Source organism: Pseudomonas chlororaphis, from assembly GCF_001921865.1.
Lineage (GTDB): Bacteria > Pseudomonadota > Gammaproteobacteria > Pseudomonadales > Pseudomonadaceae > Aquipseudomonas > Aquipseudomonas chlororaphis_D.
This window is the reverse complement of record NZ_MSCT01000008.1, coordinates 1-458,831: the sequence shown is the minus strand read 5'-3', so window position 1 is coordinate 458,831 and position 458,831 is coordinate 1. Positions and strand designations below refer to the sequence as shown.

404 protein-coding genes, 5 tRNA genes, 1 other RNA gene and 4 pseudogenes (1 of these 414 running past the window's edge) are annotated in these 458,831 nt (G+C 63.2%); 135 read left to right on the top strand and 279 right to left on the bottom strand.

From position 1 onward, the window contains the following. Window positions 1-360 carry the 3' portion of an SOS-induced cell division inhibitor SulA gene (gene sulA / locus BTN82_RS09315; protein WP_007921302.1) on the top strand. Its footprint begins 114 nt before the window's first position, so 360 of the gene's 474 nt are visible here — the last part of the coding sequence; the start codon falls outside the window, past its left edge; it ends in the stop codon at window positions 358-360. Between the two features lie 105 nt (window positions 361-465). Here the strand turns inward: sulA and BTN82_RS09310 are convergent, their stop codons facing one another. From BTN82_RS09310 to BTN82_RS09265, 9 genes are all read right to left on the bottom strand, one after another. Beyond that, window positions 466-699: a hypothetical protein gene (locus BTN82_RS09310; protein ID WP_044465990.1), complete on the bottom strand. Its 234-nt coding sequence runs from the start codon at window positions 697-699 to the stop codon at window positions 466-468. Window positions 700-809: 110 nt separating this feature from the next. Then, window positions 810-1,364 (bottom strand): LemA family protein, encoded by a 555-nt coding sequence (locus BTN82_RS09305; protein WP_075118840.1) that lies wholly within the window; start codon window positions 1,362-1,364, stop codon window positions 810-812. Further along, window positions 1,365-2,393 carry a hypothetical protein gene (locus BTN82_RS09300; protein ID WP_075118839.1) on the bottom strand — a complete coding sequence of 343 codons (1,029 nt, stop codon included), beginning with the start codon at window positions 2,391-2,393 and terminating at the stop codon, window positions 1,365-1,367. It lies immediately after the preceding gene. 47 nt (window positions 2,394-2,440) lie between these two features. Then, entirely contained in the window at window positions 2,441-2,965 is a 525-nt protein-coding gene (locus BTN82_RS09295; RefSeq protein ID WP_075118838.1) for a DUF6586 family protein, read from the bottom strand. 153 nt (window positions 2,966-3,118) lie between these two features. Further along, complete coding sequence (topA, locus tag BTN82_RS09290) at window positions 3,119-5,731, bottom strand: type I DNA topoisomerase (RefSeq protein ID WP_075118837.1); 2,613 nt, start codon at window positions 5,729-5,731, stop codon at window positions 3,119-3,121. A gap of 114 nt (window positions 5,732-5,845) precedes the next feature. After that, window positions 5,846-6,082 carry a DUF1653 domain-containing protein gene (locus tag BTN82_RS09285; RefSeq protein WP_075118836.1) on the bottom strand — a complete coding sequence of 79 codons (237 nt, stop codon included), beginning with the start codon at window positions 6,080-6,082 and terminating at the stop codon, window positions 5,846-5,848. 99 nt (window positions 6,083-6,181) lie between these two features. After that, window positions 6,182-7,357, bottom strand: a complete 1,176-nt coding sequence (gene fadA / locus BTN82_RS09280) for an acetyl-CoA C-acyltransferase FadA (protein ID WP_007921313.1) — start codon at window positions 7,355-7,357, stop codon at window positions 6,182-6,184. 29 nt (window positions 7,358-7,386) lie between these two features. After that, window positions 7,387-9,534: a fatty acid oxidation complex subunit alpha FadB gene (gene fadB / locus BTN82_RS09275; RefSeq protein WP_075118835.1), complete on the bottom strand. Its 2,148-nt coding sequence runs from the start codon at window positions 9,532-9,534 to the stop codon at window positions 7,387-7,389. Window positions 9,535-10,114: 580 nt separating this feature from the next. Then, entirely contained in the window at window positions 10,115-10,552 is a 438-nt protein-coding gene (locus BTN82_RS09265; RefSeq protein ID WP_075118834.1) for a hypothetical protein, read from the bottom strand. A 104-nt stretch (window positions 10,553-10,656) separates the two neighbouring features. Between BTN82_RS09265 and BTN82_RS09260 the strand changes: the two genes are divergently transcribed. Beyond that, window positions 10,657-11,094 (top strand): universal stress protein, encoded by a 438-nt coding sequence (locus BTN82_RS09260; protein WP_007921319.1) that lies wholly within the window; start codon window positions 10,657-10,659, stop codon window positions 11,092-11,094. Window positions 11,095-11,183: 89 nt separating this feature from the next. On the opposite strand, the gene BTN82_RS09255 is transcribed toward BTN82_RS09260, so the two are convergent. Continuing rightward, on the bottom strand, window positions 11,184-13,103 hold the full coding sequence (locus tag BTN82_RS09255; protein ID WP_075118833.1) for an ATP-binding cassette domain-containing protein: 1,920 nt from the start codon (window positions 13,101-13,103) through the stop codon (window positions 11,184-11,186). Window positions 13,104-13,316: 213 nt separating this feature from the next. On the opposite strand from BTN82_RS09255, the gene BTN82_RS09250 reads away from it, so the two are divergent. Beyond that, window positions 13,317-15,245 carry a transglycosylase SLT domain-containing protein gene (locus BTN82_RS09250; RefSeq protein WP_075118832.1) on the top strand — a complete coding sequence of 643 codons (1,929 nt, stop codon included), beginning with the start codon at window positions 13,317-13,319 and terminating at the stop codon, window positions 15,243-15,245. A gap of 64 nt (window positions 15,246-15,309) precedes the next feature. On the opposite strand, the gene BTN82_RS09245 is transcribed toward BTN82_RS09250, so the two are convergent. Continuing rightward, window positions 15,310-17,073, bottom strand: coding sequence for an ABC transporter transmembrane domain-containing protein (locus tag BTN82_RS09245; RefSeq protein WP_186828371.1), 1,764 nt, complete (start codon window positions 17,071-17,073; stop codon window positions 15,310-15,312). Between the two features lie 326 nt (window positions 17,074-17,399). Between BTN82_RS09245 and BTN82_RS09240 the strand changes: the two genes are divergently transcribed. Beyond that, entirely contained in the window at window positions 17,400-17,579 is a 180-nt protein-coding gene (locus tag BTN82_RS09240; RefSeq protein ID WP_075118831.1) for a PA1571 family protein, read from the top strand. 84 nt (window positions 17,580-17,663) lie between these two features. Here BTN82_RS09240 and pdxB read toward each other — a convergent pair whose 3' ends face one another. After that, entirely contained in the window at window positions 17,664-18,809 is a 1,146-nt protein-coding gene (gene pdxB / locus BTN82_RS09235) for a 4-phosphoerythronate dehydrogenase PdxB (RefSeq protein ID WP_075118830.1), read from the bottom strand. A gap of 179 nt (window positions 18,810-18,988) precedes the next feature. Between pdxB and BTN82_RS09230 the strand changes: the two genes are divergently transcribed. After that, the gene (locus tag BTN82_RS09230; RefSeq protein WP_075118829.1) at window positions 18,989-20,392 is read left to right on the top strand and encodes an MATE family efflux transporter; all 1,404 of its coding nucleotides are present in this window, start codon (window positions 18,989-18,991) and stop codon (window positions 20,390-20,392) included. Here BTN82_RS09230 and tusA read toward each other — a convergent pair. Together tusA and rlmM are read right to left on the bottom strand one after the other, a co-directional pair. Continuing rightward, entirely contained in the window at window positions 20,389-20,640 is a 252-nt protein-coding gene (gene tusA, locus BTN82_RS09225; RefSeq protein ID WP_075118828.1) for a sulfurtransferase TusA, read from the bottom strand. The genes BTN82_RS09230 and tusA overlap by 4 nt on opposite strands. 176 nt (window positions 20,641-20,816) lie before the next feature. Next, a complete protein-coding gene (rlmM, locus tag BTN82_RS09220; RefSeq protein ID WP_075118827.1) occupies window positions 20,817-21,887 on the bottom strand; it encodes a 23S rRNA (cytidine(2498)-2'-O)-methyltransferase RlmM in 1,071 nt (356 codons plus the stop codon). Window positions 21,888-22,102: 215 nt separating this feature from the next. On the opposite strand from rlmM, the gene acnA reads away from it, so the two are divergent. The 3 genes from acnA to BTN82_RS09205 all read left to right on the top strand — a co-directional run bounded on the left by acnA (window position 22,103) and on the right by BTN82_RS09205 (window position 27,543). Then, entirely contained in the window at window positions 22,103-24,844 is a 2,742-nt protein-coding gene (gene acnA, locus BTN82_RS09215) for an aconitate hydratase AcnA (protein WP_075118826.1), read from the top strand. A 160-nt stretch (window positions 24,845-25,004) separates the two neighbouring features. Further along, window positions 25,005-25,796 (top strand): CPBP family intramembrane glutamic endopeptidase, encoded by a 792-nt coding sequence (locus BTN82_RS09210; protein ID WP_075118825.1) that lies wholly within the window; start codon window positions 25,005-25,007, stop codon window positions 25,794-25,796. 181 nt (window positions 25,797-25,977) lie between these two features. Then, window positions 25,978-27,543 (top strand): methyl-accepting chemotaxis protein, encoded by a 1,566-nt coding sequence (locus tag BTN82_RS09205; protein ID WP_075118824.1) that lies wholly within the window; start codon window positions 25,978-25,980, stop codon window positions 27,541-27,543. Between the two features lie 197 nt (window positions 27,544-27,740). On the opposite strand, the gene BTN82_RS09200 is transcribed toward BTN82_RS09205, so the two are convergent. Further along, entirely contained in the window at window positions 27,741-28,439 is a 699-nt protein-coding gene (locus tag BTN82_RS09200; RefSeq protein WP_075118823.1) for an alpha/beta family hydrolase, read from the bottom strand. Between the two features lie 99 nt (window positions 28,440-28,538). Between BTN82_RS09200 and ccoN (BTN82_RS09195) the strand changes: the two genes are divergently transcribed. The 16 genes from ccoN (BTN82_RS09195) to BTN82_RS09120 all read left to right on the top strand — a co-directional run bounded on the left by ccoN (BTN82_RS09195) (window position 28,539) and on the right by BTN82_RS09120 (window position 44,329). Further along, window positions 28,539-29,963: a cytochrome-c oxidase, cbb3-type subunit I gene (gene ccoN, locus BTN82_RS09195; protein ID WP_075118822.1), complete on the top strand. Its 1,425-nt coding sequence runs from the start codon at window positions 28,539-28,541 to the stop codon at window positions 29,961-29,963. Between the two features lie 10 nt (window positions 29,964-29,973). After that, window positions 29,974-30,582, top strand: a complete 609-nt coding sequence (gene ccoO, locus BTN82_RS09190; protein ID WP_062823107.1) for a cytochrome-c oxidase, cbb3-type subunit II — start codon at window positions 29,974-29,976, stop codon at window positions 30,580-30,582. 3 nt (window positions 30,583-30,585) lie between these two features. Then, a complete protein-coding gene (locus BTN82_RS09185) occupies window positions 30,586-30,807 on the top strand; it encodes a cbb3-type cytochrome oxidase subunit 3 (RefSeq protein ID WP_075118821.1) in 222 nt (73 codons plus the stop codon). Next, window positions 30,804-31,754: a cytochrome-c oxidase, cbb3-type subunit III gene (ccoP, locus tag BTN82_RS09180; RefSeq protein WP_075118820.1), complete on the top strand. Its 951-nt coding sequence runs from the start codon at window positions 30,804-30,806 to the stop codon at window positions 31,752-31,754. Before BTN82_RS09185 ends, ccoP (BTN82_RS09180) begins: the two co-directional genes overlap by 4 nt. 481 nt (window positions 31,755-32,235) lie before the next feature. After that, a complete protein-coding gene (ccoN, locus tag BTN82_RS09175; RefSeq protein WP_075118819.1) occupies window positions 32,236-33,678 on the top strand; it encodes a cytochrome-c oxidase, cbb3-type subunit I in 1,443 nt (480 codons plus the stop codon). Next, complete coding sequence (ccoO, locus tag BTN82_RS09170; RefSeq protein ID WP_011060240.1) at window positions 33,678-34,286, top strand: cytochrome-c oxidase, cbb3-type subunit II; 609 nt, start codon at window positions 33,678-33,680, stop codon at window positions 34,284-34,286. The genes ccoN (BTN82_RS09175) and ccoO (BTN82_RS09170) overlap by 1 nt, the downstream gene beginning before the upstream one ends. 5 nt (window positions 34,287-34,291) lie before the next feature. Beyond that, entirely contained in the window at window positions 34,292-34,477 is a 186-nt protein-coding gene (locus BTN82_RS09165; protein WP_003175465.1) for a CcoQ/FixQ family Cbb3-type cytochrome c oxidase assembly chaperone, read from the top strand. Continuing rightward, window positions 34,474-35,451, top strand: coding sequence for a cytochrome-c oxidase, cbb3-type subunit III (gene ccoP / locus BTN82_RS09160; protein WP_075118818.1), 978 nt, complete (start codon window positions 34,474-34,476; stop codon window positions 35,449-35,451). Before BTN82_RS09165 ends, ccoP (BTN82_RS09160) begins: the two co-directional genes overlap by 4 nt. A gap of 299 nt (window positions 35,452-35,750) precedes the next feature. After that, on the top strand, window positions 35,751-37,166 hold the full coding sequence (gene ccoG, locus BTN82_RS09155; RefSeq protein WP_075118817.1) for a cytochrome c oxidase accessory protein CcoG: 1,416 nt from the start codon (window positions 35,751-35,753) through the stop codon (window positions 37,164-37,166). An 11-nt stretch (window positions 37,167-37,177) separates the two neighbouring features. Next, entirely contained in the window at window positions 37,178-37,717 is a 540-nt protein-coding gene (locus BTN82_RS09150; RefSeq protein WP_075118816.1) for a FixH family protein, read from the top strand. A 65-nt stretch (window positions 37,718-37,782) separates the two neighbouring features. Beyond that, window positions 37,783-40,233: a heavy metal translocating P-type ATPase gene (locus BTN82_RS09145; protein ID WP_075118815.1), complete on the top strand. Its 2,451-nt coding sequence runs from the start codon at window positions 37,783-37,785 to the stop codon at window positions 40,231-40,233. Between the two features lie 24 nt (window positions 40,234-40,257). Next, the gene (gene ccoS, locus BTN82_RS09140) at window positions 40,258-40,488 is read left to right on the top strand and encodes a cbb3-type cytochrome oxidase assembly protein CcoS (RefSeq protein WP_075118814.1); all 231 of its coding nucleotides are present in this window, start codon (window positions 40,258-40,260) and stop codon (window positions 40,486-40,488) included. Then, complete coding sequence (locus BTN82_RS09135; protein WP_075118813.1) at window positions 40,481-41,164, top strand: sulfite exporter TauE/SafE family protein; 684 nt, start codon at window positions 40,481-40,483, stop codon at window positions 41,162-41,164. The genes ccoS and BTN82_RS09135 overlap by 8 nt, the downstream gene beginning before the upstream one ends. Before the next feature lie 114 nt (window positions 41,165-41,278). Then, window positions 41,279-42,661 carry an oxygen-independent coproporphyrinogen III oxidase gene (hemN, locus tag BTN82_RS09130; RefSeq protein WP_075118812.1) on the top strand — a complete coding sequence of 461 codons (1,383 nt, stop codon included), beginning with the start codon at window positions 41,279-41,281 and terminating at the stop codon, window positions 42,659-42,661. A 300-nt stretch (window positions 42,662-42,961) separates the two neighbouring features. Further along, entirely contained in the window at window positions 42,962-43,696 is a 735-nt protein-coding gene (gene fnrA, locus BTN82_RS09125; RefSeq protein WP_009047936.1) for a Crp/Fnr family transcriptional regulator FnrA, read from the top strand. A gap of 84 nt (window positions 43,697-43,780) precedes the next feature. Further along, a complete protein-coding gene (locus tag BTN82_RS09120) occupies window positions 43,781-44,329 on the top strand; it encodes an adenine phosphoribosyltransferase (protein ID WP_075118811.1) in 549 nt (182 codons plus the stop codon). A 96-nt stretch (window positions 44,330-44,425) separates the two neighbouring features. Here the strand turns inward: BTN82_RS09120 and BTN82_RS09115 are convergent, their stop codons facing one another. From BTN82_RS09115 to dnaX, 5 genes are all read right to left on the bottom strand, one after another. After that, complete coding sequence (locus BTN82_RS09115; RefSeq protein ID WP_075118810.1) at window positions 44,426-45,574, bottom strand: acyl-CoA dehydrogenase family protein; 1,149 nt, start codon at window positions 45,572-45,574, stop codon at window positions 44,426-44,428. 161 nt (window positions 45,575-45,735) lie between these two features. Beyond that, on the bottom strand, window positions 45,736-46,338 hold the full coding sequence (recR, locus tag BTN82_RS09110; protein WP_075118809.1) for a recombination mediator RecR: 603 nt from the start codon (window positions 46,336-46,338) through the stop codon (window positions 45,736-45,738). A gap of 65 nt (window positions 46,339-46,403) precedes the next feature. Then, window positions 46,404-47,438 (bottom strand): NADP-dependent oxidoreductase, encoded by a 1,035-nt coding sequence (locus BTN82_RS09105; RefSeq protein WP_075118808.1) that lies wholly within the window; start codon window positions 47,436-47,438, stop codon window positions 46,404-46,406. 179 nt (window positions 47,439-47,617) lie between these two features. After that, the gene (locus BTN82_RS09100; protein ID WP_009047931.1) at window positions 47,618-47,956 is read right to left on the bottom strand and encodes a YbaB/EbfC family nucleoid-associated protein; all 339 of its coding nucleotides are present in this window, start codon (window positions 47,954-47,956) and stop codon (window positions 47,618-47,620) included. Between the two features lie 66 nt (window positions 47,957-48,022). Further along, window positions 48,023-50,128: a DNA polymerase III subunit gamma/tau gene (dnaX, locus tag BTN82_RS09095; RefSeq protein ID WP_075118807.1), complete on the bottom strand. Its 2,106-nt coding sequence runs from the start codon at window positions 50,126-50,128 to the stop codon at window positions 48,023-48,025. Between the two features lie 139 nt (window positions 50,129-50,267). On the opposite strand from dnaX, the gene BTN82_RS09090 reads away from it, so the two are divergent. After that, the gene (locus BTN82_RS09090; protein WP_075118806.1) at window positions 50,268-51,041 is read left to right on the top strand and encodes a substrate-binding periplasmic protein; all 774 of its coding nucleotides are present in this window, start codon (window positions 50,268-50,270) and stop codon (window positions 51,039-51,041) included. 2 nt (window positions 51,042-51,043) lie between these two features. Here the strand turns inward: BTN82_RS09090 and BTN82_RS09085 are convergent, their stop codons facing one another. After that, a complete protein-coding gene (locus BTN82_RS09085) occupies window positions 51,044-52,744 on the bottom strand; it encodes a putative bifunctional diguanylate cyclase/phosphodiesterase (RefSeq protein ID WP_075118805.1) in 1,701 nt (566 codons plus the stop codon). Between the two features lie 602 nt (window positions 52,745-53,346). Here BTN82_RS09085 and BTN82_RS09080 point away from each other — a divergent pair. Together BTN82_RS09080 and BTN82_RS09075 are read left to right on the top strand one after the other, a co-directional pair. Continuing rightward, the gene (locus BTN82_RS09080) at window positions 53,347-53,661 is read left to right on the top strand and encodes a helix-turn-helix domain-containing protein (RefSeq protein ID WP_044462142.1); all 315 of its coding nucleotides are present in this window, start codon (window positions 53,347-53,349) and stop codon (window positions 53,659-53,661) included. A gap of 142 nt (window positions 53,662-53,803) precedes the next feature. Next, the gene (locus BTN82_RS09075; protein WP_075118804.1) at window positions 53,804-54,178 is read left to right on the top strand and encodes a VOC family protein; all 375 of its coding nucleotides are present in this window, start codon (window positions 53,804-53,806) and stop codon (window positions 54,176-54,178) included. Here BTN82_RS09075 and BTN82_RS09070 read toward each other — a convergent pair. Further along, entirely contained in the window at window positions 54,112-55,095 is a 984-nt protein-coding gene (locus tag BTN82_RS09070; RefSeq protein ID WP_075118803.1) for a DMT family transporter, read from the bottom strand. The two genes, BTN82_RS09075 and BTN82_RS09070, sit on opposite strands and share 67 nt — an antisense overlap. Before the next feature lie 101 nt (window positions 55,096-55,196). On the opposite strand from BTN82_RS09070, the gene BTN82_RS09065 reads away from it, so the two are divergent. Beyond that, window positions 55,197-56,063, top strand: coding sequence for a LysR family transcriptional regulator (locus tag BTN82_RS09065; RefSeq protein WP_075118802.1), 867 nt, complete (start codon window positions 55,197-55,199; stop codon window positions 56,061-56,063). Between the two features lie 93 nt (window positions 56,064-56,156). Here BTN82_RS09065 and ffs read toward each other — a convergent pair. From ffs to BTN82_RS09035, 6 genes are all read right to left on the bottom strand, one after another. Then, window positions 56,157-56,253, bottom strand: an RNA gene (ffs, locus tag BTN82_RS09060) — signal recognition particle sRNA small type. A gap of 266 nt (window positions 56,254-56,519) precedes the next feature. Continuing rightward, window positions 56,520-57,686, bottom strand: a complete 1,167-nt coding sequence (locus BTN82_RS09055; protein WP_075118801.1) for a putative zinc-binding metallopeptidase — start codon at window positions 57,684-57,686, stop codon at window positions 56,520-56,522. Between the two features lie 209 nt (window positions 57,687-57,895). Further along, window positions 57,896-60,262 carry an NAD-dependent DNA ligase LigA gene (ligA, locus tag BTN82_RS09050; RefSeq protein ID WP_075118800.1) on the bottom strand — a complete coding sequence of 789 codons (2,367 nt, stop codon included), beginning with the start codon at window positions 60,260-60,262 and terminating at the stop codon, window positions 57,896-57,898. 127 nt (window positions 60,263-60,389) lie between these two features. Beyond that, entirely contained in the window at window positions 60,390-61,238 is an 849-nt protein-coding gene (zipA, locus tag BTN82_RS09045; protein ID WP_075118799.1) for a cell division protein ZipA, read from the bottom strand. Between the two features lie 260 nt (window positions 61,239-61,498). Next, window positions 61,499-64,987, bottom strand: coding sequence for a chromosome segregation protein SMC (gene smc, locus BTN82_RS09040; RefSeq protein WP_075118798.1), 3,489 nt, complete (start codon window positions 64,985-64,987; stop codon window positions 61,499-61,501). Between the two features lie 2 nt (window positions 64,988-64,989). Further along, window positions 64,990-65,649, bottom strand: coding sequence for a GntR family transcriptional regulator (locus BTN82_RS09035; protein ID WP_075118797.1), 660 nt, complete (start codon window positions 65,647-65,649; stop codon window positions 64,990-64,992). Between the two features lie 269 nt (window positions 65,650-65,918). On the opposite strand from BTN82_RS09035, the gene xdhA reads away from it, so the two are divergent. The 4 genes from xdhA to guaD all read left to right on the top strand — a co-directional run bounded on the left by xdhA (window position 65,919) and on the right by guaD (window position 72,052). Further along, on the top strand, window positions 65,919-67,373 hold the full coding sequence (gene xdhA / locus BTN82_RS09030) for a xanthine dehydrogenase small subunit (protein WP_075118796.1): 1,455 nt from the start codon (window positions 65,919-65,921) through the stop codon (window positions 67,371-67,373). Then, window positions 67,366-69,765 (top strand): xanthine dehydrogenase molybdopterin binding subunit, encoded by a 2,400-nt coding sequence (xdhB, locus tag BTN82_RS09025; protein ID WP_075118795.1) that lies wholly within the window; start codon window positions 67,366-67,368, stop codon window positions 69,763-69,765. The genes xdhA and xdhB overlap by 8 nt, the downstream gene beginning before the upstream one ends. Window positions 69,766-69,881: 116 nt before the next feature. Next, window positions 69,882-70,724 carry a xanthine dehydrogenase accessory protein XdhC gene (gene xdhC, locus BTN82_RS09020; RefSeq protein WP_075118794.1) on the top strand — a complete coding sequence of 281 codons (843 nt, stop codon included), beginning with the start codon at window positions 69,882-69,884 and terminating at the stop codon, window positions 70,722-70,724. A 23-nt stretch (window positions 70,725-70,747) separates the two neighbouring features. Continuing rightward, window positions 70,748-72,052 (top strand): guanine deaminase, encoded by a 1,305-nt coding sequence (gene guaD, locus BTN82_RS09015; protein ID WP_075118793.1) that lies wholly within the window; start codon window positions 70,748-70,750, stop codon window positions 72,050-72,052. A gap of 193 nt (window positions 72,053-72,245) precedes the next feature. Here the strand turns inward: guaD and BTN82_RS09010 are convergent, their stop codons facing one another. Next, entirely contained in the window at window positions 72,246-73,010 is a 765-nt protein-coding gene (locus tag BTN82_RS09010; RefSeq protein WP_075118792.1) for a GntR family transcriptional regulator, read from the bottom strand. 300 nt (window positions 73,011-73,310) lie between these two features. Between BTN82_RS09010 and BTN82_RS09005 the strand changes: the two genes are divergently transcribed. Beyond that, a complete protein-coding gene (locus BTN82_RS09005) occupies window positions 73,311-74,501 on the top strand; it encodes a benzoate/H(+) symporter BenE family transporter (protein ID WP_075118791.1) in 1,191 nt (396 codons plus the stop codon). A gap of 254 nt (window positions 74,502-74,755) precedes the next feature. Here the strand turns inward: BTN82_RS09005 and BTN82_RS09000 are convergent, their stop codons facing one another. Then, complete coding sequence (locus BTN82_RS09000; RefSeq protein WP_007932191.1) at window positions 74,756-75,100, bottom strand: YggL family protein; 345 nt, start codon at window positions 75,098-75,100, stop codon at window positions 74,756-74,758. Between the two features lie 234 nt (window positions 75,101-75,334). On the opposite strand from BTN82_RS09000, the gene dacB reads away from it, so the two are divergent. Next, window positions 75,335-76,795, top strand: coding sequence for a D-alanyl-D-alanine carboxypeptidase/D-alanyl-D-alanine-endopeptidase (gene dacB, locus BTN82_RS08995; protein WP_075118790.1), 1,461 nt, complete (start codon window positions 75,335-75,337; stop codon window positions 76,793-76,795). Window positions 76,796-76,859: 64 nt separating this feature from the next. Here dacB and BTN82_RS08990 read toward each other — a convergent pair whose 3' ends face one another. Together BTN82_RS08990 and rlmKL are read right to left on the bottom strand one after the other, a co-directional pair. Beyond that, window positions 76,860-79,259, bottom strand: a complete 2,400-nt coding sequence (locus BTN82_RS08990; RefSeq protein ID WP_075118789.1) for a diguanylate cyclase — start codon at window positions 79,257-79,259, stop codon at window positions 76,860-76,862. A 126-nt stretch (window positions 79,260-79,385) separates the two neighbouring features. Then, window positions 79,386-81,656 carry a bifunctional 23S rRNA (guanine(2069)-N(7))-methyltransferase RlmK/23S rRNA (guanine(2445)-N(2))-methyltransferase RlmL gene (gene rlmKL / locus BTN82_RS08985; protein WP_075118788.1) on the bottom strand — a complete coding sequence of 757 codons (2,271 nt, stop codon included), beginning with the start codon at window positions 81,654-81,656 and terminating at the stop codon, window positions 79,386-79,388. 557 nt (window positions 81,657-82,213) lie between these two features. On the opposite strand from rlmKL, the gene rmf reads away from it, so the two are divergent. Beyond that, window positions 82,214-82,429: a ribosome modulation factor gene (gene rmf, locus BTN82_RS08975; RefSeq protein WP_002553055.1), complete on the top strand. Its 216-nt coding sequence runs from the start codon at window positions 82,214-82,216 to the stop codon at window positions 82,427-82,429. 135 nt (window positions 82,430-82,564) lie between these two features. Here the strand turns inward: rmf and BTN82_RS08970 are convergent, their stop codons facing one another. Next, window positions 82,565-83,584, bottom strand: a complete 1,020-nt coding sequence (locus BTN82_RS08970) for a quinone-dependent dihydroorotate dehydrogenase (RefSeq protein ID WP_075118787.1) — start codon at window positions 83,582-83,584, stop codon at window positions 82,565-82,567. Window positions 83,585-83,838: 254 nt separating this feature from the next. On the opposite strand from BTN82_RS08970, the gene BTN82_RS08965 reads away from it, so the two are divergent. The 8 genes from BTN82_RS08965 to cobA all read left to right on the top strand — a co-directional run bounded on the left by BTN82_RS08965 (window position 83,839) and on the right by cobA (window position 95,566). After that, window positions 83,839-85,050, top strand: coding sequence for a CmpA/NrtA family ABC transporter substrate-binding protein (locus tag BTN82_RS08965; RefSeq protein ID WP_075118786.1), 1,212 nt, complete (start codon window positions 83,839-83,841; stop codon window positions 85,048-85,050). A gap of 15 nt (window positions 85,051-85,065) precedes the next feature. Continuing rightward, window positions 85,066-85,641 carry an ANTAR domain-containing response regulator gene (locus BTN82_RS08960; protein WP_075118785.1) on the top strand — a complete coding sequence of 192 codons (576 nt, stop codon included), beginning with the start codon at window positions 85,066-85,068 and terminating at the stop codon, window positions 85,639-85,641. A 333-nt stretch (window positions 85,642-85,974) separates the two neighbouring features. Continuing rightward, a complete protein-coding gene (locus BTN82_RS08950; RefSeq protein WP_075118783.1) occupies window positions 85,975-87,186 on the top strand; it encodes a nitrate/nitrite transporter in 1,212 nt (403 codons plus the stop codon). Window positions 87,187-87,193: 7 nt separating this feature from the next. Next, window positions 87,194-88,864: a bifunctional protein-serine/threonine kinase/phosphatase gene (locus BTN82_RS08945; RefSeq protein ID WP_075118782.1), complete on the top strand. Its 1,671-nt coding sequence runs from the start codon at window positions 87,194-87,196 to the stop codon at window positions 88,862-88,864. 457 nt (window positions 88,865-89,321) lie between these two features. Further along, complete coding sequence (gene nirB / locus BTN82_RS08940; protein WP_075118781.1) at window positions 89,322-91,775, top strand: nitrite reductase large subunit NirB; 2,454 nt, start codon at window positions 89,322-89,324, stop codon at window positions 91,773-91,775. After that, window positions 91,772-92,089: a nitrite reductase small subunit NirD gene (gene nirD, locus BTN82_RS08935; protein WP_075118780.1), complete on the top strand. Its 318-nt coding sequence runs from the start codon at window positions 91,772-91,774 to the stop codon at window positions 92,087-92,089. The genes nirB and nirD overlap by 4 nt, the downstream gene beginning before the upstream one ends. Then, window positions 92,089-94,806, top strand: a complete 2,718-nt coding sequence (locus BTN82_RS08930; RefSeq protein WP_075118779.1) for a nitrate reductase — start codon at window positions 92,089-92,091, stop codon at window positions 94,804-94,806. The genes nirD and BTN82_RS08930 overlap by 1 nt, the downstream gene beginning before the upstream one ends. 10 nt (window positions 94,807-94,816) lie before the next feature. After that, window positions 94,817-95,566, top strand: a complete 750-nt coding sequence (cobA, locus tag BTN82_RS08925; RefSeq protein WP_075118778.1) for a uroporphyrinogen-III C-methyltransferase — start codon at window positions 94,817-94,819, stop codon at window positions 95,564-95,566. A gap of 77 nt (window positions 95,567-95,643) precedes the next feature. On the opposite strand, the gene BTN82_RS08920 is transcribed toward cobA, so the two are convergent. From BTN82_RS08920 to ppsA, 8 genes are all read right to left on the bottom strand, one after another. Further along, window positions 95,644-96,630, bottom strand: coding sequence for an OmpA family protein (locus tag BTN82_RS08920; protein ID WP_075118777.1), 987 nt, complete (start codon window positions 96,628-96,630; stop codon window positions 95,644-95,646). 107 nt (window positions 96,631-96,737) lie between these two features. Then, window positions 96,738-97,328: an RNA polymerase sigma factor SigX gene (gene sigX, locus BTN82_RS08915; protein WP_044462116.1), complete on the bottom strand. Its 591-nt coding sequence runs from the start codon at window positions 97,326-97,328 to the stop codon at window positions 96,738-96,740. 89 nt (window positions 97,329-97,417) lie between these two features. Beyond that, window positions 97,418-98,242, bottom strand: a complete 825-nt coding sequence (locus BTN82_RS08910) for a mechanosensitive ion channel family protein (protein WP_053260260.1) — start codon at window positions 98,240-98,242, stop codon at window positions 97,418-97,420. A gap of 2 nt (window positions 98,243-98,244) precedes the next feature. After that, on the bottom strand, window positions 98,245-98,490 hold the full coding sequence (locus tag BTN82_RS08905) for a CrfX protein (protein WP_075118776.1): 246 nt from the start codon (window positions 98,488-98,490) through the stop codon (window positions 98,245-98,247). A 63-nt stretch (window positions 98,491-98,553) separates the two neighbouring features. Further along, window positions 98,554-99,549 carry a zinc transporter ZntB gene (locus BTN82_RS08900; protein WP_075118775.1) on the bottom strand — a complete coding sequence of 332 codons (996 nt, stop codon included), beginning with the start codon at window positions 99,547-99,549 and terminating at the stop codon, window positions 98,554-98,556. A 25-nt stretch (window positions 99,550-99,574) separates the two neighbouring features. Further along, a complete protein-coding gene (rraA, locus tag BTN82_RS08895) occupies window positions 99,575-100,066 on the bottom strand; it encodes a ribonuclease E activity regulator RraA (protein WP_075118774.1) in 492 nt (163 codons plus the stop codon). Between the two features lie 267 nt (window positions 100,067-100,333). After that, the gene (locus BTN82_RS08890) at window positions 100,334-101,323 is read right to left on the bottom strand and encodes an alpha/beta fold hydrolase (protein WP_075118773.1); all 990 of its coding nucleotides are present in this window, start codon (window positions 101,321-101,323) and stop codon (window positions 100,334-100,336) included. 102 nt (window positions 101,324-101,425) lie between these two features. After that, window positions 101,426-103,801, bottom strand: a complete 2,376-nt coding sequence (gene ppsA / locus BTN82_RS08885; protein ID WP_075118772.1) for a phosphoenolpyruvate synthase — start codon at window positions 103,799-103,801, stop codon at window positions 101,426-101,428. Window positions 103,802-103,975: 174 nt separating this feature from the next. Here ppsA and BTN82_RS08880 point away from each other — a divergent pair, with 174 nt between their 5' ends. Further along, window positions 103,976-104,794 (top strand): pyruvate, water dikinase regulatory protein, encoded by an 819-nt coding sequence (locus tag BTN82_RS08880; protein ID WP_075118771.1) that lies wholly within the window; start codon window positions 103,976-103,978, stop codon window positions 104,792-104,794. 92 nt (window positions 104,795-104,886) lie between these two features. Here the strand turns inward: BTN82_RS08880 and prpD are convergent, their stop codons facing one another. The 6 genes from prpD to BTN82_RS08850 form a co-directional block, all read right to left on the bottom strand. Beyond that, complete coding sequence (gene prpD, locus BTN82_RS08875) at window positions 104,887-106,371, bottom strand: 2-methylcitrate dehydratase (protein ID WP_075118770.1); 1,485 nt, start codon at window positions 106,369-106,371, stop codon at window positions 104,887-104,889. 186 nt (window positions 106,372-106,557) lie between these two features. Then, entirely contained in the window at window positions 106,558-107,748 is a 1,191-nt protein-coding gene (gene prpF, locus BTN82_RS08870) for a 2-methylaconitate cis-trans isomerase PrpF (RefSeq protein ID WP_075118769.1), read from the bottom strand. Window positions 107,749-107,809: 61 nt separating this feature from the next. Then, window positions 107,810-110,416: a Fe/S-dependent 2-methylisocitrate dehydratase AcnD gene (gene acnD / locus BTN82_RS08865; protein WP_075118768.1), complete on the bottom strand. Its 2,607-nt coding sequence runs from the start codon at window positions 110,414-110,416 to the stop codon at window positions 107,810-107,812. Between the two features lie 171 nt (window positions 110,417-110,587). Further along, complete coding sequence (gene prpC / locus BTN82_RS08860; RefSeq protein WP_075118767.1) at window positions 110,588-111,715, bottom strand: 2-methylcitrate synthase; 1,128 nt, start codon at window positions 111,713-111,715, stop codon at window positions 110,588-110,590. A gap of 170 nt (window positions 111,716-111,885) precedes the next feature. Continuing rightward, complete coding sequence (gene prpB / locus BTN82_RS08855; RefSeq protein WP_075118766.1) at window positions 111,886-112,782, bottom strand: methylisocitrate lyase; 897 nt, start codon at window positions 112,780-112,782, stop codon at window positions 111,886-111,888. Continuing rightward, window positions 112,779-113,501, bottom strand: a complete 723-nt coding sequence (locus BTN82_RS08850; protein ID WP_075118765.1) for a GntR family transcriptional regulator — start codon at window positions 113,499-113,501, stop codon at window positions 112,779-112,781. The genes prpB and BTN82_RS08850 overlap by 4 nt, the downstream gene beginning before the upstream one ends. A 269-nt stretch (window positions 113,502-113,770) precedes the next feature. Here BTN82_RS08850 and BTN82_RS08845 point away from each other — a divergent pair, with 269 nt between their 5' ends. The 4 genes from BTN82_RS08845 to pabB all read left to right on the top strand — a co-directional run bounded on the left by BTN82_RS08845 (window position 113,771) and on the right by pabB (window position 118,404). Further along, a complete protein-coding gene (locus BTN82_RS08845) occupies window positions 113,771-114,313 on the top strand; it encodes an ATP-dependent zinc protease (protein WP_075118764.1) in 543 nt (180 codons plus the stop codon). Between the two features lie 5 nt (window positions 114,314-114,318). Then, window positions 114,319-115,851: an inactive transglutaminase family protein gene (locus BTN82_RS08840; RefSeq protein WP_075118763.1), complete on the top strand. Its 1,533-nt coding sequence runs from the start codon at window positions 114,319-114,321 to the stop codon at window positions 115,849-115,851. Continuing rightward, window positions 115,851-116,837 carry an alpha-L-glutamate ligase-like protein gene (locus tag BTN82_RS08835; RefSeq protein WP_075118762.1) on the top strand — a complete coding sequence of 329 codons (987 nt, stop codon included), beginning with the start codon at window positions 115,851-115,853 and terminating at the stop codon, window positions 116,835-116,837. The genes BTN82_RS08840 and BTN82_RS08835 overlap by 1 nt, the downstream gene beginning before the upstream one ends. A gap of 223 nt (window positions 116,838-117,060) precedes the next feature. Continuing rightward, a complete protein-coding gene (gene pabB, locus BTN82_RS08830; protein WP_075118761.1) occupies window positions 117,061-118,404 on the top strand; it encodes an aminodeoxychorismate synthase component I in 1,344 nt (447 codons plus the stop codon). Between the two features lie 118 nt (window positions 118,405-118,522). Here pabB and thrH read toward each other — a convergent pair whose 3' ends face one another. Beyond that, the gene (thrH, locus tag BTN82_RS08825) at window positions 118,523-119,140 is read right to left on the bottom strand and encodes a bifunctional phosphoserine phosphatase/homoserine phosphotransferase ThrH (RefSeq protein ID WP_075118760.1); all 618 of its coding nucleotides are present in this window, start codon (window positions 119,138-119,140) and stop codon (window positions 118,523-118,525) included. Window positions 119,141-119,310: 170 nt separating this feature from the next. On the opposite strand from thrH, the gene BTN82_RS08820 reads away from it, so the two are divergent. The 3 genes from BTN82_RS08820 (at window position 119,311) to BTN82_RS08810 (ending at window position 122,840) form a co-directional block, all read left to right on the top strand. Further along, entirely contained in the window at window positions 119,311-120,045 is a 735-nt protein-coding gene (locus BTN82_RS08820; RefSeq protein ID WP_075118759.1) for a phosphoadenylyl-sulfate reductase, read from the top strand. A gap of 465 nt (window positions 120,046-120,510) precedes the next feature. Beyond that, window positions 120,511-122,058: an NCS1 family nucleobase:cation symporter-1 gene (locus BTN82_RS08815; protein WP_075118758.1), complete on the top strand. Its 1,548-nt coding sequence runs from the start codon at window positions 120,511-120,513 to the stop codon at window positions 122,056-122,058. A gap of 53 nt (window positions 122,059-122,111) precedes the next feature. Next, window positions 122,112-122,840, top strand: coding sequence for an aspartate/glutamate racemase family protein (locus BTN82_RS08810; RefSeq protein ID WP_075118757.1), 729 nt, complete (start codon window positions 122,112-122,114; stop codon window positions 122,838-122,840). 63 nt (window positions 122,841-122,903) lie between these two features. Here BTN82_RS08810 and BTN82_RS08805 read toward each other — a convergent pair whose 3' ends face one another. Next, the gene (locus BTN82_RS08805; RefSeq protein WP_075118756.1) at window positions 122,904-123,827 is read right to left on the bottom strand and encodes a LysR family transcriptional regulator; all 924 of its coding nucleotides are present in this window, start codon (window positions 123,825-123,827) and stop codon (window positions 122,904-122,906) included. Window positions 123,828-123,954: 127 nt separating this feature from the next. On the opposite strand from BTN82_RS08805, the gene BTN82_RS08800 reads away from it, so the two are divergent. Beyond that, on the top strand, window positions 123,955-124,701 hold the full coding sequence (locus BTN82_RS08800) for a 3-oxoacyl-ACP reductase family protein (protein WP_075118755.1): 747 nt from the start codon (window positions 123,955-123,957) through the stop codon (window positions 124,699-124,701). 86 nt (window positions 124,702-124,787) lie between these two features. On the opposite strand, the gene BTN82_RS08795 is transcribed toward BTN82_RS08800, so the two are convergent. From BTN82_RS08795 to BTN82_RS08770, 7 genes are all read right to left on the bottom strand, one after another. Continuing rightward, window positions 124,788-125,483: an HAD-IA family hydrolase gene (locus BTN82_RS08795; RefSeq protein WP_075118754.1), complete on the bottom strand. Its 696-nt coding sequence runs from the start codon at window positions 125,481-125,483 to the stop codon at window positions 124,788-124,790. Between the two features lie 188 nt (window positions 125,484-125,671). Then, on the bottom strand, window positions 125,672-126,163 hold the full coding sequence (locus BTN82_RS08790) for a hypothetical protein (RefSeq protein ID WP_261792944.1): 492 nt from the start codon (window positions 126,161-126,163) through the stop codon (window positions 125,672-125,674). A 42-nt stretch (window positions 126,164-126,205) separates the two neighbouring features. Beyond that, window positions 126,206-126,364, bottom strand: a complete 159-nt coding sequence (locus BTN82_RS31300; RefSeq protein ID WP_186828369.1) for a hypothetical protein — start codon at window positions 126,362-126,364, stop codon at window positions 126,206-126,208. Window positions 126,365-126,477: 113 nt separating this feature from the next. Continuing rightward, window positions 126,478-126,894, bottom strand: a complete 417-nt coding sequence (locus BTN82_RS08785) for a hypothetical protein (RefSeq protein WP_075118753.1) — start codon at window positions 126,892-126,894, stop codon at window positions 126,478-126,480. A 343-nt stretch (window positions 126,895-127,237) separates the two neighbouring features. Beyond that, on the bottom strand, window positions 127,238-127,426 hold the full coding sequence (locus BTN82_RS08780; RefSeq protein ID WP_075118752.1) for a hypothetical protein: 189 nt from the start codon (window positions 127,424-127,426) through the stop codon (window positions 127,238-127,240). A gap of 189 nt (window positions 127,427-127,615) precedes the next feature. After that, entirely contained in the window at window positions 127,616-127,987 is a 372-nt protein-coding gene (locus BTN82_RS08775; protein WP_075118751.1) for a cupin domain-containing protein, read from the bottom strand. Window positions 127,988-128,263: 276 nt separating this feature from the next. After that, window positions 128,264-128,353 (bottom strand) — tRNA-Ser (locus BTN82_RS08770). 319 nt (window positions 128,354-128,672) lie between these two features. On the opposite strand from BTN82_RS08770, the gene BTN82_RS08765 reads away from it, so the two are divergent. The 3 genes from BTN82_RS08765 to BTN82_RS08755 all read left to right on the top strand — a co-directional run bounded on the left by BTN82_RS08765 (window position 128,673) and on the right by BTN82_RS08755 (window position 131,403). Further along, window positions 128,673-129,362, top strand: coding sequence for a crotonase/enoyl-CoA hydratase family protein (locus BTN82_RS08765; RefSeq protein WP_075118750.1), 690 nt, complete (start codon window positions 128,673-128,675; stop codon window positions 129,360-129,362). A gap of 214 nt (window positions 129,363-129,576) precedes the next feature. Then, window positions 129,577-130,299 carry a 1-acylglycerol-3-phosphate O-acyltransferase gene (locus tag BTN82_RS08760; RefSeq protein WP_075118749.1) on the top strand — a complete coding sequence of 241 codons (723 nt, stop codon included), beginning with the start codon at window positions 129,577-129,579 and terminating at the stop codon, window positions 130,297-130,299. A gap of 132 nt (window positions 130,300-130,431) precedes the next feature. Continuing rightward, a complete protein-coding gene (locus BTN82_RS08755; RefSeq protein WP_075118748.1) occupies window positions 130,432-131,403 on the top strand; it encodes a magnesium and cobalt transport protein CorA in 972 nt (323 codons plus the stop codon). 59 nt (window positions 131,404-131,462) lie between these two features. Here the strand turns inward: BTN82_RS08755 and BTN82_RS08750 are convergent, their stop codons facing one another. From BTN82_RS08750 to BTN82_RS08740, 3 genes are all read right to left on the bottom strand, one after another. Beyond that, window positions 131,463-132,179 carry an amidotransferase gene (locus BTN82_RS08750; RefSeq protein WP_075118747.1) on the bottom strand — a complete coding sequence of 239 codons (717 nt, stop codon included), beginning with the start codon at window positions 132,177-132,179 and terminating at the stop codon, window positions 131,463-131,465. Window positions 132,180-132,284: 105 nt separating this feature from the next. Beyond that, on the bottom strand, window positions 132,285-134,429 hold the full coding sequence (locus tag BTN82_RS08745; RefSeq protein ID WP_075118746.1) for a 3-hydroxyacyl-CoA dehydrogenase NAD-binding domain-containing protein: 2,145 nt from the start codon (window positions 134,427-134,429) through the stop codon (window positions 132,285-132,287). Between the two features lie 25 nt (window positions 134,430-134,454). Then, window positions 134,455-135,660 (bottom strand): acetyl-CoA C-acetyltransferase, encoded by a 1,206-nt coding sequence (locus BTN82_RS08740; protein WP_075118745.1) that lies wholly within the window; start codon window positions 135,658-135,660, stop codon window positions 134,455-134,457. 699 nt (window positions 135,661-136,359) lie between these two features. On the opposite strand from BTN82_RS08740, the gene BTN82_RS08730 reads away from it, so the two are divergent. Further along, window positions 136,360-137,172 carry a c-type cytochrome gene (locus BTN82_RS08730; RefSeq protein WP_075118743.1) on the top strand — a complete coding sequence of 271 codons (813 nt, stop codon included), beginning with the start codon at window positions 136,360-136,362 and terminating at the stop codon, window positions 137,170-137,172. A 348-nt stretch (window positions 137,173-137,520) separates the two neighbouring features. Here BTN82_RS08730 and BTN82_RS08725 read toward each other — a convergent pair whose 3' ends face one another. From BTN82_RS08725 to BTN82_RS08675, 11 genes are all read right to left on the bottom strand, one after another. Next, a complete protein-coding gene (locus tag BTN82_RS08725) occupies window positions 137,521-137,862 on the bottom strand; it encodes a ribonuclease E inhibitor RraB (RefSeq protein WP_075118742.1) in 342 nt (113 codons plus the stop codon). Window positions 137,863-138,082: 220 nt separating this feature from the next. Continuing rightward, on the bottom strand, window positions 138,083-138,316 hold the full coding sequence (locus BTN82_RS08720) for a hypothetical protein (RefSeq protein ID WP_075118741.1): 234 nt from the start codon (window positions 138,314-138,316) through the stop codon (window positions 138,083-138,085). A 124-nt stretch (window positions 138,317-138,440) separates the two neighbouring features. Next, window positions 138,441-139,046, bottom strand: a complete 606-nt coding sequence (locus BTN82_RS08715) for an START domain-containing protein (protein ID WP_075118740.1) — start codon at window positions 139,044-139,046, stop codon at window positions 138,441-138,443. Window positions 139,047-139,088: 42 nt separating this feature from the next. Further along, the gene (locus BTN82_RS08710; RefSeq protein ID WP_075118739.1) at window positions 139,089-139,343 is read right to left on the bottom strand and encodes a YkgJ family cysteine cluster protein; all 255 of its coding nucleotides are present in this window, start codon (window positions 139,341-139,343) and stop codon (window positions 139,089-139,091) included. A 167-nt stretch (window positions 139,344-139,510) separates the two neighbouring features. Then, on the bottom strand, window positions 139,511-140,008 hold the full coding sequence (locus tag BTN82_RS08705; RefSeq protein WP_075118969.1) for a translation initiation factor 2: 498 nt from the start codon (window positions 140,006-140,008) through the stop codon (window positions 139,511-139,513). A 78-nt stretch (window positions 140,009-140,086) separates the two neighbouring features. Further along, the gene (locus BTN82_RS08700) at window positions 140,087-141,526 is read right to left on the bottom strand and encodes a PLP-dependent aminotransferase family protein (protein ID WP_075118738.1); all 1,440 of its coding nucleotides are present in this window, start codon (window positions 141,524-141,526) and stop codon (window positions 140,087-140,089) included. A gap of 202 nt (window positions 141,527-141,728) precedes the next feature. Further along, on the bottom strand, window positions 141,729-142,541 hold the full coding sequence (locus BTN82_RS08695; RefSeq protein ID WP_075118737.1) for an OmpA family protein: 813 nt from the start codon (window positions 142,539-142,541) through the stop codon (window positions 141,729-141,731). After that, window positions 142,538-142,894 carry a DUF4398 domain-containing protein gene (locus tag BTN82_RS08690; RefSeq protein ID WP_075118736.1) on the bottom strand — a complete coding sequence of 119 codons (357 nt, stop codon included), beginning with the start codon at window positions 142,892-142,894 and terminating at the stop codon, window positions 142,538-142,540. Before BTN82_RS08690 ends, BTN82_RS08695 begins: the two co-directional genes overlap by 4 nt. Before the next feature lie 9 nt (window positions 142,895-142,903). Beyond that, a complete protein-coding gene (locus BTN82_RS08685; protein ID WP_075118735.1) occupies window positions 142,904-143,728 on the bottom strand; it encodes a substrate-binding periplasmic protein in 825 nt (274 codons plus the stop codon). 81 nt (window positions 143,729-143,809) lie between these two features. Beyond that, window positions 143,810-144,739 (bottom strand): electron transfer flavoprotein subunit alpha/FixB family protein, encoded by a 930-nt coding sequence (locus tag BTN82_RS08680; protein ID WP_075118734.1) that lies wholly within the window; start codon window positions 144,737-144,739, stop codon window positions 143,810-143,812. Window positions 144,740-144,741: 2 nt separating this feature from the next. After that, window positions 144,742-145,491: an electron transfer flavoprotein subunit beta/FixA family protein gene (locus BTN82_RS08675; RefSeq protein ID WP_007950859.1), complete on the bottom strand. Its 750-nt coding sequence runs from the start codon at window positions 145,489-145,491 to the stop codon at window positions 144,742-144,744. Between the two features lie 557 nt (window positions 145,492-146,048). Between BTN82_RS08675 and BTN82_RS08670 the strand changes: the two genes are divergently transcribed. Continuing rightward, window positions 146,049-147,713, top strand: a complete 1,665-nt coding sequence (locus BTN82_RS08670) for an electron transfer flavoprotein-ubiquinone oxidoreductase (protein ID WP_075118733.1) — start codon at window positions 146,049-146,051, stop codon at window positions 147,711-147,713. Window positions 147,714-147,812: 99 nt separating this feature from the next. Here the strand turns inward: BTN82_RS08670 and BTN82_RS08665 are convergent, their stop codons facing one another. Then, complete coding sequence (locus tag BTN82_RS08665; RefSeq protein ID WP_075118732.1) at window positions 147,813-148,703, bottom strand: AraC family transcriptional regulator; 891 nt, start codon at window positions 148,701-148,703, stop codon at window positions 147,813-147,815. A 180-nt stretch (window positions 148,704-148,883) separates the two neighbouring features. Here BTN82_RS08665 and BTN82_RS08660 point away from each other — a divergent pair, with 180 nt between their 5' ends. After that, on the top strand, window positions 148,884-149,936 hold the full coding sequence (locus BTN82_RS08660; RefSeq protein WP_075118731.1) for an NAD(P)-dependent alcohol dehydrogenase: 1,053 nt from the start codon (window positions 148,884-148,886) through the stop codon (window positions 149,934-149,936). Between the two features lie 116 nt (window positions 149,937-150,052). Here BTN82_RS08660 and BTN82_RS08655 read toward each other — a convergent pair whose 3' ends face one another. From BTN82_RS08655 to BTN82_RS08605, 11 genes are all read right to left on the bottom strand, one after another. Next, entirely contained in the window at window positions 150,053-150,850 is a 798-nt protein-coding gene (locus BTN82_RS08655; RefSeq protein WP_075118730.1) for an IclR family transcriptional regulator, read from the bottom strand. A gap of 84 nt (window positions 150,851-150,934) precedes the next feature. After that, complete coding sequence (locus tag BTN82_RS08650) at window positions 150,935-152,014, bottom strand: aldose epimerase family protein (protein WP_075118729.1); 1,080 nt, start codon at window positions 152,012-152,014, stop codon at window positions 150,935-150,937. 10 nt (window positions 152,015-152,024) lie between these two features. Continuing rightward, complete coding sequence (gene araH / locus BTN82_RS08645) at window positions 152,025-152,990, bottom strand: L-arabinose ABC transporter permease AraH (RefSeq protein WP_075118728.1); 966 nt, start codon at window positions 152,988-152,990, stop codon at window positions 152,025-152,027. A gap of 14 nt (window positions 152,991-153,004) precedes the next feature. Beyond that, window positions 153,005-154,519 (bottom strand): L-arabinose ABC transporter ATP-binding protein AraG, encoded by a 1,515-nt coding sequence (gene araG, locus BTN82_RS08640; RefSeq protein WP_148169481.1) that lies wholly within the window; start codon window positions 154,517-154,519, stop codon window positions 153,005-153,007. A 70-nt stretch (window positions 154,520-154,589) separates the two neighbouring features. Continuing rightward, entirely contained in the window at window positions 154,590-155,606 is a 1,017-nt protein-coding gene (locus tag BTN82_RS08635) for a substrate-binding domain-containing protein (protein WP_075118727.1), read from the bottom strand. Window positions 155,607-155,667: 61 nt separating this feature from the next. After that, window positions 155,668-156,486, bottom strand: a complete 819-nt coding sequence (locus BTN82_RS08630) for an SDR family oxidoreductase (protein ID WP_075118726.1) — start codon at window positions 156,484-156,486, stop codon at window positions 155,668-155,670. Window positions 156,487-156,514: 28 nt separating this feature from the next. Continuing rightward, on the bottom strand, window positions 156,515-157,393 hold the full coding sequence (locus BTN82_RS08625; protein WP_075118725.1) for an SMP-30/gluconolactonase/LRE family protein: 879 nt from the start codon (window positions 157,391-157,393) through the stop codon (window positions 156,515-156,517). Further along, entirely contained in the window at window positions 157,375-158,721 is a 1,347-nt protein-coding gene (locus BTN82_RS08620) for an MFS transporter (protein WP_075118724.1), read from the bottom strand. The genes BTN82_RS08625 and BTN82_RS08620 overlap by 19 nt, the downstream gene beginning before the upstream one ends. 152 nt (window positions 158,722-158,873) lie before the next feature. Then, entirely contained in the window at window positions 158,874-160,022 is a 1,149-nt protein-coding gene (gene dgoD / locus BTN82_RS08615; RefSeq protein ID WP_075118723.1) for a galactonate dehydratase, read from the bottom strand. Between the two features lie 45 nt (window positions 160,023-160,067). Further along, window positions 160,068-160,688 (bottom strand): 2-dehydro-3-deoxy-6-phosphogalactonate aldolase, encoded by a 621-nt coding sequence (locus BTN82_RS08610; RefSeq protein WP_075118722.1) that lies wholly within the window; start codon window positions 160,686-160,688, stop codon window positions 160,068-160,070. A 13-nt stretch (window positions 160,689-160,701) separates the two neighbouring features. Continuing rightward, window positions 160,702-161,700: a 2-dehydro-3-deoxygalactonokinase gene (locus BTN82_RS08605; RefSeq protein ID WP_075118721.1), complete on the bottom strand. Its 999-nt coding sequence runs from the start codon at window positions 161,698-161,700 to the stop codon at window positions 160,702-160,704. A gap of 747 nt (window positions 161,701-162,447) precedes the next feature. On the opposite strand from BTN82_RS08605, the gene BTN82_RS08600 reads away from it, so the two are divergent. Continuing rightward, window positions 162,448-162,711: a short-chain dehydrogenase gene (locus BTN82_RS08600; RefSeq protein ID WP_075118720.1), complete on the top strand. Its 264-nt coding sequence runs from the start codon at window positions 162,448-162,450 to the stop codon at window positions 162,709-162,711. 114 nt (window positions 162,712-162,825) lie between these two features. Here the strand turns inward: BTN82_RS08600 and BTN82_RS08595 are convergent, their stop codons facing one another. Then, entirely contained in the window at window positions 162,826-163,305 is a 480-nt protein-coding gene (locus tag BTN82_RS08595) for a GNAT family N-acetyltransferase (RefSeq protein ID WP_075118719.1), read from the bottom strand. A 264-nt stretch (window positions 163,306-163,569) separates the two neighbouring features. Between BTN82_RS08595 and BTN82_RS08590 the strand changes: the two genes are divergently transcribed. Together BTN82_RS08590 and BTN82_RS08585 are read left to right on the top strand one after the other, a co-directional pair. After that, complete coding sequence (locus BTN82_RS08590) at window positions 163,570-164,220, top strand: HD domain-containing protein (protein WP_075118718.1); 651 nt, start codon at window positions 163,570-163,572, stop codon at window positions 164,218-164,220. A gap of 117 nt (window positions 164,221-164,337) precedes the next feature. Further along, window positions 164,338-165,552, top strand: a complete 1,215-nt coding sequence (locus BTN82_RS08585; RefSeq protein ID WP_075118717.1) for an MFS transporter — start codon at window positions 164,338-164,340, stop codon at window positions 165,550-165,552. An 87-nt stretch (window positions 165,553-165,639) separates the two neighbouring features. Here the strand turns inward: BTN82_RS08585 and BTN82_RS08580 are convergent, their stop codons facing one another. The 8 genes from BTN82_RS08580 to BTN82_RS08545 form a co-directional block, all read right to left on the bottom strand. Continuing rightward, window positions 165,640-166,566, bottom strand: a complete 927-nt coding sequence (locus tag BTN82_RS08580; RefSeq protein WP_075118716.1) for a PfkB family carbohydrate kinase — start codon at window positions 166,564-166,566, stop codon at window positions 165,640-165,642. Beyond that, entirely contained in the window at window positions 166,559-168,025 is a 1,467-nt protein-coding gene (locus BTN82_RS08575) for a purine-cytosine permease family protein (RefSeq protein WP_075118715.1), read from the bottom strand. Before BTN82_RS08575 ends, BTN82_RS08580 begins: the two co-directional genes overlap by 8 nt. A gap of 154 nt (window positions 168,026-168,179) precedes the next feature. Beyond that, entirely contained in the window at window positions 168,180-169,178 is a 999-nt protein-coding gene (locus BTN82_RS08570; protein ID WP_075118714.1) for an ADP-ribosylglycohydrolase family protein, read from the bottom strand. After that, window positions 169,175-169,888 carry a GntR family transcriptional regulator gene (locus BTN82_RS08565; protein WP_075118713.1) on the bottom strand — a complete coding sequence of 238 codons (714 nt, stop codon included), beginning with the start codon at window positions 169,886-169,888 and terminating at the stop codon, window positions 169,175-169,177. Before BTN82_RS08565 ends, BTN82_RS08570 begins: the two co-directional genes overlap by 4 nt. Window positions 169,889-169,958: 70 nt before the next feature. Then, window positions 169,959-170,522: a DUF1285 domain-containing protein gene (locus tag BTN82_RS08560; RefSeq protein ID WP_075118712.1), complete on the bottom strand. Its 564-nt coding sequence runs from the start codon at window positions 170,520-170,522 to the stop codon at window positions 169,959-169,961. A 21-nt stretch (window positions 170,523-170,543) separates the two neighbouring features. Beyond that, window positions 170,544-171,146 carry a DUF4823 domain-containing protein gene (locus BTN82_RS08555; RefSeq protein WP_075118711.1) on the bottom strand — a complete coding sequence of 201 codons (603 nt, stop codon included), beginning with the start codon at window positions 171,144-171,146 and terminating at the stop codon, window positions 170,544-170,546. A 143-nt stretch (window positions 171,147-171,289) separates the two neighbouring features. After that, on the bottom strand, window positions 171,290-172,258 hold the full coding sequence (locus BTN82_RS08550; RefSeq protein ID WP_075118710.1) for a GTP 3',8-cyclase MoaA: 969 nt from the start codon (window positions 172,256-172,258) through the stop codon (window positions 171,290-171,292). 140 nt (window positions 172,259-172,398) lie between these two features. Next, window positions 172,399-173,037, bottom strand: a complete 639-nt coding sequence (locus tag BTN82_RS08545; RefSeq protein WP_075118709.1) for a TetR/AcrR family transcriptional regulator — start codon at window positions 173,035-173,037, stop codon at window positions 172,399-172,401. 78 nt (window positions 173,038-173,115) lie between these two features. Between BTN82_RS08545 and BTN82_RS08540 the strand changes: the two genes are divergently transcribed. Beyond that, a complete protein-coding gene (locus tag BTN82_RS08540; protein ID WP_075118708.1) occupies window positions 173,116-174,249 on the top strand; it encodes an aminotransferase class V-fold PLP-dependent enzyme in 1,134 nt (377 codons plus the stop codon). A 217-nt stretch (window positions 174,250-174,466) separates the two neighbouring features. On the opposite strand, the gene BTN82_RS08535 is transcribed toward BTN82_RS08540, so the two are convergent. The 12 genes from BTN82_RS08535 to BTN82_RS08480 form a co-directional block, all read right to left on the bottom strand. Next, the gene (locus BTN82_RS08535) at window positions 174,467-175,252 is read right to left on the bottom strand and encodes a TatD family hydrolase (protein ID WP_075118707.1); all 786 of its coding nucleotides are present in this window, start codon (window positions 175,250-175,252) and stop codon (window positions 174,467-174,469) included. Window positions 175,253-175,334: 82 nt separating this feature from the next. Next, complete coding sequence (locus BTN82_RS08530; RefSeq protein ID WP_075118706.1) at window positions 175,335-176,321, bottom strand: DNA polymerase III subunit delta'; 987 nt, start codon at window positions 176,319-176,321, stop codon at window positions 175,335-175,337. Then, window positions 176,314-176,946 (bottom strand): dTMP kinase, encoded by a 633-nt coding sequence (tmk, locus tag BTN82_RS08525; protein WP_075118705.1) that lies wholly within the window; start codon window positions 176,944-176,946, stop codon window positions 176,314-176,316. Before tmk ends, BTN82_RS08530 begins: the two co-directional genes overlap by 8 nt. Before the next feature lie 19 nt (window positions 176,947-176,965). Further along, the gene (gene mltG, locus BTN82_RS08520) at window positions 176,966-178,198 is read right to left on the bottom strand and encodes an endolytic transglycosylase MltG (protein ID WP_075118704.1); all 1,233 of its coding nucleotides are present in this window, start codon (window positions 178,196-178,198) and stop codon (window positions 176,966-176,968) included. Window positions 178,199-178,201: 3 nt separating this feature from the next. Next, window positions 178,202-179,017: an aminodeoxychorismate lyase gene (gene pabC / locus BTN82_RS08515; protein ID WP_075118703.1), complete on the bottom strand. Its 816-nt coding sequence runs from the start codon at window positions 179,015-179,017 to the stop codon at window positions 178,202-178,204. Next, entirely contained in the window at window positions 179,017-180,261 is a 1,245-nt protein-coding gene (gene fabF / locus BTN82_RS08510) for a beta-ketoacyl-ACP synthase II (protein WP_075118702.1), read from the bottom strand. Before fabF ends, pabC begins: the two co-directional genes overlap by 1 nt. A 110-nt stretch (window positions 180,262-180,371) precedes the next feature. Continuing rightward, entirely contained in the window at window positions 180,372-180,608 is a 237-nt protein-coding gene (gene acpP / locus BTN82_RS08505) for an acyl carrier protein (RefSeq protein ID WP_003175607.1), read from the bottom strand. 196 nt (window positions 180,609-180,804) lie between these two features. After that, complete coding sequence (gene fabG, locus BTN82_RS08500; protein WP_075118701.1) at window positions 180,805-181,545, bottom strand: 3-oxoacyl-ACP reductase FabG; 741 nt, start codon at window positions 181,543-181,545, stop codon at window positions 180,805-180,807. A gap of 16 nt (window positions 181,546-181,561) precedes the next feature. Then, complete coding sequence (gene fabD, locus BTN82_RS08495; RefSeq protein ID WP_075118700.1) at window positions 181,562-182,500, bottom strand: ACP S-malonyltransferase; 939 nt, start codon at window positions 182,498-182,500, stop codon at window positions 181,562-181,564. Between the two features lie 126 nt (window positions 182,501-182,626). Further along, complete coding sequence (gene plsX, locus BTN82_RS08490) at window positions 182,627-183,637, bottom strand: phosphate acyltransferase PlsX (protein ID WP_075118699.1); 1,011 nt, start codon at window positions 183,635-183,637, stop codon at window positions 182,627-182,629. A gap of 3 nt (window positions 183,638-183,640) precedes the next feature. Next, entirely contained in the window at window positions 183,641-183,823 is a 183-nt protein-coding gene (rpmF, locus tag BTN82_RS08485) for a 50S ribosomal protein L32 (protein WP_003179396.1), read from the bottom strand. A gap of 13 nt (window positions 183,824-183,836) precedes the next feature. Next, window positions 183,837-184,364 carry a YceD family protein gene (locus BTN82_RS08480; RefSeq protein WP_075118698.1) on the bottom strand — a complete coding sequence of 176 codons (528 nt, stop codon included), beginning with the start codon at window positions 184,362-184,364 and terminating at the stop codon, window positions 183,837-183,839. Between the two features lie 105 nt (window positions 184,365-184,469). Here BTN82_RS08480 and BTN82_RS08475 point away from each other — a divergent pair, with 105 nt between their 5' ends. Beyond that, window positions 184,470-185,048 carry a Maf family protein gene (locus BTN82_RS08475; protein WP_075118697.1) on the top strand — a complete coding sequence of 193 codons (579 nt, stop codon included), beginning with the start codon at window positions 184,470-184,472 and terminating at the stop codon, window positions 185,046-185,048. Window positions 185,049-185,101: 53 nt separating this feature from the next. Here the strand turns inward: BTN82_RS08475 and sppA are convergent, their stop codons facing one another. From sppA to rluC, 3 genes are read right to left on the bottom strand one after another with little or no spacing between them, the layout of a single operon-like run. After that, window positions 185,102-186,091: a signal peptide peptidase SppA gene (gene sppA, locus BTN82_RS08470; protein WP_075118696.1), complete on the bottom strand. Its 990-nt coding sequence runs from the start codon at window positions 186,089-186,091 to the stop codon at window positions 185,102-185,104. Between the two features lie 20 nt (window positions 186,092-186,111). Then, a complete protein-coding gene (locus BTN82_RS08465) occupies window positions 186,112-186,774 on the bottom strand; it encodes an HAD-IA family hydrolase (protein WP_075118695.1) in 663 nt (220 codons plus the stop codon). Next, entirely contained in the window at window positions 186,764-187,723 is a 960-nt protein-coding gene (gene rluC, locus BTN82_RS08460) for a 23S rRNA pseudouridine(955/2504/2580) synthase RluC (protein WP_075118694.1), read from the bottom strand. The genes BTN82_RS08465 and rluC overlap by 11 nt, the downstream gene beginning before the upstream one ends. Window positions 187,724-188,439: 716 nt before the next feature. Between rluC and rne the strand changes: the two genes are divergently transcribed. Continuing rightward, complete coding sequence (gene rne, locus BTN82_RS08455) at window positions 188,440-191,682, top strand: ribonuclease E (protein WP_075118693.1); 3,243 nt, start codon at window positions 188,440-188,442, stop codon at window positions 191,680-191,682. A 117-nt stretch (window positions 191,683-191,799) separates the two neighbouring features. Here rne and BTN82_RS08450 read toward each other — a convergent pair whose 3' ends face one another. From BTN82_RS08450 to BTN82_RS08395, 12 genes are all read right to left on the bottom strand, one after another. Further along, window positions 191,800-192,393 carry a nucleotidyltransferase family protein gene (locus BTN82_RS08450; protein ID WP_075118692.1) on the bottom strand — a complete coding sequence of 198 codons (594 nt, stop codon included), beginning with the start codon at window positions 192,391-192,393 and terminating at the stop codon, window positions 191,800-191,802. Further along, entirely contained in the window at window positions 192,390-193,385 is a 996-nt protein-coding gene (locus BTN82_RS08445; RefSeq protein WP_075118691.1) for an XdhC family protein, read from the bottom strand. Before BTN82_RS08445 ends, BTN82_RS08450 begins: the two co-directional genes overlap by 4 nt. After that, the gene (locus BTN82_RS08440) at window positions 193,385-195,703 is read right to left on the bottom strand and encodes a xanthine dehydrogenase family protein molybdopterin-binding subunit (protein ID WP_075118690.1); all 2,319 of its coding nucleotides are present in this window, start codon (window positions 195,701-195,703) and stop codon (window positions 193,385-193,387) included. Before BTN82_RS08440 ends, BTN82_RS08445 begins: the two co-directional genes overlap by 1 nt. Beyond that, the gene (locus BTN82_RS08435; RefSeq protein ID WP_075118689.1) at window positions 195,700-196,170 is read right to left on the bottom strand and encodes a (2Fe-2S)-binding protein; all 471 of its coding nucleotides are present in this window, start codon (window positions 196,168-196,170) and stop codon (window positions 195,700-195,702) included. The genes BTN82_RS08440 and BTN82_RS08435 overlap by 4 nt, the downstream gene beginning before the upstream one ends. A 253-nt stretch (window positions 196,171-196,423) precedes the next feature. Continuing rightward, a complete protein-coding gene (murB, locus tag BTN82_RS08430; protein ID WP_075118688.1) occupies window positions 196,424-197,443 on the bottom strand; it encodes a UDP-N-acetylmuramate dehydrogenase in 1,020 nt (339 codons plus the stop codon). Beyond that, window positions 197,440-197,904: a low molecular weight protein-tyrosine-phosphatase gene (locus tag BTN82_RS08425; protein WP_075118687.1), complete on the bottom strand. Its 465-nt coding sequence runs from the start codon at window positions 197,902-197,904 to the stop codon at window positions 197,440-197,442. The genes murB and BTN82_RS08425 overlap by 4 nt, the downstream gene beginning before the upstream one ends. Then, a complete protein-coding gene (gene kdsB / locus BTN82_RS08420; protein WP_075118686.1) occupies window positions 197,904-198,668 on the bottom strand; it encodes a 3-deoxy-manno-octulosonate cytidylyltransferase in 765 nt (254 codons plus the stop codon). Before kdsB ends, BTN82_RS08425 begins: the two co-directional genes overlap by 1 nt. Beyond that, on the bottom strand, window positions 198,665-198,850 hold the full coding sequence (locus BTN82_RS08415) for a Trm112 family protein (protein WP_007931663.1): 186 nt from the start codon (window positions 198,848-198,850) through the stop codon (window positions 198,665-198,667). Before BTN82_RS08415 ends, kdsB begins: the two co-directional genes overlap by 4 nt. Before the next feature lie 22 nt (window positions 198,851-198,872). After that, on the bottom strand, window positions 198,873-199,883 hold the full coding sequence (lpxK, locus tag BTN82_RS08410; protein WP_075118685.1) for a tetraacyldisaccharide 4'-kinase: 1,011 nt from the start codon (window positions 199,881-199,883) through the stop codon (window positions 198,873-198,875). Further along, window positions 199,883-200,311, bottom strand: coding sequence for an ExbD/TolR family protein (locus tag BTN82_RS08405; protein WP_009047818.1), 429 nt, complete (start codon window positions 200,309-200,311; stop codon window positions 199,883-199,885). Before BTN82_RS08405 ends, lpxK begins: the two co-directional genes overlap by 1 nt. After that, window positions 200,308-200,943 (bottom strand): MotA/TolQ/ExbB proton channel family protein, encoded by a 636-nt coding sequence (locus BTN82_RS08400; protein WP_186828368.1) that lies wholly within the window; start codon window positions 200,941-200,943, stop codon window positions 200,308-200,310. Before BTN82_RS08400 ends, BTN82_RS08405 begins: the two co-directional genes overlap by 4 nt. A 102-nt stretch (window positions 200,944-201,045) precedes the next feature. Beyond that, window positions 201,046-203,277 (bottom strand): DNA internalization-related competence protein ComEC/Rec2, encoded by a 2,232-nt coding sequence (locus BTN82_RS08395; protein ID WP_075118683.1) that lies wholly within the window; start codon window positions 203,275-203,277, stop codon window positions 201,046-201,048. 148 nt (window positions 203,278-203,425) lie between these two features. Between BTN82_RS08395 and BTN82_RS08390 the strand changes: the two genes are divergently transcribed. After that, a complete protein-coding gene (locus BTN82_RS08390; RefSeq protein ID WP_075118682.1) occupies window positions 203,426-203,941 on the top strand; it encodes a DUF2062 domain-containing protein in 516 nt (171 codons plus the stop codon). Between the two features lie 48 nt (window positions 203,942-203,989). Here the strand turns inward: BTN82_RS08390 and BTN82_RS08385 are convergent, their stop codons facing one another. The 4 genes from BTN82_RS08385 to BTN82_RS08370 form a co-directional block, all read right to left on the bottom strand. Further along, on the bottom strand, window positions 203,990-204,769 hold the full coding sequence (locus tag BTN82_RS08385; protein ID WP_075118681.1) for an ABC transporter permease: 780 nt from the start codon (window positions 204,767-204,769) through the stop codon (window positions 203,990-203,992). After that, window positions 204,766-205,698, bottom strand: coding sequence for an ABC transporter ATP-binding protein (locus BTN82_RS08380; RefSeq protein WP_075118680.1), 933 nt, complete (start codon window positions 205,696-205,698; stop codon window positions 204,766-204,768). Before BTN82_RS08380 ends, BTN82_RS08385 begins: the two co-directional genes overlap by 4 nt. A 132-nt stretch (window positions 205,699-205,830) precedes the next feature. Next, window positions 205,831-206,454 (bottom strand): glutathione S-transferase, encoded by a 624-nt coding sequence (locus tag BTN82_RS08375; protein WP_075118679.1) that lies wholly within the window; start codon window positions 206,452-206,454, stop codon window positions 205,831-205,833. A 42-nt stretch (window positions 206,455-206,496) separates the two neighbouring features. Then, the gene (locus BTN82_RS08370) at window positions 206,497-207,156 is read right to left on the bottom strand and encodes a transglutaminase-like domain-containing protein (protein ID WP_075118678.1); all 660 of its coding nucleotides are present in this window, start codon (window positions 207,154-207,156) and stop codon (window positions 206,497-206,499) included. Window positions 207,157-207,403: 247 nt separating this feature from the next. Between BTN82_RS08370 and BTN82_RS08365 the strand changes: the two genes are divergently transcribed. Together BTN82_RS08365 and BTN82_RS08360 are read left to right on the top strand one after the other, a co-directional pair. Further along, entirely contained in the window at window positions 207,404-209,851 is a 2,448-nt protein-coding gene (locus tag BTN82_RS08365) for an acyl-CoA dehydrogenase (RefSeq protein WP_075118677.1), read from the top strand. A gap of 84 nt (window positions 209,852-209,935) precedes the next feature. Further along, window positions 209,936-210,343 (top strand): PA2817 family protein, encoded by a 408-nt coding sequence (locus BTN82_RS08360; RefSeq protein ID WP_075118676.1) that lies wholly within the window; start codon window positions 209,936-209,938, stop codon window positions 210,341-210,343. Between the two features lie 74 nt (window positions 210,344-210,417). On the opposite strand, the gene BTN82_RS08355 is transcribed toward BTN82_RS08360, so the two are convergent. Further along, on the bottom strand, window positions 210,418-211,395 hold the full coding sequence (locus tag BTN82_RS08355) for a LysR family transcriptional regulator (protein ID WP_075118675.1): 978 nt from the start codon (window positions 211,393-211,395) through the stop codon (window positions 210,418-210,420). Window positions 211,396-211,486: 91 nt separating this feature from the next. On the opposite strand from BTN82_RS08355, the gene BTN82_RS08350 reads away from it, so the two are divergent. The 3 genes from BTN82_RS08350 to BTN82_RS08340 all read left to right on the top strand — a co-directional run bounded on the left by BTN82_RS08350 (window position 211,487) and on the right by BTN82_RS08340 (window position 213,626). Beyond that, complete coding sequence (locus tag BTN82_RS08350) at window positions 211,487-212,113, top strand: hypothetical protein (RefSeq protein ID WP_075118674.1); 627 nt, start codon at window positions 211,487-211,489, stop codon at window positions 212,111-212,113. Window positions 212,114-212,215: 102 nt separating this feature from the next. Next, window positions 212,216-212,986, top strand: coding sequence for a 2OG-Fe(II) oxygenase (locus BTN82_RS08345; protein WP_075118673.1), 771 nt, complete (start codon window positions 212,216-212,218; stop codon window positions 212,984-212,986). Between the two features lies 1 nt (window position 212,987). After that, entirely contained in the window at window positions 212,988-213,626 is a 639-nt protein-coding gene (locus BTN82_RS08340; RefSeq protein WP_075118672.1) for a LysE family translocator, read from the top strand. Between the two features lie 88 nt (window positions 213,627-213,714). Here BTN82_RS08340 and BTN82_RS31475 read toward each other — a convergent pair whose 3' ends face one another. Together BTN82_RS31475 and BTN82_RS08330 are read right to left on the bottom strand one after the other, a co-directional pair. Continuing rightward, window positions 213,715-214,233 carry a fimbrial protein gene (locus BTN82_RS31475; RefSeq protein ID WP_261792943.1) on the bottom strand — a complete coding sequence of 173 codons (519 nt, stop codon included), beginning with the start codon at window positions 214,231-214,233 and terminating at the stop codon, window positions 213,715-213,717. A gap of 591 nt (window positions 214,234-214,824) precedes the next feature. Then, complete coding sequence (locus BTN82_RS08330; protein ID WP_075118670.1) at window positions 214,825-215,526, bottom strand: molecular chaperone; 702 nt, start codon at window positions 215,524-215,526, stop codon at window positions 214,825-214,827. A 401-nt stretch (window positions 215,527-215,927) separates the two neighbouring features. Between BTN82_RS08330 and BTN82_RS08325 the strand changes: the two genes are divergently transcribed. After that, the gene (locus BTN82_RS08325; protein WP_081375431.1) at window positions 215,928-219,164 is read left to right on the top strand and encodes an autotransporter outer membrane beta-barrel domain-containing protein; all 3,237 of its coding nucleotides are present in this window, start codon (window positions 215,928-215,930) and stop codon (window positions 219,162-219,164) included. A gap of 127 nt (window positions 219,165-219,291) precedes the next feature. Here BTN82_RS08325 and BTN82_RS08320 read toward each other — a convergent pair. The 4 genes from BTN82_RS08320 to BTN82_RS08305 form a co-directional block, all read right to left on the bottom strand. Continuing rightward, a tRNA-Gly gene (locus tag BTN82_RS08320) sits at window positions 219,292-219,367 on the bottom strand. A 3-nt stretch (window positions 219,368-219,370) separates the two neighbouring features. Continuing rightward, window positions 219,371-219,446: transfer RNA gene (locus tag BTN82_RS08315), tRNA-Glu, on the bottom strand. 102 nt (window positions 219,447-219,548) lie between these two features. After that, window positions 219,549-219,624, bottom strand: a tRNA-Gly gene (locus BTN82_RS08310). A 2-nt stretch (window positions 219,625-219,626) separates the two neighbouring features. Then, window positions 219,627-219,702 (bottom strand) — tRNA-Glu (locus tag BTN82_RS08305). A gap of 365 nt (window positions 219,703-220,067) precedes the next feature. On the opposite strand from BTN82_RS08305, the gene BTN82_RS08300 reads away from it, so the two are divergent. Next, the gene (locus BTN82_RS08300; RefSeq protein ID WP_075118669.1) at window positions 220,068-220,838 is read left to right on the top strand and encodes a hypothetical protein; all 771 of its coding nucleotides are present in this window, start codon (window positions 220,068-220,070) and stop codon (window positions 220,836-220,838) included. A 90-nt stretch (window positions 220,839-220,928) separates the two neighbouring features. Here the strand turns inward: BTN82_RS08300 and BTN82_RS31825 are convergent, their stop codons facing one another. From BTN82_RS31825 to BTN82_RS08290, 3 genes and pseudogenes are all read right to left on the bottom strand, one after another. Next, window positions 220,929-221,633 (bottom strand): methyl-accepting chemotaxis protein, encoded by a 705-nt coding sequence (locus BTN82_RS31825; protein ID WP_410002796.1) that lies wholly within the window; start codon window positions 221,631-221,633, stop codon window positions 220,929-220,931. Between the two features lie 207 nt (window positions 221,634-221,840). After that, window positions 221,841-221,891, bottom strand: a pseudogene (locus tag BTN82_RS31820) (hypothetical protein); the annotation flags it as partial. A gap of 1,209 nt (window positions 221,892-223,100) precedes the next feature. Continuing rightward, window positions 223,101-223,862 carry an SDR family oxidoreductase gene (locus BTN82_RS08290; RefSeq protein WP_075118667.1) on the bottom strand — a complete coding sequence of 254 codons (762 nt, stop codon included), beginning with the start codon at window positions 223,860-223,862 and terminating at the stop codon, window positions 223,101-223,103. Window positions 223,863-224,094: 232 nt separating this feature from the next. Here BTN82_RS08290 and BTN82_RS08285 point away from each other — a divergent pair, with 232 nt between their 5' ends. Next, window positions 224,095-225,099 carry an NADP-dependent oxidoreductase gene (locus tag BTN82_RS08285; RefSeq protein ID WP_075118666.1) on the top strand — a complete coding sequence of 335 codons (1,005 nt, stop codon included), beginning with the start codon at window positions 224,095-224,097 and terminating at the stop codon, window positions 225,097-225,099. A gap of 138 nt (window positions 225,100-225,237) precedes the next feature. Here BTN82_RS08285 and pyrF read toward each other — a convergent pair whose 3' ends face one another. Continuing rightward, on the bottom strand, window positions 225,238-225,936 hold the full coding sequence (gene pyrF / locus BTN82_RS08280; RefSeq protein ID WP_007931610.1) for an orotidine-5'-phosphate decarboxylase: 699 nt from the start codon (window positions 225,934-225,936) through the stop codon (window positions 225,238-225,240). A gap of 315 nt (window positions 225,937-226,251) precedes the next feature. Between pyrF and BTN82_RS08275 the strand changes: the two genes are divergently transcribed. The 3 genes from BTN82_RS08275 to xopAW all read left to right on the top strand — a co-directional run bounded on the left by BTN82_RS08275 (window position 226,252) and on the right by xopAW (window position 229,021). Further along, window positions 226,252-227,016, top strand: coding sequence for a response regulator (locus BTN82_RS08275; RefSeq protein WP_075118665.1), 765 nt, complete (start codon window positions 226,252-226,254; stop codon window positions 227,014-227,016). Further along, window positions 227,016-228,065: a sensor histidine kinase gene (locus BTN82_RS08270; RefSeq protein ID WP_075118664.1), complete on the top strand. Its 1,050-nt coding sequence runs from the start codon at window positions 227,016-227,018 to the stop codon at window positions 228,063-228,065. Before BTN82_RS08275 ends, BTN82_RS08270 begins: the two co-directional genes overlap by 1 nt. 113 nt (window positions 228,066-228,178) lie before the next feature. Next, a complete protein-coding gene (xopAW, locus tag BTN82_RS08265; protein ID WP_075118663.1) occupies window positions 228,179-229,021 on the top strand; it encodes a XopAW family type III secretion system calcium-binding effector in 843 nt (280 codons plus the stop codon). A 207-nt stretch (window positions 229,022-229,228) separates the two neighbouring features. Here the strand turns inward: xopAW and BTN82_RS08260 are convergent, their stop codons facing one another. From BTN82_RS08260 to BTN82_RS08215, 10 genes are all read right to left on the bottom strand, one after another. Then, entirely contained in the window at window positions 229,229-230,284 is a 1,056-nt protein-coding gene (locus BTN82_RS08260) for an AI-2E family transporter (protein WP_075118662.1), read from the bottom strand. An 83-nt stretch (window positions 230,285-230,367) separates the two neighbouring features. Beyond that, window positions 230,368-231,174, bottom strand: a complete 807-nt coding sequence (locus BTN82_RS08255; RefSeq protein WP_075118661.1) for a DUF4892 domain-containing protein — start codon at window positions 231,172-231,174, stop codon at window positions 230,368-230,370. A gap of 8 nt (window positions 231,175-231,182) precedes the next feature. Next, window positions 231,183-231,842, bottom strand: coding sequence for a glutathione S-transferase family protein (locus tag BTN82_RS08250; RefSeq protein WP_075118660.1), 660 nt, complete (start codon window positions 231,840-231,842; stop codon window positions 231,183-231,185). A 50-nt stretch (window positions 231,843-231,892) separates the two neighbouring features. Then, window positions 231,893-232,747 carry an alpha/beta hydrolase gene (locus tag BTN82_RS08245; protein ID WP_075118659.1) on the bottom strand — a complete coding sequence of 285 codons (855 nt, stop codon included), beginning with the start codon at window positions 232,745-232,747 and terminating at the stop codon, window positions 231,893-231,895. Then, window positions 232,744-233,550 carry an alpha/beta fold hydrolase gene (locus BTN82_RS08240; RefSeq protein ID WP_075118658.1) on the bottom strand — a complete coding sequence of 269 codons (807 nt, stop codon included), beginning with the start codon at window positions 233,548-233,550 and terminating at the stop codon, window positions 232,744-232,746. The genes BTN82_RS08245 and BTN82_RS08240 overlap by 4 nt, the downstream gene beginning before the upstream one ends. Before the next feature lie 112 nt (window positions 233,551-233,662). After that, window positions 233,663-234,106, bottom strand: a complete 444-nt coding sequence (locus BTN82_RS08235; protein WP_075118657.1) for a hotdog fold thioesterase — start codon at window positions 234,104-234,106, stop codon at window positions 233,663-233,665. 30 nt (window positions 234,107-234,136) lie between these two features. Further along, window positions 234,137-235,804 carry an AMP-binding protein gene (locus BTN82_RS08230; protein ID WP_075118656.1) on the bottom strand — a complete coding sequence of 556 codons (1,668 nt, stop codon included), beginning with the start codon at window positions 235,802-235,804 and terminating at the stop codon, window positions 234,137-234,139. A gap of 265 nt (window positions 235,805-236,069) precedes the next feature. Continuing rightward, window positions 236,070-236,519 (bottom strand): phosphohistidine phosphatase SixA, encoded by a 450-nt coding sequence (gene sixA / locus BTN82_RS08225; RefSeq protein ID WP_075118655.1) that lies wholly within the window; start codon window positions 236,517-236,519, stop codon window positions 236,070-236,072. After that, window positions 236,516-236,863 carry a DUF4389 domain-containing protein gene (locus BTN82_RS08220; RefSeq protein ID WP_075118654.1) on the bottom strand — a complete coding sequence of 116 codons (348 nt, stop codon included), beginning with the start codon at window positions 236,861-236,863 and terminating at the stop codon, window positions 236,516-236,518. Before BTN82_RS08220 ends, sixA begins: the two co-directional genes overlap by 4 nt. 18 nt (window positions 236,864-236,881) lie before the next feature. Further along, entirely contained in the window at window positions 236,882-237,907 is a 1,026-nt protein-coding gene (locus BTN82_RS08215) for an NAD(P)H-dependent glycerol-3-phosphate dehydrogenase (RefSeq protein WP_075118653.1), read from the bottom strand. Window positions 237,908-238,101: 194 nt separating this feature from the next. Here BTN82_RS08215 and BTN82_RS08210 point away from each other — a divergent pair, with 194 nt between their 5' ends. The 5 genes from BTN82_RS08210 to fabB all read left to right on the top strand — a co-directional run bounded on the left by BTN82_RS08210 (window position 238,102) and on the right by fabB (window position 245,050). Beyond that, window positions 238,102-240,225 (top strand): TonB-dependent receptor plug domain-containing protein, encoded by a 2,124-nt coding sequence (locus BTN82_RS08210; protein WP_075118652.1) that lies wholly within the window; start codon window positions 238,102-238,104, stop codon window positions 240,223-240,225. A gap of 1 nt (window position 240,226) precedes the next feature. Further along, entirely contained in the window at window positions 240,227-241,156 is a 930-nt protein-coding gene (locus tag BTN82_RS08205; protein WP_186828367.1) for an ABC transporter substrate-binding protein, read from the top strand. Next, on the top strand, window positions 241,153-243,054 hold the full coding sequence (locus BTN82_RS08200) for an ATP-binding protein (protein ID WP_075118651.1): 1,902 nt from the start codon (window positions 241,153-241,155) through the stop codon (window positions 243,052-243,054). Before BTN82_RS08205 ends, BTN82_RS08200 begins: the two co-directional genes overlap by 4 nt. Before the next feature lie 248 nt (window positions 243,055-243,302). Next, window positions 243,303-243,818 (top strand): 3-hydroxyacyl-[acyl-carrier-protein] dehydratase FabA, encoded by a 516-nt coding sequence (gene fabA, locus BTN82_RS08195; RefSeq protein WP_038996198.1) that lies wholly within the window; start codon window positions 243,303-243,305, stop codon window positions 243,816-243,818. 11 nt (window positions 243,819-243,829) lie between these two features. Then, a complete protein-coding gene (gene fabB / locus BTN82_RS08190) occupies window positions 243,830-245,050 on the top strand; it encodes a beta-ketoacyl-ACP synthase I (protein WP_075118650.1) in 1,221 nt (406 codons plus the stop codon). A 79-nt stretch (window positions 245,051-245,129) separates the two neighbouring features. Here fabB and BTN82_RS31815 read toward each other — a convergent pair whose 3' ends face one another. The 3 genes and pseudogenes from BTN82_RS31815 to BTN82_RS08180 all read right to left on the bottom strand — a co-directional run bounded on the left by BTN82_RS31815 (window position 245,130) and on the right by BTN82_RS08180 (window position 247,357). Next, window positions 245,130-245,993, bottom strand: coding sequence for a methyl-accepting chemotaxis protein (locus tag BTN82_RS31815; protein ID WP_410002795.1), 864 nt, complete (start codon window positions 245,991-245,993; stop codon window positions 245,130-245,132). Next, window positions 245,985-246,755, bottom strand: a pseudogene (locus BTN82_RS31810) (MCP four helix bundle domain-containing protein); the annotation flags it as partial. The pseudogene BTN82_RS31810 and the gene BTN82_RS31815, both read right to left, overlap by 9 nt. Before the next feature lie 137 nt (window positions 246,756-246,892). After that, window positions 246,893-247,357, bottom strand: coding sequence for a DUF3859 domain-containing protein (locus BTN82_RS08180; RefSeq protein WP_075118648.1), 465 nt, complete (start codon window positions 247,355-247,357; stop codon window positions 246,893-246,895). A gap of 213 nt (window positions 247,358-247,570) precedes the next feature. On the opposite strand from BTN82_RS08180, the gene BTN82_RS08175 reads away from it, so the two are divergent. The 4 genes from BTN82_RS08175 to BTN82_RS08160 all read left to right on the top strand — a co-directional run bounded on the left by BTN82_RS08175 (window position 247,571) and on the right by BTN82_RS08160 (window position 251,663). Further along, window positions 247,571-247,987, top strand: a complete 417-nt coding sequence (locus tag BTN82_RS08175) for an OsmC family protein (protein WP_075118647.1) — start codon at window positions 247,571-247,573, stop codon at window positions 247,985-247,987. Between the two features lie 62 nt (window positions 247,988-248,049). Beyond that, window positions 248,050-248,937, top strand: coding sequence for a pirin family protein (locus BTN82_RS08170; protein ID WP_075118646.1), 888 nt, complete (start codon window positions 248,050-248,052; stop codon window positions 248,935-248,937). A gap of 174 nt (window positions 248,938-249,111) precedes the next feature. Further along, window positions 249,112-250,488, top strand: a complete 1,377-nt coding sequence (locus BTN82_RS08165; protein ID WP_075118645.1) for a pyridoxal-phosphate dependent enzyme — start codon at window positions 249,112-249,114, stop codon at window positions 250,486-250,488. Beyond that, window positions 250,485-251,663 (top strand): trans-sulfuration enzyme family protein, encoded by a 1,179-nt coding sequence (locus BTN82_RS08160; protein WP_075118644.1) that lies wholly within the window; start codon window positions 250,485-250,487, stop codon window positions 251,661-251,663. The genes BTN82_RS08165 and BTN82_RS08160 overlap by 4 nt, the downstream gene beginning before the upstream one ends. An 84-nt stretch (window positions 251,664-251,747) precedes the next feature. Here the strand turns inward: BTN82_RS08160 and BTN82_RS08155 are convergent, their stop codons facing one another. The 4 genes from BTN82_RS08155 to BTN82_RS08140 all read right to left on the bottom strand — a co-directional run bounded on the left by BTN82_RS08155 (window position 251,748) and on the right by BTN82_RS08140 (window position 255,463). Then, on the bottom strand, window positions 251,748-252,476 hold the full coding sequence (locus tag BTN82_RS08155) for a dienelactone hydrolase family protein (protein ID WP_075118643.1): 729 nt from the start codon (window positions 252,474-252,476) through the stop codon (window positions 251,748-251,750). Between the two features lie 68 nt (window positions 252,477-252,544). Beyond that, window positions 252,545-254,449, bottom strand: coding sequence for a molecular chaperone HtpG (htpG, locus tag BTN82_RS08150; RefSeq protein ID WP_075118965.1), 1,905 nt, complete (start codon window positions 254,447-254,449; stop codon window positions 252,545-252,547). A gap of 88 nt (window positions 254,450-254,537) precedes the next feature. After that, the gene (locus tag BTN82_RS08145; protein WP_075118642.1) at window positions 254,538-254,990 is read right to left on the bottom strand and encodes a PaaI family thioesterase; all 453 of its coding nucleotides are present in this window, start codon (window positions 254,988-254,990) and stop codon (window positions 254,538-254,540) included. Continuing rightward, window positions 254,987-255,463 carry a PaaI family thioesterase gene (locus BTN82_RS08140; protein ID WP_075118641.1) on the bottom strand — a complete coding sequence of 159 codons (477 nt, stop codon included), beginning with the start codon at window positions 255,461-255,463 and terminating at the stop codon, window positions 254,987-254,989. Before BTN82_RS08140 ends, BTN82_RS08145 begins: the two co-directional genes overlap by 4 nt. A 157-nt stretch (window positions 255,464-255,620) precedes the next feature. Here BTN82_RS08140 and BTN82_RS08135 point away from each other — a divergent pair, with 157 nt between their 5' ends. After that, window positions 255,621-255,872, top strand: coding sequence for a hypothetical protein (locus tag BTN82_RS08135; protein WP_075118640.1), 252 nt, complete (start codon window positions 255,621-255,623; stop codon window positions 255,870-255,872). Window positions 255,873-255,937: 65 nt separating this feature from the next. Here the strand turns inward: BTN82_RS08135 and BTN82_RS08130 are convergent, their stop codons facing one another. The 12 genes from BTN82_RS08130 to sdhC form a co-directional block, all read right to left on the bottom strand. After that, on the bottom strand, window positions 255,938-256,339 hold the full coding sequence (locus BTN82_RS08130) for an MAPEG family protein (RefSeq protein ID WP_075118639.1): 402 nt from the start codon (window positions 256,337-256,339) through the stop codon (window positions 255,938-255,940). Beyond that, complete coding sequence (locus BTN82_RS08125) at window positions 256,339-257,076, bottom strand: DUF599 domain-containing protein (RefSeq protein WP_075118638.1); 738 nt, start codon at window positions 257,074-257,076, stop codon at window positions 256,339-256,341. Before BTN82_RS08125 ends, BTN82_RS08130 begins: the two co-directional genes overlap by 1 nt. 171 nt (window positions 257,077-257,247) lie before the next feature. After that, window positions 257,248-258,561 (bottom strand): branched-chain amino acid transport system II carrier protein, encoded by a 1,314-nt coding sequence (brnQ, locus tag BTN82_RS08120; protein ID WP_075118637.1) that lies wholly within the window; start codon window positions 258,559-258,561, stop codon window positions 257,248-257,250. 429 nt (window positions 258,562-258,990) lie between these two features. Further along, window positions 258,991-259,872: a succinate--CoA ligase subunit alpha gene (sucD, locus tag BTN82_RS08115; protein WP_003223019.1), complete on the bottom strand. Its 882-nt coding sequence runs from the start codon at window positions 259,870-259,872 to the stop codon at window positions 258,991-258,993. After that, a complete protein-coding gene (gene sucC, locus BTN82_RS08110; protein ID WP_075118636.1) occupies window positions 259,872-261,038 on the bottom strand; it encodes an ADP-forming succinate--CoA ligase subunit beta in 1,167 nt (388 codons plus the stop codon). Before sucC ends, sucD begins: the two co-directional genes overlap by 1 nt. Window positions 261,039-261,262: 224 nt before the next feature. Beyond that, window positions 261,263-262,699: a dihydrolipoyl dehydrogenase gene (gene lpdA / locus BTN82_RS08105; protein WP_075118635.1), complete on the bottom strand. Its 1,437-nt coding sequence runs from the start codon at window positions 262,697-262,699 to the stop codon at window positions 261,263-261,265. 112 nt (window positions 262,700-262,811) lie between these two features. Continuing rightward, window positions 262,812-264,032, bottom strand: a complete 1,221-nt coding sequence (odhB, locus tag BTN82_RS08100; protein WP_075118634.1) for a 2-oxoglutarate dehydrogenase complex dihydrolipoyllysine-residue succinyltransferase — start codon at window positions 264,030-264,032, stop codon at window positions 262,812-262,814. A gap of 42 nt (window positions 264,033-264,074) precedes the next feature. Then, entirely contained in the window at window positions 264,075-266,906 is a 2,832-nt protein-coding gene (locus BTN82_RS08095) for a 2-oxoglutarate dehydrogenase E1 component (RefSeq protein WP_075118633.1), read from the bottom strand. Between the two features lie 277 nt (window positions 266,907-267,183). Next, complete coding sequence (locus tag BTN82_RS08090) at window positions 267,184-267,888, bottom strand: succinate dehydrogenase iron-sulfur subunit (RefSeq protein WP_007931501.1); 705 nt, start codon at window positions 267,886-267,888, stop codon at window positions 267,184-267,186. Between the two features lie 12 nt (window positions 267,889-267,900). Continuing rightward, on the bottom strand, window positions 267,901-269,673 hold the full coding sequence (sdhA, locus tag BTN82_RS08085) for a succinate dehydrogenase flavoprotein subunit (RefSeq protein ID WP_075118632.1): 1,773 nt from the start codon (window positions 269,671-269,673) through the stop codon (window positions 267,901-267,903). Between the two features lie 3 nt (window positions 269,674-269,676). Next, window positions 269,677-270,045: a succinate dehydrogenase, hydrophobic membrane anchor protein gene (gene sdhD, locus BTN82_RS08080; RefSeq protein ID WP_044461926.1), complete on the bottom strand. Its 369-nt coding sequence runs from the start codon at window positions 270,043-270,045 to the stop codon at window positions 269,677-269,679. Next, window positions 270,039-270,425, bottom strand: coding sequence for a succinate dehydrogenase, cytochrome b556 subunit (gene sdhC / locus BTN82_RS08075; protein WP_186828366.1), 387 nt, complete (start codon window positions 270,423-270,425; stop codon window positions 270,039-270,041). The genes sdhD and sdhC overlap by 7 nt, the downstream gene beginning before the upstream one ends. A gap of 351 nt (window positions 270,426-270,776) precedes the next feature. Here sdhC and gltA point away from each other — a divergent pair, with 351 nt between their 5' ends. Next, the gene (gene gltA, locus BTN82_RS08070; protein WP_075118630.1) at window positions 270,777-272,066 is read left to right on the top strand and encodes a citrate synthase; all 1,290 of its coding nucleotides are present in this window, start codon (window positions 270,777-270,779) and stop codon (window positions 272,064-272,066) included. 220 nt (window positions 272,067-272,286) lie between these two features. Here the strand turns inward: gltA and BTN82_RS08065 are convergent, their stop codons facing one another. From BTN82_RS08065 to BTN82_RS08055, 3 genes are all read right to left on the bottom strand, one after another. Then, the gene (locus BTN82_RS08065) at window positions 272,287-273,945 is read right to left on the bottom strand and encodes a cation acetate symporter (protein ID WP_075118629.1); all 1,659 of its coding nucleotides are present in this window, start codon (window positions 273,943-273,945) and stop codon (window positions 272,287-272,289) included. Continuing rightward, entirely contained in the window at window positions 273,942-274,253 is a 312-nt protein-coding gene (locus BTN82_RS08060) for a DUF485 domain-containing protein (protein WP_009042787.1), read from the bottom strand. The genes BTN82_RS08065 and BTN82_RS08060 overlap by 4 nt, the downstream gene beginning before the upstream one ends. A gap of 190 nt (window positions 274,254-274,443) precedes the next feature. Further along, entirely contained in the window at window positions 274,444-275,295 is an 852-nt protein-coding gene (locus BTN82_RS08055; protein WP_075118628.1) for a glycine betaine ABC transporter substrate-binding protein, read from the bottom strand. A 344-nt stretch (window positions 275,296-275,639) separates the two neighbouring features. Between BTN82_RS08055 and BTN82_RS08050 the strand changes: the two genes are divergently transcribed. Next, complete coding sequence (locus tag BTN82_RS08050; protein WP_075118627.1) at window positions 275,640-277,193, top strand: beta (1-6) glucans synthase; 1,554 nt, start codon at window positions 275,640-275,642, stop codon at window positions 277,191-277,193. Window positions 277,194-277,299: 106 nt separating this feature from the next. On the opposite strand, the gene BTN82_RS08045 is transcribed toward BTN82_RS08050, so the two are convergent. After that, entirely contained in the window at window positions 277,300-277,674 is a 375-nt protein-coding gene (locus tag BTN82_RS08045; protein WP_075118626.1) for a hypothetical protein, read from the bottom strand. Window positions 277,675-277,914: 240 nt separating this feature from the next. Here BTN82_RS08045 and BTN82_RS08040 point away from each other — a divergent pair, with 240 nt between their 5' ends. From BTN82_RS08040 to BTN82_RS08030, 3 genes are all read left to right on the top strand, one after another. Beyond that, window positions 277,915-279,213: a serine/threonine protein kinase gene (locus BTN82_RS08040; protein WP_075118625.1), complete on the top strand. Its 1,299-nt coding sequence runs from the start codon at window positions 277,915-277,917 to the stop codon at window positions 279,211-279,213. Further along, window positions 279,206-279,994 (top strand): VacJ family lipoprotein, encoded by a 789-nt coding sequence (locus tag BTN82_RS08035; RefSeq protein WP_075118624.1) that lies wholly within the window; start codon window positions 279,206-279,208, stop codon window positions 279,992-279,994. Before BTN82_RS08040 ends, BTN82_RS08035 begins: the two co-directional genes overlap by 8 nt. 141 nt (window positions 279,995-280,135) lie before the next feature. Further along, a complete protein-coding gene (locus BTN82_RS08030; RefSeq protein WP_075118623.1) occupies window positions 280,136-282,166 on the top strand; it encodes an FUSC family protein in 2,031 nt (676 codons plus the stop codon). A 66-nt stretch (window positions 282,167-282,232) separates the two neighbouring features. On the opposite strand, the gene BTN82_RS08025 is transcribed toward BTN82_RS08030, so the two are convergent. The 10 genes from BTN82_RS08025 to BTN82_RS07985 form a co-directional block, all read right to left on the bottom strand. Next, on the bottom strand, window positions 282,233-282,838 hold the full coding sequence (locus BTN82_RS08025; RefSeq protein ID WP_075118622.1) for a LysE family translocator: 606 nt from the start codon (window positions 282,836-282,838) through the stop codon (window positions 282,233-282,235). 89 nt (window positions 282,839-282,927) lie between these two features. Further along, window positions 282,928-283,557: a LysE family translocator gene (locus BTN82_RS08020; protein WP_075118621.1), complete on the bottom strand. Its 630-nt coding sequence runs from the start codon at window positions 283,555-283,557 to the stop codon at window positions 282,928-282,930. 81 nt (window positions 283,558-283,638) lie between these two features. After that, window positions 283,639-284,241, bottom strand: coding sequence for a formyltransferase family protein (locus BTN82_RS08015; protein WP_075118620.1), 603 nt, complete (start codon window positions 284,239-284,241; stop codon window positions 283,639-283,641). A gap of 59 nt (window positions 284,242-284,300) precedes the next feature. Further along, complete coding sequence (locus tag BTN82_RS08010) at window positions 284,301-285,623, bottom strand: aspartate aminotransferase family protein (RefSeq protein ID WP_075118619.1); 1,323 nt, start codon at window positions 285,621-285,623, stop codon at window positions 284,301-284,303. A 27-nt stretch (window positions 285,624-285,650) separates the two neighbouring features. After that, complete coding sequence (locus tag BTN82_RS31295) at window positions 285,651-285,794, bottom strand: hypothetical protein (protein ID WP_164486251.1); 144 nt, start codon at window positions 285,792-285,794, stop codon at window positions 285,651-285,653. 34 nt (window positions 285,795-285,828) lie between these two features. After that, window positions 285,829-287,670: a carbamoyltransferase gene (locus BTN82_RS08005; RefSeq protein ID WP_075118618.1), complete on the bottom strand. Its 1,842-nt coding sequence runs from the start codon at window positions 287,668-287,670 to the stop codon at window positions 285,829-285,831. A 69-nt stretch (window positions 287,671-287,739) separates the two neighbouring features. Beyond that, window positions 287,740-288,366 (bottom strand): LysE family translocator, encoded by a 627-nt coding sequence (locus BTN82_RS08000; protein ID WP_075118617.1) that lies wholly within the window; start codon window positions 288,364-288,366, stop codon window positions 287,740-287,742. A gap of 14 nt (window positions 288,367-288,380) precedes the next feature. After that, on the bottom strand, window positions 288,381-289,424 hold the full coding sequence (locus BTN82_RS07995) for an inosamine-phosphate amidinotransferase 1 (protein WP_075118616.1): 1,044 nt from the start codon (window positions 289,422-289,424) through the stop codon (window positions 288,381-288,383). 16 nt (window positions 289,425-289,440) lie between these two features. Further along, window positions 289,441-291,609, bottom strand: a complete 2,169-nt coding sequence (locus BTN82_RS07990) for an iron-containing redox enzyme family protein (protein ID WP_075118615.1) — start codon at window positions 291,607-291,609, stop codon at window positions 289,441-289,443. A 185-nt stretch (window positions 291,610-291,794) separates the two neighbouring features. Next, window positions 291,795-292,799 carry an inducer of phenazine A gene (locus tag BTN82_RS07985; protein WP_075118614.1) on the bottom strand — a complete coding sequence of 335 codons (1,005 nt, stop codon included), beginning with the start codon at window positions 292,797-292,799 and terminating at the stop codon, window positions 291,795-291,797. A 273-nt stretch (window positions 292,800-293,072) separates the two neighbouring features. Here BTN82_RS07985 and BTN82_RS07980 point away from each other — a divergent pair, with 273 nt between their 5' ends. After that, window positions 293,073-294,488, top strand: coding sequence for a PLP-dependent aminotransferase family protein (locus BTN82_RS07980; protein WP_075118613.1), 1,416 nt, complete (start codon window positions 293,073-293,075; stop codon window positions 294,486-294,488). 35 nt (window positions 294,489-294,523) lie between these two features. Here the strand turns inward: BTN82_RS07980 and BTN82_RS07975 are convergent, their stop codons facing one another. Beyond that, window positions 294,524-295,450 (bottom strand): DUF808 domain-containing protein, encoded by a 927-nt coding sequence (locus tag BTN82_RS07975; protein WP_075118612.1) that lies wholly within the window; start codon window positions 295,448-295,450, stop codon window positions 294,524-294,526. 136 nt (window positions 295,451-295,586) lie between these two features. Here BTN82_RS07975 and BTN82_RS07970 point away from each other — a divergent pair, with 136 nt between their 5' ends. After that, window positions 295,587-296,195 (top strand): TetR/AcrR family transcriptional regulator, encoded by a 609-nt coding sequence (locus BTN82_RS07970; protein ID WP_075118611.1) that lies wholly within the window; start codon window positions 295,587-295,589, stop codon window positions 296,193-296,195. Window positions 296,196-296,316: 121 nt separating this feature from the next. Here the strand turns inward: BTN82_RS07970 and BTN82_RS07965 are convergent, their stop codons facing one another. Then, a complete protein-coding gene (locus BTN82_RS07965) occupies window positions 296,317-296,757 on the bottom strand; it encodes a GlcG/HbpS family heme-binding protein (RefSeq protein WP_075118610.1) in 441 nt (146 codons plus the stop codon). Window positions 296,758-297,022: 265 nt separating this feature from the next. Between BTN82_RS07965 and gcl the strand changes: the two genes are divergently transcribed. The 8 genes from gcl (at window position 297,023) to BTN82_RS07925 (ending at window position 306,644) form a co-directional block, all read left to right on the top strand. Next, window positions 297,023-298,798, top strand: coding sequence for a glyoxylate carboligase (gcl, locus tag BTN82_RS07960; RefSeq protein WP_075118609.1), 1,776 nt, complete (start codon window positions 297,023-297,025; stop codon window positions 298,796-298,798). 138 nt (window positions 298,799-298,936) lie between these two features. Beyond that, entirely contained in the window at window positions 298,937-299,719 is a 783-nt protein-coding gene (gene hyi / locus BTN82_RS07955) for a hydroxypyruvate isomerase (protein WP_075118608.1), read from the top strand. A 163-nt stretch (window positions 299,720-299,882) separates the two neighbouring features. Further along, window positions 299,883-300,773: a 2-hydroxy-3-oxopropionate reductase gene (locus tag BTN82_RS07950; RefSeq protein WP_075118607.1), complete on the top strand. Its 891-nt coding sequence runs from the start codon at window positions 299,883-299,885 to the stop codon at window positions 300,771-300,773. Between the two features lie 172 nt (window positions 300,774-300,945). Continuing rightward, a complete protein-coding gene (locus BTN82_RS07945) occupies window positions 300,946-302,226 on the top strand; it encodes a glycerate kinase (protein ID WP_075118606.1) in 1,281 nt (426 codons plus the stop codon). Continuing rightward, window positions 302,216-303,631 carry a pyruvate kinase gene (pyk, locus tag BTN82_RS07940; RefSeq protein WP_075118605.1) on the top strand — a complete coding sequence of 472 codons (1,416 nt, stop codon included), beginning with the start codon at window positions 302,216-302,218 and terminating at the stop codon, window positions 303,629-303,631. The genes BTN82_RS07945 and pyk overlap by 11 nt, the downstream gene beginning before the upstream one ends. 93 nt (window positions 303,632-303,724) lie before the next feature. Further along, a complete protein-coding gene (locus tag BTN82_RS07935) occupies window positions 303,725-304,657 on the top strand; it encodes an urea transporter (RefSeq protein WP_075118604.1) in 933 nt (310 codons plus the stop codon). Between the two features lie 21 nt (window positions 304,658-304,678). After that, complete coding sequence (locus BTN82_RS07930; protein WP_075118603.1) at window positions 304,679-305,536, top strand: ion transporter; 858 nt, start codon at window positions 304,679-304,681, stop codon at window positions 305,534-305,536. 109 nt (window positions 305,537-305,645) lie between these two features. Next, the gene (locus tag BTN82_RS07925) at window positions 305,646-306,644 is read left to right on the top strand and encodes a sulfate ABC transporter substrate-binding protein (protein WP_075118602.1); all 999 of its coding nucleotides are present in this window, start codon (window positions 305,646-305,648) and stop codon (window positions 306,642-306,644) included. A gap of 132 nt (window positions 306,645-306,776) precedes the next feature. Here the strand turns inward: BTN82_RS07925 and BTN82_RS07920 are convergent, their stop codons facing one another. Both BTN82_RS07920 and BTN82_RS07915 read right to left on the bottom strand, forming a co-directional pair. Continuing rightward, on the bottom strand, window positions 306,777-307,226 hold the full coding sequence (locus BTN82_RS07920; RefSeq protein ID WP_075118601.1) for a RidA family protein: 450 nt from the start codon (window positions 307,224-307,226) through the stop codon (window positions 306,777-306,779). A 103-nt stretch (window positions 307,227-307,329) separates the two neighbouring features. Beyond that, entirely contained in the window at window positions 307,330-307,908 is a 579-nt protein-coding gene (locus tag BTN82_RS07915; RefSeq protein ID WP_148169493.1) for a DUF5666 domain-containing protein, read from the bottom strand. A 303-nt stretch (window positions 307,909-308,211) separates the two neighbouring features. Here BTN82_RS07915 and BTN82_RS07910 point away from each other — a divergent pair, with 303 nt between their 5' ends. Next, window positions 308,212-309,420 (top strand): MFS transporter, encoded by a 1,209-nt coding sequence (locus BTN82_RS07910; protein WP_075118599.1) that lies wholly within the window; start codon window positions 308,212-308,214, stop codon window positions 309,418-309,420. Between the two features lie 27 nt (window positions 309,421-309,447). Here BTN82_RS07910 and BTN82_RS07905 read toward each other — a convergent pair whose 3' ends face one another. From BTN82_RS07905 to ccmA, 11 genes are all read right to left on the bottom strand, one after another. Then, window positions 309,448-310,590, bottom strand: coding sequence for a hypothetical protein (locus BTN82_RS07905; RefSeq protein ID WP_075118598.1), 1,143 nt, complete (start codon window positions 310,588-310,590; stop codon window positions 309,448-309,450). 100 nt (window positions 310,591-310,690) lie between these two features. Beyond that, entirely contained in the window at window positions 310,691-311,095 is a 405-nt protein-coding gene (locus BTN82_RS07900; RefSeq protein WP_075118597.1) for a hypothetical protein, read from the bottom strand. An 11-nt stretch (window positions 311,096-311,106) separates the two neighbouring features. Next, a complete protein-coding gene (gene ccmI / locus BTN82_RS07895) occupies window positions 311,107-312,309 on the bottom strand; it encodes a c-type cytochrome biogenesis protein CcmI (RefSeq protein WP_075118596.1) in 1,203 nt (400 codons plus the stop codon). Then, window positions 312,306-312,776, bottom strand: a complete 471-nt coding sequence (locus tag BTN82_RS07890) for a cytochrome c-type biogenesis protein (RefSeq protein ID WP_075118595.1) — start codon at window positions 312,774-312,776, stop codon at window positions 312,306-312,308. Before BTN82_RS07890 ends, ccmI begins: the two co-directional genes overlap by 4 nt. Beyond that, a complete protein-coding gene (locus BTN82_RS07885; protein ID WP_075118594.1) occupies window positions 312,773-313,309 on the bottom strand; it encodes a DsbE family thiol:disulfide interchange protein in 537 nt (178 codons plus the stop codon). Before BTN82_RS07885 ends, BTN82_RS07890 begins: the two co-directional genes overlap by 4 nt. After that, complete coding sequence (locus BTN82_RS07880) at window positions 313,306-315,294, bottom strand: heme lyase CcmF/NrfE family subunit (RefSeq protein ID WP_075118593.1); 1,989 nt, start codon at window positions 315,292-315,294, stop codon at window positions 313,306-313,308. The genes BTN82_RS07885 and BTN82_RS07880 overlap by 4 nt, the downstream gene beginning before the upstream one ends. 3 nt (window positions 315,295-315,297) lie before the next feature. Next, window positions 315,298-315,753: a cytochrome c maturation protein CcmE gene (gene ccmE / locus BTN82_RS07875; RefSeq protein WP_075118592.1), complete on the bottom strand. Its 456-nt coding sequence runs from the start codon at window positions 315,751-315,753 to the stop codon at window positions 315,298-315,300. Next, complete coding sequence (gene ccmD / locus BTN82_RS07870) at window positions 315,750-315,926, bottom strand: heme exporter protein CcmD (protein WP_075118591.1); 177 nt, start codon at window positions 315,924-315,926, stop codon at window positions 315,750-315,752. Before ccmD ends, ccmE begins: the two co-directional genes overlap by 4 nt. Then, complete coding sequence (locus BTN82_RS07865) at window positions 315,923-316,678, bottom strand: heme ABC transporter permease (RefSeq protein ID WP_075118590.1); 756 nt, start codon at window positions 316,676-316,678, stop codon at window positions 315,923-315,925. Before BTN82_RS07865 ends, ccmD begins: the two co-directional genes overlap by 4 nt. A 75-nt stretch (window positions 316,679-316,753) precedes the next feature. Beyond that, window positions 316,754-317,422 carry a heme exporter protein CcmB gene (ccmB, locus tag BTN82_RS07860; protein WP_075118589.1) on the bottom strand — a complete coding sequence of 223 codons (669 nt, stop codon included), beginning with the start codon at window positions 317,420-317,422 and terminating at the stop codon, window positions 316,754-316,756. Further along, entirely contained in the window at window positions 317,419-318,054 is a 636-nt protein-coding gene (ccmA, locus tag BTN82_RS07855; protein ID WP_075118588.1) for a cytochrome c biogenesis heme-transporting ATPase CcmA, read from the bottom strand. The genes ccmB and ccmA overlap by 4 nt, the downstream gene beginning before the upstream one ends. Before the next feature lie 196 nt (window positions 318,055-318,250). Between ccmA and BTN82_RS07850 the strand changes: the two genes are divergently transcribed. Both BTN82_RS07850 and BTN82_RS07845 read left to right on the top strand, forming a co-directional pair. Next, on the top strand, window positions 318,251-319,825 hold the full coding sequence (locus tag BTN82_RS07850; RefSeq protein ID WP_075118587.1) for a flagellar hook-length control protein FliK: 1,575 nt from the start codon (window positions 318,251-318,253) through the stop codon (window positions 319,823-319,825). Then, window positions 319,822-320,151, top strand: a complete 330-nt coding sequence (locus BTN82_RS07845; protein WP_075118586.1) for an EscU/YscU/HrcU family type III secretion system export apparatus switch protein — start codon at window positions 319,822-319,824, stop codon at window positions 320,149-320,151. The genes BTN82_RS07850 and BTN82_RS07845 overlap by 4 nt, the downstream gene beginning before the upstream one ends. Window positions 320,152-320,313: 162 nt before the next feature. Here BTN82_RS07845 and BTN82_RS07840 read toward each other — a convergent pair whose 3' ends face one another. The 65 genes from BTN82_RS07840 to BTN82_RS07520 form a co-directional block, all read right to left on the bottom strand. After that, complete coding sequence (locus BTN82_RS07840) at window positions 320,314-320,706, bottom strand: DUF2802 domain-containing protein (RefSeq protein WP_075118585.1); 393 nt, start codon at window positions 320,704-320,706, stop codon at window positions 320,314-320,316. Then, the gene (locus BTN82_RS07835) at window positions 320,707-321,189 is read right to left on the bottom strand and encodes a chemotaxis protein CheW (protein ID WP_011060011.1); all 483 of its coding nucleotides are present in this window, start codon (window positions 321,187-321,189) and stop codon (window positions 320,707-320,709) included. It abuts the gene before it with no gap. Between the two features lie 77 nt (window positions 321,190-321,266). After that, window positions 321,267-322,154, bottom strand: a complete 888-nt coding sequence (locus BTN82_RS07830) for a CheW domain-containing protein (RefSeq protein ID WP_075118584.1) — start codon at window positions 322,152-322,154, stop codon at window positions 321,267-321,269. Between the two features lie 84 nt (window positions 322,155-322,238). Next, window positions 322,239-323,027, bottom strand: coding sequence for a ParA family protein (locus BTN82_RS07825; RefSeq protein ID WP_075118583.1), 789 nt, complete (start codon window positions 323,025-323,027; stop codon window positions 322,239-322,241). 51 nt (window positions 323,028-323,078) lie between these two features. After that, window positions 323,079-323,963 (bottom strand): flagellar motor protein MotD, encoded by an 885-nt coding sequence (gene motD / locus BTN82_RS07820; protein ID WP_075118582.1) that lies wholly within the window; start codon window positions 323,961-323,963, stop codon window positions 323,079-323,081. A 15-nt stretch (window positions 323,964-323,978) separates the two neighbouring features. Continuing rightward, window positions 323,979-324,719 carry a flagellar motor protein gene (locus BTN82_RS07815; RefSeq protein WP_075118581.1) on the bottom strand — a complete coding sequence of 247 codons (741 nt, stop codon included), beginning with the start codon at window positions 324,717-324,719 and terminating at the stop codon, window positions 323,979-323,981. Beyond that, entirely contained in the window at window positions 324,719-325,855 is a 1,137-nt protein-coding gene (locus BTN82_RS07810) for a chemotaxis response regulator protein-glutamate methylesterase (protein WP_075118580.1), read from the bottom strand. The genes BTN82_RS07815 and BTN82_RS07810 overlap by 1 nt, the downstream gene beginning before the upstream one ends. 49 nt (window positions 325,856-325,904) lie before the next feature. After that, window positions 325,905-328,169, bottom strand: a complete 2,265-nt coding sequence (locus tag BTN82_RS07805) for a chemotaxis protein CheA (protein ID WP_075118579.1) — start codon at window positions 328,167-328,169, stop codon at window positions 325,905-325,907. A gap of 22 nt (window positions 328,170-328,191) precedes the next feature. Beyond that, the gene (locus BTN82_RS07800; RefSeq protein ID WP_075118578.1) at window positions 328,192-328,980 is read right to left on the bottom strand and encodes a protein phosphatase CheZ; all 789 of its coding nucleotides are present in this window, start codon (window positions 328,978-328,980) and stop codon (window positions 328,192-328,194) included. A gap of 31 nt (window positions 328,981-329,011) precedes the next feature. Further along, window positions 329,012-329,383, bottom strand: a complete 372-nt coding sequence (locus BTN82_RS07795) for a chemotaxis response regulator CheY (protein ID WP_003183998.1) — start codon at window positions 329,381-329,383, stop codon at window positions 329,012-329,014. A 159-nt stretch (window positions 329,384-329,542) separates the two neighbouring features. Continuing rightward, the gene (fliA, locus tag BTN82_RS07790) at window positions 329,543-330,283 is read right to left on the bottom strand and encodes an RNA polymerase sigma factor FliA (protein WP_075118577.1); all 741 of its coding nucleotides are present in this window, start codon (window positions 330,281-330,283) and stop codon (window positions 329,543-329,545) included. After that, window positions 330,280-331,110 (bottom strand): flagellar synthesis regulator FleN, encoded by an 831-nt coding sequence (gene fleN, locus BTN82_RS07785; protein WP_007922506.1) that lies wholly within the window; start codon window positions 331,108-331,110, stop codon window positions 330,280-330,282. The genes fliA and fleN overlap by 4 nt, the downstream gene beginning before the upstream one ends. A 118-nt stretch (window positions 331,111-331,228) precedes the next feature. After that, the gene (gene flhF, locus BTN82_RS07780; protein WP_075118576.1) at window positions 331,229-332,551 is read right to left on the bottom strand and encodes a flagellar biosynthesis protein FlhF; all 1,323 of its coding nucleotides are present in this window, start codon (window positions 332,549-332,551) and stop codon (window positions 331,229-331,231) included. Window positions 332,552-332,562: 11 nt separating this feature from the next. Continuing rightward, the gene (flhA, locus tag BTN82_RS07775; protein WP_075118575.1) at window positions 332,563-334,692 is read right to left on the bottom strand and encodes a flagellar biosynthesis protein FlhA; all 2,130 of its coding nucleotides are present in this window, start codon (window positions 334,690-334,692) and stop codon (window positions 332,563-332,565) included. Between the two features lie 227 nt (window positions 334,693-334,919). Further along, the gene (flhB, locus tag BTN82_RS07770) at window positions 334,920-336,056 is read right to left on the bottom strand and encodes a flagellar biosynthesis protein FlhB (protein ID WP_075118574.1); all 1,137 of its coding nucleotides are present in this window, start codon (window positions 336,054-336,056) and stop codon (window positions 334,920-334,922) included. Between the two features lie 3 nt (window positions 336,057-336,059). After that, window positions 336,060-336,842, bottom strand: a complete 783-nt coding sequence (gene fliR, locus BTN82_RS07765) for a flagellar biosynthetic protein FliR (RefSeq protein WP_075118573.1) — start codon at window positions 336,840-336,842, stop codon at window positions 336,060-336,062. Window positions 336,843-336,845: 3 nt separating this feature from the next. Next, on the bottom strand, window positions 336,846-337,115 hold the full coding sequence (gene fliQ, locus BTN82_RS07760; protein ID WP_075118572.1) for a flagellar biosynthesis protein FliQ: 270 nt from the start codon (window positions 337,113-337,115) through the stop codon (window positions 336,846-336,848). A gap of 24 nt (window positions 337,116-337,139) precedes the next feature. Then, a complete protein-coding gene (gene fliP / locus BTN82_RS07755; RefSeq protein WP_075118571.1) occupies window positions 337,140-337,889 on the bottom strand; it encodes a flagellar type III secretion system pore protein FliP in 750 nt (249 codons plus the stop codon). Then, on the bottom strand, window positions 337,889-338,326 hold the full coding sequence (gene fliO / locus BTN82_RS07750; RefSeq protein WP_075118570.1) for a flagellar biosynthetic protein FliO: 438 nt from the start codon (window positions 338,324-338,326) through the stop codon (window positions 337,889-337,891). The genes fliP and fliO overlap by 1 nt, the downstream gene beginning before the upstream one ends. Then, window positions 338,327-338,794, bottom strand: a complete 468-nt coding sequence (fliN, locus tag BTN82_RS07745) for a flagellar motor switch protein FliN (RefSeq protein WP_075118569.1) — start codon at window positions 338,792-338,794, stop codon at window positions 338,327-338,329. A 54-nt stretch (window positions 338,795-338,848) separates the two neighbouring features. Beyond that, window positions 338,849-339,817 (bottom strand): flagellar motor switch protein FliM, encoded by a 969-nt coding sequence (fliM, locus tag BTN82_RS07740; protein WP_075118568.1) that lies wholly within the window; start codon window positions 339,815-339,817, stop codon window positions 338,849-338,851. Window positions 339,818-339,826: 9 nt separating this feature from the next. Next, on the bottom strand, window positions 339,827-340,330 hold the full coding sequence (gene fliL, locus BTN82_RS07735) for a flagellar basal body-associated protein FliL (RefSeq protein WP_075118567.1): 504 nt from the start codon (window positions 340,328-340,330) through the stop codon (window positions 339,827-339,829). A 172-nt stretch (window positions 340,331-340,502) separates the two neighbouring features. Continuing rightward, window positions 340,503-341,843 carry a flagellar hook-length control protein FliK gene (locus tag BTN82_RS07730; RefSeq protein WP_075118566.1) on the bottom strand — a complete coding sequence of 447 codons (1,341 nt, stop codon included), beginning with the start codon at window positions 341,841-341,843 and terminating at the stop codon, window positions 340,503-340,505. A 108-nt stretch (window positions 341,844-341,951) separates the two neighbouring features. Beyond that, the gene (locus BTN82_RS07725; RefSeq protein WP_075118565.1) at window positions 341,952-342,296 is read right to left on the bottom strand and encodes an Hpt domain-containing protein; all 345 of its coding nucleotides are present in this window, start codon (window positions 342,294-342,296) and stop codon (window positions 341,952-341,954) included. 30 nt (window positions 342,297-342,326) lie between these two features. Next, complete coding sequence (locus BTN82_RS07720; RefSeq protein ID WP_075118964.1) at window positions 342,327-344,033, bottom strand: fused response regulator/phosphatase; 1,707 nt, start codon at window positions 344,031-344,033, stop codon at window positions 342,327-342,329. 5 nt (window positions 344,034-344,038) lie between these two features. Continuing rightward, complete coding sequence (locus BTN82_RS07715; RefSeq protein WP_075118564.1) at window positions 344,039-344,344, bottom strand: STAS domain-containing protein; 306 nt, start codon at window positions 344,342-344,344, stop codon at window positions 344,039-344,041. A 133-nt stretch (window positions 344,345-344,477) separates the two neighbouring features. Next, window positions 344,478-344,927 carry a flagellar export protein FliJ gene (fliJ, locus tag BTN82_RS07710; protein ID WP_075118563.1) on the bottom strand — a complete coding sequence of 150 codons (450 nt, stop codon included), beginning with the start codon at window positions 344,925-344,927 and terminating at the stop codon, window positions 344,478-344,480. Between the two features lie 6 nt (window positions 344,928-344,933). Then, a complete protein-coding gene (gene fliI / locus BTN82_RS07705; RefSeq protein ID WP_075118562.1) occupies window positions 344,934-346,292 on the bottom strand; it encodes a flagellar protein export ATPase FliI in 1,359 nt (452 codons plus the stop codon). Beyond that, entirely contained in the window at window positions 346,282-347,109 is an 828-nt protein-coding gene (gene fliH / locus BTN82_RS07700) for a flagellar assembly protein FliH (protein ID WP_075118561.1), read from the bottom strand. Before fliH ends, fliI begins: the two co-directional genes overlap by 11 nt. 9 nt (window positions 347,110-347,118) lie before the next feature. Then, the gene (gene fliG / locus BTN82_RS07695) at window positions 347,119-348,138 is read right to left on the bottom strand and encodes a flagellar motor switch protein FliG (protein ID WP_075118560.1); all 1,020 of its coding nucleotides are present in this window, start codon (window positions 348,136-348,138) and stop codon (window positions 347,119-347,121) included. After that, on the bottom strand, window positions 348,131-349,918 hold the full coding sequence (gene fliF, locus BTN82_RS07690) for a flagellar basal-body MS-ring/collar protein FliF (RefSeq protein WP_075118559.1): 1,788 nt from the start codon (window positions 349,916-349,918) through the stop codon (window positions 348,131-348,133). The genes fliG and fliF overlap by 8 nt, the downstream gene beginning before the upstream one ends. Before the next feature lie 15 nt (window positions 349,919-349,933). Further along, window positions 349,934-350,260, bottom strand: coding sequence for a flagellar hook-basal body complex protein FliE (gene fliE, locus BTN82_RS07685; RefSeq protein ID WP_075118558.1), 327 nt, complete (start codon window positions 350,258-350,260; stop codon window positions 349,934-349,936). Window positions 350,261-350,387: 127 nt separating this feature from the next. After that, the gene (fleR, locus tag BTN82_RS07680) at window positions 350,388-351,797 is read right to left on the bottom strand and encodes a sigma-54-dependent response regulator transcription factor FleR (protein WP_075118557.1); all 1,410 of its coding nucleotides are present in this window, start codon (window positions 351,795-351,797) and stop codon (window positions 350,388-350,390) included. A gap of 5 nt (window positions 351,798-351,802) precedes the next feature. Then, the gene (locus BTN82_RS07675; RefSeq protein ID WP_186828365.1) at window positions 351,803-352,996 is read right to left on the bottom strand and encodes a sensor histidine kinase; all 1,194 of its coding nucleotides are present in this window, start codon (window positions 352,994-352,996) and stop codon (window positions 351,803-351,805) included. 129 nt (window positions 352,997-353,125) lie between these two features. Then, window positions 353,126-354,601, bottom strand: coding sequence for a sigma-54 dependent transcriptional regulator (locus tag BTN82_RS07670; RefSeq protein ID WP_007922638.1), 1,476 nt, complete (start codon window positions 354,599-354,601; stop codon window positions 353,126-353,128). Between the two features lie 173 nt (window positions 354,602-354,774). Next, entirely contained in the window at window positions 354,775-355,071 is a 297-nt protein-coding gene (fliT, locus tag BTN82_RS07665) for a flagellar protein FliT (RefSeq protein ID WP_075118555.1), read from the bottom strand. Window positions 355,072-355,081: 10 nt separating this feature from the next. Further along, window positions 355,082-355,477, bottom strand: coding sequence for a flagellar export chaperone FliS (gene fliS, locus BTN82_RS07660; RefSeq protein WP_075118554.1), 396 nt, complete (start codon window positions 355,475-355,477; stop codon window positions 355,082-355,084). Window positions 355,478-355,605: 128 nt separating this feature from the next. Next, window positions 355,606-357,024: a flagellar filament capping protein FliD gene (fliD, locus tag BTN82_RS07655; RefSeq protein WP_075118553.1), complete on the bottom strand. Its 1,419-nt coding sequence runs from the start codon at window positions 357,022-357,024 to the stop codon at window positions 355,606-355,608. A gap of 82 nt (window positions 357,025-357,106) precedes the next feature. After that, the gene (locus BTN82_RS07650; protein WP_075118552.1) at window positions 357,107-357,478 is read right to left on the bottom strand and encodes a flagellar protein FlaG; all 372 of its coding nucleotides are present in this window, start codon (window positions 357,476-357,478) and stop codon (window positions 357,107-357,109) included. Window positions 357,479-357,550: 72 nt separating this feature from the next. Beyond that, on the bottom strand, window positions 357,551-358,399 hold the full coding sequence (locus tag BTN82_RS07645; protein WP_075118551.1) for a flagellin domain-containing protein: 849 nt from the start codon (window positions 358,397-358,399) through the stop codon (window positions 357,551-357,553). Between the two features lie 273 nt (window positions 358,400-358,672). Then, window positions 358,673-359,599, bottom strand: a complete 927-nt coding sequence (locus BTN82_RS07640) for a ketoacyl-ACP synthase III (RefSeq protein ID WP_075118963.1) — start codon at window positions 359,597-359,599, stop codon at window positions 358,673-358,675. A gap of 334 nt (window positions 359,600-359,933) precedes the next feature. Beyond that, the gene (locus BTN82_RS07635) at window positions 359,934-360,989 is read right to left on the bottom strand and encodes an NAD-dependent epimerase/dehydratase family protein (protein ID WP_081375430.1); all 1,056 of its coding nucleotides are present in this window, start codon (window positions 360,987-360,989) and stop codon (window positions 359,934-359,936) included. Window positions 360,990-361,098: 109 nt separating this feature from the next. Further along, on the bottom strand, window positions 361,099-364,593 hold the full coding sequence (locus BTN82_RS07630; RefSeq protein WP_075118550.1) for a glycosyltransferase: 3,495 nt from the start codon (window positions 364,591-364,593) through the stop codon (window positions 361,099-361,101). 81 nt (window positions 364,594-364,674) lie between these two features. Continuing rightward, window positions 364,675-365,973, bottom strand: a complete 1,299-nt coding sequence (locus BTN82_RS07625; RefSeq protein WP_075118549.1) for a hypothetical protein — start codon at window positions 365,971-365,973, stop codon at window positions 364,675-364,677. Window positions 365,974-366,000: 27 nt separating this feature from the next. Further along, window positions 366,001-366,834, bottom strand: coding sequence for an SDR family oxidoreductase (locus BTN82_RS07620; RefSeq protein ID WP_075118548.1), 834 nt, complete (start codon window positions 366,832-366,834; stop codon window positions 366,001-366,003). Further along, window positions 366,831-367,583, bottom strand: coding sequence for an SDR family NAD(P)-dependent oxidoreductase (locus tag BTN82_RS07615; protein WP_075118547.1), 753 nt, complete (start codon window positions 367,581-367,583; stop codon window positions 366,831-366,833). The genes BTN82_RS07620 and BTN82_RS07615 overlap by 4 nt, the downstream gene beginning before the upstream one ends. Continuing rightward, entirely contained in the window at window positions 367,573-368,406 is an 834-nt protein-coding gene (locus BTN82_RS07610) for a sugar phosphate isomerase/epimerase family protein (RefSeq protein ID WP_075118546.1), read from the bottom strand. The genes BTN82_RS07615 and BTN82_RS07610 overlap by 11 nt, the downstream gene beginning before the upstream one ends. Continuing rightward, window positions 368,406-369,152: an SDR family NAD(P)-dependent oxidoreductase gene (locus BTN82_RS07605; protein WP_075118545.1), complete on the bottom strand. Its 747-nt coding sequence runs from the start codon at window positions 369,150-369,152 to the stop codon at window positions 368,406-368,408. Before BTN82_RS07605 ends, BTN82_RS07610 begins: the two co-directional genes overlap by 1 nt. A 2-nt stretch (window positions 369,153-369,154) precedes the next feature. Beyond that, window positions 369,155-370,957, bottom strand: coding sequence for a thiamine pyrophosphate-binding protein (locus tag BTN82_RS07600; RefSeq protein WP_261792941.1), 1,803 nt, complete (start codon window positions 370,955-370,957; stop codon window positions 369,155-369,157). A 35-nt stretch (window positions 370,958-370,992) separates the two neighbouring features. Beyond that, window positions 370,993-372,894: an N-acetylneuraminate synthase family protein gene (locus BTN82_RS07595; protein WP_075118543.1), complete on the bottom strand. Its 1,902-nt coding sequence runs from the start codon at window positions 372,892-372,894 to the stop codon at window positions 370,993-370,995. After that, entirely contained in the window at window positions 372,891-374,258 is a 1,368-nt protein-coding gene (locus tag BTN82_RS07590; protein WP_075118542.1) for a CBS domain-containing protein, read from the bottom strand. The genes BTN82_RS07595 and BTN82_RS07590 overlap by 4 nt, the downstream gene beginning before the upstream one ends. Continuing rightward, complete coding sequence (locus BTN82_RS07585; RefSeq protein WP_075118541.1) at window positions 374,255-374,950, bottom strand: sugar phosphate nucleotidyltransferase; 696 nt, start codon at window positions 374,948-374,950, stop codon at window positions 374,255-374,257. The genes BTN82_RS07590 and BTN82_RS07585 overlap by 4 nt, the downstream gene beginning before the upstream one ends. Next, window positions 374,950-376,272 (bottom strand): lipopolysaccharide biosynthesis protein RfbH, encoded by a 1,323-nt coding sequence (rfbH, locus tag BTN82_RS07580; RefSeq protein WP_075118540.1) that lies wholly within the window; start codon window positions 376,270-376,272, stop codon window positions 374,950-374,952. The genes BTN82_RS07585 and rfbH overlap by 1 nt, the downstream gene beginning before the upstream one ends. After that, window positions 376,265-377,338, bottom strand: coding sequence for a CDP-glucose 4,6-dehydratase (gene rfbG, locus BTN82_RS07575; RefSeq protein WP_075118539.1), 1,074 nt, complete (start codon window positions 377,336-377,338; stop codon window positions 376,265-376,267). Before rfbG ends, rfbH begins: the two co-directional genes overlap by 8 nt. Then, on the bottom strand, window positions 377,320-378,090 hold the full coding sequence (rfbF, locus tag BTN82_RS07570; RefSeq protein ID WP_075118538.1) for a glucose-1-phosphate cytidylyltransferase: 771 nt from the start codon (window positions 378,088-378,090) through the stop codon (window positions 377,320-377,322). The genes rfbG and rfbF overlap by 19 nt, the downstream gene beginning before the upstream one ends. A gap of 252 nt (window positions 378,091-378,342) precedes the next feature. Next, complete coding sequence (locus BTN82_RS07565) at window positions 378,343-381,261, bottom strand: TIGR00180 family glycosyltransferase (protein ID WP_081375429.1); 2,919 nt, start codon at window positions 381,259-381,261, stop codon at window positions 378,343-378,345. A 63-nt stretch (window positions 381,262-381,324) separates the two neighbouring features. Continuing rightward, a complete protein-coding gene (locus BTN82_RS07560) occupies window positions 381,325-384,906 on the bottom strand; it encodes a glycosyltransferase (protein ID WP_075118537.1) in 3,582 nt (1,193 codons plus the stop codon). Window positions 384,907-385,017: 111 nt separating this feature from the next. Further along, entirely contained in the window at window positions 385,018-386,577 is a 1,560-nt protein-coding gene (locus tag BTN82_RS07555; protein WP_075118536.1) for a flagellar hook-associated protein 3, read from the bottom strand. 13 nt (window positions 386,578-386,590) lie between these two features. Then, window positions 386,591-388,645, bottom strand: a complete 2,055-nt coding sequence (gene flgK / locus BTN82_RS07550) for a flagellar hook-associated protein FlgK (protein ID WP_075118535.1) — start codon at window positions 388,643-388,645, stop codon at window positions 386,591-386,593. 10 nt (window positions 388,646-388,655) lie between these two features. Further along, the gene (flgJ, locus tag BTN82_RS07545) at window positions 388,656-389,921 is read right to left on the bottom strand and encodes a flagellar assembly peptidoglycan hydrolase FlgJ (RefSeq protein ID WP_075118534.1); all 1,266 of its coding nucleotides are present in this window, start codon (window positions 389,919-389,921) and stop codon (window positions 388,656-388,658) included. A 10-nt stretch (window positions 389,922-389,931) separates the two neighbouring features. Then, on the bottom strand, window positions 389,932-391,020 hold the full coding sequence (locus BTN82_RS07540; RefSeq protein WP_075118960.1) for a flagellar basal body P-ring protein FlgI: 1,089 nt from the start codon (window positions 391,018-391,020) through the stop codon (window positions 389,932-389,934). 27 nt (window positions 391,021-391,047) lie between these two features. Beyond that, window positions 391,048-391,743 carry a flagellar basal body L-ring protein FlgH gene (gene flgH / locus BTN82_RS07535; RefSeq protein ID WP_075118533.1) on the bottom strand — a complete coding sequence of 232 codons (696 nt, stop codon included), beginning with the start codon at window positions 391,741-391,743 and terminating at the stop codon, window positions 391,048-391,050. Window positions 391,744-391,796: 53 nt separating this feature from the next. Next, window positions 391,797-392,582, bottom strand: coding sequence for a flagellar basal-body rod protein FlgG (flgG, locus tag BTN82_RS07530; RefSeq protein ID WP_075118532.1), 786 nt, complete (start codon window positions 392,580-392,582; stop codon window positions 391,797-391,799). A gap of 45 nt (window positions 392,583-392,627) precedes the next feature. Next, entirely contained in the window at window positions 392,628-393,368 is a 741-nt protein-coding gene (locus tag BTN82_RS07525; protein ID WP_075118531.1) for a flagellar basal body rod protein FlgF, read from the bottom strand. A gap of 323 nt (window positions 393,369-393,691) precedes the next feature. Further along, window positions 393,692-395,257, bottom strand: a complete 1,566-nt coding sequence (locus BTN82_RS07520) for a sigma-54-dependent transcriptional regulator (protein WP_075118530.1) — start codon at window positions 395,255-395,257, stop codon at window positions 393,692-393,694. A 306-nt stretch (window positions 395,258-395,563) separates the two neighbouring features. On the opposite strand from BTN82_RS07520, the gene phhA reads away from it, so the two are divergent. The 6 genes from phhA (at window position 395,564) to BTN82_RS07495 (ending at window position 399,929) form a co-directional block, all read left to right on the top strand. Further along, a complete protein-coding gene (gene phhA, locus BTN82_RS07515; protein ID WP_075118529.1) occupies window positions 395,564-396,355 on the top strand; it encodes a phenylalanine 4-monooxygenase in 792 nt (263 codons plus the stop codon). Window positions 396,356-396,424: 69 nt separating this feature from the next. Continuing rightward, window positions 396,425-396,781 carry a 4a-hydroxytetrahydrobiopterin dehydratase gene (locus tag BTN82_RS07510; RefSeq protein ID WP_075118528.1) on the top strand — a complete coding sequence of 119 codons (357 nt, stop codon included), beginning with the start codon at window positions 396,425-396,427 and terminating at the stop codon, window positions 396,779-396,781. After that, window positions 396,781-397,977, top strand: coding sequence for an amino acid aminotransferase (locus BTN82_RS07505; RefSeq protein ID WP_075118527.1), 1,197 nt, complete (start codon window positions 396,781-396,783; stop codon window positions 397,975-397,977). Before BTN82_RS07510 ends, BTN82_RS07505 begins: the two co-directional genes overlap by 1 nt. Window positions 397,978-398,218: 241 nt before the next feature. Beyond that, complete coding sequence (locus tag BTN82_RS31470; protein WP_261792940.1) at window positions 398,219-398,350, top strand: hypothetical protein; 132 nt, start codon at window positions 398,219-398,221, stop codon at window positions 398,348-398,350. Between the two features lie 82 nt (window positions 398,351-398,432). Then, window positions 398,433-398,615, top strand: a complete 183-nt coding sequence (locus BTN82_RS07500) for a hypothetical protein (protein WP_075118526.1) — start codon at window positions 398,433-398,435, stop codon at window positions 398,613-398,615. A 114-nt stretch (window positions 398,616-398,729) separates the two neighbouring features. Next, a complete protein-coding gene (locus BTN82_RS07495; RefSeq protein ID WP_075118525.1) occupies window positions 398,730-399,929 on the top strand; it encodes an MFS transporter in 1,200 nt (399 codons plus the stop codon). Here the strand turns inward: BTN82_RS07495 and arfB are convergent. Next, window positions 399,926-400,339 carry an alternative ribosome rescue aminoacyl-tRNA hydrolase ArfB gene (arfB, locus tag BTN82_RS07490; RefSeq protein ID WP_075118524.1) on the bottom strand — a complete coding sequence of 138 codons (414 nt, stop codon included), beginning with the start codon at window positions 400,337-400,339 and terminating at the stop codon, window positions 399,926-399,928. The genes BTN82_RS07495 and arfB overlap by 4 nt on opposite strands. 197 nt (window positions 400,340-400,536) lie before the next feature. After that, a complete protein-coding gene (locus BTN82_RS07485; protein ID WP_075118523.1) occupies window positions 400,537-401,958 on the bottom strand; it encodes an amino acid permease in 1,422 nt (473 codons plus the stop codon). A 1,038-nt stretch (window positions 401,959-402,996) separates the two neighbouring features. Between BTN82_RS07485 and BTN82_RS31290 the strand changes: the two genes are divergently transcribed. Together BTN82_RS31290 and BTN82_RS07480 are read left to right on the top strand one after the other, a co-directional pair. Beyond that, window positions 402,997-403,134, top strand: coding sequence for a hypothetical protein (locus BTN82_RS31290; protein ID WP_007930088.1), 138 nt, complete (start codon window positions 402,997-402,999; stop codon window positions 403,132-403,134). A gap of 69 nt (window positions 403,135-403,203) precedes the next feature. Beyond that, window positions 403,204-404,163 carry a leucyl aminopeptidase gene (locus tag BTN82_RS07480; protein WP_075118522.1) on the top strand — a complete coding sequence of 320 codons (960 nt, stop codon included), beginning with the start codon at window positions 403,204-403,206 and terminating at the stop codon, window positions 404,161-404,163. 163 nt (window positions 404,164-404,326) lie between these two features. Here the strand turns inward: BTN82_RS07480 and rluB are convergent, their stop codons facing one another. The 5 genes from rluB to BTN82_RS07455 form a co-directional block, all read right to left on the bottom strand. Beyond that, entirely contained in the window at window positions 404,327-405,541 is a 1,215-nt protein-coding gene (gene rluB / locus BTN82_RS07475) for a 23S rRNA pseudouridine(2605) synthase RluB (RefSeq protein WP_075118521.1), read from the bottom strand. Between the two features lie 276 nt (window positions 405,542-405,817). Then, window positions 405,818-406,840, bottom strand: coding sequence for an SMC-Scp complex subunit ScpB (gene scpB, locus BTN82_RS07470; protein ID WP_075118520.1), 1,023 nt, complete (start codon window positions 406,838-406,840; stop codon window positions 405,818-405,820). Between the two features lie 12 nt (window positions 406,841-406,852). After that, entirely contained in the window at window positions 406,853-407,551 is a 699-nt protein-coding gene (locus tag BTN82_RS07465; RefSeq protein WP_186828374.1) for a segregation and condensation protein A, read from the bottom strand. Between the two features lie 120 nt (window positions 407,552-407,671). Next, on the bottom strand, window positions 407,672-408,301 hold the full coding sequence (locus BTN82_RS07460) for an L-threonylcarbamoyladenylate synthase (RefSeq protein ID WP_075118518.1): 630 nt from the start codon (window positions 408,299-408,301) through the stop codon (window positions 407,672-407,674). Between the two features lie 13 nt (window positions 408,302-408,314). Continuing rightward, on the bottom strand, window positions 408,315-409,178 hold the full coding sequence (locus BTN82_RS07455) for a PHP domain-containing protein (protein WP_075118517.1): 864 nt from the start codon (window positions 409,176-409,178) through the stop codon (window positions 408,315-408,317). A gap of 87 nt (window positions 409,179-409,265) precedes the next feature. Here BTN82_RS07455 and BTN82_RS07450 point away from each other — a divergent pair, with 87 nt between their 5' ends. The 6 genes from BTN82_RS07450 (at window position 409,266) to BTN82_RS07425 (ending at window position 413,454) form a co-directional block, all read left to right on the top strand. Further along, the gene (locus BTN82_RS07450; RefSeq protein ID WP_075118516.1) at window positions 409,266-409,862 is read left to right on the top strand and encodes a septation protein A; all 597 of its coding nucleotides are present in this window, start codon (window positions 409,266-409,268) and stop codon (window positions 409,860-409,862) included. Window position 409,863: 1 nt separating this feature from the next. Next, window positions 409,864-410,163: a YciI family protein gene (locus BTN82_RS07445; protein WP_075118515.1), complete on the top strand. Its 300-nt coding sequence runs from the start codon at window positions 409,864-409,866 to the stop codon at window positions 410,161-410,163. A gap of 110 nt (window positions 410,164-410,273) precedes the next feature. Beyond that, window positions 410,274-410,699: a translation initiation factor 2 gene (locus tag BTN82_RS07440; RefSeq protein ID WP_075118514.1), complete on the top strand. Its 426-nt coding sequence runs from the start codon at window positions 410,274-410,276 to the stop codon at window positions 410,697-410,699. 7 nt (window positions 410,700-410,706) lie between these two features. Beyond that, window positions 410,707-411,384, top strand: a complete 678-nt coding sequence (locus BTN82_RS07435; protein WP_075118513.1) for a response regulator transcription factor — start codon at window positions 410,707-410,709, stop codon at window positions 411,382-411,384. 227 nt (window positions 411,385-411,611) lie between these two features. Further along, the gene (locus BTN82_RS07430; RefSeq protein ID WP_075118512.1) at window positions 411,612-412,049 is read left to right on the top strand and encodes a Spy/CpxP family protein refolding chaperone; all 438 of its coding nucleotides are present in this window, start codon (window positions 411,612-411,614) and stop codon (window positions 412,047-412,049) included. Window positions 412,050-412,113: 64 nt separating this feature from the next. Further along, complete coding sequence (locus BTN82_RS07425) at window positions 412,114-413,454, top strand: sensor histidine kinase (RefSeq protein ID WP_075118511.1); 1,341 nt, start codon at window positions 412,114-412,116, stop codon at window positions 413,452-413,454. Between the two features lie 123 nt (window positions 413,455-413,577). Here BTN82_RS07425 and BTN82_RS07420 read toward each other — a convergent pair whose 3' ends face one another. Next, on the bottom strand, window positions 413,578-414,144 hold the full coding sequence (locus BTN82_RS07420) for a nitroreductase family protein (RefSeq protein ID WP_075118510.1): 567 nt from the start codon (window positions 414,142-414,144) through the stop codon (window positions 413,578-413,580). 120 nt (window positions 414,145-414,264) lie between these two features. Between BTN82_RS07420 and BTN82_RS07415 the strand changes: the two genes are divergently transcribed. Next, window positions 414,265-415,719 (top strand): TrkH family potassium uptake protein, encoded by a 1,455-nt coding sequence (locus BTN82_RS07415; RefSeq protein ID WP_075118509.1) that lies wholly within the window; start codon window positions 414,265-414,267, stop codon window positions 415,717-415,719. On the opposite strand, the gene BTN82_RS07410 is transcribed toward BTN82_RS07415, so the two are convergent. Then, window positions 415,676-416,737: an AraC family transcriptional regulator gene (locus BTN82_RS07410; RefSeq protein WP_075118508.1), complete on the bottom strand. Its 1,062-nt coding sequence runs from the start codon at window positions 416,735-416,737 to the stop codon at window positions 415,676-415,678. The two genes, BTN82_RS07415 and BTN82_RS07410, sit on opposite strands and share 44 nt — an antisense overlap. Window positions 416,738-416,900: 163 nt before the next feature. Between BTN82_RS07410 and BTN82_RS07405 the strand changes: the two genes are divergently transcribed. Both BTN82_RS07405 and BTN82_RS07400 read left to right on the top strand, forming a co-directional pair. Further along, complete coding sequence (locus tag BTN82_RS07405; RefSeq protein WP_075118507.1) at window positions 416,901-417,212, top strand: DUF962 domain-containing protein; 312 nt, start codon at window positions 416,901-416,903, stop codon at window positions 417,210-417,212. Window positions 417,213-417,311: 99 nt separating this feature from the next. Then, window positions 417,312-417,902, top strand: coding sequence for an HD domain-containing protein (locus BTN82_RS07400; protein WP_075118506.1), 591 nt, complete (start codon window positions 417,312-417,314; stop codon window positions 417,900-417,902). A 96-nt stretch (window positions 417,903-417,998) separates the two neighbouring features. Here the strand turns inward: BTN82_RS07400 and BTN82_RS07395 are convergent, their stop codons facing one another. Further along, a complete protein-coding gene (locus BTN82_RS07395) occupies window positions 417,999-418,820 on the bottom strand; it encodes a UDP-2,3-diacylglucosamine diphosphatase (RefSeq protein WP_075118505.1) in 822 nt (273 codons plus the stop codon). A 131-nt stretch (window positions 418,821-418,951) separates the two neighbouring features. Here BTN82_RS07395 and BTN82_RS07390 point away from each other — a divergent pair, with 131 nt between their 5' ends. Further along, window positions 418,952-419,710: a helix-turn-helix transcriptional regulator gene (locus BTN82_RS07390; RefSeq protein WP_075118504.1), complete on the top strand. Its 759-nt coding sequence runs from the start codon at window positions 418,952-418,954 to the stop codon at window positions 419,708-419,710. A 94-nt stretch (window positions 419,711-419,804) separates the two neighbouring features. After that, window positions 419,805-420,695, top strand: coding sequence for a DMT family transporter (locus BTN82_RS07385; RefSeq protein ID WP_075118503.1), 891 nt, complete (start codon window positions 419,805-419,807; stop codon window positions 420,693-420,695). On the opposite strand, the gene BTN82_RS07380 is transcribed toward BTN82_RS07385, so the two are convergent. Next, window positions 420,689-420,976: a SelT/SelW/SelH family protein gene (locus BTN82_RS07380; protein WP_075118502.1), complete on the bottom strand. Its 288-nt coding sequence runs from the start codon at window positions 420,974-420,976 to the stop codon at window positions 420,689-420,691. The genes BTN82_RS07385 and BTN82_RS07380 overlap by 7 nt on opposite strands. Before the next feature lie 71 nt (window positions 420,977-421,047). Between BTN82_RS07380 and BTN82_RS07375 the strand changes: the two genes are divergently transcribed. Next, complete coding sequence (locus BTN82_RS07375) at window positions 421,048-423,237, top strand: patatin-like phospholipase family protein (protein WP_075118501.1); 2,190 nt, start codon at window positions 421,048-421,050, stop codon at window positions 423,235-423,237. Here the strand turns inward: BTN82_RS07375 and BTN82_RS07370 are convergent. The 3 genes from BTN82_RS07370 to recQ all read right to left on the bottom strand — a co-directional run bounded on the left by BTN82_RS07370 (window position 423,210) and on the right by recQ (window position 427,253). Beyond that, the gene (locus BTN82_RS07370) at window positions 423,210-424,370 is read right to left on the bottom strand and encodes an LPXTG cell wall anchor domain-containing protein (protein WP_261792939.1); all 1,161 of its coding nucleotides are present in this window, start codon (window positions 424,368-424,370) and stop codon (window positions 423,210-423,212) included. The two genes, BTN82_RS07375 and BTN82_RS07370, sit on opposite strands and share 28 nt — an antisense overlap. Before the next feature lie 198 nt (window positions 424,371-424,568). Further along, a complete protein-coding gene (locus BTN82_RS07365) occupies window positions 424,569-425,003 on the bottom strand; it encodes a MarR family transcriptional regulator (RefSeq protein WP_075118499.1) in 435 nt (144 codons plus the stop codon). A gap of 123 nt (window positions 425,004-425,126) precedes the next feature. Continuing rightward, on the bottom strand, window positions 425,127-427,253 hold the full coding sequence (recQ, locus tag BTN82_RS07360) for a DNA helicase RecQ (protein ID WP_075118498.1): 2,127 nt from the start codon (window positions 427,251-427,253) through the stop codon (window positions 425,127-425,129). Between the two features lie 433 nt (window positions 427,254-427,686). Here recQ and BTN82_RS07355 point away from each other — a divergent pair, with 433 nt between their 5' ends. From BTN82_RS07355 to lapD, 4 genes are all read left to right on the top strand, one after another. Then, the gene (locus BTN82_RS07355) at window positions 427,687-428,274 is read left to right on the top strand and encodes a YecA family protein (protein WP_075118497.1); all 588 of its coding nucleotides are present in this window, start codon (window positions 427,687-427,689) and stop codon (window positions 428,272-428,274) included. A gap of 10 nt (window positions 428,275-428,284) precedes the next feature. After that, the gene (locus BTN82_RS07350) at window positions 428,285-428,680 is read left to right on the top strand and encodes a YbaN family protein (protein WP_075118496.1); all 396 of its coding nucleotides are present in this window, start codon (window positions 428,285-428,287) and stop codon (window positions 428,678-428,680) included. Between the two features lie 93 nt (window positions 428,681-428,773). Then, the gene (locus BTN82_RS07345; RefSeq protein ID WP_075118495.1) at window positions 428,774-429,481 is read left to right on the top strand and encodes a transglutaminase-like cysteine peptidase; all 708 of its coding nucleotides are present in this window, start codon (window positions 428,774-428,776) and stop codon (window positions 429,479-429,481) included. Between the two features lie 18 nt (window positions 429,482-429,499). Then, entirely contained in the window at window positions 429,500-431,440 is a 1,941-nt protein-coding gene (gene lapD / locus BTN82_RS07340; protein WP_075118494.1) for a cyclic di-GMP receptor LapD, read from the top strand. Window positions 431,441-431,497: 57 nt separating this feature from the next. Here lapD and BTN82_RS07335 read toward each other — a convergent pair. Both BTN82_RS07335 and BTN82_RS31805 read right to left on the bottom strand, forming a co-directional pair. Continuing rightward, window positions 431,498-437,371, bottom strand: a pseudogene (locus BTN82_RS07335) (VCBS domain-containing protein); the annotation flags it as partial. 19 nt (window positions 437,372-437,390) lie between these two features. Then, window positions 437,391-440,135, bottom strand: a complete 2,745-nt coding sequence (locus tag BTN82_RS31805) for a retention module-containing protein (protein WP_410002794.1) — start codon at window positions 440,133-440,135, stop codon at window positions 437,391-437,393. Between the two features lie 588 nt (window positions 440,136-440,723). On the opposite strand from BTN82_RS31805, the gene BTN82_RS07330 reads away from it, so the two are divergent. From BTN82_RS07330 to BTN82_RS07320, 3 genes are read left to right on the top strand one after another with little or no spacing between them, the layout of a single operon-like run. Further along, window positions 440,724-442,082 (top strand): TolC family outer membrane protein, encoded by a 1,359-nt coding sequence (locus BTN82_RS07330; protein ID WP_075118959.1) that lies wholly within the window; start codon window positions 440,724-440,726, stop codon window positions 442,080-442,082. A gap of 18 nt (window positions 442,083-442,100) precedes the next feature. After that, on the top strand, window positions 442,101-444,260 hold the full coding sequence (locus BTN82_RS07325; RefSeq protein ID WP_075118493.1) for a type I secretion system permease/ATPase: 2,160 nt from the start codon (window positions 442,101-442,103) through the stop codon (window positions 444,258-444,260). 10 nt (window positions 444,261-444,270) lie between these two features. Beyond that, window positions 444,271-445,626, top strand: a complete 1,356-nt coding sequence (locus BTN82_RS07320) for an HlyD family type I secretion periplasmic adaptor subunit (RefSeq protein ID WP_075118492.1) — start codon at window positions 444,271-444,273, stop codon at window positions 445,624-445,626. A gap of 139 nt (window positions 445,627-445,765) precedes the next feature. On the opposite strand, the gene BTN82_RS07315 is transcribed toward BTN82_RS07320, so the two are convergent. Together BTN82_RS07315 and BTN82_RS07310 are read right to left on the bottom strand one after the other, a co-directional pair. Beyond that, window positions 445,766-446,395, bottom strand: a complete 630-nt coding sequence (locus BTN82_RS07315; RefSeq protein ID WP_075118491.1) for a tRNA-uridine aminocarboxypropyltransferase — start codon at window positions 446,393-446,395, stop codon at window positions 445,766-445,768. A 10-nt stretch (window positions 446,396-446,405) separates the two neighbouring features. Further along, window positions 446,406-447,299 carry a LysR family transcriptional regulator gene (locus tag BTN82_RS07310; RefSeq protein ID WP_009047635.1) on the bottom strand — a complete coding sequence of 298 codons (894 nt, stop codon included), beginning with the start codon at window positions 447,297-447,299 and terminating at the stop codon, window positions 446,406-446,408. A 402-nt stretch (window positions 447,300-447,701) separates the two neighbouring features. Here BTN82_RS07310 and speB point away from each other — a divergent pair, with 402 nt between their 5' ends. The 4 genes from speB (at window position 447,702) to BTN82_RS07290 (ending at window position 452,166) form a co-directional block, all read left to right on the top strand. Further along, window positions 447,702-448,652 carry an agmatinase gene (speB, locus tag BTN82_RS07305; RefSeq protein WP_075118490.1) on the top strand — a complete coding sequence of 317 codons (951 nt, stop codon included), beginning with the start codon at window positions 447,702-447,704 and terminating at the stop codon, window positions 448,650-448,652. A gap of 9 nt (window positions 448,653-448,661) precedes the next feature. Continuing rightward, window positions 448,662-449,084 (top strand): YybH family protein, encoded by a 423-nt coding sequence (locus tag BTN82_RS07300; protein WP_075118489.1) that lies wholly within the window; start codon window positions 448,662-448,664, stop codon window positions 449,082-449,084. Window positions 449,085-449,139: 55 nt separating this feature from the next. Next, window positions 449,140-450,651 (top strand): purine-cytosine permease family protein, encoded by a 1,512-nt coding sequence (locus BTN82_RS07295; protein WP_075118488.1) that lies wholly within the window; start codon window positions 449,140-449,142, stop codon window positions 450,649-450,651. A gap of 135 nt (window positions 450,652-450,786) precedes the next feature. Continuing rightward, entirely contained in the window at window positions 450,787-452,166 is a 1,380-nt protein-coding gene (locus BTN82_RS07290; RefSeq protein ID WP_075118487.1) for a sodium:solute symporter, read from the top strand. A 132-nt stretch (window positions 452,167-452,298) separates the two neighbouring features. Here the strand turns inward: BTN82_RS07290 and BTN82_RS07285 are convergent, their stop codons facing one another. The 5 genes and pseudogenes from BTN82_RS07285 to BTN82_RS07265 form a co-directional block, all read right to left on the bottom strand. Beyond that, complete coding sequence (locus tag BTN82_RS07285; protein ID WP_075118486.1) at window positions 452,299-452,514, bottom strand: hypothetical protein; 216 nt, start codon at window positions 452,512-452,514, stop codon at window positions 452,299-452,301. Further along, window positions 452,511-453,755 (bottom strand): EAL domain-containing protein, encoded by a 1,245-nt coding sequence (locus tag BTN82_RS07280; RefSeq protein ID WP_075118485.1) that lies wholly within the window; start codon window positions 453,753-453,755, stop codon window positions 452,511-452,513. The genes BTN82_RS07285 and BTN82_RS07280 overlap by 4 nt, the downstream gene beginning before the upstream one ends. 30 nt (window positions 453,756-453,785) lie before the next feature. Then, the gene (locus BTN82_RS07275; protein WP_148169479.1) at window positions 453,786-454,661 is read right to left on the bottom strand and encodes a hypothetical protein; all 876 of its coding nucleotides are present in this window, start codon (window positions 454,659-454,661) and stop codon (window positions 453,786-453,788) included. Window positions 454,662-454,804: 143 nt separating this feature from the next. Next, entirely contained in the window at window positions 454,805-458,293 is a 3,489-nt protein-coding gene (locus BTN82_RS31690; RefSeq protein ID WP_186828364.1) for a YadA family autotransporter adhesin, read from the bottom strand. Continuing rightward, window positions 458,268-458,831, bottom strand: a pseudogene (locus BTN82_RS07265) (hypothetical protein); the annotation flags it as partial. The pseudogene BTN82_RS07265 and the gene BTN82_RS31690, both read right to left, overlap by 26 nt.

Sequence of the window (458,831 nt, the reverse complement as noted above, 5' to 3'; positions counted from 1 at the left end):
CCGGAAGCCTTCAGTGAACTGTCGCTACGCGGTGCCGCCGGGAACTGCCTGAGCCTGCTGGCACCCATTCTCAGAGAACTGAGCCAGGACCAGGACGCGCGCTGGCTGACATTGATCGCCCCGCCTGCCAGCCTGACCCAGGCTTGGTTACGGGATGCAGGCCTGAACCGCGAGCGGATTTTGCTGCTGCATCCACGCGGCGCTCAAAGCGCGCAGCAACTGGCCTGCGAAGCACTGCGCCTGGGGCGCAGCCATACCGTTGTCAGCTGGCTCAACCCGTTGAACAGCAGCGCCCGGCAACAGCTCATCAGCGCAGCCCGCACGGGCGACGCACAAAGCTTGAATATTCGTCTGGGCTGATCGGTAGAAACACCGATGGATGACGTTTGAATGACACAAGGCTTCTCCAGGATTGAGAAGCCGAAAGGAATCGACGAACGACAGCAAAAAAACCGACAAACGGGCTCAGTGAAGAACCCGCGGCCCCTCTTCTTTCTCCAATTCGCCTTCAACCAGGCGACCCGCCATCTGTACACCCACACTCAACATGGCCTTGGCCACTTCGACGTGCTGGCCTTGCAAGAAGGCTTTGGCATCCTCTGAAAAGTCCAGAGTGACCAGAGAACCCTCGTCCTCGGCCCTGCGCAGCTCAATACGACCGTCTGGCAATTCGACAATTTCTAGAAAGGACGTTGGCATAAAGATCTGTTCTCCACGAAAGGCCCGGATTATATCAGTCATCGCCTCGACGTCGCGCAGGCCCAAAGCGTTTTCTTTATCTTCCTGCCGTAACGAGCAGGCATTTGTCATCAAAAATTCGGTTTGTAATCGAAACTGGCAGCGGCTTCCTTATCGGAAAACGGTGTAATGGCCTGCTTCTTGTTGATGATCGCGTTGACCATGGAGCTCGGGAACATCTGGATGCAGTTATTGAACTCCTCAACCGTGCGGTTGAAGACCGTAACGGCTGCCGCGATGTTCGCCTGCTGCTCGACTATCTCTTTCATCAGACTGCTGACGATGCCCGCAGCCTTGAGATCCGGATAAGCCTCGAAGGCCATGTTCAGGCCGACCATCAATTCCCTGGTAGCCATCTGCGTCGACTTCAACGCCTCGCCGCTTGCCGCCTCAGGCAGCCTGCCCAAGGCCGACCGCAGGCCCACCACCTTTTCCAGCACATTGCTTTCATAGATCTTGAAACTGGAGGCCTGCTCTTCCAATGCATCCAGCACTTTGATTTTCTGCCGCTCATACACCAGCACGTCGGCCCACGCGCGCTGGGCGCGGTTACCTGCACCGACGATCTTGTTGTAGTAATGCCAGAGGAGCCAGGCCACCAATAGCGTCGTAAGAAGGATGATCATTTACTGCTCCATATCCTGCATTTTCGGTAGGTTGAAATTGTCGTCATGCAACTCGGCAAACTCGTGCATCAATTCCAGCACGGGCCTGAGGCGCGGCATCGTCACCCCCTGCATCAATGCGGCATGAAAGGCCACCGGCTCGGCAAGGCTGGTGGCCGAGGTCGCGATGCCCACGACATCGTCATTGTCGAAACTCACACACAGACGGCCCTGAGCGGAAAACTCGAAGCTGACGTTTTTCAACGCCCGGGCAATCTGTAGCAGCTTGAGTACCGTGATTGGCGTGGCAAAGGTCGCGCAGGCCATTTCCGTCTCGCCTGTCAGAGTGAAAATGGAATTGAACTCCCGAGTCGTGGTCTTGTAGAGATGCTCGCGATCCATCGCCCGATGCTTGTCACCACGAACGGCAACCTCGGCTGTCCAGGGAAAATCAAACACCAGGCTGTACCGGTCGTAACCGACGAACCGGGTTCTGGTTTCCCTGTGTGAGCCTCCCTTACCATCGGAAACCGACACCTCATAGGTTTCCTTATCGACGTAATGCAGATGATGGAAGGCATAGGGCAACGGATGCACCGCGCCGTTATGAACACCCAGCAACGTGCTCTTGAGCTCACGGGCGTAATTGCCCCGACGGTAGTGCGCAAACTCATTCGTCATCACAGCCAGGGTGAAAATCCCTGAAGCCGATGTATCGTCCACGCCAGTGCTCAATAGGGCAGCCTTGCGAATGATCTTCTGCGATAACGCCTGCACCACATCCGGGTGAATGAAGTGCGCTGCGCCGCGCCGTTGCATCAGATAGATCCCGGGAATCAACAGCGGCCAGACCAGTATTCCAACAATGCAGAAAAACCAGGCCAGCTTTTTGGAGTTGGGGTCCGAGCGACTCAGGACCAAGGGCTCGGGAAAATCGCGGACCTGCTCCACGGCCTTGAGCAGATCCCGGGGCGAAGAGGCTGCGTCCACCAGACGATCGACGTGATCGAATAGCGCCGCAAGCCTGTTCGCCTCTTTAGTTGAAGCCATTACTCATCCTTGATGGGGTGCACTCGAAGGTAGCTGCTATCAGCGGCTCAACACTCGTTGAGGCCGTCACGGAAGCGAATCGCCAGTGCCTTGAGGTTCTGGCGCCACTGCTCCAGCTCGTCCCGGCCCAGTTCTGGCTCTTGCTCATCTTCATCGAGATTTACTGCGACGATCAGCGGCTGGGTAACGTCGCCCTTGGGCTTGTGCGGCACTCGCGGAGGCTGAAACAGCGCCGAATGCGCCGCCAACAGCTGCGCCAGCCAGGTCTGCGGGTTCTGAGCCAGCTCCACCAGCTCGGCCAACTCGGGAATGGCAATGCTTTCCAGTATCTCCCGGGTCAACAGCAGTTCCGCACGAGGCGCATTGGCCTGCGGGAGGCGATAGAAACCGGCGATTTCATGACACAGCCCGAGCAGCGCGCCGTACAGATGAAACAGCACCGACTCGCGCCCCGCCTGTACCAGTGCCTGAGCATTCATGGCCCCGCCTGCTTCGGCGCGTGCCAAGGCCTCCAGCGACAGGCCGGCAAAGTAAATTTTCTGGTTGGTACGGGTATAGAGTTCGTGGGCCATGACGGCAGCCTCCACAACGAATAGATAACAGCATGCTGGCCGCACAGTGTCATGGAACACTCCGGCCAACCGCAAGTCCACCAGCCCAAAAGAAAGGCCGCGTCCCCCTGAGGAGTTAACGCGGCCTGTCAGAAGCGTCCGATGCCCCGGACGTTAACGCTTGTCTTCGACTTTCCAGCTACCGCCGTCGTAGAACGCACGCCAGCCGGTCGGCTTGCCGTCGACTTCGGTCTGCACGTACTGCTCCTTGGTCTTGCGGCTGTAGCGGATCACTGCCGGACGACCCTCCGGATCCTTCTTCGGCGCTTCGCAGAGGAAGTGGTACTTCGGATCGATCTCATCCTTGTGTGGAATCAGCTCGACCACCAGCGGGGCACGGGTTTCACGGTTTTTCGGGAACTGACTGGCCGCCAGGAACAGGCCCGAGGCCCCGTCGCGCAGGATATAGGTGTCGTTGACCTTCTCGCATTTCAGCTCAGGCATCTTCACCGGATCCATCTTCGGCGGCGCCGCGTCACCACTCTTGAGCAGCTTGCGGGTGTTCTTGCAGGTCGGGTTGGTGCAACCGAAGAACTTGCCAAAACGGCCAGTCTTGAGCTGCATCTCGCTGCCGCACTTATCGCATTCCAAGCTCGGACCTTCGTAGCCCTTGATGCGATAGCTGCCCTCTTCGATCTCATAGCCCGCGCAATCCGGGTTGTTGCCGCAGATGTGCAGCTTGCGCTTCTCGTCCAGCAAATAGGCGTCCATCGCCGTGCTGCAGATCGGGCAACGGTGCTTGCCGCGCAATACCAGCGACTCGGACTCGCCCTCGTCGTCCGCGGCGATCTCGTCGCCCGGCACCAGGTTGACCGTGGCCTTGCAACGCTCTTTCGGCGGCAGGCTGTAGCCCGAGCAACCGAGGAACACGCCAGTGGAGGCCGTACGAATCTGCATCGGCCGACCGCAGGTCAGGCACGGAATGTCGGTCATCACCGGCTGGTTGGCGCGCATGCCGCTGTCACTGCCTTCGGCCACTTCGAGTTTCTTCTTGAAGTCGCCGTAGAACTCGTCGAGAACGTTTTTCCAGTCGCGCTCGCCCTGGGCCACGTCATCGAGATGTTCTTCCATGCCGGCAGTGAAACCGTAGTCCATCAGGTTCGAGAAGCTCTCGGACAGACGCTCGGTGACGATGTCACCCATCTTTTCCGAATAGAAGCGGCGGTTATGCAACGCCACGTAGCCACGGTCCTGGATGGTGGAAATGATCGCCGCGTAGGTCGAAGGACGACCGATGCCACGCTTTTCCATCTCCTTGACGAGGCTGGCTTCGGAGTAGCGCGCCGGCGGCTTGGTGAAGTGCTGGCTCGGATCGAGCTTGAGCAGCTTCAGGACATCACCCTGGACCATGTCCGGCAAGACATCGTCATCGCCCGGCTTGCTTATTTGCGGCATGACCCGGGTGTAGCCGTCGAACTTGAGGATACGGCCCTTGGCACGCAGTTCGAAGCCGCCAGCGGCGACGCTGACGGTGGTCGACAGGTACTGCGCCGGCAGCATCTGGCAGGCCACGAACTGGCGCCAGATCAGCTCATAGAGACGCTCGGCGTCACGCTCCATGCCCGACAGCTTGCTTGGATGGGTGTTCACATCGGACGGACGAATCGCTTCGTGCGCCTCCTGGGCCCCTTCCTTGCTGCTGTAGAAGTTCGGCGAGGACGGCAGGTATTTGTTGCCGAACTCTTCCTCGATATAGCTCCGCACCATCGTCAGGGCATCGGCCGAGAGGTTGGTCGAGTCGGTACGCATATAGGTGATGTAGCCAGCTTCGTACAGACGCTGGGCCATCATCATGGTTTTCTTCACCCCGAAGCCCAGACGGTTGCTCGCAGCCTGTTGCAGGGTGGACGTAATGAACGGTGCCGACGGCTTGCTGCTGGTCGGTTTGTCTTCACGCTTGGCGATGGTGTAGGTCGAAGCCTTGAGCTTCTCCAGGGCCGCCATGGCCTGCGCTTCATTCAGCGGCTTGAAGGCCTCGCCGTTTTCGCGAGCCACCTCGAAGCGCACATTGGCGCCCTTGGCGGTGCCGAGGTCGGCGTGGACTTCCCAATACTCCTCGGGGATGAAGGCACGGATCTCACGCTCGCGCTCCACCACCAGCTTCACCGCCACCGACTGCACCCGACCGGCAGACAGGCCGCGGGCGATTTTCGCCCACAGCAGCGGCGAAACCATGTAACCCACCACGCGGTCGAGGAAACGACGCGCCTGCTGAGCATTGACCCGATCGATATCCAGCTCGCCCGGCTGGGAGAAGGCTTCCTGGATCGCCTTCTTGGTGATCTCGTTGAACACCACGCGCTTGTAACGGCTGTCATCCCCACCAATGGCTTCCCGCAGGTGCCAGGCAATGGCCTCCCCTTCGCGGTCCAAGTCCGTTGCGAGATAGATGGTGTCGGCATCCTTGGCGAGCCGACGCAGCTCTTCGATGACCTTTTCCTTGCCTGGAAGGATCTCGTACTTGGCTTTCCAGCCATGCTCCGGATCGACTCCCATGCGCGAGACCAGCTGCTTGCGCGCCTTCTCTTTGGCCGACAGCGCCGGCGCTTCACCAGCGGCCGCCTTGCCACGCTTGGCGGCAGGTTCCTTGGCGGCACTTGCCGAACCGCTAGTGGGCAGGTCTCGGATATGGCCGATACTCGACTTCACCACGTATTGGTTGCCCAAGTACTTGTTGATGGTCTTGGCCTTAGCCGGGGATTCCACAATGACCAGCGATTTGCCCATGGATCGGAAAATTCCTGAATTCGAGAAGTGAAAGGCGGTTGGCGCCTAACGCGGCACCGCTATATATAGTGGCAACAAGGTGAGGTCAAGCGCAGGGTTCCCCGCGACCTCGGCTCAAGCCGGTGGAAAAAGACTGGCTTCGGCCTGCACCAAAGCAAAGCGTGGCACCTGCTCGCCGTCAACTTCGACCGACTCCAGGAACATGCTCAAGGGGCGCACCCAAAAGCCGTAATCGCCATACAGGGCTTGGTAGAACACCACTTCCTCTTCCGTTTCGGAATGCCGCGCCACGCTGAAAACGCGGTACTGCGGCCCCTTGTAATGCTGATAGAGCCCGGGTTGTAACGGCATGTTCTGGCCCTCGTGCAAATTCTTTCAAAATAAAAACAAATAAATCTTCAGAAAAACAAAAACCGGGGCACTGGGCCCCGGCTTCCATCAACGCAACGCTTAAACGCGTTCGAAGACGGTGGCAATGCCCTGACCCAGTCCGATGCACATGGTGGACACACCAAAGGTGCCGCCATTCTGCTTCATGACATTGAGCAAGGTGCCGGAGATACGCGCACCGGAACAACCGAACGGGTGACCCAGGGCGATCGCGCCGCCGTGCAGGTTAACCTTCTCGTTCATCTTGTCGAGCACTTTCAAGTCTTTCAGCACAGGCAGGGCCTGTGCGGCGAAAGCTTCGTTGAGTTCGAAGAAGTCGATATCGGCGATTCCCAGGCCCGCGCGCTTCAAGGCTTTCTGCGTAGCCGGTACTGGACCATAGCCCATGATCGCCGGGTCCACACCCGCCACGGCCATCGAACGGATCACGGCCAACGGCTGAATGCCCAGGTCCTGGGCACGCTGCGCCGACATCACGATCATGCACGAAGCACCGTCGGTGATCTGCGACGAAGTACCGGCAGTCACGGTACCACCCTTGGGGTTGAACGCCGGCTTCAAGGCCGCCAGGCTTTCCAGGGTGGTCTCGGGACGAATGGTTTCGTCGTAGTCGAACAGCTTCAGGAAACCGTTCTCGTCGTAGCCCTGCATCGGGATGATTTCGTCCTTGAACTTGCCTTCCACGGTCGCCTTGTGGGCGAGCTGGTGGGAGCGCAGGCCGAAGGCATCCTGTTGCTCGCGGGTAATGCCGTGCATCTTGCCGAGCATCTCGGCGGTCAGGCCCATCATGCCCGAGGCTTTCGCCGCGTACAGGGACATGTGCGGGTTCGGGTCGACACCGTGCATCATGCTCACATGGCCCATATGCTCGACGCCGCCCACCACGAATACGTCACCGTTGCCGGTCATGATCGCCTGAGCGGCGGTGTGCAGCGCGCTCATCGACGAGCCGCACAGGCGGCTGACCGTCTGGCCGGCCGAGGTGTGCGGGATCTGAGTCATCAGCGACGCCATGCGCGCGATGTTCCAGCCCTGCTCCAGGGTCTGGTTCACGCAGCCCCAGATCACGTCCTCGACTTCCGCCGGATCGACCTTGGCGTTGCGTTCCAGCAATTTGCTGATCAGGTGCGCCGACATATCTTCGGCGCGGGTATTGCGGTGCATGCCGCCCTTGGAGCGGCCCATCGGAGTACGACCGAAGTCGACAATCACGACGTCTCTAGGATTCAAGCTCATATATTCACTCTCGCTCTAGTAGGGGGCGCTTAACCGAAGAAGCTCTGGCCGTTCTTGGCCATCTCGCGCAGCTTCGCGGTCGGGTGGTACAGCGCGCCCAGATCGGCGTACTGGTCGGCCAGGGCAACGAACTCGGCAACACCGATCGAATCGATGTAGCGCAGCGCGCCGCCACGGAATGGAGGGAAACCGATACCGTACACCAGGCCCATGTCGGCTTCGGCGGCAGTTTCGACGATACCGTCTTCCAGGCAGCGAACGGTTTCCAGGCACAGCGGGATCATCATCCAGTTGATGATGTCCTCGTCGGTGACTTCACGCTGTTCGTAAACGATCGGCTTGAGCACTTCCAGTACCGACGGGTCGGCGACTTTCTTCTGCTTGCCTTTCTTGTCGGCCTCGTAGGCATAGAAGCCCTTGCCGTTCTTCTGGCCCAGGCGCTTAGCCTCGTAGAGCACATCAACGGCCGAGCGGCGGTCGTCTTTCATGCGATCCGGGAAACCTTCGGCCATCACATCGCGACCATGGTGGCCGGTGTCGATGCCGACCACGTCCATCAGGTAGGCAGGGCCCATCGGCCAGCCGAATTTTTCCATGATTTTGTCGATACGGACGAAGTCCACACCAGCGCTGACCAGCTTGGCGAAACCGCCGAAGTACGGGAACAGGACGCGGTTGACCAGGAAGCCCGGGCAGTCGTTGACCACGATCGGGTTCTTGCCCATTTTCTTGGCGTAGGCAACGGTGGTGGCCACAGCCAGCTCGCTGGACTTCTCGCCACGGATGACTTCCACCAGCGGCATCATGTGCACTGGGTTGAAGAAGTGCATGCCGACGAAGTTTTCCGGACGCTTGAGGGCCTTGGCCAACAGGCTGATGGAAATCGTCGAGGTGTTCGAGGCGAGGATGGTGTCCTCTTTGACCTGGGCTTCGACTTCAGCCAGCACCGCTTGCTTGACCTTCGGGTTCTCGACGACCGCTTCGACCACCAGGTCGACGTGGCCGAAATCGCCGTAGGACAGCGTAGGACGAATGCCGTTGAGCACTTCGGCCATCTTGGCTGCGGTCATGCGGCCTTTATCGACACGGCCGACCAGTAGCTTGGCGGCTTCTGCCAGGCCCTGCTCGATCCCGTGTTCGTTGATGTCTTTCATCAGGATCGGCGTGCCTTTGGACGCCGACTGGTAAGCAATACCGCCACCCATGATACCGGCGCCGAGCACGGCGGCCTGCTTCACGTCCTGGGCGATTTCGTCGTAGGCCTTGGCCTTTTTCTTCAATTCCTGGTCGTTCAGGAACAAGCCGATCAGGCTCTGCGCGGCAGAGGTCTTGGCCAGTTTGACGAAGCCTGCGGCTTCGACTTCCAATGCCTTGTCGCGACCGAAGTTGGCGGCTTTCTGGATGGTCTTGATGGCTTCGACCGGCGCCGGGTAGTTCGGGCCGGCCTGGCCAGCAACGAACCCCTTGGCGGTTTCGAAGGACATCATCTGTTCGATGGCGTTGAGCTTGAGCTTTTCCAGCTTCGGCTGACGCTTGGCCTTGTAGTCGAACTCGCCGGAGATGGCACGCTTGACGGTGGCCAGAGCCGCTTCCTGAAGTTTTTCCGGAGCGACCACGGCGTCGACGGCACCGACTTTCAGTGCGTCTTCAGCACGGTTTTCCTTACCCGCGGCAATCCACTCGATGGCGTTGTCCGCACCGATGATGCGCGGCAGGCGAACGGTACCGCCGAAGCCCGGGTAGATACCCAGCTTGACTTCCGGCAGGCCGATCTTGGCGCTGGAAGACATGACGCGGTAGTCCGCCGCCAGGCACATTTCCAGGCCGCCGCCCAGCGCGATGCCATTGATCGCGGCAACGGTTGGAACGTTGAGGTCTTCGAAATCGCTGAAAATCTTGTTGGCTTCGAGGTTGCCTGCGACAAGCTCTGCATCCGGCAGCTTGAAGTTGTCGACAAATTCGGTGATGTCGGCGCCGACGATGAACACGTCCTTGCCACTGCTGACGATCACACCCTTGACCGACGCATCTGCCTTGATGGCGTCCACGGCCGAACGCAGTTCGTTCAGGGTAAGACGGTTGAACTTGTTGACGGACTCGCCCTTGAGGTCGAAATTCAATTCGACGATGCCACTTTCAAGAGCCTTAACCGTGATGGCTTTACCTTCGTAAATCATCAACTGATCTCCACGATATGGAAGCTGAACAGTACACGTCGGACGCTAACTTCTGACTCGGCAACGACGTTTCCATCGATGCTACGCCAATCCGCCAGGCACACCCGCCAACGCGATAGTCGGGATTCTGTAAGAGCCGCCTGCTAATACAAACGCTCAATTCATACGCCCGTTTGATTTGGGTACGCCACATTCAGGCAAAAACCGACAATTGTCAATCGCCCAAAATGTTGTTTGAAACACGACTTTGCAGTCATTCCAGACAGGCAGCCCCGCCGATATGCCAGCCGCATTCCAGGACATTCATAGGATCAATCTTTAGAAAAGTCGCCCTAATACGTGGCAGCCACAGACGATTCGCCGCTACGCTGGCACAACCTTAGAGCAAAAACATGAACGCGCCGGCCGAAACCAGGCGTAAGATCGGCGACACGTTATCCGGGCTCTCCCGGAACAAAGATCAGAAGGATTCACCGGCCTGCCTGGCCAACCCCAGCCCGACTCTGTCGGGCTTTTTATTGCCTGTCTTTTTGGGCCCCCGCCCCTCGACAACCCGCGCCATTGCAACGCAGGTCATGCCTCACGCCAGCGCTTTGAGCACTCTGGCAATGTCTTGCAAAACACTGGCTTCGCCACGCTCGCCCCAATAAAGGAGGATCATCTGCCTGTCGGCCTCGACCTTGAAGACGTTGGCCGGCAAGGTGCGCAAGTGCTCAAGCAACGCTGCATCCTCGCACGCTTCCCGCCATTGGTTGACCCACACCCCCGGCGCGCTTTGCCAGTAGACCCAGCAGGCCGGCTGCGCGCGGCGTCGTGGCCGATGGTATTGCGCACAGGGACTTGGCGGCTCCGGAACCATCCAGTGCGGCCACTCCTGCGGCGCCAACTGCATGGCCAATCCCATGCGGCGCGCCTCCATGCGCAGGGCGATCTGCCCGCTCTGGCGCCGCGACGGACGCAGCCACGCCAGCGGGCTCAACACTACCGCAAGGATTGACACCACTATCCAGACCGTCATATCTGTACTCCCGATTCTTGATGAGCGGATTGATCCAGGTCGAAACCAATCCGCTTGAAACCAGCCATACTTGAAGCTATTGCAATCCTCAGGAGGAGCACCTCATGCCCTACCACCATATTCTGGTCGCTGTAGATCTAACCGAAGAGTGCGACCCTGTTATCCACCGGGCGCGCGAGCTATCGGTCAGCAACAGCGCCAAATTGTCCCTGGTGCATATTGTCGAGCCGATGGCCATGGCCTTCGGCGGCGATGTCCCCATGGACCTGTCGCAACTGCAACAGCAGCAGTTCGACCAGGCCAAAGAACGCCTCGATCGCCTCATCACCAAATACCCTGAGCTGTCCAAGGAATACAGCCACCTGACCTATGGCCAGCCACGCCAGGAAATTCATCATCTGGCCAAGGAACAGGAATGCGACCTGATTGTAGTCGGCAGCCACGGCCGGCACGGCCTGGCCCTGTTGCTGGGCTCGACCGCCAATGACGTGTTGCACGGCGCGCCCTGCGACGTACTGGCCGTACACCTGGTCAAACGCTGAGCCTACCGGCGACAGCATGTTTCACCCGTAACGGCCCGGCAAAAAAAGCCCGACATGCAAGTCGGGCTTTTTCATTGACGCCAGGTCACTCAGGCATCCAGCTCGGCCCAGCGCTCGACCATGACATCCAGTTCAGCGTTGAGTTGCTCCAGCTGGGCGATAACCGCCGCAGTCTCGGCCGCGGGACGCTGATAGAAGCCGGCGTCGGCCATTTCGGCCTCCACAGCGGCAATCTTCTGCTCCATGGCTTCGATCTGCCCAGGCAAGGCTTCAAGCTCGCGCTGCAACTTGTAGCTGAGCTTCTTCTTCGCCGCGGGCGCTTCCTGGGCCGCGGCGGGCGCTGCAACAACAGGCGCGACCACTGCCGAGTTCAGCTCGGCCTTGCCCGACTTGTTCTCGGTCACGCCCAACAGGCGCGGCGAGCCGCCTTGACGCAACCAGTCCTGATAACCGCCGACGTATTCGCGAACCTTGCCTTCGCCTTCGAATACCAGGGTGCTGGTGACCACGTTATCGAGGAATGCCCGGTCGTGGCTGACCATCAGCACGGTGCCCTGGAAGGTCAGCAACACTTCCTCCAGCAGTTCGAGGGTTTCCACGTCCAGGTCGTTGGTCGGTTCGTCAAGCACCAGCAGGTTGGCCGGCTTGCTGAACAACTTGGCCAGCAGCAAGCGCGCCCGCTCGCCGCCCGACAGCGCCTTGACCGGCGTGCGAGCGCGTTGCGGGCTGAACAGGAAGTCGCCCAGGTAACTGAGTACGTGACGGCTCTGGCCGTCGATCTCGATAAAGTCGCGACCTTCGGCGACGTTGTCGATCACGGTCTTTTCCAGGTCCAACTGGTGACGCAGCTGGTCGAAGTAAGCCACGTCGATACGCGTACCCTCCTCGACCTTGCCGCTGGTCGGTACCAGGCCGCCCAGCATCAGCTTGAGCAGGGTGGTCTTGCCGGTACCGTTGGCGCCTAGCAGGCCAATACGGTCGCCGCGCTGCAGGACCATGGAGAAATCCTTGACCAGGAACGGGCCGTCCGGATGAGCGAAGCTCACGCCTTCGAGGACCATCACCTGCTTGCCGGACTTCTCGGCGGTTTCCAGTTGGATATTGGCCTTGCCGGTCCGCTCGCGACGCTCGCTGCGTTCGACACGCAGCGCCTTGAGAGCGCGTACGCGGCCTTCGTTACGGGTACGCCGGGCCTTGATGCCCTGGCGGATCCAGACTTCTTCCTGGGCCAGGCGCTTGTCGAACAACGCGTTGGCGGTCTCTTCGGCCGCCAGCATCGCTTCCTTGTGCACCAGGAAGCTGGCGTAGTCGCCATTCCAGTCGATCAGCCCACCACGGTCCAGTTCGAGAATCCGCGTTGCCAGGTTTTGCAGGAAGGAACGGTCGTGGGTAATAAAGAGCACGGCGCCCTGGAAATCCTTCAGGGCTTCTTCCAGCCAGGCGATGGCGCCGATATCCAGGTGGTTGGTCGGTTCGTCGAGCAGCAGCAGGTCCGGCTCGGAAACCAGGGCCTGGGCCAGCAGGACGCGACGACGCCAGCCGCCGGACAGCTCGGCGAGGGTCTTGTCGGCCGGCAGTTGCAGGCGGCTCAGGGTGCTGTCCACCAGGGTCTGCAAGCGCCAGCCATCACGGGCTTCGAGGTCGTGCTGGACATGCATGAGCTTTTCCAGATCGGCATCGGTGACGATGTTCTGGCTCAGATGGTGGTATTGCGCCAACAGTTCGCCGACGCCATCGAGGCCTTGGGCTACGACGTCGAATACCGTCCGCTCGTCAGCCACCGGCAATTCCTGCGGCAATTCGCCGATTTTCAAGCCGGGCGCGCGCCATACGGCACCGTCGTCGGGCTTCTGATCGCCCTTGACCAGCTTCATCATGCTGGATTTGCCAGTACCGTTACGGCCGATGATGCACACCCGCTCACCACGGGCGATCTGCCAGGACACCTTGTCCAACAACGGCATAGCGCCGAAAGCAAGGGACACATCGCTGAATTTGAGCAGGGTCATGAGCTTCTCCAAAAACCGGGCGCGCATTCTACCTGAGTTGAGGCCTTAGAAGGCTGGCATTTTCGCCGCAGAAGCACCCTGAATAACATTTGCCGCGAACTTGTAGCGAGAGACCGGCAAAGCTTTCACCCGTTGCTGGCAAAAGGCTAAGCTAGGGAATAATCAGTGTCGGCATGGCCCGCACTTGTCATGATTTCTCTGCACGGATGTCTCATGCGCAGTCGCCTTTTCAGCCTGTTTTCCTGCCTGCTTCTTTCTGCCTCTGCCGTGCACACCGCTCAGGCCGCGGACCTCTCTCTCCAGCGCCAATATTACGATGAGGCCAAACGTGCCTTGGCCAAGGGCGATTCCGGCCCATATTTCCGCTACAGCCAGGTCCTGGCCGACTACCCGCTCGAGCCCTACCTGGCCTACGACGAACTGACCGCCCGGCTGAAGACCGCCAGCAACGCCGAGATCGAAAAATTCCTCGGCGAACACGGCGACCTGCCCCAGGCCAACTGGATGAAACTGCGCTGGTTGCGCTGGCTGGCCGAACGCGGCGACTGGGCCACCTTCGTCAAGTATTACGATCCAAAACTCAACTTCACCGAACTGGACTGCCTGAACGCGCAGTACCAGTTGGGTCACAACCTCAAGGCCGAAGGTTACGCCGCTACCGACAAGCTCTGGCTAAGCGGCAAATCCCTGCCCGCCACCTGCGACGCGCTGTTCGGGCAATGGGCCGCTGAAGGCCAGTTGACCGAACAGAAACGCTGGCAGCGCGCCAAACTGGCCGCCGAAGCCCGCAACTATCCGCTGGCCAACAGCCTGGTCAAAGGCATGACCACCCTCGCCCCCCAGGGTCGGTTGCTGGTGGACGTCGCCCAGAAACCCGAGCTGCTGGGCCAACCGTCACGTTTCACGCCAGCCAACGAGGCCATGTCCGACGTGGTCGGCCTGGGCCTGCGCCGCCTGGCTCGCCAGGATCCGGACAAGGCCATGGCCCTGCTCGACGGTTACGCCAGCAGCATGCACTTCTCCCGTGACGAAAAAGTGGCCATTGCCCGAGAAATTGGCCTGACCCTGGCGCGGCGTTTCGACAGCCGCGGCCTGGACGTGATGACCAAGTACGATCCCGAGCTACGCGACAACACCGTTTCCGAATGGCGCCTGCGCCTGCTGTTGCGCCTGGCACGCTGGGAAGACGCCTACCAACTGACCCGCAAGCTGCCCCAGGACCTGGCGACCAGCAACCGCTGGCGCTACTGGCAGGCACGCAGCCTGGAACTGGCCGAGCCGCAGAACCCGCAAGCCCAGACCCTCTATAAAAGCCTGGCCAACGAGCGCGACTTCTACGGTTTCCTCGCCGCCGACCGCACCCAACTGCCGTATCAGTTGAACAACAAGCCGCTGATGCTCAGCCAGCAGGTAATCAACAAGGTGCGTAATACCCCGGGAGTACGACGCGCCCTGGAGTTCCACGCCCGCGGCCAGATCGTCGACGGCCGTCGCGAGTGGTACCACGTCAGCCGGCATTTCAACCGCGACGAAATGGTCGCCCAGGCCAAGCTGGCCTATGACCTGAAATGGTACTTCCCGGCGATCCGCACCATCAGCCAGGCCAAATACTGGGACGACCTGGACATTCGTTTCCCGATGGCCCACCGCGACACCCTGGTGCGCGAAGCCAAGGTCCGCGGCCTGCATTCGAGCTGGGTATTCGCGATCACCCGCCAGGAAAGCGCGTTCATGGACGACGCCCGTTCGGGCGTCGGCGCCGCCGGCCTGATGCAGTTGATGCCTGGCACCGCCAAGGAAACCGCGCGCAAGTTCAGCATCCCGCTGGCCTCGCCGCAGCAAGTGCTGGACCCGGACAAGAACATCCAGCTCGGTGCCGCCTACCTGAGCCAGGTGCACAGCCAGTTCAACGGTAACCGGGTGCTCGCTTCCGCCGCCTACAACGCCGGCCCCGGCCGCGTGCGCCAATGGCTGCGGGGCGCCGACCACCTGAGTTTCGATGTCTGGGTGGAAAGTATCCCGTTCGACGAAACCCGCCAGTACGTGCAGAACGTGCTGTCGTATTCGGTGATCTACGGCCAGAAGCTCAACTCGCCGCAGCCGTTGGTGGATTGGCATGAACGGTATTTCGACGACCAGTAAGCGCTAGCGCCTCAAAAAAATGCCCGCATCACTGCGGGCATTTTTGTTTCCGGCAAGCTGGCGCCTACCGGTCGCTGAATTGCAAGGCCGCCAGACGTGCATACAGCGGATTGCCGGCGATCAACTCTTGATGAGTGCCCACCGCCACCAGCTTGCCCTGGTCCATCACCGCAATCCGGTCAGCGTTTTTCACCGTGGCCAGGCGATGGGCGATCACCAGGGTGGTGCGGTTTTTCATCAGGCTCGGCAAGGCTTGCTGGATCAGGTGTTCGCTCTGGGCATCCAGGGCGCTGGTGGCTTCGTCCAGCAACAGGATCGGCGCATCCACCAGCAGCGCCCGGGCAATGGCCAGGCGTTGGCGCTGGCCGCCGGAAAGCCCCATCCCGCCATCGCCGAGGTGGGTCTGGTAACCCTCCGGCATGCTCTCGATGAAGTCGTGGGCGTAGGCGATCCTGGCCGCCTCCCTGACCTGCTCCGGGGTGGCCGAGGGCCGGCCATAACGGATGTTCTCCTCGATGCTGCCGAAGAACAGCGCCGGATTTTGCGACACCAGGGCAAAACAGCGCCGCACGTCCTGTGGATCGAGCAGGGTCAGGGGCACGCCGTCGAGCAGGATGCGTCCCTGCTCCGGGTCGTAGAAACGCAACAACAGGTCATAGAGAGTCGACTTGCCTGCCCCCGAGGGACCGACCAGCGCCAGGGTTTCACCCTCTCGAATGTTCAGGCTCACGCCATCGACGGCATAACGATCCGGACGCGACGGATAGGAGAAACGCAGGTTCTCCAGCGCCAGCTCGCCCCGCACCCGCTCGGGCAAGGAGGCCAGGTCGGCGCTGGGCGCCTGGATCAGGCTCTGCGCACGCAGCAACTCGGCAATTCGCTCCGCCGCTCCCGCGGCCCGCTGCAACTCGCCGATCACCTCGCTCAAGGTGCCGAAGGCACTGCCGACGATCAGGCTGTAGAAGACAAAGGCCGCCAACTCGCCGCTGGAAATGCGCCCGGCAATCACATCCATGCCGCCGACCCAGAGCATGACCCCGACCGCCCCCAGCACCAGCACGATCACCAGGGTAATCAGCCAAGCGCGCTGGACGATCCGCCGGCGCGCAGTATTGAACGCCTCCTCCACCGTCAGGGCAAAACGCTGCTCGTCCTGCGCCTGGTGGTTATAGGCCTGGACCGTCTTGATCTGGCCCAGGGTTTCCGCCACATAGCTGCCGACATCGGCGATCCGGTCCTGGCTCAGGCGCGACAGGCTGCGTACCCGGCGGCCGAAAATCAGGATCGGCGCCAACACCAGTGGCAGGGCGATCACCACGATACTGGTGAGCTTGGGGTTGGTGATAAACAGCAACACGATGCCGCCGACCACCATCAACGCGTTGCGCAGAAACAGCGAAAGGGAAGAGCCAATCACCGACTGCAACAAGGTGGTATCGGCGGTCAGCCGCGACTGGATCTCCGAACTGCGGTTGTTCTCATAGAAGCCCGGATGCAGGTAGACCAAGTGATTGAACACCTCGCGGCGGATGTCCGCGACGCAACGCTCGCCGATCCACGACACCAGGTAGAAACGCACGAACGTGCCCACCGCCAGCCCCAGCACCAACAGCAGGAACAGGCCGATGGACTGGTTGAGCAGATCCGGCGAGCCGGTCATGAACCCGCGGTCCACCAGCAGGCGGATGCCCTGCCCCATGGACAGGGTAATGCCCGCGGTCACCACCAATGCCAGCAAGGCCCCCAGGGCCTGCCAGCGATACGGCGCAATGAAACGGCTGGCCAGGCGAATCGCCCGGCGTTGACGCGAAGAGAGCATGAAGTTCATCCGCAAGCGTACCTGAGCACTACGCCGAACCCTGCGCCGCCAGTTCGGCAGCGAAGAGGTCGGAGCAGAATGTGTCGAATCCGATGTTTCTGGAAGCCGATTTTCCTTGAACCAAGCTGAATCACAATGAGTCAGGTTAATTATGTCCGTCGACACTAGAGCCTAGATGCTATCGGTCTAAGGTCCGGGTGGAAGTCCATGGGTATTTCTGTTGGACTGAAGGTTCAGAAACAGAAAGCGCCACGGGAGAGCCTCGCAGGGAGTTGTCACAGCGCGGTCACCTGGCGGTCTTAAAGTAAGCGCACAACCTGATGAGGAGACAGGCCATGTCCTTGCAAAACAGCAGCAACGACAAGATTGAAGTGATTCGTACACAGCCGCACCAGTCCCTGGGATGCGCGATCATCGACGCCCAGGGCCGCGAAGTACCGATCACCGAAGACATGATCCAGAACGCCTGCCGCGAACTGGAAAAGCGACTGGTCAAGCCTGCCCCGCAAGATTGACACCTAGCCTCACGTCCTCTTGACCCGGCCCCGATGCCGGGTTTTTTATGCCCGCCCCACGCCCGACAAAAACGCCAGCCTCGTTCAGCGCACCGGCACCGCCCCCAACGCCGCGACAATCCGCTGCAAGCCCGGTGCTTCTCCGTCGATACGCACGGCCAGCCCGTCGATTTCCCGCCGCGGCGGGTAGCCCTTGCGCAACGCATCGAACGCCGCGCGCTGCTCGGCCACGCTGCCCACCAGGCTGCGCCGGAAATCCGCATCGTCGCGCCGCGGGTCGTAGACTGCCCGGCAGATCGTCGCCAGGGACCAGGCCGGATCACTGCCCGCGTCGAGGTTGACTTGCGACAACCAGGGCCGCGGCAGCAGGTCGCGCAGATGGATCGCTTGCGGCTGCCCGAGGAACTCGCAGAACGCCTGATAGATCTGTGCCGTCCCACGCTGCCGGCCGTCGAGGCTGTAACCGGCGATATGCGGCGTGGCCAGCACGCACAGATCGGCCAGGGCCACATCGACCTGCGGCTCACCCTCCCAGACATCCAGCACCGCCTGCAGGTCTTCACGCTCCAGCAGCACTTCGCGCAGCGCGGCGTTGTCCACCACCGCGCCGCGGCTGGCGTTGATCAACCAGGCACCGGGGCGCAGCCGTTGCAAGCGGTCGCGGTCCAGGAGGTGCCAGGTCGGCAGCTCGCCGTGGCGAGTCAAAGGCGTATGCACGCTGATGACGTCGCACTCGGAAAGGACCTGTTCCAGGCCGACATAGTCGCCGCCCTCCGCCGCTTGCCGCGGCGGGTCGCAGACCAGGACCTTCCAGCCCAGGCCGCGCAGTACCTGGATCAATCGTCCGCCGACCTCGCCCGCGCCCACCACGCCGTAGGTACGCTGGGTCAGGTCGGCGCCTTCGATTTCCGCCAGGGTCAGCAGGCTGCCCAGCACATAGTCGACCACCCCGCGCGCATTGCAGCCCGGCGCACTGGACCAGCGAATGCCGGCCTCCTGGAAATACTCAAGATCCAGGTGATCGGTGCCGATGGTGCAAGTGCCGACGAAACGCACCTGGCTGCCTTCGAGCAAGGCGCGGCTGACCTGGGTCACCGAACGTACCAGCAGCACATCGGCGCCCTCGATGGCCGCGCGGTCGATGGCGCGCCCGGGGAAACGGCGGATCTCGCCGAAGCCGGCAAAAAAGGCATCGAGCAGGGGGATATTTTCGTCGGCAACAATCAGCATGGCAGGCTCCTTTCGCGGAGCCGCAGTTTAGGCGCAGAAGGCCGGGTTGAGCCAGCAAGCATTGCGTCCCTGGGCACTCGCCAGGTGCTTACAAATCGACTACAGAGGTTTTTTCCTGACCGTTTTATCAAGGCGTAGAATACGCCGCCCTGCGCATCAACCCTGTGGACGCTCCGCCTGTGAATTCCGTAACCGATACCGTCGCCGCCCCCCTCAACCGCCCTGCCCGGATACGCCTTGAACTGCGCGGCCTGTTGACCCTGGCCTTGCCGATCATGATCGCGCAGTTGGCGACCACCGCCATGGGTTTCGTCGATGCGGTGATGGCCGGGCGCGTGAGCCCGCGGGACCTGGCGGCGGTAGCACTGGGCAACTCGATCTGGATTCCGGTATTCCTGCTGATGACTGGCACGCTACTGGCCACCACTCCGAAAGTCGCCCAGCGGGTCGGCGCCGGCACCTTCGGCGAAATCGGCCCGCTGGTGCGTCAGGCCCTGTGGCTGGCGCTGGTGGTCGGCCTGAGCGCCAGCCTGATCCTGGTCAGCGCCGAACCGGTGCTGCACCTGATGAAGGTCGATCCGGAACTGATCGGTCCGTGCATGGAATACCTGCATGGCATCGCCAGCGGCATGCCTGCCGTGGCGCTGTATTACGTGCTGCGCTGCTGCAGCGACGCCCTGGGCCGTACCCGGCCAAGCATGGTCATCGGCCTGCTCGGCCTGGCCCTGAATATTCCGCTCAACTACGTGTTCATCTATGGCCATTTCGGCGTGCCGGCCATGGGCGGCGTCGGTTGCGGCTGGGCCACGGCCATCGTGATGTGGGTGATGATGCTGGCCATGGCGGGCTGGACCCGCTGGGCCCCGGCCTACCAGAGCAGCCTGCTGTTCAAGCGCTTCGACTGGCCGCAATGGGCGGTGATCAAGCGCCTGCTGGGCGTCGGCCTGCCGATCGGTATCGCGGTGTTCGCCGAATCGAGCATCTTCGCAGTGATCGCCCTGCTGATCGGCAGCCTCGGCGCCACGGTGGTCGCCGGGCACCAGATCGCCCTGAACATCAGCTCCCTGCTGTTCATGATTCCCTACTCCCTGGGCATGGCGGTCACGGTGCGGGTCGGCCAGGCCCTGGGCGCCGGCAACCCGCACCAGGCACGTTTCGCCGCCGGCGTCGGCCTGGGCGCGGCGTTGGCCTTTGCGCTGTTTTCCGCCAGCCTGATCCTGCTGCTGCGCGAATCCATCGCCTCGATCTACACCCCGGACGCCACGGTGATCCAGGTGGCGGCGATGCTGATCGTGTACGCCGCGCTGTACCAGTTCTCCGACGCGATCCAGGTGATCTGCGCCGGCGCCCTGCGCGGCTACCAGGACACCCGGGTGACCATGATCCTGACACTGCTGGCCTACTGGGGCATCGGCTTGCCGGTGGGTTATGTGCTGGGGCTGACCGACTGGTTCGGTCCTGCCAGCGGCCCGAGCGGGCTGTGGGAAGGCTTGATTGCCGGCCTGAGCTGCGCGGCGCTGATGCTGTCGATCCGCCTGGCGCGCAGCGCGCGCAAGCGGATCCGCATCAGCCAGACGGCTTAACCGGACTTCTTGCGAATCCAGTACAGATAGGTGCCCGCCTCTTCCTCCTGAGCGACCAGCTCATGATCGAGGAACACGCAGAACTTGGGGATGTCGCGGCGGGTCGAGGGATCGGTGGCGATCACCTTGAGCAGGCCGCCGGGCTGCAGATCACGAATATGCTGATGCAGCATCATGACCGGCTCCGGGCAATTGAGCCCGGTGGCGTCCAGCGTGCCGTCGACCGGCGTATCGATGATTTGGCTCATAACTCACTCCTGAAACTGGCCGGCATTGTCGCGCAATGCCAGCATCGATGCCATCTGCCACATTGTCTCGCCCTGTAGGTGCGAGGCTTGCCCGCGAAAGTCGCAACACACAATGCCTGGCACACCGCGTCATCGTTCATCGCGAGCAAGCTGCGCTCCTGCAGGAACAGGCGGTATCAGGCCCTGGGCTTCTTGGTGTCCAGCCGGCGCAGGTGGCAGGTCACTTCTTCGCGGTCGTGGTACAGCTGCTTGCAGCCAATGGCCACGCGAATGCCGCGCGCCTTGAAACCGTCCTCGATCCGTTCGAGCAGGCGCTTCACTTCCGCATAACGCTGCTTCATCGGCAGCTTCAGGTTGACCACCGCTTCGCGGCAATGGCCCTCGCCGATCCAGGTCTCCAGCAAGGCGGCGTTGCGCGCCGGCTTCTCGACGATGTCGCAGACCATCCAGTCCACCGGCTGCTTGGGCTTGTAGGTGAAACCGTCGGCCATCAGGTGTTGCACCAGGCCGGTGTCCATCAGGCTCTCGGCCATCGGCCCGTTGTCGATGGCGGTGACCAGCATGCCGCGGTTTACCAGTTGCCAGGTCCAGCCCCCCGGAGCGGCGCCCAGGTCGACGCCGGTCATGTCGCCGTGCAGGCGCTCGTCCCACTGGTCGCGAGGAATGAAATGATGCCAGGCCTCCTCCAGTTTCAGGGTCGAGCGGCTGGGTGCCTCGCGGGGGAATTTCAAGCGCGGAATGCCCATCGGCCACATGGCCGAGTTACCGGCGTCCGCCAGGCCGACAAAGACCTCGCGCCCGCTCTTGAAGGTCAGCAGCAAGCGCGGCTTGCTCGCGTCGTCCACCAACTTGCCGGCCGCCGTCAGCGCCTTGCGCAGCGGCCCTTCGAATTTCTTGCAGAAGTTCGACAACTCCTTGCCGTCGTTGGTATCCACCACTTCCAGCCACAGGCTGCCGCAGGTCGGAACGCTTGCCAACTGGGCCAGGATCACGCTGATGCGATCGGTTTCCGGCAAGTCGACGAAAGCGCCGCGTGCCCATTGCCGCGGGAAAATCAGCTCGGCGAAACGCAACTCGCGCATCAGCCGCTCGGCGCCGTCCGCTTCGCTGCAGACAAACTCGGCGCAAGCCGTGCCCGGTTTGGCCTTGGCATAGCCGGCCACGTTCAGGTGCGCGGCATGGTCGGCGATCTCCGAGCAGACTTCGCCTTCGAAGCCCGGTCGGCAATGCATAAAAAGGGTGTTCATCGAATCTCCTGGGCCATGGGCAATCAATCATGCGCAAACCCGCCCAAAACACTGCGCAAAGCCTGTCACGAAAACCGGCGCATGATAGCCGAGTTCGGAACCCTGGACCTGTCGATAAAGTCCACTTATTAGCCAGCTAATGAAAATAGCGCTAGGTTAAGAGCTCTGTCTGTCCCATCAAGTCCGTAGCCGTGCGGACCCAAAGGAGTCATTCAATGCCGTCCCTTGATAGCCTGAACACCCTTAGAACCCTGAACATCGACGACAAGACCTACCATTACTTCAGCCTGCCGGAAGCCGCCAGAAGCCTGGGCGACCTCGACAAGCTGCCGATGTCGTTGAAAGTCCTGCTGGAAAACCTGCTGCGCTGGGAGGACGCGAAAACCGTCACCGTCGCCGACCTCAAGGCCCTCGCCGCCTGGCTCAAGGAGCGCCGCTCCGACCGTGAGATCCAGTACCGCCCCGCGCGGGTACTGATGCAGGACTTCACCGGCGTACCGGCGGTGGTCGACCTCGCCGCCATGCGCGCCGCCATGGCCAAGGCCGGCGGCGACCCACAGCGCATCAACCCGTTGTCGCCGGTGGACCTGGTGATCGACCACTCGGTGATGGTCGACAAGTTCGCCAGCAGCAGCGCCTTCGAACAGAACGTCGACATCGAGATGCAGCGCAACGGAGAGCGTTATGCCTTCCTGCGCTGGGGCCAGAGCGCTTTCGACAACTTCAGCGTGGTACCACCGGGCACCGGGATCTGCCACCAGGTCAACCTGGAATACCTGGGCCGCACGGTCTGGACCAAGGACGAGGACGACCGCACCTATGCCTTCCCCGACACCCTGGTCGGCACCGACTCCCACACCACCATGATCAACGGCCTCGGCGTACTCGGCTGGGGCGTCGGCGGCATCGAGGCCGAGGCGGCGATGCTCGGCCAGCCGGTGTCGATGCTGATTCCGGAAGTCATCGGCTTCAAGCTGACCGGCAAGCTCAGGGAAGGCATCACTGCCACCGACCTGGTGCTGACCGTGACCCAGATGCTGCGCAAGAAAGGCGTGGTCGGCAAATTCGTCGAATTCTATGGCGACGGCCTGGCCGACCTGCCGTTGGCCGACCGCGCCACCATCGCCAACATGGCCCCGGAATACGGCGCCACCTGCGGGTTCTTCCCGGTGGACGACGTCACCCTGGACTACCTGCGCCTGTCCGGCCGCCCGGACGCCGTGGTGAAGCTGGTGGAGGCCTATAGCAAGGCCCAGGGCCTGTGGCGCCTGCCGGGCAAGGAACCGGTATTCACCGACAGCCTGGCGCTGGACATGAGCACGGTCGAAGCCAGCCTGGCCGGTCCGAAGCGCCCGCAAGACCGGGTCGCGCTACCGAACGTGGCCCAGGCCTTCAGCGACTTCCTCGACCTGCAGTTCAAACCCGCCAGCAAGGAAGTCGGTCGACTGGAAAGCGAGGGCGGCGGCGGTGTCGCCGTGGGCAATGCCGACCTGGTGGGCGAAGCCGATTACCAATACGACGGCCAGACCTATCGCCTGAAAAACGGCGCAGTGGTGATCGCCGCCATCACCTCCTGCACCAACACCTCCAACCCCAGCGTGATGATGGCCGCCGGCCTGGTGGCGAAAAAGGCCGTGGAAAAAGGCCTGAAGCGCAAACCCTGGGTGAAGAGCTCGCTGGCGCCCGGCTCGAAAGTGGTCACCGACTACTACCAGGCCGCGGGGCTGACCCAGTACCTCGACGCCCTGGGTTTCGACCTGGTGGGCTACGGCTGCACCACTTGCATCGGCAACTCCGGCCCCCTGCCGGAACCGATCGAGAAAGCCATCCAGCAAGCCGACCTGACCGTGGCCTCGGTGCTGTCCGGCAACCGCAACTTCGAAGGCCGCGTGCACCCGCTGGTGAAAACCAACTGGCTGGCCTCGCCGCCGCTGGTGGTCGCCTATGCCCTGGCCGGCAGCGTACGCATCGACATCAGCCGCGACCCGTTGGGCGAAGGCGCCGACGGCAAGCCGGTGTACCTGCGCGATATCTGGCCGAGCAGCCGGGAAATCGCCGAGGCCGTCGCCCAGGTCAACACACGGATGTTCCACAAGGAATACGCCGAAGTGTTCGCCGGCGACGCCCAGTGGCAAGCCATCGAAGTGCCGCAAGCGGCGACCTATGTGTGGCAGGCGGATTCCACCTACATCCAGCACCCGCCGTTCTTCGACGACATCGCCGGCCCCCTGCCGGTGATCGAGGATATCGGCGGCGCGCGAATCCTCGCGCTGCTCGGCGACTCGGTGACCACCGACCACATCTCCCCGGCCGGCAACATCAAGGCCGACAGCCCGGCCGGCCGCTACCTGCGCGAACAAGGCGTGGAACCGCGGGACTTCAACTCCTACGGCTCGCGCCGCGGCAACCACCAGGTGATGATGCGCGGCACCTTCGCCAACATCCGTATCCGCAACGAAATGCTCGGCGGCGAGGAAGGCGGCAATACCCTCTACATCCCCACCGGCGAGAAACTGGCGATCTATGACGCGGCCATGCGTTACCAACAGGCGAGCACGCCGCTGGTGGTGATCGCCGGCCAGGAATACGGCACCGGCTCTAGCCGCGACTGGGCGGCCAAGGGCACCAACTTGCTGGGGGTCAAGGCGGTGATCGCCGAAAGCTTCGAGCGCATCCACCGCTCCAACCTGGTGGGCATGGGTGTCTTGCCGCTGCAGTTCAAGCTCGACCAGAACCGCAAGAGCCTGAACCTCACCGGCAAGGAAACCCTGGATATCCAGGGCCTGAGCGGCGTCGAACTGACGCCGCGGATGAACCTCACCCTGGTGATCACCCGCGAGGACGGCCGCCAGGAAAAGGTCGAGGTGCTGTGCCGCATCGACACCCTCAACGAAGTGGAATACTTCAAGTCCGGAGGCATCCTGCACTACGTCCTGCGGCAGCTGATTGCCGCGTAACACCAGGCTGTACAGCCAACACCGCCTTCGGGCGGTGTTTTTGTTTCACTTATTCATCGCGTCAGCCTCGTTATACTGCTCCCCCGCTCGTTCTAACCAGTAACCGCTGACGCAAGTTGCGCGGGCGGCTGACTCCATTCTTCTGCAACAAGGATTTCACATGACTGTTCTGCCATGGATGTACCTGGCACTTCTCTCCATTGGCTATGCCCTGGCCCTGAGCTATGGCCAGCTCGGCCTGCTGGCGGCGATTTCCGTCGCCCTGCTGCTGTGCGCGGGCTTCGCCGTGCGCCAACAGAAAAGCCCCTATGCGCGCTACCTGGGACATGGCCTGTTCGTGGTCCTGGCCCTGGCCCTGGCTATGCATTGGCTGCCCGGCTTCTACAACGGCCGCGCCATCGCCCCCCAACGCCTCACTGACGACGCCGTGCCGTTTTCCATGTACCTGAACCAGGACAAGCCGCTGATCGGCTTCTGGCTGTTGCTGGTCTGCCCCTGGATCATCGGCCGGCGCTCCCTGCGCCTGTCGCTCTACACCAGCGTCCTGGCCCTGGCCCTGACCGCCCTCGCGGCCCTGGGCGGCGCGGTGTTGCTGGGGGTTATCAGCTGGGCGCCGAAATGGCCGGATCAGGCCTGGCTGTGGGTCCTGAACAACCTGCTGCTGGTGACCCTGGTCGAGGAAGCGCTGTTTCGCGGCTACATCCAGGGCGGCCTGAGCCGTCGCTTCAAGAACCTGCCCTACGGTGAAAACCTGGCCCTGATGTGCGCGGCCCTGCTGTTCGGCCTGGTGCACGTGGGCGCCGGCTGGCAGTGGTGGCTGCTGGCGAGCATCGCCGGCGTCGGTTACGGCCTGGCTTATCGCTTCGGCGGCCTGGGCGCGGCCATCGCCACCCATTTCGGCCTGAACCTGCTGCACTTCGGTCTGTTCACCTACCCGATGCTGGCCGGTTGAAACCAGCCTCTGGCGGCAGCGAAGCCGAAGGCTGTCCTGTATGGCCCTCGGCTTCGCAATAGCTCTACCTCTTGAAGAATCGAGCCTCTGTCAATGAGACACTTCTCAAATCCTTGAAAAAAATCTCAATAATTGGCGAAGGCGGTCGATATCTCTTCAAAGCCTTGCGGATAGAAAAACCATGCGTAACAACCAGCCTGTCACCCAGCGCGAACGTACCTTTCCGACTCAGCAACGGTTGATCTCCACCACCGATGCCAAAGGCGTGATCACCTACTGCAACGATGCCTTCGTTGAAATCAGCGGGTTTTCTCGTGAGGAACTGGTCCGCGCACCGCACAACCTGGTCCGTCACCCCGACGTGCCGGCCGCGGTCTTCGCGCATATGTGGGCCACCCTGAAACAAGGCTTGCCATGGATGGGCATTGTCAAGAATCGCTGCAAGACCGGTGACCATTACTGGGTCAACGCCTACGTGACACCGGTTTTCGAAGGCCAGCAAGTGGTCGGCTACGAGTCGGTGCGGGTCAAGCCCACCGCCGAGCAGATCCGCCGTGCCGAAGCGCTTTACCAACGCATCAACCAGGGCAAGTCGGCCATTCCCAAACGCGACAAATGGTTGCCGATCCTCCAGGACTGGCTGCCGTTCATCCTGGTCAGCCAGCTGAGTTTCCTGATTGGCGCCTGGCTCAACTCCTCCTGGGGCTTTGCCCTTGCCGCCGGCCTTTCCGTGCCGCTGGGCCTGCTCGGGCTGAGCTGGCAACAACGCGGCCTCAAGCGCCTGCTGCGCCTGGCCGAGCAGACCACGTCCGACCCGCTGATCGCCCAGATGTACACCGACAGCCGCGGCGCCCAGGCGCGCCTGGAGATGTCGATCCTCAGCCAGGAAGCCCGCCTGAAAACCTGCCTGACCCGTCTGCAGGACACCGCCGAGCACCTCAACGAGCAAGCGCGGCAGTCCGACACCCTGGCGCACAACAGCTCCAGCGGCCTGGAACGCCAGCGCGTGGAAACCGAGCAGGTGGCCACCGCGGTCAACCAGATGGCCGCCACCACCCAGGAAGTGGCCAGCCATGTACAGCGCACGGCCGATGCTACCCAGGAAGCCAACCGCCTCACCGGGCGCGGCCGCGACATCGCCGGGGAAACCCGCGAAGCCATCCAGCGCCTGTCGGTGGTGGTGGGCGAAACCGGCCTGACCGTGACCCAGCTGGCCAAGGACAGCGACGAGATCGGCGGCGTGGTCGATGTGATCAAGGGCATCGCCGACCAGACCAACCTGCTGGCGTTGAACGCCGCCATCGAAGCGGCGCGCGCCGGGGAAATGGGCCGCGGCTTCGCCGTGGTGGCCGACGAGGTGCGCCAGCTGGCGCAACGCACCAGCGAATCCACCGGGCAGATCCATAACCTGATCGCCAAGCTCCAGCAGACCGCCAGCACCGCGGTGCAGACCATGGACGCCGGGCACCGTCAGGCCGAGGAAGGCGTGGCCCGGGTGCTGGAAGCCGACCAGGCGCTGGTGGGTATCAGCGAAGCGGTGGCCAATATCACCGACATGACCACCCAGATCGCCGCCGCCACCGAAGAGCAAAGCGCCGTGGCCGAAGAGATCAGCCGCAATATCAGCACCATCGCCCAACTGGCCGACCAGACCTCGGAGCAGGCGCAGAACTCCGCACAGCTCAGCGAAGAACTGACTCGCACCGCCAACACCCAGTACTCGTTGGTCGAGCGCTTCAACCGCTAAACCTGACGCGGCAATAAAAAACCCGGAAGGTCATCGATCTTCCGGGTTTTTTATTGCCTTTTCCTCACGCCGCACGCACGTCTTGTGTAGGAGCGAAGCTTGCTCGCGAAAAACCTCAGGACAGCGCGTTGTTTCAGCCCCCCCGCATCATCGTTCACGTCCATCGCGAGCAAGCTTCGCTCCTACAGAAGAGACGCTCAGCCGTTCAACTGGCGCAAAACCTCAGCCACCTTCCGCGCGGCCGCTTCCAGATGCTGCCCATGGGTGAAGCCCGAGGCTTTCAACGGTTTCAGGTCATGGTCGGCCGCCGCCAGCCAGAACAGCTCGATCGCCGGGGCCAGCGCATAGGCCTGGACCGCCGCGCGGTTGCCCAGGGCGTCGCGTTCACCCTGGACGATCAGGGTCGCAGCCTGTAGCTCGGCCAGGTGGGCGACCCGGGGTTTCTCCGGCTTGCCGGCGGCATAGAACGGGTAACCCAGGCACACCAGCGCGTCGGCCCCCAGTTCGTCGGCCAGCAAACTGGCCATGCGCCCGCCCATGGACTTGCCGCCGATGGCCAGCCGCCCAGCGACATGAGGTCGCACCTGGGCATACACCTCGCGCCAGCACTCCAGCAGCTTCGGCGCCGGGTTAGGCGGCCGTTTGCCACCATCGAGGCGACGCTGGGCCATATAGGGGAACTCGAAGCGCAGGACGTTGACCCCATGCACCGCAAGGCGTGCGGCCATATCGTTCATGAACGCGCTGTCCATCGGCGCGCCGGCGCCATGGGCGAGGATCAGGGTCAGCGGCTCGGCGCCCGCCGGCTGCTGCGCGTCATCCCAGAGCCAGCCGTGTTCCCGCACGCACTGCGCCCATTGATCCCCGTCAATAACAGCCCCTTGCCGTTTGCCCATGCTTACCTCGCTTTTAGTCTGCCTATAACTCCAGAAGAAGTGAGCGCGCCTTGCCGTGCGCAGTCGCTTTCACTTCAGCTGAACCGTGGATGGGGAACCATGAACACTTCTATCAGTACCGCCTACAACTACAAGGTGGTCCGCCAATTCGCCATTATGACGGTGGTGTGGGGCATCGTCGGCATGGGGCTCGGGGTTTTTCTCGCCGCCCAGTTGGTCTGGCCCGAACTCAACTTCAACCTGCCGTGGACCAGCTTCGGTCGCCTGCGCCCGTTGCACACCAACGCAGTGATCTTTGCCTTCGGTGGCTGCGCCCTGTTCGCCAGCTCCTTCTACTCGGTGCAACGCACCTGCCAGACCCAGCTGTTCGCGCCGAAAATCGCCGCGTTCTGCTTCTGGGGCTGGCAGTTGGTGATCCTCTTGGCGGCCATCAGCCTGCCGCTGGGCTACACCAGTTCCAAGGAGTACGCCGAGCTGGAATGGCCGATCGACATCCTGATCACCATCGTCTGGGTGGCCTACGCCATCGTGTTCTTCGGCACGGTGATGAAGCGCAACACCAAGCACATCTACGTCGGTAACTGGTTCTTCGGCGGTTTCATCATCACCGTGGCCATCCTGCACATCGTCAACAACCTGGAACTGCCGGTCAGCCTGACCAAGTCCTACTCGGTGTATGCCGGGGCGACCGACGCCATGGTGCAATGGTGGTACGGCCACAACGCGGTAGGCTTCTTCCTGACCGCGGGCTTCCTGGGGATGATGTACTACTTCGTACCCAAGCAGGCCGAGCGCCCGGTGTATTCGTATCGCCTGTCCATCGTGCACTTCTGGGCGCTGATCACCCTGTACATCTGGGCCGGTCCGCACCACCTGCACTACACCGCGCTGCCGGACTGGGCCCAGTCCTTAGGCATGGTGATGTCGCTGATCCTCCTGGCGCCGAGCTGGGGCGGCATGATCAACGGCATGATGACCCTCTCGGGCGCCTGGCATAAGTTGCGCAGCGACCCGATCCTGCGGTTCCTGGTGGTCTCCCTGGCGTTCTACGGCATGTCGACCTTCGAAGGTCCGATGATGGCGATCAAGACCGTCAACGCCCTCTCCCACTACACCGACTGGACCATCGGCCACGTACACGCCGGCGCCCTGGGCTGGGTCGCGATGATCTCGATCGGCGCCCTGTACCACATGATCCCGAAAGTCTTCGGTCGCCCGCAGATGCACAGCATCGGCCTGATCAACGCGCACTTCTGGCTGGCCACCATCGGCACCGTGCTCTACATCGCCTCGATGTGGGTCAACGGCATCGCTCAGGGCCTGATGTGGCGCGCCGTCAACGAAGACGGGACGCTGACCTACTCCTTCGTCGAAACCCTGGTGGCCAGCCACCCTGGCTTCATCGTGCGGCTGGTCGGTGGGGCGATCTTCCTCTTCGGCATGCTGCTGATGGCCTACAACACCTGGCGCACCGTGCGCTCGGCACAGCCTGCCGAAATCACCGCCGCTGCACAGATGGCCTGAGGAGTCCGCCATGAAACACGAAGTCATCGAGAAAAATGTCGGCCTGCTGATGCTGCTGATGGTGTTTGCCGTGAGCATCGGCGGTCTGACCCAGATCGTCCCGCTGTTCTTCCAGGACGTCACCAACAAGCCGGTGGAAGGCATGAAGCCCTACACCGCCCTGCAGCTGGAAGGCCGCGATATCTACATCCGCGAAGGCTGCGTCGGCTGCCACTCGCAGATGATCCGTCCGTTCCGCGCCGAAACCGAACGCTACGGCCACTACTCCGTCGCCGGCGAAAGCGTCTGGGACCACCCGTTCCTGTGGGGCTCCAAGCGCACCGGTCCGGACCTCGCGCGGGTCGGTGCCCGCTACTCCGACGACTGGCACCGCGCGCACTTGTACAACCCGCGCAACGTGGTGCCCGAGTCGAAGATGCCAGCCTACCCGTGGCTGGTCACCCAGCCGGTCGACAGCAGCCACACCGAGACCAAGCTGCGCGCCATGCGCACCCTCGGCGTGCCGTACAACGACGACGATATCGCCGGTGCCGTCGCCTCCCTCAAGGGCAAGACCGAGATGGATGCCCTGGTCGCCTACCTGCAAGTGCTTGGCACTGCGATCAAGAGCAAGAGGTGAGCCATGGGTTTTGAACTCGATAGCGGCATGATCCGCGGGCTCGGCACGCTGGTGGTGATGATTGCCTTCATCGGCCTGTCGATCTGGGTTTTCAACGCCAAGCGCAACCCGGAATTCGCCCAGGCACGCCTGCTGCCCTTTGCCGACGAACCTGCGCCAGTGCCCGGCAATCCATCTGATGACGCTCAATCCGAAGAACATGCGACAAGGAGCATTCGGCCATGACCACCTTCTGGAGTACGTACATCTGCGTACTGACCATTGGCAGCCTGATCGGCCTGACCTGGCTGCTGATCGGCACGCGCAAGGGCGAAACCAAGGGCAGCGTCGACCAGACCATGGGCCACAGCTTCGACGGCATCGAGGAGTACGACAACCCGCTGCCGCAGTGGTGGTTCATGCTCTTCGCCGGCACCCTGGTGTTTTCCGTCGGCTACCTGATCCTCTACCCGGGCCTGGGCAACTGGAAAGGCATCCTGCCCGGCTATGAAAACGGCTGGACCGGCGTGCATGAGTGGGAAAAGGAAATGGACAAGGCAGACGCCAAGTTCGGCCCGATCTTCGCCAAGTTCGCGGCCATGCCCGTGGAAGAAGTGGCCAAGGACCCGCAAGCGCTGAAGATGGGCGGACGCCTGTTCGCCTCCAACTGCTCGGTGTGCCACGGCTCGGACGCCAAGGGCGCCTTCGGCTTCCCTAACCTGGCGGACAATATCTGGCGCTGGGGCGGCAACGCCGACACCATCAAGGCCACCATCATGGGCGGTCGCATGGCCGCCATGCCGGCCTGGGGCGAAGTGCTGGGCGAGGACGGGGTGAAAAACGTCGCGGCCTATGTACGCCACGACCTGGCCGGCCTGCCGTTGCCCGCCGACAGCAGCGCCGACCTTGCCGCCGGCAAGCAGGCGTTCGGCACTACCTGCGTCGCCTGCCACGGCGCCAATGGCCAGGGCACGGAAATCATGGGCGCGCCAAACCTGACGCAACCGGCCGGTTTCATCTACGGCACCAGCCTGACCCAGCTGCAACAGACCATCCGCCACGGGCGCCAGGGCCACATGCCGGCGCAGAACGAACTGCTCGGCAACGACAAGGTGCAGCTGCTTGCCGCCTACGTCTACAGCCTGTCGCACAGCGCGGCCAACCCGCCACAGACCCCGCCCCCAAGCGAGTAATCGCTGTCCCTTGCGCTGCCGCATCGCTCGGATGCGGCAGTTCCCTGCCTTCGCGCGACCAAGTGTCGCACCCTCTCTGCCTCCTGCCTTTCCACTCTCCGGATTCGGGTCTAAGCTGCTTCGCAGTGGGCTGGCGATCGCCGGTCACAGACCAGAAGTAGCCGCTGCATCCGAAGCCGTCGTTCGATGACAGGCCGCAAAGGCTGGTTTCTACCGGCTGTCGCGCCAATTACCGTCTGTCGCTCGCTCGACCGCCTTCCACACACCCGGTTACAACTGACCTGTAGCCCTGCCTTTTTTCGTCCGCTGCGACATTTTGTCCGAGGCCGATTTTGTCCTTACTCCGCATATGGAAAGGCCGCAGAATCAGCCTCTGAAAGCATTGACCCAGGTCATGGCGCGTTGCAATGACCCCCCGCTTTCTCCATACTTGCGGCCGATTTTTACTCCTAATAAAACACCCAAACCGTGGAACCTTAGAATGAGCACAGCAATCAGTCCGACTGCTTATAACTATAAGGTAGTCCGCCAGTTCGCCATCATGACGGTGGTCTGGGGGATCCTTGGCATGGGGCTCGGTGTCTTCATCGCCTCGCAACTGGTCTGGCCGGAGTTGAACTTCGGTCTGCCGTGGACGACGTTTGGACGCCTGCGCCCGCTGCACACCAACCTGGTGATTTTCGCCTTCGGTGGTTGTGCGTTGTTTGCCACTTCCTACTACGTCGTGCAGCGAACCTGCCAAACGCGACTGATTTCCGACAGCCTCGCGGCCTTCACCTTCTGGGGTTGGCAAGCGGTCATCGTCGGCGCGATCGTTACCTTACCGCTGGGTTACACCACCACCAAGGAATACGCGGAACTGGAATGGCCCCTGGCTATCCTGCTGGCCATCGTCTGGGTCACCTACGGCCTGGTGTTCTTCGGCACCATCGTCAAGCGCAAGACCAAGCACATCTATGTCGGCAACTGGTTCTACGGTGCCTTCATCGTGGTCACCGCGATGCTTCACATCGTCAACCACGCGTCCCTGCCGGTCAGCTTCTTCAAGTCCTACTCGGCCTATGCCGGTGCGACCGACGCCATGATCCAGTGGTGGTACGGCCACAACGCCGTGGGTTTCTTCCTGACCACCGGCTTCCTGGGGATGATGTACTACTTCGTGCCGAAACAGGCCGAGCGTCCGATCTACTCCTATCGCCTGTCCATCGTGCACTTCTGGGCGCTGATCACCCTGTACATCTGGGCCGGTCCGCACCACTTGCACTACACCGCGCTGCCGGACTGGGCCCAGTCCTTAGGCATGGCCATGTCGATCATCCTGCTGGCTCCGAGCTGGGGCGGCATGATCAACGGCATGATGACCCTCTCGGGCGCCTGGCATAAGCTGCGCACCGACCCGATCCTGCGCTTCCTGGTGGTGTCCCTGGCGTTCTACGGCATGTCGACCTTCGAAGGTCCGATGATGGCGATCAAGACCGTCAACTCGCTGTCGCACTACACCGACTGGACCATCGGCCACGTACACGCCGGCGCCCTCGGCTGGGTCGCGATGATCTCGATCGGCGCCCTGTACCACATGATTCCGAAAGTCTTCGGTCGCCAGCAGATGCACAGCATCGGCCTGATCAACACCCACTTCTGGCTGGCTACCATCGGTACCGTGCTGTACATCGCCTCGATGTGGGTCAACGGCATCACCCAGGGCCTGATGTGGCGTGCGATCAACGACGACGGCACTCTCACCTACTCCTTCGTCGAAGCCCTGCAAGCCAGCCACCCCGGCTTCATCGTCCGCGCCCTGGGCGGTGCGTTCTTTGCCGCCGGCATGCTGTTCATGGCCTACAACGTGTTCCGTACCGTTCGCGCCTCGAACCCGGCTGAAGCTGAAGCCGCTGCTCAGATCGCTGTAGTTGGAGCTCACTGATGAAGCATGAAGTAGTCGAGAAGAATATCGGCCTGCTGGCCTTCTTCATGGTCATCGCCGTCAGCATCGGCGGCCTGACCCAGATCGTCCCGCTGTTCTTCCAGGACGTCACCAACAAGCCGGTGGAAGGCATGAAGCCGCGCACCGCCCTGGAACTGGAAGGCCGCGACGTCTATATCGCCAACGGCTGTGTCGGCTGCCACTCGCAGATGATCCGTCCGTTCCGTGCCGAAACCGAACGCTACGGCCACTACTCCGTCGCCGGCGAAAGCGTCTGGGACCACCCGTTCCTGTGGGGCTCCAAGCGTACCGGCCCGGACCTGGCCCGTGTCGGCGGCCGTTACTCCGATGACTGGCAGCGCGCGCACTTGTACAACCCGCGCAACGTGGTGCCTGAATCGAAAATGCCGGCTTACCCGTTCCTCGTAGAAAACAAGCTCGACGGCAAAGACACCGCGAAAAAAATGGAAGTCTTGCGCACGCTCGGCGTCCCTTACACCGACGAAGACATCGCCGGTGCCAAGGATGCCGTGAAGGGCAAAACCGAAATGGACGCGCTGGTGGCCTATCTGCAAGGCCTTGGCACCATCATCAAAAGCAAACGGTGATTTAGATGGATATCGGGATGATTCGTGGCCTGGGCACCGTTGTCGTGATGGTGGCCTTTATCGGCCTGGCCCTGTGGGTGTTCAGCCCCAAGCGCAAGTCCGAGTTCGAAGACGCGACCTTGCTGCCGTTCGCGGATGATCCCGAAGCCATCAAGCACGTCGAGCAAGCTTCTAGGAGTAACAAAGAATGACTACGTTCTGGAGTCTGTACGTCACAGTCCTCAGCCTGGGTACCATCTTCGCCCTGACCTGGCTGCTGCTGTCGACCCGCAAGGGCCAGCGCGCCGAGCAGACCGACGAGACGGTCGGCCACTCCTTCGACGGGATCGAGGAGTACGACAACCCGCTGCCGAAATGGTGGTTCATGCTGTTCGTCGGCACCATCGTCTTCGCCCTGGGTTACCTGGTGCTGTATCCGGGCCTGGGCAACTGGAAAGGCCTGCTGCCAGGCTACAACTACCTGGATACCGAAAAGCAGACCCCCTTCGCCAACGGCCAGACCGGCTGGACCGGCGTGCATGAGTGGGAAAAGGAAATGGCCAAGTCGGATGCCAAGTTCGGGCCGATCTTCGCCAAATTCGCGTCGATGCCAATCGAAGAGGTAGCCAAGGATCCACAGGCCCTGAAGATGGGTGGCCGCCTGTTCGCCTCCAACTGCTCGGTCTGCCACGGTTCCGACGCCAAGGGCGCCTACGGCTTCCCGAACCTGACCGACGCCGACTGGCGCTGGGGCGGCGAGCCGGAAACCATCAAGACCACCATCATGGGCGGTCGCCACGCGGTGATGCCGGCCTGGGCCGAAGTCATCGGCGAGCAAGGCGTCAGCGACGTTGCCGCCTATGTGCTGACCAACCTTGATGGCCGCAAGCTGCCGGAAAGCGCCAAGGCCGACCCGGCCAACGGCCAGAAGATCTTCGCCACCAACTGCGTGGCGTGCCACGGCCCGGCCGGTAAAGGCACCCCAGCCATGGGCGCGCCCGACCTGACCCACCCAGGCGCGTTCATCTACGGTTCGAGCTTCGCCCAGCTGCAGCAGACCATTCGTTACGGCCGCCAGGGCCAGATGCCTGCCCAGGAACAACTGCAAGGCAACGACAAGGTCCACCTGCTGGCCGCTTACGTCTACAGCCTGTCCCATGGGGACAAGCCGGCGGACGCCGAGTAAGGCAGACACCTTCGGGTAACGAAAAAGGCCCCGCCAATGGAAATTGGCGGGGCCTTTTCGTTTCACCTTTCCCTCTATCGCTCGATACGATTGAACGCGGCTCCCGGGAAAAGCGTCCATAATTCACAAGTCAATTGATTCAAGTCATTACACCATCAATTGATTTCCCCCAACGCGACCAAAGGTCGCACCCTTGAGCTAGAGCGACAGGCGTATCATTGCGCCACTGCAATACCCCTATTTGATCGCGGTCGGCACGTACTGACCGGGGCATTTCTCCACTGCCGTGGGATGCAATGATGAGCAACCAGATTCCGGTACATGACGTAACCCCGCCTGCCAAGAATTCGAACAACAGCGTAGACCTCTACGCTTCTCGGGAAAAAATCTACACTCGCGCTTTCACCGGCCTCTTCCGCAACCTGCGGATGGTTGGCGGCGCTGCGCTGTTCCTGCTGTATTTCGGTACGGTCTGGCTCAACTGGGGCGGCCACCAGGCCGTCTGGTGGAACCTGCCGGAGCGCAAGTTCTTCATTTTCGGCGCCACCTTCTGGCCCCAGGACTTCATCCTGCTGTCGGGGCTGCTGATCATCGCCGCCTTCGGCCTGTTCTTCATCACCGTGTACGCCGGGCGCGTCTGGTGCGGCTATACCTGCCCGCAAAGCGTCTGGACCTGGATATTCATGTGGTGCGAGAAGGTCACCGAAGGCGACCGCAACCAGCGCATCAAGCTCGACAAGGCGCCGATGAGCGCCAACAAATTCCTGCGCAAGCTCAGCAAACACAGCCTCTGGCTGCTGATCGGCTTCGTCACCGGGATGACCTTCGTCGGCTATTTCTCGCCGATCCGCGAACTGGTCATCGACTTCTTCACCGGCCAGGCCGATGGCTGGTCGTACTTCTGGGTCGGTTTCTTCACCCTCGCCACCTACGGCAACGCCGGCTGGTTGCGCGAGCAGGTGTGTATCTACATGTGCCCCTATGCGCGCTTCCAGAGCGTGATGTTCGACAAGGACACCCTGATCGTCTCCTACGACCCGCGCCGCGGCGAAAGTCGCGGCCCGCGCAAGAAAGGCGCCGACTACAAAGCCATGGGCCTGGGCGACTGCATCGACTGCACCATGTGCGTCCAGGTCTGCCCGACCGGCATCGACATCCGCGACGGCCTGCAGATCGAATGCATCGGCTGCGCCGCCTGCATCGATGCCTGCGACAGCATCATGGACAAGATGGACTACCCGCGCGGCCTGATCAGCTACACCACCGAACACAACCTGTCCGGCCAGAAAACCCATAAACTGCGGCCGCGCCTGATCGGTTATGCCCTGGTGCTGCTGGCGATGATCAGCCTGTTGATCACGGCCTTCTTCATGCGCTCGCTGGTGGGCTTCGATGTCAGCAAGGACCGCGTGCTCTACCGCGAGAACGCCGAAGGCCGGATCGAGAACGTCTACAGCCTGAAGATCATGAACAAGGACCAGCGCGACCACACCTACGTGCTGGACGCCGCCGGCCTGCCGGACCTCAAGCTGCAAGGCAAGCGCGAGATCAAGGTCGCGGCCGGCGATATCGTCAGCATGCCGGTCGAACTGTCGAGTTCGCCGGAGCAACTGCCGTCGAGCACCAACGAGGTGAAATTCATCCTCAAGGACGCCGACGACGAAAGCGTCCACATTGAAGCCAAGAGCCGGTTCATCGGCCCACAAATTCGTTAAGAGAAGCCACCATGCCCGCAGCGACCGCCACAAGCCCCTGGTACAAGCACCTCTGGCCCTGGATCATCATCGGCATCCTGGCCTGCTCGGTGACCTTGACCCTGTCCATGGTGACCATCGCGGTGAACAACCCGGACAACCTGGTCAACGACAACTACTACGAGGCCGGCAAAGGCATCAACCGCTCCCTGGACCGCGAACTGCTGGCCCAGACCCTGCAACTGCGCGCCAGCGTGCATCTGGATGACGTCACCGGCGAAGTCGACCTGCGCCTGAGCGGCAACAGCACTCCGGCCGCGCTGGAACTGAACCTGATCTCGCCGACCCAGCCGGAGAAGGATCGCAAGATCACCCTCGCCCGCAGCGAAACCGAGCAAGGCCGCTACATTGGCCAGCTGAGCGACAAGGTCGAAGGCCGTCGTTTCGTCGAACTGCTGGGCGTCGAAGGCGACAAGACCTGGCGCATGTTCGAGGAAGAACAGGTCAGCCACGACAAGGACCTGCTGCTGGGCGACGAACCGCTGCAAGGCGCGGAACACCTGGACAAGTAATGCCCTCCTGGCATCGTCGGCCTCCCGGCCGGCGATGAGGTCCGCCCACAGAACAAAGATCCGCGATGACCAGCCCACTGCCCTGCTACCACTGCGCCCTGCCGGTTCCCGCCGGCGGCCGCTTCACCGCCGTCGTGCTCGGCACGCCTCGCGAGTTCTGCTGCCCGGGTTGCCAGGCGGTGGCCGAGGCCATCGTCGCCGGCGGCCTGGAGAGCTACTACAGCCATCGCAGCGAGGCCTCGGCCAACCCGGAAGCGCTGCCGGTGCAACTGGCGGACGAACTGGCGCTGTACGACCGGGCAGACGTGCAGCAACCCTTCGTCCGGCATGAGGACGAACTGGCCGAGACCACCCTGTTGATGGAGGGCATCAGTTGCGCCGCCTGCGGCTGGCTGATCGAGAAACACCTGCGCAACCTGCCGGGGGTGGCCGAGGCGCGGCTCAACCTGTCCAACCATCGCCTGCATGTACGCTGGGCCGACAGCCAACTGCCGCTGAGCCAGGTGCTCGGCGAACTGCGCCAGATCGGCTACGCCGCGCACCCCTACCAGGCCGATCGCGCCAGCGAACAACTGGCCAGCGAAAACCGCCTGGCCCTGCGCCAGCTCGGCGTAGCCGGCCTGCTGTGGTTCCAGGCGATGATGGCGACCATGGCCACCTGGCCGGAATTCAATATCGACCTGAGCCCCGAGCTGCACGCCATCCTGCGCTGGGTCGCGCTGTTCCTCACTACGCCGATCGTGTTCTACAGCTGCGCGCCGTTCTTCAAGGGCGCGCTGCGCGACCTGCGGACCCGTCACCTGACCATGGACGTCTCGGTCTCCCTGGCCATCGGCAGCGCCTACATTGCCGGGATCTGGACCGCGATCACCGGGGTCGGCGAGCTGTACTTCGATGCCGTGGGCATGTTCGCCCTGTTCCTCCTCGCCGGGCGCTACCTGGAGCGCCGTGCCCGTGAACGTACCGCCGCGGCGACCGCGCAACTGGTGAACCTGCTGCCGGCCTCGTGCCTGCGCCTGGGCAGCGACGGCCAGAGCGAACGCATCCTGCTCAACGAACTGCGCCTGGGCGACCGGGTGCTGGTGCATCCCGGCGCCATCCTGCCGGCGGACGGCAAGATCCTCGATGGCCAGTCGAGCGTCGACGAATCGCTGCTCACCGGCGAATACCTGCCGCAACCGCGCAGCACGGGCGATGCGGTCACCGCCGGCACCCTGAATGTCGAGGGCGCGCTGACCGTCGAAGTCCTGGCCTTGGGGCAGGACACGCGCCTGTCGGCCATCGTCCGCCTGCTGGACCGGGCCCAGGCGGAAAAACCGCGGCTGGCGGAGATCGCCGACCGCGCCGCGCAATGGTTCCTGCTGTTCTCGCTGATCGCCGCGGCCGCCATCGGCCTGCTCTGGTGGCAACTGGACGCCTCGCGGGCCTTCTGGATCGTCCTGGCGATGCTGGTCGCCACGTGCCCCTGCGCGCTGTCCCTGGCCACCCCGACCGCACTGACCGCCGCCACCGGGACCCTGCACAAGCTCGGCCTGCTGCTGACCCGCGGCCATGTCCTCGAAGGCCTGAACCAGATCGACACAGTGATTTTCGACAAGACCGGCACCCTCACCGAGGGGCGCCTGGCCTTGCGCTCGATTCGCCCCCTTGGCCAGCTCGCCAGCGACCAATGCCTGGGCCTGGCCGCGGCCCTGGAAAACCGCTCCGAACACCCGATCGCCCGGGCTTTCGGCCGGGCGCCGCTAGCCGCCGAGGAAGTCCTGAGCATGCCCGGGCTGGGCCTCGAAGGCCTGGTGGGCGAACAGCGCCTGCGGATCGGCCAGCCCGCTTTCGTCTGCGAGCTCAGCGCCTGCCCGGTGCCGCCGATGCCGGACGAAGCCGGCCAATGGCTGCTGCTGGGCGATACGCAAGGGCCGCTGGCGTGGCTGGTGCTGGACGACCGCCTGCGCAGCGATGCTCCGGCGCTGCTGGCCACTTGCAAGGCCCGTGGCTGGCATACCCTGCTGCTCTCCGGCGACAGCTCGCCGATGGTCGCCAGCGTCGCTGCCGAACTGGGGATCGACGAGGCTCGCGGCGGGCTGCGCCCGGACGACAAGCTGCAAGTGCTGCAAGCGCTGCATCGCCAGGGCCGCAAAGTGCTGATGCTCGGCGACGGGGTCAACGATGTACCGGTCCTGGCCGCCGCCGATATCAGCGTGGCCATGGGCTCGGCCACCGACCTGGCCAAGACCTGCGCCGACGCGGTGCTGTTGTCCAACCGCCTGGACGCGCTGGTGCAGGCCTTCAGCCTGGCTCGCCGCACACGCCGGATAATCATCGAGAACCTGCTATGGGCCGGGCTGTACAATGGCCTCATGCTGCCGTTCGCCGCCCTCGGCTGGATCACGCCGGTATGGGCCGCCATCGGCATGTCCATCAGTTCCTTGACCGTGGTGCTCAACGCCTTGCGCCTGACTCGCCTGCCGCGCCAGCCCCAAGCCGGCACCACGCCCCATACTCGCCCGCTGCCGGCCTGAGCCGCGCGGGCCCGGAGCCTATCCATGCCAGCTCTCTATGTGATGATCCCGGCGGCGCTGCTGATCGTGGCCATCGCCATCTACATCTTCTTCTGGGCGGTCGACAGCGGCCAGTACGACGACCTCGACGGCCCCGCCCACAGCATCCTGTTCGACGACCAGGATCCGAAACACACCGCTGCGGTCGACGAGATCAAGGGCGAAGCGCCAGACGCCCAGCCGCCGCACAAAGACCAGGCGCCCCCCCATGCTTGAGCTGGCGCCGTTGCTGGTCTCCGCGGTGATTCTCGGCCTGCTCGGCGGCGGCCACTGCCTGGGCATGTGCGGCGGCCTGATGGGCGCCCTGACCCTGGCCATTCCCCCGGAGCAGCGCAGCCGGCGCTTTCGCCTGCTGCTGGCCTACAACCTGGGGCGCATCCTCAGTTATGCCACCGCCGGCCTGCTGATCGGCCTGGCCGGCTGGGCCGTGGCCAGCAGCCCGGCGGCCATGGCCATGCGCGTGCTGGCGGGCCTGCTGCTGATCGCCATGGGCCTGTACCTGGCCGGCTGGTGGAGCGGCCTGACCCGTATCGAAAGCCTCGGTCGCGGCCTGTGGCGGCATATACAGCCGGTGGCCAACCGCTTGCTGCCGGTGTCGAGCCTGCCGCGCGCCTTGCTCCTGGGCGCGCTCTGGGGCTGGCTGCCATGCGGCCTGGTCTATAGCACCCTGCTGTGGTCCGCCAGCCAGGGCAATGCGCTGGACAGCGCCCTGCTGATGCTGGCCTTCGGCCTGGGCACCTGGCCGGTACTGCTGGCGACCGGGCTGGCCGCGGAACGGGTCACTGCGCTGCTGCGTCGGCGCAGCATCCGCATGGCCGGGGGCCTGCTGGTGATCCTGTTCGGCATCTGGACCCTGCCCGGCCCGCATCAACACTGGCTGATGGGGCACTGAAGCACCCTGCCGGCATGGGTACCGCCCCCAGACACCCTTGATGCAAATCAAGATGGCCCGCGGCCGAACCTCCTAGACTCGCGAGCACTGCCAGCCTACCGGGGGAATTCCCGCATGCTCGACGCCATTCGTTGGGACACCGATCTGATCCGCCGTTACGACCTGGCGGGACCGCGCTACACCTCCTACCCCACCGCCGTTCAGTTTCACAGCCAGGTGGGCACCTTCGATCTGCTGCACGCCCTGCGCGACAGCCGCAAGGCCCTGCGCCCGCTGTCGCTGTACGTGCATGTGCCGTTCTGCGCGAACATCTGCTACTACTGCGCCTGCAACAAGGTCATCACCAAGGACCGCGGGCGCGCCCTGCCCTACCTGCAACGCCTGGAGCAGGAAATCCAGTTGATCGCCTGTCATCTCGACCCCAGCCAGAAAGTCGAGCAACTGCACTTTGGCGGCGGCACCCCAACCTTTCTCAGCCACGACGAACTGCGCCAGCTGATGGGCCACCTGCGCCAGCACTTCAACCTGCTGGACGACGATTCGGGCGACTACGGCATCGAGATCGACCCGCGCGAAGCCGACTGGTCGACCATGGGCCTGCTGCGCGAGCTGGGCTTCAACCGGGTCAGCATCGGCCTGCAGGACCTCGACCCGGCCGTGCAGCGCGCGGTCAATCGCCTGCAGAGCCTGGAAGAAACCCGCGCAGTGATCGAAGCGGCACGCACCCTGCAATTTCGCTCGATCAACATCGACCTGATCTACGGCCTGCCGAAACAGACGCCGGACAACTTCGCCCGCACCGTCGAGGAAGTCATAAACCTGCAGCCGGACCGACTGTCGGTGTTCAACTACGCCCACCTGCCGGAGCGCTTCATGCCGCAACGGCGGATCAACAGCCAGGAACTGCCGGCGCCGGCAGACAAACTGCAGATGCTGCAGCGCACCATCGAACAGCTGACCGCCGCCGGCTATCGCTACATCGGCATGGACCATTTCGCCCTGCCCGACGACGAGTTGGCGATCGCCCAGGAAGAGTCGACCCTGCAACGCAACTTCCAGGGCTACACCACCCACGGCCACTGCGACCTGATCGGCCTCGGCGTCTCGGCCATCAGCCAGATCGGCGACCTGTATTGCCAGAACAGCAGCGACCTGACGCACTACCAGAACCTGCTGGGCGGCGCACAATTGGCCACCAGCCGTGGCCTGGTGTGCAACCAGGACGATCGCATAAGACGCGCAGTGATCCAGCAACTGATCTGCAATTTCAGCCTCGACTTCGAGGCCATCGAGCAGCAGTTCAACATTGATTTTCAAGGCTACTTCGGCGAGTTGTGGCCACAACTGCAAACCATGGCCGAAGACGGCCTGATCCAGTTGGGCAGCGAGGGCATCGAAGTGCTGCCCGCCGGACGCCTGTTGGTGCGTTCGGTGTGCATGGTGTTCGACAGTTATCTGGAGCAGCAGAATCGACAGCGTTTTTCCCGAGTCATCTAAAACGCCAGGAAATGGCTTTGCGGCGCGACGACTTGCCGCAGGCAGCCGAAAAAAACGGTCGGCAAGACCAGGCCCTGCGCGAGCCTGATACTTGACGCCGCGACAAGCGGCGACTGCAAGTGACGGGTAGCGCTGGAAATACCTTGAATGGACTGCACGAGCGCATGTTTCCCCGGTGGTCAGGAGGCCACGAACGGACAGCTTTACGACTAAGCGCCAATACGCCACGGACTGGCCGGAACCTCCTCCCGTGAGTTACCCTTACGGCTTATGTGTGTTTTCCCACAAGGATTCTATTGAATGTCCGAGCCAGTCAAACTGCGCGCTCACAACCAGGCCCATTGCAAGGATTGCAGCCTGGCCCCCCTCTGCCTGCCACTTTCTCTGAATCTGGAAGACATGGATGCGCTGGACGAAATCGTTAAACGCGGCCGGCCGCTGAAAAAAGGCGAGTTCCTGTTTCGCCAGGGCGACGCCTTCGACTCTGTCTATGCAGTACGCTCCGGTGCCCTGAAGACCTTCAGCCTCAGCGACAGCGGCGAAGAACAGATCACCGGCTTCCATCTGCCCAGCGAACTGGTCGGTCTGTCCGGCATGGACACCGAGATCCACCCGGTTTCCGCCCAGGCCCTGGAAACCACGTCGGTCTGCGAAATCCCCTTCGAACGCCTCGACGAACTGGCCTTGCAGCTGCCGCAACTGCGCCGCCAGCTGATGCGGGTGATGAGCCGGGAAATCCGCGACGACCAGCAAATGATGCTGTTGCTGTCGAAAAAGACCGCCGACGAGCGGATCGCGACCTTCCTGGTCAACCTCTCCGCGCGCTTCCGTGCCCGCGGTTTCTCGGCCAACCAGTTCCGCTTGAGCATGTCGCGTAACGAGATCGGCAATTACCTGGGCCTGGCGGTGGAAACCGTGTCCCGGGTATTCACCCGCTTCCAGCAGAACGCGCTGATCGCCGCCGAAGGCAAAGAAGTGCACATTCTCGATCCAATCCAGCTGTGCGCCCTCGCGGGCGGCTCCCTGGAAGGCTGAGACAGAGCCTCCCGGCCGAGCCAAGCGGTTCGGCCGGGGTTATACTGGCGCGCTCTACTGTTGACCCGCCAGGACACCGCCACGATGGCCTTCGATTCCTTCGACATCAAATCCCTGATCCGCCCCGTCATCGACTTCCCCAAGCCCGGCGTGATCTTTCGTGACATCACCCCCCTGTTCCAGTCGCCCAAGGCTTTGCGCCTGGTCGCCGACACCTTTGCCCAGCGTTATGTCGAAGAAGACTTCAGCCACATCGGCGCCATGGACGCCCGCGGCTTCCTGATCGGCTCGATCATCGCCTACCAGTTGAACAAGCCGCTGATCCTGTTCCGCAAGCAAGGCAAACTGCCGGCCGACGTGCTAGCCGAGGGTTATCAGACCGAATACGGCGAAGCCTTCCTCGAAGTCCATGCCGACAGCCTGTGCGAAGGTGATTCGGTGCTGATGTTCGATGACCTGATCGCCACCGGCGGTACCCTGATCGCCGCGGCCAACCTGGTCCGTCGCATGGGAGCGAAGATCTACGAGGCCGCCGCGATCATCGACCTGCCCGAACTGGGCGGCTCGCAACGCCTGGAAGACATGGGCATCCCGACCTTCTGCCTGACGCAGTTTTCCCTCAGCGAACGGTAAGTCCCTCGTCGGACGCTATCGCGAGCAGGCTCGCTCCTACCGTCGATTGAATTCCCTATAGGAGCGAGCTTGCTCGCGAAGCGATAACTCGCCTCTCTAGAGCCCCATCTGCTTGCTGATGATTTCGTTCATCACCTCCCGGGTGCCGCCGCCGATGGACAGGATGCGGTTGTCGCGATACAGCCGCTCCACCAGGCTTTCGCGCATATACCCAAGCCCTCCGAGAATCTGCACCGCATCGTGAGTGATGCGGTCGGCGGTATCGGTGGCGAAGTTCTTGGCCATGGAGATTTCCTTGATCACACTCTGGCCCGCGGCCATCTTCGCCGCCTGGCGGTAGGTGAATTCGCGGGATACCTCCAGCGCCGTGGCCATCTCGGCCAGACGGTGCTTGATCACCTGGAACTTGCCAATGGGCTTGCCGAAAGCCTCGCGCTCCCGGGCCCACGTCAGGCTCTCCTCCAGCGCCAACTGCGCGGTCATGTTGGCCATCAAGGCCAGCGCCAGGCGCTCGCTCTGGAAGTTGCCCATGATGCAGGCGAAGCCCATGTTCTCGACACCGATCAGGTGGATGGCCGGCACCCGGCAATCGTCGAAGAACAACTCGGCGGTATCCGACGCCCACCAGCCCATTTTCTTCAACTGCCGGCCAACGGTGAACCCCGGCGTGTCCTTGTCGATCAGCAGCAGGCTGATGCCACCGAAACCAGGCTCGCCGGTACGCACCGCCACCGTATAGAAATCGGCGCGCACGCCACTGGTGATAAAGGTCTTGCTGCCGCTGACGCGATAGCAATCGCCGTCGCGCACCGCGCGGGTCTGCAAGTTGGCCACGTCCGAACCGCCGCCGGGCTCGGTGACCGCCAAGGCACTGATCTTTTCCCCGGCCAGTACTGGCGGCACCACCCGGTCGCGCACCTCGGGCCGCGCCCATTTGACGATTGGCGGCAGGCCGATATCCAGCGACCCCAGGCCCGCCACCAGGCCGCCGGAGCCGCAGCGCATGAGTTCTTCGCTGGCGGCGATCTTGGCGAACAGATCGCCCTCGTGGCTGCCGCCAAGGGCCTCGGGATAACCGATCCCCAGGATGCCGGCCGCGCCGGCCTTGAGGTACAGCTCGCGGGGGAAGCCTTGCGCCTCCTCCCATTGATCGATGTCCGGGAGAATCTCGCGCTCGACGAAACGCCGGACGCTGTCGCGGACCAACTGATGGCTAGGGTCGAAGTATTCCTGGCAGGCAGACATCGGCAAGCTCCTCTGAAGGTTGAGGAAACTTACCTAGCGCTTGCTTGGTTTTCAACCAGAGTCACGCCCAAGCGATGAAACGCGAATCGCGAGCCAATCCCCCTGCAGGAGCGAGCTTGCTCGCGATGACGTCGTATCAGGTACCCCGCGCCGCGCTAAACCTACAGTGCGATCGGTTTGCGCCCGGCAAACGAATGCGCCAGGGTCCCGCCGTCCACCAGCTCCAGCTCGCCGCCCAGAGGCACGCCATGGGCGATCCGCGAGGTGATCAGGCCCTTATTGGTCAACAGCTGGGCAATGTAGTGGGCGGTCGCCTCGCCTTCCACCGTCGGATTGGTGGCCAGGATCACTTCGGTAAAGCTGCCCTGCTCTTCGATCCGCGCCAGCAACTGCGGAATGCCGATGGCTTCCGGCCCCAGGCCGTCCAGCGGCGACAGATGGCCCTTGAGCACGAAATAGCGACCGCGATAGCCGGTCTGCTCCACCGCGTAGACGTCCATCGGCCCCTCGACCACGCACAACAGCGTGTCGTCGCGACGCGGGTCGGAACATTGCGGGCACAGGTCGTCTTCGGTCAGGGTCCGGCACAGGCGGCAATGGCCCACACCATCCATGGCCTGGCTCAGCGCCTGAGCCAGCCGCATACCGCCGCTGCGGTCGCGCTCCAGCAGCTGCAAGGCCATGCGCTGGGCGGTTTTCTGACCTACGCCCGGCAAGGTGCGCAAGGCATCGATCAGTTGGCGAATCAGGGGGCTGAAGCTCATGGGCAAAGGTCCGACAAAACGACGAGACGCGGTTTATACCCGCGCCTCCGATTAGCGTCAAATGCTCAGTCCCGGGCGACCCGCACCACCAGCTTGCCGAAGTTGCGCCCTTCCAACAGCCCGATGAAGGCCTCGGGCGCCTGCTCCAGGCCGTCGACCACATCCTCCTTGAACTTGACCTTGCCCTGCAGCACCCATGGCGCCATTGCGCTGACAAACTCCGGCCGCCGGTCGCCGTAGTCGTCAAACACGATAAAACCCTGGATACGCACGCGCTTGGTCAACAGGCTGCGCTGCAACAGCGGCAGGCGGTCGGGGCCCGAAGGCAGCGCCTGGGCGTTGTACTGGGAGATCAGCCCGCACAGGGGAATGCGCGCCTTGGCATTGAGCAGCGGCAACACGGCGTCGAACACCTTGCCGCCCACATTTTCAAAATAGATGTCCACCCCCTTGAAACAAGCCTGCGCCAGCTCGTCGAAGAAGTCCGGGCTCTGGTGATCGATGCAGGCATCGAACCCCAGCTCCTCGACCACGTAACGGCACTTGTCGGCGCCGCCCGCCACGCCGACCACCCGCAGCCCCTTGAGCTTGGCCACTTGCCCCACCACCGAGCCCACGGCGCCCGACGCGGCGGCCACCACCAGGGTTTCCCCGGCCTTGGGTTGACCGATATCCATCAGGCCCATGTAGGCGGTCATGCCGGGCATGCCCAGTACCCCCAAGGCCATGGATGGGCTGGGCAAACCCGCCGGCACCGGAATCAGGTTACGCCCGTCGGAGATGCTGTGGCTTTGCCAACCGGTGGCGCCGACCACCAGGTCGCCCGCGTGGAATTTCGGGTTCAGCGAGCGCTCGACCCGGCTGACCGCGCCGCCGGTCATCACTTCATTGAGTTCCACCGGAGCCGCGTAGGACGGTGCGTCGCTCATGCGTCCGCGCATATAGGGGTCCAGCGACAGGTAGAGGGTCTTGAGCAATACCTGGCCGTCCGCCAGGTCCGGCAACGCCACCCACTCCAGCCGGAAGTTTTCCGGCACAGGTGCGCCCTGGGGCCGGGAAACCAGGACGATACGCTGGTTGAGGGTCAATGCTTGCGACATCAGAGAAACTCCTTATCGAGAATTGAATCAGGCCATCTACATAAAGTGCAGACCATCCTACCGCGATCGCCGTTCGATGTTTCTGCGCGCCAGAAACCTTGGCCATCGAACACACCACAAACAAAAATGCCAGGCGCGATGCCTGGCATTCCTGAATCCGCCCCCTACGCTCGCGCGAATCAGAACGGCAGTTTCATCCCCGGAGGCAATTGCATGCCAGCGGTCATGCCGGACATTTTGTCCTGGCTGTTGGCTTCGATCTTGCGCACGGCGTCGTTGACGGCGGCGGCGAACAGATCTTCCAGCACTTCGCGGTCATCTTCGCTGACGCCTTCGAGCAGGCTTGGGTCAATGCTCACGCGCTTGATGTCGTGACGACCGGTCATGACCACGGTGACCATATCGCCACCCGCCTTGCCGGTGACTTCGGCGTTGGCCAGCTCTTCCTGCATCTTGGCCATTTTTTCCTGCATCTGCTGCGCCTGCTTCATCAGGCCGGCCATGCCACCTTTCATCATGGGAATCACCTCAAAGTACTTGGATAAAAACAGCGCCCGGCCTCAGGGCCCGGCGCCTTTCGGTTACTAGCCCTGGCTGGCCAGGGCCTCGATAGGTTCAATAGTATCGTGCCGGACCACCGCGCCGAACTCGCGCACCATCTGCTGGATGAACGGATCGCCATGGATCGACTCCTCGGCCTCGCGCTGGCGATTGGCGCGACGGCGCGACGCGGCCTGGGCCGGGGTCTCCTGCTCGGGCTTGATCAGCTCGATGCTGACCGTCAGCGTGCGCTGGTGGAACTGGTTCAGGGCATCGTTCAGGCGCCGCTGCTGAGTGGCGTTGAACAGGGCGCTGTGGGCCGGGTCCAGGTGCAGCAACCAATGGTCGCCCTCGGCCGAGATCAGGGTGCAGTTCGCGGCGATGCTCGCGGTCATCCCGGAAATCGGCAGTTTCGGAAACAGCTCCAGCCACTCCAGCGCCAGGCCAGTGGCCGGCTGCGCAGCCGGCAACGGCTCGGGTTCCGGCTCGGGATCGGCAGCGTGTTCACTGGCCAGTTCGTCCAGATAGCTGTAGGCCGAGTCCATGTCCGGCTCGATGTAGTCTTCGTCCAGCGGCGGCTCGTCGTCGAGATCGATGCCCGGCGTCGCGGCATCGACCTCGACAACGCTGGGCTCTGGCACAGGTGCGCTCACCCATTCCGGCGCGTCCGGCACCACGCTGGCCGGAGTCGGCATTGGCATCGGGGTCAGCTCGGGCTGCTCCGCCACGGTCTCCAGCACTGGCGCAACGGCCGGCTGCTGCTCGACGACCGGTTCGACCGGATCGTTCCACGGCAGGTCGATGACTTCCTCGGCGACCACGGGCGCCGGCTCGGGCGGTGCCTCGACCACGGATTGTGGCGCAGGCACGACAGGTGTAGCGACAGGCTCAGGCTCAGGCGTAGCGGCAGCGGCGAGAGGCGCCTCTACCACTGGCGCAACCACTGGCGCGGCGGCGGCAACTACCGGCACAGCAACGGCGGCGCCAGCCACGGATTGGGCGGAATCAACTGTGGCCTGGCTGATCCCCACTGGCTTTAGCGGCTGTCTCGGCGCGTCTGCCGAGTCCGCCGGCCGGAAGGCCAGCATCCGCAGCAGAACCATCTCGAAGCCACCTCGCGGGTCCGGCGCCAGCGGCAGGTCGCGCCGGCCGATCAGGCCCATCTGGTAATAGAACTGCACGTCTTCGGCCGGCAACGCCTGCGCCAGAGCCAACACCCGGTCGCGGTCACCATGGCCGTTGTCGACACCGTCCGGCAAGGCCTGGGCAATGGCCACACGGTGCAGCACGTTGAGAATCTCCGACAGCACACCGCTCCAGTCCGGCCCTTGCTCGGCCAGGTGGCGCACAGCCTCCAGCAATGCCTTGGCATCACCGTCGATCAGGGCGTGCAGGACATCGTAGACCTGCCCGTGATCGAGGGTACCGAGCATCGCCCGCACATCGGCGGCCATGACCTTGCCCTCGCCGAAGGCAATGGCCTGGTCGGTGAGGCTCATGGCATCGCGCATCGAACCGTCGGCGGCGCGGCCCAACAACCACAGCGCGTCGTCCTCGAACGGCACGTTCTCCACGCCCAGCACATGGGTCAGGTGCTCGACCACTCGTTCCGGGGTCATGTTCTTCAGGGAGAACTGCAGGCAACGCGAAAGAATCGTTGCAGGAAGTTTCTGCGGATCGGTGGTCGCCAGGATGAATTTGACGTAGGGCGGCGGCTCTTCCAGGGTCTTCAACAAGGCGTTGAACGAGTGGCTGGACAGCATGTGCACTTCGTCGATCAGGTAGACCTTGAAGCGTCCGCGGCTTGGCGCGTACTGCACGTTGTCCAGCAGCTCGCGGGTGTCCTCGACCTTGGTCCGGCTCGCGGCGTCGATCTCGATCAGGTCGACGAAGCGCCCTTCGTCGATCTCACGGCATACCGAGCAAGTGCCGCAGGGCGTGGAAGTGATACCTGTTTCACAGTTCAGGCATTTGGCAATGATCCGCGCGATGGTGGTCTTGCCCACCCCGCGGGTGCCGGTAAACAGATAGGCATGGTGCAGCCGCTGGCTGTCCAAGGCATTGATCAGAGCCTTGAGCACATGGGTCTGGCCGACCATTTCGCGAAACGAGCGCGGACGCCATTTACGTGCAAGAACCTGATAACTCATCGAAAACCGTCGCGACTGGGAAGCGGAAGCCCGTAATGCTAGCGGAGCAAGGGCGAAATTGCATCCGGTGCGCTCGCCTAATCTGGCTAAGCTGCTCTTTGTGAGGCCGATCAGTGGCCTTTTCCGGCGCGGAGACTCTATGCGTTCAGCCTTGGCGGCATGTCTGCTGGTTACCATGAATGGTTTTGCCGCGGAGCCTGCCCTGCGCTTTTCAATCGCCGACAGCTGGGCCATGCCCATGGTCCAGATCGAACGCGGCCAGCCTACCCAAGGCATTCTCCACGACATGATGGCCAGCCTCGCCACCCAGGTCGGCAGCCCTGCCAGGTTCCATGTCCTGGCCAGGGCCCGCGTGCAGGCAGCCATGGACCACAAGGAAATCGATATCCGCTGTTATGCCGCCCAATCCTGGCTGCCCAACCAGTCCAGCGACTACATCTGGAGCATCCCGCTGTTCGTGCAGCGCGACCTGCTGGTCAGCCGGGAACCGCATGCGGCGCAGGTCATCCCCCAGAACCTGCCGCCCCAACCTGTCGGCACCGTTCTCGGCTACGCCTACCCTTCCCTACAACCTCTGTTCGACAGCCACCAATTGACCCGCGACGATGCGCGCAACCAGGATCAGGTGCTGCAGAAACTCTGGGCGGGCCGCTACCGTTATGCGGTGAGCAACCAATGGACGCTGGACTGGTTCAATCAGACCTTGCCGCCCAACCAGCAACTGCACAGTGTGGCCATCCTCCAGGAACAAGCGGTCGGCTGCGTGATCCGCAACGACCCGGCGCTGCCGGTACAGCGCGTGCTGCGCACCTTGTTGCGGATGAAAATGTTGGGAGAGATCGACGACATCATCGGCCTGTACACCGGCCACCGCCCTACCGAGAGCGCCCCTCAGCACTACGAAGCGCCGTAGGGTCAGCCGACCTCTTCCTGCGGGCACCACTCCAGCGGCGGCAAGAACGTCGCCACCCAGCCCGGCACTTCGCTGGCCGGCATGGGCGCGGCAATGAAATAGCCTTGCGCCACCTCGCACCCCAGCGCCATCAGCAACTCGCCGTGCTCCAGGGTCTCAAGGCCCTCGGCCACCACTTGCCGGTCAAAAGCCCGGGCCAGGCCGATCAGGGCCTGGGTCAGCGCCAGGTCGCCCTTGTCGTGCAACATGTCGCGCACAAACATGCGGTCGATCTTGATGGTCTGGGTGCGCAAGCGCTTGAGGTAGCTCAGCGACGAATGCCCGGTGCCGAAATCCCCCAGGGAAAACTGCACCCCGAGCGCCTGGCAGGCCTCGAGGCAGGCACTGACGTGCTGGATATTCTCCACCGCCACCGCCTCGACGATCTCCAGGTCCAGTAACTGCGGGGACACCTGCGGATGGCGCTCGAGCACCGCCTTGAGCCGCTCGACGAAATCCGCCCGCTGAAAATGCCGGGCAGCGATATTGACGCTGATCGGCCAGTACTGCCCGAGCAGTTGCCATTGCCGCAGTTGGGTCATGACCTGCTCCATGACCCACTCGCCGATATCGACGATCAGGTCGGTTTCCTCCACCAGCGACAGGAACTCCCGGGGGGCGACCAGGCCGCGCTGCGGATGCTGCCAGCGCAGCAGCGCCTCGAAACCGACTACCTCGCCGCTGCGCATATTGACCTTGGGTTGAAAATGCAGGCACAGCTCACCGGCCGTCAGCGCCTGTCTGACCCGTTCGACCGTCTGGTGGGTGGCCTTGACCTCGCGGTCGCGCGACACATCGAACAAATGAAAGCGATTGCGTCCACTCTGCTTGGCCACGTACATCGCCTGGTCGGCATGCCGCAGCAAGGTGTCGGCATCGTCGTTATCGGCGGGAAACAGGGTCACGCCAATGCTCGCGCAGACGTTGATCTCCTTGTCCTGGATCAGATAGGGCGTGGCGATCACCCCCAGCACCCGATGCAGGGCGGACCGCAGCTCGCGGATGTCGCGCACATGGCGCAGGATCAGCACGAACTCGTCCCCGGCCAGCCGCGCCACCACATCCTCGCCGCGAATGATCGAGCGCAGGCGCGCCGCGACTTCCACCAGCAGCAGGTCGCCGCTGGCATGCCCATAGCCATCGTTGACCGCCTTGAAGCCGTCGAGATCAAGCATGCAGACCGCCAGCGCGATGTTCTCCTTGCGCGAGAAATCCAGCGCCTGGTTGAGCAGGTCGGAAAGAAAGGAACGGTTGGGCAGACCGGTCAGTACATCGTGGCCAACCCGCCATTGCAGGGAATGCAGCAGTTGACGCTTTTCGCTGATATCGAAACGGATCGCCACATAACGCTGGACCCGACCGCTGGCTTGATCGAGCAACGGCACCACCGTGCTATCGACCCAATACAGGGTCCCGTCCTTGGCCCGGTTGCAGATCTCGCCCTTCCAGACCTGGCCCAGGGCGATGGTGCGCCACATGGTGCTGAAAAATTCGGGAGGGTGCAGGCCGGAACCGAGGATCCGGTGATTGGACCCCAGCAGCTCTTCGCGGCTGTAGCCGGAAATCGAACAGAACTGGTCGTTGACGTAGGTGATCCGGCCGGCCAGGTCGGTTTCAGAAAAAATGGCGGCGGCATCCACGGCCCTGCGGTATTTCTCATCCATGAGTCTGACTCACTGTCGCTAGCGGTTGAACCGCTCGACCAAGGCATAAAGCCCGGAAGAGATGTTTGGGCGTTCCCCCTCACTCTTTTCGCAGCACCCGTCAGGCATCGGCGGCTGCCCCGAAAATATCTGCTCGACAGAGGTGACCGACACATTCAGACGCACGTTAAAACTCCATAGACAGCATTCGCCAATGCCAGCCCCAGCCCACGGGCAAGAGGTCGATCCGCAGTCAATTGGCGCATCGTCTCGCCCCACCTGACACCATGGCGGCCGTATAGCGGCCAGCACCGTCATTGGTCTTCAGATCGACGAAGATCAACTAAAATCAGTTAAGGATCGGCCGAATCAGGCGGATGGGACACTGGCAATCATCAGCGTGACGTTCGCGCCTGCGCCATACCTTCGTTTCTGGTGAACAAGGAAAATGCAATGAGTTCTTGTTTCATCAATTCATCTTCTGAAACTAGATCACCAAATGCCTGTCCGAAGCGTCGATTCTACGAATTGCATCACATTTTGCAAGGCAAGGTGATGAATCATGGCGTTGCCTAATGCAAAGATTTATCGTTAAGTTCTTGATTCTAAATGGGAATTGAGCGATGCAAATTTCAAGTTTGGGTCCAGCCATCAGACGTTACCGCAAGGTAGCGGGGCTTACTCAGGCTGAACTAGGCGAAAAAACCGGTTTTGACCCCAAAACCATCAGCCGCTTCGAAACCGGCACCTACACCCCCAGTGTCGAAGCCCTGTTCCTGCTGGCTGATGTTCTGGGGGTGAAGCTGAAAGCCTTTTTCGCAGATATGGGCGACGAAGATGAACAGCGGGCGTATCTGTTCGGTGTCATTCATAAAGCCACCCCGAAGGACCTGGGAAAGCTGATAGCAGCGGTAGACCTGGCCTTGTCCAAGCCTTAGAGCCGAGCAACACGAAGAGGAGGCAGACCTATCGAAACCGATAGTCTGCCTCCTCTTTATTTCCGCCAGACGACTCCTGACAGGAACTGACAGCGGCGCCCCATAGGCTGGCGCCCACAGCCATCATTCCCCAGGAGTCGAGATGAACGTCACCAGCACCTACCTTCTGCTTTACGTCGCCAGCCCCGCCACCAGCGCCCACTTCTACAGCCGCCTGCTGGACCGGCCGCCAGTCGAACTGTCGCCGACCTTCGCCCTGTTCATTCTCGATTCCGGGCTCAAGCTCGGCCTCTGGTCCAGGAATGATGTCGAGCCAGCCGCCCAGGTCACCGGCGGCGGTACCGAACTGGCCTTGGCCGTGGCCGACAACCAGGCTGTCGAGCTGCTGCACGAGCAATGGCTCGTCTACGGCGCGAGCATCGCCCAGGCCCCTACCACCCTGGACTTCGGCTACACCTTCGTCGCCCTGGACCCGGACGGGCATCGAGTGCGAGTGTTCTGCCCAGCCCTCGAATGAGTGGACTCGACACCGGTCGCCGACACCAGTACCGAGCGGCGCCGCGACCAGCGCCCCTCCCACTGCATCGCCATCACACTACCGAGAACGATCGCCGCCCCCACGACTACCGCCGCGTGCACCCGCTCCTGTAGGGTCAGCGCCGCCAGCAGCATGGCGATCGGCGGTATCAGATACATCGCGACGGACGCCCGGCTGACCTCGACCCGCGCCAGCACATAGGCCCACGCCAGGTAAGCCAAGGCACTCGGGAATACCCCCAGCAGCAACACCGCCAGGTTCACCCGCCACGGCGCCCGGGCCACCGCGACCGCCAGCCCCGGCCCATACAGGCTCAATAGCAAGGTGCCGGCCCAGACCATGTAACACACGGTGGTCAACAGGTCGTAACGCCCCGAGTAACGCCGCTGCAAAACGAAGTACAGCCCCCACGAAAAGGCCGCCAACAACACCAGTAACCCCTGGGGCCTGATCGCTGCCACCCCCTGATCGCCCCAGACCACCACGACCGCGCCGAACACCCCCAACGCGACACATCCCCAGCGCCAGCCACTGACCGGCTCCTTCAACCAGAAGAACGCAATCAGGGTGCTGAAGATCGGTGCCGATTGCGCCAGCACGCTGGAGGCGCCCGCGCTCAAACCCTGCTGGCCATGATTGAGACTGACGTGATGCAGGGCGATGGCAAAAAAGCCCAGCACCAATAACCAGGGCAGATCGCGCCAGCGTGGCAGGGAGATTTTTCTTACCAGTGCAATGACACCCATGAACAACGAGGCGATCAGAAAACGCAGCAATGCCAGATGGCCCGGCTCGTAGCCTTCCAGGCCGATATGGATACCCACCGGGGAATAGGCCCAACACAAAATGACCACGGCGGTCGCCAACACCACCTTCAACGCAGGGGAGCTTTTCAAGAGACAGACTCGACAGACACAAGGAAGGTCTTCAGTCTCTCGCCCACCACAATTCATCACAATTAACCGATACTGACGTCAGACCTCAGTGGAAATGAGCAATGGAACTGACCCAACTGAAGATGGTGAAAGCCGTCGCCCGCACCGGCAGCATTGCCCGGGCGGCCGAACAACTGCACTGCGTGCCCTCCAACATCACCAACCGCCTCAAGCAGCTGGAAAGCGAATTGGGCACGACACTGTTCCTGCGCGCCGGTCGCGGGCTGAAAATCAGCCCCGACGGGGAAATCTTTCTCGGCTACAGCGAACGCATCCTGGCACTGGTGGACGAAGCCAAGCACGCCGTCGACCGCGACGCCGCTCCCAGTGGCATCCTACGTATCGGCGCCATCGAATCCTGCGCCGGCGGCCGGCTGCCGCCGCTGCTCGCGGAATTCCACCAGCGCTTTCCACAGGTCACCCTGAAACTGGTCACCGGCACCTGGTCGCAGCTGTTCGAAGAGCTGCAACACCACCGCCTTGATGGCGCGCTGGTGGCAGTCGACACGCCCCACCCGAAACTGGACCGCAGCCTGCTCTACAACGAACCCCTGGTCCTGGTGACCAGCGCCAACGCGACGCCTGTCCTGACCCCACAAGACCTTCAAGGCCAGACCTTGTTCATGTGGCCCAGCGGCTGCCCGTATCGCGGCGCACTGGAGCAATGGCTCAACACCCATGGCGTCACCTCGACCATTACCGGCTACGCCAGCTGGGGCACCATCATCGATTGCGTCAACGCCGGCGCCGGCATGACCCTGGCCCCGGAAGGCGTGCTCGAACGCTATACGCTGTCCGCGGGCCTGGCGCGCTACCGCTTCGCCGACCTGCAGCCCATGGATATTCGTTTTTTCTGGAACAAGGAAATAGAACGGCACACGGCACGGGACGCGTTTGCGCAGTTGCTGCTGGAACGATTGGGAAAATGAAACGAGCGACCGGCGAGAGGCCAGATCAGAATGAAAGCAGGGAGAGAATTCAGAATATTCGTCGAGGACCGACAGAAGGCGTTATGGAGGCAACCCCACCAGCCACACCCCGGCACACAATGTCACCGCTGTGGCTGCTCCCTTCCGGGTCTGACCAGGTTCACGGCTGATCGTTGCGAGGGGACCAATGGGGTCACCATAACGATGCTCACCTGACGGCGAGCCGCGCCATTGTACCTATCTGCGGCGAAGTTACAACCGCTGCGTAGCGATTAAAAAATCTGAACGGCTTCAATCACTTGGATCATTACCCCGGCCCCGCCCCCTCGTCGGATTCCTATAGTCGCTACCGCCAACCAACGACCTGTAGGAGCGAAGCTTGCTCACGATAGCATCCCCGCAGCCCTCCGCTGGACCGCGTCACCTGCATCGCGAGCAAGCTTCGCTCCTACAATTTCAGGGTTGCTCGAGGGCCTCGTCGGCCTTGCCGCCGGCCTGCTGGATCACCAGGTGAATGAAGTGCAACTTGGCGATGACCGGCAGGGGCAAGATGAACGGATAGAAGTCCGGCTGGCCCATGCTGCGCGACAGCTCGTTGAGCATGCCGGCCAGTTCGATCCAGGCGTTGACGAAGGAGAGGAATGCCGGACCGCCAGGATGCCGCGGGTCATACAGGGCATCCAGCGGGAATGGCTGATAGTCGAAGTCCAGTTCCCGGGCGCTCATGCCAAAGCCCAGTGCTGTGTCCACCGCATCCATCATGTGCAGGTAATGAGCCCAGGTTTCCGCCCAGTCTTCCCAGGGATGCATGGTCGCGTAGGCGCTGACGTGGGACTGCTGCCAGCCAGTCGGCGCGCCCTGCCGATAATGGCGATCCAGGGCCTCGGCGTAGCTCGCACGCTCGTCGCCGAACAACACGCGATACGGCGCCAGCCAATGACTGCTGGCAATCAATCGTTCCCAGTAGTAATGCCCCACTTCGTGCCGAAAATGGCCGAGCAAGGTGCGATAGGGTTCGCCCATCTGCACACGCACCTGCTCGCGATAGGCGTCGTCGGCTTCCTTGATATCAAGGGTGATCAGGCCATTGGCGTGACCGGTCATCGGCGCCTTGCCCTCAAGGTCGACACCGACGAAGTCGAAGGCCAGGCCCGCCGCTTCATCCTCGGTCTTTGCGATCAGCGGCAGCCCCAGGCTCACCAGTTGCGCCACCAGCCGGCGCTTGGCGATTTCAACCTTGCGCCAGCGCTCAGGGTTTTCCGCAACATCGAGATCGGGAATGGTCCGGTTCAGCCGGCAAGCCACACACAAGGTGTCAGCCCCATGAGCCGGCAACAGCCAGTTGCAAGCCGCCGCGGTATCGAGATTGGCGCAGCGACGGAACAACCCCGCTTGCGGGTCGGCATCCAATTGCCAGGTATCGGCGTCCGGCCCCGGCTGCAACGACGACAGGCGACTCTGCTCCGGCTGATACCCAAGGAGCGCCGAACAGGCCAGGCACTGGCTATTGCGAAAGAACAGCGACTGCCCGCAGCGACAGGCCCAGACCTTGCTGTTGCGGCTGTTCTCATGCACGAAGGGCGCGGCGATACGGGAACTGAGCTGTTCGAAGAAGCGGTACATGGCGATCTCTCCCTGGGCTTGCCAAGACTAGATCATATGGACGAGACAATTGTTCCATCACCTTGCTGGCGACCCACCGCCCATAGGGGCGAGCTTGCTCGCGAAGCGATTTCCATATTGCATCCCGTGCAAGCCTGGAGACCTTTCGCGAGCAAGCTAGCTCCTACAAGGGAACACGACTCCATGTAGACGCTGTCGCAGGCAGAGGATCAGACCGCGATGCCGTGCTGGCCGAGGAAGGTCACGAAGGTTTCTTCGTCCAGCACCTTCAGGCCCAGCTCGTTGGCCTTGGCCAGCTTCGAGCCGGCACCCGGGCCGGCCACCACGCAGTGGGTCTTGGCCGACACGGAGCCGGCCACCTTGGCGCCCAGGCTTTCCAGTTTCTCCTTGGCCACATCGCGACTCATCAACTCCAGGGAGCCGGTGAGCACCCAGGTCTGGCCGGCCAGCGGCAGCCCTTCCACCACCTTTTTCTCGCTCTGCCAATGCATGCCGAAGGCTTGCAACTGCGCCTCGATGGCCAGCGCCCGCTCGGCGTTCTCGGCGATATCGAAGAAATCGCGCACCGCCTTGGCCTGCTTCTCCGGCAAGGTCTGGCGCATGTCCAGCCAGTCTGCCTTGATGACGCCGTCCAGCGTCGCGAACTTTTCCGCCAGTTTCTGCGCCGCGCCCGGGCCCACCGACGGAATATTCAACTTGTCGAGCATGCCGCCCAGCGTCGTGCTGGCGGCGAAGTCGGCAGCCAACTCGCCCTGGTCCTGCAATTGCAGCGCGCACTGCTGCGGATCGAGCAAGGCGCCAATCACCTCCTGGTTATGGCTGTCCTCGAAGAAGCTGTGAATCTCGTGAGCCACTTCCAGGCCGATATCCGGCAGGTAGGTCAGCACTTCCGGCAAAGCCTGCTGCACACGCTCCAGGGAAGCCAGGGAGCGTGCCAGGACCTTGGCCGTCTCCTCGCCCACGTCGGGAATACCCAAGGCATAGATGAAGCGCGCCAGACCCGGCTTCTTGCTGTCTTCGATGGCCTTGAGCAGCTTGTTGCTGGAGACCTCGGCGAAGCCTTCCAGGTCGATGATCTGCTCGTACTTGAGTGTGTAGAGATCAGCCGGCGAGCCGATGAGTTTTTCGTCCACCAGCTGTTCGATGGTCTTGTCGCCCAACCCTTCGATGTCCATCGCCCGCCGGGATACGAAGTGGATGATCGCCTGCTTGAGCTGCGCACCGCAGGCCAGGCGACCGACGCAGCGGTACACCGCGCCCTCGCTGATGGTTTCCTTGCCCTTGCTGCGCTTGACCAGTTGCGTGCGCTCGACATGGGAACCGCACACCGGACAGGTCTGCGGAATATGCACCGGACGCGCGTCTTCCGGCCGACGCTCGGCAACCACTTGCACCACTTGCGGAATCACGTCGCCGGCGCGGCGGACGATTACGGTGTCGCCGATCATCAAGCCCAGGCGGGCCACTTCGTCCATGTTGTGCAGGGTCGCATTGGAGACGGTGACACCCGCCACCTTGACCGGTTTCAAGCGCGCCACCGGCGTCACCGCACCGGTACGACCAACCTGGAATTCCACATCCAGCAGTTCGGTCAGCTCTTCCATCGCCGGGAATTTATGGGCGATCGCCCAACGGGGCTCGCGGGCCCGGAAGCCCAGCTCGCGTTGCGAGGCAATACTGTTGACCTTGAACACCACGCCGTCGATTTCATAAGGCAAGCCATTGCGGCGCTCGCCGATATCGCGGTAGTAATCCAGGCATTCGTCGATGCCCTTGGCCAGTTTCAACTCGCGGCTGACAGGCATGCCCCACTGCTTGAGTTGCTGCAGATTGCCAATGTGGGTATCGGCAATGTCCGCGGTGACCTGACCGAGACCGTAGCAGCAGAATTCCAGCGGGCGGCTGGCGGTAATCTTCGAGTCGAGCTGACGCAGGCTACCGGCCGCGGCGTTACGCGGGTTGGCAAAGGTCTTGCCGCCCACCTCCAGCTGCGCGGCATTGAGGCGCTCGAAACCGGCCTTGGACATGTAGACCTCGCCGCGCACCTCCAGGGTCGCCGGCCAGCCGCTGCCCTGTAGCTTCAGCGGGATGTTGCGCACGGTGCGCACGTTGACGCTGATGTCTTCGCCAGTGGTGCCGTCGCCGCGGGTCGCGCCGCGCACCAGCACGCCGTCCTGATACAGCAGGCTGACCGCCAGGCCATCGAGCTTCGGCTCGCAGCTGTACTCCACCGCCGCTGCGCCGCCGAACAGATCGCCGGCAGGCAGGTCGAGGCCTTCGCTCACCCGGCGATCGAACTCGCGCATGTCGGTTTCTTCAAAGGCGTTGCCCAGGCTGAGCATGGGGATTTCGTGGCGCACTTGGGTGAAGGCCGAGAGCGCCGCGCTGCCGACACGCTGGGTCGGCGAGTCGCTGCTGACCAGCTCCGGGTGTTCGGCTTCCAGCGCCTTGAGTTCATGGAACAGACGATCGTATTCGGCATCGGGAATGCTCGGCTCGTCGAGTACGTGATAGCGATAGTTGTGCTGATCCAGCTCAGCGCGCAGCTCAAGAATGCGGGTTTCGGCGGCGGTCATGGAGTTCTCTCAAAAAGCAAAAGAGCAGCCTAGGCTGCTCCATATTTGTCTGGACGGGCCTTGCGGCCCTATCGCGAGCGAGCTCCTACAGAAGGTGCAAGCTCGCTCGCAAGGAGCGCTAAGCCGCTCAACGTTTCTGGGTCAGGGCGCGGCGCTCGAATTCGACGATGCGCTGACGGTAGTGTTCGATGGTCTGGGCAGTCAGCACGCTGCGCTGGTCGTCCTTCAGTTCGCCATTCAGCTCCTGGGACAGCTTGCGCGCCGCGGCCACCATCACATCGAACGCCTGCTTCGGATGGCGCGGGCCCGGCAGACCGAGGAAGAAACTCACGGCCGGGGTGCTGAAGTGGTCGATATCGTCCAGGTCGAATACACCCGGCTTCACCGCATTGGCCATGGAGAACAGCACTTCGCCGTTGCCGGCCATGCTTTCGTGACGGTGGAAAATATCCATCTCGCCAAAACGCAAACCGCTTTCCAGGATGTTCTGCAACAGCGCCGGCCCCTTGAAGCCACCGGTGTCGCGGCAGATCACGCTGATCACCAACACTTCTTCGGCTTGCGGCTGATCCTTGTCGGGATAACCGGAAGACTTGGTTTCATCCGGGAAGTCGTCGTCGCGGCTGCTGAAGCTCGGGCCGCCGTCCAGGTCCAGGTTGAGGTTCAGGTCGCCCTGTTGTGGCTCGCTGGCACGCTTGCCACGCTTGGAACCGGATTCGCGCGGCTCGCGCACCGGAGCGCTCATCGACGGCAGGTCGTGCTCATCGAGTTGCGGTTCCTGATGAGTATCCAGCACTCGGGACGGGCCTAGCAGTTCGGCATTGCCGTCATCGTCCGGCAAGTTGGACAGGCTGCGATCCAGACGGAATTTCAACTTTCCTTTGCCACCGCGCATACGGCGCCAGCCATCAAAAAGAATACCGGCAATGACAATGATGCCGATGACGATCAGCCACTCGCGCAGACCGATTTCCATGTAATCCCGTGCCTCTATGAAAAATGCTGAAAAATAAGAGGTTTAGCAAACTGCAAACCGCTTTAAAACGTGGCGCCAACTCTATGTTCTGACTGGCCTTTTGCCCACGCATAGAGAAAATTGACATTAAACTAGCACGACCAAAGACAACTTTACACCGTCTGTCGCAACGGCTTCATTCAATATGTCGATCAGCCAGCGTTCAGTGCAGGCAAAAACCTCTTACTTGTCACTGACCTATCGGCTTTGGTCGCCCGGATTCAGGCGTCCACCATCGCCATCGCCTCCTCGACATCCACCGCCACCAGGCGTGAACAGCCAGGCTCGTGCATCGTTACGCCCATCAATTGATCGGCCATTTCCATGGCGATCTTATTGTGAGTGATATAGATGAACTGCACAGTCTGCGACATCTCTTTAACCAACCGCGCGTAGCGTCCAACGTTAGCGTCATCCAGCGGTGCGTCAACTTCGTCGAGCATGCAGAACGGCGCCGGGTTCAACTTGAAGATGGCAAATACCAGCGCCAGGGCAGTCAATGCTTTCTCACCACCGGACAACAAATGAATGGTGCTGTTCTTCTTGCCCGGCGGACGCGCCATGATCGTTACCCCTGTATCGAGTAGATCTTCGCCTGTCAGTTCCAAATAAGCGCTGCCGCCACCGAAAACTTTTGGAAAGAGTGCCTGCAAACCACCGTTAATCTGATCAAAGGTATCCTTGAAACGATTACGGGTTTCCTTGTCGATCTTACGAATCACGTTTTCCAGGGTTTCCAGGGCTTCCACCAGATCGGCGTCCTGGGCATCCAGATAACGTTTGCGCTCGGACTGCTGCTGGTATTCATCGATGGCCGCGAGGTTGATCGCTCCCAGTCGCTGGATCCGCGCAGCAATACGCTCGAGTTCTTCCTCGGCCTCTTTCTCGCTGGCCTGCTCGGTCAGCGTGGCAAGCACGCCGTGCAAGTCGTAGCCGTCTTCCAGCAACTGGTCCTGCAAGGTCTTGCGGCGCACGGTCAGGGCCTGCCATTCCATGCGCTGCTGTTCGAGCTGGCCACGGATCAACTGTGATTGCTGCTCGGCCTGGGTCCGGCGCTTTTCCGCGTCACGCAGTTCGCGATCGGCATCTTCCATGGCGATCTGCGCGCTCTTGAGCTCGACATCGACGGTCATGCGCTTTTCCAGCAACTCTTCGAGCTTCAGGCGCAGCTCTTCCAAGGGTGCGGCGCCCTCCTCCAGGTTGAGGTTGAGCTGCTCGCGCTTTTCCGTCAGGCGCTCCGACTGCAGCTCGAGGCGCTCCAAAGCCTGGCGAGTGGAGTCATGCTGGGCCTTGAGCGAACCCAGGCGCACCGCCAGTTGATGGGCGTGATCCTTGTGCTGGCGCGCCTCCTGGCGCACCCGGTCCAGGCGCTCGCGCAAACTGTCGCGCTGGGCCAGCAGCAACTCGCGCTGCTCGGTGTCCAGGGCCATGCTGTCGAGGGCGTCCTGCAGTTGCAAGCGCGCCTCGCCCACTTGTTCGTGCTCCAGCGCGCGCTGCTCGCCCAGCTCCGCCACTTCTTCGTCCAGACGGGTACGGCGCAGGGCCAGTTGCTCGGCCTTGGCCTTGCCGGCAGACAGCTTGGCTTTCAACTCACCTTGCTGACGGGCTTCGTCCTGCAGCAGGCGGCGCAAGTGTTCGCGCCCGTTTTCCTGCTGGCGCTGTTGGGCGCGCAGGTTCTGCAAACGGGTTTCCAGATCCTCGACGCTGGCCTCGCGCTCGTCGCGCTCCAGGCTCAACTGTTCGATTTCCTGATTGCGCGCGAGCATGCCGCTTTCCGCTTCGCTGGCGCGGCGCACCCGCAGAAAATGTCGGCTGACCCAGAAACCGTCGCGGCTGATCAGGCTCTCGCCGGCCGCCAGTTGGCCGCGCAAGGCCAGGGCCTGCTCGAGACTTTCCACCGGTTTGACCTGGCCCAGCCAGGGCGCCAGGTCGACCTGGGCATCGACCTTGTCCAACAGGCTGCCGGGCATCCGCATGCCCTCGCCCGCCAGCTGGAGCAGGCGCAGATCGCCTTGCTCGAAGCCGGCCAGATCGAGGCCGGCAAAGTCGTCAACCAGCACCGCTTGCAGGTCGGCGCCGAGCACGGTTTCCACCGCCAGTTCCCACCCCGCCTCGACCTTCAAGCCCTCGGCCAGGCGCGGCCGCTCGGCCAGTTCTTGTTCCTGCAACCATTGCGCAGCACCGGTGCCTGGATCGAGAGCGGCCTGCTGCAACGCCTCCAGCGAAGCCAGGCGCCCGTGGAGGCGCTGCAATTCGCCCTGGGCCTGTTGCTGGGCCTGGGTCGCCTGATGCAGTTCCTGGCGCAACTGCTCCAGGCGCTCGACCTGGCCATCTTCACTGGCCTGCAGGTCTTCCAGGGTCGCCTCGCTGGCCGCGAGCTGTTCGTTGAGCTCGAGGATCGCCGCGTCTTCCGGATCGGCCGCGAGCAACCCGCGCTCCTCTTCCAGGCGCCGCTGGCGCTCGGCCAGACGCTCCATGCTGCCTTCGAGCTGCTGGATGCGCGACTGTTGCACCTCGGCCTGGCGTCGCGGTTCGGCGGACTTGAGGTTGAACCCGTCCCACTGTTCCTGCCAACCGTGCATGGTGGTTTCGGCTTCTTCCAGGGCCGCGGCGGCCTCTTCGGCGGCGGCGCTGGTAACTTCCTGTTCGGGTTCGAGCATTTGCAGCTCTTCGCCGAGCGTGGCGAGCAAGGTGCGGTCGTGCCCCAGGTGCGATTCGGTTTCCAGGCGCGCACGCTCGGACTCGCGCAAATCGTCCTGCAACTGGCGCAGGCGCTGCTGGCCGTGCTGGATGCTCTGCTCGACCCGGGCGATATCGCCGCCGACCGAATAGAAGCGTCCCTGCACCTGATTGAAGCGCTCGGACAATTCATGGTGGCCGTCACGCAGGCGCTCGATGGCGGCATCGGCATTGCGTTGCTCCGCCACCAGCGCTTCGAAGCCAACCTCCTGGTTGCCGATGATCGACTCGCGCTGCCCGACCTGGTCGTTCAATTCCTGCCAGCGCAGCGCCGACAGCTGGGCCTTGAGCTGACGCTCCTCGGCCTTGTATTCCTGGTATTTCTCGGCGGCCTGGGCCTGCCGGTGCAGGCGCTCGAGCTGGCGCTCCAACTCTTCGCGAAGGTCGGTCAGGCGCGCCAGGTTTTCGTGGGTACGGCGGATGCGGTTTTCGGTTTCCCGGCGCCGCTCCTTGTACTTGGAAATCCCCGCGGCCTCTTCGATGAAGTTGCGCAGGTCTTCCGGCTTGGCCTCGATCAGCTTGGAGATCATCCCCTGCTCGATGATCGAGTAGCTGCGCGGCCCGAGGCCCGTGCCGAGGAAGATGTCGGTGATATCGCGACGGCGGCACTTGGCGCCGTTGAGGAAGTAGCTGTTCTGGCTGTCGCGGGTGACTTTGCGGCGAATGGAAATTTCCGCGTAGGCCGCGTACTCGCCGACCAGGGTGCCATCGGAGTTGTCGAAAACCAGCTCGATGCTAGCCTGGCTCACCGGCTTGCGGCTGGTGGAGCCGTTGAAGATGACGTCGGTCATCGACTCGCCGCGCAGGTTCTTCGCCGAGCTTTCGCCCATGACCCAGCGCACGGCGTCGATGATGTTCGACTTGCCGCAACCATTGGGCCCGACCACCGCCGCCATGTTACTGGGGAAGTTCACCGTGGTCGGATCGACGAAGGATTTGAACCCCGCCAGCTTGATGCACTTGAGCCGCACGCTCAGGCAACCGTCAAGGCAGCGACCACCAGGTCGCAACTGCGCCGGCCGTAGGCTATCAGCACCACGCGGATCGTCGGCAGGTCACGGGCCAGCACGGCGGCCAGCAGTTGCTCGAACAAGTCGAGGAATTCGCTCATCTCCGCCTTGCGCTGCTCCAGGGCCAGGAAGTAGGCCCGGCTCATCGCTGGCTGCAGGTTCTCGACGGTTTCCTGCAAGTACGGATTGTTGGCGAATGGATAGGCCGCGCGCATCACATTGAAACTGTCTTCGACGAAGCTGCGGATGTCCTGGCGCTCGTAGGCGCTGATCAGCCGTTGCTGGATTTGCAGGAACGGCGCCATGTCGGCTTGCAGCGCCCAGCCCTCGGCCACTGAATTACCCAACAGGATGTACAGTTCGCTCATCAGGGTGCACAGGCTTTGCACCTTGTGCGGGGTGAGTTCGGTGACATGGGCGCCGCGCCGCGGCAGGATCGCGATCAGGTGGCGGCGCTCGAGGATCAGCAGCGCCTCGCGGACCGAACCGCGGCTGACGTTGAGGGCCAGCGTGACCTTCTGTTCCTGAATACGCTCCCCAGGCTTGAGCTCCCCGCGAATGATACGTTCGGCGAGGTGGTGAGCGATTTGCTCGGAGAGGCTGTCCGGCGCCTTGAACGTCATGGTTTTCCTTCAAACTCTTTAGATCGGTACAAGCGGCGCAGTGTAGCGCAATTGCTCTCTCATGGCGGAGTGCCCAGGGGCCTGAATTTGGCACGGAATAAGCAAAAAGCACTGCAGCCCGGGAGGGTCAATACTGTCTGAAAGCGTTTGTCGATCGACAAAAAACGATTTCTTGACCCTTGAGTCAGAAATCAATTGACCGAAAAGTCAGACATGACTAAATTCGGCCCACGTCGGTTAACAACAATAATGAGTCTGCGAGGCCTTCCGTGATCCAGTTTTTACTCAACCAGGAACTCCGTAGCGAGCACACCCTGGACCCGAACCTGACCGTGCTCAACTACCTGCGCGAGCATCTGGGCAAACCCGGTACCAAAGAGGGCTGCGCCAGCGGCGACTGCGGTGCCTGCACCGTGGTGGTCGGCGAATTGCAGACGGACGATGCCGGCGCGGAACGCATCCGCTATCGCAGCCTCAACTCGTGCCTGACCTTCGTCTCGTCGCTGCACGGCAAACAGCTGATCAGCGTCGAGGACCTCAAGCACCAGGGCCAGTTGCACAGCGTGCAGAAAGCCATGGTCGATTGCCACGGTTCGCAGTGCGGCTTCTGTACGCCGGGCTTCGTCATGTCGCTGTTCGCCCTGCAAAAGAATTCCGAACAACCCGACTCGCACAAGGCCCATGAGGCCCTGGCCGGCAACCTGTGCCGCTGCACCGGCTACCGGCCGATTCTCGCCGCCGCCGAGCAGGCCTGCTGCGATAAACAGCCGGACCAGTTCGACGCTCGCGAAGCCGAGACCGTCGCCCGCCTGAAAGCCATTGCCCCGAGCGATACCGGCGAGCTGAACAGCGGCGACAAGCGCTGCCTGGTCCCGCTGACCGTCGCCGACCTGGCCGACTTGTACGACGCCTACCCACAAGCCCGGCTGCTGGCCGGCGGCACCGACCTGGCGCTGGAAGTCACGCAGTTCCACCGCCCGCTGCCGGTCATGATCTACGTCGGCAACGTCGCCGAAATGAAACGCATCGAGCGCTTCGACGACCGCCTGGAAATCGGCGCCGCCACCGCCCTCTCCGACTGCTACGACGCACTGGAAACCGAATACCCGGACTTCGGCGAATTGCTGCAGCGCTTCGCTTCGTTGCAGATCCGCAACCAGGGCACCCTGGGCGGCAATATCGGCAACGCCTCGCCCATCGGCGACTCGCCGCCCCTGCTGATCGCCCTGGGCGCGCAGATCGTCCTGTGCAAAGGCAACACCCGCCGGACCCTGGCCCTGGAAGACTATTTCATCGACTACCGCGTCACCGCGCGCCAGGAAAGCGAGTTCATCGAGAAGATCATCGTGCCGCGGGCCAGCGTCGAGCAGCGGTTCCGCGCCTACAAGGTGTCCAAGCGCCTGGACGACGATATCTCCGCGGTGTGCGCGGCCTTCAACCTGCGTATCGAAAACGGTGTGGTCGCCGACGCTCGCGTGGCCTTTGGCGGCATGGCCGCGACGCCGAAACGCGCCAAGAGCTGCGAAGCCGCACTGCTCGGCGCGCCCTGGAGCGAGGCCACCGTCGAACGTGCCTGCGTCGCCCTGGGCGAGGACTTCACCCCGCTCTCGGACTTCCGCGCCAGCAAGGAATACCGCCTGCTCAGCGCGCAGAACCTGCTGCGCAAATACTTCATCGAACTGCAAACACCGCACATCGAGACTCGGGTGACCGCTTATGTCTAATCATCACAACGTCGAGAAGACTCAAGCCGAACTGAGCGCCCTGTTCCAACAGGAACTGACCACCGGCGTCGGCCGCAGCGTCAAGCACGACAGCGCCGCCAAACATGTGTCCGGCGAGGCGGTATACATCGACGACCGCCTGGAATTCCCCAACCAGCTGCATGTGTATGCGCGCCTCTCGGACCGGGCCCACGCGAAGATCCTCAGCATCGACACCGCGCCCTGCTACGCCTTCGACGGCGTGCGCATCGTCATCACCCACCAGGATATTCCGGGGCTGAAGGACATTGGCCCGCTGCTGCCCGGCGACCCGTTGCTGGCCATCGACGACGTGCAATTCGTTGGCCAGCCGGTGCTGGCGGTGGCGGCCCGCGACCTGGAAACCGCGCGCAAGGCGGCCATGGCCGCGGTCATCGAATACGAGGACCTGGAGCCGGTACTGGACGTGGTCGAAGCCCTGCGCAAACGCCACTTCGTGCTCGACAGCCACACTCACCGGCGCGGCGATTCGGCCAATGCCCTGGCCACCGCCGAGCACCGCATCCAGGGTTCGTTGCATATCGGCGGCCAGGAACACTTCTACCTGGAAACCCAGATCTCCTCGGTCATGCCCACCGAAGACGGCGGCATGATCGTCTACTGCTCGACGCAGAACCCCACCGAAGTGCAGAAGCTGGTGGCCGAGGTGCTGGACGTGTCGATGAACAAGATTGTGGTCGACATGCGCCGCATGGGCGGCGGTTTCGGCGGCAAGGAAACCCAGGCCGCAAGCCCGGCTTGCCTGTGCGCAGTGGTCGCGCACCTCACCGGCCAGCCGACCAAGATGCGCCTGCCGCGGGTCGAAGACATGCTGATGACCGGCAAGCGCCACCCCTTCTATATCGAGTACGACGTCGGCTTCGACAGCACCGGGCGCCTGCACGGCATCCAGCTGGAACTGGCCGGCAACTGCGGTTGCTCGCCGGACCTGTCGGCCTCGATCGTCGACCGCGCGATGTTCCACTCCGACAACTCGTATTACCTGGGCGACGCCACCATCAACGGCCATCGCTGCAAGACCAATACGGCGTCGAACACTGCCTATCGCGGCTTCGGCGGCCCGCAGGGCATGGTCGCCATCGAAGAGGTGATGGACGCTATCGCCCGCCACCTGGCGCTCGACCCGCTGGCGGTGCGCAAGGCCAATTACTACGGCAAGACCGAACGCAACGTCACCCACTACTACCAGACTGTCGAGCACAACATGCTCGAGGAAATGACTGCCGAGCTGGAAGCCAGCAGCCAGTACGCCGAACGCCGCGAAGCGATCCGCCTGTACAACGCAGGCAGCCCGATCCTGAAAAAGGGCCTGGCGCTGACCCCGGTGAAATTCGGCATTTCCTTCACCGCCAGTTTCCTCAACCAGGCCGGCGCACTGGTGCATGTCTACACCGACGGCAGCATCCACCTGAACCACGGTGGCACGGAAATGGGCCAGGGCCTGAACACCAAGGTGGCCCAGGTAGTGGCCGAAGTGTTCCAGGTGGAAATCGACCGCGTGCAAATCACCGCGACTAACACCGACAAGGTGCCCAACACCTCGCCGACCGCTGCCTCCAGCGGCGCCGACCTGAACGGCAAGGCCGCGCAGAACGCCGCCGAGATCATCAAGCAGCGCCTGGTGGAGTTTGCCGCCCGACACTACAAGGTCAGCGAGGAAGACATCGAATTCCACAACGGCCATGTGCGGGTCCGCGATCAGATCCTGACCTTCGAGGCGCTGATCCAGCAGGCCTATTTCGCCCAGGTTTCGCTGTCCAGCACCGGTTTCTACAAGACCCCGAAAATCTACTACGACCGCGCCCAGGCCCGTGGCCGGCCGTTCTACTACTTCGCCTACGGCGCGGCCTGTGCCGAGGTGATCGTCGATACCCTGACCGGCGAATACAAGATGCTGCGCACCGACATCCTGCATGACGTCGGCGCCTCGCTGAACCCGGCCATCGACATCGGCCAGGTCGAGGGCGGCTTTATCCAGGGCATGGGCTGGCTGACCATGGAAGAGCTGGTGTGGAACGCCAAGGGCAAGCTGATGACCAACGGCCCGGCCAGCTACAAGATCCCCGCGGTGGCCGACATGCCGCTGGACCTGCGGGTCAAGCTGGTGGAAAACCGCAAGAACCCGGAAGACACGGTGTTCCACTCCAAGGCCGTGGGCGAACCGCCGTTCATGCTCGGCATCGCCGCCTGGTGCGCGATCAAGGACGCCGTGGCCAGCCTCGGCGATTACCGGCACCAGCCGAAGATCGACGCGCCGGCGACGCCGGAGCGGGTGTTGTGGGGTTGCGAGCAGATGCGCCGGTTGAAGGTGGCGAAGGCCGTGGCGACCGAGGCCGAGCTGGCCCCACTCTAGAACGAGGTGCGCCCATCGCGGGCAAGCCTCGCTCCTACAGGACACGCAACCCAAGGTAGGAGCGAGGCTTGCCCGCGATGACGGCCGAACAGACAACAGCAATGTTGAGGTGACACATGTACAACTGGATCAGCGCCCTCGCCGACCTGCAAACCCGCGGCGAACCCTGCGTGCTGGTGACCATCATCGAAGAACTGGGGTCGACGCCACGCAACGCCGGCTCGAAAATGGTCATCAGCGCCGCCCAGAGCTTCGACACCATCGGCGGCGGGCACCTGGAATACAAGGCCATGCAGATCGCTCGCGAGATGCTCGCCAGCGGCCGGCAGGATACCCATCTGGAGCGTTTCAGCCTGGGCGCCAGCCTCGGCCAGTGCTGCGGCGGCGTCACGGTGCTGCTGTTCGAGCCCATGGGCCAGGTCCAGGCGCAGATCGCGGTGTTCGGCGCCGGCCATGTCGGCCGCGCCCTGGTGCCGCTGCTGGCCAGCCTGCCGTGCAAGGTGCGCTGGATCGACTCGCGGGAGCAGGAGTTCCCCGAACTGATGCCCCAGGGCGTGCGCAAGATCCTCAGCGAGGAGCCGGTCGATGAAGTCGACGACCTGCCCGTCGGCAGCTACTGCATCGTCATGACCCACAACCACCAGCTCGACCTGGAACTCACCGCCGCGATTCTCAAGCGCAATGACTTCGCCTACTTCGGCCTGATCGGCTCGAAGACCAAGCGGGTGAAGTTCGAGCACCGCCTGCGCGAACGCGGTTTCGACAGCGGCGCGCTGCAACGCATGCGCTGCCCGATGGGGCTGGGCGAAGTCAAAGGCAAGTTGCCTGTGGAAATCGCCATCTCCATCGCCGGCGAAATCATCGCCACCTATAACGCCCATTTCGGCCAGCACAGCGCCAGCGCCGAACCCATTGCCAAGCTGCTGCCGGTCTCGCGCCGCAGCCAGGTTGCAAACTGAAGAACCTTGAACCGGGAACTCCCATGCCTCTGACTCGCAAAGCCTACCGTGCCGCCCTTCTGCACAGCATCGCCGACCCCGCCGAGGTCGGCATCGAAGCCTCCTACGAATATTTCGAGGACGGCCTGCTGGTGGTCGACAACGGCCGCATCAGCGCCATCGGCCACGCCAGCGAACTGCTCCCCGGCCTGCCCGCCGATGTCCAGGTCAGCCATTACCAGGACGCGCTGATCACCCCCGGCTTTATCGACACCCATATCCACCTGCCGCAGACCGGCATGGTCGGCGCCTACGGCGAGCAATTGCTGGACTGGCTGAACACTTACACCTTCCCCTGCGAAAGCCAGTTCGCCGACCAGGCCCATGCCGAGGAAGTGGCGGACATTTTCATCAAGGAACTGCTGCGCAACGGCACCACCACCGCGCTGGTGTTCGGCAGCGTGCATCCGCAATCGGTGAACGCTTTCTTCGAGGCGGCGCAGAAGCTCGACCTGCGGATGATCGCCGGCAAGGTGATGATGGACCGCAACGCGCCGGACTACCTGACCGACACCGCCGAGTCCAGTTACCTGGAAAGCAAGGCGCTGATCGAGCGCTGGCACGGCAAGGGCCGCCTGCACTATGCGGTGACGCCGCGTTTCGCGCCGACCAGCACCCCGGAACAGCTGACCCTCGCCGGGCAACTGCTGGGCGAATACCCCGACCTGTACATGCAGACCCACATCAGCGAGAACCTGCAGGAAGTCGAATGGGTCAAGGAGCTGTTCCCGGAACGCAAGGGCTACCTGGATGTGTACGACCACTATCAGTTGCTAGGCGAGCGCTCGGTATTCGCCCATGGCGTGCACCTGTGCGACGACGAATGCGCGCGCCTGGCGCAGACCGGTTCGGCCGTGGCCTTCTGCCCGACCTCGAACTTCTTCCTCGGCAGCGGCCTGTTCAACCTGCCGATGGCCGAAAAACACAAGCTGAATGTCGGCCTGGGCACCGACGTCGGCGGTGGCACCAGCTTCTCGCTGTTGCAGACCCTGAACGAAGCCTACAAGGTCATGCAGCTCCAGGGCGCGCGCCTGAGCCCGTTCAAGTCGCTGTACCTGGCCACCCTCGGCGGCGCGCGCGCCCTGCGCCTGGAAGAACGCATCGGCACCCTGCAGCCTGGCACCGACGCTGACTTCCTGGTGCTCGACTACAACGCCACGCCGCTGCTGAGCTATCGCCTGAAACAGGCCAAGAGCATCGCCGAGACGCTGTTCGTGCTGATGACCCTGGGCGACGACCGCACCGTGGCGCAGACCTATGCCGCAGGCAATCAAGTGCATCAGCGCTAAACGCCCGCGCAACGAAAAATCCCCCGTCTCAGGCCCTGGGACGGGGGATTTTTTATCGCTGCGCATTTCCTTTAAGAGCAAGCTTGCTCGCGATGAGCGCACAGCGCTCCTGCTTCAGGCGTCGCACGTGTCTGGACAAGCCGACTGCTGCGCAGTCGATCGCGAGCAAGCTCGCTCCTACAGTTAGCCGGGGTTACAGCTTGGCGGGAGAACGGCCGGGCTTCTTGGTTTGCAGCAGGTGCGAGAACACCGCGTGCAGATCGTCCGAAGCGCTTTCCTCGTCGAGGTTGAGCTTGCTGTCGATGTGATCCATGTGATGCATCATCAGGTTCACCGCCAGATCCGCGTCGCGGGCCTCGATGGCGTCGATCAACTGAGTGTGCTCGTCGTAGGAGCAGTGCGAACGGTTGCCGCTTTCGTACTGGGCGATGATCAACGAGGTCTGCGACACCAGGCTGCGCTGGAAGCTGATCAGCGGCGCATTCTTCGCCGCTTCGGCGAGCTTCAGGTGAAACTCGCCGGACAGGCGGATGCCAGCCCCACGGTCGCCGCGGGAGAAGCTGTCGCGCTCGTCGTTGACCATCTGCCGCAGCTCGGCCAGTTGCTCGGCCGTGGCATGCTGCACCGCCAGCTCGGTGATCGCTCGCTCCACCAGCCGGCGCGCCATGAATACCTGGCGGGCTTCCTCGACACTCGGGCTGGCCACGACCGCGCCGCGATTGGGCCGCAGCAGCACCACGCCTTCATGGGCCAGGCGCGACAGCGCGCGGCGGATGATGGTGCGGCTGACCCCGAAAATCTCCCCCAGCGCCTCTTCGCTCAACTTGGTGCCGGGCGCCAGGCGCTGTTCGAGGATGGCCTCGAAGATATGCGCGTAGACAATATCGTCCTGAGTCCCGCTGCGCCCGGCCTTGCCTGCTCGCGGTTGTTTCTTGAGGGGTTGCAACTGTTCGTTCATGGGCACTCGAGTCGGGAGAACTGCGGCGAATTGACCGTGACTGTAATACAGCACAGGAGGTCGCTGACAAGTATCGCGTAAAAACACTGGCACATTGTACACAACCCATTGGGTCCATTCGCAATAACTGTATTGATCCCGGGCGGTTGCGATGACTGTACGGCCATTTGCCGCCCTGGCTGTATTGCAATGAACAGTTACGTTTACGTTTAGGCTTGACCCCCTGCTTTCGTCACCCGCCCCCTTTGCACCGGGCTTTCGGGCGACAGATATCTTCATCAGAACAAGGAACAGCGCTCCATGTCCGACGCCTCCCTCGCGCCGCTGCGCCCCCTGGCCGACACCTCGCCCTCAGCCATAGTCGCCGGTTTCATCGCCATGATGACCGGCTACACCAGCTCCCTGGTGCTGATGTTCCAGGCCGGGCAAGCCGCCGGGCTGAGCAGCGGGCAGATTTCTTCATGGATCTGGGCCATCTCCATCGGCATGGCGGTGTGCAGCATCGGCCTGTCGCTGCGCTACCGCACGCCGATTACCATCGCCTGGTCGACCCCCGGCGCCGCGCTGCTGATCACCAGCCTGTCGGGCGTGACCTACGGCGAAGCCATCGGCGCCTACATCACCTGCGCGGTACTAGTCACCATTTGCGGCATGACCGGCAGCTTCGAGCGCCTGGTCAAGCGCATCCCGGCCTCCCTGGCCGCGGCATTGCTGGCGGGCATCCTGTTCAAGATCGGCAGCGAGATCTTCGTCGCGGCGCAGCACCGCACCGGCCTGGTGCTGGGCATGTTCTTCACCTATCTGCTGATGAAGCGCCTGTCGCCGCGCTACGCAGTACTCGCCGCGCTGGTGATCGGCACCGCCCTGGCCGGGGCGATGGGCCTGCTGGACTTCAGCGAATTCCACCTGGAAGTCGCCACGCCGGTCTGGACCACCCCGCACTTTTCCCTGGCGGCGACCATCAGCATCGGCATCCCGCTGTTCGTGGTGGCCATGACGTCGCAGAACATGCCCGGGGTCGCCGTGCTGCGCGCCGACGGCTACAACGTTCCGGCCTCGCCGCTGATCACCACCACCGGCATCGCCTCCCTGCTGCTGGCGCCGTTCGGTTCCCACGGCATCAACCTGGCGGCCATCAGCGCCGCTATCTGCACCGGCCCCCATGCCCACGAAGACCGCAACAAACGCTACACCGCGGCGGTCTGGTGCGGGATTTTCTACGGCATCGCCGGGGTCTTCGGCGCCACGCTGGCAGCCTTGTTCGCGGCCTTGCCCAAGGAGCTGGTGCTGTCGATCGCCGCCCTGGCGCTGTTCGGATCGATCATCAACGGCCTGAGCATTGCCATGAGCGAAGCCAGGGAGCGCGAGGCGGCGCTGATCACTTTCATGGTGACCGCGTCGGGCCTGACCCTGTTTTCCGTCGGCTCGGCGTTCTGGGGAATCGTGGCTGGGGTGCTGACGCTGGTGATCCTGAACTGGAACAAAGAATGACGTTCTGTAGCCGCTGCCGCAGGCTGCGACAAGTCCGAAGGACTTCAACGATTTCACGTCGTTTGCGCCCACTTCGTGGTCGATCGCAGCCTTCGGCAGCGGCTACAGGATGCTCTTCATTCCTGACATCGCACCCACGCAGCATCCCGGGATACAGGCCCGAAGCATGAGAGGTATTGAAGGGAGAGTAAATCGAGAAGGCTGTACAGGAACAGCCATGAGCCAGCGGCCCGGACGGCCGCCGACTCGGAACATCAGGCTACCGGATTGATCGAGTTTTCCGGGTACCAGACGTCCAGCAGCGGGCTGACTTCAACGCTGGTCAGCTCGGTGCGGGCCTTGAGCCAGGCTTCGACCTTGGCACGTTGCTCTTCGCTGACCGAACCGCGTTTGCTCAGGCAAACCAGGCCGAAATCATCGCCACCTACATAGCCGAGGCCGTTGGCTTCCATCGCCTCTTTCAGGAACGCGTCGAGGAAAGCGTCAATAGCCTCTTCGGCCAGATCTTCTTTGAAATCCAGGTTCAGCTCAAAACCCAGCTCCTGAAATTCATCTACGCAGAGTTTTTTGCGCAGACGGCGGGAACGGTTAGTGGCCATGGAACAATCCTCATAAGTAATAACGGGCGGCACTTTACCAGTTTAAGCAACCGATTGCCTGACTCTATGAGGGGCTTGGCGTGCCATTGGGAAAAAAAATAGCGGATTAGCCCGCCGCGGCACGGCACAAGCCGCTATACCTTGGGGCATAATGCCGACACTTTCGTGACCACTGAGGGAATTTATCGTCATGCCCTCATCTTTTTTTCCCTCGGCTGTAGGGTTTTACTTCATATGATCAAATCTTTGCGTCCATTGTTGCTTGCCGGCCTTCTTCTGCCCCTGGCCATTTCCGTCTCCGCCGCCCCCGTCAACACCACCCTTTCGCCCAAGGTCCAACAAGCCCTCAAGGCCAGCAAACTGCAGGACAACGCCCTGTCGCTGGTAATGATCCCGCTCAACGGCCCGGGCACGGCCACGGTCTACAACGCCGATGTGTCGGTCAACCCGGCGTCCACCATGAAGCTGGTCACCACCTACGCCGCCCTGGAAATGCTCGGCCCGACCCACCAGTGGAAAACCGAGTTCTACACCGACGGTACCCTGAGCGGCGGCATCCTCAACGGCAACCTGTACCTCAAGGGCGGCGGCGATCCCAAGCTGAACATGGAAAAACTCTGGCTGCTGATGCGCGACCTGCGAGCCAACGGCGTGCAGCAAGTGACCGGCGACCTGGTGCTGGACCGCAACTTCTTCGTACAACCGCAACTGCCGGAGTTCAACGACGACGGCAACGATGAGAACAAGCCGTTCCTGGTCAAGCCCGACGCCCTGCTGGTCAACCTCAAGGCCCTGCGCTTCGTGGCGCGCAACGACTCGGGCAAGGTGCTGATTTCCGTCGAGCCGCCGATCGCCAGCATCCGCATCGACAACCAGGTCAAGGCCGTCGGCGGCAAGCAATGCACGGGCGACGTGCGCTACAACCCGGTGCCGCAGGCAGACGGCGGCGTCACCGTGACCGTCAACGGCCAGTTGGGCGACGGCTGCAGCTCGCAGACCTACCTCTCGCTGCTCGACCACGCGACCTACACCGCGGGCGCCGTCCGTGCCATCTGGAAGGAACTGGGCGGCAGCATCCAGGGCAAGGACCGCCTGGCCACCGTGCCGTCCAGCGCCAAGGTGCTGGCGCGGGCTTTCTCGCCGGACCTGGCGGAGATCATCCGCGACATCAACAAATACAGTAACAACACCATGGCCCAGCAACTGTTCCTCAGCCTCGGCGCGCAGTACCGCACCGACGCCGACGGCGACGATGCCAAGGCCGCGCAACGGGTGGTGCGCCAGTGGCTGGCCAAGAAAGGCATCACCGCGCCGCATCTGGTGATGGAGAACGGCTCGGGCCTGTCCCGCGCCGAACGGGTCAGCGCCCGGGAAATGGCCTCCATGCTGCAGGCCGCCTGGAGAAGCCCGTACTCGGCGGAGTTCATCAGTTCGATGCCGATTGCCGGCATGGACGGCACCATGCGCAAACGCCTGAAGCGCACCGCCATGTCCGGCGAGGCCCACGTGAAGACCGGCACCCTGAACACCGTGCGCGCCATCGCCGGCTACAGCCGCGACAGCAACGGCAACACCTGGGCCGTGGTGGCGATCCTCAACGATCCGAAACCCTGGGGCGCGTCCTCGGTACTGGATCAGGTCCTGCTGGATCTGTACCGTCAGCCGAAGCTGGCAACCACCGCCTCGACCCTGTAAGGCATCGCTCGCCAGTGGCGCGGGGCAAGCCTCGCGTCACTGCCCTCCCTTCGCTCCCCCTGCCTCAGGCCATCTCGGCCTGGACCCGATCGCGGCCTGCCTGCTTGGCCGCATAGACTCCGGAATCCGCCCTCAGCAACAACCCGTCGGCGCCTTCGTGCTGACGCCAGCTGGCGATGCCGAAACTGGCGGTGACGACCCCCACCCCCTCGATCGGCGAACCGCGCAGCCCGCGCCACAGCTCATCGGCCAGGACCGACGCCTGCTGGCCGTCGGTGTCGGGGCACAACACCATGAACTCCTCGCCGCCCAGCCGGCAAAACACATCGGTGCGCCGCAGGCGATGGCTGATGCGCTCGCAGACAGCCCGCAGCACCCGGTCGCCCACGGCATGCCCGTACTGGTCGTTGATCCGCTTGAAGTGGTCGATATCCAGCATGATCACCGCCAGGTCGCCCACGCCCCGCTCGACTCGCGCCATTTCGGTTTGCAGGCGCTCCTGGAAGTAGCGACGGTTGTGGATGCCGGTCAGCGAGTCGGTGACCGACAGCGCCCGCAACTCTTCCTCGACCCGCTTGAGGTCTGAGATGTCCGACAGGTTGCCGTGCCACAACACCCCGCCCGCCGCCAGCCTTTCCGGCGTCGCCTCGCCTCGTACCCAGCGCAGGCCGCGCTGCGGCAGTTGCACGCGATACTCCTCGCGCCAGAGGCTGAGTTGCTTCGCCGAAGTACGGATCGAACTACGTACCCGCGCCACATCGTCGGGGTGGATGCGCGTGAACACCGGTTCGGCATCCAACTGCAGCTGCTGCGGCTCGATCTCGTAGATGTCGCGAATACCGTCGCTGACATAAGGAAAACTGGGATGGCCCTCGGCATCGATCTGGAACTGATAGATCCCGCCGGGCACGTGGGCGCTGAGTTTCTTCAGCAGGCGATCGCGGGCCGCCAGCGCTTCGTGGACCCGCTTGCGTTCGGTGATATCGATGCAGATCGCCAGGTGTCCGACCCACAGGCCATGGTCGTCCAGCACCGGGGTCGCCAGCATGTTCACTGCCAGGTGGCTGCCGTCGTGGCGGACCAGGGTCCACTCGCGGGTCGCATCGCCGCTGGCCTCGGAGCCGTCACCCAGCATCGCCTGGCTTATCGGAATCTGCCGGCCATAACGCTGGCCGAGCGCCTGCGCCCGCGCATTCAACTCCTCGGGCAGGTGCAGGCTCTCCAGGGTCATGTGGCCGACGACTTCGGCGCTCTTGTAACCGAGCATGTGTTCGGCCCCGGCATTGAACGTACTGATCACACCCCGCAAGTCGGTGGCAATAATCGCGACCTGAGTCGCCGCATTGAGCACGCTGCGCAGCTTGCCGTGGGTGCCGCGCAGTTCCTGCTCCCTGACCCGCAGCTCCTCGGTGCGCTGCTCCACCAGCCGCAACGCCCGCTGCCGCTGGCTGACCAACACGTACAGCAAGGCACTGAGCAGCAGGCTGAGCAAGCCGCCCAGGACCACCTGGCTGGACGCCGAAGAGTGGTTGGCCTGGAGGAAGAGCGCGCTGGGGCGGATGTTCACCTGGTAATCATGATCGGCCAGGCTCAACACCCGGGTCATCGACAGCGAGCTGGCGCCGGGGCCGTTGCTCGACTCGTAGAGCTGCCCGGAGGCCTCGTCGGTCGACAGGTCGATGATCTGCACGAACAGGTTGTCGTGGTTCTGCTCGGGCAGACCGTCGACCACCAGTTGCCGCATGCTGATCACCGCGATCACATAACCGTAGGGTTCGGACGATAGTACAGGCATGGTGGCGCGTACGCTGACGGGCGTCGCCAGGACGATGCCGCGCGCATAGGAAGGCTCGACGCCGACCAGCCGCACCGGCTGCGAGACCGCGGCACCGCCGCGCGACCGTGCCCGCTCGAGGGTATCGCGACGCAACGGCTGGCCCAGCAGGTCGAAGCCGAGCGGCGAGCCCAGCGCGCTCTGGGTCTGGCTGTAGAGCACCGGCACATATTCAGCGCGCTCGGGCGCGCGCTGCAGCTTGCCATCGGCATCCAGGTCGGAAATGGAGAAATGGCTCACCCCTTGCTCCCGCACCCGACGCTCGAACAACCCGCGCTCGGTGCCGCTGACCCGTGGCGCCCAGGCATAGGCCTGGGTACGGTGCAAAAGAGGTTGGGTGTAACCGTCGAAATCCTGGCGCGAGACCGAGCCGGAATTGATGAAGAAGCGCTTGAGGCCGTCGAGGCGTTGCTCCTGATCCTCGAAGCGCTCTTCGATGCGGCTATACCGTTCGCTGGCCAGCAGTTGGAAGCGCTGTCGCAACTGCTGCTGATACAGGTTGAACGTCGACCAGGCCAGCAACCCGGTCAATACACAACCACACAACATGACCAGCAGCGCAACCAGCCCGGCCGACGCGTCTTCGCTGATGAAGCCCAGAATTTTCGGGCGTACCGAGTGCAACGACATAAGCAAAACTCATAACGCCAGCGAACGTGAGCGTCACATGGGCCTGCATTGAGTTATAGCTATTCGCCACTAATTTGGCTAGAGCAAAGAGCCTTGGAAATCAAGGCTCTGTGGATCCAATCGCACTCAACGGGCGGTGATTTTCCAGGCCCGGTGAATCTTGCCGTTACGGGCAAAATCCGGGTCGATGGTCTTGGCGCTAATCTCCTCGACCGCATAGCGCGCCGCGAGGTTTTCCTCGAGCTGGAACTTGCGGAAATTGTTGGAGAAATACAGCACGCCGCCGCTCGCCAACCGGGCCATGGCCAGGTCGAGCAGTTGCACGTGGTCGCGCTGTACGTCGAACACCCCTTCCATGCGCTTGGAGTTGGAGAAAGTCGGCGGGTCGATGAAGATCAGGTCGAACTCGTCGCGGCAGGTTTCCAGCCACGCCATGACATCGCCCTGCTCCAGGCGGTTCTTGTCGGAGAAGCCGTTGAGCGACAGGTTGCGGCGCGCCCAGTCCAGGTAAGTCTTCGACAGGTCGACGCTGGTGGTGCTGCGCGCCCCGCCCTTGGCCGCATGCACACTGGCGGTGGCGGTGTAGCAGAACAGATTGAGGAAACGCTTGCCGGCGGCTTCTTTCTGAATACGCATCCGCATCGGCCGGTGATCGAGGAACAGCCCGGTGTCGAGGTAGTCGGTGAGGTTGACCAACAGCTTCACCCCACCTTCGTTGACCTCGGTGAACTTGCCCTGGGCGCTCTGGCGCTCGTACTGCTTGGTGCCGCTCTGGCGCTCGCGGCGCTTGATCACCACCCGGCTCTTGTCGACATTCAACGCCTGCGGAATGGCCGCCAGGGCGTCGAACAGACGGGCCTGGGCTTTTTCCGGGTCGATGGATTTCGGCGCGGCGTATTCCTGCACGTGCACCCAGTCGTGGTACAGGTCGATGGCCAGGGAGTATTCCGGCATGTCGGCATCGTAGACGCGGTAGCACTCGACGCCTTCGCGCTTGGCCCACTTGCCCAGCAACTTGAGGTTCTTCTGCAAGCGGTTGGCGAACATCTGTCCGCCTTCGCTCAGGCGTGCCTGCTCGACCACCGGGGCTGGCGCTGGCACCGGCTTGATCGGGTTGCCGTTCTTGTTGTACTGGCGCTCCTGCGGTGCCGGCGACGCCTGCTCGGCCTCGGCCTGCTCGCGCTCGAGCTGACGCTGCTCCGGGGTGCGGCGCTCGCCGGTGACGAACTGGTCCGGCTGCACCTTGATCAGCAGCAGCTTGCACGGCAAGGCACCGTTCCAGAACGAATACTGCTTGTGGCTGCGGATACCCATGCGCTTACCCAGGTCCGGCGCGCCGGTGAACACCGCGGCCTCCCAGCCCAGGCAGGCCTGGCGCAGGCGTTCGCCCAGGTTCTGGTAGAGGTACAGCAGGCTGGCTTCGTCGCCCAGGCGTTCGCCGTAGGGCGGGTTGCTGATCACCAGGCCTTTCTGGTTCTGGTCCGGACGCGGCTCGAAGGTCGCCACTTCGCCCTGGTAGATCTTGATCCACTCGCTGAGGCCGGCGCGCTCGACGTTGTTGCGCCCCGGCTGGATCAGCCGTGGGTCGGCTTCATAACCGCGAATCCACAGCGGCGGCTTGGCCAGGCCGGCCTGGGCCCGCGCCAGCGCTTCTTCGTGCAACTTGCGCCACAAGGCCGGGACGTGGCCGAGCCAGGCAGTGAAGCCCCACTGTTCGCGCTTGAGGTTGGGAGCGATGTCGGCGGCGATCATCGCCGCTTCCACCAGGAAGGTACCCACGCCGCACATCGGGTCGGCCAGGGCGCCGCCGCTGGCCGCGATGCGTGGCCAGCCGGAACGGATCAGGATCGCCGCCGCGAGGTTTTCCTTCAGCGGCGCCGCGCCCTGCTGCAGGCGATAGCCGCGCTGGTGCAGGCTGTGGCCGGACAGGTCGAGCGAGAGAATGGCTTCGCCGCGATCCAGGCGCAGGTGAATGCGCAGGTCCGGGTTGAGCTTGTCGATGGACGGACGCTCGCCGGTCGGCGTGCGCAGTTTGTCGACGATGGCATCCTTGACCTTCAGGGCGCCGAAGTGGGTGTTATCGATGCCCGAGCCATGGCCGCTGAACTCCACCGCCAGGGTGCCGTCCGCCAGCATGTGGTCCTGCCAGTCGACGTCGTGCACGCCGTCGTAGAGGTCTTCGGCGTTTTTCATCGGGAAACGCTTGAGCACCAGCAGTACCCGGTTGGCCAGGCGCGACCACAGGCACAGGCGGTAAGCGGTTTCCATGTCGGCCATGCCGCGCACGGCCGAGGTGTGTTCGCGCGCGTCTTCAAGGCCAAGCCCGGCGGCTTCCTCGATGAGCAGGCCTTCAAGGCCTTTGGGACAGGTGAGGAAGAGTTCGTAGCGATCCGACATGGGAGTTCAAGGCCTTTGGCAATAAGTGAACGGACAACGCATCGTCCGCCCGGTTTTCAATCAAGCGCTTTTCTTGAAGAGCGCCCGCGTGGCACGGATGTGTGCCGTCCCGCCCCTGCCGTTCAGCTCGCCGCTAGCGGTAGCCGCTGGGGTCAAAAAAGCTTAGATGCCGGGGCAGATAAAAAAGTCAGTGAAACAAAAGGTCATAACTCGACCTTTCATCGAATAATACCCGAGTGCAACGGGATGGGATTCTCACTAAAGCATTAAGCCCATCATTCAGTAAGAGGCTGATCATAGCGAGGTTTGCCCGATTGCCCCGGTACGGGGCAGGCCATTCTTATGGCCTTACCACCATTATCGTTACGTCCTTATGACAAAACGATCATTCACACGTTGTGACGCATTGGTTAGAAATCAACTCAGGTTGGCGCCGCAACGACGCCAACGCCACGCTCGCGACGCCGGCAGCGAGCACCAACGGCAGAAGCATTCTGCCCGGCCTCAAACGAGGTCGACGGGACATAAGTACAGTCAACAAGTGAGGGAAACACCCTATGAGAAGACTTAAGCGTGATCCGTTGGAAAGAGCATTTTTGCGCGGATATCAGTATGGCGTTCATGGCAAATCCCGTGAGCTTTGCCCATTTACTCTACCGTCGGTACGCCAAGCCTGGATCAACGGCTGGCGAGAAGGACGCGGCGACAACTGGGACGGTATGACCGGCACTGCGGGAATCCACAGACTCAACGAACTTCACGCCGTTGGCTAAAACAGGGCACACACTCCGACACCAAAATCTGAATACGTAACGACTTAACCACGCACGTCCCATCCGGACGGCGGGCTGCGGCCCAGGGGCTCCTTTCAGGAGCCCTTTTTATTGGGCGCGCAAAAAGCTCCGGCCTCAGCGCAACGCGGCGATCGCATCCACCGACTCGCGGATCAGCGCCGGCCCCTTGTAGATGAACCCCGAGTACAGCTGCACCAGGCTGGCGCCGGCGGCGATCTTTTCCGCCGCATGCTTGCCTTCGGTGATGCCGCCCACCGCAATGATCGGTAAACGTCCTGCCAGCTCGCTAGCCAGCACCTTCACGGTGTGGGTGCTCTTGTCGCGCACCGGCGCACCAGACAGGCCGCCCGCCTCGTCGCCATGTTCCATGCCTTCGACACCGACCCGGCTCAGAGTGGTGTTGGTGGCAATGACCGCGTCCATCCCGGTTTCGATCAGCGCTTGCGCGACCTCGGCGGTTTCTTCGTCGGTCATGTCCGGGGCGATCTTGATCGCCAGCGGCACGCGCTTGCCATGTTGCACCGCCAGTTCCTGCTGACGCTGGCCAAGGGCACCGAGCAACTGCTTGAGCGACTCGCCGAACTGCAAGCTGCGCAGGCCCGGGGTATTCGGCGAGCTGACATTGACCGTCACGTAGCTGGCGTGGGCATACACCTTGTCCAGGCAGATCAGGTAGTCGTCCACCGCGCGCTCGACCGGGGTATCGAAGTTCTTGCCGATGTTGATCCCCAGCACACCCTTGTACTTGGCGGCCGCCACCCGGGCCAGCAAGTGATCGACACCCAGGTTGTTGAAGCCCATACGGTTGATGATCGCCTCGGCTTCCGGCAGGCGGAAGATCCGCGGCTTGGGATTGCCCGGCTGCGGACGCGGGGTGATGGTGCCGATCTCGACGAAACCGAACCCCAGCTGGGCGAAACCGTCGATGGCCGCACCGTTCTTGTCCAGGCCCGCTGCGAGGCCGACCGGGTTCGGGAAGTCCAGGCCCATGACGTTCACCGGCATCTGCGCCGGCGCCTTGCACAGCAAGCCGTTGAGGCCCAAACGCCCGCCCGCGCCGATCAGGTCCAGGGACAGATCGTGGGAGGTTTCCGGGGAGAGTTTGAACAACAGCTGGCGGGCCAGGGTATACATGGGCGGGCTTGACTCGGTGGCGGCGAAATGAGGCGGCGATTATAGCCGGGCATCGGGCTCGCAGGCGAGGCGCGCGGCGAAATCGACGGTGAATGGCATATGCCTTGCACCACAACCGTCATCAGCACCCGGGCCAATGGCGGCGCGGGCTGCAAGACAAAGGCGTCGTCACCTCGCCGGCTCTGCCTGGCGCACGGGTACGACGTTTTTTTATGGCAGTTTTTTATCCAAGCTTTTTAGGGACGGCGCCACCCATGAATGAACTTCCCGTCAGCCCGCTGGCCTGGGTCAACGGCAGCGATGCCCCGGAAAAGACCGCGATCAACCTCGGTTTCATGGCCCTGAGCGACTGCGCCTCGGTGGTCGTCGCCGCCACCCAGGGCTTCGCCCAGCCTTACGGCCTGACCCTGAACCTCAAACGCCAGGCGTCCTGGGCCAACCTGCGGGACAAACTGGTGAGCGGCGAGCTGGATGCCGCCCACAGCCTGTACGGCCTGATCTACGCCGTGCACCTGGGGATCGGCGGGGTCAACGCCACCGACATGGCGGTGTTGATGGGCCTGAATCAGAACGGCCAGAGCATCAACCTGTCGCGGGACCTGCAAGCGCTGAACGTGACCAGTCCTGAAGCGCTGGACAAACATGTGCACCAAAGCCGGGCGAGGCTGACCTTCGCCCAGACCTTCCCCACCGGCACCCACGCCATGTGGCTGTATTACTGGCTGGCCGCCCAGGGCATCCACCCGTTGCAGGATGTCGACAGCGTGGTGGTGCCGCCACCACAGATGGTCGCGCACCTGCAGGCCGGGCGCATCGACGGCTTCTGCGTGGGCGAGCCCTGGAGCGCCAGCGCGGTCAACCAGGACCTGGGCTTCACCCTCGCCACTAGCCAAGCGATCTGGCCGGACCACCCGGAAAAGGTCCTCGGCTGTACCCGCGCCTTCGTCGAGCAATACCCGAACACCGCCCGGGCGCTGGTGATGGCGATCCTCGAGGCCAGCCGCTTCATCGAACAGAGCCGCGAGAACCGCCAGGGCACCGCCCAGTTGCTGAGCGCCAGCGACTACCTCGATGCGCCGCTGGACTGCATCGAGCCGCGCCTGCTGGGCGAGTATGCCGACGGCCTCGGCAACCGCTGGCAGGACCCGCACGCGCTGCGTTTTCACAATGGCGGCGCGGTCAACCTGCCGTACCTGTCCGACGGCATGTGGTTCATGACCCAGTTCCGTCGCTGGGGCCTGCTGCGCGAAGACCCGGATTACCTCGGCGTCGCCCGCCAGGTCCAGCAGTTGCAGCTCTACCGCGAGGCCGCCACCGCGGTCGGCGTCGCGTCCTGGGGCCAGGACATGCGCAGCAGCCAGTTGATCGACGGCAAGCAGTGGGACGGCTCGGACCCTGCCGCCTACGCCCGCAGCTTCCAGCTGCATGCCCTGAGCGACAGCTCCCCTCTTCTCGCCAGCCGCTGACAGGAGCCCGAGACCATGTTGCGTATCCTGCTGATCAACGACACCGCGAAGAAGGTCGGTCGGCTCAAGGCGGCCCTGACGGAAGCCGGCTTCGAGGTCATCGACGAATCGGGCCTGACCATCGACCTGCCGGCACGCGTCGAAACGGTGCGCCCGGACGTGATCCTGATCGATACCGAATCACCGAGCCGCGATGTGATGGAACAAGTGGTACTGGTCAGCCGCGACCAGCCGCGGCCGATCGTGATGTTTACCGACGAGCACGACCCGAACGTGATGCGCCAGGCCATCAAGTCCGGGGTCAGCGCCTATATAGTCGAGGGCATCCAGGCCCAGCGCCTGCAACCCATCCTCGATGTGGCCATGGCCCGCTTCGAGAGCGACCAGGCGCTGCGCGCGCAACTGCTGGCGCGCGACCAGCAGCTGGCCGAGCGCAAGCGCATCGAACTGGCCAAGGGCCTGCTGATGAAAATGAAAGACTGCAACGAAGAACAGGCCTACACCCTGATGCGCCGCCAGGCCATGAGCCGCCAGCAGAAGCTGATCCAGGTGGCGGAGCAGATCATCGCCATGGGCGAGCTGCTCGGCTGAAGGACGCCATCGCGAACAAGCTCGCTCCTACATGAACATGCGTCTCCCCCTGCAGGAGCGAGCTGGCTCGCGATCGACCGCGCAGCGGTCGAATACCGACAGCCCCCACTCCAGATTCTTGGCACAGTTCTGGCTTTGTAATCGCCACAGGTAACCAACGGCGGTTGCCCCACCTACGACAAAGACGTCGCACACCCTTCTCGCTCCAGGCGAAACGGGTTGCGGCGTTTTTTCGTTTTGGCCCCACAGCCCGGGGCCGGTGGAGCGGCCGTACTGGCGCCCCACGCAAAAGCTCATGACTCCTTTCGAGATTCTTTACAGCTGAGGTGCGCGATGAATTCAAACTTCTGGAAATCCGGCCACACTCCGACATTGTTCGCGGCCTTCCTCTATTTCGACCTGAGCTTCATGGTCTGGTACCTGCTCGGCCCGCTGGCGGTGCAGATCGCCGCCGACCTGCAACTGACCACCCAGCAACGCGGGCTGATGGTGGCCACGCCGATCCTGGCCGGCGCCGTGCTGCGCTTCGCCATGGGCCTGCTGGCCGATCGCCTGTCGCCCAAGACCGCCGGGCTGATCGGCCAGGTGATTGTCATCGGCGCACTGTTCTGTGCCTGGAGGCTGGGTATCCACAGCTATGAACAGGCACTGCTGCTGGGGCTGTTCCTGGGCATGGCCGGCGCCTCGTTCGCCGTGGCCCTGCCGCTGGCCTCGCAATGGTATCCGCCGCAGCACCAGGGCAAGGCGATGGGCATCGCCGGGGCCGGCAACTCCGGCACGGTGTTCGCGGCGCTGTTCGCTCCGCTGCTGGCCGGCGCCTTCGGCTGGAGCAACGTGTTCGGCTTCGCCCTGATCCCGCTGGTCCTGACCCTGGTGCTGTTCGCCTGGCTGGCCCAGAACGCCCCGGAACGGCCCAAGGCCAAATCCATGGCCGACTACTTCAAGGCCCTGGGCGACCGCGACAGCTGGTGGTTCATGTTCTTCTACAGCGTGACCTTCGGCGGCTTCATCGGCCTGGCCAGCGCCCTGCCCGGCTACTTCAACGACCAGTACGGCCTGAGCCCGGTCACCGCCGGCTACTACACCGCCGCCTGCGTGTTCGGCGGCAGCCTGATGCGCCCCCTGGGCGGCGCCCTGGCCGATCGTTTCGGCGGCATCCGCACCCTGCTGGTGATGTACAGCGTCGCGGCGGTGTGCATCGCCGCGGTCGGCTTCAACCTGCCGAGCTCCTACGCGGCCCTGGCGCTGTTCGTCTGCACCATGCTCGGCCTGGGTGCCGGCAACGGCGCGGTCTTCCAACTGGTGCCGCAACGTTTTCGCCGCGAGATCGGGGTAATGACCGGGCTGATCGGCATGGCCGGCGGCATCGGCGGTTTCGCCCTGGCCGCGGGCATGGGCGCGATCAAGCAAAGCACCGGCAGCTATCAGCTGGCCCTGTGGCTGTTCGCCAGCTTGGGCGTCCTGGCCTGGTTCGGCCTGCACGGGGTGAAACGCCGCTGGAGAACCACCTGGGGCTCGGCGGCCGTCACCGCGGCCCGGGTCTGAGCCGTCCATGAGCCTGCGACTGAGCCACGCCCAGGCCAGCGCCATCGGGCCCCGCGCGGAAAACCAGGACGCCCTGCGCCTGGTCACTCCGGCGCCGGCCCTGGCCGCCAGCAAAGGGTTGTTGTTCGCCATCGCCGACGGCGTCAGCCAGTGCGCCGACGGTGGCCTGGCCGCGCGCTCGACCTTGCAGGCGCTGGCGCTGGACTACTACGCCACCCCGGAAACCTGGGCCGTGGCCCAGGCCCTGGAGCGCCTGCTGCTGGCGCAGAACCGCTGGCTGCAAGCCAATGGCGGCGGCCAGCCGCTGCTGACCACCGTCAGCGCCCTGGTGCTGCGCGGCCGGCGCTTTACCCTGGCCCACGTGGGCGACTGCCGGGTCTATCGCTGGCACGCCGAGCAATTGCAGCGCATCAGCGCCGACCACGTCTGGGACCAGCCCGGCATGCAGCATGTGCTCAAGCGCGCCCTGGGCCTGGACCAGCACCTGGTGGTGGACTTCCTCGACGGCGAGCTGCGGGAAAACGAAAGTTTCCTGATGCTCAGCGACGGGGTCTGGGCCACCCTGGGCGACACCGCCGTCGCCGCGATCCTGCGCGACCAGCCCGACCTCGACAGCGCGGTGCAGACCCTGATCAGCGCGGCGCACCTGGCCGGCAGCCAGGACAACGCCAGCGCCCTGCTGGTGCGGGTCGACGCCCTGGGCGAAAGCTCCATCGGCGATGCGCTGATCCACTTGCAGCAATGGCCGTTGCCGCCGCCGCTGAAGCCGGGCCAGGCCTTCGAGGGCTGGCAGGTGGATGCGCTGCTCGGCCACAGCCAGCAATCGCTGCTGTACCGGGTGCGCGACGCGCAACAGCAACCCTGGCTACTCAAGACCCTGCCCGGCCACTTGCACGACGACCCGGTCGCCGGGCAATCACTGCTGTCGGAGGAATGGTTCTTGCGCCGGGTGGCCGGCCGGCACTTTCCCGAAGTGCATGCCGCGACCGCCCGCCAACACCTGTATTACGTGATGCGCGAATACCCGGGACAGACCCTGGCCGAGTACCTGCAACACCACGGTCCGTTGCCGCTGGCCCAATGGCAGGACCTGGCCGAACGCCTGCTGCGGGCCGTGGGCCTGCTGCACCGCCGGCAGATCCTGCACCGCGACATCAAGCCGGAAAACCTGCTGCTCGGCGACGACGGCGAGCTACGCCTGCTGGACTTCGGCCTGGCCTATTGCCCCGGCCTGTCCGAAGACCAGGCCCACCTGCTGCCCGGCACCCCGAGCTACATCGCCCCGGAAGCCTTCGGCGGCGTAGCGCCGACGCCGCGACAGGACCTGTACGCGGTAGGCGTGACCCTCTACCGGCTGCTGACCGGGCATTTTCCCTACGGCGAGATCGAAGCCTTCCAGCGCCCGCGCTTCACCGTTCCAGTCAGCGCCAGCCGCTATCGGCCGGACCTGCCGGACTGGCTCGAACAAAGCCTGGACCGCGCGCTCCAGGCCGACCCGGCTCAGCGCTACGAAACCGCCGAAGAGTGGTTGCTGGTGCTGGAACAGGGCGAACGCCGCAGCCTCAGCGTACGCCCCCGGCCGCTGCTGGAGCGCGAGCCCTTGAAGGTCTGGCGAACCCTGGCGCTGATCTCGCTGCTGCTCAACCTGCTGTTGCTGTACCTGTTCCTGCATCGCTGACAATCACCTCTGTAGCCGCTGCCGCAGGCTGCGATCGACGGCGCAGCCGGCGCAAGGGCGGTTCCCCGGAGCTGCGGATAGACCGCGTCGTCAGGTTTTGCGGCCCCTTCGGTGCCGTTCGCAGCCTGCGGCAGCGGCTACAGGAGTCCGCGCAGGTTGCTCCAGAAACGGGCAAGGCGCTTTGAATCAGTGCAGGATTTCCCCCGTCCACCCCGCAAAACCGTGGTCATCCGGCGAAAACCGCCGCTGGCGGAACTTGGCACAACCGCTGCATTGACTCTCCCAACAGTACATACAGCTCGACCTTCAACGACGAAGGTTGCGCTTCCCGAGAGAACGGGACCGGACAAAGGCGTCCTCACCAGGCAACTGGCGAGGCGCCTTTTTTGTTTGCGCAACGTTTATCGAGCCAGGCCCAGCCCACCGTGAGCGGCAGCCTGTCTACGCGGAGATCGACATGAAAAAACTCAAACTGGTGATGATCGGCAATGGCATGGCCGGGGTGCGGACCCTGGAGGAACTGCTCAAGCTGAGCAACGAGCTGTACGACATCACGGTCTTCGGCGCGGAACCCCACACCAACTACAACCGCATCCTGCTCTCCCCGGTGCTGGCCGGCGAACAGACGTTCGAGGAGATCGTGCTCAACGACCTCGACTGGTACCTGGAAAACCACATCAAGCTGCTGCTCAATCGCAAGGTGGTGGAGATCGACCGGGTCAAGCGCCGGGTAATCGCCGAAGACGGCACCGAGGCCGAGTACGATCGCCTGCTGATCGCCACCGGCTCCACGCCGTTCATCCTGCCGATCCCCGGCAACGACCTGCAGGGCGTGATCGGCTACCGCGATATCGCCGACACCCAGGCGATGATCGACACCGCCAAGACCCACCGGCACGCAGTGGTCATCGGCGGCGGCCTGCTGGGCCTGGAAGCCGCCAACGGCCTGATGCTGCGGGGCATGGACGTGACCGTGGTGCACATCGGCGAATGGCTGCTGGAACGGCAGCTGGACAAGACCAGTGGCCAGCTGCTGCAAAGCGCCCTGGAAAGCCGTGGCCTGAAATTCCGCCTCAGCGAGCAGACCCAAGCCCTGTACGACGCGGGCAACGGCCGGGTCGGTTCGGTGCAGTTCAAGAACGGCGACATCATCCCCGCCGACCTGGTGGTGATGGCCGCCGGCATCCGCCCCAATACCGCCTTGGCGGAAAAGGCCGGCCTGCCGTGCAGCCGCGGGATCCTGGTCAACGACACCCTGCAAACCTACGATCCGCGCATCTACGCCATCGGCGAGTGCGCCAGCCACCGCGGCATCGCCTACGGCCTAGTAGCGCCGCTGTTCGAGCAAGCCAAGGTCTGCGCCAACCACCTGGCGCAACTGGGCTTTGCCCGCTACCAGGGCTCGGTGACCTCGACCAAATTGAAAGTCACCGGCATCGACCTGTTCTCCGCCGGCGACTTCATGGGCGGCGAAGGCACCGAGACCATCACCCTCTCCGACCCCATCGGCGGGGTGTACAAGAAACTGGTGATCAAGGACGACATCCTGGTCGGTGCCTGCCTGTACGGCGACACCGCCGACGGCGGCTGGTACTTCCGGCAGATCCGCGAAAACCACGGCATCGGCGAAATCCGCGACCACCTGATGTTCGGCGAGAACGCCCTGGGCGACGTCGGCCACCAGGGCCAGGACAAGGCCATGAGCATGGCCGACACCGCCGAAGTCTGCGGCTGCAACGGCGTGTGCAAAGGCACCATCGTCAAGGCGATCCAGGAGCACGGCCTGTTCAGCGTCGACGAGGTCAAGAAACACACCAAGGCCGCCAGTTCCTGCGGCTCCTGCGCCGGCCTGGTGGAACAGATCCTGATCAACACCGTGGGCGGCGCGGCCGACGTCAAGCCGAAAAGCGAGAAAGCCATCTGCGGCTGCAGCGACCTCAACCACGGGCAGATCCGCCGGGCGATCCGCGAACAGCACCTGCTGACCATCGCCAGCGCCATGGGCTACCTGAACTGGCGCACGCCCAATGGCTGCGCCACCTGCCGCCCGGCGCTGAACTACTACCTGATTTCCACCTGGCCGGGCGAAGCCAGGGACGATCCGCAGTCGCGGCTGATCAACGAACGGGCCCACGCCAATATCCAGAAAGACGGCACCTATTCAGTGGTGCCGCGGATGTGGGGCGGCGTCACCACGCCTTCCGAACTGCGGCGCATCGCCGACGTGGCGGACAAGTACCAGGTGCCCATGGTCAAGGTCACCGGCGGCCAGCGTATCGACCTGCTGGGCATCAAGAAACAGGACCTGCCCGGGGTCTGGAAGGACCTGGACATGCCTTCCGGCCACGCCTACGGCAAGTCCATCCGCACCGTGAAAACCTGCGTCGGCAGCGAGTTCTGCCGCTTCGGCACGCAGAACTCGACCCAGCTGGGCATCGAGCTGGAGCATGACCTGTTCAACATGTGGTCGCCGCACAAGGTCAAGCTGGCGGTCTCCGGCTGCCCGCGCAACTGCGCTGAAGCGGGGATCAAGGACGTCGGCATCATCGGCGTCGACTCGGGCTGGGAGATGTATATCGGCGGCAACGGCGGGATCAAGACCGAGGTCGCGGAGTTCTTCGTCAAGCTGAAAACCGCCGACGAAGTGCGCGAATACAACGGCGCCTTCCTGCAGCTGTACCGCGAGGAAGCCTTCTACCTGGAGCGCACCGTGCACTACCTGCAACGGGTCGGCATGGCGCACATCAAGCAGGCCGTCGTCGACGACCCTGAGCGGCGCAAGGCGCTCAACGAGCGTCTGCAATTCGCCCTGTCCTTCGAGCAGGACCCGTGGAAGGAGCGCCTGGAACAGCCGCTGCTGAAAAAGGAATTCGAGCCGATCCGCGTCAAGCAACTGGAGGTGCCGCTATGAACTGGCTGGATATCTGCGCTCTGGAAGAGATCAATGCCCTGGGCTCGCGCATCGTCAACGGCCCCACGGGCGACATCGCCATCTTTCGCACCGGCGACAACGAGGTTTTTGCCCTCGACGACCGCTGCCCGCACAAGGGCGGGCCGCTGTCCCAGGGGCTGATCTACGGCAAGAAGGTCGCCTGCCCGCTGCACAACTGGCAGATCGACCTGGAGTCCGGCGAGGCCCAGGCACCAGACATCGGCTGCGCCCATCACCACCTGGCGCGGGTGGAAAACGGCCGTGTGCTCCTGGCCCTGCGGGATGCCGGCTGATGAACCGCCAGACGACCGCCTCGACCTGCTGTTACTGCGGCGTTGGCTGTGGCGTGCTGATCGAGCACGACGGCGAACGCATCCTCGGCGTCAGCGGCGACCCGAGCCACCCGGCCAATTACGGCAAGCTGTGCAGCAAGGGCTCGACCCTGCACCTGACCGGCGACCTCGCCGCGCGCGCGCTGTACCCGGAGTTGCGCCTGGGCAAGGCCCTGGCGCGCAGCCGCACCGACTGGGACACCGCACTGGAGCACGCGGCCAATGTGTTTGCCGAGACCATCGCCGAGCACGGTCCCGACAGCGTGGCCTTCTATATCTCCGGGCAGTTGCTCACCGAGGACTACTACGCCTTCAACAAGCTGGCCCGGGCCCTGGTGGGCACCAACAACATCGACAGCAATTCGCGGCTGTGCATGTCCTCGGCGGTGGTCGGCTACAAACGCAGCCTGGGCGCCGACGCCCCGCCCTGCAGCTACGAAGACATCGAATTGAGCGACTGTGTGATGATCGTCGGCAGCAACATGGCCTACGCCCATCCAGTGCTGTTCCGCCGCCTTGAACAGGCCAAGCGCCTGCGCCCGCAGATGAAGGTGATCGTCATCGACCCGCGGCGCACCGACACCTGCGACCTGGCCGACCTGCACCTGGCGATCCTGCCCGGTACCGACGTCGCGCTGTTCCACGGCATCCTGCACCTGCTGCTGTGGCAGGACTGGATCGACCGCGATTTCATCAAGGCGCATACCGAGGGCCTGGCCGAGCTGAAGAACCTGGTGCACGACTACAGCCCGCCCATGGTCGCGCAGCTGTGCGGCATCAGCGTCGAGCAGTTGCGCCAGTGCGCCGAATGGGTCGGCACCTCGCCCAGCTTCCTGTCGCTGTGGTGCATGGGGCTGAACCAGTCCAGCGCCGGCAGCGCGAAAAACAGCGCGCTGATCAACCTGCACCTGGCCACCGGGCAGATCGGCCGCCCCGGCGCCGGCCCCTTCTCCCTCACCGGCCAGCCGAACGCCATGGGCGGCCGGGAAACCGGCAGCCTGTCGAACCTGCTGCCGGGGCACCGGGACGCCGCCAACCCGGAGCATCGGGCCGAAGTGGCGGCCTATTGGGGCGTCGAACAGCTGCCGGCCAACCCCGGTCTGAGCGCGATCGAATTGTTCGAGCAACTGCGCGGCGGCAAGATCAAGGCGCTGTGGATCGCCTGCACCAACCCGGCACAATCGCTGCCCGACCAGAACGCAGTACGCGAGGCGCTGCTGAACTGCCCATTCGTGGTCTTGCAAGAAGCCTTTCGCACCACCGAGACCGCGGCCTTCGCCGATCTGCTGCTGCCCGCCGCCAGCTGGGGCGAAAAGGAAGGCAGCGTGACCAACTCGGAACGGCGCATCTCCCATGTACGCCGTGCGGTGGCCGCCCCTGGCGAAGCCCGCCCGGACTGGGCCATCACCCTGGACTTCGCTCGGCGCCTGGAACACCGTTTGCGCCCACGGCAACCGAGCCTGTTTGCCCTGGATACGCCGGCCCAGGTGTTCGATGAATACAAGCAACTGACCCGCGGCCGGGACCTCGATCTGTCCGGTATCAGCCACGCGCTGATCGACCGCCTGGGGCCGCAGCAATGGCCCTTCCCTGCCGGCGCCGAACAGGGAACGCCGCGCCTGTACGGCGACGGCCGCTTTCCGACCGCCAGCGGTCGCGCGTACTTCGTCAGCGACCCTTATCGCGCCGCCAAGGAACAACGGGATGCGCGCTTCCCCCTGACCCTGATCACCGGCCGCCTGCGCGATCAATGGCACGGCATGAGCCGTACCGGCACCGCGGCCCAGCTGTTCGGGCATGTCAGCGAAGCCGTGTTGAGCCTGCACCCGGACGAACTGCGGCGCCAGAACCTGCAAGCGGGCGACCTGGTGTCGCTGAAAAGCCGGCGCGGCAGCGTGATTGTCGCCGTGACGGACGACGACAGCGTGCGCCCAGGCCAGGCTTTCCTGCCCATGCACTGGGGCGACCGGTTCCTCAAGGGCGGCGTCAACGCGGTCACCCAGCCAGCATTCGACCCGCTGTCCAAGCAGCCGGAACTCAAGCACAGCGGCGTCCGCCTGGAGCCGGTGCAATTGCCGTGGCAGTTGTTCGCCCTGATCGAAGGCAATGTGCAGGAGCATTTCGAAGCCCTGCGCCCGCTCTGCGAAAGCTTCGCCTACGTCAGCCTGAGCCTGGCCGGCCGCGAGCGCCCGGCCCTGCTGCTGCGCGCGGCCAATGCCGAGGCGCCGGCTCCGCAACTGCTCAAGGACATCGACCAGCTGCTGGAGCTCAACGAAGGCCCGGTACTGGCCTATGACGACCCTCGACGTGCCATCGGCAAACGGGTCCGCATCGAGCAGGGGCGGATCACGGCGATCCGCCTGGCCGGCGAAACCCTGGCCCGGCACTGGCTGCAGAACCTGTGGCTGGAAGGCAAGGCCGACGAACAGCTGCGCCGCTGGCTGCTGGCGCCGATGAGCACACCGCCGGGGGCCGCCGGGCTGATCACCTCGAGCGGCAAGACCCTGTGCAATTGCAAGAACGTCAGCCAGAGCGCGGTCTGTGCCGGGATTTCCCGCGGTCTGGACCTCGATGGCCTGAAACGGGAACTGGGTTGCGGTACGCAATGCGGTTCCTGTGTCCCAGAAATCAAACGCCTGCTGGCCACCTCGGCACAGCCCGTCGCAATCCCCCTGTGAGGAAACCCATATGAGCGCAAAAGTCTGGCTGGTAGGTGCGGGCCCTGGCGACCCTGAACTGCTGACCCTCAAGGCCGTTCGGGCCATGGGCGCAGCCGATGTGGTGCTGATCGACGATCTGGTCAACCCGGCGGTGCTGGAGCATTGCCCTCAGGCCCGGGTCATTGCCGTGGGTAAACGCGGCGGCTGTCGTTCGACGCCCCAGGCCTTCATTCATCGCCTGATGTTGCGCTACGCCCGGCAAGGCAAATGCGTGGTGCGCCTCAAGGGCGGCGATCCGTGCATCTTCGGCCGAGGCGGCGAGGAAGCGCAGTGGCTACAGGAGCGTGACATCGAGGTGGAGATGGTCAATGGCATCACCGCCGGCCTGGCCGGGGCGACCCAGTGCGGGATCCCGCTGACCCTGCGGGGTATCGCCCGTGGCGTCACCTTGCTGACCGCCCATACCCAGGACGACAGCAGCCTGAACTGGCAGGCCCTGGCGCAAAGCGGGACGACCCTGGTGATCTACATGGGAGTGGCCAAGCTGGGCGAGATCCGCGAACAACTGATCGCTGGCGGCCTGGCGCCGCACACCCCAGTGGCCATGATCGAGAACGCATCCCTGCCCGAACAGCGCCTGTGCCGCAGCGACCTGAATGCGATGCACGAGGATGCCCAAGCCTTCCAGCTCAAGAGCCCGGCCATCCTGGTCGTCGGCGAGGTGGCCGCTTCGGGCGCACAGCTGCCAGCCCTTGCCGAAGCGGCGTTATCGGCCTGATTCACGCCGCTTTCAACAAATCGCAGGCAAAGAAAAACCCGGCCTAGGCCGGGTTTTTCAAAGCTGCAAGCTACAGATTACTGAGCTTGTTGAGCTTGTGCTTCAACCTGCGCTTCTACGCGACGGTTTACAGCGCGGCCAGCTTCAGTTGCGTTGTCGGCAACTGGGCGGGACTCACCGTAGCCAACGGATTGAACGCGGCTCGACTCAACACCGTACTGGCTGGTCAGAACTTGCTTAACGGCGTTTGCACGACGCTCAGACAGTTTCTGGTTGTAAGCGTCAGGACCGACGGAGTCAGTGTGACCTTCAACAACGGTGGTGGTTTGTGGGTACTGCTTCATGAAGTCAGCGAGGTTCTTGATGTCAGCGTAGCTGTTAGGCTTCACGACCGACTTGTCGAAGTCGAACTTCACGTCCAGCTCAACACGAACCACTTCAGCAACCGGAGCTTCTGGCTCTGGAGTTGGCTCTGGAACTGGAGCTGGAGCAGGAGCTACCTTGCCAGCGTTGCCGCCGAAGTTCACACCCAGACCAACCAGGGCGGAGTAGTCCCACTTGCCGTTGTCCATTGCGTAGTCGGCTTCAACGCCGGCACGAGCGAACAGGTTGTCGGTGAAGTAGTACTTAACACCGGTACCAATGATAGCCAGGGACGACTGGTCGCGACCGCTGTGGCCGTCAGCCTGTACGTTGGTACGGCTCTGGTGACCGAAACCACCGGAAACGTATGGACGCAGGGAGTCCACGCCAGCTTGACCGAAGTGGTAGGTAGCCAGCAGGCTGCCGGTGTCACCCTTGATCTTCTGGTTGCCAGTACCGTCGTTCGAACGGGTGTGGTTGGTTTTGTCGTAGTTCAGGTCCAACGACAGGTCATCGGTCAAGAAGTAGCCGATACGAGCGCCTGGGTTGAAGCCGTCTTCGATGTGCTTAACGCTGTCGTTGTACTGTTTTTTGTAAAACAGTTCACCCTCGACCGCGCCTTGGCCTTGCGCCAGAACGCCGAACGAAGTCACGGCAACAATAGAACCAATGGCAATGCCCAAGGTGTTTTTCAGTTTCATCCGTTAAATCCCCATCTGGTGATTGTAAAGCAGTCCCACATACCGGGGGACAACTCGGCGGTAAGTCTATCAGAACTTACCTGAACGTAAGAGATATTTGCGCCGAACTAAGTTTCAGCAATGCCTGCAAATTTCTCACGCAATTTATCAAGCGCACGCTTGTACCGCATTTTCGTAGCACTCAAACCCATATGCATGATGTCTGCGATCTCCTGAAACTCCAGCTCTGCGACAAAACGTAGCACCAGAATTTCCCGGTCAATCGGGTTCACATGCACAAGCCAACGGTCAAGTCCGCCCTTCTCCTCAGGTTTCGGCGCCTTCTCTTCAGACGCTTCCTCAAGGGGGTCCAGACTCAACGCATCCATCAAACGACGCTTGCGTCGTTCCTTCCGATACTGCGTGATGCATTCGTTGTACGTGATGCTATAGAGCCATGTCTTGAACTTCGATTTTCCTTCGAAGTTCTTCAGGCCATACAGCACCTTCAACATCACCTCCTGACAGACATCGTCAGCATCACGATCGTTCCCTAAATAACGCGCACAAACGTTGAAGAGGGTTCGCTGATAGCGTCGCATCAACTCTTCATACGCACGCGTTACGTGAAACAGCTCCGTGTGCGAGCGCGCAACCAACTCCTCGTCAGAGAGCTCACGGGGGTCATAGCGCGTGGATAGCGATTGGGCTTTATTCAAAACGAGTCGGGCCGACAGTCAGGTCAATGTCCGCCGCAGCCCGGACATGGGCATTTTTGCGGCGGCATACATTAGCAGGGTTTGCCGGGTTAGCGGCTACTTACATGCTGCTCCAGCAGGATCCGATTGGAGAGGGAGACTAGCTCACCCTCATCGGTCAGCAATGTAGTTTTGACCGTGCCGATCTCCTCGATCTGTCCTTCGACCTCGCCAACTCGCACTTGTTGCCCAACCTGATACAACTCACGCACATAGATTCCCGCAAGAATCTGACCGGCAATATCCCGGCTTCCCAACCCCATGGCCAAGGCAACAGCCAGACCAACGGTAATCAACACGATCACGATCACATGGTTGAGCAGGTCGGTTTTGACCTCCAACTGACTGATCGCAACGGAAATACTGATGATGATCACCAGGCCCTGGGCGATTCGCCCCAGGCCGCTGGCGTAATCCAGACCAACCCCTTCGGCCGCTCCGCGCACCAGCCCATTGGCCAGTTGCGCCAGCAATACCCCCACCAACAGCACCAGCGCGGCGCCGAAAACCTTCGGCAAATACAGCGCCAGCATGTCGAGCGTAGCCGAAACCCGCTCAAGGCCAAGGGATTCTGCAGCAGAAACCAGAAAAATCAGTAATACGAACCAATACACGATTTTACCGATCAAGGTAGAAATCGGTACCTGCAAGCCCGCGCGGGACAGCAGTTTGGTGAGGCCGGTGCCGCCCATCAGCCGGTCCAGGCCCAGCTTGGCGAGCAATTTCGAAAGCAGGGTATCCAGCAGCTTGGCTACCACGAACCCCAGCAACAGCACGACCAGCGCGCCAAACAGATTCGGGATGAAATTCGCTACCTTGGTCCACAACGCAGTCATCGCAGTGACGAGGCTCTGAGTCCAGAGATCAAGTTCCATATTCAATCAGCCTTATCAGCAGCACGTGCAGTAGGTTTACGACGGGAAACCGGCGAGATATGGGCCGATCCGTTATTCAGAGCAATCATCAGCGCCGGCAACCAGCGGCCGAGCAGGCTGAACAGATCCCCCGCCCCTACCTGCCGGTTGGCGGTTTTCAGCACGCGGCCCAGGCACGCATCGTCGTCCCGGGTGGACGGTGTGGCCTTGAGCATGTCACGCAACGACTGTTCAAACGGATCGTGCATACGCACCTCTCGATATGTCTGTGAAAGACGCGATCAAAATTCCCTGAGTCACATAGTTCATGATCAGACCCAGCGCAAACGTCGGAACAACCACCACTGCCCCAGCGCGACCAGCGCCATCAACAGGCAGGCGATCAGAAACCCGTAGGGGCTGTTGGAAAGCGGAATGCCTCCCACGTTGATCCCCAGCAGACCGGCCAGAAAACTCATCGGCAAAAAGATCCCTGTGATAATCCCGAAGCGAAACATGATGCGGTTCATGCGTACGTTCAAGCGCCGGTCTTCGGCCTCAAGCGCAAGCCCCACGCGCTCTCTGGTCAATTCGAGCTCTTCCAGGTAGCGGGTCAGGCTGTTGTTCAATTCGTTCCAGTAATCGCCATCGTCATCGGCAAACCAGGGCAGGCGGGTACGACTGAGTTGGCCGAAAATATCCCGCTGCGGAGCAAGGAAGCGTTTGAGTCCGGCAGCCCGCCGACGGATCTGCAGAATGTTGCCGTGCTCAGGGGTATACCGTTCGTCGGCATCCAGTTTTTCTTCCTCGGCATCGACCACTTCCGACAAGTCGCTGACCAGATCCTGCACCTTGTGGGTCAGGTACTCGGCCATATAAAGGATGAGTTCGGAGGCGGTTTTCGGGCCTTTGCCCTCGCCCAGTTGCACCAGCAGCTCATCGGTCGCGCGCAATGGCCGCAGGCGCAGGGAGATCACCCGCTGGGCCGAGCCGAAGATACGCACCGAAACCATGTCTTCGGGCTCGGCGCCGGGGTTGAGGTTGATGCCGCGCAAAAACAGCAGGAACTCGCAATCCGGCAGCGCCAACAAGCGTGGCCGGGTGTTTTCTTCGAGCAGGCGGTCACAGCTGAACTCACTCAGGCCGCTGGCCTTGCGCAGCCAGGTCTGGGTTTGCGGATGGCTGCGGTCCCAATGCAGCCAGAGGCTTTCATGGGACTGCAGTTGTAGGTCGTCCAGTTCAGTTCGGGCAATCGCACGCGCACCACCTTTCCCGTCCAGTACCAGGGCATGTACCAGCCCCCATTGCGCGTTGTCTTCCTCGAACATCCTCATCCCTTGCTTGGTCGACTGCTTATTCAGGCATTTTCAGCGGGCTTGGCGAAACGATCACGCCATTGTTGTCGGCATAGACATATTCGCCCGGACGGAAAGTCACCCCGGCAAACGTCACGGCCACGTTGAGATCGCCAATACCGCGTTTGTCGGTTTTCATCGGGTGGCTCGCCAGCGCCTGGACGCCCAGGTCGGTTTGCGCGATCACATCGACATCACGGATGCAGCCATAGATCACCAGCCCTTCCCAACCGTTTTTCGCCGCTTTCTCCGCCAGCATGTCGCCGAGCAGCGCGCGGCGCAGGGAACCCCCGCCGTCGACCACCAGTACCTTGCCATGCCCCTTGAGTTCGACCTGTTCCTTGACCAGCGAGTTGTCTTCGAAGCATTTGATGGTCACGATTTCGCCGCCGAAAGAGTCGCGGCCGCCAAAATTGCTGAACATCGGTTCAACCACCTGCACCAGCTCCGGGTAGGCATCGCACAGGTCGGGAGTGAGGTAATGATTCATCGAACAACTCCTGTAATGGAAAGAACACGTCGCAGTGTCGGAATTCGCAGGGTTCATGCTGAGGATACGAGTGCAGGCAGCGAATGTTTAACCTTTCACCTTAGCCCTCGATCCTCATGCGACCACCACCATACGCCAATTTCGGCAGGCTCAAGCAGTACGGACAGAATGCTGCAGCGGCGCCCGAATGTGACCAAAATTACTTAATACGTCATATCTTAGCCGCAAGCGCATCGGAGCGAAATGCCCTTGTCAGAGCCCTCGGCGTCAAATCGCGGCGGCCAGTTCGCTGCCCGACGCCAGCAACGGGCTCTGCTGATCCGTCAGCCAACGCGCCACCATGGGCCAGACTTCAACCTGCGCGGGTTTGCTCACCAGCATCTCGACATGGCCGAAATTGCCACTGAAACCGTGTTCGCGCCCCAGGCAGACAAACTGTTTGTGCTCGGAACCCAACTGGTCGAACAGCTTGCGGCAAGCCCAGCTCGGATCCTGGTGATCGCCGGAGGCACTGACCGCCAATACTGGCAGCGAAACGTCGGCCAATCCGGCCCACCAGTCCTTCTGTTTATCCCCGAAACGCCCGAACAGCCCATACCAGCGCATGCTTTCCAGGGCCAGTCCGATGGGCTCGTCCTCGGGGCCGCGCTTGAGCCGCGAACCGGACAACTGGGCAAAACGCTTGAGAATGAAGCGACCGCTCCACTCCACCGCCGGGATTTTCAATGGCCAGTAAGTGCGGCTGACCTGACAGCCAAACAGCGCTGCCGAGGCCACCGCCGGCTCACCCAGGTACTGGCCGCCCAAGGCTGCCGCCAGGGTGATGCCGCCCAGGGAATGGCCAACCCAGTGCGGGATCTGGCCGCTTTGCTCGCGCACGAAGGCGCCAATGGCGGGCAGATCGTATTGCGCATAATCGGCGACGCGGTTCTTGCGGTAATCGGCATTGCGTCGCGACAGACCGTGGCCGCGCATCTCGGGAATCCAGATATCGAAGCCCATGCGCGCCAAGTACGCGCCCAGGCCGATGCCCTTGGGGGAATACCAGAAGCGGCGATTGGAGAAGCTGCCGTGCAGCAGGATCACTGGAACACCGCGGGGTTCAGCCTCATTGGCCATTCCCAGGCGGGTGACGGCCAGCTCGACCGTGGCGTCCGGGCTGTTGCCCGGCTTGAGACGGTAGACGTCTTCGCTAAGGTCGCCTCGACGTTCGGCACTGATCAAGGCGACGGGAAATAAATGGCTGCTGCTTTGCATAATGCTCTTGCACAAAAAAGGGCGGCATCCGGAGGGAGCCCGCCCTACTTGAATCTCAAAGCGCTGGCCGCCCCGAAGAGCGACCGACGCTTCACTCTCCGATCAGACTGCGTCCTGGCCTTCGGCCAGGAAGAACCAGGTTTCCAGCACGGAATCGGGGTTCAACGAAACACTTTCGATGCCCTGCTCCATCAGCCACTTGGCCAGGTCCGGGTGGTCGGACGGGCCCTGGCCGCAAATACCGATGTATTTGCCGGCCTTGTTGCAGGCGGCAATGGCGTTGGCCAGCAGTTTCTTGACCGCTGGATTACGCTCGTCGAACAGGTGCGCGATGATGCCCGAATCGCGGTCCAGGCCCAGGGTCAGCTGGGTCAGGTCGTTGGAACCGATGGAGAAACCGTCGAAGTACTCGAGGAACTCTTCGGCCAGGATCGCGTTGGAAGGCAGCTCGCACATCATGATCACACGCAGGCCGTTTTCGCCACGCTTGAGACCGTTCTCGGCCAGCAAATCCACCACCTGGCTAGCTTCGCCCAGGGTACGGACGAACGGCACCATGATCTCGACGTTGGTCAGGCCCATGTCGTTGCGCACACGCTTGAGCGCACGGCATTCGAGCTCGAAGCAATCACGGAAGGATTCGCTGATGTAACGCGAGGCACCGCGGAAACCCAGCATCGGGTTTTCTTCTTCCGGCTCGTAGAGCTTGCCGCCGATCAGGTTGGCGTATTCGTTGGACTTGAAGTCCGACAGGCGCACGATGACCTTTTTCGGCCAGAACGCCGCCGCCAGGGTGCTGATGCCCTCGACTAGCTTGTCGACGTAGAAACCGACCGGGTCGTTGTAGCCGGCGATGCGCTTGTCGACGCTTTCCTTGATGTCCAGCGGCAGGCCGGCGTAGTTCAGCAGGGCCTTAGGGTGCACGCCGATCATGCGGTTGATGATGAACTCCAGGCGGGCCAGGCCGACACCGGCGTTCGGCAACTGGGCGAAGTCGAAGGCACGGTCCGGGTTGCCGACGTTCATCATGATCTTGAACGGCAGCTCGGGCATGGCGTCGACGGAGTTTTTCTTCACATCGAAGCCCAGTTCGCCCTCGAAGATGAAACCGGTGTCGCCTTCGGCGCAGGACACGGTCACGCCCTGGCCGTCCTTCAACAGCTGGGTGGCATTGCCGCAACCGACGACCGCCGGAATACCCAGCTCGCGCGCGATGATCGCCGCGTGGCAAGTACGACCGCCACGGTTGGTAACGATGGCGCTGGCGCGCTTCATGACCGGCTCCCAGTCCGGGTCGGTCATGTCGGATACCAGCACGTCGCCAGCCTGGACCTTGTCCATCTCCGACACGTCCTTGATGATCCGCACCTTGCCGGCGCCGATACGCTGGCCGATGGCACGGCCTTCCACCAGCACGGTGCCGGTTTCCTTCAGCAGGTAACGCTCCATGACGTTGGCCTGGGTGCGGCTCTTCACGGTTTCCGGACGGGCCTGGACGATGTACAGCTTGCCGTCATCGCCATCTTTGGCCCATTCGATGTCCATCGGGCACTTGTAGTGCTTCTCGATGATCATCGCCTGCTTGGCCAATTCGCTGACTTCAGCGTCGCTCAAGCAGAAACGGGCGCGGTCGGCCTTGTCCACATCGACGGTTTTCACCGAACGACCGGCCTTGGCTTCTTCGCCGTAGATCATCTTGATGGCTTTGCTGCCCAGGTTGCGGCGCAAGATCGCTGGGCGACCGGCAGCCAGGGTGCCTTTATGGACGTAGAACTCATCCGGGTTCACCGCGCCCTGGACCACGGTTTCGCCCAGGCCGTAGGCGCCGGTAATGAACACCACGTCACGGAAGCCCGATTCGGTATCGAGGGTGAACATCACGCCGGCGGTGCCGGTTTCCGAACGCACCATGCGCTGCACGCCGGCAGACAGGGCGACCAGCTTGTGGTCGAAGCCCTGGTGCACGCGATAGGAAATGGCGCGGTCGTTGAACAGGGAAGCGAAGACTTCCTTGGCGGCGCGAATGACGTTCTCGACGCCACGGATGTTCAGGAAGGTTTCCTGCTGGCCGGCAAAGGACGCATCCGGCAAGTCTTCGGCGGTGGCCGACGAACGCACGGCCACGGCCATGTTCGGGTTGCCTTGGGACATTTCGGCGAAGGCGGTGCGGATTTCAGCGTTCAGGCGCTCGGGGAACTCGGCTTCCATGATCCACTGGCGGATCTGCGCGCCAGTCTTGGCCAGGGCGTTGACGTCATCGACGTCCAGGGCATCGAGCGCCGCGTGGATCTGGGCGTTCAGGCCGCTCTGCTCGAGGAAGTCACGGTAGGCCTGAGCCGTAGTGGCAAAGCCACCGGGGACCGATACACCGGCGCCCGCGAGGTTACTGATCATCTCGCCGAGGGATGCGTTCTTGCCCCCCACATGCTCTACATCATGGACGCCGAGCTTATCGAGGGAAACTACGTACTCTACCAAGGTGATCTCTCCACTAACTGTGTTGGAAAAGCTCAGGAGCCGGCTGCTCGGGGGAGCGCATGCCGGCTGTATGGCCTGGACCTGGAAAATAAGTGAGAATGCGGGCCATTGGCGGCCGGCAAACCGCGCCTATCATATCCAAGATTCGTCACTAGCTTAAGGCCCAAGGTGCAAATGAAACGATCTGCTTTCTTTATCTCCGACGGTACCGGCATCACCGCTGAAACCCTCGGCCAGAGCCTCCTGGCGCAGTTCGAAAACATTACCTTCAGCAAACTCACGCGACCGTATATCGATAGCGTGGAAAAAGCGCGGGCCATGGTACAACAAATCAACATCGCCGCCGAAAAGGACGGATTTCGCCCGATCATCTTCGACACCATCGTCAATCAGGACATCCGTGAGATCCTCGCGACGTCCAATGGTTTCATGATCGACATCTTCTCGACCTTCCTCGCCCCCCTGGAACTGGAACTGAGCGAGCACTCTTCGTATTCGGTCGGCAAGTCCCATTCCATTGGCCACAACTCCAACTACATGGAGCGGATCGAGGCGGTGAACTTCGCCCTCGACAACGACGACGGCGCCCGCACCCACTACTACGACAAGGCCGATCTGATCCTGGTGGGCGTGTCGCGCTGCGGCAAGACCCCGACCTGCCTGTACATGGCCATGCAATTCGGCATCCGCGCTGCCAACTACCCGCTGACCGAGGACGACATGGAGCGCCTGCAACTACCGGCTGCCCTGCGCGCCCACCAGCACAAACTGTTCGGCCTGACCATCGACCCCGACCGGCTCACCGCCATCCGCAACGAGCGCAAGCCCAACAGCCGTTATTCGAGCTACGCCCAGTGCGAATTCGAGGTCCGCGAGGTGGAAAACCTGTTCCGCCGCGAGAACATTCCGCACATCAATTCCACGCACTTCTCGGTGGAAGAGATCTCCGCGAAGATCCTGGTGGAAAAAGGCGTCGAGCGGCGCTTCAAATAAGGTTTCTCCGATAGACAGAGCGCTATCGCGAGCCAGCTCGCGCCTACAGAATGCTGTCGGCGCGAGTTGCCGACCATCGGCCGGCCCTTCCCTCAGATCACGAATAAATCGACAAACCGATGCACCGCCGTGGCCTCGAGCCGTGCCTGATCCTTGCACAGGGCAAAGATCTGCGCCGAACGCTGGGCGGTAAAGCGGGTGGCCAGGTTGGCCTTGAACTTGTCTTCCAGCAGTGGAATGCCTTCGGCACGGCGCCGACGATGGCCGATCGGGTATTCCACCGCCACCTGTTCGGTACTCGAACCGTCCTTGAAAAACACTTGCAGCGCATTGGCGATGGAACGTTTGTCGGCCTCCAGGTACTCGCGGGTGTAACGCGGCTCTTCGACGATCTGCATCTTCTCGCGCAACTGGTCGATAATCGGATGGGCGGCATGGAAACTGTCTTCATAGTCCTCGGCCACCAGGTTGCCGAACGCCAGCGGCACAGCAGTCATGTACTGGAGACAGTGGTCGCGGTCGGCGGCGTTGGCCAGTTGGCCGACCTTGGAAATGATGCGGATCGCCGACTCATGGGTGGTGATGACGATCCGGTCGATCTCGTGCAGGCGCTCCTTGACCTGCGGATGCAGGGCGACCGCGGCCTCGCAGGCGGTCTGCGCATGGAACTCGGCCGGAAAGCTGATCTTGAACAGTACGTTCTCCATCACATAGCTGCCGTACTTCTGCGACAGGCTGAAGCGCCGCTTGTCCTCCGGCTTGAGCGCCAGGTCCTTGTTGGTGTGGCTGAACAGCACGTCGTAGAACCCCCACTGCGGCGCGCTCAGGACTCCCGGAATGCCCATCTCGCCACGCAAGGCGATATCCGCCAGGCGCACGCCGCGGCTGGAGGCATCCCCCGCCGCCCAGGACTTGCGCGACCCGGCGTTCGGCGCATGGCGGTAAGTGCGCAGCGCCTGTCCGTCGACAAAGGCCTGGGACAGCGCCGCCAGCAGCTGTTCGCGGTTAGCGCCCATCAACTTGGCGGCGACCGCGGTCGAGGCGACTTTCACCAGCAGCACATGGTCGAGGCCGACCCGGTTGAAGGAGTTCTCCAGGGCGATCACCCCCTGGATCTCATGGGCCATGATCATCGCCTCGAGCACCACGCGCATACTCAGCGGCGCCTCGCCGTTGGCCACGCGTTTCTGCGACAGGTGATCGGCCACCGCGAGGATGCCGCCCAGGTTATCGGAAGGATGGCCCCACTCGGCGGCGAGCCAGGTGTCGTTGTAGTCCAGCCAGCGCACGATGCAGCCGATATCCCAGGCTGCCTTGACCGGGTCCAGTCTAAAGCTGGTGCCTGGCACCCGCGCGCCGAATGGCACCACCGTGCCCTCCACGATGGGCCCCAGGTGCTTGGTGCACTCCGGAAAACGCAAGGCCAGCAGGCCACAGCCGAGGGTGTCCATCAGGCAGTTGCGCGCGGTATCCAGGGCCTCGCGAGACTCGATCCGATAGTCCAGGACGTAGTCGGCGATGTCCTGCAGGACCTGGTCGTAATCGGGGCGGTTGTTCAGATCAACGTTGGCGCTCATGGGCCGTTCACTCCATCAAGGGTTTGGGTGTGCGTTGCATCCTCAAGGTCAGGCTGATCGGGTTATTTTTATTCGGCCCCTTGTAGGAGCGAGCTTGCTCACGATGACGGATGAACCGTCGACATCGATGTCGACCGTGGTATCGCTATCGCGAGCAAGCTCGCTCCTACAGGGGCTATTTATGGTTTAGAAAGCGTCGCCGGGAACACGCACCCAGCCTTCCATCAACACCCGCGCGCTGCGGCTCATGATGGCCTTGGTCACGCTCCATTCGCCGCCTTGCTGCACCGCTTCGGCGCCGACCCGCAGGGTCCCCGACGGGTGGCCGAAACGTACCGCGCTGCGCTCGCCACCGCCGGCCGCCAGATTGACCAGGGTGCCCGGGATCGCCGCCGCCGTGCCGATGGCCACCGCGGCGGTGCCCATCATCGCGTGGTGCAGCTTGCCCATGGACAGCGCACGCACCAGCAGGTCGACATCGGCGGCCTGCACCGCCTTGCCGCTGGACGCCTGGTAGTCCGCCGGCGGCGCGACAAAGGCCACCTTGGGCGTGTGCTGGCGCTTGGCGGCTTCGTCCAGGTGCTGGATCAGCCCCATGCGCAGCGCGCCGTGGGCTCGGATGGTCTCGAACATCGCCAGCGCCTTGGGGTCGCCGTTGATCGCGCCCTGCAACTCGGTGCCGGTATAGCCGATGTCGCCGGCATTGATGAAGATGGTCGGTATCCCGGCATTGATCAGTGTCGCCTTGAAGGTCCCCACGCCCGGCACCTCCAGGTCGTCCACCAGGTTGCCGGTGGGGAACATCGAACCGCCGGCGCCCTCTTCCTCAGCCGCCGGGTTCATGAACTCCAACTGCACTTCGGCCGCCGGGAAGGTCACGCCGTCCAGCTCGAAATCGCCAGTTTCCTGCACCGCACCCTGGGTGATCGGCACATGGGCGACGATGGTCTTGCCGATATTCGCCTGCCAGATACGCACCACCGCTACGCCGTCCCGGGGAATGCGCGCGGCATCCACCAGGCCGCTGCTGATGGCGAAGGAACCGACCGCCGCCGACAGGTTGCCGCAGTTGCCGCTCCAGTCGACGAAAGGCTTGTCGATAGCCACCTGGCCGAACAGGTAGTCGACGTCGTGGTCGGGCTTGATGCTTTTCGACAGGATCACCGTCTTGCTGGTGCTGGATGTGGCACCACCCATGCCGTCGATCTGCTTGTCATAGGGGTCGGGACTGCCGATTACCCGCAGCAGCAAGGCATCGCGGGCCGCTCCCGGCAGTTGCGCCGCCTCGGGCAGGTCTTGCAGGCTGAAGAACACGCCTTTGCTGGTGCCACCGCGCATGTAGGTGGCGGGAATCTTGATCTGAGGTACGAAAGCCATGGATTTCTGGTCCTGATAAAGACCAGGGGCGGCGCCTTGCGGCCCGCCCCCGGTACGTCACTTAACTGGCAACAGCCGATTCGAGGAAGTCCTGGGCGAAGCGTTGCAACACCCCGCCCGCCTCGTAGATCGACACCTCTTCGGCGGTGTCGAGACGGCAAGTCACCGGCACCTCGACGCGCTCGCCGTTCTTGCGTTGGATCACCAGGGTCAGGGTCGCGCGCGGCTTGCGCTCGCCCACTACATCGAAGGTTTCGCTGCCGTCGATACCTAGGGTCTTGCGGTCGGTGCCCGGCTTGAACTCCAGCGGCAACACGCCCATGCCCACCAGGTTGGTGCGGTGGATGCGCTCGAAGCCTTCGGCGGCGATGGCCTCCACCCCGGCCAGGCGCACGCCCTTGGCCGCCCAGTCGCGGGACGAGCCCTGGCCGTAGTCGGCACCGGCGATGATGATCAGCGGCTGCTTGCGCTGCATGTAGGTTTCGATGGCTTCCCACATACGGGTGACCTGGCCTTCCGGCTCGATCCGCGCCAGCGAGCCCTGCTTGACCTTACCGCCTTCCTGGACCATTTCGTTGAACAGCTTCGGGTTGGCGAAGGTCGCGCGCTGGGCGGTCAGGTGGTCGCCGCGGTGGGTCGCGTAGGAGTTGAAGTCCTCTTCCGGCAGGCCCATTTTCGCCAGGTATTCGCCGGCCGCACTGTCGAGCATGATGGCGTTGGACGGCGACAAGTGGTCGGTGGTGATGTTGTCCGGCAGCACCGCCAGCGGGCGCATGCCGGTCAGGCTGCGAGCACCGGCCAGGGCGCCTTCCCAGTACGGCGGACGGCGGATGTAGGTGCTCATTTCGCGCCAGTCGTACAGCGGCTCGACCTTGGGTCCGGTGTCTTCGTGGACGGCGAACATCGGGATGTACACCTTGCGGAACTGCTCCGGCTTCACCGCAGCCTTGACCACCGCGTCGATCTCTTCGTCGCTCGGCCAGATGTCCTTGAGGCGGATCTCCCGGCCGTCGACCACGCCCAGCACGTCCTTCTCGATATCGAAACGGATGGTCCCGGCAATCGCATAGGCCACCACCAGCGGCGGCGAGGCGAGGAACGCCTGCTTGGCGTACGGGTGAATGCGCCCGTCGAAGTTGCGGTTGCCCGACAGCACCGCGGTGGCATACAGGTCGCGGTCGATGATCTCTTTCTGGATCACCGGGTCCAGCGCGCCGGACATGCCGTTGCAGGTGGTGCAGGCGAACGCCACGACGCCAAAGCCCAACTGCTCGAGCTCATGGGTCAGGCCCGCCTCGTCCAGGTACATGGCCACGGTCTTGGAGCCCGGCGCCAGCGACGACTTGACCCAGGGCTTGCGGACCAGGCCAAGCCGATTGGCGTTGCGCGCCAGCAGGCCGGCGGCGATCACGTTGCGCGGGTTGCTGGTGTTGGTGCAACTGGTGATGGCGGCGATGATCACCGCGCCGTCGGGCATCTGCCCCGGCACGTCCTGCCACTGGCCGGCGATGCCCTTGGCCGCCAGGTCGCTGGTCGCCACCCGGGCGTGGGGGTTGCTCGGGCCGGCCATGTTACGCACCACCGACGACAAGTCGAACTGCAGGCCGCGCTCGTATTGCGCCTCCTTCAGGCTGTCGGCCCACAGGCCGGTCTGCCGGGCATAGGTTTCGACCAGTTGCACTTGCTCGTCCTCACGGCCGGTGAGCCTGAGGTAGTCGATGGTTTGCTGGTCGATGTAGAACATCGCCGCGGTGGCACCGTATTCCGGAGCCATGTTGGAGATGGTCGCGCGGTCGCCCAGGGTCAGCGCGGCAGCGCCTTCGCCGAAGAACTCCAGGTAGGCACCCACCACCTTCTGCTTGCGCAGGAATTCGGTCAGCGCCAGCACCATGTCGGTGGCGGTGATGCCCGGTTGCAGCTTGCCGCTCAGCTCGACGCCGACGATTTCCGGCAGGCGCATCCAGGACGCGCGCCCCAGCATCACGCTTTCGGCTTCCAGGCCGCCGACGCCGATGGCGATCACGCCCAGGGCATCCACGTGCGGGGTGTGGCTGTCGGTGCCGACACAGGTATCGGGGAACGCCACGCGCTTGCCGTTTTCATCCGGGCGCACCTGAATCACCGGCGACATTTTCTCCAGGTTGATCTGGTGCATGATGCCGTTGCCCGGAGGAATCACGTCGACGTTCTTGAAGGCCTTCTTGGTCCAGTTGATGAAGTGGAAACGGTCTTCGTTGCGACGGTCTTCCACGGCGCGGTTCTTGGCGAACGCGTCCGGGTCGAAACCGCCGCACTCCACGGCCAGCGAATGGTCGACGATCAGTTGGGTCGGCACCACCGGGTTGACCTGGGCTGGGTCGCCGCCCTGGTCGGCGATGGCGTCGCGCAGGCCGGCCAGGTCCACCAGCGCGGTCTGGCCGAGGATGTCGTGGCACACCACGCGGGCCGGGAACCAGGGGAAATCGAGGTCGCGCTTGCGTTCGATCAGTTGCTTCAGGGAATCGGTCAGGGTCGCCGGATCGCAACGACGCACCAGGTTTTCCGCCAACACCCGCGAGGTGTACGGCAGGGTGGCGTAGGCGCCGGGCTGAATCGCCTCGACGGCCGCGCGGGTGTCGAAGTAGTCCAGCGCGGTACCGGGCAGCGGTTTACGGAATTCAGTGTTCATCGTCAGGACTCGGTCACGGTAATTGCAAAAGGCGGTGCTGCCGGAACCACTCCCCTGTAGGAGCGAAGCTTGCTCGCGATGGCGGTACAACAGCCGGCATCCATGTTGAATGTCGGTCCGTCTTCGCGGGCAAGCCTCGCTCCTACAGGAGTTCGGGGTTCATGCCAGCATTCAGCGACGTTCGATTGGCACGAACTTGCGCTGTTCGACGCCGACGTACTCGGCGCTTGGACGGATGATGCGGTTGTTGGCACGCTGCTCGAACACGTGCGCCGCCCAGCCGGTCAGGCGCGAGCAGACGAAGATCGGCGTGAACAGCTTGGTCGGGATGCCCATGAAGTGGTACGCCGAGGCATGGTAGAAGTCGGCATTGGGGAACAGTTTCTTCTGCTCCCACATGGTCTTGTCGATGGCTTCGGAAACCGGGAACAGCACCTTGTCGCCTACCTCATCGGCGAGTTTTTTCGACCAGCCCTTGATCACCTCGTTGCGCGGGTCGCTGTCTTTGTAGATCGCGTGGCCGAAGCCCATGATCTTGTCCTTGCGCTCGAGCATGCCGAGGGTGCCCTTGATCGCCTCTTCCGGCGAGCCGAAACGTTCGATCATCTCCATCGCCGCCTCGTTGGCGCCGCCGTGCAGCGGGCCGCGCAACGAGCCGATGGCCGCGGTGACGCAGGAATACAGGTCCGACAGGGTCGAAGCGCAAACCCGCGCGGTGAAGGTCGAGGCGTTGAATTCGTGCTCGGCGTAAAGGATCAGCGAGACGTTCATCACCTTGACGTGCAGCTCGCTCGGCTTCTTGCCATGCAGCAAGTGCAGGAAGTGCCCGCCGATGCACGGCTCGTCAGTCACACACTCGATACGCTTGCCTTCGTGGCTGAAGCGATACCAGTAGCACATGATCGCCGGGAACGCGGCCAGCAGGCGGTCGGTCTTGTCGCGCTGCTCGGAGAAGTCCTGTTCCGGCTCGATATTGCCGAGGAACGAGCAGCCGGTACGCATCACATCCATCGGATGGGCGTCGGCCGGAATGCGCTCCAGCACTTCTTTCAGCGCCTGCGGCAGGTCGCGCAGCTTGCTCAGCTTGCGGCTGTAGGCGTCCAGTTGCGCCTGGGTCGGCAGCTCGCCGTACAGCAGCAGGTAAGCCACTTCCTCGAACTGGGCGTCGGCCGCCAGCTCGCGCACGTCGTAACCGCGGTAGGTCAAGCCGGCACCGGCCTGGCCCACGGTGGACAGTGCGGTCTGCCCGGCCACCTGGCCGCGCAGGCCAGCCCCACTCAATACTTTTGCTTCGGCCATTGCTCTCTCCAATCTTGAATTTGTTAGGGAATCGGCAAATCGTCAAAACCAATGCTGCCCTGTAGCCGCTGCCGCAGGCTGCGATCGACCGCGAAGCGGGCGCCGCTGTTTCGATGGTGGGAGGACCTGCGGTCCTTACGCAGCCTTCGGCAGCGGCTACAGGTTCAGCGTCAACCTTTTTTCTGGGCGAACAGCGCGTCGAGCTTCTGCTCGAAGCTGTGGTAGTCGATGCGCTCGTACAGCTCCATGCGGGTCTGCATGGTATCGATCACATTCTGCTGGGTGCCGTCGCGACGGATCGCGGTGTAGACGTTTTCCGCCGCCTTGTTCATGGCGCGGAACGCCGACAGCGGGTACAGCACCAGGGAAACACCAACAGACTCAAGCTGTTCGGTGGTGTACAGCGGCGTCGCGCCGAATTCGGTGATGTTGGCCAGGATCGGCGCTTTCACCCGGTCGGCGAAGATCTTGTACATATCAAGCTCGGTGATGGCTTCCGGGAACACCATATCGGCGCCGGCCTCGATGCACGCCGCGGCGCGCTCCAGGGCCGACTCCAGCCCCTCCACCGCCAGGGCGTCGGTACGCGCCATGATCACGAAGCTGTCGTCGGTGCGCGCGTCCACCGCGGCCTTGATGCGGTCGACCATTTCCTGCTGGGAGACGATCTCCTTGTTCGGCCGGTGGCCGCAGCGCTTGGCGCCGACCTGGTCCTCGATGTGAATCGCCGCCGCGCCGAACTTGATCATCGACTTGACGGTGCGCGCCACATTGAACGCCGACGAACCGAAGCCGGTGTCCACGTCCACCAGCAGCGGCAGGTCGCAGACGTCGGTGATGCGGCGCACGTCGGTCAGCACGTCGTCCAGCCCGGTGATGCCCAGGTCCGGCACGCCGAGGGAGCCGGCCGCCACCCCGCCGCCGGACAGGTAGATCGCCTTGAACCCGGCGCGCTTGGCCAGCAGCGCATGGTTGGCGTTGATGGCGCCAACCACCTGCAACGGTCGTTCGCTGGCGACCGCATCGCGGAAACGCTGGCCTGGAGTGCTGTTGTTATTGGAACTCATGACTCACCTCGTGGAGTGGCTGTCTGCTGGGCGCCGTCCTGGTAGTGACGGGCGATGTTGCGTTTGGAAGCGCCGATATGGCGGCGCATCAACAACTCGGCCAGTTCGCCGTCGCGATCGGCAATGGCATCGAGAATCCGGTGGTGCTCGGCGAACGCCTGGTGCGGGCGATTGGGCGTGGCGGAAAACTGGATGCGGTACATCCGCACCAGTTGATACAGCTCTCCGCAGAGCATCTGCGTGAGGGTGCGGTTGCCCGCGCCCTGGATGATCCGGTAGTGGAAGTCGAAATCGCCTTCCTGCTGGTAGTAGCCGACCCCGGCCTGGAACGCCGCGTCGCGCTCGTGGGTATCGAGGACCCGGCGCAACTCGTCGATTTCCTCGGCGGTCATGCGCTCGGCGGCCAGCCGGCAGGCCATGCCCTCCAGCGACTCGCGGATCTCGTAGAGTTCAATCAGCTCGGCGTGGCTCAGGGACACCACCCGCGCCCCGACATGGGGGACCCGCACCAGCAGGCGCTGGCCCTCCAGGCGGTGGATCGCCTCGCGCAGCGGCCCGCGGCTGATGCCGTAGGTGCGTGCCAGCTCCGGCTCGGAAATCTTGCTGCCGGGGGCGATCTCACCCTTGACGATGGCCGCCTGGATACGCCTGAAGACGTTTTCGGACAAGGTTTCCGAATCGTCCTGGGTCACCGTGGGGGGATCGAGCTGATCCAGCATATTGTCGACACCTTTAAAATCAGTACGGCAAAAACTAGCGAATCACGCCCTTCCAGTCAAAGGAAAAATAGATATTGTCGACAATCGTCTAATAACCCTTTGCACCAGACTGATGCAAAAGCCCGGACCCCACCGCTGGCGCCGTAAAACCAGCATGCTAGAATGCCGCCCGCATTTGCCTGTCATATTAATAAGGCAGCACACGAGGGAGCTTGCGCAGCAATGCCGGTCGCCTTGAACTGAAGAACCCACGCAACGCATCAGGATCTATGAGACTCAAGGCCTTCTCCCTATTGCTCTGCCTGCTTGGCTTGCCCGGCCTGAGTGCCGCCGCCGGCAAGACCGTCTACGGCCTGAATGAGTACGCCAGACTGTCCGGGATCGACCTGGAAGTCGCCGCCAAGCTCGATACCGGGGCCAAGACCGCCTCCCTCAGCGCCCGCGATATCAAGCGGTTCAAACGCAACGGCGAATCCTGGGTACGTTTCTACCTGGCCATCGACACCGCCCATTCCCACCCCATCGAGCGTCCGCTGGCCCGCGTCAGCAAGATCAAGCGCCGCGCCGGCGACTACGACCCCGATGAGGACAACAACAAGAAGTACACCGCGCGCCCGGTCATCGAACTGGATATCTGCATGGGCACGGCCCTGCGCAGCATAGAAGTGAACTTGACCGACCGCAGTGCATTCCAATACCCGCTCCTGATCGGCTCCGAGGCCCTCAAGCGCTTCGACGCACTGGTCGACCCCAGTCTTAAATACGCTGCTGGCAAACCTGCCTGCGCCACCGACGCTCATACCGCAGAGTAATTCCAATGCGCTCTCTTACCCTCCATCTGAAAATCCTGATCGCCATCCTGGTGGTGCTGGGCATATCGGTTACGGCCTATCAGATTTTCGTGCTCGGCATCCCGGTGACCGAAGACGCCACCGACGACCTGTGGAACATCGACGCCAAGGTCGAGTTCGTCGCCAATGCCAAGGACCCGATCAAGATCCAGATGTTCGTGCCGCCGCTGAGCCGCGACTACGTCAGCCTGAACGAGAGCTTCATTTCCAATAACTACGGGGTGGCGGTGAACCGCGTCGACGGCAACCGCAAGGTGACCTGGTCGGCACGCCGCGCCAAGGGCAACCAGACCCTCTACTACCGCCTGGTCCTGACCAAGCGCTACACCGCTGAAAAAGCCAAGATCAAGGGCCCGACCTTCCGCGACAGCATCGCCGTCGAAGGCCCGGAAAAAATCGCCGCCGAAGCCTTGCTCGCACCGATCCGCCAGCACTCGGCCGACGTCGAGACCTTCATCAGCGAAGCCATCAAGCGGGTCAACAACAGCAACGACGACAACGCCAAGATGCTCCTGGCGGGCGACCCGTCGCCGGCGCACAAGGCCAAGATCGTCGACCTGTTGCTGTCGATCGCCCACGTGCCGATGGAAAAGGTCCACACCATCCGCCTGGTGGCCGACCAGCCGCAAACCCCGGAGCTGTGGCTGCGCAGCTTCAACGGTACCGACTGGCTGTACTTCAACCCGGAAACCGGTGAACAGGGCCTGCCCAGCGATCGCCTGCTGTGGTGGATCGGCGACGACAACCTGATCACCGTCGACGGCGGCAAGAAAGCCACTGTGACCTTCAGCCTGAACAACAGCGAAATGAACGCCATTCGCCTGGCCAAGCTGACCGACGAGAACACCGACGCCAACTTCCTCGAATACTCGCTGTACGGCCTGCCGCTGCAGACCCAGCAGACCTTCATGATCATGGTGATGATCCCGATCGGCGTGCTGGTGATCCTGATTCTGCGCAACCTGATCGGCCTGCAGACCCTGGGGACCTTCACCCCGGTGCTGATCGCCCTGGCCTTCCGCGAAACCCAGCTGGGGTTCGGCATCGTGCTGTTCACGGTGATCACCGCGCTCGGGCTGTCCCTCAGGTCCTACCTGGAGCACTTGAAGCTGCAGATGCTGCCGAGACTCTCGGTGGTGCTGACCTTCGTCGTGGTGCTGATCGCCGCCATCAGCCTGTTCAGCCACAAGCTCGGCCTGGAACGCGGGCTGTCGGTCGCGCTGTTCCCGATGGTGATCCTGACCATGACCATCGAACGCCTGTCGATCACCTGGGAAGAACGCGGCGCCGGCCATGCGATGAAAGTCGCCATCGGCACGCTGTTCGCCGCCTCCCTGGCGCACCTGATCATGACCGTGCCGGAGCTGGTCTACTTCGTCTTCACCTTCCCGGCGATGCTGCTGATCCTGGTGGGCTTCATGCTGGCGATGGGTCGCTACCGCGGCTACCGCCTGACCGAGCTGATCCGTTTCAAAGCCTTCGTCAAGGCTGATTCGTAATGTTCGGCCTGTGGAAGACCTGGAAGGCCCTGGAAGCCCGGGGCATCATGGGGATCAATCGGCGTAACGCGGACTACGTGCTCAAGTACAACAAGCGCAGCCTGTATCCGATCGTCGACGACAAGATCATCACCAAGGAACGCGCGATCAAGGCCGGCATCCATGTGCCGGAACTGTACGGGGTGATCTCCACCGAGAAGGAAATCGACAAGCTCGACGAGATCATCGGCGGGCGCAGCGACTTCGTCATCAAGCCGGCGCAAGGCGCCGGCGGCGACGGTATCCTGGTGATCGCCGATCGCTTCGAGGGGCGTTATCGCACCGTGTCCGGGAAGATCATCAGCCATGAGGAAATCGAGCACCAGATTTCCAGCATCCTCACCGGCCTGTATTCCCTGGGCGGCCACCGCGACCGCGCGCTGATCGAATACCGGGTGACCCCGGACCAGATCTTCAAGAGCATCAGCTACGAAGGCGTGCCGGACATCCGCATCATCGTGCTCATGGGCTACCCGGTGATGGCCATGCTGCGCCTGCCGACCCGCCAGTCCGGCGGCAAGGCCAACCTGCACCAAGGCGCCATCGGCGTCGGCGTCGACCTGGCCACCGGCCTGACCCTGCGCGGCACCTGGCTGAACAACATCATCACCAAGCACCCGGACACCACCAACGCGGTGGACGGCGTACAGCTGCCCTACTGGGACGGTTTCATGAAGCTGGCCGCCGGTTGCTACGAGTTGTGCGGCCTGGGCTACATCGGCGTGGACATGGTGCTGGACCAGGAAAAGGGCCCGTTGATCCTCGAGCTCAACGCCCGGCCCGGCCTGAATATCCAGATCGCCAACGACTGCGGCCTGACCCAGCGCACCCACGCGGTCGAAGCGCACCTGGAAGAACTGAAGGCCCGCGGCATCAGCGAAACCGTCGAGCAGCGCGTGCAATTCGCCCAGGACCTGTTCGGCCATATCCCGGCGGTAGAAGGCTGACCCAGCACTCGCCCCCTGTAGCCGCTGCCGAAGGCTGCGATAGGGCCGAAGGCCCTCAACGACTTTAAGAGCGGCGCCCGCTTCGCGGTCGGGCGCAGCCTTCAGCAGCGGCTACAGGGTTCTACGTCATAAACAGGGCAATCGCCGACATCCCCACTAGGAGCAATTCCCCGAGGGGACTACAATCGCCAGCCGCGCTCTCCCGATGGCTGATCCGCCCCGCATGTCGACTTGTTCCGTACACCCGCTGCCCTATCGCCCCGACCCTGCCGAGTATTTCGCGGCGATCCGCCATGCTCCCGGCGCCGTGCTGCTCGACAGCAGCCGGCCGAGCGCCGAGCGCGGCCGCTACGACCTGCTCAGCGCCTGGCCACGGGCCGAGCTGACCGTGGAGAACGACGAAAGCGGCGAAGCCTTCCTGCAACGCCTGCGGCATAACCTGGACCAACTGGGCCAGGCGAGCATCCCCGCACCCTACCAACTGCCCTTCGCCGGCGGGCTGATCGGTTACCTGAGCTACGATTTCGGCCGCCACCTGGAACGCCTGCCCAGCCAGGCCCGGGACGACCTGCAACTGCCCGACGCGCGCTTCGGCCTGTATGACTGGGCCCTGATCAGCGACCACCAGCAAGGCACCAGCCAGCTGGTGTTCCACCCCGCCCTCGCGACCGACGAACGCCAGCGCCTGGTCGCCCTGTTCGGCCAGGCGCCGGCCAGCCCCCAGGGCCGCTTCACACTCGGCGGGCCGATGCTTCCTGACCTCTGCGCCACCCAGTACCAGCAGGCGTTCGAACGTATCCAGCAGTACATCCAGGCGGGCGACTGCTACCAGGTCAACTTCGCCCAGCGCTTTCGCGCGCCCTGCGTCGGCGATCCCTGGAGTGCCTATTGCGCGTTGCGAGCGGCCTGTCCGACGCCTTTTTCCGGTTTCCAGAGCCTACCGGACGGCGGCGCGGTACTCAGCCTGTCGCCCGAGCGTTTTGTCCGGGTCAGCGCCGGCCAGGTGGAAACCCGGCCGATCAAGGGCACTCGGCCGCGCGGCCAGGACGCGGCCGAAGACGCGGCCAATGCCGCCGAGCTGCTGGCCAGCCCCAAGGACCGCGCGGAAAACCTGATGATCGTCGACCTGCTGCGCAACGACCTGGGCCGTACCTGCCGCATCGGCTCGGTGCGGGTGCCGGAGCTGTTCAGCCTGGAAAGCTACCCCAACGTGCATCACCTGGTGAGCAGCGTCACCGGCGAACTGGCAGACGGCAAGGATGCCCTGGACCTGATCGCCGGCAGCTTCCCCGGCGGCTCGATCACCGGCGCGCCGAAGATCCGCGCCATGCAGATCATCGACGAACTGGAGCCGACCCGGCGCGGGTTGTATTGCGGTTCGCTGCTGTACCTGGACGTGCGCGGCGAGATGGACAGCTCCATTGCCATTCGCAGCCTGCTGGTCAAGGACGGGCAGGTCTGCTGCTGGGGCGGCGGCGGAATCGTCGCGGATTCGGACTGGCAAGCTGAATACCAGGAGTCCATCACCAAGGTGAAGGTGCTGCTGGAGACCTTGCAGGACCTTTGATACTGCCCTTGTAGCCGCTGCCGAAGGCTGCGCAAGGTCCGCAGGACCTCCTGCGACCCCGAGAACGGCGCCCACTGCGCGGTCATACGCAGCCTGCGGCAGCGGCTACAAAGGCGCCTTACAGGCTCAACTCGCGGTTCGAGGCCTTGAGGAACTCCTGCTTCAGCTCGGCGAAGCTGTGCACCGCCGGGAACTGCGGGAACTCGCGAATCACGTTGTCCGGGGCATGGAACAGGATGCCAGCGTCGGCCTCGCCGAGCATGCTGGTGTCGTTGTACGAATCCCCCGCGGCGATCACCCGGTAGTACAGGCTCTTGAAGGCCAGCACCGACTGGCGCTTGGGGTCTTTCTGGCGCAGCTGGTAACCGGTCACCCGGCCGCTGGCGTCGGTGATCAGGCGATGGCACAGCAGCGTGGGGAAGCCCAACTGGCGCATCAGCGGCTGGGAGAACTCGTAGAAGGTGTCGGACAGGATCACCACCTGGAAACGTTCGCGCAGCCAGTCGACGAACTCGACGGCGCCGTCCAGTGGCTTGAGGGTGGCGATCACCTCCTGGATATCCGCAAGCTTCAGGCCGTGTTCGTCGAGAATCCGCAGGCGCTGCTGCATCAGCACGTCGTAGTCGGGAATATCCCGGGTGGTCGCCTTGAGGGATTCAATCCCGGTTTTTTCGGCAAAGGCGATCCAGATTTCCGGGACCAGTACACCTTCCAGGTCAAGACAGGCAATTTCCACGAGACACTCCCATTTGTATTGGTTATTCGAGCGAGCAAAAGGACTGCCGAACTCTAGCGACTCACTCTGGCCCGCGCAACGCAGAGGAGCGCGCCAGCCGGGGAAGGATTTTGTTACCATCGCCGGCATCTAGAGCGCTCAGCGCCACCGACCTGTAGGAAACCGCCCTGATGAGCCCATCGTTCGACGTCGCTGAACTTGCCGCGACCTATGCCCAGAAATCCGCCCAGGACATTCTCAAGCTGGCCTTCGCCGAATTCGGCGACGACCTGTGGATCTCCTTCAGCGGTGCCGAGGACGTGGTGCTGGTGGACATGGCCTGGAAGCTGAACAAGAACGTCAAGGTCTTCAGCCTCGACACCGGTCGCCTGCACCCGGAAACCTATCGCTTCATCGATCAGGTACGCGAGCACTACAAGATCGACATCGAACTGATCTCGCCGGACCACAGCAAGCTCGAACCCTTCGTCAAGGAAAAGGGCCTGTTCAGCTTCTACAAGGATGGCCACGGCGAATGCTGCGGTATCCGCAAGATCGAACCGCTGCGCCGCAAGCTGTCCAGCGTCAGCGCCTGGGCCACCGGCCAGCGCCGCGACCAGAGCCCGGGCACCCGCAGCCAGGTAGCGGTGCTGGAAATCGACAGCGCCTTCTCCACCCCGGAACGTCCCCTGTACAAGTTCAACCCGCTGGCGCAAATGACCAGCGAGGAAATCTGGGGCTACATCCGCATGCTCGAACTGCCGTACAACAGCTTGCACGAGCGCGGCTTCATCAGCATCGGCTGCGAACCCTGCACCCGCCCGGTGCTGCCGAACCAGCACGAACGCGAAGGTCGCTGGTGGTGGGAAGAAGCCACGCAGAAAGAATGCGGCCTGCACGCCGGCAATATCATCAGCAAGGCCTGAGCCCTCCCCAGCTCGCGCCTACAGAAGCCTCCGAAAATATGTACACAAGAGTGTCACCTCAGGTGCCATTTTTGTGTGCACTTTTTTATTGATCGCCCCAAAAAGTTACACCCATCTCCCTGAGCCGTTCTGCACGCGGCTCAGCTTCCGCATGCTCGAAAAATAAATACCTGTTTGATCGGTCAATTTATAGTTTCGCCTTTTCAGATAGTTATGAATTTTTCATAACAAACAGAAATTATCGCTCCATTGCTTAGATTGGGATCTGGCACGAAAGCGGCTTAAGTCGCTTCGCATCTTGTATACAAATAAGTAGAAAAATACATACAACAAATATCCGCAGGCCGTTTTCCCGAGCCGCCTGCAGATACCCAGAACCCAGCGACTACCCGACCTGCGACGAAGATTGTCGAGCCTTGCGCTCAAGCCCAGTCATCGCCGGTCCGCAATCAGGAGCCTGTCGGAATGCGTACAAGCCTTGCCAATGACATCGCCGTGGATTTGCCCTCCTCCCACGCCCACGCCAACCTCGATCCCGGCATCGCCCAGGGCCACGCTTCGACGGTCGAACTCAGTTCGCGCCTGCACAACCGCGACCTGGCGCCGACCAAGGCCGAAGGCCGGCGCTGGGGCGGCTACAGCATCTTCGCCCTATGGACCAACGACGTGCACAACATCGCCAACTACTCCTTCGCCATCGGCCTCTACGCCCTGGGCCTGGGCAGCTGGCAGATCCTCCTGTCCCTGGGGATCGGCGCGGCGTTGGTGTACGTCTTCATGAACCTGTCCGGCTACATGGGCCAGAAGACCGGCGTGCCCTTCCCGGTGATCAGCCGCATCAGCTTCGGCATTCACGGCGCGCAGATTCCGGCGCTGATTCGCGCAGTGATCGCCATCGCCTGGTTCGGCATCCAGACCTACCTGGCTTCGGTGGTGTTCCGGGTGTTGCTCACGGCCATCCACCCCGGCTTCGCCGACTACGACCACAACTCGATCCTCGGCCTGTCGAGCCTGGGCTGGGTGTGCTTCGTGGCGATCTGGCTGGTCCAGCTGGCGATCCTCGCCTATGGCATGGAAATGGTCCGGCGCTACGAAGCCTTCGCCGGCCCGGTGATCCTGGTGACCGTGGCGGCCCTCGCCGCCTGGATGTACACCCAGGCCAACGCCAGCATCGCCTGGTCGATCCGCGAGCCCCTGAGCGGCGGCGAAATGTGGCGCCAGATCTTCGCTGGCGGTGCGTTGTGGCTGGCGATCTACGGCACGCTGATCCTCAACTTCTGCGACTTCGCCCGCTCCTCGCCCTGCCGCCGGACCATCAAGGTCGGTAACTTCTGGGGGCTGCCGGTGAATATCCTGGTGTTCGCGGCCATTACCGTGCTGCTCTGCGGCGCGCAGTTCCAGATCAACGGCACGATCATCGAAAGTCCGACCGAAATCATCGCCTCGATCCCCAATACCTTCTTCCTGGTACTCGGCTGCCTGGCGTTCCTGATCGTCACCGTGGCGGTGAACATCATGGCCAACTTCGTCGCCCCAGCCTTCGTGCTCAGCAACCTGGCGCCGAAATACCTGACCTTCCGCCGCGCCGGGCTGATCAGCGCGACCCTCGCCGTGCTGATCCTGCCGTGGAATCTCTACAACAGCCCGCTGGTGATCGTGTACTTCCTGTCCGGCCTCGGCGCTCTTCTAGGCCCGCTGTACGGGGTGATCATGGTCGACTACTGGTTGCTGCGCAAAGGCCGGATCAACGTGCCCGAGCTGTACAGCGAGAACCCGCAAGGCGCGTATTTCTACAGCCGCGGGGTCAACCTGCGGGCGGTGGCGGCGTTCATTCCGTCGGCGCTGATCGCCATCGTCCTGGCCCTGGTGCCGGGGTTCGCCAGCGTCGCGCCGTTCTCCTGGCTGATCGGTGCTGGCCTCGCCGGCCTGCTGTACCTGATCATCGCCAAGCGCCAGCCGTACTACGCCGATGTCAGCGGCGAATCCATCGCGGTCGACAACGTCTCCCACTGACCTGGACGGCCCGCTCGCCGCGGGCCCGAATACTTCACCGATAAGGACAGCCCATGCGCATTCTCGTGGTCAACGTCAACACCACCGACTCCATCACCCAGGCCATCGCCCGTCAGGCCCAGGCCGTGGCCGCCCCCGGCACGCACATCATCGGCCTGACGCCGCACTTCGGCGCCGACTCGGTCGAAGGCAACTTCGAAAGCTACCTGGCCGCCATCGCCGTCATGGACCGCGTGCTGTCTTACGACGGGCCCTACGACGCGGTGATCCAGGCCGGTTATGGCGAGCACGGCCGCGAAGGCCTGCAGGAACTGCTCGACGTACCGGTGGTGGACATCACCGACGCCGGCGCCAGCACCGCGATGTTCCTCGGCCACGCCTATTCGGTGGTAACCACCCTGGACCGCACCGTGCCGCTGATCGAGGACCGCCTGAAACTCTCCGGCCTTTACGACCGCTGCGCCTCGGTACGAGCCAGCGGCCTGGCGGTACTGGAACTGGAGGAAGACCCGCGGCGCGCCGTGGAGGCCATCGTGCGCCAGGCTGAACTGGCGGTCAGCGAAGACAAGGCCGAGGTGATCTGCCTGGGCTGCGGCGGCATGGCCGGGCTGGAAGAGCAGATCCGCCAGCGCACCGGAGTACCGGTGGTGGACGGCGTGACCGCAGCGGTGACCATCGCCGAATCCCTGGTGCGCCTGGGGCTGTCCACCTCCAAGGTGCGTACCTATGCCACGCCGCGGCCCAAGACCATCGTTGGCTGGCCGGGGCGGTTCGGGCGCTGACGGGGTTTGTTCGTATAACGCGGATCGCGAGCAAGCTCGCTCCTACAAGGGAGCAAGCGGTTTTCAGAGGGCACTGAAGCGCTGCGCCAGGCCCTGCTCGGCGAACTGTTCGATGACGAAGTCGACGAAGGCCCGGGTCTTGCCCGGCAGCAGTTTGTGCTCGGCGTAATAGATCGAGATAGCGCCATCGTCGACGTACCAGTCCGGCAAGACCCGCACCAGGGTGCCGGCCTCCAGATCATCGACGGCGAACGGCATGCTCACCAGGGCTACGCCCAGCCCCTGGGCGGCGGTGGCACAAGCCGCTGCCGAGTCGCTCATGGTCATCCGCGCCTTCAGTTGCAGCGGGCTTTGCTGTTGGGCCCGGCCGCTCAACTGCCAGGAGCGCACGCGCCCGGTCTGGGGCGAGCGGATCAGAATCCCGTCGCAATGGCGCAGATCCTCCGGCTGCTCGACCGCCGCGCAGCGCGCCAGATAGTCCGGCGACGCTACCAGGATTCGGTGCGCCGGGGTCAGGCGGCGCGCCACCACTCCCTGGGGCAGCTCAAAGCCGCCGCCGATCGCCGCGTCGAAGCCCTGGCCGATCAGGTCGACCTGGCGGTTATCGAAATGCCAGTCCGGGTTGATCGCCGGAAAGCGCCGCAGGAACTCGCCGAGCAGCGGTACGACGTACAACCGGCCGAACACCGTGCCCATGCTGACTTTCAAGGTTCCCGCCGGACGCCCTTCGGCGCTGGCCAGGTTGGCCACGGCACTCTGGATGGTGTGCAGGCTGGTACTGACTTCGCCGAGAAACAGCTGGCCGGCTTCGGTCAGGGTCAGGCTGCGGGTACTGCGCTGGAACAGCCTGACGCCGAGCCGGGTTTCGAGCTTGGCCACGCTCTTGCCCACCGCGGCCGGGGTCAGGCTCAAACGCCGCGCGGCCTCGGCAAAACTGCCGACTTCGGCGCTGCGCACGAAGCATTCGATACTGCTGAAGGTTTCCATGGCGGCTCACTATAAACTTCTGGTTTACACAGACTATAGCGATTCCTATCTACACAGCACCTAATCCCAGGTCGATACTCGACTCCAACCACAAGGCGACCCGCCTTGGACTTTCTGGAGAAACTACATGACCACTCAATCCCTCAACGGCAAGGTCGCGCTGGTTCAAGGCGGCTCCCGCGGCATCGGCGCCGCCATCGTGCGACGCCTGGCCGCCGAAGGCGCCGCCGTCGCCTTTACCTACGTCAGCTCCGCCGCCAAGGCCGAAGCCTTGCAAGACAGCATTGCCCAGGCCGGCGGCAAGGCTTTGGCGATCCTCGCCGACAGCGCCGACGCCGCGGCCATTCGCCAGGCGGTCGGCCGCGCGGTGGAGACCTTTGGCCGCCTGGACATCCTGGTCAACAACGCCGGCGTCCTGGCCATCGGCCCGCTGGAAAACTTCAAACTGGAAGACTTCGACCGGACCCTGGCGATCAACGTGCGCAGCGTGTTCGTCGCCACCCAGGAAGCCGCCCGGCACATGGGCGAAGGTTCGCGCATCATCAATATCGGCAGCACCAATGCCGAGCGCATGCCCTTCGCCGGTGGCGGCCCCTATGCCATGAGCAAGTCGGCGCTGGTCGGCCTGACCAAGGGCCTGGCCCGCGACCTCGGGCCACGGGGCATCACCATCAACAACGTGCAGCCCGGCCCGGTCGACACCGACATGAACCCGGCCCACGGCGATTTCGCCGACAGCCTGATCCCGCTGATGGCCATCGGGCGCTACGGCCAGGCAGAAGAAATCGCCAGCTTCGTGGCCTACCTGGCGGGCCCGGAGGCCGGCTATATCACCGGCGCCAGCCTGACCATCGACGGCGGCTTCGGCGCCTGATCGACGCCCCACTAAAAACGCCGGACAACCTTCATCGGGTTGTCCGGCGTTTTTTGTAGCCGCTGCCTTCGCCCGCGGCTACAGGCTCAGCTCCACTGCAACTGCGGCAGGCCGCAAGCGGCCGGTTGGAAGCCTTTGAGCGAACGCAGGATGGCGTCGGCATGGGCGTACTTGGCATCCGCCATCGCCGGGTCGGGAATGGCGATCGCGGTCATCCCCGCGGCCTTCGCCGCAGTGACACCAAAGGGCGAATCCTCGAACACCAGGCAATCCTCGGGCGCCACGCCCAGGCGTCGCGCCGCGGTAAGGAAAATGTCCGGCGCCGGCTTGGCCGCGCCCACTTCCGGGTCGTCGGCGGTGACTATGGTGTCGAACAACGCGAACCAGTCGCCGTGCAAGGTGGTTTTCTGCGCGAAAGACTGGCGCGAAGAACTGGTGCCCACAGCGATCGGCACGTTGTTCGCCTTCAGGTGCTGGACCAGCTGCTGCGCCCCAGGCATCGCCAGCGCACGAGGAAAACGCTCGCGCATCAGCGGCTCGCGGATTACCAGGAACTCTTCCGGGGTGATTGGCAGATCCAGGGCTTCGACCACATAACGCGCCAGATCGGCGGCGCCGCGACCGATGATGTTCTGCTTGATACTCCAATCGAAGGTACGGCCATAACGATCGGCGATCAGTTGGGTCACCTCGGTGTAGATGCCTTCGGTGTCCAGCAGCAAACCGTCCATATCGAAAATCACGGCCTTGATCGGGCCCACATCATTCAACTGTGCATTCATCGCATCTGATCCGTTTGACAAAAACATCCCGGGGAGCGGCTCAGGTACGGCCCGTTTTACCCGATTAAAGGGTTCAGCAGCATAGCTGTGGCGCCCGACGGGGAGCAACCATGGGGCGCTTGCAGGCAGACAAAAGCCCGGACAAGGCAGGGCTCGGTCGTCGCTGCCTCTGAAGCGAATGAGCAAAACTAGCGCCCCGCGCGTCCGCTGCCGCCCCCAGGACCGCCAGTGCCACCGCCCGCGCTGCCGGTTCCGCCGCCGGCACCGCCACCCCCCATGACGGAACCATTGACCCCGGTTGAGCCCAGTCCATTGCCCTGGAAGGAAGAGCCGCGCAAATTATCGCTGCGAGAACGACTCTCGGTGACACCCACGCCATTACCGCCCAAGGCCCCCGGACGCAGCACTGTGCCGTTACCTGGAGTGCTCTCCCAAGACGGCGCGGACGCATTGGCCGGAGCCCGCTCGCCAGAAAGCGCCAACGCGGAAAAGCAGAAGAGCGACACCAGCGCGACCAGCACCAGGCTCAACAATTTGGCACGACTCACCTGGGGCCGACTCGACGTCTGCTCGGCATTGGCGTCCGCCAGGATCTGCGCTGGGTTCAGGGCATCCGTAGGAGATGGCAGCGGGTACTCGGGCGTTTCATCCCCGTCGCTATGCTTCGGATCATCGTTCATATGCACCTCACACCGCGCCTGCCGGCGTGTTGGAGACAGGCTTCAAGCACTGGGCTTGTGCGGCTCGTCTGCTTCATCGTCGTCACTCAGCGGCACCAGGGCGTCGTCCATCAGCGAGCCCGGGTCTTCATTGCCCGGATCGTTGACCAACGGCACACCCGAAGAGTCCAGCTCATGCTTGTCCACCGTTTCCAGGCTCATGACACACCTCGTCGATAGAATGATTCCGTCATTGAATTCGAGGGGCTGGAACGGCATTTGTTCCCATAAAAAAGCCCGGCGCGGGGCCGGGCTTTTTGCGCACTGCTGCCGAATCAATCGTGCTTGTGCTTGTGTTTATTCTTGTGTTTCTTACCGCCGCCGGAGTGATGGCCATCATCCCCCATGCTGCTGCCCAAGGCACCGCCCGCCGCACCACCCAGGCCTGCGCCGATGGTCGAACCCGTGCTGCCGCCCAGCTTGTTGCCGATCACCGAGCCACCGGCCGAGCCCAGGCCGCCGCCAATGGCCGCCTCGGTACGGCTACCTTTGCGGGCACCGACCGCACTGCCGGCTGCGCCACCAAGACCCGCGCCCACCGCGGCGCCAGTGCTGCCGCCAATCTGTTGGCCCACCACGTTGCCCAGCGCGCCGCCCAACCCGCCGCCGACCGCAGCGGTGCCATCACCGGCAGCCATCGCACCTTGTGCAGCCAGGAGCCCCAAAACCAGAGCAGGCAGTGTCAAACGCATGATGTAAACCTCGAAAAAGATGCTGAAGAGTCATTACTGAAGTGATGCCCGACCAAAGCTGAACGGCGACAGCAAAATGCAGCGATCCTTTTGGTCACGATGTTGGACCGTTTTTTGGCAAAGAGTTTTCCACCGGGCAAAAAGAAGCCCGCTGGGGGACGGGCTGATAGGATTTGCTTTAACGGATGGTTCGAGACTACTCAGTCGTTTGTGAATAATTCGTGAAAAGCCGCCACTCCTTGCAAGACGTCACTCGATGAATTCGTTCTTTGTGCCGAACGGCACGGCAAAATCCTCAGGTAACAAAAACCCCGCGCGATGGCGGGGTCGTTCTCGTGGCTGGCTACCTTCTCGCTGGAAGCGCCGTTTTCGGAAAAAACTTCGTCTGGCTCACTCTGAGCAATGCACTGGATCGGGCCTTGCCCGCCGATGCCTTGACCGGCGTATCGTTTTCAAAGGCTGCCTGACCGCAGCGCACCAGGTTGTTGATTGGGAACTCGTCCCCGTTGTCCTCGATAAAAGGATCGCTCATTTCCCTGCTCCCTCAACAACCGGACGATATCGGCAAGCACCTGATTGCCTGGAAAATATCGACCGTCACGGCGCTTTAGACTAGATGGTCATTTCGAGACTTCCTGTTCAGATCAGCGCAGACCGACGAATGGCTCAGGCCGGAAAAGGAGCCGATACCCACACCGGCCCCTGCCCGACAACCGTTCACCTAGACCTTGCGAGCGAAGTTGCTGGCGCCGAACCAATCGACCAGCACCACGGTTTCGTCCCCCACCACCCACGCGTCATGGCCTTTGGGCAGGGAGGTGATATCGCCCGGGCCGGCGATGATTTCGGTACCGTCGTCCATCAGAATCGCCAGCCTGCCCGCCACGTGATACTGAAAATGCGGCGCCTGGCAGCTCGGCGTCTGGGCCAATGGCCGGATATCGTTCGACCAGCGCCAGCCTGGCTTGAAGGTGAAGCGTCCCACCTCGCAATCGCCGATCTTCAGGATCTCCGCCTTGCCATTGGCAAACTCGCGAGTCTCATCCGGTTCGGCGAAAGATTTATGCTCGGTGACCTGTTCGTGCATGGACATGATCGTGCCCTCGATTGAGTGGTCGCAAAGCCCGCCGACGCCGGCAACAGCGCCCACGCCAGCGGACCGCCAGCATCGCCCCACCCGATGCACATGAATTATTTTAGACCTGAAACCGCCGGGAACCCGAGACAGGCGCTGAACGTGAACCCGCCGACCAAGACGGCGAAGCGTACGCGGAACTCCCGATCTCGGGCCGCCTGCGTTTTCAGTCTGCCTGAAAGCACAAAACCCCTGGCTTCTCGAGGAAACCAGGGGTTCTGCGTAGATCGAATATGGCGGTTGAGGAGGGATTCGAACCCTCGATACAGTTTCCTGTATACACACTTTCCAGGCGTGCTCCTTAAGCCACTCGGACACCCAACCGTGTCTCGTCAAACCGATTCAGTCTGTCGAGGCGCGCTAATGTAGTCGAAAGCTTTTCCGATGGCAAAGGTTTTTTTCAGAATTTTCATGCGCTTAAGGCGCTTCTGCGAATTTTCGACTTCGGCGTCGGTAAGCGCCATGGCAAACCGGCCAATCTCCGGCCTGGCCAAGAGCTATATAGAAGAGCCAATGCGCGCCCCAAGTGGCCGGCTACGCTTGTCCAGCCCTATAAGCGCTGACTCACCGGTCAGTCACGGCGCTTTACCTGATCGGTGACGGTGGGTAACGTCTGCCCCACTTCAATACAAGGAATTGCGTCATGAGTGAGTTGATTTCTTACCACCTCGAAGACGGTATCGCGACCCTGACCTTGAGCAACGGCAAGGTCAATGCCATTTCCCCCGACGTGATCGCCGCCTTCAATACCGCGCTGGATCAGGCCGTCGCCGATCGCGCAGTAGTGATCATCACCGGGCAGCCGGGCATTCTGTCGGGTGGTTACGATTTGAAAGTGATGACCGCCGGCCCCAAGGAAGCCGTGAGCCTGGTGACCTCGGGTTCGACCCTGGCCCGCCGCCTGCTGTCCCACCCCTTTCCGGTCATCGTCGCCTGCCCTGGGCACGCCGTGGCCAAGGGTGCGTTCCTGCTGTTGTCCGCGGACTACCGCATCGGCGTCGAAGGCCCGTTCAGCATCGGCCTGAACGAAGTGCAGATCGGCATGACCATGCACCACGCCGGCATCGAGCTGGCCCGTGACCGCCTGCGCAAGTCGGCGCTGCACCGCTCGGTGATCAACGGCGAGATGTTCGACCCACAAGGCGCAGTGGATGCCGGCTTCCTCGACAAGGTGGTGAGCGCCGAGGAACTGCAAGGCGCCGCGTTGGCCGCTGCGCGCCAACTGAAGAAGATCAACATGACCGCCCACAAGAACACCAAGCTGAAAGTGCGCAAGGCGCTGCTGGAAGTCCTGGACAACGCGATCATCCTCGATCAGGAACACCTGGGCTGAAGCCTGGGCCCGCTGTATGCCCGCCCGGCCCTCGCGCCGGGCTTTTTTATGCCCAGCGCCGAAAAAACCAGGCCGGGCGCTCTAGATCGGCACTGACCGAAGAGTCTGAAACATGCCCTTAAACATCGGCCATCTCCCTCTTCTATACAGGTAATTGCCGAAAACAGTGCACATCCGTACACTGCGCCACCTTTTGTCCGCGGTGAGCCTGTAGATGCTGTATCTGTTTCGTATGTTGTTGATGGGCCTGCATTTTATTGCCGCTGGCATTCTCGGCGTGGTGCTGGGGCTCTGCCGCCCGTTCAACCCGGATAACAGCCGCCTGTGTGCGCGCCTGTATGCGTGGCCGGCGATGTGCATCCTGCGCCTGCGGGTCAAGGCCGAAGTCGGGCCATTGATGGACAAGCCCAATAGCTGCGTGATCATCGCCAACCATCAGTCCAACTACGACCTGTTCGTGTTCGGCAACGTGGTGCCCCATCGCACGGTGTGCATCGGCAAGAAGAGCCTGAAATGGGTGCCGCTGTTCGGCCAGCTGTTCTGGCTGGCGGGCAACGTGCTGATCGACCGCGGTAATGCCCACAAGGCCCGTCGCTCGATGCTGACGACCACCCACACCCTGCAGAACAAGGACACCTCGATCTGGGTCTTCCCGGAAGGCACCCGCAACCTCGGCGAAGAATTGCTGCCTTTCAAGAAAGGCGCCTTCCAGATGGCCATTGCCGCCGGCGTGCCGATCGTCCCGGTGTGCGCCAGCAGCTACATCCGCCATATGCGCCTCAACCGCTGGCACGCCGGCAAGATCCTGATCCGCTCGCTGCCGGCGATCCCCACCGCCGGGCTGACCCTGGACGACATGCCGAGGCTGATCGAGCAATGCCGCGAGCAGATGCGCGAGTGCATCGAGGCAATGGACCGCCAGCTACAGATCGCCTGACCAGAGCCCGCCGCGTGCGGGCTTTTTATTGCCGGCGAACTCTACCCGGCGGGCTGACTCTGATCGGTCATGCAGGCTAAGCTGCACACCAGTCTCACTCCTCATTTCGATAAGAAGAAGCGAACAGGAACCATGGGTAGAGTTGTCGCCGCAGCAGTCTACAGCGCGGGTAAGAAAGTCACGGACATCACCCTCGACGAAGGGGCGGCCTGGGCGGCCAAACCCGGGCACTTCGTCTGGATCGGCCTCGAAGAACCCAACGCTCAGGAACTGGCCAACCTGCAACGCCAGTTCAACCTGCACGAACTGGCCATCGAGGACGCGCTGGAAAAGCACAGCCGGCCGAAACTCGAAACCTTCGGCGACGCGCTGTTCATCGTCACGTACTCCCCGGTGCGCGAAGCCGGCAAGCTGGAGTTCATCGAGACCCATATCTTCGCCGGCAACGGCTACATCATCACCGCCCGCAACGGCCACTCGCGCTCCTACGGTTTCGTGCGCCAACGCTGCGAGGCGCGGCCGCTGCTGCTCGAGCACGGTGAAGACTTCGTACTGTATGCGCTGCTGGATTTCGTCACCGAGAACTACCAGCCGGTCAGCGAGGCGATCCATGCCGAGATCGACGAACTGGAGCACAGCGTGCTGTGCAGCTCGCTCAACGAGCGGGATATCCAGCATCTGCACAGCCTGCGCCGCGATGTGTTACGCCTGCGCCGCCATGTAGCGCCGATGGTGGAAATCAGCGAAGAGCTGCAGAAGCTCAGCTTTCCGTTCATCGACAAGAACATGCGCCCATACTTTCGCGACGTGCAGATCCACGTCACCCGGCAGATGGAAGACCTGGCGACCCTGCGCGACATCGCCAGCCAGACCATCGAGATCGGCGTACTGCTGGAGGCTTCGCGCCAAAGCGTGGTGCAGCGCAAGTTCGCTGCCTGGGCGGCCATCCTCGCGTTTCCCACCGCGGTGGCCGGGATCTACGGGATGAACTTCGACAACATGCCCGAACTGAAGCTGCACTACGGCTACTTCGGCGTGCTGGCGTTCCTGGTGGTGGGATGCACGGGCTTGTGGGCAAGCTTCAAGCGCTCGGGGTGGCTGTGAACCCTTAGGGCGCTATCGCGAGCCCGCTCGCTCCTGCAAAGAGCGAGCGGGTGGTGTTCTTACTGCGCCTTGTGCGCCACGAAGCGCATCATCCACTCGGCCACCGTGCTGCCGTGATGATCCTTGTCCAGGCTGGCGATGCCCTTGCGATAGACCTGTTCGCCCAGGTGCTGCTGGCGTAGCTCCAGCAAGGCCCGCGAATAGTCGTGGATGAACTCCGGATGGCCCTGGAAGCACAGCACCTGATCGTTGATGTGGTAGGCCGCGAACGGGCAGAAATCGCTGGAGGCGATGACTGTGGCATTTTCCGGTAATGCGGTGACCTGGTCCTGGTGGCTGATCAACAGCGTCAGCTCTTCCACCACCGGGCTCATCCACGGCGCCTTGGCCGCCAGTTTGTAGTTGTGGGTACCCACACCCCAACCCTGGGTCGCGCGTTCGCTCTTGCCACCCAGCAGCAGCGCCAGCAACTGATGGCCAAAACACACGCCCAACAGTTTGTCGCCGCGCTGGTAACGCTTCAGCAAGTAAGTCTTGAGGGTTTGAATCCAGGGGTCGGTGCCGAAGGAGTCGGCCTTGCTCCCGGTGACCAGGTAGGCATCGAAACTCAGGTCGTCGCTTGGGTAGTCACCCTGCATCACGTTGTAGACCGAGAATTGGGCGGCAATCGGCTGCTGCGAAAACAGGCGCTGGAACATCTGCCCGTAACCCTGATATTGATCGACCAATTCTGGACGCAGGATGTCGGTTTCCAGAATGCAGATGCGTAGCGACATAAAAAATACCTGACACGATGATGGGAATAATGAACACCGCAGAGCCTGCCTCGAAACGCCCGGCCAAGGCAAGCCCCGCGATATATCACCTGGTTCCCGTCAGGCTCAGAACAATTGGCCCTTGGCGGCTTTTTCCAGCAGCAGCGCCGGCGGCGCGAAACGCTCGCCATATTGCTCGGCCAGGTATTGGGCGCGGGCGATGAAGTCCTTCAGCCCGTACTGGTTGATGAACTGCAAGGCACCGCCGGTCCAGGCGGCGAAGCCGATACCGAAGATCGAGCCGATATTGGCGTCGGCCGTCGAGCGCAGCACGCCCTCCTCCACGCAACGCACGGTTTCGATAGCCTGCACGAACAGCAGGCGGTCGCGTACGTCCTGCGGCGAGATCTGCCCGTCGGCCTTCTCGAAGCGGGTTTTCAGCTGGGGCCACAGGTGTTTCTGCCCACCGGCCGGATAGTCGTAGAAACCGCCGCCAGCAGCCTTGCCAGGGCGTTTGTATTCGTTGAGCAGCAAGTCGATCACGGCAAACGCCGGATGCACCGCCAGCGGCTTGCCTTCGGCTTGCAGATCCTTGGCGGTCTGTTGGCGGATATGGCTCATCAGGCTCAGGGACACCTCGTCGGAGATCGCCAGCGGACCGATCGGCATCCCCGCCTTGCGCGCTTCGGTCTCGATCATCGGCGCTGCTACGCCCTCGCCGAGCATGGCGATGCCTTCATTGGTGAAGGTGCCGAACACCCGCGACGTGAAGAAGCCGCGGCTGTCGTTGACCACGATCGGAGTCTTCTTGATCTGCAGGACGAAATCGAAACCGCGCGCCAGGGTTTCGTCACTGGTGTGCTCGCCCTTGATGATTTCCACCAGGGGCATTTTCTCCACCGGGCTGAAGAAATGCAGGCCGATGAACTTGCCCTGATCGGGCACCGCCCTGGCCAGGCCGCTGATAGGCAGCGTCGACGTATTGGAAGCGATCACCGCGTCGGCACCAACCACCTGCTGCGCGGCGCTGGAGACCTTGGCCTTGAGTTCGCGATCCTCGAACACCGCCTCGATGATCAGGTCGCAACCGGCCAGATCAGCGTCCTGCTCGGTGGTACGGATCCGCGCCAGCGTGGCGTCGCGCTGCTCGGCACTCAACTGGCCACGGGCGACCTTCTTGTCCAGCAGCGCCGCCGAATGGGCCTTGCCCTTCTCGGCCGCCGCCAGGCTGATGTCCTTGAGCACCACCTCAATACCGGCCACGGCACTGACATAGGCGATTCCCGCGCCCATCATCCCGGCGCCGAGCACCCCGACCTTTTTCGTCACATAAGGCGCGAAACCCTGGGGACGGGAGCCGCCGGCATTGATTTCGTTGAGCTGGAACCAGAAGGTGCCAATCATGTTTTTCGCCACCTGGCCGGTGGTCAGCTCGGTGAAATAGCGGGTCTCGATCAACTGCGCGGTATCGAAGTCGACCTGGGCCCCTTCCACCGCCGCGCAGAGGATTTTCTCCGGCGCCGGCAGACAGCCCTGGGTCTTGCTGCGCAGGATCGACGGCGCGATGGCCAGCATCTGCGCGACCTTCGGGTGCGACGGCGTACCGCCGGGGATCTGGTAACCAGCCACGTCCCAGCGCTGCTTGGCCGTGGGGTTGGCCAGGATCCACGCCCGGGCCTTGGCCAGCAGGTCGTCGCGGTCGCTGGCCAAGGCGTCGATCAGGCCCGCCTGCAACGCCTGCTGCGGCCGTACCTTCTTGCCTTCCAGCAGATACGGCAAGGCCTTCTCCAGGCCCAGCATGCGCACCATGCGCACCACCCCGCCGCCGCCCGGCAGCAGGCCGAGGGTGACTTCCGGCAGGCCGACCTGCAGCGATTGTTCGTCCAGGGCAATGCGCTGATGACAGGCCAGGCAGATCTCCCAGCCACCGCCCAGGGCCGCGCCGTTGATCGCCGCCACTACCGGCTTGCCCAGGGTTTCCAGGGCCCGCAGCTGGCCCTTGAGGGTCAGCACCATGTCGTAGAAGGCCTGGGCCTCGGGCTTGCCGACCTTGATCAGCTCGTTGAGATCGCCGCCGGCGAAGAAAGTCTTTTTCGCCGAGGTGACGATCACCCCGGCAATCGACTCCTGCTCGGCCTGCAAACGGGCAACGCTGGCGGCCATGGCTTCGCGGTACACCGCGTTCATGGTGTTGGCGCTCTGGCCCGGCATGTCGATGGTCAGGACGACGATCTGGTCCTGGCCCTTTTCGTAACGGATGGCATCGGTCATGAAAGTGTTTCCTTGAAGTCAGGGCTCAGAGGCGTTCGATGATGGTGGCGATACCCATGCCGCCGCCGACGCAGAGAGTCGCCAGGCCATAACGCTGGCGGCGCGCTTCCAGTTCGTCGAGCAGGGTGCCGAGGATCGCGCAGCCGGTGGCGCCCAGCGGATGGCCCATGGCGATGGAACCGCCGTTGACATTGACCTTGGCCGGATCGATGGCCATGTCCTTGATGAACTTCAGCACCACCGAGGCAAAAGCCTCGTTGACCTCGAACAGGTCGATGTCCTCGACCCGCAGCCCGGCCTTGGCCAGCGCCTTGCGCGTGGCCGGCGCCGGGCCGGTGAGCATGATGGTCGGATCGGTGCTGGTGACCGCCGTGGCGACGATCCGCGCCCGCGGCTTGATCCCCAGCGCCTGGCCCTTGGCCTCGGAGCCGATAAGCATCAGCGCCGCGCCGTCGACTATCCCTGAGCTGTTGCCCGGGGTGTGCACATGGCGGATGCGCTCGACATGGCTGTAGACCCGCAAGGCGGTAGCGTCGAAGCCCATCTGGCCGATCATCTCGAAACTGGGCTTGAGCTTGCCCAGGCCCTCGAGGGTCGAGTCGGCACGAATGAATTCATCGTGATCCAGCAAGACGATGCCGTTCTGGTCCCGCACCGGCACCAGGGACTTGCTGAACGCCCCCGCCGCCCTGGCCCGCGCGGCCTTTTGCTGGGACTGCAAGGCAAAGGTGTCGACATCCTCGCGGCTGAAGCCCTCCAGGGTGGCGATCAGGTCCGCGCCGATGCCCTGCGGGGTGAAATGACTGTGCATGTTGGTTTGCGGGTCGAGCACCCAGGCGCCGCCGTCACTGCCCATGGGCACCCGCGACATCGACTCGACGCCGCCGACCACCACCAGGTCCTCGAAGCCGGAGCGCACTTTCATCGCGCCCAGGTTCACCGCCTCAAGCCCCGAGGCGCAGAAACGATTGATCTGCACCCCGGCTACGCTGACGTCCCAGTCGGCGACCAACGCCGCGGTCTTGGCGATGTCGGCGCCCTGGTCGCCGATCGGCGTCACGCAGCCAAGCACGATGTCGTCGACCTGGCTGGTGTCAAGTGCGTTGCGCCGTTGCAGGGCATCGAGCAGCCCGGCCAACAGGTTCACCGGTTTGACGCTGTGCAGGGCGCCGTCGGCCTTGCCTTTGCCGCGGGGGCTGCGTAATGCATCGAATATCAAAGCCTGGGTCATGACGTCCTCGAACCGCTGTGCAGATGAATGATGACAGGGCTCTCACTCTTGGCTGTGCCGACAGCGGATTCAATGACCGATGCGCTCATCGACCTTGACGGCCACGCTCAGACGAACGGTAGTGAGCTAAGGGATTGCCCCTTGCTGATAACCAAGGTGTCTAGACAAAGGGCGGGCAAGAAGGTGGCAAAACGCCTCATGCGTTTTTAAAAGCGTTCGCCTATTAGCTGATATGAAATGGATCTAAGCCAAGGGTTACAAGGCCCCTAAGGTGGAAACTGTAGCCAGTGAATCGTTGCAGCCGGGTCTTGCCGGTGCACGCGTAAGAAAAGGGACACATCGCCTGACCATAGTGAAGCGGCAGGCATGCATTTGATGTTCAGGAATAACAACAAAAGGCATTCAGCCATGTTCAAGCATTCGAAAGTTCGTCAAGCGGGGCTCATCCTGTTCGCCACCACCTTGCTGCTGATCTTGCCGAATCTCACCAAAGTGATCGGCTAGAGGCGTGGCCATCCTGCCACGTTGTCGGCTCTTTATGCTCCGGTTCGCTACCGGGGCCGGCGCTTGTGTGCCACTCTCCCTGACGCCGCGACCGCGCTGAGCCAGCGTTTCGTCGCGCCTTACCGCAAACTCCTCTCGAAACACCCGACACCAGCCGCACAGCGGCATTCCCCCACGCGACGGAACGGCGATCAATTGAAATCTCTCATCATCCTGTGCAGCGCCCTGCTCCTCTCCACCCCTGTGCATGCCGCGCAGTTGACCCTGGAGCTGGGGGCCGCCAGCCGCACCTGGCAAACCGAGGAACTGCTCAAGCATCCCCAGGCCCGCACCATTGCCGTCAAGGACGATGTCTCGTACAAGCGCGACATGAGTTACCGCGCAGTGCCGATCTCGGCCCTGCTCACCGGCATCAAGGCCGGCGACCATCTGCAAGCCGTCGCCCTGGACGGCTTCGCCGCCGAATTGCCCGCCGCGCCCCTGCTCGGCACAGCCGGCGCCCAGGCCTGGCTGGCCATCGAGGACCCAGCCAAGCCATGGCCGCCCCTGGCCGCCGACAAGCCCAGCGCCGGGCCTTTCTACCTGGTGTGGACCAATCCCCAGGCCGGGCATGTCAGCCCCGAGCAGTGGCCGTTCCAGGTGGCGAGCCTCAAGCGCCTGGCGCCGGTGGCCGAACGTTTCCCGGTCCTGCTCCCGGACCCGCAACTGGCGGCCGGCGACCCGGTGAACCAGGGCTTCGCCCTGTTCCAGAAGAACTGCCTGGCCTGCCATCGCCTCAACGGTGCCGGAGACTCGCAGTTCGGCCCGGACTTGAACATCCCCTACAACCCCACCGAGTACTTCGGCGCGGACTTCCTCAAGCGCTACATCCGCGACCCACAGAGCCTGCGCCGCTGGCCACAGGCGAAGATGCCGGCCTTCTCGAGCAGCGTGCTGCCGGACTCGGAGCTGGAGTTGCTGGTGGGGTATCTGAAACACATGGCCGGGCGTAAACAGGCCGCTCCGTGAAACTTGGGGGTGATGACTATCAACGGTATAGCCAGACTCGATTTCACCGCTGGGGCAAAACTGCGCAGAATTCGCTGCAACAGCGCAAATGACTTCAACCACGCGGCGAAGTCGATGCCCCACCCTTCATGGCGCCCCTGGCAGCCGGGTCCGGAATGTCCCCGACCGGTTCCCTCTCCTACCGGTCTTCCCTTTTGGCTACCCTGCTCGGGTGGCCTTTTTTTTGCCTGCATCCGCCGGAGCGAGGCTGGCCTGCGATCGGGGCAGCGCTTCTACAAAGGGTTGGCGGAAACGAAATCGGCCGGCCCGAAGGCCAGCCGATGCTGAGTCTTCACGCTATTCATGGCACTAGACGAGTCGCCCTCGAACCTCCTGCTTCACGCCCCAACCTTCAATGATCCCGCCCAGCGGCGCGACCACCGCTTCGAAATCCTGCTCGAAGTCCCCGATGCCGCCGTAGGTGGCGTACATCACCTTGCTCAGCTCCAGGTACCAGGCGCCGTCGTCGCGCACGCTGACCTGCGCATTCAAGGATTCACCGCGAAAATGCCCCGCCGCCCTGCGTGCCCGCTCCTCGTCCGGGAAAATGGCGTAGAACTCGATGGGATGGAATCGTGAAAAGTCGAAACCGCCTTCTTTCATGCGGCGCAGCACGCTGCTGCTGATGTCTTCTTGATAGGCTGTGCTCATGAAACGTCCTCCTCAAACCGATGGATAGACTTTCCGTACTCCCTGCCTGTCACCGCACGGTACAGGCCTGCGGCGAGAAGATCGCCGCCAGGAAACAAGCATGTAGCTGACAAGACCAGACCTTAGCGATTCATTCGCTGATCTCGAATGCAGATTAGCGCCAAGACACAGGCGCTGCCAAGATCTGGTTCAAGCCCGGTAGAGCGTTGCGCGTCAGGGATCAAATCGGCGTGATACTGAGGATCTGGATACTGTTCTGATCTTTCAGGCTCTTGACCGTAGGGTCGTCGGTACGCCCCTCCAGATCATTGAGGTCAAGCTTGGCCGGGACCGGCAGAAGCTTTGCCCGAATCAATTGTGCCGCCCGCTCCATGCTGGGCTGTTGCTCACAGTCGAATTGCTCCACGGACTGGACACCATGATCGTCGACGAAAACGATTTGCCATTTGTGCATCAGTGCCTCCTTGAGAGAGCCCCTGGATGGGCCCACAAGATGTCGACCCCGCAGCCTGGACAAACGTTCGCCGGCGATATGAAAAAGGCCGCCTTACGGGCAGCCTTTTTTAAGCACGCGGTGCTTACTTCTCGGCGCGCGCCTTCAATGCCTTGAGGGTGTTGAACGGCGCGTCCACGACAAACTTGTTAGCCAGCCAGGACGGCACACTGCCGCCCGGCTCCGTGTGGACCTGATAGGTCACTTCGACCTGGTCCGCGCCCTTGGGCACGAACTTCCAGAAGCCTTCGACCTGGGCCACCCGCACGAAACCTTTTTCCTCGGGAATGTAGGTCGGCACGCCTTCGAGCTTACGGGTCAGACTGCCGTCGGCACCTTCGCTGGTGGTGACGTGCAGCACCGAATCACGCGGCGTGACCGGCCACGGGGTATTGAATTGGGTGTAGGTCCAGCTCTGGTCGCCTTCGTGCTTGAGCAGCTTCTGCGACTTGCATTCGTGAATCCAGGCACAGGCGCCCGCGACGTCGTCCTGCAGCGCACGCAGCTTGGCCACACTGGTTTTCATCGTGGTCACGCCACGGTAGGCCTTGTATTTGGAGCCGGCCACTTCGCTCAAGGATACCTTGATGCCGTCTTCGTCCTTGGCCGTTTGCCAATCTTCGGCGTGGGCGGTTGCCGAGAGCAGAACGGTCAACCCACAGAGCACAGCAATTCGATGCAGCGAACCCATTGTCTTATTCCTTATTGTTGAAGTTCCGTTCATTGAGACGCTTCACGCCGCCGTCATTTTTTCCCACCAGCCCAGTAAACGCACAGCCTCTTCCTGACTGTTGCCACAGACCTCGACGTCCGCCTGGAACGCACCGCAGACGGCAGGCCGTTCGGGCAGGCCGAACAAACCGCACAGCTGTTCGACAGAAAGATGGATGCAACGTTCTCCGGCCGGTTTGCCATGGGGCATTCCGGGAATCGGGGTACTGATGGAAGGGGCAATGCAACAGGCGCCACAGCCTTCACGGCAGTTCATGACGACAAGCTCCTCGCGACGGGCAAAGTGTTGAATGACGCGGACTAGAGTAACCGCTAAAACAGCCGTTTGAAATTGGCCGCACCGTGGTTTTTGCGTTCAGGCTCGCGTGACTGACCAGTCTCCGACAAAGTGTCAGCTCCGCGGGTCACAGCCAGGGAGAAGGTTTATTGCTTGAACTCGAAATCCAGCGCCGCGCCTTCCACTTCACGCCGCTCTTCGTTACGCAGTTGCAACTGCATTTCGTTGCTCAGCAAGCGGCCGTTGAGCTGGAACGGGCTATCTTCCTTGGGCTTCTCGCCGAACATCGGCGGCAGCAACGGAGTGCGCTTGGGCAGGTTGACCGAGCCGATGGGCTGCAATTGCTTGACCATTTCCGGCGGCAGGCTCAGGTCCACGTTGGCCGAGGGCAAAGGCATCTTGGCGATCTCGCTGGCCGACTTGGACTTGGAGGCGATCGGCGCACGCTTTTTCACGGGCTTGGACTTATTGGTCCCCGCCACCTTCTTTACCGGTGTCGACTTCTTGGCTGACGCGGTTTTCGGCGGTTTGCCCGTGGTGCTCGTTGCAACCTTGTCCTGGGCCGAGGCCGCAAGGACAGTGACCGGACCAACGGCACTCAAGACACAAGCCAATACCCAGGCAACAGGAAAAATCGCTTTCATAAAGGGCAACAGGATCGGCGGCAAAGAGCCATATGCTCGCTTGTTGATCGCGTGAAAACAAGCGCGGTGGCCAATCCGTCAAAAACCGCCCGCAGCCTCCTGGCACAATTGGCTGGCCAGCATGCCCAGGGTCATCAGGGCCCGCTCGGCCTCGCGGTTCCACGGCGTGCCGCAGTTGAGCCGAATACAGTGGTTGAACTGCTCGGTATTACTGAAGATCAGCCCCGGCGCGATACTGATGCCCTGCTGCAACGCACGAACGTGCAGTTCCTGGGTATTGACCCGCCCCGGCAGGCTGACCCAAAGAATGAAACCACCGTTGGGCCGGGTAATCTGCGTACCTTCCGGAAAGTACTGCTGCACCGCCAGCTGAAAGGCGCTGAGGTTCTTGCGGTACTCCTGGCGGATGTAACGCAGGTGCCGGTCGTAACCGCCGTTCTCCAGGTAGGCCGCGACGCCCATCTGCGTGACGCTGCAAGCCGAGTGGGTACTGAAGGTCTGCAAGCGCTGGATTTCCTGCTGGAACTTGCCGGCGATCATCCAGCCAATACGCACACCGGGCGACAGGGTCTTGGAAAAGCTCGAGCAATAGATCACCCGGTCCAGCCGGTCATAGGCCTTCAGCGCCTTGGTACGGCCGACTTCGAACATCAGCTCGCCATAGATATCGTCTTCGACGATCTGGATATCGAAGTCCGAGGCCAGGCGCAGCAATTGTTTTTGCCGTTCTTCCGGCATGGTCCCGCCCAGCGGGTTGCTCAGGCGCGTGGTCAGCACCAGGGCCTTGATCGACCACTGGTTGGCCGCCAGTTGCAGCGCCTCCAGGCTCATGCCCGTGGAGGGGTCGCTGGGAATCTCGATGACCTTGAGCCCCAGCAGGTCGGCCAGTTGCAGCAGGCCGTAGTAAGTCGGCGACTCGGCGGCGATCAGGTCGCCCGGACGGGTCAGCACGCGCAACGACATCTGCAGCGCATCCACGCAACCGTGGGTGATCACCACCTCGGACGGGTCGACCACCACGCCGGCGTCGCGCATGCGGATCGCCACTTGCCGGCGCAGCGGCTCGAAACCGGGGCTGAACATGTAGCTGAAGGCGCGCGGGCTATGGAAACGCGTGACCTTGGCCAATTGCTGATGCAGCGCCCGCACTGGCAGATAATCGACGCTGGGCACCGCGGCGCCCAGCGGAAACACGCCTTCACGGCGCGACTCCACCAACACCTGATGAATGATGCTGCTGCGAGTCACCAGGCCTGGTCGCTCGACCCGGGCGATGTCCGGGGTCGGCGCGGTCAGCGCCGGGGTCTGGTGCACGTAATAGCCGGACTGCGGCCGCGCACGGATCAACCCCTGGTCTTCGAGGTTGGCATACGCCTGGAGCACCGTCGCATGGCTGACGTTGAGCTGCGAACTCATCTTGCGCACGGAGGGGACACGTTCACCCGGCTGGTACACGCCACGGCGGATATCTTCAGCCAGTTGCTGAGCGATACGTTGATAGAGCAAGAGATTGGTCATGACGCTGCACTCGATTTCACCGGCATTTTATTCTTGTGGATGACGATACCGGAACAGTTCATAAGTGTACTGGGACAGTTAACACAATAGTCGACCATACAGGGCAGTGTCAGCAAAAACTGTACTGTTTTGTGTGCCCATTGTCAGGCACAAAAAAACCCGGTTTCTCGAAGGAAACCGGGTTGTCGGGACGGGCCTTATTTTAGCGGGCCGCGCCCAGCTGGCCCTTCTCGTCGGAGAAGACGATTTCCACCCGACGGTTCTGCGCCCGTCCGCGTTCCGAGGCGTTGACCTCGACCGGGTAATCGTCGCCGTAGCCTTCGACCTGGATACGCTTTTCGTCGACGCCCAGGTCCGCCAGGACATCGGCCACAGCCTGAGCCCGGTCGCGGGACAGTTTCAGATTGCCCTGCTTGTCGCCGGTGTTGTCGGTATAGCCCTCGATCCGCACCACGCGCTTGGGGTTCAGCTGGAGGAACTGCACGACCTTCAGCACGGTGCGGTTGGCCGAACTCTTGAGTTCCGCCTCGCCGGTGTCGAACAAGACGTCGCCCAGGGTCATCACCAGCCCGCGATCGGTCTGGGTGGTGGCCAGGCTGGCAATCTGCTCTTCCAGCCACTTGCCCTGTTGCTGCACGCTCAGCAACTTCGCTTCGCGCAGGGCCAACTGCAGGCGCTGGCGCTCCAGTTCGAGTTTGGCCGCCTGCTCCTGGTTCAGCGCCTGGTTGGTGTGCTCGCGGGCAATTTCGCTGTAGCGCTGGCTGAGGTAGGCGTAATGCACCACATCCGCACCGCTGCCCCAGTAGCTGGACAGGCGATCGGCGCGGGCCAGGGACTCCCCGGCACGGATCACATCCTTGGGCGCGATGCGCAGTACGTTGGAGTCTTCCTTGACCTTCTGGAAGTCGTTGCCGGCCTGCTCCAGCGCCGCTTCGCTGCGCTGCCCCGCACAGCCGTAGAGGCCGGCGCAAGCGATCAGCAACACACCACTCACTACCTGGGTCAGACGAATCATTGGGCATCTCCCAGTTGCTTGCGCAGACGAGTGATGCGGGTCTGGAGCAGGTTCAGTTGTTCCTGGCTTTTCAGGGTCAGGACCCGGGCCTCGGCCAGCCGCGCATCCAGTTCCGCCTGCTCGGCACGCATGCGCGCGTGCTTGAACGACTCTTCCTGCAGGTTGCGCTGGGCGCGGGCGAATTTGTCTTCGGCCAGTTTCATCTCCGGCACATCCTCTGCCGTGGCCCCGACTGCCTTGGCCTGGGCCAGGGTTTGCTCGGTCAGGCGCATTTGTTCATTCGGCGCCGGATCGGCTGCACAACCCGCCAGAGCCAGAACGGCCAGGGCAGCGAAAAGAGGTCGAATACTCACAAGAAATCCCTACTGTTTGGGGGTGCCGACAGGTTGCTGCAACTGTGCCTTCCAACGCTCGAGATTGCGCTGCAGCACGGTTTCCGTCAGACCGGACGCGGGCAATTCTGTCATCTTTTTTGCCAGCTGTCCGCGCAACCATGGGTCGTTGCAGGCGGAGTTATGGGAGACGGCCAGGAACAGCCCGGGTTTGTCGGCGGGCTGGGGGAAAGCCAGCAGATCGTTGGCCATGCCCAGCGACTGGGCCAGGGCCGTGCCGGCGTAGCGTCCAGCGAGGACGTACTCCACCTCCCCCAGCAGCAGCTTCTGGAACGCCTGGGTCAGATTCGGCATGCGCGCCAGGCTCAATTGCTCCTTGGCGAAGGCCTCGAAGGACGGCGTCAGGCGTGCCCTTTCCGACAGCGCGCCAGAGTGCCCGTGCAAGTCCGACGGCTGGCTATAGCTCAGCGCCGAGCCTTTGCGGGTCCAGACCAGGAAGTCGTTTTCCAGCAACGGCGGGTGGATGTAGTCCAGCGCGTCCAGCTCGCTCACGGTCAGCGGCGCGTCGGCCAGCATGTCCATGCGCCCGCTGCGCACTTCGTCGAGAGCGGCGGAGCGTTTACCGGCATACAACACTTCGACCTTGATCCCCAGTTCCTGCGCCACCTGTTGCAGCAGGTCGGCGCTCGCACCGATCAGGTGGACGGGATCCTGCGGGTCGCGCCACAGATACGGCGGAGCGTCCGGGCTGCCGGTCACCACCAGGCGCTCGCACTTGCCGGCGGCCAGCGACAACAACGGCATCAGGGTCAGTCCCAGCAGCACTGACAGGCCTCCCAGGCGGCGCAGTTCCATGGCGAAATTCTCCCACTCAAATCCCAGACAATAAAAAAGCCCGGCCAAAAGACCGGGCTCTTTATAAGTGAAGCCGCTGGATTAGACCAGCTTCTCCAGCTCAGGTACGGCTTCGAACAAGTCCGCTACCAGGCCGTAATCGGCAACCTGGAAGATCGGCGCTTCTTCGTCCTTGTTGATCGCAACGATCACCTTGGAGTCTTTCATACCGGCCAGGTGCTGGATCGCGCCGGAGATACCGACGGCGATGTACAGCTGTGGCGCAACGATCTTGCCGGTCTGGCCGACCTGCATGTCGTTCGGTACGAAACCTGCGTCGACCGCGGCGCGCGAAGCGCCCACGGCTGCACCCAGCTTGTCGGCCAGGGCGTACAGGTGCTTGAAGTTGTCGCCGTTCTGCATGCCGCGGCCGCCGGAAACGACGATCTTGGCAGCGGTCAGCTCAGGACGGTCGGACTTGGCCAGCTCTTCGCTGACGAAGCTGGAAGTGCCGGCGTTGTGAGCAGCGGCAACCGATTCAACGGCAGCCGAACCACCTTCAGCGGCAACCGGATCGAAACCGGTGGCACGCACGGTGATCACTTTGATCGCAGCGGTCGATTGCACGGTAGCGATGGCGTTACCGGCGTAGATCGGACGCTTGAAGGTATCAGCGCTTTCTACCGAGATGATCTCGGAGATCTGGTCAACGTCCAGCTGGGCAGCAACGCGCGGCAGGATGTTTTTGCCGTTGGAAGTAGCGGCAGCCAGGATGTGGCTGTAGCCCTTGCCCAGTTCAGCGACCAGCGGAGCGACGTTTTCCGGCAACTGATGCGCGTAGGCAGCATTGTCAGCGTTCAGGACTTTGCTCACACCAGCGATTTTCGCGGCGGCTTCAGCCACGGCGCCAGCGCCCTGGCCTGCAACCAGAACGTGGATGTCGCCGCCGATTTTGGCAGCGGCAGCCACGGTGTTCAGGGTGGCCGGAGCCAGCACCTTGTTGTCGTGTTCGGCGATTACCAAGATAGTCATGATCAGATTACCTTCGCTTCGTTTTTCAGTTTCTCGACCAGTTCAGCCACCGACTTGACCTTGATACCCGCGCTGCGTGCAGCCGGCGCTTCGACTTTCAGGGTCTTGTTGGTGGAGGCGGTGGAAACGCCCAAAGCGTCCGGAGTCAGCGTCTCGAGAGGCTTCTTCTTGGCTTTCATGATGTTTGGCAGGGACGCGTAGCGCGGCTCGTTCAAACGCAGGTCGGTGGTGACGATCGCTGGCAGTTTCAGGGAAACGGTCTGCGCGCCGCCGTCGATTTCGCGGGTCACGGCAACGCTGTCGCCGGAGACTTCGACTTTCGAGGCGAAAGTGCCCTGACCGTAGCCGCTCAGTGCAGCGAGCATCTGGCCGGTCTGGTTGTTGTCGCTGTCGATGGCCTGTTTGCCCAGGATCACCAGCTGAGGCTGTTCCTTGTCGACCACGGCCTTGAGCAGCTTGGCCACGGCCAGGGAAGTCAGGTCTTCAGCGGATTCGACGAGGATGGCGCGGTCGGCACCCAGAGCCAGCGCGGTACGCAGCTGTTCCTGAGCGGTGGACGGGCCGATGGAGACGACGACGATTTCAGTCGCAACGCCTTTTTCTTTCAGGCGTACGGCTTCTTCCACTGCGATTTCGCAGAAAGGGTTCATCGACATCTTGACGTTGGCGAGGTCGACGCCGGAATTGTCCGCCTTGACGCGAACCTTGACGTTGTAATCGACAACGCGTTTGACAGCTACAAGAACCTTCATGGATTCCTCGTTACTCTCCGGTGAAAAGAAAGTCGCCTAGGCGAACCTGGCGGTTGATGCTCATCGGGCACAAGGGCACCTCTAAAAACGCTGGCATTGACTCTTGCAACAGCAGACAGATGACCCTGCTCACGGGATGACGACCGTTCGTCAGTGGCGACTGACCGGTCATTCTTTATCGCGGCGTGTAAACTGCGCGCTCAATCCGCGCCTTGCGTCACCTTTACTGCCTTCGCCCTGTCTTTAGAGGTGCTCTTGAAACCAACAGTCAGCCTACGGCGAGCGCAAAACCGACCGTATCTTGACCGGAACACCTATTCTGGTCAATACGCCAAAATGGCCAGTCATAAGCCGCGCTTCTTTGATTTACATGGGCTCCAGCAAATTCAAACAAACGTTTGTATTGGACGCTAGGAGTGGTGTAGATATAATGCGCCGCCCAGAGAGAAAGGCGGGTCGTTCATTGTTCCCTCCCCTGCAAGGCGGAGAAAATCATCGATGCGACACCCAACCTCCAATTAGAAAAAACCGTTGAGCCTTGAGTAGGAGATAGCCTAGTGGAACGCGAATACATGGAATTCGACGTGGTCATCGTCGGTGCCGGCCCCGCTGGCTTGTCCGCCGCCTGCCGACTGAAGCAGAAGGCCGCCGAAGCCGGTAAGGAAATCAGCGTCTGCGTGGTCGAGAAAGGCTCCGAAGTCGGTGCTCATATCCTGTCCGGCGCGGTATTCGAACCACGGGCCCTGAACGAACTGTTCCCGGACTGGAAGGAACTCGGCGCGCCGTTGAACACGCCGGTTACCCGCGACGATATTTTCGTGCTGAAAAACGCCGAAAGCGGGCAAAAGGTTCCTGACTTCTTTGTGCCCAAGACCATGCACAACGAAGGCAACTACATTATCTCCCTGGGCAACCTGTGCCGCTGGCTGGCCCAGCAGGCCGAGAACCTGGGCGTGGAAATCTACCCGGGCTTCGCCGCCCAGGAAGCGCTGTTCGACGAGAACGGCGTGGTCCGCGGGATCATCACCGGCGACCTGGGCGTCGACCGCGAAGGCAACCCGAAGGAAGGCCTGTACACCCCCGGCATGGAACTGCGCGGCAAGTACACCCTGTTCGCCGAAGGCTGCCGCGGCCACATCGGCAAGCAACTGATCAAGCGCTTCAACCTGGACAGCGACGCCGATGCCCAGCACTACGGCATCGGCCTCAAGGAAATCTGGGAAATCGACCCGGCCAAGCATCAGCCAGGCCTGGTGGTGCACACCGCCGGCTGGCCGCTGGACATCATGGGCACCGAGAACACCGGCGGTTCGTTCCTTTATCACCTGGAAAACAACCAGGTGGTGGTCGGCCTGATCGTCGACCTGTCCTACAGCAATACCTACCTGTCGCCGTTCGACGAATTCCAGCGCCTCAAGCACCACCCGGTGCTCAAGCAATACCTGGAAGGCGGCAAGCGCATCAGCTACGGCGCGCGGGCTATCTGCAAAGGCGGCCTGAACTCGCTGCCGAAGATGGTGTTCAAGGGCGGCGCGCTGATCGGCTGCGACCTGGGCACCCTGAACTTCGCCAAGATCAAGGGCAGCCACACCGCCATGAAGTCCGGCATGCTCGCCGCCGACGCCGTGGCCGACGCGCTGTTCGCCGGCTCCGAAGGCGCCGACGAGCTGAACACCTATGTCGAGGCGTTCAAGTCCAGCTGGCTGTACGAAGAACTGTTCGCCAGCCGCAACTTCGGTCCGGCGATCCACAAGTTCGGCGCGATCGTCGGCGGCGGTTTCAACTGGATCGACCAGAACATTTTCGGCGGCAAGCTGCCGTTCACCCTGCACGACACCAAGCCGGACTACGCCTGCCTGAAGCTGGCGGCGGACTGCAAGAAGATCGACTACCCGAAACCGGACGGCAAGCTCAGCTTCGACAAACTCAGCTCGGTGTTCATCTCCGGCACCAACCATGAAGAAGAGCAGCCTTGCCACCTGAAGCTGACCGATCCGAGCATCCCGCTGAACAAGAACCTGCCGCTGTACGACGAGCCGGCCCAGCGCTACTGCCCGGCCGGGGTGTATGAAGTGATCACCAAGGAAGACGGCGAGAAGCGCTTCCAGATCAACGCGCAGAACTGCGTGCACTGCAAGACCTGCGACATCAAGGACCCGGCCCAGAACATCACCTGGGTCACGCCGGAAGGCGCGGGCGGCCCGACTTACCCGAACATGTAAGGCATCCGCTTGATAAAAAGGCTCCCGAATGGGGGCCTTTTTCATATCCGCGATTAGGTATCGCCTGGACGGACCTCACCGCAAAGCGCTGCCAGCCCATCAAGCCGCGCGCTCATCCCCCGGGTTGCGCTCGAAATAGCGCTTGTACTCGCGGCTGAACTGCGAGGTGCTCTGGTAACCCACCCGATGCGCCACCTGGGCCACGCCCAGTCCCTCCCCCAACAGCAACTGCTGGGCCTTGAGCAGGCGCAAGCGCTTGAGGTACTGCACCGGCGACAGCAGCGTGCTGCGTTTGAAGTGTTCGTGGAAGGTCGAAGCGCTCATGTTCGCGCAACGGGCCAGGGTCTCGACGTTCAGCGGCTCGGTGTAATGCTCGTGCAGGTGGTTCAGCGCGCCGGAGATCCGGGCAAACCGCCCATGCTGCTCCACCAGGGCGCGCAACACATCGGCCTGGGGCCCGCGCAACACCGTGAACATCAACTCGCGCAAGCGCGCCTGGCCCATGACCTTGCACTCCAGAGGATCGTGCAGGCAGCGCAGCAGCCGCTCCACGCAACCGCGCATGGTGTCGTCGAGTACCACCGAGGTCATGGACTCCGGGGTCTGCGCCTGGATATCGCGCCCCGCCACGGCCCCCATCGCCAATACCAGTTCGCCCAGCAACACCCGGTCGATGGCGATGGACACCCCGAACAACGGCGCGTCGGGCATGGCGAAGGTCTCGCACTCGAAGGGCACCGAGAGGGCCTGGATCAGGTAATGCCCGGCGCCGTACTCCAGGACCCGCGGCCCCAGGTACGCCAGCTTGCTGCCCTGGACGATGATCATCAGGCTCGGCTCGTAGATCTGCGGACCGCGGGCCACGTCGCGGCTGGCCCGCAGCACCTTGACCCCGGGCAGGTGCGTGGAGGCGAAACCTTCGCGGCTCGCAAGGGGCTGGATCAGGGATACCAGGGTGGCATTGGCATCAAGATGGCGGGTCAACAGCATGGCGAAAACTTCACGGAAAAAGGGATAAAAACATCATCGCAGGTCTGCACGCCAATACCGCGGGCAAATCGCCGATGGCGGAGGAATAGGCATGACATGCCGAGGAATCGCCATGTTCGCGCCAGGGGGCGACGCCGAGAATGGCCCACCTCACCTGTCAGTGCTTTTGCGAGGTTCATCATGTACACCGCCATCGGTTATGCCGCCCAGTCCGCCACCACGCCCCTCGCGCCCATGAGTTTCCAGCGCCGCAGCCTGCGTCCGGACGACGTGGCCATCGAGATTCTCTACTGCGGCGTCTGCCACTCCGATATCCACCAGGCCCGCAACGAATGGGGCATCGCCGTGTACCCGCTGATGCCGGGCCACGAGATCGTCGGCAAGGTCACCGCCGTCGGCGCCCAGGTCAGCCTGCACCAGGTCGGCGACCTGGTCGGCGTCGGCTGCATGGTCGACTCCTGCCGCCAGTGCGAGGCCTGCGCCGCCAACCTGGAACAGTACTGCCTGGAAGGCCCGACCCTGACCTACGCCACCCCGGACCGGGTGGACGGCAGCAACACCCTGGGCGGCTACTCCGACAGCATCGTGGTCAGCGAGCACTTCGTGGTCCGCATCCCGAAGCAACTCGATCCGGCCAGCGCCGCGCCGATCCTCTGCGCGGGCATCACCACCTACTCGCCGCTCAAGCATTACGGAGTGAAGGCCGGCGACAAGGTCGGGGTTCTCGGCATGGGCGGCCTGGGCCACATGGGCATCAAGTTCGCCAAGGCCCTGGGCGCCGAAGTGACCCTGTTCACCCGCTCGGCGAGCAAGGCCGAAGAAGCGCGACGCCAGGGCGCCGACCATGTGATCGTCTCCACCGACGCCGCGCAGATGCAGGCCGCCGCCGGGCATTTCGATTTCCTGCTGGACACCATCCCGGTGCAGCACGACCTCAACCCCTACCTGGATACCCTGCGCTTCGACGGCGTGCATATCCTGGTCGGCCTGATCGAGCCGGTGGACCCGCCCGTGCATGCCGCCAAGCTGGTGCTGGGCCGTCGCGTGCTCGCCGGCTCGCTGATCGGCGGCATCGCCGAAACCCAGGAAGTGCTGGATTTCTGCGCCGAGCACAACATCAGCTGCGATATCGAAATGCTCGACATCCGCCAGATCAACGAGGCTTACGCGCGGATGATCGCCGGGGATGTGAAGTACCGCTTCGTCATCGACATGGCCACGCTCAAGCGCTAACCAAAAATCGCGGCACACACAAAACCTGTAGGAGCCAGCTTGCTGGCGATGCAAGCACCGCGTTGCCGCAGGGCGGACGCCATCGCGAGCAAGCTCGCTCCTACAGAGGATTGTGCTCAGCCGCCGAGCTCGGCAGAGATGCCGGCGGCGGCCTGTTTGATCACCGGGATCAGCCCGGCCATTTTCTCCAGCGACATGTAGGGCACGGTGCTGGCGATGCTGATGCCGGCGACGATCTGGCCGCTAGCATCGCGGATCGGCGCCGCCACGCAGCGGATCGACGGCTCGTTGTCCTCCAGGTCGAAGGCATAACCGCCCGCCACATATTCCTCCATGCGCTGCCGGAACTGCTCCCAGGTCGGCTCTTCGTGCTCCGGCCAGAGCGCATTGCGCCCGCCCGCCGGCAAACTCACTTGATACAGGCGCTGCCACTCCTGCAGCCCATCGTCGAGCAACAACGCCTTGCCGATCCCGGTGCGCGCCAGCGGCATGCGATGGCCGACCCGCGAGCGCATTTCCGGGCCGTTGCGCCCCGGGTTCTTGTGCAGGTACAGCACGTCGTCGTCTTCGCGGATCGCCAGGTGAATGGTGTCGCCGGTCAGGGCCGACAGCCCGTCGAGAAACGGCGCGGCCAGGGTCACCAGCGGCACCGCTTCGCGCGCCTGGAACCCCAGTTCGATCAGCTTCGGGCCCAGCAGATAGCCGACCTGCGGCACCACCCGCAGGTAACGCTCGTCCACCAGGCAACTGGCCAGGCGATGGGTGGTGCTGCGCGTGGTGCCGATCAGCCGGGCGATTTCCTTGAGGTCGCGGGCACCGCCGGCCACGGCCTGCACCACCGCCAGCCCGCGGAGCAAGGTCTGGGTGCCGGTGGGGGCGGCGTCCTTGAGGTTTTTTGCGGCGTCTTCCTGCATATCCAGCCTTAAGGGGTACGAAAAACGAAGGCCATTATGGCCGCTCGGCTGTATGGCTGCATGCCCTCTTTGCACAGCCGCCGCTCACACCGTGGAGAACCTCAACAGCGTGGTTTGCCGGTACACCTGGCCCGGATCGAGGCGGCCGCTGGCAAGCCCCGGCAGATTCACGCCGTTGGGCGGGCCCTGCGCCTCCAGGGCGAAACCGCCCCAACGCGGATAAGGCTTGCCCGCCTTGCCTCGGACGCTGCCGTCAAAGGCATTGGCGGTGTAGAACTGCACGCCCGGCTCACTGGTAAACAACGCCAGGCGGCGCCCGCTGTGCGGGTCGTGAATGCTTGCCGCCGGGCACCCCAGGTCGCGTTGCGCCTCCAGCATCCAGTAATGATTGAACCCGCGTTGCGGCCAGCCGCTGAGAAGCAGTTGCGGATGCTCGTCGGCGAAGCACCGGCCAATGGGCGTCGGCTGGTTCAGGTCCAGCGGCGTACCGACCACCGACGCCCGCTCCCCCGTGGGGATCAGTTGCGCGTCCAGGGGCAGGTAATGCCCGGCCCGCAGCGTCACGACCTGGGAGAGGACGTCGCCGTTGCCGGCGCCCGCCAGGTTGAAATACGCATGCTGGGTCGGGTTGAACAGGGTCGGCCGGTCGGTCACCGCCTGATAGTCGATGCGCAGTTGGTCATGGTCGTCGAGGCAATAGCTGACCTCGACCTGCAGGTTGCCGGGAAAGCCCATCTCGCCATCCACCGACAGGCAACTGAGCCTCACCCCGGCGTGGTCGCTCCCCTCCCAGGGCAGCGCCGTCCAAAGCTTCTGGTCGAACCCGTGGCAGCCGCCGTGCAAGGCGTTGCTCCCATCGTTGAGCGGCACCTGGTAAGCCTGCCCATCCAGCCCGAAGCGCCCACCGGCCAGGCGATTGGCGTAGCGCCCGATCAGCGCGCCGAGGTACAGGTGACGATGCCGCCGATAGTCCTGGAGCCTGTCGAATCCGAGCACCACATCGTCGAAACCGCCGTGCCGGTCCGCCACCCTCAGCGCTTGCAGGATGCCGCCGTAGGTCAGCACCTGGGCCTGCATGCCACCGGCATTGCGCAACCGGTAAGCATGCACCGGCGTGCCGTCGTCCAGGCGGCCAAAGAGCCGTTGCTGGCAGCGACCGCTCATGCCCGCCCCCTCAACGCTGCTTGAGCCGGTCGATGATCACCGCCACCAGCAGGATCGAACCGCGGATCACGTACTGGTAGAAAGTGTCGATGTTCTTCAGGTTCATCGCGTTCTCGATGATCGCCAGGATCAGCACCCCGGCAATCACATGGCGGATCAGGCCGATGCCGCCGCTCAAGGACACGCCGCCCAGCACGCAGGCCGAGATCACCGTCAGCTCGAACCCCTGGCCGATCATCGGCTGGCCCGAAGTCATGCGCGACGCCAGGATCACCCCGGCCAGCGCGCCGATGACCCCGTGCACGGCAAAGATGACGATCTTGGTCCGGTCCACCTGGACCCCGGCCAGCAAGGCCGCTTCCTGGTTGCCGCCGATGGCCATGGTGTTGCGCCCGTAGGTGGTGTAGTTGAGCAGCCAGCCGAAGAACACGAAACACAGGACGGTGATCAGGATCGGCACCGGTACGCCGAACACCTGGCCGTTGCCGAACACGAAGAAGCCTTCGTTCATCACCCCGACCGCCTTGCCGTTGGAGAAGATATACGCCAGCCCGCGCACGATCTGCATGGTCGCCAGGGTGGTGATCAAGGCGTTGATCCGCAGCTTGGCGATCACGATGCCATTGATCAGGCCCACGCACAGGCCCATGGCCAACGCCGCCGAGACGCCGAAGAACACGCTGTCGGTGTCGCGGATGACGATCCCGGCCACCACGCCGGCGCAGGCGATGACCGAGCCGACCGACAGGTCGAAGTGCCCCGACGCCAGGCAGAACAACATGGTGCATGCGGCGATCCCGGTGGTGGAAATCGCCAGGCCCAGCCCGCGCATGTTCAGCGACGAGAGGAAGTTGTCGATGAACAGCGCGCAGAGCACGAAGATGCCCAGGGCCGCCAGCAGCATCACCCAGTCATCGAAGAACTTGCGCTGGTTGAAGCCCAGCCAGAACGCGTTGCTTTTCTTTACCTGTGACATACACACCTCGATCGTCAATCCCGCGAACGCGGGAGGGCCAGTTGCAACAGGCGGGCTTCGTCGGCCTCGCTGCGGGTCAGTTCGCCAGTGATCGCGCCTTCGCTCATGACCAGGATGCGATCGGCAATCCCCATGACCTCCATCAGGTCGCTGGACACCACGATCACCGCGATGCCCTGCCCGGCCAGGCGCTGGATGATCTGGTAGATCTCGGCCTTGGCGCCGATGTCGATGCCCCGGGTCGGTTCGTCGAGCAGCAGCACCTTCATCGGCATCGACAGCCAGCGCCCGAGAATGGCTTTCTGCTGGTTGCCGCCGGACAGGTAGAGAATCGGCTGGCTGGCCGAAGGCGTGCGGATGTTCAGCGAGCTGATCTGCTCCTGGGCGTTGTCGCGCTCCCAGGTGCCGCGCAGCAGCCAGCCGAAGCTCGCGTGACCGCCGCGCGCGCTGATGTTGATGTTCTCCGCGACGCTGGCGCGCGGCACGATGCCTTCTTTCTTGCGGTCTTCGGGGCACAGCAGCACCCCGGCGGCGATGGCATCGCGCGGCGTCTTGAACGCCACCTCCCGCTCGTGCAGTAGCAGGCGTCCGGCCTGGCTGCGGGCCAGCCCCGCCAGCAGGCGCAGCAGCTCGGTGCGCCCGGCGCCGACCAGGCCGAACAGCCCGAGGATCTCGCCCTTGTCCACGCTGAAGCTGGCCGGCTCGACCACGCCCGGGCCCAGCAGCCCTTCCACCCGCAGCGCCTGGCCGCCATGCGGGCGCGGGCGGTAGTTGTAGATGTCCTCGATGTCGCGACCGACCATGCAACTCACCAGGCGCTCGACGCTCAGTTGCCCCATGTCCTCGAAGGTGCAGACGAAGCGCCCGTCCTTGAACACGGTCACCGCGTCGCAGATGCGGAACACTTCCTCCATGCGGTGCGAGACATACAGAATCACCCGCCCCTCGTCGCGCAGCCGGGCGATGATCACCATCAGCCGCTCGATCTCCCGCGCCGACAGGCTGCTGGTCGGCTCGTCGAAGGCAATCACATGGGCGTTGCGCGACATGGCCTTGGCAATCTCCACCAACTGCCGCTGGCCCAAAGACAGGCTGCCCAGGCGGGCGCCGGGGTCGATCTCGTCGGCCAGGCCCCTGAGCAGCTCCCGCGCCTTGCGCAGCATCGCGCCACGGTCGACCACGCCGAAGCGCGCCGGCATATGCCCCAGCAACAGGTTCTCCGCCACGCTCATTTCCGGCACCAGTTGCAGCTCCTGGTGAATCACCGCCACGCCGTGGGCGATGCTGTCGGCCGCCGACCTGAAGCTCAGGGCCTGCTCGCCGATCTGCAAATGACCGCTGTTGGGCGTGTAGAAACCGCCGAGGATTTTCAGCAGCGTCGACTTGCCCGCGCCGTTCTCGCCCATCAACGCGTGCACGCTGTGGGGCCGCGCCTCGAAGCTGATCTGCGACAGCGCCCTGACCCCGGGGAACTCCTTGCCGATCCCGTTGAAACGCAGGCTCTCACTGACTTTCGCTGGTTCCATCATGTCCACCTCCCGCCCCTGTAGACGTGAGTTCGCTGGCGACTCAAGCCGAGGCCTCTGCGCTCGACCGCCCTCATTTCCACAACCCGATGCGGGTCAGCTCTTGCTGGAAGTTGGCCCGGGTGATCAGGGTCACGTTGTCCAGCGCGGTGTACTTGGCCGGCGCCTTGCCAGCGGTGACCCACTCGAACATCTGCACGGCGGTTTCATAACCGGAGGTGTCGGGGCTGAGCAGCATCGAGCCGAAGAAGCCGCTGTCGGCCTTTTTCAGCTCGCCGATGGCGTCCGTGCCGTTGATGCCCACGCCTATCACGTTGGCCGCCTTGAAGCCGGCGCTTTCAGTGGCGCGCACGCCGCCCAGCACCGCGCTGTCATTCATGCCGCCGATCAGCAGGTGGGTCGCCGTGCCCGGCAGCTTGACCAGCGCCGAGTTGGTGGCGTCCATGCTCCCCGGCACGTCGAGGGTCTTCTGCGCGGTGAACAGGATGTGGTCCGCCGGCAGGCCCGCCGCCTTCAGCGAATCCACCGAACCGTCCGTGCGTTTCTTGCCGGTATCCAGTTCGTCGAAGGTGTTGATCACCGCGTAGGTGCTGTTCAGGTCCCAGCCGCGCCTTTTCGCTTCATCGATCATCGCCAGGCCTTGCTTCTGGCCGATCTTGAACGCGGCCAGGCCGACGTAGGGAACGTCCTCCATGGGTTGGCCGTGGGCGTCGACGAAACGGTCGTCCACCGCCAGCACCTTGAGCCCGTTGAGCGTGGCCTTGGCCATGATCGCCGGACCCAGCGAAGTGTCCGGCGGGCAGATGACAAACCCCTTGGCGCCGTTGGCCGCCAGGGTGTCGATGGCGGCCAGGGTCTTCTCGCCGTCGGGCACGGCGATCTTGATCACCGTGAAGCCCTTGTCCTGGCCGGCCTTTTCGGCAAAGGCCCACTCGGTCTGGAACCATGGCTCCTCGGCCTGCTTGACCAGGAAGCCGATCTTCACCTCCTCGGCGCTGGCCAGGCTCGAACCGGCACTGGCGACGAACAGCGCGGCGGCACAACCGAGCGCGCGCAGGGTGGAACCAACAGACAGGCGATGCGTAGACATAAGTAACCCTCTTGTTGTTTTTCGATCGTTACGTACGAAACAGCGTCCCGAGGGGTCGGGGTCAGTCGTGGTACAGCACCGAGCGCCCGCCATCGATCATCAGGCAGGCGGCATTGATGAAAGGCGCCTCGTCGGTGGCGAGGAACAGCGCGGTCATCGCCACCTCGACCGGCTGGCCGATGCGCCGCGGCGGATGCAGGTCGAGCGCCCGCTGGCGCTCGGCGTGGGGGTCGTCGAAACCGTTCCAGTAATCGACGTTGAGCTGGGTCTCGATGTAGCCCGGGGCGATGGCATTCACGCGGATGCCCTGGGGCGCGTATTCGATGCCCAGCGCCCGGGTCAGCCCGAGCAGGCCGTGCTTGGCCACCGGGTAGGGAAAGCAGCCGGGGATGATGTGGCTGGAATGGGTCGAGGCGATATTGATGATGTTGCCGATGCCCTGCCCGATCATGTGCGGCAGCACCTCGCGGCAGCCGAACCAGGCGCCGTCGAGGTCGATGGCGAAGCAGCGGCGCCAGTCTTCGTCGCTCATGTGCAGCGGGTCGCGGAACACATTCACCCCGGCGCAATTGACCAGCACATCGACCCGGCCGAAACGCTCGATGGCCAGTTCCACCACCGCGCGCCATTGCTCCCGGGACGTGATGTCCAGCGCCTGGGCATGCACCTGGGCGCCGCGCTCGCGCCAGCGCGCCGCCACCCGCTCGACCTTTTCGCCCTGGATATCGGCGATCACCAGCCGCGCCTGCTGGGCCTGGAAGCAAGCGACGATCGCCTCGCCAATGCCCTGGGCGGCGCCGGTGACGATCACCACTTTGCCTTGCAGACGGTCGCCGTACGTGGGTTCCGGGACCTCGGGTAACGACAGTGTTTCAGCCATTGCACAGACTCCTGCAATCAGTAAGGTTTCAACCCGCGAAACGCTGGCAGGGCAACCCCGCCAGCTCGACCCGGGCCATCAGTAACGCACCGTCCAGCGCTTCTCCACCGTGGGCGCCCCGCGCGCTGGTGACGTAGAGGGTGCGCAGGTCCGGGCCGCCAAACACGCAGCTGGTGGGATACCGGACCGGCAGCTCGATCACCCGGTCGATACTGCCGTCGGGGGCATGACGGATCAGGCAGTGGCCGTCCCAGCGCGCATTCCAGATGTAGCCCTGGCTGTCCATCGCCGAGCCGTCCGGCACGCCGCGGGGGCTGGGTTGGGCCCATGCCCGGCGCGGGCCGAGGCGGCCGTCGGGCGCCACGGCATAGGCGTAGAGCTGGCCGTCCAGGCTGTCCGCGCAATACAACTCCTCTCCCGAAGCGTTCCAGAGCAAGGTGTTGACGATGCCCTGCCCCTCCAGCAACGGCGTGACCCGGGCATCGGGGTCCACCCGGAACAGGCCGCCTGAGCGCCGGGTGATGGGCAGGTCGCCGCCCTGCTCGTCCAGGTTGTTCTGCATGCTGCCCAGCCATAGCCGCCCTTGCGCATCGCAGCGGGCCTCGTTGGCCCGGTTGCCGCCGAGCGGATCGGCCACGCAGAACAGGCGCAGCTTTGGCTCGTGCGCCGGCGAATCCAGGTCCAGGCGATAGACGCCGCTGGCCAGGGTCACCAGGGCGTCGCCCGACTCACAAGGTATGAACGCCGACACGGCTTCGGGCAGGCGCCAGTACTGATAACGGCCAAGGCTCAGGCGACAGGCCAGCCGCGCGGCAATGTCCACCCAATACAAGGCCTGGGTCGCGCCATCCCAGAACGGCCCTTCCGCGAGCCTGAAGCGCTCGTCGATCAGCGCTTGCCAGTGCATGGTGCTTGCTCCTCTGCCGCCAGTTCGATGCGCTCGACCTTGCCCACCAGCAGCACGTAGGACAGCGCGCCCGCCAGCGCCAGCACGGCGATGTAGGTAATGGCCGGGGCGAAGGAGTCGCCGCTGGCCAGAAAGCCGATGACGATCGGCGTGGCGATCGCCGACAGGTTGCCGATGAAGTTGAACACCCCGCCGGTCAGCCCCAGCAGCCGCGCCGGCGCCAGGGTCGAGACCAGCGACCAGGTGATCGAGGCCAGGCCGTTGCCGAAGAACGCCAGCGCCAGGAAGGCGATCACCCAGGGCGTCGACTCGACGAAGTTGGCACCGATGATCGCGGTGGAAATCAGCAGCCCGCCGATGATCGGCAGCTTGCGGGCAAAGCCCACCGAGGCGCCGCGACGGATCAGCCAGTCGGAGAAAAACCCGGAACACAACACGCCGACGAAGGCCGCGAGGAACGGCAGCGACGCCAGCAGCCCGGACTTGATGAAGTCCATGCCGCGGTACTTCACCAGGTAGGTGGGGAACCAGGTCAGGAAGAACCACAGGGTCGAATTGAGGCAGAACTGGCCCAGGTAAATGCCCCACAGCTTGCGCTTGCTGAGGACGATGCCCAGGTCCGTCCAGTTGAAACGCGCCTTGGCCCGGGTCGCCTCGCGCTGGATATCCACCAGGCCGCCGCCCGCGCGGATCAGCTCGATTTCCGCCAGGTTGGCGCCTTTGAAATCCCGCGGTTCGCGATACACCGCGTACCAGATCGCCGCCCACAGGATGCCCACCGCGCCAGTGACGACGAACACCATGTGCCAGCCGAAGGCATGTTGCAGCCAGGCCAGCACCGGGGTCAGGAAAGCCAGCCCGACGAACTGCCCCGAGGTATAGAAACCGATGGCCGTGGCGCGCTCGCGCTCGGGAAACCAGGTGGTCACCACACGGCTGTTGATCGGGTAGGCCGGCGCCTCCAGCGCGCCCACCGCCATGCGCAGCACGAACAACGCAATAAAGCTGGAGGCGAAACCGAGCATCACGGTCGCCAGCGACCACAACAGCAGCGCCGCCGTATAGAGAACGCGCGGCGGCACCCGATCCACCAGCCAGCCGCCGGGGATCTGCATGGCGGCGTAGGTCCAGCCGAAGGCGGAGAAAATCAGCCCGACGTGGATCGGGTCGATGCCCAGGTCGCGGGTCAACGCCGGCGCGGCGATCGACAGGTTGCTGCGGTCCAGGTAGTTGATCACCACCGTGATGAACAACAGCACCATGATGAAAAAACGCTTGCGGCTGGGCGTGACCAGCGACGCCTGTCCGCTGAAGGTTTCCGGTTGCATGGAGGGTGCCTCTTCTTATGATTATTGAAGGCAATGCATCCCTGTACCTGTAGGAGCGAGCTGGCTCGCGATAGCGGCGGTTGCTTCAGCGCGACGATGAAGCGTTCATCGCGAGCAAGCTCGCTCCTACAGGGAGGGCGGGGTGAGTCGACTCACCATTCGGCGAAGCTGCCGTCGGCGTGACGCCAGATCGGGTTGCGCCAGCGATGGCCAACGGCCGCGCGCTCGATCACGTAGTCCTCATTGATCTCAATGCCCAGGCCCGGGCCGTTGGGAATCTTCACCATGCCCTGCTGGTAGTCGAAGACGTTCGGGTCCTTGAGGTAATCCAGCAGGTCGTTGCTTTCGTTGTAATGGATGCCCAGGCTCTGCTCCTGGATGAAGGCGTTGTAGCAGGCGGCGTCCAGTTGCAGGCAAGCGGCCAGGGCAATCGGCCCCAGCGGGCAATGCAGGGCCAGCGCCACGTCATAGGCTTCGGCCATGTTGGCGATCTTGCGGGTTTCGGTGATGCCGCCGGCATGGGAGGCGTCCGGCTGGATGATGTCGACGTAGCCTTCGCTGAGCACGCGCTTGAAATCCCAACGCGAGAACAGCCGCTCGCCCAGGGCGATCGGGGTGCTGGTCAGCGGCGCCAGCTCCTTGAGCGCCTCGTAGTTTTCGCTGAGCACCGGTTCTTCGATAAACATCAGCTTGTAAGGGTCGAGTTCCTTCATCAGCACCTTGGCCATGGGCTTGTGCACCCGGCCATGGAAGTCGACGCCGATGCCGACGTTGGGCCCAACCGCATCGCGCACGGCGGCGACGTTGGCCAGGGCCAGGTCGACCTTGTCGAAGGTGTCGAGGAATTGCAGTTCCTCGGTACCGTTCATTTTCACCGCGGTAAAGCCCCGCGCCACCGCCTCCTTGGCGGCGCGCGCGGTGTCGGCCGGACGGTCGCCGCCGATCCACGAGTAGACGCGGATCTTGTCGCGCACCTGGCCACCCAAAAGGTCGCTGACCGACACCCCCAGGGCCTTGCCCTTGATGTCCCACAGCGCCTGGTCGATGCCGGCCAGGGCGCTCATGTGGATCGCGCCGCCGCGGTAGAAGCCGCCGCGGTAGAGCACGGTCCAGATGTCCTCGATATTGCGCGGGTCCTTGCCGATCAGGTAATCGGCCAGTTCCTCCACCGCCGCGGCGACCGTATGCGCGCGGCCTTCGACCACGGGCTCGCCCCAACCGGTGACGCCCTGGTCGGTCTCGACCTTGAGAAAGCACCAGCGCGGCGGAACGATGAAGGTGGTCAGCTTAGTGATTTTCATCTTGTTATCTCTCTTGTCGGATGCGGCGCCTGGGCGCCAGAAGTCTTAACGCAGGGCATTCCAGGCCGCGACGTAGGCCTTGGCGTGGGTGGCCACCGCAGCGGCGCTCATCCCTGGCTTGAACAATCCGGAGCCCAGCCCGAAACCTTTCACGCCGGCCTCGACGAACACGCGCATGTTGTCCGGGGTGATCCCGCCCACCGGCAGCAGCACGGTGCCGGCCGGCAATACCGCGAGCCAGGCTTTCACCACCGCCGGGCCCATCTGCTCGGCCGGGAACAGCTTCAGCACGTCGGCGCCCTCGGCCAGCGCGGCAAAGGCCTCGGTCGGCGTGGCCACCCCCGGCGACAGGTACAGCCCGGCGGCCTTGGCGGCGCGCAAGACCTTGGGGTCGCTGTGGGGCATGACGATCACCTGGCCGCCCGCGGCCTTGACCTGTTCGACCTGCTCCGCGGTCAGCACCGTGCCGGCGCCGATCAGGCAATCGGCGGGCAAGGCGTCGCGCAGGATGCGGATGCTTTCATAGGGTTGGGGAGAATTGAGCGGCACCTCGATGACGCGCAATCCCGCCTGATACAACGCCTCGCCAATGGCGGCCGCTTCCTGCGGGCGCAGCCCCCGGAGAATGGCGATCAAGCCGTTGTGTGCCAGTGCTTGCTTGAGCATGTCGGACCTCTTTTCAAGGGTGAGCGCAAGGGCTGCGCGCCAGCAGCCCGGCCGCTTCGGCCAGGTGCCACAAACCGCGTTCGGTGGCCTGCTCGGCCAGGATCGCCTGGGGAAAACCGCAGGCCGACAGCGCCCGGCTATAGCGGGCACAGAGCTGGGCATTGCCGATCAGCACGATCGGCGGCAGCGCGTCGCTGCCGTTGCGACGCCGCTGCACCGCGGCCAGGGCCGAGAGTTCGTGACCGATCAACAGCCCCGACAGATAGTCCGGTTGGGCGCTGGCGCTCAACTCGCCGGTCAGGCCCAGGCTGCGGGCGCTGAACAGGGTCGACAGCGGGCCGATCTGGCCCTCGACGGACAAGGCCACCCGTACGCCGCGGTCGAAGGCACCGGCATCGAATGCCGCGCCGCGCGCCTGGGTACGGCCGAGAATGCTGTGTTGGCTGAGCACGGCGAACAGTTCGCCGGTCATGAAGGTGTCGAAATGCACGATGCGCCCGTCGGCCACTTGTACCCATTTCGAATGGCTGCCGGGCAGGCCGATCAACAGGTCGTCCCCTGCCCCGCCCGACAATTGCGGCAGCGCGCCCAAGACCTGGGTTTCCTCGCCACGCATCACATTGGGCAAGGGCGAACGCTGAATCACTCCGGGCACGATATGGACATCGACCCCGCGCCGACTGCGCAGGGTCACCATGGCCTCGCCGAGCCGGGCGACATCCGCCGGCGTCTCGCAGTAGACCGCCTCACGCCAGCCCTGGGCGCTGCCGACCATACCGCAAGCAATTACCGGTAGATCGGGCTGGGCATCGAGCCAGTCGCCGCAGGCCTCGTCGAAGGCCAGTTCGAAACCGTCGTCGCACAGCCGGCCGGCAATCAGCCGCGCCGCCTTCGGCAACTGCATGATCCCCGAGCTCAGCGAACGCTGTTCCAGCACCCGCCCACCCGCGGCGAGTTTGTAAGCACGAAGGGACGTCGTTCCCCAATCGAGCGCGATCAATTGCGCCTGCATCGCTTCACCTGTGAGTTGTTTTTGGCAGTGAGTGCGTAAGAGCCGATGGCGGCGACTATAAACCTGGCGGAATATAAATCTCAATATATAAATTACAATCCCATATTTTGGGATAAATCACTGTAACCGCCGTCGAAGGCTGCGATAGGACCGAAGCCCCCCCAGCGATCTCAAGACCTTGCGTCCGCTACGCGGCCGTACGCAGCCTCGCAGGCTCTGCAGCGGCTACAGGAATCTGCGCCGACCGGTAGGTCGCGCTTGGCTTTTGATCTTGATCTACCTGCCCCTTCGGCAGGCTTCGTTCCGGCGTTCATCAGGGGGTTGGCGCGCAGCGCCCCTCGACGCAGTCGAGGACATCGCCGGCGGCGATGCCCCCTGATGAATGCCGGAAGGAGGGAACCCGAGCGCAGCGAGGGCCGTACGCGGGGGCAAGCGTTTTTGCTTACTTTTTTGGCGTCTGAAAAAAGTGAGTCGCCGTAAGGGCGAAACCGCCAGCCGTCGTTACCGCAGCAACGGATATGTACCCGATCCAGAAAAGATGACGTGGCCCTCAAGTCATCGCGGGGCAATCGAACGTCACCAACCGCTCCTACAAAATTTGCAAAGAACCTCGCCTTGTCCGCTCCAGAACTGACGTCCTATAGTCCGCGCTCGCCCACATGGCGACCGGGTTTGGCGACCAGGAAACCTAACTGACAAGTAGCAACGCTTGCAGCTTTCGTCGTCAATCAACACGGAGAGTTACCCATGAACAAGCAATACATCCCCCTCACCGGCATCGACTGCACCATCCCCTGCCTGCTGATCGACAAAACCACCCCGCTCGACGTCCTCCACGCCAACAGCGCCGCCCGCCTGCCAGCCGTCACCCAACTGCTGGAAAGCCTGTCCCGTCTCGACATGAAAGACGCCGCCAGCACCGACCTGCAACACCTGGCCAACGCCAGCGCCATCCTGTTGCGCGACAGCTGCGATCTGCCGGACGTAATGGGTTGGCGCCTGCAGGCCTGAGCCCTTCTCGAACGGCGGCAGCCCTGAACGGAGGGCTGCCTTGAGCATGGAGTTGGGTGTCAGCATCGCTATCGCGAGCACGCTCGCTCCTGCAGGAGAGGAGCGCCGGATCAATCAGCCCTGGGCGAAAGCCCGCAGCACGTCGCCGTCCATGCGGTACTTCACCCACTCTTCCTGCGGCTGGGCGCCCAGGGATTTGTAGAACTGGATCGCCGGCTCGTTCCACTCCAGCACGCTCCACTCGAAGCGCCCGCAGCCGTTGTCGCAGGCGATCCGCGCCAGGTGGCGCAGCAGCTGTTTGCCGGCGCCGCCGCCGCGTTGTTCAGGGGTAATGTAGAGGTCTTCCAGGTACAGGCAATTGCTGCCCAGCCAAGTGGAATAGCTGAAGAAAAACACCGCGAAACCAATCGGCACACCGTCGCGCAGGCAGATCAGGCCATGGGCCGTGGCGCCCTCGCTGAACAGGCTGCGCTCAATGTCGGCGACGCTAGCGATGACCTCGTGGCGAGCACGCTCGTAATCGGCCAGCTCGGTGATGAAGGCCAGGATTTGCGGTGCATCGCTGGGCACGGCGGGGCGGATATCGACGGACATCGGTGGGTCTCGGTGGGAAAGCAGGCGGCCATAGTAGATCGACAAGGGAACGACATGCACGGGCATTTCACAGCGATGCGCGCGGACGTCGCGGCGGGTGTCGTCCAGGTCGGGATCAACCAATACCTGTAGCCGCTGCCGCAGGCTGCGATCGACCTCGCAGGGGACGCAGGATATTAGGACCGCTGAAGGCCTTCGGCCTTATCGCAGCCTGCGGCAGCGGCTACAGTAGCGCGTTATTCGCCTTCGCATAGTTGCTTGAAAATGACCGCCGACGCCTTCGCTCCCCTGTCCGATCTCGCCGCCACCCTCCTGCCCCATGCGCTTGGCCCCGTCGCCGATGGCGCCCACGACCTGTCGCACCTGCAACGGGTGTGGGCCAATGTGCGGCGTATCGCCCAGGAAGACGGCGGCGACCTGCACGTATTGCTGGCCGCCACCTTGCTGCACGATTGCGTCGCCGTGGAAAAGAACTCGCCGCTGCGCGCCCAGGCCTCGCGCCTGTCGGCGGAAAAAGCCTCGGCGCTGTTGCGCCAGCTCGGCTGGCCCGAAGCGCGAGTCGCCGCGGTGGCCCACGCCATCGCCGCCCACAGCTTCAGCGCGGCCATCGAACCCACGACCCTGGAAGCGTGGATCCTGCAGGATGCCGACCGTCTCGACGCCCTGGGCGCCGTCGGCGTGGCCCGGACCTTCTATGTCGGCGGCCGCCTCAATCGTGCGCTCTATGATGCCTGCGACCCCCGCGCGCAACACCGCGACTACGACGACTCGCGCTTCACCCTCGACCACTTCCACACCAAGCTGCTGCACCTGGCCGAGGGTTTTCGGACCCGAACCGGCGCGCACCTGGCGCAGGTGCGCCACGCCCGCCTGAAGCGCTTCATGGACGAACTCGTCGAGGAGATCGACGGCTGACGCCACGTCCTTACTCCGCCCCGGGCTAACCCTGAAGCCTGCAAGATCACAACTAACGCGACAGCCGCCCATGGTAGAACGGCGCCTCATGAATCCAACCGACCGCGAGGCCTGCGCATGTCCAGCGACACCCCACCATCCACGGTCCCGACCCGGCTGTTCGGGTTGTTCTGCCTGGCCAGTTACCTGCTGTCGCTGTCCTACGGCTCGACCTTCCTGCTCTCGCTGCTGATCGGCTCGCGCGGCGGCAACGAGCACGATGCGGGCAGCGTGATTTCGGTGGCCATGCTCAGCACCTTTGTCGCGGTGATCTTCTCCGGGCACCTGTCGGACTTGCTGGGCGCCGCCCGCGCGATTGCCCTGTTCGGCTGCCTGCTGGCGGTCGCCAGCCTGGGCTTCGCCCTGACCCCGGGTTTGGGCGACGCGCTGCTGTTTTTCGGCCTGACCCTGGGCCTGGGCTGGGGGGTGTTCTACACCCTGGGGCCGATCATCGTCGCGATGCTGGTGGCGCCGGCGCAGCGCGCACGGTTCTTCGCCCTGCTGTCGGGCAGCATGATGAGCGGCATCGGTTCCGGGCCGCTGCTGGGGCGCCTGGCCAGCGCCCTGGGCTACCCGCTGACCGCGGCCTTCGTGCTGGCCGCGGCGGCCAGCCTGATCGGTGTGCTGATTTTCTGGCGCCTGGGCGCCCTGCTGAAAAAACATCCCAGCCATCTCGGGGCCGGCGCGGCAAAAATCAGCTGGGCCAGTAGCGTCCGGGTGCTCTCGTCGAAAGCCCTGTTGCCGATCCTGATGGTTGGCCTGGGCGGTTGCGTCTTCGGCGGCCTGTCGAGTTTCCAGACCAGCTACGCGGCCTCGCGTTCGCTGGACTATTCGCTGTTCTTCCTCGGCTTCATGGCCGCCGCCATCGGCAGCCGCCTGTTGATCGCCGGCTTCGTGGTCAAGCGCGACGCCTACCGCGCGGCGTGTCTGCTCTCGGGGCTGATGCTGGGGTCGATCCTGATGTTCCAGCTGCTGGTCGACGACGCCATCAGTTATTTGCTGGCGGCCGTGGCGCTGGGGGTCGGCTATGGCCTGACCTATTCGGTGATCAATGGCCTGGCGGCCAACGAAGCACCGCCCGGCGACACCCCGCAAGCCCTGCTGCTGTTCAGCCTGGCCTACTTCATCGGGGTGTTCGGCTTCCCGCTGCTGGCCGGCAGGATCATCGTCGAACAGGGCATGCCGGCGCTGCTGCTCACGGTCCTGGGCGTGGCGGCGCTGAATTGGCTGATCAGCGTCGGGCGCCTGGTCTGGCGCGGCTTGAACCGCGACAAGGTCCTGCAGAACGCCTGAAGCCGTCGCGGCGTATTGGCGGGATAGACCGCTATCGCGAGCACGCTCGTTCCTACAGGAGCGCGTTTGTTCGCGATCCTCCCACTCTCAGGCGCCGCGCCCATTGACCAACGCATCCACCTGCGTTGTGCCCGGCGCGGTGGCCGGGCCCCAGCGGGTCACCGCCAGGGCCGCCGCGGCATTGGCACGGCGTGCCGCCTCAACCGGCGCCAACCCCTGGGCCAGCGCGGCGGCGAACACCCCGGCGTGGGCATCGCCGGCGCCGTTGCTGTCCACCGCCCGGACCTCGAACCCCGGCACATGGGCGCTCTGCCCATGCTGGCTGACCCAGCAGCCCCGGGGCCCGTCACGAACCACCAGCAAGACCTCTGGCGCCAGCATCTCATGCAGGCGCGGCAAGGCCTCGGCGAGGCTCGCGGCAGCCGTGAACGTCAAGGCCTCGACGCGGTTGCTGGTCCAGATATCGATGCGCGGCAGCAGGTGGCGCATCGCCGTGGCATCCGGCGACTCCACCAGCGGGCCCGGGTCGAACACCACGCGGATCGCCCGCGGCAAAGCCAGCAGCCAGTCCAGCAGGGCCTGGGCCTTGCCGGCATGCAACAGGCTGTAGCCGCTGACATAGACCAGGTCGTCGGCCCGCACCGCCACGCCGGCCAGGTCTTCCTGCGACAGCTGGCCTTCGGCGCCGATATAGGAAATGAAACTGCGTTCGGCGCTGGCTTCGGTCAGCGCCACGCACAGGCCCGTGTCCTCGGAGGAGCTGGCAGCAAGGGCAATCTGGATACCCTCGGCGCGCATCGCCTCACGCGCCAACTCGCCGAAACGGCCGTTGCCGTGACGCCCCAGGTAGACCACCGCCAAACCGTTGCGCTGGGCGGCGGCCATCACGTTGAAACCGCCGCCTGCCTCGAAGCGGGCGGACTGCGCGAGGACATCGCCGCCGGAGCTGGGCAAGCGGTCCACGGCCATCACCAGATCGATCATGACCTGGCCGGTGTGCAGCATTCTAGGCATTGGCGTTCTCGGCAAAGGCAGCGCGGCGGTCCCGGGCTCCGCCCAACGCGGCGTAGACACCCCCGGCCACCAGGAAGGTGACGATCCAGCCCAGGCCGTTATGCCCCAGCCAGGAGTCGGCCAGCGGCCCGGCGAACCAGACGTTATCGGCGGTGGTGCCGATGGTGGTGAAACTGAAACCCAGGACGATGGCCAGGGCCCAGGCGCCGAAAGCCCGCCACTCGACGCCGCCGCAATACCAGTAGGCGCTGCTCGGGCTGACATCCAGCAGGTCCTTGGGGCTGTAGTAGTGACGGTGGATCAGATCGACTACGAAGATCCCGACCCAGGCGGTGATCGGCACCGCCAGCAGGGAAATGAAGGTGATGAACGGCCCGTAGAAACTCTCGGCGATCAGCATGAAGTAGATGGAGCCGGCGAAGATCGCCACGATGTCCACCACCACCGCGTACACCCGCTTGACCTTGAGCCCCAGGGTCAGGGTCGTCAGGCCGGCCGAGTACACCGACAGGTTGTTCGACAGCAGCAGGCCGCCGAACGCGGTAATCAGGTACGGCACGGCCATCCAGGTCGGCAGCATGTCGCGGATCGCCACGATCGGGTCGGTGGCCGAGGCCAGGTCGTCGTTGCCCACCGACAGCAGGCCGCCCAGGGTAATCAGCAGCACCAGCGGAATGCCAGCGCCGAAGGCGGCCGAGACTACCAGGCGCGCGGCCTTGACGCTGCGGTGCTGGTAACGCGACATGTCGGCGCCGGCGTTGGCCCAACCAATCCCGGTGCCGGCCGCCATGGTGCCGACACCGATGATCATCGCGCTCAACGGCGCCGGGGTGGCATTGAACACCGCGCTCCAGTCAATGGTGGCGCAGAGGAAACCGCCCACCAGCAGGTTCAGCGCGCCGAACACATAGGTGGCCCACTTCTGGATCACCAGCAGGGTGGCGTGGCCGAGGCCGGAGACCGCCAGGGTCAGCAGCACGAAGATACCGATGAACAGCAGGGTCAGCAGCGGCGCGCTCTTGGCCGCCACTGGCGAGCCGAACAGGATCGAACACAGCGACAGCAGGACGAAGGCCGCGGTGGTGGTATTGACGGTTTCCCAGCCCAGGCGCGACATCAGCGAGACCAGGGTCGGGCCGATATTGCCGCGCACGCCGAAGATCGCCCGCGACAACGTCAGGCTCGGTGCCCGCCCGCGTCGGCCGGCGATGGAGATAATGCCCACCACGGCGAACGAACCGGCGGCGCCGAGAACCGCGACAATGACCGCCTGCCAGATCGCCAGCCCGCGAAAGGCCACCAGGGTCGCGCCCAGCGGCAGGCCGAGAATGCTGATGTTGGCAGCGAACCAGACCCAGAACAGTTGCAGCGGATGGCCGTTGCACTCGCCTTCCGGTACCGGCTCGATGCCCCGGGTTTCCAGTTGCCCGGCGCTTTGCCCGGCGTTCGATGCGCTCATGAAAAACTCCTGTTGCCCTTCTGTTGTGATTGTCGGCAATTTCGGAAGTCGACCGGACGTCCCGGCATTCCTCGCCGTATTCCTGCTATCCATGGCAAAAATGTAAGGCGCCGGGCTCGCGCAAAGGTCGCACAAGCCGTGGCCAGGCGCGCCCTTAGCGCAAGGCCAGCAGCCCGTGCACCAGAGGTTCGAGGTCCAGGCCGTTGACCTGCTTGATCTGCTCGATCAGGGCGGGCGGCCAGCCGTCCATCCCCTGGCAGGCGCCCAGCATCGCACCGAGGATGGCGGCAATGGTATCGGTGTCGCCCCCCAGGCTCGCGGCCATGCACAGCGCCTCGAAGGCTTGCAGCTCGCCGATGGCGACCTGGTGGGCCAGGGCGAAAGACACCACCACCGACTCCTGGGAGGCCACGGAAGTGCCGATCACGTCGTACAGCAGATCGGCCAGCAGCGCCTTGTCGCTTTCGACGCTGAGGGTGCGCGCCCAACTGATACGGGTGGCGATGCGCCCGCCGGCCACCCAGTGGCCATGGCGCTCCGCTTCCTGGGCGATCTGCACGCCGACTTGCAAGGCGTCGCCCAGCGGCACGCCATTGATGCCGGCGGAAACCACCGCCGCCACCGCCGCCGCGCTGGAAATGCCCAGTGTGGTGTTATGGGTGACCTGGCAAGCTTGCACCACCGCGTGAATGAACGCCTGGGCATCGTCGACGTTCACGGCGATGCCCACTGGGGTGATACGCATCGCCGCGCCGTTGGTGGTGCCGTAACGCCCGGCCTCCTCGGCGGAGTGTCCGGCGAGAATCATCTCGATCGCGCGCTTGGTCGAAGGGCCCAACAGGTCCTGGGAACCCTTGGCGCGCATCGCCGCTTCCCATTCGATCAGGCTGTGGGCCAGCACCGTCGGTTCGATCCGGCCTTTGCCGGCCACCAGCAAATCGCCGACCAGGATCGCCTGCTCGGTGTCGTCGGTAATCGAGCCCTTGGGCATGTTGGCGGCGATCGGTTGATCGGGCCCGGCATCTTCCAGGCCGCGGATAGCGCCAAAGCGCTGCTGGATCTGCTGCCGGCTGAGGGATTGGGTCGGCATGCCCAGGGCATCGCCCAGCGCCAGCCCGTAAAAAGCGCCCAGGGCGCGATCCAGGGGGGTCATTTCTGCGCCCCGAATTGCAGGTGCAAGCGAAAGTGCACCGGGTCGAGGAAACTTTCCACTTGCTCCATAAAACGCCCGCGACGGTCATAGGTGGTGCGCAGGGCCTTGAGGAACACACTGCCGACCGGACGCCCCAGCAGCTGCGCCTGTTCTTCGTCGAGGGGCTCGGCGCCGATCCATTGATCACCGCGCTCGCCGATATAGCCGTAGGCGGCCAGGGTAATGGTCAGGGAATCATCGATCAGCCCCACGCGCGGCAGGCTTTCCAGGCCTCCGCTGGCAGGCATCAGGGAACGTTCGAGGGAAACCACGGTGCCGTCGGTGGAGCGCCGGCGTCGGTCCAGGGCAATGAACTGGTCGGTACCCAGGCGGTTGAGCAGGTCCGGACGCTGCACCGCTTCCAGACGCAGCACCTCGGTATTGATCAGCGCGCCGGTGTCCGCCAGGGCCTGGGCCCAGCCGCTCTGCTGGTCCAGCACCACACCGTCGTAGGTGACGATGGAGCCGACCCCGCTCTGGGTGGCGATGTAGTTGCGGCGCTTGAGCTCGGCCAGGGCCTCGCGCAGGGTGCCACGGCTCACCGAGAATTCCTGAGCCAACTGATGCTCGCCCGGCAGCAGGAAACCGTCCTCCATGAGGCCGCTTTCGATGCGTCGGATCAGCTCGTCGACCACCCGTTGTTTCTTGTCAAATCGAACATGTTTAATCATGTACAAATTGATACCCGAAACGGCATCTTCGTCGCAAGATATTTATTCGATCAACAACAGGTTTCGCGCCTCAGGGCTCCAGGCCGATCGGGAAAAACACCCCGCCGCTCCAGACCCCCAGCCAGTTCTGACCGTCGATCGGACGGCTGACCGCCAGCTCGACCAACTGATAGAACACATTGCGGTGCACCAGCGCTTCGAGATTGCTGCGTACATGCACGTATGGCGCCGGCTCCTGGGTCACCGGGTCGATCACCACTCTCAGCGGGTGTTCGCTGCCAGCCACGGCCTGCTCGTCGACGTTGGTGGTAAAACGCAGGACCTGCGCCTCGCCCTCGCCTTCGACGTCCAGGGTAACGGCGACAAAGGGTGCGTCGTCGACCTTGATGCCGACCTTTTCCACCGGGGTGATCAGGAAGTAGTCGTCGCCGTCGCGGCGAATGATGGTGGAGAACAGCTTGACCATCGGTTTACGGCCGATGGGGGTCCCCAGGTAGTACCAGGTGCCGTCACGGGCGATCCGCATATCGATATCGCCGCAGAAGTCGGGATTCCACAGGTGGACCGGCGGCAGGCCTTTTTCCGTCTTGGGGATCTGCGCCAACAGATCGTTGGCTTTGCCCGGACCGCTCATGCTGCTCTCCTCATACTTGGCTCAATCGCTCAAGCCTAACAGGCTGCGGGCGTATTGCTCGAGCGGCGGGCCGATGAGGTCTTCTGGCTTGTTGTCGTGGAACGTCAGGAAACCGCCGCGACTGCGAATCCGCGCGGTATCGATCAGGTATTGGGTGCTGGTCTCGATCAGCATGATCTGAATCACCCCCTTGTCGATCCCCAGGCGATCCACGGCTTCCTGGTCGAACCATTCGTCCGAGTTGCCGATACGGTCGTCGGCCTTGGCGAAACGCGTGTACAGCAGGTAATGCGCCCCCGCCTCACGGGCCTCGGCCATGGCCTGGTCGAGGCCTTCCGGCGCACGGGCACGGCGGACCATGGGGAAGTATTCGATAAAGCCCTTGAAGGCTTCCTCGGCCACCACGTTGGGACGCGGATAGGCGCTGCCCGGCGGCGCGAAGGCGCCCTGGGCGATGAAGATGAACGAATCCGGCTGAACGCGGAACGAGTTGGAGCGCTGGGTATTACTGTGATCGAGGAACCCCGCATCGCTCATGTGATAGCGAACGCCCTCGCCCATATCGCTGACATTCATGCAGCCGCCGAGCCCTAAAAAGGCCAACAGCAAAACCAGGCTACGCATCCTTCCCTCCAGAAACCGGTGACGGAAAACCGGCGAATGGCCACGAGATGCAGCTTCCGCGCCAGCTCGTCCAGAGCGCTGGCAAACCTGTTGAATGCAATTGAACTGACGGCTATGGGTGTGGGAGTCAGGGAACTGAAGGCTCAGCCACCGATGATTTTCATCACGGTCGCACCGCCGGAAAACGCCAGGTCCTGCTTGTCGCCCAAGGCCTTGACCAGCAAGCGCTGCAACGCCGGCAAGGCTTGATGGCGCGGCTTGTCCAGCAGGTCGCCGACATAATGCCGGTTGCTTGACGACAAGCATCCGTGCAGCCAGCCGGTAGACGACAACCGCAGGCGCGAGCAGGTCCGGCAGAACGGCACGCTTTCGTTGGCGATCACGCCGAAATGGCCCTGCCCCGGAATCTCGTAACGCACCGCGGTCGCATCCACCGGCGCGTCGGCCTGCAGGTATTCGTAGCGCTCGCCGATCAAATCCAGCAGCTGTCGCAGGCTGACGAACTGCTGCAGGAACGCATTGGAATCGCTGGCCAGGTGGCCCATGCGCATCAGCTCGATAAAACGCAGCTCGTAACCACGCTCCAGGCAGTAGTCGAGCAACGGCATGACCTGGTCCAGGTTCTGCCCCCGCAGCGGCACCATGTTGACCTTGATTTTCATGCCCGCCGCCCGGGCCTGTTCCATGCCGTCGAGCACCGTCGCCAGGTCGCCGCCGCGCGCAATACCGCGGAACGCCGAAGCGTCCAGGGTATCGAGGGAAACGTTGATGCGCCGGATGCCGGCCTCCACCAGCAGCGGCAGCTTGCGGGCGAGCAGTTGGCCGTTGGTGGTCAGGCTGATGTCTTCCAGGCCCATCCGCCCGACCGCGCTCATGAAGGCTTCCAGCTTCGGGCTGACCAGGGGCTCGCCGCCGGTGATACGCAGGCGCTCGATGCCCGCGGCCTCGATCAGGTAGGCCACGCCGCGCGCCATGGCCTCGGCCGACAACTCGTCCTGGGCAGCCACCAGCCGCTTGCCGTTGGGCACGCAGTAGGTACAGGCGTAGTTGCAGGCAGAAGTCAGGCTGATACGCAGATTGCGAAAACGCCTGCCTTGACGGTCAACGATCATGGATGACTCCGGCGGAGGAAGAGTGAACCGACCAAAACTTGACTCACAAATCAGGTTTTGGCAAGTCCCATGCCTGAGTATATTCCCCGGGGCACGGCGCCATATAGGGAAATCATGGCGCCATAAGACGACTGAATGAATCAGCTGCCGGAGGTGTCGGGGTCGCGCTTGCGCTTGTTGCCCATACGCACGCCGATGTCCATCAGGAACTGGAAGAAGCCTTCCTGGTCTTCCAGCACATTGCTCCAGAAGGGCGAGTGGTACAGCGCCACAGCGCCATGCACCAGCGCCCAGGCCGCGCAGTAGTGGAAGTAAGGCGGCACATCCTCGAGCTTGCCTTCGCTGATGCGACCCTTGATCAACAAGGTCAGGCGCTCGAAGTTGGACGCACGGATCTTGTGCAGTTCCTCGACCATTTCCGGCACCTGGTTGCCCTTGACCACCTTCTCTTCCAGGCGATCGAACAGCCGGTAACGCTGTGGATCGCGCATGCGGAACTCGAAGTAGGCCCGGGACAGGGCTTCCTTATCCTTGTCGACATCGGCAGAGTGCAGCAGCTCGTTCAGGTCGCGCTCATAGTCGAGCATCAGGCGCAGGTAGATCTCCGCCTTGGACTTGAAGTGCTTGTAGATGGTCCCTTTGCCGATACCAACGGCATCAGCGATCATCTCGACGGTGACGCTGTCTTCACCTTGTTCGAGGAACAGCTTGAGCGCGGTATCGAGAATTTCTTGCTCGCGGCGACGAAACTCACGGACCTTACGAGGTTCTTTCTGCATAAGAAAAGGTCTGTCGGGGTCAAAATCGAAGCCGCGTATTATGCCTAACTTGCGCCAAAATGCACGGATCATCCGACCATGACTATGTTTCTCGATGAATTTGTACAGGCTCCGGGCCTGCGTTATTTGAATCATGCCGCCGTTGCCCCTTGGCCTAACAGGGCCGCCGAAGCCGTGGCGCGCTTCGCCAAAGAGAACGTTTTACTGGGGGCGCGGGACTATTCGGACTGGATGACCCTCGAACAACGCCTGCGCGAACGGCTGATGCGCCTGCTAAATGCACCGTCAACGGATGATATCGCGCTGGTCAAAAATACTTCAGAAGCATTGTCGTTCGTCGCCTTTGGCCTGCCGTGGGAAAAAGGCGACCAGGTCGTCATCAGCGATGAAGAATTCCCCTCCAATCGGATCGTCTGGGAAGCCCTGGCCGCCCAGGGCGTGGAAGTGTTGCAAGTCAGCCTCAAGGGCGACGACCCGGAAGGCGCGCTACTGGCCGCCTGCGGGCCCCGTACCCGACTGATGGCGATCAGCGCCGTGCAGTTCGCCAGCGGCCTGCGCCTGGACCTGCAGCGCTTGGGCGCCGGCTGCAAACAGCAGAAGGTGCTGTTCTGCATCGACGCCATCCAGCAACTGGGGGCCCTGCCCTTCGATGCCCAGGCCTACCAATGCGATTTCGCCATGGCCGACGGCCACAAATGGCTGCTCGGGCCTGAAGGGCTCGGCGTGTTCTATTGCCGCAGCGAACTGCGCCCGCAACTCAAGCTCCACGAATTCGGCTGGCACATGCTGGAACACATGGGCGATTACAGCCGCAGCGAATGGGAACCGGCCAAGAGCGCCCGGCGCTTCGAATGCGGCAGCCCGAATATGCTCGGCGCCATGGCCCTGGAAGCAAGCCTGTCACTGCTGGAAGACGTGGGCATGGAGCGCGTGGCGACATTGATCGCCGAACGGGTCCAGTGGCTTCAGGAAGGCTTGAGCGGCATCCCCGGCGTGCGCCTGCACACCCCGCTCAACCCGGCGCGGCGCGGCGGGATTTTCTCCTTCAGTATCGACGGCATCGATAATCAGGCCGTTTATGAGGCATTGCGCCAACAACAGGTGGTGTGTATCCCGCGGGGCCCTGGAGTCAGGTTTTCGCCGCACTTCTACACCGAAAGACGCGTAATCGACGAGACTGTCGCCATAGTGACGGCCATTGCCCAACAGTGAGAACTCAAGGGAAGCGCGCGTATTCCAAAATTGTTTAAAAAACGAGCAGTGCCAACTGGACTGAACGCAATAGTGATCAATACTTGAGGTGTCGGCGTGACATCTCCCCCAAGTGAAGCGCTGATGAAGGTACCAACGGACGGCGTGCCTTTGTTTTACTCCTAATGGTCTTAACCCGGATTCACCCCCCAGAACCCGGGTTTTTTTTGCCTGCGATTCAGCCCTTGACGTGCGCCAGCGGGAACAGACGCTTGAAGTTCGCGGTGGTCTGCTCGGCAAAACGCTCGTACGGCTCTCCCCGCAGCATCGCCAGGAACTCGGCGACCTCACGCACGTACTGCGGCAGGTTGGGCTTGCCGCGATAAGGAATCGGCGCCAGGTACGGCGAATCGGTTTCCACCAACAAACGGTCCGCCGGTACCTGGCGCGCCACGTCCCGCAGCGCGTCAGCATTGCGGAACGTGACAATCCCGGACAAGGAAATGTAGAACCCCAGGTCCAGGGCGGCCTTGGCCATGTCCCAATCCTCGGTGAAGCAATGCAAGACCCCGGCTTGCGGCAACGCCGCTTCGCGCAACAGGGCCAGGGTATCGGTGCGCGCGCCACGGGTATGCACGATCACCGGCTTGCCGGTCTGTTGCGCAGCTTGCAAGTGCAGGCGGAAGGACTCCTGCTGCAACTGCGCCGCTTCCGGCTCGTAGTGATAATCCAGGCCGGTTTCGCCAATCGCCACCACCCGCGGATGATTCAGCTCCTGCAGCAGCCAGTCGAGGGCTGGTGCAGCGCCGGGCTGGACATCCAGAGGGTGGATGCCGACCGAGCAATCGACGTCGTCATAACGCTCGGCCAGGGCTTTGACATCCGCCGCGTTGTCGGCGCTGACGCCGATGCACAGGAAGTGTCCGACACCGCGCTGACGCGCTGCGTCCAGGGCGGCATCGAGCGAGCCGTCGTGCGCGGCAAGGTCGAGGCGATCGAGGTGACAATGGGAATCTACGAGCATAAGAAACGACAACCACATTCGGTCAATGAACAAGCCGGCCCGGGCAGCGGCCGGCGATTCGGTGAGTTTCCAGGTGCTGCCGTCAGTTGCGGCCCGTCAGGGCGGCCCACTGCACCAGCAAGGCTTCGAGCAACAGCACTCGATTGAGGTTGGCCTTGTTCAACACCTTCTGGCGCTGCGCAAGGATCCAGTCCTGGATCTCCAGGACCTTGGCCTGGGAAGACTTCTGCGCCAGGTACTGCACCACCTTGCGCATATCGGCCAGCCCCAGCCCCTCCTCGTCCTGCGTCAGTTGATAACGCAGGATCAGGTTCGACCAGTCGCAAAACCAGTCGAACAGCAGGAGCAAGGGTATCGCATTCCAGCCTTCGGCCAATTGGGTCGGCGATTGCTGCTGCTTGAGCAACTTCTTCACGCCGTCGACCACCTGCGCCCGTTGCTCACGCGCGCCCTGGGCCTGCAGGCTGACAGCCGCCAAGGGCGAGCCGGCCGCCAGGGTCAACAGCTCGACCCGCTCCTCTTCCGAGCAGTCCGGCAGGGCCCGGCTCAGCCATTGCAGGCTCACGGCCTCGCTGGGCAACGGGCAGGCCTGCTGTACGCAGCGGCTCTTGATGGTCGGCAGCAAACGGCTTGGCTGGTGGCTGACCAACAGCAATACCGTATCGCCGGACGGCTCTTCGAGGCTTTTCAGCAGCGCGTTGGACGCGTTGATGTTCATCGACTCGACCGGCTCGATCAGCACCACCTTGCGCCCGCCCAGCTGCGCGGTCTGCACCACGAAGCTGACCAGATCGCGCACCTGGTCGACCTTGATCGCCTTGTCCGCTTCTTCCGGCTCCAGCACATAGTTGTCCGGGTGGCTGCCGGCCTGTAGCAGCAAACACGACTTGCACTGCCCGCAGGCGTCCAGCCCCGCCGGGTGCTGGCACAGCAAGCGCGCCATCAGGCGCTCGGCCAGCGCGCGCTTGCCGATACCTCCAGGGCCGTGGAGCAGATAGGCATGGGCATGTTGCGCACGCCCCGCCAGCTGCTTCCAGAGTTCGTCCTGCCAGGGAAAGGCTTCAGCCACGGTGCAGCTCCAGCAATTTTGGCAACAAGGCATCCAGCGCCTGCTGGACCTGGGGCAGCGATTGCGCGGCATCCACCAACAGGTAACGCGCCGGATCGGCCTTCGCCCGCTGCAGGTACGCCTGGCGCACCGCCTCGAAGAACGCCCGCCCTTCAAGCTCGAAACGATCCAGGCGTCCACGGGCGCTGGCGCGCGCCAAGCCCTCCTCGACCGGCAGGTCGAACAGCAGGGTCAGGTCGGGGCGCAGCTCACCCTGGACGAACTGCTCCAGGGTAGCGATGCGTTCGACGGACAAACCGCGACCGCCGCCCTGATAGGCGTAGGTGGAATCGGTAAAACGATCGCACAGCACCACCGCGCCACGGGCCAGCGCCGGACGAATCACTCCGGCCAGGTGCTGGGCGCGCGCGGCGAACACCAGCAACAGCTCGGTATCGGGATCCATGACTTCATCGCCCGGGGCCAGCAACACGTCGCGGATCCGCTCGGCCAGCGGCGTACCGCCCGGCTCGCGAGTCAGCAGCACCTCGATGCCGGCGGCGCGCAGGCGCTCGGCCAGGTATTCGCGGTTGGTGCTTTTGCCGGCGCCTTCCGGGCCTTCCAGAGTAATAAACAAGCCAGTCACGGGCAGTCCTTAGTCAAAGTCATTGCGGGCTTTTCGGCTCGGCTTCGGCGGGCGCCTCGGCCGGTGCTTGCGGCGCAGCTTCCGGGCTGGCCTGAGGCTCATCCGGAGAAGCTTCCCGGGTCGGTTCTTGAGGAGCCGCTTGCGGCGGCGCCTCAGGGGCGGTATCCGGTGCTGCCGCGGGGGTCGACTCCGGCGCGTCGGCAGCCGCCGGACTGCCCACCGGTGCCGGGCTCGAGCGATAGTCGGCGCGGCGCTTGAGCTGAAACTCGCGCACGGCACTGTTGTGCGCGTCCAGATCATCGGAGAACACATGGCTGCCATCGCCACGCGCGACGAAATACAGACTGCTGCCCGGTACCGGGTTGAGCGCGGCATGAATCGCCTCGCGGCCGACCATGGCGATCGGGGTCGGCGGCAGGCCGCTGATCACATAGGTGTTATAGGGCGTGGCTTCCTTGAGCAGCGCGCGGGTCAACTTGCCGTTGTATCGCTCGCCCAAGCCGTAGATCACCGTCGGATCGGTCTGCAACAACATGCCGACCTGCATGCGACGCACGAACACCCCGGCAATCTGCCCGCGCTCCTGGGGCACGCCGGTTTCCTTCTCCACCAGCGAGGCCATGATCAGCGCCTGATAAGGCTCGGTATAAGGCGCGTCGGCCGCGCGCTTGCTCCATTCCTTGGCCAGCACATCATCCAGGCGGTTGTAGGCTTTGCCCAGCAGCTCGACGTCGCTCATGCCGCGTACGAAGCGATAGGTATCGGGAAAGAACCGGCCTTCAGGGAAAACCCCGGCGTGACCGAGCTTTTCCATGACCTCGCTGTCGCTCAGGCCCTCCAGGGTCTGCTCGAGCTTGTCGTGCCTGGCCAACGCAGCGCGCACCTGGCGGAAGGTCCAGCCCTCCACCAGCGTCAGGCTGTACTGCACCACTTCGCCACGCTGCCAGACGCCGATCAGGCCTTGGGCGGTCATCCCCGGGGTCATGCGGTACTCGCCGCTATGCAGCGGTTGCCCTTCCAGGTTGAAGCGCCAGTACAGGCGCAGCCAGAAAGCGTCCTTGAGCACACCATTGGCTTGCAGGCGATTGAAGGTACCGCCGGGGGTCGAGCCGGCCGGTACGTCGAGCAATTGCTCTTGAGTCAGATTGAGAGGCTGCTCCAGCGCCGAGTTCAGCTTCCAGGCCGCGGCGCCCAGCGCCAAGCCTGCCAGAACCAGGCCGGTCTCCAGCAGAAGCAATAATTTACGTCTCACAAATCAGGCATCCAGTAGCGTGCGGACAATGCGTTGCAGTTTACGGGTGAGCGGTCCGGCCGGCCAGCGCAGCGCACCGCAGGCAAGTACCGGCCAGATGCCATAAACGCTGTTGCAGACAAAGACTTCGTCGGCCTGTTGCAACTGTTCGAGACTGATGTCGGCGATTTGCGTGGGAATAGCCGACGACGCGGCCTGAAACAATATTTCAGCGCGCATCACGCCAGCGACGCCGCAACGGCTCAAGTCAGCCGTGAACAAGCCACCGTCGCGCACCAGGAACAGATTGCTGAACACCCCTTCGATCACCCGGCCGGAAACGTCCAGCATCAAGCCTTCGGAATGCTCGCTGTCCTGCCATTCGGAGCGGGCCAGGACCTGCTCCAAGCGGTTGAGGTGTTTGAGGCCGGCCAGCAGGGGCTGCTCGGACAGGCGGGTGACGCAAGGAAACAGCCGCACCCCCTGTTCGGCATGTGCCGTCGGGTAAGCCGCCGGCGCACTGCCCTGAAGAATACGTCGCGGCTGCGCCTGTGGGGCGGCGGCATAACCGCGCTGGCTGTCGCCGCGAGTGAGGATCAGCTTCAGCACGCCCTCACCCAGCAACGACGCATAGGCGCTGAGCTCGCTGCGAATCAGCGTTTGATCCGCGGCGATAGCCAGCCGCGAACAGCCCTCGGCCAGGCGTAGCAGATGCCGCTCCAGCAACAAGGGGCGCCCCTCCCGCACCGCGATGGTCTCGAACAAGCCATCGCCATAAGCCAGGCCGCGGTCCTTGAGCGACAGAACGTCATCCGGCCGACCATCGACCCAGCTCTGCATCAGCCGGCGAACCGGCGGAACACCAAGGAACCGTTGGTCCCACCAAACCCGAAGGAGTTGGACAGCACCACATCGATGTCCATGCTGCGCGCGGTGTGCGGCACGAAATCGAGGTCGCAACCTTCATCCGGCTCATCGAGATTGATGGTCGGAGGTGCAGCTTGGCTATTGATCGCCAGCACACTGAAAATGGCTTCGATCGCTCCCGCCGCCCCCAACAGGTGCCCGGTCATGGACTTGGTGGAACTGACCGCCAGCTTGTAGGCGTGATCGCCGAACACGCTCTTGATCGCCTCGGCTTCCGCCAAATCACCAGCAGGGGTCGACGTGCCATGGGCATTGATGTACTGCACCTGGTCGACGTTCAACTTGGCATCGCGCAACGCGTTGGTGATGCAACGTGCCGCGCCGGCGCCGTCGGCGGGTGGCGAAGTCATGTGATAGGCATCGCCGCTCATACCAAAGCCGATCAGCTCGGCATAGATGGTCGCGCCGCGGGCCTTGGCGTGCTCCAGCTCTTCGAGCACCAGCGCACCGGCGCCGTCGGACAAGACGAAGCCATCCCGGCCCTTGTCCCAGGGACGACTGGCACGGGTCGGTTCGTCGTTACGGGTCGACAGCGCGCGGGATGCCCCGAAGCCACCCATGCCCAGGCCGCAGGCAGCCATTTCGGCACCACCGGCGATCATCACGTCGGCTTCGCCATATGCAATGTTGCGGGCCGCCATGCCAATGCAGTGGGTACCGGTGGTACAGGCCGTGGAAATGGCGTAGTTCGGCCCCTGGGCACCCAGATGGATGGACAGGAAACCGGAAATCATATTGATGATCGAGCCAGGCACGAAGAACGGAGAAATTCGACGTGGGCCGGAATCATGCAGCGTGCGGCTGGTTTCTTCGATATTGGTCAAACCGCCAATACCCGAGCCCATGGCAACGCCGATTCGCTCACGGTTGGCATCGGTCACTTCCAGGCCGGCATTACGCACCGCCTGAAAACCGGCCGCCAGGCCGTATTGAATGAACAGGTCGAGTTTGCGGGCCTCTTTGACCGACAGGTATTCCTCGACATTGAAGCCCTTTACCGAGCCGCCAAAACGGGTGGAATAGGCAGAAAGGTCGGTGTGTTCGATCAGACCAATGCCACTGCGGCCAGCCAGAATGCCCTGCCAACTGCTCGGAACATCCGTACCCAGTGGCGACAACATACCCATACCGGTGACTACGACGCGTCTACGCGACACAGCACTCTCCTTTTTCTAATGACGACACTTTGCATCAGGCCTAAAGAAAAAACCGCACGCCGTAACGGCAGTGCGGTTTTTCCATGACAGCAAAAGACGACTAAATACGATTAAGCCTGGTGGCTGGTAACGTAGTCGATAGCTGCTTGAACGGTAGTGATCTTCTCAGCTTCTTCGTCAGGGATTTCGGTCTCGAATTCCTCTTCCAGAGCCATCACCAGCTCAACGGTGTCAAGGGAGTCGGCACCCAGGTCTTCAACGAAGGAAGCGGTGTTAACAACTTCTTCTTCTTTAACGCCCAGTTGCTCGGCAACGATTTTCTTGACGCGCTCTTCGATGGTGCTCATACCTTGTTTTCACTCCTAATGGACAAATTCAGGCAGCTGGCCAGTGGGTAAGTGTATAGAAAGGCTTTTCAGCTTTTCAACTGAAAGCTTCACTCCTCAAACCCTTTGGCCACCTGCCTATAAATAGATTGCAGCTTTATAACGGATTTTAGACAGCTCGTATGACATTTTTTTGAAGCGATCCGTCACATTTAACTCACATGTACATCCCGCCGTTCACCGGGATTGTAGCCCCGGTCACGTATGCCGCACCGTCGGACGCAAGAAAAGCGACCACTTGCGCGATCTCTTGAGCCTGCCCCAGACGACCCAGCGGAATTTGTGCCTGCAAGGCCTCACGCTGCGCTTGCGGCAACTCGCGAGTCATGTCGGTATCGATGAAGCCCGGGGTCACCGAGTTCACGGTAATCGACCGCGAGCCGACTTCACGCGCCAGCGCACGGCTGAAACCTTCCAGGCCAGCCTTGGCGGCGGCGTAGTTTACTTGGCCAGCGTTGCCCATGGCACCCACCACCGAACCAATACTGATGATTCGCCCCCAACGAGCCTTGGTCATGCCGCGCAGGACCCCCTTGGACAGCCGATACAGACTGTTCAGGTTGGTGTCGACCACGTCGTACCACTCGTCGTCTTTCATGCGCATCATCAGGTTGTCGCGGGTAATACCGGCGTTGTTCACCAGGATTGCCGGCGCGCCGAACTGCTCCTGGATGCTGGCCAGTACCGCTGCAACGGACTCGTCGCTGGTGACATTGAGCTCGAGGCCAGTGCCTTGAATGCCATTCTCCTTCAAGGTGGCGGCGATACGCTCGGCACCCGAGGCAGATGTTGCGGTACCTACGACGATCGCGCCCAGGCGACCCAGCTCAAGCGCGATGGCCTGGCCAATACCGCGACTGGCACCAGTGACCAGTGCAACTTTACCTTGCAGACTCATGCAGGCTTCTCCTAATTCAGGCCAGCGCTGCGCGAGCGGCAGCGAAGGCATCCGGGGTATTCAGGTTAGAGGTCGATACGCCTTCGGCGCAGCGCTTGTTGAGGCCTGCCAGGACTTTGCCCGGACCGCACTCGACCAGTTGAGTAGCGCCTTTGGCGGCCAGGGTCTGCACCGACTCCACCCAACGTACCGGCTTGTACAACTGCTCCAGCAGGTCGCGCTTGAGGGTTTCGAGGTCTGGCGCAACGTCGGCACTGACGTTCTGCACTAATGGAATCTGTGGCACCTGCCAGTTGATGGCGGCAATCGATTCGGCGAAACGCTCGGCAGCCGGGCGCATCAGCTCGCAGTGCGATGGCACGCTGACCGGCAATGGCATGGCGCGCTTGGCGCCACGCGCCTTGCAACCCTCGATGGCACGCTCGACAGCGGCCTTGGCACCGGCGATCACCACCTGGCCCGGAGAGTTGAAGTTGACCGCGCTGACCACCTCGCCTTGCGCGGCTTCGGCACAGGCAGCCAGCACATCGGCATCTTCCAGGCCAAGAATCGCCGCCATGCCGCCCTGCCCCGCAGGAACGGCCTCTTGCATCAGCTGACCACGGCGCTCTACCAGTTTCACGGCTTCGCCAAGGGTCAGGCTACCAGCAGCAACCAGCGCGCTGTATTCACCCAGGCTATGGCCGGCAACGAACGCCGGGCGCGCACCGCCCTCCGCCAGCCACAAACGCCACAGGGCGATGGAGGCCGTCAGAATGGCCGGCTGGGTTTTATCGGTCTGGTTGAGCAGCTCTTCGGGACCTTCTTGGGTCAGGGCCCACAGGTCGTAACCCAGAGCATCGGAAGCTTCTTTGAAGGTTTCGAGGATCAGCGGGTACTGCGCGCCCAACTCGGCCAACATGCCGAGGGACTGCGAGCCCTGTCCTGGAAAGACGAATGCGAGGGATGCAGACATGTAACAAGCCCCTAATGATCTTGTCGTCGGAGAATTGACGTCGCACCGCGGTGGACGCAAGAAACTGACAGTTGGATGGCCAATTGAACTGAGCGGTCACATTTAAGCATTTCCACGTGAAAACGCCTAAAGCAACAGATCCTCGAGACGTCCGTGCAGGCGCTCCGGCAGGTTTTCCTGGATCTCGATCAACGCCCGCTGAATGGCGCTCTGGAACCCCTGGACGCCAGCCGAGCCGTGACTTTTCACCACTATCCCCTGCAAGCCGAGAAAGCTCGCACCGTTATGTCGCGCCGGCGCCAGATCCGCCTGCAGACGCCGCATCAACGGCAGCGCCAGGGCGCCGACCACACGGGAAACCGCGTTCTGCTTGAACAGGGCCTCGATGCGCGCGGCAATCATGGTCGCCAACCCTTCGCTGGACTTGAGCAGGATATTGCCGACGAAACCGTCGCACACCACCACATCCGCTTCGCCGCGATACAACCCGTCACCCTCGACAAAACCGATGTAATTCAGGCCCCGGGCGTTCTGCAACAAGCTCGCCGCCAGCTTGACCTGCTGGTTGCCCTTTATGTCCTCGGTGCCGATATTGAGCAATGCCACCCGCGGGCGAACGATGCCCAAGGTTTCGGCCGCGACCGACCCCATGACCGCGAACTGGAACAGATGCTCGGCGCTGCAATCGACGTTGGCCCCCAGATCCAGCAACTGGCAATAACCGCGCTGGGTGGGAATGGCTGCCACCATTGCCGGCCGATCGATGCCCGGAAGGGTTTTCAGCACATAACGCGACAACGCCATCAGCGCACCGGTATTACCGGCACTGACACACGCCTGGACCTTGCCATCGCGCAGCAGCTCAAGCGCCACCCGCATGGAAGAGTCCGGCTTGCCACGCAAGGCCTGGGAAGGCTTTTCGTCCATGCCGATGACTTCTGCCGCAGGCACAACCGTCAGGCGCGCGCGATCCACAGCCGAATGACCGGAAATCAGTTCTTCTAAAAGGAAAGGTTGACCGACAAGGGTCAGGTGCAGCGAGGGGGTAGCAGACAGACAAGCAAGGCCGGCCTGAACAATGCTGCGGGGACCGAAGTCCCCGCCCATTGCGTCAATCGCGATGACTTGAGCGGACAAGGATTACTCGTCAGCGCCCTTGTCGATCACTTTACGACCACGGTATACGCCTTCTGGCGATACGTGGTGACGCAGGTGAACTTCACCGGTGGTCTTTTCTACGGACAGGGTGCTAGCCTCGAGAGCGTCGTGCGAACGGCGCATGTCACGGGCAGAGCGGGATTTTTTGTTCTGCTGAACAGCCATAATTGATTAACTCCTAAACGTTTGGGTCACGCTTTAACTGCGCCAATACACTGAACGGGTTGGACCGCGTTACCTCGTCCTCGCTCGGTTCGGGCTCATCGAGCCCCTCCGGCTGCTGGCATTCTTCCGGATGATGAGCAGGCACGATGGGCAAGGCAAGCAAAAGCTCTTCCTCGATCAACGCCTGCAGATCCAAAGGATCCTCGCCCAGTTCCAGCACGTCATAACCTTTCGGCAACGACTGGGTATTCGCACCCTCCTTCACCACAGCGTAACTGCACTCACTGTGGATCGGCAGGGTGACCAGCTCAAGACAACGCTGGCAAACCATTTTGACTTCGACGTCGATAGAGCTGTGGATAACTACAGCTTTACGTTCGTCACGCTCAAAAACGAATTTGGCCTGCACCGTACCGACATTGTCGGAAAGCGGGTCGCAGAGTCTCTCCAAATCAGCCAGCAGCAGTTCACCTTGAAGGGTGGTGCCACGGTCAGCCAATTTGCGCGGGTCAACGTGAGGTGGAATCGGGTCATTCAACATAGGCGCAGCATTATAGGGATGCCCCCAGCCATGTCAAAGGAAATTCAGCCCTGTCCGTCACTTGCAAGCCCCGCTAGAATTCGCGACTCGTTTCAGGAGATGCGCATGCTGCCTTTATTACTTGCCTCAAGCTCGAGCTATCGCCGCGAATTGCTCACCCGCCTGCGCCTGCCATTCACCTGCAGCTCACCGGACATCGACGAAAGCCATCGCCCCGGGGAGTCCGCCCTCGACCTGGTAAAACGCCTCGCCGAAGAAAAAGCCCGGGCGCTGGCTACCACCCATCCAGGCCACCTGATCATCGGCTCGGACCAGGTTGCCGTGCTCGGCGAGCGCATTATCGGCAAACCTCACACCTTCGAAAAGGCTCGCGAACAACTGCTCGCCGCCAGCGGCGCCAGCGTGACCTTTCTCACCGGCCTGGCCCTGCTCAATAGCCAGAGCGGGCACTGCCAGGTCGATTGCATCCCCTTCACCGTGCACATGCGCGACCTCAGCGCCGCCCGCATCGAGCGCTACCTGCATGCCGAGCAGCCTTATGACTGCGCCGGCAGTTTCAAGGCCGAAGGCTTGGGCGTCAGCCTGTTCCGCGGCACCGAAGGGAGCGACGCCAGCAGCCTGATCGGCCTGCCACTGATTCGCCTGGTCGACATGCTGCTCGCCGAAGGCGTCGACATACCCTGACCACCACCCATAAAAAAGCCGGCCCTGCGGCCGGCTTTTCGAAAACACCGCAATCAGCGTAGCGTCGGCCCCTGGAAGCCCATCCACATCGCCAGATGCTCGGCAACGCTGGCGCCAAGCTTTTTCGAGAAGCGATCGAATGGCGACTCCTGAACGGTGAAATCCACCAATTCCTTCTCACCGACCACATCCCGGGCAACCGAGCTGGCACTCCCCAGGCCATCGATCAACCCCAACTGCAGCGCCTGCTCGCCAGACCAGACCAGCCCGGAGAACAACTCCGGATGCTCCTTGTCCTTGAGTCGCTCGCCACGCCCCTGCTTGACGCTGGCAATGAACTGGCGATGAGTGGTATCCAGCACACCCTGCCAGAACTGGGTTTCCTCTGGCTTTTGCGGCTGGAACGGATCAAGGAACGATTTGTGCTCGCCCGAGGTGTAGGTGCGACGCTCCACCCCCAGCTTCTCCATGGTGCCGACAAAACCATAACCGGCCGCCGTAACGCCAATGGAACCCACCAGGCTCGCCTTGTCGGCATAGATCTGATCGGCAGCGCTGGCGATGTAGTAAGCCCCGGAAGCCCCCAAGTCGGAAATCACCGCATACACCTTGATATCTGGGTGCAGGCCACGCAGACGTCGGATTTCGTCATAGACGTAACCCGACTGCACCGGACTGCCGCCTGGGCTGTTGATGCGCAGCACTATGCCCTTGACCTTTGAGTCCTCGAAAGCCGTCCGCAGGCTGGTGACGATGTTGTCGGCGCTCGCCGACTCCTTGTCCGCGATCACCCCCGTCACCTCGATCAGCGCCGTATAACCGGCCCCGCGAGTGGCGCTTTTTTCCATATCCATCAACGGTGTGAACAGCAACAACGCCACGAACAGGTAAACGAAAGTCAGAAGCTTGAAGAAAATCCCCCAGCGCCGCGAGCGCCGCTGCTCTTGCACACCCGCCAGCAGAGTCTTTTCCAGCAATTTCCAGCTCTTGTCGTCATCGCTGTCGGCGGCCGTCTTGCTTGGCGCCTTCCATTCGTCGATCATGCTTTGTTACCCCGAAAGACTCAATTGCCCTGCCGGCTCAGCCAGGCATGCAACTGAGGAAAACTATCGATAGCCAGACATGGCTCATAAGCCTGCAAGGCTTCCAGCGATTGAGCGCCATAACTGACCGCGACCGAGGCCATGCCTGCGTTACGCGCCATCAGCAGGTCGAAGGAAGAATCCCCCACCATCAGCGCCTGCTCGGGACGAACCTCGCAATGCGCCAGGATCTGCTCGAGCATCAGCGGATGAGGCTTGCTCGCGGTTTCGTCGGCAGCACGGGTGATGTCGAAATAATCTTCCCAGCCATGGGCCTTCAATACCCGATCCAGGCCTCGGCGCGCCTTGCCGGTGGCTACCGCCAGGTGATACCCCTCGCGCCGAAACGCCTCGAGAGACTGCACCACCCCGGCAAACAACGGGGACGGCTCGGCCTCCAGGGCAATGTAGCGATCGGCATAGTGCTGACGAAAGTCGACCAACTCAGCGTCGCCGATTTCCGGATACAACGTACGAATCGCCTCCGGCAACCCCAGGCCGATAATGCCCTTGACCGCAAAATCATCGCGACGGGCGAACCCGGAACGATCGGAAGCCGCGTGCATCGCCTCGACTATCCGACCGATGGAGTCAGCCAGGGTGCCATCCCAATCGAAGATCAGCAGCTTGTAATCAGGGTGCACTGCTTAGACGCTCCACAGTCTTGGCCCACATCTCGTCTACCGGCGCCTGCAGCTTCAGCTCACCGCCGTCGGGCAGCGGCACCGTCAGCATGTAGGCATGCAAAAACAGGCGCTTGCCCCCCAGATCGCGGATCTCCTTGGTGAAATCGTCGTCGCCGTACTTGCTGTCGCCGGCAATACAGTGCCCGGCATGCAGGGTATGCACACGAATCTGATGAGTACGCCCCGTCACCGGCTTGGCCTCGACCATGGTGGCAAAGTCGCCAAAGCGACGCAGCACCTTGAACACGGTCAGGGCCTCTTTGCCTTCTTCGTTGACCTCGACCATGCGCTCGCCGGAACGCAGGTTGCTCTTGAGCAGCGGCGCACGGACTTGCTTGATCGAAGTCGCCCAATTACCGCGGACCAGCGCCATATAGCGCTTGTCGACCCCATCGCCGCGCAAGGCTTCATGCAAATGACGCAGCATGCTGCGCTTCTTGGCGATCATCAGCAGGCCGGAGGTATCGCGATCGAGGCGATGTACCAGCTCCAGCTCCTTGGCATCCGGCCGCAACTGACGAAAGGCTTCGATTACCCCAAAATTCAGGCCGCTGCCGCCATGCACGGCGATACCGCAGGGCTTGTTGATCACGATCAGGGCTTTGTCTTCGTAGACAATCGAGGCTTCCAGGCGCTGCAACAAGCCCTGCGCCACCGGCACAGGTTCGTCGCGCTCGGGCACACGCACGGGCGGCACGCGCACGATATCGCCTGCCTGCAGCTTGTACTCGGGCTTGATCCGCCCCTTGTTCACCCGCACTTCGCCTTTGCGCAAAATGCGATAAATCAAGGTCTTGGGCACGCCTTTGAGCCGAGCGAGAAGGAAATTGTCGATTCGTTGGCCGGCATATTCCGGCGAGACCTCAAGCAGTTGAACGCCTGGGGTCGAGGGGGCAGTAGTCGTCATGGCGCAAATGATAACAATTTTTTATGGATTTGAAGCACTTAATGATTACTGCTATAGTCGCGAACGCCGCCAAAAGCGGCCTGGACAGCGGACCAATGGCCAACAGCCGGCCCTGACCAACGCAATTCACCAGGACGCGAGGCCGTCCTACGGAGCTTTCGCTACGAACGGTGGAGTTTTGCAGTTGTAACAAGCGCAGGTGACATGAGGCCTGAAGCCCGCCGAAAAGCAGAGTTTTCACTCGCCTTTCGAGCAAATATTAACGGCCAGTTCACAAAGTGCAGTCAGCAGCAAACAAACCCGAGCGAAGGCTTCGGAAACACCGCCTAAATTAGCCATGATGCGTGACCTCCCCTTTCGGAGCTCACGGTAAATGCCAACCCGCTGCGGATTCTGCGCGCGGCAGCACCCGAATTATCAGGGATACGTGTAGGGTGGAGACGCACAACCGTCGGACTGTGTAGCATTAGGCTTTATCAAGACGCTTCGTATCGTCCACAGTCGCCGGTTGATTCCTCCTCCTGATTGAGCTTTTGCTTAAGAGGTGCCTTTTGTCACCCCAGCAAGCAGGACGCGTGAGTCGCGAATTCGCCCCAACTGGTCGGATTTCGCCTGACACTGGAGCGGCCAACCGCTCCTGACGCACCTGACACCGACCGTGAGAAGTCGTGTGTGCCGAACGCCGTTTCCGGCAGCCCGGAAACCGACGGTACTACATGAAAAGAATGCTGATTAACGCAACTCAACCCGAAGAGTTGCGTGTTGCACTGGTAGATGGTCAACGCCTCTACGACCTGGACATCGAATCCGGTGCACGCGAGCAGAAGAAGGCCAACATCTATAAAGGCCGTATCACTCGCATCGAACCAAGCCTCGAGGCTGCCTTTGTCGATTTCGGCTCTGAGCGCCATGGCTTCCTGCCCCTCAAAGAAATCTCCCGCGAATACTTCAAGAAAGCCCCCGAAGGCCGCGTCAATATCAAGGACGTCCTGAGCGAAGGCCAGGAAGTCATCGTCCAGGTCGAGAAAGAAGAACGCGGCAACAAGGGCGCAGCCCTGACCACGTTCATCAGCCTGGCCGGTCGTTACCTGGTGCTGATGCCGAACAACCCGCGCGCCGGCGGCATTTCCCGTCGCATCGAAGGCGAAGAGCGCAACGAACTGCGTGAAGCCCTGAACGGCCTGGTAGCCCCTGCCGACATGGGCCTGATCGTGCGCACTGCCGGCCTGGGCCGCAGCAGTGAAGAAATGCAATGGGACCTCGACTACCTGCTGCAACTCTGGACCGCCATCAAGGAAGCCTCTCTGGATCGTTCCGCGCCTTTCCTGATCTACCAGGAAAGCAACGTGATCATCCGCGCCATCCGCGACTATCTGCGCCAGGACATTGGCGAAGTGCTGATCGACAGCGTTGAAGCCCAGGACGAAGCCCTGACTTTCATCCGCCAGGTGATGCCGCAGTACGCCAGCAAGATCAAGCTGTATGAAGACAGCGTGCCGCTGTTCAACCGCTTCCAGATCGAAAGCCAGATCGAAACCGCCTTCCAGCGCGTCGTCGAACTGCCTTCCGGCGGCTCGATCGTTATCGACCCGACCGAAGCCCTGGTGTCCATCGACATCAACTCGGCGCGCGCCACCAAAGGCAGCGACATCGAGGAAACCGCCCTGCAGACCAACCTGGAAGCAGCGGAAGAAATCGCTCGCCAGCTGCGCCTGCGCGACATCGGTGGCCTGATCGTCATCGACTTCATCGACATGACCCCAGCCAAGAACCAGCGCGCTGTGGAAGAGAAAGTCCGCGAATGCCTGGAAGCCGACCGCGCTCGCGTCCAGGTCGGGCGCATCTCGCGCTTCGGCCTGCTGGAAATGTCCCGCCAGCGCCTGCGTCCATCGCTCGGCGAAAGCAGCGGCATCGTCTGCCCACGCTGCAACGGCACCGGCATCATCCGCGACGTCGAATCGCTGTCGCTGGCCATCCTGCGCCTGATCGAAGAAGAAGCCCTGAAAGACCGCACCGCCGAAGTTCGCGCCCAAGTGCCGATTCCGGTCGCCGCTTTCCTGCTCAACGAAAAACGCAATTCGATCACCAAGATCGAGCTGCGCACCCGTGCTCGTATCGTCATTCTGCCGAACGACCACCTCGAAACCCCGCACTTCGAAGTCCAGCGCCTGCGCGATGACAGCCCGGAAGCTGCCACCAACCAGTCCAGCTACGAAATCGCCGCAGCCGCGGCCGAGACCGAAGAAGTCCAGCCAGCCGCCGCGACCCGCACCCTGGTTCGCCAGGAAGCGGCCGTCAAGACCGCTCCAGCCCGCGCCAACGCACCGGTTCCAACCGAAGTGGCCGCGGCCCCTGTCGCCGCTCCGGCAACCATTGCCGAACCAAGCCTGTTCAAAGGCCTGGTGAAGTCCCTGGTCAGCCTGTTCGCCACCAAGGAAGAGCCAGCGGCTCCGGTCGTGGTTGAAAAACCGGCCACTGAGCGCCCTGCACGCAACGAAGAGCGCCGCAACGGTCGTCAGCAAAGCCGCAGCCGTAACGGTCGCCGCGACGAAGAACGCAAGCCGCGTGAAGAACGCGCGCCTCGCGAAGATCGTGCCCCTCGTGAAGAACGCGCACCACGCGAAGAACGTCAGCCGCGCGAAGTTCGCGAAGCCCGTGAAGAAGTCCAGGCCACCGCTCGCGAAGAGCGCGCGCCACGTCCGCCGCGCGAAGAGCGCCAACCACGTGCTCCGCGCGAAGACCGCAAGCCCCGTGGCGAGCGTGAAGAGCGTGTACGTGAACTGCGCGAACCACTGGATGCCGCCCCTGCCGTTGCTGCTGTTGCTGCCGCCACCGCTGAAGAGCGCCCGGCGCGTCAGCCACGGGAAGAACGTCAACCGCGCCCACCGCGTGAAGAGCGTCAACCACGTGCCGAGCAGACCGCTGCCGTAGCAGAAGCCGAAGAAGAGCTGCCGAACGAAGAGCAACTGCAGGAAGACGGCCAGGAGAACGCCGAGGGCGATCGTCCACGCCGTCGCTCCCGTGGCCAGCGTCGTCGCAGCAACCGCCGCGAACGTCAGCGCGACGCCAATGGCGATGTGATCGAAGGCTCGGAAGAAAACGGCGAAGAGCCAAGCAGCGCCGATCTGGCTGCAGGCCTGGCGGTAACCGCTGCTGTTGCCAGCACCGTGATCAGCGCCCCAGCCGAAGCCGAAGCTAACGAGCAGGCCGAACGTGCGACCGCCGCTATCCAGCAGGAAGCCGCTGCGACGGTCGAAGCACCAGCCGTCGAAGCCACCACTGCGGTAGAAGCTCCGGCAGCGCCTGCCGTTGAAGTTGCCCAGGTTCGCGAGGAACCGCGCGAAGAACAGGCCGCGGAACCTGCAGTGTTTGCAGAACCGGCCGCACCGGTAGTCGAAGCCGCCGTTGCCGAAGAACCAGCCCAGGAAGCGCCTCGCACTTTCGAGCCAGCAGCCGAAGCCATTGTGGCTGAAGCACCTGCGCCAGTCGCCGAAGCCGTGGTCGAAGAGATCGTCGCCGCAGAGCCGGCAACTGTTGCTGTTGTAGAAGCAGTCGTCGAGCCTGTAGCTGCCGAGCCGGTAATCGCCGCCCCAGCCGCTGCGGTTGAAGCTGCCGTCGCTGAAGTGGTTGAGCCAGTTGTCGAGGCCGCCCCGGCCAGCGCCCTGACCAGCAACGGTCGTGCGCCAAACGATCCGCGTGAAGTACGCCGCCGCAAGCGCGAAGCCGAGCGTCTGCAGAAGGAAGCCGAACTGGCTGCCACTGCTGCCGTTGAAGCCCCGGCAGAAGTCGTAGCGCCCGCTCCGGTCATTGCCGAGGTTGTCGAGGCAGCGCCCGCTGTCCAGCCGGTCATCGAGCAACCTACCCCAGCCGTCGACGACACCCCGCGTGCCGCCGAAGAAGTGGTAGAGCACAAGGCCAAGGTCCAGGAAGAAGAGCACGAACCTAAACCCTTCGTCTGATTCCTGAGCTTATAAAAAGCCCCGCCTGGTCACCCAGGCGGGGCTTTTTCATGTTTGATCCTCTAGCAAGCTCGCTCCTACAGGGGGTTCTTGCTCGAGATATCCCCTGCGCAACGCTCAATCGCGAAAGAGCAACGCCTGCGGCACATCGACATCCCACAACACTCCGGCATCCACCAACGTCACCTCAACTACCTGCCCCAAGGCAAACAATGGCCTGGCCCCTCGATCCCCGGACAACGCCAATAACGCCGGCCCAAAACTCGCGCCAAAGGCCACCGGGTGACCATAGGTGCCGTCATGCACCGGCACCCGGATCATCTGCTTGCCAAGCCCCTGCGCCACACGCTCGATACTCGACGGCAGGATAAACGGCATATCCCCCAGCACCACCAACCAGCCATTGGCCTCGACACAGGCACCAACGGCGGCGGCCAGGCTGTCTCCCATACCTGGCGAATCCACAAGCACCACCTGGCAGCCGTAGGTTTCAGCCAAGGCAATCAACCCGAGACGATCCGCCGTTGTCACCAGGACTCTGCGCACCAGCGATGCAGGCAGATTCTTCAAGACCTGCTCGATCACCGGCCTGACCACGCCATCCCGCCCCCGACATAGCGCCAGCAACTTGTCCTCGCCAGCACCTGCCACCTGTCGATAGCGGCTGCCCTGCCCTGCGGCCAGGACCACCACGCAAGGCAACTCGCTCAAGCGCTCACCTGCTCAGCCACCTGAGAGGTTCTTTTCTGCAACAGCTCGATACCGTTCTTGATGGCAACGATCTCCGCCATCACCGACAGGGCAATCTCCGCCGGCGTATGGCTACCAATGTGCAGGCCGATCGGCCCATGTAGACGGTCGATGGCCTGTGGTTCCAGCCCCAGCAGGGCAAGATTCTCCCGACGCTTTTGACTGTTGACCCGCGAGCCCAGCGCACCAACGTAGAACGCCCGGGAGTTGAGGGCGGTCAACAGCGCCATGTCGTCCAGCCTGGGGTCATGGGTCAGCGCAACGATGGCCGTACGTTCGTCGGTCTCGATGCTCAGCACCGCATCGTCCGGCATCCCCGGCACAAACCGCCCGTGCTGTTCTTCCCAGCCATAGACGAACTCCTTGCGCGGATCGCAGATCAGTACTTCGAAGTCCAGCAAACGCGCCATCTCCGCGACATACCGCGACAGTTGCCCGGCACCGATCAGCAACAGCCGCCAGCGTGGGCCATAGATCGCCCGCAGGCTCGTGTCGTCGACGCTCAGCACGTCGGTCTTGCTGGCCGGCTTAAGCAGCACTTCGCCACTACCCAGGTTCAACTCCCGGGCGACAATCTCATGGGCCTCGCAGCGGGCCAGCAGCTCGGCGACCCAGCCAGGGTCGCCAACCCGCTCCTCGGTCAGGCGCAAGGTGCCGCCGCAAGGCAGGCCGAAACGCGCGGCCTCCTCGCGGCTCACGCCATAAGTCACCATCTGTACTGGCGGCCCATCCTGAGCCAAGCGGCCATCGTGCAGGCGGGCGATCAGGTCGTCCTCGATACAGCCTCCCGAGACCGAACCGATCACCATGCCATCTCCGCGCAGTGCCAGCATGGCGCCCGGCGGACGTGGCGCGCTGCCCCAGGTCTGGACCACGCTGTACAACATCACGCGCTGCCCCGCGCGGCGCCACTCCAGCACGCTGCGCAGGACATTCAGGTCGACGCTGTCCATCAGGCACTGGCCCCTTGTTGCCAGCCTTGCAGTTGGTAGCGCACCGGCAGGTTGCGGATGCGCTTGCCGGTGGCGGCGAAGATCGCATTGCACAGGGCCGGCGCGATTGGCGGCACACCTGGCTCGCCGACCCCGCCCAACGGCACGTCGCCCGGCGGCGTCACCAGGTGCACAGCGACTTCCTTCGGCGCCAGGGACATGCGCGCCACTTCATACATGTGGAAGTTGTCCTGCTGGACCTTGCCGTCCTTGAAGCTGATCTCCCCCACCACCGCATTGCCCAAGCCCATCACACAGGCGCCCTCGAATTGCGAGCGGATACGCTCGGGGTTGATCTGCGGGCCGCAGTCCACGACAATATCGGCCTTGTGCACGATCAAGGTGCCATCGTCCTTGACTTCAACCTCGATCACCGCCGCCACGTAGGTGACGAAGCTGTAGTGCACCGCCAGGCCCAGGCCGCGGCCCTTGGGCAGGCTGCGTCCCCAGCCGGCGGCCTTGGCGGCCGTCTCCAGCACACCGCGCATGCGCCCGGTATCGATCGGGTAGCGCTCCGGCGATTCGCCGTAGTTCCACTCTTCGCTCAAGGTCCGCGGGTCGATCTGACGATCCGGCCCGAGCAGCTTGAGTTGGTACTTCAACGGGTCCTGCCCCGCCTTATGGGCCAATTCGTCGACAAAGCTCTGGATGGCAAAGCCATGGGGGATGTTCGACACCGAGCGATACCAGCCAACCCGGGTATGGGCCGCCGCCTCGGGGTTTTCCAGGCGTACGCTGGGAATCGCATAGGCCATGTTGGTGAACCCCATGCCCAGCTCGAAGGCGCCTTCGTGGTTCATTCCCGGCGCGAACAGCGCGGTGATGCTTGGCGCCACGGTACGGTGCAGCCAGCCGGACGGCATGCCGTCCTTGTTCAGGCCGGCCTTGAGGTATTCCGCCGACACGGTGTGGAAGTAGGAGTTGTGGATGTCGTCTTCGCGGGTCCATTGCACCCGCACCGCCTTGCCCGGCACTTCCTTGGCGAGGATTGCCGCCTCGAGGATGAAATCGGGCTTGGATTTGCGCCCGAAGCCGCCGCCGAGCAAGGTGATATTGACGGTCACCTTCTCAAAAGGAATGCCCAGGCGTTCGGCAATGCGTTCGCGGGTCACCTGTGGCGCCTGGCTGGGGGCCCAGGCCTCACACTGCCCGTTCTGGAAACGCGCCACGGCAACCATCGGCTCCATCGGCGCCTGCGCCAGATGCGGCAGGTAGTAGGAGGCCTCCAGGCTGCTGTCGGCGCCGCTCATGGCCTCGTCGATATTGCCGGTGCTGCGCACCACTTTGCCCGGCTTGAGCGCCGCGGCTTCCAGCTCCTGGCGATAGGCAATCGAGTCATAAGTCGCGTTGACGCCATCGTCCCACTCAATCTTCAGCGCATCGCGCCCCTTGATCGCCGCCCAGGTATTGCTGGCAATCACCGCCACGCCGCCCAGAGGCTGGAATTCGGAAGGCAGGGGACGACTGTCGATCGGCACCACCTTGAGCACCCCCGGGACCTTCAGCGCCGCGCTGGCGTCGAAGGATTTGACCTTGCCGCCATAGACCCGCGGGCGGGCGACCGTCGCGAACAGCATGCCCTCGAAATGCACATCGGCACCGTAGACCGCCTGGCCATTGACGATGTCCACGCCATCGATGGCGCGGGTGCCTTCCTTGCCGATGTAACGGAACTCGCCGGGCTGCTTCAGGCGCAAGCTGTCGCGGGCCGGCACCGCCTGGGCGCTCGCCGCGACAGCCAGGGCGCCGTAGCCCAGTTCGCGACCGCTCGGCTGGTGCACCACTTTGTGCAACTGGGCCCGGCACTCGGCCAGCGGGACTTTCCACTGGTCGGCCGCCGCCTGCTCGAGCATGGTCCGCGCGGCCGCGCCGCAGCGGCGCATCGGCTCGTACCAGTGGCGCATGCTGCGGGAACCGTCGGTGTCCTGGTTACCGAACAGCGCCTCGTCGCCCGGCGCCTGCCTGACCTTCACCAGCGCCCAGTCAGCCTCCAGTTCGTCGGCAACCACCATGCTCAAGCTGGTACGCACGCCCTGGCCCATTTCCGAACGGTTGCAGAGCACCGTCACGCTGCCATCGGCGGCGATGCTCACGTACACCTTGGGGTCGTCGACCCAACCATGGGGCATGCCGTCGGCACCGAACTTCTGTTCTTCGGCAAACGCGTCCTGCCAGCCCCAACTGGCCGCCAGCACCAGGGCGCCGGTGGCGCCGACACCCTTGAGAAAACCGCGGCGGCTGAGGTTGCTCAAGGCAAAATCATTCGGCAGCTGGTTCATGCCTTGGCCTCCTGCAGATGGGTGGAGGCCTGGCGGATCGCGGTCTTGATCCGGTTGTAGGTACCGCAGCGGCAGATATTGCCGACCATCGCCTCTTCGATCTGTTCGTCGCTGGGGTTCGGATTGACCTTGAGCAAAGCCGTCGCCGACATGATCTGCCCGCCCTGGCAGTAGCCGCACTGGGCCACCGCGCTGTCGAGCCAGGCCTGCTGCACGACCTTGCCGACCGGGTCGTTGTGCAGGTTGTCGATGGTGCTGACGTTCTGCCCGGCGACCGAGCCGATCGGCGTGATGCAACTGCGCGCCGGGGCGCCGTCGATATGGATGGTGCAGGCGCCGCACAGGCCCATGCCGCAACCGAACTTGGTGCCGTTATAGCCAGCCACGTCGCGGATAGCCCAGAGCAGCGGCATGTCCTCGGTGGCATCCAATGGGTGATCTTGACCGTTGAGTTTCAGAGTAATCATGGGCACGCCCGCATATTTTCCGTTTATGGGGTCGAGCAATCTGCCGTTGAGTACAACGACGTGCGCAAAGCAGATCGACTCAGGCTAATGGGCTCTCTTATGAAGACGGGAAGTCTTCACCGGGCCTTTTGGGGTAAAAATAATTGCATTGTTAGCAAGCTAAGTTAAGCCGCGATTAATAAAAAAGCCTTGCAGGGGTAAGCCCGTGCAAGGCTTTGGAAACGCGCTTTCAGCTTAGTTCAATCAAGCGGGCTCAATAGAGGTTGGGCTCCATCTCCAACTGGACCTGGAAACGCTCGGCAATATCCTTCTGGATCCTCTGCGCCAGGTCCAGGAGTTGCAGGCCCGTGGCGGCGCCATGGTTGACCAGCACCAGCGACTGCAGGCGATGAACCCCGGCGTCGCCCTCGCGAAAACCTTTCCAGCCAGCCTGCTCGATCAGCCAGCCAGCGGCCAGCTTCACCTGCCCGTCCGGCTGCGGATAGCCCACCAGACCCGCATGGCGCTGCCTGATCTCGGCGGCCAGGGCCGCGGACACCAGCGGATTCTTGAAGAAGCTGCCAGCATTGCCCAGCACCGCGGGGTCCGGCAGTTTTTCGCTGCGGATGCTGCAGATGGCGCGGCTGACATCGCTGGCCGTCGGCTGCTCGATGCCCTGCTCGCTCAGGCGCTGGCGCACCGGGCCGTACTCCAGGTGCAGATGCTCGGTACGGGCCAGCGCGAAACGCACCCGCAAGATCAGCCAGCGGCCGGCCTCCTGCTTGAACAGGCTGTCGCGGTAGCCGAACTTGCACTCTTGCAGGCTGAAATCGCGCAGCTCGCCGCTCTGCCGATCCAGCGCGGTCAGGCCGGCGAAAACATCCTTGATCTCGACCCCGTAGGCACCGATGTTCTGCATCGGCGCAGCGCCCACGGTCCCCGGGATCAGGCTGAGGTTTTCCAGGCCGGACAACCCCTGCTGCAAAGTCCACTGCACGAACGGATGCCAGGTTTCGCCGGCCTCGGCCTCGACCACCACCTGCTGGCCGTCGTCGCTCAACAGGCGGATGCCGCGGGTACTCATGCGCAGCACCAGCGCCGGGATATCCGCCGTCAGCAGCAGGTTGCTGCCACCGCCGATCACCAGCAGCGGCAAGCGGTGCTGTGCCGAATAGGCCAGCGCTTCCCGCACGTCGGCGTCGCTGTGCGCCTCGGCGAACAGCTGCGCTCGTACGTCGACCCCGAAGCTGTTGAAGGGCTTGAGGGAAACCTCGGCCTGCATATCCAAGCTCATAGCCGCCCCTTCAACTCGATCACCAGCCGGTCGCTGGCGTACTCGATCAGATCCAGCACCTGCTCGAAACCTTGCTCACCGTCGTAGTAAGGATCCGGCACTTCGTCCACCACCGCCTCGTAACGACGCAGGAACAGGTCCAGCTCGGCCTTGCCCTGGGCCGGCTGCAAGGCCTTGAGGTTGCGCAGGTTGCTCTGGTCCATGGCCAGGATCAGGTCGTAGCGGGCAAAGTCCGCGCTGCTGACCTGCTGCGCGCGCTGCGCCGACAGGTCGTAGCCGCGCAGCAAGGCCGCGCGCTGGCTGCGCTTGTCCGGCGCCTTGCCGATGTGCCATTCGCCGGTCCCGGCGGATGCGACCTCGACCCGCTCGGCCAGCCCCGCTTCGCGCAACTTGTGGCGCAACACGCCCTCGGCCGTCGGCGAACGGCAGATATTGCCCAGGCAGACAAACAGAACCCGCATCAGGCCTCCAGCAGGCGACGAACGCGCTCAAGGTCTTCGGCGGTATCGACGCCGGCAGGCGGTGCTTCCAGGGCATCGGCGACGTGGATCCGCACGCCATGCCACAAGGCCCGCAGTTGCTCCAGCGCTTCGGTGTTTTCCAGCCAGCACGGACCCCAGCCGACAAAGTCGTGCAGGAAACCGGCGCGGTAGGCATAGATGCCGATATGACGGCGATAAGGCACGCCCTCTGGCAGCAGGTCGCGATCCTTCGCAAAGGCGTCGCGCGCCCAGGGCAAGGTGGCGCGACTGAATGTCAGGGCCAGGCCGTTGATATCGCTAACGACCTTGACCACGTTCGGATTGAACAGGGTCTGCACGTCTTCGATCGGCTCGGCCAGGGTGGCCATGCGCGCCTCGGTGTGCGCGGCCAGGTTGGCGGCGACCTGGTCGATCACCGCCGGCGGGATCAAGGGCTCGTCGCCCTGGACGTTGACCACGATGGCATCCGCAGCCAGCCCCAACAGACTGGCGACTTCCGCCAGGCGATCGGTGCCGGAGTTGTGGTCTTCGCGGGTCAGCACCGCTTCGGCGCCAAAGCCTTTGCAGACCTCGACGATCCGCGCATCGTCGGTCGCTACGACCACACGCTGGGCGCTGCTCTTGCAGGCCTGCTCCCAGACGTGCTGGATCATCGGCTTGCCGGCGATCAGTTGCAGCGGCTTGCCCGGCAGGCGGGTGGAAGCGAACCGGGCGGGGATGACAACGGTAAAGGCTGCGGTCATTTATCCAGGCGCTCGTCGGTGCTGAGGGTGCGAGCCTCGCTTTCCAGCATGACCGGGATGCCGTCGCGAATCGGGTAGGCCAGGCCGGCGCCCTTGCTGATCAACTCGGTCTTGTCGGCGCTGAGCTTCAGCGGCCCCTTGCAGATCGGGCAAGCGAGGATATCGAGCAGTTTGGTGTCCATGAGAATTCCCTGGATAGAAGCGTTAAGGCAAAAGACGAGCGGGCAACAGGCGCATCAGCTGGGTATCGAACCAGGCCACGAAGGCCGGGGATGGCACCGCATCCACCGCCAGGTACCACCAGTCGGGAGCCGCGAAGGCACGGCACTTCACCGCATCCTTTTCGGTCATGACCAATGGCAACGACGGGGTAAAACTCAGTGCCGGCGCGCTGTACTCGGCGTGGTCGGCGAAAGCATGCGGGACAGGCCGCCAGTGTAGCGTTTCAAGGGTGCTGAAGAAACGTTGCGGGTTGCCGATACCGGCCACCGCGTGCAGCGCCTGCCCCGGCGCGAAGTGCTCCAGCCCGCGGCGCTCGCCGCTCTGCAGGTTGACCAGGGCGGTGGGCGCCAGGCGAAAGGCGAAGCCGTCTTCGCGATCGTCGCTGGCGCCGTTGTAGAGCACCGCATCGACGCTGTGCAGGCGCTCGACCGGCTCACGCAACGGCCCGGCCGGCAGGCAACGGCGGTTGCCCAGGCCGCGCGCGGCATCGATCAGCACCAGCTCGAGGTCGCGGGCCATGCGGTAATGCTGCATGCCGTCGTCGGAAAGAATCAGGTCCAGCGGTTCGGCGGCCAGCAACGCCTCGACGGCGCGACCGCGGTCGGGGTCGATCATCAGCGGTACGCCGGTACGCTGGACGATCAGCAAGGGCTCGTCGCCCGCGACGTCGGCGCCCTGTTCGGCCGCAACCCGCCACGGCAGGCGCGGCGGCCTGGCACCGTAACCGCGGCTGACCACGCCGACCCGCAGCCCGCTGCGCTGGCAATGCTCGATCATCCACAGGATCAACGGCGTCTTGCCGGTGCCACCCACGGTGATGTTACCCACCACCACCAGCGGCACGGGCGGCTGGTAGACATCGCCCTCCCCGGCCAGGAAGCGTTCGCGCTTGCGCACCACCACCCGCCGATAGAGCCACTCCAGAGGCCGCAGCAGCTTCAGCGCGGGATGGCCGTTGTACCAGGCAGCGAGCAAACGATCGGACATGGCCATCAGGGTGCGGGCGCCGCCTCGACGGTGGTCATGCGCAGATGGCTGAAACCGAGCTTGCCGGCGGCGTCCATCGCGGTAATGACCGCCTGGTGCTGGGTCTTGCCGTCGGCGCTGATGGACAACGGCAGGTTGGTGTCGCCGGCCGACTCCTTCTGCAAGGCCTCGATCAGGCTGGCCAGGTCGCTCTTGGGCAGCACCTGGTTATTCACCGAGAACACCCCGTCGGCGCTGATGGCGATATCCAACTGCTTGGTCTGCTGGTCTTCGGCCGGCGAACCGCTGACGGCTTCCGGCAACTCGACGCGCAACTGGGTTTCCCGGGTAAAGGTGGTGGTCACAACGAAAAACAGCAGCAGGATAAACACCACGTCGATCAACGACGCGAGGTTGATATCGATGGTTTCCCGTGGCTTGCGGCGGAACTTCACGCTTTGCCCTCGGCCAGATCGACCTCGCGGTCGCCCTGCACCACTTCGACCAGCTTGATGGCCTCCTGCTCCATGCCGACCACCAGTTCATCGACCCGACGTTGCAGGAATCGATGGAAGAACACCGCTGGAATACCAACCATCAGGCCGGACGCGGTGGTGATCAGCGCCTTGGAGATACCGCCCGCCAGCACCGCGGCATTGGTGGTCATGCCCGAGCCCATGAACGAGCTGAAAATATCGATCATGCCCAGCACCGTACCGAGCAGGCCCAGCAGCGGGGCCATGGCGGCGATGGTGCCGAGGGCATTGAGGTAGCGCTCCAGTTCATGGATGACCCGGGCGGCGGCCTCTTCGATGCACTCTTTCATGATCTCGCGACCATGCTTGGAGTTGGCCAGGCCGGCGGCGAGGATTTCCCCCAGGGGAGAATGGGCGCGCAGTTCCTTGAGCTTGTCCTTGTTGAGCTGTTTGTCCTTGATCCAGCGCCAGACCTGCCCCAGCAGATGCGGCGGGGTAACGCGGCTGGCCCGCAAGGTCCACAGGCGCTCGGCCACGATGGCTACCGCGACAATGGAACTCAGAATGATCGGCAACATCATCCAGCCGCCGGATTTGACCAATTCCCACACAGTGACAGTCCCCTCGAAAAAGTGCGCCACTCTAACATAGGGGCCGAATGCACCGAAGAACCTGATGTCGCATGCCTGCAGGCTTTAATAACTCCCGGTTATTTAAGGAGATAGTGGCCATTTGCGCCAAAAGCGCCGCTCGGCCCGCAGGCTCATCGGCTCGCCGTACGAGCCCAGTATCAGCCGCAGCGCGCCATGCTCCGCGCTGTCGTAGATGGCCGCGCCCTGGCGGCGATACCGCTCGACGACTTGTGCGTGGGGGTGCCCGAAGCCATTGCCATGCCCACGGGAAATCAGCACCGCCGACGGCGCCAGCGCCTTGAGCAAGGCCACGGACGATGAGCTGCGACTGCCGTGGTGCGGCGCCTGCAACCAGTGGGTTTCGACGGCCAGCGGGGTGTCCAGCAAGGCGCGCTCCGCCTGGGCATCGATGTCCCCGGTGAGCAGCAGGCGCTCACCTTGGGCTTCGACCTGCAGTACGCAGGATTTCTGGTTGCCGGTCTGCGCATCCGCCCATTGCCACAGGGAAAAACCCACACCGTCCCATTGCCACTGTTCGCCGCTGGCACAGGGCTCGGCCGGCAAATGCGCGGGCAAGCCCTCGGGGTCGCCGCTGACCAGCCGGGCCACCGACAGGCCGCGTCGAACAGCGCCGGCACCGCCGGCATGATCGGCGTCGGCATGGCTGAGCAGCATCAGGTCGAGGCGGTCGATGCCCAGCTTGCGCAAGGACGGCAACACCACCCGCTCGCCTAAATCGGAGTCGCCAAAACGCGGGCCAGCGTCGTACAGCAGCACGTGCTCGCGCGTGCGCACCAGCACCGCCAGGCCCTGCCCGACATCCAACTGCCAGACTTCCGCCTCGCCATATGGCAGCGTGTTTTTCGGCGGGAACACCATCAACAGCAACATCGGCCAGCCCAACGGACGCAGCGGTACGCCCGCGGGCAGCAGCAATAGCAAGGCGCCCAGCGCGCTGAGGCTCCAGGCCCAGAAGGGAATGGCCGGTGCTATCCAGGCCGGCCATTGGGCAGCCAGTAGCGTCAGGCCACGAAACAGTACGTCCAGCAAACCACCAGCCCACCAGAGCAGCCCTTCGCCCAGCCAAGGCACCACCAGGAACAGAGTCCCGAGCAGCGCCGGCGGCAATACCAGCAGGCTGATCCAGGGTTCCGCCAACAGATTGGCCAGGGGCCCGCTGAGGCTGATGGGCAGGCCCAGCGCCAGCAGCACCGGGCACAGGCCGATGGCGATCAACCATTGAATCCGGGTCCAGGACTGCCACCAGCGCCAGCCGCCCAGGCGCCCGCCAAAAATCAGGATCAGCACCGCCACCGCTATAAAGGACAACCAGAACCCCGGCTGCAGGCTGGCCAGCGGTTCGAACAACAGCACCGCGTCGAGCGCCAGCAGGAACGGCCACCAGGCGCCCAGATGACGAAAGCGCAGGCGCCAGACCAGCACCAGGGCGACCATCACACAGGCACGACGCACCGGCACATCGAACCCCGCCAGCAAGCCGTAGCCCAGCGCCGAGGCGAACGCCAGCCCACAGGCCCAGGGTAGCCAGGGCCAGCGCCCGGGCCACAGACCGTAGCGGAACAGCCCTGCCACGAAGACGTACATCACGGCGGCCAACAAACTGATGTGCTGCCCCGATATCACCATCAGGTGCACGGTGCCGGTGTCTTGCAACACCCGCCAGTCTTCGCGACTGAGCCCCGAGCCGTCGCCCAACACCAGCGCCGCCAGGCCGCCGGCTCGCCCATGGGCGTCGACTTGCAGCAAGCGCTGGTGAATACGCGCTCGCCAGCCCCCTGGCGTGGCGACCAGCCGCTGCCCGTCCTTGACCGTGCCCGTCGCACCGATGCGCTGCGCCAACAGCCAGGCCTCATGATCGAAAGCCTGCAGGTTGACCAGGCCAACCGGCCGTTTGAGCTTCACTGCCAGGCGCCAGCGTTCGCCGCTGCGCACTGGCGGCCCGCCATACCAGGCCAGGCGCATGCGCCGGGGAATCTGCCCGCGCCGTGCCCGAGCGTCTTCCAGATCGAAGCGCACGACACCCTCGGCCTGTTGCGGCAACCCCGTCACCCGGCCCTCAAGCCAGCGCGTCTGCCCATCGAGATGTTCCGACAGACGATCGTCCAGCGCCCATTGCGCGCTGGCGCAGGCCCAGGCCAGGCCCAACAGGAAAAATGCCAGCGGATAGGTGCGAAACGGCAGCAGCATCAAGGCCACCACCGGCAATACCGCCAGCCATCCGAATCCTGGCAGCGCCGGCAAAAAGCGCACGGCCAATAGCCCCGCCGCCAGTGCCAGCATCGCTGTACGCATAAGCCCGTCCTTGAGCATTTATCGAGTGTTCCCACTCTCTGGATTAGCTCAACGGCGGCAGCGCCAGCTTTATCATTTGTCACAAAGTCTGAATGGGCGCCTTCTAGAATCCGGGCATACTTGCCGCCTGAACTGACCGAGAAGCCTTATGCCCCGGCGCCTATTCAAACGTTACATGCCAGACCCGACCAGCATCAGGGAACACAAGTCCTTACGCTTTCTTGGCACGCTGTTGCATGACCCCAACCTCTGGCACCTCAACCGGCACTCCGTGGCGCGCGCCATGGCGGTCGGCCTGTTCGCCGCCTTCATGCCGATCCCCGCGCAGATGCTGCTGGCCGCCGTGCTGGCCGTTTCCGTACGCGGCAACCTGCCGATTGCCGTGAGCCTGGTCTGGCTGACCAATCCGATCACCATGCCGCCGGTCTTCTTCTGCACCTATCAGGTCGGTGCCTGGCTGATGAACGTGCCCCCCAGGACTCTGCCCGACGAGTTGACCTGGGAATGGATCAGCGGCGAACTCTCGACCCTCTGGCAACCCTTCCTGCTGGGCTCGGTGGTGGCCGGGCTGGCGCTGGGCGCCCTCGCCTATTGCCTGACCATGCTCTACTGGCGCTGGTGGGTCAGCCGGCAATGGCGGCGGCGCAAGCAAAGCCGGCGCTAGAAACGCAAACGGCCTCCCGAGGGAGGCCGTTTTCATGTGCCCGCGAACTTACTGGCGCATGCCGCGCCCGCTCACCAGCAGGCGCGCGCAGCCGAAGTACAGGACCACGGTGGCCACCAGCATGAAAGTGATGGCCACGCTGATCTGGATGTCCGAAACGCCGAGAATGCCGTACCGGAATGCGTTGACCATATGCAACACCGGGTTGGCCAGCGAGACCGTCTGCCAGAACGGCGGCAACAGAGTGATGGAGTAGAACACCCCGCCTAGGTAGGTCAGCGGGGTCAGCACGAACGTCGGGATGATCGAGATATCGTCGAAATTGCGCGCAAACACTGCGTTGATAAACCCCAGCAGCGAAAAGATCGTCGCGGTCAGCACCACCACCAGCAGGGTAATGCCCAGGTGATGCACTTGCAGGTGGGTAAAGAACAGCGACAGCAGGGTCACGATCACCCCCACCGCCAGCCCACGCAGGACGCCGCCCAGGGTGTAGCCGATCAGAATGGTGTGCGGCGACACCGGCGACACCATCAACTCCTCGATGGAGCGCTGGAACTTGCTGCCGAAGAAGCTCGAAACCACGTTGCCGTATGAGTTGGTGATCACCGACATCATGATCAGGCCCGGCACGATGTACTCCATGTAGGTGAAGCCGCCCATGTCGCCGATCTGCCGGCCGATCAGGTTACCGAAGATCACAAAATACAGAACCATGGTGATCGCCGGCGGCAGCAGGGTTTGCGGCCAGATGCGGGTAAAACGTCGGACTTCGCGATAGACGATGGTGTTCAGCGCGACAAGATTGGGCCGTAGCTCGGAACTCATACCGCCACCTTCGACAGGTTTTTCTCCACCAGGGACACGAACAACTCCTCAAGGCGATTGGTTTTGTTGCGCAGGCTCAGCACTTCGATGTTCTGCAGGGCCAATTGGCTGAACAGCGCGGTAATGCCCACGGCCTTGTCGACCTGGACTTCCAGGGTGTGGCTGTCCACCAGCCTGCTCGGATAGCCGATCAGTTGCGGCGCCGCTTTCATGTCGGTCTTCAGGTCGAGCAGGAAGGTTTCCACATGCAGCTGGCTGAGCAACTGGCGCATGCTGGTGTTCTCGACGATGGTGCCGTGGTCGATGATGCCGATGTTGCGGCACAGCTGCTCGGCTTCTTCCAGGTAATGGGTGGTGAGGATGATGGTGATGCCTTTCTGGTTCAGCTCGGTGAGAAAGGTCCACATCGAACGACGCAGCTCGATATCCACGCCGGCGGTCGGCTCGTCGAGGATCAGCAGGCGCGGCTCGTGCACCAGGGCCCGGGCGATCATCAGGCGGCGCTTCATCCCGCCGGACAGCGAGCGCGAGGGCACATCACGCTTGTCCCACAGCCCGAGCTGGGTCAGGTACTGCTCGGCCCGCTCCTTGGCGACCTTGGTCGGGATACCGTAGTAACCGGCCTGGGTCACGACGATATCGAAGGTCTTCTCGAACTGGTTGAAGTTGAACTCCTGGGGCACCACGCCGATGCAGCGCTTGAGAGCGGCGGGCTCGCGGTCCAGGTCATGACCGAAGACATTCACCGTGCCGCTGGTCTTGTTCACCAGGGTCGAGAGGATGCCGATGGTGGTGGATTTGCCGGCGCCGTTGGGGCCGAGCAAGGCAAAGAAATCACCTTCGGCGACATCCAGATCGATACCACTCAGGGCCTGGAAACCGTTGCCGTAGGTTTTGGTTAGCTGCCGGATGGACAGAGCGGAACTCATATCGGATTTACGCACCAAGAAGGGAGAACGTTATAGGTAAGGGCGGATCGCTTGCATTGCAACGGCGCCGGATAGCGGCAATGGTGCTTGCCGACGCCGTACAAGTACAGTCACCCCTATTGATAGTCAGTATTAAGTCAACGCGGTCATGACGGCCTTGCGATAGGCCGGACGCTGCTGCAGGCGTTCGTACCAGGCGCGCAGATGAGGCAGTTGCGGGCGCTCGATGGGCATTTCGAACCAGGCATAAATGAAGCTGCCCAGGGGAATATCGCCGCTGCCGATCTCGGCACCGGACAGGTAGGGTTGAGTGGCCAGCGCCTGGTCGACCACCGCGAGCAGTTCGCCGCAATTATCCAGCGCGGCGCTGATCTTGGCCCAATCCTGTTGTTCCGCCGGCGTGCGCAGCACACCCCAGAACAGGTGGCGGAAAGGTTCGGCAAAGGTCGAGGTGGTCCAGTCCATCCACTTCTCGGCCGAGGCGCGCACCTGCACGTCGCTCGGGTACCAGGCCGTACCGGCGGCATGGCGCGCAGCGAGATAACGCACGATGGTGTTGGATTCCCACAGCACGAAGCCGTCGTCCTCGATCAGCGGAATCCGCCCGTTGGGGTTCATCGCCCGATACGCCGGAGTATCCACCACACCGAAGGCCCCACCGGCATCCAGCGCCTCGTAGGCCAGGCCAAGCTCTTCGGCGCACCATAAGGCTTTCCTGACGTTCGACGAGTTTTTCCGCCCCCAGATCTTCAGCATGACCCTTCCTCAGTAATGAATGCCGAGGCAGTCTAGCCCGGATCAGACCTTACTCAAATCTCCCTGCATGTCCCCCAGCATTGCCGACATCTGTCCATCGAACAAATGCGGGTAGCACTTTTCCAGGTGCTTGAAGAAGTAAGCCTCGGGTACGTCGGCGAACTGCCCATGGTCCAGCACGTACTCCATCATCTGCTCGCCCTGGCGGTTGAAGGGATGGAACACGCTGTCGTGATGGCCATCGAACTCCAGCGGCGCCACATCGAACAACTCGCAGAGTTTCTGGTTGAACGCCGGAGTGGCCTTGACCCAGCGATCGTGTAGGTACAGTTCGGTGTAACCGTGCATGGCAAAAACGTCGCTGCGCAACAACTCCAGCAAGCGCGGGGTCGACAAGTGATTGCGCACGTCCGCCAGGCCGATTCGCGCGGCGATCCCGCAATGCCGGGCACAGCCGGCCAGCAGCGTGGCCTTGGGCACGCAATAGCTTTCGCCGGTGGCCAGGGCATGGCTGCCACGCAGGGTCTCGGGGTCGAGGCTGAAGGTGTAAGGGTTGTAGCGCACGGCTTCGCGCACCGCGTAATAGAGCCGCACCGCCTGATCCAGGGGATCGTTGCTGGCGCCACGGCGAGTTTCGGCGAACTCCACCACCGCGGGGTGGTCACTATCGATGAAGCGGCTGGGACTCAGGTACTCGTGCATGAGGATGATCTCCGAGTGGAATCTGGAGTCTAACGACGGCCCAGGCCCAGCGATAACGACGTTTCGGCCAAAGATCAGAGGCTCGCGCTGCATGCCTTGGAAGACCGACAGCCTGTGAACCCGTTGCCTGACGCTCTGCGTCCGCTGCTTGCGACACATTCAAACGCACTGTTCTGTCACCCCTTTTAGCGGATGCCGGCTAAGCTCTGAGGGTGATTTTGCCCCCTGGTTTCATGGAGGATTGCATATGCTGTTGTTGTGGATACTGGTTCTGCTGGTCGGCATTGCCTACCTGGCCCACCGCCGCACCGCGCCCCTGCCCGCCCTGGGCGCGGTGGCCGTCTACCTGCTGGCCATGGGCGCCTTCAGCCACGCACCAGGCTGGCTCCTGCTGATTTTCTGGGTACTGCTGGCGGCGGTGGCGGCCCCCTTGCTGCTGCCTGACCTGCGCCGCAAATATTTCAGCGCCCCGCTGTTCAGCTGGTTCCAGAAAGTCCTGCCGCCAATGTCGCAAACCGAGCGCGACGCCATCGACGCCGGCACGGTCTGGTGGGACGGCGAGCTGTTCAGCGGTCGACCGGACTGGAACAAGTTGTTGGCCTACCCCAAGGCGCAACTGAGCGAAGAGGAACAAGCGTTTATCGACGGCCCCACCGAAGAGCTGTGCGCCATGGTCAGCGACTGGCAGATCGGCCAGGCGATGGACCTGCCGGCCGCGGCCTGGGAGCACATCAAGCAGCATGGCTTCTTTGCCCTGATCATCCCCAAGGAGTTCGGCGGCAAGGGTTTCTCCGCCTATGCCCACTCGCAAGTGGCGATGAAACTGGCGACCCGCAGCGGCGACCTGGCCTCTACCGTGATGGTCCCCAACTCCCTCGGCCCGGCCGAATTGCTGCTGCATTACGGCACCGACGAGCAGCGCAACCATTACCTGCCCCGGCTGGCCCGTGGCGACGATATCCCGTGCTTCGCCCTCACCGGCCCACTGGCCGGATCCGACGCCGGCGCCATGCCCGATACCGGGGTGATCTGCAAAGGCCAATGGCAGGGCGAGGAAACCCTCGGCCTGCGCCTGAACTGGGAAAAGCGCTATATCACCCTGGGACCGGTGGCCACCCTCCTCGGCCTCGCCTTCAAGGCCTATGACCCGGACCATCTGCTGGGCGACGAAGAAGACCTGGGAATCAGCCTGGCACTGATCCCGACCGATACCCCGGGCGTGGAAATCGGCCGGCGCCATCTGCCGCTCGGCGCCGCCTTCATGAACGGCCCGAACTCCGGCAAGGACGTGTTCATTCCTCTGGACTTCCTGATCGGCGGCCAGGAAATGCTCGGCAAGGGCTGGATGATGTTGATGAACTGCCTGTCGGTCGGGCGCTCCATCTCCCTGCCGGCGGTCGGCACCGGCGCGGCCAAGTTCACCAGCCTGGTGACCGGCCAATATGCCCAGGTGCGCGAACAATTCAACGTTCCCCTCAGTGCCTTCGAAGGCATTCAGGAAGCCCTGGCACGCATCGGCGGCAACGCCTGGCTGATGGACAGCGCGCGCATGCTTACGGCCAACGCCGTCGACCTGGGGGAAAAACCTTCGGTGCTGTCGGCGATTCTCAAGTACCACCTGACCGAACGCGGCCGCGAGTGCATCGGCCACGCCATGGACGTGCACGGCGGCAAGGCCATCATCATGGGCCCGAACAACTACCTGGGCCGCAGTTGGCAAGGCGCGCCGATCTTCATCACCGTGGAAGGCGCGAATATCCTCTCGCGCAACCTGATGATCTTCGGCCAGGGCGCCATTCGCTGCCATCCGTTCGTGCTCAAGGAAATGGCCCTGGCCGGTCGCGAAGACCACGACCAGGCGCTCATCGAATTCGACGGTCTGCTGCTCAAGCACATCGGTTTTGCCGTCAGCAACGCGGCCAGCACCCTGGTGCTGAACCTGGGCCTGGGGCACCTCGAGCCTGCCCCGGGAGACAAGCTCAGCCAGGGTTACTTCCGCGCCCTCAACCGGCAGGCCGCAGCCTTCGCCATGCTGGCCGACCTGAGCATGATGCTGCTGGGCGGCGAACTGAAACGCCGCGAACGCCTGTCGGCACGCCTCGGCGACGTACTCAGCCACCTCTACCTCACTTCCGCCGCGCTCAAGCGCTACCACGACCTGGATTCGCCGGAACACCTGCGCCCGCTGTTCACCTGGGCCATGGAAGAAAGCCTTGGCCAGTCGGAACGAGCGCTGGACACACTGCTCGACAACTTTCCGAACCGGGTGCTGGGCTGCCTGCTGCGCGGCGTGGTATTCCCATTCGGCCGTCGTCACAAAGGCCCGTCCGACCGTCTGGACGCCGAAGTCGCCGCGATCATCGGCCGCCCCAAAGGCGACCCGACCCTGGAAGAACTGCTGGCCGGCTGCTACCGCCCACAATCGGCGCACGATCCGGTCGGCGCCCTGCAACACGCCTACGACCTGTTGAGCGCCAGCCACCCGTTGCAGAAAAAACTGCACGACGCGCTGAAAAGCGGCCAGGTCAAACCGGGCGCCGGGGAACACGCCATCGATGCCGCACTGGAAGCCGGTGTATTGCAGCCGGTAGAAGCCCAGGCCCTGCGCGAGGCTGAAGCCGCCCGCCGCAAAGTCATCGATGTCGACGACTTCGCCAAGGAGGATCTGACCCTGAGCGAGGGGAAAACCCGCTAAGCCGCCAGGGCCGCAGGCGGATTATGAAACCGGGCGCAGGGGCTATATACTCCCGCGCCCGTTTTGCTGTTGAGGACTCATGTCATGTCCAACGTCGTCGCCGATCATCTCGTCCTGCTCGACCACCTGCGCAGTATCCTGGTCGCCGTGGGTGAAGCCGAGCAGGTTCCCGAAGAAAGCCATGCCTTGTTCCTGGATCGCTTCGACGAACTGCGCGCTTCGCTGCCGATCGATCCGATCGAAAGCCAGTACCTGGGCCAGGATCTGTTGTGCCAGGTAATGCAGCGTTATCCACAGGTCGCGCACCTGGTACCGCGCGATCTGTTGTGGTTCTTTGCCGGGGACTGCCTGCACTACATGCCCGACGAAGAAATCGACCTGTATCAGGCACTGGAAGAGCGCCGCTACGAGGCCGAGCAGAACGACGAGCCGTTCGACTGGAACCAGGAAAAGCAGTTGCTGGCGCTCTCCGCCCAGGACAGCAAGCACTGAGTCCCGCCCGAACAAGACAAAGGCCCGCACGGTAAACCGGCGGGCCTTTTTGTTTTCAGCTCATGAAAAACAGCTTATCCCCTGCCTTCGGGCAACTCGCAGCCTTTCTGTTCCTGCTTGCCCTGCCGGTTCAAGGTCGGCTCCTTGGCCAGGCACTCCACCAGGTAATCGATAAAAACCCGCAGCTTCGGCGGCAGGTAGCGGGTCGGCGAATGCAACAACCAGGCACCGCCATGGTATGAAGCAAGGAACGTCCAGTCCGGCAGCACCCGCACCAGCAAGCCCTGCTCCAGGGCATGGCGTACCGTGAAGTACGGCAAGCTGCCGATACCGATATGCTCAAGCACCGCCCCCAGGCGCACCCCCGTGTGATTGGCCGCATAACGCCCGCGCACGCCAACGGTCACCAGTTTGCTGCCTTTCTTGAACTTCCAGCGCGCATCGCTGGGTGTTTCCCCCAGGTAAATACAGCTGTGGCTGAGCAGGTCATGGGGATGGCTCGGCGTCCCGTGCTCGGCCAGGTATTGCGGGGTGGCGCACAACAGGTGGTCGATGGTCAAAAGCTGACGCCCCACCAACCCGGCCGGTGGGTGGTCGGTGATGCGGATAGCCAGGTCGACGTTGTCGTCGATCAGATCGATGTTGCGATCCTCCAGCAACAGCTCGACGTCGACCTTGGGGTAACGCCGCAGGAATTCGGGCATGTACGGATGCACGACAAAACGCCCCACGGCCTTGGGCACGCTGATCCGCACCAACCCTTCGGCCTCATGGGTGAACTGGCCGCTGATCTCCATCACCGACTTGGCGGCGCTGACCATCTCGCTGCAACGCTTGAACACCTCCTCGCCGCCCTCGCTCAAGCGCAATTTGCGCGTGGTGCGTTGCAGCAGGCGCATCGCCAGCGCCTTCTCCAGCCGGGAAATGCTGCGACTCACCGCCGACGGCGAAGAGCCCAGCTGGCGCGCGGCTTCGGAGAAACTGCCAACCTCGACGACCTTGACGAAAATCGCCATTTCACCCAGCAGTGGAAGAGGAAGATTTATGCTCACGGCGCAACAGTCCTTTGAGGTTTGAACGGATTATCACGCAATTCCAACGCGCCATATAATTAAAAAAGACATTTTAATAAGGGCACGGAATATGACGCTTCGCCTCTTTTTTCATAATGATGAACTCAAGGCCAACGTTGAAGTGCTCGAATGCACCGCGCAAGACAACGAGTTCGCAGTGGTCCTGCGCGCCACGATCTTTCATCCCCAGGGCGGCGGCCAGCCCTGCGACACCGGCTGGATCGGCGACAGCCAGGTGCTGCGGGTGACCCAGGAGCCCGAGCGGATCGTTCATTACACCAGCCACCCGGTAAAACCCGGCATGGTCCAGATCCAGGTCGATGAGCAACGCCGCCAGTTCAATACCCGCATGCATTCGGCCGGGCACCTGATCGGCCATTTCGGCGAGTTGCACGGCTGGACCCCAGTCAAGGCCCACCACTGGCCCGGCGAAGGGCGCGTGTCCTTCAAGCCTGGGGGCAATGCGCAGGAACTGGACGTCGATACCCTGCAAAACGGCATCGATCAGTGGATTGCCGCCGACCTGCCGCGCCTGGTCTCGCTGCGCGAAGGCTCGCGGGAAATCGGTTTCGGCGAACTGCCCGCCTACGGTTGCGGCGGTACTCACGTAAAACGCCTGAAGGAATTGGGCAACGTCACTATCGCCTCCCTCTCGCAAAAGAAAGGAATGCTTTCGGTTCACTACAGCGTGGACTGATTCATCGGCGATGCCGCCTTGCGCATCACGCGACGCATCGCCTGCCCCAGGGGAAACCCGCGTGCGCGGGTTCGATGACTGATCGGATAGAGGGATCTACAGATGATGCTTGACGTCGAGCGTCTCGATGAGACGTGCATAAACGAACTGGCCCATGAACAAGTGCTCGCCCTGCGCATCAAGCACTTCCTGCCACACGCCCAGGCGATCCAACTGGGTGACAAGATTCTCGCTCCCGGCTTCGAGGGCTACATCAATGCCCCCAGTATCGGGCGGATCGGCATGGCGTTTTATGAAGCGGAAAACCAGCCGTTGCTGATCGAGGACTATTTCGAACGCGCCACCGCCAACATCGCCGAACTGCGTTCGCGTTGTGCGCCCTACGCCTCGCCCGTCGACACCCTGCGCTGCATGCTCGACGAGTCCTGGCCGGCCGGCGCCCACTTGGAAAACCTCTACGGGCGCAAAATGTACGTCGGCCTGTCGCGGGTGGTGAAACCCGACGTGTGTTTCCTCGCCCATCACGACATCTTCGCCAAGGACGCCCCGGACAGCTTCCAGGCCCACAGCCTGGAAGCGCAGTTCGCCTGCAACCTGTACCTGAACATGCCCGATGCGGGCGGCGCCCTGCAGATGTGGAATCACGATATCTCGCCGGACCAGTTCGACGACATGCGCGGTGACAGCTACGGCATCGACCCCGCCCTGCTCGGCCCCCCTTCGCTGGAAGTCCGCCCGGAGCCCGGGGATTTCATCATGTTCAATTCCCGGCGCATGCACGCGGTCACCCCCGGGGTGGCCAACCCGCGCCTGAGCCTTTCCTTTTTTGTCGGCTATCGCGGCAGCTCGTCCCCCCTGACCTTCTGGAGTTGAAATGCTTTCCAACTATCTAGGCGAATTCCTGGCCCTGGCCACCATTCACTTTCTCGCCGTGGTGGCCCCGGGGCCCGACTTTGCCGTGACCATCCGCCAGAGCGTGCGCTTTGGCCGGGTGGTCGGACTGTGCACGGCCATCGGCATCGGCGCGGGAATCTCCGTGCATGTGCTGTACACCTTGCTCGGGGTCGGCGCGCTGATGCATGCCACGCCCTGGCTGCTGAGCGTGGCCAAGGTCGTGGGCGGCGCCTACATCCTCTACCTCGGCGTCAGCCTGCTGCGCAGCAAACCCAAGACAACCCTCGAAGGCAGCGATGCGAACGACGGCGCCGTGCAGCGACAGACCTTGCCCAAGGCCTTCATGACCGGTTTCCTGACCAACGCCACCAACCCCAAGGCCACCTTGTTCTTCCTGGCGATTTTCACCACGGTGATCAGCGCCAGCACGCCACTGAAAATACAGGCGCTCTACGGCGTGTGGATGTGTTTCGTCAATGCGCTGTGGTTCGTGATCGTCGCGCTGTTCTTTTCCAGCCCGCGAGTACGCTTGCTGTTCATGCGCATGGGCCATTGGTTCGAGCGCAGCATGGGAGTGATCCTGATCCTGTTCGCCGGGCGCTTGATCCTGTCGATGTAAGGCAGTACACGGTTCAGGTGACAGTACCCTCTGTCACCCGTGCTACTCCTTACAGCTAGCAAAACGGACGGGCTGAGGGTCAGCTCGCTCAGTTGTAATTGAGCACGAAGTTCATGGTCGCGTCCCCTCTACCTGGCGCCATCTGGCCAGTGGTCGGGACGTACTTCGCCTTGCCGGCAAAACGATAGAGTTCGCCATCCGCGATAGAGCGGCTCCAGTCCAGCTTGATGGAGCGGGCAATGTCGAATGGTAACTTGATGCCTTTGTCATTGGTCACGGCAATCCCCACCCCCGAGGCCACGCCGGTCTGGCCCTGGTTGGTCAGTTTGAGCAGGCCATCCCCCGAGGAGCTGCCCTCGAAATAGACCTTGACCGGCACCGTGGTATTGGCCGCGAGACCGGAGCAGCGCACGTCGAAGTTGAATGGTACCTCTTTGACGCTGCCGCTCTTGATGTTCTGGATAGTCTGCTTGCCCATGGGGACATTCACCGCTCCTCCCACAGATTCGCAGCCAGCGAACATCACATCGTTGACCAGTTCGGTAGTGCCTTGCGATCTGACCGCAAGGGAAATACCTCCAATTGCCCAGGTCACGTTGAACGTCATCGGGGCCTTTCCTGAAGCCACGCCGCGATCGGTGCGAACGAATACAACATCTATAAACCCAGGAATGGCCGGTGCCCTAGCAGGAGTCCAAGAAAAGGGAGTACACCAAGTCTCGGAGTTCGTTCCCCCATTCAGTCCCATGCAGAATTTAACACCGATACCCTTGATACCCGTTTCATAGGTGTTTGGCAGTGCCGATGGCTTCAATGCAGTAGTTGCGACAATAGAAGCCACATCCGCACCGTTGCAAAAGAGGTTCCCCTCCCTGATCCCCCAAAGAGAGACTGTATGCTTGGCCAGTTCCTGCCCAATGGCAGCTGCCTTGATAGTGGTTCGGGCGGGAAGAACGATGTCCTTTGATGTAGGAGATACTCCCTCCCCCCAGGAGCAGTATGCAAGGGCATCCCGGGCAAACAAACAGGACAAAAACAGTAAGATGAATATAAGTTTTTGCATACAGGCAAAAGTTCCGCTCAAGCCGATCCAAGTGGCAATGTCGACAGCTGAGCCATTTGATTATCGGGCAATAAAGAGTAATAAAGAAAAAACATCGTCGCTAATGCTTCGTTCACTCAGGAGCAAGTATCAGGATCAACCGGAAATGGTGCTGTCATATTTGGCCATTCCGCCAAAACCCCCAATCACCTGAAACTCCACCTTGAGATCTCCGGAACGGACGTCCTCCACCAGCCCGGGCAACTCGGCAGCGAAGGTGGAGCCCGGCGCCACCATGTCGATCGCCGCGCTATAAGTCTCGCTCCCCTTGCGCACGACGACCGAACCAAAGGACACATGGAAATGCGAGGGGTTGTACACTTCCAGGCCCTTGCCCGATAGCCGCCATTTCAGCTCCCGGGCGGCGTCTTCCGCCCTCCCCGGCAGCCCGGCCGGCCGGTAGAACAGCTTGAGGCGCTGCCTGACCGCAATCTGCAAGACGTTCTCGACCTTGGTCTTTTGCGGAACTTCCTGCACGTTCAGCCAGAACACCGACTCCTTGTCCGTCGGCAGGCCTTCTCCGTAATACAGGATGCGCAGGGTTTTCTTCTCGCCGCTGCGCAAGCGCTCGAGCGATGGGGTCACGGCAAAGGGCACCTCGCCCGCCGCGTTCTCTTCGACCCAGGCCTGGAGCATGAACTCCTCCTGCGAGCTGTTCTGCAGCTGCAGCGAACCCTCTTTTGCCGGGGCGGCCAGCACCACGCGGGTGCTGCTCAAGTTGATGGCGGCGTCGGCGGCCACCGAAAAGCACAGCAGAAGACTGGCCAGGATCAGCCCGACAATGGCTGGGGTTCTCATGATGAAGGGCCCTTGAAAATCGAAAAAAGATCAGATTCCCGCCGCGGCGCTTGGCAAGCCTCTATCGCTCAACCTTGGAGTAGCACGCGGTGAAATAACCTTGAGGATGACGGGAATCCATGACACTCGAAACAACGAGCATCGGCAAAGTACAGGGCACTGGCTCTTTTGGCTGTAAGAGGATTCTTAAACAAACCCTCCCTTCTCTGCATAGGCAGTAAGCCTCCCGCACTTTAAGTTTTGTCTTATTCAGCCGCCGGGCCCGCCCTTCAAAAAATGGCTGCGCGCTTCGCGCTCACTCAATGCCAACCGCCCGGATTCCATGTACGCACACCGTCAATTTCATCTTCCGATCTTGATCCTATGTTTGCGTGTGAAGGGCGCCAAACGGACCTTGCGCCATGAAACTACACCCTGCTCACTTGCCTCTCACCCTCTTGGCTACCCTGTTTTGCCCACTCCCGTCGATAGCCGTCGCGGCTGACTACTCCAGCATCGATCTGTCGACGGCAGAGGGCGAAAACCGAAAACTCCTGCCCGGCGACACCGTCACCCACACCGGGCCTGGCGCGGCGATCACCATCAGTGGCAACAACAACGCCTTGTCGGGCCAGGGCGTTGCCGTCCAGTCCGGCGTGCCAGGCACGGGCAGCAATATCCAGGGCATCAAGGTCCAGGCTGGCGGCTCGCTGGATCTGTCCGACGGCAGCATCAATACCCTGGGCGAACACACCGCCCAGGCGCTGGTCGTGAACGGCGCGGGCAGCCAGGCTGTGCTGAACGACATGACACTCAAGACCGAGGGCGCAGGATCCTACGCCGTGCACGCCAGCGGCGGCGGGCGCGTCGAAATCACCGGCGGTTCGGTGGACACCCAAGGCAATTCCGCCTATGGCCTGTTCGCAACAGGCAACGGCACGACGATCAGCGCCAGCAATGTGCTCATCACCACGCTCGGCAGAGAATCTTCCGGGGTACGCGTCGAGGACGGTGCCCATATTGTCCTGGATCGGGCCAAGCTCAATACCCAAGACACCAGCACCCAATGGGGCAGCAAAGGCCTCAGCGTCCAACGGGCTTCGGCGACCGCAACCAACAGCAACATCGTCTCGGCCGGCGGCATGGGCATCTATCTGTCCGGCGGCAGTGTTTCGTTCACCAACGGCAGCGTCGACGCCTACCGCGATGGCGTATACCTGGCCACACCTTCGTATTCGAATGGCGCGACACCACCGACTTCCAGCATCGAACTGCGCGATGCCGTGGTGCGCTCCAGAATGGGTTTCGGCTTGAATATCAACAGCCACGACGCCCGCGCCACCCTGGAACGGGTCACGATTGGCACCAACGGCGACTACGGGTCGGGCATCTGGCTTCCCAGCAGCAATAGCCAGGTGACGGCCAGGGATTCCCGCATCGAGACAGAGGGCCGGAGTAGCCTCGGCGTGGACAACCGCGCCGGCACCTTCACCATGGACGGCGGCTCAATCACCACCCACGGCGCCAGCGCCCATGGACTCTATGCCTCGTTCCAGAGCTACGACGGCAAGAGTTCGGGCGCAGCGAATACCGTACGCAACGTAGCGATCGAGACCTTCGGCAACAACGCCGCCGGCGTCGTCTCCCGCACCTCCGGCGCCAGCACCGTGCTCGAAGGCGGCTCGGTCACTACCCATGGGGAAAACGCCTACGCCATGCTCGCCAACGCCGCCAGCTTGAAGGTCACCGGTACCCGGGTACGCACCCATGGCGATTTCGCTCCGGGGCTACGAATGGGCAATCGTGGCGCGGCGGCCAGCCTGGACGGTGTCGACCTGCAGACCAGCGGCAAGGAAGCGGTTGGCATCATGGCCTACTCGTCCGAGAGCGGCCTGGACAACACGCTGGCGATTCGCAACAGCCTTATCGCCACCGAGGACGGCCATGCCATCGAGGTGGCCGGCAGCGGCTTCATCGCCGAACTGAACGACAGCACGGTCATCGGCAGATCCCGCACAGGCGACGGCGTACTGCTGCACGTGGGTGACCTGAACTCGATCGCCGCGCGCGATGTGCAGCTCAACGCACAGCGCAGCCGGCTGGAGGGGGACGTACTGCTCGACAGCGGATCGGCCAGCCTGAACCTGCGCGATCATTCCCAACTGATCGGCACCCTGCGCGACAACGCCGGACGCACGGTAGACAACCTGAGCATCGACGACAGCAGCGCCTGGCACATGCGGGGCGACTCGAAGGTCGCACAACTGGACAACGCCGGCACCCTGTCCTTCGTCACCCCGGACAGCGCCTTCAAGGTGCTGGATGTCTCCGGCAACCTGAGCGGCGGCGGCCTGTTCGAAATGCGTACCGACCTGGGGGCCGGCCAGGGCGATCGGCTGCGCGTCGCCGGCACGGTGGAGGGTACCCATCGCGTGCTGGTACGCAACAGCGGCGCCGAGCCCAAGACCGGCGGCGAAACCTTGAACATCATCCAGACCGGGGGTGGACCAGGCTCTTTCGTCCTGGCCAACCGCAATCAGGTGATCGACGCCGGCACCTACCGCTATGAACTGAAGAAAGACCCCCAGGGCCAACGCAAAAGCTCCAGCGACTGGAGCCTGGTCAACACCCATCGGCTCGAGCCGAAACCGGAGCCTGAGACCACACCGAAACCAGATCCAGAAATCAAGCCGGAGCCACCGACCAAGCCGCAAATCATTCCGCCAGCGACCGCCCACGACCTCTCCACAACGGCCAACGCGGCCATCGACACCTCGGCCGCCAGCACCGTGCAAGCAATCTGGCACGCTGAAAAAGGGACGTTGGTCAAACGCCTGGGGGAATTGCGCCAGGGCCAGGATAAAGGCGGGGTCTGGACGCGCGGTTTCGGCGAACGCCAGAAGCTCGATAACCACGGCGGCCGTGCGTTCGAACAGACCGTCAGCGGCCTGCAGGTTGGCATCGACAAGGCGCTGCCAGTCGAAAACGGTCGCTGGTACGTCGGCGTCATGAGCGGCATCAGCACCGCCGACCGGCGCTTCGCCGGCGAAGGCAAAGGCAATGCCGACAGCTATCAGCTGGGCGGTTACGCCACCTGGCTCGGCGACAACGGTTGGTACCTCGACAGCGTGCTCAAGGCCAACCGCGTTCAACAGGACTTCAAGGTGGTCGCCACCGATGGCCAATCGGTAAAAGCCAAGAGCCATCAGCATGCGCTTGGCCTGTCGCTGGAGGCCGGGCGCCAGATGCCGCTCGGCGCCGGCTGGTTCGTCGAGCCCCAGGTAGAATTGTCGACGGTCCACGTCGGCGGCACCCGCTACCACGCCAGCAATGGCCTGCAAGTCGACGCGGGCAGCGACGACTCGACACAATTGCGCGTCGGCTCCCGACTCGGCCAGCGTTACGAACTGTCCGGCGGCGGCATCGTTCAGCCCTATATCAAGCTGGGGCGCGCACAAGAACTCGATGGCAAGAGCAGCGTTCGCACCAACGGTATCGCCACCCGCACTGACCTGTCCGGCGGGCGCACGGAATTGGGCCTGGGCGTCAGTGCATCGCTCAATAACAGCCATCAGTTGTACGCCGACTACGAACACGCCAGCGGCTCCAGGCTGGACAGGCCCTGGGCCGTCAGCGCGGGTTATCGCTATTCGTGGTGATCTTCAACCGCCCTTCACTGCGGCCCGCTCAGGCTGGGCCGCGCCGCTATGGTCATGGACTAGAGAGGTGGACGCATAAAACGCGCGCAAACAAAAACGCCGCTGATGAGCGGCGTTTTTGTGAATTTGGAGCGGGAAACGAGACTCGAACTCGCGACCCCGACCTTGGCAAGGTCGTGCTCTACCAACTGAGCTATTCCCGCAAATGGCGTCCCCTAGGGGACTCGAACCCCTGTTACCGCCGTGAAAGGGCGGTGTCCTAGGCCACTAGACGAAGGGGACACTGCCTGAAACACCATGGTGTTGTGTTTCAGTTCCAGAAACACACCCGAAGATGCTTCCTGGTTTCACTCAACTTCGCCCTAAGGCAAAGCTGCTTAAAATTGGAGCGGGAAACGAGACTCGAACTCGCGACCCCGACCTTGGCAAGGTCGTGCTCTACCAACTGAGCTATTCCCGCATTGGCGTCCCCTAGGGGACTCGAACCCCTGTTACCGCCGTGAAAGGGCGGTGTCCTAGGCCACTAGACGAAGGGGACACGCTACAACATTCACTCCCTACCGCGTTTCGCTGTGTGCTTTACGCTGTAAGTGGCGCGCATTCTATGGATGGATTGGGGGGTCGTCAACCCCCTGATATAAATTTATTTAAATCAATGACTTCGGGGTGGTTTGCCGGCCCTTTCGGGCATTTGTGCAGCCTGGGCCTTGACGCCTATATTCTGACACTCGACAAGGCGCTATAGTCCACACCCGCAGGTGATGGCAATATGAAACCATTCAGATGCTTCCTATATAAGCAGAGAATTGTCTTGTTTCTGCTCGTCGACCTACGCTATGCGCCCTAAAGCTAAGTCACTACACTCGCCACTCGCACGCGAACCCCAGAAAGAGGTCTTACACGGTGACACCACTCATGATCACCCTGCTAGTAATAGCCGGGATCGTAATACTGATCGCCATTGGCTACATGAACCATGTAGTGGAAAACAACAAACTGGAAAAAGCCCGGACCAAGGTCGAACTCAATGACCGTCTGCGCCGCTGCGGCGAAATCACCGAGACCTTCCCCGGCCAGTTCATGTCGCCGGCGCTCAAGCTGCTGCTGACCCGACTGGAACTCAACGTCGTTCAACGCCTGCTTAACCTGAACAAGTCCGATACCGCGCTCAAGGCTCGAAGCGCCGAGTTGAATACCCTGATCGGCCAGGGCGAATCGATTCCGGTCAACAACCCACCCTGCCCGATCCAGACCGAAGCCAAGGCCAAGGACGTACGCTTTCTCCTGGAAGCCCTGCATGGCCAGGTGACTCGCGCCGCCCAGGACGGTTTCCTGCCGGCCAACGAAGCCAAGCACTGGATCCGGGAGATCCGTCACATCCTGGTGCTGCTGCATATCGAGTTCTTCAACAACCTGGGCCAATACGCCCTGCAGCAGGAACAACCTGGCCAGGCGCGCCTGGCGTTCGAGCGCGGCGTGCAATACCTGCGCAAGCAGCCGGACCCGGCAACCTATAGGGAACAACTGGAATACCTGGAAAAACTCCTGGCCCGCTCCAACTCGATGGTGCTGACCAACACCCAGCCGGTCGAAGGCGAGGTCAACGAATTGACCGAAGGCCTGAAAGTCGTCGAAGCCGACGCCGACTGGAAAAAGAAAGCCATCTACGACTGACCTGCGGCTGCCGCGCGAGCAACTCGCGCGGCACGGTCCTTGAGTAAGCTGCGCCCCTTGCGGCGCAGCCTTTGACGAACATCAGCGGCATTACAACCGGAAATGCCCGACCATCCCCTTCAACTCCACCCCCAACTGCGCCAGCTCGATGCTCGACGCCGCATTGCCCTGCATGGCCAGTGACGACTGATCGGCGCTGGCGCGAATGCTGGTGACGCTGCGATTGATTTCCTCGGCAACCGAGCTTTGCTGCTCGGCAGCCGCGGCGATCTGCTGGTTCATCTGCTGAATCAGCGACACCGCCGCGGCAATGCTGCCCAGCGCGCTTTCGGTCTGCAACGCATCGCTCACCGCCAGCTTGACCAGCTCGCCGCTGCTCTGGATCTGCTGCACCGACGACTGCGCCGCCGCACGCAGGGCACTGACCAGGCGCTCGATCTCTTCGGTGGATTGCTGGGTGCGCTTGGCCAGGGCCCGCACTTCGTCGGCCACTACCGCGAACCCCCGGCCCTGCTCGCCGGCGCGCGCCGCCTCGATGGCCGCGTTCAGCGCCAGCAGGTTGGTCTGCTCGGCAACGCTCTTGATCACCCCGAGCACGGTGCCAATGTTCTGGATCTCCGCGCTCAGGCTTTCGATGCTGGTGCTGGCGCTGGTGGCCGAGTCCGCCAGTTGCTCGATGCGCTGCATGCTCTGGCGCACTACCTGCTGGCCGCTTTCGACCTTGTCGTCGGCGGTCTGCGCCGCTTGCGCCGCCTCCTCGGCATTGCGCGCGACATCGTGCACGGTGGCGGTCATCTGGTTCATCGCCGTGGCCACCTGCTCGGTTTCTTCCTTCTGGGTACTGACTTCCAGATTGGTCTGCTCGGTCACCGCCGACAGCGACTGGGCGGAACTGGCCAACTGCTCGATGCCGGCCTGCAAGCCGCTGACAATACCGCTCAGGCCGCTGCCCATCTGCTGCATGGCCAGCATCAACTGGCCGATTTCATCCCGACGCGTCACCTCGACCCTCGCGCTCAGGTCGCCGGCGGCAATTTGCTGTGCCACCCGCATCACGCTGCGCAGCGGAGCGACGATCAACCGGGTAATGATCCAGGCCGCCAGCAACCCGACCAACAAGGCCAGGGCCGACGAAGCGACAATCAGCAGCGAGTTCTTTTTCAGCTCCGCCTGCATCACCTGATCCTGCGCGCCATAGGCTTGGTCGACTCGCTCCATCACTTGCGCGGCGCGTTCGCTCAATTGCTGATAGACCTTTTTCTCCTGGACCAGCAGGCCGGTGTATTCGGCGAGCTTTTCGCTGAAGCCGCCGATATGCCCGACCACTTCGTTGAGCACGGTCTGGTAACCGGCATCCTTGACCAGGGTCTTGAGTTGTTCGGCCTGGGCCAGCGCCTGGTCGGCCTGCTCGATCTTGCCCTGCTCGACCTCCGCCTCGCCCTTGCGGCTCTGGTCCAGGCGTATGTGGGCCTCGTTCATGGCTTGCAGCATCAGGCGCGAGACCTGGCTGACCTGATTGGCCTGTTCGACGAATTCGCTGCCCTCCTTGCCCGCGGACTCCTTCAAGGTATAGGTGCCGTCGTCGGCCAGTCCGGCCTGCAATACGTCGAGGTTGTTGGCCACGCTGGACACCGACCAACTGGCCATTTCCAGCGCCAGGTCCTTGGCCTGGGTCAGCTCGACGAATTCGTCGAAGGCCTTGCGATACGCCCCCAGCGCCTGCTCGACATCGGTCATCACCGGCACGTTCGCCGCCGATTGCTCCTTGAGTTGTGTGGCCAGGGCCAACAAGGCATCGACGCCTCCGTGCAGGGCGTCCGCGGTTTTCGCGTCGCCGTGCAAGGCATAGTTCTGTTCGAGGAGGCGGACCTTGAGCAGGCCGCTGTTGAGCGACGACATCTGCTTGAGGTCGTCGAAACGCTGGCTGATAGTCTGCAGGGACCAGACGCCTATGGCGGCCACCAGTGCTGTCAGCAGCAGCACCAGGGTAAAGCCCAGACCCAGTTTTTTCGCCATGCCGAGGTTGGCAAAACGTCCGTTCGTGGCCGAATTCATTGCGCTCAGTCCCCTTCCAGTACCCAATGGCAGCAGGGCCATCCTCTCGTCCTGCAGGTTCGCAACGGGCTGCACCGGAGCACAAGTCTCTGGCGTCGGAATAATGGCAAAAAGCTACGTCCAGGTCGTTTTCAGGATGGTCGAGGTCGATCCGGTACAGCCCCGGCACAGATCGCCGGCCAGGGCCTGCCCCAGGAAATACTAGTCTCAGATGGCGGTGGCGCCACCGTCGACCGCCAGCGCGTGACCGGTGGTGAAGGCGGCTCCGTCGCTGCACAAATACAACACAGCGCTGGCGATTTCCTCGACCTTGCCGATCCGCCCGACCGGGTGCATGGCCGCGGCAAATTCGGCTTTCTTCGGGTCGGCCTCATAGGCCCGGCGGAACATGTCGGTATCGATCACCGCCGGACACACCGCGTTGACGCGGATTTTCTTCTTCGCGTATTCGATGGCCGCCGACTTGGTCAGACCGATCACCGCGTGTTTGGAAGCGGCATAGATGCTCATCTTCGGCGCCGCGCCGAGGCCGGCCACCGACGCGGTGTTGACGATGGCCCCGCCGCCCTGGGCGAGCAACAGCGGCAGTTGGTGCTTCATGCACAGCCAGACACCCTTGACGTTGACCCCCATGATTGCGTCGAACTCGTCCAGGGTGCCATCGGCCAGCTTGCCCTTTTCGATTTCGATCCCGGCGTTGTTGAAGGCATAGTCGAGGCGGCCGTAGTGACTGATCACCTGGGCCATCAGGTTCTGCACATCCGCCTCGTCGGTCACGTTGCAACGTACGAACAGCGCCTCGCCGCCAGCGGCGCGAATCGACTGCACCGTGCCTTCGCCCCCGGCGACGTCGAGGTCGGCCGCCACGACTTTCAGCCCTTCTGCGGCGAATGCCTGGGCCGTGGCCCGGCCAATGCCGGCCGCGGCGCCGGTGACCAGAACGACCTGGCCGGAAAACGTCATGCTCATGGTGATGCCCTCGATGGAATGCTCGGATCGGATTCGCCCAGTCTAGGCATAGCCCGCGGGCGCGCGGCAGCACTATCAAAAGGCCGGTTGCCCGCTTATCCGTCGTGGTGATGAAGCCTTGGCATGACCATCATTGCTCTGGATCGCCCCCTATTCGCTGCGACGGCAAACCTTGCGACATCGGGATCGAAGGGCTATCAACTAGGCTTCCATTGACCCTTGAGTGCCTGCCATGACCGCCCAGACCAATCGCCAGTTCCTGCTCGCCAAACGCCCGGTAGGCGCGGCGACTCGCGAAACCTTTACTTATCAACAGGTGCCCGTCGGCGAGCCGGCGGCAGGCCAGATCCTGGTGAAAAACGAGTACCTGTCCCTCGACCCGGCCATGCGCGGCTGGATGAACGAAGGCAAGTCCTATATCCCGCCGGTAGGCATCGGCGAAGTCATGCGTGCCCTGGGCGTGGGCCAGGTGATCGCCTCGAACAACCCCGGCTTCGCCATCGGCGACTACGTCAACGGCGCCTTGGGCGTGCAGGACTATTTCGTTGGCGAGCCGCGCGGCTTCTATAAGGTTGACCCGAAACTGGCGCCGCTGCCGCGCTACCTGTCGGCCCTGGGCATGACCGGCATGACTGCCTATTTCGCCTTGCTGGATGTCGGCGCGCCGAAAGCGGGCGACACCGTGGTGCTGTCGGGCGCGGCCGGGGCGGTGGGCAGCATTGCCGGGCAGATCGCCAAGATCAAGGGTTGCCGGGTGATCGGGATTGCCGGCGGCCAGGACAAGTGCAAGTTCCTGATCGACGAGCTGGGGTTCGACGGTGCCATCGACTACAAGAGCGAAGACGTCCACGCCGGCCTCAAGCGTGAGTGCCCGAAAGGCGTCGATGTGTATTTCGACAACGTCGGCGGCGACATTCTCGATGCCGTGCTCAGCCGCCTGAATTTCAAGGCCCGTGTGGTGATCTGCGGCGCCATCAGCCAATACAACAACAAGGAAGCGGTCAAGGGCCCGGCCAACTACCTGTCGTTGTTGGTCAACCGCGCACGCATGGAAGGTTTTGTGGTGATGGACTACGCCGCCCAGTTCGTCGCGGCCGGGCAGGAAATGGCCGGCTGGATGGCCAAGGGGCAGCTCAAGAGCAAGGAAGATATTGTCGAAGGGTTGGAAACCTTCCCGGAAACCCTGATGAAGCTGTTCAGCGGCGAGAACTTCGGCAAGCTGGTGTTGAAGGTTTGAGCCTGACCGTTTGAATCGGGCTGCCTGAACGATCGTTTCGTGAGCAAGCTCGCTCCTACAGGGAATGCGTTGCCCATTGTAGGAGCGAGCTTGCTCGCGATAGCGCGAAGCGCGCTTGCACTATCGCCGAAGCTGTATTCAGGCCAGTTCGGCGACCACGGCCGCCAGTGCCTTGGCCGGGTCCGCGGCCTGGCTGATCGGACGGCCGATCACCAGGTAGTCGGAACCGGCATCCAGCGCCTGGCGCGGGGTGAGGATGCGCCGCTGGTCGTCCTGGGCGCTGCCCGCCGGGCGGATACCCGGGGTCACCAGTTGCAGCGACGGGTGCGCGGCCTTCAGGGCCTGGGCTTCCAGCGCCGAGCAGACCAGGCCGTCCATGCCGGCCTTTTCCGCCAGGGCGGCCAGGCGCAATACCTGCTCCTGAGGTTCGATATCCAGGCCGATGCCGGCCAGGTCTTCGCGTTCCATGCTGGTCAACACAGTCACGCCGATCAGCAGCGGTTTCGGACCGCTGCGCTGATCGAGCACTTCGCGGCAGGCCGCCATCATGCGCAGGCCGCCGGAGCAATGCACATTGACCATCCACACGCCCATCTCCGCGGCAGCCTTGACGGCCATGGCGGTGGTGTTGGGAATGTCATGGAATTTCAGGTCGAGGAAAACCTCGAAGCCCTTGTCGCGCAAGGTGCCGACGATTTCCGAAGCACAGCTGGTGAACAGTTCCTTGCCGACTTTGACCCGGCACAGCTTGGGGTCCAGCTGATCGGCCAGTTTCAGTGCGGCGTCGCGGGTGGGAAAGTCCAGGGCGACGATGATAGGAGTCTGGCAAGCGGACATGAAAGGGGCTCTCAGGCAAGTCGAAATCGGCGCGGATTGTAGCGCAAGCGGCGGCGCTCCGGGACCCGATGATCGGTAATTCATCGCCAACGGCCACTGCCTCGCCGACAGAACCGCATAAATCCCGACTCTGGCGGCAATTGTGTCGATCCCGATACACTCCCGACACGCCAGCAACAACCCACCCGGCTACCCTCGCCAGCCGCACCCCCCCGAACAGCACTTCCAGCCCCAGGGCCGGACGCCTATGCTGAAGCCACCCCCTCGCCGCCTCTGTTTTTTGGCTGGCAGCCTACCTGGCAGACGATCGCACGCATGCACAACACTCCAGCTCCCCTCAACGACGATCAGAAAGCGCCCGGCAACGGTGACGACAAACGCTGGAACACCCGGGCGCTGATCGTCGACGACGACATCCCGATCCGCGAACTGCTGGTCGACTACCTGGCCCGCTTCAATATCCACGCCACCGGCGTCACCGACGGAGCGGCAATGCGCCAAGCGTTGCAGGCGGAACACTTCGATGTGGTGGTGCTCGACCTGATGCTGCCGGGCGAAGACGGCCTGTCCCTGTGCCGCTGGCTGCGCACCGAGTCGGACATTCCGATCCTGATGCTCACCGCCCGCTGCGAACCCACCGATCGGATCATCGGCCTGGAGCTGGGGGCCGACGACTATATGGCCAAGCCCTTCGAGCCGCGGGAACTGGTGGCACGGATCCAGACCATCCTGCGCCGGGTGCGCGACGACCGTACCGAACAGCGGGCCAATATCCGCTTCGACAACTGGCGCTTGAACAGCGTGTTGCGCCAGCTGATCTCCGCCGAGGGTCTTGTCGTACCGTTGTCCAACGCCGAGTTCCGCCTGCTCTGGGTCTTCATCGAGCGCCCGCGCCGGGTGCTGAGCCGCGAGCAATTGCTCGACGCCGCCCGTGGCCGTTCCATCGAAGCCTTCGACCGCAGCATCGACCTGCTGGTCTCGCGCCTGCGGCAAAAGCTCGGTGACGACCCGAAATCGCCGCAGTTGATCAAGACCGTGCGTGGCGAAGGTTATCTGTTCGATGCCCGAGACATCGGCTGATGCGCGGGCGCTTCGATACGCTGTTCGGCCGCCTGTTCGGGGTGCTGTTGATCGCGATCGTGCTTGCCCACTTGCTTGCCTTCTTCTGGTTTCACCTCTACGGCGGCCCGCCACCCCCGCCGCCCCGCCCACCCGCCAGTGAACTCCACGGCCAGCCGCCGCCCGCCGCCGTGCATTTCCAGCCTCGGCCGCCACGGCCCTGGTTCGGCGGGCCGATCGTGCCGCTGACCTTTCAGTTCATCTCGCTGATCATCGCCGCCTGGTATGGCGCCAAGTTACTGAGCCGGCCGATCCAGCGCCTGAGCGATGCCGCCGAGCGCCTGAGCGAAGACCTCGACAGCCCGCCTCTGGACGAATCCGGCCCGCAGGAAGCGCGGCAGGCGGCCCACACCTTCAACCTGATGCAGCGCCGCATCCGCGAGCAGGTCAAGCAGCGCGGGCGCATGCTCGGCGCGGTGTCCCACGACCTGCGCACGCCGCTGTCGCGCCTCAAGCTGCGCCTGGAACAGATCGACGACCACAAGCTGCAAGGGCAGATGCACCAGGACCTCGACGACATGATCAGCATGCTCGATGCGACCCTGAGCTACCTGCATGAACAGCGCACCAGCGAGGCCGTGCAATGGATGGATGTGCAGGCGTTGGTGGAATCCCTCGGTGAAAACGCCCAGGACCAGGGTGCCGATGTACAGACCAGCGGCCATTGCGCGCCCTTGCAAGTGCAACCGATGGCCCTGCGTTCCTGCCTGAACAACCTGCTGGACAATGCCTTGCGTTATGCCGGACACGCCCGCATCAGCCTGCAGGACAGCCGCGAACAGGTGCTGATCCGGGTCATCGACCACGGCCCGGGCATCGCCGAAGAGCAGCGCGAGGCGGTGTTCGAGCCCTTCTATCGCCTGGAAGGCTCGCGCAACCGCAACTCCGGCGGCGTTGGCCTGGGCATGACCATCGCCCGCGAGGCCGCCGAACGCCTGGGCGGCCAATTGCACCTCGAAGAGACGCCCGGCGGCGGCCTGACCAGCGTGATATGCCTGCCCCGGGCCTGAACCGCGGTGTGTAGCGGCCGGTACAAACCTCACATACCCACGACACCTTGGCGCCCGAGGCTGCATAAGCCGGTACACCCACCGGCCTTATCCATCCGCAGGGAGTGAGCCCCATGATCGGTAGCGTCAGTCACTACTCGAGTTACATCAGCTCCAGCAGCACCACCACCCAAAGCGCCCACAGCCAGCAATTTCAGAAGGAACTGCTGGCCAAGCTCGACGCCAACAGCGACGGTTCGGTCGATCAGGATGAGCTGGGCAGCGCCCTGTCGCAGAAAAGCGACGACGGCATCCTGGTCAGCCTGAGCAAGAACTTCAGCGACCTGGACAGCGACGGCAGCGGCGATCTGAGCAGCGACGAAATGTCCGCCATGGCCCCGCCTCCGCCGCCACGGGAGCAGCCACCGAGCACCGAACTGGCCGATGCCTTGCTCCAGGCCCTGGACGCCGATGGCGACGGCGTGATCAGCAGCGACGAACTGAGCAGCGGCCTGACCAGCGCCGGCAGCGACGCTAACAGCGACGAGATCTTCTCGGCCCTGGACAAGAACCAGGACGGTACCGTCAGCCAGGATGAACTGGTCGCCAGCCTCACTCCGCCACCGCCACAGCAGGCCTCCAGCGACGCGCTGTTCAGCCAGCTCGACGCCGACGGCGACGGCAGTATCAGTGCCGACGAATTGACCGGTGCCCTGCAAGCCAGCACCGACAGCGCCACCACGACCGATACCAGCGCAGCCCTGCTCAAGGTGCTCGACAGCGACAGCAGCGGCGGCGTCAGCAGCGATGAGCTGAAAGCCGCCTTGCAGGCCGGGCGCGACCAGGACCGCAACCCACCCGACGACTCGGCACGGGTAACCGAAGCCCTGGGCAAGATGATCGCCAACCTGAGCCGGCAATATCAGTTGGACAACGTGGCCAGCAGCGTGGGCAGCAGCGTCAACGTCGCCGCCTGAGGACTGCCGCAACCCCGCTCCCTGTAGCCGCTGCCGAGCGTGCGAGGCTGTGTTCGGCCGCGTAGCAGTCGTAAAACCAGACAACTCATTCTTGCAGGCAAAAAACCGAGGCCTGCAAACCTCACACAGGCGGTTTGCAGGAGCGACGGTGTCGTCTGGTTTGCGAGCGCTGCGCGCTCGTTCGCAGGCTCGGCAGCGGCTACAGGGCTACGAGCGCTTGTCTTCCACCCGCGCCTGGCTGGCGCTCCAGTCGGTCAGCAGGCTGTAGGCCACGGCCAGCAGGGTCGGGCCGATGAACAGGCCGATGAAACCGAAGGCGATCAGGCCGCCAAAGACCCCAAGCAAGACAATCACCAGCGGCAAGTTGCCGCCGCGGCTGATCAGGTAAGGCTTGAGCACGTTGTCGACGCCACTGATGATGAACGTGCCCCAGATGCCGAGGAACACCGCCATCCCGTATTCGCCCTTCCAGGCCAGCCAGGCGGTGGCGGGAATCCACACCAGCGGCGGGCCCATGGGAATCAGGCTGAGCAGGAAGGTAACGATCCCCAGCACCAACGCGCCCGGCACGCCAGCGATCAAGAACCCGATCAGGGCCAGGATCGCCTGGGCCGCCGCGGTGCCGATCACCCCGTTGACCACCCGTTGCACGGTACCGGCCACCAGTTCGATGTAGTAGCCGGCACGGTCGCCGATCAGGCGCTCCAACAGCCGGTGGACGAACATCGCCAGGCGCGGGCCGTCGCGATAGAAGAAAAACACGAAGACGATGCTCAGGGTCAGCTCGAGAATCCCGCCGCCGATCTGCGCACTGCGCGCCAGCAACCAGTTGCCGACCTGCCCCAGGTAGGGCTTGGCCGCCACTATCAGGGCCGCCCCCTGCTGGTCGATGCTGTTCCACAGCCCGACCAGCCGCTCGCCGACGAAAGGCAGCGCCCCCAGCCAGGCCGGCGCTTCGGGCAGGCCATCGACCTGGACGTCCTTGATAAAGGCCGTGGCATCGCGCACATGGTCGGCCAGGTTGAAGCCGAGCCAGACCAGCGGCGCCGCCACCAGCAGCATCCAGCCCAGGGTCAGCACCGCCGCGGCCAGGGACTCGCGGCCATTGAGCCAGCGGGTCAGCAGGCGCATCAGCGGCCAGCTGGCAAACGCCAGGACCGCTCCCCAGAACAGCGCGGACCAGAACGGCGCCATGACCCAGAAGCTGGCGCCGAACAGCACCAGAAGCAGGATCTGCACCAACAGGCGATCATTATTGAGCATGTAGGATCTCGAGAAAGGTCAACTCACCCAGCGTAGGCGAACAACGCATCGCACGTTCGCCCAGGCTGGTTCAATGCAGCGGCTCAGCGCAGCAGTTCAAGGCGCAGGCCAGGGGCCTGGCTGTCGCCGGTTTCCATCCGTGCTGCCCGCACACCCTGGCCGATCAAGGCCTGGCGCCAGGCTTCGGCATTCGCCCCGGAGACACTGACCCGCAAGGTGGTGTCCAGGTTCAACCCGCGCGACAACAAGGTCAGCCAGGCCGACAGGGGTTCGCCGGCCAGCTTGGGCAGATCCAGCTCGCCGGTGTCCTTGAGCTGACGCAACAAGGTGGCCGAGGTCGGCAACAACTCACCGAGCGGCGTATTGGCGTCGAATTGCTCGACATGCAGGTACGCCCGGCGATTGCCCCGGGTGATGCTGTAGAGGGCCACCAGCGAGTTGTCGTTGGGCGCGGCCAGACGCAGCAGCAGGTACGCCTGCTGGGCATCGGCGCCATACAGCTTGGCATTGCCGAACACCTCGTTGGCCCACAGGCTGCTTTCGCCGCAGTCGCGCGCCTGGCACCAGAACAGCAGCTCGGCGCCCTGCCCCTGCAAGGCTTCGCGGGCCGCGGTGAACGCCGCGATCGACGAATGCTCCGGCGGCAGTTCGTAGGTCACCGACGTCGTGGTGCCACGAGCGCCGACCTGGCCATCGAAGCGCAGCTGGCCGCTGATCTTGCGGATCGACCCCATGGGATAGATCCGCTCCATCTCGGTCGCCGGGCGGTAGTCGACGATCTGCGCGTCGGTGATACGCGGCACGATCGGCAAATCCTGGCTGCCGGGCACGTCGGCGGCGAACAGCAGAGGGCTGGCACAGGACAACAACAGGACACTGAATAAACGCATGGGTGCCCTCATCGGATCAGCATGGCCTGGGCGCCCTTGATGACGCTGGCGTCATCTGTGCGCTGCGGAACCTGCAACCCGCGCTGTACCGCCGGGCGTGCCTCGAGGGCTGCCATCCAGCGTTGCAGGGCCGCCAGGCCGTCCACCGCCACTCCCGACCATTCGTGGCCACGCACCCAGGGAAAGGTGGCGATATCGGCAATGCTGTAGTCGCCAGCGAGGAATTCGACCTCTTGCAGTCGCCTGTCGAGCACCTCGTACAAGCGTCGGGTTTCATGCTGGTAGCGATCGATGGCGCCCTGGAGCTTTTCCGGAAAGTAGCGGAAGAACACGTTGGCCTGGCCCTGCATCGGGCCGATGCCACCCATCTGGAACATCAGCCACTGGATCGCCACCGAACGGCCCTTGGGGTCCTTGGGTAACAACTGCCCGCTGAGTTCAGCCAGGTAGATGAGAATCGCGCCGGACTCGAACACGGCGAAGTCGCCGTTGGCGCGGTCGACAATGGCCGGAATCCGGCCATTGGGATTGATCTTGAGAAAAGCTGGAGCTTTTTGTTCCTTCTTGTCGAAACTCAGGGCATGCACCGTGTAGGGCAGGCCGAGTTCCTCGAGCACGATAGAGACCTTGTGGCCATTCGGGGTCGCAGCGGTGTAGAGATCTATCATGGTTGTCTCCCATTTCAACCCGCCCAGCCTCGACAGTTGCCCGCTGCAAGTCAAGAAACGGCGAAAAACCTATTGAAACAGTCTGCAACAAGGATCGCGCCGGACTCGTCGTTCAGGTGCAGGTGATGGCCGCCAGGCAGCTGTTCGCGGCTGAAGGGCAGCCGTTCGAGCAACTCCGGGTGCTTGGCCAGCATGCCGTCGGCCGCTACCAGCAGATGGGCCGGGCAAGCCAGGCGCTGGACGAAGGCCATGGCCTGGTCCTCGGTCAGGCGCAGCGGCGAAGCCAGGGTCAGGCGGCTGTCGCTGCGCCAGGTATAGCCGCCCGGGACCGGCATCAGGCCGCGCTGGGCGAGCAGCTCGGCGGCTTCGCGGCTGACCGCCACCAGGCCTTTCATACGTGCCTCGACGGCGCGATCCAGGGTGGCGTAGACCGGCTTGCGCTTGTCCCGCAGGTCCAGTTGGGCCTGCAGCGCCATGCCCATGCGCTCGGCGGCGTTCTCCCCCGCGGCGGTCGGCGGGATCACCCCGTCGATCAGCGCCAGATGGCTCACCCGCTCGGGCAGCGAACCGGCCAGCACCAGCGAGACGATCGCCCCCAGGGAGTGCCCCAGCAAGGCAAAACGCTGCCAGCCCAATTGCTCGGCAACCTGCAGAACGTCGTGGGCGTAATCCCAGAGCGCATAGCCGGCGCCCGGCGGGCGGTGCCCGGAATGGCCATGCCCGGCCATGTCCAGGGCGACGATGCGCAAGCCGTTCAGCTTGGGCGCCAGCCGCGCGAAGCTGTTGGCGTTGTCCAGCCAGCCATGCAGGGCGATGACCGGCAAGCCGTCTTCCGGGCCGAACAAGTGCGCCGCCAACTCGATATGCGGCAGGCTCAGGCGGACTTCTTCCACCGCGGCGCTCATGCGCAGTTCCGTTCGGCGCGGGCGTCCCAGCGGCTGAAGAGTTTTTTCAGCAAGGCGGCGGTGTCCTGCGGCCGCTCCAGCGGGAACATATGCCCACCCGGCATGCTCAGGGATTCGCCCAGGGGCAGGCGCCCGACACTGCTGGCGTGGTGCTTCATCACCACCCGGCTCTGGCGCCCGCGCACCACCGCCAACGGTACCTGCAACTGCCGTGGACGCCCCGGGCTGATGTGCGGCACGCCGCGATAGATGCTGATCTCGGTGGCCGGGTCGAAGCGCAGCCGCAAACGGCCATCGACCTGATGCAGACCGTGTTGCAGGTAAGCGTCGAAACACTCCGGGTCAAAACCGCGGAACAGGGTCTTGCCGGCAAAATAGGCGCGCGCCGCCTCCAGGTCGCTGAACTCCTCGCGGCGGCCCAGGGTACGGCCGGCCGGGGTCAGGCGGTCGATGAAACCGAAACGCTTGGCGGCGCGGATCACCCACTGATCGGCACGGGTCAGCACCGGCGAATCGAGCATCACCACCCCCCGATAAAGCTCGGGGCAACGCAGCGCCGCATGCAAATGCAGGACGCCGCCAAAAGAGTGGCCAACGCCCCACACCGGCTCGGCCTGCTGTTGCAGGTGGTGGATCAGTTCGTCCACCAGGTTCAGCCAGTTGTCGTCCGCCGGAAACCGCGGGTCGTGGGCATGCTGCTGCAAATGCGCCACTTGATACTCGGGCGCCAGGGCGGCGAACAACTTGCCGTAGGTTCCCGAGGGAAACCCATTGGCGTGAGCGAAAAACACCTGTTGCGACATACCGGCGAACTCATGGACAAGACGATGGCTGATTGTCCGCATGCCATGGCCCGACGGCAATGACAGTAACGGACAAGAATAATGACACGCCGCATTGGCCTATGGGCGCGGCTCAGCGGCCCGGCGGCGTCTGCCCCAGCGGCACCACGGCCATGGTCAGGCGCGATACGCAACTGGCCTTGCCCTCGTCGCTGCTCAGGCGGATGTCCCAGACATGGGTGGTGCGCCCGAGATGAATCGCCCTGGCCACCGCCGTCACCCGCCCGGAACGCAAGCCGCGCAGATGGTTGGCGTTGATCTCCAGCCCCACGCAATAGAATTGACTGGCGTCGATGCACAGGTAGCTGGCCATGGAGCCGACCGTTTCCGCCAGCACCACCGAGGCGCCGCCGTGCAGCAGGCCATAGGGCTGGTGGGTGCGATGGTCGATCACCATGCTGGCGGTCAGCGATTCGTCGTCGAAAGACTCGAAACGGATATCCAGCACCTCGCCGATGGTGTTTTTCTGGATCGCGTTCAACTGCTCGATATTCGGGGTGGTACGCCAAAGGCTCATCACTGCATCCTTTATAGGGGTTATCCGCGCTCAATCCTGCCACAGCACTGCTTCGGAGCGCTCGCTCCACTCTTTGAAGCGTTCGCCGTAGGTGGCTTCGATGACGTTGCGCTTGATCTTCAGGGTCGGGGTCAGAAAGCCGTTTTCCACCGCCCAGCTGTCTTTCACCACCACCAGGCGGTGCAAGCGCTCATGTTTGTCGAGCGCGCCATTGACCTCGTCGAGCAGGCTTTCCAGGCTCGCATGCAGGCCGCCGCGAGCGTTGCCGGCGGCGTCCTGCAGGCCGACCGCGGACAACACGCATAGCCCCAGCGGCGCACTCAGGCCATCGCCGACCACGCACACCTGCTCGATCCGCGAATGCACCGCCAGGCGATTCTCGATCGGCGCCGGGGCCACGTACTTACCCTTGCTGGTCTTGAAGATTTCCTTTAGGCGCCCGGTCAGGCGCAAATTGCCTTCGGCGTCCTGCTCGCCCTTGTCGCCGGTGCGCAGGAAACCGTCCTCGGTAACGGTTTCCGCGGTTTTCTGCGGGTCCTTGAAGTAGCCGAGCATGGTCGCCCCGCTGCGCACCTGGACCTCGCCGGCTTCGTCGATCCGTACCTCGACGTCCGGGCAGGGCCGGCCGATCCAGCCGGGCACATGCTGGCCGGTGCGGCCGATATGGGAATAACCGCAGCTCTCGGTCATGCCGTACACCTCCAGCACATCGAGCCCCAGGCGCTGATACCAGTTCAACAGCGCCCGGGGGACCGGAGCGGCGCCGGACAAGGCCACCCGCAACGCGTCCAGCCCGAGCCCGGCCAGCACCTTGTGCCCGACCCGCTTGCCGATGATCGGCAAGCCCAGGAGGAAATCCAGGCGCTTGGCCGCAACCTTGCTGTACACGCCCATCTGGAACTTGGTCCAGATCCGCGGCACGCCGAACAGCGCCGTGGGCCGCGCCCGCTGCAGGTCGGTAAGAAAGGTGTCCAGGCTCTCGGCGAAGAACACCGTCTGCCCGGTGTAGATCGCCGCCAGCTCGACAAACATGCGCTCGGCCACGTGGCACAGCGGCAGGTAGGACAGCAGCCGGTCGCTCGGCCCGAGGCCGAACAGCTGGGTGCCGCGCGTTGCGGCAAACCCCAGGGTGCCGAAACTGTGCATCACGCCCTTGGGCAGGCCGGTGGTGCCCGAGGTGTAGATGATGGTCGCCAGTTGCCCGGCGGCGGGGTTCGGGTTGTCCTGGATCGGCGAACACTGCTGCAGCTCGTCCCAGGTGAAGTCGAAACGACCTTCGGGACAGATCGGCAGGCTGATGGTCGGCAACCCGGGCTTCACCCCGGCGGCCATTGCCGACCAGTCATCGAGCTTGCCGATAAACGCCAGGGCCGACTCCGAATGCTCCAGCACCTGGGCCACCGAATCGGCGCTGAGGTTGGGGTACAGGGGCACCGAGACGTGACCGGCCATCCAGATCGCCAGGTCGGCAATGATCCAGTGAGCGCAGTTCTTGGAAATGATCGCGACATGGCTGCCCGGCGGCAGCTCGCGGGCGCGCAGCCAGTGGGCGGCGCAGCGGGCCTGGTGGCCGACGTCGGCCCAGGTCAGCTCTTCGACCCGGCCGCCGCCAAGCGGCTGGACCAGGAAACGTTGGCGGGGATGACGAGCTTCGCGCTCGTAGAACACTTCCAGCGGCAAACGAAAAGCGGCAGACATGCGACACGCTCCTTTGTTTTTGTTCTGATCGTGAGACTGACCAACCAAGCACTTGCTCGGGCGACTATTCCATGCACAAAGGGCGGCTGCAAGTTAAGAAATGTAGCGGGCCAATACTGAAAGCGAGGCGTGCCGCGATGGGGACATCGCCTCATCGCGCGCCGGCATGATCCCACTGCAGGAGCCAGCTTGCTGGCGATCAGGACAGGCGATGCCAGGTACACCGCTTCGCGAGCAAGCTCGCTCCTGCAGAAGGGGAAAGGGCTCAGGGATTCTTGATGCTGTTGAGGGTCATCAGGCCGGCCAGCGGCCAATCGCCTTCAAGTTCCGCCAGGCCCGCCGTGTGCATCGGCTGAGGGTTGCGCAGGTGGCCGTGCTGCAACAGGCCGATCAGATTGCCCACCAAAGGCTGGTGGCTGACCAGCAGCACGTTGTCCGCCGAGTCGAGCTGGGCCACCACCGACAGCGGGTTGCTGTCCGGCGTCAGCCAGGGCACGGTACGGATTTCCCCCTCGAAACCCAGGGCCTCGCGCACCAGCTGCGCCGTCTGCTGCGCCCGGGCGTAAGGGCTGGCGATGATTGCACTGAGCGGCCGGCCGATCAGCTGCGCGGCGCTGCGCAAGGCTTCCGCGCGGCCCTGTTCGGTCAGGTTGCGCTCGGCATCGCTGCGCGCATGGGGTTCGGCTTCGCCGTGGCGTAGCACCCAGAGCTTCACAGCTTGGGCTCCTCGTCGCGTACCGGATGCGGCGCTGGCGGCACCACGTGCGGCGCTTCGCCTTCAGGCGCGCGCGGCGTCGGCCAGTCGGCGAACGGCCAGGGTTTCTGGTCGGTATGGAAGCTGCCGAAACGGCCGATCTGTGCCAGGAACTGGCTCAGGCTGTCGCCGAAGTTCATCAGGCTGGCGCTCGGCGAGCCATAGATCAGCCGATAGATCAACTGCACCAGCACCAGCGCCCCGAGGATGAATTGCGCCACTTGCCAGACCAGCACGAACACCAGCATCCATAACACGCGCAACAGGATGGACTCGTACTTGGCTTCGGAATTCTTATCGTTCATGTCTCGCTCCTGCCCTGCTCAGTTGAAACCACTGGTGGAGATAAAGTCGACATCGGTTTTCGGCTCGCCGCGCATCAGCAGCTCGATGACCTGGTTCAGCGTGCGCCCCTCGAACAGGATGGCATGCAATCCCGCCACCAGCGGCATATAAACGCCCACTTCCTGCGCCTTGACCTTGAGCACCTTGAGGGTGTTCACGCCTTCGGCCACTTCGCCGAGACGATCCACCGCCTCCGTCAGGCTCAGGCCTTCGCCCAGGGCGAAGCCGACCTGATAGTTGCGGCTCTTGGGCGACGAACAGGTGACGATCAGGTCGCCGACCCCGGCCAGGCCGAGGAAGGTCATCGGGTTGGCGCCCTGGCTGACGGCGAAACGGGTCATTTCCGCCAGCGCCCGGGTAATCAGCATGCTCTTGGTGTTTTCCCCCATGCCCAGCGCCACGGCCATGCCGGCGATGATCGCGTAGACGTTCTTCAACGCCCCGCCCAGCTCGACGCCGAAGCGGTCGGCACTGGCATAGACGCGGAACGTACGGCCGTGCAGCGCGGCCTGGACCCGCTGGCAGAGTTCTTCGTCTTCGCTGGCGACCACGGTGGCGGTCAGGGCATGCTCGGCCACTTCGCGGGCCAGGTTCGGCCCGGAGAGCACACCGATCCGCGCTTGCGGGGCGATGTCTTCGAGGATTTCGCTCATCAGCTTGAAGGTCTGCGCCTCGATGCCCTTGGTCAGGCTGACCAGCAGCTTGCCGGCGAGCAGCTGCGCATGGGGCGCCAGCACGGCGCGCAGGGCGCTGGAGGGCAAGGCGACGAAACACAGGTCGCTGTCGTTCAGAGTAGCCAGCAGATCGGTCACCGGCTCCACCGCCGGGTGAATCTTGATGCCTTTGAGGTAACGCGGATTTTCGCGATGGATGCGAATGGCTTCCGCCTGCTCCGGGTCGCGCATCCACTGCCGCACCCGATGACCGTTCTCGGCCAGCAGATTGGCCACGGCGGTACCAAAACTTCCGCCTCCCAGGACCGCGATAGGGCGCTGTTCAGTCATATGCAATCCGTCAATCCATACAGTGGCGATGGCGGCATTATACGGGGCGGCCCTGCGGCGGCCAGCCCCGTGAACAATTAGGCACAAATGCCGGGAAAAAGCCGATTAGAACGTGGAATGTCGGGGTTATCGACTGGAAAAGCCGGCCATCTCGGTTAACATGCGCGGCAATTATCCGTTACCAAGGCTGTGCCGTGCATCCTGGCCCTCCCCTCTCTCGTTCATCGCTCTGGCTGGCGCTGCTGTGCAGCGCCCCAACGTTGGCCGACGACCTGTTCCTGGACAGCCAGCCGCTGCCGGAAATCCTCACCGCCACCCGACTGAAACAGTCCCCCGCGGCGGTGCCCGGAAGCATGACCGTGCTCGACAGCGAACTGATCAACGCCAGCGGTGCCCGCGACATCAGCGAACTGCTGCGCCTGGTGCCGGGGATGATGGTCGGCAATATCAGCGGCAACCAGGCCGCGGTGAACTATCACGGCACCAATGCCAGCGAAGCCCGGCGCATGCAGGTACTGATCGACGGACGCTCGGTGTACCGCGCGGGCCTGGCGACCGTGGACTGGAGCGACATCCCGGTAGCCATGGAGGACATCGAGCGCATCGAGGTCTTCCGCGGCCCCAATACCGTCAGCTACGGCGCCAACGCGCTGATGGCGGTGGTCAACATCATCACTCGCTCGCCCGCCAACAGCCACGGCACCCGGGTCAAGGTCACCCGCGGCCAGCGCGGTATCAGCGACTGGTACGCCAGCCAGGGCACCGGCTGGGAAGGCGGCGACCTGCGCCTGTCGTTGTCCGGGCAGGAAGACGACGGCTTCGACAGCGACCGCAACGGCGCCGATTACCGCGACAGCCGACGCTTGAACCGCTTCAGCCTGTCGGTCAGCCAGGTGCTCGACGAACGCCAGAGCATCGACTGGCAATTGAGCGCCAAGGAAGGCAGCAACCAGCGCCCCTATACCTACCGGCCGGTGTTCTCGGGAATTACCTCGGCCGGCTACAACTCCGATGTGACCGCCAAGGATTACGCCGGCTCGCTGCGCTGGAACCTGGACGTCAACCCGAACCACAGCCTTTATATACAAGGCTCGGCCCAGCACTGGGACCGCCAGCAGAACTGGCGCGCCTGCGATGCCGAAATATCGTTCAGCCCGGAGCTGACCCGTCTCTGGCAGCTCAACCCGAACTACGCCGAGCGGCTGGCCCGGCACATGGACAACTTCACCGGCTCCGGCGCCCCGGCGGGCAGCGCAGCCGAACAGGCCCTGGGGAACCAGGTGCTGGCGCAATGGCAAGGCGGCGCCAAGCGCACCGTCTGCGGCGACATCGACCAGAGCGCCCGCGAATCGCGCTACGACCTGGAATTGCAGGACACCCTGAGCCTGTCCGACAGCCTGCGCCTGGTCAGCGGCCTGAACTATCGCTACGACCGCGCCGACTCGCAAACCTATTTCAACGGCACCCTCGACGACAGCACCTGGCGCGCGTTCGGCCAGCTGGAGTGGCGGGCCAGCGAACATTGGCTGCTGCAGGGCGGCGCCATGTTCGAGGACTCGCAACAAAGCGGCAGCTCGCTGACCCCGCGGGTGGCGGTCAACTACCTGATCAACCCGCGCCACGGCCTGCGCGCGGTGTATTCCGAAGCGATCCGTTCGCCGGACATGTTCGAGAACAACGTCAACTGGAGCTACCGAGTCACCAACCTGAACCCCAGCGCCTACGGCCGGCCCAGCGCCCAGTATTTCGTCAGGACCCGCGGCCCGGGCGACCTCGAGCAAGAGCGCATGCGCTCGCGCGAACTGGGCTACAACGGCTTTTTCGCCGACATCGGGCTGAACCTCGACCTGAAGCTGTTCTACGACGAAATCACCGGGATGATCAGCGAACCGCTGCGCAACAACCAGTACATCGCCAGCAACAGCAACACCTCGCGTTTCGCCGGTAGCGAAACCCAGCTGGACTGGCGCCTGAACCCGGCGGACCGGTTGCGCCTGACCTACGCCTATATAGATGCCAAGGCCAGCAATCCGCTGGACCAGCAATTGACCGCGCGCCACAGCGGCTCGGCGGGCTGGCTGCGCGACTGGGGACAGGGCTGGTCCAGCGCCCTCTTCTATTATGGAGACAGCGCGCTCAACGGTTACCGCTTCGAGCGCGTCGACACCCGCGTGGCCAAGCGTCTCTCCCTGGGCAAGGGCAGCCTGGAGCTGGCCGGCGTTCTCCAGCAACGGCTCGATGGCCAGCCCACCACGTTTGCCGATAACAACTACGACTCGCGGCACGTCCTCTACTTCAGTGCGGAGTTGACGTTCTAGCATGAGCCACCGTCAGTCAGGGATGACGCCTGCCTTGAATCGCTTCCGGGTTCGCCTGCTGCTGTTCTGTTGCCTCTGGGGCTCATGCCCCGCATGGGCGGCCCAGGTGTTGCTGACCGGCGCCGAGGACAGCGCCGGCGTCCAGGCCTTTGCCCGGGCCCTGGCGCAGCAGCGGCCCCAGGACCAGGTGCGCTTCGAGCCCCTGGCCAACTTGCCGGCCCCCGCGCAATTGCCGGCGGGCACCCGGCTGATCCTGCTCGACCCGGCCAGCCTGGAGTGGCGCCAACAGGATGCCCATGGCCCGGCCACCCTGGTGCTGCGCATCGGCCGGATCCAGGCCCGGCAGCGCCTGGGAGCAACCGTTTCGCCGCACCTGAGCCTGTTATGGAGCGACCCGCCGCTGGATCGGCAATTGCAATTGATCCGCAAGATCCTGCCGCAGGCGCGGCGGGTCGGCGTGCTCTACGGCGCCGACAGCGAGTTCCTGCTCAAGGAGCTGCAACAGGCGGCCCATTCCCTGGCGCTGGAGATCGTCGCCGAACGCTGGGACGACACCAACGACAGCCGCCCGCTGCAAAACCTGCTGAAAAGCAGCGACGTCCTGCTGGGGCTGGACGACTCGCAGCTGTATAACCCCAAGACCGCCAAGAACCTGTTACTGAGCAGCTATGCCCGGCAAATGGCGCTGATCGGCCCGAATGCCGGCTTCGTCAAGGCGGGCAGCCTGGCCAGCACCTACAGCGACCAGCAGGACTGGCTGCAAGTACTCGACGACTTGCTCGACCGGCCCACGACCCACTGGCCGCGCAGCCTGTATCCACAACCGTTCAAGGTGTCGAGCAATCCGCAAGTGGCCCGCGCCCTGGGGGTCGAACCGATCGACGAACAAGCGGTGGCGACCCAGCTGGCCGAAGGAGAGAAACGCCCATGACGTTGCGTCGCCGTTGGGACATCCATGCCCGCACCCAGATCATCTGCCTCGGCCCGGCTCTGCTGCTGACCCTGTTGCTGATCGGGTTCTTTACCTTCGTCCGGCTCCAGGACCTGCGCCAGGAGCTGAACCATACCGGCCAGCTGATCGCCAACCAGCTGGCGCCCGCCACCGAATACGGGGTGATCTCGGGCAACAGCGAAGGCCTGGAGAGCCTGCTCAAGGCCACCCTGGCCACGCCCCATGTGCGCTTTCTCGAAGTCCAGGACAGCCGCAACAATATTCTGGTGTACGCCGAGCAACCGTCGGAGACCCACAACCGCTCGCAGCAGGTCGAAGTGTTCCAAGCGCCGGTACGCCTGCAACGCATCCAGCTCAGCAACGATTTCTTCCAGGACGACCCCGGCGCCAGCAGGACCCCGAACGAGGATTACCTGGGGCGGGTGATCGTCGGCATGTCCAACGATGCCTTCAGCCAGCGCCAGCAGGAGATCCTGTTCAAGGCCGGCATCCTCGCGCTGTTCGCCCTGCTGTTCACCTTCCTGCTGGCCCGCCGCCTGGCCGCCAGCCTGGCGCAACCGATCAGCGCCATGGGCAACGCGGTCAAGGCCATTCAACAGGGCGACTTCAAGACCCCGCTGCCGATTGTCGACGACGCCGAACTGGGCGATCTTTCGCGGCACATCAATAACCTGGCCGCCGGCCTCGAACAGGCCAGCCGTGAGCAGCACCAGGCGATGGCCCAACTGATCCAGACCCGCGAAGAAGCGGAGCGGGCCAACAATGCCAAGTCGGACTTCCTGGCGATGATGAGCCATGAACTGCGCACGCCCATGAACGGTGTGCTGGGCATGCTGCAATTGCTCGAGACCACCGAGATGACCAACGAGCAGAGCGAATACGCGGCGCTGGCTTCCGAGTCCACCGAACACCTGCTCAAGGTGATCAACGACATCCTCGACTTCTCGCGTATCGAGCGTTCGGCCCTGGAGCTGGAACACATCCCGTTCAGTCTCGCCGAACTGATCGGCAGCTCGGCCCAGGCCTTCCAGCACAGCGCCGCGCAGCGCGGGCTGGACCTGCAGCTGCGGCTGGCGCCCGGCATGGAGTCGCTGCAGGTCAAGGGCGACCCGACGCGCATCCGCCAGATCCTGGTGAACCTGATCGGCAACGCCTTGAAGTTCACCGAACACGGCAGCGTCGCCATCGAGGCGCAGTGGCAATCCCTGGACCACGAACTGTTGTGGTTCACCTGTAGCGTGCGCGACAGCGGGATCGGTATCAGCCCCGAAAGCCTGGAGCTGATGTTCAACGCCTTCCAGCAGGCCGACAGCTCGATTTCCCGGCGCTACGGCGGCACCGGCCTGGGGCTGCCGATCGCCCGGACCCTGGCCGAACGCATGGGCGGCACCCTGCGCGCCCAGAGCGAAGAAGGCCGCGGGTCGGTGTTCACCCTGGAGATTCCGCTGGCGCTCTACCAGCAGAGCCTGCCGGTGCTGGCGCCACGGGCGCACGCCGGGCATGCCCAGGGTGAAGGGCGCAACGTGCTGCTGGTGGAAGACAACCCGGTCAACCAGACCGTGATCCAGGCCATGCTGCGCAGCCTGGGCTTCACGGTCAGCATCGCCACCGACGGCGCCCAGGCCATTCGCAGCGCCGAAAGCCTGATTTTCGAGGCGATCCTGATGGACTGCCGACTGCCGCTGATCGACGGTTACGAAGCCACCCGGCAGATCCGCCAACTGCCCGGATGCGCCGATCTGCCGATCATTGCCTTGACCGCCAACGCCTTGCAGGGCGATCGCGAAGCATGCCTGGCGGCGGGAATGAACGATTACCTGGCCAAGCCGTTCAAACGCACGGATCTGCAGCAAATTCTCCAACGTTGGGTGCAATAGCAGGCATTTATCAACCATCTGCGACTGGCGTGGCGGGCGAAAGTGCGGCAGTCTTAGGCACCCGAACGGGCCCCTGACGGGACCTTTATAAAAATTTCAGTGCACAAGTGTACATTCATGTCCCTTGTGCTGTGACTTTCACTACAACGCAATAGTCTATGAGTAGGCTGCCGGCTCGAGGCATGAACGCTTCGATCGGCCGGGAAGATTTGCCCCACCCTGCCGAATGGGACTATTGAGGAGCTCGCATGACCAAACAAAACGCCTTTACCCGGGAAGATCTGCTGCGCTGCAGTCGCGGTGAGCTGTTCGGCCCAGGTAACGCGCAACTGCCCGCCCCGAACATGCTGATGGTCGATCGCATCGCGCATATCAGCGAAGAAGGCGGCAAGTACGGCAAAGGTGAATTGGTCGCCGAGCTGGATATCACTCCGGACCTGTGGTTCTTCGCTTGCCACTTCGAAGGCGATCCGGTGATGCCGGGCTGCCTGGGCCTCGACGCCATGTGGCAACTGGTCGGTTTCTTCCTGGGCTGGCAAGGCCTGCCGGGCCGCGGCCGCGCCCTGGGTTCGGGCGAAGTGAAGTTCTTCGGTCAGGTGCTGCCAACCGCCAAGAAAGTCACCTATAACATTCATATCAAACGCGTCCTGAAGGGCAAGCTGAACATGGCCATCGCCGATGGTTCGGTCAGCGTCGACGGCCGCGAAATCTACACCGCCGAAGGCCTTCGGGTCGGCGTATTCACCTCCACTGACAACTTCTAAGGGTTATCCGCATGCGCCGCGTCGTTATCACTGGTCTGGGTATTGTTTCGTGCCTGGGCAATGACAAAGAGACCGTCTCCGCTAACCTGCGTGCAAGCCGCCCTGGCATCCGCTTCAACCCGGAATATGCCGAAATGGGTCTGCGTAGCCAGGTTTCCGGCTCCATTGACCTCAACCTCGAAGAGCTGATCGATCGCAAGATCTATCGCTTCGTCGGCCACGCAGCGGCTTACGCCTACCTGGCCATGAAAGACGCGATCACCGACTCCGGCCTGACCGAAGAGCAGGTTTCCAACCCGCGTACCGGCCTGATCGCCGGCTCCGGCGGCGCGTCCACCCTGAACCAGATGGAAGCGCTGGACATCCTGCGCGAGAAAGGCGTCAAGCGCGTCGGCCCGTACCGCGTTACCCGCACCATGAGCAGCACCGTTTCCGCCTGCCTGGCCACGCCGTTCAAGATCAAGGGCCTGAACTACTCCATCGCTTCTGCCTGCGCCACCAGTGCCCATTGCATCGGTACCGCCATGGAACAGATCCAGATGGGCAAGCAGGACATCGTGTTCGCCGGCGGCGGCGAAGAAGAACACTGGAGCCAGTCGTTCCTGTTCGACGCCATGGGCGCCCTGTCCAGCAAGCGCAACGACACCCCGGAAAAGGCCTCCCGCGCCTACGACGCCGACCGTGACGGTTTCGTCATCGCCGGCGGTGGCGGCATGGTCGTGGTCGAGGAGCTGGAGCACGCTCTGGCCCGTGGCGCGAAGATCTACGCCGAAATCGTTGGCTACGGCGCGACGTCCGACGGCTACGACATGGTGGCTCCGAGCGGCGAAGGTGCGATCCGTTGCATGCAGATGGCCATGTCCACCGTCGACACGCCGATCGACTACCTGAACACCCACGGCACCTCGACCCCGGTCGGCGACGTCGCGGAAATGAAGGGCGTGCGTGAAGTGTTCGGCGACAAGGCTCCGGCCATCAGCTCCACCAAGAGCCTGTCGGGCCACTCCCTGGGCGCCGCCGGCGTTCACGAAGCGATCTACTGCATGCTGATGATGGAAGGCAACTTCATTGCCGGTTCCGCCAACATCGACGAGCTGGATCCGGAAGTGGCCGATCTGCCGGTGCTGACCAAGACCCGCGAAAACGCCACCATCAACACCGTGATGAGCAACAGCTTCGGCTTCGGCGGCACCAACGCCACCCTGGTCCTGAAGCGCTGGCAGGGCAAGTAAGCCTCACTGCTTAGCCCCCATGAAAAACGCCCCGACCTTCGGGGCGTTTTTTATTGGACGACGCTCCTGCAGAACACCGCTACACCGAGAAGCGCGCCACCATGGCGTTCAGGTCCACCGCCAGCCGCGACAGTTCCTGGCTCGCCGCACTGGTCTGGTTGGCCCCGGCCGAGGTCTGCATCGCCAGATCGCGAATATTCATCAGGTTGCGGTCCACCTCCCGAGCTACCGCCGCCTGCTCCTCCGAGGCACTGGCGATTACCGTATTGCGTTCGTTGATCAGGGTGATGGCTCCGGCAATCTCCTCCAATGCCGCCCCGGCCGCCTTGGCCAACTCCAGGGTCGAACGAGCCCGGCTGTTGCTCTGCTGCATGGAACTGACCGCCTGATCGGTGCCCAGCTGGATGCCGCCGATCATCTGCTCGATTTCCTGGGTCGATTGCTGGGTGCGATGGGCCAGCGCCCGCACTTCGTCCGCCACCACCGCAAACCCGCGCCCGGCGTCCCCGGCCCGCGCCGCCTCGATGGCCGCGTTCAGCGCCAGCAGGTTGGTCTGCTCGGCCACCGAACGAATCACATCCAGTACCTTGCTGATGCCGTACACCTTCTGCGCCAGCTCTTCGACCTGGGAGGCGTTGGCCGTCACATCGTCGGCCAGGGACTCGATCGACTGCACCGTCTGCTGCACCTGCTCACGCCCGTGCTGGGCAATCCGGTCGGACTGGCGGGAGGCCTCGGAGGTCGCCACGGCATTGCTGGCCACCTCCTCCACCGCGGCGGTCATCTGGTTCACCGCGGTGGCCGCCTGCTCGATCTCCTGGCTCTGCTGGTGCAGGCCGCGGGTGGCGTCCTCGGTCACGCAACTGAGTTCTTCCGACGCGGAAGCCAACTGGCTGGACGAATCGGAGATGCGCCGGATGGTTTCCCGCAGGCTGTGCTGCATGGCCTTGAGCGCCTGCAGCAGGCGGGCCGGCTCATCCTTGCCATGGATACGGATGTCTTCGGTCAGGTCGCCGCCCGCCACCACTTCGGCCACGTTCAACGATTGCGAAAGCGGCAGGACGATGCTGCGAGTGAGCATCAGGGCCAGGATGATGGTCAGCAGGCCAGCCACCACGATCATCACGACCACCCAGACCTTGGCATTTTTGAACACCGCCCGGGCCAGTTCGGTGGCCAGGTTGGCGTTGTGCCGGTTCAAGGCCACCAATTCGTTGAGGGTGCCCGCCAGTTCGTCGGCCAGTTGGCTCATCTCGCCATTGACCACCGCCACCGCGTCCTCGACCCGCCCCTGCTGCGACAGCGCCATTACCTGGTCCTGATGCTCGAGGTAGCGTTTCTCGGCAGTCTTGTAGCGCTCGAACAGCACGCGCTCTTCCGGCAGCACGATCAGCGCGTCATAGCGCTCCTGAGCCGTCGTCATGCCGCGCTTGATCTCGTTGAGCTTGCTTTCGTTCTGGGCCAGGGCCTGGGGGGCACGGTTGATCAGCAAGCGCATGGTCAGCACACGGATCCGCAACAGGTCCTGATTCATTTCGCCCACCGACATCACACTGGGCAGCCAGTTGTTGTCGACCTCGTCGGATTGCGCGCGCATGTTCGACATCTGTAGCAGGGCAAACGCCCCCAGGCCAAACACCATCAACGCCAACAAGCCGAAACCCAGGCTCGCGCGCGGCGCAATATTCAGATTCCTGATGCTCATTCTCCGGTTCCTTCCAAAAACGCTGCATTCGCCATGCAGCGGGCTGCTCTTGAAAGTATCGGGTCATGGAAAATTTGCTTAAGACGAAAACGTGATATCAAAACGCCCAAGCACTCCAATGCTCGAGCGTAAACGATTCAGCGCACAGTAAAACGCTGCTGCGCCAGCAAACGATCGCCCTGGAACACCATAAAACGCCACTCGCCGGGGATCGCCTCATGAGTCTCGGTGAACTCGTAGGCCATGATGTCCTGCGGCGCGCCCGGCACCAGTTTCTGGGTCACTTCGAACTTGTCGTGACGCAGGCCGTCCGGGGTCCGGATACCCGGGGTGAAATACAGCAGGGTCAGCGGCACATCGTCGGCCACCTTGCCGACCAGCTGGTAACGCAGGCCGAACTTGGTGCCCAGCCTGGCAGGCACGATCTCGGTCTGCTCGATCTTCTCGTTGCTGCGACGCAGCACCCGCTCGCCGGACTGCAACGCGGCCTTCGGCCCCTCGAACACTCCATATTCCACCGGGCCTTCGACACGGACTTCGGCATTGGCCAGGCCACTGAGCAGCATCAGCGCCGCCAATGCGCTTAAACGGGTGAGGTGCATATCGCGCTCCTTGATTGAGATGGCGCGAGCCTATGACGCAGGCATGACAGGCTGATGACAGATCATCATCACCGCCATCGGCTCTCTTCAGGCAAAGCGCGCCCCTGGTGGCACGGCGCGGAAAAAGTGGAACGCACAGACAGCGCAATGCTCTATAACTGCAACACCTTTTCAACGTCCGTTTCTATCACTCACCACTGCCCGAGGTCCGCCATGACTATCACCGTCAACACCGAATCCAGCGAAGGTTTCCGCCACAGCATCCAGATCGACGATCATCAACTGTTCGCCGACCTGCCCAAGACCCTGGGCGGCGAAGGCTCCGCGCCGGAACCCCACGGCTTTTTCGACGCCGCGCTGGGCGCCTGCAAGGCCCTGACTCTCAAGCTGTATGCGCAGAAAAAACAGATTCCGCTGACCGGGGTGACGGTCGAGGTCAAGCACGACAACAGCCAGGAGCAGAAAGGCCAATACGCGCTGCACGTCAAGCTGACCCTCAAGGGCGTGCTGACCGACGCCCAACGCGAGGAACTGCATCGCGTCGCCGACCGTTGCCCGATCCACAAGCTGATGACCACCGCCGAAGTCAGCATCGAGACCCACCTCTCCGAAGGCGCGTTCAGCCAATAACGCCATGGCTCGCACAAGCGGGTTATGCTCCCGGGCATAACCCGAACAGCCTGGAATCCACCATGAACACACCGCTCGTGATCCGCCCCCGCGCCGAGGACGTCGAAGGCCAACCGATCCTGCGTCCGCTGCCCTCGGCCCAATGCCGCAGCGTCGGGCCCTTCGTGTTTTTCGATCACATGCTGCCCACCCGCTATCCGGCGGGCAAAGGCATGAATATCCGCCAGCACCCGCATATCGGCCTGTCGACACTGACCTACCTGTTCCAGGGCCAGATCCAGCACAAGGACAGCCTGGGCTCCGACCAGGTGGTGAACCAGGGGGATGTCAGCTGGATGACCGCCGGCAGCGCCATCGCCCATGTCGAACGCACCCCGCAGGCGCTGCTCGACAGCGATTTCGGCATGCACGGCCTACAAGTCTGGCTGGCCTCGCCCAAGGCCCATGAACAAGGCCCGGGGCACTACAGCCATCACCCGGCCGCGACCTTGCCGGTGAGCGACAACCTCGGGGTAACGATCCGCATGATCGCCGGCACCGGCTTCTGCCTGGAGTCGCCGGTTCCCGTGCTCTCCCCGACCCTGTATGCCGAACTGCACCTGCAGACGGCGACGACCCTGCTGATCCCCGCCGAACACGAGGAGCGCGCGCTGTACGTGCTCGAGGGCGACGCCCAGCTGGACGGCGAGCCTGTCGAAGCCCATGCCTTGGTGATCCTGCCCGCAGGGACCACCCCGACACTGTTCGCCGACAGCGACTGCCATGCCGTGCTGTTCGGCGGGGCGCCGCTGGACGGGGCGCGTCGCATCAACTGGAACTTCGTTTCCAGCGACCCGGCGCGCATCGACGAAGCACGCCAACGCTGGGCCGCGGGCGACTGGCCGACGGTGCCGGGGGAAAGCGAACGAATCGAGCTGCCCAAAGGCAAGACGCCGCCGCACCCCCTGTAGCCGGTGGCGCGGCCTGTACAGGACCACGCAACGAGGCACCGGCTGGCCACGCGCGGTTGCGGCTGATGGAATCCCGGCCTAAGGTCCAAACGATGCATTGCCCGCGACCGGTGCGCGACGACTCGCCGCCGATCGCTGTCCATCCAGCGCCACTGCGCGCAGCGAGGTGACGACATGCCAAACGACTCCCGTCCCGCCGTGCTCGAACTGATCGGCAACACGCCGCTGGTGCGTGTCAGCCGCTTCGATACCGGCCCCTGTACCCTGTTTCTCAAGCTGGAATCGCAGAACCCCGGCGGTTCGATCAAGGACCGCATCGGCCTGGCGATGATCGACGCCGCCGAGCGCGACGGCCGCCTGCGCCCCGGCGGCACCATAGTCGAGGCCACCGCCGGCAACACCGGCCTGGGCCTGGCCCTGGTCGGCCGCGCCAAGGGCTACCGGGTCGTGCTGGTGGTGCCGGACAAGATGTCCACCGAGAAGGTCCTGCACCTCAAGGCGATGGGCGCCGAAGTGCACATCACCCGTTCCGACGTGGGCAAGGGCCACCCCGAGTATTATCAGGACGTGGCGGCGAAACTCGCGGGGGAAATTCCCGGGGCCTTTTTCGCCGACCAGTTCAACAACCCGGCCAATCCACTGGCCCACGAATGCAGCACCGCGCCGGAAATCTGGGCACAGACCCAACACGATGTGGACGCCATCGTGGTCGGCGTCGGTTCCGCCGGCACGCTGACCGGCCTGACTCGCTTCTTCCGCCGGGTACAGCCAGACCTGGCCATGGTCCTGGCCGATCCGACGGGCTCGGTGATGGCCGAGTACAGCCGCAGCGGCACCCTGGGCACCCCTGGTTCCTGGGCCGTGGAAGGCATCGGCGAAGACTTCATTCCGTCTATTGCCGACCTGTCCAGCGTGCGCCGCGCCTATTCGATCAGCGACGAGGAAAGCTTCGACCACGCCCGACAGTTGCTGCGCGCCGAGGGCATTCTCGGCGGTTCCTCGACCGGCACCCTGCTGGCGGCGGCCCTGCGCTACTGCCGCGAGCAGACCGAACCGAAACGGGTGGTCAGCTTCGTCTGCGACACCGGCACCCGCTACTTGTCGAAGGTCTATAACGACCAATGGATGAACGACCAGGGCCTGCTGCAACCCAAGCGCTACGGCGACCTGCGCGACCTGATCGCCCGGCGCTTCGAGGACGGCCGGGTGATCAGCGTGGGCCCGGACGACACCCTGCTCACCGCCTTCCAGCGCATGCGCCTGGCCGATGTCTCGCAACTGCCGGTTCTGGTGGACGGCCAGCGGTTGGTGGGGGTGATCGACGAATCGGATATCCTGCTGGGCGTGCACGAAGACGCCGCGCACTTTCGCAAGCACGTGGCCAGCGCCATGACCGATCAATTGGAAACCCTACCTCCGGACGCCAGCCTGGCCGAGCTGGAGGCGGAACTCGACCGCGGCCTGGTGGCGATCATCCAGGATTCCGCAGGCTTCCATGGCCTGATTACCCGGGTCGACATGCTCAACCACTTACGGAGATCCCTGCCATGAGCCAACACGATGAAAACGCCGCACCGCGGGCCTTCGCCACGCGGGTGATCCATGCCGGACAAACCCCCGACCCGTCCACCGGGGCGCTGATGCCGCCGATCTACGCCAACTCCACCTACGCCCAGCAAAGCCCCGGGGTGCACAAGGGCCTCGACTACGGGCGCTCGCACAACCCCACGCGCTGGGCGCTGGAGCGTTGCGTGGCGGACCTCGAGGGCGGCACCCAGGCCTTTGCCTTCGCCTCCGGGCTGGCGGCGATTTCCACCGTGCTCGAACTGCTCGACGCCGGCGCGCACATCGTCTCCGGCAACGACCTATACGGCGGCACCTTCCGCCTGCTCGACAAGGTGCGCCAGCGCAGCGCCGGGCATCGTTTCAGCTTCGTCGACCTGACCGATCTCTCGGCCTTTGAAGCAGCGTTGCAGGACGACACGCGGATGGTCATGGTCGAGACACCGAGCAATCCCCTGCTGCGCCTCATCGATCTCGCCGCCATCGCCCGGATCTGCCGGGCCCGGGGCATCGTCTGCGTGGCCGACAATACCTTCGCCAGCCCGTGGATCCAGCGCCCGCTGGAGCTGGGTTTCGATATCGTGCTGCACTCGACGACCAAATACCTGAACGGCCACTCCGACGTAATCGGCGGCATCGCCGTGGTCGGACAGAACCCTGACCTGGCCGAGCGCCTGGGCTTCCTGCAGAACGCCGTGGGGGCGATCGCCGGACCGTTCGACGCCTTCCTCACCCTGCGCGGGGTGAAGACCCTGGCGCTGCGCATGGAGCGCCACTGCAGCAATGCCCTGGAATTGGCGCAATGGCTGGAGCGCCAGCCGCAGGTGGCGCGGGTCTACTACCCCGGCCTGCCCTCGCACCCGCAGCACGAACTGGCACGGCGGCAGATGCACGGCTTCGGCGGGATGATTTCCCTCGACCTGGACTGCGACCTGGCCGGCGCCAGGCGCTTTCTGGAAAACGTACGGATCTTCGCCCTGGCCGAGAGCCTGGGCGGCGTGGAAAGCCTGATCGAGCACCCGGCGATCATGACCCACGCCACCATCCCCGCCCAAACCCGGGCACAGCTGGGCATCGGCGACGGGCTGGTGCGCCTGTCGGTGGGGGTCGAGGACGTCGAGGATCTGCGCGCCGACCTGGCCCAGGCGCTGGCCCGGATCTGAAACAGGCCCGATAAAAAGCCCGTACGGTACGAGGCGGCTCCCAGGGAGCAACCTCGTACCGTACGGGCTTGGCGTTCCCGGGGCTCAGCCCTTGAACACTTCGTCCAGCAGATTGTGCATCGAGGTGAAGGCCCGGCCCGCGGTCTTGGCGTCGTACATCATCTTGCCCGGCACATTGGCATGCGGATCGGTGAAGGAATGCACCGCGCCGCCGTAGCTCAGCAACTGCCAGTCGACGCCCGCTGCGTCCATTTCCGCTTCGAAGGCCGGCAATTGCTCTGCCGGCACCAGCGGGTCGGCGGCGCCATGCAGCACCAAGACCGCCCCCTTGATGTTCCGCGCATCGGCTGGGTTCGGCGTATCCAGGGTGCCGTGGAAGGACACCGCGGCTTTCACCGGCGCTCCGCTGCGCGCCAGCTCCAGGGAGCAGCAGCCGCCGAAGCAGAAGCCGAAGGTGGCCAGCTTCGCCTTATCCACCGCCGCCTCCTGCTGGTTTTGCAAGGCCTCGAAAGCCGCCTGCATGCGCTTGCGCAACAGAGCGCGATCATTCTTCAACGGCATCATCGCCGCGCCCGCCTCGTCGCCGTTGCTCGGGCGCACGGTTTGCCCGTACAGGTCGGCGATCAGCACCACGTACCCCTTGGCCGCCACCGCTTCGGCGATCTTCTCGGCACCGGCGCCGACACCCATCCAGTTCGGCGCCATCAACAGCCCCGGGCGCGGCCCCTGCTGGCTGGCATCGAATGCCAGGCGGCTTTCATAGGATTGACCATCGATCTGGTAGACCAGGGAACGAACGGTAACTTGGCTCATTTCAGACTCCTGATTGGATAACACCGGAATGAAAAAACCCGCCGAAGCGGGTTTTTCTTGCAACGTGATTAAACCGACAGTTCAACCAGCAGCTTGTTCAGGCGGCGCACATAGGCGGCCGGGTCCTTCAAGCTGTCGCCGGCAGCCAGGGCTGCCTGATCGAAGAGGATGTGCGACAGATCGCCGAAACGCTCGTCGCTCTGTTCGCCGTCGAGCTTCTCGATCAACGGGTGCGCCGGGTTGAATTCGAAGATCGGCTTGGAATCCGGGACCTTCTGCCCGCTGGCCTCGAGGATCTGGCGCATTTGCAGGCCCAGGTCCTGTTCGCCGATCGCCAGGATCGCCGGGGAGTCGGTCAGGCGATGGGAAACCCGTACTTCGCTGACCGTATCGCCCAGGGCGGTCTTGATCCGCTCCACCAGGCCTTCCTTACTCTTGGCGACTTCTTGCGCGGCTTTCTTGTCCTCTTCCGAGTCCAGGTTGCCGAGGTCCAGGTCGCCACGGGCCACGTCGACAAAACCCTTGCCGTCGAAGTCGCTCAGGTAGCTCATCAGCCACTCGTCGATGCGGTCGGTGAGCAGCAGCACTTCGATGCCTTTCTTACGGAAGACTTCAAGGTGCGGGCTGTTCTTGACCTGGGCGTAGGTTTCGCCGGTGAGGTAGTAGATCTTGTCCTGGCCTTCCTTGGCGCGCGCCAGGTACTCGGCCAGGGATACATTCTGCTCGCCGTCGTCGCCCTGGGTGGAGGCGAAACGCAGCAGGCCGGCGATCTTTTCCTTGTTGGCGAAGTCTTCGGCCGGGCCTTCCTTCATCACCTGGCCGAAGTTCTTCCAGAAGCCCTTGTATTGCTCAGGCTCGTTCTTCGCCAGTTTTTCCAGCATGTCCAGCACGCGCTTGGTCAGCGCCGACTTCATCGAGTCGATGATCGGGTCTTTCTGCAGGATTTCCCGCGACACGTTCAGCGACAGGTCGTTGGAGTCGACCACGCCCTTGATGAAGCGCAGGTACAGCGGCAGGAAGGATTCCGCCTGGTCCATCACGAACACGCGTTGCACGTACAGCTTCAGGCCTTTCGGCGCTTCGCGCTGGTACAGGTCGAACGGCGCGCGAGCCGGCACGTAAAGCAGCGAGCTGTACTCCAGCTTGCCCTCGACCTTGTTATGGCTCCAGCTCAGCGGGTTCTCGAAGTCGTGGGCGATGTGCTTGTAGAACTCCTGGTATTCCGCATCCGTGACGTCGGTGCGCGGACGGGTCCACAGGGCGCTGGCGCGGTTGACGGTTTCCCATTCCAGCGCAGGCGGCTCTTCGCCTTCGGCGGCGGCAGCCTCTTTAGGCAGCTCGATCGGCAAAGCGATGTGGTCGGAGTACTTCTTGATGATGTTGCGCAGGCGCCAGCCATCGGCGAACTCGTCTTCGCCGGATTTCAGGTGCAGGACGATACGGGTGCCGCGCTCGGCCTTGTCGATGGTCGCGACCTCGAACTCGCCCTCGCCTTTGGAGGACCAGTGCACGCCTTCGCTGGCGGCGGTGCCGGCACGACGGCTGAACACATCGACCTTGTCGGCGACGATAAACGCGGAATAGAAGCCCACGCCGAACTGACCGATCAGGTGCGAGTCCTTCTTCTGGTCGCCCGTGAGGTTCTTCATGAAGTCGGCGGTGCCGGACTTGGCGATGGTCCCCAAGTGGGTGATCACATCTTCGCGGCTCATGCCGATGCCGTTGTCTTCGAGGGTGACGGTCTTGGCGTCCTTGTCGAAGCTCACACGGATTTTCAGCTCCGCGCCACCTTCCAGCAACTCAGGCTTGGACAGGGCTTCGAAGCGCAATTTGTCGACGGCGTCGGAGGCGTTCGAGATCAATTCGCGAAGGAAGATTTCCTTGTTGGAATACAGCGAATGGATCATGAGGTGCAGCAGCTGCTTTACCTCGGTCTGGAAGCCCAGGGTTTCCTTTTGAGTTTCCACACTCATGGTCATCAAACTCCAATCAGATGGCATAAGCCGCGCCCGGAGGGCTGACGGCGGGATGTCCTCAGAGTTGGGGGCTATGCCTGAGATTTCAAGGGCCAGGACGTTCTTCAAGTTTGAAATGTGCCCGGGCCGTGGCAATCGGCTCCTCCATGCGGCTCTGCCAGGCGGTAATCGCCACGTTGGCGACGCGCCGCCCCTGGCGGCCTACCTGGCACCTGGCGTAGGTATCGCGAAACTGCCCGGCGCGCAGATAGTCGAGGGAAAAATCGATGATCTTCGGCACGCCCGGCGCTCCGGTATAAATCAGCAGGTGCAGCGCCGCCGCCAGTTCCATGAAGCCGGCGATGACCCCGCCGTGCAGGGCCGGCAGCAGCGGATTGCCGATATTGTCCGGGTTGGCGGGCAAGCGGAACAGCAACTCGTCGCCCTGTCGCGAACACTCGATACCGATCAGCCGGGCATAAGGAATCAATTGCAGCAGCTGCACATAATCGCCCTGCTCATGGGCCTGTTGCAGTTGCGCCTGGAAATCGTCGCTCATGGTTTCTCACCCTTGATCGCACCGGCAAACCCTTTGCTGCCCTTGATGGCCTTGCCCATGCGCATGAAAGTACCGACCACATGGGCGATGGGCTGTTCGGGATCATCCTGGTAGGCAAAACCGCGGGTGAAAATGACATCGGTGGTCACCCGATAGCACTGGGCGAAGCCATAGACGCTTTTGCCCGGCTGCGCCGGGTGCATGTAATCGATGCGCAGGTCCAGGGTCGGGCAGACCTCGAACTCCGGCAAGACACACAATGTGGCCATGCCGCAGGCGGTGTCCATCAACGAGGTCAGCGCGCCGCCATGGATCACTCCGGTCTGTGGATTACCGACAATATGCGGGCTGTAAGGCAGCACCAGGGTAATGCCGTCCGTCGAGGCACTGTGCACGCCCAGCGCCAGTACCTGGCAATGGCGCAACGCCGACAGGAATCGCCTCGCACGCTCAAAAACAGGGTTCTGCTCCATAACGCAACTCTCTGTAGGCGACAAAACCGTTCAGTTGACACAGTAGGTAAAAGTTCAATATTGCTGGCACTTTATATATCTTCGAATTTCAAGGAACTTAACCCGTAGAGCCGCGCTCGAAAGGCCAGAAGATATCTTCAATAAGGAGAAACACCCCATGCGTAAGACTTTAGCTATTGCCTTGATGTTGACCGCTTCCCTCGGTCTCGCTGCGTGCGATAAAAAATCCGAGGACAAAGCTCAAGATGCCAACCAACATGCTGAGCAAGCTCAACAGAAAATGAACGAAGCTCAGGATAAAGTGAACGAAGCGGCAAAAGAAAACGCCGAAGCAGCCAAAGATCAGGTTGATTCGAACAAAGCAGCGGCCGAAGAAGCTGCCAAGGAAGCCGCTCCTAAAACCAACTAATCCGGTTTTAGTGCAGCAACAATAAAACCCGCCGAGTGCGGGTTTTATTTTGCCTGGAATATTCTCTAAGCCAGCAGGCTGCGCAAAGTCGGACTAAGCATCAGCAATAACGAACAGAGCAGGCCGATAAACCAGATCAGGCTGCGTTGCCACGCCAGGTCCGCCCAATAGCACAGCAGATAGATGATCCGCGTGATCACGAAGACGATCGCCAGAGCATCGATCAACCAACCCTGAGTCTGGGTGGTATGGGCCATCAGTACCCCTACCGCAAACAAGATGAACGCTTCGAAACTGTTCTGGTGCGCCGCCACCGCGCGCGCGCCGAACCCAGTCAGGGCGGCCTGTTGCTGGCGCGGCAGGTGGTTGTCGTAACCGCCCTGCTCTTTCATGGCCCTGGCCACCGGCATGCGCGCCACGTAAATCAGCAGCGCGCTGATAAACACGCACCAGAACGCAATACTCATCAGACCGTCTCCTTGTTCACCTCAGGCAATGGCGCCTCTGTAGGGGTATAGACCATCACGTCCAGCACGTCGGAATGAAACTCCCGGCGGTACAGCACCAGCACCACCCCCGTGCTCATCAGCATGAACAGCCAGGGGCTGACGAACCAGACCAGCATGCTCATCCCGAAGTAATAGGAACGCAGGCCGAAGTTGAACTGGTTGGCGGCCATGGAAATCACCCGCGCGGCGCGCTGGGCAAAGGCTTTACGCTCCTGCTCGGACACATGCCGCTCACCGATCATCGGCGCCGAACCGACGAGAATGGCTGCGAAGTTGTATTGGCGCATGCACCAGCTGAAGGTGAAGAAGGCATAGACGAACACCAGCGCCAGGCACAACAGCTTGATCTCCGACATGCCCTGGGAAGCCTGCTGCACCATGGGAATGTCGGCCAGCAGCGACACAGCACGCTCGGAAGCACCGAGCACCGTGAGGATACCGGCGAGGATAATCAGGGTGCTGGAGGCAAAGAACGAGGCGTTGCGTTCCAGATTGCCGATCACGCTGGCGTCGGCGATACGGTTGTCGCGCAGCAGCATGCGGCGCATCCAGTCTTCCCGGTACAGGTGCAACACGCTGGCCAGGCACGCGGTGTCGCGGCCCTTCCATGTGGCGTAGCGGGTATAGCCGCCCCAGCAGATGACAAACCAGAGGGCGGCGATCAGATGAATCAGGTTGGCTTCGACGAACGACATGCAGGTTCCCGGATAGCGTTGGCGGAGTGATGCAACAGGCACTGCCTTCGACGCCGCTCAAGGGAAAAAGACACCCTGCGCCGCCCATAAAAAATGCCCCGTATCGCAGGATACGGGGCATTTTTTATGGGCGTTGCGCCCGCTCATGACGGGCGCAACGCAGGTAACGGCTTAGGCCAGCGCTTCGCTGCGCTTGCCCAGCAGGCGATCGCAGACCACCGCGACCACCAGGGTCATGACCGAAGGTACCAACCAGGCCAGGCCTTGCTCGCTCAGCGGCAGATGAGCCAACTGGCTTGGCATCCAGTCCGCCAGGCCCGCGCCCTTGAGCGCGTCGATCAGGCCGAACAGGAAAGACACCAGCATCACCGGACCGACGATACGGCCCTGCTCATGCCAGAAGTCCTTGCAGAAGCTCAGGGCCACCAAGGCGATGCACGGCGGGTAGATAGCAGTCAGCACCGGAATGGAGAAGGCAATCAGCTTGGTCAGGCCCAGGTTGGAGACCAGCAGCGAGAACGCCGCGAGGATCACCACCAGGGTCTTGTACGACAGCGGCAGGACGCGGCTGAAGTATTCAGCGCAGGCGCAGGTCAGGCCGACCGCGGTCACCAGGCAGGCCAGGGAAATCAGCACCGCGAGAAAACCGCTGCCCAGGGAGCCGAATGTATGTTGCACATAAGCGTGCAACACCGCCGCGCCGTTGGTGGCGCCGGCCGCGACTTCATGGCTGCCCGAGCCCAGGCGGAACAGGCTGACGTACACCAGGGCCAGCCCAACGCCGGCAATCAGCCCGGCGATGATCGCGTAGCGGGTGATCAGCCGCGGCGACTCGACGCCGCGGGAGCGGATGGCGTTGACGATGACAATGCCGAATACCAGCGCGCCCAGGGTGTCCATGGTCAGGTAACCGTTGATAAAGCCCTGGGAGAATGGCGCCGCGACGTATTCCGGGGTAGCGGTACCGATATCGCCGGCCGGCAAGGCGAACGCGGCGATGCCCAGGACAGCCAGGGCGATGATCTTCAGCGGCGCGAGAAAACGCCCAACGGTGTCCAGCAGGCGTCCCGGGTAGAGGGAGATGAAGAACACCAGCAGGAAATAGACCGAACTGTAGAGGAACAGCGCCAACGGGCTTTCGCCGGTCAGGGGCGCCAGGCCCACTTCGAAGGACACGGTCGCGGTACGCGGCGTGGCGAACAGCGGACCTACCGCCAGGTAGCAGACCGCCGCCAGCAGGCCACCGGCGATCTTGCCGATCGGACTGCTCAACGCATCCATCGCCCCACCGACCTTGGCCAGGGCGACGACAGTGATCACCGGCAGGCCTACCGCGGTGATCAGAAAGCCCAGCGCCGCGATCCAGACGTTAGGTCCGGACTGCAAGCCGACGATAGGCGGGAAGATGATGTTGCCTGCCCCGACGAACAGGGCAAAGGTCATGAAACCAAGTGCCAGAATGTCCTGGCCTTTCAACACTTTCATTAAGGAAATACCACACTACTGAATCGGAATTTAGAGAGGGATTTCCCTTATGGGTGAGGGAAATGCTGTCGATCCGTATAGGACCGACCCGTTTAGCGCGCAGCTTCCTTGTGGGACGCAGACGCAAAATAGGCGGCTAGCCTACCGAATTGGTAAGACAAACGCACTGTTAGAGGGCGAACTGTCCGATAAGCGACATTTCCATGTCGCGTTTATGTAGATAAATAGCCATTAGCCATAACAGTCCCGTCAAAAACAGCCCCTGTAGGAGCAGCTCGCGATCCGCGCAGCGGCCATGCCCAGACGGGCCCTATCGCGAGCAAGCTCGCTCCTGCAAGTAACGTTCACCCCTGCATGGGGCTGCCTCAGAAACGACAAAGGCCACCCGAAGGTGGCCTTTGCTGGTGGAGCATCAGCTAAGCGCGAAGCTTACTTGACAGCCCAACCGGTCAGCTCGGCCAGGGCCTTGCCGATGTCTGCCAGCGAACGCACGGTTTTCACACCTGCGTCTTGCAGCGCAGCGAATTTCTCGTCTGCAGTGCCTTTGCCGCCGGAGATGATTGCGCCAGCATGGCCCATGCGCTTGCCCGGAGGAGCAGTCACACCAGCGATGTAGGAAACAACCGGCTTGGTCACGTGAGCCTTGATGTAGGCAGCCGCTTCCTCTTCAGCCGAACCGCCGATCTCGCCGATCATCACGATCGCCTCGGTCTTCGGGTCTTCCTGGAACAGCTTCAGGATGTCGATGAAGTTGGAGCCCGGAATCGGGTCACCACCGATGCCGACGCAGGTGGACTGACCGAAACCAGCGTCAGTGGTCTGCTTCACGGCTTCGTAGGTCAGGGTGCCGGAACGGGAAACGATACCGACCTTGCCTGGCAAGTGAATGTGACCTGGCATGATGCCGATCTTGCATTCGCCTGGAGTGATCACGCCTGGGCAGTTAGGGCCGATCAGGGTAACGCCCAGCTCGTCGCACTTAACTTTAGCGTCCAGCATGTCCAGGGTAGGAATGCCTTCGGTGATGCAGACGATCAGCTTGATGCCGCCGAAAGCTGCTTCCAGGATCGAGTCCTTGCAGAAAGGAGCCGGAACGTAGATCACGCTGGCGGTGGCGCCAGTGGCGGCTACAGCATCTTTCACGGTGTTGAAGACAGGCAGGCCCAGGTGCTCGGTGCCGCCTTTGCCCGGAGTTACGCCGCCAACCATCTTGGTGCCGTATTCGATGGCTTGCTGGGTGTGGAAACTACCTTGCGAACCGGTAATGCCCTGGCAGATAACTTTGGTGTCTTTATTGATCAGGACGCTCATTATTTGCCCTCCGCAGCTTTGACAACTTGTTGAGCAGCGTCGGTCAGGCTGGTAGCAGCGATGATGTTCAAGCCGCTTTCTGCCAGTACTTTAGCGCCCAGTTCAGCGTTGTTGCCTTCAAGGCGCACAACAACCGGGATTTTCACGCCGACTTCTTTCACCGCGCCGATGATGCCTTCGGCAATCATGTCGCAACGAACGATGCCGCCGAAGATGTTGACCAGCACTGCTGCGACGTTGGTGTCGGACAGGATGATCTTGAAGGCTTCGGTCACGCGCTCTTTGGTAGCACCACCACCTACGTCGAGGAAGTTGGCTGGCTTGCCGCCGTGCAGGTTGACGATGTCCATGGTACCCATGGCCAGGCCGGCACCGTTGACCATGCAGCCGATGTTGCCTTCCAGGGCTACGTAGTTCAGTTCGAACTTGGCAGCGTGCGCTTCGCGCGGATCGTCCTGCGACGGATCGTGGAAGGTTTTCAGCTTAGGCTGACGGTACATGGCGTTGGCGTCGATGTTGATCTTCGCGTCCAGGCAGTGCAGATCGCCATCGGCCTTGATCACCAGCGGGTTCACTTCCAGCAGCGCCAGATCGTGGTCCTGGAACAGTTTGGCCAGGCCTACGAAAATCTTGGCGAACTGAGCGACTTGCTTGCCTTCCAGACCCAGCTGGAAAGCCAGCTCGCGACCCTGGAACGGCTGAGCGCCGACCAGTGGATCGATAGTGGCCTTGAGGATTTTCTCAGGGGTGTCGTGAGCGATTTTCTCGATGTCCACGCCACCTTCGGTGGAAGCCATGAACACGATACGGCGGCTCGAACGGTCGACGACAGCGCCCAGGTACAGCTCTTTAGCGATATCAGTGCACGATTCAACCAGGATCTTGGTGACTGGCTGACCATTGGCGTCAGTCTGGTAAGTCACCAGACGCTTGCCCAACCACTGTTGAGCGAATGCTTTAGCGTCTTCTTTGCTGCGAACCAGCTTTACGCCGCCCGCTTTACCGCGACCACCGGCGTGAACCTGGGCTTTGACAACCCACTCGGAGCCGCCGATCTTGTCGCAAGCTGCCGCTGCTTCTTCCGGGGTGTCTACCGCGTAGCCTTTGGATACTGGCAGGCCGTATTCAGCGAACAGCTGCTTACCCTGATACTCGTGAAGATTCATGCTTTTTACCGTCTTCGTTAGGTACTGCGCATTCGGCGCTGCGCTCTTGATGAGTGCCGCGCCACCTGTGACCGCTCCTCACCGGACTCCCCTGCCCCACATCCACAGCCTGGGCTGTGGCACGGCGCATGAGGATTCCCGTGAGCTCGAGTCCAGCGGACGTTCCGCGGTGAGTCTTGCTCGCAAGGCTCACGACGGGCAATCCGCCGTGGTTTCTTATTGTCTTAACGCTTTTTGCGGTTGGCGATGTGGATGGCGCCGCCATTCACTGCCAATGCTGCTTCGTGCAGGGCTTCGGACAGGGTCGGATGGGAGAAAACCATCATGCCCAGGTCTTCGGCGCTGGTGCCGAATTCCATGCCGATCGCGCCTTGCTGAACCAGTTCCGCCGCGCTTGGGCCGATCACGTGGACGCCCAGTACGCGGTCAGTCTTGGCATCAGCGATGACTTTTACGAAACCGCCGGTGTCGTTGGCTGCCATGGCGCGGCCGCTGGCTGCGAACGGGAAGGTGCCGACGTTAACTTCAACGCCTTCAGCTTTCAAGGTCTGCTCGGTTTTACCGACCCACGCGATTTCCGGGTGAGTATAAATAACCGAAGGGATCAGGTCATAGTTCATCTGGGCCTTGTGGCCCTTGATGCGCTCGACGACCATGATGCCCTCTTCCGAAGCCTTGTGTGCCAGCATCATGCCGCGAACCACGTCGCCGATGGCGTAGACGCCCGGCACGGTGGTGGCGCAGTGATCGTCGACGTGCACGAAACCGCGCTCGTCCAGGGTCACGCCGCAATCGGCAGCCAGCAGATCAGTGGTCACCGGACGGCGACCAACGGCTACGATCAGCTTGTCGAAGGTGATGGTCTGTTCGCCATTGGCGTCGGTGTAGGTCACGACCACTTCTTCGCCGTTGACCTTGGAACCGGTGACGCGAGCGCCCAGCTTGATGTCCAGACCTTGTTTGGTCAGGGTTTTCAGCGCTTCCTTGGAGACGGCGGTATCGGCAGCCATCAGGAAGGTGTCCAGGGCTTCCAGGACAGTCACTTCGGCACCCAGGCGGGACCAGACCGAACCCAGTTCCAGGCCGATCACGCCAGCGCCGATCACGCCCAGGCGTTTTGGCACGGCCTGGAACTCCAGGGCGCCGGTGGAATCGACGATCACGTTCTGATCGACCGGAGCCGGTGGAATGTCGATTGGGCGAGAGCCTGGCGCCAGGATGACGTTTTCGGCCTCGATCACTTCAACCGAACCGTCTGGCTTGGTGACTTCGACTTTCTTGCCGGCCAGCAACTTGCCGTGGCCCTGGATGGAGGTCACGCCGTTGGCCTTGAACAGGGTGGCAACACCGCTGGTCAGGTTTTTCACGATGTTGGCCTTGCGACCGACCATCGCCGCGACATCCATGGACACGCCAGCGTGGCTGATACCGTGGATCGCGAAACCGTCCTGGGCTTCGTGGAATTTCCAGGAGCTGTCCAGCAGCGCCTTGGAAGGGATGCAGCCGACGTTCAGGCAAGTACCGCCGAGGGCCAGCTTGCCCTCCTTGTCGGTATATTTCTCGATGCAGGCAGTCGTGAGGCCGAGTTGCGCAGCTTTAATAGCGGCTACATAGCCGCCAGGGCCTGCGCCAATCACTACCACGTCGAATTTCTGAGTCATGTGTCATTCCTTCTCGAATCAAACCGGACGGCCCCTTGTGGAGGCCGTCGTGGGACGAAGCTGTTCGTTTCGGCGAAAGGCCGATCATCGCTGATCGGCCCAGGCTACGAAATCAGATATCCAGCAGCAGACGAGCCGGGTCTTCCAGCAGGTTCTTGATGGTAACCAGGAAGGTCACTGCTTCTTTACCGTCGATCAAACGGTGATCGTAGGACAGAGCCAGGTACATCATCGGACGGATAACCACCTGGCCGTTGATCGCCATAGGACGCTGCAGGATGTTGTGCATGCCCAGGATCGCCGCTTGCGGCGGGTTGACGATCGGGGTCGACATCATCGAACCGAAAGTACCACCGTTGGTAATGGTGAAGGTACCGCCGGTCATCTCTTCCATCGACAGTTTGCCATCACGGGCTTTCTTGCCGAAGGTGGCGATGCCGCCTTCGATTTCAGCCAGGCTCATCAGTTCGGCGTTACGCAGAACCGGAACCACCAGGCCGCGATCGCTGGACACGGCAACACCGATGTCGGCGTAGCCGTGGTAAACGATGTCGGAGCCGTCGATCGAGGCGTTGACCGCAGGGAAACGCTTCAGCGCTTCGGTGGCAGCCTTGACGAAGAACGACATGAAGCCCAGGCGTACGCCGTTGTGGGACTTCTCGAACAGATCCTTGTACTTCGAACGCAGGGCCATGACTTCGGTCATGTCGACTTCGTTGAAGGTGGTCAGCATCGCCATGTTCGACTGGGCTTCGACCAGGCGCTCGGCAACCTTGGCACGCAGACGGGTCATCGGCACGCGCTTCTCGACGCGGTCGCCGGCAGCGAACACCGGAGCAGCAGCGGCTGGAGCAGCGGCCTTGGCAGGCGCGGCAGCCGGAGCGGCTTTCTTGGCAGCAACGGCTGCAACCACGTCTTCCTTGGTCACGCGACCGCCTTTGCCGGTGCCGGCAACGGAGGCGATGTTGATGCCGTTCTCTTCAGCCAGCTTGCGCGCGGCTGGAGCGGCGATCGGGTCGTCTTCGCCGTCGGCGGCTGGAGCAGCGGCCTGAGCAGCAGCCGGGGCAGCGGCGGCTGGAGCAGCAGCGGCAGCAGCGCCTTCGTTGATGGAGCCCAGTACTTCGTCGGACAGAACGGTGTCGCCTTCGTTCTTGACGATAGCGCCCAGCACGCCGTCAGCGGTGGCTAGAACTTCCAGCACGACCTTGTCGGTTTCGATGTCGACGATCAGTTCGTCGCGCTTGACGGCGTCGCCCGGTTTTTTGTGCCAGGTGGCAACGGTGCCATCGGCAACCGATTCCGGGAAAGTGGGGGCTTTGATCTCGATAGCCATTATCTGTGGTTCCTTAAATTCGGTTTCAGGTGCGCGAAGGCGTTAAACAGTGAAAGCATCTTGCAGCAGTTTTTCCTGCTGCTCGGCGTGCATCGATGCATAACCACAAGCTGGGGCAGCAGAAGCGTCACGACCGGCGTACTCGAGTACGAGCGACTTGTTGTGACCGCTGACGATGCGACGCATGTGATGCTGGCTGCAGTACCAGGCACCCTGGTTCATCGGCTCTTCCTGACACCAAACGATGTGTTTGAGGTTCTTGTAAGGAGCCAGGACTTCGATCAGGTCGTCCTCAGGGAATGGGTACAGCTGCTCGATACGCACGACGGCGATGTCGTCACGACCTTCAGCGCGGCGTTTTTCCAGCAGGTCGTAGTAGACCTTGCCGCTGCACAGAATCAGACGGCCCACGTCTTTTGGATCCTGGGCGTCGATTTCCGGAATAACGGTCTGGAACGAACCTTCCGCCAGATCTTCCAGGGTCGAGATGGCCAGTTTGTGACGCAGCAGCGACTTCGGAGTCAGGACCACCAGCGGCTTGCGCAGCGGGCGAATCACCTGGCGACGCAGCAAGTGGTAGATCTGGGCCGGGGTGGTCGGCATGCAGACCTGGATGTTGTGCTCGGCGCACAGCTGCAGGTAACGCTCCAGGCGAGCCGAAGAGTGCTCCGGCCCCTGACCTTCATAACCGTGCGGCAACAGCATGGTCAGGCCGCAGAGACGGCCCCACTTGTGTTCGCCACTGGTGATGAACTGGTCGATGACCACTTGGGCACCGTTGGCGAAATCGCCGAATTGGGCTTCCCAGATCACCAGCGCGTTTGGCGTGGTGGTCGAGTAACCGTATTCGAACGCCAGTACGGCTTCCTCGGACAGGAACGAATCGTACAGATCGAAACGTGGCTGGCCTTCGTACAGGTGCTGCAACGGAATGTAGGTGCCGGCATCTTTCTGGTTGTGCAAGACCGCATGACGGTGCGAGAACGTACCGCGGCCGATGTCCTGGCCGGTCATGCGAATCGGGTGACCTTCGAACGCCAGGGTCGCGTATGCCATGGTTTCGGCATAACCCCAGTTGATCGGCAGGCCGCCGGCTTGCATTTTCTGACGGTCTTCGTAGATCTTCGCGACCTGACGCTGAACCACGAAACCTTCCGGCAGCTCCAGCAGCTTGGCGGACAGCTCCTGCAAGGTCTTCAGGTCGAAGGTGGTGTCGTGACGCGCAGTCCAGGCGTGGCCCAGATACGGACGCCAGTCCACGAACAACTCTTTGTTCGGTTCCTTGACCAGGCTCTTCACTACGTGCAGGCCGTTGTCCAGCGCGTTGCGGTATTCGTCGACCTTCGCCTGAACACGCTCGGCGTCGAGCACACTGCCCTGGACCAGGCGATCGGCATACAGCTCACGGGTGGTGCGCTGCTTGGCGATCTGTTGGTACATCAGGGGCTGGGTGCCGCTTGGCTCGTCCGCTTCGTTGTGGCCGCGACGGCGGTAGCAGACCAGGTCGATCACTACGTCGCGCTTGTACTGCATGCGGTAGTCGATGGCCAGCTGGGTCACGAACAACACGGCTTCCGGATCATCACCATTCACATGGAGGATCGGCGCCTGGATCATCTTCGCAACGTCGGTGGCGTACTCGGTGGAACGCGAGTCCAGCGGGTTGCTGATGGTGAAACCGACCTGGTTGTTGATGACGATGTGTACCGTACCGCCGGTCTTGAAACCGCGGGTCTGCGACATCTGGAAGGTTTCCATCACCACGCCCTGGCCGGCGAATGCCGCGTCGCCGTGGATGGAGATTGGCAGAACCTTCTCACCGGTAGGGTCGTTGCGGCGGTCCTGGCGGGCGCGTACCGAACCCTCGACCACTGGCGAAACGATTTCCAGGTGGGACGGGTTGAAAGCCATGGCCAGGTGAACTTCACCGCCGGTGGTCATCACGTTGGACGAGAAGCCCTGGTGGTATTTCACGTCACCGGAACCCAGCTCGACCTTTTTCTTGCCTTCGAACTCGTCGAACAGCTCGCGTGGGTTCTTGCCGAAGGTGTTGACCAGGACGTTGAGGCGACCGCGGTGGGCCATGCCGATCACGACTTCCTTGGTGCCGTAGGAACCGGAACGCTGGATCAGTTCGTCCAGCATCGGGATCAGGCTTTCGCCGCCTTCCAGGCCAAAACGCTTGGTGCCCGGGTACTTGGTGCCCAGGTATTTTTCGAGGCCTTCAGCTGCGGTGACGCGCTCGAGCAGGTGACCCTTGATGTCGGAGGAGTACGTCGGACGACCGCGTACGCTTTCCAGACGCTGCTGGAACCACTGGCGCTGCTCGGAATCGGTGATATGCGTAAATTCAGCGCCGATGGTGCGGCAATATGTCTGCTGCAACGCTTCGTGAATTTCGCGTAGGCTCGCTTCCTCTTTGCCGATGAACAGGTCGCCGGCACGGAAGGTCGTATCAAGATCGGCATTGGTCAAGCCGTAATGATTGATCGACAGGTCTGCAGGCGCAGGACGCTGCCACAGCCCCAGCGGGTCAAGCTGGGCTGCCTGGTGGCCACGCATACGGTAGGCCTGGATCAATCGCAGCACTTCAACTTGCTTCTTCTCGTGCTCGCTGCTCACGCTACCGGCGGATACCGGCTGGGCGCGGCGCTGGTTCTTTGCCAGCAACACGAAATGATCGCGGATTGTCGAGTGCGAAACATCGATGGCAGTGCTGCCGTCGGTAGGCAACTTCTGGAAGTAAGTGCGCCACTCTTCTGGCACAGCGTTAGGGTCGTGCAGGTAGAGCTCGTAGAGCTCTTCCACATAGGCAGCGTTACTACCGGATAGGTAGGCGCTGTTCCACATGCGCTGCATCACGCTTTCTTGCATGCTTGGTCACCCTCGGTTAGGGGAACACCACCGGCGAAGACACCGAGCAAACTTGCAGAAGTCCGAGTGCAGCGACCAAAACAAGCCACTTAGGATCACGCTGATAGTCCGGGTACCAGCCCGGATGCCCCTGCTTGTCTCATTTCTTCAAAATACGAGCGGCAACTTTGTGAGCTGCTGCTCAGCTTAAAACTACGGCGCCGGTTGAAGCCTGCGCCGTAGCCTCTACGGGTACAGCGGTCCTGCCTTTTACAACAGCTGGGTTACAGCAGCTGAATCACACACCGCTCGAGAGCAGCATGTTACGTATGTGACCGATGGCCTTAGTCGGGTTCAGGCCTTTCGGACAGACGTTGACGCAGTTCATGATGCCGCGGCAGCGGAATACGCTGAACGGATCATCCAGCGAAGCCAGACGCTCGGACGTCTTGGTGTCGCGGCTGTCTGCCAGGAAGCGATAAGCTTGCAGCAGAGCGGCCGGGCCCAGGAACTTGTCCGGGTTCCACCAGAAGGACGGGCAGGAAGTCGAGCAGCAAGCGCATAGGATGCACTCGTACAGACCGTCGAGCTTCTCGCGCTCTTCCGGGGACTGCAGACGCTCGATGGCCGGAGCCGGCGTGTCGTTCTGCAGGAATGGCTTCACCTTCTCGTATTGCTTGTAGAAGATGCTCATATCGACGACCAGGTCACGGATAACCGGCAAACCTGGCAGCGGACGAACAACCAGCTTGTTGTTCTTCACCACGGCAGACAGCGGCGTGATGCACGCCAGGCCGTTCTTGCCGTTGATGTTCATGCCGTCGGAACCGCAAACGCCTTCGCGGCAGGAACGACGATAGGAGAAACCCTCGTCCTGCTCTTTGATCAGCGCCAGCACGTCCAGCACCATCAAGTCCTTGCCACCGGTATCGACCTGGAAAACCTGGGTTTTCGGCGCGGAATCGGTGTCAGGGTTGTAACGATAAACTTCGACTTGCAACATATCGATCACCCTTTAGTAAGTTCGGACTTTTGGTTCAAACGTCGGAACAGTCTTCGGCGAGAAGTTAACGGCACGCTTGGCAACCCGCTTCTCACCCGGGAAGTACAGGGTGTGGCACAGCCAGTTTTCGTCGTCGCGGTCTTCGAAGTCTTCACGGGCGTGGGCGCCGCGGGACTCTTTGCGCACTTCGGCAGCGATGGCAGTGGCTTCGGCCACTTCCAGCAGGTTCTGCAGTTCCAGCGCTTCGATACGCGCAGTGTTGAACGCCTGCGACTTGTCGTTGATCTTGACGTTGGCGATACGGGTACGCAGCTCGGCCAGTTGGGCGATGCCCTTCTGCATGTATTCGCCGGTACGGAACACGCCGAAGTAGTTCTGCATGCAGCTTTGCAGCTCGCGACGCAGGGTTGCCACGTCTTCGCCGTCGGTACGCTCGTTCAGAGCGGACAGGCGCGCCAAGGCCGCTTCGATGTCGGCGTCGGTGGCGTCGTCGTATTCGATACCGTCAGTCAGCGCCTTTTCCAGGTGCAGGCCGGCAGCACGACCGAAGACCACCAGGTCGAGCAGCGAGTTACCGCCCAGGCGGTTGGCGCCGTGAACCGAAACGCAAGCCACTTCGCCTACGGCGAACAGACCATGAATGATCTCGTCCACGCCTTCGGCGTTCTGGGTGATCGCCTGACCATGAATATTGGTGGCGACGCCGCCCATCATATAGTGGCAAGTCGGAACGACCGGAACCGGAGCGACAACCGGATCAACGTGCGCAAAAGTCTTCGACAGCTCGCAGATGCCTGGCAGGCGGCTGTGCAGCACTTCCTCGCCCAGGTGGTCGAGCTTGAGCATCACGTGGTCGCCATTCGGACCGCAACCGTTGCCGGCGATGATTTCTTTAACCATCGAACGGGCAACCACGTCACGACCGGCAAGGTCCTTGGCGTTCGGAGCATAACGCTCCATGAAACGCTCGCCGTGCTTGTTGATCAGGTAACCGCCTTCACCGCGGCAGCCTTCGGTAACCAGTACACCGGCGCCGGCGATGCCGGTTGGGTGGAACTGCCACATTTCAATGTCTTGTACCGGCACGCCGGCACGCAGCGCCATGCCGACACCGTCACCGGTGTTGATCAGGGCGTTGGTAGTGGATGCATAGATACGACCTGCACCGCCGGTAGCCAGTACAGTGGCTTTCGCGCGGATGTAGGTCGTTTCGCCGGTCTCGATGCAGATCGCGATCACGCCGACGAACGCGCCGTCCTGGTTCTTCACCAGGTCAACAGCGTAGTACTCGTTCAGGAAGGTGGTGCCGGCTTTCAGGTTGCCCTGATAGAGGGTGTGCAGCAGCGCGTGACCGGTACGGTCGGAAGCCGCGCAGGTACGGGCAGCCTGGCCGCCTTTACCGTAATCCTTGGACTGACCGCCGAAAGGACGCTGGTAGATACGACCGGTTTCGGTGCGGGAGAACGGCAGACCCATGTGGTCCAGCTCGAAAACCGCGGCTGGGCCTTCCTGACACATGTATTCGATAGCGTCCTGGTCGCCGATATAGTCGGAACCCTTGACGGTATCGTACATGTGCCAGCGCCAGTCATCGTTCGGGTCGGCCGACGCGATCGCGCAGGTGATGCCGCCCTGGGCCGATACAGTGTGCGAACGGGTCGGGAACACCTTGGTGATAACAGCAGTCTTGTGGCCGCCCTGGGCCAGCTGCAATGCGGCACGCATGCCTGCACCGCCGCCGCCAATGATGATGGCGTCGAAAGAAATCGTTGGAATGTTAGCCATGAATCAGATACCCCAGAGAATCTGCACACCCCAGACGAAGTAGGCGAACATTGCAACGCCGCATACTGCCTGGAAAAGGAAACGTACCGCAGTCGCCGACTTGCCCAGCGCCATCGGCGTCAGGTAGTCGGTCGAAATGGTCCACATGCCGACCCAAGCGTGAGCGCCCAGGGCCACCATGGCCAGCAGACTGAAGATACGCATCCAGTTGTTTGCGAACAGTGCGTGCCATTGCTCATAGCCAAGGCCCGGGTTCGCAACGAGGTATCCGATCAGGAAGATGAAGTAAGCCGCGAGAACGACCGCAGACACGCGCTGCGCCATCCAGTCATAGAGGCCCGAACGCGACAGGTTCGTGACGTTAGTTACCATATCCAAACTCCTGCCAGAACGATTACCACCACGGATACGGCGATAACGATTTTAGAGCCCAGCTTGCCGCCTTCCAGCGTCTCACCGATGCCCATGTCCATGATCAAATGGCGCACGCCGGCAACCAGGTGATACAGCAAGGCGGACAGGATGCCCCAAATCACTAGCTTGGCTAGCGGACTGGTCAGACACGCTTTCACCTCACCGAAGCCTTCCTCGGAGCTGAGCGACTTGTCCAGTGCATAAAGCATGATGGCAAGGCACACAAAGAGGATGACACCGGAAACACGGTGAAGGATGGACGTGTAAGCAGTGACTGGGAGTTTGATGGTCCTTAGGTCTAGGTTTACAGGTCGTTGGCTATTCACGGCTTTTTTCACACTGAAGAGCCCCTAACAATCAGGGCAAAGTTGTTGGGGAGTGCACTGGTCAGGTACCCACCACCCAGGGAGTGACGACCCCCATCAAACCGGGCCCGAAAGCCCATGGCGGTCGGTGGCCGAGTATAGACAGTTAGGCTACTAATGACAACGCAAACACCTTCCCCTAATAGCTGATTGCGTTAGCCTTATAAAAGGCGTAAATGGCAGTGAATTTCGCTAAAAAATCCCTCCCAAAGCCTTCTGGGGCAAGACTTTAGGCAAATTGACATTCGGATTTATCTCACTATAGTGGTGCGGGCCCTGCGTGGGGGGTCTGTCTGATGATTTCAAGCATAAATAGGAGGCCACATGGCTGACAAAAAAGCGCAGTTGATCATCGAGGGCGCAGCCCCCGTCGAGCTGCCCATTTTAACCGGCACCGTTGGTCCCGATGTAATCGATGTTCGGGGCCTGACGGCCACGGGCCGCTTCACTTTTGACCCGGGTTTCATGTCGACCGCCTCCTGCGAGTCGAAAATCACCTATATCGACGGCGACAACGGCATCCTGCTGCACCGCGGCTACCCGATCGAGCAACTGGCTGAAAAGTCGGACTACCTGGAAACCTGCTACCTGCTGCTCAATGGCGAACTGCCGACCGCAGAACAGAAGGCCCAGTTCGTCGGCAACGTGAAGAACCACACCATGGTTCACGAGCAGCTGAAGACCTTCTTCAACGGCTTCCGTCGCGACGCTCACCCGATGGCCGTCATGTGCGGCGTAGTCGGCGCCCTATCGGCCTTCTACCACGACTCCCTGGACATCAATAACCCGCAGCATCGCGAAATCTCCGCGATCCGCCTGGTTGCCAAGATGCCAACCCTGGCAGCGATGGTTTACAAGTACTCCATGGGCCAACCCATGATGTACCCGCGCAACGACCTGTCGTACGCGGAAAACTTCCTGCACATGATGTTCAACACCCCGTGCGAGATCAAACCGATCAGCCCGGTACTGGCCAAGGCAATGGACCGGATCTTCATCCTCCATGCCGACCACGAGCAGAACGCATCGACCTCCACCGTGCGCCTGGCGGGCTCCTCGGGTGCCAACCCGTTCGCCTGTATCGCCGCCGGCATCGCCGCACTCTGGGGCCCGGCTCACGGCGGCGCCAACGAAGCGGTATTGACCATGCTCGACGAAATTGGCGATGTCTCGAACATCGACAAGTTCATCGCCAAGGCCAAGGACAAGAACGATCCGTTCAAGCTGATGGGCTTCGGTCACCGCGTCTACAAGAACCGCGACCCGCGCGCCACCGTCATGAAGCAGACCTGCGACGAAGTATTGCGTGAGCTGGGCATCAAGAACGATCCGCAACTCGAGCTGGCCATGCGCCTGGAAGAGATCGCCCTGACCGACCCGTACTTCATCGAGCGCTCGCTGTACCCGAACGTCGACTTCTACTCGGGGATCATCCTCAAGGCGATCGGCATTCCAACCAGCATGTTCACGGTGATCTTCGCCCTGGCGCGTACCGTCGGCTGGATCTCGCACTGGAAAGAAATGCTCTCCAGCCCTTACAAGATCGGCCGTCCTCGCCAGCTGTACACCGGCTACGAGTCGCGCGACATCACCAAGCTGGAAGATCGCAAGTAAGACCTGTTGCCTTGCGCTAACGTCTTGACTGCACCGGATACGGCCTCTTTATAGAGGCCGTATTTGTTTGGGCCTTATCGCAAGCGGCACCCTCCCGACAGGAACGAGCGTGCTGGCGATAACGATCGAAGCGTCCCCTGCCCTTTTGCTTCCCCCAATAAAAATGCCCCTGTCTCTCGACAGGGGCATTGGCGTTTAACGCAGCTTATATATAGAAGCCTTAGTGCGATACCGCCCCGCTGGCGCCCAGGCCAGTCTGCGAACGCACGAACTGCGGGAAGAACAGCGCCCGCTCGTTATCGGCCGCGGTGGACTTGTCGGTGACAGAGAAGAACCAGATCCCGATAAAGGCAATGATCATCGAGAACAGCGCCGGGTACTCGTAAGGGAAGATCGCCTTCTCATGGTGCAGAATCTGCACCCAGATGGTCGGACCGAGGATCATCAGGCCAACGGCGCTGACCAGCCCCAGCCAGCCGCCGATCATCGCGCCGCGGGTGGTGAGTTTCTTCCAGTACATGGAAAGCAGCAGTACCGGGAAGTTGCAACTCGCCGCGATGGAGAACGCCAGGCCCACCATGAACGCGATGTTCTGGCTTTCGAACAGAATGCCCAGGCCGATCGCCAGCACCCCGAGGCACACGGTGGTGATCTTCGAGACGCGGATTTCATCCTTCTCGTTGGCCTTGCCTTTCTTGATCACGCTGGCATACAGGTCGTGGGACACCGCCGAAGCGCCCGCCAGGGTCAGGCCGGCCACCACCGCCAGGATAGTGGCGAACGCCACCGCCGAGATAAAGCCCAGGAACACGCTGCCGCCCACGGCATTGGCCAGGTGCACCGCGGCCATGTTGTTGCCACCGAGCAGAGCGCCGGCCGCATCCTTGAACGCCGGGTTGGTACTGACCAGCAGGATCGCGCCAAAACCGATGATGAAGGTCAGGATATAGAAGTAGCCGATGAAGCCGGTGGCGTACAGCACACTCTTACGGGCTTCCTTGGCGTCGCTCACAGTGAAGAAGCGCATCAGGATATGCGGCAGGCCGGCGGTACCGAACATCAGTGCCAGGCCCAGGGAGAACGCCGAGATCGGATCCTTCACCAAGCCGCCAGGACTCATGATCGCTTCACCTTTGGGGTGAACCTTGATCGCCTCGGAGAACAGCATGTTGAAGTCGAAGTTGACATGCTTCATGACCATCAGCGCCATGAACGAGGCCCCCGACAGCAGCAGGACAGCCTTGATGATCTGCACCCAGGTGGTGGCCAGCATGCCGCCGAACAGCACGTACATCACCATCAGGATACCGACCAGGATCACCGCCACATGGTAGTCGAGGCCGAACAGCAGTTGGATCAACTTGCCGGCGCCGACCATCTGCGCGATCAGGTAGAACGCCACCACCACCAGCGAACCGCAGGCCGACAGCGTGCGGATCTGGGTTTGCCCGAGGCGATAGGACGCCACGTCGGCGAAGGTGTATTTGCCCAGGTTGCGCAGGCGCTCGGCGATCAGGAACAGAATGATCGGCCAACCCACCAGGAAGCCGATCGAATAGATCAGCCCGTCGTAGCCGGAAGTGAACACCAGGGCGGAAATCCCCAGGAAGGACGCTGCCGACATGTAGTCGCCGGCAATCGCCAGGCCGTTCTGGAAGCCGGTGATCTTGCCGCCCGCGGCATAGTAGTCGGCCGCCGACTTGTTACGCTTGGACGCCCAGTAGGTGATGCACAGGGTCGCGCCGACAAACAGCACGAACATGATGATCGCGGAGACATTGAGAGGTTGCTTGTGCACTTCGCCGGTCAGGGCATCAGCCGCCCAGAGGCTGGGAGCAAAAGATGCGACGCCAAGAAAAGCCAATAGACGCCGGATCATTGCTGAGCCTCCTTGAGAATCGCATTGTTCAGGTCGTCGAATTCGCCGTTGGCGCGTCGCACGTAGATACCGGTCAGGACAAAGGCCGCGACAATCAGCCCGACACCAATGGGAATACCCCAGGTGATGGATGATTCAGGGCTGAGTTTTGCCCCCAGTACATGGGGCCCGTAGGCAATCAGCAGGATGAAGCCCGAATAGAGCCCGAGCATGATCGCCGAAAGTATCCAGGCGAATCGTTCCCGCTTGCTGACCAGCTCCTTGAAACGCGAGCTGTTTTGAATCGAGAGGTAAATGCTGTCGTTCATTGTTTTTATCCTCGCAGCACAGATTTTAGTTGGAACGCAGCCTACTCTATGCAGCTCTGGAGCCGGTTCCAGACGACCTTAGTATTAGAACGACAGTACCCCTGACTAGGCTTTTGCTGCAGGCAAAACAAAAGGCCGCCGGGTGCGAACACCCGGCGGCCTCAAGACCTGCGACCTAGACACTTTGCGGTCAGTGGGAGGTCCACTCGGCGACGCGCTCAGGGTGTTTGGCCACCCATTCCTTGGCCGCCACTTCCGGCTTGGCGCCGTCCTGGATCGCCAGCATCACCTCGCCGATTTCATCCTTGGAAGCCCACTGGAACTTCTTCAGGAAGGCCGCGACTTCCGGGGCTTTCTTCTCCAGGCCTTTACTACCGATGCTATTGACGGTTTCCGCGGCGCCGTAGACGCCTTTCGGATCGTCCAGGAAGCGCAGTTTCCACTTGGCGAACATCCAGTGCGGCACCCAGCCGGTGACCGCGATGGAGTCGCTCTTCTCTTCGGCACGGGTCAGCTCGGCAATCATCGCCGCGCCCGAACTGGCTTGCAGCTTGTAGTCCAGGCCGTAGTCCTTGATGGCCTGGTCGGTCTTGAGCATCACGCCCGAGCCCGCGTCGATACCGACGATCTTGTTCTTGAAGGTGGTGTCGTCCTTCAGGTCGGCAATGCTCTTGGCCTTGACGTACTCCGGCACGATCAGGCCGATTTTCGCGTCCTTGAAGTTGGGACCGTAGTCGACCACCTTGTCCTTGTTCTTGGTCCAGTACTCGCCGTGAGTCACCGGCAGCCAGGCCGACAGCATGGCGTCCAGCTTGCCGGTGGCCACGCCCTGCCACATGATCCCGGTCGCCACCGCTTGCAGCTTCACGTCATAACCGAGCTTCTGCTTGATCACCTCAGACGCTATATACGTAGTCGCCACACTGTCCGACCAACCGTCGACATAGCCGATGCTCAGGGTTTTGCTGTCGGCGCTGGCCAGGGTGGAGCTGATCGCAAGTACCAGACCGGCACCTGCACCTAAGAGTCGTCGCATCTTCATCGTTACTTCCCCGAAAGTGCTGCGCCCGACGGATGCCGAGCCGCGTCAACGTATTGTTATGGTGCACAGCGCCCCCATTACGCCCGGCCGCAAACTCGTTCGAACATCGGCGCGATGGACCCATGAGAGCCCTGACGCTTCGATCATCAACCTGACGTCGAAGGCGACCTGCTCTGACTGCGACCTCAAGGCATTCAGCAACGACATCAGATAGCCAGTAACCAGGACCTGTCAAAAACCCCGGCCCGACCCCGCCCGAACTTTGCATGTCAAAATCATGCAGGCCACCTGGGCACCGGCGAATCCGGGTAAGATGCCCGGCTTTGCTTCCTGACGGCCCGCCCATGCCCTCGATGACCCGCTTCCCGCTCCTGCCCTATCTGTTCGCCTGCCTGCTGGGGCTCTTCGCCCTCTGCGGCTTCTGGTACGGCCTCGGCCAACCGGTGGTGCTGCCGGATGTCGCCAGCGCCAGCCACAAGCTGCAATGCGCGTCCTACACCCCGTTCGACAAGGACCAGTCGCCCTTCGACCAGCCGTTTCAATTGCGCCCGGAGCGCATGGACGCCGACCTGGCGCTGCTGTCGACGCGCTTTACCTGCATCCGCACCTACTCCATGACCGGCCTCGAAGCCCTGCCGGACCTGGCGCGCAAGCATGGCCTGAAGCTGATGATCGGCGCCTGGGTCAACAGCAACCCGGTGGACACCGAGAAGGAAGTCGACCTGCTGATCGCTTCGGCCAATGCCAACCCGGATGTGGTCGACTCGGTGATCGTCGGCAACGAAGCCCTGCTGCGCAAGGAAGTCACCGGCCCGCAACTGGCTCGGCTGATCAACAAGGTCAAGGCCCACGTCAAGCAGCCGGTGACCTACGCGGACGTCTGGGAGTTCTGGCTCAAGCACCCGGAAATCGCACCGGCGGTGGACTTCCTGACCATCCACCTGCTGCCTTACTGGGAAGACGACCCTTCCAACATCGATGCCGCGCTGAACCATGTCGCCCAGGTGCGCCAGGTCTTCGGCAACAAGTTCGCGCCCAAGGATGTGATGATCGGCGAAACCGGCTGGCCCAGCGAAGGCCGCCAGCGCGAAACCGCCCTGCCGAGCCGGGTCAACGAGGCCAAGTTCATCCGCGGTTTTGTAGCGCTGGCCGAACAGAACAACTGGCACTACAACCTGATCGAGGCCTTCGACCAGCCCTGGAAACGCGCCAGCGAAGGCGCGGTCGGCGGTTACTGGGGCCTGTTCGATGCCGATCGCCAAGATAAGGGCGTGCTCGCCGGACCGGTGTCGAACCTGCCTTACTGGCCGGTGTGGCTGGGGGTCGGCGGAGTGATTTTCCTCGCCACGCTGATCCTCGGCGGGCGGGTGCGCAGTACTCGCTCGGCCTTGCTCCTGCCACTGCTCGGCGCACTGGCTGCCTGTTCCATCGGCGCCTGGGGCGAACTGGCGCGGGTCACCAGCCGCTTTGCCGGGGAATGGTTCTGGGCCGGCCTGTTGCTGGCCCTGAACCTGCTGGTGCTGGCGCACGCGGCCTTGAGCCTGAGCGCAAAAACCGGCTGGCGCGAAGGAGCGTTCAAGCACCTGGAAAAACATGCCGGCTGGCTGCTTGCCGCGGCCGGTTTCGCCGCCGCAGTGATGATGCTGGAGCTGGTGTTCGACCCGCGTTATCGCAGTTTCCCCAGCGCTGCCCTGGTCTTGCCGGCCCTGGTCTACTTGTTCCGCCCGGTGCGGGCGCCGCGTCGCGAAATCGCCCTGCTGACCTTTATCGTCGGCGCCGGCATCGCTCCTCAGTTGTATCGCGAAGGCCTGGAAAACCAGCAGGCCTGGGGTTGGGCGCTGGTCAGCCTGCTAATGGTCGCCGCCCTGTGGCGCAGCTTGCGGGTGCGCAAAGCCTGATCCCCCACCCTGTAGGAGCGGCCGGTCGACGCTCGATTGCCCGCGATGGCAGCGCTGCGGTGTAACGTCAGTACCGTGTCATCGTTCATCGCGAGCCTGCTCGCTGCTACAAAAGGGTTTCGCGAGGCGCCCGGACCAGCCGCAAGGCGCCGATGACGATGGCAAACACCGCCAGGCTGGTGTTGTAGAGCGCCAGGGCCGGAAAGCCGAACACCAGCGCCAGCACCGCCAGGCCCCAGCCCGCACGGCCCGGCACCACGAAGGCGATCAGCGCCGTCGCCAGCGCCGCCCAGCCCATGACCTTGAAGTGGATCAACAGCCCCAGGTTGGAGCGCAGCTGGCACTCCCAACGGCTCGCCTCCTCGGCACAAAGGCCGACCCATCGAGCGTCCTCCATGAAGCCATAGCGCGCACCATAACTGGCGGCCAGCCACAGCGGCAGGACAACAAGCAGCAGAACCACGGGAAAACGGCGGGACATGAAGCACTCCGATCAATCAAAACGGCGCCCAGCATAATCGCCCGAGGCCGGTAAGCAAGCTTGTTACACAGATAACTGTTCAGTGAACTGCGGCAAAGTGTATCGTCTGGCAACTATAACCGCCGATCCGGCCTTGCCCTGCCCCGAACGTTTTTTGCGGCCAATCATGGCACTTCGGCGGTAACCCGGTGGTCATAGGCTGCGAACTTCACTCGGCACCTTCCTCTAAGGGATTTAGTCATGCTCCGTTCCTTGCGTTTCGCTGCCCTGCTTGGCGGCCTTATTTCGAGTGCGTCCGCACTGGCGGTCGACATCGACGCCGCCAGCTATGGCTACCCCCTGACCAATCCGTTCGAGGCGACCATCGCCACCACCCCGCCGGATCTGCGTCCGAAGCTGCCGAGCAACGACGACATCAACCAGTCGGACCGCAGCCTGACCCTGCGCCCCGAGCGCGAGTTCATCCTGCCGGACAACTTCTGGGCCGTGAAGAAACTCACCTATCGCATCGCCGAGCAGGACCACGCCGCCCCGCTGATCTTCCTGATCGCCGGCACCGGCGCGCGCTACGACAGCAGCCTCAACGAATACCTGAAGAAACTCTATTACCAGGCCGGCTATCATGTGGTGCAGTTGTCCTCGCCCACCAGCTTCGACTTCATCAGCGCCGCCTCGCGCTTCGCCACGCCGGGCGTGACCAAGGAAGACGCCGAAGACATGTACCGCGTGATGCAGGCGGTCCGCGCGCAGAACCCGAAACTGCCGGTCACCGACTTCTACCTCACCGGCTACAGCCTCGGCGCCCTGGACGCGGCCTTCGTCAGCAAGCTGGATGAAACCCGGCGCAGCTTCAACTTCAAGAAAGTCCTGCTGCTCAACCCGCCGGTCAACCTCTATACCTCCATCACCAACCTCGACAAGCTGGTGCAGACCGAGGTCAAGGGCATCAACAACACCACCACCTTCTACGAGCTGGTGCTGAACAAGCTGACCCGCTACTTCCAGCAGAAAGGCTACATCGACCTCAACGACGCCCTGCTCTACGACTTCCAGCAATCCAAGCAGCACCTGAGCAACGAACAGATGGCGATGCTGATCGGCACCTCGTTTCGCTTCTCCGCCGCCGACATCGCGTTCACCTCGGACCTGATCAACCGCCGGGGCCTGATCACCCCGCCCAAGTACCCGATCAGCGAAGGCACCAGCCTCACGCCGTTCCTCAAGCGTGCCCTGCAATGCGATTTCGACTGCTACCTCACCGAGCAGGTGATTCCGATGTGGCGCGCCCGCACCGACGGTGGCAGCGTCCTGCAACTGATCGACCAGGTGAGCCTGTACGCGCTCAAGGACTACCTGCGTGACAGCCCGAAAATCGCCGTGATGCACAACGCCGACGACGTGATCCTCGGCCCCGGCGACCTCGGTTTCCTGCGCAAGACCTTCGGCGACCGGCTGACGGTCTACCCCCATGGCGGCCATTGCGGCAACCTCAACTACCGCGTCAACAGCGACGCCATGCTGGAGTTCTTCCGTGGCTAAACATCTCCTGCTTATCGCTGCGTTGCTCTGCACAGGCTATGCCCAGGCCGACGACGGCAAGCCCGCCGCCCCGGCAGCCGCGGACCCGGACGGCTTCACCGAGCCGCTCAAGCAACTCAAGTTCAACCCGGGCCTGGACCAGCGCGAATTCGAGCGCTCGACCCTGACCGCGCTGAACGTCTACGACCCGCTGGAGTCATGGAACCGCCGGGTGTACCACTTCAACTACCGCTTCGACCAATGGGTCTTCCTGCCGGTGGTCGACGGTTACCGCTACATCACCCCAAGCTTCCTGCGCACCGGGGTGAGCAACTTCTTCAACAACCTGGGCGACGTGTCCAACCTGGTCAACAGCCTGTTGCAGTTCAAGGGCGAGCGCTCGCTGAACACCACCGCCCGCCTTCTGCTCAACACCACCATCGGCATCGGCGGTCTCTGGGACCCGGCCACCAGCATGGGCCTGCCGCGCCAGAGCGAAGACTTCGGCCAGACCCTGGGCTTCTACGGCGTACCGGGCGGCGCCTATTTCGTCCTGCCGATCCTCGGCCCCTCGAACATTCGCGACACCGCCGGCCTAGCCGTGGACTACACCGCCGAGTCGGCGATCAACTTCCTCAATGTTTCCAAGGTCAGTGAAAACCATCCGGAGATCTGGGTCCTGCGCGGCGTCGACAAGCGCTACCAGACCAGCTTCCGCTACGGCCAGCTGAACTCGCCGTTCGAGTACGAGAAAGTCCGCTACGTCTACACCGAAGCCCGCAAGCTGCAAATCGCCGAGTGACCGCTCCAGGCCCCCGCACGGGGGCCTGGCCGTTCTACCCCCAACACGCCCTCTTCGCCGGACAGCAAAAATCCCCATTGGAATTTTCCGGGCAAGTCGATACGATGCTAATCGCTAGCTAGCTATCTATGTGCCTTGCGAATGAAATTTCCCGCCTTTCGAGTTCCCGATTTCTGGTTGGCCGTCCTGGCCCCCAGCCGCAACGACCTGCTGTTCGCCATCCGGAACATGATCGCCGGCGGCATCGCCTTGTACCTGGCCTTTCGCTTCAACCTCGAACAGCCGCAATGGGCCCTGACCACCGTCTTCATCGTCAGCCAGCCCAGCAGCGGCATGGTCCTGGCCAAGAGCGCCTTTCGCCTGCTCGGCACCTTGACCGGGGCCCTGGCCTCGATTGTGCTGATCGCCCTGTTCGGCCAGGCGCCGCTGCTCTTCCTGCTGGTGATGGCGCTCTGGCTGGCCTTCTGCACCACCGGCGCCTCATTGCTGCGCAACCATGCCTCCTACGGCTTCGTACTGGCCGGCTACACCACCGCGATCATCGCCCTGCCCGCCACCGCCAGCCCGCTGCTGGTATTCGACCAGGCCGTGGCCCGCTGTTCGGAAATCGGCCTGGGCATCATCTGCGCGGCGGTCGCCAGCACCGTGCTCTGGCCGCGCCGGATCGAGCAGACGCTGGCCGTCCAGGGCAAGCTCGCCTGGCAGGCCGGGATGCGCGCCGCGGCCTCCGAGCTGATCGGCCAGGACCAGCGCAAAGGGCTGCTCGAAGCCCTCGGCAAGCTGGTGGCGGTCGACGCCCAGCGCGACCATGCCTGGTTCGAAGGGCCCCAGGGGCGCCGCCGCTCCCAGGCCCTGCGCGTGCTCAGTCGCGACTTACTGAGCCTATTGCGCGCCGCCCGCAGCGTGGCCCGGCAACGGCTGATGCTCGACAGCGGCGCGAACGCCAGCGTCACGCCCCTGATCGAACAGCTGGCAGTGGCCCTGGAGAACAGTAGCCAGAAAGACATCAGCCAACTCGCGACGCGTTTGCAAGAAGCGCTACAGGACCCTGGCCTGTCGCAGGAGGCGCATTTTTGCCTGATGCAACTGGCCCAGGTTCCCGCATTGCTCGAGCGCAGCGCGCGCACGCTGCAGGCCGTCGAGCAGGGCCAGGTGCCGCCCGGCGCGCCGGGCGCCCTGTCTTGGCACCGGGATATCGAACAGGGCGTCCTTGGCGGCCTGCGCAGCGCCCTGGCGTTTCTCGCCGTGGCCGGTTTCTGGATCGGCTCGGCCTGGCCTTCCGGCCTCGGCGCGCTGTCGATCTGCGGGGTGGTCCTGAGCCTGTTCGCCGGCCGCGAAAATCCCTCCGCCTCCAGCCTCAACTTCCTCAAGGGCATTGCCCTGTCGGTCCCGGTCGCCGGGTTCGTCGGCCTGGTGCTGCTGCCGGGCTGGGACGGTTTCCCGCTGTTGTGCGTAGGCCTGGGGGTGCCACTGTTTTTCGCCTCGCTGTGCATGAGCCGGCCCAGCATGGCGCCGGTGGCGTCGGCGTTCTGCATCTTCTTCGTGAACAACGTCGGCCCCGGCAACCTGATGACCTATGACCTGGGCAACTTTCTCAACAAGGCCATGGCCACGCTGATCGGCGTCGGCATCGCGGTGCTGGTGTTTCGCATGGTCAGCCTCAACCCCGGCGAACATCACTACCGGCGGATGTTCCGCGCCTCGCTGTTCGACCTCGCTCAACTCACCTCACGCCCGCTGGAACAGGCCGAAAGCTGGTTCGGCGGGCGCATGGCCGACCGCCTGATCCGCCTGGCCCGCTACTCCGAAAGCCTGCCCCAGGAGCGTCGCCGGCACTGGGACAACGGCCTGCTCGGGCTCGACCTGGGCGACGAACTGCTGCAACTGCGCGCCAGCCTGGGCGCAGCCCGCGGGGCTCTGGCGGACGAACGCGAGCGTTACCTGCACAGCATCGCCAGCCTGCTCAAGGCTGGCGGGCCGATGCCACAGCGCACCGATCGGCTGGACGCGCCGACCATCGCCCTGCTCAAGGCCCTGGAGCAGGCTGCGCAACTCTCGGAGCAGGATCTGGAAATGGCCAGGGCGGCCCTGATGCAGCTGCAGTTCACCTGGCACAAATGGTGCCGCCTGACGCGCCACGAGCCCCGCGCGGCGGCTGCCGCCCCAGCGTAATCAACAGGCAAAAAAAACCGCCACGCGCCGATTCGGCAGGTGGCGGCGAAGAGGCCTGGCAGTCGCTCAGGCTTGCAGCAGAGGGTACAGGGATATCACTAGCAGCAGCGCCATGCCGTAGTTGAACAGGCGCAACCAGCGCGGATCGCGCAGGACATTGCGCAGCACGCTGCCGAACCCGGCCCAGACCCCGACGCTCGGCGCATTGATCAAGGCAAACAGGCTGGCGATCACCACCACATTGAAGAAGTAACCCTGCAACGGCGTATAGGTACTGATGGCCCCCAGCGCCATGACCCAGGCCTTGGGGTTGACCCACTGGAACGCCGCTGCGCCCCAGAACCCCAGCGGCCGCCCCTTGCCGTCGGTCTCCTGGGACACCGGCCCGGAACGGGCGATGTTCCAGGCCAGGTACAACAGGTAGGCGGCACCGACGTAGCGCAGCACCTTGTACAGCACCGGGTAGGCCTCGAACACCGCTCCCAGGCCCAGCCCGACCGCCAGCACCAGTACCAGGAATCCCGAACTGATCCCGAGGATGTGCGGCACCGTGCGACGGAAACCGAAATTCACCCCCGAGGCCAGCAACATGGCGTTGTTCGGTCCGGGGGTTACCGAGGTGACAAAGGCGAACAAGGCGAAAGCCAACAACAAGTCGATCGACAACGGCATACATTCATCCTGAGAAGTACATGCTCCGAACAGAGCCCTGATTCATTGTTTTCACCCCGATGACCACCGCGGGCGAGACCCAACCACGCTTACAGCAACGACCCGATGAAGCCGGCGGCGACGATCGAGTAGAACGCACCGCACACCAGGCCGAAAGCCTTGCGCGTACGGACGAAAAAAGGCTCCGCCGAACGTGCGGAGAAGGCCAGGGCATAGGCGCAGAAAATCACGAAGCCGGCGACCGCGCAGCTGCCCACCAGCACGAAGCTGGCCCAGGACGGGGCCGTGGCGCTAAGGCCCACGGTGGTCACGGTGAACCAGGTCAGCGCCGCCTTGGGGTTGGTCAAGTGGATGCCCAGCCCTTGCAGGTAGAAGCCCAACGTGCGGGTCTGCTTGGCCCGGGCGCGGTTGAGGTTGACCGCGTTCGGGCTCAGGGCGCCGCGTATGGACTTGTAGGCCAGCCACAACAGGTAGCAGGCGCCGAGGATCTTCAACCAGACCAGCACCTGAGTGTTGGACATCAGCAAGGCCGAGACCCCCGCCGCCGTCATCGCGCCCCAGCACAACGAACCGGAAATGACCCCGGCCGCCAACGCCAGCCCCGGGGTACGCCCGTAACTGAGCGAGGTGTTGGCAATCGCCAGGTTCCCCGGGCCAGGGCTGGCGGTTCCGATGACATACACAGCCATAGCAGCACCAAAGCTCGATAGATCAAACATTTGACGGTCTCTTGTAGAAGTCGCGGGAGCAGGGTTTACCAACCGGGGATGCCGCCCCGCGCGGGTCGGCATCCATCCTCGCTACTTGAAGCAGCGATGATCGGGTTCTTCGGCCCGGATCTTTTCCATCCAGGGTTTGAGTTCGGACTGCCTGTACAGGCGCTCGCCCCAGCGCTCGGGAGAAACCGGCAGCGGGCGGCCTTGCAGGATGTAGTCGGTCAACAGGTGAATGAACTGCTGCAGGCAATAGGCCCCGACATGCAGGCGCAGCGACGAGGCGGTTTCCGCCGGAGCGATGTTGAAACGCGCCACGTCGATGATGTCGCCGCTGTCCACCGAGGGTGCCAGGTGGTGGCAGGTCGAGCCGTAGGTTTCGTCCTGGTAGTAGATCGCGTAGTGCTGGCTGCCCAAGCCGCGGTACTTGGGCGGCGCCGGGTGCAGGTTGATCGCGCCCTTGCGGGCCCGCTGGTAGATGCTCGCCGGGAAGATGAAATCGCCGCGGTAGGAAATGATCCAGTCGCCTTCCCAGTTGTCCAGGTGATAGGGATAGGGGTCGCCCGGGTCCCAGCAGAACACTTCCAGGTTGGAAAAAACCGTCTTGGCGAACTCAACGCCGTGATCGCACCAATCCATGGTGCATACCGACAATAGAACTTTGTCCTTGCATGGTTCGATGGTCTGCATTGTCTTTTCCATTATTGGCTGTTGGTACATATCGAAAACACCCCGGTCCGCCCTCCCCGCTAGCCCTGCTGGCAGGCCTCGACCACCGCCGTGAAACGCTCGACCATTTCGGCGATTTCCGCCTCGCTGGAGATAAAGGGCGGTGCGAACAGCACATGGTTGCCGTGGGTACCGTCGGCGGTACCCGAGCCCGGGTAAATCAACAGCCCCTGCTCCAGCGCCTGCTGCTTGAGCCGCGCGGCGTAGCGTCCGCCACCGCGATACGGCTCGCGGCTGCCGCGGTCTTCAACGAACTCCACGCCAACGAACAGGCCGCGCCCGCGCACATCGCCAACATGCTCGAAACGCGCCAGGCACTCACGCAGGCCATGACGCAATTGCTCGCCGCGCAGGCGCACGGCTTGCAACAGGTTTTCTTCCTGGATGACCCGCTGCACCTCCAGCGCAACCGCGCAGGCCAGCGGATGATTGACGTGGGTCTGGCCATTGCCCAGCACCCCGGAGTTGCCCGCCATGGCCTCATGCACTTGCGCACTGACCAGCAACGCCGAGATCGGCTGGTAACCGGCGGCCAAGCCTTTGCCGACCGCGACCATGTCCGGCACGATGCCGTCGTCTTCATAGGCAAAGAAGCGGCCGGTGCGGCCCATGCCGGCCATGACCTCGTCGAGGATCAGCAGCACGTCGTGGCGCTCGCACACCGCCTTGATCTTGCGGAAATACCCGGGCACCGGCGGCACCGCGCCGTTGGTGGAACCGACCACGGTCTCGGCGAAAAACGCCGCGACCTTGTCGCTGCCCAGCGCCCTGATCCGGGTGTCCAGTTCCAGCGCCAGGCGATCCCCGTACTGCTCGTCGCTTTCGTCGGCGCCCTGATGGCGATAGGCATAACAGGGCGACACGAACTCGGCGGGCCCCAGCAGCGGCTCGAACACCCCGCGCCGCTGGAGATTGCCGGAAATCGCCAGGGTCCCCAGGGTGCTGCCGTGGTAGCTCTGCTGCCGCGAGATGAAGATCGACTTGCCCGGCAGCCCGCGCTCGCATTGGTACTGGTAGGCGATCTTCATCGCCAGTTCCATGACCTCGGAGCCACCGGAAAGGAACTGCGCCCTGGCCAGGCCGCCGGAAGCCCCCACCAACAGGTCCGCCAATTCTTCGGCGGCGGCCGTGGTGAAGCTGCCGGCGTGGGCCCAGCTGAGTTTCTTCGCCTGCTGCTCGATCGCCGCGGCTATCCGTGGATGTCCATGGCCCAGGCTGGAAACGGCCACCCCGCCGCATGTGTCGAGGTAGCGTTTGCCCAAGGCATCCTCAAGCCAGACCCCGGCGCCGCTGACGGCGAGAATCGGTGAGGTATTCAAGTTCTTGTAGATGACCGTTGACATGGATCCGAGCCCTTGCAGTTATAAGGCCTAACGGGTGTTTTCCGGGTGGTCCCACGCCGTCGAGCCTTGATGGAAACGCTGGCTGAAGCGCGACGAATTGAAAATCCGCCGTACCCAGCCAATCGGTAGCAACACCACAGCGAACATCAGCAACGAAAGCAACCTGAGCATGAGCATGTCTCCTGAATAAAAAGTGAGTGAGCAATCAATCCAGCGGAATCTCGTTGCGCCAGTCGACCTCTTCGACGAACTCCGGCTGGGTCTTGCGCTCGAGAATGAAGCTCCCCAGCACCAGCACATCCATCTCGGTGCGCATGAAGCAGGCGTAGGCCTCCTCCGGCTTGCACACGATCGGCTCGCCGCGCACGTTGAACGAGGTGTTGACCAGCACCGAGCAGCCGGTGCGTTTCTTGAAGCTGCGCAGCAGATGGGTGAACGGCGCGTTGTTTTCCTCGGTCACCGTCTGCACCCGCGCCGACAGGTCGACGTGAGTGATCGCCGGCAGCTGCGAGCGGATCGAATTGATGCTGCCCAGGCCACGCTCGGGGCCGCCGGGCTGGCGCGATTCGGCGGTCTTGATCGAGTCGGTGACCTGCGAAACCATCAGCATGTACGGGCTCTTTTCGCAGATATCGAAGTAGGACTGGGCGTCCTCGTCCAGCACCGCCGGGGCGAAGGGCCGGAAGGATTCGCGGTACTTGATCTTCAGGTTCATGGTGCGCTGCATCTCGGGGTTGCGCGGATCGCCGAGGATCGAGCGCGCGCCGAGGGCCCGCGGGCCAAACTCCATGCGCCCCTGGAACCAGCCGACCACCGCGCCGTCGGCCAGGTGCCGCGCGGTTTCGTCGTACAGCTCGGCCTTCTCGCAGCGCTGGTACGGGTAGTGGTTGGCATCAAGAAACGCCTGGATTTCTTCGTCGCCAAACCCCGGCCCCAGCAGGCTGCCGCTCATGGCGTCGAGCTTCTTGCTGCCCAGGTGCGGACGCCCGGTGCGCTTGACCGAATAGTCCATGGCCGCCCCCAGGGCGCAACCAGCGTCGCCGGCCGCGGGCTGGATCCAGATCGAGTCGAAACGTCCGGAACGGCTGAGCACGCCGTTGGCCACACAGTTGAGCGCCACGCCGCCGGCCAGGCACAGGTTGCGGAAACCGGTCTGGCGCACGGCCGCGGTGGCCAGGCCCAGCACCACCTCTTCGGTCACCAGTTGCACCGAGGCCGCCAGGTCGCATTCGCGCTGGGTGATCGGGCTTTCCGGCTTGCGCACCGGGCCGCCGAACAATTCCTCGAACGCTTCGCCGACCATGCGCTCGCCGCGCAGGTACTCGAAGTACTTCATGTTCAGGGTGAAAGAACCGTCGGCGCGGATGTTGATCAGCTCCTGGCGGATCTTGTCGGCGTAGATCGGCCGGCCATAGGGTGCCAGGCCCATCAGCTTGTATTCGCCGGAGTCGACTTTAAAACCGCAGTAATAGGTGAACGCCGAATAGAACAGGCCGACCGAATGCGGATAGGAAATCGAGTTCATCAGGTCGAGCTTGGTGCCGTCGCCTTTCCAGATCGTGGTCGAATGCCATTCGCCGATACCGTCGATGCACAGCACTGCCGCCTGCTCGAACGGCGACGGGAAGAACGCCGCCGCGGCATGGGAGCGGTGATGCTGCGACGCAATGGTCAGCGGGCCGGTGCCGCGGCCCAGTTCCTCGAGTTTCTCGTCGATGAACTTGAGCACGTTGAGCTTCCAGCGGATCCACTCCGGCATGGTGCTGATAAAGGTGCGCGCGCCGCTGATACCGCCGCTGGCGAAGGACGAAATCATCCGCGAGAACTTCTCCTGCGGGTCTTCGTAGTAGACCACCGCAGTCAGTTCGTCGAGGCCGATGCCCTCGGCGTCCAGGCAGTATTTGATGGCATTGGCCGGAAACGCCGCGTCGTGCCGCACCCGTGTGAAACGCTCTTCCTGGGCGGCAGCCACCGGCACCCCGTCCTTCACCAGCGCGGCCGCGCTGTCGTGATAGAACGCCGAAATCCCTAATACGTAAGTAGCCATTTAAACGCTCATCCTCATAGCTTCATGCCAATCCATGGAAAGAATTTCCCTGTGTCTGTGCACAGTCCGTTATCCGTGCAACCAACTTGAGACCGGCAGGCTTTTCAATGCCGGGATCAACGACACCACCAACAACACACTCATTGAAATATTGAACAGCCGCAGTCGGTTCGGCTCGCTGAGAAAGCGCCTCAGATAACGCCCGAACAACACCCAGACCATCGAGCAAGGCGAACCGAAGAGAAAGAAGATCAGCGCGATCAGCAGGATCTGCGCACTGTAGGAACCCACCGGCGTGGTGTAGGCCAGGACCGCGCCCACCGCCATGATCCAGGCCTTGGGGTTGACCCACTGGAACAGCGCCGCACCGGTAAAGCCCAGCGGGCGCCCGCCCTGGTCGTTGAGATCGACGGTGGGCGCCGTGGCGATCCGGTAGGCCAGGTACAACATGTACAGCGCCCCGATTACCTGCAGGATGTCGTGCAGGCTGGGATAGCGATGGAATACCGCGCCGGCGCCGAGCCCCACCGCGATCAGCATCAACGGAAAACCGATGTTGATGCCCGCGACGTGGCGCAGGGTGCGGCTGATGCCGAAGTTGACCCCGGAGGACATCAGCATCACGTTGTTCGGCCCCGGCGTCACGCAGGTCGAGATCGCGAACAGGATGACGGCGTAGTAGTCCAGATTCTGCATGCCCGGAACTCCGCTCACCGATAGTCTTCAAGGGTGCCACTGCGACGAATGTCGACCGACACGCAATGGAAACCGCCGCTGAGGCTGCGGGCGTGGCGCATTTTCAGCGGCGCCACGTCGATCCCGTGTTTTTCCAGGGCGCGGATCAGCGGCACCTGCTGGTCGTTGATCACCGCCAGCGCCGGGTTGACCATGATGAAGTTCATGCCCTGCCAGATCGACGCGCGCGGGTAAGACCAGCAATAGCCGGTGTCGACCATCTCCGGCGCCCAGATGATGTCCCAGTTCTTGAACAGCGCCGGCACCTGGTCCTTGCGGATCCGCTCCGGGCACAGCACCACCAGACCCGGGCGCACCACGGTGATGGTGGTGTCCAGGTGCGTACCGTCGTACACGCCGCTCACCGGATGCACCCGGTAACGGTCGCCCAGCACCCGCTGCAACCACTGGCAGCCCAGCTGGTTGCCGCTGCGCGAGACCAGATAGAGGATGTCCTCGCCGACGCGGATCACGTTGGCGGCATCGAAGATCGGCTCGTCGTTGGCGATGATCGAACCGTCCTTGGGGTTGATCCGGTAAGTGCTGTCCAGCAGCTGCGGCTTGGGCGCGGAGATCCAGTTGGAGCCGCTGGCGAAGTATTCGGTCAGGTGGCGACGGTAGGCGAACGGTTCCAGGTAGCGGCTGCGCAGCGCCATCGGCGCCTCGATGATGGTCTGGCCGATGGGCAGCAGCACATCGCGCGGGCAGTAGTTGTACTCGCCGTCGGTTTTCCAGGCCGCGGTGCCGAACACCGCGCGATGGTCGGTGACGTCCGGACGCCGGACGATGACCCCGTGGGAGCGCAGGAAAGCGGCAAAGGCGTCCAGGTCCTCGCCGGCCTCTTCGATGACCTGCTGCGGATAGGGACCGGAGGGAATGTCCTCGATGTAGTCATGCTGCTCGCTGTAATCGAGGGCGAACAACCCGCGGTCGGCCCGGGGCACCTGGGCGCCCCGGGCAATACCGACGATCATTTCTTCCAGCGGGTCCCACTCGTTGTGCACGTTGACCAGAGACATGGGCACTCCTTGACGTTCAGGCCGTTACGCCAGCCGGTGTGGTCGGGACAATAGGTTCGTGATGCAACAGCGCCTGGTCCTCGCCCAGCGCCTTGCTGCGCGGCAGCACCGCGTCCGCCGAGCCGATACCCAGGCGTCGCAGCCAGGACGTCAGGCGGTCCGGCTGCGGCGCCAGGGACTCGTAACCCACGCGGACCCGTTGCCAGTGTTCTGCCTGTTGCCCAGGCTGCGTCGCGGCGACCTGGCGCATATAGGCATCGATGGCGTCCACCGCCCAGGCCGAATGCCCGGTGGAGACGTTGTCGATGGTGTTATGCAGGTCGACGAACGCGGTGCTGAATCCGTAGTGCCGCAAAAAGCGCCGGGCCGAACGGTAGCTGCCGCCCACCCCCGACAGTTCCATCGCCAGGTTCATGCCGAGGATTTCCGGCATGAAGGTGACCGGCAGCTTGCCCAGGCAGAGCCAGTAGACCGGCAGGCGGAACGACTCCTCGCGCAGCCGCGCGTCCTCGGCGAATTCGCGGGCGCCGGTAGGCGCCAGCTCCAGGCCCATCTGGCGCAGGCCGTCGCGGTAGATCTTCGGGTGGTTCAGGGCATAGGAACCGTTGCCCAGCTCATCCCAATAAGTCTGGAACAACGCATAACCGACATGGGACGACGCCAGGCTCAGGTCGGTGAAACCCTGGAGCCAGGCACCGTCGATCAGGGTCAGCGGCGCCAGTTGCAGGGTGGAATCGACGATTTCTTCGCGCGACGGCATGGCCGCCGGGTCGCTGTCTTCGAACTCCTGGCCGTGGCGGTCGTGCTTGTCCAGCAGCCACTCGCGCAATACCCCGACATTCCAGGCCTCGGGCAAGGTACGTTCGGAATCTCGCAGTGAGCGGCGCGACTGCTCCAGCCAGCGAGCGACATACGCCTGGGCAAACGCCTGGGTACGCGGCCCCAGCGCCCTGCCCTGGAGGACAAAGTAGGCATCGCGCAAGCTCTTGGGCCACTGGCCCTGTTCCTGGGTGTCCTGGCCCGATGCCCGTGCAACCGGGCCGTCGACCTGGACCGGTGCCGGCACCGCGGCAGCCTCAGCCAGGGGAATCGGCCCTGACAGGCCGTCGATCCATTTGCGGATGACGCTCAGGTCAGCCTCGCTGAAGATCCGGAACATCCGCCCGTTGGGCGCCACCAGCGTGTTGACCAGCAGGCTCTTGTCGGCGTTGCCGGGCACGATCAGGCGGCTGCGCGAGAGCATCTCCAGCAGCGGCACAGGGTCGATTTGAGCCTCGCGCAGCCACTGCGCCAGGCTGCGGCCTTCCATCTTGTAGTCCTGGTGATAGACCGCGCCGGCCCGAGCCATGCGCTGGATCATCTTGCCCATCAGGCGCTCGGGGGATACCGCCGCCCGACAATGCGCCAGCAGCCGCTCGTTGAAGGTTTTCAACGCCGCGAACAGCCACTGGGCTCCCGCCTCCAACTGCAAACGACGCAGACTGCCTTGGCCGGCCACCTGCTCGCAGACCCACTGGGAGATATCCAGCGCCGAAGCGGCGCCATCCAACTGGTTCAGGTCGAGCCGGCGGGTGTCCAACTGCTGCGCGTCCAGCGCGGCCCACCAGGGTCCGAGCCCGAGGGCGCGCCAGGCGTAGTCGATGCCGCACAGGGTGTCGCCGAAGGCATCGCTGCGGCGGCTCACCGCCTGCAGCAAGGCCGGCAACTCGAACAATTCGTCGGGCAGGTCGGGGAGCGTGGCGAGCTCGAACGGCGACACCGCGTAGGCGGTCAGCCCGACCTGCACCAACAGCGATTTGAAGTGATCGGCGCGCGACGCCAGGGGCCGCCCGACGCCCACGTCGTGGGCCAGCAGCTCCATGAGCTTGAGTTGCGCGCTGTCCTCGAAGACCCCGGGGGCGCTCATGCCTTGCAGCCAGCACCCCAGGACCGAGGCCAACGGCGCCGAGTGCGCCAGCAGGGCCTCGGCGAATTCGCGTTGGTTGCCCAGCTCCGCGGCCTGGCCAGCCAGCTCGCGGTAAACCCGGGTCTGCTCGTCGCGCCAGAGCTCGATCTGCACCCGCAGGTCGGCCAAGCCGCCCGCGCCCGCTTCACCCGGTGCGGCCAGGCCCATCAGACGCCGGATACTCACATCCCCGAGAAAACTCTCGGGGTTGCTGACTGATCGATAAAACTGGCGCCACATACTGTTTACTTCCCTTCCAGGTTGGAGACCGAGGCAATCCATTGCCGGCCCTCAGTCATCGGCAAGCAATGACATCGGGCGCCGTGATCAGAACATCGGGTAGATCGACGAGTCCGGCTTCTTCTTTTTCTTCTTGCCGAACAGACGTTGGAACAGGTTCTTGATGTAGCTCATGGCAGACTCCTTTAAAGAACATCGAGGATGATTTTCGAGACGAAATCGTTCCCCTGGTCGGTGAAGTGAATACGGTCGACGAACAGCCATTGTTCGGGCTGCAGGGCCTCGGACAGCAGCGGTGTAATGTTCACGAAACGCACGCCCATCTTCTGTGCACCCTCGCGCAGGCGGGCCGCGTAGGCCTCGCAGACCGCGGGCTGCAGGATGTCGCCATAAACCTCGCTGAAACTGCCGGCGCGATCCAGTTCGGCGAACAGTTGTTCTTCCTCGTCGCAGCCCTTCTCCCGGACCCAGCCGGCCAGCGGCTGCAGGATGAAGGTCAGCTTGGCGCCCATATCGGCCGCCAGCGCCCGCCAGGTATCCAGATGGCGCAAGGTCAGGTCGGCGGCGTAGTCGATCTGTTCCTCCATGGTCGGCGGCGGCTCGGGCGTCGGCTCTTCTTCGTCCTTGCCCAGCAGGGCGCGGAACATGCCGCGCTTGGGAGCCTGGGGCTCCGGACGCATGGCATCGAAGAACTGGTTGCAGTTGAAAAACGCGCCATGTTCGCCACGGCTGCTGTCCGGCTGGCGGGCCAGCCCCAGGTTGTTGAACCCGGAAAACAGCACGATTTCGTCGACCTTGGGCAGCATGTGGCGATACAGCGTGAACAGCGTCAGTTCCTGGGTCGAGTTGAAGCTGCGGCCGCCAAAGTTGATCCAGGGCTTGCTGTCAGGGTCGTTCTCGGCAAGGCGCGATGGCAGCGTCCAGGCATCCGAGCTGGCGCCGATGCCAAACACCGTCGAACTGCCGGCCAGCACCCGTACGCTCTTGGCGTGGCGGCTGTTGACCACCGAATACTGTATGCCCAGCAACTCCGAATAACGGAAGCCTGAAGCATCTGTATTGACCACCTCCGAGCTGTGGTTGGCTGGATGGAAATACATCAAGTAAGGCAGCCAGCGAACCTCACCACCGTCGGTGAACTTCTGTTCGTACTCGGCCATCTGCGGAGTCAGTTTGATCCTTGCCGTCATTACCCTGCTCTTCCTTGAGAAGTCATCGTCTAAAGTAGACTGAGGGAGAAGCCCGTCACCCATGGAGCGGGTGATTCTGAATTGCGCCACTGCTGTATTTCAGAACAACCAGTACAGTGCGATGCGGGCCATCTTCCCAAAGGCAATGACTGTCTTATAGGTACACGCCACATGATTTTTCTCAGTACAGATTGCTTTTTTGCCCCGAAAAATTTTCAAAAAAAGTGAAATCTGTAACTTTTTATACGACAGATGAGTCGCTACAGTCCCCGCATGACTCGATACCTGAATCTCGCCGAATACATCAGCAGCCGCATTGAGCAAGGGTTATACGGACCTGGAGAGCGTTTACCTTCGGTCCGGGCCCTGAGCCTCGAACACGGCGTCAGCCTCACCACCGTGCAACAGGCCTATCGGGTCCTGGAAAGCTCGGGGCTGGCTATCCCCAAGCCCAAGTCGGGCTATTTCGTCCCAGCCGGCCGGCGTTTGCCGGAACTGCCGAAGATGGGGCGGCCGTCGTTGCGGCCTGTGGATATCTCGCAGTGGGACCTGGTGCAGGACCTGATGCGCCAGGAACAGAACATCCACGCCGTGCAACTGGGCTGCGGCATGCCCGACACCACGGCGCCGACCCTCAAGCCTCTGCTGACCGCCCTGGCGCGGATCAGCCGGCGCAGCGACAGCCCGAGCCTGCAATACAACCACCTGCAAGGCGTGCTGACCCTGCGCGAACAGATCGCCCGCCTCGGCGTCGATTCGGGCTGCCGGCTGACGCCCGCGGAAATCGTCGTCACCAGCGGCTGCCAGGAAGCCCTGTCCATCGCCATCCGCGCACTGTGCGAGCCCGGCGACATCGTGGCCATCGCCTCGCCGTGCTTCCACGGCATCATCCAGTTGCTCAAGGCCGCCGGCCTCAAGGCCCTGGAGATTCCCACCGACCCGGTCACCGGCATCAGCCTGGAGGCCATGGAAATGGCCCTGGAACAGTGGCCGGTCAAGGCCATCCAGCTCACGCCCAACTGCAACAACCCGCTGGGCTACATCATGCCGGACGAGCGCAAGCGCGCGATGATCCGCCTGGCCCAGCGCTACGACGTGCCGATCATCGAAGACGATATCTATGGCGACCTGGCGTTCCGCTACCCGCGGCCACGGACCTTGAAATCCTTCGACGAGGACGGCCGCGTGCTGCTGTGCAGCTCATTCTCGAAAACCCTGGCGCCGGGCCTGCGCATCGGCTGGATCGCTCCGGGGCGCTACCTGCCGCAAGTGCTGCACATGAAATACGTCGGCTCCGGCACCACCGCGACCCAACCGCAGCTGGCGGTCGCCGAATTCATTGCCAAGGGCCATTACCTGCCGCACCTGCGACGGATGCGCAAACAGTACCAGCGCCATCGCGACCTGATGACCGAATGGGTCAGCCGCTACCTGCCGGAAGGCACCCGGGTCAGCAAACCCCAGGGCGGGTTCACCTTGTGGGTCGAGCTGCCGGACGAGTTCGACACCTACACCCTGAACCGGCTGCTGGAAGCCGAGGATATCCAGATCGCCAACGGCAATATCTTTTCCGCGGCCGGCAAGTACCGCAATTGCCTGCGACTGAATTTCGCCGGCATGCCCAACCGCAAGATCGAACAGGCGATCAACAAGATCGGCCTGGCGGTGGCGCAGCTACTGCCCTCCTGACCCTCGCCGCGCCCGCGGCGAGCCTCATTGCCGGCTCAGGCCCTGGCCGTGCGCCAGAGCTTGCCGGCCAGCGACACCACCAGCAGCACCACAGCGCCGGCAATGATGCCGGCCATGGCGTTGAGCAGCGTCGGCACAATCAGCGAAACCCCGCCAATCACCTCGGCCGTGCGCGCCGCGACCGCCTCGATCCCGTGATGCAGCGCCGGTATGCCGTGAGTCAGGATGCCGCCGCCGACCATGAACATGGCCGCGGTACCGATCACCGACAGGCTTTTCATCATGTAGGGCGCCGCGCGCAGAATGACACCGCCAACGCTTCGCGCCAGTTGCCCCGGTTTCCGGGTCAGCCACAGGCCGAGGTCGTCGAGTTTGACGATGCCGCCCACCAGGCCATACACACCGACGGTCATGACGATGGCAATGCCCGAAAGCACCACCACCTGCTGCATCAACGGTGCGTCGGCGACGGTGCCTAGGGTAATGGCGATGATTTCGGCCGAAAGGATGAAGTCGGTGCGGATCGCGCCCTTGATCTTGGTTTTCTCGAAGGCCACCAGATCGGTCGCCGGGTCGGCCACCGCTTCGATCAATTGCTCGTGTTCGGCCTGATCTTCGGCCTGGCTGTGCAGGAATTTGTGGGCGAGTTTTTCGAAGCCCTCGAAACACAGATAGGCGCCGCCGAGCATCAGCAACGGGGTGACCAGCCAGGGCGCGAAGGCGCTGATGGCCAGCGCCGCCGGCACCAGGATCAACTTGTTCAGGAACGAGCCCTTGGCCACCGCCCAGACCACCGGCAGCTCGCGCTCGGCGCGCACCCCGGAGACCTGCTGGGCATTGAGCGCGAGGTCGTCGCCCAGCACCCCGGCGGTTTTCTTCGCCGCCATCTTGGTCATCAGCGCCACATCGTCGAGTACCGCGGCAATATCGTCGATCAGCACCAGTAAACTGCTTCCGGCCATGGATCAGGCTTCCTTGAGGTCATGAATGCTGCGCAGCATAGCGTGCAACGGGGGCCGGCGGGGCCATTCTTGAGCCTCGCGCAAAGCCGGTGCTACCATGCGCAACCGCCCGAACAGGCAAGGAATCACCTGGTTTATGAGCACCATCCGCGAGCGCAACAAAGAACTGATCCTGCGTGCCGCCAGTGAAGAATTTGCCGACAAAGGCTTCGCTGCGACCAAAACCAGCGACATCGCGGCCAAGGCGGGGCTGCCCAAGCCCAACGTCTACTACTACTTCAAGTCCAAGGAAAACCTCTACCGCGAGGTCCTGGAAAGCATTATCGAGCCGATCCTCCAGGCCTCGACCCCGTTCAACGCCGATGGCGTGCCGAGCGAAGTCCTGAGCGGCTATATCCGCTCGAAAATCCGTATCTCCCGCGACCTGCCCTTCGCCTCCAAGGTGTTCGCCAGCGAGATCATGCACGGCGCGCCGCACCTGAGCCCGGACCAGGTCGAACAGCTCAACGCCCAGGCCAAGCACAACATCGATTGCATCCAGACCTGGATCGATCGCGGCCAGATCGCCCCCCTCGACCCTCACCACCTGATGTTCAGCATCTGGGCCGCGACCCAGACCTATGCCGACTTCGACTGGCAGATCTCGGTGGTGACCGGCAAGGCCAAGCTGGACGAGTCCGACTACGAAGCCGCCGCCCAGACCATCATCCGCCTGGTGCTCAAGGGCTGCGAAGCGGACCAGTAAGCCAGTCCCTGTAGCCGCTGCCGCAGGCTGCGATAAGGCCGAAGGCCTTCAGCGATCTTCAGATCTTGCGCACACCTTGTGTGCGATCGCAGCCTGCGGCAGCGGCTACACGGCTACAGGATCACGCACTCACCCCCGCATCCGCCCGCAGGCCCTGTGCCTCGACGGCGCTGATCGCACATTGCTCATCAATGTCCGAGGTGTCGCCGCTGATGCCGATCGCGCCGATCACCGCCCCTGCCTGATCCCGAATCAAGACCCCTCCCGGCGCCGGCACCACGCTGCCCTGCCCCAGGCTGTTGAGCGCGGCGATGAAGGCCGGCCGCTGCTGTGCGTCCAGCGCCAGCAGGCGCGAGCCCTTGCCCAGGGCGATCGCGCCCCAGGCCTTGCCGGTAGCGATCTGCGGCCGCAGCAGACTGGCCCCGTCTTCGCGCTGCAAGGTCACCAGATGCCCGCCGGCATCGAGTACCGCAACGGCCAGCGGGGCCGCACTGATCTCACGTCCGCAGGCAATGGCCTTGGCGGCCAGGCTGACTGCAACTTTCAAGGTTAAAGCGCTCATGGGTGCCGTCCTTATTTTCTTATTGAGAAAGCTGTGGGGTATTCCGCTAAGAAGATAGATACAACAAATAGAACACAACAAATTTTATTTTTGTATACAATAATTCTCGCAAAGCTCAGCATCCGACAATAAATCGCTGGTTTATCGGCATCGGACGAACGCATCCAAGCGCCAGAGAAAATGGATTGACCTGCGACGCTCGCCGTGAATACACTCTGCGCAAAGCAACTTGTATACAATTACAAAACGTAAGAGGCACAAAACCATGAGCAAAATGAGAGCAATCGAAGCCGCCGTTCTGGTGATGCGCCGTGAAGGGGTCGATACCGCTTTTGGCATCCCGGGGGCCGCCATCAACCCGCTGTATTCGGCCCTGCAAAAGGTCGGCGGCATCGATCACGTCCTCGCTCGCCACGTTGAAGGCGCCTCGCACATGGCCGAGGGCTACACCCGCACCAAGGCCGGCAATATCGGCGTGTGCATCGGCACCTCCGGCCCTGCCGGCACCGACATGGTCACCGGCCTGTACAGCGCCTCGGCCGACTCGATCCCGATCCTCTGCATCACCGGCCAGGCCCCGCGCGCGCGTCTGCACAAGGAAGATTTCCAGGCCGTCGACATCACCAGCATCGTCAAGCCGGTAACCAAATGGGCGACCACCGTCCTGGAACCGGGCCAGGTGCCTTACGCCTTCCAGAAAGCCTTCTACGAAATGCGCTCCGGACGTCCCGGCCCGGTATTGATCGACCTGCCGTTCGACGTACAGATGGCCGAGATCGAATTCGACATCGACGCCTACCAGCCGCTGCCGCGGGCCTTGCCGTCGGCGACCCGGGTCCAGGTGGAAAAAGCCCTGGCCCTGCTGGACCAGGCCGAGCGCCCGTTGCTGGTAGCCGGCGGCGGCATCATCAATGCCGACGCCAGCGAACTGCTGGTGGAATTCGCCGAGCTGACCGGTATCCCGGTCATCCCTACCCTGATGGGCTGGGGCAGCATCCCCGACGATCACCCGCTGATGGTCGGCATGGTCGGCCTGCAGACGTCCCACCGCTACGGCAACGCGACCCTGCTCAAGTCGGACGTGGTCCTGGGCGTCGGCAACCGTTGGGCCAACCGCCACACCGGCTCGGTGGACGTCTACACCGAAGGGCGCAAGTTCATTCACGTCGATATCGAGCCGACCCAGATCGGCCGGGTGTTCACCCCGGACCTGGGCATCGTCTCCGACGCGGCCGCGGCGCTCACCGTCTTCATCGAGGTCGCCCGCGAATGGCAGGCCGCCGGCAAGCTGAAGAACCGCAGCGCCTGGCTGCAGGATTGCCAGCAGCGCAAGTCGAGCCTGCAGCGCAAGACCCACTTCGACAACGTGCCGGTCAAGCCGCAACGCGTCTACGAAGAGATGAACCAGGTGTTCGGCAAAGACACCTGCTATGTCAGCACCATCGGCCTGTCGCAGATCGCCGGCGCGCAGTTCCTGCATGTGTACAAGCCGCGGCACTGGATCAACTGCGGCCAGGCCGGCCCGCTGGGCTGGACCATTCCGGCGGCGCTGGGGGTGGTCAAGGCCGACCCGAACCGCAAGGTCGTGGCGCTGTCCGGCGACTATGACTTCCAGTTCATGATCGAAGAGCTGGCGGTGGGCGCGCAGTTCAAGCTGCCGTACATCCACGTGGTGGTGAACAACTCCTACCTGGGCCTGATCCGCCAGGCGCAGCGCGGTTTCGACATGGACTACTGTGTGCAGTTGTCCTTCGACAACCTCAATGCCCCGGAACTCAACGGCTACGGCGTGGACCACGTCGCGGTCGCCGAAGGCCTGGGCTGCAAGGCCCTGCGGGTGTTCGAGCCGGCGGGCATCCAGCCTGCGCTGCGCCAGGCCCAGGAGCTGATCGAGCAGTTCAAGGTGCCGGTGGTGGTCGAGATCATTCTCGAACGCGTCACCAACATCTCCATGGGCACCGAGATCAACGCCGTCAACGAATTCGAAGACCTGGCGCTGGTCGGCAACGACGCCCCCACCGCGATTTCCCTGCTCGACTGACACCGTCATGTAGCCGCTGCCGCAGGCTGCGATAAGGCCGGAGGCCTTCAGCGATCTTGAGATCTTGCGCATCCTGCGGATGCGATCGCAGCCTTCGGCAGCGGCTACAGGACCATGCACCCTCCACAGGAGACCACCATGCCGCGTTTTGCCGCCAACCTGTCCATGCTGTTCACCGAACAGGACTTCCTCGCCCGCTTCAAGGCCGCCGCCGAGGCCGGCTTCAGCGGGGTCGAATACCTGTTCCCCTACGAATTCAGTTCCGCCGAGATCAAGGCGCACCTCGACGCCCACGGCCTGACCCAGGTGCTGTTCAACCTTCCCGCGGGCGATTGGGCGAAAGGCGAGCGCGGTATCGCCTGCCTGCCCGACCGCGTCGAGGAGTTCCGCGCCGGGGTCGACCTGGCCATCGCCTATGCCCAGGTGCTGGGCAATACCCAGATCAACTGCCTGGCTGGCATCCGCCCCCAGGGCGTCGACGACGCCACGGTGGAAAAGACCTTGGTCGCCAACCTCAAGTACGCCGCCGAGAAGTTGCAGGCGGTGGGCATCAAGCTGGTGATGGAAGCGATCAACACCCGCGACATCCCGGGCTTCTACCTGAACAACACGGCCCAGGCCCTGTCGATTCGCGAGCAGGTCGGCAGTGCCAACCTGTACCTGCAATACGACATCTATCACATGCAAATCATGGAGGGCGACCTGGCCCGGACCATGGCCAGCCACTTGGACGCGATCAACCACGTCCAGCTGGCGGACAACCCGGGGCGCAACGAACCAGGGACCGGCGAGATCAACTACCGCTTCCTGTTCGCGCACCTGGACAAGATCGGCTACCAGGGCTGGGTCGGTTGCGAGTACAAGCCGCTGACCACCACCGAGGCCGGCCTGGGCTGGCTCAAGAGCCACAACGCAATCTGAGCGGACACCGCGTCATCGTTCATCGCTGTAGGAGCGAGCTTGCTCGCGAAGGTCGTCAACGATGACGCAGGCATCCTGAATGAACACGGCGCCCTTGCCGTTTTTTCGCGAGCGAGCTCGCTCCTGCATAGGGCGTGCTACCTGATAAAAAGAGGATTTTCTCATGGCTAAAATCGGATTCATCGGCACCGGCATCATGGGCCACCCAATGGCGGCGAACCTGCAGAAAGCCGGGCACAGCCTGTTCCTGTCCCAGCACCATGACGCCGCCCCGGCCGACCTGGTCGCCGCCGGCGCCATCGCCCTGGCGAGCCCCAAGGAAGTGGCCCAGGAGGCCGAATTCATCATCGTCATGGTCCCCGATACCCCGCAGGTCGACGACGTGCTGTTCCGCGCCGACGGCGTGGCGGCCGGCGTCGGCCCGGGCAAGGTGGTGATCGACATGAGCTCGATCTCGCCGACCGCGACCAAGGCCTTCGCCGCGAAAATCGACGAGAAAGGCGCGCAATACCTGGACGCCCCGGTGTCCGGCGGTGAAGTCGGGGCCAAGGCCGCGACCCTGAGCATCATGGTCGGCGGCGACGGCCAGGCCTTCGAGCGCGCCCTGCCGCTGTTCCAGGCCATGGGCAAGAACATCACCCTGGTCGGCGGCAACGGCGACGGCCAGACCGCCAAGGTAGCGAACCAGATCATCGTCGCGCTGAACATCCAGGCGGTGGCCGAAGCCCTGTTGTTCGCCGCGAAGAACGGCGCCGACCCGGCCAAGGTGCGCGAGGCGCTGATGGGCGGCTTCGCGTCCTCGAAGATCCTCGAAGTGCACGGCGAACGCATGATCAAGGGCACCTTCGACCCGGGCTTCCGCATCAGCCTGCACCAGAAGGACCTCAACCTGGCCCTGCAAGGCGCCAAGGAGCTGAACATCAACCTGCCGAACACCGCCAACGCCCAGCAAGTGTTCAGCACCTGCGCGGCTATCGGCGGCAGCAACTGGGACCACTCGGCGCTGATCAAGGGCCTGGAACACATGGCGAACTTCTCGATCCGCGACAAGTAAGAGAACGCCGGGAAATCCCCTGTAGCCGCTGCCGCAGGCTGCGCCAAGGTTCGAAGAACCTTCCAGCGATGCGAAGGAGCACGCCCGCTTCGCAGGCGATCGCAGCCTGCGGCAGCGGCTACAGATTGCGTTACGACAACACCTCAAATAACAAGAATCCCGGGAGCCCGCCATGCCGGTCGATCCGCAACAATTCCTCCGTGAGCTGTTCGCCACAGCCATCGACGCCGCCCACCCGCAACAAGTCCTCGAAGCCCACTTGCCCAGCGACCGCAGCGGCCGGGTGATCGTCATCGGTGCCGGTAAGGCCGCCGCGGCCATGGCCCAGGTGGTCGAGCGCTGCTGGCAGGGCGAGGTCAGCGGCCTGGTCGTCACCCGCTACGGCCACGGCGCGCCCTGCGAGAAAATCGAAGTGGTCGAAGCCGCTCATCCCGTGCCCGACGCCGCCGGCCTGGCCGTGGCCAGGCGCGTGCTGGAGCTGGTCAGCGACCTGTCGGAACAGGACCGGGTGATCTTCCTGTTGTCCGGCGGCGGTTCCGCCCTGCTGGCCCTGCCCGCCGCGGGCATCACCCTGGCGGACAAGCAGTCGATCAACAAGGCCCTGCTCAAATCCGGCGCCACCATCGGCGAGATGAACTGCGTGCGCAAGCACCTCTCGGCGATCAAGGGCGGCCGCCTGGCCAAGGCCTGCTGGCCGGCCAGCGTCTACACCTACGCGATTTCCGACGTACCGGGCGACCTGGCCACGGTCATCGCCTCCGGCCCCACGGTGGCCGACCCCAGCACCTCGGCCGAGGCGTTGGCGATCCTCAAGCGCTACGCCATCGACGTGCCGGTGGCGGTGCGCAACTGGCTGCAAAGCCCGGAATCGGAAACCGTCAAGCCCGGCGACCCGAGCCTGGCCCGCAGCCACTTCCAGTTGATCGCCCGGCCGCAACAGTCGCTGGAAGCCGCCGCGGTAAAAGCCCGCCAGGCCGGTTTCAGCCCGCTGATCCTCGGCGACCTGGAGGGCGAATCCCGAGAGGTGGCCAAGGTCCACGCCGGTATCGCCCGCCAAGTGGTGCTGCATGGCCAGCCGCTGGCCGCGCCTTGCGTGATCCTCTCCGGCGGCGAAACCACGGTCACCGTGCGCGGCAATGGCCGCGGCGGGCGCAACGCCGAGTTCCTCCTGAGCCTGACCGACAGCCTCAAGGGCCTGCCGGGGGTCTATGCCCTGGCCGGCGATACCGACGGCATCGACGGTTCCGAAGACAATGCCGGCGCCCTGATGACCCCGGACAGCTACGCCCGCGCCGCCGCCCTGGGCCTGAGCGCCAGCGACGAGCTGGACAACAACAACGGCTATGGCTACTTCGCGGCCCTGGACGGGTTGATCGTCACCGAGCCGACCCGCACCAACGTCAACGACTTCCGCGCCATCCTGATCCTCGAGAGCCCCAAACATGACGCCTGACAAAAAGGTCAAAATCCTCGCCACCCTCGGCCCGGCCATCGACGGCATCGACGATATCCGCGAACTGGTGCAGGCCGGGGTGAACATCTTTCGCCTCAACTTCAGCCATGGCGACCACGCCGACCACGCCCAGCGTTACCAGTGGATTCGCGAAGTGGAAAAACAGCTGAACTACCCGCTGGGCATCCTGATGGACCTGCAAGGCCCGAAACTGCGGGTCGGCAAGTTCGCCGAGGGCAAGGTCCAACTGCATCGCGGCCAGGCCCTGCGCCTGGACCTGGACGCCACCCCGGGCGACCCGCGCCGGGTCAACCTGCCCCACCCGGAAATCATCGCGGCCCTGGAGCCGGGCATGGACCTGCTGCTGGACGACGGCAAGCTGCGCCTGCGGGTGACCGCCAAGCACGCCGACGCCATCGACACCACGGTGCTCAACGGCGGCGAGCTGTCGGACCGCAAGGGCGTCAACGTCCCGCAGGCAGTACTCGACCTCAGCCCGCTGACCGCCAAGGACCGCCGCGACCTGGAGTTCGGCCTGGAGCTGGGGGTGGACTGGGTTGCCCTGTCGTTCGTGCAGCGCCCCGAGGACATTCGCGAGGCCCGCGCGCTGATCGGCGACAAGGCCTTTTTGATGGCCAAGATCGAGAAACCCTCGGCGGTGACCCAACTGCGCGAGATCGCCGATCTGAGCGACGCGATCATGGTGGCCCGCGGCGACCTGGGGGTGGAAGTGCCCGCCGAAAGCGTGCCGCAGATCCAGAAGAACATCATCGGCACCTGCCGCCAGCTGGGTAAACCGGTGGTGGTGGCTACGCAGATGCTCGAATCCATGCGCTTCTCCCCCGCCCCGACCCGGGCCGAGGTCACCGACGTGGCCAACGCCGTGGCCGAAGGCGCCGACGCGGTGATGCTCTCGGCGGAAACCGCGTCCGGCGAATACCCGCTGGAAGCGGTGCAGATGATGAGCAAGATCATCCGCCAGGTGGAAAGCGGCCCGGACTACCAGACCCAGCTCGACGTCAGCCGGCCCCAGGCCGAAGCCACGGTGTCGGACGCCATCAGCTGCGCGATCCGGCGCATCAGCAGCATCCTGCCGGTGGCTGTGCTGGTGAACTACAGCGAGTCCGGCAGTTCCAGCCTGCGCGCGGCGCGGGAGCGGCCGACGGTGCCGATCCTCAACCTGACGCCGAACCTGTCCACCGCGCGGCGCCTGACGGTGGCCTGGGGCGTGCACTCGGTGGTCAACGATCGCCTGCGCCAGGTCGACGAGGTCTGCTCCACCGCCCTGGAAATCGCCCAGGCGCAAGGCATGGCCAAGCGTGGCGACACCCTGTTGATCACCGCGGGCGTGCCGTTCGGCCAGCCGGGCTCGACCAACTCGCTGCGCATCGAAACCCTGATCTGAGCCCCATCGCGCAGCGGTCAAGACCCCAACACGGCACCGCCTGATTGACGGCCGCTACGCGATCAGGCGCAGCGGCTACAAGAACCGACCCTCATGCCCTCAGAACACTTCAACGCCTACTGCCCCGACTGGGCCACCGCCCTGCTCAACGGCTTCAGCCAGATCTTCCTCCAGCGCCATCCGCTGTGCGGCCTGCTGTGCCTGCTGGCCATTCTCTTCACAGCCCCGGCGCTGCTCGGCGGCGCGCTGCTGGGCGGCGTGGCCGGGTTGCTGACCGCACAGCGCCGGGGGTATGCCAAGGCCGACCGCCAGGCCGGGCTGTTCAGCTACAACGGGGTCCTGCTCGGCCTGCTGCTGAGCCTGCGGTTCGACTGGTCGGCGCTGCTGCCGCCGTTGATCATCGCCTGCGGCGGGGTCAGCGCGATCCTCACCCAGCAATGGCTCAAGCGCGCCCGCGCCCCACATGGCCTGCCGGCCTACACCGCGCCTTTCGTCGGCCTCGGCTGGCTGTTGCTGAGCCTGGCCGCGCCGCTGCCGGCCAGTGCCGCGCCCGCGATCGGCCCCTGGGGCGCGCCGGATGCCGTGGGCTTGTTGCTGGCATGGGTCCGGGGCCTGGGCCAGGTGATGTTCCTCGAACACCCGCTGGCCGGGGTGCTGATCGCCTGCGGCTTGCTGCTGGCCGACCGCCGGACCGCGGCCTGGGCGCTGGCCGGCTCGGCGCTGGGCCTGGGCTTTGCCTGGTGGCATCAGGAAAGCGCCAGTGCCCTGCTGGGCCTGGGCGGCTACAACTGCGCGCTGGTGGCCCTGGCGCTGGGCCAGGAGCGGCGCCGGCCCTGGCTGGCGCTACCGGGCATGCTCCTGGCGCTGCTGCTGACGCCGGGCTTCGCCGCGCTGGGCCTGCCAGTCCTCACCGCGCCGTTCATCCTCGCCTGCTGGCTAGTCCGCGCCACCGCCCGGGTACTGCGCCAGGCCGCCGCGGACAGCGCGCCTTGCGCTACCGGGGCCAATCCCCCTAGGCTTCGCTGACCTTCGATTCAGGCGAGACACATGGACAACACCCCGGGCAGCGACACGGCCAGCACCCCGCACTGGCGCGAGCGCCTCTACGTCATGATTTTCCAGACCGACACCGTGGCCGGTCGGCGCTTCGACAGCATCCTGCTGCTGATCATCCTCGCCAGCCTGGTGATCGTGATCCTCGACAGCATCGACGAGGTGCATCAGAACTACGCCAATGTGCTGGCCTATATCGAATGGGGTTTTACCCTGATCTTCGCCATCGAATACGGCCTGCGCCTGTACTGCTCGCCCAAGCCGCTGCGCTATGCCTTCAGTTTCTACGGGCTGGTGGACCTGCTGGCCATCGTCCCGGGGATCCTCGCCCTGTATTACAGCGACGCCCAGTACCTGTTGATCATCCGGGTGATCCGCATGCTGCGCATCTTCCGCGTACTCAAGCTCGGCCCCTACCTCAAGCAGGCCCACTACCTGCTCGACGCGCTGCGCGGCAGCAAGCAGAAGATCCTGGTGTTCCTGCTCAGCGTCTGCACCCTGGTGACGGTGTTCGGCACCCTGATGTATGTGGTCGAAGGCCCGGAACACGGCTTCACCAGCATTCCCAAGGGCATCTATTGGGCTATCGTCACCCTGACCACCGTCGGCTACGGCGACATCGTGCCCAAGACCGTGATCGGGCAAATCATTTCGTCGATGGTGATGATCACCGGCTACTCGATCATCGCCGTGCCCACCGGGATCTTCACCGCGGAGCTGGCCAACGCCCTGCGCGGCGAACAGCTCAAGCACGACTGCCCGGTGTGCAGCAAGAATCACCACGAACACGGCGCGGCCTTTTGCTCGCGTTGCGGCAATGCGCTGTTCCCGAAAGTGGTGCAGGAAAACTGAATAAGCAAAGCATTTTTTAATCTTTAAAGAGATATACCGCCCCGGCTATAGTCGGCGGCAAAATGCCTTCACTCTCGAATACGTCACTCTCAACAAAAAGGAATGTGCAGTGAAAAAACTCGTTAGCGCCTCTCTCCTGGCCGCCGGCCTGGCACTGGGCAGCGTCGCCCAGGCCGCCCCGACCCTGCTCAACGTGTCCTACGACGTGATGCGAGACTTCTACAAGGACTACAACAGTGCCTTCCAGAAACACTGGCAGGCCGAGCACAAGGAGAACATCACCCTGCAGATGTCCTTCGGCGGCTCCAGCAAACAGGCGCGCTCGGTGATCGACGGCCTGCCGGCCGACGTCATCACCATGAACATGGCCACCGACATCAACGCCCTGGCCGACAACGGCAAGCTGGTGCCGGACAACTGGGTCACCCGCCTGCCGGACAACAGCGCGCCCTTCACTTCCGCCACCGTGTTCATCGTGCGCAAGGGCAACCCCAAGGCCCTGAAAGACTGGCCGGACCTGCTCAAGGACGGCGTCCAGGTGATAGTCCCCAACCCCAAGACCTCGGGTAACGGCCGCTACACCTACCTCTCGGCCTGGGGTTATGTGCTGAAGAACGGCGGCGACGAAAACAAGGCCAAGGACTTCGTCGGCAAGCTGTTCAAGCAGGCGCCGGTGCTCGACACCGGTGGCCGCGCCGCCACCACCACCTTCATGACCAACCAGATCGGCGACGTGCTGGTGACCTTCGAGAACGAGGCGGAAATGATCGCCCGCGAATTCGGCCGCGATCAGTTCGAAGTCATCTACCCGAGCGTGTCCGCCGAAGCCGAGCCGCCGGTGTCGGTGGTGGACAAGGTGGTCGACAAGAAAGGCTCGCGCGCCGCGGCCGAGGAATACCTGAAGTACCTGTGGTCGCCCGAAGGCCAGGAAATCGCCGCCAATAACTACCTGCGCCCGCGGGACCCGAAAGTGCTGGCCAAGTACACCGACCGTTTCCCGAAAGTCGATTTCCTGTCGGTGGAAAAAACCTTCGGCGACTGGCGCACCGTGCAGAAGACCCACTTCAACGACGGCGGGATCTTCGACCAGATCTACAGCGGGAAGTAACCGCCAACCCTGTAGCCGCTGCCGCAGGCTGCGAAAAGGGCCGAAGGACCTTCAGCGCTGGTAAAAACAGCGCCTCCTTCGGAGTCGATCGCAGCCTGCGGCAGCGGCTACAGTTTTTTGCGCGTGAAGAATCTAGAGCCCCGCCGCGGCCTCGAACAGCACCGCCTTCCCGGCCTGGTCCAGCTCCGGCAGCATGGCCTCGGCTTCGATCTCGATCACCCATTCAGGCAACGACAAACCGCTGACGACGATCCATGAAGAAGCCGGCGGCTGCTGGGGAAAGCGCTGTAACAGCACCTGGCTGATCTGTTCCTGCTGGTCGCGCACCGCTTCGGCGATGTAGATCCGCAGCATCACCACATGGCTCAACTCGCCGCCCGCCGCCGCCAGCACCCGGGCGATATTGTCGACGCTGCGCTCGGCCTGCTCGCGCAACCCGGGGCCGACACAGACCTCACGCTCATCGACGCCCACCTGGCCGGACAACAGCAGGCGCCGCCCGCCGCGCACCTCGACGGCCTGGCTGAAACCGTACTGCAGGGAATTGAAGACACTGGGCGGATTGAAGACTGACTTAGGCATGGGAGCTCCGCTGCGATAGACGACCGCAAACCCTAAACCAAGCCCCCGCCCAAGGCCACCGAAACCCAGCCGTTGAAACACCCGGCAACGTAACAGCCAGTCGCTACATCGGCGGCGTCACCCCGTCCTTGCCCGCGGAGATCGACTGCGCGGTAAGCGTGCCGTCGGCGCTCTGGGACACGAACATCACCACCTTGACCCCGGCCTTGAGCAGGCTGCGATCGCCCGGGGCCAGGTTGACGATAGGCACGTCGTCCGGCACCAGGATCTTCTGCTGGCCGCCCTTGTAATTGACGGTCAGGGTACGGCCGTTGCTCACCACCAGGTCGCCGACGCTGCCGTTGGTCATGCTGCTGCCCTTGACCAGGTCGAAGGGCCGATGGCCGTCGCCGGTACCGGCCATCTGCGGCGGGAACACATGCACCTCCAGCGCCTTGAGGCTGCCGTCGGCCTGCGGCACCGCGGCCGAACCGATGTAGCTGCCGGGCTTGATGTCCTCGATATTGGCCAGGCTCACGGCGCGCACCTGGGTCTGCGGCGTGAGGTTGATGGTGACGTTCTCGCCGCTGTTGACATGCACCCGCACAGCGTCGCCGGCGAGGCTGGTGATTTCCCCGCGCACACCAATCCGCATGCCGGGAGCGTCCTGGGCCTGGGCAACGCCCACGGCCATCAGTGTCATCAGGGCGGCGAAGCGGGTCGCACAACGCAGGCGATCGAACAACAGATTCATAAAGGCGGTGTCCTGTGCTGGAAGGTTGAAAGGCGGCGGCGCAAAACAGCCGGGAACATGAGCACGCTACCGAACAGATGTAAGTAAATGTATCATCGGACGCACTGCCCGGCGCCTTATTCCAACACGCTTCACGGCCTTTCCAGGCATTCGTTCCTCGGCACGATGAATACCTTCGCTGCCCGCCCCCCGACCCAAACAGGCGCGACCTCCGCACGTGCGCCCAGCCCTTTGGCCGCCAAGAGAATCACCATGACTTCCACCCCGCAAGCGCTGCACAACGCCACCGCGACCATGACCCGCGGCATGGTGCTGCTGTTCGCCTTCTGCTGTGGCGCCATCGTCGCCAATATCTACTACGCCCAGCCGATCATCGAGCTGATCGCCCCGGACATCGGCCTGAGCAGCACCATGGCCAGCCTGATCGTGTCCCTGACCCAGATCGGCTACGCCCTGGGCCTGTTTTTCCTGGTGCCCCTGGGCGACCTGCTGGAAAACCGCCGGCTGACGATACTGACCAGCCTGGTGGCCATCGCCAGCCTGCTGGGCGCAGCCTTCACCGAGCAGCCCAACGCGTTCCTGTTGGTCTCGCTGCTGATCGGTTTCAGTTCGGTATCAGTGCAGATCCTGATTCCCCTGGCCGCGCACCTGACCCCGGAAGAGTCCCGTGGCCGGGTGGTCGGCGGGATCATGGGCGGCCTGCTGCTGGGTATTCTCCTGGCGCGCCCGGTGTCCAGCGTGGTCGCCGACCACTTCGGCTGGCGGGCAATGTTTATCGCCGCCGCGGTGCTGATGGCCGCCATCAGCGTGGTCCTGCTGCTGACCGTGCCCAAGCGCCAGCCCGCTCACAACGCTACCTACTTCCAGTTGCTGCGCTCCCTGGGCAGCCTCCTGCGCCAGCAACCGGTGTTGCGCCAGCGCGCGTTCTACCAGGCCTGCATGTTCGCCACCTTCAGCCTGTTCTGGACCGCGGTGCCGCTGGAGCTGGCGCGCAATCACGGCCTGTCGCAAAGCCAGATCGCCCTGTTCGCCCTGGTGGGCGCCATCGGCGCCATCGCCGCGCCCATCAGCGGGCGCCTGGCGGATGCCGGCCACACCCGGATCGCCTCGTTGCTGGCCATGCTGTTCGCCGCGGTGAGTTTTCTGCCGGCCTTTATTCACCCCGCCTACAGCGTCGTCGGCCTGGCGGTGACCGGCGTGGTCCTGGATTTCTGCGTGCAGATGAACATGGTCCTCGGCCAGCGCGCGGTCTACGCCCTCGATGCCCATAGCCGCGGGCGCCTGAACGCGCTGTACATGACCAGCATCTTCATCGGCGGCGCCCTGGGCTCGTCGATTGCCAGCGCGGTGTACGAGCACGCCGGCTGGCTGGGAGTCGTCGGCCTCGGCAGCGCCCTGCCGTTGCTGGCCCTGCTGCGTTTTCTCGGCAGCTCGCGCAAGGCGCTGCCGGCCACGGCCTGAATCGAGGGGGCGACGGCGCGGCCTGAGTCAGATGCGCTCGCGCACTAGCACTTCGACCTTGGCCGTCTCGCCCCACTGGCGCACCCGCTCGATCAGCGCCAGGTCGGTCTCGCCCACCAGGTACAGGGTTTCGATCGACTGGCTGGCTGCCCACTGGACAAAACCGCACTGCTCGAACGCGTCGACCGAGGCCAGCCGGAACTCGTTTTCATAGAAGCCGGGGGTCACCGCGACGCGGGTGTCCTGGGCGCTGACCTCGGGCAGGAACGGGCACTCCAGGTGTACCACGCCCCACTTGGCCACGCGCCAGTTGCGCAGCGCTTCGTCGAAGCGGCTACGGGCACCGCGGACAAACCCCAGGCCGTCGATCACCATGCGCCGGTTGACGATCAGCCACATCTTGCGTTTACGCGGCGCCTTGAGCAGCACTTCGCCGGTGACCTTCGACGCCCGCAGCGCCAGGGCGAAGACCAGCAGTACCGGAACGAAGTAGCGATAGACCGTCTCGGCGTTGCTGGCGCGGGTCAGCTGGTACAGCCTGTGCACCTCTTTACGGGCCTGCGCCAGGTCGCCAAGGGTCTTCCCGAGCTGATCGAGCCAGGCCAGCACGGGCGGCGCCGAATACCCGGCACGCAGTTCGTCCAATGCCTGTATCACCGTTCCCACCGAGAGCACCGTCAGCTTGCCGTCCGCCGTTCGCTCCAGCGCGGCAAAACGCTGGCAGAGTTGCTTCAGCTGTCCTCCATCCGCAGCGCCGTAGGCTGTCGCCGCGGCGCGGCATTGCTCCGGGCCCAGCAGGTCGTCGATCTCCGCCTTGATACGGCGCTGGGTCGCGGCTTCATGGGACTCGGCCAACCGGTAGTCGCTCTGGAACCATTCGGTCCGCACGCTCTGGGTCTCGCCGATCAGCGCCAGTGACGCCAGCAGCAGCCAGCCGTAGTCCACGCGCTTCCAGCCGATCTCGCCCAGGCGGAACACCGAGATCAGGCTCCAGCAGAAGAAGTAATAAAGGAAGAGAAACAGCACCAGCAGGCACGCTGGCGTCAGGGACAGGTAGATCAGTTGCGGGACTTCGACATTGGCGAAACCGTGCACAAAGAGCAGGACAGCGAAAACGCAGAGCCACGACACCATGGGCGCGAAATAGGGTTTGTTCAGGCTTTTTTTCATCGGGCGCTCGGAGGGTGATACTCAGGAACACCCCGGTGTATCGGCCATCCAACCGGCTGCTTGAACCGCCCGCGGGCCCAGCCCGCTCAGCGGTAGCCGCTTACTGGAACTGGCGCCCCAGGCCCGAGGGCACGCCGTGGATATCGGTCTCTTCCCACGGCCCGCTCGGGCTGATGGAACGGCTCCAGCCGTTATTCCAGCGGTAATAGGTGCGCTGGCGGTAGAAGGTGTTGTCCTGGTCGTCCAGGACATACACCCCCAGGCGTGCATCCCAATGGCTGTTGCCCCCCGGCGGCGGGGCGAAGCTGGCGGAGGTGCGCGGCAGCGGCTTGGCCGGCTTGATCGGCGCGGAAGGTTTGCCCGGGCTGCTGGGCGGTGCCGGCTGGGTGCCGGGCTGCGCAGGCGGGATCGGTGGCGGCGCCCCGGGCGGCGTCGGTCGCTGGACCGCACAAGCGCTCAACCCCAGGACCAGCGTTAACAGGGCGATGCGAGCGATGGCGGTCATGGCGGTTTCTCTTATTTATCCGGGCTGTCGATGGTCAGTTGTTGCGCCGCGGTGGTGCTGCTGGCCAGGGGCTGGCTGCGTCCGACCCACTCGCCGGCCGTCGGCTGGCCGGCGCGGGAAATGCGCGCAACCAGTTGGACTTCCGGGAAGTTCGACAGTTTCAACTGCGGCATCATCGCGTCGGCATCGCCCAGCTCGACGGTCGCCGGCAAGTCGGCCACGGTCAGGCGCTTGGCCGCCAGCGGCGCCGGCGGACCGGACGTGGCGCGGGCAAAGATGAACACGCTGTCGCCCGGCTGCACCTTGGCTTGCAGCTCGGCGGCCAGGTCGACCCGGACCTTGAGCAGCGCGGCGGCCTTGGCCGCCGGAGCCTGGGCCACCTTACCGCCGCTGGCCAGCAACTTCTCGGTTGCCCGGTCGATGCCGCCCTGCAGCGCGGCGCGGGAGTTGTCGTCCGCCGGCAACTGCGCCAACAGGCGGTTCCAGTAATCGATGGCTTGCTGGTAACGCTCACCTTCGAAGGCGGCGATCCCCAGCAGGCCGAGACTGGTGACTTCCTTCGGATCGGCTTTCAGCGCCTCGTCGGTCAGGGCCTGGACCTTGTCCGACCACTGCTTGTTGTCGGCGAAGTACTGCGCCTGCGCCCACTGGCCGAGCAGTTCCGGCTGGCGACCGGCCAGGGCCACCGTACGCTCGAAGATCTTCGCCGCGTCCGCCGGACGCTCCTGGGCCATGTAGGTACGACCGAGGAAATACAGGCCCTCGGCGGAATCCGGCTGGGCCGCCACCGCGCGTTCGAGACGACGGGTCATCTCCTCCATGGACTGCGGGGCCTGGGCGAATTCGCGGGTCAACTCGACCTTGTCGCTGGCACCGAAATGCAGGTACAGCGCCAGGCCCAGGACCGGCACCAGCAGCGCTGCCAGCAGCGGCAGCGGCTTGCCCAGGCGCGATACCCCAGCCTGTTCCGCGCCCTCGGTGTCGGCCAGCAGTTCGCGCGCGGCTTCGGCGCGGCCGCTGTCCAGCTGCTCGGCGCTGAGCACACCCTCGGCCTGCTGGCCTTGCAGCTCGGCCACGCGTTCTTGGTAGAGCGCCACGTTCAGCGCGGTACGATCCTCTTCACGCTGGGCACGGCGGCCGCGTAGAACCGGGATCAGCAGAAAACTCAGGGCTGCCAGGAGCAGCAGGCCTGCAGCGAGCCAGAAATCAATCATTCGTGGTTTTTATCCAACAGTTGGTCGAGGCGCTGGCGCTCATCGACGGAAAGCGTGCTCGGGCTGTCGCTGCGCTGGACGCGCCGACGCCGGACGATCACGGCAATGATCACCACCCCGCCCAGCAGCAAGCCGGCAGGGCCGAACCAGAGCAAGGCGGTCTTGCCGGTCAGGGCCGGCTTGTAGCGCACGAAGTCGCCATACCGATCGACCATGAAGTCGATGATCTGCTGGTTGTCCTTGCCCTCGCCGAGCATGCGGAAGATCTCTTTGCGCAGGTCCGCGGCAATCGGCGCATTGGAGTCGGCGATGTCCTGGTTCTGGCACTTGGGGCAACGCAGCTCTTTGGTCAGCTCGTGGAAACGCTCGCGCTCGGCGTCGTTGGCGAACTCGTAGGTATCGATCGCGGCGTGGACCACGCCGGCCATGCTCAGGCCGAGCACGGCCGCCGCCAGCCAGCGCTTCATGGCTGGGCCTCGTCGGCCAGGGCCTGGTACTTGGCGGCCAGTTGCTCGCGCCAGACGGTTTCGTCGATCACCCCGACGTACTTGTCGCGGATGATGCCCTTGGCGTCGATGAAGAAGGTTTCCGGGGCGCCGTACACGCCGAGGTTCAGGCCCAGGGTGCCCTCCTCGTCGCGGATATCCAGCTGGTAGGGGTTGTGGAACTCGGCCAGCCACTTCAGGGCGTCGGCGTTGACGTCCTTGTAGTTGACGCCGTAGATCGTCACGCCCTGCTGCGCCAGCTTGTTCAGCACCGGGTGCTCGACCCGGCAGGAAATGCACCAGGTGCCCCAGACGTTGACCAGCGCCGGCTTGCCCAGCAGGTCGGCACGGGTCAGGGTCTTGTCGCCCTGCACCGACGGCAGGGAGAACTCGGGGAACGGCTTGCCGATCATCGCCGACGGCAACTCGGCCGGGTCCAGGTACAACCCGCGGTAGAGGAACACCGCCACCAGCAGGAACAGCGCCAGCGGCAACAACATTATCCAGCGTCTCATGCAGTGGCTCCTGTCATGCCCAGGGCTTCGCGCACCCGGGTTTTCACCTTGACCCGATAACGGCGGTCCAGCGCCGCCAGCAAACCGCCCAGCCCGGTCAGCAGGCCGCCGAGCCAGATCCAGCGCACGAACGGCTTGACGTGCACGCGCACCGCCCAGGCACCGTCGCCCAGCGGTTCGCCGAGGGCGACGTAAATATCACGCGTGAAACCGGCGTCGATCCCGGCCTCGGTCATCACCGAGTTCTGCACCGTGTACAGGCGTTTTTCCGGGTGCAGCACGCTGACCTCGCGGCCGTCGCGGATCACCCGCACCGTGCCCTTGTCGGAGGTGAAGTTGGGGCCCTCGAAATGCTTGGCGCCCTCGAAGACGAAGTGGTAACCGGCCAGTTCCATGGACTCGCCCGGCTCCAGGCGCAGGTCGCGCTCGGCGCTGTTCTGGCTCGACAGCACCACGCCCAGGGCGCAGACCGCGATGCCCAGATGCGCCAGCTGCATGCCCCAGTAGCTGCGGGTCAGGCCCGACAGGCCCTTGATCAGGCCTTTGTGGCGGGTCTTGTCGAGAATGTCGCGGACCCCGGCCAGCAGCACCCAGGCCGCCAGCAGGAAGGTCGCCAGCACTGCCCAGTTGAAATCGCCGTAGGCGATACCGGCCACCACCGCCAGCGCAACGCTGCCCAGCAGCACCGGGGCCAGCATGCTCACCAGCCATTTGACCGGGGTGTCTTTCCAGCGCACCACCACGCCGACCGCCATCACCACCATCAGCAGCGCCATCAGCGGGATGAACAGCGCATTGAAATACGGCGGGCCGACCGACAGCTTGGCCCCGCTCAGGGCGTCCAGCACTAGCGGGTACAGGGTGCCCAGCAGGATCATCGAAGCCGCCACCACCAGCACCAGGTTGTTGCCCAGCAGCAGGGTTTCCCGCGACCACAGGTTGAAGCCGACCTGGCTCTTGACCACCGGCGCGCGCAGGGCGAACAGGGTCAGCGAACCACCGACCACGAACAGCAGGAAGAACAGGATGAACACGCCGCGCTCGGGGTCCGAGGCGAAGGCATGCACCGAGGTCAGGACCCCGGAACGCACCAGGAAGGTTCCCAGCAGGCTCAGGGAGAACGCGGCGATGGCCAGCAACACGGTCCAGCTCTTGAACACGCCGCGTTTCTCGGTGACCGCCAGCGAGTGGATCAGCGCGGTGCCCACCAGCCAAGGCATGAACGAGGCGTTTTCCACCGGGTCCCAGAACCACCAACCGCCCCAGCCGAGTTCGTAGTAGGCCCACCAGGAGCCGAGGGTGATGCCGATGCCGAGGAACGCCCAGGCGACGATGGTCCAGGGCCGCGACCAGCGTGCCCAGGCCGCGTCCAGGCGACCGCCGAGCAAGGCGGCGATGGCGAAGGCGAAGGCCACGGAGAAACCGACATAGCCCATGTAGAGCATCGGCGGATGGACGATCAGGCCGATGTCCTGCAGCAGCGGGTTGAGGTCGCGACCGTCCGCCGGAACCTGCGGCAGAATCCGCGCGAAGGGGTTGGAAGTGACGATCAGGAACAGCAGGAAACCCGTGCTGATCATGCCCATCACCGCCAGCACGCGCGCCAGCATCACTTGCGGCAACTGCCGGGAGCACACCGATACGGCGAAGGTCCAGCCGCCGAGGATCAGCGCCCAGAGCAGCAACGAGCCTTCGTGGGCGCCCCACACCGCGCTGAACTTGTAGTACCAGGGCAAGGCGCTGTTGGAGTTGCTGGCGACATAGGCGACCGAGAAATCGTCACTCATGAAGGCGTAGGTCAGGCAGCCGAAGGCAAAGACGAGAAAAGCGAACTGGCCCCAGGCTGCGGGCTGCGCCAGGCTCATCCACAGGCGGTCGCCGCGCCAGGCGCCAAGCAACGGCACCACGGCCTGGACCAGGGCGAAACACAGGGCCAGGATCATTGCCAGGTGGCCCAACTCGGGAATGAACAGTGCGGACGTCATCGATCAACCCTCCTTGGCCGGGGCCGGCATCGGCCGGCCGCTGTCTTTCAAGGCCTTGGTGACTTCCGGCGGCATGTACTTCTCGTCGTGCTTGGCCAGCACTTCGTCAGCCACCACCACGCCGTCGGCGTTGAGCTTGCCCAGGGCGACGATGCCCTGGCCTTCGCGGAACAGGTCCGGAAGGATGCCGCGGTAGGTGATGGTCACGGCCTTGTTGAAGTCGGTCACCACGAAACGCACGTCCAAAGAATCCGCGGAACGTTGCAGCGAGCCCTTCTCGACCATGCCGCCGGCGCGGATCCGTGTGTCTTGCGGCGCTTCGCCGTTGGCGATCTGGGTCGGGGTGTAGAACAGGTTGATGTTCTGTTGCAGCGCGCTCAGCGCCAGGCCGACGGCAACGCCCACGCCCACCAGCACGCCAAGGATGATCAACAGACGCTTTTTACGCAGCGGATTCACTGATTGTTCTCCCGGCGCAGACGACGCGCCTCTTGTTGCAGGTAACGCTTGCGGGCCAGCACTGGCGCCGCGACGTTGAGGACCAGCACCGCCAGGCAGATGCCGTAGGCCGACCAGACGTACAGGCCGTGATGGCCCATGGCGAGGAAGTCGCTGAAAGACGCAAAACTCATCGTGCCGCCTCCAGGCTGCTTTGGATTTCCGCCTTGACCCAGCTAGCGCGGGCTTCGCGCTTGAGCACTTCAAGGCGCATGCGCAGCAACAGCACGGCGCCGAAGAAACAGTAGAAGCCCAGCGCCGTCAGCAACAGCGGCAGCCACATCTCGGCGGGCATCGCCGGCTTTTCGGTCAGGGTGAAGGTCGCGCCCTGGTGCAGAGTGTTCCACCACTCCACCGAGTACTTGATGATCGGGATATTGATCACCCCGACAATCGCCAGCACCGCGCAGGCCTTGGCCGCGCTCTCGCGATTGCTGATGGCGTTGCCCAGGGCGATCAGGCCGAAATACAGGAACAGCAGGATCAGCATGGACGTCAGGCGCGCGTCCCAGACCCACCATGAACCCCAGGTCGGCTTGCCCCAGATGGCCCCGGTGACCAGCGCCACGGCGGTCATCCAGGCGCCGATGGGGGCGGCGCATTGCAGGGCGACATCGGCCAGTTTCATTTTCCACACCAGGCCCACCACGCCACATACCGCCAGCATCACGTAGCAAGACTGCGCCAGCATGGCCGTCGGCACATGGATGTAGATGATGCGAAAACTGTTGCCTTGCTGGTAATCCGGGGGCGCGAAGGCCAGGCCCCAGACCACGCCGATACCGATCAGCAACACGGCGGCGATACTCAACCAGGGCAGCAACCTGCCGCTGATACCGTAGAACCACTTGGGTGAGCCGAGCTTATGAAACCAGGTCCAGTTCATACTGTTTCCATCACGGTGCCGCACGCTGTTACGCACAGCCAGGGTCTTTACTGATCAAAATTTGATCAGACCTCATTATTCGCCGACGCTGATCTTCAGGCCAGCCGCTATTGCAAAGGGTGTCAGGGTTACCGCCAGGGCGGTCAGGCTTCCAAGCCACAGCAGGTAACCGGTCGCCGGCATGCCCTGCAACGCCGCCTGCAAGGCGCCGCTGCCGAGAATCAAGACCGGGATGTACAGGGGCAGAATCAGCAGCGCCAGCAACAGGCCGCCGCGCTTGAGCCCTACCGTCAACGCCGCGCCCACCGCGCCCAGCAGGCTCAACACCGGCGTGCCCAGCAGCAGGGACAGCAGCAGCACCGGCAGGCAGGCCGCAGGCAAGCCGAGCATCAATGCCAGCAAGGGCGCAAGCAATACCAGTGCCAGGCCGCTGAAGGCCCAGTGTGCCAGTACCTTGGCCAGAACCAGAAGAGGCAGGGGGTGCGACGAAAGGACCCACTGTTCCAAGGATCCGTCCTCGAAATCACTGCGAAAAAGCCCGTCCAGCGAGAGCAAAACCGACAATAAGGCCGCTACCCAGACCAGCCCCGGAGACAAGGTTTGCAACAATTGTGTCTCAGGGCCCACCGCCAATGGGAACAGTGCGACAACGATGGCGAAAAATACCAGCGGGTTGGCCAGTTCGGCGGGACGGCGGAACAGCAGCCGGGATTCGCGGGCAACCAGCAGTCCGAAAACACTCATACGGCCCAATGCCCCAGGTCGATGTCGCGATAGCCGGCCGGCATGCGGCAGAGGGTGTGGTGGGTGGTGAGGATCACCATGCCGCCGCGTTCGCAGTGGCCGGCCAGGTGTTCTTCCAGTTGCGCCACGCCCTGTTTGTCCAGGGCGGTGAAAGGTTCGTCGAGAATCCACAGCGGCGGGCTGTCCAGGTACAGGCGGGCCAGGGCGACGCGGCGCTGCTGGCCGGCGGACAGGGTGTGACAAGGCACGTCCTCGAAACCGCGCAAGCCGACCGCGGCCAACGCCTGCCAGATCGCCTCACGCCCGGCAGGCCGATGCAAGGCGCAGAGCCAGCTGAGATTTTCCTCGGCGCTCAGCAATTCCTTGATGCCCGCCGCGTGGCCGATCCACAGCAGGTTACGCGCCAGCTCCGCGCGCTGCGCGTGGAGCGGTTGGCCATTGAGCAGCACCTGGCCGCTGGTCGGCTGCATCAGCCCCGCCAGCAGGCGCAGCAGGCTGGTCTTGCCACTGCCATTGGGGCCGCTGATCTGCAACATGTCGCCGCTGGCCAGTCGCAGTTCGAGCTTTTCGAAGAGCAGCCGCAGGTCTCGCTCACAGGCGAGCGCTACGGCTTCTAGAAGAGGACTGGTCAAATGATCGTGGGCCTTTACGGTTCAAGTCGGCAGTGGCGCAGCCGTTAAAGATATGCAGAATAAACGCATCGGCGGCCTGTTCCAGAGAGCTGCGTCAAACTTTTGCGATGTTTTCGCCACGCCCCCGAAGACGGGCGGCATTATACATGCGATGCCCTACTCTCAAGAGGGCTATTTCTCCACAGGTTGTGTCCAGATGACAGGCGAAATCACTATTCCCCCGCTGCCCCAGCTGACGCCGGGCGCTGCCCGCGCGCTGCCGGTCGGCGCCGAGCTGCTCAAGCTGCTGCAGCCGCTGGAAGGGTTGATCGCCGCGGGCCAGTCGGCCAGGGCCGAAGTGCTGTCCCTCAAGCAGGCGGACCAGACATTCCAGCTGCTGCTCAAGCTGACCCTCGACAGCGGCCGGCAGACGACGATCCAGGCCACCAGTAACCAGCCGCTGCCCCAGGGCACCAGCCTGGCTGTGACCCAGCCGTCGGCCGGCAACCTGGCGATCACCGTACAACAGGCGATTGCCGCCAGCGTCGCCACCCTGACCCGCCTCGACACCGCGCAACTGCCGGTCGGCACCCTGCTGCAGGGCAAGGTGCTGACCACTCAATTGCAGCCCCAGGCAGCCGGCCAACCGGCGGTCTACCGTTCGCTGGTGAGCCTGCTCAACACCGCCCTGAGCGGCAGCACCCTGAGTATCGACAGCCCCCAGCCCCTGCGGATCGGCAGCCTGTTGAGCGCCCTGGTGCAAGGCTCGCAGAGCTTGAGCTTCGTGCCGCTGAGCGGGCGCCAGGAACAGCTGGCGATCGCCCAGCAACTGGCCAGCCAGCAAAGCCGCCAGGCCTCGCTGAGCGGCCTGATCAACGCGCTGCAGAGCCTGCCACCAAGCGACGCCACCTCCGCCGACCTGCGCGCGGCGGTGGACAAGCTGCTCGCCGGTTTGCCCGACATCCAGCAACTGAGCACCCCCAAGGCCCTGGCCCTGGCCCTGGGCAACAGCGGCGCCTTCCTCGAGTCACGCCTGCTGGCCGGCGACAATCCGGCCCTGGGCGGCGACCTGAAAGGCAACCTGTTGCGCCTGATCGCGCAAATCGCCCCGGGCTTGCCGGCCAGTACCAGCTTCAATGCTGCCATTGCTGCCAATACCCTGGCCCAAGCCCTGCCAAGCTTCGTGCGCAGCGCCCTGGGCACCCTCGGCCAGGTCAGCGCCAAGCCCCAGCCCGGTGGCTTTCCCCTGCCCTCGCGGCTGCTGCAAAGCCTGGAGGAAGAAGGCGACCTGGAACACCTGCTGCGCCTGGCGGCGGCGGCCGTTTCGCGCCTGCAAAGCCATCAACTGGCGAGCCTGGAACAAAGCGGCCTGACCGACGACGGGCGGCTGCTGACCACCTGGCAGTTGGAGATCCCCATGCGCACGCTGCAAGACGTCGTGCCCCTGCAGGTCAAGCTCCAGCGCGAAGACCCGGCGGAACAGGCGCCCGAGGAAAAAAAACGCGAGGAACGCGAACCGAAACAGCAGCTGTGGCGCGTCGAGCTGGCGTTCGACCTCGAACCCCTCGGCCCGCTGCAAGTGCAGGCGCAACTGCTCAAAGGCCGCCTGTCCAGCCAGCTCTGGGCGCAGCGACCGTTTACCGCCAGCCTGATAGAAAGCCACCTGGGCAACCTGCGCGAACGGCTGCTCGCCTCCGGCCTGGAAGTCGGCGATCTGGACTGCCATCTCGGCACGCCGCCGCAAGGCCCGAAAACCCGACTGGAACAACGCTGGGTCGACGAAACCGCATGAACAATCCCAACCCGCCACGCCAGGCCATCGCCCTCAAGTACGACGGCCAGCACGCCCCCACGCTGACCGCCAAGGGCGACGACGCCCTGGCCGAAGCCATCCTGAAAATCGCCCGCGACTATGAAGTGCCGATCTACGAGAACGCCGAGCTGGTGAAGCTGCTGGCCCGCATGGAGCTGGGCGACAGCATTCCCGAAGAGCTGTACCGCACCATCGCCGAAATCATCGCCTTCGCCTGGAATCTCAAGGGCAAGTTTCCGGCTGGGCACGAAGCGCAGGAAGCCGCGCTGGAAAAGGATGTGACCGAACGCGGCGACGATTACTGAACGGAGTCACAGCCGCAGTCCCGAGGAGCCCGCAAGATCCCCGCGAGCGTGCCGCTCGTTCGCAGCCTGCGCCAGCGGCTACAAGGGCGGCGAGTTTTTCGCGGGCAAAAAAAACGCAGCCTGAAGGCTGCGCTCTTTCGCTCATGCATCAGGCCTGGATACCTAACTCTTGTGCAGCTTGCTCATCAGCTCGGCCTCGGCCTGGGTCAAGCCGCAGGACTGAGTGAGCTCGTCGACGCTGGCACCCATGCCCACCAGGCGCGCGGCCTGGGCGAAGGACAGGCTCGACGGGTCGCGTTGCTCCAGCTGGGCCAGTCTGTCCGGCAGCGGGCCGACCACCGAGCGCAGCTCATGCAGGTCTTCGCCCATCCGCACCGTACCGTTCTGGTAGTCGTCGACGCGCTTGGCCAACTCCTTGATACGCTGATCGCGCAACGCATCGCCCTGGGCCTGCTGGGCGGCAATCTGCCGCTGATTGCGGGTATACGACAAACACAACGCCAGAGTGGCGACCCAGAGGATCGCCAGGACAATTACCGCAACCTCGAGAATCAATCAGATACTCTCCAGTTCCGACCATTCCTCTTCACTCATCATCTTGTCCAGCTCAACCAGAATCAGCAGTTCGCCGTTCTTGTTGCACACGCCCTGGATGAACTTGGCCGACTCTTCGTTACCAACGTTCGGTGCGGTCTCGACTTCCGACTGACGCAGGTAAACCACTTCCGCCACGCTGTCGACCATGATCCCGACCACTTGCTTGTCGGCTTCGATGATGACGATACGGGTGTTGTCGTTGACCTCGGTCGGCACCAGGCCGAAGCGCTGGCGGGTGTCGATCACGGTCACCACGTTGCCGCGCAGGTTGATGATGCCCAGCACATAACTCGGCGCACCCGGGACCGGCGCGATCTCGGTGTAACGCAGGACTTCCTGGACGCGCATCACGTTGATGCCGTAGGACTCATTGTCCAGCTTGAACGTTACCCATTGCAGGATCGGATCTTCGGAACCCTGTGCAGACGACGACTTATTCATACCCCTGACCCCTCAAAAAACCGTTGGAAACGGCGTGTGTTCTGTCTGACCGCACCGTCGGCGCGGCCTGCTGTTGTCTATATCGGCTTAGGTGCCGGTTTACTGATAGCCATGTGTTTCGCACCGCCGCTGGCGATCAGTTCGGCCAACTCGGAAACATCCAGCAGCGCGCACATATGCTCGATGACCGTGCCCGCCAGCCATGGACGCTGGCCACGGTGGCTGCGCCATTTGATTTCGTTCGGGTCCAGGCGCAACGAGCGGCTGACTTGATGTACCGCCAGCCCCCATTCGTAGCCCTGGACCGAGATCACGTACTGCAGGCCGTGGCGAAAATCGTCGCGATAACGGTCCGGCATCACCCAGCGCGCGGTATCCAGCACCTTCAGGTTGCCGGCCTGGCTCGGCAGGATGCCGAGGAACCACTCTGGCTGGCCGAACAGCGGCGTCAGCTCATGCCCCGCCAGGGAGTAGATCGACCCCAGGCAGACCAACGGCACCGCCAGGGTCAACCCGGCGACGTCGAACAGCAGGCACTCGAAGGGCTCTGCCGCCCAGCTCGGCCGGTCGTCGCCCGCCACCGGAGGTGGCGTGCTGCTTGGCGGCCGATGCACCTCGACCACCGGTTCGACCAGGTTCTGCAGCAACGGCGCCACGCTCGACAGCGACGTCGGCAACGGCGCGGGCGCTTCCAGCACCGGGACCGTCACCGGCTCCTCGGCCCGGTCGGCAACCGCCGGCACCGCGCGCAGGACCTGCGCATCGCGCGCCTGTTCTTCGAGCACTGCCGCCTGGAACTCGTCCAGGACCTCGCTGGAAACCGTCAGCTCTGCAGCGACGACCTGAAGCGGTGGCAGCGCCTCGGGAACCTCGAATTCTTCTTCGGTGGCGTCCTGCAGCAACGCGTCCAGGTAGGACTGCAGCGCCAACTGCGGCCGGGACTTGATGTCGATAGGACGATTCATGAGGATGCCCACGGATAAAACCCAGCACAGTGACCTGTAGGCTTTATCGGCCAGACCGGCAGCAGACTTGAATGATCCTGCACGTCAGGCCACCTGCGGGACAAGTTGCTGGGCCAGCAAGTGCTTGAGCAAGGCGCGATAAGCCAGGACACCACGGCTCTTGCCGTCGAATTGCGAAGGCGTCAGGCCAGCGCGGCTGGCGTCGCGCAGGCGGGTGTCGACCGGAATGTAGCCTTGCCAGATATCCTCGGGAAACTTGTCGCGCAAGACCCGCAGGGTGCCTAGGGACGCCTGGGTCCGACGGTCGAACAGGGTCGGCACGATGCTGAACGGCAACGCCTGTTTGCGCGAACGGTTGATCATCGCCAAGGTATTGACCATGCGCTCCAGGCCTTTGACCGCCAGGTGCTCGGTCTGCACCGGGATCACCAGTTGCTGGCTCGCCGCCAATGCATTGACCATCAGCACGCCCAGCAAGGGCGGGCTGTCGATCACCGCATAGTCGAAATCCTGCCACAGCTGCGCCAGGCTCTTGGCGATCACCAGGCCCAGGCCGCTCTGGCCCGGCGACTGGCGCTCCAGGGTCGCCAGCGCAGTGCTCGACGGCAGCAGGGAAATACGTTCGTCGCTGGTCGACAGCAGCAACTGCCCGGGCAACCCCTGGGGAACGTTGCCCTTGTGCAGGAACAAGTCGTAATTGCTGTGTTCCAGGCTGTCGGGGTCGTAACCGAAATAGCTGGTCATGGAACCGTGGGGGTCGAGATCGACCACGACCACGCGCTTGCCCGCCTCGGCCAGCAAGCCGGCCAAAGCGATGGAACTGGTGGTCTTACCGACGCCACCCTTTTGATTGGCAACTGCCCAGACTCTCATTTCAGATCGTTCCTCCCGGCAGGCACGGGCCGACCGAGAAATAGCACCCAGTTATAAAGCCGGTGACGGAGAATTGACGGCACTCTCGCGTCCAGGCGTCTTGACTGGCGTAGGTGCAGTTTGTGTGCCAGCCCGCTTCAATGCCGCATCCGGTGTTGCATGGGCGGTGCCGGTGCCCGTCAAACTGCGGCGTACATCGAGATTGCGCGACACCACCAGCACCACCCGCCGATTGCGCGCTCGACCATCGGCCGTCGCGTTATTGGCTACCGGCTGGAATTCGCCGTAGCCGACCGACGCCAGGCGCTGCGGATTGACCCCCTGCATCGCCAGCATCCGCACGATGCTCGCCGAACGCGCCGACGACAGTTCCCAGTTGGTCGGGTACTGCGCGGTCTGGATCGGCTGGTTGTCGGTGAAGCCCTCGACGTGGATCGGGTTGTCGAAGGGTTTGAGGATCGCCGCCACCTTGTCGATGATGTTGAACGCCAGGTCGCTGGGCATGGCGTCGCCGCTGCCGAACAGCAGGCTGGAGTTGAGCTCGATCTCGACCCACAGCTCGTTGCCGCGCACCGTCATCTGGTTGGAACTGATCAGGTCGCCAAAGGCCGCGCTGATATCGTCGGCGATGCTTTTCAACGGGTCGCTGGCGCCGGCGATACCAGCGTCGGTCTGTTCGCTGTCCTTGACCAGCGGCTTGGCCGGGGTCACGGTCTGGGGCCGCTCATCGCCGATGGGGATCGGCTTGAGGGCGCGGTCCGAATTGGTGAACACACCGATCAGCGCTTCGGAAATGACCTTGTACTTGCCCTCGTTGATCGAGGAGATCGAGTACATGACCACGAAGAACGCGAACAGCAAGGTAATGAAATCCGCGTAGGACACCAGCCAACGCTCGTGGTTGACGTGTTCTTCATGTCGGCGACGACGGGACATAGTCCATTACCCCCATCAATCCATGAAGCCTTGCAGCTTCAACTCAATGGAACGAGGGTTTTCACCTTCGGCAATCGACAAGATTCCTTCAAGCAACATTTCGCGATAACGCGACTGCCGCAACGCGATGGACTTGAGCTTGGCGGCAATCGGCAGCAACACCAGGTTGGCGCTGGCCACGCCGTAGATGGTCGCGACGAAGGCCACGGCGATACCGCTGCCCAACTGCGAAGGGTCGGCCAGGTTGCCCATGACATGGATCAGGCCCATGACCGCACCGATGATGCCGATGGTCGGCGCGTAGCCGCCCATGCTTTCAAAGACTTTCGCCGCTTCGATGTCGCGGCTTTCCTGGGTGTAGAAATCCACTTCCAGGATGCTGCGGATGGCCTCCGGCTCGGCGCCGTCCACCAACAGTTGCAGGCCCTTGCGCGAATAGGTGTCGGGCTCGGCATCCGCCACGCCTTCCAGGCCCAGCAGGCCCTCCTTGCGCGCGGTCAGGCTCCAGTTGACGACCCGGTCGATGCCGCCGGGAAGGTCGACCCGCGGCGGAAACAGGATCCAGCCGAGAATCTGCATGGCGCGCTTGAACGCGCTCATCGGCGATTGCAACAACGCCGCACCGATGGTCCCGCCCAGTACGATCAAGGCCGCCGGGCCGTTGGCCAGCGCCGACAGATGACCGCCTTCCAGGTAGTTGCCACCGATGATGGCGACGAACGCCATGATGATCCCGATGAGACTCAGAACATCCATCAGAGGCAGGCCTCGACCAGATGCTTGCCGATGTCGTCCAGGCTGTACACCGCATCCGCCAGGTCCGCCTTGACGATCGCCATCGGCATCCCGTAGATCACACAACTCGCCTCGTCCTGGGCCCAGACCGCGCTACCGCCCTGCTTGAGCAGGCGCGCGCCTTCGCGGCCGTCGGCGCCCATGCCGGTGAGGACCACCGCCAGAACTTTGTCGCCATAGGACTTGGCCGCCGAACCGAAGGTGATGTCCACGCACGGCTTGTAGTTCAGGCGCTCGTCGCCCGGCAGGATCTTCACCGCGCCCCGGCCGTCGACCATCATCTGTTTGCCGCCCGGCGCCAGCAACGCCAGGCCCGGACGCAGGATATCGCCATCCTCGGCTTCCTTGACGCTGATCCGGCAGAGCTTGTCCAGGCGCTCGGCGAAAGCTTTGGTGAAGGCCGCCGGCATGTGCTGGATCAGCACGATCGGCGCCGGGAAGTTGGCCGGCAGCTGGGTCAGTACCCGCTGCAATGCCACCGGACCGCCGGTGGACGTGCCGATAGCCACCAGTTTGTAGGCCTTGCGCTTGGGCGCTGGCGACGTCGGGCTGGCAGCCGGGGCCCGGGCAGGGATCGGCGCCGGAGCCGGACGTGCCGGGGCCGTGCTGCCAAAACTGCTGGTGCTGGTGCTGGTGCTGGTTGGCGCAGGCGCTGCGCTCGGCTGCGGCGCCGGAGCGCTGTAAGCGCTGAAACGGCGGTTGCTGCGCGAGATGCTGTGGACCTTCTCGCACAGCAACTGCTTGACCTTCTCGGGATTGCGCGAGATGTCTTCGAAGTTCTTCGGCAAAAAATCCACCGCGCCGGCATCCAGCGCATCGAGGGTCACCCGGGCGCCTTCATGGGTCAGCGAGGAGAACATCAATACCGGAGTCGGGCAGCGCTGCATGATGTGCCGCACCGCCGTGATGCCATCCATCATCGGCATCTCGTAGTCCATGGTGATCACGTCCGGCTTGAGCGCCAGGGCCTGATCGATCGCCTCTTTACCGTTGGTCGCGGTACCGACGACCTGGATATTGATATCCGCCGAAAGAATTTCCGAGACGCGGCGGCGGAAAAAACCCGAATCGTCCACCACCAGGACTTTGACTGCCATAAACACTCCGTTAGGCGGGGCAAGGCAAATGGCCCCGCCCCTCCGGTATTCAAATACGCCGTGCGGCGTAACGCTTGAGCATGCTTGGAACATCGAGAATCAGAGCGATACGGCCGTCACCGGTAATGGTGGCGCCGGACATGCCCGGAGTCCCCTGGAGCATCTTGCCCAATGGCTTGATGACGACCTCTTCCTGGCCGACCAGTTGATCGACGACGAAGCCGATCCGCTGGGTACCGACCGAAAGGATCACCACATGGCCCTCGTGCTGCTCTTCGTGAGCCGCGGAGCTGACCAGCCAGCGCTTGAGGTAGAACAGCGGCAGCGCCTTGTCGCGGACGATCACCACCTCCTGGCCGTCGACCACGTTGGTGCGCGACAGGTCCAGGTGGAAGATCTCGTTGACGTTGACCAGCGGGAAGGCGAACGCCTGGTTGCCCAGCATCACCATCAGGGTCGGCATGATCGCCAGGGTCAGCGGCACCTTGATGACGATCTTCGAGCCCAGGCCCTTGGTCGAGTAGATGTTGATCGAGCCGTTGAGCTGGGAAATCTTGGTCTTCACCACGTCCATGCCGACGCCGCGGCCGGACACGTCGGAGATCTCGGTCTTGGTCGAGAAACCCGGGGCGAAGATCAGGTTGTAGCATTCGGTGTCGCTCAGGCGGTCGGCAGCATCCTTGTCCATCACCCCGCGCTTGACCGCGATGGCGCGCAGGACGTTGGGGTCCATGCCCTTGCCGTCGTCGGAGATCGACAACAGGATGTGGTCGCCTTCCTGCTCGGCCGCCAGCACCACCTTGCCGCCGCGGGACTTGCCCGAGGCCTCGCGCTCTTCCGGCGACTCGATCCCGTGGTCGACGGCGTTGCGCACCAAGTGCACCAACGGGTCGGCCAGGGCCTCGACCAGGTTCTTGTCGAGGTCGGTCTCTTCACCGACCAGTTCCAGGTTGATCTCTTTCTTGAGCTGGCGGGCCAGGTCGCGAACCAGGCGCGGGAAGCGCCCGAAGACCTTCTTGATCGGCTGCATCCGGGTCTTCATCACCGCGGTCTGCAGGTCGGCCGTGACCACGTCGAGGTTCGACACGGCCTTGGACATGGCTTCGTCGCCGCTGTTGAGCCCCAGGCGCACCAGGCGGTTACGCACCAGCACCAGCTCGCCGACCATGTTCATGATTTCGTCCAGGCGCGCGGTATCGACCCGCACCGTGGTTTCAGCTTCGCTGACCGGTTTTTCCGCTGGCGCGGCGGCCGCGGCGCGAGCCGGTGCCGGCGCTGCGGCTGGAGCTGGAGCCGGCTTCGGTGTCTCGGCCTTGGCTTCGGGCTTCTTCGCTGCTGGCTTGGCAACGGCGGCGGGCGCCGCAACGGCCGAGCCTGCAGTGGCCGATGTCGCCGAGGCCACTTCGGAGAACTTGCCCTTGCCATGCAGTTCGTCGAGCAGGGATTCGAATTCCTGGTCGGTGATCAGGTCGCTGCCGGCAGCGGCCGCGCTAGGCGCAGCCGGCGGCACTGCGGTGGCCACCGCCGAATCCAGCGCTTCTACCGCAAAGTTGCCTTTGCCGTGCAACTGGTCCAGCAGCGCTTCGAATTCGTCATCGGTGATTTCGTCGCTGGCGGCGCTTTTTTCAGCGGCCGACGTGCTGGCCGCAGGTGTCAGCGCATCCGCGGCGAACTGGCCCTTGCCATGCAGTTGATCGAGCAGCGACTCGAACTCGGCGTCGGTAATTTCATCGCCGGGCGTCTCGCTCGCCACGGGAGCAACAGGCGCGGCAGCAGCCGGGGCTTCGGCTTCAGTCTTGGTGGCATTGAGCGAATCGAGCAACTGCTCGAACTCGCTGTCGGTGATATCGCCGGACTCGCTCTCAGCGACCGGCTCGGCCACCGGTTCGGCCTCGACCACCGGTGCGGCGACTTCCTCGGCTCCGGCAGGCTCGGCCAGACGGGCCAAGGCAGCCAGCAACTCCGGGGTGGCGGCAGTGATTTCGGTGCGTTCGCGGACCTGGCTGAACATGCCGTTCACCGCGTCCAACGCTTCGAGCACCACGTCCATCAGCTCCGCGTCGACGCGGCGCTCACCCTTGCGCAGGATGTCGAACACGTTCTCGGCGATGTGGCAGCACTCCACCAGCTCGTTGAGCTGGAGGAAGCCGGCGCCCCCTTTTACAGTGTGAAAACCGCGAAAAATTGCATTGAGCAGGTCCGCATCGTCCGGCCGGCTTTCCAGCTCGACCAGTTGTTCGGACAGTTGCTCTAGAATCTCGCCGGCCTCAACCAGGAAATCCTGAAGGATCTCTTCATCGGCGCCGAAGCTCATTAATGGGTGCTCCTACTTAAACCTAAAATCCGAGGCTGGAAAGCAAATCGTCGACATCGTCCTGACCGGATACAACGTCTTCACGTTTATCGGCATGAATCTGCGGACCTTCACCCTTGGCCAGATGTTTTTTCGGATCTTTTTCAGCGAGGATCGATTCGCGGTCATGTTCGATGCCGGCAAAACGATCGACTTGGCTGGCCATCAGCACCAGCTTGAGCAGGTTGCTCTCGACCTCGGTGACCAACTGGGTCACGCGCTTGATCACCTGCCCCGTCAAGTCCTGGTAGTCCTGGGCCAACAGAATGTCGTTGAGGTTGCTCGATACCGCGCGAGTCTCTTGCTCGCTGCGGGTCAGGAAACCATCCACCCGGCGGGCCAGGTCGCGAAATTCTTCGGCCCCCAGCTCACGACGCATGAACCGGCCCCAGTCGGCGCTCAAGGCCTGGGCTTCGCTAGTCAGGCCATTGACCAGTGGAGTGGCGCTCTCGACCAGGTCCATGGTGCGGTTGGCCGCGGCCTCGGTCAGCTTGACCACATAGGACAAGCGCTCGGTGGCATCGGTGATCTGCGACACTTCCTCGGCTTGCGGCATATGCGGGTCAATCTGGAAATTGACGATGGCGCTATGCAGTTCGCGAGTGAGCTTGCCAACTTCCCGATACAGGCCGCGGTCACGGGTCTGGTTGAGCTCATGGATCAGTTGCACGGCTTCGCCGAACTTGCCTTTTTCAAGGCTGTCGACCAGTTCCACCGCGTGTTTTTTCAGGGTCGACTCAAAGTCGCCCAATGAAGATTCGTTGTGCTCCATAGCTCCCCCCGTGGCGGAATGGTTCCACGCATCAACCGATGCGTTCGAAGATCTTCTCGATCTTCTCTTTCAACGCCTGGGCGGTGAAGGGCTTGACCACATAACCGTTTACGCCGGCCTGGGCCGCTTCGATGATCTGCTCGCGCTTGGCTTCCGCAGTCACCATGAGCACGGGCAGGTGCTTGAGTTTTTCATCGGCGCGCACGTGGCGCAGCAGATCGATACCGGTCATGCCAGGCATGTTCCAGTCCGTTACCAGAAAGTCGATGCTCCCACTGTTGAGGACCGGGATAGCGGTGGTGCCATCGTCAGCCTCGACCGTGTTGGTGAAACCCAGGTCACGCAACAGGTTTTTTATGATCCGCCGCATCGTTGAGAAGTCATCAACGATGAGGATTTTCATGTTCTTGTCCAATTCGACCTCCAAGCAGTCTTAAACGCGTCCAGCACCTGGACGCGCCATTCAATCAATCAGGCAGAGCACTCAACGACTGCATGGAATACACGCCGAAAGACCGACACCGCTGTGCCAATCCCATCCGCAGTGTCCCCACACTGCCTGTCAGCGCGCTCGCCACTCCCCCAAACGCCCCCGCAAACGGGCCGCGCACTGGCTGTGTAACTGGCTGACCCGCGATTCGCTGACCCCCAAAACCTCACCGATTTCCTTGAGGTTCAGCTCTTCGTCGTAGTACAGCGCCAAGACCAGTCGCTCACGCTCCGGCAAATTGGCAATCGCGTCCGCCAGTGCAACCTGGAAACGTTCGTCTTCCAAGTCCCGTGACGGCTCGAGATAAGCACTCGCGCCATCCTCTTGCAGCCCTTCATGCTCGCCGTCCTGCAACAGGTCGTCGAAGCTGAACAGGCGACTGCCCAAGGTGTCGTTCAAAATCCCGTAATAATCGTCGAGACTCAATTGAAGTTCGGCCGCAACTTCATGATCTTTAGCGTCACGACCGGTTTTAGCTTCAATTGCCCGGATAGCGTCGCTCACCATCCGGGTATTGCGATGCACCGAACGCGGCGCCCAGTCACCTTTACGGACCTCGTCGAGCATCGCGCCGCGGATGCGGATACCCGCGTACGTCTCGAAACTCGCCCCCTTGCTCGCGTCGTATTTGGTCGAGACTTCGAGCAGGCCAATCATCCCCGCCTGGATCAGGTCTTCGACCTGGACGCTGGCGGGCAGACGCGCCAACAGGTGATAGGCAATCCGCTTGACCAGGGGCGCATAACGCTCGATCAGTTCGTACTGGCTGTCACGCGCCGACTTTTTGTAAAGGTTGTAGCCGCTGGTGCTCATAGCACCGGTCCTGCTGTCTGATGCACTAGCCGCTCGACGAAAAATTCAAGATGTCCACGTGGATTGGCCGGCAACGGCCAGGTATCGACTTTCTGCGCGATGGCCTTGAAGGCCAGAGCACACTTGGAGCGCGGAAACGCCTCATAGACCGCACGCTGCTTTTGCACGGCCTTGCGCACGCATTCGTCGTAAGGCACCGCGCCGACATATTGTAGGGCCACGTCCAGGAAACGGTCCGTGACCTTGGTCAACTTGGCGAACAGGTTGCGCCCTTCCTGCGGGCTCTGCGCCATGTTGGCGAGGACGCGGAAGCGGTTCATGCCGTAATCGCGATTGAGCAGCTTGATCAGCGCGTAGGCGTCGGTGATCGAAGTCGGCTCGTCGCAGACCACCAGCAACACTTCCTGCGCGGCGCGAACGAAGCTGACCACCGAATCGCCGATCCCCGCGGCGGTGTCGATCACCAGCACGTCGAGGTTGTCGCCGATATCGCTGAACGCCTGGATCAGGCCGGCATGCTGCGCCGGGCTCAGATGAACCATGCTCTGGGTGCCAGACGCGGCCGGCACGATGCGGATTCCACCCGGCCCCTGCAGCAGCACATCGCGCAGCTCGCAGCGGCCTTCGATGACGTCGGCGAGCGTCCTCTTGGGGGTCAGCCCCAACAGCACGTCGACATTGGCCAGGCCCAGGTCGGCGTCCAGCAGCATGACGCGCCGGCCGAGCTCCGCTAGGGCCAGGGACAAGTTCACTGACACGTTAGTCTTGCCGACGCCACCTTTGCCGCCGGTCACCGCGATCACCTGTACGGGATGCATGCTGCCCATGTTCTTTCTTTACCTTGTCTTACTTAGACGGGGCCACATAACTGGCTGCGCGTTCACCAACGGAACAATGCCTGGCAGACCATCAATGTAGGTACATTGCAATTTTTTCATGATCCCCTCAGCCAACCCGCTTGGTCGGACTGTGGTAGAGGTCGGCGAACATATCAGCCATGGCCTCTTCGCTGGGTTCTTCCTGCATTTGCACGCTCACCGCGCGACTGACCAGCTGATGCCGGCGCGGCAAGTGCAAATCATCCGGAATCCGCGGGCCATCGGTCAGATAGGCAACGGGGAGTTCGTGGCTGATCGCCAGGCTCAACACCTCACCAAGGCTGGCGGTTTCATCCAGTTTAGTCAGGATGCACCCGGCCAGCCCGCAACGCTTGTAGCTGTGGTACGCGGCGGTTAGAACCTGTTTCTGGCTGGTGGTTGCCAAGACCAGATAATTTTTTGCCCGGATCCCGCGTCCGGCCAGGCTTTCCAGCTGCATGCGCAGGGCCGGATCGCTGGCCTGCAGGCCGGCGGTGTCGATCAGCACCACGCGTTTGCGCAGCAGCGGATCGAGGGCCTGGGCCAGGGACTGGCCCGGGTCGACGTGGGTCACCGACACGTTGAGAATCCGCCCCAGGGTCTTGAGCTGCTCCTGGGCACCGATGCGATAGCTGTCCATGCTCACCAGCGCGATGTTCTGCGCGCCGTACTTGAGCACGTAGCGAGCCGCCAGCTTGGCCAGGGTGGTGGTCTTGCCCATGCCGGCGGGGCCAACCATGGCAATCACCCCGCCCTCTTCCAGCGGCTCGACTTCCGGGGTCGCGATCATCCGCGCCAGGTGGGCCAGGAGCATGCGCCAGGCCTGGCGGGGCTCGTCGATTTCCGTGACCAGGGCCAGCAGATCGCGCGCCAGCGGACCCGACAAGCCGATACGCTGCAGGCGCCGCCAGAGGTTGGCTTGCTCGGGCCGGCTGCCCTGCAGCTGGCTCCAGGCCAGGGAACCGAGCTGGACTTCCAGCAGTTCGCGCAGGCCATTGAGTTCGAAGCGCATCGAGTCGAATGCGCGCTGATCGACCGTCGGCGCGGCCACGACGGGCGCCGGGCGATGCGGCTCGCTGAATGTCGGCTCGATCAGGGGCTCGGCAGCAGTCAGCGGCAGGCCGGCGAACAGCTGGCGATTGGTGTTGCCGCTGGCATCGCCGTCGCCACGCAGGCTCAGCTCAGCCTGGGCGGTGACGATGCGCGACTGGGTCTTGCGCAGCTCGTCCTCGAGCTCCATGTTCGGAATCCGTGGCGCCAGCGCCGACAGCTTGTAATCCAGGGCAGCCGTCAGCTCGACACCACCGGCGATGCGGCGGTTGCCAATGATGGCGGCGTCAGAGCCCAGCTCATCACGGACCAACTTCATGGCCTGACGCATATCGGCGGCGAAAAAACGCTTAACTTGCATAACCCACTACCTCAGCCGTTGGGCCCTACTGTCGCAACGATGGTCACTTGCTTGTTGTCAGGGATTTCCTGGTAAGCCAACACGTGCAAGCCCGGGACCGCCAGGCGTCCAAACCGCGAGAGCATCGCGCGGACTGGGCCGGCTACCAGCAGAATCACCGGTTGACCTTGCATTTCCTGGCGCTGCGCGGCTTCGATCAACGAACGCTGCAGCTTCTCTGCCATGCTTGGTTCCAGCAGAACGCCCTCTTCAGAGCCTTGTCCTGCCTTTTGCAGACTATTGAGCAAAATCTGTTCCAACCTTGGTTCCAAGGTGATCACAGGCAGCTCGGACTCAGTACCTACAATGCTTTGCACGATGGCACGCGACAATCCGACGCGCACCGCGGCCACCAAAGCGGCAGTATCTTGACTCTTGGCGGCATTGTTCGCGATGGCCTCGGCGATGCTGCGGATATCACGCACCGGCACCTGCTCGGCCAGCAACGCCTGCAGCACCTTGAGCAACTGCGACAGCGACAGCACGCCCGGCACCAGCTCTTCCGCCAGTTTTGGCGAGCCCTTGGCCAACAATTGCAGGAGCTGCTGGACTTCTTCGTGGCCGATCAGCTCGCTGGAGTGCTTGTACAGAATCTGGTTGAGGTGGGTGGCGACCACGGTGCTGGCGTCGACCACGGTGTACCCCAACGACTGCGCCTGGGCGCGCTGACTGATCTCGATCCACACCGCCTCCAGGCCGAAGGCCGGATCTTTGGCGGTGATGCCGTTCAACGTGCCGTAGACCTGCCCCGGGTTGATCGCCAGTTCGCGATCCGGATAGATCTCGGCCTCGGCCAGGATCACCCCCATCAGCGTCAGCCGATAGGCGCTGGGCGCCAGGTCGAGGTTGTCGCGAATGTGCACGGTGGGCATGAGGAACCCCAGGTCCTGGGAGAGCTTCTTGCGCACCCCCTTGATCCGCGCCAGCAATTGCCCGCCCTGGTTGCGGTCCACCAGCGGAATCAGGCGATAACCGACTTCCAGGCCGATCATGTCGATCTGGGTCACGTCGTCCCAGCCCAACTCCTTGGTCTCCATGGCCCGGGCCGGCGAAGGCAGCAACTCCTGCTGACGCTTGACCTCTTCCAGCGCCTTGACCTTGGAGAGGTTCTGTTTCTTCCAGAACAGGTACGCCGCGCCGGCCGCCAGGGCCGCCATGCTGAGGAAGGAAAAGTGCGGCATGCCCGGCACCAGGCCCATCACCGCCATCAGGCCGGCGGCCACGGCCAGGGCCCGGGGCGAGGCGAACATCTGCCGGTTGATCTGCTTGCCCATGTCCTCGGAACCGGAAGCACGGGTCACCATGATCGCCGCCGCGGTGGACAGCAGCAGCGATGGCAATTGCGCCACCAAACCGTCACCGATGGTCAGCAAGGCGTATACCCGACCAGCATCGCCGAACGACATGTTGTGCTGGAAGATCCCGACTGCCATGCCGCCGATCAGGTTGATGAACAGAATCAGCAGGCCGGCGATGGCGTCGCCGCGAACGAACTTGCTGGCACCGTCCATGGAGCCATAGAACTCGGCCTCCTGGGCCACTTCCTGGCGCCGCGCCTTGGCCTGGGCCTGATCGATCAGGCCGGCGTTGAGGTCGGCGTCGATGGCCATCTGCTTGCCCGGCATCGCGTCGAGGGTGAAACGCGCGCTCACCTCGGAGATCCGTCCGGCGCCCTTGGTCACCACCACGAAGTTGATGATCATCAAGATCGCGAACACCACGATACCGACCACGTAGTTACCGCCGATCACCACCTCGCCGAAGGCCTGGATCACCTTGCCGGCAGCGGCGTGCCCGTCCTGGCCATGGAGCATCACCACCCGCGTGGATGCCACGTTCAGCGCCAGGCGCAGCAGGGTCGCCACCAGCAGAATGGTCGGGAAGACAGCGAAATCCAGCGGCCGCAAGGCGTATACGCAGACCAGCAGGACGACGATCGACAGGGCGATGTTGAAGGTGAAGAACACGTCCAGCAGGAACGGCGGCACCGGCAGCATCATCATGGCCAGCATGACCAGCAGCAACAGCGGCACGCCCAGGTTCCCCCGACTGAGACCAGTCAGGTTAGAGCGAGCCGTATTGATTAACTGAGAGCGATCCACCGGTTTTCCCCGTTCCCTTGAAGCAAACTTTTGACGCCTGGAGGCGACGCAGGGCGGGTATTGCAAGAAGCCTTCCAACTTTGGCCTGAAGCACAAACTGTTTTATGGCACTGCGCCACTACTGATTTCGAGACGCGTTTTCAACGCTATCGCGAGCAAGCTCGCACCTACAGAACGACCTCGCTCCCTGTGCAGGAGCGAGCTTGCTCGCGACGGCGAACGCCGACTCAAGAGTCGCGACGCAAATCCGGCGGGATCGGCAGATCCTTGAGCGGATCGGGGCGCTTGCCCTTGCCGGCCCGGTGCTGGCGGATCTGATAGACGTAGGCCAGTACCTGGGCCACGGCCAGGTAAAGCCCGGCGGGAATTTCCTGCTCAAGCTCGGTGGAGTAGTAGATCGAACGCGCCAGCGCCGGCGATTCCAGCAACAGCACATCGTTGGCCACCGCGATCTCGCGGATCTTCAGCGCCAGGAAATCGCTGCCCTTGGCCAGCAAGACCGGCGCCCCGCCCTTCTCGGCGTCGTACTTGAGCGCCACGGCGTAGTGGGTCGGGTTGGTGATGACCACGTCCGCCTCGGGAATCGCCGCCATCATCCGCCGCTGCGACATCTCGCGCTGCGTCTGGCGGATCCGCTGCTTGACCTCCGGACGCCCTTCCTGCTCCTTGTACTCGTCGCGCACTTCCTGCTTGGTCATCAGCAGCTTCTTGTAGCTCTGGTACAGCTGCACCGGCACGTCCACCGCGGCGATCAGGATCAGCCCGCACGCCATCCACAAGGTGCTCCAGGCCACCAGCTCGACGCTGTGGGCAATCGCCCGTTCCAGGGGTTCATGGGCGATCTGCAGCAGGTCGTCGATATCCGCAGACAGCACCGACAGCGCCACGAAAAGGATCACCACGAACTTGGCGAAAGCCTTGAGCAGCTCGATCAGCGAGGTTGGGGAAACCATGCGCTTGAGCCCGTTGAGCGGGTTCATGCGGCTGAACTTGGGCGCCAGGGTCTTGCTTGAAAACAACCAGCCGCCCAAGGAGATGGGGCCGATCAGCGCGGCCAGCACCAGGGGAATCAGAATCGGCATCGCGCCGAGAATCGCAATCTTGCCCGAATGCAACAGATACAGCCCCATGGCGCCGGGGCTCAGCAACACCTCGCGCGGCAGGGAGAAATTCAGCCGCATGATCTCCAGCAGGTCGCGCGCCACCCCCGCCCCGTAGATCAGCAGGCCGGCCGCCCCGATCATCATGATCGCCAGGGTGTTGAGCTCCTTGGAGCGCGCAATCTCGCCCTTCTCCCGGGAGTCCTTCTTGCGTTTCTCCGTGGGGTCTTCTGTCTTGTCCTGACCGCTCTCGCTCTCAGCCATGGCTCACCGCGCCTGCGCCATGTCGCGCAACAGCTGCAGGGCCTGAACGGCCAGCGGCTGGTACTGATTGAGAATGTCGCCCAGGCTGATCCAGAAAATCAGCATGCCCAGCACCAGGGTCAGCGGAAAGCCGATGGAGAAGATGTTCAACTGCGGCGCCGCGCGAGTCATCACGCCAAACGCGATATTCACCACCAGCAACGCGGTGATCGCCGGCAATACCAGCAACAACGCGGCGCCCAGCACCCAGCCGAGCTTGCCGGCCACTTCCCAGAAGTGATTCACCAGCATTGCACTGCCTACCGGCAGGGTGGTGAAACTCTCGATAAGCACTTCGAAGACCACCAGATGACCGTTCATGCCCAGGAACAGCAAGGTCACCAGCATGGTCAGGAACTGCCCGATCACCGCCGTCGACACGCCGTTGGTGGGGTCGACCATGGAGGCGAACCCCATGCCCATCTGGATCGAAATGATTTGCCCGGCAATCACGAAGGCCTGGAAAAACAGCTGCAAGGAGAAGCCGAACAAGGCGCCGATGATGATCTGTTCGGCGATCAGCAACAGCCCGCTCAGGTCCAGCGGATTGACCGCCGGCAGGGGCGGCAGCGACGGCGCCACGACCACGGTGATGGCCAGGGCGAAATACAGGCGGATGCGGGTCGGCACCAGGCTCGTACCGAAGACCGGCATGGTCATCAGTACCGCGCCGATCCGGAACAGCGGCAGCATGAAGGTGCCGACCCAGGTGCTGATCTGCGCGTCGGTGAGCGCCAGCAGAGACATGGTTCAGCCGATCAACTGCGGAATACTGCCGTACAACTGCAGGATGTATTCCATGAAGGTTTGCACCAGCCAGGGACCGGCGACGATCAGCGTCACCAGCATCACCAGCAGGCGCGGCAGGAAGCTCAGGGTCTGTTCGTTGATCTGGGTCGCGGCCTGGAACATCGCCACCAGCAACCCCACCAGCAGGCTGGGGACCACCAGGATGGCGACCATCATGGTGGTCAGCCAGAGCGCTTCGCGAAACAGGTCTACTGCAACTTCAGGAGTCATTGCGCGCCACCCGCCAACAAGGTTTTAAACACCGCCGAAACTGCCCGCCAGGGTACCGATGATCAGGGCCCAGCCGTCCACCAGGACGAACAGCATGATCTTGAACGGCAGGGAAATGATCAGCGGCGACAGCATCATCATGCCCATGGCCATCAGCACGCTGGCGACCACCAGGTCGATGATCAGGAACGGAATGAAGATCATGAAACCGATCTGGAACGCGGTCTTCAGCTCCGAAGTGACGAAGGCCGGCACCAGGATCGTCAGCGGCGCCTGGTCCGGCGTGGCGATGTCGGTGCGCTTGGACAGGCGCATGAACAGGTCCAGGTCGCTGCTGCGGGTCTGCGCCAGCATGAAGTCCTTGATCGGCACCTGGGCCTTGGCCACTGCATCCTGGGCCGTGAGTTTCTCCGCCAGGTACGGCTGCAAGGCATCCTGGTTCACCCGGTCGAATACCGGCGCCATGATGAACATCGTCAGGAACAGCGCCATGCCGGTGAGAATCTGGTTCGACGGCGTCTGCTGCAGGCCCAGGGCCTGGCGCAGGATCGAGAAGACGATGATGATCCGAGTGAAGCTGGTCATCAGCATGACGAACGCCGGGATGAAGCTCAGCGCGGTCATGATCAGCAGGATCTGCAGGCTGACCGAATATTCCTGCTGGCCGTCGGCATTGGTGCCGAGGGTGATCGCCGGGATCGACAACGGGTCGGCCGCCAGCGCCAGTGGCGCCGCCAGCATCAGGGCCAACGTCAAGAGGATGCGCAAGGGCATTACTTCTTTTCCTTCTGATCCTTGCCCAGCAGTTCCATCAGGCGCTGGGCAAACTCCGGAGTCGCCGGATCGGCGCTCGGTACTTGCACCGGCTCCTTGAGCACGTGCAATGGGGTGATGGTGCCCGGCGTCAGGCCGAGCAGAATCTGTTCGTTACCGACCTGCACCAGCACCAGCCGGTCGCGCGGGCCGAGCGCTCGCGAACCGATCAGCTCGATGACCTGGCCCTTGCCGGCCGGCCCCGCCTGCTGCACCCGGCGCAACAACCAGGCCAGGAAGAAGATCAACCCCACCACCAGCAACAAACCCAACAGCAGCTGGGTCAATTGCCCGGCCACGCCGCTGCTGCCGACCACGGCCGCAGCATTGCCGGCTACCGGCTCGGCGGCCTGGACCCAGAGTGGCCAGGCCAGGAACAGCGCGAGTGGCTTTTTCACTTAGCGCAGCTTCTTGATGCGTTCGCTCGGGCTGATCACGTCAGTCAGGCGGATGCCGAACTTTTCGTTGACCACCACCACTTCGCCATGGGCGATCAGCGTGCCGTTGACCAATACGTCCAGCGGCTCGCCAGCCAGGCGATCGAGTTCGATCACCGAACCCTGGTTGAGCTGCAGCAAGTTGCGAATATTGATGTCGGTGCTGCCGACTTCCATGGAGATCGAAACCGGGATATCCAGGATCACATCCAGGTTCGGACCGTCGAGGGTCACCGGATCGTTGTTCTTCGGCACGCTGCCGAACTCTTCCATCGGCAGGCGATTGGACGCCGGGGCACTGGCCGCGTCGGCCGCCAGCAAGGCATCGATATCGCTTTGGCCGGCGTCGCCGGTTTCTTCCAGCGCAGCCGCCCACTCGTCAGCCAGGGCCTGGTCTTCTGCGGAAGTCATTTCGTGTTCGTCAGCCATGTTGTCCTCGGCAGGCAAAAAATCATTAACAAAGCGAATTCATAACAACGCCGCTCAACGGCGCTCGATCGGCTCGATCACTTGCAGGGCCAGGTTGCCCTTGTGCGAACCGAGCTTGACCTTGAACGACGGCACGCCGTTGGCGCGCATGATCATGTCTTCCGGCAACTCCACCGGGATCACATCGCCAGGCTGCATGTGCAGGATGTCCCGCAGGCGCAGCTGTCGGCGCGCGACCGTGGCGTTCAGCGGCACCGCCACGTCCAGCAGGTCTTCGCGCAGAGCCTTGCTCCAGCGCTCGTCCTGGTCGTCCAGGTCGGACTGGAAGCCAGCGTCGAGCATTTCGCGGATCGGCTCGATCATCGAGTACGGCATGGTCACGTGCAGGTCGCCGCCGCCACCGTCGAGCTCGATATGGAAAGTCGAGACCACGATCGCCTCGCTAGGCCCGACGATGTTGGCCATGGCCGGGTTGACTTCGGAGTTTATGTACTCGAAGTTGACCTCCATGATCGCCTGCCAGGCTTCCTTCAGGTCGACGAAGGCCTGCTCCAGCACCATGCGTACCACGCGCAGTTCGGTGGGGGTGAACTCACGGCCTTCGATCTTCGCGTGACGACCGTCGCCGCCGAAGAAGTTGTCCACCAGCTTGAACACCAGCTTGGCGTCGAGGATGAACAACGCGGTACCGCGCAGCGGCTTGATCTTCACCAGGTTGAGGCTGGTCGGCACGTACAGCGAGTGCACGTATTCGCCGAACTTCATTACCTGTACGCCGCCCACCGCCACGTCCGCCGAACGGCGCAGCATGTTGAACATGCTGATGCGGGTGTAGCGGGCAAAACGTTCGTTGATCATCTCCAGGGTCGGCATGCGTCCGCGGACGATGCGATCCTGGCTGGTCAAGTCATAGCTTTTGACGCTGCCGGGCTCGGCGGCGTGTTCGGTCTGTACCAGACCGTCATCGACGCCATGCAGCAGCGCGTCGATCTCATCCTGGGACAGCAGGTCCTGCACGGCCATGTCGTGTTCCTACTGCAGTACGAAGTTAGTAAAGAGCAACTGCTCGACCACCACCTTGCCGACCTCTTTCTGCGCCACTTCCTGCACGCTGGCGGTGGCCTTCTGACGCAGCATTTCCTGGCCGACCGGGGTCGCCAGGGTGTCGAAGCTCTGGCCGGAGAACAGCATGACCAGGTTGTTGCGGATCACCGGCATATGCACTTTCAGCGCATCCAGGTCGGCCTGGTTGCGCGCCAGCAGGGTGATGCTCACCTGCATGTAGCGCTGGCGGCCGTTCTGCGTGTAGTTGGCGACGAAGGCCGGCGCCATGGGCTCATAGATAGCCGCCGGCTTGACGTTGCTCGCGGCCTCGGGCGCTTCGGCAGGCTTGCTCGGGGCACTGCTGTGCATGAAGTACCAGGTTGCCCCGACCGACACACCGATCGCCAGCACCAAGGCCAGGACAATCAGGAGGATAAGCTTGAGTTTGCCTTTCCCGGCGGGGGTTTTCTCTGCTGCTTCGCTCTTCGCCATGCCAATAATCCGTCACTAATCAGGTTTTCACAGTCGCACGGCAAGGCAAGAGCAAGTGTTATGCCAGATTTGTCTGGAACCGAAGGAAGGCATTTCGGGGCACAAGGTAAAAGATCGCCATCCGCGGCGTCACACGACTGGCGATCTTCTTTTCAACACGCCCCCTGGAGGGTCAGGCGTAATAGTCGACGGCGCTGGAACCAATCACCGTCGGGCTGCCGGAGGCGACTTCGGCGACGCCCTGCGGCAGCTCTTCATCCAGGCTGCTGTCCAGGCGCCCGCCGCTGGTACTGGCGCTGCTGCGCTGCTGCCCTTGCTGAGCCTGCTCCTGGCCACCCTGCCAGTTGCGCTGGTCGGAGACATTGACGTCCACCTGCCCCATGCCTTGTTGCTGGAACATGTCGCGCAAGCGGTACATCTGCCCCTCGAGCGCTTCACGCACGCCGGCATGAGCACTCATGAACGTCACCTGGGTCTGCTGGTCCGGCACCATGTTCACGCGGATGTCCAGGCGCCCCAACTCGGCCGGCTGCAACTGGATATCGGCCGACTTCAGATTGACGGCCGACAGGTACATGACCCGATTCACCACCTCTTCGGTCCAGCCGCTCTGGTGCATCGCCAGCGGCTGGTTCACCGGGATCGCGTTGGCAGTCTTGGGCGTCGCCGCCTGGGTCAGGGCCGCCAGGCGGTTGGCGAAATCATCGACCCGGGTATCGCTGGCAGCACCCTTGAGGTCCTTGAGACCGTCGTCGAGCAAACCGCCAAAGGCCTTTTCGCCGCCCTGATCGGTGCTGTCCTTGTCCACCTGCAGGTCCAGCATGTTGGCCATGCCGCTGGCGAAGGTCTGCGCCGAAGTTGGTCCGTCGTCAGCCACCAGCGTCGGCGCGGTCTTGTTCGGCGTCTGGCTGGAAGCCGAGACATGGCCGCCCTGCTCCATGGCCAGGCGCACCACCGGCAGCGAATCCAGCGGGTCGGCTTCGGGATCGAACTCGGGATCGACCGGCACCGCGGCCGCGGTATTGGCCAGCACCGCGACCACCGGCTGCGCTTGCGGCGCTGGCTCCGGCGCGGCGGCTGCCGGTTCGACCGGCAACGGCACTGGCTGGGTCGCCTGCATCAGCGCCGGATCGACGGACGGATCGACAACCGTGCCGTCGGCCAGCGGCTGATCGCTGCGGGTGCTGTCGTCATCGGCAACCTTGTCGTCGCTGCTTGCCGCCTTGTCGGCAGGCAAGGTTTTGCCGCTATCGGCAACCGCCGGCGCGGGGGCGGCAGCTTTGTCCTTGCCCTGATCCACCTTGGCAGGGGCGTCGGCGCCTTTGTCGCGGGCCGGTTTGAGCGGGCTGTTGGCAGCAATCAGCGGCTTGCCCGACGCTTCCTTGGCGAACACCCGGGCAAAGCTCGCGCCTTTGTCCCCGGGCTCGGCAGCGCTGGCCTGGGGGGTAGCGGAAGCCGCGGGAGTCTTGGCCTGGGAAGCGGCCTGAAGCAGCATGTTCGGGGTAAGGGGCATGAAACGGTCTCCGCTGCACTGGGATCGTAGGTACAGTTGGGAGACTTGACTGCAAGGGTCGAGCCAGCTTTGCCGACTCAGAGAAAAAAGCGTCGATCGCGGCAGGCTTCAGCAATGAAAACGCTGACGCTCCTGCTCGCACAGCTGCCGGACAATGGCGAACTCGCCATCGATCTCGCCCACCAACTGCTCAATCCCCCGCAACGACGAATCCTTGGCACGCTGTTCCAACTGATGGCACAGCTCGGCCAGGCGAATCGCGCCCATATTGCTGCTGCTGCCCTTGAAACTGTGGGCGGTGGCGACAAGTTGACGGGGATCGTCGACCTTGTGCAACTGGCGCAAACGCTCTTCGGAGTCGCAAAGGAAGGTGTCGAGCAACAGTGGATACTCATCCTCCATGACTTCCTGCAATGCGCTCAGCACATCGTGATCCAGATGAATCTCAGCCACTTGCTCACTCCTTGATCAAGAATCGGCGAATTATGCCAGAGGCTCCCAGGAAAACTCCACGCAAGCGCTGCGACCGTCGTCAGACCAACTGGCCCGCCGGCTGAGCTGGCGGATCAGACTGACTCCCCGCCCAGAGAGGCAATCGGTATCCACCGGCCGTTCCAGGACCCGCCCGACATCGAAGCCGTTACCGCTGTCTTCGACGCGGATCAGCAGCCGCCCGCCAGCACCTTGAGGCTCCACCTGCAGGCGCACCCGGACAAAACCATCCTGCAGTTGCTCAAGCCTTGCGGCACGCTCCCGGTAATAACGGGAAAACCCCTGGGCATCGCGCTTGAGACTCGAATCCAGGCCCAGTACCCCATGCTCCAGGGCATTGGAGTAGAGCTCGGCCAGCACACTGTAAAGCGCCCCGCTCTGCGCCCGCAGGCCATGCACTTCGAGCAACAGCTGCAACAGATAAGGCAAGGGATTGAAGCGCTTGAGGGTGGCGGCGCGATATTCGAAGTTCACCGACCAGTCCAACGGGCAGGATTGTCCGCTGTCGGAGTACACCGGCGCCGGCGGCGTCAATTCCCTGGCCTCGAGCAGGCTGACCTCGACCATGCTCACATCGTCCCGCGCCTGGCCACGAAACTCGCCCAGGGCCTGCTGGATCTCCTCGAACAACAGATCCGGCTCGCGATTGGCGGCAAACACTTGCTGCAGGCGCTGGACGCCGAACAACTGCTCATTGGCGTCGCAGGTCTCGATCACCCCATCGGACAACAGGAAAACCCGGTCGCCCGGAACCATGGGCAAGACTTCGGTGCGGTCGTCGAACGCCTCGGCGCCCAGCACCCCCAACGGCAAATGGCGCGCCACCAGCGGCACTCGCTCACCGCTCGCCAGGCGATGCAGGTAACCGTCCGGCATGCCGCCGTTCCAGACCTCCACCGCCCGCCGCTGGAAGCTCAGGCACAACAGCGTCGCGCAGCAGAACATGTCCACTGGCAGGATCCGCTTGAGCTTGGCATTCATCTCGCGCAGCGTTTCCGGCAGCCCATAGCCCTTCGCCGTCATGCCGTAGAACACCTCGGCCAGGGGCATCGCCCCCACGGCCGCGGGCAATCCATGGCCGGTGAAATCCCCCAGCAGGACGTGCATGTCGCCCGCCGGGGTGAACGCGGCCAAGAGCAGATCGCCGTTGAACAGCGCGTACGGCGATTGCAGGTAACGGATATTCGGCGCGCTCAGGCAGCCGGAATGCGCCACCTTGTCGAAGACCGCCTTGGCCACCCGCTGCTCGTTGAGCAGATAGTCATGATGCTGGGTGATCTGGTCACGCTGTTGCAGCACGGTTTCCTGCAAGCGCCGCAATCGATCCATGGCCTTGATCTTGGCAGCCAGGATCACCGGGCTATAGGGTTTGGCCAGGAAGTCGTCACCACCGGCCTCCAGGCAGCGCGCCAACGCCTCGCTCTCGGTGAGCGAGGTGAGGAAAATGATCGGCACCAGCGACTCGCCGGCCAGTTGCTTGATCTGCCGGGCGGCTTCGAAACCGTCCATCACCGGCATCATCGCGTCCATCAGCACCAAGTGCGGACGCTGCCTGGCGAACAGTTCCACGGCCTCGGCGCCATCGCTGGCCGTCAGCACTTCGTGGCCCTGGCGACGGACGATGCTCGACAGCAGCATGCGGTCGCTCGCACCGTCCTCGGCGATCAACACACACAAAGGCGTCGCCATCGACTGCATGCCGATCAACTGATATCGAACAGTTTGTCGAAATTGGAAATGGCGAGGATCTTGCGCACGTCGGAATTGCTGTTGATCACCCGTACGTCGGAATCGTCGCCGCCGGCGTGATCGCGCAGCAACAACAGCATGCCCAGGGCCGAGCTGTCGAGGTAGGTGGCGTCCTTCAGGTCCACGACGATGGAGTCGGGGCGTTTGTTGAGCCGCTCGTAAGACTCGCGAAACTCCTGGTGCCGGCCGAAATCGAAACGCCCCTTGATCGAAATCGTCAGCTTTTGCCCGTCCGGTGATACTTCAGTAACGACTGACATGATATCGCGTCCTTGTGAATGGCAATCTGTACAAGGTTTAGCACTCCGTACAAGCCCGGGCAACCCGAACCGCCGAAGCGTTGCCGGCGAGCGCGAGGCGGCGAGCGCGAGGCGGCGACGAACGGGGTGACGATCAGTAAGGATCCTGGCGTGGCAGGCGCTGGGACAGCTCATCGAGCAGCTTCTGCTCGCGCTTGTCTTCCAGCTGGCGCGCCTCGTCGATGTAGCGCTGCACCAGCTTGCGCAACCCCTCGACCCGGGCATAGGCCTGCTGCCAGGTGTCCCGGGCACGATTGAGGTTGTTCTGGTGCCAGGCCAGGCTTTGCCGCTGTTGCCCCACAGCGGTTTCCAGCTGATTGAGAAAGTGCTGGTAGTTCATCAGCCACTGGCCGGAAACGCCGCCACTGCCGCGCTCGATCCACTGTTGCTGGTATTCGCCGCGAAACCGCTCCAGGTCGCCCAGCTTGCTTTCCGCCAGGCGCACCTGCCCCTGGAAATGCCCCAGGCGCTGGGCTGCGGTACGCTCGGCGCTTTCGGCCATTTCGACCACAGGCGCCAGGCGCGCGGCACGGCTGTTGGCCATGGACGATTAACCGCCCGGCGCCGGGGCGAAAACCATCTCCAGATGGGCTTCGCTTTCGCCCAGGCTGATGCTGTCGTTGAGCCCCTGGCGCAGGTACGCGACCATCGAGGGTTGCAACGAGATGGCCGTGTCGGTTTCGCGATCGCCGCCCGGGACATAGGCGCCGACGCTGATCAGGTCGCGCGCCTGCTGGTAGCGCGACCACAGCTGCTTGAAATACTGCGCGCGGGTCATGTGGTCCGGGGTGACCACCGCCGGCATGACCCGGCTGATGGACGCCTCGATATCGATGGCCGGGTAGTGCCCCTCTTCCGCCAGACGTCGCGACAGCACGATATGCCCGTCGAGCACGCCGCGCGCCGAGTCGGCGATCGGATCCTGCTGGTCGTCGCCTTCGGACAACACGGTATAGAACGCAGTGATCGAACCGCCGCCCGCCTCGGCGTTACCCGCCCGCTCCACCAGCTTCGGCAGCTTGGCGAAGACCGACGGCGGATAGCCCTTGGTCGCCGGCGGCTCGCCGATGGCCAGGGCGATTTCCCGCTGGGCCTGGGCGAAACGGGTCAGGGAATCCATCAGCAACAGGACATTCTTGCCCTTGTCGCGAAAATACTCGGCGATGCGCGTGCAATACATGGCCGCGCGCAGACGCATCAATGGCGCGTCGTCCGCCGGCGAAGCCACTACCACAGAGCGCTTGAGCCCCTCCTCGCCGAGGATGTGCTCGATGAATTCCTTGACCTCGCGCCCCCGTTCGCCGATCAGCCCGACCACGATGATGTCGGCCTCGGTAAAGCGGGTCATCATGCCCAGGAGCACACTCTTGCCCACGCCGGTACCGGCGAACAGGCCGAGACGCTGGCCGCGGCCTACCGTCAATAATCCGTTGATACAGCGAATGCCCACGTCCAGCGGCTGGCTGATGGGGTCGCGCTTGAGCGGGTTGATGACTGGGCCGTCCATCGGCACCCAGTCCTCGGCCTTCATCCCGCCCTTGCCGTCCAGCGCCCGACCGGCGCCGTCGAGCACCCGCCCGAGCATGCCCATGCCCATCGGCAGGCGGCCGGTGTCGGCCAACGGCACCACCCGGGCACCGGGCGCGATGCCCGCAACGCTGCCGACCGGCATCAGGAATACCTTGCTGCCGGAGAAGCCCATGACTTCGGCCTCGACCTGCACCGGGTGGTAACTGTCGTCGTTGATCACCAGGCAACGGCTGCCCATCGCCGCACGCAGGCCTTCGGCTTCCAGGGTCAGGCCGACCATGCGCAGCAGGCGGCCCTCGAGGATCGGCTGGCCCGGCAGTTCGGTGGCTTCGGCGTAGCTGCTCAGGCGCTTGCCGAAACTGGTGCGGTCAAGGCGCATCGTCAAGGTCCGGCGCAACGCCGAGGGGGTCGACATCCGGGGCCGGCTTGTCCGCGGCCGCGCCCAACTCGACGCTCAGGTCCGGTTCAGCGGGATGCAGCGCCTGTTCGTGAAGCTGGTCGGAAAGTTTGTCCATGATCTTGGCGATCCGGGTTTCCATGGTCGCGTCGATACGACTGTGCTCGGTCTCGACCCGGCAACCGCCCGGCAACAGGGCTTCGTCCTCGACGATGCGCCAGCTTTCCTCATGGCGCTCGCGCAGGCTTTTGACCTGGGCGAAATCCTGCGGATTGATGTACAGCCGCACGTTACCCACGCCCAGCGGCAGCAGCTTGAGGGCTTCGCGCATGACATGCTCGATCTGGCTGGAGTCGATGCTCAGCTCGCGCTGGATCACCTGGCGCGCCATGTGCCGGACCAGATTGACCAAGGCTTTTTCGATCTGTGTATCCTGCTCGGCAATCGGCTCGAACAGATTGCCCAGCAGCGTCTCCAGCGGCGCCAGCCTGGCGCTCAAGGCCACCTCGGCCTCCTGGCGCACCTTCAACGTGGTGCTGTGGAAACCTTCTTTTTCGCCCGTGGCAAAACCTTCGTTATAGGCATCCTGGCGAATGCTCTCGACCTCTTCGAGGGTCAGCGGCCGGACTTCCGCCAGCGGCACCTCCTCGATTTCCGCCGGTGGTTCTTCAACCGGTTCCAGCTCGGGCTCTGGCTCGGGCACATGCGGGTCGAAACTGGGCAATGCCCAGACGTCGAAACCACCGACGTCCCGAGCGCGAATCAGTTCGCTGTGGGGCTCATCACTGCTGGACGACATAAAGCGGCCTTAGATCATTTCTTCGCCGCCCTTCCCGCCGAGAACGATTTCTCCGGCTTCGGCCATACGGCGGGCAATGGTGAGGATTTCCTTCTGTGCAACTTCGACATCGCTGACGCGGACCGGCCCCTTGGCCTCGAGATCGTCGCGCAACAGTTCGGCCGCACGCTTGGACATGTTCTTGAAGATCTTTTCCTTGACGCCTTCGTCCGAACCCTTGAGGGCCAGGACCAGCACATCGGAAGACACCTCGCGCAGCAGCGCCTGGATGCCGCGGTCGTCGACATCGGCAAGGTTGTTGAACACGAACATGAGGTCTTCGATCTGACCGGACAGGTCTTCGTCGACTTCGCGGATCGAGTCCATCAACTGGCCTTCGATCGAACTGTCGAGGAAGTTCATGATATCGGCGGCGCGCTTGATACCGCCCAGGGTGGTACGCGAAGCGTTGGAGTTGCCGGCGAACTGTTTCTCGAGAATCTGGTTGAGTTCTTTCAGGGCGGCCGGCTGCACGGTGTTGAGCGAGGAAACCCGCAGGATGATGTCCAGGCGCGCCTTGTGGTCGAAGTTGCCGAGCACTTCGCCGGCCTGGTCCGGGTCTAGGTAGGCCACGACGATGGCCTGGATCTGCGGGTGCTCGTAACGGATCACGTCCGCCACCGCGCGCGGCTCCATCCATTTCAGACTATCCAGGCCGCTGGTGTTGCCGCCCAGCAGGATGCGATCGATCAGGCCGTTGGCCTTGTCCTCGCCCAGGGCCTGGGTGAGCATCTTGCGCACATAGTCGTCGGAGCCCACGCCAAGACCGGTCTGATCGCCGACGATGTCGACGAACTCGCTCATCACCTGCTCGACCTGCTCGCGATGCACGTTGCCCATCTGCGCCATGGCCACGCCCACCCGCTGGACCTCTTTGGGGCCCATGTGGCGCAGCACCTGCGCGGCATCGGTAGACCCCAGGGACAGCAGCAGAATCGCGGCCTTGTCGACCCGGGTCAGTTTGGCGGTAGCGGCTCGATTGTCACTCATCTGCGTTAATCCACTCTTTCACGACCTGGGCCACTCGGCCCGGATCTTCTGCCACCAGACTCTTGATTGCGTTCAACTGTGCGTCATAGCCTTCGCTCGGGCTAGGCAGCAGGATACTTTGCGGACCGCCGAGGCTGACGCGGTCGTTGGCCAGCTCGCCATCCAGCCCGCCCATGCCGCCGAGTTCGACATCGCTGCCGAGCCCCGCCAGTTGCTTGCCCTTGCCGCCGCCGGTGATGTTGTTGAGCACCGGACGCAAGACGCCGAACACCAGGACCAGGATAAACAACACACCCAGGACCTGTTTCACGATGTCCCAGAACCAGGGTTGCGAATAGAACGGAATGTCGGCGATCACTTCACCGCGATCGGCCGAGAACGGCACGTTGATCACACTGACGCTGTCGCCACGACTGGCGTCGAAACCCACGGCATCCTGGACCAGGCGGGTGAAGCGCGCCAATTCGTCGGCGCTCCACGGCGCGCGGCTGGTTTCGCCGTTGGCCGGGTTGACCTTGACCTGATCGTCAACCACCACCGCGACCGACAGCCGGCTCAAGCGCCCTTGCTGTTGCTTGGTGTGGCTGATGGAACGGTCCAGCTCGAAGTTCTTGGTGGATTGTTGACGCTTGTCGTTAGGGTACGGCGCGAGCATCGGCTGACCGGTGGCCGGGTCCATGATCTGCTGGCCGTTGGCATCCAGCAGCGGTTGGCCAGGCTGCACCATGCCGGCGGCAGCGGTAGCGCCACCGGTGGTCTGCGGCGCGCTGGCCGGCGACGGCGGCTGGTTGCTCAGGGCGCCGGGAACGCCTTGCGGGCCCAGGCTGCTGGAGCGTTGTTCGTTGACCGACTGCTCGCTGCGCAAGGCCGGCTGATCGGGGTTGAACTGTTCGGACGTCGACTCGACCGCACTGAAATCCACATCGGCGGAGACTTCGGCCTTGTAGCGATCGTTGCCCAGAATCGGTTGCAGGATGTTATGCACCCGCTGAGTCAGCATGCTTTCCATGCGACGGCTGTAATCGAACTGCTTGCCGGCCATGGTCAACGCGGAGTTCTCCGCCTGATCGGACAGCAGGTTGCCTTTCTGGTCGACCACGGTGATCTGCGACTTGCTCAGCTCTGGAACGCTGGTCGCCACCAAATTGACGATGGCCACCACCTGGCCCGGCTCCAGCGAACGCCCGGAATACAGCTCGACCAGTACCGAAGCACTGGGCTTGCGCTCATCGCGCACGAACACCGAACTCTTCGGAATCGCCAGGTGCACACGTGCGCCCTTGACGTTGTTCAAGCTGGAAATGGTCCGCGCCAACTCGCCTTCCAGGCCGCGACGGTAACGGGTCGCTTCCATAAACTGACTGGTGCCCAGGCCCTGCTCTTTATCGAGAATTTCGAAACCGATGTTGCCGTCCCCCGGAGCCACGCCGGCAGCGGCCAATTTGAGGCGCGCGCGTGGCAGGTCGTCGGCCTTGACCAGCAAGGCGCCGGAGTTGGGTTCGACGGTGTAGGGAATATCGGCGGAGGCCAGGGTGTCCATGACCTGCTTGGCGTCCATGCCGGCAAGGCTGCCGTACAACGGACGATAGTCGGGTTGCTGGGACCACAACACCACGGCAAAACCAATCGCCACGCTGGCAGCCAGACCGACCATGAGGCCGACCTGACGCAACATGGTCATCTCGGAGAGGTTTTCCAGAAAGGACAAACCGAACAGCGGCGACTTGCCTTCTGTCGGAGCGGCCTTGGCCGGAACGTTATCGGCGACTGCTTCTGCCATGACTCAATCTCGTCCTTAAACCGGCATCTGCATGATGTCTTGGTACGCCTGAACCAGCTTGTTGCGTACCTGGGTCAATGCCTGGAAGGACACGCTGGCCTTCTGCGAGGCAATCATCACGTCGGTCAGGTCGACGCCGCTCTTGCCAATTTCAAAGGCGCTGGACAGTTGGCTGGAGGCTTGCTGAGTGTCGTTGACCTTGTTCACCGCCTGCCCAAGCATGTCGGAAAAACTGCTGCCGCTCACTTGCGGCACAGCGGCCGATTTCGGCTGAGCCATGGCGTCCATCTGCATGGCCCGCATGTCCAACATCAACCGATTAAATTCAATACCTTGGCTCATGGTCTACTCTCTCTGACGACCCGCAATTTTTTGACACTCACGCAGCGGTTACTGAGTGTTAGCAACAAGGGTGCCAGCTCCACGGCGACGCCGAACAAAAGCCGGCACGGGTCCAGTGTTAAACGATTCATGTTGCAAAAAGATAAGCCTCTACATCCATTCCGGCATCGCGCATCTGCGCCAACTTGTAGCGCAAGGTCCGCGGGCTGATCCCCAGGCGCTCGGCAGCCTCCTTGCGCCGGCCGCGCTCGGCCCGCAGGGTATCGATGATCATCTGGAACTCTCGGCGCCGCAAATCGTCGCCCAAGCCCCCCGCCGAATCCGCCGGCAGCGCCTCGACCTCCACCGGAACACCGCGCACAGGCAGCGCCACAACGGGTGCCATGACCGGCAGCGGCGCACAAGCCAGCGCCCCGCCCAGGCAGAAATCTTCCGGCTGGATCAGGCCTCCCTGCTGCAGGATCAGCGCTCGTTGAATGGCGTTGTCCAGCTCGCGCACGTTACCCGGCCACGGATAGGCGAGCAGGCACGCCTGCGCCTCGGCGGACAGACGTGCCGCCGCATGCTTCATTTTATTGACGTGCTTGCCTAGCAAGCGCTCGGCCAGCGGCAGAATATCGGCGGTGCGCTCACGCAGCGGGCGCCAAGCCAGGGGGAATACCGACAGCCGATAGTACAAGTCTTCGCGAAAACGCCCTGCCGCCACTTCTCCGGCCAGGTCACGGTTGGTGGTCGCCACTACCCGGATATCCAGGGTTATCGGCTTACGCGCCCCTACCCGCTCAACTTCGCGCTCCTGCAACACTCGCAATAACTTGGCTTGCAAGCCCAGGGGCATCTCGGAAATCTCGTCCAGCAGCAGGGTTCCGCCATCCGCCTGTTCGAACTTGCCAGGCTGGGCGGCGATCGCGCCGGTAAAGGCCCCTTTCTCATGACCGAACAGCGTGGCTTCGAGCATGTTGTCGGGAATCGCCGCGCAGTTGATGGCGATAAACGGCTGGCTGGCTCGCGACGACTGTTGATGGATGTAGCGCGCCAGCACTTCCTTGCCGGTCCCGGACTCACCCGAGATCAACACCGTGGAATCACTGCGGGCGACCCGCGCCGCCAACTCGAGCAACTGGGCGCTGGCCGGCTCGAATGCCACAGGCCCCTCGCCTTCCACCGCCCCCAGGCAACCCAGGGCATGCCGCGCCACAAGATCCAGCAGAGCCTTGGGCTCGAACGGCTTGACCAGGTAATCGGCGGCGCCTTGACGCATGGCGTCGACCGCACGCTCGACCGCGCCGTGAGCCGTCATCAGCAAGACTGGCAACTGTGGCTGGCGTGCCCGCAACAGGCCCAACAACTGATGCCCGTCCATGCCCGGCATATTGACGTCGCTGACCACCAGATTGAACGACTCGCCAGACACCGCCTCCAACGCCTCTTCCGCGCTGCCGACCGCCTTGTAGTCATGACCGGCCAACAGCAGCGTATCCGCCAGAGCCTCGCGCAATGCGCGATCGTCTTCAACCAGTAGAACCTTGATTGCCATTACCTTCACTCCACTCCTTGAGCGCCGCAGAACAGTGGCAGGACCACCAGCGCGCATGTACCGCGCCCAGGACGCGAGCGCAGCAGCAATTCTCCCTGATGGGCACGCGCCACCGCCTTGACGACCGTCAGCCCCAGGCCGGTTCCGGTGCTCTTGGTGGTGAAGAACGGCTCGCCCAGACGCTCCAGCACCGCCGCATCGATACCGCTGCCGCTATCGCTGACGCACAGCCGCAGACTGTTGCCACGGGTATAGAGATGGACTTTCAGACGCACCTGGCCAGCACTGGCCTGGATCGCGTTCTCGATCAGGTTGAGCACCGCGCCCACCAGGGTGTCACGATTGCACAGCAACTCGCCGGCATGGCTGTCGCATTGCCAGCGCACTGGCACATCCTGCACATGAGTCAGGGCCGCGGCCTGCAGCGATTGCAGCAACGCCTTTGGCGTCACACGGTCGGTCAGCGGCAGCTCGCCCCGGGCGAACACCAGCATGTCGCGAACCTGATGCTCCAGCTCGTGCAGCCGCTCCTTCAACCGCCCGGCAAAACGCTGCTGGGTGGCGACCGGCAGTTCCTGCTCGGTCAGATGGCTGGCATACAACAATGCGGCGGACAACGGCGTGCGAATCTGATGCGCCAGGGACGCCACCATGCGCCCCAGCGACGACAGACGCTCATGCCGGGCCAACTGGTCTTGCAGGCGGCGGGTTTCAGTCAGGTCGTTGAGCAACACCAACTGGCCCGGCTCGGCATCCAGCGAACGAGTGGCAATCGACAAGCGCCGCCCGTCTTTCAGCGAAACTTCATGACCGTCGTCTTCTCGCGGAGCGAAACAGCGGGCAATGACATGACGCCACAGCTCGCCTTCGAGGGGCAGGCCCAGCAGATCGCAAGCAGCAGGATTGGCTTCGCGGACAATGCCCTGGGCATCGATAACGATAACGCCGCCAGGCAACAGATCGAGGAGATTTTGCAGACGGTTGGCCAGACGCTCTTTTTCCGCCAGCTCCTGCATGCGCTGGGCACTGACCACCGCCAGCTCGCCCTTGAGCTCGGTCACCCGGGCCTCAAGCATGCTGTAGGAGTCGGTAAGCTGGCTCGACATCTGGTTGAACAAGGCAAAAGCCTGCTCAAGGCCAAGCCGGCTTGCCTGCTCTACGGACGACGATTGCCCCTGGGCTTCAGGGACAGGAGACATCTGGGCGGCTTGGGGCATCGTGCTCTCTCGCGTGGCTGACCGTCAGTTAAACGGAACGTTGAGAGAGACATAGCAATACCCGTGCCGAAAAAAAAACTGCCCGGTTTTCAACAGGTTAAAAAACAGGCGTCAATCATCCGCCTGTTCATCACCCTCGCGACGGCTCATACCGTACTTGCGCATTTTTTCCACCAGCGTGGTACGCCGAATGCGCAGACGCTCAGCCGCTCGCGCCACGATGCCATTGGCATCGTCGAGCGCCTGCTGGATCAACCCCTGCTCCAGACCGCCGAGATAGTCTTTCAGATCCAGGCCTTCCGGCGGCAGCATGGCCGTGGCGGCGAAGTCCGGCGTGTGGCCGTTGATCGCTACCCGCTCTTCCAGGTCGCTGCGCAGGCTGTCCACCAGTTGCTCGTCTTCGTCGTCGACGTAGCGGAATTTCTTCGGCAACTCGACCACGCCGATCACGCCGTAGGGATGCATGATCGCCATGCGCTCCACCAGGTTGGCCAGCTCACGGACGTTACCCGGCCAGCCATGACGGCAGAGCGACATGATTGCCGCGGAGTTGAAGCGGATCGACCCGCGCTTCTCGTGCTCCATGCGCGAGATCAGTTCGTTCATCAGCAACGGAATGTCTTCTACGCGCTCGCGCAGCGGAGCCATTTCGATCGGGAACACGTTCAGGCGGTAGTACAGGTCTTCGCGGAAACTGCCGACCTCGATCATGCTTTCGAGGTTCTTGTGAGTCGCCGCAATGATCCGCACATCGACGCTCTGGGTCTTGTTGCTGCCTACGCGCTCGAAGGTACGCTCCTGCAACACCCGCAGCAGCTTGACCTGCATCGGCAACGGCATGTCGCCGATCTCGTCGAGAAACAGCGTACCGCCATTGGCCAGCTCGAAACGCCCGGCCCGGCTGGTGATCGCTCCGGTGAAGGCGCCCTTCTCATGCCCGAACAGCTCGCTCTCCAGCAACTCGGCCGGAATGGCACCACAGTTGACCGGCACGAACGGTGCCTCGCGGCGCTTGGAGTGGTAGTGCAGGTTGCGCGCCACCACTTCCTTGCCCGTTCCCGACTCGCCGAGGATCAGCACGCTGGCATCGGTATCCGCCACTTGCTGCATCATCTGCCGCACATGCTGAATCGCCCGACTGGTGCCGACCAGGCTGCGGAACAGGTTGGGTTCGCGATGGCGACCGCGCTCACGGGCCTGATCGTACATTTCACGATAGACCTGGGCGCGGTGCAGGGAGTCGAGCAGCTTGCTGTAGCTGGGAGGCATTTCCAGGGTGGAAAGCACTCGACGGCGCTGGTCCTCTGGTAGGTCGATGGAAGAATTATCGCCCATCAACAAAACCGGAAGGAACTCATCCCAGGTTGAGAGTGTCTTTAACAGGCCCAGAAGTGCGCCAGGAGCATTTACAGTCCCAATGAGGACACAGATCACTTCACGACTTGATGACAATGAGCCGACAGCCTGCTGCCAGTCATGGCTCCCGCAGGGTAAATTTTCTTCGCCAAGAAAATTTAAAATCACCGCCAGGTCGCGGCGGCGGACGCTATCGTCATCAATCAGCAGAATTTTGGTTTCACGCCACATGCAATAGCAACTTCCCTAGTCAACTCAATGCCCGAAATCAAGGCAAGCTAGACGCTTGTAGGCATTTTGAGCCTGGTAGACGTCTGAAATCAGAAAACAGCCACTAGTTAAGTCAAAAAAGCGTGCACAGTCAAATTTATGGCGCACTGGATTCGGATTAACTGAGGGGTTAATTAACCGAACAGATGGTAAACCTTTGCCGCGTTCTGTGCTTGATGGATCTGCGACATCTCGTCGACTATTGCCTGACGCTCCCCCGTCGTCACCTCCAGAAGCTGCCGATAGACCCCCAGCAGCTCCTGCAGATTCTCCCGTAGCGCAGCTTCATCTTCCGGAGATTCACTCAAGATGTCTTCCATGCAGGAACGGCAAGCCAGGTCCAACTGACCGATCGCTTCCCAATTACGCTCGGCCAAGGCGGCGACCAGTGCCTCACGGGTTTCTTCGATACGCTGCAATACAAGACTCATGGTGATCTCCTCAGAATTGCGGACCCGGCGCAGCGATGGCGTCCCAACCTTCCTTGACGGTCCGCAACAGCTCAGCGACCTCGTCGAGAATCTTTGGATCGGTCTTGATGTTCGCCTCGGTGAGACGCGTCATCATGTAGGTATACAAGTTGTCCAGTTCACCCAGGGTCTCCGCCGAGTTTTCCAGATCGAGCCCTTCGCGCAAGCCGCCGATGATGCCGATGGCCTTGCTGATGAACACACCCTTGCCGGGAATGTCCTTGCGCTCCATCGCACCTTTGGCCTGGGCAATACGATCCAGGCCACCCTCCATCAGCATCTGCACCAGACGATGGGGGCTGGCTTCGGAAGTCTGCGCCTGGCCACCAACCTTCTGGTATTGCCGAAGGGCTAACATCGGGTTCATGTCGTACCTCATCAAAACTCAAGGGTTTGTATAACCAGCGTATCGACGCTGCGTCAAAAAACTTTAGATCGAAAGCCAAAAGCCCGGAACGCTGCAAACGTCGCCGGGCTTTTGGCGCCTTGCATCGATCAGCCTTTCTGCTGCGCGGTCAACGCCTCGAACATGGAGGTAATGTTACTGGCCGTGGCTTTGAGCTTGCCTACCAGGGTATCCATGTCGTTGTACTTCTTGGTCAGTGTCGCCGTCAGGGTCTCGATACGACGATCCAGGGCCTCCTGGTCCGCGGCCAGCTTGGCCTTGGTCTTGTTCAGCGCAGTCGTACGCTGATCGAGAATGCCACCGGTCTGGGCAAAAGGCTCGATGGCCTTGTCCATGCGGTCCAGCAAGCCGTTGGTGCCTGTGAACAGGGTCTGCACTTCGCCACCGAGCTTCTTGTCGTTCATCGCCGCAGTGAACTTGGTGCTATCGAAGTCCAGAGCACCAGTCTTCTGGTTGGTGGTAATCCCCAACTGTGCCAGTACGGTCAGCTTGTCGCCCGCCCCCACTTCCGACAGCGGCGCACGAATAGCCGCCAGGATCGAGCGTGGCAGCGCGTCGCCAGTCAGTTGGGCTGCAACGGTCGGCTTACCGTTGTCATCGAGAGACGGCTTGGTCAACGCGGTAACGCTGTTGGCAACCGCGTTGTAGGCATCGACGAACTTCTGGATCGATGCTTTCAGGCCATCGGTGTTGGCCGCGACGGTGATGGTCGAGGTACCAGGAGCGACCAGGTTGAACGTCATCCCGGAAACTGCCTTGTCCACCGCGTTGCTCTTGCTGGTCAGGGCCATGCCGTCGATGGTGAAGTTGGCATCCACCGCCAACGCGCCAATCGCCCCAGCCGAAGTAGCGGTCATTGGAGAGCCCGAGGTCCCGACAACGTTGGTACCATCGATTTCCAGGCCGGCAATGCCGCTCAGGGAAATATCGGAGCCCGCGCCAGTCTTGGTCGAACCCACAACCAGACGCGACCCAAAGGAGTCGGTCACGATGTTCGCGCTGATACCGGCGCTCTTGAGCGAAGCGTCGGCGTTGATCGAGTCGCGCACCGACTGCAGGGTCGCGCCGGCTTTTACATCGAGATTGAAGTTAGTGCCACCTTGACTGATTTTCAAAGTACCAGTCGGAATAGCGCTTGTCGTACCGCCCGCAAAAGCAGCACTGGTCACTTTCGAGGAGGTCGCGAGATTACCGACCGAGACGACATAGTTGCCGTTGACCGCGGTATTGCCAGCGACCGCCGTCACGTACTTGGTATCGGAAGAAGTGGCTGCGTAGCCGGGGAACTGTGGATTGCTCTTGCTGCTGAGTTCGGTAATGGTGGTCCGAAAGGTCGACAACAGCGATTTCAAAGTGCCGATGCCGGAGATGCTTGCGGTGTTGGTCGCAGTTCCCCGGTCGATCTGACCTTGCTTGGCCGCTTTGTCAGCGTTCACCAAGGCTTTGACGATAGCACCGGTGTCGAGGCCGGAGCCTAGACCGGTACCCGGTAGAATTGGACTTGCCATGGAGATCTCCCTTCAGTGTGTCGCCGGTCTTTTGACCTTTACAACGCCCAAAAGAACATAGCAACAAATTTCATGCCAGCTGTCAGACTTTGGCACTGAACAACAGGCTGCTCGCATCATTCAAACTATTGGCCAACTTCAGGACTTCTTCGTTGGGGATCTGGCGGATCACCTCACCGGAGTCACTGGCAATGACTTTGACTACAACCTTGCCGGAGGGCTCGTCGATCGAGAACTCCAGGTTGCGCTTTACCGACTGTACAAACTTTTCAATTTCCGCGACGGCCATTTTCAGTTTGTCCTGCTCGGATTGTTGCGCTTGTTGATTCTCTTCTTTCTTGGCAGCCGATAGCGCCACGACGTCAGCTTGAGGCTTCTCCACCGGCTTTTCAGCAACAGGCGTCACTGGCTTGGCCGCTGGATAAGACAAGTTCAGCTTCACGCTCATATCCATGTCCATCACCTCTTAACGTAAAAAGCGAGAGAGCACGACTTGCGTACTCCCCCGCCCAAGCTTAGTCAGCTATTACTGAAGCAGTTTCAGTACAGCGGATGGCAGCTGGTTGGCCTGGGCCAGAACCGAAGTGGAAGCCTGTTGCAGAGTTTGCTGCTTGGTCAGCTGTGCAGTTTCAGCAGCGAAGTCGGTATCTTGTACGCGACCCAGTGCAGCACTGGCGTTTTCATTGATGTTCTGCAGGTTGGAGATGGTGCTGGTCAGACGGTTTTGTGCAGCACCGAGGTCAGCACGGCTGGCGTTGATGGTTTTCAGCGCGCCTTCGATCGCGGTAACAGCGGCCGAGAAGTTGGTTTCGGCAGTAGCACTGTCGGAACCGGCGATGGTGATAGCCGAACCCACACCCAGGGTGTTTGCGTCGAAGCTGGCGCTCAGGGTCATGGTGATCTGGTTGGTGCTGCCAGTGTTGGAGCCGACCTGGAAGGTCATGGTGCTGGCGGTACCGTCGAGCAGGTTCTTGCCGTTCAGGTTGGTACTGCCCGAAATACGGGTCAGTTCCGCGCTCATCTGCGAGAACTCTTTGTTCAGAGCGTCACGGTCGTCGGAGCTGTTGCTGTCGTTTCGCGACTGGACGGCCAGTTCACGCATACGCTGCAGAATGTTGGTTTGTTCCTGCATCGCGCCTTCAGCGGTCTGGGCGATGGAGATACCGTCGTTGGCGTTTTTGATCGCCATGGTCTGACCACGGATCTGCGAAGTCATGCGGGTAGCGATTTGCAGGCCGGCGGCGTCGTCTTTAGCGCTGTTGATTTTCAGACCGGAAGACAGACGAGTCATCGAAGTCGACAGTGCATCGGAAGCCTTGTTCAGGTTCTTCTGAACGCTCAACGATGTGACGTTGGTGTTTACGGTTAAAGCCATGACGAATTCCTCGTTGGTTGGATACTGCGGCTTCCGGCCCTGGCAACCGCCGGGTGTGGCCTAGAGAACCTTCGTAATAGTTATCGTCGCCATAGCAGGTTGCTTGAGGCTTTTTTGAAAAAAATTTACTAGCAGACGGCCACCCCTAATAAAACAAGGGTTTAACCCACAAAAAGCGATAAAAATGGCGCCAGAAAAACTGCCACCCCAAAACCGGGACAAAAAAAAGCGCCGCCGGCATGACCGGCAGCGCTTCTATATAAGCCCGAAACGTCAGTCGCGATGGATGATCGCCGAACCCCAGGACAAGCCGACACCAAAGCCGCTGAGGGCCACACGCTTCCAGGTGGAAGGCAGGACATGCCGCTCCAGCAGCAACGGAATGCTCGACGACACGGTATTGCCAGTCTCGACCATGTCCTTGATGAACTTCTCCGGCTCGCCCTCGAAACGCCGGGCCACTGCGTCGACAATCGCCGCGCTGCCCTGGTGGATGCAGAACGCGTCGATCTGGCTTTCCTCCAGCCCCGACTCTTCCAGCAGCTCGTGCAGGTGCGCTGGCACCTTCAACAAGGCGAAGTTGAAGACCTGGCGGCCGTTCATGAAGAACACCCCGTCGCTGACCTTCAGGTGCGGCGCCCCGGAACCGTCGGTGCCGAACTTGGCCTTGCCCAACTGCCAGGGCGCGCCGTCGGCCATCCAGGTCACAGTGGCCGCATCGCCAAACAGCATGGTGGTATTGCGGTCTTCGGGATCGACAATCTTCGAGTAAGGGTCGGCGGTCACCAGCAGGCCGTTTTTTAGGCCCGCAGCTTCCATGAAGCCTTTCATCGCGTACAGGCCGTAAACGTACCCGGAACAGCCCAGGGAAATATCGAAAGCGGCCACATGGGTCGGCAGGCCCAGCTTGTCCTGAACGATGGCGGCAGTGTGAGGCAAGCCTTCTTCGTCACCGTTTTGGGTCACGACAATCAACGCGTCGATAGCATCGCGCTGCAACTGCGGATTATTGGCGAACAAGGCATTCACCGCTTCCACACAAAGATCAGAGGTTTCCTGCGCAGCCTCTTTGCGCGGCAGGAATGCCGAACCGATCTTGCCCAGGATGAACTCTTCATCCTTGGCGAACTTGGCACCCTGAGCGTAGTTATCCACACCGGCAGTCGGCACGTAACTCGCTATGCTTTTTATGCCAATCATCATGGCTTCCCGATCATAAACTGCGACTAGGTTCACCCCGAAAAGCTCAGGGGCGCATCAAAAAGTTGATTTCCGGTGCAGACTTATCGCCCGCACTCAGGAACACAATACAGTGAAGATGCACTTTATGACCTATGCGTCACGCCGTTAAGCCCACGAATGCGATTTTTCATACCGGCTACGCATCCGGCTCAGTCTGGCAGCCGGATAGCGCACCCTTCCAAAAAGCCCGGATCGGTCAAGATTCCGTCGCACCGGAATTGATCTTGCAGGGCACAGCCGTCTGTAGAGATGCCCTCCTGATCGGCTGTCGTGACCGGGTGATCGGTACAGCTCAAGAGCTCAGCGGGCGGTCGAGGTTCCAGTCCACCATGCTATCGATGGACTCATCCAGCGAAGTCCAGACATCCAGGCCCAATGCTCGCGCCTTCTGGATATCGGGCACGTAGTAAGAAACCACAGAACTACCCTCCCCTGCCTTCGGCATGATGATGGGTGTTTGCGGCGCTACCCGAGCCACAACTCTGTGGGCCAGTTCGGCGATGCTGAGGCCCTGGTCGGACCCCACGTTGTAGGCATGTCCGCTCTGCCCTCGCACCAGCAGCGTCAACAGCCACGCCGCCAGATCGGCACCGTGCAGATAGCTGCGCACAGACAGGCCAGTCGACTGCATCACCAGCGCTTCCCGACCGATGGCATCCCTGATGAAGTTACCGATTGCAAAATGCGCGTCCAGAGGAAGCCCAGGCCCCGAGAAGGCAAAGCAGCGTGTCAGGATGCATTCCAACCCATGCCGATCCGCGTACAGCGCCGCCAACGTTTCCTGGGCCCGCTTGGCTTCGGCATAAGCGCTGCTGGCCAGAAGGCTGTTGCATGCAGACATATGGGTTTCTGGAACAGGTTGCGAGGAACTGATCGCGCCGTACTGCGCCCCCGTCCCGGTGAACAGAACACGCTTGGCCCCCGCCCTCACAGCCAGATCAAGTACATTGCGCGCCCCCTGCAAAATCGTATCGAAGATGCGCAACGGGTCGGCATGAGCCCCCGCCAGGGTATCGGTGGCAGCATGAATGACCATGTCGACCGGTCGCAGCTCAGGCACCTGAGGCAACGCCTGGACGTCACCTTGCAACCAGGTGATCCAGCCGCACTGACGGTATTGCGGATGCTCGCCGAGAAAGCGCTCAGGCGACCGGGACACCGCGGTGACCTCGATGCCCGCGCCTTCCCTGTTCAAAAAGGCAATCAGCGCCAGCAGCCATTTGCCAAAAAAACCCGTGCTCCCGGTAATCAGCAAATGCTTGCCGCGCAACTCTCGGCTGGCATCCAGGTGCTGGCTGATCCGTTGCAGATCGCGCAGCACCACCTGGGAATCCAACGTTACCTTCATGCTTTGTACACCCCTGCCAGCCTGAACGCAGGCGTCGTATTAAAGGAGATCGGTCCGCCAGGCTGTTGCGCCGCAACAGCCTGCAACGGGTTCACGGAGAGGGCGCGAATCAAGCCGGCAGCCAGATATCGCGCCAGGTTTTCAGATGCAAGCCGTCGAGTAGCCATCGGCTGCGAACGCACTGTTGCAGCGAGTCGCCCAGGCGTTGCGCCGCATCCAGATCCGCCATATGGGAGCGAATCGCGTCCATCCAGGGCGCCGCCCCATCCTTGACCAGAGTCACTGGTAAATCGCCGCGATGCGGCTCGAGGTCGCTGCCGATCACCGGGATACCTAACGCACCGAACTCCAACAACCGCTCGTGACTGCGGCAACGGTTCAACAAGGTGTTCTGCAGGGGCGCCAGGGCAAAATCGAGATTCAGCGAAGCCAGCCTCGCCGCATACCCCGCGTCTACGTCCGTATGGACCTCATGGACAAAAGCCCGCAAGTGAGTCGGACAATGGCCGATCAGCACCCAATGAACGTCATTGGCCAAGGCTTTTATGACATCGGCAATCAGCTCGAGGTCATCTGGCCGGGCTCCGCGTGCCGACAGGCCGACACGAGGCTTGTCGCCAGCCTGGCGTTTGCTGCTCAAGCCAATCCAAGGCTGCGGATCGAGGCGAGTCTTGAGGATCTGCACATCGGGATTGAAGCCCTCGAAAACCTCGGCAAGCATGTCGGAGGCAACCACCAGGCGATCCATGAAACCCAGGCCCTGTCGCAAGGCATCCAGTACCTGCGGGCCATGGTTTTCCCTGTTGAACCCGGGCATGGGCGTATCGGGCAGATAGCGATCCAGCTCATAAACCTTGAAGGCCTGGGAGAAAACCTTCATCCGGCGCATGGCCTCTATCTGCGCGCCTTCAACGTGCCGTTGCAGCACCACACTGTCTGGAGCGAAGCGGGCCAACTCCGCTACCGACATCAAGTCGCGAACAACAGCGCCGTCGATCAACCCCTCGCTACGCAAGGCATTGAACGGTTGAATAAGCCTCGACTGCCCATCGACGGCGCCTCTCGCAGGATGCGCCAGAATTTTGGGCGCAGAGGCTCCAGCGATCGAGAGCGGCAACGACCATGCGCTATCAGCGAGCTTGAAAGCGCCGCCAGCGGCCAGGGACAGGTTCTTGTTGTAGGCCGGATCCTGAGCCAGGACCGCCAGCCAGCGCTGGTACATCAGGTCGTCCTGGTCGGCGTTGGCCGCTGACACCTGCGGATCGCCGATAAACAGCCTGACCCTCGGCGTCCAGACGTTCATATAGCCGGCTTGAGAAAGCTTCAGGCAAAGGTCCGTGGGCGCCCAGGACGCCATCGTCTCATCGAAGCCGCCTGCTGCAACGAACAGTTCTCGACGCACCATCACGCACTGCTCAGCCACGGCGGAACAATCTTGATCGACCTGCAAACGCTGCATGTAACCAGGCTCATCGGGCCCATTCAGGAAGGGATCGCCCACCGCCGCGCCCAACCCCAACACCAAACCGGCATGACGGATCCTGCCGTCGCCGCCGAGCAGCTTGGCCCCCACGCACCCGACTTCAGGACGCATGGCGTGGTTGAGCAATTGCTGCAGCCAGTCCTTGCCGACTACACCGACGGTGGAGTCGAGGAACAACAGATAATCGCCACTGGCCTGGTTGCACGCATGATTACGAATCGCAATCGGCGACGCTTCAGCCTCGTACCTCAATACCTGCAGCTGGGCAACGCCCAACTGCTCGATACCGGACAACCAGTCCACCATCGCCGAGTCCTGGTTGCCGCGGTCCAGCAGCAAGACTTCGAAATGACTGTACGTGGTATTTTCCAACAGGCTGTCCATGCACAGTTGCGCCTGCGGGAGCTGGCCGTCGAGCAGAATCACAATGCTGACGCGCGGCGTTTGCGCATGGCCGTAATCAATCTGGTAGTGGCCAGGCTGAGGGGCGTTCACTTGAGCATGGTCATAACCACGCTGCTGCAAGTGTTGCGCGATGACCCCGCGCTCCTCGGCCAGGTCCTGGGCAGGCACAGCGTCGCTGATCAGCAACGGCTCGCTGATATGCCCAAGCCCCTCGACACCGCCGGATTCGATCAGGCGCAAAATGAACTGAAGCTCGAAGGCGTCCTGACAATCATCGGCAAAACCGCCCATCTCTTGCCACGTATCGCGCCGCAACAGCCAATGCCGGGAAAAACCTGCGGGGTAGCTGAGCAAGAGATCCAGGTTGAAATCGGGCCGAAGTGCCGCTTCGAAGCTGTTGTGGCCGACCCGGACGACTTCATCCGCGTAAACAGCCCGGTATTCGCCCATTTGCGCCAACTGCAACGAGGTCATCAACAGGCCGGCAGCGGTGAACTCCTCCCCCGCGTGAACCACGACCAACCAATCGCACGCGCTTTCGCGGACGAGCTGGTTAATCGCCTCGACGCAATTGTCGCCTGGCTTGAGGCCATGAGCTCCCGAACGACCAGGGCTGGCGTTGGACACGATCAACGGAACGGTCGAAACCGCCCCGCCCGCGCAGGCCGCCAGACTGTTCAGCGTGCGGGCTAGCAAATCGTTATGGCCCTGAAGATCGAGAACGACCACACCGATGTTCGGGACATGGCCTTGCGCAATAGCGGGGGCCGCCTGCAGTTGCCGGGCTGCCTGGTCTCGCGCTTCGAGCCGCTTGGCAACGCCGCGTTCAAGCTTGGCCTTTCTGGAGGTCAAGGCGGCGTTCTGCGTCGTCTCGATGAACAGATCGAGCGCCTTCCAGAAAGCGACTTCCTGCTTCTCCAGGCTTTCCCTCAACAAGGGCAACGTTTGCCGGGCGCGCTCGATTTCCTGGGACGAGGTTCCCCAGGCCACCCCGTAATTTCCAGTCTCTTCGGAAGAGAAATTCAACGGTGCGCCTTTACCCGGAATGACCACGCCGATACACCCACAGAGCGCGGCCTCCGCCGAAAGGGCCGTCGTCGCCGAGGAGTAAAAGAACTCGCTGGTCTGGAAGATCTCCACCAGCCCTTCCCAGGTATCCGGGTAACTGCCGGTAATCTCCACCGCGTCGGCGGGCAGGCTGTCTTTATCGATCCCCGACCCCGTGCGTCCCTGGTAGTAGCAGATCTTGCCCGGTATGCGCCGGGCCGGATCCTCAGGCAACGTGAAGACATTGAGGTCGATAGGCTGAAGAAACATCACATGCTCTTCAGGCATGCCCGGTAATAACAGCCCCTTGGTGAAGGCGAACATGATGTCGTCTTCGCCGTAGTTCTTGCCTCCGGCGAGGAACCCGGGCGTATTCAATAGATACCGGACCACGACGTCACCGCCCAGCGGATTGCCGCTGGTGACTTCCGGGTAAACGACGATCGGCTCCAGACCCTGTTGTTTATGCAAGGCAATCATTTGATTCGTCAGCGGTGGCGTCATCAGTTCCGGATTCAGAACATTCGCCACGATAAACGCTTCATACCCGGAGCGATTCAATACATCGCAGAGCATGTGCATGACCCGGATACCCGCGGAATTTCGTCGGTAGTCCGGCGCAAGAAGATAATAAGGATTGGGCCGTGGAGCATATAACGAACGAATCATGGACACACCCGATGCTGGATATTGCGAAAAAACCGTCTTCAAAAAACGCAACGCCCGAACAGACGCGGGCGTTGCACTACCTCAATAGAAGTACAGGGTGATGTCGTGAAGAATGTCTGCGTAGTGCCGAATGCCTACGCGATAATCCGGCCTGATCGACGTCACCGTATCGATCAACTTCCAGAAGTCGTCTGCCCGGTGATAGGCACAGACGGCCAATACCGGCTTTTCACGCCGAATAACCGCCGTCGCGCCAAGCAGCGCCCTCTCTTCCATGCCCTCGATGTCCAGCTTGAACAGCCCGACCTTGCCAGGCACCAGCTGTTCCAGCGGCACGCCCTGGATATAAGACGTTATGTTGCCGGGAATCGGCCCGGTCACTTCGCCCGCCAGGTTGCACGACAGCACCGGATCGTACTCGAAACGGCTGTAGTCGCTGTCCAGGCCCATGTTGAACAGCAGCACATGAGGCCGATCCGAAAAACGCTTCAGGGCCGCGTAGTAGGGAGCCATCTCCGGCTCGAACAGGTAAGCGCGTTCAACCGGACCGAAATGACGCTCCAGCGACGCCAGGGTGTCGCCATTGAAGGCACCGGCGTCGACAAAGTGACGCGCTTGTTCGGCACTGACAAAGGCGCTGTCGAAGTACTCGTCGGCGAACGGCGACTTGTGGGCGTCGGCCGGCTCGATCGACAGCGACATACGCATCTCGATCAGCCCGTTGAATGCCTGCCTGGATTGCTCATCGCCCAGGCGCAGGAAGGCCGACAGGTAGCGCAGGGGGCCTGCCAGGGTGTCATGGGGCAGGTTGGCGAACGTAGGCTCCGGGCCATGCGCCGAATCCGTCGCGTACAGGAACTCATGGAAGTTCACTACCCGAGCGCAACGATCCTTGATTTGCCGGATGATGTCGTTGCTGTAGCGGCCGCTGGCAACCACCACTACCGCGTCGGACAGGTCGATGGCCGTCGGGTGGAACACTTCGATGCCGTCCAGGCGTTGCCCGGCCTTCGCCGGATCGTTGTCCAGCAGGCCAGCCACGGTAATCCCCACGCGTCGCGCGTCGTTGACCACCGACTGGCCGATCCGGTGGGCGCCGAATACATGGATACCCTTGCTCATCGCGGCCAGCAGGCCGCGCTTGTGCTCGGCCAGGCGGGCCGCCTCGTCATGGCCTTCCAGCAGCCGATGCAGCGCGGGAAACTCCGGCAACCGCGCCAGCACCGCCAGGTCTTCCGGCCCGCGCAGCAAAACCGCGTCGACCGCCTCCGACAGGGGCGCCTGGCTCAGGCGTACGGGGACCGACACCCCGGAGGACAGCAGCAGCGTCTGGGTGCGGCCGGCCACCCATTGGCTTGTCGATTGCAATTCAAAATTCATCAGCGTCTCCAGCGTGAAAGTGGGGCGTCACCAGGTACTGCGCCCACCGTCGACAATAAGGTTGGCACCATTCATGTAACTTGATGCGTCGGAACAGAGGAACGCCAGCGCCCCGCGATACTCATCGACTTTGGCCATGCGCCCCATGGGAATCAGCTGGCTGAGCTTGCCCAGGAAAACATCGTTCTGCCCGGCGTATACCCCGCCCGGCGACAAGGCGTTGCAGCGCACGCCCTGCTCGCACCAGTAGGTGGCCAGGTATTTGGTCAGCCCGATCAGGCCGTGCTTGACCACCGAATAAGTCACCGGCTTGACCGGCTGCTCGTCCGCAGCCTTGCCCTCGACCCGGTACAGCCGCTGATCGGGAGCGATGACCCCCAGGTCCGAGGCGATATTGATGATCACCCCAGCGCCCTGCTCGGCCATGCGCGCACCGAAGACCTTGGCGCAATTGAAGGCGCCACCCAGGCCGACGTCGAGATCCTGGCGCCACTGCTCCCAGGGGAAGTGCTCCAGCCGCGAGAACTCCTTGCCATCGTTGCCTTCGACCTTGGGGTTGCGCGCGGCATTGTTGATCAGGATGTCGACCCGGCCATGCTGCTCCAGCACGGTGGCGCAGGCGGCGCTCACACTGTCGGCATCGGTGATGTCGACCGTCAGGCACAGCGCCTCGACGCCGAGTTCGTCATGCAACCGCGCACGATTGCCCGCCAGGGCCTCGGAGTTGATGTCCAGCAGCACCGCAATGCCGCCAAGATCGGCGACCGTCGCCGCATGCTGGTAACCCAGCATGCCGCCGCCGCCCGTGATGACCGCGACCCGGCCGTTCAGGTCGAACAGGTTGGACGTTGCGTTTTTCATGATCTGAGTTGTCCTCCGTCGACCACGTACGTGGCCCCGGTAATGAACGCCGCCAGCGGCGACGCCAGATAGGCTGCCAAGCGTGCGACGTCGCCTGGCGTGCCCAGGCACCCCAGGGCCACGTCCCTGGCCAGCATCGACTCGACCGCCCCGCGGTCCTGCTTGAGCTTGCGGTCCCAGACCGATCCCTCGAACAGAATGTTTCCCGGGGCGATGCTGTTGATCCGCACGCCCTGGCGCCCGAAGGCCCGCGCGCCATTGCGCACATAGCTTTCCAGGGCGGCCTTGGCGGCGGCGTATGGCACGGGGCAGCCGAGCGCCTCGATACCGCAGATGGAAGAGATGCAGATGACGTTACCCTTGCTGGCCGCCAATGCGTCGGTGGCCGCCCATACGGCGTTGGTCGTCGAATGCAGGTTGATGTCCAGCACGCGCTGCCATTCGCTCGGGTGCTCCTGGCCGGGCGGCACGGAAGCGCCGCTGCCGACATTGCACACCAGGATGTCGAGCCGACCGTGAACCGCTATGACTTCGGCGATCATCGCCTGGCAGGCCGCCGGCTCGCGCACGTCGGCCAGCACCGATTGCGCGCCAGGCAGTTGGGCCTGCGCCGCACGCAGGCGCTCGGGGTCACGGCCATTGAGCACCACCTGGCAACCCTCTTCGGCCAGTTGGCGGGCAATGGCCAGCCCGATGCCCGAAGAGGAACCGGTGACCAGGGCCACCTTGCCGCCAAGCTCAAGATTCATGGGTGTTCCACCAAGCCTGGGTCATGTCGCGGTAGCGAGCGACAGCCCCCGCATGGTCGCCATCGTCGGCCCGCGCCGTCTGCAAGATGAAATGGCCGGTATAGCCAGTCTTGTGCAGTGCCGCGAACACTTGGTCGAAGTCGGCGTTGCCGGTCCCCAGGGGCACGGTAGTGCCGGCCAGGACCCGATCCTTGACATGCACGTTGTAGATCCGCGCCCCATAGGCAGCAATTTCTTCCGTCGCGCAATAGCCCAAGGCGGCGCTGTTGCCGATGTCGTAGTTGATACCGAAGGCATCGGCGGGAAAACGAGCGATGAAACGCGCCAGGCGCTCGGCAGAGAAATCGGACTCGAACACGATCTTCAAGCCGCCCTCGACCAAGCGCTCGCGCAGCGGCAGCAGGCCTTCGAGCAAGGCCGCTTCCTCTTCCGGGCAGGTCAGCGAACCGTTATCGACCAGCGGGATCAGTACATAGACGATGCCGACGCTCTGGGCGGCATCCAGAATCGCCTCCAGGTCTTGCAGCAGGCTGGCCCGCTCCGCGCCCTGGGCCTTGTAGAAAGGCGCCTGCATAAAGCAATCGCCAGTCAGCGAAAGGACGCGCAGCCCATGGGCCTGGCTCAACTGGTTGATACGCTGGCGTCCGGCCTCGGTCATCAGCGGGTTTTCGTACAACCGCTCCTGATCCAGGGTCCACTCCATCAAGCGTACGCCGAGGCCTTGCGCGACCTCGAATTCCGAGGCCCAGTCGCGCCAGGGAAACGCCTGGATCTTTCCATCCACCCGATCGCACAGGCGGCCTTGCATAAAGCCGATTTCCATCACAACCCCTTGGCCGACCAGCCGCCGTCGACATGCAGATCGGTACCCGTGACATAGCTGCTGGCGGGCGAGGCGAGAAACACCGCCGCGCCTGCCAGTTCCTCGACCCTGCCCCAGCGCCCGAGCATCGTGCGCCCGGCGCGGGCCGCGTTCAGCTGCGGATCGCTGTAGCTACCGTGAGTCATCGCCGTATGCACATAGCCCGGTACGATGTTGTTCACCCGGATGCCCTGGCTGCCCAGGTCGAGCGCCAATGCGCGGGTCATCGCCGCCAGCCCGCCCTTGGACGCGACATAACCGGGGTTGCCGGGAAAACCCAGCCCGGCGCCAATGCTGGTGACGTTGATGATCGACCCTCGCCCGTGGCGCTGCATGTGCGGCACGGCCGCGAGGCAGCAGGCGTAGGCCGCCGTCAGGTTCAGTTCCAGGGTGCGCTGGAAGCTGACCATCGGATCGGCGTCCGGGGTGCCCGGCAAGGTGATGCCCGCGGCATTCACCAGGATGTCGAAACGACCATGGCACTCGGCGATTTCGGCCAGCAGCGCCTTCACCTCGCCGGCCTCGCGCGCGTCGCACGGTCGATACTGGAAGGCGCCAGGCGCCTGTGTCTCAGCCGAGCGGCCAATGCCGTAGACGATGGCACCGGCCTCGCCCAGGCCATTGGCGATGGCCGCGCCGATTCCGCGAGATGCGCCGGTCACCAGGGCGACCTGGCCATCGAGCCGGAAGCTATCGAGTACATTCATGCTCATGCTCCTTGCGCGTCCAGGGGCCAGTTCTGGGCGAACTCTTCACGCGAAAGGAAGGGATACAGATCCTCCAGGGCACCCGATTCGGGCTTGCCCTGGGCGTTGATACGGGTCATCACCCGCGGAATGCGCGGTTCTTCAACCTGGACCATCACCTCACAGACCACCGGGCCTTCGCGGTCGAGCACTTCGCGCAGGCGGGCGTCGAGGTTGGCGTGCCCCTCGATCAAGGCATAACCCACGCCATAGGCCTCGGCCAGCTGACGCAAGTTCGGCAGCTGCAGGCCGCTCTCGGCGTCGGCCCCCACCAGCAGCTTGAAGTGCGCGCTCTGCGAGGTGCGGATGGACGCGTAGCCCTGGTTGTTGACCACAAAGCATTTGACCGGCAGGCGCTGCGCGGCCAGGGTCGCCAGCTCCTGCACGTTCATCTGCAGGCCGCCGTCGCCTTCCACGCAGATCGTCTGCCGACGGCCCGAGGCCAGGCAGGCGCCGATGGCCGATGGCACACCGAAGCCCATGGAGCCGGTCCCGCGGTTATGGAAGCAGCGCTGGTGTTTCTTCATCCGCAGGCTCAACAGGAACAGCTCGGCGGCGAACCCCGAACTGCAAGGCGCGATCACATCGCCCTCGCCAAGCAGCTCGGACAGCCGATCGGTGAAGTGGTACATGCTCACACCCTGGCTGTCGTCGGCGTGCTCGGGCTGCAGCAGCGGATAACGCTGGCGCCAGTCGGCGATCTGCGCGAGCCACGCCGAATAGTCCGGGAGAGGCTCGGCGGCGACGCCGGCGACCAGCGCCTCGATGAACGGCTTGACGTCCGCCACCACCGGCACCTCGATTGGCATTTGCAGCTTGGCAATTTCCGCCGCGTCGATGTCGACCACCACTTTCTTGGCGAAGGGGGCGAAATGCGCATGGTTGTAGGCGGTCAGCGCCATGTCCAGGCGCGAGCCCAGCACGATCAGCAGGTCGCAATTCTGCAGGGTGAAGTTGGCCCAGCGCGGCGCGATCGAACCCGGGCGTCCGCCGTAAAGCGGGTGCTCGTCCTCGATCACATCCATGGCCAGCCACGTCGGCATGATCGGCACGCCTGCGCCTTCGACCAACGCATTGAAGGCATCGATGGCCCCGGCCATGCGAATGCCGCTACCGGCGATGATGCCTGGACGCTTGGCGCTCTTGAGCAGTTCCAGGGTACGGGCGACCGCCGCGCTGATGTCAGGCGCGGCGACGGGCGCGGGCAATGTTGCCCGACGCAACGCCTGGGGATCGATTTGCGCGGCTTGTACGTCAAGGGGCACATCCAGCCAGACCGGCCCGCGACGACCGTTGAATGCGGCGTATTCCAGTTCGTCGAACACCTCGGCGACCGCTTCGGGGTCGGTGAGCGTCACCGCCCGCTTGGTGATCGAGGAGACCATGGACACAATATCGGCCTCTTGCACGCCCAGCATGCGCAAGCCGGTGCCGGCCTTCAGGTCGGCGGTTTTGACTTGCCCGGAAATGAAGAATACCGGGGTGGAGTCCAGCCACGCGCCGAGGGTCGCCGTGACGGCGTTGGTCGCGCCCGGGCCGCAGGTCGTCATGCAGGCACTCGCGCCACCGGTCAATTTGCCAGCGGCCTCGGCGGCGATTCCGCACGCCTGCTCCTGAAGGCAAAGGATCGGCTCCAGGTCGGGGTGGCGCCCCAGCGCGTCATTCAAATGCATGGCGCCACCGCCCGGCAGGAAGAACACCTGCTTGATGCCCAACTCCGCCAGCCGATTCATGATGTAGTCAGCTACGCGCATTGTGTTACTCATCGTTGAAACTCCATCCCGTTCGCGGAGCACTCGGCTCAATTCAATGTGTTGAGAAACTCCAGCGCCGACCAGAAACCGGCGCCGTGATCCTTATGCCCCTGCCAGACCTCAGGGATGAAACTCACGGTTGGATACCCCTTGAGCTGGGCCCAGGTCGCCGGCCAGTCGACATCGCCGGTGCCCATGATCACGCCCTCGCCATTGGCCCCTTTGGCATCGGCCACGTGCAGGTGCGCCGAATGCGGCAGCAGCAGCGCCAGGGCCGCCTGGAAGTCCAGGCCGAAGTGGAAGCAGGCCATCTGCAGGTGCGAGAGATCCAGGCACAGGCGCAGGCCGAGGGCCTTGGCCTGCTCGGCCAGCTCGTCCGGCATCATGAAAATGTTCTGGTGGCGCTGCCCGCCGAAGTGCCAGGGGAACGGCGCCATGTTTTGCGGAATCAGCTCGGTGCGGCCGAAGTCGACCTGCGCGCAGGACTCCTGGAAACGCCGGTACAGCTCGGCCCGATGAGCGATGGGGAACGGCGCGTCGGCGGAGAAACCGCCAATGTTGGCGACGATCAGCAACGAGTCGGCGTTGGGGAAGAACTCGGCGATCTGCAAAGTAGCGTCGACCACCCGTTGCAGGTTGACGATCGAGCGCTGGCGGTACTCCAGGTCATCGGCCACCAGGTCCAGCAGCTCGCTGTTCTCGAACAGCTCCGGGGCATGCACCACCAGGCGCGAGCATTCGACCTGGCGCAGGTACGGCTGCGGCGCCACGCTCAGATCGCGGTAGGACAAGTGGAACTCGAACAGGTCGGGCTTGATCCACTGCTGGTATTGCAGGAAGTCGTGGTAGCGCACCGGTACGCCCCAGAGGATCGGCATGGCGAACTCGCGACGCACTTCGGCCTGCTCGGTGAGGTCGCTGTCGAACAGGAAGTCGCCCTGGGCGATGCCCCGCCCGGCCTGCTTGCCCAGCAGGTCGTTGAGCCGGTACGGCGCCAGGCCCTGGCCGGGGCTGGCCACCCGCAGCATGTCCTGGGTGAAGGTTTCACCGGCAGCGATGGCCCGGGCGGCGATCACGCTCTTGCCGAGGTTTTCCCGGTTAAGCAGCTCGCCCTGGCTGGCATGCCGCCCGGGACCGGTCCAGGGCAGCGCCCTCTCGACCTGGCGAATCCCGTCCACCAGCTGGCGGAACTCCTGGGGTTCGAGGCTGGCCAGGTGGTCGGGGCCTTCCATGCCGCGATCGAGGGTGATGTGGCGCTCGATCAGTTTGGCGCCCAGGGCGACCGCGGCGATGCTGATGGCGGTGCCGCGCTCATGGCCCGAATAGCCGATCAGGCCATGCAGTTCGCGCAGGCGCGCCAGGTAGCCGAGCTGGATATCGCTCTCGGGCGCCGGGTACGTGCTGTTGCAGTGCAGCAGGGCGAAAGGCACGCCGAGGCCGCGCAATTGCTCGATGGCGCGCTCGATCTCATGCTCCAGGGACATGCCGGTGGAGAGGATCAGCGGCTTGCCCAGGGAGGCCGCCTTGGCGATCAGATAAGGGTTGCACAGGTCCGCCGAGGCGATTTTCAACGCCGGGACGTCAAAGCCCGCGAGCACGTCGACGCTTGGTTCGTCCCAGGGCGTGCACATGTAGCTGATGCCTTTTTCTGCGCAGTAGCCGCGAATCTGCCGATGCTCGTCGACGCTCAGTTCGACCTTGTCCAGCAGGTCCTGGATGTACTCCACCCCCAGGTCCTCGGCGCGCGATCCATCGGCCTTGCGGCGGTACAGTGCATCGCGGTTGCGCAGCTGGAACTTGACGCAGTCGGCACCCGCCTCGATCGAGGCGTCCACCAGTTGCCTGGCCAGCTCCAGGGAGCCGTTGTGATTGTTGCCCACCTCGGCAATGACGAAGGTATGGTCGCCACCGACGGTCGTGCCGTCGATGCTGAAAACGTGCTCATTCATTGAATTTTGGTCCGCCAGGAAGTGACGCCGTTGGATTCGAATCGGAAATCGGTGGTGCGGCAGCCAAGCTCGCGGACCTTTTCGGTCACCGCGTGGCGGTGCTGGGGTTGCACGAAGAACAGGAAGAAACCGCCGCCCCCCGCGCCCAGCAGCTTGCCACCCAGGGCTCCGGCGCTCAGCGCGCACTCATAGATCTGGTCGAGCACGCCATCGCTGACGGCCCGGGAAAATTGTCGTTTGAGCATCCAGCCCTGATGCAGGCAGCGGCCGAAATCGTGCAGCTCCCCACGGATCAGGTGGTGGTGCATCTGCCGGCACAGGGACACGCTCTCGGTCAGCAGCAACCCTTGCTCCTGCTTGCTTTGCATTTCCACCCGCTGCTGATCATGCAGCTTGCCGGAGTCATGGGAGATCCGCGTGTCGCACAGCACCAGGCACTCTTCGAGCTCGTTGCAGATCGCGTCTTCCAGGCGGATCGGGTGCACCAGGTTGCGCCCTTCCTTGAACTCGATCAGGTTGAAACCGCCGAACGCCGAGGCGTACTGGTCCTGCCAGCCGCCGGCGATACCGAAGCACAGGCGCTCGGACTGGAAGGCCAGTTCGGCGACTTCATAGGTGCTCCAGCGGTCGCGGCGCAGCTCGTTGAAGGCCGCAATCACGGCCGTGGCCACCGCCGAGGAGCCGCCCAGGCCGGAGCCCACCGGGAAGTCGGAACGCACATACAGGTCCAGGCCATAGTTGGGCTTGATCACCGACACGATGGTGGCCAGCAGGCCCTTGCCGGCGTGGGCCAGCAGGGCGTCCACCGACTCGTACTGTTCTTCGGTGCCCAGGTCTTCGGAGAAAATGCGGATCACCTCGTCGGTGCGCGGAATCAGCGTGGCATGGGAATACAGGCCCACGGTGCAACTGAGCACCGCCGCCGGGTTCTCGACAAAGTAATAGGTCAGGTCCGAACCGCCGCCGCTGAAACTCATGCGTACCGGCGCCCGGGCCCGGGCCAGCACCGGTACTTCCTGGTTGGCCGCCAGCAACGCCGGGGTGACCACATCCACCAGCAAACCCTGGCTGTCCACCACCGGGATCGCGTTGTAGCTGAGGTCGAAGATCTTGAGCATTTCCTCGCGCGCGGCACCGACTTTCACCGAGCGGTACTGGGTGTTCATGCACGCGGTGACCGGCACGGTGGTGGCCCCGCCTTGCAGCAGGTAGCGACGCAGGTCGCCGTTGGTCAGTACCCCCACCAGGCGCTTGCCGTCGTCGACCACGAAGACGATCTGCAAGTCTCCCGATTCGATGCACTCGACCGCCTCGAGGATGGTCTGGTGGGTATAAATCGTCTGGGTTTGCACCAATGGATTCATGGCTTCCCGACCTCTTGCACGCTGGACTTGAAAGCACTCAACGAGTCGGGCGTGCCAATATCGATGAACGGCCCGCTGTACTGGACCACGTGTAACCGCTGCCGATCGATCAGGCGCGGCAGGATCAGTTGTTCCATGGAACAGGCCTGCAACTCGAACTGGTCCAGCGCCTGGGCGGCAAAGCCATAGACGCCGGCATTCACCAGCCCCGGCCCGCCGGCGCCCTTCTCGTTCAGGGCCAGCAGGCGCTGGTCCGGCGCACAAGCGAGGCTGCCGTAGCGCGAGCGGTCCTCGACCATCGCCCCGAGCACGCAGTCCGCTGCGGCGCCCAGGGCCAGGCGATAGGCCTGCTGGTCCAGGTAGGTATCGGCGTTGAGCACCAGGTAACGCCCCTCGGCCGGCACCTCGCGCAGCGCCTGCAATACCGCGCCGCCGGTGCCCATGGGTTGTTCCTCCACTACCAGGCGCAGCTTCAGGCCGCTCTGCGCGGCCAGCGCCGGCAGCAGTTCGGCCAGTTGGTCGGCGCGGTAATGGGCGCACAGCACTGCTTCGTCGAGCCCGGCCTGCTTGAGTTGCTCCAGCACCAGCCCCAGGAACGGGCGGCCGTGCACATCGACCACGGCCTTTTGCGAGCCTTGCAACACGCTGCTCAAGCGCGTTCCAAAACCACCGCAGAGGATGTAGGCACGCATCAGCCGGCCACCCCGAAGAACTGCTCGAGACAACGCGCCGCGTGAGCCAGGTGCTCTTCGCCGAGGCCCGGCCAGACGCCGATCCAGAAGGTGTCGTTCATGATCTTGTCGGTGACCGTCAGCTCGCCGCTGATCCGGTAATTGCGCCCGAGCATGTAGGGCTGGCGCACCAGGTTGCCGGCGAACAGCAACCGCGTGCCGACGTTCTGGCTGTCCAGGTATTGCAGCAGCTCGACCCGCTTGATCCCGCAGCCGTCGCGCAGGGTCACCGGGAAGCCGAACCAGGACGGATCGCTGTCGGCGGTGGCCTCGGGCAGGATGAGGAAGTCCGCGCAACCGGCCAGGCGCTCGCTGAGCCACTGGAAGTTGCGCTTGCGCGCCGCGGTGAAGTCTTCCAGCCGGTCCATCTGCGCCAGGGCGCAGGCCGCCTGCATGTCAGTGATCTTGAGGTTATAACCCAGGTGCGAATAGGTGTACTTGTGGTCGTAGCCTTCGGGCAGCTCGCCCATCTGCTTGCAGAAACGCTGCTTGCAGGTGTTGTCCTGGCCGGGGGCGCAATAGCAGTCGCGACCCCAGTCGCGGAAGGATTCCATGATCCGCTTGAGCAACGGATTGTTGGTGAACACCGCCCCGCCCTCGCCCATGGTGATGTGGTGCGCCGGGTAGAAGCTCAGGGTGCCGATATCGCCGAAGGTCCCCACTAACTGGCCCTTGTAGGTCGAACCCAGGGCATCGCAGCAATCCTCGATCAGCCACAGTTTGTACTTGTCGCACAGGGCCCGGACCACACTCAGGTCGTAGGGGTTGCCCAGGGTATGGGCAAGCATGATGGCCTTGGTCTTGGGCCCGATGGCGGCTTCGATCTTGCTCGGGTCGATGTTGTAGGTCGGCAGTTCGACATCGACGAACACCGGCACCGCACCGAATTGCACGATCGGGTTGACCGTGGTCGGGAAGCCAGCCGCGACGCCGATCACTTCGTCGCCGGGCTTGATCGCCCGATCCCCCAGGCGTGGCGACGTCAGGGCGGAAAACGCCAGCAGGTTGGCCGACGAACCCGAGTTGGTGGTCAGCACGCAACGCCGCCCGAGGTATTTGGCCAGGCGTTTTTCAAAGGCGTCGTTGAAACGCCCGGTGGTCAACCAGCCGTCGAGCACCGCTTCGGTCATCGATTGCAGCTCGCCGGCGCCGATCACCTTGCCCGCTGGCGGCACGGCGCTCTGCCCGGCCACGAAGACTTGCGGAGCCATCTGCAACTGCGCATAACGCCCAACCAATTCGACAATTTGTTGGCGTAACTGCTGCGAAGTACTTTCACTCATGGGTATCGCCTTGATAGTCCGCGATCTGCTTGCGGGTAAAGGTGTGCATATCGGTGCCCTGCTGCCAGGCCAGGTGCCAGGCCAGGGTGCGTTCCAGGGTGGTGGCCAGCGACCAGCGCGGGGTCCAGCCCAGTTCCTCCCGGGCCTTGCTCGAATCCAGGGCCAGCAGGCCGGCTTCATGGGGCTGCGCCTGTGGGTCGACCGACCAGCGCGCCGGACCGGGCCAGCGCTCGGCGAGCTGGCTGACGATGGCCTGTACCGTGGCGACGTTGTCGCTGTCGGGGCCGAAGTTCCAGGCGCCGGCGTATTGCTCGGGGTTCTCGAACAAGGCCTTGGCCAGCATCAGGTAGCCCAGCAGCGGCTCCAGGGCGTGTTGCCACGGACGGGTCGCCTCGGGGTAGCGCAGGACCACTTCCTCGCCCTGCTGCCAGGCATGGAAGATGTCCGGCACCAGGCGCTCGGGGGACCAGTCACCGCCGCCGATCACATTGCCCGCCCGGGCGGTGGCCAGGGCCGTGCCGCCGGCCCGCAGGAACGAGTCGCGGTAGGACGCGCAGAGCAATTCGACGCAGGCCTTGCTGTTGCTGTAGGGGTCGAAGCCGCCCAGGGCGTCGTACTCGCGATAAGGCAGCACCCACTCGCGGTTCTCGTAGCACTTGTCGGTGGTGATCACCACCACCGAACGCACGCCAGGGCAGCGGCGCAGCGCTTCGAGCAGGTTTACCGTGCCCATGACGTTGGTGGCGTAGGTGTCCACCGGGGTGCGATAGGCCTCACGGACCAGGGGCTGCGCCGCAAGGTGGAAAACCACCTCGGGCTGAAAGTCCTGCAACGACCGGGTGAGGGCCTCGAGGTCGCGGATGTCCGCCAGGTCGCCGTCGATCAGGCGCTCCAGGCCAGCCACCTGCCACAGCGCCGGCTGGGTAGCAGCAGGCAAGGCGAAACCACGGACGTCGGCCCCCAGTTCGCGCAGCCACAACGCCAGCCAGCCGCCCTTGAAGCCGGTGTGCCCGGTAAGGAAGACCTTCTTGCCCGACCAGAATCCGTTCAACTCCAGAGTTTCCATTCCGCGCGGCCACTGCTCCAGCGCTCCTCGAGCAGTACCCGGTCGCGCAAGGTGTCCATCGGCTGCCAGAAACCGCGATGCAGATGGCTCATCAACTGCCCATCGCGGGCCAGGTTGCGCATGGGTTCGTATTCCCAGGTGGTGGTGTAGTCGTCGATGTAGTCGATCACCCCCGGTTCCATGACAAAAAAGCCGCCATTGATCCAGCCGCCATCGCCCTGGGGTTTTTCCTGGAAGCCACGCACGCTGGAGCCTTCCAGCTCCATGGCGCCGAAGCGGCCCGGCGGTTGTACGGTGGTCACGGTAGCGAGCTTGCCGTGCTCGCGGTGGAAGGCGATCAGTTCGGGAATGTTCACGTCCGACACGCCGTCGCCGTAGGTGAAGCAGAAGGTTTCGTCACCCAGGTAATCGCGCACGCGCTTCAGGCGCCCGCCGGTCCCCGTGGACTCCCCGGTATCCACCAGGGTCACGCGCCAGGGTTCGGCGTGGCGCTGGTGGATGTGCATGCTGTTTTCCGCCATGTCGAAGGTCACATCCGACATGTGCAGGAAGTAGTTGGCGAAGTATTCCTTGATGATGTAGCCCTTGTAGCCAAGGCAGACCACAAAGTCGTTGATGCCGTAGTGAGAGTAGATTTTCATGATGTGCCAGATGATTGGCTTGCCGCCAATCTCGATCATCGGCTTGGGCTTGAGGTGTGACTCCTCACTGATGCGAGTACCCAATCCTCCCGCCAGAATTACTGCCTTCATGCGCTTCTCTCAAATGTGAACAGCATCGTCTTCAATGGCCTGCCGCCCCGTCGGCCGGGACGCCAATAATTCGGCGTCTGCGCGATTTCCCAGGGGGCGCTGGCATAGGAAAGCAATATTGGTGCCATCGAAAAAAGCCCAGGAACGCTCGGGCCTCCAGCCCTTTCGGGGATGACTTCGGCATGCAAAAAGGCCCACCGGAGGTGGGCCTTTCTGGGGGTGGTTGCAAGGTCGCTGCCTGCGGCGAAAACCTCAGGCGCCAGGCTGTTTGAGCAACTCGGCCCACGCAACGCCGGCCACGGGTCCGAGGCCATAGCCGCGCCCTTGCAGGGTCAGGTTCCGGTTGTAGAACGGGTCTTGCCGCAGCGCCTGGGGCCATTTCTCCGCCAGCGCCTGGCGAGCCGCCGGCGACTGCGCCAGGACACCCGGCTGAATGACCAGGACATGGGGCGTCCAGACCGTCAGGTAACCGGCCTGGCCAAGCCGCAGGCACAGATCGACATCGCCCAAGCCCTCGGCGAACAGTCCATCGTCGATGCCGTCGGCGGCGTCGAACAACTGCTTGGCGATCATCAGGCAGGCGAAGGAAACCGCCGAACAATCCTGCTCCACCACCAACCGGTTGAGGTAGCCCACGGAGGTCTTGGGCTCCGCGACGAACGCCGAACCGACGCAGCCGTCGAAGCCCAGGATCAGCCCGGCCTGAGTCACCCGCGCGTCGTGGTCCACCAGCTTGGCGCCGACCACGCCGACTTCGGGGCGCTGTACCTGGTTGAGCAGCGACTCGATCCAGTTGACGTTGAGCACTTCGCCGTCGGCCGCCAGGGTCACCAGGTATTCGCCCTTGGCCTGCTGGCTGAGGGTATTGATCAGGGTCGCGGCAGACAAACCGGGGACGACACCGAACTGGCGCAGGCGATTGGCCTGCTGGCCCTGGGTCGCCAGCCACTGATTCAGCGGGGCCGAATAGGCCGCGTCCTCGGCCAGCAATATTTCATAACGCTGGTAGCGGGTACGCTGCATCACGCTCAGCAAGCAGCGCTGCAAGGCCGGCAGATCGGTGACGCTGTGCAGGATGATCGACACCATCGGGCGTTCGCTGAAGCGATAATCGATCTTGTGGGTGCCCGGCACCGGCGCGCTGACCTCGGCCTGGTAGCCACGGGTCGCCAGGTGGCGCAACAGAGTCTTGCGCTCATCGGCATTGTTCTGCGCCATCGGCGCCTGGCAGATCAACAGCGGTTCGGCCAGGTGGGCCAACCCGTCCAGGCCGCCCTGCTCGATCAGGCGCAACAGCAGGTCGAACTCCAGGGCATCCTTGAACTCGCGGGAGTAACCGCCGGCCTGCGCCAGCACATCGCGACGCACCAGCCAATGCCGGGCCAGCAAGGTGGGGCAATTCTGCAACAGGTCCAGGTTGAACCCGGGGCGGAACACATCCCGCAGCGTGCCGTCCGGCAGGCGCTGGATCTCGTCCATGGCCACCGCGCGGCACTGCGGCGCCGCCAGCAGCTCGAGGCTGGCCTGGTGCAGGCCGCTTGCCGTCAGCTCGTCGCCCGCCTCGGCCATGACCATCCAGTCGCAATCGCTCTGGCGCACCACCTGGTTGATCTTGTCGATGTAGTTGTTCTCGTCGACCTTGACGAAATGCAGGGTGTTTTGCAGGGTCGTGACCGACGGCAGTTCGCCGCTGGTGAAGACAATGATCTTGAAGTTGCGGCAGTAGCTGTTGATCACGCTGTCGAAGGTGGCCTGCAACTTGAGGATGTCGGCCTGCAGATCCAGCAGCAGGATGCCGAACGACGGCCCGCCGGAATGCCGTGCCAGATGCCGGGCAATCTCCTCGGCCTGGGCCGCGTCGGGGTCGCGCGCCTCGAGCCACTGCAACAGGCGCCCGGAGCGGGTGGTGGCGAACCAGCCAGCGCACTCTTCGAGGGTCGCCGCCTGCACCCGCTCCTCCCAGGCTTGCAGGGCCTGCGCGCGCTGTTGCTCGCCGCGGGCCAGCAGCGACCGGGCCATCTGCCGCACCACCTGCAGGTCGAAGGCATACAGCTCGAAGGCACGCTCCAGGCGTTCGTCCAGCGGCTCGGCACTGGCATTGCGCTGGACCCGCAGCAGCTCTTTCTGCTTGAGCAGTACGCCTTCCAGTTCTTCCAGCTGCCGCCGACCGCTCGGCAATGCATGCAGGAGAAACTCCAGGGCACTCAAGCGCTCGAAAAACGCCTGGTTGTAAAACGGCAGCTCGACATACTGAGTCGGCTCGAAACGCCGTACCGGCGCTTCACGCAGTGCATCCCAGGACGACTCGAAGAGCTTTTCCGCTTCCAGCCCCGGCAAGCCGGCGAAGTGCTTGCCAATGGCCAACAGATGATCCCGCGTCCGCTCACTGCCGACCGCGCCGAAAGCCGCCGTCAGGGCCTGGGCGAAACGGTCCTGCTCGGCCAGCGTCTGCGCGTCCCGGTAACTCAGCTGCACGGCGATCTGCGGGCTGGCCAGCAGCGAAACGCAGTGCCACTCCTGCACCCCGTAAGGAATCGGCAGCAGGCGCACCTTGGCGGCCGCCATCAAACCATAGGAATGCCCGATCTCTTGCAGCGACGGGTTGAGATCCGCCGGCAGCGAGGCATACCAACGGCGCAGCAGCTCGGTACGGACGACCCCATTGACCAACGATGGGCAATGGCTGGCGAATGCCTCCAGCCGCGCCTCGGCGGATTCGGCGCAATAGTCCTCGACGCCCTTGCGATCGCGGCGCTGGTAGTCGACGCGCTGGGCGCGCGCCTCGAAAGCCAGGCTGTAGCCCTGACAAACCCCGTAGTCGGGGTGCGCGTCGAGGAACGCCAGGGACTGCTCGACCCCCTCATCCAACAGGAAACCGCCGACATCGGCCAGCACCGTGTAAGGCGTGTCCAGCGTGGCGATCGCCTGGCGCAGCTTGCCGCTGAAATGTTCGCCGCGCAGCGTCGGCAGGTGCTGGTAACGCACCTGGGCAAACTCGGCGACCAGCGCGTCGTCGCGCGCCGCCGACGAGTCGATCACCTGCACCGCGCACGCCCAGCTGCTGTAGTAACGCAGCGCTCGACGCAATGCCCGAGGCTGCTCATGCACCAGCAGAACCAGGGTCAAGCGCTCGTTCAACGGGGAGGCGCCAGGGGGAAAAGTGCTTTGCATATGAATTCCTATCCGCTCAATCGGAGGCATCGGGTTGCCAGCTCGCAGCCGCGTTCATGCGGGTCAGTCGGCCAGCCAGCCATCAGCCCAGTACTGTAGGTTGTCACCGCGCAACATGAAGTCGCGCAGCACCACTTCGCGTAATTCGTCGCCCATCCGGTAGCTGGCTTGCGGGTCGGCCAGGTGCATGCGGATCGCCTGCAGCCATTCATGCGCCGAGTTGCCGAGCACCCGGGTACAAGGTAGATGACCGCGATAGGCCTCGGTGTCGGAGCAGATCACCGGATAACCGCAGGCGCCATATTCCAGCAGACGCAGGTTGCTCTTGCAGTCGTTGAACACATGGAACTCCAGCGGCGCCAGCGCCAGGTCGAGGTTCAGGCTGGCCAGCTTCGCCGGGTAGTGCGCCAGGCTGACGCCGGGGTGGTACTCGTGCACATAGGGCTTGAGCACCTCCGGGCACATGCCGAAGAACACCCACTCCACCTCATTGGCCAATTCCTTGATCACATCGGCGATCAGTTCCAGGTCGCCACGGTGGCTGGTGCCGCCGCCCCAGCCGATGCGCGGCTTGAGCGAGGTGCGGCGCTGACTGCGTATCGAGTTCCACAGGTGCGGCGCCAGCATGTTCGGCACCACCCGGATGTCCTGGTGCATGTCGTCCAGGGCATTGGCCAGGGCCAGGGTCGAGACCACGACCCGGTCGCACTGGGCGATCCCGCGGCGCAGCAGGTCCTCGATATTGTCGGGCATGTTGCGCGCGTGCTCGTTGCGCTCGGGAATGTGCGCAACGTAGTCGTCCAGCTCGTAGATCCTGCGGGCATTGGAGTAATGGCGGACCTGGGCGATATCGCCGAACTTGGAGGTGTTGTAGCGCCCCTGGAAAACGATCACGTCTGGCTGCAAGCGCTCCACATCGATGATCGAGGGCATGTCGTAGGAGACGTTGCCGACGATCCGCTGCGCTGCCTGCAGTTCGATCAGCGGCTGGCTGATGCGGTAATGGCCGATGGCCGAGTTGTTCAGGGCCAGGCCGAGAATGGACGGCACCGGCCGGCCGCACAGCGGATTCCAGCCACTGCGCGCGCCCGGCATCAGGCCGAAACTGCTGCCTTGCAGATTGAGGTTACGGTTGTAGGCCGGGTCCCGGGCCACCTTCGGCAGCCAACGTTTATAGAAGGCCTCCTGCTCCTGTTCCAGGCGTTGCTCCCAACCTTCCTGGCGCCGAGGCTCCTGGGACGGCGCCAGCACGACCGCCGCATGGGGCGTGCTCACCACCAGATAGCCGTCCTTGCCCACCCGCAGGCACAACTCCAGGCTATTGATACCCTGGGTCTCGACGCTCTCGTCGAAACCGCCGGCCTCGGCGAAAACCTGGGCACGCACCAACAGGCAATGCCCGCTGACCGCGCTCCAGTCCTGCACCACCTGCATGCGCTGCATGTAGCCGCCCGAAGTGACCGGTTCGTTGACAAAGGCCCGGCCCGCCAAGCCACCGAGGCCGAGGATCAACCCGGCGTCGATAACGTTGCCCTGCAGATTCAGGGTGCGCGGCCCGACTATTCCCACTTCCGGGCGCTGCCCGTGATTGAGCAACTCGTCCAGCCAGTCCGCGTCACGGACGATGCAGTAAGGGCTGAACACCAGCAGGTAATCGCCACGCGCCTGCTGCGCGGCGAAATTCATCAGTTGCGCTTCGTTGCCACTGTGCTCGCGCAAGAAGATCCGCAGCGTATCGCTGCCCAGCTCCGCCATGGCCTGCAACCAGTGGCGAATCTCGGGGTTGGCGCTGGCGTTGTCCACAATGACGATTTCGTAACGGCTATAGGCGGTGTGGCCGATCAAGCTGTTGATGCAGCGCTCCAGCGCCGGCAGGTCGTCGCTGACCCCGATCAGGATCGACACCAGCGGCCGGGAGGCATGCAGGTATTCGATCCGAGGAATCAATTGCAGCCCATCTCCCTCGTGCAAGCGATGTTCGACGCCGATACGGCGCAAATGGGCGCCGAGCAGGCACGGGTTCTGTTCCACGACTTGCGGCAACGACAGCCATTGGGCGAACGAGAGGCTCGACTCGACCTGCACCTCGGCGATGTGTTCGATGACCTGCGGCCCCTGGCTCTCCACCAGGCGCCAGATCAGGTCGTGGGGTGCCAGCTCGCCAAGACGCGCATCGAACCCGCCCAGGCTCAGCACCGCCTGGCAATCGAATGCCAGGGTACGGCCGACATAGGGGTAGGCGCGCAACAGGTCGAGGTTGAAGTCCGGCTTGAAGATCGGCTCCAGCGACTTTTCGTCCACCAGCGCGCCTTCGTCGCTGTAGATGCAGGCGGCACCCTGGGTGCAGGCAATCCGCTCGGCCAGCAGCTGCAACGCCGTGTCCCGCAGACGGTCGCCGGCACGCAACAGGTAGATCCAGTCCGCACCGTCCTGGCCGGGCAACAACTCGTTGAGCTGAGCGGGCCAGTCGCCGCGCAAGGCCACCTGCCGGATCCGCGAGTCCACGGCGCGCTGGCCGCTGGACAACAGCAACACCTGCGCCGGGTAATCCTGGGCGGCAATGCTGTCCAGCGTGAGGTCCACGGCGCTGTGATCCGCCTCCGCGTCGATGACCAGCAGCATGATCTGCGGACGCTTTGCCCACTGGTTCATTTGCCGGGACAACAGCTGTTGCTGCGCCGGGCTGAAACGCCGGCATTGCAACCACTGGGCGTACAGATCGGCATAGCTTTCGGTGTCGGTGCCAACCTGGGTCTGGATGATGCCCTGGCGCCCCGCCATCAGGGCGTAGAGATTGATCTCCTCCCAGGCATGAGGCTCGGGCCCCGTCACATCAGCCAGCGCGAGATAACGCACCCACCCCTGGGCCGGCGCCTGGTCGCCGCTGCGCTGGGCCAGCATCTGCTCCAGCCAGCCCCATTCGACAATGGCCGCGCTGACGGTTTCCGGACGGTGCGACAGGCGCTCGGGATACAGCCGCTCGAAACTGCCCAAGGCGCTGAGCTCCACCAGACTGCCGCGGCGCAACAGGCAGACGAACAAGGCAAAATCGAGCACCGCGACAAACCCGCCTTCCGCCTGGGTCAGGGCCGGCAGCAGCGCCTCGATGTCCGCTCGCCGCATCAGCGCACAGCTGAAGCCGCCGAGGATATTGCGCGGCGCCTTTTCAAAGTTGGCCAGCAGGTCCTGCCCCTTGAACAACGCGTCGAACTGGGTCAGGCCCACATTCTCCATGCGGATCGGCAGCACGTAATTGTCGGCGTCGACAAAGTGGTGCTTGCTCACCACCAGCAGGACATCCTCCTGGGTATCGAGCACCTGGGCCTGGCGCGCGACGCAATCGGCCACCAGTTGGTCGTCGTCGCAGAGGAACTTGATGTAGTCGCCGGTCGACTCTTCGAAACAGCGCAGGATATTCTGCTGAAACCCCAGCCGCCGGGGGTTGCGCACATACCGCAGGTTAGCCGCGGGGTACACGCTGCGCGCTTCGTCCACCAGCTGCTGGATTTCATCGGTGCGGCAATCGTCGCACACGACGATTTCAAGGTTGGCGTACGTCTGGTCGAGCGCACTGTGCAGCGCGGCGCTGAAGAAGCGAGGGTTGAACGCCGCGATGGCGATGCTGACAAGAGGGGCTGATTTCACGCGTGTAACTCTCGACGGGTATGCGCCGGCTCACGCAAGAGCGCAACGCCCCCGATCCGTAAGAAAGAGAAGAGCGAGGACCGGACACACCGTCGCGGTCCTCGCACTGAGTCAGACTTTATTGAACAGGCCCAGCTGAGCGATCTTGCTGAACGCCAGTTGCGAGGCCTGCAGCATGGTCTGCTGCAGTGTCAGGCGGGTCATGACTTCTGCCGGGTCGGAGTCGCTGATCGCCGAACGAGTCTTCACGTTGGCGTCAGCCAGGCTGGTGTTGATTTCAGTCTGGGTGTCCAGGGCCTGGCCCCGGCCACCGACCGAACTGATGGCAATGGCCAACTGATCGGCACCGCTGGCCAGGTTGGCGATACCCGACGCCAAGTCGGCAAGCTGTTTCTGAGTCGCGATGGTATTGCCGGTCACCGGGGTGCTCAGCGCGGTCCTCAACTGGCTCACGGTGTCGAGAATGTTCTGCGTCTCGTGCGTGTTGACCGCCACGCTGAACTGATCGTTGGCGCCCGGCGTGCCGCTCAGGGTGAAACTCACGCCGGAGGCGGTGGCCACGTTGCCCGCCAGGGTGCCCGAGGATACCGGCTTGCTGTCGGCGGTGACCGGCGCGGCATACAGGTCGAATGCCGTGGCGCTGGTAAACTTCAGGACCGCCGCACCGCTCGGAAAACTGGCGTTATAGGCCGCCTTGTCGGTCACGCTGGTACCGGTCACCTGGGCCGTGGACGGGTTGCCCGGGCTGCGTGCGACGTTGAACGTGTCCGGCTTGGCCGCCAGGCTGAACTGGTGGCCAGGCAACACGGCATTGGGATCTTCGCCGGCTTTCAGGTTGACGTTCAGGGTCAGGTCGACGCCGCGAAAACTCACGGTCTGGTTGGCGCTGGTGTTGAACACGCCGCCCTGGCTGGCTTCGCTGGTCACATCGTTGCCGTTGACGTCGGTGATTTTCAGCTGGGTGCCGCTGACGAACTCCACGTTGTAAGGTTCGCCGCTGCGGAAACTCTTGTTGAAGCTGCCGCTGTTGTTCACCTGCCCGTTGGACAGGCTCACCCGGCCGTCGTCCACGGCCGGCGCGGTACGCGTGACCTGGCTGCGGCTGGTGTTGAGGGCCTGCTGGAACACATCCCAGCCAGTGCTGTTGGCCGCCATCGACATGGTGTCGCCCACCGGCAGCTTCAGGCTGCTCTGGTCGCCGTTGTAGCTGTAGGTACCGTCGGAGTTGCGGGAGAACGGTGGAACGTCGTCCTTGGAGCCGCCGAAGATGTACTTGCCGTTCTCGTCCTGGGTGTTCATCAGGCTCAGCAATTGCTCTTCGATCTGGCCCAGCTCGGAGGCGTTGGCCAGGCGGTCGGCGTCGGTGTAGCCGGCGTTGCCCGCCCCCACCGCCAGTTCCTTGGCCCGCGCCAACACGTTGTTGATGCTGGTCATCACCGACTCGGCCTGGCCCAGGGAAGCCTTGATCGAGTTGGTGTTGGTCTTGTACTGATCGAGCAGCGAGGCCTGCTGGCCCAGTTGCAGCAAACGCGAAGCGCCTACCGGATCGTCGGCGGCGGTATTGACCCGCACCAGGCTGCTGGCCTCTTCGCTGCTCTTGACCACCTTGGCGAAGTTCTTCTGATAGTTGGCAGCCGAAGACTCGTAAAACTGGGCTGTGGAAATGCGCATGAGTTACGACTCCTTAAAGGCTGTTGATCAGGACGCTGAAAGTTTCCTGCGCAGCCTTGATGATCTGCGAGGACGCGGTGTAGTACTGCTGGTACTTGACCAGGTTGCCGGTTTCTTCGTCCAGGTCGACCCCGGACAACGAATCCCGCGCGCCCTTGGCATTGCCCAGGATGGTGCCGGTGGCGGCGGTGTCGAGCTTGGCCTGGCTGGCCTTGGAGCCGACGTTCTCGATCAGCTTGCCGTAGGCGTCCACCAGGGTGATGCCCTTGCTGGCGGAGCCAGTATCGACCGTCTGCTTGGTCTGCAGGCCGGCCAGGGCCAGGCCGTTGCGGTTATCGGAAGAACCGGCGCCGTTCACCGAAATGCTCATGTTGTCGCCGTCGTTGGGCGAACCGGCAACGGTCATCTGCACGGCAAACGTCTTGTTCACCGGCGGCGTGCCGCCGTCGGTGATCGGATTGCCGCTGGCATCGCGCATGGTGATCTGCAGGTTCAGGGTGTTGCTCTGCCCCGGCACGATCGAACCGCTGCCCATCTTCACACCCTTGGCGTCGAAGTAGTCGTAGGTCTGGCTGCCGCCGGACGCTGCGTTGAACACCACCTTGACCGGCCCCGAGTTCTTGATCGCGGTCTGCATTTCCAGCTTGGCTGCCGCGTCGTAGTTGTCGATCGGCGTGACCAGCGAAGGCTGCCCGGCAATGCTCAGGGAGCTCTTGATCCCCGCTCCGATCTCGGCTTTCAACGGCGCGGAGATGGCGATGCGCTTGGCGTCGGTCATTTCGGTCTGGATCGAGCTTGCGGCATTGCGGGTCGGGGTGACCTTGAAGCTGTCGCCGGCACTCATCGCCCCGCCATTGAGGCTCAGGGAGAAACCGTCGATCACCGGCGCCGGCGTGGTGTTGGTGCTGAACGCCCCCATGCTGGTGCCGTCGGAACGCTTGACGTAGTAGTCGGTGGCGCTGGTGAAGGTCACCTCGTAGTCGCTGGTGGTCAGCTTGCCAGTGTCCTTGATGGTCACATTGAGGTTGCCGGAGCCGGCACTGTTGGAGCCACTGGCAATGCTGCGCTCGCTGATCAGCTTGGCACTGTTGATGTCGTTGAACAGGTTGCCGCCGAACTCGCCGTTCTTGTCGATGCCCTGGGCCATCTGGCTGTTCATCTGATCGGCGATCACCAGCGCCAGGCGCCCCAGCTCATTCATCGCCGGGTCCAGCACTTCACTGCGATAGCGCAGCAGGCCGCCGATCTCGCCGCCGGTGGTGACACTGGTGATATCGATGGTGCTGCTGCCGCGATCGAGCAGCAACGCCGAACGGCTCGGGTCGTTCTTGCTCGGCTCCACTTTCAGGGAGGCGGAGGTATTGCCCATCACCAGCGGCTGGCCGCTGCCCAGGTACAGGTCGAGGCTGGAGCCACGCTCGGAAACGTCGACCTTGATGAAGGTCGAGAGCTGGCGCACGGTTTCGTTGCGCGCGTCCAAGAGATCGTTCGGCATGGCGCCGCCGTTGCTCGACAGCTCGGAAATCTTCTGGTTGAGCTGGGCGACGGTGTTGGCCAGTTTGTTGACCTGGTCGGCCATGCTCGCCAGGTTGCCGTTGATGTCGTTGTTCTGGGTGTTGAGCTGGCTGGAGACCGAATTGAAACGGTCGCTCAGGGCCCGGGTGTCGCTGAGCAGCAACTGCCGGGAAGCCTCGTCGGTGGGCTTGGCATTGAGGTTCTGCACCGAGGCGAAAAACTTGGTCAGGGCGCCGGTCATGCCGGTCCCGCTGTCCGACAGCAACTGGTCGATCGGGCTGATCTGGCCCTGGTAGGCCGCTACGTCGCTGTTCAGCGAAGTCGCGGTACGCAGTTGGGCGTCCAGGTAGCTGTTGTACACCCGACGCACGTCGGCCAGGGTCGTGCCGCTGCCGATGAAGACGTTGCCGTACTGGTTCGAAGCCTTGCTGCCCTGCACGGTCTGCTGGCGCGAATAACCGGCGGTATCGGCGTTGGCGATGTTGTTACCCGTGGTCATCAACGACGATTGGCTGGCAGACAGCCCCGACATCCCGATATTGAGCAAACTCATGATTCAGACCTTATAAATTCGTGGAAACGCTCGCTGCTGCGTAGTTTTCGTAGCTCTTCATCTGCTTGGCAATCTGCGAAATCTTGCTCGCGTAGTCCGGGTCGGTTGCATACCCGGCCTTTTGCAACTCACGTACAAACTGTTCGGGGTTATCGGCCGACTTCAGCACTTCTTGATAGCGATTATTGCTCTGCAACAAGGTCACCAGGTCGTGGAAACTGTCCTGGTACGAGGCATAGGAACGGAACGCCGCCGTCTCCTTGACCATCTGCCCATTCTTGAATTCGCTGGTGATCGCCCGCGCCTGGTCGCCCTTCCAACTGCTGCCGGCCTTGATGCCGAACAGGTTGTGGCTGCTGCTGCCGTCCTGCTGGCGCATCACCGATTTGCCCCAGCCGGTTTCCAGCGCCGCCTGGGCTACCAGGTAGCGCGCATCGACGCCAATGCGGTCGGCGGCCTGCTGCGCCATCGGCAGCATGGTGGCGACGAACTCGTCGGCCGAGCTGAAGGCTTTCTTCGCCGGCGCCAACGGTGGCTGGGCCACCGCGCGGCCGTAGATCTGCATACGCCCGTGAGGGACGGCGGCAAAACTTCCCGAACTGTTCCTGACCAGCGCATCGGTGGCGGCCGTGGTGCGCTCCGGCAAGGCACTGCGATTGATGGCCGCCGTGCCGTCGGCCGAGGGCACGATGCCCGCCAGCAGGCGATCGGTCAGCTTGCTCGGCAGCGAAAGACGCCGCTGATTGAGCAGCGCCATATCGTTATGCGCGCCGCCGTCGGCAGTGCGTTGCGGCTCCAGCGCCCGCGACGCCCACAACGGACGCTGGCCGTTGACCCGCGACAGCGGGCCGCCCAAGGCGGTGGTGCCGGCGGCGATGGCGGTGGGCGTCGCGACCTTTTCAGGCTGAGCTCCCGGCAACGTCGACGCCGCGGCCGGGCTGACGGACTTGTTCTTCGACATCTGGCGCATCAGCACGTCGGCCAGGCCGATACCGCCGCCCTCGCGCGACATGGAAACCGCCAACTGCTGGTCGTACATCTCCTGGTACTGCTTGGCCGCCGGCGTGTTGAGCGGGTTGTCCTTGCCCAGCGCCTCGGTGGCCGAGCGCATGGACTTGAGCATCTCATTGAGAAACAGCGACTCGAACTCCTGCGCCACCTTGCGCATGTTGGCGTCGCTGTTCTTGTCGCCGACCTTGAGCTGGTTGAGCCGATTGAGGTCCGAGTACGAACCCGAATCCCCGCTGCTGACCAGACCGCTCTTGCGAATATCCATGGCCCCTACCTCAAATCACAATCAGGTCGGCTTGCAGCGCGCCGGCCTGTTTCAAGGCTTCGAGGATCGCCATCAGGTCGCCCGGCGCCGCGCCGACCTGGTTCACCGCACGGACGATCTCGTCCAGGGTGGTACCCGGGCCGAACTTGAACATCGGCTTGGCTTCCTGCGCGGCGTTGACCCGCGAGCGCGGCACGACGGCGGTCTGGCCGTTGGACAGCGGGCCCGGCTGGCTGACGATCGGGTCTTCGGTGATGGTCACGGTGAGGCTGCCGTGGGTCACGGCGGCCGGCGAAACCTTGACGTTCTGGCCGATGACGATGGTGCCGGTACGCGAGTTGATGATGACCTTGGCCACCGCCTGCCCCGGATCGATTTCCAGGTTCTCGAGGATCGACAGATAGTCGACGCGCTGGCTCGGATCGAGCGGCGCGGTGACGCGGATCGAACCGCCGTCGATGGCCTGGGCCACGCCCGGGCCAAGCATGTCGTTGATCTTGTCGACGATGCGCTTGGCGGTAGTGAAGTCGGAACGGTTGAGGTTCAGCGTCAAGCTGTTGCCCTGGTTGAAACCGCTCGGCACCGCGCGCTCCACCGAGGCACCGCCGGGAATGCGGCCGGCCGACGGAACGTTGACCGTGATCTTCGAGCCGTCGCGCCCCTCGGCATCGAAACCGCCCACCACCAGGTTGCCCTGGGCGACGGCATAGACATTGCCGTCGATACCCTTGAGCGGCGTCAGCAGCAAGGTACCGCCGCGCAGGCTCTTGGAGTTGCCGATCGAGGACACGGTGATATCGACCTGCTGGCCCGGCTTGGCGAACGCCGGCAAGTCGGCGCTGATCGACACCGCCGCGACGTTTTTCAACTGCACGTTGCCGGAACCTGGCGGCACCTTGATCCCGAACTGCGACAGCATGTTATTGAAGGTCTGCAAGGTGAACGGCGTCTGGGTCGTCTGGTCGCCGGTGCCATTAAGCCCGACCACCAGGCCATAGCCGATCAGCTGGTTGGAACGCACGCCGGAAATGCTGGCGATGTCCTTCAGCCGTTCGGCTTGAGCGTTGCAGGCCGCCGAGAGCAACAGCGCGGCCAGCATGAGGCGTTTGAAATTCAACGTAGCCACCTAGAAAGGGAACAGCGGGCTGAGGAAGAAACGGTCGAACCAGCCCGGCTGGCTCGCATCGGCGAAAGCACCGGTACCCGAATAGGTGATACGGGCGTCGGCGACACGGGTCGAGGACACCGTGTTGTCGGTGGCGATGTCGTCGGCACGCACCAGGCCGGCAATCCGTACCAGTTCGTCGCCGGTATTGAGGGTCAGCCACTTCTCGCCGCGCACGGCGATGATGCCGTTGGGCAGCACGTCGGCCACGGTCACGGTGATCGAACCGGTCAGGCTGTTGCTCTGGCCGGACTTGCTGTCGCCCTTGGTCGCGCGGTTGCCGCTATAGCCGACATCCAGGCTCAGGTCGCCGCTGCCCACCGGGTTGTTAGTGTTCAAGCCGCCGCCGAAGAACGAGGTCAGGCCGATGCCGGTCTTGCTGTCCTTGGCCACCTGGGAGTTGGCGTTCTTGCTCGCCTGGGTCCGCTCGTTGAGGGTGATGGTGATGATATCGCCCACGCGGAACGCCTTGCGGTCGCTGTACAGGTTCTGCTCGAAGCCGGCCTGGTAGATCGAGCCATTGTTGGCTGCGGCCGGCAACGGGGTACGCGGCAACACCGGAGCGTAATACGGGTCATTGGGCTTCGGCGTCGGGGCTACGCAGCCCGCGAGTACGACCACCCCACTCAATGCGAGAACAGATACAAAGCGATTCATGACCCTACCTCATGGTGTTGCAGGGCAGCCGTCAGGCCGCCCCCAGGACTTGATTACAGATTCTGCGTGACGAACGAGAGCATCTGGTCGGCGGTGGAGATCACCTTGGAGTTCATCTCGTAGGCACGTTGAGTGGTGATCATGTTGACCATCTCCTCGACGGTGCTGACGTTGGAGGTTTCCAGGGTGCTCTGCAGGGTGGTGCCGAAACCGTTGAGGCCCGGGGTGCCGACTTGCGGCGCGCCGCTGGCGGCGGTTTCCAGGAACAGGTTGTTGCCCATGGCTTGCAGGCCGGCCGGGTTGATGAAATCGGCGGTCTGCAGGTTGCCGATCACTTGCGAGGCCGGGTTGCCAGCGGTGGTGATCGACACGGTGCCGTCCTGGCCCACGGTGAAGGTCTGGGCGTCGTTCGGGACGACGATTGCCGGCTCCAGGGCGAAGCCGTTGGCCGTCACGATCTGGCCGTTGGAGTCCAGGTGGAAGGTGCCGTCGCGGGTGTAGGACGTGGTGCCGTCCGGTTGCAGGATCTGGAAAAAACCGCGGCCGTTGATGGCCATGTCCAGCGGCTGCTCGGTGGTCTGCAGGCTGCCGGCGGTGAAGTTCTTCTGGGTGCCGACGATACGCACACCGGTACCCAGTTGCAGGCCCGACGGCAGTTCGCTGTCCTGGGTCGACTGGGCGCCAGGCTGACGCTTGATCTGATACAGCAGGTCCTGGAACTCGGCGCGGTCACGTTTGAAACCCGTGGTCGAAACGTTCGCCAGGTTGTTGGAAATGGTGGTCAGGTTAGTGTCCTGGGCGGACAGACCTGTTTTGGCAACCCACAGAGCCGGAAGCATTCGATTCTCCTCGTGCGCCTGTTTTACGGCGCGACGTACTGGTAATTAGCTGATCTGCAAGACCCGAGCCATGGCCTGGTCGTCTTCTTTGGCGGTGTTCATCATCTTGATGTGCAGCTCGAACTGCTTGGAGAGCGCCAGCACCGAAGTCATTTCCTCGACCGCGTTGACGTTGCTCGACTCAAGGAAACCCGAGACCAGTTGCACATTGGCGTCAGCCGGCGCCGGCTGGCCGTCCTTGGTCTGGATCGCACCGTCCAGGCCCTTGGTCATGTTCTTCAGGTCCGGGTTGACCAGCTTGATGCGGTCGACCTCGGCCATTACCCGCGGGCCTTCGCCCATGGCGCGGATGCTGATGGTGCCGTCCTGGCCGACTTCCACCTGCTGCTCCGGCGGCACGGCGATCGGACCGCCGTTGCCGATGACCGGCATGCCGTTGCCGGCGCGCAACACGCCCAATGCATCGATGTTCAGGCTGCCGGTACGCACGTAGCTTTCGCCGCCGTCCGGGGTCTGCACGGCGATCCAGCCGTTGCCGCTGACCGCCACATCGAGCTCGCGACCGGTTTCCACCAATGAGCCCGGGCTGAAATCGGTAGCCGGACGCTCGGACATGGCAAAGGCCCGCGCCGGAAAGCTGTCACCAAACACCGGCATCGAACGCGCCTGCTCCAGGTCGCGTTGAAAACCGTTGGTGGAGATGTTCGCCAGGTTGTTGGCATGCGCCTTCTGCGCCAGCGCATTCTGGCTGGCACCGGTCATGGCCACATAAAGGTACTTGTCCACAGTCTTTCCTCTGCATGTCGGACGTTTGCCGCCCACCGCTGTACTGCTGAGCCATAAGCAATAAGCGCACCAACTTGTTTTTCGGGCGCTCGGAGGCAGGAAATCCGGGAACTTGAGGACGTTCGGGGGAAATGCGGCGATTGTGTCAAAGACGAAAAACCGGCGCCGATATGCCGCTTACGGCAAGGCCCGGCCTCCATGACATGCCTCTGTAGCCGCTGCCGCAGGATGTGATCGGCTGCGCCGCAAGCGCCCAACCCGAGCCCGCGATCTGGCCCGAGTAATGCGCTGCCAGCCTTGCTGGCTCGGCAGCGGCTACAGGTTCAGCTTTCGTCGACGCTTTTGCCGACTTCGTATTCGCGCAGCTTGTTGGCGATGGTGGTGTGCGAGACGCCCAGGCGCTTGCCCAGTTGGCGGCTGCTGGGGTGTTCGGAATACAGGCGCTCGAGCACGGCCTTTTCGAAGCGCCCGACGATGGCGTCGAGGCCGCCTTCCAGGGAGAAGTCGCCAAGGGGTTGGCGCACGCCGTAGTCCGGCAGGCGAATGTGCTCGGCCTTGACCGTGCCGCCGTCGCACAGCGACACCGCCTGGAACAGCACGTTTTCCAACTGCCGCACGTTGCCCGGCCAGTGGTAATGGCTGAGACGCTCCATGGCCGCCGGCGCCAGTTTCGGCAAGGCGCAGCCGATCTGCCGGCTGGCCTGATCGAGGAAATGCTCCACCAACGGCGTCAGGCCATCCAGGCATTCGCGCAGGGGCGGAATATGCAGCGACAGCACATTGAGCCGGTGGTACAGGTCCTGGCGGAATTCGCCGCGGGCGCACAGCTCGGACAGGTCGACCTGAGTCGCGCAAATCACCCGCACGTCCAGGTACACCTCTTCGTCGCTACCGACCCGGCGGAAGCAGCCGTCCTGCAGAAAGCGCAGGAGCTTGACCTGCAAGCGCGGGCTCATCTCCCCCACCCCATCGAGGAACAGCGTGCCGCCGGCCGTCAGTTCCAACAGCCCGAGCTTGCCTTCGGCCCGGGCACCCTCGAAGGCGCCCGGGCCGTAGCCGAACAGTTCGGTCTCGGCCATGGACTCCGGCAAGCCGGCGCAGTTGAGCGCCATCAGCGGTGACTGCCCGCGCGGGCTGGCCAGGTGGCAGGCGCGGGCCAGCAGTTCCTTGCCGGTGCCGGTTTCGCCTTCGATCAACAGCGGCGCATCCAGCGGCGCCATGCGCCGTGCTTCACGCACCACCGCGGCCATGACTTTCGAGCTCTGGAAAATACTGTCGAACCCGCGCAGCTCCTGCTTGCGCACGTTGTAGATGCGCTCGCCGACCCGGTCCGCGCGGTGCAACGTCAGCACCGCGCCGGCCATGGCCTCGCTGTCGTCGTGTTCCGATTGCAGCGGCGCGATATCCGCCAGAAACACGTCGCCCTTGACCTTGACCCGCAGCCCGTTGATCCGTGACTTGTTGGCCCGCACCAGTTCCGGCAGATCGAAGTCCTCGGCATAACGCGACAGCGGAATCCCCGGCACCTCGTCCACCCGCACACCGAGCAACTGCGCCGCCGCGCGATTGGCGGCAACGATGGAACCGCCCATGTCGATGGACAGCACTGGAAACTCCAGCGCCCCGAGCAGCGCATTGAGCTCCATGTGTCGCCGCTCGCTGGGCATCAGCCCGACCCGCTTGACCCCGAACACCCCGGCAATCGACTCGAACTTCGGTCGCAGCGCCTGGAACTGCAGGTTGATCAGGTTCGGGCAATGCAGATAGATCGCGTTGCCGTGTTCGCCGCCCACCTCGCCGCGGGCGACGTTGATGCCGTACTCCACCAGCAGGTTGAGAATGTCGCGCAGGATGCCGATGCGATTCTGGCAGTGGACTTTGATACGCATATAAGGAGGGCCCGAAGCAGGTAATGGAGGACATGAACGCCGGAAAACGGCGCTTTTGACACCCCGCGGCACGAATTTTCTGCGGTGCGGCGCAGATAATCGTCAAGATTATGTGACAGCAGCCGGCCTTTTCAAATCGACTATTCTCAGTATTACCGGCCTTCCGGCATTTTCGTAACGAAAACTTTACGAATTTACCGTCAATGCGCCCATTACGTTCACGTCAACCTGCTGCACGGGCTGCCACCTTGGGTTATCTCTAGCGTCAACTGATAACAAGAACGCAGCCCCTGACAGGAGAGCAGCATGAAGCAGACGCAGTACGTGGCCCGCGAGCCCGACGCGCAAGGTTTTATCCACTACACCGACGAAGAACACGCGGTGTGGAACACCCTGATCACCCGTCAGTTGAAAGTGATCGAAGGGCGCGCGTGCCAGGAATACCTGGACGGCATCGAGAAACTCGGCCTGCCCCACGACCGCATCCCGCAGCTGGGCGAAATCAACCAGGTGCTGGGCGAGACCACCGGCTGGCAAGTGGCCCGGGTGCCGGCGCTGATCCCCTTCCAGACCTTCTTCGAATTGCTCGCCAGCAAGCAGTTTCCAGTCGCCACCTTTATCCGCACCCGCGAAGAACTGGACTACCTGCAAGAGCCGGACATCTTCCACGAGATCTTTGGCCACTGCCCGCTGCTGACCAATCCCTGGTTCGCCGAATTCACCCACACCTACGGCAAGCTCGGCCTGCAGGCCACCAAGGAAGAACGGGTGTACCTGGCGCGCCTGTACTGGATGACCATCGAGTTCGGCCTGCTGGACACCCCGCAAGGCCAGCGCATCTACGGCGGCGGCATCCTCTCCTCGCCCAAGGAAACCGTCTACAGCCTGTCGGACGTTCCGGAACACCAGGCCTTCGACCCGCTGGAAGCCATGCGCACCCCATACCGCATCGACATCCTGCAACCGATCTACTTTGTGCTGCCTAACCTCAAGCGCCTGTTCGACCTGGCCCATGAAGACATCATGGCCCTGGTGCACCAGGGCATGCAGCTGGGCCTGCACGCTCCCAAGTTTCCGCCCAAACCCAAGGCGGCCTGAGCCGGCAAGCCTCGCGTGCCGCCGGCAAAACCCGTATTTTCCAACAAGAATCCACTTCAGGAACCCACCATGACCGCTCTGAACCAAGCCCATTGCGAAGCCTGCCGCGCCGACGCGCCACACGTCAGCGACGAAGAACTGCCGGTACTGATCAAGCAGATCCCCGACTGGAACATCGAAGTGCGCGATGGCGTGATGCAGCTGGAAAAAGTCTTTCTGTTCAAAAACTTCAAGTTCGCCCTGGCATTCACCAACGCAATGGGTGAAATTTCCGAGGCGGAAGGTCATCATCCTGGCCTCCTCACCGAATGGGGCAAGGTCACCGTGACCTGGTGGAGCCACTCCATCAAGGGCCTGCACCGCAACGACTTCATCATGGCCGCCCGCACCGACGAAGTGGCCAAGACCGCAGAAGGACGCAAGTAATGCATTTCGACGCCATAGGCCGAGTACCCGGCGACCCGATTCTTGGCCTGATGGAGGCCTATGCGTCGGACAGCAACCCGCGCAAGTTCGACCTGGGCGTCGGCGTCTACAAGGATTCCCAGGGCCTGACGCCGATCCCGCAATCGGTGAAGCTGGCCGAACAGCGCCTGGTCGACCGCCAGACCACCAAGATCTACATCGGCGGCCATGGCGAACCGGCCTTCGGCAAGGCAATCAACGAACTGGTGCTGGGCGCCGACTCGAAACTGATTGCCCAGCAACGCGCCGGCGCCACCCAGACCCCGGGCGGCACTGGCGCCCTGCGCCTCAGCGCCGACTTCATCGCCCACTGCCTGCCGGGCCGTGGCGTGTGGTTGAGCAACCCGACCTGGCCGATCCACGAAACCATCTTTGCCGCCGCCGGCATCCAGGTCAGCCATTACCCCTACGTCGGCAGCGATAACCGCCTCGACGTCGAGGCCATGCTCGCGGCCCTGAACCTGGCGCCCAAGGGCGACGTGGTGCTGCTGCACGCCTGCTGCCACAACCCTACCGGTTTCGACCTGAGCCACGACGACTGGTACCGGGTACTGGACGTGGTGCGCAGCCGTAACCTGCTGCCGCTGATCGACTTCGCCTACCAGGGCTTCGGCGACGGCCTGGAGCAGGACGCCTGGGCGGTCCGGCTGTTCGCCGCCGAACTGCCCGAGCTGCTGGTCACCAGCTCCTGCTCGAAGAACTTCGGCCTGTACCGCGACCGTACCGGCGCGCTGATCGTCTGCACCCGCGACGCCGAAAAGCTGCTCGACGTGCGCAGCCAGCTCGCCCATATCGCCCGTAACCTGTGGTCCACCCCGCCGGATCACGGCGCCGCGGTGGTCGCCACCATCCTCGGCGACCCGGAGCTGAAAAGCCTCTGGGCCGACGAAGTGGAAGCCATGCGCCTGCGCATCGCACAGTTGCGCTCGGGCCTGGTGGAAGCGCTGCAACCCCATGGCCTGGCCGAGCGCTTCGCGCATATCGGCGTACAGCGCGGCATGTTCTCCTACACCGGCCTGACGCCGGAGCAGGTAGCCAAGCTGCGCGACCGGCACAGCGTGTACATGGTCGGCTCAGGCCGGGCCAACGTCGCCGGCATCGACGCCACCCGCCTGGACCTGCTGGCCGAGGCCATCGCCGACGTCTGCAAGGACTGAAAAAAACCATCGCGAGCAAGCTCGCTCCTACAGGGACCGCATGTCGTTCATACAGGCCTCCTGCAGGAGCGAGCTTGCTCGCGATGCTCTTCAAGAATCCCCACCCGATGAAACTCCTTTCATCCCAAAACCCCAGATAAAAATCTTTTTGTCATTTGCAGTGCTGTATCCTGCCCAAGCTTTTTAAAAGCGCGGATCTACCCAGCGATTTAAAAAACAGACCTTGCGAGGAGCAACGAACATGCACGAGATTCCTAATCTCCCCTTCCCAAGCCTGCACGAAACTGAGCAGACAACCCCGCAACAAGCCGGTGCCCAACAGCCCGAACCGAAAGAAGCCGCACCTGGCCGCAAGGCCGATAGCGAAGACTGACCGCATTACCCCAGACAGTGTGGAAAGCGCTCTTCGATGCGCTTTCCACACCGCCTGAAACCCGCCTTCGAGAACCGCCGCCATGACCGACGCCTTCAGCGAAACCCAAGCCAGCGTGCTGATCGGCACCGCCGAAAAAATGATCGAGATCTGGAACCACCTGTCCCCGGAAAAACAGGCCGCCCTGCTGGCCCGCTTCGGCACCCAGGAAAACGCCCTGGCCGCCCTGGTCACCACCCAACTGCTGGCCCCTTCGCACGCCTGACCCCGCCCCCGGTAAAAACTTGCGGCTGCCGGTCAATTTCTCCACCTGAATCGTTTCAACCCTCGGTATCATAAGCAGCCTATCTATTCTGCCCGTGCCCGTGGACCTTTCCCCATGCCAGATACCCAGCGCCCTTTGGCGGTCACGCTGCAAGTCGTTTCCATCGTCCTCTTCACCTTTATCGGCTACCTGAACATCGGCATTCCCCTGGCCGTGCTGCCGGGTTACGTGCACAGCGAACTGGGCTTCGGCGCGGTGATCGCCGGCCTGGTGATCAGCGTGCAATACCTGGCGACCCTGCTCAGCCGCCCCTATGCCGGGAAAATCATCGACAACCTGGGCAGCAAGCGCGCGGTGATGTACGGCCTGGCGGGTTGCGGCCTGAGCGGGGTGTTCATGCTGCTGTCGGCGTGGCTGCACAGCCTGCCGATGCTGAGCCTGATCAGCCTGCTGATCGGCCGGCTGGTGCTCGGCAGCGCCGAGAGCCTGGTGGGGTCGGGTTCCATCGGCTGGGGCATCGGTCGGGTCGGCGCGCAGAACACCGCCAAGGTGATTTCCTGGAACGGCATCGCCAGCTACGGCGCGCTGGCCGTTGGCGCGCCGCTGGGGGTATTGCTGGTGAACCGCCTGGGGCTGTGGAGCATGGGCGTGAGCATCATCCTGCTGGCGATCCTCGGCCTGGCGCTGGCCTGGCCGAAACTCGCGGCGCCGATCGTCGCCGGCGAGCGCCTGCCGTTCATGCATGTGCTGGGCCGCGTCTTCCCCCATGGCTGCGGCCTGGCCCTGGGCTCCATCGGCTTTGGCACCATCGCCACCTTCATCACCCTGTATTACGCCACCCAGCACTGGGCCAACGCGGTGCTCTGCCTGAGCCTGTTCGGCGCCAGCTTTATCGGTGCGCGGCTGCTGTTCGGCAACCTGATCAACCGCCTCGGCGGCTTTCGCGTGGCGATCGCCTGCCTGTCGGTGGAAACCCTCGGCCTGCTGCTGTTGTGGCTGGCGCCGGACGCCAACTGGGCCCTGGCCGGCGCGGCGTTGAGCGGCTTCGGCTTCTCCCTGGTGTTCCCGGCGCTTGGGGTGGAAGCGGTCAACCTGGTGCCCGCCTCCAGCCGCGGCGCGGCGGTGGGCGCCTACTCGCTGTTCATCGACCTGTCGCTGGGTATCACCGGGCCGCTGGCCGGGGCCATTGCCGCCGGCTTCGGCTTCGCCTCGATCTTCCTGTTCGCCGCCCTCGCCGCCTGCAGCGGCTTGCTGCTGAGCTTGTACCTGTACCGCCAGGCGCCGAGGTACCGCGAAGAGCGCGACGCCGCCTAGAAGTCGACCTTGCCGCGCCCGGCCTTGATATTCCCGCGCTTGCTCTTGGCCTCCAGGCGCCGGGTCTTCGAGCCGAGGGTCGGTTTGGTCGGCCGGCGCTTCTTTTCCACCTTGGTGGCACCGAGGATCAACTCCACCAGGCGCTCCAGGGCATCTGCGCGGTTCTGTTCCTGGGTCCGGTATTGCTGGGCCTTGATGACGATCACCCCGTCGCTGGTGATGCGGCTGTCGCGCAGCGCCAGCAGCCGCTCCTTGTAGAAAGGCGGCAAGGACGAGGCCGGAATGTCGAAGCGCAGGTGCACCGCGCTGGAGACCTTGTTGACGTTCTGCCCGCCCGCGCCCTGGGCGCGAATGGCGCTCAACTCGATCTCGGCATCCGGCAGCTGCACGTTGTTGGAAATCACCAGCATGGAAATGGGTCCGCTTTCAGGGCGCCTAGGATACCGCGAATTGCATGATCCCCCGTAGGAGCGAGGCTTGCCCGCGATCCGCGAAGCGGCCATCCAGCGCGTTGCCGGAACGGACGCTATCGCGAGCAAGCTCGCTCCTACAAAGCACACCCACAAAAAACCCGGCCGGAGCCGGGTTTGTTGTTGCTGCGCGCCGCTTACTTCAGCGAAGCATTGGCCACCTGCAAGTTGTCCTGGGCGCTGCGCTTGTTCTTGATGTAGTAGCAGACCCACATGAACACGACCCACACCGGAATCGCGTACACCGAGATCTGGATGCCCGGGATCATCAACATGATGCCGAGGATGAACACCACGAACGCCAGGCAGATGTAGTTGCCGTAGGGGTACCACAGCGCCTTGAACAGCGGCGTCTGGCCGGTGCGGTTCATGTGCTGGCGGAACTTGAAGTGCGAGTAGCTGATCATCGCCCAGTTGATCACCAGGGTCGCGACCACCAGCGACATCAAGAGCTCCAGCGCATGCTGCGGGATCAGGTAGTTGAGCACCACCGCGACGAAGGTCACCAGCGCCGAGGCCAGGATCGACATCACCGGCACGCCGCGCTTGTCGATCTTCGCCAGGGCTTTCGGCGCGTCGCCCTGCTCGGCCATGCCCAGGAGCATGCGGCTGTTGCAGTAGGTGCCGCTGTTGTACACCGACAAGGCCGCGGTCAGGACCACGAAGTTGAGGATGTGCGCCGCGGTATTGCTGCCCAGCATCGAGAACACCTGGACGAATGGGCTGCCGCTGTAGGCATCGCCGGAGGCGTTGAGGGTCGCCAGCAGGCTGTCCCATGGGGTCAGGGACAACAGCACCACCAAAGCACCGATGTAGAAAATCAGGATGCGGTAGATCACCTGGTTGATCGCTTTGGGGATCACGGTCTTCGGCTTGTCGGCCTCGGCCGCGGTGAACCCGAGCATCTCCAGGCCGCCGAAGGAAAACATGATGATCGCCATGGCCATCACCAGGCCGCTGACGCCGTTGGGGAAGAACCCGCCGTGTTCCCACAGGTTGCTCACCGAAGCCTGCGGGCCGCCGTGACCGCTGACCAGCAGGTAGCTGCCCAGGGCGATCATGCCGACGATAGCCACCACCTTGATGATCGCGAACCAGAACTCGGCCTCGCCGAAGACTTTGACGTTGGCCAGGTTGATCAGGTTGATCAGCACGAAAAACGCCGCGGCCGAAGCCCAGGTCGGCACGTCCGGCCACCAGTAGTGCACGTACTTGCCGACCGCTGTGAGCTCCGACATGCCCACCAGGATGTACAGGATCCAGCAGTTCCAGCCCGACAGGAAGCCGGCGAAACCGCCCCAGTACTTGTGCGCGAAATGGCTGAAGGAACCGGCCACCGGCTCTTCGACAATCATCTCGCCGAGCTGGCGCATGATCATGAAGGCGATGAAGCCGCAGATGGCGTAACCCAGGATCATCGACGGCCCGGCGGATTTCAGCACGCCGGCCGAGCCCAGGAACAATCCGGTACCGATCGCGCCGCCCAGGGCGATCAGTTGAATATGGCGATTTTTCAGGCCGCGTTTCAGCTCGCCTGAATGCGGGTTTTGTCCACTCATGAAAGGGTCTCACGCAAGGTTTGATGATGTTCGATAGACGTTGCAGCCGACAGCAGGCTTAAGCAGCGCGGATCAAACCCCAGCGCAGGCACCAGGAGTCCAGCGTTTGTTTAACGGTCATGCGTCACCTGTTTGTTTTTATCTGTGACGAAATCGAACCCACCACGCTTGTGACGCGGCGGAGTGAACAAGGCGGATAGCCTTGAGATTATTGGCCTTGGGAGCGGGTTTCGCGCCGTCGGAGCCCTGGGCTCGTCACGCGTCGAAAGCCGTCGTTGAGGCGCAAAATGCGCGGATACGCAGTTGGGTCACAGTTAAAACGCCGCGCATTGTACACCCCTGACTCCCTGCCGCCAGACGCGGCGTGTCAGCGCGTCGGAAGCCGGAATCCCATGGGGCCTGCTCGATGGCAGGCATCGGCGGCAAGGTTCGGGACAGCCCCGTCGGGGGTGTCGATGAAGGCGCGACAAGGATCGCCCTTCATGGAGAGTCGGTTGAGGTGAGCCATGGCGTTCGTTGCGCCTCCTTCTTGTTATGCACCTGCACACAGGCATGGGCTGCATGACACCTGCCTTGAGCCCACGGAACAAGCGGGTTTCCGGCAGACGCCAAGCGTTCCCGGGGCATCGCCGGCAGGTTTTTCTTACAGCGCTCGCCAAGGCTCGATTCCCTGCCCGGACAAGGTGTTTTTCGTAAGGTTTTCTTTACGCGTCGGAACGTATTTTTTCCACTTCAGATCGGCGCCAGCGGCGACTGCAAATTGACTACCCACGTTTTTTTACCTGTCTGCCTGCTCAGCTTTTTGTTTTTTCTCGATAATTTCTTCGCACAAAAACAGAACAAAAAGTTCAATAAAAATAATTCAATTATTTTTTTGCATTCCAAAAAACCCTGGACTAGGTTTCCAGCCACTTGCCAGGCCACAAGCCGGCAAGCCGAACGGCGCGGATTTTCCCGTATTGCGCAGCCCTTCCCCGGGAACGCCCGAGCCGTTTCACCGACTGCTTTCTATCCGAAAAGTCATCTAGGAGATTCGCCATGCAAGCACTGGAAAAAGACTTGGACACTGAACTGCAACTGGACGATTGGTTTGAAGCAGCGACCCATGAGGCCGCGGTGGAAATGATGCAAGCCGACGCGGTGGTACCGTTCGGCACGGCGATGTGGCCTTTGTAAACAGGCCATAGGGCGGGAGCGGCCCGGCGGCCGCCCCTGCCTCCATTCGCTGGCTCCCTGGGAGGGTCCATGGACAACACCGCAGCCATCCGGCATTTCCTTTACTACCTCGAACACCACCCGGCCCTGACTGGCCGGCAGCACGCCAAGGTCCTGATCGGCCACACCGCCGACTACACCGCCACCAGCGCCGCCATTCTCGAGCAGGCCCGCGAGCCCTTCGGTTTCACCGCCCTGCGCCTCGACCAGGAGCCCACCCCGGTGCTGGCCCAGGCCATCGAGGACTGCGATCTCTACATCTTTTTCTACGACTCCTCGACCCTAACGCCACCGCGCCCACAAGGTCCGGCGTTCATCCAGGCGCTGCAAGCCGTGATGGCCGAGAACTGGAAGAAATCGCTGCTGTTCAAGGACTACGGGGACTATTTCTACGACACTTTCAGCGTCGAGCCGCAACGCATCGCCGAGCTCAACGCCACCCTGATCGGCTATATGTCCCAGGCCACCACCCTGAGCTTTCACGACGACCACGGCTCGTACTTCGACACGCCGCTGAGCAGCATCAGGAAATGGACCAACATCAATGGCGTGGGCAACTACGACCTGGCGCCGGGCGAAGTCGCCAGCCACAGCGAAGCCATCAACGGCCGGGTGAAATTCGTCGGCACCTTCCTCGGCACCATTCCCTTCGCGCGCAAGTACGGCGTGCTGCAATCGCCCCTGGAGCTGTGGATCGAGAACTCCACCATCACCCGGATCGCCACCGACGTGCCGGGGCTGGAGGACGACTTCAACAAGTACCTGGACGCCAACCCGTCCAACCGCCGCATCGAGGAGCTGGGCATCGGCACCAACGAAGGGGTGAAAGCGCTGTATGCACGCAACTCGGGCTTCGAGGAGCGCCATTGCGGCCTGCACCTGGGGCTGGGCGGCGGCGCCAAGGGCAGCCACCACCTGGACCTGATCTTCGCCGGCGGGGTGCTGGCGCTGGACGACAAGCCGGTGTTCGATGGGCGGTTTGCGTTCTGAGCCGGGGACGGTGGCGATAGGGATAACGCCATCGTGAGCAAGCTCGCTCCTACAGGGATTCCCGGCTTCGCCACACAACCCTGTAGCCGCTGGCGCAGCCGTTTGGCTTTCCCCAAAAAAAACGCCAACCCGAAGGTTGGCGTTGTTTATTGCGACTCAGCCCTTACTCAGGCTTGCGACGACCGAAGCCCGGACGCTGGCCGGAACCGGCCGGCGCGCCGCGGCGTTTGCCCGACGGCGCATCCTTGTCGACCAGGACGATGCCCGGACGCTTGGACTTCGGCGCCGGCTTGGCCGGACGCTTGGTGTCGATCGGGCGATCCGCCACTGGCGTACCGCGGCTCGACTCGCCCCGGCCGGCAGCCGGACGCGGAGCCCGTGGCGCACGTTCGCCATCCTGGCGCGGCGCGGGCTTGCGGCCCGGACGCTCGCCCTCGAGCTGCGGCTCGCGTCCCGGGCGCGGAGCACCGGCGGCAGGCGCGCCATGGGCAGGACGCAAGGTCCGCACGCGCTCGCCCTTGGCCATCGGCCGCGAGGATTTACGCTGCATGCGTTCCAGCTTGTCCTTGCTCTTGGCGTTCAGTTGCGGCATCGCCACCGGAGTCAGGCCAACCTCGGCACTGAGGATGTCCACTTCGTATTGGCTCATTTCGCGCCAGCGGCCCATCGGCAGGTCGGAGTTGAGGAACACCGGGCCGAAACGCACGCGCTTCAGGCGGCTGACCACCAGGCCCTGGGATTCCCACAGGCGACGCACTTCACGGTTGCGGCCTTCCATCACCACGCAGTGGTACCAATGGTTGAAGCCTTCGCCGCCCGGAGCCTGCTGGATGTCGGTGAACTTGGCCGGGCCGTCTTCGAGCATCACGCCGGCTTTCAGGCGCTCGATCATCTCGTCGTCGACTTCGCCACGCACACGCACCGCGTACTCGCGGTCCATCTCGTAGGACGGGTGCATCAAGCGGTTGGCCAGCTCGCCGTCGGTGGTGAACATCAGCAAACCGGTGGTGTTGATGTCGAGACGGCCGATGTTGATCCAGCGGCCTTCTTTCGGACGCGGCAGCTTGTCGAACACCGTCGGACGGCCTTCCGGGTCGTCGCGGGTGCAGATCTCGCCATCGGGCTTGTTGTACATGATCACGCGGCGGACCGCTTCGGACGCTTCTTCGCGCTTGATCACCTTGCCATCGATCGAAATGGCGTCATGCAGGTCGACACGCAGGCCAAGGGTGGCGGCGACGCCATTGACCTTGATCCGGCCCTGGCTGATCCAGGACTCCACGTCGCGGCGCGAGCCGACGCCGATACGGGCGAGGACTTTCTGCAGCTTTTCGCCTGCCGGAGCTATTTCCTGGTGGTCTTTCTGGTCTTCATTCATCTGGGCACCTCCCGGTGTATCGATTCAGGCTAGAGCGGCCTGAACGGTCTTAAAAACAGGTCTTGTGGCGAAGGGATCGCCAAAGGGTCGCGAATCATACGCTCATGGCGCCGGTTGCGCATCAGAGACTAGCCGATAACCGGCAGTCGGCCGATTTTTCCGCTGGCCGGATAGGTGGTGCAGGAGCGAGCGATCGACGACGCTGGGGTACATCTGGCACATCGCATCAACCTTCATCGCGAGCAAGCTTCGCTCCTACACAAGCCCGGGGCTGGCTCAATCGTCTTCCCACTGGCGTCTTTCGTTCTCGATGGCCTCGGCCAGCGCCCGGGCTTCGGCCTCTTCGTCGCTCAGCTCCGGAGCCGGCGGTTCCAGCGCCGCCACGGCGGCCAGCAGCTTGGCCCGGGCTTCGGCGACGCCCAATACATCGTTCTCGGCGTCTTGCCCTTGATCGTCGTCGGCATCCGCTTCGAGTTCGGACTCGTGCTCGATTTCAGGTTCCGCCTGAGCCTGGGCTTCAGTCTCGACCCCGCCCTCAACCTGCGTGTCGGCAAGCCAGCCAGCCTCGGACGACTCGAGCGCGCCATCGCGATGCAGGTCGTCGAAATCGGTCTTGATCCCCTCTTCCATCGAGTCCAGTTCCAGCAGCAAGGTGTGGAAGCTGGTTTCTTCCTTCGCCTCTTCCGGCTCGGCGCTGGCGTCGGCCAGGGCTTGCAGGTTGTCGGGCACCGGAGCGTCGTCGAAATCGAGGACCGGCTCGGTTTCCATCTCCCGCAGCTCGGCCAGCGGCGGCAGGTCGTCGAGGTTCTGCAAATTGAAGTGATCGAGAAACGCCTTGGTGGTGGCGAACATCGCCGGCTTGCCCGGCACGTCGCGGTAACCGACCACACGAATCCACTCGCGCTCCAGCAGGGTCTTGACGATCTGGCTGTTGACCGCCACGCCACGCACATCCTCGATCTCGCCGCGGGTGATCGGCTGGCGATAGGCGATCAGCGCCAGGGTCTCCAGCATCGCCCGCGAGTAACGCTGGGGCCGTTCTTCCCACAGGCGACCGACCCAGGGCGCGAACTTTTCCCGCACCTGCAGGCGATACCCCGAGGCCACTTCCTTGAGTTCGAAGGCCCGGCCTTCGCAGGATTTGCCGAGAATCGTCAGCGCTTTCTTGAAGACCGCCGGGTCCGGCCGCTCGCCTTCCTCGAAAAGCTCGAACAGACGTTCCATCGATTGCGGTTTTCCCGAGGCCAACAGAAAGGCTTCAAGCAGCGGCGCCAGCTCGCGGGGTTCACTCAAATTCATTGTTTTAGCTCGTTATTCGGCTCGCGCCCGCACATGGATTGCCGCAAACGGCTCATTCTGAACCAGCTCGACCAGGGATTCCTTGACCAGCTCGAGGATCGCCATGAAGGTCACCACCACCCCCAGGCGCCCCTCCTCCGCGGTGAACAGTTCGACAAAAGGCACAAAACCGCCGCCCTTGAGACGCTCCAGCACATCGCTCATGCGTTCCCGGGTCGACAGCGCCTCGCGACTGACCTGATGGCTCTCGAACATGTCACCACGGCGCAGCACTTCGGCCATGGACATCAACACCTCTTCCAGGGCGACGTCCGGCAGCAGCTTGCGCGCCCGGGCCTCCGGGGCGTCGAGCTTGGGCACTATCACATCGCGACCGACCCGGCTCAGGCCATCGATGCCTTCGGCAGCGGCCTTGAAACGCTCGTATTCCTGCAAGCGGCGGATCAATTCGGCGCGCGGGTCTTCCTCGTCCTCTTCCACCTCGGCCGAGCGCGGCAACAACATGCGCGACTTGATCTCGGCGAGCATGGCCGCCATCACCAGGTATTCGGCGGCCAGTTCCAGGCGCACCGACTGCATCAACTCGACATAGCCCATGTACTGGCGGGTGATTTCCGCCACCGGGATATCGAGGATATTGATGTTCTGTTTGCGGATCAGGTACAGCAGCAGGTCGAGCGGGCCTTCAAAGGCTTCGAGAAAGACTTCCAGGGCGTCCGGCGGGATGTACAGGTCCAGCGGCATTTCCATGACCGCCTGGCCGTACACCATGGCAAAAGGCAGCTCCTGCTGCGCTCCGGCCTGGTCGTCGACGTTTTCCACTGCGGACATTCAGGCCTCGACCATGAAGGGGGCCGGGTCGCCACAACCGACACGGATCACTTCCGGCTCGCCGTCGGCCAGGTTGATCACGGTGGAAGCCTTGATGCCGCCAAAACCGCCGTCGATGATCAGGTCGACCTGATGTTCGAGCAGTTGGCGCATTTCATAGGGGTCGTTCATCGGCTCGGTTTCGCCGGGCATGATCAGGCTGACGCTCATCAACGGCTCGCCAAGCTCGGCCAGCAGCGCCAGGGCGATCGGATGGCTCGGTACCCGCAGGCCGATGGTGCGTTTCTTGGCATGCAGCAACAGCCGCGGTACTTCGCGAGTGGCATTGAGAATGAAGGTATAAGGCCCCGGCAGGTGGGCCTTGAGCAGGCGAAAGGTGCCGGTATCGATCTTGGCGAACAGGCCCAGCTGCGACAGGTCGCAGCAGATCAGCGCGAAGTTGTGCTTGTCGTCCAACTGCCGCAGGCGCCGCACGCGCTCGACCGCGCCCTTGTCGCCGATCTGGCAGCCAATGGCGTAGGAGGAGTCGGTCGGGTAGATCACCACGCCACCTGCGCGGATGATTTCGACAGCCTGTTTGATCAGGCGCGGTTGCGGGTTTTCCGGATGAATCTGGAAAAATTGACTCACATTCTCTACCTGTTCAGACGGCGGCAATAATTGGGTCATGTTTGAACCGACACCACAATGGCGGCAGATCCTCCGGAACAGGGCGATACTCGCCTATCTCGGACCAGCCTCCAGGGCCATGAAAATCACTGCCGGCGCTCACCAGCAGACCGAACTCCCGAGCAAGGATGGCCAGGCTGCCCACCTGCTCGGCGGGTTGATGGCCGTTGACCACCTCGATCGCGTGGCCACCCGCTTGAATATAGTCGGCAATCAAGCGGCGACGCTTGCTGCGGGTGAAATCGTAATGCCAGGGATGGGCCAGGCTGACCCAGGCTCCCGCCGCGCGCAGCGTCTCGACGGTTTCCTCGAGGGTCGGCCAGTGCTGCTTGACGTCGCCCAGCTTGCCGGCCCCCAGCCACTTGCGAAAAGCTTCGGCACGGTCCTTCACGAAACCGGCGCGCACCAGGTAATCGGCGAAGTGCGGCCGGGCCGGCGCATTGCCGCTGTCGCCCAACTCCTGCTGGATCGCCCGGGCGCCTTCGAGCGCGCCCGGCATGCCCTTGAGCGCGAGCTTGCGGCTTATTTCCTCGGACCGCAGCCAGCGGCCTTCGTGCAGTTTTCCGATGGCCTCGACCAAGGACGGCGCATTGACGTCGAAACCGTAGCCCAGCACATGAATGGTCGCCCCGCCCCAGGTGCAGGACAATTCGACGCCATTGACCAACTGCATGCCCAGCGCCTGCGCCGCAACGCGGGCCTCGTCGAGCCCTTCGAGGGTGTCGTGATCGGTCAGGGCCAGGACTCGCACGCCTTTCTCGAACGCACGCGCAACCAGAACCGCAGGCGCCAGGGCGCCGTCGGAGGCTGTGCTATGACAGTGCAAATCAACATTCACGGGGCTTTCGAACCTCAAGTCAGGTGGCGCTTTCGCTGCCAAGGATGTTTGTTATTATGCCGGCACATCCTGCTTCTGGCTGCCACTGTGAAACAATTCATCGACTTCATCCCACTGTTCCTGTTTTTCATCGTCTACAAAATCGATCCCCGCGCCGTCGACATTGCCGGTCAGCAGCTGACCGTCGGCGGCATCTACAGCGCCACCGCGGTGCTGATCATCAGTTCCCTGGTGGTCTACGGCGCGCTGTTCATTTCCCAGCGCAAGCTGGAAAAAAGCCAGTGGCTGACCCTGATCGCCTGCCTGGTATTCGGCAGCCTGACCCTGGCCTTCCATAGCGAAACCTTTCTTAAATGGAAGGCGCCGGTGGTCAACTGGCTGTTCGCCCTGGCCTTTATCGGCAGCCACTTCATCGGCGACCGCCTGCTGATCAAACGCATCATGGGCCACGCGCTGACCCTGCCGGACCCGGTCTGGACCCGCCTGAACATCGCCTGGATCGCTTTCTTCCTGTTCTGCGGCGCCGCCAACCTGTTCGTGGCCTTCACCTTCCAGAGCATCTGGGTCGACTTCAAGGTCTTCGGCAGCCTGGGCATGACCGTACTGTTCCTGGTCGGCCAGGGCATCTACCTGTCGCGCCATCTCCACGATACCGAACCCACCACGTCGAAAACCGAGGACTGACATGCTTTACGCAATCATTGCTACAGACGTCGCCAACTCCCTGGAGAAACGCCTGGCCGCGCGCCCGGCGCACCTGGAACGGTTGCACCAGCTCAAGGACGAAGGCCGCGTGGTACTGGCCGGCCCGCACCCGGCCGTCGACAGCAATGACCCGGGCGCCGCGGGTTTCACCGGCAGCCTGATCGTCGCCGAGTTCGACTCGCTGAACGCCGCCCAGGCCTGGGCCGATGCCGACCCCTTCGTCGCCGCCGGCGTCTACGCCAGCGTGCTGGTCAAGCCGTTCAAGCAAGTCCTGCCGTAACGCCTCCCCCGCGCGGTGAACCTTATCGGTTCGCCGCGCTCTCAATCGCTCATTATTCTCGTTTGACTGCCGACAACTTGCCCAACACTCGATTGGAATCAGGAGTTCCGATGCGCCAGGGCCCGAAACACCCCGCTCCGTTGTGCCTGTTGTTGGTCATGTTATCGATTGGAACACCCGCCTCTGCCGAGGAAACCGCGGACGCCGGGCTGTCGACGCCCCTGTCCCTGAGCGCCGGCAGCCAGATCAGCGAATTGCAGCAGCGCCTGAAAGACAGCGAGCGCCAGCGCGAAGAACTGAACCGGCAATTGCAGAACGCCGATAGCGAACGGGAAAGCGCCCAACTGGGCCGCCTGCGCCAGGAAAACCAGCGCCTCAAGCTGCAACTGCGCGAGGCCCAGGCCAGCGCCGCGCCACGCCTGCTGACCGACCAGCAGCAGTGGTTCGTCACCGGCGCCGGGGTAGCGCTATTGGCCCTGCTCTGCGGTATCTTTGCCAGTGGCGGCCATAGAAGGCGTCGACAATGGCTAAATTGAGTGATTCATGAGCGACCTGTTACTGATTGACGATGACCAGGAGCTGTGCGAGCTCCTGACCAGTTGGCTGAGCCAGGAAGGTTTTCAGGTACGGGCCTGCCACGACGGCCTGAGCGCCCGCCGCGCCTTGGCGGATCACGCGCCGGCGGCGGTGGTGCTCGATGTGATGCTGCCCGACGGCAGCGGCCTTGAGCTGCTCAAGCAACTGCGCAGCGACCATCCGGACCTGCCGGTGCTGATGCTCTCGGCCCGCGGCGAGCCGCTGGACCGCATCCTCGGCCTGGAACTGGGCGCCGACGACTACCTGGCCAAACCCTGCGACCCCCGCGAACTGACGGCCCGCCTGCGCGCCGTGCTGCGCCGCAGCCATCCGGCCGCGGTGTCGAGCCAGATGGAGCTGGGCGACCTGTGTTTCAGCCCGGTGCGTGGCGTGGTCAACGTCGACCAACAGGACATCACCCTCACCGTTTCCGAAAGCCGCCTGCTCGAGGCCCTGCTCAAGCAGCCGGGCGAACCGCTGGACAAGCAGGAACTGGCGCAGATTGCCCTGGGCCGCAAGCTGACCCTGTACGACCGTAGCCTGGACATGCACGTCAGCAACCTGCGCAAGAAGATCGGCCCGCACCCCGACGGCCGTCCGCGCATCGTCGCCCTGCGCAGCCGTGGGTACTACTACAGCCTCTGATGCCCGTTGGCTGTTGGCTGTTGGCTGTTGGCTGTTGGCTGTTGGCTGTTGGCTGTTGATCCCGACGGCGGCAGCCGCCACACCCTACGCAGTGGGTAAAGAGTTATGTCAGTTTCGCCAAAAAACCTCTTTACCCAAGCTTTACCCTTCGCTGACCGCCGCTGACCTTGATCTCCGTAATCTGCACTCATCCGGAACTGACCGGGAATGAGACAAGGAGATACACCATGCGCAAGACCCTGATCGCTCTGATGTTCGCCGCCGCCCTGCCGACCGTGGCCATGGCCATGCCCGAAGGCGCAGGCCCCATGGGGCCGATGGAAGGCCCGGGCCACAGCGAACACATGCGTGGCAAAGGCCCTTACAGCCAGCTGGACCTGAGCCGCGAACAGCGCCAGCAGATCCGCAAGCTGATGGGCGAGCAGATGCACGAGCGCAAGCAGCTGGTGCAGAAATACCTGGAAAAACTGTCGCCGGCCGACCAGAAGGCCATGAAGGACGAGATCGCCGCCAAGCGCCAGAAAACCCAGGCGGATATCCGCGCCCTGCTCAAGCCGGAGCAACAGAAAGAGTTTGACGCGATCCAGAAGAAGCACGCCGAACGTCGCGCGGAATGGGCCGAATTCAAGGCCTGGAAAGCGCAACAACCGCAAAAAGCGCAATAATGCTCTAGCGCTTGCCCCAGCCCAGTGGCCTTCCCACTGGGCTTTCTTTGTTTGAGGATTTCCCGTGCGTTCATTGTTCTGGCGCATCCTGGCCAGTTTCTGGCTGGCCATCGCCCTGGTTGCAGGGCTGTCGATTCTGCTTGGGCACATGCTGAACCAGGACGCCTGGATTCTCAGCCGCCATCCGGGCCTCAACACCCTGGCCGAGGAGTGGACCCAGACCTACGAAGCCCAAGGCGAAGATGCCGCCCAGGACATCCTCGAACAGCGCAAGCGCCAGTACCACATCGATGTGCAGGTGCTCAACGAAAGCGGCGACCCGGTAGTCCGCGGCACCTTCCCGCGCCGCGCCGCGGCCTTCGAGGCCCGGCAGAACAACGATGACCGACGCCTGCCCTGGCGCCGCCTGACCGCCGAATACACCAGCCCGAAAACCGGCGACACCTACCTGATGATCTACCGGATTCCCCACCCGGAACTGGGCGCCTGGCACCGCGACAGCCTGATGTGGCCGCTGAGTGCCCTGGCCATCGCGCTGGTGGTGCTGACCCTGTTCAGCCTGCTGGTGACCCTGTCCATCACCCGCCCTCTCAGCCGTCTGCGCGGCGCGGTGCATGACCTGGGGCAAACCACCTACCAACAGAACAGCCTGGCCCGCCTGGCCGACCGCCGCGACGAGTTCGGCGTGCTGGCCAAGGATTTCAACCGGATGGGATCGCGCCTGCAAAGCCTGATCGGCAGCCAGCGCCAACTGCTGCGCGACGTCTCCCACGAACTGCGTTCGCCGCTGGCACGTTTGCGCATCGCCCTGGCGCTGGCCGAGCGCGCCACGGACGAGGAACGCGAACGCCTGTGGCCGCGCCTGACCCGCGAATGCGATCGCCTGGAAGCGCTGATCAGTGAAATCCTGGTGCTGGCCCGGGTCGACTCCGACAACGCCAGCGCCGAAGAGGTCGATCTCAATGCCTTGCTCGGCAACCTGCAAAAAGACGCGCAACTGGCCTGCCCGGAACAGCCGGTGCGCATCCAGGCCGAGCCGCAGCTCAGCCTCCGGGGCTGGCCGACCATGATCGAACGGGCGGTGGACAATCTGCTGCGCAACGCCCAGCGCTTCAATCCGGCCGGGCAGACGATCGAGGTACGCGCCGTGCGCCAGAGCGACAGAATCCTGCTCAGCGTGCGCGATCATGGCCCCGGGGTGCAGGCCGAACACCTGAGCCTGCTGGGCGAACCCTTCTACCGCGCCCCGGGGCAGACCGCGGCGGGCCACGGCCTCGGCCTGGCCATCGCCCGGCGCGCCGCGGAGCGCCATGGTGGTAGCCTGACGCTGGACAATCACCCACAAGGCGGTTTTGTCGCGACGCTGGAGTTGCCGTTGGTGCCGGGTATTACCCTTCAAGCCTGAAAAGCTTCGCGGGCAAGCCTCGCTCCTACGGTTTCAAGGCGTTCGCCAATGCTGCGAATGACCTCGACCTGTAGGAGCGAGGCTTGCCCGCGATTGGCCATCAACTACGGCAAAACTTCAGGATCAGGCCTTGCCCGACCAAGCTCCGACGAACTCCGCCACGTCCACCTTCGGGGCGATCCGCGGCTCGTTCAACGGCGTGCCCAGGTACAGGAAGGCAATGATTTCCTCACCCTCACCCAAGCCAAGCCCCTTGGCCACATGGGGCGAATAGGACAGCTCGCCGGTGCGCCACACCGCGCCAATGCCCTGGGCATAGGCCGCCAATAGAATGCCGTGCGCGGCGCAGCCCGCCGCCAGCAACTGCTCCGACTTCGGCACCTTGAAATGCTCCTGCAGACGCGCCACCACGACCACCACCAAAGGTGCACGCAACGGCATGGCGCGGGCCTTGTCCAGGGCCGCTTCAGTCACTTCGCCACCTTGCAACTGCACCGCCTCGACCAGCAGCTCGCCCAGTTGTTCGCGGGCCTCGCCCTCGACGGTGAGAAAGCGCCAAGGGCGCAGTTGGCCGTGATCCGGAGCCCGCAAGGCCGCCGCGAACAGCACCTCCCGCTGCGCCGCCGTCGGCGCCGGGTCGAGCAAACGCGGTACGGAAACACGGTTGAGCAATGCGTCGAGAGCCTCCATCGGCCACCTCCTGAAAAAAATGTCCGGCCATTCTACCGGCAAGTGCCTTCCGGGTGCCGGTTTACATGCTCCGCACCGCAGGTAGAATGGCGCCCTCCTTATCAGCCCCGAGCGGACCTCATGGCGTTGCCGACCCTACGGATCATTGGTTTCATCATCGGCATTTTCCTGATCACCCTGGCCATCGCCATGGTCATTCCGATGGCGACCCTGGTGCTGTTCGAGCGTACCGGCGACCTGCCGTCGTTCCTCTGGGCCAGCATGATCACCTTCGTTGCCGGCCTGGCCCTGGTGATACCGGGGCGCCCCGAACATGTGCACCTGCGCCCGCGGGACATGTACCTGCTGACGGTGTCCAGCTGGCTGGTGGTGTGCATCTTCGCCGCCTTGCCCTTTCTGCTGACCCAGCACATCAGCTACACCGATTCGTTCTTCGAGAGCATGTCCGGCATCACCGCCACCGGCGCCACGGTGCTCAGCGGCCTGGACAGCATGTCGCCAGGCATCCTGATGTGGCGCTCGCTGCTGCACTGGCTCGGCGGTATCGGCTTCATCGGCATGGCGGTGGCGATCCTGCCGCTGCTGCGTATCGGCGGCATGCGCCTGTTCCAGACCGAATCCTCGGACCGCTCCGAGAAAGTCATGCCGCGCTCGCACATGGTGGCGCGGCTGATCGTGGCGGCGTATGTCGGCATCACCATTCTCGGCAGCCTGGCCTTCTGGTGGGCCGGGATGAGCCTGTTCGATGCGATCAACCATGCGATGTCGGCGATCTCTACCGGCGGTTTCTCCACCTCCGACAGCTCGCTGGCGCACTGGCCGCAGCCGGCGGTGCACTGGGTGGCCGTGGTGGTGATGATCCTCGGCAGCATGCCGTTCACCCTGTACGTCGCCACCCTGCGCGGCAATCGCCGAGCGCTGATCAAGGACCAGCAGGTCCAGGGCCTGCTCGGGATGCTGCTGGTGACCTGGCTGGTGCTCGGTACCTGGTACTGGTGGACCACCCAGTTGCATTGGCTCGACGCCTTGCGCCACGTCGCGCTGAACGTCACCTCGGTCGTCACCACCACTGGTTTCGCCCTGGGCGACTACAGCCTGTGGGGCAACTTCTCGCTGATGCTGTTCTTCTACCTGGGCTTCGTCGGCGGCTGCTCCGGCTCGACCGCCGGCGGGATCAAGATCTTCCGCTTCCAGGTCGCCTACATCCTGCTCAAGGCCAACTTGAACCAGCTGATTCACCCACGCGCGGTGATCAAGCAGAAATACAACGGGCACCGCCTCGACGAGGAAATCGTCCGTTCGATCCTGACCTTCTCGTTCTTCTTCGCCATCACCATCTGCATGATCGCCCTGGCGTTGTCGCTGCTGGGCGTGGACTGGATGACCGCCCTGACCGGCGCCGCCAGTACGGTGTCGGGGGTCGGCCCGGGCCTGGGCGAAACCATCGGCCCGGCCGGCAACTTCGCCACCCTGCCGGATGCCGCCAAGTGGATCCTGTCCCTGGGCATGCTGCTCGGCCGGCTGGAGATCATTACGGTGTTCGTGTTGTGTATTCCGGCATTCTGGCGTCACTGACCGCGGCCGGAGACTCCTGCAACCGCGCCCGGTACTCGCCGGGCGTGGCGTCGAACCAGCGGCGGAAGGCGCGGAAAAAGTTGCTCGGATCGGCAAACCCCAACAGATAAGCGATTTCCAGCAAGGTCATGCTCGGCTGGGCCAGATACTGTTCGGCCAGCTCTCGCCGGGTATCGTCGAGCAAGGCCTGGAAACTCGTGCCCTCCTCCTGCAACCGCCGTTGCAAGGTGCGCTGGGACAAGTGCAGGGTCTGCGCGACGACCTCCCGTTTCGGCTCGCCCTGGGGCAACAGGCGGCATAGCGCCTGACGGGCCTTGTGCGTCACCCGGCTTTCGGAGAAACGCGCCAGGTACTCGCCGGCGAAGCGGTCATGCAACAGCGCCATGGCTTCATTGGCGGTCGGCAAGGGCGCCTCCATGTCGGCACGCTCGAAAATCAGCGCGTCGTAAGGCGCGTTGAACACCAGCGGCGCATGGAACGCCTGCTTGTAGGGTTCCAGATCGAGGGGCGGAGCGCCCTGCACCAAGACCTGATGCGGATGCAGGGTCCGCCCGGTCAACCAGCCGCACAGCGCCAGCGCACAGGCCAGCGAAGCCTCGGCACTCTGCCGGGTCGGTGGCAGATGATCGCCATGGACCGTCAGAATCAATGCATAACCTTCAGGTAAAAGCCGGAAACTCAGGTCAGCGCTTTCCGCGATGATCCGCTGATAACGCACCAGGCGCTGGAAACCCTCGGCCAGGGTACGACTGGACATCAGGGCATACCCGGCCACATTGAAGGACGCCGGGCGCACCACCTTGCCCATGTTCAAGCCGATGGCCGGATTGCCAGACTGCTCCACCGCGCGCTGCCAGAGGCGCGTCATCGAGTCCTGGGGGAAGCGCGCGTCCGGATCGTCCAGCGCGGCATAGTCGAGCCCGATCTGCTTGAACAATGCACGGCAATCCAGGCCGTCCATCTCCAGAGCTTTGACAATTCCCATCGCCCAGCTTGCAGAAGTCGTTCGTTCGCTCATGGTGGGCTCTTTTACATGACAAGCCGCATGCTACGGCCGATTTCCCTAAGGATACTAAAGTGGCGCCTATTGTCACTGGCGACAGCCACCGATGACTCTAGACTCAAATAAGCTCCCCACGGAGCATCCCGCTGACAGAACAATAACCACAGAGACCGCAGTCGTGGATAACATCAAGCCGTTCAACAGCTTCGCCGAGTTCTATCCCTACTACCTGAGCGAGCACAGCAACAGCACCTGCCGCCGCTTGCACTTCATCGGGACCAGCCTGGTGATCTTCATCCTCGCCTTCGCCATCGGCAAAGGCGCCTGGCTGTTGCTGCTGGCCCTGCCCCTGGCCGGCTACAGCTTTGCCTGGGTCGGCCATTTCTTCTTCGAGAAGAACCGCCCGGCCACCTTCCAGCATCCGCTTTACAGCCTGCTTGGCGATTTCGTCATGTACCGCGACATGCTGCTGGGCAAAGTACCGTTCTAGGCCTGGACGGACAGCAAGCCGTCCCGCGCAGCCAGTGCGGGATTGGATCCAAGGCATACACTCGAATCGTTGCACAAAAAAACAACAAGAGGATTGCCGATGAACGCGCATGCCCGTTTCACCCACATGAAGGATGGCACCCAGGAAGACTGGGCGATCATCGCCGCGGACTTCAGTGCCTACGCCAAACAGCTGCCGGCGCGGATCGTGGCGCACCTGAGGTTGCTGGAGGGGGACTTTGGCGGCTTCCCGGTGGACCGCCTGACCCATTCGCTGCAAACCGCCAGCCGCGCCTGGCATGACGGCCGCGACGAAGAATACGTGGTCTGCGCCCTGCTCCACGATATCGGCGATACCCTGGGCTCCTACAATCACCCGGACATCGCCGCGGCCATCCTCAAACCCTTCGTCAGCGCCGAAAATCTGTGGATGGTGGAGAAGCACGGGATCTTCCAGGGCTACTATTTCTTCCACCATCTGGGCATGGATCGGCACTTGCGCGAACAATTCAAGGACCACCCGCTGTATGTGCGGACCGTGGAGTTCTGCGCCAAGTACGATGCCGCGGCGTTCGATCCGACTTACGACAGCCTGCCCCTGAGCTTTTTCGAACCCATGCTCGAACGCCTGTTCGCCCAACCGAAAAATTCGATCTACAAGGCGGCCATGGAAGAACGCGCACCGGCTTGAGGACCGCTGCGCTGTCCATCGCGAGCAAGCTCGCTCCTACAGGAAATGGATCACCTTCTGCAGGAGCGAGCTTGCTCGCGATGGGGCCTCAAAGCCTTACGCCAGCTCCGCGACCTTCGCCAGATCGGCCTTGCGCTGCGCTTCCCGTGCCTGGGCGTCGGCCAGTCGGTACAGCTCGATGGTGCCGTCCCAATGCTCGATCAGGGCGGTGCACGACTCGACCCAATCCCCGCAATTGAGGTAGTCGATCTCGCCGACCTTGCGGATCTCGGCATGGTGGATATGCCCGCACACCACGCCGTGCAGCTCGCGCTTCACGCATTCGTGAGCGATGGCTTCCTCGAAGTCGCTGATAAAGCTGACCGCGGTCTTGACCTTGTGCTTGAGGTAGGCCGACAACGACCAGTAGCCATAACCGTAGCGGGCCCGCCAGTGATTCAGCCAGCGATTGAGGGTCAGGGTGAACTCGTAGGCCGAGTCGCCGAGAAAGGCCAGCCAGCGATGGTAGCGCGTGATGACGTCGAACTGGTCGCCGTGGATCACCAGCAAGTGCCGGCCATCGGCGGTGACGTGTACCGCCTCGTCCACCAGCTGGATATTGCCCAGGATCAACTTCGAATAGCGGCGCAGGAATTCGTCGTGGTTGCCGGTGACATAGATCACTTCGGTGCCGCGCTTGCTCATGGTCAACAGGCGGCGGATGACATTGGTGTGCGCCTGGGGCCAGTACATGCCGCCGCGCAGTTTCCAGCCGTCGATGATATCGCCCACCAGGTAGATCCGGTCGGCGTGGTAGCCCTTGAGGAACTGCGCCAGGTGCTCCGCCTGACAGTCCCGGGTGCCCAGATGCACATCGGAAATCCACAAGGTGCGCACGCGTTGTTTACGGCTGGGTCGAGCGAGTTCGGCACTGGTCATGGGCACGCTCCTACATTTTTTGCGAGCTTGCACCCCGGCGATTAATCGCCTGTGACAGAAATACGGCAGTCCGATGACACCGCTACCGGCCAGCGCCAGGTGTAGACTGCCGCTCTGCCAAGGAGACCGCGATGAGACCGATCCTCACGCTACGCCAATACAGCCACGATCTGATCGTCCACAGCCACGAACACGCGCAACTGGTGTTCGGCCTGTCGGGCCAGCTCGACTTCGAGGTCGACGGCCGGGGCAGCCAGGTGGTCCAACAGAGTTTCGTGGTGGTCCCCGCCGGCGCTCATCATGCTTGCGGCAGCCCCAACGGCAGCCGTTGCCTGGTGCTCGACGTGCCCGACGAACAATGGCTGGTGCAATCGCTGGGCGAGCATGCCGGCGCCAGTCGACGCTTGCTGGACAACCCAGGGCGCCTGCCCCTGGATGCGGCCCAGGGCCAACTGGTCGACTGGCTGGCCGGTAGCCCGGTCAACGACCCGCTGATTGCCCAGCAAGGCGCGGTGCTGTTGCTGGCCAGCCTGAACCAGGCCCGTCCCGCCGGCATCGGTGGCCGACGCCTGCCCTACGCCGCGTTGAACGAGCATATCGACCGACACGTCGCCCACCCGCTACAGGTGGCCGACCTGGCGCGCATCGCCGGGCTCTCCAGCGCCCGCCTGCATGCGCGGTTTGTCGCCGAATGCGGACAGACGCCAATGGACTACATCCGCAGCCGGCGCCTGCACAGGGCCGTCGGCCTGTTGCGCGAATCGGAGCTGCCCATCGGCGAAATCGCCAGCCGCGTCGGCTACAGCTCGCAAAGCGCGTTCGCCGCGGCGGTGCTGCGCGAATTCGGCGTCTCTCCCGGCAAATTGCGCCGCACCACGGGCAACCGCTAGGCTGTCGACAAAAAACGCGAGGATCGCGACAGACCGGGTCCTGCCCAGGCTTTTAGACTGGCCGGGTTCCGCTCAACCGTTCAGAAGGATTGCAATGACTCCGCGTACTGCCCTTGGCGCCCTGCATATCGGCGCATTGATGTTCGGCCTCACCGGCGTGTTCGGCAAACTCGCCGCCGCTTCTCCGGCCATCATCGTCTTCGGTCGCGCCGCGTTCGCGGTGCTGGCCCTGGCGTTCTTCGCCCGTTTCGCCAGCCGCATCCGCTGGCAGCGCCTGCAAGCCGCCGACTGGCGCCGCCTGCTGCTCAGCGGCCTGCTGCTGGCCGGGCACTGGGTGAGCTTCTTCGTTGCGGTGAAAGTCGCCGGCGTGGCCATCGCGACCCTGGGTTTCGCCAGCTTCCCGGCCTTCACGGTGGTCCTTGAAGGGCTGATCTTCCGCGAGCGGATCCGCCTCAACGAAATCGTCCTGGTGACCCTGGTCAGCGTCGGCCTGGTGCTGGTCACCCCGGCTTTCGACCTCGCCAGCGAAGCCACCAGCGGGCTGCTCTGGGCCGTGGGTTCGGGCCTGCTGTTCTCGTTGCTGTCGCTGAACAATCGCGCCAGCTCCGCACGCATTCCCGCGGTGCAGGCCGCGCTGTGCCAGAACGTGGTGGTTGCCTTGTGCCTGCTGCCGGTGGCGGCGCCCGGGCTGAGCGAGGTACGCGCCATCGACTGGTTGTGGATCAGCCTGCTCGGAATCTTCTGCACGGGCCTGGCCCACAGCCTGTTCGTCGCCAGCCTGGCGGTGATCAAAGCGCGTACCGCGGCGGTGGTGTTCGCCCTGGAGCCGGTCTACGGAATTACCGTGGCCTGGCTGCTGTTCGGCGAGACCCCGACCCTGCGCATGCTGCTCGGCGGCGCCTTGATCATCCTCGCCATCGTGGTGTCCAGCAGCCTGTCTGGCTCAAGCAAAAAAAACGTGGCCGCCGAAGCCGCCTCTCACTGAGTTCGGTCGTTATGACCGAGGTCGCGCTGCGGATCGATCTGGTCGCGCACCCGCTGCTTGAGCACCTTGGCCTCGGGAAAACCGCCATCGGCCTTGCGCTCCCAGATCTGCACGCCATCGCAGGTAATGCGGAAGGTCCCGCCGATGGCCGGCTCCAGCGCCACTTTGCCCAGGTCATCGCTGAAGGTACTCAGCAGTTCCTGGGCCAACCAGGCGGCGCGCAGCAGCCACTGGCACTGGGTGCAATAGGTGATGACCACTTCGGGTTTGCGTTCTGTCATGGTGTTGCCGACTCCTGAGCTCAAGGGCGCCGTTATAATAGCCGCCTTTATCGCTCGCCCCGAGATCCGTGATGCGTCGTTTGCTGTCCTGCCTGCTCCTGTGTTTGCTCCCCGTGTTCCTGCATGCCGCCGAGGCGCCACGGCCGAAGGTCGGCCTGGTGCTGTCCGGCGGCGCCGCCCGTGGCCTGGCGCATATCGGCGTGCTCAAGGCCCTGGAAGAGCAAGGCGTGAAGATCGACGCGATCGCCGGCACCAGCATGGGCGCGGTGATTGGCGGGCTGTATGCCTCGGGCTACAAGATCGACGAACTGGAAAAACTGGCCCTGGGTATCGACTGGCAACAGGCGCTGTCGGACGCCCCGCCCCGGGAAGACGTGCCGTTTCGCCGCAAGCAGGACGACCGCGACTTCCTGGTGAAACAGAAGCTCAGCTTCCGCGACGACGGCAGCCTCGGCCTGCCGCTGGGGGTCATCCAGGGCCAGAACCTCGCCCTGCTCCTGGAAAGCATGCTCGCCCACGCCAGCGATACCCGGGACTTCGACAAGTTGCCGATCCCCTTCCGCGCGGTGGCGACGGACATCGCCAGCGGCGAGAAAGTGGTGTTTCGCAAGGGCCACCTGCCCCGGGTGATTCGCGCCAGCATGTCGATTCCCGCGGTGTTCGCCCCGGTGGAGCTGGACGGCCGGCTGCTGGTGGACGGCGGCATGACCGACAATATTCCGCTGGACGTCGCCCGTGACATGGGCGTGGACATCGCCATCGTGGTCGACATCGGCACCCCGCTACGTTCGCGCAAGCAGTTGGCGACCGTGGTCGATGTGCTGAACCAGTCGATCACCCTGATGACCCGCCGCAACTCCGAAGAGCAACTGGCGACCCTGCACAAGAGCGACGTGCTGATCCAGCCGCCCCTGGCCAGTTTCGGGGTCACCGATTTCGGCCGCGCCCAGGAAATGATCGACGCCGGTTACCGCGCCACCCGCATCCTCGACGCCCGCCTGGCACCATTGCGCCAGGCCGAACCCATGGATGCCGAGCTCAGCGCCGCACGGGCGCCCGGCCAACGCACACCGATCATCACCGCGATCAAGGTGGAAAACGACTCCAAGGTCAGCGACGACGTGATCCGCTACTACATCCGCCAGCATATCGGCGAGCCCCTCGACCTCGGCCGACTGCAGACCGACATGGGTACGCTCTACGGCCTGGACTACTTCGAGCAGGTGCAATACCGCGTGGTCCACAAGGGCGACGACCATACCCTGGTGATCAACGCCCGAGGCAAGCGCAGCGGTACCGACTACCTGCGCCTGGGGCTCAACTTGTCCGACGACATGCGCGGCGACAGCGCCTTCAACCTGGGCGCCAGCTATAGGGTCAACGGCATCAACAGCCTCGGCGCCGAATGGCTGACCCGGGTGCAGATCGGCGATCAGCAGGAACTCTACAGCGAGTTCTACCAGCCGCTGGATGTCGGTTCGCGCTATTTCATCGCGCCTTATATCGGTATCGAATCGCAGAACATCGAAGCCGTGCTCGATAACGACCCGATCGCCGAATACCGCCTGGAGCGCTACGGTTTCGGCCTCAACATCGGACGCCAGATCGGCAACAGCGGCGAGATCCGCTTTGGCGTCGGCGAAGCCTGGGGCAAGGCCGACGTACGCGTCGGCGACCAGGACCTGCCCAGCGAAAGCTTCAACGAGGGTTACTACGAGCTGCGTTACTCGTTCGACTCCCTGGACAATGTCTACTTCCCCCACGAGGGCGAGGACATCGGCCTGTCGCTGCGCCAGTTCGAGCCGAGCCTGGGTTCGGACAAGCGCTACCGCCAATGGGAGTTCAAGCTGGACAAGGCCCTGAGCAGCGGCCCGAACACCTTTATTCTCGGCGGGCGTTATGGCCGCACCCTCGACGACGCCGAAGTAGTGACCTCAAGCTTCGTGCTCGGCGGCGCCCGGCAGTTGTCGGGCTTTCGCGAAGATGCCATTTCGGGCCAGAACATCAGCCTGATGCGAGCGGTCTACTACCGGCGCCTGACCCCGCGCTCCTACTTGCCCCTGGACTTCCCGCTGTACATCGGCGGCTCGCTGGAGCGCGGCCGGGCCTGGAACAACGATAACGAGTTCGACAGCGGCTACATCAACGCCGCCAGCATCTTCCTCGGTTTCGACACGCCGCTGGGGCCGCTGAACTTCAGTTATGGCTTCAACGACGACAACCAGAAAGCGGTCTACCTCAACCTCGGCCAGACCTTCTGAGCCTGGGCGTCGGCTTCTGCCTTGGGGGTGGCGTCGGGCGCGTCGACTTCCTCCAGGCGCCAGGTAATGGCGTCGGCATTGAACGGCACTGGCTCGACGGTTGGCGCTTGCGCCGCGCGGTCAAGTTCGTCGGGGGCGATCAGGTCCCAGTCGACATCGATCGACGACTCGCGTTCGGCCTGTCGCTCGCCCACCACAGGCGCGGACGGCGCCGGGGCCATCGGCGGCGTTGAGCTGAGCGGCTCCTGGACAGCCACTGGCGCGACAGCACTGGCCAGGGGCGGCGACGGCTGACGGTCGGGCCTGATCGGTGCGGTGCCGGGCGTACCCACCAAGGTCGCGGCCTGACGGCGACGACGCATGACCAGCAGCACCAGCAACGCAGCAAGCAACACTGCCGCCACCAGCAACCCGGAATTCGAACCCTCGGTTTGCGGCGCCGGCTCGGCCGGCTGGGATGGGCGGACGGCGACGGGAGCAGCGGATGCCGGTTGCTCGGCGGGGGTGTTGCGCAGCTCGCTCAACTGCCGTTGCAGCTCCGCCAGCTGTTGCTGCTGGCGCGCTAGTTGTTCATCGCGCACCTGCAACTTGTCCTGCAACTCCTGGGCCTGGCTTTGCAATTGCTGGTTGGTCCGCAAGGCTTGCGCCAGTTTTTCGGCTGCAAGATCGACCGCCCTGGCCGCTGGGGGCGGAGCCTGGGTGACCGTCGCCGGTTCAGCGCTCGCCACCTCCGAGATCGGGGCCGGGGCCGGCACGATCTCGGGGCTTCCAGGGGGATCGATCAACAACGTGTATTCACGCAATTGCCGGCCGTTGGCCTGGTTCACTTGCAACAGGAAATCCAGGAAAGGCTCGTTCACCGGCTTGCTCGACGCGACCCGGATCACGCTGTGTTCTCCGCGCAGGATCGGGGTGAAACGCAAATCGTCGAGAAACGGCAAACGCTCGAGGCCCGCCTGCTTGAATTCGCTGGCTGTCGCCAGGCTGACCGTCAGCTCGCCCTCGCCCAGCCCTTGGGCCTGCACCAAGGCAATCTGGGCCTCCAGAGGCTGGTTCAGGGCCGAATGCACGGTGATTTCGCCCAGCCCTACCGCTGACGCCAGCGGCGCATACAGAATGGCCAACAAGAGCATGGGACGCGCAGTCCCGATGCGGGGCAAACGGACGGGGCGGCGGGCAACGGCCAACAGACTCTGGAACATGGGCATCCTTTGTAAGAACCGAAAGCGACCACAGCGGCGATACGCTGGCTGCGCATGCCGCTGTGGACCTGGTATTTCTTATAGTCTGCCGGTGTCGCCCGCTCAAAAATCCGTGGCGTCAGTTATGCCTCAAGACTTTTCCAGATTGGCCAGGATATGCGCGTGAACCCGCATGCAGACCCGCATGTCTTCTTCATCGACACCGACGAACAACTCATGACGCAAGGCCGTGGCAATGGTTTCGATCTGTTCGATCAAGGGCAGCGCCGGGGGGCACAGAACGATCTTCTTCGCTCGGCGATCCTCGACCACCGCCTGCCGTTGCACCAGCCCCTGGGTTTCCAGGCTGTCGAGCAGCCGCGCCAGGGTCGGTCCTTCGACGCCGACACTCTGGGCAAGTTCACGCTGGGTGGGGGCTTCATCGAAGCGGGCGAGGTGCAGCAGTACCAGCCAGCGAGCCTGGGACAGGCCAAGTCCGGCCAGACGACGATCCAGTTCGGCGCGCCAGCCTCGGGACATTTGCGCCAACTGCATGCCAAAACGGTGTTGATCGGTTAACGACATAAACAACTCATGGTTAGTAGACTGAAAATTAAGGAAAACTAATTATTAGTCAGCTAAGCATGACAGTTGCCCTGAGGCAAGGCTTGGTATGAACTGAATCGTTACATCTTGCCGCCAAAGCCCTCACATTTCGAATTCCGACTCCAGCGCCGCACGCACGCAATACAACACGCCCTCAGGCACGCGGCCGGCGAACAGCTCGGCCACTTCGCTCACCGCAGGCAGCTCGCCTTCACCGTCGAGGAAAGCGTCCTGGATCTCCCCGAGCAAGTCTTCCGGCAGATCCAGCGCCTGTTCCAGGGACAATTGCTGCTTGCCCACGGCTTCGGCGAGCATGGTGTAAACGTTCTTTTCCGAGCACTGCAACTGCCCGGCGATCTGCACCGGCGTCATGCCGGCGCGGGCCAGGGTCATCAGTTCGTGGCGAATGTCGGCGACCACTTTCGGCGTCTCGGCCTGGCCACCCAGCACTTCGAGGAAGGCCTCGCCGTAACGCTCCAGCTTGCGCGCGCCGACGCCGCTGACCTGGGCCATTTCCGCCAGGGAGCCGGGCTGACTGCGGAGCATTTCGAGCAAGGTGGAGTCGGGGAAAATGACATAAGGCGGCACGCCATGCTCCTCCGCCAGCTTGCGCCGCAAGGCGCGCAAGGCTTCCCACTGTTCGCGCTCCTCGCCACGCACCAGTTGGCTGGCGTGGCTGGTGCTGCTCTTGGCCGCGGCCTGCGGCTTTATGTCACGGCGCAGCTCCAGGCTCACCTCGCCCTTGAGCAGCGGCCGGCAGCTGTCACTCAAGCGCAGGCTGCCGTAGCCTTCCAGGTCGATATCCACCAGGCCGCGGGCCACCAGTTGGCGGAACAGCGAGCGCCATTCGCCTTCGCTGCGCGCCTTGCCGACGCCGAATACGGAAAGGTGCTGATGGCCGAAGCTGCGGACCTTTTCCGTGTCCTTGCCCAGCAGCACGTCCACCAGGTGGCCGACGCCATAACGCTGGCCGGTGCGATAGATCGCCGACAGCGCCTGGCGCGCCGGCTCGGTGGCATCCCAGGTCTGCACGCCATCGACACAGTTGTCGCAATGGCCGCAAGGCTGCGGCATGTCTTCGTCGAAATAGGCCAGCAGGGTCTGGCGGCGGCAGCGGGTTTCCTCGCACAGCGCCAGCATGGCGTCGAGCTTGTGCTGTTCCAGGCGCTTGTGGCGTTCGTCGCCCTCGGAGTTCTGCAGCATCTGCTTGAGCATCAGCACGTCTTGCAGGCCGTAGGCCATCCAGGCATCCGCCGGCAAGCCGTCGCGCCCGGCACGCCCGGTTTCCTGGTAATAGGCCTCGAGGGACTTGGGCAGATCCAGGTGCGCGACGAAGCGCACGTTGGATTTGTCGATGCCCATGCCGAAGGCAATGGTCGCGACCATGATCAGCCCTTCCTCGTTGAGGAAACGCTTCTGGTGATAGGCCCGCAGTTCGCTGGGCAGCCCGGCGTGGTACGGCAGCGCCGGAAAACCCTGCTCGCAGAGAAAGGCCGAGACTTCGTCGACCTTCTTGCGCGACAGGCAGTAGACAATGCCGGCGTCGCTGCGCCGTTCGTTGAGGAACGCCAGCAACTGCTTGCGCGGTTGCTCCTTGGGAACGATGCGATAGAAGATGTTCGGCCGGTCGAAGCTGGAGAGAAAGCGCTCGGCGTCCTGCAAATGCAGGCGATTGACGATTTCTTCGCGGGTACGCTTGTCGGCGGTGGCGGTCAAGGCGATGCGCGGCACCTGGGGAAACATCTGGGCCAACTGCCCCAGTTGCAGGTATTCCGGGCGGAAGTCATGCCCCCACTGGGATACGCAATGCGCTTCGTCGATGGCAAACAGGGCGATATCCAGGTTCTGCAGGAACGCCAGCATCCGCGGCTGCACCAGGCGCTCCGGCGCCAGGTAGAGCATCTTCACTTCACCGCGACGAATGCGCGCAGCCAAGTCGCGCTGCTGCTCGGCGCTCAGGGTGGAGTTCAGCGCCGCCGCGGCGACGCCGAGTTCCTCCAGGGTGGCGACCTGGTCGTCCATCAGCGCGATCAGCGGCGACACCACCACCGCCAGCCCCTCGCGCAGCAAGGCCGGAACCTGGAAACACAGGGACTTGCCGCCGCCAGTAGGCATCAGCACCAGGGCGTCGCCGCCGCTGGCCACGCGCTCAATGATCGCACCCTGGCGGCCACGGAAACTCTCGTAGCCGAAGATGTCCTTGAGGACGCGTTGAGCCTGTTCGAGCATGAAAAACTCCAAAAATCGCTGAAATCCCTGAGTGCAGGCTGGCCGAAAAGACCAAGGTTTTCACGGGTAAATCCGTTAGCGGACTTTTCCGGGACCGTCACGGCGCCTGCCGGGCATCACAAAACGCGCAAGTATACCCGAGCGCTTGCCGACGAAGGGGTCGACTATGGACCGCCGGTAACCTTCAGGCTCTGCACGAAAAGTGGCTGCGTGCTGGGCGCCTTCGGCGTTACGCAGAAACAGGCTCGGAATGCTCATTTAGGAGCCTAAAGTCGGATGCGACCCCAGCCGTTCCTCGCCTGTTTGCTCTACTGGCCTTCGCTCACCGACTTTTCCTGCAAACCCTGGAACCGCGCAAATCTGCGCTGCGGCTGGCCTGGGCGCTCAAGAAGGCCTAGAATTCAGCATCGTTTATTCCCCAAGGTAGTCTTCAATGTCCTTCGCTGAGCAACTAACCCGCCTGCAAGCCTTCCTCGACGCCGACGAGCTGCATGACGAGGCGCTGGACTATGTGGCCGCCCACGGCTACCTGACGGCGCTGTCGATCTGTTCCGAAAGCGTGCCGGACCGTGAATGGATCGACGCCCTGTTCGCCGAGGAACCGCATTACAGCGACGCCGCCCAGCGCGAAGAAATCGAGTCCACCCTGATTGCCCTCAAGGCCCATATCGCCCGCCAGCTGGCCTCCGACGAAGAGTTCGAGCTGCCATGCGAGCTCGACCTCGGCGACGATCCGGACGACTCCGACCTGCGCGGCTGGTGCATCGGCTTCATGGAGGGCGTGTTCCTGCGCGAAGCGGCCTGGTTCGAGACCGCCGAGGAAGAAGTCAGCGAGATGCTCCTGCCGATCATGGTCGGCTCTGGTCTGTTCGACGAACAACCCGAGTTCTCCGACATCGCCAGCGATGCCAACCTGATGGACGACATGATCGTGCAGATCCCCGAAGCGCTGACCGCGCTGTACCTGCTGTGCAACGCGCCGGACGAAAAACCGGCCATTCTCAAGCCCCGCCACCACTGAGTCGTTGCCTATGGCCAAGCCCATAGGCAACCGCCCCCTGATCCTGCGTTACGTTCTGCTGGCCATTGGCTGGCTGAGCGTAGTGCTGGGGGTGATCGGTATCTTCCTCCCGGTATTGCCCACGACCCCTTTCCTGCTCCTGGCCGCCGCCTGCTTTGCCCGCAGTTCGCCGCGTTTCTATCAGTGGCTGGTGGAACACCCGCGGCTCGGCCCGTGGATCCGCGATTACCTGGACGGCCACGGCATTCCGCTCAAGGGCAAGGTCTACGCCATCGGCCTGATGTGGCTGAGCATCGGCCTGTCCTGCTACCTGGTGCCCCTGCCCTGGGCCCGCGGCTTCATGCTGACCAGCGCGGTGCTGGTGACAATCTACATCTTGCGCCAGAAGACCCTGCACAAGCCTTGAGCCAGGCCTGGCCCTGCCGGCGACCCGACCAGTTGCCCATGCCGGCGAAAAATCCCGCCTAGACTTCAAGAACCGGCATTCGAGCAGCCCGCCATGCCCACCCGTTCGCGTCGCCCCGACTGGACCCTGCTCCGGCTTCGGCTGGCCGGCTGGATGCTGTTGCTGGTCTGTTTATGGACCGACCCGGGCAACGTCCGGGCGAACTGGGAATTCATCTCTGTCCTGGACACCTTCGAACAACGCCATCAGATCCCGGGGCCCGCCCGCGTACGCCTGGACGCCTGGAACCAACTGCTGCGCGATGAAGCCGGACGACCGGAGGACGAACAGCTCAATGCCATCAACCGCTTCTTCAACCGGCAACTGAGCTTCGAGGACGACCTGTTCACCTGGCAGCAGAGCGACTATTGGGCCACGCCAATCGAGGCCCTGCTCAAGGGCGCCGGCGATTGCGAAGACTACGCCCTGGCCAAGTATTTCAGCCTGCGCAGCCTGGGGATCTCCAGCGACAAGCTGCGCCTGACCTACGTCAAATCCCGGCGCGGCAACCAGCCTCACATGGTCCTGGCCTATTACCCCAGCCCCGGCGCCGGGCCGCTGGTACTGGACAACCTCAGCAACGACATCCGCTCCGCCGCACAACGCCAGGACCCGAACCCGGTCTACGCCTTCAATGCCGAAGGGCTGTACCTGCCGGGTACGCCCGGCGACAAACGCAGCATCGATCCGAAAAAACTGTCGCGCTGGCAGGATGTGCTGAAAAAGATGCGGGCCGAAGGCTTCACCGTGGGCAATGGCTGATCCGACGAGGTTGACCGCATGTCGCTACTCAAGCAGCTGTTTCTCGCCATCTGCCTGTTCCTGCTGGTGGCTTTCAGCGGCAGCTTTTTTGTCAGCCTGGAAAGCTCCCGCGAGCAAATGCTCGGCCAGCTGCGCTCCCATGCCCAGGACGCGGCCACGGCCCTGGGCCTGTCCCTGACCAGCCAGGTCGATGACCCGGCGATGATGCAACTGATGGTCAGCTCGATCTTCGACAGCGGCTACTACACCAGCATCAAGGTGGTGAACCTCGAGGACCAGGGCGTTCTGCTGGAGCGCTCGGCGGCGGCCAGCGTCGAGGCTGTGCCAGGGTGGTTCGTCAGGCTGGTGAACCTGCCTGCGCAAGGCGGCGACGCGTTGGTGATGCACGGCTGGGAGCAGGCGGCGCGGGTGGAAGTCTTGAGCAATCCGCAGTTCGCCCTGGCCAGGCTCTGGGACAGCAGCCTGGGCAGCCTGGTCTGGCTGCTGGTCTGCGGGCTGCTCAGCGCCGTGCTCGGCGGCTGGCTGCTACGACGCCAGTTGCGGCCGCTGGACGCCATGGTCGAGCAGGCCAGGGCCATCAGTCGCCGCGAGCTTCTCTGCCTGTCGAACGTGCCGCGTACCCCCGAACTCAAGCGGGTGGTCCTGGCCATGAACCAGATGGTGGAAAAACTCGAAGGCCTGTTCGCCGAAGAAGCCGCGCGTAGCGAGAAACTGCGGGCCGAGTCCTATCAGGACAGCATGACGGGCCTGGGCAACCGGCGCTTGCTGGACGAACAGCTGGGCGATCAGTTGCTGCTCGACGAGCAGAGCGCCGACGGCTACCTGCTGATGCTGCGGGTCAATGACCTGGGCGGCCTGAACCAGCGCCTGGGCGGCCAGCGCGCCGATGGCCTGATCAGGAGCATCGGCGAGCTGCTCAAGCGCATCAGCACCCAGGCCGAACGGCGCCACTGGCTGGCGGCGCGCAATCGCGGCGGCGAATTCAGCCTGCTCACCCCAGGCCTGGACAGCCACGGCGCCGAGCGCCTGGCCATGGAGATCAGCGCCACCCTGGAGAACCTGCGCCTGACCGGCGCCAGCGACTGCACCCCGGTGGCGCACCTGGGCATCGTCGCTTATCGGCCTGGAGAGCAGCTCGCGCAGGTCTGGCTGCGCCTGCACCAGGCGCTGGCCCACGCCCAGTTGCACCCCGAACGTCCCTGGGCGCTGTTGCAGGCCGTCGCCGCCGGCCCCCGCCAAGCGCCGCATGACTGGCGGACCTGGCTCGACGATGCCCTGAGCCACGGCAAGCTGAAGCTGTATTTCCAGCCGGTGGTGCAATGCGCCGACACCAGCGAGGTGCTGCATCACAAGGTCCTGGCACGAGTGCTCGATCCGCAGGGCGAAGCCATCGCCGCCGGGCATTTCTTGCCGTGGGTCGAGCGCCTCGGCTGGTCGGCGCGCTTTGACCTGGCGATGCTCGAACACACCCTAGACTATCTGCTCGAGCATGCCTGGCCACTGGCGTTGAGCCTGTCCGGCAGCACCCTGCGCGACCCCGCGGCCTTGCAGCAGATTCTCGCCCAACTCAAGGCCCTGCCCGAGTTGGCCAGCCTGTTGACCCTGGAGATCGACGAGCGCCAGTTGCCCTCGGCCAGCGAGTTGCAGCGGTTGAGCCAGTGCCTGCGGGGCAGCGGCTACCGCATCGGCCTGCAGCACTTTGGCGGCCACTTCAGCCAGATCGGCAACCTCGCCCACCTGGGCCTGGCCTACCTGAAAGTCGACGGCAGCTACATCCGCGACATCGACCGGCAAAGCGACAAGCAACTGTTCATCGAGGCGATGTTTCGCGCCACCCACAGCATCGACCTGCCGTTGATCGCCGAACAGGTCGAAACCCGCGGCGAACTGGAAAACCTCAGGGCCCTGGGGTTGTTCGGCGTCATGGGCCGGCTGATCGGCCCGCCGCAACCCATGTAGCCAGCCAGGCCTGGGCATGGCGCCAGACTCGACAGAGGCTGGCGCCGGCCCCGCGCCTCAGACGGTGTCGACCTTCAACGAATGGTCGTTGAGCATGCCGTTGATGATGGTCGCGGTATCCGCGCCCCCGGCGACCACGCCCCCGGCTCCCGGGGTCACGCCGTAGTGGCTGGCCAGGTTGACACCGGCCAGGTCGATGCTCTGGTTCGGCGTGGCCCCCGCCATCGCGCTGACATCGATGGTCGTGACCAGGGACGCGCCGGAACCGGTGACCTTGAAGTGCAGGTAATCGTCCAGCGAGGCCGCCGTCCCGTTCTCGCCCTGCAACAGCTGGGACAGGTCGAGCTTGTCGGTGCCCGGCGTGAAGTCGGTGACCACGTCGTGCCCGCTGTTGCCGGCCAGCCACTGGAAGGTGTCGGCGCCCGAGCCGCCGGTCAGGGTATTGTTGCCCTGGCCGCCGATCAGGATGTCGTCACCGCCGCCGCCATTGAGCACATCGTTGCCCAGCCCGCCGTTGATCACGTTGTTGTTGCCGTCGCCGGTCAGGGTGTCGTTGAAGTTCGAGCCCATCAGGTTTTCGATGCCGGTCAGGGTATCGGTACCCGCTCCGACCGTGTTCTGCGCCACCAGCAGGCCAAGGTTGACCGTGACCCCGGCGGTGGCATGGGCGTAGCTGGCGGTGTCGTTGCCCGGCCCGCCGTCGAGCAGGTCGTTGCCCGGCCCGCTGAACAACAGGTCGTTGCCATTGCCGCCGTGCAGGGTGTTGTTGCCGCTGCCGGCGGTGAGCACGTCGTTGCCGTCGCCGCCATTGAGGATGTTGTCGCCGGTACCGGCCACCAATACATCGTCCCCCGAGGTGCCTGTCAGGGTATGGCCGTCCTGATAGCTGATGGTCACGTTGGCGCTGCTGCTGCCGCCATGGTCATCGTTGGCGGTGTAGGTACCGTGGTAGTCCGGGGTGATGTTGCTGGCGCCGGCGTAATTGACCGTCATCGTCAGTTGATAGCTTTCCGCCGCCGTGCTGCCGCCGGAGGTATTGGCGACGTTCACCAGATGAATCTGGTAGTTGCCGTCCGCTGCCGCGGTGAAGGTGCCGCCGTCGGCAATCGGGGTGAAGGCCCCGCCGTTGAACGAGTACTCCATGGTGATATGGCCGGCCGCCAGGTTGTGATCCAGGTTGAGGGTTTCGCCCTGTTTCAGGCTGACGGTGATGCGGTCCTCGTCGTTGGCGTTGGCATTGGTCACCGCCCCCAGGTAGCCACTGACCACCAGCATCGCCGTCATGGCCGCGGTATTGGCCATGAACGAGGAGCGGGCGACGGTGAGCGCCTGGTTGGCGGCATTGTTGCCCGTCCCCGCAAACCCGAGGGTCTGCTGGGTCGCGGCCGTGAAGTCCGCGCCCTTGGCCACCCACCCGGTGTTGAAGGTGGTCGGCGTGGCGTTCAGCGCGTTGCCGTTGGCATCGGTGTCGTTGGCCAGCAGCAGCTCGCCGGGCACGACCACGGTGCCCGACAGCACGTTGGTGATGACATTGTCGGCCACCGCCACCGGCGGCGCGTTCGGGTTGACCTTGATCACCAGGCTGGAGCTGGCCAGGTCGCCGTCGTTGTCACTGACGGTGAAGCCGATGTTTTCAGTGAGCACCACGGCCGTGGCTTTCTGCGAGGTGTAGGTGAAGTCGCCGGTATCGAGGTTGATCACCAGCGTGCCGCTGTTGTTGGTGGCGATGCTGACGCTGTTGTCCACGGTGTTGAAGGTGCCATGGTTGACTCCGCCGCTGAAGGTCAGCGCCCCCTGGTTGCTGTTGCCTTTGGGGTCGTAGGTGTAGGTCGTGCCGTCGACCACGATGGTCTTGATGAAACCGCCATCGGCGCCGAACGAACCGCCGGTGCCGAGCAACGTCCCGGTGACCGGGGCGCCCTGTACCGTACCGGCCAGCACCGAGTTGAGCTGATTCAGGTCGGTGACCACCACGGCGTTGGTATTGGTATGGGTCGCGCCGTCATACGCCACGGGATCGAGGTACTGATTGCTCACCCCCGTCCCCAGGCCAATGGCATAGGACTTGATGCCATTGGCATCGAGGAAGGCTTTCCACGCGGCCTCCTCGGTGGCGTCGATACCGTCGCCGTATTCGGGGTTCACTTGATCGCCCGGGTTGTTCGGGTTGTTGGTGTTGGAGAACGTCGGTACCCCATCGGAGAAGAAGTAGGACACGTTCTGCGCCCCGGTCAGCTTGCCGGATGAGGTGAAGGCGCTCTGCGCCGTCCCCAGCGCCGAGTCGTAGTTGGTCCCCCCTGTGGCGCTGATACCGTTGACGATGCTCTTGGCCGTGGCGATGTCGACCCAAGCGGAGGTCAACTGCGACGAGTTGGTGCTGAAGGTGACGATCTGCACCTTCACATCGCCCATGTCGTCGTACTTGTTCAACAGGTCGTTGATTGCCTGCTTGGCCAGCTGGATGCGCGAGAGCCCGGGTACCCCGGAAGGGTCGTTCATGCTGCCCGAGACGTCGAGGATCAGCAGCAGGTTGGAATCCACCTCCACCGCGGTGACCGAACGTTCGCTGGCCACGGCCTTGGGCACGTCGTCGACGATATTGACCTGGATGGTGCTGGTGGTGGTATTGCCCAGCGCATCGGTGGCCTTGTAGGTGAAGCTTTCGCTCAGCACGTTGGGGCCGTCGTTGGCATTGGGCAGGGTTTTCGGCGCCGAGGTCAGGGTGTAGGTGTAGGTGCCATCGGGGTTGAGCAGGATCTGCCCGTAAGTGCCGGTGGCACTGCCGACCAGGGTGTAGGTGATCGCGCCGCTGCCGCCGGTGACCGAGCCGACCAGGGTGCCGGTCGCGGTTTCGCCGGTATTACCCGGGTCGCTGCCGATCACCGTGCCGGCCGCCAGGTCCTGGCCGTCCTTGCTCAGGTCGAGGGCTTTCTCGTAGACCGTGACGTCCTGGTCGAGCACCGCCTTGAGGCCGCTGTCGGTGACATTGATGGTCAGGGTGGTGGTGCTTTCGTCGCCGTCACCGTCGCGGATGGTGTAGGTGAACACATCGGTGGCCCCTGGCGGGCTGATGCTGTTCGGGTTGCTGTGGTACACCGCGTTGCCGGCGGCATCCAGGGTCAGGGTGCCGTAGGTCCCCGCGATGGTGCTGCCCAGCCCGCCGATGGCCGAGGTCGCGGTGTTGCTGCCGGCGCGCACGCCGACTACCGCACCGCCAGCCGCCGCGCCATCGGCGCCGGTCACGTCGTTGCCCAGGACACTGACATTGACCGTCGCCCCTTCGACCGCCGAGGCCACGTCCGGGGCGGCTGTCGGCAGGTCGTCGACGATGTTCACGTCCAGCACTGCCGAAGCCGTGCTGCCGTCGGTATCGGTGGCGACCACAGTGAAGTGCTCGGCGATGCTATTGGCCCCCAGCCCCGTCGGATGGTTTTCATTGTCGGTCAGGGTGTAGCTGTAGCTGACCACGCCAGTGGTCGCGTTATAGCCGGTAATGGTCAGGGTGTTGCCCAGTGCCGTGGTCGCCGACTGCGGGAAACCCGCGGCTACCCCGCCGGTCACCACATTGATCCCGCCCACGCTCAGGGTCTGGACGCCGTCCAGCGCGGTCACGGTAAAGGTGCCGCTCTGGGTCAGCGCCGGGGCATTGGGGCTGGAGCCGTCGCTGAGGTTCTTCTCGTAGACCGTCAGCTCGCCGCCGTTGACGTTGAGACCGTTGAGGGTCACCGGGTCGTCGTTGTTGTGGATATTCAGCACCAGGTTGGCCGTGCTGGTGTCGCCGTCAGAGTCCGTGATGGTGTAGGCGAACGTCTCGGTACCGTTGCCATTGCCGTGCAGCGCCTTGAAGTCGGCGTCCGCGGTGTTGAGGGTGTAGGTGTAGGTGCCGTTGGCTGCCAAGACCAGGGTGCCATAGGTGCCCGTGAAGGTGCCCGGTGTCACTGGACCCGTTGGGACACGGTCCGCACCTTGTACGTCGTTGGTCAGCACATTTCCGGTGAGGGTCAGCTGGCTCTCCGAAGCGGTGCCATTGGTGTCGTTGACCGCTGTCGGCAGGTCGTCGACCACGTTCACATCCAGCGAGCCGTTGGCGGTGCTGCCATCGGTATCGGTGGCGACCACATTGAAGTGCTCGCTCAGGCTGTTGGCGCCGTTGGCGGTGGGGTGGGCTTCGTTGTCGGTCAGGGTGTAGCTATAGCTGACCACGCCGGTAGTGGCGTTATAGCCAGTGATGGTCAGGGTATTGCCCAGGCCGGTCGTGACCGATTGCGGGAAGCCTGCGGCCACCCCGCCGGTCACCACATTGATCCCGCCCACCGTCAGGGTTTGCAGGCCATCCAGGGCCGTGACGGTAAAAGTGCCACTTTGGGTGAGGGCGGGAGTATTAGGGCTGGAACCGTCGCTGAGGTTCTTCTCGTAGACCGTCAGTTCGCCACCGTTGACGTCGAGCCCATTGAGGGTTACCGGGTCGTCGTTGTTGTGGATATTCAGCACCAGGTTGGCGGTGCTGGGGTCACCATCGGAGTCGGTGATGGTGTAGGCAAAGGTTTCAGTGCCATTGCCATTGCCGTGCAGTGCCTTGAAGTCGGCGTCCGAGGTGTTGAGGGTGTAGGTGTAAGAACCGTCCGCCGCGAGAACCAAAGTGCCATAGGTGCCGGTGAAAGTGCCCGGTGTGACAGGCCCCGTCGGTACGCGGTCCGCGCCCTGCACGTCGTTGGTCAGCACATTGCCAGTCAGGGTTAGCTGGCTTTCCGAAGCAGTACCGTTGGTGTCATTGACGGCCGTTGGCAGGTCGTCCACCACGTTGACGTCCAGCGAACCGTTGGCGGTGCTGCCATCGGTATCGGTGGCGACCACCGTGAAGTGTTCGCTCAGGCTGTTGGCGCCGTTGGCGGTTGGATGGGCTTCGTTGTCGGTCAGGGTGTAGCTGTAGCTGACGACACCCGTGGCAGCGTTGAAACCGGTGATGGTCAAGGTATTGCCCAAGGCGGTCGTTACCGATTGCGGGAAGCCCGCGGCCACCCCGCCCGCCACCACATTGATCCCGCCCACCGTCAGGGTTTGCAGGCCATCCAGGGCGGTGACGGTAAAGGTGCCACTTTGGGTCAGTGCGAGGGTGTTGGGGCTGGAGCCGTCGCTGAGGTTCTTCTCATAGACCGTCAGCTCACCGCCGTTGACGTCCAGGCCGTTGAGGGTCACAGAGTCGTCGTTGTTATGGATACTCAATACCAGGTTGGCGGTGCTGGGGTCACCGTCAGAGTCCGTGATGGTGTAGGCGAAAGTCTCCGTGCCGTTGCCATTGCCGTGCAGCGCCTTGAAGTCGGCATCCGAGGTGTTGAGGGTGTAGGTGTAAGTACCGTCGGCTGCCAGGACCAGGGTTCCGTAGGTGCCCGTGAAGGTGCCCGGTGTAACTGGACCCGTCGGTACTCGGTCGGCCCCTGCACGTCGTTGGTCAGCACATTGCCGGTGAGGGTTAGCTGGCTTTCAGAAGCCGTACCGTTGGTGTCGTTGACGGCCGTTGGCAGGTCGTCCACCACGTTGACGTCCAGCGAGCCGTTAGCGGTGCTGCCATCGGTATCGGTGGCCACCACCGTGAAGTGTTCGCTCAAGCTATTGGCGCCGTTGGCGGTTGGGTGAGCGTCGTTATCCACCAAGGTGTAGCTGTAGCTGATCACCCCGGTAGAAGCGTTGTAGCCGGTAATAGTCAGGGTATTACCCAAGCCCGTGGTCACCGATTGCGGGAAGCCCGCGGCCACACCGCCACTGACTACGTTGATGCCGCCCACGGTCAGAGTCTGGACACCGTCCAGCGCAGTCACGGTGAAGGTGCCGCTTTGAGTCAAGCGCCCGCGTCCGGACTGCTGCCGTCTGACAGGTTCTTCTCGTAGACCGTCAGCTCTCCACCTTGACATTCAGCCCATTGAGGGTACCGGGTCGTCGTTGTTATGGATATTCAGCACCAGGTTCGCGGTGCTGGGGTCACCATCCGAGTCCGTGATGGTGTAGGCAAAGGTTTCAGTGCCATTGCCATTGCCGTGCAGCGCTTTGAAGTCGGCGTCCGAGGTGTTGAGCGTATAGGTATACGAGCCATCTGCCGCGAGAACCAAAGTGCCGTAGGTACCGGTGAAAGTGCCCGGTGTGACAGGCCCCGTCGGTACGCGGTCCGCCCCTGCACATCGTTGGTCAACACATTGCCGGTCAAGGTCAATTGGCTTTCCGAGGCGATGCCGGCGTTGCTGTCGTTCACTGCGCTGGGCAGGTCGTCGACCACATTGATATCCAGCGAGGCATTCGCCGTGCTGCCATCGACATCGGTCGCCACCACCGCGAAATGCTCGCTCAGGCTGTTGGCACCGTTGGCGGTGGGGTGCGCCTCATTGTCGGTCAGGGTGTAGCTGTAGCTGACAACACCCGTGGCAGCGTTGAAACCGGTGATGGTCAGGGTATTGCCCAGGGCGGTCGTCGCCGATTGCGGGAAGCCCGCGGCCACCCCGCCGGTCACCACATTGATCCCGCCCACGGTCAGGGTCTGTACACCGTCCAGCGCGGTCACGGTAAAGGTGCCGCTTTGAGTCAAGGCACCCGCATCCGGACTACTGCCGTCTGACAGATTTTTCTCGTAGACCGTGGCTTCGCCGCCTTCGAGGTTCAGGCCCTGGATCATCACCGGGTCGTCGTTGTTGTGCACCTGCAGCACCAGGTTGGCGGTACTGGGGTCGCCATCGGCATCGGTCAGGGTGTAGGTAAAGGTTTCGGTAGCGCTACCGCCGCCCTTGAGCGCGAGGAATGCCGGATCGCTGGTATGCACCGTATAGGTGTAGCTACCGTCCACGGCCAGTACCAGGGTGCCGTAGGTGCCATTGAAAGTACCGGCGGTGATCGGACCGCTGGGCACTCGGTCGGCGCCCTGCACATCGTTAGTCAGCACATTGCCGGTCAGGCTCAGCTGGCTCTCGGAGGCGATGCCGGCGTTGCTGTCGTTGACCGCCGTCGGCACGTCGTCGACCACATTGAAATCCAGCGAACCGCTGGCCGTACTGCCGTCGACGTCAGTGGCGACCACCGTGAAGCTTTCGCCCAGGCTGTTGGCGCCATTGGCGGTGGGGTGCGCCTCATTGTCGGTCAGGGTGTAGCTGTAGCTGACCACGCCCGTGCCGGCGTCGTAGCCGGTGATGGTCAGGGTATTGCCCAGGCCGGTCGTGACCGATTGCGGAAAGCCCGCGGCCACTCCGCCGCTGACCAGGGTGATGCCGCCCACGGTCAGGGTTTGCAGGCCATCGAGCGCCGCTACATTGAAGGTCCCGCTCTGGGTCAGCGCGCCCGCATCCGGGCTGCTGCCGTCCGCCAGGTTCTTCTCGTAGACTGTGATTTCCGCACCTTCGAGATTCAGGCCCTGGATCACCACCGGGTCGTCGTTGTTGTGCACCTGCAGCACCAGGTTGGCGGTGCTGCTGTCGCCGTCGGAGTCGGTAATGGTGTAGCTGAAGGTCTCGGTGCCGTTGCCGCCGCCCTTGAGCGCGAGGAACGCCGGATCGCTGGTATGCACCGTATAGGTATAAGTGCCGTCCGCCGCCAGCACCAGGGTGCCGTAGGTGCCATTGAAAGTACCGCCGCCGACGGGCCCGCTGGCGACACGATCGGCGCCCTGCACGTCATTCGTCAGCACATTGCCGGTCAGGCTCAGCTGACTCTCGGAGGCGATGCCGGCGTTGCTGTCGTCGACCGCCCGGGGCACATCGTCGGTGATGTTGATATCCAGCGAGTTGCTCGCCGAGTCGCCATTGCTGTCGCTGGCCACCACGGTGAAATGTTCGCTGAGGGTGTTGGCCCCGTCGGCGGCCGAATGGGCTTCGTTGCCGACCAGGGTGTAGCTGTAGCTGACCACGCCCGTGGCAGCGTTGAAGCCGGTGATGGTCAGGGTGTTGCCCAAACCGGTGGTGATCGACTGCGGGAAACCCGCGGCCACCCCGCCGCTGACCACGGCGATACCGCCCACGCTGAGGTTGAGCAACCCGTCGGGCGCCGCAACACTGAAGGTGCCGCTCTGTACCAGCGCCGCCGGATCGCTCGCCGAGCCCAGGGGCAGGTTGGCTTCGCTGAGGGTCAGTTCGCCGCCTTCTACCGACAGGCCGCTCAGGGTCACTTGATTGTTCGGCGGCGGCGCAACGGCAGGTTCATCGCTTGGCGGTACGGCGGCAATGCGCTCAGGCACGAACTCGGGGATGCCATTGAAGCCCGCAGTGGGGAAGCCGATGACCGGTTCGACCCGGCCCGCCACCTCTTCGAGCAAGACAAAACTGTGCCCGCCGCCCAGGGCGCCCGCGGTACCGCCCGTACCACCCGGGCCGGCCGCGGTAGCTTCGCCGGTTTGCGTCGGGTCGGCACCGGCGACGATAGCTTTCTGCAACTGCTCGACGTCAGTCAGTTGCGCCTCGCTGGGGGTCACGGCTTCCGGTGCCTGCACATGAGGGGCCTGGTCCGCCAGCAGTTGCGCAGACATTTGCAGGCTGCTGTCGCGCCCCAGAGTCAGTTCCTGGCCGTTCTGCAGATGCACGGCCACCGCGCCCTCGGCGCCGGTCACCAGTTGATCCCCTGCAAACAGACGATCGCCTTCTACCAGGGCGCGTCGGCTGCCATCCGCCGCGACTGCCACCACCTGACCGATCACTTTACTGACGACGCCGATTAACTTAGCCATGAGCACTTCCTCCGCTGCCGACAGCCATCGGCATCTGATTGCACGGAAAAGTGCTATGGCGTCATTGGGTCACCGACGAGAAATAGCGGCCTGACGGTTCGTTGACTTTCGCCCAGTCGAACCTGCGTACCGGCCTGTCCCTCTCGCTCGTCCCTCGCTGGCCTGCTGTTTCTGCCGAAGACAAAACCGAATGCAATCAAGCTCATTCGGGCTTCGGACAGCCCTCCCGCGAAAATCGCGGCACGGGTTCGAAGACTGCAAGTGACAAAAAACTGTCGCATCGAACACCGTACCGCACCCACTCCAACGCTCCTTTCCCGCCCTGTGTCGTAATTTTTTTTGAACCTTCCAGAGCCTCTTAAAAGCTCCCTAGAGCCTATAAATACGGGGCTTGTGAACTGAACAATGTGCTGGATTTCACAGAGTGCATAAGTTTTTTTAGGAATAAGCCTTATGAGAAATCCTTCTTAGCTTCTGCTCAGGATGTTCTTAGCTCTGTTGTTACAAGCCTGAAACGGTTTGACCTCTAAATTTCGTCATTTTTTTGGCGACTGCAACGCACAACAATGGATCAGGGAGATGTACCTCATGCGCGTTTTCACCCCCCTCAGTAGCGCGATTTTACTAGCCATGGCCTGTACTGCTCAGGCCCAAGCCATGTCTCTGACGGAGGCCATTCAAAGCACACTGGACAACCATCCGGAATTGCGCGCGAGCCAGAACAACCGTCTGTCGGCTGATGAGGACGTCAAGGTCGCCAAGGGCGGTTTCTATCCATCGCTGGACCTCAATGCCGCCTATGGCCGCGGCTACAGCGATAACACCACCACGCGCGCGTTGGGCAACCATCACACCGAGACCCTGACCTACACCCAGTCGGAGCTGCGCCTGCGGCAAATGCTCTTCGACGGCTTCAACACTGCCAACGAAGTCGGGCGCACCCAGTCGGTCTCCAACTCACGGGCGTACTACACCCGCGGCACCGCCGAAAGCCTGGCCCTGCGCACCATCGAGGTGTACCTGGAAGTGCTCAAGCGCCGCGAACTGGTGACCCTGGCCAAGAACAACCTGCAGGCGCACCTGCGGGTCAACGACCAGATCGGCCTGCGCAGCGAGCGCGGCGTCGGCAGTACCGCCGACCTCGACCAGTCCAAGGCGCGGCGCGCGCTGGCGGAAAACAACTTCGACACCGCGACGGTCGACCTGGCCGACGCCGAAGCCAACTTCTTCAGCGCCGTGGGGCGTATGCCCGACGAACTGGAAACCTTGCCGTCGATCCGCGGTGAAGTGCCGGGGAGCCTGCCGGACGCCCGGCAAAGCATGCTGGAGAACAACCCCTACCTGAAGTCGGCCCAGGCCGACGTGCAGTCCGCCGAGAGTCAGTACGAGGTCGCCAAGTCGCCGTTCTACCCACGCTTCGACGCCGAGGCCGCGGTGGGCGCCAACGACAACGTGCAGGGCGACAAGGGCCACGACAACGAATGGCGGGTCGGCGTGGTGATGAACTACAACCTGTTCCGCGGCGGCAGCGACAAGGCCCGCCTGCAGTCGGACGCGCACAAGATCAACCAGGCCATGGACATCCGCAACAACGCGCTGCGCATGCTCAACGAGAACATCACCCTGGCCTGGAACGCCATGGTCAACGCCAAGAAGCAGACCCCCACCGCCCGCGAATATGCCGAGACCACGGCCCGCGTGCGCGCGGCCTACCAGGACCAGTTCGGCCTCGGCCAGCGCACCCTGCTCGACCTGCTGGACAGCGAAAACGAGCTGTACAACGCCAACCGCCGCTACACCGAAGTGCGCTACACCGAGGAGTTCTCGATGTATCGCGTGCTGGCGAACATGGGCGAGTTGCTGAACAAGGAAAAAGTCGTGGTCCCCGCGGAAGCGATCGCCCAGACCGAAGTGAAAAGCGAAGCCCGCTTGCCGGACATGCGTTAAGTCCGCGGAGGACTCAATGTGACCAGCATGGAACCCGGGAACTCAGGCGTCGATCCGCGCCTGAATTTTGATGACCCGTTGTTGGACGGATTGTTGATCCTCTGCAAATTGCACGGCTGCACCGTCAGCCGTGCCAGCCTCAGCGCGGGGCTGCCCCTGCCTCAGCAGCGCCTGAGCCTGGACCTGCTGCCCCGTGCCGCGGCGCGCGCCAACTTGCAGGCACGCCTGCTGCGGCGCGAGCTGTCGGCGATCTCCCCCCTCAACCTGCCGGTGCTGCTGATCCTCAAGCAGGGCCGTTGCGCCGTCCTGCGCCGCTGGGGCGACGACGGCCAGGCGCTGATCCTGCCCTGCGAAGCCGAGGGCGGCGAACAGTGGGTCAGCCAGGCCGAGCTGAACGCCGACTACACCGGCCAGGCCCTGTTCGCCCGGCCCCGACATGAACTGGAAGAGCTGCGCAACTCGCTGGTGCCCAGGGTCGAAGCCTGGTTCCGCGACACCCTGAAACTCTCGCGCTGGCTGTACAGCGACGCGATCCTCGCCAGCCTGCTGATCAACCTGCTGGGGCTGATGGTGCCGCTGTTCGTCATGCAGACCTACGACCGCGTGGTGCCCAACCAGGCCACCTCGACCCTCTGGGTCCTGGCCATCGGCCTGTTGATCGGCACCGGCTTCGAGCTGGTGCTGCGCGTGGTCCGCGCCCACCTGCTGGACAACGCCGGCAAGCGCACCGACGTGATCCTCTCCGCCACCCTGTTCGAGCGCATCACCGGCATGGCGATGAAAGCCCGGCCGGCGACCATCGGCGGTTTTGCCCAGAGCATCCATGACTTCCAGGGCCTGCGCGAATTCCTCACCGCCGTGACCCTGACCAGCCTGATCGACCTGCCCTTCGCCGTCCTGATGCTGCTGGTGATCGGCCTGCTCGGCGGCTGGCTGGTGGTGATCCCGCTGCTGGCGTTTCCCCTGACCATCGCCTTCGCCATGCTGATCCAGGCGCGCCTGCGCGACACCGTGCAAAAAAGCCTGAGCCTGGGCGCCGAACGCCAGGCCCTGTTGATCGAGACCCTCGGCGGCCTGGAAACCCTCAAGGCCTGCAGTGCCGAAAGCGAGCGCCAGCACAAGTGGGAAAGCACCCACGGCGCCCTCACCCGCCTCGACAGCCATGCGCGCAACCTGTCGGCCCTGGCCACCAACGGCACCCTGTTCATCCAGCAGTTCTGCGGCATGGCGACCATCGTCGCCGGGGTCTACAGCATCATCGCCGGCAACCTCAGCGTCGGCGCGCTGGTGGCCAGCTACATGCTCGGCAGCCGGGTCCTGGCGCCGCTGGGGCAGATCGCCGGGCTGATCACCCGTTACCAGCAGGCGCAGCTGACCATGCGCAGCACCGACGCGCTGATGGCCCTGCCCCAGGAACGCGATGCCCGCCAGCGCCCGCTGGAACGCACGCAACTGCAAGGCGCGCTGACCCTCAACCAGGTGACCTTCCGCTATCAGGGGCAGAACGCCCCGGCCCTGAGCAACCTCAGCTTCAGCCTGCAACCCGGCGAGCGCGTCGGCATCATCGGCCGCAGCGGCTCCGGCAAGAGCACCCTGGGGCGCCTGGTCATGGGCTTCTATGCCCCCGAGGAAGGCCAGTTGCTGCTGGACAACCTCGACCTGCGCCAGCTGGATGTGGCCGACCTGCGCCAGCAGATCGGCTACGTCGCCCACGACCTGCCGCTGCTGGCCGGCAGCCTGCGCGACAACCTGACCCTCGGCGCGCGCTACATCAGCGATGCGCGCATGCTCGAAGTGGCCGAGCTGACCGGTGTCACCGAACTGGCCCGCCAGCATCCCCAGGGCTTCGACCGGCCGGTGGGCGAACGCGGCCAACTGCTGTCCGGCGGCCAGCGCCAAGCGGTGCTGCTGGCCCGGGCCCTGCTGCTGGACCCGCCCATCCTGCTCCTCGACGAACCCACCAGCGCCATGGACAACAGCAGCGAAGACGCCCTGCGCCAGCGCCTGCACACCTGGGTACAAGGCAAGACCCTGCTGCTGGTGACCCACCGTACCTCGATGCTCAGCCTGGTGGACCGGCTGGTGGTCCTGGATAACGGCCGGATCGTCGCCGACGGCCCGAAAGAAGCGGTCATCGATGCACTGCGCAAGGGCCGTGTCGGCTCTGCGGCGGTCTAGGAGTCGCCCCATGCCTGCCTCATCGCAACCACGCGGCTACTTCGCCAGCCTGCGCAAAAGCGCGGAAAGCGAGTTCATGCCGGAAACCGCCGGCGCCTCGCTGCAGGACTCGCCGCGCGGCTCGCGCCTTACCGTCTGGCTGGCCGCCGCGCTGATCGTCTGCGCCCTGCTCTGGGCCAAGTTCGCCGTGCTCCAGGAAGTGACCGTCGGCGAAGGCAAGGCCATCCCGTCGAGCAAGGTGCAGGTGGTGCAGAACCTGGAAGGCGGCATTGTCACCGAGATCTTCGTGCGCGAAGGGCAAATGGTGAACAAGGGCGACACCCTGCTGCGCCTCGACGACACGCGCTTCCTGTCGAACAAGGGCGAAAGCGAAGCCGACCGTTACGCCCTGACGGCCCAGGTCGAGCGCCTGTCCGCCGAGGCCGAGGGCCGGCCGTTCAAGCCGTCCGACGAGGTGGTGGCCAAGGCGCCGCAAGTGGCCGAGGACGAGCGTTCGCTCTACGAGCAACGCCAACGCCGCCTGGCCAGCGAACAGCGGACCCTGACCGAGCAGTTGCGGCAAAAGACCCAGGAGCTGGCGGAGTTCCGCTCGAAACAAGGGCAGTTCAGCTCCAGCCTGGCCCTGCTCAACCAGGAAATGAACATGTCGGCGCCCCTGGTAGGCACCGGCGCGGTATCGCCGGTGGAGATCCTGCGCCTCAAACGCAGCGCGGTGGAAATCCGCGGCTCGCTCAATGCCACCACCCTGGCCATTCCCCGAGCGGAATCAGCGATCAACGAGATCAAGAGCAAGATCGACGAGTCCGAACAGAGCTTCCGCTCCGACGCCGCCAAGGAGCTCAACGAGAAACGCACCGACCTGTCGAAAATCACCGCGTCGAGCATCGCCATCGACGACCGGGTGTCCCGCACCACCGTGACGTCGCCGGTGCACGGGGTGATCAAGCAGCTCAAGGTCAACACCATCGGCGGGGTGGTCCAGCCGGGCAGCGACATGGTGGAAATCGTGCCGCTGGAGGACAACCTGCTGATCGAGGCCAGGGTGCGCCCGCAGGACGTGGCCTTCCTCCACCCCGGGCAGAAAGCCATGGTCAAGTTCAGCGCCTACGACTACACCATCTACGGCGGCCTGAGCGCCAAGCTGGAGCTGATCGGCGCCGACACCATCACCGATGACAAGGGCAACAGCTTCTACCTGATCCAGGTACGCACCGACAAAAACCACCTGGGCGGCGACCTCAAGCCGCTGCTGATCATCCCCGGCATGGTCGCCACGGTGGACATCATCACCGGCGAGAAAAGCGTGCTCGACTACCTGCTCAAACCGGTGCTCAAGGCGCGGACCGAATCGATGCGCGAGCGTTGATCACTCCTGTACACCTCTAACCCTGTAGCCGCTGCCGCAGGCTGCGATGGGTCGCGCAGCGGCCCCTGGACGCCACACCGTGGATTTCCCGACAGACCGAGGCGCCCGCTTCGCGGTCGTGCGCAGCCTGCGGCAGCGGCTACAGGGGCTCGTCTGGCGCCTGGAGATGATTGCGTCGATAGGTGTCCTCCCCCATCGCCGCGATCTGCCCTTCGATCAAGGCCTCGAAGGGTTTGAGCAAAGGCTCGAACGAGGTGGGCGCTTCCAGGGTCTGCAAGGCCTGGACAATGGCCTCGATCGTCGACAAGGCCCCCGGCCCCGGCGCCTTGCGCAGCCGGTAACGGGACACCCCGCCTGCGGCCAGGGCCACCCGCGGCAACGCGCCCAACAGCGGGTTGAGGTGCAGCAACTTGCGCGCCTTGCGCCAGGTGCCGTCGGGCACCACCAGCAGCCAGGGCTGGCTGTCGGACAGGCTGGAATACGCTTGCAGGGGCTGCGCGTCCTCGGCCGGGAACAACAGCCGCGCCTGATACCCCGGGCGGTTCAACAGCGTCGGCAAATCGGCGAACACCTCGCCGACGACCAACTCGGCATTGCTCAGCCCCAGCGCCGCCAGCCGCGCGGTGTTCAGCGCGTGGTTCACCTCGCTGGGATGCTGCAACAGCAGCACCCGGGTACGGCTGTCCAGCCGCGGGATCAGCGGGCACAGGCAATGGGCTTGCGGACGCAGGCAACGCTCGCACCGGGTTCTTGATAAAGGGCGGGACATGCTGGCCTCCTCAGACCTGGTTGAGCTGCGCCTTGAGCAGGTCGCGGAACGTCTGGATCAGCGGTTCGCGGCTGCGGCCACGGCGCACGATCATCGAGAACGGCGCCTGGTAGCCGAAGGTCGCCGGCAGCAGCACTCGCAGATCGCCCTTGTCGGCCCAGGCCTGGGCGTAATGCTCCGGCAGGTAGCCGATGTAGGCGCCGGACAGCACCAGGATCAACTGCGCCTCCATGCTCTCCACCGTCGCCGCGCTGTGCTTGAAACCGTGGCGGGCCAGCTCGGCCTGGCTCCAGTAGCCGCGGCCGACCATGCGCTGCTGGGTGATGACCTGCTCGGGGATGCGCCGTTCGTTGAACAGCGGATGCCGGCTGCTGCAATACAACCAGTGCTGCTCGCGGTACAGCGGCATGTACACCAGCCCGCTCATGCGCGTGGAAAAGGCGCCGATGGCCAGGTCCAGGCGGTTGTCCTGCACCCCGAGCTGCAGTTCGTAGGGGCTGAGCACCGACAAATGCAAATGCACCGCCGGGTGTTCCTGGCTGTAGGCACCGATGGCTTCGGCGAACGGCAGGGCCTTGTCGCTCACCGTCGAGTCGATCACCCCCAGATTGAGGGTGCCACGCAACTCGCCCTTGAGCGCCGCGGCGTACTGCTCGAACCCCTCCAGTTCGCCCAGCAGGCGCAGGGTTTCCTGGTGGAACAGTTCGCCCTTGCTGGTCAGGCTGAAACCGCCGCGGCCGCGATGGCACAGCACCAGGCCCAGGGCCGACTCGAGCTGGCTCATGTAGGTGCTGATGGCCGAGGTGGAGAGGTTCAGTTCGTGCTGGGCATTGGCGAACCCCTGATGCCGCACCACGCTGACGAAGATGCGCAATAGTTTCAGATCAGGTAAAGCGTTGGCCATGACAGACTCCGGCAAAATAGCCTCGGGGGTGAACCAGAGCCTCGATCCTTCGTAGCACTGAGCAAGCGGTTAAGCGCACTGAAAGCCGACGCCATGTTGGCTGTACGCCCTGGTTACGAACGCTTCGCGTTCGATCGCGAGCAAGCTCGCTCCTACATGAACGGGATGATTCCTGTAGGAGCGAGCTTGCTCGCGATGCGGACCGTCCAGACGACATCCAGCCGCAATCGTGCAAAGTCTATCCGTTACCCGGCAGTTAGTTTAGAAAAATCTGAACTAAGTATTTGCCCGTAGCGATTCTTCCCGACCACTACATTTCGCAGAATCGGCCCCACTCGGTTTCGCCGGCACCCTGTGCTGCGCCGCAAACCCCATAAATAAAACAACGATGAGGCCAATCCCGTGGACAAGATTCTCCACCAACCACTGGGCGGCAACGAAATGCCGCGCTTCGGCGGCATCGCCACCATGATGCGTCTTCCCCATGTGCCTACCCCGGCCGGCCTGGATGCCGCCTTTGTCGGCATCCCGCTGGACATCGGCACCTCGCTGCGCTCCGGTACCCGCTTCGGGCCGCGCGAGATCCGCGCCGAATCGGTGATGATCCGCCCTTACAACATGGCCACCGGCGCCGCGCCCTTCGACTCGCTGAACGTGGCCGACATCGGCGACGTGGCGATCAACACCTTCAACCTGCTGGACGCCGTGCGTATCATCGAAGAAGCCTACGACAGCATCCTCGAGCACAACGTGATCCCGCTGACCCTGGGCGGCGACCACACCGTCACCCTGCCGATCCTGCGGGCCATCCACAAGAAACACGGCAAGGTCGGCCTGGTGCACATCGACGCCCACGCCGATGTCAACGATCACATGTTCGGCGAGAAGATCGCCCACGGCACCACCTTCCGCCGCGCCGTGGAAGAAGGCCTGCTGGACTGCGACCGCGTGGTGCAGATCGGCCTGCGGGCCCAGGGCTACACCGCCGAAGACTTCAACTGGAGCCGCAAGCAGGGCTTCCGTGTGGTGCAGGCCGAAGAGTGCTGGCACAAGTCGCTGGAGCCGTTGATGGCCGAAGTCCGCGAAAAGGTCGGCAACGGCCCGGTGTACCTGAGCTTCGACATCGACGGCATCGACCCGGCCTGGGCGCCCGGCACCGGCACCCCGGAAATCGGCGGCCTGACCACCATCCAGGCGATCGAGATCGTCCGTGGCTGTCAGGGCCTCGACCTGGTCGGCTGCGATCTGGTAGAAGTCTCGCCACCGTACGACACCACGGGCAACACCTCGCTGCTGGGCGCCAACCTGCTGTACGAAATGCTCTGCGCGCTGCCAGGCGTGGCACGCCGCTGAGGCCCGGCCATGAACGAGCGCGAGCAGGTCCTCAACGCCGCCGCCGAGCTGGTGGCGGCCTTCGCCCGGAACGATCGCGAAGCCTACTTCGGCGCCTTCAGCGCCGACGCCAGCTTCGTCTTCTACACCCTCGCCCAGCCCCTGCTGTCGCGCGACGCCTACCAGGCGCTGTGGGACAGCTGGCGGGCCGAGGATGGCTTCGAGGTGCTGTCCTGCGCCTCGAGCAATGCGTTTGTCAGCCTGCAAGGTGACACCGCGGTTTTTATTCATGACGTCGCCACCGAGCTGCGCATGCAAGGGGAGCAACACTTCAGCCAGGAGCGCGAGACCATTGTTTTTCGCAAACAAGGGTCCGGCACACAACAACAAGGCCTATGGCTGGCCTGCCACGAACATTTGTCCGCAATGCCGGAAGGGCTGCCACCCCCTTAGCCAAACAAGGTGACGCTCGCGAACGACGAGCGCGCCTGAATGATCGGAGCAGATCATGAATAACAACAACAAAGAAAAAAGCCTTAGCAGCATCGAAACCAACGGGGTCGAACAGATCCCGGACCATGAACGCGACGCCCGGCCCAGCGACCTGTTTCGCCTGATCTTCGGCGGCGCCAATACCTTTGCCACCGCCGTGCTCGGCAGTTTCCCGGTGCTGTTCGGCCTGTCCTTCCAGGCGGGCGTCTGGGCGATCGTGCTGGGCGTGATCCTGGGGGCATTGATCCTCGCGCCGATGGGCCTGTTCGGCCCGATCAACGGCACCAACAACGCGGTCTCCTCCGGCGCGCACTTCGGCGTGCACGGGCGGATCGTCGGTTCGTTCCTGTCGTTGCTCACCGCCATCGCCTTCTTCTCGCTCTCCGTCTGGAGCTCGGGCGACGCCCTGGTCGGCGGCGCCAAGCGCCTGGTCGACCTGCCGGAAACCGACCTGACCCTGGGCCTGGCCTACGGCCTGTTCGCGATCCTGGTACTGACCGTGTGCATCTACGGCTTTCGCTTCATGCTGTGGGTCAACCGCATCGCAGTCTGGGCGGCGAGCCTGCTGTTCCTGCTGGGGATCTTCGCTTTCGCGCCGGCCTTCGACAGCCACTTCGCCGGCACCGTGGCCCTGGGCCAGGCCGGTTTCTGGGCGGCCTTCATCGGCGCCGCGCTGGTGGCCATGAGCAACCCGATTTCCTTCGGCGCGTTCCTCGGCGACTGGTCGCGCTACATCCCCCGCGAGACGCCGAAGGGCCGGATCATGCTGGCGGTGATCGCCGCGCAGCTCGCAACCCTGATTCCGTTCCTGTTCGGCCTGGCCACCGCCACCATCGTGGCGATCAAGGCGCCCGACTACATCGCCGCCAACAACTACGTCGGCGGCCTGCTGGCCGTCTCGCCGAGCTGGTTCTTCCTGCCGGTGTGCCTGATCGCGGTGATCGGCGGCATGTCCACCGGCACCACTTCGCTGTATGGCACCGGGCTGGACATGTCCAGCGTGTTCCCACGGGTGCTGTCGCGGGTCAAGGCGACCCTGCTGATCGGCGTGCTGTCGATCGCCTTCATCTTTATCGGGCGCTTCGCCGCCAACCTGGTGCAGAGCGTGTCGACCTTCGCCGTGCTGATCATCACCTGCACCACCCCGTGGATGGTGATCATGCTGATCGGCCTGTTGGTGCGCCGCGGCTTCTACTGCCCCGACGACCTGCAAGTCTTCACCCGCGGCGAACAAGGCGGCCGCTACTGGTTCCAGCACGGCTGGAACTGGCGCGGCCTCGGCGCCTGGATTCCCAGCGCGTTGGTCGGCCTGTGTTTCGTCAACCTGCCGGGGCAATTCGTCGGCCCGCTGGGCAACCTGGCCGACGGCATCGACATCAGCCTGCCGGTAACCCTGGGCCTGGCCTCGCTGGTGTACCTGGCGCTGCTCAACCTGTTCCCGGAACCGGCCGCGGTCTACGGCCCCAACGATCCACGCAGCAAGAGCACGGATTCGCTCGCCAAACCGGTCATGCGCCAACCCGCCTGACTCACGCATGACCTGCAGGAGCGAGCTTGCTCGCGCTGGCGCCCGCGGCCTTTCCATGCCCGCGTCGCGCCGGTCGCGAGCACGTCCGGCCCCGCAGCAAGCCTCTATAAGAAAGACAATCGGAGACACGCCATCATGGCTCTAGATCTATTCGTCGTACTCATCTATGCCGCCGCCATGCTGGTGCTCGGCTATTACGGCATGCGCAAGGCCAAGACCCACGAGGACTACCTGGTGGCCGGCCGCAACCTGGGCCCGACCCTGTACATGGGCACCATGGCCGCCACCGTGCTGGGCGGCGCGTCCACCGTCGGCACCGTGCGCCTGGGCTATGTCCACGGCATCTCCGGCTTCTGGCTGTGCGCCGCGCTGGGCCTGGGCATCATCGCCCTCAACCTGCTGCTGGCCAAGCCGCTGCTCAAGCTGCGGATCTTCACCGTCACCCAGGTCCTGGAAAAACGCTACAACCCGATGGCCCGCCAGGCCAGCGCGGTGATCATGCTGGCCTACGCGCTGATGATCGGCGTGACCTCGATCCTCGCCATCGGCACCGTCCTGCAAGTGCTGTTCGGCCTGCCGTTCTGGATCTCGGTGCTGCTGGGCGGCGGCGTGGTGGTGATCTACTCGGCGATCGGCGGTATGTGGTCGCTGACCCTGACCGACATCGTCCAGTTCGTGATCAAGACCGTCGGCCTGATGTTCATCCTGCTGCCGATCTGCCTGTACCGCGTCGGCGGCTGGGACGAGCTGGTGGCCAAGCTGCCGGCGGCGAGCTTCAGCTTCACCACCATCGGCTGGGACACCATCGTCACCTACTTCATGATTTACTTCTTCGGCATCCTGATCGGCCAGGACATCTGGCAACGGGTGTTCACCGCCAAGACCGAGAAAGTCGCGCAATACGCCGGCACCCTCGCCGGCTTCTATTGCATCCTCTACGGCCTGGCCTGCGCCCTGATCGGCATGGCCGCCCATGTCCTGCTGCCGGACCTGGACAACGTCAACAACGCCTTCGCCGCCATCGTCAAAGCCTCGCTGCCGGACGGCATCCGCGGCCTGGTGATCGCCGCGGCCCTGGCCGCCATGATGTCCACCGCCAGCGCCGGCCTGCTGGCCGCCTCCACCACCCTGACCGAAGACCTGCTGCCCAAGCTGCGCGGCGGCAAGCAGTCGAGCCTGGCCATCAACCGCCTGTTCACCCTGCTGACCGGCATCGGGGTGCTGGGCATCGCCCTGGTGGTGAATGACGTAATCAGTGCCCTGACCCTGGCCTACAACCTGCTGGTGGGCGGTATGCTGATCCCGCTGATCGGCGCGATCTTCTGGAAACGCGCGACCACCGCCGGCGCCATCGCCAGCATGGGCCTGGGTTTCATCACCGCACTGGTCTTCATGTTCAAGGACGGCCTGGATGCCAACACCCCGATCTACTACAGCCTGGCCATCGGCCTGATCAGCTTCGTGGTGGTCAGCCTGCTGTCCCGTCGCCCGGCGACACTGGCCAGCGCGATCTGACCCCAGGTCAGACGCCGTACTTTTTTCTTCGGCGGGTGCAGCGTCGGTGGCTGCACCCGTTTTTTTTCGCCTGGAGGAAAGTCGCTGACAGCGTTGGACCGCCATTGTCTCAATAACCGCAGCCCAAGACCGCTATCGGCTTTTTCCGGACATTTCCATCACCGAGCACTCCAGGTCGCCCTTCGCGGCCAATACCTCCAGTTCTCTGATCCTCAACTTGATATTCGCCCGGACCGCCGATTTTACTTCGCAGTCGATCACCAGCCCGTCCATGCTTTTCAACACGTCGAACTGCTCCTTGAGTTCTCTCCACAGACGGGTTTCATACTGTTCCTTGTAACGGCTCACAGCACGCCCTCCTGTTTGGCGTTCATTCTGGTTTTTCTCGGATGCCCGGGCGCTTGGTGGTTGTCCAGCCAGGCAAGAAGGCTCTGACAGTCCATGGGCCGAGCGCACAAATACCCTTGGCCAAGCCTCACCCCCATTGCCACCAGGCTTTGCCTCTGCTCCTCGGTCTCGATCCCTTCGACAATCACAGGAATACTCAAGGCCTCCCCCAAGGCAACGGTTCCCCTGATGATCGCGCGGCTCTTGGAGCCGTTGTTCATCTCGCGAACGAACTCCGAATCGAGCTTTATCTCGGTAAATGGCAGTTCGCACAGTCGATGCAATGATGAAAACCCCGAGCCGAAATCATCAATCGATATGCCACACCCCATGGCGCTCAGTTGCTTCAAGCGCTCCACACAAGAAACGTGGTCTTCTAGAATGCCGTTCTCCGTCAGTTCGAAAATCACTTTCTCACCAGGCAATTCGTACGCAGCAAGCGCTTGGGTCACCCGCTCTATAAAACCACTGCTGGTCAACTGCGCCGCCTCCAGGTTGAACGAAATACTGATCGGATAGCCACGATTCAGCGCCTGTTGCTGCATGCTCAAGCCTTGCTGAAGTTGTAAGAAAAGTAGCGTATTCAATAAACCACAGCGCCTGACCGTCGGTAAGAAAAAATGCGGTGAAAGCACCCCACGCTCGGGGTGCTTCCACCGGGCAAGTACCTCAACGCCCAAAACCTGCCCTGTTGCCAGATTAAACTTCGGTTGAAAGTAGGAAATGATCTGTTTTGAGGCGATGGCGTTACGCACATCGTCCTCACTGGCAAATACCCCATCCGTAGGTACCGCCGGAGAGTCCGAATGAAGATGCTCCCAATAACTGATTACCGTTTCAGCGAGCAAATCATAGTTAAAGGGCTTATTGATCTCACCGAGATAAGCCACCCCGAGGATGTTGCTCAACTGTGTCAGGATGGCTTTGACTTCATCAGACAATGAACAGGTAATGATTATTGAGCGAAGCAATCCAGATGCGCCTGCCACCTGCAAAAACCTCAGGCTGTCCTTTCCCTCGTCGCGCATATCGCATAAGGCAATGTCTATGGCTCCCACCTGTTCGACAACAGCCAGCGCCTGCCCACAGTTCGCCGCGACAAACACCTCGCGACACCCCATACGCGTCAATATGTCGGTTGCTTCAATACGTCGCTGCGGATCAGCATCAAGCACAAGTATTCGCAAGGAAAGGGCTGGCATATCGAGACCTCACTTTTATATCGACCAGGTTTATGGCGATAACAACTTTTCTGTATCGGGAAAGTACGCAACGTCAACGGGATAGGCATTGCCGATCAGCACACCTTCCCCATACATCACAACACCTCTCTGGCGTAACACCAGGCCATCGCGGCTGTAGTCAAACACCCCTCCGGTCGAGGTGGAAAAGGTGAAGTGATCGTCATTCAACTGGATCAACTTAAATTGGGTGGTCGGGAGCGGTCGGTACTGCTCCAAGCGAGCCAGGTACTTCCTTGAGAGTTTTGAAAAAAGCTCTTTGGTAATGTCCCGATAGTTACGAAGCGACAATCCAGGCCGCCTTTGCAACTCGCTGCCAATCAATGCAAATATCTCGGAGTTCGCCCCGGCCACTGCATATTTAGCCGGCAGTACCTGGGCCAGCATGTCGTTGTTGACCTGCAGCGCCTGTTGCTTCATCGGGTCCGCGCGATCTCCAGCAGCCGGGACAGGCGTCGTGAACTCAGTGACGTCGACGGGCATAATCACCGAGGTCGCCAGAAACGCTGCGCAGACTGTTGCTTGCGCCTGGAGATCACCACCCAGCAGAACAGCAAGCTGCTCGGGCGTCATCGTTTCTTTGGCCGCGCGCTCCGCCCCCTCCTTGCTCAAGGCGTCCTTTATTTTATCGGTGCTGGTTTCTCCCCTTGCCAGTGCACAAGCCTTCCCGGCAAAGATGTAATTTCTCTGTCCATTAAACAGTGGAGCAAGCTCCAACACGGCATCCTGGATAATTGCCTGTGCAGGAACCCTTATCCATCCCCGCGGCAGGGATGAAACTTTCTCCGACTCACTCTTGCCAAAACCACAGCCTGAAACCAAAAGAAAGCACAAAACCAAAAGTTGAATAAACACCTTAGCTTTCATAAACCACCTATATCCAATGTATGCAAAAAACGCTTTGCTTCGGCAGTAACCAATTTCTCTAAATGCTGCCACTCTCGCAAAGTTCCCAGCGGGACTTATCGTCCCGCTGAGCATTCGACATGAAGCTTCAACTCATCGACCAACTACCATTGGTAACCGACGCCAAGGGCAACTCCGACCTGACCTTGCGTATCGCTGCTTCCCTGCAACTTGCTGACCCAGCGGCCGTTATCCGATATATGGGATACACCGAAAGCCACCGCAGATTGCCCGCGATAGTTACTGACACCGACCGTGGTCATGCTGGCGCCTGCTGTATATGGCTGAGGCAGACTGGCCATGGCCATCGCTCCGGCAATACCGGCGCTGAGCGTGTCATCTTGCTTTTTCAGATCGTGGCGCAACTCGGAATAACGCTGATCTGTATAGGCATTGGCATTGTTGGTGATATTGGTAACGCTTTTAGTCAACTGATCAAAGTTAACGGCGTCAGTCGACTTTGTACCGGCGGCCACATTGGTAATCTGGCGTTCATTGCCCGCACTACCGACCGACAGGCTGTTTTCTCTGTTAGCAACCGAATCATTACCCAATGCCACCGAGTTTTTCGCGCTCGCCTGCGAACCAGTGCCTATAGCCACCGTGTTGCTGGCGGTGGCTTGAGCATGACTCCCCACTGCCGTGCTGTTGCTGCCGGAAGCGGTTGCTCCCGCTCCACCGGCGGTGGAGTTGCTGCCAGACGCCACCGGCTTGGTCGCCGTGCTGCCACTATTGACCTGGAACATGCCATCCGCACCATTTTTGATGTTGGTGACATCCCCTTCTACTTTAGTGACGCGACCATCGACATTGGCCACGGCCGAATTGATATTGCTGACCGATTGATCTGTATATTTTTTCGACTCGACAACCGCCCCATCCAGTTGCCGCAGGTTCACCGCATCGGTGGCTTTCTTGGCATCGGCTACATTGCTAAGGGTTCTGGTTTCACCGGTCGCCGCATTGCCTATCGAAACAGTGCCGCTCGTGGAGTTATTAACGCCCGAGTATTTGCCAACGTAGGTTTCCGCTCCCCTTCCGTCATCGCTGGCGCCTTTACCCAACGCGGCACTGCCACTTGCGGTCGACTTCGCTCCTTGCCCAATGGCCACCGAACCCTCGGCCGCTGCGCTACTGTCGGCGCCCATGGCAATGGCACCCGCTCCCGAGGTTTTAGCGTTGCCGCCGACAGCGATCGAATCCGTGCCGTCGGCACTGGAATCAGCCTTGGTAGATTCGGTATGGAAGTACTTTATTCCTCCACCATTGGTGATGTTATTGACCGTATTCGCCACCGTGGTGACTCGCCCATCGAGCGTCGTAATATCACTGGTGTTTTGATCGACCTGGTTGCCCAACGCCGTCAATTGCGCAACGTTGACTGCATCGGTATCGGCACTGCCCGCTGCCACTCCGGTAATTTTCCGGCTGCCTGAGGCGGTGCCCACGCCGATCTCCCCTACTGACGTTTGAGCTCCCGCCAACCGGTACGCGGTGTAGGAGCTTTGCGCGCCTACGGTGGTGATCGAGTGGGCGCCCAAGGCAACGGAGTTCGCCTTATTGGCAACGGCGCCATTGCCGATGGCCACGGAGTCGGTCGCCGTCGAGCTGGCCTCAGGCCCTACAGCAATACTGTCGGTACCGCTTGCAATGCTATCCGCCAACGTCGACTCGGCATGGAAGTACTTGTTGTTGACACCATTGTTGATGAGGTTGTTAACAGCCTCGTTGGTGGCAAAGAGTTGAGAGCCATTGACCGCATCGGTCGACGAAGCGCTCAAGATACCAGGGGCCAAATTAGTGATTGTTACCCCGCCAGCAGGTCCACCACCCCCTCCAATAGCACCCAAAGTAATGGTGTTGCTGCCAGCCGCGTCATACTTCACGGCGATGTTGGCAGTGTTTACCACGTCTGTATTCAACGCACTCAAAGCACCGGCGACACTGGTCTGCGCCGTCGTCGGGCCAACAGCGCCACTCGTACTGATCCCATTAATGGGCTGGCTGAAACCCGTCAGCCCGGTAGCCGGCGAGTAACTCGCACCGCCGCCCATCGTGCTCGCCGTGGTAGTACCCAGGGTCGTGGTCTGAGTACCGAGCGTCGTCAACGCGGTATTGGTACCAAAAAGCTGGCTGCCATTTATGGCATCGGTACTGCTGGCGCTGACTTGGCCTGCGGCCACGTTAGTGATCTGCCGTTCTTTACCAACAGCCCCCACGCTCATCACACCCACCGGTGCCGTTCCGGCATAGGTGTAGGTGGTGCCGTTAATCGCACCACTCGGTGTCGCTGTCGCAGCAGCAGTGGTTGCGCCATTACCCAGGGCAACCGAGTCGGCGACGCTGGCGACCGCACCATTACCAATGGCCACAGAGTTGGTTGCCGTCGAGCTGGCCTCAGGCCCTACAGCAACGCTGTCGGTACCGCTGGCAGTGCTATCCGCCAAGGTTGAGTTGGAATGGAAGTACTTGATACCGGCGCCGTTGTTGACGATGTTGTTGACGCTGGTGCCGATACCGTCGACCGCGGTGTTGGTGGCAAACAATTGGCTACCGTTCACCGCATCAGTGCTACTAGCGCTGACTTGGCCCGCCGCCACGTTAGTGATCTGCCGTTCTTTACCAGCAGTTCCCACGCTCATCACACCCACTGGTGCCGTTCCGGCATAGGTGTAGGTGGTGCCGTTGACGACACCACTTGGGGTAGCCGTAGCTGCTGCAGTGGTTGCGCCGTTACCCAGCGCAATCGAGTCCGCCACGCTGGCGACCGCACCATTACCAATGGCCACAGAGTTGGTTGCCGTCGAGCTGGCCTCAGGCCCTACAGCAACGCTGTCGGTACCGCTGGCAGTGCTATCCGCCAAGGTTGAGTTGGAATGGAAGTACTTGATGCCTGCCCCGTTGTTGACGATGTTGTTGACGCTGGTGCCGATACCGTCGACCGCGGTGTTGGTGGCAAACAATTGGCTACCGTTCACCGCATCAGTGCTACTAGCGCTGACTTGGCCCGCCGCCACGTTAGTGATCTGCCGTTCTTTACCAGCAGTTCCCACGCTCATCACACCCACTGGTGCCGTTCCGGCATAGGTGTAGGTGGTGCCGTTGACGACACCACTTGGGGTAGCCGTAGCTGCTGCAGTGGTTGCGCCGTTACCCAGCGCAATCGAGTCCGCCACGCTGGCGACCGCACCATTACCAATGGCCACAGAGTTGGTTGCCGTCGAGCTGGCCTCAGGCCCTACAGCAACGCTGTCGGTACCGCTGGCAGTGCTATCCGCCAAGGTTGAGTTGGAATGGAAGTACTTGATGCCTGCCCCGTTGTTGACGATGTTGTTGACGCTGGTGCCGATACCGTCGACCGCGGTGTTGGTCGCAAACAACTGGCTGCCATTTATTGCGTCAGTGCTACTAGCGCTGACTTGGCCTGCCGCCACGTTAGTGATCTGACGCTCTTTACCGGCAGTGCCCACGCTCATTACACCCACCGGTGCCGTTCCGGCATAGGTGTAGGTGGTGCCGTTAATCGCACCACTTGGTGTTGCAGTCGCGGCTGCGGTGGTTGCGCCGTTACCCAGGGCAATCGAGTCCGCCACACTGGCGACCGGCACCATTGCCGATGGCCACAGAGTTGGTTGCCGTCGAGCTGGCTTCAGGTCCCACAGCAACGCTGTCGGTACCGCTAGCAACGCTATCCGCCAGGGTCGAGTCGGCATGGAAGTACTTAATACCGGCACCGTTATTCACGATGTTGTTAACAGTCTCATTGGTTGTAAACAGCTGAGAACCATTCACCGCATCGGTCGACGAAGCACTCAAGGTACCTGGGGCCAAATTAGTGATTGTTACCCCACCTGCAGGTCCGCCCACCCCACCAATAGCACCCAAAGTAATGGTGTTGCTGCCAGCCGCGTCATACTTCACAGCGATGTTGGCGGTGTTCACCACGTCCGTATTCAACGCACTCAGTGCACCGGCGACGCTGGTTTGTGCAGTGGTGGCTCCCACGGCGCCCGTAGCGCTGACACTGTTGATCGGCTGGCTAAAACCTGTCAGCCCGGTAGTCGGCGAATAGGTCGCACCGCCGCCCATCGTGCTCGCCGTGGTAGTACCCAGGGTGTTGGTCTGGGTACC

Bases quoted from the DNA above. Each gene is read 5' to 3' on its own strand.
- BTN82_RS09310 (WP_044465990.1), bottom strand. From the start codon at position 699: ATGCCAACGTCCTTTCTAGAAATTGTCGAATTGCCAGACGGTCGTATT.
- BTN82_RS09305 (WP_075118840.1), bottom strand. From the start codon at position 1,364: ATGATCATCCTTCTTACGACGCTATTGGTGGCCTGGCTCCTCTGGCAT.
- BTN82_RS09300 (WP_075118839.1), bottom strand. From the start codon at position 2,393: ATGGCTTCAACTAAAGAGGCGAACAGGCTTGCGGCGCTATTCGATCAC.
- BTN82_RS09295 (WP_075118838.1), bottom strand. From the start codon at position 2,965: ATGGCCCACGAACTCTATACCCGTACCAACCAGAAAATTTACTTTGCC.
- topA (WP_075118837.1), bottom strand. From the start codon at position 5,731: ATGGGCAAATCGCTGGTCATTGTGGAATCCCCGGCTAAGGCCAAGACC.
- BTN82_RS09285 (WP_075118836.1), bottom strand. From the start codon at position 6,082: ATGCCGTTACAACCCGGGCTCTATCAGCATTACAAGGGGCCGCAGTAC.
- fadA (WP_007921313.1), bottom strand. From the start codon at position 7,357: ATGAGCTTGAATCCTAGAGACGTCGTGATTGTCGACTTCGGTCGTACT.
- fadB (WP_075118835.1), bottom strand. From the start codon at position 9,534: ATGATTTACGAAGGTAAAGCCATCACGGTTAAGGCTCTTGAAAGTGGC.
- BTN82_RS09265 (WP_075118834.1), bottom strand. From the start codon at position 10,552: ATGACGGTCTGGATAGTGGTGTCAATCCTTGCGGTAGTGTTGAGCCCG.
- BTN82_RS09260 (WP_007921319.1), top strand. From the start codon at position 10,657: ATGCCCTACCACCATATTCTGGTCGCTGTAGATCTAACCGAAGAGTGC.
- BTN82_RS09255 (WP_075118833.1), bottom strand. From the start codon at position 13,103: ATGACCCTGCTCAAATTCAGCGATGTGTCCCTTGCTTTCGGCGCTATG.
- BTN82_RS09250 (WP_075118832.1), top strand. From the start codon at position 13,317: ATGCGCAGTCGCCTTTTCAGCCTGTTTTCCTGCCTGCTTCTTTCTGCC.
- BTN82_RS09245 (WP_186828371.1), bottom strand. From the start codon at position 17,073: ATGAACTTCATGCTCTCTTCGCGTCAACGCCGGGCGATTCGCCTGGCC.
- BTN82_RS09240 (WP_075118831.1), top strand. From the start codon at position 17,400: ATGTCCTTGCAAAACAGCAGCAACGACAAGATTGAAGTGATTCGTACA.
- pdxB (WP_075118830.1), bottom strand. From the start codon at position 18,809: ATGCTGATTGTTGCCGACGAAAATATCCCCCTGCTCGATGCCTTTTTT.
- tusA (WP_075118828.1), bottom strand. From the start codon at position 20,640: ATGAGCCAAATCATCGATACGCCGGTCGACGGCACGCTGGACGCCACC.
- rlmM (WP_075118827.1), bottom strand. From the start codon at position 21,887: ATGAACACCCTTTTTATGCATTGCCGACCGGGCTTCGAAGGCGAAGTC.
- acnA (WP_075118826.1), top strand. From the start codon at position 22,103: ATGCCGTCCCTTGATAGCCTGAACACCCTTAGAACCCTGAACATCGAC.
- BTN82_RS09210 (WP_075118825.1), top strand. From the start codon at position 25,005: ATGACTGTTCTGCCATGGATGTACCTGGCACTTCTCTCCATTGGCTAT.
- BTN82_RS09205 (WP_075118824.1), top strand. From the start codon at position 25,978: ATGCGTAACAACCAGCCTGTCACCCAGCGCGAACGTACCTTTCCGACT.
- BTN82_RS09200 (WP_075118823.1), bottom strand. From the start codon at position 28,439: ATGGGCAAACGGCAAGGGGCTGTTATTGACGGGGATCAATGGGCGCAG.
- ccoN (WP_075118822.1), top strand. From the start codon at position 28,539: ATGAACACTTCTATCAGTACCGCCTACAACTACAAGGTGGTCCGCCAA.
- ccoO (WP_062823107.1), top strand. From the start codon at position 29,974: ATGAAACACGAAGTCATCGAGAAAAATGTCGGCCTGCTGATGCTGCTG.
- BTN82_RS09185 (WP_075118821.1), top strand. From the start codon at position 30,586: ATGGGTTTTGAACTCGATAGCGGCATGATCCGCGGGCTCGGCACGCTG.
- ccoP (WP_075118820.1), top strand. From the start codon at position 30,804: ATGACCACCTTCTGGAGTACGTACATCTGCGTACTGACCATTGGCAGC.
- ccoN (WP_075118819.1), top strand. From the start codon at position 32,236: ATGAGCACAGCAATCAGTCCGACTGCTTATAACTATAAGGTAGTCCGC.
- ccoO (WP_011060240.1), top strand. From the start codon at position 33,678: ATGAAGCATGAAGTAGTCGAGAAGAATATCGGCCTGCTGGCCTTCTTC.
- BTN82_RS09165 (WP_003175465.1), top strand. From the start codon at position 34,292: ATGGATATCGGGATGATTCGTGGCCTGGGCACCGTTGTCGTGATGGTG.
- ccoP (WP_075118818.1), top strand. From the start codon at position 34,474: ATGACTACGTTCTGGAGTCTGTACGTCACAGTCCTCAGCCTGGGTACC.
- ccoG (WP_075118817.1), top strand. From the start codon at position 35,751: ATGAGCAACCAGATTCCGGTACATGACGTAACCCCGCCTGCCAAGAAT.
- BTN82_RS09150 (WP_075118816.1), top strand. From the start codon at position 37,178: ATGCCCGCAGCGACCGCCACAAGCCCCTGGTACAAGCACCTCTGGCCC.
- BTN82_RS09145 (WP_075118815.1), top strand. From the start codon at position 37,783: ATGACCAGCCCACTGCCCTGCTACCACTGCGCCCTGCCGGTTCCCGCC.
- ccoS (WP_075118814.1), top strand. From the start codon at position 40,258: ATGCCAGCTCTCTATGTGATGATCCCGGCGGCGCTGCTGATCGTGGCC.
- BTN82_RS09135 (WP_075118813.1), top strand. From the start codon at position 40,481: ATGCTTGAGCTGGCGCCGTTGCTGGTCTCCGCGGTGATTCTCGGCCTG.
- hemN (WP_075118812.1), top strand. From the start codon at position 41,279: ATGCTCGACGCCATTCGTTGGGACACCGATCTGATCCGCCGTTACGAC.
- fnrA (WP_009047936.1), top strand. From the start codon at position 42,962: ATGTCCGAGCCAGTCAAACTGCGCGCTCACAACCAGGCCCATTGCAAG.
- BTN82_RS09120 (WP_075118811.1), top strand. From the start codon at position 43,781: ATGGCCTTCGATTCCTTCGACATCAAATCCCTGATCCGCCCCGTCATC.
- BTN82_RS09115 (WP_075118810.1), bottom strand. From the start codon at position 45,574: ATGTCTGCCTGCCAGGAATACTTCGACCCTAGCCATCAGTTGGTCCGC.
- recR (WP_075118809.1), bottom strand. From the start codon at position 46,338: ATGAGCTTCAGCCCCCTGATTCGCCAACTGATCGATGCCTTGCGCACC.
- BTN82_RS09105 (WP_075118808.1), bottom strand. From the start codon at position 47,438: ATGTCGCAAGCATTGACCCTCAACCAGCGTATCGTCCTGGTTTCCCGG.
- BTN82_RS09100 (WP_009047931.1), bottom strand. From the start codon at position 47,956: ATGATGAAAGGTGGCATGGCCGGCCTGATGAAGCAGGCGCAGCAGATG.
- dnaX (WP_075118807.1), bottom strand. From the start codon at position 50,128: ATGAGTTATCAGGTTCTTGCACGTAAATGGCGTCCGCGCTCGTTTCGC.
- BTN82_RS09090 (WP_075118806.1), top strand. From the start codon at position 50,268: ATGCGTTCAGCCTTGGCGGCATGTCTGCTGGTTACCATGAATGGTTTT.
- BTN82_RS09085 (WP_075118805.1), bottom strand. From the start codon at position 52,744: ATGGATGAGAAATACCGCAGGGCCGTGGATGCCGCCGCCATTTTTTCT.
- BTN82_RS09080 (WP_044462142.1), top strand. From the start codon at position 53,347: ATGCAAATTTCAAGTTTGGGTCCAGCCATCAGACGTTACCGCAAGGTA.
- BTN82_RS09075 (WP_075118804.1), top strand. From the start codon at position 53,804: ATGAACGTCACCAGCACCTACCTTCTGCTTTACGTCGCCAGCCCCGCC.
- BTN82_RS09065 (WP_075118802.1), top strand. From the start codon at position 55,197: ATGGAACTGACCCAACTGAAGATGGTGAAAGCCGTCGCCCGCACCGGC.
- BTN82_RS09055 (WP_075118801.1), bottom strand. From the start codon at position 57,686: ATGTACCGCTTCTTCGAACAGCTCAGTTCCCGTATCGCCGCGCCCTTC.
- ligA (WP_075118800.1), bottom strand. From the start codon at position 60,262: ATGACCGCCGCCGAAACCCGCATTCTTGAGCTGCGCGCTGAGCTGGAT.
- zipA (WP_075118799.1), bottom strand. From the start codon at position 61,238: ATGGAAATCGGTCTGCGCGAGTGGCTGATCGTCATCGGCATCATTGTC.
- BTN82_RS09035 (WP_075118797.1), bottom strand. From the start codon at position 65,649: ATGACGTTCAAGGCGCCGGACAGCCTCTCCGAGCAAATCGCTCACCAC.
- xdhB (WP_075118795.1), top strand. From the start codon at position 67,366: ATGTCTAATCATCACAACGTCGAGAAGACTCAAGCCGAACTGAGCGCC.
- xdhC (WP_075118794.1), top strand. From the start codon at position 69,882: ATGTACAACTGGATCAGCGCCCTCGCCGACCTGCAAACCCGCGGCGAA.
- guaD (WP_075118793.1), top strand. From the start codon at position 70,748: ATGCCTCTGACTCGCAAAGCCTACCGTGCCGCCCTTCTGCACAGCATC.
- BTN82_RS09010 (WP_075118792.1), bottom strand. From the start codon at position 73,010: ATGAACGAACAGTTGCAACCCCTCAAGAAACAACCGCGAGCAGGCAAG.
- BTN82_RS09005 (WP_075118791.1), top strand. From the start codon at position 73,311: ATGTCCGACGCCTCCCTCGCGCCGCTGCGCCCCCTGGCCGACACCTCG.
- BTN82_RS09000 (WP_007932191.1), bottom strand. From the start codon at position 75,100: ATGGCCACTAACCGTTCCCGCCGTCTGCGCAAAAAACTCTGCGTAGAT.
- dacB (WP_075118790.1), top strand. From the start codon at position 75,335: ATGATCAAATCTTTGCGTCCATTGTTGCTTGCCGGCCTTCTTCTGCCC.
- BTN82_RS08990 (WP_075118789.1), bottom strand. From the start codon at position 79,259: ATGTCGTTGCACTCGGTACGCCCGAAAATTCTGGGCTTCATCAGCGAA.
- rlmKL (WP_075118788.1), bottom strand. From the start codon at position 81,656: ATGTCGGATCGCTACGAACTCTTCCTCACCTGTCCCAAAGGCCTTGAA.
- rmf (WP_002553055.1), top strand. From the start codon at position 82,214: ATGAGAAGACTTAAGCGTGATCCGTTGGAAAGAGCATTTTTGCGCGGA.
- BTN82_RS08970 (WP_075118787.1), bottom strand. From the start codon at position 83,584: ATGTATACCCTGGCCCGCCAGCTGTTGTTCAAACTCTCCCCGGAAACC.
- BTN82_RS08965 (WP_075118786.1), top strand. From the start codon at position 83,839: ATGAATGAACTTCCCGTCAGCCCGCTGGCCTGGGTCAACGGCAGCGAT.
- BTN82_RS08960 (WP_075118785.1), top strand. From the start codon at position 85,066: ATGTTGCGTATCCTGCTGATCAACGACACCGCGAAGAAGGTCGGTCGG.
- BTN82_RS08950 (WP_075118783.1), top strand. From the start codon at position 85,975: ATGAATTCAAACTTCTGGAAATCCGGCCACACTCCGACATTGTTCGCG.
- BTN82_RS08945 (WP_075118782.1), top strand. From the start codon at position 87,194: ATGAGCCTGCGACTGAGCCACGCCCAGGCCAGCGCCATCGGGCCCCGC.
- nirB (WP_075118781.1), top strand. From the start codon at position 89,322: ATGAAAAAACTCAAACTGGTGATGATCGGCAATGGCATGGCCGGGGTG.
- nirD (WP_075118780.1), top strand. From the start codon at position 91,772: ATGAACTGGCTGGATATCTGCGCTCTGGAAGAGATCAATGCCCTGGGC.
- BTN82_RS08930 (WP_075118779.1), top strand. From the start codon at position 92,089: ATGAACCGCCAGACGACCGCCTCGACCTGCTGTTACTGCGGCGTTGGC.
- cobA (WP_075118778.1), top strand. From the start codon at position 94,817: ATGAGCGCAAAAGTCTGGCTGGTAGGTGCGGGCCCTGGCGACCCTGAA.
- BTN82_RS08920 (WP_075118777.1), bottom strand. From the start codon at position 96,630: ATGAAACTGAAAAACACCTTGGGCATTGCCATTGGTTCTATTGTTGCC.
- BTN82_RS08910 (WP_053260260.1), bottom strand. From the start codon at position 98,242: ATGGAACTTGATCTCTGGACTCAGAGCCTCGTCACTGCGATGACTGCG.
- BTN82_RS08905 (WP_075118776.1), bottom strand. From the start codon at position 98,490: ATGCACGATCCGTTTGAACAGTCGTTGCGTGACATGCTCAAGGCCACA.
- BTN82_RS08900 (WP_075118775.1), bottom strand. From the start codon at position 99,549: ATGTTCGAGGAAGACAACGCGCAATGGGGGCTGGTACATGCCCTGGTA.
- rraA (WP_075118774.1), bottom strand. From the start codon at position 100,066: ATGAATCATTACCTCACTCCCGACCTGTGCGATGCCTACCCGGAGCTG.
- BTN82_RS08890 (WP_075118773.1), bottom strand. From the start codon at position 101,323: ATGCAAAGCAGCAGCCATTTATTTCCCGTCGCCTTGATCAGTGCCGAA.
- BTN82_RS08880 (WP_075118771.1), top strand. From the start codon at position 103,976: ATGAAACGATCTGCTTTCTTTATCTCCGACGGTACCGGCATCACCGCT.
- prpD (WP_075118770.1), bottom strand. From the start codon at position 106,371: ATGAGCGCCAACGTTGATCTGAACAACCGCCCCGATTACGACCAGGTC.
- prpF (WP_075118769.1), bottom strand. From the start codon at position 107,748: ATGGCTTTCGTACCTCAGATCAAGATTCCCGCCACCTACATGCGCGGT.
- acnD (WP_075118768.1), bottom strand. From the start codon at position 110,416: ATGAACACTGAATTCCGTAAACCGCTGCCCGGTACCGCGCTGGACTAC.
- prpC (WP_075118767.1), bottom strand. From the start codon at position 111,715: ATGGCCGAAGCAAAAGTATTGAGTGGGGCTGGCCTGCGCGGCCAGGTG.
- prpB (WP_075118766.1), bottom strand. From the start codon at position 112,782: ATGAGTTCCAATAACAACAGCACTCCAGGCCAGCGTTTCCGCGATGCG.
- BTN82_RS08850 (WP_075118765.1), bottom strand. From the start codon at position 113,501: ATGCTGGATCAGCTCGATCCCCCCACGGTGACCCAGGACGATTCGGAA.
- BTN82_RS08845 (WP_075118764.1), top strand. From the start codon at position 113,771: ATGAGACTCAAGGCCTTCTCCCTATTGCTCTGCCTGCTTGGCTTGCCC.
- BTN82_RS08840 (WP_075118763.1), top strand. From the start codon at position 114,319: ATGCGCTCTCTTACCCTCCATCTGAAAATCCTGATCGCCATCCTGGTG.
- BTN82_RS08835 (WP_075118762.1), top strand. From the start codon at position 115,851: ATGTTCGGCCTGTGGAAGACCTGGAAGGCCCTGGAAGCCCGGGGCATC.
- pabB (WP_075118761.1), top strand. From the start codon at position 117,061: ATGTCGACTTGTTCCGTACACCCGCTGCCCTATCGCCCCGACCCTGCC.
- BTN82_RS08820 (WP_075118759.1), top strand. From the start codon at position 119,311: ATGAGCCCATCGTTCGACGTCGCTGAACTTGCCGCGACCTATGCCCAG.
- BTN82_RS08815 (WP_075118758.1), top strand. From the start codon at position 120,511: ATGCGTACAAGCCTTGCCAATGACATCGCCGTGGATTTGCCCTCCTCC.
- BTN82_RS08810 (WP_075118757.1), top strand. From the start codon at position 122,112: ATGCGCATTCTCGTGGTCAACGTCAACACCACCGACTCCATCACCCAG.
- BTN82_RS08805 (WP_075118756.1), bottom strand. From the start codon at position 123,827: ATGGAAACCTTCAGCAGTATCGAATGCTTCGTGCGCAGCGCCGAAGTC.
- BTN82_RS08800 (WP_075118755.1), top strand. From the start codon at position 123,955: ATGACCACTCAATCCCTCAACGGCAAGGTCGCGCTGGTTCAAGGCGGC.
- BTN82_RS08795 (WP_075118754.1), bottom strand. From the start codon at position 125,483: ATGAATGCACAGTTGAATGATGTGGGCCCGATCAAGGCCGTGATTTTC.
- BTN82_RS08790 (WP_261792944.1), bottom strand. From the start codon at position 126,163: ATGAACGATGATCCGAAGCATAGCGACGGGGATGAAACGCCCGAGTAC.
- BTN82_RS31300 (WP_186828369.1), bottom strand. From the start codon at position 126,364: ATGAGCCTGGAAACGGTGGACAAGCATGAGCTGGACTCTTCGGGTGTG.
- BTN82_RS08785 (WP_075118753.1), bottom strand. From the start codon at position 126,894: ATGCGTTTGACACTGCCTGCTCTGGTTTTGGGGCTCCTGGCTGCACAA.
- BTN82_RS08780 (WP_075118752.1), bottom strand. From the start codon at position 127,426: ATGAGCGATCCTTTTATCGAGGACAACGGGGACGAGTTCCCAATCAAC.
- BTN82_RS08775 (WP_075118751.1), bottom strand. From the start codon at position 127,987: ATGTCCATGCACGAACAGGTCACCGAGCATAAATCTTTCGCCGAACCG.
- BTN82_RS08765 (WP_075118750.1), top strand. From the start codon at position 128,673: ATGAGTGAGTTGATTTCTTACCACCTCGAAGACGGTATCGCGACCCTG.
- BTN82_RS08760 (WP_075118749.1), top strand. From the start codon at position 129,577: ATGCTGTATCTGTTTCGTATGTTGTTGATGGGCCTGCATTTTATTGCC.
- BTN82_RS08755 (WP_075118748.1), top strand. From the start codon at position 130,432: ATGGGTAGAGTTGTCGCCGCAGCAGTCTACAGCGCGGGTAAGAAAGTC.
- BTN82_RS08750 (WP_075118747.1), bottom strand. From the start codon at position 132,179: ATGTCGCTACGCATCTGCATTCTGGAAACCGACATCCTGCGTCCAGAA.
- BTN82_RS08745 (WP_075118746.1), bottom strand. From the start codon at position 134,429: ATGACCGATGCCATCCGTTACGAAAAGGGCCAGGACCAGATCGTCGTC.
- BTN82_RS08740 (WP_075118745.1), bottom strand. From the start codon at position 135,660: ATGACCCAGGCTTTGATATTCGATGCATTACGCAGCCCCCGCGGCAAA.
- BTN82_RS08725 (WP_075118742.1), bottom strand. From the start codon at position 137,862: ATGAGCACAGCCTATCAAGAAGACATCAGCAGCAGCGTGCTGCGCCGC.
- BTN82_RS08720 (WP_075118741.1), bottom strand. From the start codon at position 138,316: ATGCACAAATGGCAAATCGTTTTCGTCGACGATCATGGTGTCCAGTCC.
- BTN82_RS08715 (WP_075118740.1), bottom strand. From the start codon at position 139,046: ATGGGTTCGCTGCATCGAATTGCTGTGCTCTGTGGGTTGACCGTTCTG.
- BTN82_RS08710 (WP_075118739.1), bottom strand. From the start codon at position 139,343: ATGAACTGCCGTGAAGGCTGTGGCGCCTGTTGCATTGCCCCTTCCATC.
- BTN82_RS08705 (WP_075118969.1), bottom strand. From the start codon at position 140,008: ATGAAAGCGATTTTTCCTGTTGCCTGGGTATTGGCTTGTGTCTTGAGT.
- BTN82_RS08700 (WP_075118738.1), bottom strand. From the start codon at position 141,526: ATGACCAATCTCTTGCTCTATCAACGTATCGCTCAGCAACTGGCTGAA.
- BTN82_RS08695 (WP_075118737.1), bottom strand. From the start codon at position 142,541: ATGATTCGTCTGACCCAGGTAGTGAGTGGTGTGTTGCTGATCGCTTGC.
- BTN82_RS08685 (WP_075118735.1), bottom strand. From the start codon at position 143,728: ATGGAACTGCGCCGCCTGGGAGGCCTGTCAGTGCTGCTGGGACTGACC.
- BTN82_RS08680 (WP_075118734.1), bottom strand. From the start codon at position 144,739: ATGACTATCTTGGTAATCGCCGAACACGACAACAAGGTGCTGGCTCCG.
- BTN82_RS08675 (WP_007950859.1), bottom strand. From the start codon at position 145,491: ATGAAGGTTCTTGTAGCTGTCAAACGCGTTGTCGATTACAACGTCAAG.
- BTN82_RS08665 (WP_075118732.1), bottom strand. From the start codon at position 148,703: ATGCTGTTGACCCGCCATCTTGATGCCAATGCCACCCTGGTATCCCTG.
- BTN82_RS08660 (WP_075118731.1), top strand. From the start codon at position 148,884: ATGTACACCGCCATCGGTTATGCCGCCCAGTCCGCCACCACGCCCCTC.
- BTN82_RS08655 (WP_075118730.1), bottom strand. From the start codon at position 150,850: ATGCAGGAAGACGCCGCAAAAAACCTCAAGGACGCCGCCCCCACCGGC.
- BTN82_RS08650 (WP_075118729.1), bottom strand. From the start codon at position 152,014: ATGAGCGGTCGCTGCCAGCAACGGCTCTTTGGCCGCCTGGACGACGGC.
- araH (WP_075118728.1), bottom strand. From the start codon at position 152,990: ATGTCACAGGTAAAGAAAAGCAACGCGTTCTGGCTGGGCTTCAACCAG.
- araG (WP_148169481.1), bottom strand. From the start codon at position 154,519: ATGATGGAACCAGCGAAAGTCAGTGAGAGCCTGCGTTTCAACGGGATC.
- BTN82_RS08635 (WP_075118727.1), bottom strand. From the start codon at position 155,606: ATGTCTACGCATCGCCTGTCTGTTGGTTCCACCCTGCGCGCGCTCGGT.
- BTN82_RS08630 (WP_075118726.1), bottom strand. From the start codon at position 156,486: ATGGCTGAAACACTGTCGTTACCCGAGGTCCCGGAACCCACGTACGGC.
- BTN82_RS08625 (WP_075118725.1), bottom strand. From the start codon at position 157,393: ATGCACTGGCAAGCGCTGATCGACGAGCGCTTCAGGCTCGCGGAAGGG.
- BTN82_RS08620 (WP_075118724.1), bottom strand. From the start codon at position 158,721: ATGCAACCGGAAACCTTCAGCGGACAGGCGTCGCTGGTCACGCCCAGC.
- dgoD (WP_075118723.1), bottom strand. From the start codon at position 160,022: ATGAAAATCACTAAGCTGACCACCTTCATCGTTCCGCCGCGCTGGTGC.
- BTN82_RS08610 (WP_075118722.1), bottom strand. From the start codon at position 160,688: ATGCTCAAGCAAGCACTGGCACACAACGGCTTGATCGCCATTCTCCGG.
- BTN82_RS08605 (WP_075118721.1), bottom strand. From the start codon at position 161,700: ATGCAGGCGCAATTGATCGCGCTCGATTGGGGAACGACGTCCCTTCGT.
- BTN82_RS08600 (WP_075118720.1), top strand. From the start codon at position 162,448: ATGAACAAGCAATACATCCCCCTCACCGGCATCGACTGCACCATCCCC.
- BTN82_RS08595 (WP_075118719.1), bottom strand. From the start codon at position 163,305: ATGTCCGTCGATATCCGCCCCGCCGTGCCCAGCGATGCACCGCAAATC.
- BTN82_RS08590 (WP_075118718.1), top strand. From the start codon at position 163,570: ATGACCGCCGACGCCTTCGCTCCCCTGTCCGATCTCGCCGCCACCCTC.
- BTN82_RS08585 (WP_075118717.1), top strand. From the start codon at position 164,338: ATGTCCAGCGACACCCCACCATCCACGGTCCCGACCCGGCTGTTCGGG.
- BTN82_RS08580 (WP_075118716.1), bottom strand. From the start codon at position 166,566: ATGCCTAGAATGCTGCACACCGGCCAGGTCATGATCGATCTGGTGATG.
- BTN82_RS08575 (WP_075118715.1), bottom strand. From the start codon at position 168,025: ATGAGCGCATCGAACGCCGGGCAAAGCGCCGGGCAACTGGAAACCCGG.
- BTN82_RS08570 (WP_075118714.1), bottom strand. From the start codon at position 169,178: ATGACCCCCCTGGATCGCGCCCTGGGCGCTTTTTACGGGCTGGCGCTG.
- BTN82_RS08565 (WP_075118713.1), bottom strand. From the start codon at position 169,888: ATGATTAAACATGTTCGATTTGACAAGAAACAACGGGTGGTCGACGAG.
- BTN82_RS08560 (WP_075118712.1), bottom strand. From the start codon at position 170,522: ATGAGCGGTCCGGGCAAAGCCAACGATCTGTTGGCGCAGATCCCCAAG.
- BTN82_RS08555 (WP_075118711.1), bottom strand. From the start codon at position 171,146: ATGCGTAGCCTGGTTTTGCTGTTGGCCTTTTTAGGGCTCGGCGGCTGC.
- BTN82_RS08550 (WP_075118710.1), bottom strand. From the start codon at position 172,258: ATGATCGTTGACCGTCAAGGCAGGCGTTTTCGCAATCTGCGTATCAGC.
- BTN82_RS08545 (WP_075118709.1), bottom strand. From the start codon at position 173,037: ATGCAGAAAGAACCTCGTAAGGTCCGTGAGTTTCGTCGCCGCGAGCAA.
- BTN82_RS08540 (WP_075118708.1), top strand. From the start codon at position 173,116: ATGACTATGTTTCTCGATGAATTTGTACAGGCTCCGGGCCTGCGTTAT.
- BTN82_RS08535 (WP_075118707.1), bottom strand. From the start codon at position 175,252: ATGCTCGTAGATTCCCATTGTCACCTCGATCGCCTCGACCTTGCCGCG.
- pabC (WP_075118703.1), bottom strand. From the start codon at position 179,017: ATGCAGAGCTGGGTCGATGGTCGGCCGGATGACGTTCTGTCGCTCAAG.
- acpP (WP_003175607.1), bottom strand. From the start codon at position 180,608: ATGAGCACCATCGAAGAGCGCGTCAAGAAAATCGTTGCCGAGCAACTG.
- fabG (WP_075118701.1), bottom strand. From the start codon at position 181,545: ATGAGTCTGCAAGGTAAAGTTGCACTGGTCACTGGTGCCAGTCGCGGT.
- fabD (WP_075118700.1), bottom strand. From the start codon at position 182,500: ATGTCTGCATCCCTCGCATTCGTCTTTCCAGGACAGGGCTCGCAGTCC.
- rpmF (WP_003179396.1), bottom strand. From the start codon at position 183,823: ATGGCTGTTCAGCAGAACAAAAAATCCCGCTCTGCCCGTGACATGCGC.
- BTN82_RS08480 (WP_075118698.1), bottom strand. From the start codon at position 184,364: ATGTTGAATGACCCGATTCCACCTCACGTTGACCCGCGCAAATTGGCT.
- BTN82_RS08475 (WP_075118697.1), top strand. From the start codon at position 184,470: ATGCTGCCTTTATTACTTGCCTCAAGCTCGAGCTATCGCCGCGAATTG.
- sppA (WP_075118696.1), bottom strand. From the start codon at position 186,091: ATGATCGACGAATGGAAGGCGCCAAGCAAGACGGCCGCCGACAGCGAT.
- rluC (WP_075118694.1), bottom strand. From the start codon at position 187,723: ATGACGACTACTGCCCCCTCGACCCCAGGCGTTCAACTGCTTGAGGTC.
- rne (WP_075118693.1), top strand. From the start codon at position 188,440: ATGAAAAGAATGCTGATTAACGCAACTCAACCCGAAGAGTTGCGTGTT.
- BTN82_RS08445 (WP_075118691.1), bottom strand. From the start codon at position 193,385: ATGGACAGCGTCGACCTGAATGTCCTGCGCAGCGTGCTGGAGTGGCGC.
- BTN82_RS08440 (WP_075118690.1), bottom strand. From the start codon at position 195,703: ATGAACCAGCTGCCGAATGATTTTGCCTTGAGCAACCTCAGCCGCCGC.
- BTN82_RS08435 (WP_075118689.1), bottom strand. From the start codon at position 196,170: ATGATTACTCTGAAACTCAACGGTCAAGATCACCCATTGGATGCCACC.
- murB (WP_075118688.1), bottom strand. From the start codon at position 197,443: ATGAGCTTGGATATGCAGGCCGAGGTTTCCCTCAAGCCCTTCAACAGC.
- BTN82_RS08425 (WP_075118687.1), bottom strand. From the start codon at position 197,904: ATGCGGGTTCTGTTTGTCTGCCTGGGCAATATCTGCCGTTCGCCGACG.
- kdsB (WP_075118686.1), bottom strand. From the start codon at position 198,668: ATGACCGCAGCCTTTACCGTTGTCATCCCCGCCCGGTTCGCTTCCACC.
- BTN82_RS08415 (WP_007931663.1), bottom strand. From the start codon at position 198,850: ATGGACACCAAACTGCTCGATATCCTCGCTTGCCCGATCTGCAAGGGG.
- lpxK (WP_075118685.1), bottom strand. From the start codon at position 199,883: ATGGCCATGTCCGATCGTTTGCTCGCTGCCTGGTACAACGGCCATCCC.
- BTN82_RS08395 (WP_075118683.1), bottom strand. From the start codon at position 203,277: ATGCGTACAGCGATGCTGGCACTGGCGGCGGGGCTATTGGCCGTGCGC.
- BTN82_RS08390 (WP_075118682.1), top strand. From the start codon at position 203,426: ATGCCCCGGCGCCTATTCAAACGTTACATGCCAGACCCGACCAGCATC.
- BTN82_RS08385 (WP_075118681.1), bottom strand. From the start codon at position 204,769: ATGAGTTCCGAGCTACGGCCCAATCTTGTCGCGCTGAACACCATCGTC.
- BTN82_RS08380 (WP_075118680.1), bottom strand. From the start codon at position 205,698: ATGAGTTCCGCTCTGTCCATCCGGCAGCTAACCAAAACCTACGGCAAC.
- BTN82_RS08375 (WP_075118679.1), bottom strand. From the start codon at position 206,454: ATGCTGAAGATCTGGGGGCGGAAAAACTCGTCGAACGTCAGGAAAGCC.
- BTN82_RS08370 (WP_075118678.1), bottom strand. From the start codon at position 207,156: ATGCACGAGTACCTGAGTCCCAGCCGCTTCATCGATAGTGACCACCCC.
- BTN82_RS08365 (WP_075118677.1), top strand. From the start codon at position 207,404: ATGCTGTTGTTGTGGATACTGGTTCTGCTGGTCGGCATTGCCTACCTG.
- BTN82_RS08360 (WP_075118676.1), top strand. From the start codon at position 209,936: ATGTCCAACGTCGTCGCCGATCATCTCGTCCTGCTCGACCACCTGCGC.
- BTN82_RS08350 (WP_075118674.1), top strand. From the start codon at position 211,487: ATGACGCTTCGCCTCTTTTTTCATAATGATGAACTCAAGGCCAACGTT.
- BTN82_RS08345 (WP_075118673.1), top strand. From the start codon at position 212,216: ATGATGCTTGACGTCGAGCGTCTCGATGAGACGTGCATAAACGAACTG.
- BTN82_RS08340 (WP_075118672.1), top strand. From the start codon at position 212,988: ATGCTTTCCAACTATCTAGGCGAATTCCTGGCCCTGGCCACCATTCAC.
- BTN82_RS31475 (WP_261792943.1), bottom strand. From the start codon at position 214,233: ATGACGTTCAACGTGACCTGGGCAATTGGAGGTATTTCCCTTGCGGTC.
- BTN82_RS08330 (WP_075118670.1), bottom strand. From the start codon at position 215,526: ATGAGAACCCCAGCCATTGTCGGGCTGATCCTGGCCAGTCTTCTGCTG.
- BTN82_RS08325 (WP_081375431.1), top strand. From the start codon at position 215,928: ATGAAACTACACCCTGCTCACTTGCCTCTCACCCTCTTGGCTACCCTG.
- BTN82_RS31825 (WP_410002796.1), bottom strand. From the start codon at position 221,633: ATGACCGCCACCGTGCACGATGTCGCGCGCAATGCCGAGGAGGCGGCG.
- BTN82_RS08290 (WP_075118667.1), bottom strand. From the start codon at position 223,862: ATGAGCATGACGTTTTCCGGCCAGGTCGTTCTGGTCACCGGCGCCGCG.
- BTN82_RS08285 (WP_075118666.1), top strand. From the start codon at position 224,095: ATGACCGCCCAGACCAATCGCCAGTTCCTGCTCGCCAAACGCCCGGTA.
- pyrF (WP_007931610.1), bottom strand. From the start codon at position 225,936: ATGTCCGCTTGCCAGACTCCTATCATCGTCGCCCTGGACTTTCCCACC.
- BTN82_RS08275 (WP_075118665.1), top strand. From the start codon at position 226,252: ATGCACAACACTCCAGCTCCCCTCAACGACGATCAGAAAGCGCCCGGC.
- BTN82_RS08270 (WP_075118664.1), top strand. From the start codon at position 227,016: ATGCGCGGGCGCTTCGATACGCTGTTCGGCCGCCTGTTCGGGGTGCTG.
- xopAW (WP_075118663.1), top strand. From the start codon at position 228,179: ATGATCGGTAGCGTCAGTCACTACTCGAGTTACATCAGCTCCAGCAGC.
- BTN82_RS08260 (WP_075118662.1), bottom strand. From the start codon at position 230,284: ATGCTCAATAATGATCGCCTGTTGGTGCAGATCCTGCTTCTGGTGCTG.
- BTN82_RS08255 (WP_075118661.1), bottom strand. From the start codon at position 231,174: ATGCGTTTATTCAGTGTCCTGTTGTTGTCCTGTGCCAGCCCTCTGCTG.
- BTN82_RS08250 (WP_075118660.1), bottom strand. From the start codon at position 231,842: ATGATAGATCTCTACACCGCTGCGACCCCGAATGGCCACAAGGTCTCT.
- BTN82_RS08245 (WP_075118659.1), bottom strand. From the start codon at position 232,747: ATGAGCGCCGCGGTGGAAGAAGTCCGCCTGAGCCTGCCGCATATCGAG.
- BTN82_RS08240 (WP_075118658.1), bottom strand. From the start codon at position 233,550: ATGTCGCAACAGGTGTTTTTCGCTCACGCCAATGGGTTTCCCTCGGGA.
- BTN82_RS08235 (WP_075118657.1), bottom strand. From the start codon at position 234,106: ATGAGCCTTTGGCGTACCACCCCGAATATCGAGCAGTTGAACGCGATC.
- BTN82_RS08230 (WP_075118656.1), bottom strand. From the start codon at position 235,804: ATGTCTGCCGCTTTTCGTTTGCCGCTGGAAGTGTTCTACGAGCGCGAA.
- BTN82_RS08220 (WP_075118654.1), bottom strand. From the start codon at position 236,863: ATGAACGATAAGAATTCCGAAGCCAAGTACGAGTCCATCCTGTTGCGC.
- BTN82_RS08215 (WP_075118653.1), bottom strand. From the start codon at position 237,907: ATGACTGAACAGCGCCCTATCGCGGTCCTGGGAGGCGGAAGTTTTGGT.
- BTN82_RS08205 (WP_186828367.1), top strand. From the start codon at position 240,227: ATGAGCCACCGTCAGTCAGGGATGACGCCTGCCTTGAATCGCTTCCGG.
- BTN82_RS08200 (WP_075118651.1), top strand. From the start codon at position 241,153: ATGACGTTGCGTCGCCGTTGGGACATCCATGCCCGCACCCAGATCATC.
- fabA (WP_038996198.1), top strand. From the start codon at position 243,303: ATGACCAAACAAAACGCCTTTACCCGGGAAGATCTGCTGCGCTGCAGT.
- fabB (WP_075118650.1), top strand. From the start codon at position 243,830: ATGCGCCGCGTCGTTATCACTGGTCTGGGTATTGTTTCGTGCCTGGGC.
- BTN82_RS31815 (WP_410002795.1), bottom strand. From the start codon at position 245,993: ATGCAGCACAGCCTGCGGGAAACCATCCGGCGCATCTCCGATTCGTCC.
- BTN82_RS08180 (WP_075118648.1), bottom strand. From the start codon at position 247,357: ATGCACCTCACCCGTTTAAGCGCATTGGCGGCGCTGATGCTGCTCAGT.
- BTN82_RS08175 (WP_075118647.1), top strand. From the start codon at position 247,571: ATGACTATCACCGTCAACACCGAATCCAGCGAAGGTTTCCGCCACAGC.
- BTN82_RS08170 (WP_075118646.1), top strand. From the start codon at position 248,050: ATGAACACACCGCTCGTGATCCGCCCCCGCGCCGAGGACGTCGAAGGC.
- BTN82_RS08165 (WP_075118645.1), top strand. From the start codon at position 249,112: ATGCCAAACGACTCCCGTCCCGCCGTGCTCGAACTGATCGGCAACACG.
- BTN82_RS08160 (WP_075118644.1), top strand. From the start codon at position 250,485: ATGAGCCAACACGATGAAAACGCCGCACCGCGGGCCTTCGCCACGCGG.
- BTN82_RS08155 (WP_075118643.1), bottom strand. From the start codon at position 252,476: ATGAGCCAAGTTACCGTTCGTTCCCTGGTCTACCAGATCGATGGTCAA.
- htpG (WP_075118965.1), bottom strand. From the start codon at position 254,449: ATGAGTGTGGAAACTCAAAAGGAAACCCTGGGCTTCCAGACCGAGGTA.
- BTN82_RS08145 (WP_075118642.1), bottom strand. From the start codon at position 254,990: ATGAGCGACGATTTCCAGGCGCAACTGCAACAGGCCCATGAGCAGGGC.
- BTN82_RS08140 (WP_075118641.1), bottom strand. From the start codon at position 255,463: ATGGAGCAGAACCCTGTTTTTGAGCGTGCGAGGCGATTCCTGTCGGCG.
- BTN82_RS08135 (WP_075118640.1), top strand. From the start codon at position 255,621: ATGCGTAAGACTTTAGCTATTGCCTTGATGTTGACCGCTTCCCTCGGT.
- BTN82_RS08130 (WP_075118639.1), bottom strand. From the start codon at position 256,339: ATGAGTATTGCGTTCTGGTGCGTGTTTATCAGCGCGCTGCTGATTTAC.
- BTN82_RS08125 (WP_075118638.1), bottom strand. From the start codon at position 257,076: ATGTCGTTCGTCGAAGCCAACCTGATTCATCTGATCGCCGCCCTCTGG.
- brnQ (WP_075118637.1), bottom strand. From the start codon at position 258,561: ATGAAAGTGTTGAAAGGCCAGGACATTCTGGCACTTGGTTTCATGACC.
- sucD (WP_003223019.1), bottom strand. From the start codon at position 259,872: ATGAGCGTCCTGATCAATAAAGACACCAAAGTTATCTGCCAGGGCATT.
- sucC (WP_075118636.1), bottom strand. From the start codon at position 261,038: ATGAATCTTCACGAGTATCAGGGTAAGCAGCTGTTCGCTGAATACGGC.
- lpdA (WP_075118635.1), bottom strand. From the start codon at position 262,699: ATGACTCAGAAATTCGACGTGGTAGTGATTGGCGCAGGCCCTGGCGGC.
- odhB (WP_075118634.1), bottom strand. From the start codon at position 264,032: ATGGCTATCGAGATCAAAGCCCCCACTTTCCCGGAATCGGTTGCCGAT.
- BTN82_RS08095 (WP_075118633.1), bottom strand. From the start codon at position 266,906: ATGCAAGAAAGCGTGATGCAGCGCATGTGGAACAGCGCCTACCTATCC.
- BTN82_RS08090 (WP_007931501.1), bottom strand. From the start codon at position 267,888: ATGTTGCAAGTCGAAGTTTATCGTTACAACCCTGACACCGATTCCGCG.
- sdhA (WP_075118632.1), bottom strand. From the start codon at position 269,673: ATGGCTAACATTCCAACGATTTCTTTCGACGCCATCATCATTGGCGGC.
- sdhD (WP_044461926.1), bottom strand. From the start codon at position 270,045: ATGGTAACTAACGTCACGAACCTGTCGCGTTCGGGCCTCTATGACTGG.
- gltA (WP_075118630.1), top strand. From the start codon at position 270,777: ATGGCTGACAAAAAAGCGCAGTTGATCATCGAGGGCGCAGCCCCCGTC.
- BTN82_RS08065 (WP_075118629.1), bottom strand. From the start codon at position 273,945: ATGATCCGGCGTCTATTGGCTTTTCTTGGCGTCGCATCTTTTGCTCCC.
- BTN82_RS08060 (WP_009042787.1), bottom strand. From the start codon at position 274,253: ATGAACGACAGCATTTACCTCTCGATTCAAAACAGCTCGCGTTTCAAG.
- BTN82_RS08055 (WP_075118628.1), bottom strand. From the start codon at position 275,295: ATGAAGATGCGACGACTCTTAGGTGCAGGTGCCGGTCTGGTACTTGCG.
- BTN82_RS08050 (WP_075118627.1), top strand. From the start codon at position 275,640: ATGCCCTCGATGACCCGCTTCCCGCTCCTGCCCTATCTGTTCGCCTGC.
- BTN82_RS08045 (WP_075118626.1), bottom strand. From the start codon at position 277,674: ATGTCCCGCCGTTTTCCCGTGGTTCTGCTGCTTGTTGTCCTGCCGCTG.
- BTN82_RS08040 (WP_075118625.1), top strand. From the start codon at position 277,915: ATGCTCCGTTCCTTGCGTTTCGCTGCCCTGCTTGGCGGCCTTATTTCG.
- BTN82_RS08030 (WP_075118623.1), top strand. From the start codon at position 280,136: ATGAAATTTCCCGCCTTTCGAGTTCCCGATTTCTGGTTGGCCGTCCTG.
- BTN82_RS08025 (WP_075118622.1), bottom strand. From the start codon at position 282,838: ATGCCGTTGTCGATCGACTTGTTGTTGGCTTTCGCCTTGTTCGCCTTT.
- BTN82_RS08020 (WP_075118621.1), bottom strand. From the start codon at position 283,557: ATGTTTGATCTATCGAGCTTTGGTGCTGCTATGGCTGTGTATGTCATC.
- BTN82_RS08015 (WP_075118620.1), bottom strand. From the start codon at position 284,241: ATGCAGACCATCGAACCATGCAAGGACAAAGTTCTATTGTCGGTATGC.
- BTN82_RS08010 (WP_075118619.1), bottom strand. From the start codon at position 285,623: ATGTCAACGGTCATCTACAAGAACTTGAATACCTCACCGATTCTCGCC.
- BTN82_RS31295 (WP_164486251.1), bottom strand. From the start codon at position 285,794: ATGCTCAGGTTGCTTTCGTTGCTGATGTTCGCTGTGGTGTTGCTACCG.
- BTN82_RS08005 (WP_075118618.1), bottom strand. From the start codon at position 287,670: ATGGCTACTTACGTATTAGGGATTTCGGCGTTCTATCACGACAGCGCG.
- BTN82_RS08000 (WP_075118617.1), bottom strand. From the start codon at position 288,366: ATGCAGAATCTGGACTACTACGCCGTCATCCTGTTCGCGATCTCGACC.
- BTN82_RS07995 (WP_075118616.1), bottom strand. From the start codon at position 289,424: ATGTCTCTGGTCAACGTGCACAACGAGTGGGACCCGCTGGAAGAAATG.
- BTN82_RS07990 (WP_075118615.1), bottom strand. From the start codon at position 291,609: ATGTGGCGCCAGTTTTATCGATCAGTCAGCAACCCCGAGAGTTTTCTC.
- BTN82_RS07985 (WP_075118614.1), bottom strand. From the start codon at position 292,799: ATGACGGCAAGGATCAAACTGACTCCGCAGATGGCCGAGTACGAACAG.
- BTN82_RS07980 (WP_075118613.1), top strand. From the start codon at position 293,073: ATGACTCGATACCTGAATCTCGCCGAATACATCAGCAGCCGCATTGAG.
- BTN82_RS07975 (WP_075118612.1), bottom strand. From the start codon at position 295,450: ATGGCCGGAAGCAGTTTACTGGTGCTGATCGACGATATTGCCGCGGTA.
- BTN82_RS07970 (WP_075118611.1), top strand. From the start codon at position 295,587: ATGAGCACCATCCGCGAGCGCAACAAAGAACTGATCCTGCGTGCCGCC.
- BTN82_RS07965 (WP_075118610.1), bottom strand. From the start codon at position 296,757: ATGAGCGCTTTAACCTTGAAAGTTGCAGTCAGCCTGGCCGCCAAGGCC.
- gcl (WP_075118609.1), top strand. From the start codon at position 297,023: ATGAGCAAAATGAGAGCAATCGAAGCCGCCGTTCTGGTGATGCGCCGT.
- hyi (WP_075118608.1), top strand. From the start codon at position 298,937: ATGCCGCGTTTTGCCGCCAACCTGTCCATGCTGTTCACCGAACAGGAC.
- BTN82_RS07950 (WP_075118607.1), top strand. From the start codon at position 299,883: ATGGCTAAAATCGGATTCATCGGCACCGGCATCATGGGCCACCCAATG.
- BTN82_RS07945 (WP_075118606.1), top strand. From the start codon at position 300,946: ATGCCGGTCGATCCGCAACAATTCCTCCGTGAGCTGTTCGCCACAGCC.
- pyk (WP_075118605.1), top strand. From the start codon at position 302,216: ATGACGCCTGACAAAAAGGTCAAAATCCTCGCCACCCTCGGCCCGGCC.
- BTN82_RS07935 (WP_075118604.1), top strand. From the start codon at position 303,725: ATGCCCTCAGAACACTTCAACGCCTACTGCCCCGACTGGGCCACCGCC.
- BTN82_RS07930 (WP_075118603.1), top strand. From the start codon at position 304,679: ATGGACAACACCCCGGGCAGCGACACGGCCAGCACCCCGCACTGGCGC.
- BTN82_RS07920 (WP_075118601.1), bottom strand. From the start codon at position 307,226: ATGCCTAAGTCAGTCTTCAATCCGCCCAGTGTCTTCAATTCCCTGCAG.
- BTN82_RS07915 (WP_148169493.1), bottom strand. From the start codon at position 307,908: ATGACACTGATGGCCGTGGGCGTTGCCCAGGCCCAGGACGCTCCCGGC.
- BTN82_RS07910 (WP_075118599.1), top strand. From the start codon at position 308,212: ATGACTTCCACCCCGCAAGCGCTGCACAACGCCACCGCGACCATGACC.
- BTN82_RS07905 (WP_075118598.1), bottom strand. From the start codon at position 310,590: ATGAAAAAAAGCCTGAACAAACCCTATTTCGCGCCCATGGTGTCGTGG.
- BTN82_RS07900 (WP_075118597.1), bottom strand. From the start codon at position 311,095: ATGACCGCCATCGCTCGCATCGCCCTGTTAACGCTGGTCCTGGGGTTG.
- ccmI (WP_075118596.1), bottom strand. From the start codon at position 312,309: ATGATTGATTTCTGGCTCGCTGCAGGCCTGCTGCTCCTGGCAGCCCTG.
- BTN82_RS07890 (WP_075118595.1), bottom strand. From the start codon at position 312,776: ATGAAGCGCTGGCTGGCGGCGGCCGTGCTCGGCCTGAGCATGGCCGGC.
- BTN82_RS07885 (WP_075118594.1), bottom strand. From the start codon at position 313,309: ATGAGACGCTGGATAATGTTGTTGCCGCTGGCGCTGTTCCTGCTGGTG.
- BTN82_RS07880 (WP_075118593.1), bottom strand. From the start codon at position 315,294: ATGACGTCCGCACTGTTCATTCCCGAGTTGGGCCACCTGGCAATGATC.
- ccmD (WP_075118591.1), bottom strand. From the start codon at position 315,926: ATGAGTTTTGCGTCTTTCAGCGACTTCCTCGCCATGGGCCATCACGGC.
- BTN82_RS07865 (WP_075118590.1), bottom strand. From the start codon at position 316,678: ATGAACTGGACCTGGTTTCATAAGCTCGGCTCACCCAAGTGGTTCTAC.
- ccmB (WP_075118589.1), bottom strand. From the start codon at position 317,422: ATGAGTGTTTTCGGACTGCTGGTTGCCCGCGAATCCCGGCTGCTGTTC.
- BTN82_RS07850 (WP_075118587.1), top strand. From the start codon at position 318,251: ATGACAGGCGAAATCACTATTCCCCCGCTGCCCCAGCTGACGCCGGGC.
- BTN82_RS07845 (WP_075118586.1), top strand. From the start codon at position 319,822: ATGAACAATCCCAACCCGCCACGCCAGGCCATCGCCCTCAAGTACGAC.
- BTN82_RS07835 (WP_011060011.1), bottom strand. From the start codon at position 321,189: ATGAATAAGTCGTCGTCTGCACAGGGTTCCGAAGATCCGATCCTGCAA.
- BTN82_RS07830 (WP_075118584.1), bottom strand. From the start codon at position 322,154: ATGAATCGTCCTATCGACATCAAGTCCCGGCCGCAGTTGGCGCTGCAG.
- BTN82_RS07825 (WP_075118583.1), bottom strand. From the start codon at position 323,027: ATGAGAGTCTGGGCAGTTGCCAATCAAAAGGGTGGCGTCGGTAAGACC.
- motD (WP_075118582.1), bottom strand. From the start codon at position 323,963: ATGTCCCGTCGTCGCCGACATGAAGAACACGTCAACCACGAGCGTTGG.
- BTN82_RS07815 (WP_075118581.1), bottom strand. From the start codon at position 324,719: ATGGATGTTCTGAGTCTCATCGGGATCATCATGGCGTTCGTCGCCATC.
- BTN82_RS07810 (WP_075118580.1), bottom strand. From the start codon at position 325,855: ATGGCAGTCAAAGTCCTGGTGGTGGACGATTCGGGTTTTTTCCGCCGC.
- BTN82_RS07805 (WP_075118579.1), bottom strand. From the start codon at position 328,169: ATGAGCTTCGGCGCCGATGAAGAGATCCTTCAGGATTTCCTGGTTGAG.
- BTN82_RS07800 (WP_075118578.1), bottom strand. From the start codon at position 328,980: ATGGAGCACAACGAATCTTCATTGGGCGACTTTGAGTCGACCCTGAAA.
- BTN82_RS07795 (WP_003183998.1), bottom strand. From the start codon at position 329,383: ATGAAAATCCTCATCGTTGATGACTTCTCAACGATGCGGCGGATCATA.
- fliA (WP_075118577.1), bottom strand. From the start codon at position 330,283: ATGAGCACCAGCGGCTACAACCTTTACAAAAAGTCGGCGCGTGACAGC.
- fleN (WP_007922506.1), bottom strand. From the start codon at position 331,110: ATGGGCAGCATGCATCCCGTACAGGTGATCGCGGTGACCGGCGGCAAA.
- flhF (WP_075118576.1), bottom strand. From the start codon at position 332,551: ATGCAAGTTAAGCGTTTTTTCGCCGCCGATATGCGTCAGGCCATGAAG.
- flhB (WP_075118574.1), bottom strand. From the start codon at position 336,056: ATGGCTGAGAGCGAGAGCGGTCAGGACAAGACAGAAGACCCCACGGAG.
- fliR (WP_075118573.1), bottom strand. From the start codon at position 336,842: ATGTCTCTGCTGGCGCTCACCGACGCGCAGATCAGCACCTGGGTCGGC.
- fliQ (WP_075118572.1), bottom strand. From the start codon at position 337,115: ATGACTCCTGAAGTTGCAGTAGACCTGTTTCGCGAAGCGCTCTGGCTG.
- fliP (WP_075118571.1), bottom strand. From the start codon at position 337,889: ATGCCCTTGCGCATCCTCTTGACGTTGGCCCTGATGCTGGCGGCGCCA.
- fliN (WP_075118569.1), bottom strand. From the start codon at position 338,794: ATGGCTGACGAACACGAAATGACTTCCGCAGAAGACCAGGCCCTGGCT.
- fliM (WP_075118568.1), bottom strand. From the start codon at position 339,817: ATGGCCGTGCAGGACCTGCTGTCCCAGGATGAGATCGACGCGCTGCTG.
- fliL (WP_075118567.1), bottom strand. From the start codon at position 340,330: ATGGCGAAGAGCGAAGCAGCAGAGAAAACCCCCGCCGGGAAAGGCAAA.
- BTN82_RS07730 (WP_075118566.1), bottom strand. From the start codon at position 341,843: ATGCCCCTTACCCCGAACATGCTGCTTCAGGCCGCTTCCCAGGCCAAG.
- BTN82_RS07720 (WP_075118964.1), bottom strand. From the start codon at position 344,033: ATGCAGTCGATGGCGACGCCTTTGTGTGTGTTGATCGCCGAGGACGGT.
- BTN82_RS07715 (WP_075118564.1), bottom strand. From the start codon at position 344,344: ATGTCAGTCGTTACTGAAGTATCACCGGACGGGCAAAAGCTGACGATT.
- fliJ (WP_075118563.1), bottom strand. From the start codon at position 344,927: ATGGCCAACAGCCGTGCCGCGCGCCTGGCGCCTGTGGTCGAAATGGCC.
- fliI (WP_075118562.1), bottom strand. From the start codon at position 346,292: ATGCGCCTTGACCGCACCAGTTTCGGCAAGCGCCTGAGCAGCTACGCC.
- fliH (WP_075118561.1), bottom strand. From the start codon at position 347,109: ATGTCGTCCAGCAGTGATGAGCCCCACAGCGAACTGATTCGCGCTCGG.
- fliG (WP_075118560.1), bottom strand. From the start codon at position 348,138: ATGAGTGACAATCGAGCCGCTACCGCCAAACTGACCCGGGTCGACAAG.
- fliF (WP_075118559.1), bottom strand. From the start codon at position 349,918: ATGGCAGAAGCAGTCGCCGATAACGTTCCGGCCAAGGCCGCTCCGACA.
- fliE (WP_075118558.1), bottom strand. From the start codon at position 350,260: ATGAGCCAAGGTATTGAATTTAATCGGTTGATGTTGGACATGCGGGCC.
- fleR (WP_075118557.1), bottom strand. From the start codon at position 351,797: ATGGCAATCAAGGTTCTACTGGTTGAAGACGATCGCGCATTGCGCGAG.
- BTN82_RS07675 (WP_186828365.1), bottom strand. From the start codon at position 352,996: ATGTCTCCTGTCCCTGAAGCCCAGGGGCAATCGTCGTCCGTAGAGCAG.
- BTN82_RS07670 (WP_007922638.1), bottom strand. From the start codon at position 354,601: ATGTGGCGTGAAACCAAAATTCTGCTGATTGATGACGATAGCGTCCGC.
- fliT (WP_075118555.1), bottom strand. From the start codon at position 355,071: ATGAGTCTTGTATTGCAGCGTATCGAAGAAACCCGTGAGGCACTGGTC.
- fliS (WP_075118554.1), bottom strand. From the start codon at position 355,477: ATGAACCCGATGTTAGCCCTTCGGCAATACCAGAAGGTTGGTGGCCAG.
- fliD (WP_075118553.1), bottom strand. From the start codon at position 357,024: ATGGCAAGTCCAATTCTACCGGGTACCGGTCTAGGCTCCGGCCTCGAC.
- BTN82_RS07650 (WP_075118552.1), bottom strand. From the start codon at position 357,478: ATGGATATGAGCGTGAAGCTGAACTTGTCTTATCCAGCGGCCAAGCCA.
- BTN82_RS07645 (WP_075118551.1), bottom strand. From the start codon at position 358,399: ATGGCTTTAACCGTAAACACCAACGTCACATCGTTGAGCGTTCAGAAG.
- BTN82_RS07640 (WP_075118963.1), bottom strand. From the start codon at position 359,599: ATGATTGGCATAAAAAGCATAGCGAGTTACGTGCCGACTGCCGGTGTG.
- BTN82_RS07635 (WP_081375430.1), bottom strand. From the start codon at position 360,989: ATGAAGGTAACGTTGGATTCCCAGGTGGTGCTGCGCGATCTGCAACGG.
- BTN82_RS07630 (WP_075118550.1), bottom strand. From the start codon at position 364,593: ATGATTCGTTCGTTATATGCTCCACGGCCCAATCCTTATTATCTTCTT.
- BTN82_RS07625 (WP_075118549.1), bottom strand. From the start codon at position 365,973: ATGAATTTTGAATTGCAATCGACAAGCCAATGGGTGGCCGGCCGCACC.
- BTN82_RS07620 (WP_075118548.1), bottom strand. From the start codon at position 366,834: ATGAAAAACGCAACGTCCAACCTGTTCGACCTGAACGGCCGGGTCGCG.
- BTN82_RS07615 (WP_075118547.1), bottom strand. From the start codon at position 367,583: ATGAATCTTGAGCTTGGCGGCAAGGTGGCCCTGGTCACCGGTTCCTCT.
- BTN82_RS07610 (WP_075118546.1), bottom strand. From the start codon at position 368,406: ATGGAAATCGGCTTTATGCAAGGCCGCCTGTGCGATCGGGTGGATGGA.
- BTN82_RS07605 (WP_075118545.1), bottom strand. From the start codon at position 369,152: ATGAATGTACTCGATAGCTTCCGGCTCGATGGCCAGGTCGCCCTGGTG.
- BTN82_RS07600 (WP_261792941.1), bottom strand. From the start codon at position 370,957: ATGAGTAACACAATGCGCGTAGCTGACTACATCATGAATCGGCTGGCG.
- BTN82_RS07595 (WP_075118543.1), bottom strand. From the start codon at position 372,894: ATGAATGAGCACGTTTTCAGCATCGACGGCACGACCGTCGGTGGCGAC.
- BTN82_RS07590 (WP_075118542.1), bottom strand. From the start codon at position 374,258: ATGAATCCATTGGTGCAAACCCAGACGATTTATACCCACCAGACCATC.
- BTN82_RS07585 (WP_075118541.1), bottom strand. From the start codon at position 374,950: ATGCGTGCCTACATCCTCTGCGGTGGTTTTGGAACGCGCTTGAGCAGC.
- rfbH (WP_075118540.1), bottom strand. From the start codon at position 376,272: ATGAGTGAAAGTACTTCGCAGCAGTTACGCCAACAAATTGTCGAATTG.
- rfbG (WP_075118539.1), bottom strand. From the start codon at position 377,338: ATGGAAACTCTGGAGTTGAACGGATTCTGGTCGGGCAAGAAGGTCTTC.
- rfbF (WP_075118538.1), bottom strand. From the start codon at position 378,090: ATGAAGGCAGTAATTCTGGCGGGAGGATTGGGTACTCGCATCAGTGAG.
- BTN82_RS07565 (WP_081375429.1), bottom strand. From the start codon at position 381,261: ATGCAAAGCACTTTTCCCCCTGGCGCCTCCCCGTTGAACGAGCGCTTG.
- BTN82_RS07555 (WP_075118536.1), bottom strand. From the start codon at position 386,577: ATGCGCATTTCCACAGCCCAGTTTTACGAGTCTTCGGCTGCCAACTAT.
- flgK (WP_075118535.1), bottom strand. From the start codon at position 388,645: ATGAGTTTGCTCAATATCGGGATGTCGGGGCTGTCTGCCAGCCAATCG.
- flgJ (WP_075118534.1), bottom strand. From the start codon at position 389,921: ATGGATATTCGCAAGAGCGGTCTGGTCAGCAGCGGGGATTCGGGTTCG.
- BTN82_RS07540 (WP_075118960.1), bottom strand. From the start codon at position 391,020: ATGCTGGCCGCGCTGTTGCTCTCGGCGGCCTGCAACGCTCAAGCCGAA.
- flgH (WP_075118533.1), bottom strand. From the start codon at position 391,743: ATGAATCGCTTTGTATCTGTTCTCGCATTGAGTGGGGTGGTCGTACTC.
- flgG (WP_075118532.1), bottom strand. From the start codon at position 392,582: ATGCTTCCGGCTCTGTGGGTTGCCAAAACAGGTCTGTCCGCCCAGGAC.
- BTN82_RS07520 (WP_075118530.1), bottom strand. From the start codon at position 395,257: ATGCGTATCAAAGTCCACTGCCAGAATCGCATCGGCATCCTGCGCGAC.
- phhA (WP_075118529.1), top strand. From the start codon at position 395,564: ATGAAGCAGACGCAGTACGTGGCCCGCGAGCCCGACGCGCAAGGTTTT.
- BTN82_RS07510 (WP_075118528.1), top strand. From the start codon at position 396,425: ATGACCGCTCTGAACCAAGCCCATTGCGAAGCCTGCCGCGCCGACGCG.
- BTN82_RS07505 (WP_075118527.1), top strand. From the start codon at position 396,781: ATGCATTTCGACGCCATAGGCCGAGTACCCGGCGACCCGATTCTTGGC.
- BTN82_RS31470 (WP_261792940.1), top strand. From the start codon at position 398,219: ATGCACGAGATTCCTAATCTCCCCTTCCCAAGCCTGCACGAAACTGAG.
- BTN82_RS07500 (WP_075118526.1), top strand. From the start codon at position 398,433: ATGACCGACGCCTTCAGCGAAACCCAAGCCAGCGTGCTGATCGGCACC.
- BTN82_RS07495 (WP_075118525.1), top strand. From the start codon at position 398,730: ATGCCAGATACCCAGCGCCCTTTGGCGGTCACGCTGCAAGTCGTTTCC.
- arfB (WP_075118524.1), bottom strand. From the start codon at position 400,339: ATGCTGGTGATTTCCAACAACGTGCAGCTGCCGGATGCCGAGATCGAG.
- BTN82_RS07485 (WP_075118523.1), bottom strand. From the start codon at position 401,958: ATGAGTGGACAAAACCCGCATTCAGGCGAGCTGAAACGCGGCCTGAAA.
- BTN82_RS31290 (WP_007930088.1), top strand. From the start codon at position 402,997: ATGCAAGCACTGGAAAAAGACTTGGACACTGAACTGCAACTGGACGAT.
- BTN82_RS07480 (WP_075118522.1), top strand. From the start codon at position 403,204: ATGGACAACACCGCAGCCATCCGGCATTTCCTTTACTACCTCGAACAC.
- rluB (WP_075118521.1), bottom strand. From the start codon at position 405,541: ATGAATGAAGACCAGAAAGACCACCAGGAAATAGCTCCGGCAGGCGAA.
- scpB (WP_075118520.1), bottom strand. From the start codon at position 406,840: ATGAATTTGAGTGAACCCCGCGAGCTGGCGCCGCTGCTTGAAGCCTTT.
- BTN82_RS07445 (WP_075118515.1), top strand. From the start codon at position 409,864: ATGCTTTACGCAATCATTGCTACAGACGTCGCCAACTCCCTGGAGAAA.
- BTN82_RS07440 (WP_075118514.1), top strand. From the start codon at position 410,274: ATGCGCCAGGGCCCGAAACACCCCGCTCCGTTGTGCCTGTTGTTGGTC.
- BTN82_RS07435 (WP_075118513.1), top strand. From the start codon at position 410,707: ATGAGCGACCTGTTACTGATTGACGATGACCAGGAGCTGTGCGAGCTC.
- BTN82_RS07430 (WP_075118512.1), top strand. From the start codon at position 411,612: ATGCGCAAGACCCTGATCGCTCTGATGTTCGCCGCCGCCCTGCCGACC.
- BTN82_RS07420 (WP_075118510.1), bottom strand. From the start codon at position 414,144: ATGGAGGCTCTCGACGCATTGCTCAACCGTGTTTCCGTACCGCGTTTG.
- BTN82_RS07415 (WP_075118509.1), top strand. From the start codon at position 414,265: ATGGCGTTGCCGACCCTACGGATCATTGGTTTCATCATCGGCATTTTC.
- BTN82_RS07410 (WP_075118508.1), bottom strand. From the start codon at position 416,737: ATGAGCGAACGAACGACTTCTGCAAGCTGGGCGATGGGAATTGTCAAA.
- BTN82_RS07400 (WP_075118506.1), top strand. From the start codon at position 417,312: ATGAACGCGCATGCCCGTTTCACCCACATGAAGGATGGCACCCAGGAA.
- BTN82_RS07395 (WP_075118505.1), bottom strand. From the start codon at position 418,820: ATGACCAGTGCCGAACTCGCTCGACCCAGCCGTAAACAACGCGTGCGC.
- BTN82_RS07390 (WP_075118504.1), top strand. From the start codon at position 418,952: ATGAGACCGATCCTCACGCTACGCCAATACAGCCACGATCTGATCGTC.
- BTN82_RS07385 (WP_075118503.1), top strand. From the start codon at position 419,805: ATGACTCCGCGTACTGCCCTTGGCGCCCTGCATATCGGCGCATTGATG.
- BTN82_RS07380 (WP_075118502.1), bottom strand. From the start codon at position 420,976: ATGACAGAACGCAAACCCGAAGTGGTCATCACCTATTGCACCCAGTGC.
- BTN82_RS07375 (WP_075118501.1), top strand. From the start codon at position 421,048: ATGCGTCGTTTGCTGTCCTGCCTGCTCCTGTGTTTGCTCCCCGTGTTC.
- BTN82_RS07370 (WP_261792939.1), bottom strand. From the start codon at position 424,370: ATGCTCTTGTTGGCCATTCTGTATGCGCCGCTGGCGTCAGCGGTAGGG.
- BTN82_RS07365 (WP_075118499.1), bottom strand. From the start codon at position 425,003: ATGTCGTTAACCGATCAACACCGTTTTGGCATGCAGTTGGCGCAAATG.
- recQ (WP_075118498.1), bottom strand. From the start codon at position 427,253: ATGCTCGAACAGGCTCAACGCGTCCTCAAGGACATCTTCGGCTACGAG.
- BTN82_RS07355 (WP_075118497.1), top strand. From the start codon at position 427,687: ATGTCCTTCGCTGAGCAACTAACCCGCCTGCAAGCCTTCCTCGACGCC.
- BTN82_RS07350 (WP_075118496.1), top strand. From the start codon at position 428,285: ATGGCCAAGCCCATAGGCAACCGCCCCCTGATCCTGCGTTACGTTCTG.
- BTN82_RS07345 (WP_075118495.1), top strand. From the start codon at position 428,774: ATGCCCACCCGTTCGCGTCGCCCCGACTGGACCCTGCTCCGGCTTCGG.
- lapD (WP_075118494.1), top strand. From the start codon at position 429,500: ATGTCGCTACTCAAGCAGCTGTTTCTCGCCATCTGCCTGTTCCTGCTG.
- BTN82_RS31805 (WP_410002794.1), bottom strand. From the start codon at position 440,135: ATGGCTAAGTTAATCGGCGTCGTCAGTAAAGTGATCGGTCAGGTGGTG.
- BTN82_RS07330 (WP_075118959.1), top strand. From the start codon at position 440,724: ATGCGCGTTTTCACCCCCCTCAGTAGCGCGATTTTACTAGCCATGGCC.
- BTN82_RS07320 (WP_075118492.1), top strand. From the start codon at position 444,271: ATGCCTGCCTCATCGCAACCACGCGGCTACTTCGCCAGCCTGCGCAAA.
- BTN82_RS07315 (WP_075118491.1), bottom strand. From the start codon at position 446,395: ATGTCCCGCCCTTTATCAAGAACCCGGTGCGAGCGTTGCCTGCGTCCG.
- BTN82_RS07310 (WP_009047635.1), bottom strand. From the start codon at position 447,299: ATGGCCAACGCTTTACCTGATCTGAAACTATTGCGCATCTTCGTCAGC.
- BTN82_RS07300 (WP_075118489.1), top strand. From the start codon at position 448,662: ATGAACGAGCGCGAGCAGGTCCTCAACGCCGCCGCCGAGCTGGTGGCG.
- BTN82_RS07295 (WP_075118488.1), top strand. From the start codon at position 449,140: ATGAATAACAACAACAAAGAAAAAAGCCTTAGCAGCATCGAAACCAAC.
- BTN82_RS07290 (WP_075118487.1), top strand. From the start codon at position 450,787: ATGGCTCTAGATCTATTCGTCGTACTCATCTATGCCGCCGCCATGCTG.
- BTN82_RS07280 (WP_075118485.1), bottom strand. From the start codon at position 453,755: ATGCCAGCCCTTTCCTTGCGAATACTTGTGCTTGATGCTGATCCGCAG.
- BTN82_RS07275 (WP_148169479.1), bottom strand. From the start codon at position 454,661: ATGAAAGCTAAGGTGTTTATTCAACTTTTGGTTTTGTGCTTTCTTTTG.